330 protein-coding genes, 3 tRNA genes and 1 pseudogene (1 of these 334 cut by a window edge) are annotated in these 415,287 nt (G+C 62.2%); 164 read left to right on the top strand and 170 right to left on the bottom strand.

Translation table 11 applies throughout. The features are described 5' to 3' along the window. The first annotated feature begins 201 nt into the window (after nucleotides 1-201). The 14 genes from HPY64_01910 to HPY64_01845 all read left to right on the top strand — a co-directional run bounded on the left by HPY64_01910 (nucleotide 202) and on the right by HPY64_01845 (nucleotide 22,829). Complete coding sequence (locus tag HPY64_01910) at nucleotides 202-1,203, top strand: D-cysteine desulfhydrase family protein (protein ID NPV65882.1); 1,002 nt, start codon at nucleotides 202-204, stop codon at nucleotides 1,201-1,203. Nucleotides 1,204-1,285: 82 nt separating this feature from the next. After that, the gene (gene glpK / locus HPY64_01905; GenBank protein ID NPV65881.1) at nucleotides 1,286-2,791 is read left to right on the top strand and encodes a glycerol kinase GlpK; all 1,506 of its coding nucleotides are present in this window, start codon (nucleotides 1,286-1,288) and stop codon (nucleotides 2,789-2,791) included. A gap of 73 nt (nucleotides 2,792-2,864) precedes the next feature. Then, a complete protein-coding gene (locus HPY64_01900; GenBank protein NPV65880.1) occupies nucleotides 2,865-4,640 on the top strand; it encodes a HAMP domain-containing protein in 1,776 nt (591 codons plus the stop codon). Nucleotides 4,641-4,694: 54 nt separating this feature from the next. Then, nucleotides 4,695-5,390, top strand: a complete 696-nt coding sequence (locus HPY64_01895) for a response regulator transcription factor (GenBank protein NPV65879.1) — start codon at nucleotides 4,695-4,697, stop codon at nucleotides 5,388-5,390. A gap of 299 nt (nucleotides 5,391-5,689) precedes the next feature. Further along, nucleotides 5,690-7,045, top strand: coding sequence for a hypothetical protein (locus HPY64_01890; GenBank protein ID NPV65878.1), 1,356 nt, complete (start codon nucleotides 5,690-5,692; stop codon nucleotides 7,043-7,045). A gap of 4 nt (nucleotides 7,046-7,049) precedes the next feature. After that, on the top strand, nucleotides 7,050-8,030 hold the full coding sequence (locus tag HPY64_01885) for a hypothetical protein (GenBank protein NPV65877.1): 981 nt from the start codon (nucleotides 7,050-7,052) through the stop codon (nucleotides 8,028-8,030). Nucleotides 8,031-8,100: 70 nt separating this feature from the next. Then, nucleotides 8,101-9,393, top strand: a complete 1,293-nt coding sequence (locus tag HPY64_01880; protein NPV65876.1) for a hypothetical protein — start codon at nucleotides 8,101-8,103, stop codon at nucleotides 9,391-9,393. Nucleotides 9,394-9,474: 81 nt separating this feature from the next. After that, nucleotides 9,475-9,624, top strand: a complete 150-nt coding sequence (locus HPY64_01875; protein NPV65875.1) for a hypothetical protein — start codon at nucleotides 9,475-9,477, stop codon at nucleotides 9,622-9,624. A gap of 63 nt (nucleotides 9,625-9,687) precedes the next feature. Beyond that, nucleotides 9,688-10,497 carry an IS982 family transposase gene (locus HPY64_01870; GenBank protein NPV65874.1) on the top strand — a complete coding sequence of 270 codons (810 nt, stop codon included), beginning with the start codon at nucleotides 9,688-9,690 and terminating at the stop codon, nucleotides 10,495-10,497. 224 nt (nucleotides 10,498-10,721) lie between these two features. Continuing rightward, on the top strand, nucleotides 10,722-10,862 hold the full coding sequence (locus HPY64_01865; GenBank protein NPV65873.1) for a hypothetical protein: 141 nt from the start codon (nucleotides 10,722-10,724) through the stop codon (nucleotides 10,860-10,862). A 44-nt stretch (nucleotides 10,863-10,906) separates the two neighbouring features. After that, a complete protein-coding gene (locus HPY64_01860) occupies nucleotides 10,907-16,189 on the top strand; it encodes a tandem-95 repeat protein (GenBank protein ID NPV65872.1) in 5,283 nt (1,760 codons plus the stop codon). A 213-nt stretch (nucleotides 16,190-16,402) separates the two neighbouring features. Then, the gene (locus HPY64_01855; protein NPV65871.1) at nucleotides 16,403-17,674 is read left to right on the top strand and encodes an SH3 domain-containing protein; all 1,272 of its coding nucleotides are present in this window, start codon (nucleotides 16,403-16,405) and stop codon (nucleotides 17,672-17,674) included. A gap of 56 nt (nucleotides 17,675-17,730) precedes the next feature. After that, nucleotides 17,731-18,243 (top strand): FHA domain-containing protein, encoded by a 513-nt coding sequence (locus tag HPY64_01850; GenBank protein NPV65870.1) that lies wholly within the window; start codon nucleotides 17,731-17,733, stop codon nucleotides 18,241-18,243. Nucleotides 18,244-18,341: 98 nt separating this feature from the next. Further along, entirely contained in the window at nucleotides 18,342-22,829 is a 4,488-nt protein-coding gene (locus tag HPY64_01845; protein ID NPV65869.1) for a protein kinase, read from the top strand. A gap of 1 nt (nucleotide 22,830) precedes the next feature. Here HPY64_01845 and pyrF read toward each other — a convergent pair whose 3' ends face one another. The 5 genes from pyrF to pyrB all read right to left on the bottom strand — a co-directional run bounded on the left by pyrF (nucleotide 22,831) and on the right by pyrB (nucleotide 27,791). Further along, nucleotides 22,831-23,643: an orotidine-5'-phosphate decarboxylase gene (gene pyrF, locus HPY64_01840; protein ID NPV65868.1), complete on the bottom strand. Its 813-nt coding sequence runs from the start codon at nucleotides 23,641-23,643 to the stop codon at nucleotides 22,831-22,833. Next, nucleotides 23,640-24,311 carry an orotate phosphoribosyltransferase gene (pyrE, locus tag HPY64_01835; protein NPV65867.1) on the bottom strand — a complete coding sequence of 224 codons (672 nt, stop codon included), beginning with the start codon at nucleotides 24,309-24,311 and terminating at the stop codon, nucleotides 23,640-23,642. The genes pyrF and pyrE overlap by 4 nt, the downstream gene beginning before the upstream one ends. Before the next feature lie 101 nt (nucleotides 24,312-24,412). Further along, entirely contained in the window at nucleotides 24,413-25,564 is a 1,152-nt protein-coding gene (locus HPY64_01830; GenBank protein ID NPV65866.1) for a hypothetical protein, read from the bottom strand. Further along, nucleotides 25,561-26,646, bottom strand: coding sequence for an amidohydrolase family protein (locus HPY64_01825; protein NPV65865.1), 1,086 nt, complete (start codon nucleotides 26,644-26,646; stop codon nucleotides 25,561-25,563). The genes HPY64_01830 and HPY64_01825 overlap by 4 nt, the downstream gene beginning before the upstream one ends. Nucleotides 26,647-26,714: 68 nt before the next feature. Continuing rightward, nucleotides 26,715-27,791 (bottom strand): aspartate carbamoyltransferase, encoded by a 1,077-nt coding sequence (gene pyrB, locus HPY64_01820; protein NPV65864.1) that lies wholly within the window; start codon nucleotides 27,789-27,791, stop codon nucleotides 26,715-26,717. 443 nt (nucleotides 27,792-28,234) lie between these two features. Here pyrB and HPY64_01815 point away from each other — a divergent pair, with 443 nt between their 5' ends. Beyond that, a complete protein-coding gene (locus HPY64_01815) occupies nucleotides 28,235-31,408 on the top strand; it encodes a DUF4981 domain-containing protein (GenBank protein NPV65863.1) in 3,174 nt (1,057 codons plus the stop codon). A 79-nt stretch (nucleotides 31,409-31,487) separates the two neighbouring features. Here HPY64_01815 and HPY64_01810 read toward each other — a convergent pair whose 3' ends face one another. From HPY64_01810 to HPY64_01785, 6 genes are all read right to left on the bottom strand, one after another. Next, the gene (locus tag HPY64_01810) at nucleotides 31,488-32,462 is read right to left on the bottom strand and encodes an ABC transporter permease (protein ID NPV65862.1); all 975 of its coding nucleotides are present in this window, start codon (nucleotides 32,460-32,462) and stop codon (nucleotides 31,488-31,490) included. Then, entirely contained in the window at nucleotides 32,459-34,003 is a 1,545-nt protein-coding gene (locus HPY64_01805) for a sugar ABC transporter ATP-binding protein (GenBank protein ID NPV65861.1), read from the bottom strand. Before HPY64_01805 ends, HPY64_01810 begins: the two co-directional genes overlap by 4 nt. A gap of 92 nt (nucleotides 34,004-34,095) precedes the next feature. Further along, nucleotides 34,096-35,814 carry a ribose ABC transporter substrate-binding protein RbsB gene (rbsB, locus tag HPY64_01800; protein ID NPV65860.1) on the bottom strand — a complete coding sequence of 573 codons (1,719 nt, stop codon included), beginning with the start codon at nucleotides 35,812-35,814 and terminating at the stop codon, nucleotides 34,096-34,098. A 108-nt stretch (nucleotides 35,815-35,922) separates the two neighbouring features. Further along, a complete protein-coding gene (gene rbsC, locus HPY64_01795; GenBank protein ID NPV65859.1) occupies nucleotides 35,923-36,867 on the bottom strand; it encodes a ribose ABC transporter permease in 945 nt (314 codons plus the stop codon). Nucleotides 36,868-36,881: 14 nt separating this feature from the next. Next, on the bottom strand, nucleotides 36,882-37,277 hold the full coding sequence (gene rbsD / locus HPY64_01790) for a D-ribose pyranase (GenBank protein NPV65858.1): 396 nt from the start codon (nucleotides 37,275-37,277) through the stop codon (nucleotides 36,882-36,884). A gap of 2 nt (nucleotides 37,278-37,279) precedes the next feature. Then, nucleotides 37,280-38,302 carry a LacI family DNA-binding transcriptional regulator gene (locus tag HPY64_01785; protein NPV65857.1) on the bottom strand — a complete coding sequence of 341 codons (1,023 nt, stop codon included), beginning with the start codon at nucleotides 38,300-38,302 and terminating at the stop codon, nucleotides 37,280-37,282. Nucleotides 38,303-38,572: 270 nt separating this feature from the next. Between HPY64_01785 and HPY64_01780 the strand changes: the two genes are divergently transcribed. After that, the gene (locus tag HPY64_01780; GenBank protein ID NPV65856.1) at nucleotides 38,573-39,952 is read left to right on the top strand and encodes a LysM peptidoglycan-binding domain-containing protein; all 1,380 of its coding nucleotides are present in this window, start codon (nucleotides 38,573-38,575) and stop codon (nucleotides 39,950-39,952) included. 84 nt (nucleotides 39,953-40,036) lie between these two features. Here HPY64_01780 and HPY64_01775 read toward each other — a convergent pair whose 3' ends face one another. Both HPY64_01775 and HPY64_01770 read right to left on the bottom strand, forming a co-directional pair. Next, entirely contained in the window at nucleotides 40,037-42,565 is a 2,529-nt protein-coding gene (locus tag HPY64_01775) for an AAA domain-containing protein (GenBank protein ID NPV65855.1), read from the bottom strand. 162 nt (nucleotides 42,566-42,727) lie between these two features. Next, nucleotides 42,728-43,678: a cation transporter gene (locus tag HPY64_01770; GenBank protein NPV65854.1), complete on the bottom strand. Its 951-nt coding sequence runs from the start codon at nucleotides 43,676-43,678 to the stop codon at nucleotides 42,728-42,730. Nucleotides 43,679-44,001: 323 nt separating this feature from the next. Here HPY64_01770 and HPY64_01765 point away from each other — a divergent pair, with 323 nt between their 5' ends. Further along, on the top strand, nucleotides 44,002-44,649 hold the full coding sequence (locus HPY64_01765) for a DUF4013 domain-containing protein (GenBank protein NPV65853.1): 648 nt from the start codon (nucleotides 44,002-44,004) through the stop codon (nucleotides 44,647-44,649). An 863-nt stretch (nucleotides 44,650-45,512) separates the two neighbouring features. After that, entirely contained in the window at nucleotides 45,513-46,139 is a 627-nt protein-coding gene (locus HPY64_01760) for a YbhB/YbcL family Raf kinase inhibitor-like protein (GenBank protein ID NPV65852.1), read from the top strand. On the opposite strand, the gene HPY64_01755 is transcribed toward HPY64_01760, so the two are convergent. Beyond that, a complete protein-coding gene (locus tag HPY64_01755) occupies nucleotides 46,140-46,559 on the bottom strand; it encodes an NUDIX domain-containing protein (protein ID NPV65851.1) in 420 nt (139 codons plus the stop codon). 160 nt (nucleotides 46,560-46,719) lie between these two features. Here HPY64_01755 and HPY64_01750 point away from each other — a divergent pair, with 160 nt between their 5' ends. Further along, nucleotides 46,720-48,552 carry a phosphotransferase gene (locus tag HPY64_01750; GenBank protein ID NPV65850.1) on the top strand — a complete coding sequence of 611 codons (1,833 nt, stop codon included), beginning with the start codon at nucleotides 46,720-46,722 and terminating at the stop codon, nucleotides 48,550-48,552. Between the two features lie 559 nt (nucleotides 48,553-49,111). Continuing rightward, the gene (locus tag HPY64_01745) at nucleotides 49,112-50,398 is read left to right on the top strand and encodes a tetratricopeptide repeat protein (protein ID NPV65849.1); all 1,287 of its coding nucleotides are present in this window, start codon (nucleotides 49,112-49,114) and stop codon (nucleotides 50,396-50,398) included. 104 nt (nucleotides 50,399-50,502) lie between these two features. On the opposite strand, the gene HPY64_01740 is transcribed toward HPY64_01745, so the two are convergent. Genes HPY64_01740 through HPY64_01720 form a run of 5 tightly spaced genes read right to left on the bottom strand, consistent with a single transcriptional unit; the run spans nucleotide 50,503 to nucleotide 57,483 of the window. Next, nucleotides 50,503-50,919, bottom strand: coding sequence for an isoprenylcysteine carboxylmethyltransferase family protein (locus tag HPY64_01740; GenBank protein NPV65848.1), 417 nt, complete (start codon nucleotides 50,917-50,919; stop codon nucleotides 50,503-50,505). 20 nt (nucleotides 50,920-50,939) lie between these two features. After that, nucleotides 50,940-52,436 (bottom strand): hypothetical protein, encoded by a 1,497-nt coding sequence (locus tag HPY64_01735; GenBank protein ID NPV65847.1) that lies wholly within the window; start codon nucleotides 52,434-52,436, stop codon nucleotides 50,940-50,942. 13 nt (nucleotides 52,437-52,449) lie between these two features. Further along, the gene (locus tag HPY64_01730; GenBank protein ID NPV65846.1) at nucleotides 52,450-54,411 is read right to left on the bottom strand and encodes a molybdopterin biosynthesis protein; all 1,962 of its coding nucleotides are present in this window, start codon (nucleotides 54,409-54,411) and stop codon (nucleotides 52,450-52,452) included. A 20-nt stretch (nucleotides 54,412-54,431) separates the two neighbouring features. Next, nucleotides 54,432-56,180, bottom strand: coding sequence for a PAS domain S-box protein (locus HPY64_01725; protein ID NPV65845.1), 1,749 nt, complete (start codon nucleotides 56,178-56,180; stop codon nucleotides 54,432-54,434). Between the two features lie 34 nt (nucleotides 56,181-56,214). Next, complete coding sequence (locus HPY64_01720) at nucleotides 56,215-57,483, bottom strand: molybdopterin molybdotransferase MoeA (protein ID NPV65844.1); 1,269 nt, start codon at nucleotides 57,481-57,483, stop codon at nucleotides 56,215-56,217. Nucleotides 57,484-57,610: 127 nt separating this feature from the next. On the opposite strand from HPY64_01720, the gene HPY64_01715 reads away from it, so the two are divergent. Further along, nucleotides 57,611-58,219 (top strand): molybdenum cofactor guanylyltransferase, encoded by a 609-nt coding sequence (locus HPY64_01715; GenBank protein NPV65843.1) that lies wholly within the window; start codon nucleotides 57,611-57,613, stop codon nucleotides 58,217-58,219. 48 nt (nucleotides 58,220-58,267) lie between these two features. Here HPY64_01715 and HPY64_01710 read toward each other — a convergent pair whose 3' ends face one another. Then, complete coding sequence (locus HPY64_01710) at nucleotides 58,268-59,032, bottom strand: hypothetical protein (protein NPV65842.1); 765 nt, start codon at nucleotides 59,030-59,032, stop codon at nucleotides 58,268-58,270. Continuing rightward, nucleotides 59,032-60,321 carry a SpoIIE family protein phosphatase gene (locus HPY64_01705; protein NPV65841.1) on the bottom strand — a complete coding sequence of 430 codons (1,290 nt, stop codon included), beginning with the start codon at nucleotides 60,319-60,321 and terminating at the stop codon, nucleotides 59,032-59,034. Before HPY64_01705 ends, HPY64_01710 begins: the two co-directional genes overlap by 1 nt. A 148-nt stretch (nucleotides 60,322-60,469) precedes the next feature. Here HPY64_01705 and HPY64_01700 point away from each other — a divergent pair, with 148 nt between their 5' ends. From HPY64_01700 to HPY64_01665, 8 genes are all read left to right on the top strand, one after another. Beyond that, nucleotides 60,470-61,249 carry an HAD family hydrolase gene (locus HPY64_01700; GenBank protein NPV65840.1) on the top strand — a complete coding sequence of 260 codons (780 nt, stop codon included), beginning with the start codon at nucleotides 60,470-60,472 and terminating at the stop codon, nucleotides 61,247-61,249. A 149-nt stretch (nucleotides 61,250-61,398) separates the two neighbouring features. Beyond that, nucleotides 61,399-63,222, top strand: a complete 1,824-nt coding sequence (locus HPY64_01695; GenBank protein ID NPV65839.1) for a phospholipid carrier-dependent glycosyltransferase — start codon at nucleotides 61,399-61,401, stop codon at nucleotides 63,220-63,222. A 12-nt stretch (nucleotides 63,223-63,234) separates the two neighbouring features. Beyond that, nucleotides 63,235-63,978 (top strand): hypothetical protein, encoded by a 744-nt coding sequence (locus tag HPY64_01690; GenBank protein ID NPV65838.1) that lies wholly within the window; start codon nucleotides 63,235-63,237, stop codon nucleotides 63,976-63,978. 118 nt (nucleotides 63,979-64,096) lie between these two features. Beyond that, complete coding sequence (locus HPY64_01685; protein NPV65837.1) at nucleotides 64,097-65,041, top strand: ABC transporter ATP-binding protein; 945 nt, start codon at nucleotides 64,097-64,099, stop codon at nucleotides 65,039-65,041. Then, nucleotides 65,038-65,832, top strand: a complete 795-nt coding sequence (locus HPY64_01680) for an ABC transporter permease subunit (GenBank protein ID NPV65836.1) — start codon at nucleotides 65,038-65,040, stop codon at nucleotides 65,830-65,832. Before HPY64_01685 ends, HPY64_01680 begins: the two co-directional genes overlap by 4 nt. Nucleotides 65,833-66,046: 214 nt before the next feature. After that, nucleotides 66,047-66,775 (top strand): MBL fold metallo-hydrolase, encoded by a 729-nt coding sequence (locus tag HPY64_01675; protein ID NPV65835.1) that lies wholly within the window; start codon nucleotides 66,047-66,049, stop codon nucleotides 66,773-66,775. Between the two features lie 199 nt (nucleotides 66,776-66,974). After that, the gene (locus HPY64_01670) at nucleotides 66,975-67,607 is read left to right on the top strand and encodes a hypothetical protein (GenBank protein NPV65834.1); all 633 of its coding nucleotides are present in this window, start codon (nucleotides 66,975-66,977) and stop codon (nucleotides 67,605-67,607) included. 42 nt (nucleotides 67,608-67,649) lie between these two features. Further along, a complete protein-coding gene (locus tag HPY64_01665; GenBank protein ID NPV65833.1) occupies nucleotides 67,650-68,303 on the top strand; it encodes an HAD-IA family hydrolase in 654 nt (217 codons plus the stop codon). Nucleotides 68,304-68,329: 26 nt separating this feature from the next. On the opposite strand, the gene HPY64_01660 is transcribed toward HPY64_01665, so the two are convergent. The 6 genes from HPY64_01660 to HPY64_01635 form a co-directional block, all read right to left on the bottom strand. Beyond that, complete coding sequence (locus HPY64_01660; protein NPV65832.1) at nucleotides 68,330-68,647, bottom strand: hypothetical protein; 318 nt, start codon at nucleotides 68,645-68,647, stop codon at nucleotides 68,330-68,332. Between the two features lie 184 nt (nucleotides 68,648-68,831). Next, nucleotides 68,832-69,371, bottom strand: a complete 540-nt coding sequence (locus HPY64_01655; protein ID NPV65831.1) for a hypothetical protein — start codon at nucleotides 69,369-69,371, stop codon at nucleotides 68,832-68,834. A gap of 28 nt (nucleotides 69,372-69,399) precedes the next feature. Then, nucleotides 69,400-69,990, bottom strand: a complete 591-nt coding sequence (locus HPY64_01650; GenBank protein ID NPV65830.1) for a nitroreductase family deazaflavin-dependent oxidoreductase — start codon at nucleotides 69,988-69,990, stop codon at nucleotides 69,400-69,402. Between the two features lie 4 nt (nucleotides 69,991-69,994). Beyond that, nucleotides 69,995-70,318 carry a redoxin domain-containing protein gene (locus HPY64_01645; GenBank protein NPV65829.1) on the bottom strand — a complete coding sequence of 108 codons (324 nt, stop codon included), beginning with the start codon at nucleotides 70,316-70,318 and terminating at the stop codon, nucleotides 69,995-69,997. 18 nt (nucleotides 70,319-70,336) lie between these two features. Then, on the bottom strand, nucleotides 70,337-70,468 hold the full coding sequence (locus tag HPY64_01640; protein ID NPV65828.1) for a redoxin domain-containing protein: 132 nt from the start codon (nucleotides 70,466-70,468) through the stop codon (nucleotides 70,337-70,339). A gap of 37 nt (nucleotides 70,469-70,505) precedes the next feature. Further along, nucleotides 70,506-71,210: a helix-turn-helix transcriptional regulator gene (locus tag HPY64_01635; protein ID NPV65827.1), complete on the bottom strand. Its 705-nt coding sequence runs from the start codon at nucleotides 71,208-71,210 to the stop codon at nucleotides 70,506-70,508. Nucleotides 71,211-71,380: 170 nt separating this feature from the next. Between HPY64_01635 and HPY64_01630 the strand changes: the two genes are divergently transcribed. The 6 genes from HPY64_01630 to HPY64_01605 all read left to right on the top strand — a co-directional run bounded on the left by HPY64_01630 (nucleotide 71,381) and on the right by HPY64_01605 (nucleotide 78,737). Further along, nucleotides 71,381-72,235: an STAS domain-containing protein gene (locus HPY64_01630; GenBank protein ID NPV65826.1), complete on the top strand. Its 855-nt coding sequence runs from the start codon at nucleotides 71,381-71,383 to the stop codon at nucleotides 72,233-72,235. Nucleotides 72,236-72,351: 116 nt separating this feature from the next. After that, entirely contained in the window at nucleotides 72,352-72,747 is a 396-nt protein-coding gene (locus HPY64_01625) for an STAS domain-containing protein (GenBank protein ID NPV65825.1), read from the top strand. Beyond that, complete coding sequence (locus HPY64_01620) at nucleotides 72,728-73,132, top strand: anti-sigma regulatory factor (protein NPV65824.1); 405 nt, start codon at nucleotides 72,728-72,730, stop codon at nucleotides 73,130-73,132. Before HPY64_01625 ends, HPY64_01620 begins: the two co-directional genes overlap by 20 nt. Nucleotides 73,133-73,158: 26 nt before the next feature. Next, nucleotides 73,159-74,190, top strand: a complete 1,032-nt coding sequence (locus tag HPY64_01615; GenBank protein ID NPV65823.1) for a SpoIIE family protein phosphatase — start codon at nucleotides 73,159-73,161, stop codon at nucleotides 74,188-74,190. Between the two features lie 16 nt (nucleotides 74,191-74,206). Continuing rightward, on the top strand, nucleotides 74,207-76,324 hold the full coding sequence (locus HPY64_01610) for a response regulator (protein NPV65822.1): 2,118 nt from the start codon (nucleotides 74,207-74,209) through the stop codon (nucleotides 76,322-76,324). A gap of 13 nt (nucleotides 76,325-76,337) precedes the next feature. Beyond that, nucleotides 76,338-78,737, top strand: a complete 2,400-nt coding sequence (locus HPY64_01605) for a PAS domain S-box protein (GenBank protein ID NPV65821.1) — start codon at nucleotides 76,338-76,340, stop codon at nucleotides 78,735-78,737. Between the two features lie 407 nt (nucleotides 78,738-79,144). On the opposite strand, the gene HPY64_01600 is transcribed toward HPY64_01605, so the two are convergent. The 6 genes from HPY64_01600 to HPY64_01575 all read right to left on the bottom strand — a co-directional run bounded on the left by HPY64_01600 (nucleotide 79,145) and on the right by HPY64_01575 (nucleotide 87,775). Further along, a complete protein-coding gene (locus HPY64_01600) occupies nucleotides 79,145-80,392 on the bottom strand; it encodes an MFS transporter (protein NPV65820.1) in 1,248 nt (415 codons plus the stop codon). 110 nt (nucleotides 80,393-80,502) lie between these two features. Further along, nucleotides 80,503-82,614 carry a protein kinase gene (locus HPY64_01595; GenBank protein ID NPV65819.1) on the bottom strand — a complete coding sequence of 704 codons (2,112 nt, stop codon included), beginning with the start codon at nucleotides 82,612-82,614 and terminating at the stop codon, nucleotides 80,503-80,505. A 209-nt stretch (nucleotides 82,615-82,823) separates the two neighbouring features. After that, nucleotides 82,824-83,441, bottom strand: coding sequence for an NUDIX hydrolase (locus HPY64_01590; GenBank protein ID NPV65818.1), 618 nt, complete (start codon nucleotides 83,439-83,441; stop codon nucleotides 82,824-82,826). Between the two features lie 84 nt (nucleotides 83,442-83,525). Beyond that, the gene (locus HPY64_01585) at nucleotides 83,526-84,287 is read right to left on the bottom strand and encodes an IS982 family transposase (GenBank protein NPV65817.1); all 762 of its coding nucleotides are present in this window, start codon (nucleotides 84,285-84,287) and stop codon (nucleotides 83,526-83,528) included. A 220-nt stretch (nucleotides 84,288-84,507) separates the two neighbouring features. After that, the gene (locus HPY64_01580; protein ID NPV65816.1) at nucleotides 84,508-87,024 is read right to left on the bottom strand and encodes a leucine--tRNA ligase; all 2,517 of its coding nucleotides are present in this window, start codon (nucleotides 87,022-87,024) and stop codon (nucleotides 84,508-84,510) included. A 678-nt stretch (nucleotides 87,025-87,702) separates the two neighbouring features. After that, a tRNA-Ala gene (locus HPY64_01575) sits at nucleotides 87,703-87,775 on the bottom strand. 507 nt (nucleotides 87,776-88,282) lie between these two features. On the opposite strand from HPY64_01575, the gene HPY64_01570 reads away from it, so the two are divergent. The 6 genes from HPY64_01570 to HPY64_01545 all read left to right on the top strand — a co-directional run bounded on the left by HPY64_01570 (nucleotide 88,283) and on the right by HPY64_01545 (nucleotide 94,614). Next, nucleotides 88,283-89,374 carry a hypothetical protein gene (locus tag HPY64_01570; GenBank protein ID NPV65815.1) on the top strand — a complete coding sequence of 364 codons (1,092 nt, stop codon included), beginning with the start codon at nucleotides 88,283-88,285 and terminating at the stop codon, nucleotides 89,372-89,374. A 183-nt stretch (nucleotides 89,375-89,557) separates the two neighbouring features. Beyond that, the gene (locus HPY64_01565; protein ID NPV65814.1) at nucleotides 89,558-90,493 is read left to right on the top strand and encodes a J domain-containing protein; all 936 of its coding nucleotides are present in this window, start codon (nucleotides 89,558-89,560) and stop codon (nucleotides 90,491-90,493) included. 50 nt (nucleotides 90,494-90,543) lie between these two features. Further along, nucleotides 90,544-91,776, top strand: a complete 1,233-nt coding sequence (locus tag HPY64_01560; protein NPV65813.1) for a PDZ domain-containing protein — start codon at nucleotides 90,544-90,546, stop codon at nucleotides 91,774-91,776. Between the two features lie 47 nt (nucleotides 91,777-91,823). Then, on the top strand, nucleotides 91,824-92,153 hold the full coding sequence (locus HPY64_01555; GenBank protein ID NPV65812.1) for a helix-turn-helix transcriptional regulator: 330 nt from the start codon (nucleotides 91,824-91,826) through the stop codon (nucleotides 92,151-92,153). 53 nt (nucleotides 92,154-92,206) lie between these two features. Continuing rightward, nucleotides 92,207-92,797, top strand: a complete 591-nt coding sequence (locus HPY64_01550; protein ID NPV65811.1) for a hypothetical protein — start codon at nucleotides 92,207-92,209, stop codon at nucleotides 92,795-92,797. A gap of 170 nt (nucleotides 92,798-92,967) precedes the next feature. After that, nucleotides 92,968-94,614 (top strand): hypothetical protein, encoded by a 1,647-nt coding sequence (locus tag HPY64_01545; GenBank protein NPV65810.1) that lies wholly within the window; start codon nucleotides 92,968-92,970, stop codon nucleotides 94,612-94,614. Nucleotides 94,615-94,697: 83 nt separating this feature from the next. Here HPY64_01545 and HPY64_01540 read toward each other — a convergent pair whose 3' ends face one another. From HPY64_01540 to acnA, 6 genes are all read right to left on the bottom strand, one after another. Further along, nucleotides 94,698-95,948 (bottom strand): class I SAM-dependent methyltransferase, encoded by a 1,251-nt coding sequence (locus HPY64_01540; GenBank protein ID NPV65809.1) that lies wholly within the window; start codon nucleotides 95,946-95,948, stop codon nucleotides 94,698-94,700. Nucleotides 95,949-96,173: 225 nt separating this feature from the next. Further along, entirely contained in the window at nucleotides 96,174-97,007 is an 834-nt protein-coding gene (locus tag HPY64_01535; protein ID NPV65808.1) for a hypothetical protein, read from the bottom strand. A gap of 126 nt (nucleotides 97,008-97,133) precedes the next feature. Continuing rightward, entirely contained in the window at nucleotides 97,134-97,820 is a 687-nt protein-coding gene (locus HPY64_01530) for a response regulator transcription factor (protein ID NPV65807.1), read from the bottom strand. Between the two features lie 163 nt (nucleotides 97,821-97,983). After that, entirely contained in the window at nucleotides 97,984-99,204 is a 1,221-nt protein-coding gene (locus HPY64_01525) for a glycosyltransferase family 4 protein (GenBank protein ID NPV65806.1), read from the bottom strand. Nucleotides 99,205-99,252: 48 nt separating this feature from the next. Then, a complete protein-coding gene (locus HPY64_01520; protein ID NPV65805.1) occupies nucleotides 99,253-100,374 on the bottom strand; it encodes a glycosyltransferase family 4 protein in 1,122 nt (373 codons plus the stop codon). 168 nt (nucleotides 100,375-100,542) lie between these two features. Further along, nucleotides 100,543-103,239 carry an aconitate hydratase AcnA gene (gene acnA / locus HPY64_01515; GenBank protein NPV65804.1) on the bottom strand — a complete coding sequence of 899 codons (2,697 nt, stop codon included), beginning with the start codon at nucleotides 103,237-103,239 and terminating at the stop codon, nucleotides 100,543-100,545. 602 nt (nucleotides 103,240-103,841) lie between these two features. Between acnA and HPY64_01510 the strand changes: the two genes are divergently transcribed. The 3 genes from HPY64_01510 to HPY64_01500 all read left to right on the top strand — a co-directional run bounded on the left by HPY64_01510 (nucleotide 103,842) and on the right by HPY64_01500 (nucleotide 108,298). Next, nucleotides 103,842-105,011 (top strand): sigma-70 family RNA polymerase sigma factor, encoded by a 1,170-nt coding sequence (locus HPY64_01510; GenBank protein NPV65803.1) that lies wholly within the window; start codon nucleotides 103,842-103,844, stop codon nucleotides 105,009-105,011. Between the two features lie 249 nt (nucleotides 105,012-105,260). After that, the gene (locus tag HPY64_01505) at nucleotides 105,261-107,120 is read left to right on the top strand and encodes a hypothetical protein (protein NPV65802.1); all 1,860 of its coding nucleotides are present in this window, start codon (nucleotides 105,261-105,263) and stop codon (nucleotides 107,118-107,120) included. A 230-nt stretch (nucleotides 107,121-107,350) separates the two neighbouring features. Beyond that, nucleotides 107,351-108,298 (top strand): branched-chain amino acid transaminase, encoded by a 948-nt coding sequence (locus tag HPY64_01500; protein NPV65801.1) that lies wholly within the window; start codon nucleotides 107,351-107,353, stop codon nucleotides 108,296-108,298. Between the two features lie 81 nt (nucleotides 108,299-108,379). Here the strand turns inward: HPY64_01500 and HPY64_01495 are convergent, their stop codons facing one another. Together HPY64_01495 and HPY64_01490 are read right to left on the bottom strand one after the other, a co-directional pair. Further along, nucleotides 108,380-108,874, bottom strand: coding sequence for a hypothetical protein (locus tag HPY64_01495; protein NPV65800.1), 495 nt, complete (start codon nucleotides 108,872-108,874; stop codon nucleotides 108,380-108,382). Nucleotides 108,875-108,992: 118 nt separating this feature from the next. Then, nucleotides 108,993-110,237, bottom strand: coding sequence for an MFS transporter (locus tag HPY64_01490; protein NPV65799.1), 1,245 nt, complete (start codon nucleotides 110,235-110,237; stop codon nucleotides 108,993-108,995). Between HPY64_01490 and HPY64_01485 the strand changes: the two genes are divergently transcribed. Next, a complete protein-coding gene (locus HPY64_01485) occupies nucleotides 110,237-110,422 on the top strand; it encodes a hypothetical protein (protein ID NPV65798.1) in 186 nt (61 codons plus the stop codon). The genes HPY64_01490 and HPY64_01485 overlap by 1 nt on opposite strands. A 63-nt stretch (nucleotides 110,423-110,485) precedes the next feature. After that, nucleotides 110,486-112,027 carry a 4-alpha-glucanotransferase gene (gene malQ, locus HPY64_01480; protein NPV65797.1) on the top strand — a complete coding sequence of 514 codons (1,542 nt, stop codon included), beginning with the start codon at nucleotides 110,486-110,488 and terminating at the stop codon, nucleotides 112,025-112,027. A gap of 63 nt (nucleotides 112,028-112,090) precedes the next feature. Here malQ and HPY64_01475 read toward each other — a convergent pair whose 3' ends face one another. From HPY64_01475 to HPY64_01455, 5 genes are all read right to left on the bottom strand, one after another. Further along, on the bottom strand, nucleotides 112,091-113,278 hold the full coding sequence (locus tag HPY64_01475; protein NPV65796.1) for a GNAT family N-acetyltransferase: 1,188 nt from the start codon (nucleotides 113,276-113,278) through the stop codon (nucleotides 112,091-112,093). Between the two features lie 73 nt (nucleotides 113,279-113,351). After that, nucleotides 113,352-114,122 carry a methyltransferase domain-containing protein gene (locus tag HPY64_01470; protein ID NPV65795.1) on the bottom strand — a complete coding sequence of 257 codons (771 nt, stop codon included), beginning with the start codon at nucleotides 114,120-114,122 and terminating at the stop codon, nucleotides 113,352-113,354. Nucleotides 114,123-114,341: 219 nt separating this feature from the next. Continuing rightward, nucleotides 114,342-115,373, bottom strand: a complete 1,032-nt coding sequence (locus tag HPY64_01465) for a hypothetical protein (GenBank protein NPV65794.1) — start codon at nucleotides 115,371-115,373, stop codon at nucleotides 114,342-114,344. Between the two features lie 542 nt (nucleotides 115,374-115,915). Further along, the gene (locus tag HPY64_01460) at nucleotides 115,916-116,926 is read right to left on the bottom strand and encodes a GNAT family N-acetyltransferase (protein NPV65793.1); all 1,011 of its coding nucleotides are present in this window, start codon (nucleotides 116,924-116,926) and stop codon (nucleotides 115,916-115,918) included. A gap of 75 nt (nucleotides 116,927-117,001) precedes the next feature. After that, on the bottom strand, nucleotides 117,002-117,613 hold the full coding sequence (locus HPY64_01455) for a GNAT family N-acetyltransferase (protein ID NPV65792.1): 612 nt from the start codon (nucleotides 117,611-117,613) through the stop codon (nucleotides 117,002-117,004). 221 nt (nucleotides 117,614-117,834) lie between these two features. On the opposite strand from HPY64_01455, the gene HPY64_01450 reads away from it, so the two are divergent. Beyond that, nucleotides 117,835-118,782 carry a YihY/virulence factor BrkB family protein gene (locus tag HPY64_01450; GenBank protein ID NPV65791.1) on the top strand — a complete coding sequence of 316 codons (948 nt, stop codon included), beginning with the start codon at nucleotides 117,835-117,837 and terminating at the stop codon, nucleotides 118,780-118,782. Nucleotides 118,783-118,847: 65 nt separating this feature from the next. On the opposite strand, the gene HPY64_01445 is transcribed toward HPY64_01450, so the two are convergent. The 3 genes from HPY64_01445 to HPY64_01435 all read right to left on the bottom strand — a co-directional run bounded on the left by HPY64_01445 (nucleotide 118,848) and on the right by HPY64_01435 (nucleotide 121,011). After that, complete coding sequence (locus tag HPY64_01445; GenBank protein NPV65790.1) at nucleotides 118,848-119,693, bottom strand: ABC transporter permease; 846 nt, start codon at nucleotides 119,691-119,693, stop codon at nucleotides 118,848-118,850. Nucleotides 119,694-119,765: 72 nt separating this feature from the next. Continuing rightward, nucleotides 119,766-120,671, bottom strand: a complete 906-nt coding sequence (locus HPY64_01440) for an ABC transporter ATP-binding protein (GenBank protein NPV65789.1) — start codon at nucleotides 120,669-120,671, stop codon at nucleotides 119,766-119,768. Between the two features lie 79 nt (nucleotides 120,672-120,750). Beyond that, nucleotides 120,751-121,011 (bottom strand): hypothetical protein, encoded by a 261-nt coding sequence (locus HPY64_01435; GenBank protein ID NPV65788.1) that lies wholly within the window; start codon nucleotides 121,009-121,011, stop codon nucleotides 120,751-120,753. 808 nt (nucleotides 121,012-121,819) lie between these two features. Here HPY64_01435 and HPY64_01430 point away from each other — a divergent pair. Then, nucleotides 121,820-122,551: a M50 family metallopeptidase gene (locus HPY64_01430; GenBank protein NPV65787.1), complete on the top strand. Its 732-nt coding sequence runs from the start codon at nucleotides 121,820-121,822 to the stop codon at nucleotides 122,549-122,551. A 131-nt stretch (nucleotides 122,552-122,682) separates the two neighbouring features. On the opposite strand, the gene HPY64_01425 is transcribed toward HPY64_01430, so the two are convergent. From HPY64_01425 to HPY64_01415, 3 genes are all read right to left on the bottom strand, one after another. Next, entirely contained in the window at nucleotides 122,683-123,825 is a 1,143-nt protein-coding gene (locus HPY64_01425; GenBank protein ID NPV65786.1) for a hypothetical protein, read from the bottom strand. 92 nt (nucleotides 123,826-123,917) lie between these two features. After that, a complete protein-coding gene (locus HPY64_01420) occupies nucleotides 123,918-124,505 on the bottom strand; it encodes a hypothetical protein (GenBank protein NPV65785.1) in 588 nt (195 codons plus the stop codon). Nucleotides 124,506-124,584: 79 nt separating this feature from the next. After that, the gene (locus HPY64_01415) at nucleotides 124,585-126,309 is read right to left on the bottom strand and encodes a serine/threonine protein kinase (GenBank protein NPV65784.1); all 1,725 of its coding nucleotides are present in this window, start codon (nucleotides 126,307-126,309) and stop codon (nucleotides 124,585-124,587) included. Between the two features lie 307 nt (nucleotides 126,310-126,616). Here HPY64_01415 and HPY64_01410 point away from each other — a divergent pair, with 307 nt between their 5' ends. The 5 genes from HPY64_01410 to HPY64_01390 all read left to right on the top strand — a co-directional run bounded on the left by HPY64_01410 (nucleotide 126,617) and on the right by HPY64_01390 (nucleotide 133,911). After that, on the top strand, nucleotides 126,617-128,002 hold the full coding sequence (locus HPY64_01410; GenBank protein NPV65783.1) for a serine hydrolase: 1,386 nt from the start codon (nucleotides 126,617-126,619) through the stop codon (nucleotides 128,000-128,002). A 21-nt stretch (nucleotides 128,003-128,023) separates the two neighbouring features. Next, nucleotides 128,024-129,259 carry an exonuclease SbcCD subunit D gene (locus HPY64_01405; GenBank protein NPV65782.1) on the top strand — a complete coding sequence of 412 codons (1,236 nt, stop codon included), beginning with the start codon at nucleotides 128,024-128,026 and terminating at the stop codon, nucleotides 129,257-129,259. 90 nt (nucleotides 129,260-129,349) lie between these two features. Next, nucleotides 129,350-131,911: an SMC family ATPase gene (locus HPY64_01400; GenBank protein ID NPV65781.1), complete on the top strand. Its 2,562-nt coding sequence runs from the start codon at nucleotides 129,350-129,352 to the stop codon at nucleotides 131,909-131,911. Between the two features lie 125 nt (nucleotides 131,912-132,036). Further along, entirely contained in the window at nucleotides 132,037-132,495 is a 459-nt protein-coding gene (locus HPY64_01395) for an Hsp20/alpha crystallin family protein (protein NPV65780.1), read from the top strand. A 234-nt stretch (nucleotides 132,496-132,729) separates the two neighbouring features. Then, complete coding sequence (locus HPY64_01390; protein ID NPV65779.1) at nucleotides 132,730-133,911, top strand: protein-glutamate O-methyltransferase family protein; 1,182 nt, start codon at nucleotides 132,730-132,732, stop codon at nucleotides 133,909-133,911. 89 nt (nucleotides 133,912-134,000) lie between these two features. On the opposite strand, the gene HPY64_01385 is transcribed toward HPY64_01390, so the two are convergent. The 6 genes and pseudogenes from HPY64_01385 to HPY64_01360 all read right to left on the bottom strand — a co-directional run bounded on the left by HPY64_01385 (nucleotide 134,001) and on the right by HPY64_01360 (nucleotide 140,150). Beyond that, a complete protein-coding gene (locus HPY64_01385) occupies nucleotides 134,001-135,128 on the bottom strand; it encodes a hypothetical protein (GenBank protein ID NPV65778.1) in 1,128 nt (375 codons plus the stop codon). Nucleotides 135,129-135,406: 278 nt separating this feature from the next. After that, the gene (locus tag HPY64_01380) at nucleotides 135,407-136,222 is read right to left on the bottom strand and encodes an ABC transporter permease subunit (GenBank protein NPV65777.1); all 816 of its coding nucleotides are present in this window, start codon (nucleotides 136,220-136,222) and stop codon (nucleotides 135,407-135,409) included. A gap of 51 nt (nucleotides 136,223-136,273) precedes the next feature. After that, a pseudogene (locus HPY64_01375) lies at nucleotides 136,274-137,406 on the bottom strand (ISAs1 family transposase). Between the two features lie 163 nt (nucleotides 137,407-137,569). After that, nucleotides 137,570-138,382, bottom strand: coding sequence for an ABC transporter permease subunit (locus HPY64_01370; GenBank protein NPV65776.1), 813 nt, complete (start codon nucleotides 138,380-138,382; stop codon nucleotides 137,570-137,572). Further along, on the bottom strand, nucleotides 138,379-139,296 hold the full coding sequence (locus tag HPY64_01365; GenBank protein ID NPV65775.1) for an ABC transporter ATP-binding protein: 918 nt from the start codon (nucleotides 139,294-139,296) through the stop codon (nucleotides 138,379-138,381). Before HPY64_01365 ends, HPY64_01370 begins: the two co-directional genes overlap by 4 nt. 131 nt (nucleotides 139,297-139,427) lie before the next feature. Then, nucleotides 139,428-140,150, bottom strand: coding sequence for a methyltransferase domain-containing protein (locus HPY64_01360; GenBank protein NPV65774.1), 723 nt, complete (start codon nucleotides 140,148-140,150; stop codon nucleotides 139,428-139,430). A gap of 198 nt (nucleotides 140,151-140,348) precedes the next feature. Between HPY64_01360 and HPY64_01355 the strand changes: the two genes are divergently transcribed. Next, on the top strand, nucleotides 140,349-142,106 hold the full coding sequence (locus tag HPY64_01355; protein ID NPV65773.1) for an alpha/beta fold hydrolase: 1,758 nt from the start codon (nucleotides 140,349-140,351) through the stop codon (nucleotides 142,104-142,106). A gap of 241 nt (nucleotides 142,107-142,347) precedes the next feature. On the opposite strand, the gene HPY64_01350 is transcribed toward HPY64_01355, so the two are convergent. Then, nucleotides 142,348-146,046: an ExeM/NucH family extracellular endonuclease gene (locus HPY64_01350; GenBank protein NPV65772.1), complete on the bottom strand. Its 3,699-nt coding sequence runs from the start codon at nucleotides 146,044-146,046 to the stop codon at nucleotides 142,348-142,350. A gap of 547 nt (nucleotides 146,047-146,593) precedes the next feature. Here HPY64_01350 and HPY64_01345 point away from each other — a divergent pair. From HPY64_01345 to HPY64_01295, 11 genes are all read left to right on the top strand, one after another. Further along, on the top strand, nucleotides 146,594-147,655 hold the full coding sequence (locus HPY64_01345; protein NPV65771.1) for a Ni/Fe hydrogenase subunit beta: 1,062 nt from the start codon (nucleotides 146,594-146,596) through the stop codon (nucleotides 147,653-147,655). Then, entirely contained in the window at nucleotides 147,652-148,503 is an 852-nt protein-coding gene (locus HPY64_01340) for an FAD/NAD(P)-binding protein (protein ID NPV65770.1), read from the top strand. Before HPY64_01345 ends, HPY64_01340 begins: the two co-directional genes overlap by 4 nt. Beyond that, entirely contained in the window at nucleotides 148,503-149,258 is a 756-nt protein-coding gene (locus HPY64_01335) for an NADH:ubiquinone oxidoreductase (GenBank protein ID NPV65769.1), read from the top strand. Before HPY64_01340 ends, HPY64_01335 begins: the two co-directional genes overlap by 1 nt. Nucleotides 149,259-149,261: 3 nt before the next feature. After that, entirely contained in the window at nucleotides 149,262-150,554 is a 1,293-nt protein-coding gene (locus HPY64_01330) for a Ni/Fe hydrogenase subunit alpha (protein ID NPV65768.1), read from the top strand. Further along, nucleotides 150,547-151,044 (top strand): hydrogenase maturation protease, encoded by a 498-nt coding sequence (locus HPY64_01325; protein NPV65767.1) that lies wholly within the window; start codon nucleotides 150,547-150,549, stop codon nucleotides 151,042-151,044. The genes HPY64_01330 and HPY64_01325 overlap by 8 nt, the downstream gene beginning before the upstream one ends. 14 nt (nucleotides 151,045-151,058) lie before the next feature. Next, a complete protein-coding gene (locus HPY64_01320; protein NPV65766.1) occupies nucleotides 151,059-151,460 on the top strand; it encodes a response regulator in 402 nt (133 codons plus the stop codon). Between the two features lie 37 nt (nucleotides 151,461-151,497). Then, nucleotides 151,498-153,342, top strand: a complete 1,845-nt coding sequence (locus HPY64_01315) for a GAF domain-containing sensor histidine kinase (protein ID NPV65765.1) — start codon at nucleotides 151,498-151,500, stop codon at nucleotides 153,340-153,342. 188 nt (nucleotides 153,343-153,530) lie between these two features. Continuing rightward, entirely contained in the window at nucleotides 153,531-155,246 is a 1,716-nt protein-coding gene (locus HPY64_01310; GenBank protein NPV65764.1) for a peptide ABC transporter substrate-binding protein, read from the top strand. Between the two features lie 279 nt (nucleotides 155,247-155,525). Next, nucleotides 155,526-156,536 carry an ABC transporter permease gene (locus tag HPY64_01305; protein NPV65763.1) on the top strand — a complete coding sequence of 337 codons (1,011 nt, stop codon included), beginning with the start codon at nucleotides 155,526-155,528 and terminating at the stop codon, nucleotides 156,534-156,536. 18 nt (nucleotides 156,537-156,554) lie between these two features. Further along, nucleotides 156,555-157,601, top strand: coding sequence for an ABC transporter permease (locus HPY64_01300; GenBank protein NPV65762.1), 1,047 nt, complete (start codon nucleotides 156,555-156,557; stop codon nucleotides 157,599-157,601). A 217-nt stretch (nucleotides 157,602-157,818) separates the two neighbouring features. Then, nucleotides 157,819-158,676: a dihydropteroate synthase gene (locus HPY64_01295; protein ID NPV65761.1), complete on the top strand. Its 858-nt coding sequence runs from the start codon at nucleotides 157,819-157,821 to the stop codon at nucleotides 158,674-158,676. Between the two features lie 24 nt (nucleotides 158,677-158,700). Here HPY64_01295 and HPY64_01290 read toward each other — a convergent pair whose 3' ends face one another. Further along, nucleotides 158,701-159,270, bottom strand: a complete 570-nt coding sequence (locus tag HPY64_01290; GenBank protein ID NPV65760.1) for a nitroreductase family protein — start codon at nucleotides 159,268-159,270, stop codon at nucleotides 158,701-158,703. Between the two features lie 118 nt (nucleotides 159,271-159,388). On the opposite strand from HPY64_01290, the gene HPY64_01285 reads away from it, so the two are divergent. Then, nucleotides 159,389-160,522: an alanine--glyoxylate aminotransferase family protein gene (locus HPY64_01285; GenBank protein NPV65759.1), complete on the top strand. Its 1,134-nt coding sequence runs from the start codon at nucleotides 159,389-159,391 to the stop codon at nucleotides 160,520-160,522. Between the two features lie 33 nt (nucleotides 160,523-160,555). Here HPY64_01285 and HPY64_01280 read toward each other — a convergent pair whose 3' ends face one another. Further along, nucleotides 160,556-160,906 carry a C_GCAxxG_C_C family protein gene (locus HPY64_01280; GenBank protein ID NPV65758.1) on the bottom strand — a complete coding sequence of 117 codons (351 nt, stop codon included), beginning with the start codon at nucleotides 160,904-160,906 and terminating at the stop codon, nucleotides 160,556-160,558. Between the two features lie 205 nt (nucleotides 160,907-161,111). Between HPY64_01280 and HPY64_01275 the strand changes: the two genes are divergently transcribed. Continuing rightward, the gene (locus HPY64_01275; GenBank protein NPV65757.1) at nucleotides 161,112-161,714 is read left to right on the top strand and encodes a helix-turn-helix transcriptional regulator; all 603 of its coding nucleotides are present in this window, start codon (nucleotides 161,112-161,114) and stop codon (nucleotides 161,712-161,714) included. Between the two features lie 55 nt (nucleotides 161,715-161,769). Here the strand turns inward: HPY64_01275 and HPY64_01270 are convergent, their stop codons facing one another. From HPY64_01270 to larE, 4 genes are all read right to left on the bottom strand, one after another. Next, nucleotides 161,770-163,137: an FHA domain-containing protein gene (locus HPY64_01270; GenBank protein ID NPV65756.1), complete on the bottom strand. Its 1,368-nt coding sequence runs from the start codon at nucleotides 163,135-163,137 to the stop codon at nucleotides 161,770-161,772. A gap of 324 nt (nucleotides 163,138-163,461) precedes the next feature. Then, the gene (gene larC, locus HPY64_01265; GenBank protein ID NPV65755.1) at nucleotides 163,462-164,646 is read right to left on the bottom strand and encodes a nickel pincer cofactor biosynthesis protein LarC; all 1,185 of its coding nucleotides are present in this window, start codon (nucleotides 164,644-164,646) and stop codon (nucleotides 163,462-163,464) included. Between the two features lie 13 nt (nucleotides 164,647-164,659). Next, entirely contained in the window at nucleotides 164,660-165,364 is a 705-nt protein-coding gene (gene larB / locus HPY64_01260) for a nickel pincer cofactor biosynthesis protein LarB (protein NPV65754.1), read from the bottom strand. Next, entirely contained in the window at nucleotides 165,357-166,220 is an 864-nt protein-coding gene (larE, locus tag HPY64_01255; protein ID NPV65753.1) for an ATP-dependent sacrificial sulfur transferase LarE, read from the bottom strand. Before larE ends, larB begins: the two co-directional genes overlap by 8 nt. Nucleotides 166,221-166,498: 278 nt before the next feature. Between larE and HPY64_01250 the strand changes: the two genes are divergently transcribed. The 13 genes from HPY64_01250 to HPY64_01190 all read left to right on the top strand — a co-directional run bounded on the left by HPY64_01250 (nucleotide 166,499) and on the right by HPY64_01190 (nucleotide 181,722). Further along, complete coding sequence (locus HPY64_01250; GenBank protein ID NPV65752.1) at nucleotides 166,499-166,774, top strand: ferrous iron transport protein A; 276 nt, start codon at nucleotides 166,499-166,501, stop codon at nucleotides 166,772-166,774. After that, nucleotides 166,749-169,031, top strand: coding sequence for a ferrous iron transport protein B (gene feoB / locus HPY64_01245; protein NPV65751.1), 2,283 nt, complete (start codon nucleotides 166,749-166,751; stop codon nucleotides 169,029-169,031). Before HPY64_01250 ends, feoB begins: the two co-directional genes overlap by 26 nt. 16 nt (nucleotides 169,032-169,047) lie before the next feature. Further along, nucleotides 169,048-169,341, top strand: a complete 294-nt coding sequence (locus HPY64_01240; protein NPV65750.1) for a hypothetical protein — start codon at nucleotides 169,048-169,050, stop codon at nucleotides 169,339-169,341. Between the two features lie 423 nt (nucleotides 169,342-169,764). Next, nucleotides 169,765-171,267, top strand: a complete 1,503-nt coding sequence (locus HPY64_01235) for an anion permease (GenBank protein NPV65749.1) — start codon at nucleotides 169,765-169,767, stop codon at nucleotides 171,265-171,267. A gap of 424 nt (nucleotides 171,268-171,691) precedes the next feature. Next, entirely contained in the window at nucleotides 171,692-173,491 is a 1,800-nt protein-coding gene (sdhA, locus tag HPY64_01230) for a succinate dehydrogenase flavoprotein subunit (protein ID NPV65748.1), read from the top strand. Nucleotides 173,492-173,570: 79 nt separating this feature from the next. Then, nucleotides 173,571-174,356 carry a succinate dehydrogenase iron-sulfur subunit gene (locus HPY64_01225; protein ID NPV65747.1) on the top strand — a complete coding sequence of 262 codons (786 nt, stop codon included), beginning with the start codon at nucleotides 173,571-173,573 and terminating at the stop codon, nucleotides 174,354-174,356. Nucleotides 174,357-174,383: 27 nt separating this feature from the next. Beyond that, a complete protein-coding gene (gene sdhC, locus HPY64_01220) occupies nucleotides 174,384-174,734 on the top strand; it encodes a succinate dehydrogenase, cytochrome b556 subunit (protein ID NPV65746.1) in 351 nt (116 codons plus the stop codon). Nucleotides 174,735-174,747: 13 nt separating this feature from the next. Next, nucleotides 174,748-175,101 (top strand): hypothetical protein, encoded by a 354-nt coding sequence (locus HPY64_01215; protein NPV65745.1) that lies wholly within the window; start codon nucleotides 174,748-174,750, stop codon nucleotides 175,099-175,101. A gap of 198 nt (nucleotides 175,102-175,299) precedes the next feature. Further along, complete coding sequence (locus tag HPY64_01210) at nucleotides 175,300-176,562, top strand: carbohydrate ABC transporter substrate-binding protein (GenBank protein ID NPV65744.1); 1,263 nt, start codon at nucleotides 175,300-175,302, stop codon at nucleotides 176,560-176,562. Nucleotides 176,563-176,868: 306 nt separating this feature from the next. Next, on the top strand, nucleotides 176,869-178,020 hold the full coding sequence (locus tag HPY64_01205; GenBank protein ID NPV65743.1) for an ABC transporter permease subunit: 1,152 nt from the start codon (nucleotides 176,869-176,871) through the stop codon (nucleotides 178,018-178,020). A gap of 23 nt (nucleotides 178,021-178,043) precedes the next feature. Beyond that, nucleotides 178,044-178,865, top strand: coding sequence for a carbohydrate ABC transporter permease (locus HPY64_01200; GenBank protein NPV65742.1), 822 nt, complete (start codon nucleotides 178,044-178,046; stop codon nucleotides 178,863-178,865). A gap of 123 nt (nucleotides 178,866-178,988) precedes the next feature. Next, nucleotides 178,989-179,540, top strand: coding sequence for a LysM peptidoglycan-binding domain-containing protein (locus tag HPY64_01195; GenBank protein ID NPV65741.1), 552 nt, complete (start codon nucleotides 178,989-178,991; stop codon nucleotides 179,538-179,540). Between the two features lie 130 nt (nucleotides 179,541-179,670). After that, complete coding sequence (locus HPY64_01190; GenBank protein ID NPV65740.1) at nucleotides 179,671-181,722, top strand: thioredoxin domain-containing protein; 2,052 nt, start codon at nucleotides 179,671-179,673, stop codon at nucleotides 181,720-181,722. 7 nt (nucleotides 181,723-181,729) lie between these two features. Here the strand turns inward: HPY64_01190 and HPY64_01185 are convergent, their stop codons facing one another. Genes HPY64_01185 through HPY64_01175 form a run of 3 tightly spaced genes read right to left on the bottom strand, consistent with a single transcriptional unit; the run spans nucleotide 181,730 to nucleotide 183,363 of the window. Next, the gene (locus HPY64_01185) at nucleotides 181,730-181,948 is read right to left on the bottom strand and encodes a hypothetical protein (protein ID NPV65739.1); all 219 of its coding nucleotides are present in this window, start codon (nucleotides 181,946-181,948) and stop codon (nucleotides 181,730-181,732) included. Nucleotides 181,949-181,972: 24 nt separating this feature from the next. Then, entirely contained in the window at nucleotides 181,973-182,296 is a 324-nt protein-coding gene (locus tag HPY64_01180; GenBank protein ID NPV65738.1) for a hypothetical protein, read from the bottom strand. Nucleotides 182,297-182,328: 32 nt separating this feature from the next. After that, on the bottom strand, nucleotides 182,329-183,363 hold the full coding sequence (locus tag HPY64_01175; protein ID NPV65737.1) for a homoserine dehydrogenase: 1,035 nt from the start codon (nucleotides 183,361-183,363) through the stop codon (nucleotides 182,329-182,331). A gap of 176 nt (nucleotides 183,364-183,539) precedes the next feature. On the opposite strand from HPY64_01175, the gene HPY64_01170 reads away from it, so the two are divergent. Further along, entirely contained in the window at nucleotides 183,540-184,163 is a 624-nt protein-coding gene (locus HPY64_01170) for an NUDIX domain-containing protein (protein ID NPV65736.1), read from the top strand. 55 nt (nucleotides 184,164-184,218) lie between these two features. Further along, nucleotides 184,219-186,630: an endonuclease MutS2 gene (locus HPY64_01165; protein ID NPV65735.1), complete on the top strand. Its 2,412-nt coding sequence runs from the start codon at nucleotides 184,219-184,221 to the stop codon at nucleotides 186,628-186,630. A gap of 81 nt (nucleotides 186,631-186,711) precedes the next feature. Here HPY64_01165 and HPY64_01160 read toward each other — a convergent pair whose 3' ends face one another. Continuing rightward, complete coding sequence (locus tag HPY64_01160; protein NPV65734.1) at nucleotides 186,712-188,370, bottom strand: M1 family metallopeptidase; 1,659 nt, start codon at nucleotides 188,368-188,370, stop codon at nucleotides 186,712-186,714. 137 nt (nucleotides 188,371-188,507) lie between these two features. Here HPY64_01160 and HPY64_01155 point away from each other — a divergent pair, with 137 nt between their 5' ends. Genes HPY64_01155 through HPY64_01145 form a run of 3 tightly spaced genes read left to right on the top strand, consistent with a single transcriptional unit; the run spans nucleotide 188,508 to nucleotide 191,066 of the window. After that, nucleotides 188,508-189,140, top strand: a complete 633-nt coding sequence (locus HPY64_01155; GenBank protein NPV65733.1) for a hypothetical protein — start codon at nucleotides 188,508-188,510, stop codon at nucleotides 189,138-189,140. Continuing rightward, entirely contained in the window at nucleotides 189,137-190,378 is a 1,242-nt protein-coding gene (locus HPY64_01150; protein NPV65732.1) for a hypothetical protein, read from the top strand. The genes HPY64_01155 and HPY64_01150 overlap by 4 nt, the downstream gene beginning before the upstream one ends. A 49-nt stretch (nucleotides 190,379-190,427) precedes the next feature. Then, a complete protein-coding gene (locus HPY64_01145; GenBank protein NPV65731.1) occupies nucleotides 190,428-191,066 on the top strand; it encodes a hemolysin III family protein in 639 nt (212 codons plus the stop codon). Nucleotides 191,067-191,170: 104 nt separating this feature from the next. Here HPY64_01145 and HPY64_01140 read toward each other — a convergent pair whose 3' ends face one another. Continuing rightward, nucleotides 191,171-191,671 carry a fasciclin domain-containing protein gene (locus HPY64_01140; protein NPV65730.1) on the bottom strand — a complete coding sequence of 167 codons (501 nt, stop codon included), beginning with the start codon at nucleotides 191,669-191,671 and terminating at the stop codon, nucleotides 191,171-191,173. Nucleotides 191,672-191,910: 239 nt separating this feature from the next. After that, a complete protein-coding gene (locus tag HPY64_01135) occupies nucleotides 191,911-192,798 on the bottom strand; it encodes a GNAT family N-acetyltransferase (protein NPV65729.1) in 888 nt (295 codons plus the stop codon). Nucleotides 192,799-192,954: 156 nt separating this feature from the next. On the opposite strand from HPY64_01135, the gene rmuC reads away from it, so the two are divergent. Continuing rightward, nucleotides 192,955-193,962 carry a DNA recombination protein RmuC gene (gene rmuC, locus HPY64_01130; GenBank protein NPV65728.1) on the top strand — a complete coding sequence of 336 codons (1,008 nt, stop codon included), beginning with the start codon at nucleotides 192,955-192,957 and terminating at the stop codon, nucleotides 193,960-193,962. Between the two features lie 12 nt (nucleotides 193,963-193,974). Here the strand turns inward: rmuC and HPY64_01125 are convergent, their stop codons facing one another. From HPY64_01125 to HPY64_01105, 5 genes are all read right to left on the bottom strand, one after another. After that, nucleotides 193,975-194,712: a DUF554 domain-containing protein gene (locus HPY64_01125; protein NPV65727.1), complete on the bottom strand. Its 738-nt coding sequence runs from the start codon at nucleotides 194,710-194,712 to the stop codon at nucleotides 193,975-193,977. A 122-nt stretch (nucleotides 194,713-194,834) separates the two neighbouring features. Next, complete coding sequence (locus tag HPY64_01120) at nucleotides 194,835-199,181, bottom strand: hypothetical protein (protein NPV65726.1); 4,347 nt, start codon at nucleotides 199,179-199,181, stop codon at nucleotides 194,835-194,837. A gap of 106 nt (nucleotides 199,182-199,287) precedes the next feature. Next, nucleotides 199,288-200,823 carry a serine/threonine protein kinase gene (locus HPY64_01115; GenBank protein ID NPV65725.1) on the bottom strand — a complete coding sequence of 512 codons (1,536 nt, stop codon included), beginning with the start codon at nucleotides 200,821-200,823 and terminating at the stop codon, nucleotides 199,288-199,290. A gap of 54 nt (nucleotides 200,824-200,877) precedes the next feature. After that, nucleotides 200,878-202,065: a response regulator transcription factor gene (locus HPY64_01110; GenBank protein NPV65724.1), complete on the bottom strand. Its 1,188-nt coding sequence runs from the start codon at nucleotides 202,063-202,065 to the stop codon at nucleotides 200,878-200,880. Nucleotides 202,066-202,079: 14 nt separating this feature from the next. After that, complete coding sequence (locus tag HPY64_01105) at nucleotides 202,080-202,682, bottom strand: NUDIX hydrolase (GenBank protein NPV65723.1); 603 nt, start codon at nucleotides 202,680-202,682, stop codon at nucleotides 202,080-202,082. Between the two features lie 167 nt (nucleotides 202,683-202,849). On the opposite strand from HPY64_01105, the gene HPY64_01100 reads away from it, so the two are divergent. Then, entirely contained in the window at nucleotides 202,850-203,227 is a 378-nt protein-coding gene (locus HPY64_01100) for a response regulator (protein NPV65722.1), read from the top strand. A 23-nt stretch (nucleotides 203,228-203,250) separates the two neighbouring features. On the opposite strand, the gene HPY64_01095 is transcribed toward HPY64_01100, so the two are convergent. Then, nucleotides 203,251-203,553, bottom strand: a complete 303-nt coding sequence (locus HPY64_01095) for a hypothetical protein (protein ID NPV65721.1) — start codon at nucleotides 203,551-203,553, stop codon at nucleotides 203,251-203,253. Between the two features lie 69 nt (nucleotides 203,554-203,622). On the opposite strand from HPY64_01095, the gene HPY64_01090 reads away from it, so the two are divergent. From HPY64_01090 to HPY64_01075, 4 genes are all read left to right on the top strand, one after another. Beyond that, nucleotides 203,623-204,765, top strand: a complete 1,143-nt coding sequence (locus HPY64_01090; protein NPV65720.1) for a hypothetical protein — start codon at nucleotides 203,623-203,625, stop codon at nucleotides 204,763-204,765. 146 nt (nucleotides 204,766-204,911) lie between these two features. Beyond that, nucleotides 204,912-205,454 carry a tetratricopeptide repeat protein gene (locus HPY64_01085; protein NPV65719.1) on the top strand — a complete coding sequence of 181 codons (543 nt, stop codon included), beginning with the start codon at nucleotides 204,912-204,914 and terminating at the stop codon, nucleotides 205,452-205,454. A gap of 59 nt (nucleotides 205,455-205,513) precedes the next feature. Beyond that, nucleotides 205,514-206,128: a pseudouridine synthase gene (locus tag HPY64_01080; GenBank protein ID NPV65718.1), complete on the top strand. Its 615-nt coding sequence runs from the start codon at nucleotides 205,514-205,516 to the stop codon at nucleotides 206,126-206,128. A 46-nt stretch (nucleotides 206,129-206,174) separates the two neighbouring features. Further along, entirely contained in the window at nucleotides 206,175-206,852 is a 678-nt protein-coding gene (locus tag HPY64_01075; protein ID NPV65717.1) for a hypothetical protein, read from the top strand. Between the two features lie 28 nt (nucleotides 206,853-206,880). Here the strand turns inward: HPY64_01075 and HPY64_01070 are convergent, their stop codons facing one another. The 16 genes from HPY64_01070 to HPY64_00995 form a co-directional block, all read right to left on the bottom strand. Further along, nucleotides 206,881-207,150 (bottom strand): hypothetical protein, encoded by a 270-nt coding sequence (locus HPY64_01070; protein ID NPV65716.1) that lies wholly within the window; start codon nucleotides 207,148-207,150, stop codon nucleotides 206,881-206,883. Nucleotides 207,151-207,250: 100 nt separating this feature from the next. Next, nucleotides 207,251-208,180, bottom strand: a complete 930-nt coding sequence (locus HPY64_01065) for a heme A synthase (protein ID NPV65715.1) — start codon at nucleotides 208,178-208,180, stop codon at nucleotides 207,251-207,253. A gap of 91 nt (nucleotides 208,181-208,271) precedes the next feature. Next, nucleotides 208,272-209,459 (bottom strand): anhydro-N-acetylmuramic acid kinase, encoded by a 1,188-nt coding sequence (locus HPY64_01060; protein ID NPV65714.1) that lies wholly within the window; start codon nucleotides 209,457-209,459, stop codon nucleotides 208,272-208,274. Between the two features lie 24 nt (nucleotides 209,460-209,483). Beyond that, complete coding sequence (locus tag HPY64_01055) at nucleotides 209,484-210,410, bottom strand: aldo/keto reductase (GenBank protein NPV65713.1); 927 nt, start codon at nucleotides 210,408-210,410, stop codon at nucleotides 209,484-209,486. Between the two features lie 52 nt (nucleotides 210,411-210,462). Continuing rightward, nucleotides 210,463-210,825, bottom strand: coding sequence for a nuclear transport factor 2 family protein (locus HPY64_01050; protein ID NPV65712.1), 363 nt, complete (start codon nucleotides 210,823-210,825; stop codon nucleotides 210,463-210,465). Between the two features lie 223 nt (nucleotides 210,826-211,048). After that, nucleotides 211,049-211,128 (bottom strand) — tRNA-Leu (locus tag HPY64_01045). 36 nt (nucleotides 211,129-211,164) lie between these two features. Beyond that, the gene (locus HPY64_01040) at nucleotides 211,165-211,743 is read right to left on the bottom strand and encodes a glycerol acyltransferase (GenBank protein ID NPV65711.1); all 579 of its coding nucleotides are present in this window, start codon (nucleotides 211,741-211,743) and stop codon (nucleotides 211,165-211,167) included. A gap of 205 nt (nucleotides 211,744-211,948) precedes the next feature. Beyond that, complete coding sequence (locus HPY64_01035) at nucleotides 211,949-212,584, bottom strand: corrinoid protein (protein NPV65710.1); 636 nt, start codon at nucleotides 212,582-212,584, stop codon at nucleotides 211,949-211,951. A gap of 226 nt (nucleotides 212,585-212,810) precedes the next feature. Continuing rightward, on the bottom strand, nucleotides 212,811-214,646 hold the full coding sequence (gene glmS, locus HPY64_01030) for a glutamine--fructose-6-phosphate transaminase (isomerizing) (protein NPV65709.1): 1,836 nt from the start codon (nucleotides 214,644-214,646) through the stop codon (nucleotides 212,811-212,813). Nucleotides 214,647-215,233: 587 nt separating this feature from the next. Beyond that, nucleotides 215,234-215,959, bottom strand: a complete 726-nt coding sequence (locus tag HPY64_01025; GenBank protein NPV65708.1) for a 1-acyl-sn-glycerol-3-phosphate acyltransferase — start codon at nucleotides 215,957-215,959, stop codon at nucleotides 215,234-215,236. Between the two features lie 167 nt (nucleotides 215,960-216,126). After that, complete coding sequence (locus HPY64_01020; protein NPV65707.1) at nucleotides 216,127-219,042, bottom strand: peptidase M16; 2,916 nt, start codon at nucleotides 219,040-219,042, stop codon at nucleotides 216,127-216,129. Between the two features lie 98 nt (nucleotides 219,043-219,140). Then, a complete protein-coding gene (locus HPY64_01015; GenBank protein NPV65706.1) occupies nucleotides 219,141-219,866 on the bottom strand; it encodes a 1-acyl-sn-glycerol-3-phosphate acyltransferase in 726 nt (241 codons plus the stop codon). Nucleotides 219,867-219,869: 3 nt separating this feature from the next. Continuing rightward, a complete protein-coding gene (locus HPY64_01010) occupies nucleotides 219,870-221,057 on the bottom strand; it encodes an rRNA pseudouridine synthase (GenBank protein NPV65705.1) in 1,188 nt (395 codons plus the stop codon). A 105-nt stretch (nucleotides 221,058-221,162) separates the two neighbouring features. Then, nucleotides 221,163-222,059, bottom strand: a complete 897-nt coding sequence (locus tag HPY64_01005) for an EamA family transporter (GenBank protein ID NPV65704.1) — start codon at nucleotides 222,057-222,059, stop codon at nucleotides 221,163-221,165. 71 nt (nucleotides 222,060-222,130) lie between these two features. After that, nucleotides 222,131-222,652, bottom strand: coding sequence for an FHA domain-containing protein (locus HPY64_01000; GenBank protein NPV65703.1), 522 nt, complete (start codon nucleotides 222,650-222,652; stop codon nucleotides 222,131-222,133). A gap of 142 nt (nucleotides 222,653-222,794) precedes the next feature. Further along, nucleotides 222,795-223,955, bottom strand: a complete 1,161-nt coding sequence (locus tag HPY64_00995) for a hypothetical protein (GenBank protein NPV65702.1) — start codon at nucleotides 223,953-223,955, stop codon at nucleotides 222,795-222,797. A gap of 270 nt (nucleotides 223,956-224,225) precedes the next feature. Here HPY64_00995 and HPY64_00990 point away from each other — a divergent pair, with 270 nt between their 5' ends. Beyond that, nucleotides 224,226-224,642, top strand: coding sequence for a response regulator (locus HPY64_00990; protein ID NPV65701.1), 417 nt, complete (start codon nucleotides 224,226-224,228; stop codon nucleotides 224,640-224,642). Nucleotides 224,643-224,777: 135 nt separating this feature from the next. On the opposite strand, the gene sixA is transcribed toward HPY64_00990, so the two are convergent. Continuing rightward, complete coding sequence (gene sixA, locus HPY64_00985; protein NPV65700.1) at nucleotides 224,778-225,254, bottom strand: phosphohistidine phosphatase SixA; 477 nt, start codon at nucleotides 225,252-225,254, stop codon at nucleotides 224,778-224,780. 260 nt (nucleotides 225,255-225,514) lie between these two features. Between sixA and HPY64_00980 the strand changes: the two genes are divergently transcribed. Next, nucleotides 225,515-226,207 (top strand): Crp/Fnr family transcriptional regulator, encoded by a 693-nt coding sequence (locus HPY64_00980; GenBank protein ID NPV65699.1) that lies wholly within the window; start codon nucleotides 225,515-225,517, stop codon nucleotides 226,205-226,207. Between the two features lie 25 nt (nucleotides 226,208-226,232). Here HPY64_00980 and HPY64_00975 read toward each other — a convergent pair whose 3' ends face one another. Further along, nucleotides 226,233-226,961, bottom strand: a complete 729-nt coding sequence (locus tag HPY64_00975) for an isoprenylcysteine carboxylmethyltransferase family protein (protein ID NPV65698.1) — start codon at nucleotides 226,959-226,961, stop codon at nucleotides 226,233-226,235. Nucleotides 226,962-227,221: 260 nt separating this feature from the next. On the opposite strand from HPY64_00975, the gene HPY64_00970 reads away from it, so the two are divergent. Then, complete coding sequence (locus tag HPY64_00970) at nucleotides 227,222-228,526, top strand: hypothetical protein (protein ID NPV65697.1); 1,305 nt, start codon at nucleotides 227,222-227,224, stop codon at nucleotides 228,524-228,526. Between the two features lie 75 nt (nucleotides 228,527-228,601). Beyond that, complete coding sequence (locus HPY64_00965) at nucleotides 228,602-229,561, top strand: hypothetical protein (protein NPV65696.1); 960 nt, start codon at nucleotides 228,602-228,604, stop codon at nucleotides 229,559-229,561. Between the two features lie 224 nt (nucleotides 229,562-229,785). Here the strand turns inward: HPY64_00965 and HPY64_00960 are convergent, their stop codons facing one another. After that, nucleotides 229,786-229,983: a hypothetical protein gene (locus HPY64_00960; GenBank protein NPV65695.1), complete on the bottom strand. Its 198-nt coding sequence runs from the start codon at nucleotides 229,981-229,983 to the stop codon at nucleotides 229,786-229,788. 402 nt (nucleotides 229,984-230,385) lie between these two features. On the opposite strand from HPY64_00960, the gene HPY64_00955 reads away from it, so the two are divergent. Next, nucleotides 230,386-230,949, top strand: a complete 564-nt coding sequence (locus HPY64_00955) for a GNAT family N-acetyltransferase (GenBank protein ID NPV65694.1) — start codon at nucleotides 230,386-230,388, stop codon at nucleotides 230,947-230,949. Between the two features lie 103 nt (nucleotides 230,950-231,052). Beyond that, entirely contained in the window at nucleotides 231,053-231,568 is a 516-nt protein-coding gene (locus HPY64_00950; GenBank protein NPV65693.1) for a ferritin, read from the top strand. Between the two features lie 90 nt (nucleotides 231,569-231,658). Here HPY64_00950 and HPY64_00945 read toward each other — a convergent pair whose 3' ends face one another. From HPY64_00945 to HPY64_00935, 3 genes are read right to left on the bottom strand one after another with little or no spacing between them, the layout of a single operon-like run. Continuing rightward, nucleotides 231,659-232,276 carry a hypothetical protein gene (locus HPY64_00945; protein ID NPV65692.1) on the bottom strand — a complete coding sequence of 206 codons (618 nt, stop codon included), beginning with the start codon at nucleotides 232,274-232,276 and terminating at the stop codon, nucleotides 231,659-231,661. 10 nt (nucleotides 232,277-232,286) lie between these two features. Further along, a complete protein-coding gene (locus tag HPY64_00940) occupies nucleotides 232,287-232,439 on the bottom strand; it encodes a hypothetical protein (protein ID NPV65691.1) in 153 nt (50 codons plus the stop codon). Next, nucleotides 232,436-232,834, bottom strand: coding sequence for a hypothetical protein (locus tag HPY64_00935; protein NPV65690.1), 399 nt, complete (start codon nucleotides 232,832-232,834; stop codon nucleotides 232,436-232,438). Before HPY64_00935 ends, HPY64_00940 begins: the two co-directional genes overlap by 4 nt. A gap of 314 nt (nucleotides 232,835-233,148) precedes the next feature. Between HPY64_00935 and ftcD the strand changes: the two genes are divergently transcribed. Beyond that, entirely contained in the window at nucleotides 233,149-234,681 is a 1,533-nt protein-coding gene (gene ftcD / locus HPY64_00930) for a glutamate formimidoyltransferase (GenBank protein ID NPV65689.1), read from the top strand. Nucleotides 234,682-234,805: 124 nt separating this feature from the next. Continuing rightward, the gene (locus HPY64_00925; protein ID NPV65688.1) at nucleotides 234,806-235,954 is read left to right on the top strand and encodes a peptidoglycan DD-metalloendopeptidase family protein; all 1,149 of its coding nucleotides are present in this window, start codon (nucleotides 234,806-234,808) and stop codon (nucleotides 235,952-235,954) included. Nucleotides 235,955-235,970: 16 nt separating this feature from the next. Here HPY64_00925 and HPY64_00920 read toward each other — a convergent pair whose 3' ends face one another. Continuing rightward, nucleotides 235,971-236,438 (bottom strand): hypothetical protein, encoded by a 468-nt coding sequence (locus HPY64_00920; protein NPV65687.1) that lies wholly within the window; start codon nucleotides 236,436-236,438, stop codon nucleotides 235,971-235,973. 225 nt (nucleotides 236,439-236,663) lie between these two features. Here HPY64_00920 and HPY64_00915 point away from each other — a divergent pair, with 225 nt between their 5' ends. From HPY64_00915 to HPY64_00905, 3 genes are read left to right on the top strand one after another with little or no spacing between them, the layout of a single operon-like run. Next, nucleotides 236,664-237,053 (top strand): hypothetical protein, encoded by a 390-nt coding sequence (locus tag HPY64_00915; GenBank protein NPV65686.1) that lies wholly within the window; start codon nucleotides 236,664-236,666, stop codon nucleotides 237,051-237,053. 21 nt (nucleotides 237,054-237,074) lie between these two features. Then, entirely contained in the window at nucleotides 237,075-237,914 is an 840-nt protein-coding gene (locus HPY64_00910; protein ID NPV65685.1) for a metallophosphoesterase, read from the top strand. Nucleotides 237,915-237,955: 41 nt separating this feature from the next. Continuing rightward, nucleotides 237,956-238,678 (top strand): histidine phosphatase family protein, encoded by a 723-nt coding sequence (locus HPY64_00905; GenBank protein ID NPV65684.1) that lies wholly within the window; start codon nucleotides 237,956-237,958, stop codon nucleotides 238,676-238,678. A 22-nt stretch (nucleotides 238,679-238,700) separates the two neighbouring features. Here HPY64_00905 and HPY64_00900 read toward each other — a convergent pair whose 3' ends face one another. The 4 genes from HPY64_00900 to glmU all read right to left on the bottom strand — a co-directional run bounded on the left by HPY64_00900 (nucleotide 238,701) and on the right by glmU (nucleotide 244,315). Continuing rightward, nucleotides 238,701-239,954: a Zn-dependent hydrolase gene (locus HPY64_00900; GenBank protein ID NPV65683.1), complete on the bottom strand. Its 1,254-nt coding sequence runs from the start codon at nucleotides 239,952-239,954 to the stop codon at nucleotides 238,701-238,703. 101 nt (nucleotides 239,955-240,055) lie between these two features. Beyond that, nucleotides 240,056-241,456, bottom strand: coding sequence for an HlyC/CorC family transporter (locus tag HPY64_00895; GenBank protein ID NPV65682.1), 1,401 nt, complete (start codon nucleotides 241,454-241,456; stop codon nucleotides 240,056-240,058). 29 nt (nucleotides 241,457-241,485) lie between these two features. Continuing rightward, nucleotides 241,486-242,835, bottom strand: coding sequence for an HlyC/CorC family transporter (locus HPY64_00890; GenBank protein ID NPV65681.1), 1,350 nt, complete (start codon nucleotides 242,833-242,835; stop codon nucleotides 241,486-241,488). Between the two features lie 70 nt (nucleotides 242,836-242,905). Further along, the gene (glmU, locus tag HPY64_00885; protein ID NPV65680.1) at nucleotides 242,906-244,315 is read right to left on the bottom strand and encodes a bifunctional UDP-N-acetylglucosamine diphosphorylase/glucosamine-1-phosphate N-acetyltransferase GlmU; all 1,410 of its coding nucleotides are present in this window, start codon (nucleotides 244,313-244,315) and stop codon (nucleotides 242,906-242,908) included. Nucleotides 244,316-244,628: 313 nt separating this feature from the next. Here glmU and HPY64_00880 point away from each other — a divergent pair, with 313 nt between their 5' ends. From HPY64_00880 to HPY64_00870, 3 genes are all read left to right on the top strand, one after another. Continuing rightward, entirely contained in the window at nucleotides 244,629-245,627 is a 999-nt protein-coding gene (locus HPY64_00880; protein ID NPV65679.1) for a hypothetical protein, read from the top strand. After that, nucleotides 245,624-245,899 carry a hypothetical protein gene (locus tag HPY64_00875; GenBank protein ID NPV65678.1) on the top strand — a complete coding sequence of 92 codons (276 nt, stop codon included), beginning with the start codon at nucleotides 245,624-245,626 and terminating at the stop codon, nucleotides 245,897-245,899. Before HPY64_00880 ends, HPY64_00875 begins: the two co-directional genes overlap by 4 nt. Nucleotides 245,900-246,042: 143 nt before the next feature. Next, nucleotides 246,043-247,494 carry a hypothetical protein gene (locus tag HPY64_00870; protein NPV65677.1) on the top strand — a complete coding sequence of 484 codons (1,452 nt, stop codon included), beginning with the start codon at nucleotides 246,043-246,045 and terminating at the stop codon, nucleotides 247,492-247,494. Nucleotides 247,495-247,496: 2 nt separating this feature from the next. Here HPY64_00870 and HPY64_00865 read toward each other — a convergent pair whose 3' ends face one another. From HPY64_00865 to HPY64_00840, 6 genes are all read right to left on the bottom strand, one after another. Further along, nucleotides 247,497-248,624 carry a hypothetical protein gene (locus HPY64_00865; GenBank protein ID NPV65676.1) on the bottom strand — a complete coding sequence of 376 codons (1,128 nt, stop codon included), beginning with the start codon at nucleotides 248,622-248,624 and terminating at the stop codon, nucleotides 247,497-247,499. Between the two features lie 24 nt (nucleotides 248,625-248,648). Further along, nucleotides 248,649-249,476 carry an SH3 domain-containing protein gene (locus HPY64_00860; GenBank protein ID NPV65675.1) on the bottom strand — a complete coding sequence of 276 codons (828 nt, stop codon included), beginning with the start codon at nucleotides 249,474-249,476 and terminating at the stop codon, nucleotides 248,649-248,651. 114 nt (nucleotides 249,477-249,590) lie between these two features. Further along, nucleotides 249,591-250,625, bottom strand: coding sequence for a tryptophan--tRNA ligase (gene trpS / locus HPY64_00855; GenBank protein ID NPV65674.1), 1,035 nt, complete (start codon nucleotides 250,623-250,625; stop codon nucleotides 249,591-249,593). A gap of 89 nt (nucleotides 250,626-250,714) precedes the next feature. Beyond that, nucleotides 250,715-250,787, bottom strand: a tRNA-Arg gene (locus tag HPY64_00850). Nucleotides 250,788-250,860: 73 nt separating this feature from the next. Then, nucleotides 250,861-251,136, bottom strand: a complete 276-nt coding sequence (locus HPY64_00845) for a hypothetical protein (protein ID NPV65673.1) — start codon at nucleotides 251,134-251,136, stop codon at nucleotides 250,861-250,863. Beyond that, nucleotides 251,133-252,131, bottom strand: coding sequence for a hypothetical protein (locus HPY64_00840; GenBank protein ID NPV65672.1), 999 nt, complete (start codon nucleotides 252,129-252,131; stop codon nucleotides 251,133-251,135). The genes HPY64_00845 and HPY64_00840 overlap by 4 nt, the downstream gene beginning before the upstream one ends. Nucleotides 252,132-252,332: 201 nt before the next feature. On the opposite strand from HPY64_00840, the gene HPY64_00835 reads away from it, so the two are divergent. The 6 genes from HPY64_00835 (at nucleotide 252,333) to HPY64_00810 (ending at nucleotide 261,924) form a co-directional block, all read left to right on the top strand. Beyond that, nucleotides 252,333-253,556, top strand: coding sequence for a LysM peptidoglycan-binding domain-containing protein (locus tag HPY64_00835; GenBank protein NPV65671.1), 1,224 nt, complete (start codon nucleotides 252,333-252,335; stop codon nucleotides 253,554-253,556). A 157-nt stretch (nucleotides 253,557-253,713) separates the two neighbouring features. Then, the gene (locus tag HPY64_00830; protein ID NPV65670.1) at nucleotides 253,714-255,792 is read left to right on the top strand and encodes a hypothetical protein; all 2,079 of its coding nucleotides are present in this window, start codon (nucleotides 253,714-253,716) and stop codon (nucleotides 255,790-255,792) included. Then, on the top strand, nucleotides 255,792-258,077 hold the full coding sequence (locus HPY64_00825; GenBank protein ID NPV65669.1) for an ATP-dependent helicase: 2,286 nt from the start codon (nucleotides 255,792-255,794) through the stop codon (nucleotides 258,075-258,077). The genes HPY64_00830 and HPY64_00825 overlap by 1 nt, the downstream gene beginning before the upstream one ends. Beyond that, nucleotides 258,077-258,943 carry a PD-(D/E)XK nuclease family protein gene (locus HPY64_00820; GenBank protein ID NPV65668.1) on the top strand — a complete coding sequence of 289 codons (867 nt, stop codon included), beginning with the start codon at nucleotides 258,077-258,079 and terminating at the stop codon, nucleotides 258,941-258,943. Before HPY64_00825 ends, HPY64_00820 begins: the two co-directional genes overlap by 1 nt. 8 nt (nucleotides 258,944-258,951) lie before the next feature. Next, nucleotides 258,952-261,282, top strand: a complete 2,331-nt coding sequence (gene recJ / locus HPY64_00815; GenBank protein NPV65667.1) for a single-stranded-DNA-specific exonuclease RecJ — start codon at nucleotides 258,952-258,954, stop codon at nucleotides 261,280-261,282. Nucleotides 261,283-261,297: 15 nt separating this feature from the next. Beyond that, nucleotides 261,298-261,924, top strand: coding sequence for a YigZ family protein (locus HPY64_00810; protein NPV65666.1), 627 nt, complete (start codon nucleotides 261,298-261,300; stop codon nucleotides 261,922-261,924). 5 nt (nucleotides 261,925-261,929) lie between these two features. On the opposite strand, the gene HPY64_00805 is transcribed toward HPY64_00810, so the two are convergent. Further along, nucleotides 261,930-263,336, bottom strand: coding sequence for an LCP family protein (locus HPY64_00805; GenBank protein NPV65665.1), 1,407 nt, complete (start codon nucleotides 263,334-263,336; stop codon nucleotides 261,930-261,932). A gap of 186 nt (nucleotides 263,337-263,522) precedes the next feature. Continuing rightward, nucleotides 263,523-264,530, bottom strand: a complete 1,008-nt coding sequence (locus HPY64_00800) for an SH3 domain-containing protein (protein NPV65664.1) — start codon at nucleotides 264,528-264,530, stop codon at nucleotides 263,523-263,525. Nucleotides 264,531-264,768: 238 nt separating this feature from the next. Between HPY64_00800 and HPY64_00795 the strand changes: the two genes are divergently transcribed. Continuing rightward, nucleotides 264,769-266,433, top strand: coding sequence for an SH3 domain-containing protein (locus HPY64_00795; GenBank protein ID NPV65663.1), 1,665 nt, complete (start codon nucleotides 264,769-264,771; stop codon nucleotides 266,431-266,433). A gap of 39 nt (nucleotides 266,434-266,472) precedes the next feature. Here HPY64_00795 and HPY64_00790 read toward each other — a convergent pair whose 3' ends face one another. Further along, a complete protein-coding gene (locus tag HPY64_00790) occupies nucleotides 266,473-267,426 on the bottom strand; it encodes a dephospho-CoA kinase (GenBank protein NPV65662.1) in 954 nt (317 codons plus the stop codon). Between the two features lie 105 nt (nucleotides 267,427-267,531). Here HPY64_00790 and HPY64_00785 point away from each other — a divergent pair, with 105 nt between their 5' ends. Next, entirely contained in the window at nucleotides 267,532-268,206 is a 675-nt protein-coding gene (locus tag HPY64_00785) for a metal-dependent transcriptional regulator (protein NPV65661.1), read from the top strand. A gap of 33 nt (nucleotides 268,207-268,239) precedes the next feature. Here the strand turns inward: HPY64_00785 and HPY64_00780 are convergent, their stop codons facing one another. Continuing rightward, nucleotides 268,240-269,226 carry an NAD(P)/FAD-dependent oxidoreductase gene (locus HPY64_00780; GenBank protein NPV65660.1) on the bottom strand — a complete coding sequence of 329 codons (987 nt, stop codon included), beginning with the start codon at nucleotides 269,224-269,226 and terminating at the stop codon, nucleotides 268,240-268,242. Nucleotides 269,227-269,509: 283 nt separating this feature from the next. On the opposite strand from HPY64_00780, the gene HPY64_00775 reads away from it, so the two are divergent. The 3 genes from HPY64_00775 (at nucleotide 269,510) to hisG (ending at nucleotide 273,111) form a co-directional block, all read left to right on the top strand. Continuing rightward, the gene (locus tag HPY64_00775; GenBank protein NPV65659.1) at nucleotides 269,510-270,574 is read left to right on the top strand and encodes a L,D-transpeptidase; all 1,065 of its coding nucleotides are present in this window, start codon (nucleotides 269,510-269,512) and stop codon (nucleotides 270,572-270,574) included. A gap of 81 nt (nucleotides 270,575-270,655) precedes the next feature. Continuing rightward, on the top strand, nucleotides 270,656-272,098 hold the full coding sequence (locus tag HPY64_00770; GenBank protein NPV65658.1) for a hypothetical protein: 1,443 nt from the start codon (nucleotides 270,656-270,658) through the stop codon (nucleotides 272,096-272,098). After that, nucleotides 272,095-273,111 carry an ATP phosphoribosyltransferase gene (hisG, locus tag HPY64_00765; GenBank protein ID NPV65657.1) on the top strand — a complete coding sequence of 339 codons (1,017 nt, stop codon included), beginning with the start codon at nucleotides 272,095-272,097 and terminating at the stop codon, nucleotides 273,109-273,111. Before HPY64_00770 ends, hisG begins: the two co-directional genes overlap by 4 nt. A 27-nt stretch (nucleotides 273,112-273,138) precedes the next feature. On the opposite strand, the gene HPY64_00760 is transcribed toward hisG, so the two are convergent. The 5 genes from HPY64_00760 to pheA all read right to left on the bottom strand — a co-directional run bounded on the left by HPY64_00760 (nucleotide 273,139) and on the right by pheA (nucleotide 278,903). Beyond that, nucleotides 273,139-274,194: an HAD family hydrolase gene (locus tag HPY64_00760; GenBank protein ID NPV65656.1), complete on the bottom strand. Its 1,056-nt coding sequence runs from the start codon at nucleotides 274,192-274,194 to the stop codon at nucleotides 273,139-273,141. Then, nucleotides 274,191-275,426 carry a hypothetical protein gene (locus HPY64_00755; GenBank protein ID NPV65655.1) on the bottom strand — a complete coding sequence of 412 codons (1,236 nt, stop codon included), beginning with the start codon at nucleotides 275,424-275,426 and terminating at the stop codon, nucleotides 274,191-274,193. The genes HPY64_00760 and HPY64_00755 overlap by 4 nt, the downstream gene beginning before the upstream one ends. Further along, nucleotides 275,417-276,727 carry a histidinol dehydrogenase gene (gene hisD / locus HPY64_00750; GenBank protein ID NPV65654.1) on the bottom strand — a complete coding sequence of 437 codons (1,311 nt, stop codon included), beginning with the start codon at nucleotides 276,725-276,727 and terminating at the stop codon, nucleotides 275,417-275,419. Before hisD ends, HPY64_00755 begins: the two co-directional genes overlap by 10 nt. A gap of 263 nt (nucleotides 276,728-276,990) precedes the next feature. Then, on the bottom strand, nucleotides 276,991-278,052 hold the full coding sequence (gene asd, locus HPY64_00745) for an aspartate-semialdehyde dehydrogenase (protein ID NPV65653.1): 1,062 nt from the start codon (nucleotides 278,050-278,052) through the stop codon (nucleotides 276,991-276,993). An 11-nt stretch (nucleotides 278,053-278,063) separates the two neighbouring features. Continuing rightward, the gene (pheA, locus tag HPY64_00740; protein ID NPV65652.1) at nucleotides 278,064-278,903 is read right to left on the bottom strand and encodes a prephenate dehydratase; all 840 of its coding nucleotides are present in this window, start codon (nucleotides 278,901-278,903) and stop codon (nucleotides 278,064-278,066) included. 392 nt (nucleotides 278,904-279,295) lie between these two features. On the opposite strand from pheA, the gene HPY64_00735 reads away from it, so the two are divergent. The 12 genes from HPY64_00735 (at nucleotide 279,296) to leuB (ending at nucleotide 294,253) form a co-directional block, all read left to right on the top strand. Continuing rightward, nucleotides 279,296-280,561 (top strand): argininosuccinate synthase, encoded by a 1,266-nt coding sequence (locus HPY64_00735; GenBank protein NPV65651.1) that lies wholly within the window; start codon nucleotides 279,296-279,298, stop codon nucleotides 280,559-280,561. Nucleotides 280,562-280,590: 29 nt separating this feature from the next. Continuing rightward, a complete protein-coding gene (gene argH / locus HPY64_00730; protein ID NPV65650.1) occupies nucleotides 280,591-281,967 on the top strand; it encodes an argininosuccinate lyase in 1,377 nt (458 codons plus the stop codon). 348 nt (nucleotides 281,968-282,315) lie between these two features. Then, nucleotides 282,316-283,989: a dihydroxy-acid dehydratase gene (ilvD, locus tag HPY64_00725; GenBank protein NPV65649.1), complete on the top strand. Its 1,674-nt coding sequence runs from the start codon at nucleotides 282,316-282,318 to the stop codon at nucleotides 283,987-283,989. 35 nt (nucleotides 283,990-284,024) lie between these two features. Then, complete coding sequence (gene ilvB / locus HPY64_00720) at nucleotides 284,025-285,731, top strand: biosynthetic-type acetolactate synthase large subunit (protein ID NPV65648.1); 1,707 nt, start codon at nucleotides 284,025-284,027, stop codon at nucleotides 285,729-285,731. A 26-nt stretch (nucleotides 285,732-285,757) separates the two neighbouring features. Further along, nucleotides 285,758-286,303, top strand: a complete 546-nt coding sequence (gene ilvN, locus HPY64_00715) for an acetolactate synthase small subunit (protein ID NPV65647.1) — start codon at nucleotides 285,758-285,760, stop codon at nucleotides 286,301-286,303. Nucleotides 286,304-286,354: 51 nt separating this feature from the next. Beyond that, nucleotides 286,355-287,359 (top strand): ketol-acid reductoisomerase, encoded by a 1,005-nt coding sequence (gene ilvC / locus HPY64_00710; protein ID NPV65646.1) that lies wholly within the window; start codon nucleotides 286,355-286,357, stop codon nucleotides 287,357-287,359. Between the two features lie 51 nt (nucleotides 287,360-287,410). Continuing rightward, on the top strand, nucleotides 287,411-287,587 hold the full coding sequence (locus HPY64_00705) for a hypothetical protein (protein ID NPV65645.1): 177 nt from the start codon (nucleotides 287,411-287,413) through the stop codon (nucleotides 287,585-287,587). Further along, nucleotides 287,533-289,179, top strand: coding sequence for a 2-isopropylmalate synthase (locus HPY64_00700; GenBank protein ID NPV65644.1), 1,647 nt, complete (start codon nucleotides 287,533-287,535; stop codon nucleotides 289,177-289,179). Before HPY64_00705 ends, HPY64_00700 begins: the two co-directional genes overlap by 55 nt. A 337-nt stretch (nucleotides 289,180-289,516) precedes the next feature. Continuing rightward, nucleotides 289,517-290,941, top strand: a complete 1,425-nt coding sequence (gene leuC, locus HPY64_00695) for a 3-isopropylmalate dehydratase large subunit (protein ID NPV65643.1) — start codon at nucleotides 289,517-289,519, stop codon at nucleotides 290,939-290,941. Next, complete coding sequence (leuD, locus tag HPY64_00690) at nucleotides 290,941-291,570, top strand: 3-isopropylmalate dehydratase small subunit (protein NPV65642.1); 630 nt, start codon at nucleotides 290,941-290,943, stop codon at nucleotides 291,568-291,570. The genes leuC and leuD overlap by 1 nt, the downstream gene beginning before the upstream one ends. A gap of 17 nt (nucleotides 291,571-291,587) precedes the next feature. Further along, nucleotides 291,588-293,186 carry a citramalate synthase gene (locus HPY64_00685; GenBank protein ID NPV65641.1) on the top strand — a complete coding sequence of 533 codons (1,599 nt, stop codon included), beginning with the start codon at nucleotides 291,588-291,590 and terminating at the stop codon, nucleotides 293,184-293,186. After that, nucleotides 293,183-294,253 (top strand): 3-isopropylmalate dehydrogenase, encoded by a 1,071-nt coding sequence (gene leuB / locus HPY64_00680; protein ID NPV65640.1) that lies wholly within the window; start codon nucleotides 293,183-293,185, stop codon nucleotides 294,251-294,253. The genes HPY64_00685 and leuB overlap by 4 nt, the downstream gene beginning before the upstream one ends. Nucleotides 294,254-294,342: 89 nt before the next feature. On the opposite strand, the gene HPY64_00675 is transcribed toward leuB, so the two are convergent. Beyond that, on the bottom strand, nucleotides 294,343-296,349 hold the full coding sequence (locus HPY64_00675; GenBank protein NPV65639.1) for a phosphotransferase: 2,007 nt from the start codon (nucleotides 296,347-296,349) through the stop codon (nucleotides 294,343-294,345). A gap of 6 nt (nucleotides 296,350-296,355) precedes the next feature. After that, nucleotides 296,356-296,706, bottom strand: coding sequence for an FHA domain-containing protein (locus tag HPY64_00670; protein ID NPV65638.1), 351 nt, complete (start codon nucleotides 296,704-296,706; stop codon nucleotides 296,356-296,358). A 139-nt stretch (nucleotides 296,707-296,845) separates the two neighbouring features. Here HPY64_00670 and galE point away from each other — a divergent pair, with 139 nt between their 5' ends. Genes galE through HPY64_00655 form a run of 3 tightly spaced genes read left to right on the top strand, consistent with a single transcriptional unit; the run spans nucleotide 296,846 to nucleotide 300,246 of the window. After that, nucleotides 296,846-297,847 carry a UDP-glucose 4-epimerase GalE gene (galE, locus tag HPY64_00665; protein NPV65637.1) on the top strand — a complete coding sequence of 334 codons (1,002 nt, stop codon included), beginning with the start codon at nucleotides 296,846-296,848 and terminating at the stop codon, nucleotides 297,845-297,847. Nucleotides 297,848-297,895: 48 nt separating this feature from the next. Continuing rightward, nucleotides 297,896-299,065, top strand: coding sequence for a glycosyltransferase family 4 protein (locus tag HPY64_00660; protein ID NPV65636.1), 1,170 nt, complete (start codon nucleotides 297,896-297,898; stop codon nucleotides 299,063-299,065). After that, nucleotides 299,062-300,246 (top strand): hypothetical protein, encoded by a 1,185-nt coding sequence (locus tag HPY64_00655; protein ID NPV65635.1) that lies wholly within the window; start codon nucleotides 299,062-299,064, stop codon nucleotides 300,244-300,246. The genes HPY64_00660 and HPY64_00655 overlap by 4 nt, the downstream gene beginning before the upstream one ends. A gap of 47 nt (nucleotides 300,247-300,293) precedes the next feature. Here the strand turns inward: HPY64_00655 and HPY64_00650 are convergent, their stop codons facing one another. The 3 genes from HPY64_00650 to nifJ all read right to left on the bottom strand — a co-directional run bounded on the left by HPY64_00650 (nucleotide 300,294) and on the right by nifJ (nucleotide 305,782). Continuing rightward, nucleotides 300,294-301,265 carry a GDP-L-fucose synthase gene (locus HPY64_00650; GenBank protein NPV65634.1) on the bottom strand — a complete coding sequence of 324 codons (972 nt, stop codon included), beginning with the start codon at nucleotides 301,263-301,265 and terminating at the stop codon, nucleotides 300,294-300,296. 36 nt (nucleotides 301,266-301,301) lie between these two features. Further along, on the bottom strand, nucleotides 301,302-302,033 hold the full coding sequence (locus tag HPY64_00645) for a metallophosphoesterase family protein (GenBank protein NPV65633.1): 732 nt from the start codon (nucleotides 302,031-302,033) through the stop codon (nucleotides 301,302-301,304). A gap of 182 nt (nucleotides 302,034-302,215) precedes the next feature. Next, nucleotides 302,216-305,782, bottom strand: coding sequence for a pyruvate:ferredoxin (flavodoxin) oxidoreductase (nifJ, locus tag HPY64_00640; GenBank protein ID NPV65632.1), 3,567 nt, complete (start codon nucleotides 305,780-305,782; stop codon nucleotides 302,216-302,218). A 225-nt stretch (nucleotides 305,783-306,007) separates the two neighbouring features. Here nifJ and HPY64_00635 point away from each other — a divergent pair, with 225 nt between their 5' ends. From HPY64_00635 to treS, 6 genes are all read left to right on the top strand, one after another. Further along, nucleotides 306,008-306,994 (top strand): dihydroorotate dehydrogenase-like protein, encoded by a 987-nt coding sequence (locus tag HPY64_00635; protein ID NPV65631.1) that lies wholly within the window; start codon nucleotides 306,008-306,010, stop codon nucleotides 306,992-306,994. 238 nt (nucleotides 306,995-307,232) lie between these two features. Continuing rightward, nucleotides 307,233-308,273: a LacI family DNA-binding transcriptional regulator gene (locus HPY64_00630; GenBank protein NPV65630.1), complete on the top strand. Its 1,041-nt coding sequence runs from the start codon at nucleotides 307,233-307,235 to the stop codon at nucleotides 308,271-308,273. Between the two features lie 116 nt (nucleotides 308,274-308,389). Next, the gene (locus HPY64_00625) at nucleotides 308,390-309,697 is read left to right on the top strand and encodes an ABC transporter substrate-binding protein (GenBank protein NPV65629.1); all 1,308 of its coding nucleotides are present in this window, start codon (nucleotides 308,390-308,392) and stop codon (nucleotides 309,695-309,697) included. 835 nt (nucleotides 309,698-310,532) lie between these two features. Then, nucleotides 310,533-311,552, top strand: coding sequence for a sugar ABC transporter permease (locus HPY64_00620; protein NPV65628.1), 1,020 nt, complete (start codon nucleotides 310,533-310,535; stop codon nucleotides 311,550-311,552). After that, on the top strand, nucleotides 311,549-312,397 hold the full coding sequence (locus HPY64_00615; GenBank protein NPV65627.1) for a carbohydrate ABC transporter permease: 849 nt from the start codon (nucleotides 311,549-311,551) through the stop codon (nucleotides 312,395-312,397). The genes HPY64_00620 and HPY64_00615 overlap by 4 nt, the downstream gene beginning before the upstream one ends. A 95-nt stretch (nucleotides 312,398-312,492) precedes the next feature. Beyond that, entirely contained in the window at nucleotides 312,493-314,100 is a 1,608-nt protein-coding gene (gene treS, locus HPY64_00610) for a maltose alpha-D-glucosyltransferase (protein NPV65626.1), read from the top strand. Nucleotides 314,101-314,163: 63 nt separating this feature from the next. Here the strand turns inward: treS and HPY64_00605 are convergent, their stop codons facing one another. From HPY64_00605 to HPY64_00595, 3 genes are all read right to left on the bottom strand, one after another. Beyond that, the gene (locus HPY64_00605; GenBank protein NPV65625.1) at nucleotides 314,164-315,606 is read right to left on the bottom strand and encodes an aspartate ammonia-lyase; all 1,443 of its coding nucleotides are present in this window, start codon (nucleotides 315,604-315,606) and stop codon (nucleotides 314,164-314,166) included. A 188-nt stretch (nucleotides 315,607-315,794) separates the two neighbouring features. Beyond that, nucleotides 315,795-316,412 carry a fumarate hydrolyase gene (locus HPY64_00600; protein NPV65624.1) on the bottom strand — a complete coding sequence of 206 codons (618 nt, stop codon included), beginning with the start codon at nucleotides 316,410-316,412 and terminating at the stop codon, nucleotides 315,795-315,797. Between the two features lie 19 nt (nucleotides 316,413-316,431). Next, nucleotides 316,432-317,304, bottom strand: a complete 873-nt coding sequence (locus HPY64_00595; protein ID NPV65623.1) for a fumarate hydratase — start codon at nucleotides 317,302-317,304, stop codon at nucleotides 316,432-316,434. A 153-nt stretch (nucleotides 317,305-317,457) separates the two neighbouring features. On the opposite strand from HPY64_00595, the gene HPY64_00590 reads away from it, so the two are divergent. The 4 genes from HPY64_00590 (at nucleotide 317,458) to HPY64_00575 (ending at nucleotide 321,359) form a co-directional block, all read left to right on the top strand. Then, nucleotides 317,458-318,480, top strand: coding sequence for a dipeptide epimerase (locus HPY64_00590; protein NPV65622.1), 1,023 nt, complete (start codon nucleotides 317,458-317,460; stop codon nucleotides 318,478-318,480). Between the two features lie 91 nt (nucleotides 318,481-318,571). Beyond that, the gene (locus HPY64_00585) at nucleotides 318,572-319,501 is read left to right on the top strand and encodes a nicotinamidase (GenBank protein ID NPV65621.1); all 930 of its coding nucleotides are present in this window, start codon (nucleotides 318,572-318,574) and stop codon (nucleotides 319,499-319,501) included. 85 nt (nucleotides 319,502-319,586) lie between these two features. Further along, nucleotides 319,587-320,411, top strand: a complete 825-nt coding sequence (locus HPY64_00580) for a transporter substrate-binding domain-containing protein (GenBank protein ID NPV65620.1) — start codon at nucleotides 319,587-319,589, stop codon at nucleotides 320,409-320,411. 81 nt (nucleotides 320,412-320,492) lie between these two features. Continuing rightward, a complete protein-coding gene (locus HPY64_00575; protein ID NPV65619.1) occupies nucleotides 320,493-321,359 on the top strand; it encodes an amino acid ABC transporter permease in 867 nt (288 codons plus the stop codon). Nucleotides 321,360-321,417: 58 nt separating this feature from the next. Here HPY64_00575 and HPY64_00570 read toward each other — a convergent pair whose 3' ends face one another. From HPY64_00570 to HPY64_00525, 10 genes are all read right to left on the bottom strand, one after another. Then, nucleotides 321,418-327,285, bottom strand: a complete 5,868-nt coding sequence (locus tag HPY64_00570; protein NPV65618.1) for a hypothetical protein — start codon at nucleotides 327,283-327,285, stop codon at nucleotides 321,418-321,420. Between the two features lie 158 nt (nucleotides 327,286-327,443). Continuing rightward, nucleotides 327,444-327,956 carry a thiol peroxidase gene (tpx, locus tag HPY64_00565; GenBank protein ID NPV65617.1) on the bottom strand — a complete coding sequence of 171 codons (513 nt, stop codon included), beginning with the start codon at nucleotides 327,954-327,956 and terminating at the stop codon, nucleotides 327,444-327,446. Nucleotides 327,957-328,061: 105 nt separating this feature from the next. Next, nucleotides 328,062-328,937 (bottom strand): prolyl oligopeptidase family serine peptidase, encoded by an 876-nt coding sequence (locus HPY64_00560; protein ID NPV65616.1) that lies wholly within the window; start codon nucleotides 328,935-328,937, stop codon nucleotides 328,062-328,064. Between the two features lie 52 nt (nucleotides 328,938-328,989). Continuing rightward, the gene (locus tag HPY64_00555) at nucleotides 328,990-330,315 is read right to left on the bottom strand and encodes a GTPase (GenBank protein ID NPV65615.1); all 1,326 of its coding nucleotides are present in this window, start codon (nucleotides 330,313-330,315) and stop codon (nucleotides 328,990-328,992) included. Between the two features lie 126 nt (nucleotides 330,316-330,441). Further along, on the bottom strand, nucleotides 330,442-331,254 hold the full coding sequence (gene tatC / locus HPY64_00550) for a twin-arginine translocase subunit TatC (GenBank protein ID NPV65614.1): 813 nt from the start codon (nucleotides 331,252-331,254) through the stop codon (nucleotides 330,442-330,444). Beyond that, the gene (locus tag HPY64_00545) at nucleotides 331,239-331,712 is read right to left on the bottom strand and encodes a hypothetical protein (GenBank protein ID NPV65613.1); all 474 of its coding nucleotides are present in this window, start codon (nucleotides 331,710-331,712) and stop codon (nucleotides 331,239-331,241) included. The genes tatC and HPY64_00545 overlap by 16 nt, the downstream gene beginning before the upstream one ends. After that, the gene (gene nusB / locus HPY64_00540; GenBank protein ID NPV65612.1) at nucleotides 331,709-332,161 is read right to left on the bottom strand and encodes a transcription antitermination factor NusB; all 453 of its coding nucleotides are present in this window, start codon (nucleotides 332,159-332,161) and stop codon (nucleotides 331,709-331,711) included. Before nusB ends, HPY64_00545 begins: the two co-directional genes overlap by 4 nt. A 5-nt stretch (nucleotides 332,162-332,166) precedes the next feature. Further along, the gene (locus tag HPY64_00535; protein ID NPV65611.1) at nucleotides 332,167-332,529 is read right to left on the bottom strand and encodes an Asp23/Gls24 family envelope stress response protein; all 363 of its coding nucleotides are present in this window, start codon (nucleotides 332,527-332,529) and stop codon (nucleotides 332,167-332,169) included. A gap of 39 nt (nucleotides 332,530-332,568) precedes the next feature. Beyond that, nucleotides 332,569-333,318: a 3-oxoacyl-[acyl-carrier-protein] reductase gene (fabG, locus tag HPY64_00530; GenBank protein ID NPV65610.1), complete on the bottom strand. Its 750-nt coding sequence runs from the start codon at nucleotides 333,316-333,318 to the stop codon at nucleotides 332,569-332,571. A 161-nt stretch (nucleotides 333,319-333,479) separates the two neighbouring features. Then, nucleotides 333,480-335,123, bottom strand: coding sequence for an SH3 domain-containing protein (locus HPY64_00525; protein NPV65609.1), 1,644 nt, complete (start codon nucleotides 335,121-335,123; stop codon nucleotides 333,480-333,482). Nucleotides 335,124-335,322: 199 nt separating this feature from the next. On the opposite strand from HPY64_00525, the gene HPY64_00520 reads away from it, so the two are divergent. Next, nucleotides 335,323-336,732: a cellulase family glycosylhydrolase gene (locus tag HPY64_00520; protein ID NPV65608.1), complete on the top strand. Its 1,410-nt coding sequence runs from the start codon at nucleotides 335,323-335,325 to the stop codon at nucleotides 336,730-336,732. 19 nt (nucleotides 336,733-336,751) lie between these two features. Continuing rightward, entirely contained in the window at nucleotides 336,752-339,658 is a 2,907-nt protein-coding gene (locus tag HPY64_00515) for a DUF2723 domain-containing protein (GenBank protein NPV65607.1), read from the top strand. Nucleotides 339,659-339,737: 79 nt separating this feature from the next. Here the strand turns inward: HPY64_00515 and HPY64_00510 are convergent, their stop codons facing one another. Next, nucleotides 339,738-341,327, bottom strand: a complete 1,590-nt coding sequence (locus HPY64_00510; protein ID NPV65606.1) for a LysM peptidoglycan-binding domain-containing protein — start codon at nucleotides 341,325-341,327, stop codon at nucleotides 339,738-339,740. 547 nt (nucleotides 341,328-341,874) lie between these two features. On the opposite strand from HPY64_00510, the gene deoC reads away from it, so the two are divergent. Beyond that, the gene (gene deoC, locus HPY64_00505; GenBank protein NPV65605.1) at nucleotides 341,875-342,552 is read left to right on the top strand and encodes a deoxyribose-phosphate aldolase; all 678 of its coding nucleotides are present in this window, start codon (nucleotides 341,875-341,877) and stop codon (nucleotides 342,550-342,552) included. Nucleotides 342,553-342,629: 77 nt separating this feature from the next. On the opposite strand, the gene recF is transcribed toward deoC, so the two are convergent. Continuing rightward, entirely contained in the window at nucleotides 342,630-343,832 is a 1,203-nt protein-coding gene (gene recF / locus HPY64_00500) for a DNA replication/repair protein RecF (protein NPV65604.1), read from the bottom strand. Nucleotides 343,833-344,134: 302 nt separating this feature from the next. On the opposite strand from recF, the gene HPY64_00495 reads away from it, so the two are divergent. After that, the gene (locus tag HPY64_00495) at nucleotides 344,135-345,628 is read left to right on the top strand and encodes a hypothetical protein (GenBank protein ID NPV65603.1); all 1,494 of its coding nucleotides are present in this window, start codon (nucleotides 344,135-344,137) and stop codon (nucleotides 345,626-345,628) included. A gap of 20 nt (nucleotides 345,629-345,648) precedes the next feature. Here HPY64_00495 and rlmN read toward each other — a convergent pair whose 3' ends face one another. From rlmN to HPY64_00470, 5 genes are all read right to left on the bottom strand, one after another. Next, nucleotides 345,649-346,719: a 23S rRNA (adenine(2503)-C(2))-methyltransferase RlmN gene (gene rlmN / locus HPY64_00490; protein NPV65602.1), complete on the bottom strand. Its 1,071-nt coding sequence runs from the start codon at nucleotides 346,717-346,719 to the stop codon at nucleotides 345,649-345,651. Then, nucleotides 346,698-348,197 carry a hypothetical protein gene (locus tag HPY64_00485; GenBank protein ID NPV65601.1) on the bottom strand — a complete coding sequence of 500 codons (1,500 nt, stop codon included), beginning with the start codon at nucleotides 348,195-348,197 and terminating at the stop codon, nucleotides 346,698-346,700. Before HPY64_00485 ends, rlmN begins: the two co-directional genes overlap by 22 nt. Nucleotides 348,198-348,306: 109 nt before the next feature. Continuing rightward, entirely contained in the window at nucleotides 348,307-349,524 is a 1,218-nt protein-coding gene (locus HPY64_00480; GenBank protein ID NPV65600.1) for a hypothetical protein, read from the bottom strand. Between the two features lie 102 nt (nucleotides 349,525-349,626). Continuing rightward, complete coding sequence (locus tag HPY64_00475) at nucleotides 349,627-350,820, bottom strand: hypothetical protein (GenBank protein NPV65599.1); 1,194 nt, start codon at nucleotides 350,818-350,820, stop codon at nucleotides 349,627-349,629. A gap of 31 nt (nucleotides 350,821-350,851) precedes the next feature. Beyond that, the gene (locus tag HPY64_00470) at nucleotides 350,852-351,676 is read right to left on the bottom strand and encodes an HAD-IIA family hydrolase (GenBank protein NPV65598.1); all 825 of its coding nucleotides are present in this window, start codon (nucleotides 351,674-351,676) and stop codon (nucleotides 350,852-350,854) included. A 134-nt stretch (nucleotides 351,677-351,810) separates the two neighbouring features. On the opposite strand from HPY64_00470, the gene trmD reads away from it, so the two are divergent. After that, nucleotides 351,811-352,566, top strand: coding sequence for a tRNA (guanosine(37)-N1)-methyltransferase TrmD (gene trmD, locus HPY64_00465; GenBank protein NPV65597.1), 756 nt, complete (start codon nucleotides 351,811-351,813; stop codon nucleotides 352,564-352,566). A gap of 83 nt (nucleotides 352,567-352,649) precedes the next feature. On the opposite strand, the gene HPY64_00460 is transcribed toward trmD, so the two are convergent. The 8 genes from HPY64_00460 to HPY64_00425 all read right to left on the bottom strand — a co-directional run bounded on the left by HPY64_00460 (nucleotide 352,650) and on the right by HPY64_00425 (nucleotide 363,823). After that, a complete protein-coding gene (locus HPY64_00460) occupies nucleotides 352,650-354,398 on the bottom strand; it encodes a L,D-transpeptidase family protein (GenBank protein ID NPV65596.1) in 1,749 nt (582 codons plus the stop codon). 174 nt (nucleotides 354,399-354,572) lie between these two features. After that, nucleotides 354,573-356,099, bottom strand: a complete 1,527-nt coding sequence (gene lysS, locus HPY64_00455) for a lysine--tRNA ligase (GenBank protein ID NPV65595.1) — start codon at nucleotides 356,097-356,099, stop codon at nucleotides 354,573-354,575. A 207-nt stretch (nucleotides 356,100-356,306) separates the two neighbouring features. Then, complete coding sequence (greA, locus tag HPY64_00450) at nucleotides 356,307-356,780, bottom strand: transcription elongation factor GreA (protein NPV65594.1); 474 nt, start codon at nucleotides 356,778-356,780, stop codon at nucleotides 356,307-356,309. A gap of 243 nt (nucleotides 356,781-357,023) precedes the next feature. Further along, nucleotides 357,024-359,462 carry a copper-translocating P-type ATPase gene (locus HPY64_00445; protein ID NPV65593.1) on the bottom strand — a complete coding sequence of 813 codons (2,439 nt, stop codon included), beginning with the start codon at nucleotides 359,460-359,462 and terminating at the stop codon, nucleotides 357,024-357,026. A gap of 95 nt (nucleotides 359,463-359,557) precedes the next feature. After that, complete coding sequence (locus tag HPY64_00440) at nucleotides 359,558-359,770, bottom strand: heavy-metal-associated domain-containing protein (protein NPV65592.1); 213 nt, start codon at nucleotides 359,768-359,770, stop codon at nucleotides 359,558-359,560. Between the two features lie 19 nt (nucleotides 359,771-359,789). Further along, nucleotides 359,790-360,074, bottom strand: coding sequence for a metal-sensitive transcriptional regulator (locus HPY64_00435; GenBank protein NPV65591.1), 285 nt, complete (start codon nucleotides 360,072-360,074; stop codon nucleotides 359,790-359,792). 141 nt (nucleotides 360,075-360,215) lie between these two features. After that, nucleotides 360,216-361,073: a hypothetical protein gene (locus HPY64_00430; GenBank protein NPV65590.1), complete on the bottom strand. Its 858-nt coding sequence runs from the start codon at nucleotides 361,071-361,073 to the stop codon at nucleotides 360,216-360,218. Between the two features lie 122 nt (nucleotides 361,074-361,195). Beyond that, nucleotides 361,196-363,823 (bottom strand): sodium-translocating pyrophosphatase, encoded by a 2,628-nt coding sequence (locus HPY64_00425; protein ID NPV65589.1) that lies wholly within the window; start codon nucleotides 363,821-363,823, stop codon nucleotides 361,196-361,198. A gap of 393 nt (nucleotides 363,824-364,216) precedes the next feature. Between HPY64_00425 and HPY64_00420 the strand changes: the two genes are divergently transcribed. After that, nucleotides 364,217-364,972 carry a glycosyltransferase family 2 protein gene (locus HPY64_00420; GenBank protein NPV65588.1) on the top strand — a complete coding sequence of 252 codons (756 nt, stop codon included), beginning with the start codon at nucleotides 364,217-364,219 and terminating at the stop codon, nucleotides 364,970-364,972. Continuing rightward, the gene (locus HPY64_00415) at nucleotides 364,972-366,489 is read left to right on the top strand and encodes a hypothetical protein (GenBank protein ID NPV65587.1); all 1,518 of its coding nucleotides are present in this window, start codon (nucleotides 364,972-364,974) and stop codon (nucleotides 366,487-366,489) included. The genes HPY64_00420 and HPY64_00415 overlap by 1 nt, the downstream gene beginning before the upstream one ends. On the opposite strand, the gene HPY64_00410 is transcribed toward HPY64_00415, so the two are convergent. Next, nucleotides 366,455-367,828: a dipeptidase gene (locus HPY64_00410; protein ID NPV65586.1), complete on the bottom strand. Its 1,374-nt coding sequence runs from the start codon at nucleotides 367,826-367,828 to the stop codon at nucleotides 366,455-366,457. The two genes, HPY64_00415 and HPY64_00410, sit on opposite strands and share 35 nt — an antisense overlap. A gap of 164 nt (nucleotides 367,829-367,992) precedes the next feature. Here HPY64_00410 and HPY64_00405 point away from each other — a divergent pair, with 164 nt between their 5' ends. The 8 genes from HPY64_00405 (at nucleotide 367,993) to HPY64_00370 (ending at nucleotide 377,140) form a co-directional block, all read left to right on the top strand. Beyond that, a complete protein-coding gene (locus HPY64_00405; GenBank protein NPV65585.1) occupies nucleotides 367,993-368,484 on the top strand; it encodes a CBS domain-containing protein in 492 nt (163 codons plus the stop codon). Between the two features lie 237 nt (nucleotides 368,485-368,721). Further along, the gene (locus HPY64_00400) at nucleotides 368,722-369,729 is read left to right on the top strand and encodes an iron ABC transporter substrate-binding protein (GenBank protein ID NPV65584.1); all 1,008 of its coding nucleotides are present in this window, start codon (nucleotides 368,722-368,724) and stop codon (nucleotides 369,727-369,729) included. A 76-nt stretch (nucleotides 369,730-369,805) separates the two neighbouring features. Continuing rightward, nucleotides 369,806-371,461 carry an iron ABC transporter permease gene (locus HPY64_00395; GenBank protein NPV65583.1) on the top strand — a complete coding sequence of 552 codons (1,656 nt, stop codon included), beginning with the start codon at nucleotides 369,806-369,808 and terminating at the stop codon, nucleotides 371,459-371,461. Nucleotides 371,462-371,518: 57 nt separating this feature from the next. After that, nucleotides 371,519-372,331 carry a YwiC-like family protein gene (locus HPY64_00390; GenBank protein NPV65582.1) on the top strand — a complete coding sequence of 271 codons (813 nt, stop codon included), beginning with the start codon at nucleotides 371,519-371,521 and terminating at the stop codon, nucleotides 372,329-372,331. A 22-nt stretch (nucleotides 372,332-372,353) separates the two neighbouring features. Then, nucleotides 372,354-373,394, top strand: a complete 1,041-nt coding sequence (locus HPY64_00385; protein ID NPV65581.1) for an ABC transporter ATP-binding protein — start codon at nucleotides 372,354-372,356, stop codon at nucleotides 373,392-373,394. A 92-nt stretch (nucleotides 373,395-373,486) separates the two neighbouring features. After that, nucleotides 373,487-374,416: a MoxR family ATPase gene (locus tag HPY64_00380; GenBank protein ID NPV65580.1), complete on the top strand. Its 930-nt coding sequence runs from the start codon at nucleotides 373,487-373,489 to the stop codon at nucleotides 374,414-374,416. Then, the gene (locus HPY64_00375; protein ID NPV65579.1) at nucleotides 374,397-375,782 is read left to right on the top strand and encodes a VWA domain-containing protein; all 1,386 of its coding nucleotides are present in this window, start codon (nucleotides 374,397-374,399) and stop codon (nucleotides 375,780-375,782) included. The genes HPY64_00380 and HPY64_00375 overlap by 20 nt, the downstream gene beginning before the upstream one ends. 137 nt (nucleotides 375,783-375,919) lie before the next feature. Next, entirely contained in the window at nucleotides 375,920-377,140 is a 1,221-nt protein-coding gene (locus HPY64_00370) for a PLP-dependent transferase (protein ID NPV65578.1), read from the top strand. A 25-nt stretch (nucleotides 377,141-377,165) separates the two neighbouring features. Here HPY64_00370 and HPY64_00365 read toward each other — a convergent pair whose 3' ends face one another. The 7 genes from HPY64_00365 to HPY64_00335 form a co-directional block, all read right to left on the bottom strand. Beyond that, complete coding sequence (locus HPY64_00365; protein ID NPV65577.1) at nucleotides 377,166-377,606, bottom strand: hypothetical protein; 441 nt, start codon at nucleotides 377,604-377,606, stop codon at nucleotides 377,166-377,168. Beyond that, nucleotides 377,600-378,199, bottom strand: coding sequence for a GNAT family N-acetyltransferase (locus HPY64_00360; protein ID NPV65576.1), 600 nt, complete (start codon nucleotides 378,197-378,199; stop codon nucleotides 377,600-377,602). Before HPY64_00360 ends, HPY64_00365 begins: the two co-directional genes overlap by 7 nt. Then, the gene (locus tag HPY64_00355) at nucleotides 378,183-380,822 is read right to left on the bottom strand and encodes a CBS domain-containing protein (GenBank protein NPV65575.1); all 2,640 of its coding nucleotides are present in this window, start codon (nucleotides 380,820-380,822) and stop codon (nucleotides 378,183-378,185) included. Before HPY64_00355 ends, HPY64_00360 begins: the two co-directional genes overlap by 17 nt. 29 nt (nucleotides 380,823-380,851) lie before the next feature. Then, nucleotides 380,852-382,249, bottom strand: a complete 1,398-nt coding sequence (locus HPY64_00350; protein ID NPV65574.1) for a hypothetical protein — start codon at nucleotides 382,247-382,249, stop codon at nucleotides 380,852-380,854. 19 nt (nucleotides 382,250-382,268) lie between these two features. Beyond that, the gene (locus HPY64_00345) at nucleotides 382,269-382,646 is read right to left on the bottom strand and encodes a hypothetical protein (protein NPV65573.1); all 378 of its coding nucleotides are present in this window, start codon (nucleotides 382,644-382,646) and stop codon (nucleotides 382,269-382,271) included. A 30-nt stretch (nucleotides 382,647-382,676) separates the two neighbouring features. Beyond that, nucleotides 382,677-386,213 (bottom strand): GAF domain-containing protein, encoded by a 3,537-nt coding sequence (locus HPY64_00340; GenBank protein ID NPV65572.1) that lies wholly within the window; start codon nucleotides 386,211-386,213, stop codon nucleotides 382,677-382,679. A gap of 159 nt (nucleotides 386,214-386,372) precedes the next feature. Continuing rightward, the gene (locus HPY64_00335) at nucleotides 386,373-387,260 is read right to left on the bottom strand and encodes a prenyltransferase (GenBank protein NPV65571.1); all 888 of its coding nucleotides are present in this window, start codon (nucleotides 387,258-387,260) and stop codon (nucleotides 386,373-386,375) included. A gap of 359 nt (nucleotides 387,261-387,619) precedes the next feature. Here HPY64_00335 and HPY64_00330 point away from each other — a divergent pair, with 359 nt between their 5' ends. Continuing rightward, complete coding sequence (locus tag HPY64_00330) at nucleotides 387,620-389,155, top strand: M1 family metallopeptidase (GenBank protein ID NPV65570.1); 1,536 nt, start codon at nucleotides 387,620-387,622, stop codon at nucleotides 389,153-389,155. Between the two features lie 40 nt (nucleotides 389,156-389,195). On the opposite strand, the gene HPY64_00325 is transcribed toward HPY64_00330, so the two are convergent. Both HPY64_00325 and HPY64_00320 read right to left on the bottom strand, forming a co-directional pair. Beyond that, nucleotides 389,196-390,521 (bottom strand): hypothetical protein, encoded by a 1,326-nt coding sequence (locus tag HPY64_00325; protein ID NPV65569.1) that lies wholly within the window; start codon nucleotides 390,519-390,521, stop codon nucleotides 389,196-389,198. Nucleotides 390,522-390,548: 27 nt separating this feature from the next. Further along, nucleotides 390,549-391,499: a hypothetical protein gene (locus HPY64_00320; protein ID NPV65568.1), complete on the bottom strand. Its 951-nt coding sequence runs from the start codon at nucleotides 391,497-391,499 to the stop codon at nucleotides 390,549-390,551. Nucleotides 391,500-391,627: 128 nt separating this feature from the next. Between HPY64_00320 and HPY64_00315 the strand changes: the two genes are divergently transcribed. The 3 genes from HPY64_00315 (at nucleotide 391,628) to typA (ending at nucleotide 396,535) form a co-directional block, all read left to right on the top strand. Next, complete coding sequence (locus HPY64_00315) at nucleotides 391,628-393,421, top strand: ABC transporter ATP-binding protein (GenBank protein NPV65567.1); 1,794 nt, start codon at nucleotides 391,628-391,630, stop codon at nucleotides 393,419-393,421. An 84-nt stretch (nucleotides 393,422-393,505) separates the two neighbouring features. Further along, nucleotides 393,506-394,480 (top strand): Gfo/Idh/MocA family oxidoreductase, encoded by a 975-nt coding sequence (locus tag HPY64_00310; GenBank protein NPV65566.1) that lies wholly within the window; start codon nucleotides 393,506-393,508, stop codon nucleotides 394,478-394,480. Nucleotides 394,481-394,669: 189 nt separating this feature from the next. After that, on the top strand, nucleotides 394,670-396,535 hold the full coding sequence (gene typA / locus HPY64_00305) for a translational GTPase TypA (protein ID NPV65565.1): 1,866 nt from the start codon (nucleotides 394,670-394,672) through the stop codon (nucleotides 396,533-396,535). Nucleotides 396,536-396,580: 45 nt separating this feature from the next. On the opposite strand, the gene HPY64_00300 is transcribed toward typA, so the two are convergent. From HPY64_00300 to HPY64_00275, 6 genes are all read right to left on the bottom strand, one after another. Continuing rightward, nucleotides 396,581-397,540, bottom strand: a complete 960-nt coding sequence (locus HPY64_00300; protein ID NPV65564.1) for a polysaccharide deacetylase family protein — start codon at nucleotides 397,538-397,540, stop codon at nucleotides 396,581-396,583. A gap of 80 nt (nucleotides 397,541-397,620) precedes the next feature. Continuing rightward, the gene (locus tag HPY64_00295) at nucleotides 397,621-398,739 is read right to left on the bottom strand and encodes a glycosyltransferase (GenBank protein NPV65563.1); all 1,119 of its coding nucleotides are present in this window, start codon (nucleotides 398,737-398,739) and stop codon (nucleotides 397,621-397,623) included. Beyond that, nucleotides 398,736-400,931 carry a DUF4091 domain-containing protein gene (locus HPY64_00290; GenBank protein NPV65562.1) on the bottom strand — a complete coding sequence of 732 codons (2,196 nt, stop codon included), beginning with the start codon at nucleotides 400,929-400,931 and terminating at the stop codon, nucleotides 398,736-398,738. The genes HPY64_00295 and HPY64_00290 overlap by 4 nt, the downstream gene beginning before the upstream one ends. Further along, a complete protein-coding gene (locus HPY64_00285) occupies nucleotides 400,931-404,371 on the bottom strand; it encodes a LysM peptidoglycan-binding domain-containing protein (protein ID NPV65561.1) in 3,441 nt (1,146 codons plus the stop codon). Before HPY64_00285 ends, HPY64_00290 begins: the two co-directional genes overlap by 1 nt. Before the next feature lie 74 nt (nucleotides 404,372-404,445). After that, the gene (locus tag HPY64_00280; protein NPV65560.1) at nucleotides 404,446-406,005 is read right to left on the bottom strand and encodes a hypothetical protein; all 1,560 of its coding nucleotides are present in this window, start codon (nucleotides 406,003-406,005) and stop codon (nucleotides 404,446-404,448) included. After that, on the bottom strand, nucleotides 406,005-407,276 hold the full coding sequence (locus HPY64_00275; protein ID NPV65559.1) for a diguanylate cyclase: 1,272 nt from the start codon (nucleotides 407,274-407,276) through the stop codon (nucleotides 406,005-406,007). The genes HPY64_00280 and HPY64_00275 overlap by 1 nt, the downstream gene beginning before the upstream one ends. Before the next feature lie 107 nt (nucleotides 407,277-407,383). Between HPY64_00275 and HPY64_00270 the strand changes: the two genes are divergently transcribed. The 4 genes from HPY64_00270 to HPY64_00255 all read left to right on the top strand — a co-directional run bounded on the left by HPY64_00270 (nucleotide 407,384) and on the right by HPY64_00255 (nucleotide 414,440). Then, nucleotides 407,384-408,496 carry a phosphotransferase gene (locus HPY64_00270; protein NPV65558.1) on the top strand — a complete coding sequence of 371 codons (1,113 nt, stop codon included), beginning with the start codon at nucleotides 407,384-407,386 and terminating at the stop codon, nucleotides 408,494-408,496. 1,319 nt (nucleotides 408,497-409,815) lie between these two features. Further along, the gene (locus tag HPY64_00265; GenBank protein ID NPV65557.1) at nucleotides 409,816-410,427 is read left to right on the top strand and encodes a sugar transferase; all 612 of its coding nucleotides are present in this window, start codon (nucleotides 409,816-409,818) and stop codon (nucleotides 410,425-410,427) included. A 23-nt stretch (nucleotides 410,428-410,450) separates the two neighbouring features. Beyond that, the gene (locus HPY64_00260; protein ID NPV65556.1) at nucleotides 410,451-411,656 is read left to right on the top strand and encodes a glycosyltransferase family 2 protein; all 1,206 of its coding nucleotides are present in this window, start codon (nucleotides 410,451-410,453) and stop codon (nucleotides 411,654-411,656) included. Between the two features lie 117 nt (nucleotides 411,657-411,773). Beyond that, entirely contained in the window at nucleotides 411,774-414,440 is a 2,667-nt protein-coding gene (locus HPY64_00255) for a DUF5110 domain-containing protein (protein ID NPV65555.1), read from the top strand. 86 nt (nucleotides 414,441-414,526) lie between these two features. Here the strand turns inward: HPY64_00255 and HPY64_00250 are convergent, their stop codons facing one another. Both HPY64_00250 and HPY64_00245 read right to left on the bottom strand, forming a co-directional pair. Further along, nucleotides 414,527-415,189: a class II aldolase/adducin family protein gene (locus tag HPY64_00250; protein ID NPV65554.1), complete on the bottom strand. Its 663-nt coding sequence runs from the start codon at nucleotides 415,187-415,189 to the stop codon at nucleotides 414,527-414,529. A 26-nt stretch (nucleotides 415,190-415,215) separates the two neighbouring features. Beyond that, nucleotides 415,216-415,287: the 3' portion of an HAD family phosphatase gene (locus HPY64_00245; protein ID NPV65553.1), read on the bottom strand. Its footprint extends 795 nt past the window's final position; the window shows 72 of its 867 coding nt (coding positions 796-867); the start codon falls outside the window, past its right edge; the stop codon is at nucleotides 415,216-415,218.

Raw genomic sequence — 415,287 nt, 5'->3', positions numbered from 1 at the left:
ATCGTTCGCAGGTACTTGCGTCGTTCATCAATGGTCATCTGTTCGTCGCTGGACATGGTTCCCTCGGTAACATTATCTTTTGAGTGAACCATACCCCCTCGGTAACATTTTGCGTGAAAGAATACGCCCGCCTACCCCTCCCGGCGCATTCGCCATACAATGGAGCCGTGACGCCATCCACCCGACGGGAGATGCCCCGCCATGGCCGACCAGTCGCTGACCGCCCACCTGCCGCGCGTGCCGCTGGCCTTCCTGCCCACACCGATCCATGATCTGCCCCGCCTGCGCCGCGCTCTGCCCGGTTGCCCGCGCCTGCTGATCAAGCGCGATGACCAGACCGGCCTGGCTTCCGGCGGCAATAAGACCCGCAAGCTGGAATTCCTGCTCGGCGACGCGCTGGCCCACGGCGCGGATACGCTGATCACGCCCGGCGGCGTGCAATCCAACCACTGCCGCCAGACAGCCGCCGCTGCTGCCCGCTACGGCCTGCGCTGTGTGCTCGTGCTCTCCGGGGAACCGCTGCCCCGCGAATACTGGGACGGCAACCTGCTGCTGAATGACCTGCTCGGCGCGCAAGTGCGCTGGACGAACGGTCGCCCGCGCGAAGAAGTTATGGCCGAAGTCGCGGCGGAGGTTGCCGCCGGGGGCGGCAGGGCGTATGTCATCCCCACCGGCGGCTCGGTGCCGGTCGGCGCGACGGGCTATGTCGCCGCCGTCGAGGAACTGGCCGGGCAGCTGGCCGCGCAGGGCGAACATGTTGACCGCATCGTCCTGGTAGCCGGTTCCGGCGGGACACATGCCGGCGTCCTGGTCGGCGTTAAGGCGCTTGATCTGGGCGCGACGGTGATCGGCATGAACAACTTCGCCATCCCGGACATCGCCGGGACGGTCCGCGCCCTGGCAGCAGCGACGGCGGAGCACCTGGGCCTCAGGCTGACCTTCACGAACGCCGATTTCGTCTTCTATGACGCCTGCGGCCCGCACGCCTATGGCGTCACCACCGCCGCCGAGCGCGAGGGCATCCGCCTGCTGGCGCGGACAGAAGGCATCCTGCTTGATCCGGTGTATACCGGTCGGGCCTTTGCCCAGCTGGTTAATATGATTCGCGCCGGGGTCTTCCGCCCGGAGGAGACGATCCTGTTCTGGCATACGGGCGGGTTGCCCGGCCTGCTGGCCCGCAGCGCCGACCTGCTGCGTGAGTGAGGATGGCGCGCTGTCTGTTGCCGGCTACATAATGCGCCTGAGCGGCCCCGCAGGCGGGGCCATGTGAACCGAGGAGAGAACCATGCCCAAGTATGTCGCTGCCATCGACCAGGGGACGACCAGTACCCGTTGTATGATCTTCAACCACAGCGGCGAATCGGTGGCCGCCCACCAGCTTGAGCACAGACAGATCTACCCTACCCCCGGCTGGGTGGAGCATGACCCGCTGCAAATCTGGGCCAACACGCAGGAAGTCATCAAGGAGGCCATGCGCAAGGCCGGGGCCGGCCCGGACGATATCGCCGCCGTCGGCATCACCAACCAGCGGGAGACAACCGTGATCTGGGATCGGCATACCGGCCGGCCCTACGCCAACGCCATCGTCTGGCAGGACACGCGCACCGATAAACTGTGTGAGGCGCTGGCCAGCGAGGGCGGGCAAGACCGCTTCCGGGAACGGGTTGGGCTGCCGCTGGCAACCTATTTCTCTGGCCCCAAGATCCGCTGGATGCTGGATAACGTGCCCGGCCTGCGGGAAGCCGCTGAACGCGGCGATGCGCTCTTCGGCAACATCGACACCTGGCTGATCTGGAACCTGACCGGCGGCCCGGAAGGCGGCGCACATGTCACCGACGTGACCAACGCCAGCCGCACCATGCTGATGAACCTGCAGACACTGGATTGGGACCCGGAAATCTGCGCGATCATGGGCGTGCCGATGAACATGTTGCCGCAGATCCGCTCCTCCTCAGAGGTCTACGGCCATACCCGGCCATCCGGCCCCTTCCGGGGCAGCATCCGCGTCTCCGGCGATCTGGGTGATCAACAGGCAGCCACCGTCGGCCAGACCTGCTTTGACATAGGCGAGGCCAAGAACACCTATGGTACCGGCTGTTTCATGCTCCTGAACACCGGGACGGAGATCGTCCACTCGCGCAACGGCTTGCTGACCACCGTCTGCTACAAGTTCGGCAGGCAGCCGGCTGTTTACGCGCTGGAAGGCTCCATCGCCATCACCGGAGCGCTGGTGCAATGGCTGCGCGACAACCTGAAGATGATCGACAGCGCACCGGAGATCGAGGCGCTGGCCCGCACCGTCGATGACAACGGCGGCATCTACTTCGTACCGGCCTTCTCCGGCCTGTTCGCGCCTTACTGGCGTTCTGATGCCCGCGGCGTGATCGTCGGCCTGACCCGCTATGTCAACCGCGGCCACTTTGCCCGCGCCGTGCTGGAAGCCACCGCCTACCAGACCCGTGAAGTGCTGGACGCCATGAAAGCCGACTCCGGCGTAAGCCTCAAGGCCCTCAAGGTTGACGGCGGCATGGTCTTCAACGACCTGCTGATGCAGTTCCAGGCGGATGTGCTGGGTGTGCCGGTGGTGCGCCCCCGCGTGGCGGAGACCACCGCCCTCGGCGCGGCCTATGCCGCCGGGCTGGCTGTCGGCTTCTGGCAGAGCACGGACGAGATGCGCCAGAACTGGGGCGTGGATAAAGTCTGGGAGCCAACGCCAGGCAGCCAGGCCAGCACAGTGCTTTACGCGCAGTGGAAAAAAGCGGTCACCCGCACTTTCGGCTGGGTAGAGTGAAGGCGGGTCGGGCGTCAGGCCCGCTGCAGGCCCGGATGAGGCTTACTGCCGGTCACAGGGAAAGGGTGTGCGCATGACCCTCCGGCGCAAGGTGGTGCTGATCATCGGCCTGTTGTTCTTCAGCCTGATGCTGGCGCTGTATGCCACCGCGCAGACCCTCCTGCTGAACAACTTCATGGCGCTGGAGGAGGAAACCGCCAGGCAGAACATGCAACGCGCCCTCAACGCACTGGCCGATAGCTTTGCCACCCTGCGCCCTTTCGCCACCGACCGGGCCTGGCAGGAAACCCTCTACCGCTTCCTGACAGCCGATGACGACGAGGCGTCCGCTGCAACGTTCGGCGCCAGCGTCTTTGCCGCGCGCGACCTCAGCGTGATCATCGTCGTGGATGCTGCCGGGCGTGTGCGCTATGCCGGCGGCTACGACCGCTACAACCGCCAGTTGACAGAGGCCCCCCGCGCCCTGCTGGAATACCTGCGCATCGACGCTACACTGCTGACCCACGCGGATAGCGACACAATCCAGAATGGCTACCTTATGCTGCCAGAAGGGCCGCTGATGGTTCTGGCGGCCCCGGTCGTAGCCGGGGACGGCAGCCCCTCCCTGGTTGGCACCCTGATCTGGGGCCGCTACCTGGACAGCCTGGAAATCCAGCATCTGGCCGCCATCACCCGCCTGCCGCTTCGCCTCCAGCCGTACCATGATCCGCGCCTGCCGCCGGATTTCGTCACCGCCCGCGATCAGCTTTCCAGCGCCAGCCCTCTCATCGTCCGCACCCTGGATGATCGCCGCATCGCCAGCTATGCCCTGCTGGCAGACCTTCACGGCACGCCGATCCTTATCCTGCAGGTGGAACAAACTCGCGAGATCTACCGCCAGGGGCAAGCCGTCATTTTCGTCCAGCTGGCTGTCATCCTGATCCTCAGCCTGCCAGCCACACTGGGCAGCCTGTTCCTCCTTGATCGGGTGGTATTGGGCCGTCTGTTACGACTGACCAACCGCATCCGTGACATCGGCCAGCGCGGCGACATCTCCACCCGCGTGGTCGTGGAAGGCCAGGATGAACTGGCGGACCTGGCCAACTCGATCAACGCGATGCTCAACTCACTGGAACGCTCCCAGGCGGCGCTGGCGCAGGCACACGAGCAGCTGGCCCGTAGCGCCCGGCTGGCCGCCGCAGGTGAAACTGCTGCGGGTGTCGCCCACCAGATCAATAACCCGCTGACCAGCATCGTCGCTGAGGTGCATCTGCTACTCAGCCGCCCTGATCTGGATGACGACCTGCGCGAGTCCGTGCAGGCGATCAAAGAAGCGGCCTACCGCGCCGGCACCATCGTTGAGCAAATGCTCAACCTGACCCGCTCCCTGCCGCTGGACATGGGCGAGACCGATGTCAACGCCTCTGTACAAAACGCCATCGCCCTGGTCAGGACGCAGGTAGAACCATACATCAGCCGGCTGGTGATCGAGCTGGCACCGGACTTGCCGCCGATCACCGCCAGCGGGCGACACCTGGAGGATGTCGTCTGGATCAACCTGCTGCTGAATGCCCGCGATGCCGTCCGCGATATTCCCAACAGCCAGATCCGGGTCAGCACCGCCTACAACCGGGCCGAGCAGATGGTCGAAGTCACCATCGAAGACAACGGGGTGGGCATCCGGGCGGAAGACCTGCCGCACATTTTCACGCCGTTCTTCACCACCAAGCCGCAGGGCACAGGCCTGGGCCTGGCCATCTGCCACGATGTCGTCCAGCGGCACGGGGGTATAATGACAGTCGAAAGTCAGGCCGGAGCGGGTGCGCGCTTCACCGTCAAGTTGCCGATCAGTGCCCCGCCCGCTGACTGACAGCCCGCCGATCCTGCCGGGCGACGTCAGAACGTGGGGGGAGGGTAACCGGATATGCCGACCGTGCTGGCTGTTGATGATGATCCTCAGGTGCTGCGGGCGGTGCGCCGGGTCCTGGAAGGGGCCGGTTTCACCGTCACCACTGCACAAAGCGGACGTGACGCGCTGGAGATCGTCAGGCAGGAGCGCCCAGATATCATCGTCTTGGACATTATCATGCCAGAAATGGACGGGGTGGAAGTGTGCCGCCGTCTGCGGGCCGACCCCTTCCTGGCGCGCATCCCGATCCTGTTCCTGACGGCCAAGAATCGCCCCACCGACATCGCCGAGGCCCTGGACGCAGGCGGCGACGACTTCCTGAGCAAACCGTTCGAGGTGATCGAGCTACCGGCTCGCCTGCGCGCTCTGCTGCGCCGCGCACCGGGCGGTGCCCTGGATGTCCACGCGGATTACGTCGTCGTCGGCGAAATGGCCCTGCACATCACCCGCCCCGAACTCCTGATCGGGCAAACCCGCATTCAACTCAGCGCCGTCGAGCACCGCCTGATGCACTACCTGATGTTGCACGCCGGACAGCCGGTTTCTACCGCCGAGCTGCTGGAAAACGTATGGGAATACCCGCCGGGCACCGGCAACCCCAAACTGGTGCATGTTCACATGCGCAACCTGCGGGCCAAGATCGAGAGCAATCCAGACGAGCCGCGCTACCTGCGCAACGTACACGGGCGCGGATACATCGTCGGCGAGTAGGGAGCTTTCCCCATCCGCAGGCTGCCGCCAGCCTTCCACCGGGGAATCGTTGACCAAAAGCGGAATTTTTTACCAAGTTTTACCCCGCGCCTTTGTGATTCCGCTATGATGAGACTGAGGCTGAACAAAGGTACCATTGCTCCTGCCCTACCGTCCTGCGTATTCTGTTAACGAATACCATTGCATAGCAGGGAGTATGGCGCCTTTGGCCAGGCAAGCGTGACGTGGTGGTGCAGGCAGCCACCTGCGCGTGGTCGTCGTCGGTGATACCGGGCTGACAGCCAGAACGAGAGGCAGTGGTGTTCAGTCGGCAGCGACTCACAGGCTCAAAATGGCGGATCGCAGGGCTGGTGATCCTGGCGCTGGTCGGCCTGCTGGTCATCCTGCTTGCGATCGTCGACGGTCGGAGCGCTGCCTGGAACCGGTATCTGGCTCAGAACGCGGCGGAGGCGTCCGCGTTGGCCGGGGCGGGAAGCCTGCAGGAGCTTTTGCTCACTCCCGGCTTTGTGTGTGACCAGACCTCCGACCGGTTGATCTGGGAGCGGATTTCGCTCTACGCCGACCTGAACCAGGTGCTGGATACGACACGGGAATTGAACGTGCAGGCGTACTACCTGAGCCGGGATGCTACCGGCGCTCTGATCGACCTGATCAACCCGGAGACCGGCCTGCCCTGGCAGGTCGGCGCCAGCGGCGCGGTGCCCTGCGCGGCCCTGTATGGCCTGCACGTCGAGGTGTATTACCCGCAGGATACGCTGATGATCCGGCTGATGGGCCTCAAGAACACCACCATCCGGGCGGAAGCTGCCGCCACCTGGGATGAAACCGCCTGGTGTGGCACCTATGTCCTCTATGGCCTGGATACCGATACCACCACCAGTCCGGTTTCAATCGTCGGTTCCGGCCTCACAATCAGCGGCGGTATCCACAGCAGTGGCGGGCTGACCCTCCGTGGCGGAGAAACGCCCATCCGCCTGGACTCGGTCTTCCCCGTGACTATCGGCGCGGGAGCTGAAGCCAGCCTGGTATGGGAAGGGGTGGAGCCTGCACAGGGCCTCAGCCCAATGAGCGGGGATGACATCCTATCGCCATACCTTTATCGGCTGCAGGACTTCCAGCCCGGTGGGTTCCTGTGGCGGTCGGCGGAAGCGCGTGGTGGAGCACACAACCTGCCCGGCGGTATTGACGGCGATACCATCGCCCTTCACGGCAATGGCTTGTATGTGACCGATGGCCCGATTCAGCTGGACAGTCTGCCGCCCCGGAGCGATGGTTCCCCCTGGCGGCTGACCCTGGTGAGCTCCGATCGCATCATCCTTGCGCCGGAACTGGCTGCCGACCTTACCCCGCATACCGCCGGCGTGCTGTTCTACAGCAGTAGCGCAGATAGGGAAGGAGCCATCACAGTGGCTGAGGACGCCGATCGGCTGGCCGGGCTGATCCTGGCCCCTGCTGGCGGCGTCAGGATCGACATCAGCGGAGAGGCGGTGCTGGAGGGTGCGGTGCTGGGCCAGCGGGTGATGGTCAACAGCGCTGGAGGCGTCATCCGCCACCAGCCTGCCTATTGCCCGCCCGCGCCGGAGCCGGTGGCGCTGGTTGATGCGCCGCAGCATATCGTGCGGGTCGCCCGGGTATCCGCAGGAGATGGTGAGTGAGCCTATGTTCACCAACCTGAGAAGCTATCTCCCCTTTGCCATCGTGGTCGCCGCGGCGCTGGTGCTGGCGCTATTCGGCTTTGTAACCGGCCTGAGCGATTTTAACGCCCGCCAGAGCGCCGCCGCACAGGCCACTGCGACGCCCGAAGGACTTATCCCCGGCGTGACGCCCTCCCCCACGCGGCCCAGCAGCCCGCCCCTGCGCCTGCCGCAGGATGGGCAGACCATCGCCCTCAGCGGCGAGATGGCCAACGGTGGCTACTGGCGCTGGGATGACATCGTGAACCTGCTGGGCGTCTACGGGACGGCAGGCCAGCTGATCAGCCGGGACGTGGAAGGCACCACCTACCGTGGCGTCCCGCTGGCCTACCTGCTGCGCTATGTCCGGCTGAATGCGGAAGCCGAGCGGCTGCTGCTGGTCACCCGTTCCGGGCGGCAGGTGGTCTACATCCTGCGGGGCGCTGACGACTTCATGGATTACCTGATCGCCGCCACGCCGCAGAATACGCTGGTCGTTGTGCCGCCTTACGGGCGGGCCTTCAATGTGATCCAGGAACTGGCCAGCATCCAGGCGGTGCGGGCTGCCGATATCCGCAATGTCCTGACGGTGGCCGTCCCCGCCCGGCCCGATCAGGTGAATCTGGCGGGCTATTTCCAGCGCGGGGGCCTGTGGAGCTGGTCCGATCTGACCGGCCTGCTGGGCGTCTACGGCAGCGCAGGCGCTTACCAGACTGTGACCGTCGCCAGCGGGACGTATAGCGGCGTGCCTACCTCGTACCTGTTTGACTACGCCCGCGTCACCCGGGACCGGGCCAACCTGATCTACCTGTACAACCGGGACGGTACGCGCAGCACGGCCACCCCGGCCCTGCTGACCTGCACGGACTGCGTGATCGCCCGCGCCAGCAATGGCACGTTGACCCTGATTCAACCCGGCAGAGAGCCGGAAACGCTCTTTGAACTGGCCGTCATCGAAATCCCATAGCGGGATAGTTGTCCGACAACCCACTGAGGCATCAACCCTGATCAGTTGCAGCAAAAGCGAGGTAAGACAGATGAACCGCAAAGAAGGCTTTATCCACTCCCTTATCCGGCGCCTGTCGCTCTCCGGGCGGCGTGCCCAGTCCGGCCAGGTGATTATCCTGATGGCCTTCGGTATGATTGCCCTGCTGGCCGTGCTGGGGCTGGCCATTGACGGCGGACGGCTATTCTTCCTGGAGCGCGACGCCCAGAATGCCTCCGACGCCGCAGTGATGGCGGCTACCTACGCGCTGTGCACAAACGGCGATCCGGTCTCTGCCGGTCTGACGGCAGCCGCCGACAATGGCTTCGTCAATGACGGCACAACGATGACCGTCACCGTCAACAATCCGCCAAGCCGGACACTGCAAACGTCAGCGCCGCCGGCCAGCTTCGCTGAGGTCATCATCACCGCCGAAATCCCCTCCTATTTCATCCACCTGGTGTACGGCGGGGACCTGGCCGTGACCACCTACGCGCTGGGCCACTGCATCCGCGGCTGGGACGCGGCCAACGACGGTGGCGCCATCATGGGCATCAACTCGCGCGGGTGCAGTTGCCAGAATGCCTGTTCCGTCACGGTCTCCGATAATGACATCTACGGTAATCTGCGTTGCAATGGCGAAGTGCAGTCCCAGGGGTCAGATCATGATATCTACGGCTACGTAGATTACATGTGCAACTACAACGCTAACAACATGACCCTCGACCCGGCCACCAACAACCCCTCTGTGCTCCCTGAGCGGTTTGAAGTGCCGGAATTCTACCACATCGAGGACTACCGGCCCGGCGGCCTGTACTTCCAGAAGGCGCAGGCCGATGGCATGCTATGGTACTTCGCGGGCAGTGGCAACCACCAGATCAACCTGAACCGTGAAGCCGAGCGCACGCGCTTTGCCCAGGGCGGCCTGATCTATTCGGAAGGCAACCTGCAGATCCTGGGCAGCGGCACCCACACCGCTACCATCACGATCGTCTCTGAAGGTAGCATCAACATCAGCGCCAACACCAACCTGACCGCCCACCCCGCCTACTCAACGCCTGGCTCCCAGCCGACGCCGGTAGGTGGCCTGCTCCTGTTCACCAATGTTGACGGTGGTGGCTGCAACAAGAACAGCAACGTCAGCATCACCTATAGCAGCACCAGCACCGTCTGGCAGGGTATCATCTATGCCCCCAGGGCGAATGTTGACTTCTCGAACTCACGCTCGTTTGGACGCGGGGCGATCATCGCTGACACCGTTGCCATTTCCGGCAGTGATAACGAGATCCATTACGATCCGTCGCTTTTGCCGCCCATGCCACCGTCGATTCAGCTCGAGGAATAAGTCGGGCGATCCAAACGACATAGCCGTAGCGGGGGGAGTGGTACACCCTCCCCCCACCCGGGCCTTTACGGGAGGAATTCCATGCTCAAACGCAGACTGAGAAATGCTCTGCACGCCGGACAACGGGGCCAGAGTCTCGTTGAGTTCTCGCTCACGGCAATTATCATCCTGCTCATCCTGTCGGGCTTGCTCGACCTGGGGCGGCTTTACTTCACCTTGATTGCTAGTTGAAGACGTTCATGCTGCACTCGTTAGAATGGTAGTTGCGAAACGACCACTGGACGAGGAGGCAGCATGAACGACACCTACATTGTAACGGTATATGTCGTGCTGGATGATCTGTTGTGCGCTCTGCGGTATAGCGACGACGGGCGCGCGGAACTGAGCGCAGCGGAAATCCTGACAGTGGCAGTGGTAGCGGCCAAGTACTTTCAAAATCATCACGAACGTGCGTTGTATCTGCTGGTCCAATTGGGCTACCTGCGTGCGTTCAGTGTGTCGCGCTTCAACCGGCGGCTGCACGCGTTGAGGGAGTGGCTGTGGCACGTCGCCGGGATCATGGGTGAAGTGTTGGCCAAGGGCAAGGTCTTCATCGTGGATACGCTGCCCATCCCCATCTGCAAACGCGTGCGAGCCAAACGCTGCCGCAAGGTGCAGGGGGCGGCGTATGCCGGGTACTGTGCGGCTAAACAGGAGCACTATTTCGGTTGGCAATTGCACTTGGTCTGCGATGCTGCGGGTGTACCCGTCGTTTTTGAGCTGTTGCCAGCGGCGTGTGATGAGTTGGTCCCGATTCAGGAGTTGTTGGCGGCCTTGCCGGAGGGCAGCCAAGTGGTCGCCGACAAAGGCTATGTCAGCCAGAAAGACGAACTGATCGCCTACTGCTATGGTGGTGTGCGTCTGATCCCCACCTATCGCCGCAACATGCGCGGCAACAGCCAGGAAGATGCCCGCCTGATCCGTCAACACCGCTCGATGATCGAGACGGTCAATAGCCAGTTGGAGAAGATGGGTCTGCAACGCCTTCATGCTCGTACCAATGCTGGTGTTGCCCTGAAGGTCTTGGCCTCGCTCATCGCCTTGGCCTTGACCAACGCTAACTAGCAATCAAGGTTTACTTCATCTATGTAGCGCTGGAAGACAGCGCCGGCGAAGCAGCGCTGTTCCTTTCCATCAATCCGCTATGCCGCACCGCGGCAGATAGCGACCTCAGCGCAGGCAGGGATTGTAGCGATCCGAACAATGCTGAGTGGCGCGCGCGCAACGCAGTCGGTGGCGTCCTGAACTGGGACACGGCGACAGTCAATATCTTCGCGCCGCCAGCATTGATGGGTGCCGGCGCGACCGTCCGGGTACAGATCATCTATCCCTACCGCATCCTGACGCCTTTGATCGCTCAGATTGCCAGCCAGATCAATCTGACCGTGGAAGCTACCCAGACCGTTTTCAACGATCCAGTCTCGCCCTGAAGTCGTCCCGCCATATCGTAAACAGAGCCGGGAGAAGCGGCCTTATGCACACCAAGTCCTTATCTAACCGCAAACAGGGCCAGGCGCTGGTGGAATTTGCCCTGATTTTGCCTGTCGTGCTCTTTCTGATTTTTGGCATCCTCGATTTCGGGCGTTTGCTGATCGCCTACACTTCGGCCTCGGGTAACCTGCGGGCAGCCGCGCGTTACGCCACCGTCGTCGGCCTGGTCGGCACCCGGCGCTACCTGGACTGCGCCGGGATGGAAGCCACGGCGCGCAATGTGTTCTTTGTCAACTCACAGACGGTGACGATCAACTACATCAAGGCCAACACCGGGACGACCATCCCCTGCGCTTCGATCAGCGACGCTATGCTGGAGAATGGCGACATCCTGCAGATCAACAGCACCAACACCGTCAACCTGATCACGCCATTCCTCAACAACATCTGGCCAAACATCACCCTCAACTTCACAGCCCGGCGCACTATCGTCAAGGACATCACGCTGCTGGCGACCATCAGCGACACTGAACCGGATGGTCTGGAAGACGCCTGGGAGATGCTCTGGTTTGGCACTCTGAATTACTCCTCCACCGATGATCCCGATGGCGATGGGCTGAACAACGGCCTGGAGGAAATCCTGGGTACCAATCCGACAAATCCCGATACCGACGGGGACTCGGCCAACAGCTGCGGACGCCGATTGTGGGATGGCGAAGAGGTGTTCGTCTACGGCACCAATCCCACTAACCCAGACACCGACGGTGACGGCATCTCGGATGGCGAGGAGCTATGCAACGGCACCGATCCCCTGTCATGGCAACCGATAGCGGTCGACGATATCGACATCGTCAGCAACGCTGGATGGACCAGAATCGTTGATGTCCTGGCCAACGATCGCGCCCAACAACCAGAGAATCTCTACATCGTCCGCTTTGATGCCGTCACGACCCAGGGCGGTCGGGTCAGGTTGATCACCAACGGCTCGACCGGCGTTGGCGCTGGCCGCGACGACTACTTCGAATACCAGGCGCCACTCTTTTTCGTTGGCACAGATACCTTCACCTACACCATCACTGATGCCAGCGGCGTCCAATCCACGGCTACCGTGACCCTCAACGTCAATGCGGGGAGCGCCACACCGGTGCCCACCGCTGTCCCGGCTGACTTCGCCTTCGAAGCCCCCTTCTGGGACCCCGTCCTGGAAGCCAACCGCGACTGGTGGCGGCTGAATAACGGCGCGGTCTTCATGGGCTACGAAGACTGGCAGGTGGAGTGGTGGGCCTGGAGCGGCGCGACCATTGACAATGTCAATGCCGAGATGTCCACGCCGCCGGACTGCACCGTTACTCAGGGTTACAATGCGCCGCTAGCCTTCAACTGGGGCACCGGTGGCCCCGCCCCAGGCGGCGACTGTGGCACGGCCAACCCCTGGCGCACCGATAACTTCATCGCCCGCTGGACACGCTCCTTCGGCGTGGCCAATGACTTCACGGCCACCTTCAAGATCATGGCCGATGACGCTATCCGCATATTCATCGACGGCAGCCCGGTGGTTAACCAGTGGGTACTGGGCGCGGGCCGCTACGAGACGTCCATCAATTACACCTTTTCCGGTGGCGTTGAGCACACCATCGTGGTCGAATATGCCGAGTACACCGGCAACGCGCTGGTGATCTTCGCCCCGCATGACGGGACCAACGAGGATCGCGGCCTCTGCGGCTGGGCCATGACCAACGACAGCGCCTACCAGGACAGCATCCCCTCCTGGACGGACTTCCCGAACATCAACTACTATCCCGATACCCGCTGCCACCTGGAATTGCGCGGCACGGTTAACCTGGCTACGCTGACCACCCCACCACAGATGAGCTTCTGGAACCGCTGGGTGCTGGCCGATGCCAGCGATGTAGCCTGGCTCCAGTTCCGCGAGGCCGGAACCAACACCTGGTATGGCCAGCGGTTACACCAGGGGCCGGAGACGCAACTGGACTGGACGCGCGAGGTTATCGATCTGTCTGCCTTTTCCGGTGAATCGATGACCAATGGTACCCCGGCTACGCTGGACTTCACCGGCAAGACCATCGAGTTCCGCTTTATGCTGCAGGGTGGCGATGATCCCGGCACCGAGCAGGGCTGGTGGATCGACGAAATCCTGATCGACCAGAGCGTGCCGGAGGTCTACACCATCGGCTTCTTCGACGACATGGAAAGCGGCAACCGCTACTGGCTACCGGGCAGTCAGTGGGCAATCACCACCGAAAGAGCCTACAGCGGCATCAGCGCCTGGTCGGATAGCCCCTACAGCAACTACAGCGGTAACGCCAGCTACCTCCTGCAACTCAACGGCGTGGTGGACATCACCGACACCACCGTCGCCACCAGCCCGGAACTGGTCTTCTACCATGCCTGGCGGCTGGGCGTCGGCGATAGCATCTTCGTCGATATCTCCTATGACGAGATCACCTGGACGCCGTTGACCGGCGGCCCGCTCGCCACCGGCGATACCAACACAGCCTTCACCCGTCAGGAGATTCCGCTGAGCGGCTACCAGACTCAGCCGTTCTACCTGCGCTTCCGGCTGACCTCTGACGCCGTTAACGAATCGAGCGGCTGGTGGATCGACGATGTCGCGATCCAGAATCACGACAATAGCTTCTTCACCTACCCGTTCTTTGATGACATGGAACTGGGCGGAGATAACTGGCTCCCCGGCGGCAGGTGGACAATCTCCCCGGAAAGCGCCTACAGCGGTTTCTCCGCCTGGTCGGACTCGCCCGGCGGGACATACGTTCACGGCAGCAACAGCAGCCTGCAAACGGCCAAACGCTTCAACCTGGCCGCAGGCGGAGCCACCCAGCCGGAACTGAGCTTCTGGTACCGGCGCGACATTGCGGCGACCGACGCTTTCTACGTCGAAATCTCAACCGATATGGGAGCGACCTGGCAGACGATCTGGTCCTACCAGTATCGCTCCAACGACGGCTCGACCAACCCTGAGGCGCCCGATTCGACTGGCACTTCCGGCGTACCCTGGGTGGAGTTCAACCGCCAGCTCGCCTGGGAGCGGGTCTCGGTGGACATGACGCCGTACATCAGCACACCATTCTACCTGCGCTTCCGTATGGATGCGCGCGCCGACACGGCGGTCGGTGATGGCGTCTGGCTCGATGACATCCGCCTGGCGGAATATACCGGCCTGACCAGTCCCCATACTCTGCCCTTCAGCGACGACATGGAAGGCACGACTAACTGGCGCCTGGGCGGTAGCTGGAACCTGAGCAACGAGAGCCGTCACGGCGGCACATATGCCCTCACCGATAGCCCGAACATCTCCTACACGACTGACACATGGTCGGTGCTGGAGCTGATCAAGCCGATCGATCTGCGCGGACTGGGCGCTAACGACTTCCCCATCCTGTACTGGTGGGATCGTTTCGCTCTGAGCCAGTATGACTACGCCCGCGTGCAGGTCTCCGTATGGAACGGGCCGGGCTGGAGCAACTGGTCAGCCTGGACGGAGATCTCCCAGCACTACTACAACACTGTTCTTTCCTGGGATCGTCGTCAGGCCGATCTACGGCCCTTCAAGGGCAAGCTGGTACGCATCCGCTTTGTCCTGGATGCATTGCAACAGGATAGTGTCGCCGATGGCTGGTGGATCGATGATGTGTCGGTTCAGCTTTATAACCCAACCATCACCCCGTACACCAGCTTCTATGAAGACGCCGACAGCCTGGCCGGCTGGGTACCAGATGGCACCTGGGGCATCAGCGGGATCACCCGCAGCGCGGGCAGCGGCAGCGGCGCGTTTGGCCCTGGCTCCTGGAGCGCCTACTTCTACGATCTGGAGCAGTATGGGACATGCGGCGGCGCAACCGATGCCCAGCGCGCCGAGAAGGCCATGCTGGGCCAGACCTTCCCGACGGGTACTGGCTGTAGCCAGAACCTGGGCGCCACCTACACCCCTTATGGCGGCGGGCCGGTGCCCCTCAGCGCTGTCAATTTCAACTGCAGTGCGGGGGCCATCCCTCACCCGGACGGCACCTGTAGCACCACGTCCTGGAAGACCGGCTACGACCACTTCGCTATCAAGTTCGTACGGGCCTTCACCGTCCCGGCGACACGGCAGTACGACTTCAGCGTGACCCACAACGACGGTGCACGACTCTACATCTACCCGGCAGGCCCGTACACCAACCCGGTGATCAACCGCTGGATGGATACTGAGCCGCTCACGCCAACGGATGCGGTCAGCGTGACCCTCGGCCCTGGCGCCTACACAATTGAGCTGTGGTACTACGACAACACCGGCCCGGCGGCTATCCAGCTTAACACCGCTGTGCCCAGCTTCTCCTTCCACGACAGCCCCCTGGGGAGCTACGCCTACCGCGATGACATGTCCCTCACCCTGGATGGTCTGATCGACCTGACCGGGGCCACCCAGCCGGTGCTGTCCTGGTACGAGAGTTACGACCTGGCCGATGAGACCACCTGCGTCGTGCCGGAAATCTCGCTGCCGTACGTGAGCTTCAACCGCTGGGTCGCTGTCGCCACTGAAGTATGCGGTCCGGCCACCAGCACGACCTGGCAATTGCGGGAAGCTCCGCTGCGAGCGCTGATCCAGAGCAGGTTTGGCCTGACGCCGCCCTACACCGGCAACAATGCCCTGCTGGCCCTGCGCTTCCGCCTCTCGGCGCTCGGCACGGCGACGGCTGATGGCTGGTGGGTGGACGACATCAGTATGCGGACAAACAGCGCCCCCATTGCCGTCAATGACACCTATACCACCGCCGAGGACACACCGCTGATTAGAATGGTACCCGGCGTGCTGGGCAACGATAGCGATCCAGACGGCGACACGCTGACGGCCACCGTCGCCAGCAATCCGTCACGCGGTGCCCTGACGCTCAGCGCCAATGGCGCCTTCACCTACACGCCGCTGCTCAACTACAACGGCTCAGACAGCTTCACCTACACGGTCAGCGACGGCAAGGGCGGTACAGCTACAGCGACTGTCTCTATCACTATCACCCCGGTCAACGACCCGCCGGTAGCCAACAACGACTCGTACTCCGTCAAGAAGAACAGTACACTTAACGTTGCTGCGCCCGGCGTGTTGAGCAACGATACCGATGTGGAAGGTAGCCCGCTAACCGCGATCTTGGTTGCTGGCCCGGCTAACGGTACGCTGACACTCAACGCCAACGGCTCGTTCACCTATTCGCCAAAACCCGGCTACACCGGCACAGACTCGTTCACCTACCGCGCCAGCGATGGCTCAGCCACGTCGAATGTGGCGACCGTGACGATCAGGGTCAACTAGGGCAACCAGGGATGTAAGATGGAAATAGCTTCTGGCTGAGGGCGAAACTGCCCTCAGCCAGGGCCAATCAGGATGCAAAGGCTACCGGCGGGCAGGCCCAGGGTATGGGAAATCCCACACCCTGGGAGCTGGCCGTAACATTGTGGCAGTGAAAGCGGTTTAGAGGTTAGAGGCGATCGGTAGCCAATGAGTGCGATTGACAGGATAGATACCATGAAACAGCCAGCCATGATGGTGGGAATAATCATCGCCGTCCTGCTGATTCTCTGCTCCCCCGTAACCCTGCAGGCCCAATCGGGAGGAACCACTACCAGCGCATGCCCTCAGATCGTGGAAATTGCCCTGGCCACCACCCACCAGCTCTGCGAGCGTATCGGCGAGAACCAGGCCTGTTACGGCCATGTGCTGGTGGATGCGTTGCCACAGGATCATGTTGAGGAGTTCGCGTTCAGCCAGGAAGGCGATATCGCCGAACTGGTCGACCTGAAGACCATCCGCCTCAGTCCGATGGATCTGGAAAGTGGGCTGTGGGGGGTGGCCCTGATGAACCTGCGCGCCTATATGCAGTATGCCAGCCCGCAGCCGGTCACCTTCCTGCTGTTCGGCGATGTGGAGATCAATAACAGGGTCGCACCGGCTCCTACCATCGAGGTCACGGTAGCCTCCCGCACAGCGGTAAACGTGCGGCTGGCGCCGACGCCCAATGCTGGCGTGATCGGGGTGCTCCAGCCTGGCCAGACAGTGACCGCCAAAGCCCGCCTGGCCGATAACTCCTGGCTGCGCGTGGCCCTGCCGGATAATGACCGGGTCGGCTGGACCTTTGCCGCCAACCTGACCAGCGAGGAAGACATCAACACCCTGAATGTGGTCGAGTCGTGGGCGCCATTCTACGGGCCGATGCAGGCCTTTTACTTCCGCAGCGGCATCGATGACGCTGCCTGTGTGGAAAGCCCGCCCAGCGGCCTGCTGATCCAGACCCCGGAGGGGGTGGCGGAGGTCACCCTGCTGGTCAATGAGGTCAGTATCCAGATGAGCGCCACAGCCTACCTGCAGGCGGCGCCAGGCGAGCAGATGACCTTCAGCGTGCTCAGCGGCTGGGCCATCGTCGAGGCCGCCGGGCGGCAACAGCCGGTTTTCGCCGGGACACAGGTCAGCATCCCGCTCAGCGCGGACCTGACCCCCGTTGCGCCACCCAGTGCGCCTGCGCCATATGACCTGGCCGCGCTTCAGGCCTTGCCGCTGAACCTGCTGGGTAGCCCCGTGACGATCGCCAGCCCGCTGCAAGCCACCCAGATCATGCAGTTGCTGGAAGCAGTGGCGGAGGCGGGGGGCGTGATCAGCAGCGCCAGCGTCGCAGCCGCCGCGGAAACCTCTTCCGGTTCCTCCGACACCCTGCCACCGGGATTGGAGGGGGCGGCTCCGCCCGGTCAGGGCGGCACGGCCCCCGGCCAGGGCGGTACCCCACCCGGCCAGACCAAGAAGTAAACTTTGCGCGGTGCGCCCCGCCGGCTATGGGCCGGTAGAGAAGCGTGGGCTGATTGATGATCACCGTCAAAATCTGCCCGACCTGTAAACACGAGAATGCCGAGGAAGCGGCTTATTGTGTTCATTGCGGGGCGCTGCTGGTCAGCGGGCGCAGCGATACTACCACCCGGCCAGTCAGCGAGACGGAAATCCTCAAGCTGGCCGCTGAAGCCTCCCCCCCGCCTGGGGCTAAGGCTCCACCCGCCGCCGCGTCGCTGGCGTTGTTTGTCGTTGGACAGGAACAACCCATCCTGCTCGGCCACGAACAGACGATCATCCTGGGGCGCGGCGGCAGTGGGGAAAGCGGCCCGGCGCTGCTCGACCCGCAACTGGCCGTCCGGGCGGGGGTATCCCGCAATCATGCCAGTATCAGTTATGCTGATGGCGTCTATACCATCAAAGACCTGGGCAGCACCAACGGCACCTGGGTCAACAACAAACGCCTGCTGGCCCAGATGCCGTATGTCCTGCAGAGCGGCGACCAGATCCGGCTGGGGGCGCTGGTGATCTACATCTACTTCCAGGGGTAGCCGCGCCGGGCGGCAAACCGTCCGCCGATCGCCGCCTGTTGGCTTACCTGGCTGGTTCCGAACCCTGAGATACTACCCACACGCGAGGCGGGCAGCCCATGCAATTACAGGATGTCAAAGTCATCAAGGGCTATCTGTTGACCGACCTGATCGGCGTCGGTGGCTTTGGCGCGGTCTACCGCGCCCAGCAGCCCATCGTCGACCGGGAAGTCGCCATCAAGGCCATCCTGCCCGAATATGCCAACCACCCGGAATTCATCCGCCGCTTTGAAGCCGAAGCGCAGTTAATCGCCCGCCTGGAACACCCCCACATTGTCCCTCTGTACGACTACTGGCGGGAACCGGACGGGGCCTATCTGGTCATGCGCCTGCTGCGCGGCGGCAATCTGCACGAGCGGCTGGCCCTGGAAGGAGCCTGGTCACTGGAGGCGGCGGCGCGCCTGCTGGATCAGGTGGCCGCCGCACTGGACGCCGCCCACCGTCGCGGCATTGTCCACCAGGACATCAAACCCGGCAACATCCTCCTGGACGAAGACAGCAACTGCTACCTGGCTGATTTTGGCATCGCTAAGAATCTGCTAGATGTTCAGGAAATGTTGCACAAGGGGCCGCGCATCGGCACACCGTTGTTCATGGCGCCGGAACAATTCAGCCCCGAAGGGGTGGTCACCCCGCAAACAGATATTTATAGCCTGGGCATTGTGCTCTATGCCACCCTGACCGGACGTGTGCCATTCGCCCACGCCGAAACGACCATGATCATCCGCAGCCATCTCAACGATCCCCTGCCGCCGGTGCAGTTTGCGCGCCCGGAGCTACCGCATGAGATCAATAACGTGTTGCGCTGCGCCACTGCCAAAGAGCCGCAAGCCCGCTATGAAAGCGCATTGGCCATGGCCGCCGATTTCCGGCAGATCGTCCCCGGCCTGGCGACCCTGCCTATACCGCCCACCAGCATACCAGCGCCAGCCGCCGACATGCCCACCGACGCCTCAACGATTGTGCTGCAGGGGCATGCTCTGGAATTGCAGAATCCCTACAAGGGCCTGCGCGCCTTTCAGGAAGCCGACGCCAGCGACTTCTTTGGCCGCGAGGCGCTGACGGCGCGGCTGCTCCGGCGGTTGCAGGACCCCGATCGCGCCGGGCGTTTTCTGGCGGTGGTTGGCCCCAGCGGCAGCGGCAAATCCAGCGTGGTGCAGGCGGGCGTCATCCCCTTGCTACGCCAGGGCTATGTCAGCGGTTCGGCACGCTGGTTCATCGTCCGTATGCAACCAGGCGCTGACCCCTTCGCTGAACTGGAAACCGCTCTGCTGCGCATCGCGCTGGCCCCGCCGCCGGATATGTCTGCCCGGCTGCGCGGCAGTATAGAGGGTCTGGCCGGCATCGTGGGCCAGATTTTGCCGGATGACGATTCGGATTTACTGCTGGTCATCGACCAGTTCGAAGAGATCTTCACCCAGACCGCCGATGAAACTATCCGCGCTCGCTTTCTCAAGAGTCTGCACCACGCCGTAACCGCCCCGGATTGCCGCCTGCATGCTATCATCACCCTGCGCGCTGACTTCTACGACCGCCCGCTGCTCTACCCCGACTTTGGCAACCTGATCCGCGAGCAGACCGAAGTTGTCCTGCCGATGAACGCCAGCGAACTGGAGCAGGCCATCCTCCGCCCGGCGGAACGCGCCGGGCTGAGCATCGAGCCGGTGCTGGCCCGCGCCCTGGTGGACGATGTGATCGAGCAACCCGGCGCCCTGCCCCTGCTCCAGTACACCCTGACCGATCTGTTCGAGCGCCGGCAGAACACAACCCTGACTTACGCGGCCTACCAGGAAGCCGGCGGCATTTCCGGCACGCTGGCCCGCCGCGCTGATGAGCTGTATGAGCAACTACCACCGCCGCGCCAGAAGCTTGCCCGTCAACTCCTGCTGCGTCTGGTGGCCGTCAGCGAGGGCACCGAGGCCACGCGCCAGCGCGTCAAATGGGGCGCACTGCTCTCCCTGGTGTCAGAACCAGAGCGCCCGGTCATCCGCGAAATCCTTGACCTGTTTGGCCGCAACCGCCTGCTGACCTTTGATCACGACCCGCAGACCCGCGAGCCAACCGTCGAAGTAGCACACGAAGCCCTGATCCGGGAGTGGGATCGGCTGCAGGGCTGGCTGGAGGAGAACCGCGCCGACTTGCTGACCCAGCGCCGCCTGGCTACCGCCATCCTGGAGTGGAACAATGCCGGGCGCGATCCCAGTTATCTGGCTACCGGCAACCGCCTGGCCCAGTTCGAGGCCTGGCGCGCCAGCACCAGCCTGACGCTCAACGCGGATGAGATCGCCTATCTGGACGCCAGCGTCGCCCTGCGACGGCGCGCCGCCAACCGCCTGCGGCTGTTCATTGCCGCTCTGATCCTTTTTGCCCTTGTCTCCCTGGGACTGGCCAAATTCGCTTTCGACCAGCAGGCGGCCACCGCCCAGCAAGCGCGTATCTCCCGCTCGCGGGAACTGGCCGCCACCGCCATCACCAGCCGCGCCGCGCTCGACCTCTCCCTGCTGCTCAGCCTGGAGGCTCTGCGCAGCGCGGATACGTTCGAGGCGCGCAGCAGCCTGCTGACCGGCCTGCAGGCCCAGCCGCAATTGATCACCTTCCTCCACGGCCACACCGACTGGGTGCGGGATGTCGCTTTTTCGCCGGATGGGCGGATGCTGGTCAGCGCCGGGCGCGACGGCACGATCCGCCGCTGGGATGTGGCCGCCCGCCAGCCCATCGACCCGCCGCTGACCGGCCACACAGACTGGATCAACGGCCTGGCCTTCAGCCCGGATGGATCGCTGCTGGCCTCGGCAGGCCGCGACCGTACCATCCGCCTGTGGGATGCAGCCTCCGGAGAGCCGATTGGCGACCCGCTGGTCGGGCACGCCGCAGAGGTATGGGCTATTGCCTTCAGCCCGGACGGCGCGGCGCTGGTCTCCGGCGACGCGGAAGGCGGGCTGCTCCTGTGGAACCTGACGGGCACCCCCACCATCACCCGGCGGTTGGAAGGCCACACCGGCGCCATCTATGCCGTCGCCTTCAGCCCGGATGGCCGTCTGATCGCTTCCGCCGGTGAGGAGCAGACCATTCGTCTGTGGGATGCGGCCAGCGGGGAAGCGCTCGGCGATCCGCTGGCCGCCCATGCCAACTGGGTGCTGGCTCTGGCCTTCAGTCCGGATGGGACGCGCCTGGCTTCGGTCGGCGTGGACGCCAGCGTGATCCTGTGGGATGCACAGACCCGCCAGGCGCTGGGCCGCCTGCAAAATGCCCATAGCGGCTGGATCCGGGATGTCACCTTCAGCCCGGATGGGGCACGCCTGGCCACCGCCAGCATGGATGGCACGCTCCGCCTGTGGGAGGCCAACAGCGGCCTGCTCACCACCACCCTGAATGGCCACCGCGACGCCGTGTGGAGCGTCGCCTTCAGCCCGGATGGATCGTTGCTGGCTTCCGGGGGACAGGATAACGCTGTCGTGCTATGGGCCAGCGAGCCAGGCCAGCGGTTAGCCCATCCGGTCGCCATCGCCCTGCCTTCAGCGGCGAGCATCGCCTTCAGCCCGGATGGTGCGCTCGCGGCGACAGCCACCGGCCAGTACCTCGGCTCGAACGAAAGCAGCGCCATCACCCTCTGGCAACTTGCTAACGCCAGCCCCGGCAGCACACCGCCCTCAGTCACGCTGCCGGGCCACGCGGAAGTGGTTACTGTGATCGCTTTCAGCCCGGATGGCACGCAGCTGGCTTCCGGCAGCGTCGACCAGACCGTACGTCTGTGGGCTGTGACGCCGGACGGCGCGGCAGCACCGGTCGGCGAACCGATGCCGGGACACGCCAGCGCGGTGATCAGCCTGGCCTTCAGTCCGGATGGCTCGCGGCTGGCTTCTGGCGACGACGACGGTATGATCCTGCTGTGGGACGCGGCGACCGGGGCCGCCAGCGGCGATCCGCTGCAGGGCCACAGCGATAGTGTGACGGCGCTGGCCTTCAGCCCGGATGGTCGGCGGTTGGCCTCCGGCAGCCGGGACGGGCAGATTGTGCTCTGGGACACGACCGACAGCCGCCAGATCGCCGCCTTCCCGGCCCACGATACCGCGGTAATGACCCTGACCTTCAGCCCGGACGGGCAACTGCTGGCTTCTGGTGGGCGGGATAATCTGGTTAGGTTGTGGGATGCCGCCAGCGGGCAGGCGATCCGTCCACCGCTGGTCGGGCACGCCCACTGGGTGCTCAGCGCCGTCTTCAGCCCGGATGGCTCCACCCTGGCGACCGGCAGCCGTGACGGCGGCATTCTGCTGTGGGATGTTGGGACGGGGCGGCCGCTCGGCGCGGCGCTGGTGGGGGAAGGCGGCTGGATCACCGCCCTGGCCTTTGCCGCTGACGGCCAGACCCTGCTGGCCGGGAGCACGACAACAGCCATCACGCGCTGGGATGTCGGCACGGCTGTCTGGGCGGAGCACGCCTGCCAGATCGCCGGACGCAACCTGAACGCGGAGGAGTGGGCGCAATACTTGCCCGGCGCAGATTACCGGGCAACCTGCGGGGAAGCGGAACCAGAACAGCCAGGATAGCCTAGCGGCATGCGCTAGCCGCCTCACGAATCGCGTCGCGCAGGGCGCGGGCCGCCGCCGCCGGATCGGAATCGAAGATCACAGCGCGGGAAGCATTGATGATCAGCCCTCGCCCATCCGGAGCCAGCCCGGCGCGGACGGTCGCCGCCACCTCTCCGCCCTGCGCCCCGATCCCCGGCACCAGCAGCGGCATCGCCCCCACCAGAGTGCGGATGCGGGCCAGTTCATCGGGGTAGGTCGCCCCGGCCACCAGCATACAGTTGCCATGCACGTTCCAGCTATCGCGCACCTGCTCGGCCACCACCTGCCACAGCGGGCGGCCATCGACGAGCCGATCCTGCAACTCGCCCGCGCCGGGGTTGGAGGTCCGGCACAGGATGATGCACCCCCGGTCCGCCCGCTCCAGGAAGGGCATCAGCGCTTCCCGGCCCAGATACGGGTTGAGCGTAACCGCGTCAAAGCCAAGCCGATCGAAGATCGCCGCAACATAGCCCTCATTGGTTGAGCCGATATCGGCCCGCTTGGCGTCGCAGATGGTCAAGATGTCGGGGTGGTTATCGCGCAGGTACGCCATCGTCAGGGCCAGATCGGTCAGGCCTGCCGCGCCGCGCGCCTCATAAAAGGCCATGTTGGGCTTGTAGGCGCTAACGTAAGGATAGGTCTGGTCGATGATCCAGCGGTTGAAGGCAAACTGCGGGTGCGGGTCGGCCTGGAAGCGCGGCGGCAGCCGGTCGAACTGGCTGTCCAGTCCGACGCACAGCAGTGAATCAACCGCCTCCACCCGCCGATGGTATTTGGCAATCGCGCCGCTCATCCTTCCGCCTCCTCCTGGCTCGCGCCTGGCCAGCCATGCGGGTCGCGCAGCCACGCCTCCACCAGCGCCAGTTCCGCCGGGCCAAAATAGCCCAACGCCGCCGCCTCCGCCGCGATCGTCGCGAAGGGCGTCAGCGGGTGCAACCGCACATCCGCCGCCTGGAATGCTGCCCATGCCTCCGGGAAGCCATAAGTCGTGATGCACAGGCAGTCGGTCACGGTCGCCCCTGCCGCCCGCAGCGCCTCAACCCCGGCCAGGCTGCTGCCGCCGGTTGTGACCAGATCTTCCACCAGCAGCACACGCCGCCCGGCAACATCGCCGCCTTCGATCTGGCTGCGCAGGCCGTGATCTTTGGCTTCCTTGCGGACAAACACCGAGGGCGTCATCAGGCGATAGGCCAGGGCCGCGCTGTGCGGGATGCCCGCTGCAGCGATCCCGGCGATCACATCGAAGGCCAGGCCCTGCGCGGCGATCACCTGGCAAAAACCTTCGATCACCAACCGCCACTGCTGCGGCCAGAAAGGCAACCGCCGGTTATCCACGTAGACCGGCGACAGGATGCCAGACTTGAACTTGACCGGCGCCCGCGGTGAAAACACCACCGCCCGGATTTCCAGCAGGGCGCGGGCGATCGCCTGCGGCGAAACTTCAACAGAAGCAGTCATCATCCTCACTCTCCGAACCGTGGCCCACAGCGACCTGCAAGCCCTCTGACTGCCACCGACAGGCGCCGGGCCCGCAGCCAGCACACGCCCCGTGCCAACGCTCCCTACTCCCTATTCCCCTCTGCCATCTCCGCCTGAATCAGCGCCGCGGCATAAGGCCCCCGGTAGACCAGGGCCGACCAGTACTGCGCCGCCCGGACGCCCAGCGCGGCAAAGTTGCGGTAGGTCGTGCCATCCAGCACGCCCCCGCAGCCGATCACGTCCACCGGCCAGCTGCCCGCCGCCTGTTCTTCCATCAAGGCGCGCACCGCTGCCAGCGCCGGAGCATGCAGCCGTCCGCCGCCCACGCCTGCCGTCAGCGTCTCATCGCCCGGCGCAGGCAGGCCGAGCGTGTTGGTGGCGATCACGGCCCGCACGCCCACTGCTGCGAATACGCGCAGCAGGGCGCGGTACTGGGTAGTGCTCAGGTCTGGCCCCACTTTGACCCACAGCGGGATCGCCTGTCCGGCAGCCGCTTCAGCCTCGCGCAGGCACGTTACCGCCGCGCCGCACAGCTGCTCAGCCAGGTCAGCGGTCTGGTTGCCGCCCGGATCGTCTTCGGTATTGGGGCAGCTCAGGTTGAGCGTGAACCAGGTCGGGTACACCCCGCGATCCAGAAAAGCCCGCAGCGAAGCCAGCACTTCCTCTGTCTGGCGGTCCGGATCGTCCACGCTGGGGCTGACGGCGATGTTGATCCCGAACTGCGCGGGCAACTCGTGCTTCCGCGCCCCCAGGAAAGCCGCCGCCGCCAGCACGCCGGGGTTGCGCAGGCCGACACGATTCTGCGTTGAACCGGTGGCCGGATCGCGCCACAGGACGGTGCCGGGGTTGCCAAGGCGCGGCCAGCGGGTATAAGAACCAAACTCAACCGGTCCGGCCAGCGCGGGGATCGTCCGCCAGCCAGGGATGATGTCCCGCCCGGCCTGCACAGCAGCCAGCGCCGCCGCTTCATCGGCGAAGCCCTCGCCTTTGACCAGCCCCGCCGCCAGAATCAGGGGATGATCCAGGCAGACACCGCCGACCTCGACCGGCGCAGGCGGCATCATCGCCTGCCGCAGCGCGGCCAGCAGCCCGGCCAGCCAGGGTTGGCCATCAGCAAAGCACAGCAGGCGTAGCATGTGCGCGTGGGCCTGCTGCGCCGATGACGTACGGAAGATCAGCGGGCGTAGCAAACCGGCATACCCTGCGCGGTTGAGCCACAGCAGGAAACGCTTCACCCCGCTGCCCCTTCCCCGCTGAACAGGTTCCGCCCGGAACCCAGTTCCGCCAGAACCTGCGTCCCGTCGAAGACCAACCGCCCGCGAATCCAGACCTCGCGCACCCGCCCGTAGACACGCATCCCGGCAAAGGGCGACCAGCCAGGCGCCGTGCGCAGGTTGGCGGGGACGATCACGAACGAATCGGCCAGGTCAACGCGCGTGTAAGTCCCCTCAGGCGGGCGCAGACCGAAGATACGCTGCGGGTTGAGCGCCACCAGCTCCACCAGACGCTCCTCGCTCAGGCGCCTCTCGTGTACCGCCAGCCCCAGCAGCGGCAGGGTCGTTTCCAGGCCCGGCACGCCAAAGGCTGGTTGCGGCGCGGTTTTCTCCGCCACTGTATGCGGCGCGTGATCAGACTCGATCACATCAACGAGGCCATCATCCACCGCCGCCCACAGCGCCTCCACATCCGCCCGCGTCTTCAATTCTGGTTTCATCCGCCCGAAGCCGCCCAGCCGGGGGACATCATCCTCAGTCAGGTAAAGATGATGCGGGGTGACGCCAATGCTGATCGGCAGGCCCTCGGCCCGCGCTGCCCTCAGGTAGCCGATCTCCTCTGCGGTGCTGACATGACAGAAGTGGGTATGCTTGCCGGTGCGGCGAACCAGTTCCAGGATGCGGGGGATGGTCTCGCCTTCGGCATGGACGGCGATCACCCGCCCGGCGGGCCAGGCGGCATAGATTCGCTCCCGCAAGGCCTGATCCTCCACCAGCAGCGTCCCGGTCGTGGCGTTGTTGTAGATCTTCAATCCACAGACCGCCGCGCTCACCGCCGCGAACTCGGCCCTGTTATCCTTCTGGCTGGCGCCAAAGTAGACGCCCCAGTCGCAGACCGCTTCCTCACCCAGGGCGGCCAGCTTAAGCGCCAGGGCAGGGCGATCGATGGTCGGCGGGGGCGTGTTGGGCATATCCAGCACGGCCCAGTAGCCGCCGGCCAGTGCGGCGGCCGTCTCGCTGGCGAACGTCGCCTTGTGCGACCAGTCCAACCCGCGCAGATGCACATGCGGATCGACCATACCGGGGATGGTGAGCAGAGTCATGGCGCGTTTCCCTTCCCTCACAACCGGTCTGGCGGACCGGGCAGGCTGCCCGGCCCGCCCTCAGCCAGCTAGACCCACAGCCCGCCCAGCACTTTGGCCAGCAGGGCCATCCGCACAAACATGCCGTTTTCCATCTGGCGGAAGTACACCGCCCGCGGATCGGCGTCCAGCGCGTCGTGATCCTCCGGTGTGCCCATTTCGTTCTTGCGGGGCAAGGGGTGCATCAGGATGGCGTCCGCTTTAGCCTGGGCCAGTACCGGCGGCGTCATGATGAAACGATCCTTGATCGCCTCGTAGTCTTCCGGCGCGGCAAACCGCTCTTCCTGGACACGCGTCCAGTAGATCACATCAGTGTGGCCGAGCACATCGTACAGGTTGTCCGTCTCGTAAACCGTGATCCCCATGCTCTTGACCAGGCTGACAACCGATTCGGGCATACGCAGCACATCTGGCGCGACAAAGTTGAGCGTGACGCCCTGCGCGCCATAGAAGGCCAGCAGCTTGGCCAGCGAGTGGACGGTACGCCCATGCTTGAGATCGCCCACCAGGGTGATGTTCAGGCCGTCGATCGTCTTCTTGAAGTCGTAGATGGTGAACAGGTCCAACAGGGCCTGAGTGGGATGCTCGCCCACGCCATCACCACCGCTGATCACCACCGGCTGGCGGACGATGCCCTGGTCGCGGAGCGTATCCAGGTAATGAGCGGCCTCGTAGGAAGAGCCGACTTCCGGATGGCGCAGGACGATCACATCCGCGTAGCAGCCAACCGCACGTACCGTATCGGCCAGATTCTCGCCCTTGTAGATCGACGAGAAATGTACGCCGTTGCTGGCCGTGATCACCTGCCCGCCCAGATGACTCATCGCCGCCTGGAAGGACATATCGGTACGGGTACTGGCCTCGTAGAACAGCGTCGCCATCACCCGCCCCGCGCCAAGCTGGAGCAGGCCGCGGTCGTTCTGCTTCATACGCCTGCGGATGGACAGCGTGGCATCGAACAGGATTTGCAGGTCCTGGCGGTCAAACTGATCGACGGAGATGATGTGCTTGCCGGTGAAGTCGCCCTCGATCCGTGGCGGCTTGTACACGTCGATGAAACGGACAGACTGGCGCAGATCAGCACCTTTGAGCGTTACCTGGGACATGGAAACTGGTGACCTCCCATAAAAAAGCCACCCCGCGGGTGGCTTGATCACGAACAAGAGCCTGAAAGTCTGGCGGTGGACGCCGGTCCGGCGATCAACGGCAAAGCGCGGCGCTGGCGCCCCTCCACGCTGTTCCGGAGCGCCGGCGGTTGCACCCGCGTGCGCAACACCGTTGACCCTGGCCGAATCTTCATCCTGCTGGCATCCCGGCGATAACGATACGTCGCTGTGGGGCATTGGCCTGGCATCCTGCCAGGTGGCAGGCGCAAAAAACCAGAGCCGCTGGCCCTGGACTTTCAGGGTACACAGGACGGGCGGCTTTGTCAAGAGAGATTTCTTTGCTCTGCGCCCCCGCCCGCACTCATGCGGATAAGCGGGCCGGGGCGTGATACAATCATCCCCGTTGTCAGATCTCCACCTACTGCACACCGAGGGAAGAAATCATGCCCTGCTCAGCCCGTCACGCGCAGCATGTCCCTGACTGGGAGAATCCGCAGATCACCGCGATCAACCGCCTGCCTGCCCGCGCGCCGCTGATCCCGTTCCCGGATGAAGCAACCGCCCTCAACCACCGGCAGCGCGAGGATTCCCCTTACTTTCATTCCCTCAACGGACGCTGGCGTTTTCATCTGACCCCTAACCCGCAGTCCGCGCCAGCGGGTTTTTGCCAGCCTGAGTATGATGCCGCTAACTGGGGAACGATTGACGTCCCCGCTAACTGGATGATGCAGGGCTACGACAAGCCGATCTACACCAACGTCAAGATGCCCATCCCCAACGATCCACCGCGCGTCCCGCACGACGACAACCCGACCGGCCTCTACCGCACAGCGTTCACACTCCCGGAGGGTTGGGCCGGGCGGCGGGTGATCCTGGCCTTTGAAGGTGTGGAAAGCGCTTTCTACGTCTGGATCAACGGCCACCAGGTCGGCTACAGCCAGGACTCGCGCCTGACCGCTGAATTCGACATCACGCCCTTCCTCCTGCGGGGCGAGAACACCCTGGCCGCTATGGTTATCCGCTGGTCGGATGGCAGCTACCTGGAAGACCAGGATCACTGGTGGATGGCCGGTATCTACCGCGACGTGTACCTGTATAGTGTGCCAAACGTCCACCTGGCCGACATCTTCGCCCGGCCAGAGCTGGATGATAACCTGCGCGATGGGCAGCTGCACGTCCGTGCCCGGATCGGCGTAGCCACGGGGGCCAGCGCGGCGGGCTGCCGTGTCAGCATGGCGCTCTATGACCCGGATGGCGCGCCGCTGTTTGCCGCGCCAGTCAGTGCGCCAGTCGTGCTGGATGACAACACCATCCTCAAAGCCGAGCTAACAGCAGCCATCCCTGCCCCGCGTCAGTGGTCAGCGGAAACACCGCACCTGTACACGCTGGTCGTCGCCCTGCAGGATGCCGAAGGCCAGACGGTAGACGCCCGTCGGCTGCGCATCGGCTTCCGGCGCATCGAAGTGCGCGGACGCACCCTGCTGATCAATGGCCAGCCGGTGCTGATCAGGGGCGTCAACCGCCATGAACATGACGACCGGCGCGGCAAGGCTGTCACCCTGGAAAGTATGATCGCCGACATCCGGCTGATGAAGCAGTTCAACTTCAATGCCGTGCGCACCAGCCACTACCCCAACGATACCCGCTGGTACGACCTGTGCGACGAGTACGGCCTTTACATCATCGACGAGGCCAACATCGAGTGCCACGCCCTCTATAACCGCCTGGCCCATGAGCCAGAGTGGTTGAACGCCATCGTCGAGCGCGGCGTACGCATGGTCGAGCGCGACAAAAATCACCCCTGCATCATCCTGTGGTCGCTGGGCAACGAGAGCGGCTACGGCCCGGCCCACGACGCCCTGGCCGGCTGGATTCGCGGCTACGATCCCTCCCGCCCGCTGCACTACGAGGGCGCGATCAACCGGGACTGGTACGGCGGCCACCTGGCGACAGATATCGTCTGCCCGATGTACCCGACCATCGAGCGTATCGTGGCCTACGCTGACGACCCGCGCGGCGACCGCCCGCTGATCATGTGCGAGTACGCCCATTCGATGGGCAACAGCACCGGCAACCTTAAAGAATACTGGGAAGCCATCGAGAGCCACCCCGGCCTGCAGGGTGGTTTTATCTGGGATTGGGTGGATCAGGGCCTGCTCAAAACCGACGAGCAGGGACGTAACTACTGGGCCTACGGCGGCGACTTCGGCGATACCATCAACGACCGCAACTTCTGCATCAACGGCCTGATCTGGCCCGACCGTACCCCGCACCCGGCCATGTGGGAATGCAAAAAACTGTTCCAGCCGATCCGGGTGGAGGCGGTTGACCTGGCCGCCGGGATCATCCGTGTGACCAACCGCGCGTATTTCACCGGGCTGGAGGGGGTGCGTGGCGCGTGGGAAATCGCCGCTGACGGTGAGACGCTGGCCGCCGGCGCGTTGCCGGCGCTGGATATCCCGCCGCAGGAGAGCCGCGAAATCCACCTGACCTACACGCCGCCCGTCCTCAAGCCCGGCGCGGAAGCCTTCCTGACTGTGCGCTTCACCCTGGCGGAAGATACGCCCTGGGCCTCCGCCGGGCATGAGATCGCCTGGGAGCAGTTCGCGCTGCCGCTAGCCGCGCCCGGTCCAACCCGCCTGGCGCTGGAGCGGCTCCCTGCCTTGGGCCTGACCCAGGAGGCCGGGCAGGCCGTGATCGAGGGCGGCGACTTCCGCCTGGCCTTTGACACCGTCGCCGGGACAATCGCCGCGCTGAGCTTCCGGGATACTGCGCTGATCGCCGCCGGGCCAATGCTCAATGTGTGGCGCGCGGCGACCGACAACGATGGCTTCAAGGCCGAGCCGGCGCTGGCTGTCTCGTCAGCCCAGCCGCCCAAGCTGCTCAAGCTCTGGCTGGATGCCGGGCTGGATCGCCTGGAACGGCGGGTCGAGGCGGTGGATGTGACTCAACCCGCGCCGGGCCTGGTCACGATCACCGTCCGGGCGGTGGCGCAGGCTACCGGAACGACCACCCGCCTGCACCACACGCTGACCTACAGCATCTTTGGCAGCGGCGATGTGGTCATCAACGCCGCGATCCACGTACCGCTCGACCTCCCACCCCTGCCACGGCTGGGCCTGACGCTGCAGCTCCCCGGCGGGTTCGAACAGGTGGCCTGGTTCGGGCGCGGCCCCCACGAAAGCTACATCGACCGCAAGGCAGGCGCACCGGTTGGCCTCTACCGGGGCACGGTAGACGAGCAGTATGTGCCTTACATCCTGCCGCAGGAGAACGGCAACAAGACTGACGTGCGCTGGCTGGCGCTGACCAACGAAGCCGGAACAGGTCTGCTGGCGGTGGCCCAGCCGACCATGGAAGCCAGCGTCAGTCACTACACCGCCACCGACCTGTACGCCGCTTTCCACACCAACGAGCTGACCCGCCGCGACGAGGTGATCCTCAACCTGGACCTGATGCAGTGCGGGCTGGGTGGGGCCAGTTGCGGCCCCGGCACACTGCCGCAATACCTGCTGCTGCCGGGCAGCTACACCTTCCGCGTGCGGTTGCGTCCGATCAGCGCGGGCGACGACGTGCAGAGCCTCAGCCGGCTGCTGATGCCGCTGGCTGCCGGGTGATCTGGCGGGCCAACCACCGACTCAAAAGGGCGCACGTCACAGGGGTGCGCCCTTTTTCTGACCTCCAGCGGAAAGCAGGTCAACGATTCTCCAGCCGCTTGGTGTACATATCGACGGCCACCGCCAGGACGAGCACGATACCCTGGATCACCTGCTGCGGGTAGGAGGCCACACGCAGCAGGTTCATGCCGTTGCCCAATACGCCAACGATGAGCGCGCCAACCACTGCGCCCAGCACGCTGCCCACGCCGCCGAACAGGCTAACCCCGCCCAGCACTGCCGCCGCAATTGCGTTCAGTTCGAAGCCGACTGCCACCTGTGGCTGGGCCGACCACAGCCGTGCTGTCAGCAGTAACCCGGCCAACCCGGCTAGCAACCCGCTGATCCCGTAGGTCAGCAGCTTGACGCGGTTGACCGCCACACCGGCCAGCCGCGCCGTCTCCTCGCCGCCACCAATGGCGTAAACGTGCAGGCCAAAGCGCGTCTGGGTCAGCAGCAAATAGGCCAGCGCCACGATCACCAGCCAGACGATCACCGGAACCGGCACTTCCGCCACTACCCCCGACCCCCAGAAGGTGTAGGCATCCCCCATGCCGGAGATCGGGCGGCCTTCGGTATAAACCAGCGTCAGGCCGCGGGCAATGCCCATGGTAGCCAGCGTGGCCACGAACGGCGGCAACTTGCCGTAGACCACCAGCACGCCATTGAGCAATCCGATGGCCAGGCCCACCACCAGCCCGACCAGCATACCGGCGTAAACCGACAGGCCGTCGCGCACGATCAGCCCGGCGGAGATAGCCCCGGCCAGCGCCGCCACCGACCCTACCGACAGGTCGATCCCGCCGACCAGCATGGCCATCGTCATGCCGACCGCCATGACGATCACCGGCGCGTTTTGCACCAGGATGTTGACCAGATTGCGCGACTGCAGAAATCGATCCGACGCCAGCGAAAAGAACACCACCAGCGTTAACAGGATGATGAACACCGTCCCGCGCCGCAGCCAGCTGGCAAAGATGGCCCGCCGGGCCTGGACGCCTGTCACTGTGGTCATAGGCCCTTCCCCCCACCGTTGGCGTTATACCCGGCGGCGCTGCCGGTAGCCGCGCTCATGATGTCATCCTGGGTGGCCGTACGAGGATCGAATTCCCCGGTCAGCCGCCCTTCATGCATGACCAGCACCCGGTCGCTGACGCCCAGCACTTCCGGCAATTCGGACGAGATCATCAGAATGCCTACCCCCTGCGCAGCCAGATCGTTCATCAGGTGGTAAATCTCCGCCTTGGCGCCCACGTCAATGCCGCGCGTCGGCTCGTCCAGGATCAGCACCCGCGGCTTGAGCGTCAGCCATTTGGCGATGACCACCTTCTGCTGGTTGCCGCCGCTCAGGTTGCGCACCCGCTGCTGGATGGATGGCGTGCGGATGTCCAGCCGGGCCACAAAATCGCGGGCGATGCTCTCCGCCCGCCCGCCCTGGATCAGGCCCAGGCGTGTCAGCTGCCGCAGCACGGCCATCACAATATTTTCGCCAACCCCCATGCGCAGGAACAGCCCCTGTGCCTTGCGATCTTCCGGCACAAAGCCAATACCCTGGGCGATGGCCTGCGCCGGACGCCGGATCGTCACTGGCTGGCCGTCCAGGCGGATGACGCCAGCGTGCGCGGGGCGCAGGCCGAAGATCGTCTCAGCCAGTTCCGTCCGCCCCGCCCCGACCAGCCCGGCCACCCCCAGGATCTCGCCCCGGTACAACTTGAAGCTGATGTCTTCAATTGCGCCGTGGGAGGACAGCCCTTCCACCTCCAGTACCGGGTCCCTGCTGTCCGTGCGCCCGCTGCGCTCGTAAATATCGGTCAACTCGCGCCCGACCATCATGCGGATGACCTTTTCCTCGGTCAGGCCAGCCACCGGCTCCGTCCCCACCAGTTCGCCATCCCGCAGGACAGTCACCCGATCGGCAATGGCGAAGATCTCTTCCAGCCGGTGGGAGATGAAGATGACCGAAACCCCCTGCGCCTTCAGCGCACGCATCTGGTCAAAGAGCGTTTCCACCTCGCGGTCGGTCAGCGACGAGGTCGGCTCGTCCATGACAATCAGGCGTGCATCCAGGGAAAGCGCCTTGGCCACCTCGACCATCTGGCGCTGCGCCAGTGGCAGGAAACGCACCTCCGTACGCGGGTCAATCTCCAGGTTCAGGCGGTCAAGCTGGACTCGCGCCTGGGCATACAGGCGCTGCCAGTCGACTGTCCCCGGCACTGCGCCAGCCGGTTCCCGCCCCAGGTAGATGTTCTTGCCCACATCCAGGTATGGGATCAGGGCCAGTTCCTGGTGGATCATGCTAATGCCCAGCGCCTGGGCGTCGTGCGGCGAATGAATGGTCACCGCCCGGCCATTCCAGAGAATCGGCCCGGAATCGGCGTCAGGCAGGAAGACGCCGTTCAGGATGCGCACCAGGGTGCTCTTGCCCGCCCCGTTTTCCCCCACCAGGGCCAGGATTTCCCCGGGGTCAACCGTCAGGTCAACCTGCTTGAGGGCCTGCACGCCGGGGAATGTCTTGGAAATCCGCTGCATCTGCAGCAGCGGTTGCGCCTCGCTCATGGCTGCCCGTCCGTTACCTTACCATCCGGATAGTCGATTCGGCGGGGGCGGCCCGCAGACCGCCCCCGCGCGCCAACGTTCGGGACGACTGGCTACTCCGCCGTCACCAGGCTGAGCGCCACCGGGATCGACGCCGGGACTTCCTCGCCACCCAGGTAAGCCGCTGCGGTCATGACGCCCAGTTCGCCCATCAGCGCGGGCTGCTGAGCGATAGTCGCCGCCAGCGTACCGGCCTGGACCGCCGCTACCGCGTCATCGATCGCGTCGAAGCCGACGAAGACGATACCTTCACGCCCGGCAGCCGTGGCCGCCTCAATCGCGCCCAGGATCATCTCGTCGTTGTGGGCGAAGACGCCATCGATTTCGGCCTCAGCCTGCAGGATGTTCTCGAACACGCTCAGGCCCTCAGCGCGGTTGAAGTTGGCCGTCTGCCGCGCCACCACTTCCAGACCGGGGCACGATTCGCTCAGGTAAGCGTTGAAGCCCGCGCCACGATCCCGCGCCGCCGACGTCCCGGCGATGCCTTCCAGCTCCACCACCTTGCCCTGGCCGCCGAGGGCGTTGCACAGGAACTCGCCCGCCAGCCGGCCACCGGCCACGTTATCGGAAGCGATATGGCTGACCACCTCGCCGCCCGCCGCGCCGCGGTCAATCGTGAAGACCGGGATGCCCGCCGCGTTGGCCGCCAGGATCGACGGCACGATCGCGTCAGCATCGGTCGGGTTGACCAGGATCGCGTCCACGCCCTGGGCGATCAGGTCCTCCATATTGGCCGCTTCGGTCGCCGGGTCGTCCTGCGAGTCAACCACAACCAGCTCAACCGTACCCAGCGCGTCAGCCGCCGCCTGCGCACCATCGCGCAGCGTCACAAAGAACGGATTGTTTAACGTCGAGAGCGACAGACCGAGCGTCAGCTTCTGCACCAGCCGCAGCGCCACCGGGATGTACGCCTCAACCGTCTCGCCGTTCAGGTAGGCCACCGCAGTCCGTACGCCCAGGTCGCCCATCAGCGCGGGCTGCTGAGCGACCGTCGCCGCCAGCGTACCGGCCTGGACCGCCGCTACCGCGTCATCGATCGCGTCAAAGCCAACAAACTTGATGTCCGCAGCGCGGCCCGCCGCCGTCGCGGCCTCAATCGCGCCCAGGATCATCTCGTCGTTGTGGGCGAAGACGCCATCAATCTCCGGCTCGGCCTGCAGGATATTCTCGAACACGCTCAGGCCTTCAGCACGGTTGAAGTTGGCCGTCTGCCGCGCCACCACTTCCAGACCGGGGCACGATTCGCTCAGGTAAGCGTTGAAGCCCGCGCCACGATCCCGCGCCGCCGACGTCCCGGCGATGCCTTCCAGCTCCACCACCTTGCCCTGGCCGCCCAGCAGCTTGCACAGGAAGCGCCCGGCCATGGTGCCGCCAGCGACGTTATCAGAAGCGATATGGCTGACCACCTCGCCGCCCGCCGCGCCGCGGTCAATCGTGAAGACCGGGATGCCCGCCGCGTTGGCCGCCAGGATCGACGGTACAATCGCGTCTGCATCGGTCGGGTTGACCAGGATCGCGTCCACGCCCTGGGCGATCAGGTCTTCCATATTGGCCGCTTCGGTCGCCGGGTCGTCCTGCGAGTCAACCACGACCAGCTCGACCCCCAGCGCGTCAGCCGCCGCCTGCGCACCATCGCGTAGCGTCACAAAGAACGGATTGTTTAACGTCGAGAGCGACAGACCCAGGGTATACCCCTCCTGGCCGGAAACCACGGCCAGCGGGGCGACCAGCAACGCGAGAACCAGCATTACTGCAGCAATTCGGCGTGTCATCATGCTACTCCTTTTGAACCTATTTTGAGGTGAAGAACAGGCCCGAAAATCGTCAACAACATTCAGGCGCCAGGCACCTCCTTTTCCCGGCAAACGGGCAACACGAGATTACCGGATGAGGCGGTGCAGCAGCAGCGCCAGCGCAATGACCGCGCCCTGCACCACCCCCTGATAGAAAGACGGGACGTTCAGCAGGTTGAGGCCGTTGTTCAGGACACCGATGATCAGGACGCCCAGCAGCGTGCCGGGCACCGTGCCCTCGCCGCCATCAAAGCTGGTACCGCCTACCACCACGGCGGCGATAGCATCAAACTCAAAACCCATGCCGGCCGTCGGCTGTGCCGAGTTCAGCCGGGCGACCAGGATCGCGCCCGCTAGCGCGGAAAGCACACCGGATAGCACGTAGACAAAGGCCGTGATGCGCCGGGTAGGCAGGCCGGAAACATAGGCGGCGCGTTCGTTGTCGCCCAGGGCGAAGATATGGCGGCCCAGGGTGGTGTGGTTGAGCAACAGGTATCCCCCAACAAAGACCACCGCCGCCACCACAACCGGCATCGGGATCGGGCCGAGGAAACCAGTCCCGATCTGGCGGAAGCCATCGCCCAGCCCGGTGATCGGCTGGCCGCCGGAATAGACCAGGGCCAGCCCACGGGCGAAGGTCATCATGCCCAGCGTGGCGATGAACGGCGGGATGCGCACCACGCTGACCAGCAGGCCAGTGATCAGCCCCAGTGCGCCGCCCACAACCAGACAGACCAGCAGCCCCAGCACCGGTTCTGCGCCGCCCTGCACCATGCTGGCGGTGATCAGCGTCGCCAGGGCCAGAATCGACCCTACCGATAGATCGATGCCGCGCGTCAGGATGACCATCATCATCCCTACCGAAATAATGCCGTTGATGGCCGACTGGCGCAGGATGTTCAGCAGGTTATCAACCGTGAGAAAGCGGTCTGAAGCCAGCGTCAGCGCCGCGCAGAGCAGCAGGAACACCATAAACAGCCCGTAACGCTGAAAGAACAGCCGCCAGTCCGTCCGCCGCCGGGTGCCCGGCATGGTTATCGCCGTCATCAGAAGACCACTCCCGCGATCAGGATCACATTGGCGTAGGGCGTGAATTCGCCCGTGCGGACGATGGCGCGCGCCTCCCGCGTCCGGGCTTTGAAGACTTCGTGCGGCACAACTTCTACAGGAATATCCCCCAGGATGTCGCGGAGCGCAGCGTGCATGGCCGGGCTGACGCTGGCCATCTCGGTAGCGACGATCGCGCCCTGGACGGCCATCTCCCCCAGCACGGCGCGCACGACTTCCAGGAAAGGCGGGACACCCGCGCTGACAGCCAGATCGATGCGCTGCGGCCCGGCGGGGATGGGCAGGCCGGCGTCACCGATGACCAGCATGTCGGTGTGCCCCAGACCGGCGATGACCGCCGAAAGCGGCTGGTTAAGCAGACCAGTCTTCTTCACGATCACTCTCTCCCTTTGTAGCGCTGGCAGGAATCGCGCTCCACCAGGTGGACCGGCAGGCGTTCATGGCGGGCAGGCAACTGGCGATCCTTCAGGCGGGAGACCAGCAGCGCCACTGCCCGCGCCCCAAGTTGCCGGGCGGGCTGGGCGACCGTGGTCAGGCGCGGCACACTGAACGACGCCAGCGGAATATCGTCAAAGCCCACGATCGAGATGTCTTCCGGGACGCGCAGACCGGCCTCATGTGCAGCGCACAGCGCCCCAACCGCCATCAGATCGTTACAGACAAATAGGGCGGTGGGCGGCGACGGGCGGGCCAGTAATTCGCGGCAGGCCCGGTAGCCGCTTTCGTGCTGAAAGTCACCGGCGACAATCAGCGTTTCGTCCACGCCCACCCCGGCTTCGATCAGCGCCTGCCGGTAGCCGATCACCCGCTCCGCACTGGAGGTCAGCAACGACGGCCCACTGATGCAGCCGATAGCCCGATGCCCCAGCCGCAACAGGTATTCCGTCGCCAGCACCCCCCCGCGCGTATTCTCCACAAATACCGTATCGATCTGGAAGGAGTCGTAGGCCTCACCCGGCGAACGATCGACCATCACCACCGGCGCATCATGCGCCATCAGGAAGTCCAGCGCCGCGCCGTAGGCTCCCGTGGAGACCAGGACCACCCCGTCCACCTGCTTGGAAAGCAGGATATCCAGGTAGGCTAACTCGCGACGGGGGTCGTCGTTGGCGTTGCCAAGGATGACGTTATAGCCGTGATCGTACCCCGCCGCTTCAATCCCCAGCAGCACTTGGGCAAAGAACGGGTTGGCACTGTTGGGCAGCAGCACGCCCAGTGTCTGGGTGCGGCGGCTGCGCAGGCTGCGGGCCAGGCGATTGGGCTGGTAATGCAGGGCGGTCATTGCCGCCTGCACGCGTTCCTGCGTCTCCCGGCTCACCCGGCGGGTCCCATTGATCACGTGCGACACCGTTGAGACCGATACCCCGGCCCGCTCGGCCACGTCCCGGATGGTCGCCACGGACACCGCTCCTGCTGATCCGATCGTCACAGAATGCACAAAATAAGCGGGTAGACCTGTACAGAAAAACGTTTGCGCAATCGTTTTTCAGCGTAGCATGAATCAGCCTCTGAGTCAAGCATCGTGACATGCTGGCGCATGTGCAGGTCGTGTAATTGAGATGCTACGCGCAGGCGTTCGTGCTAGGGGGATAGCAACCAGTTGGTAACAGCCATCCCTGTGTATGTATGCCTCTTTTTTCTCGCCGCCGGGCGCGGTATAGTTCCCACTATGAACCGTCGTCTGCTCACTATCCTGCTGTTTGCCGCGACGCTGGTACTCCATACCTTGCCGCCCTCCGCTGGCGCCCAGTCCCCCGCAGGCGAGATCATCCGCCTGGTCAACGAACTACGGGCCGCACGCGGACTGCCGCCCTTCAGCCCTGATGGGGCGTTGATGGCCGCCGCTCAGAGCCACGCCGAGTGGATGGCTGCCAATATGAGCTACACCCACACCGGCGCAGGCGGCAGTACCCCCCAGCAGCGGGCCAACGCCGCCGGTTACCGGGGTTATGTAGCTGAGAACATCGTCGGTGGGACGAATCTCTCCCCCGGCCAGGGCGTCGTCTGGTGGGAAAACAGCGCCATCCACTACGCTACAATGACCTCCACGCGGCACATTCATGTGGGGGCGGGCTTCGCCAGCGCCGGCGGCCAGAATATGTACGTGCTGCTCGTGGGCGTACCCTCGGATTACGCCCCGGCCCCCGGCAGCCCGCCCGTCCGGCAGGCCCCCGCACCGCCGGTGGTCGTGCCGGTCACCCGCGCTGCCCCCCGCGAAGATGGCTCGATCGTCCACGTGGTGCAGATCGGCCAGACAGCCTGGGACATCGCCGCCGTCTACGGCGTAGACCTGGCTACATTACTGCGCCTCAACAACCTGCCGGACGATCCGATTCTGCTGCCGGGCGACGAAATCCTCGTCCAGCCGGCGGAAGGGGCGACTCCGCTCCCGCCGGGGCCGTTGACCCATAAAGTCCAGCCGGGCCAGAGCGCCTGGGCAATCGCCGCACGCTACCGCATAACGCTGGACGAACTGCTTTACCTCAACGGCCTGGGGCCGAACCCCGTGCTGCATCCGGGCGACACGCTGATCATCCGTCTGGCCCCCGGCCAGACACCGCCGCCCACCTGGACACCCACCACACCGCCCACCACCTACACCGTCCGCAGCGGCGACACGCTATGGAGTATCGCCGCCCGCCACGGCCTGACGCTGGACGATCTGCTGACCCTTAACGACCTGAGTATGGACAGCGTGATCCTGCCCGGCGAGGAACTGCGCATCCGCCCGGAAGCGCCGCCAGCGCCATCCCCCACACCCGCGCTGACGGATACCCTCACCCCTGCCGGCGGGATCGCTGTCGCCGCCGGGCCGACGGCCACGCCATCCCCGACGGCGACCCTGCTGCCCTCCCCGCCTTCGGCGACGATCACGCCCCGCCCAACCCTGGCCCTGCCCACGCCAACGCCGGTCGCCGTTGCGCCGGGCGGACGCCCCGGTAACACCCTGATCGGCGTGGCAGTGATCGGCCTGGGGCTGCTGTTGCTGGGGGGCATGGCCGCCATCGAGCTGTACGAGCGCCGCAGCAAGCGCGGAAGAAACCGCTAACGCACGGCGGCGGGCTGCCGCGCCCGCCGCCGAAGGAATTCATTCACCTGCCACCTGGCTCCTGCCGCTTTTTCCGCCAACCGTCTACTGGCTGCTCCAGACGACCACCGGCTTGTCTGTGTCCGGCTGCTGGTTGTCATTGGCGGCAGGGCGCCCATTATCAGCGGGGATCAGGTGCGGGGCGGCCCCTTCCCGCCGGTGAAAGACAATGCCTTCCCCGTCAACATCGACGATCACCAGGTCTCCGGCCTTGAACTCGCCCTTAAGCAACCGGACGCTGAGCGGGCTTTCCACATAGCGTTGCAGCGCCCGGCGCAGCGGACGCGCCCCGAATTGCGGATCGTAGCCCTGCCGGGCCAGCCACTCGCGGGCCGGTTCGGTCAGTTCCACCGCCAGACCCTGTTCCTCCAGCCGCGCGGCGATGTCCTTCATCTGCAGGGTGACGATCTGCTTGACATCGTCCAGCGACAGCGAATCGAAGATGATGATCTCGTCGATACGGTTCAGGAACTCCGGGCGGAAGTGCTTGCGTAGCGCTTCCTGAATCTTGCGGTGATCGGCCACCTGTTCCGGATTGCTATCCGGGACAAAGCCCAGCGCACCGCCCTGACGGGCGAATTCCGTGCCCAGGTTGCTGGTCATAATGATCACGGTGTTTCGGAAGTCCACCACACGCCCCTGGCCATCGGTCAGGCGGCCGTCTTCCAGAATCTGCAGCAGCGCATTCCAGACGTCCGGATGAGCCTTTTCGATCTCGTCAAAGAGCACCACCCGGTACGGGCGACGGCGGACAGCCTCCGTGAGCTGACCGCCTTCCTCATAGCCCACATAGCCGGGCGGCGCGCCAAACAGGCGGCTGACCGTATGCGGCTCGCGGTACTCGCTCATGTCAATGCGCACCAGCGCATCCTCATCATCGAACAGGAAGGCCGCCAGCGCCTTGGCCAGTTCGGTCTTGCCCACCCCGGAGGAACCGAGGAAGATGAACGAGCCAATCGGACGGCGCGGGTCTTTGAGGCCGGAGCGAGCGCGGCGGATAGCATCGGAGATAGCGCTGATGGCCGCCTGCTGGCCGATGATCCGCTGCTGGAGTACTTCTTCCATACGCAGCAACTTCTGCGCTTCGGTTTCCAACATCTGGTTGACCGGAATGCCGGTCCACTGGGCGACCACGTCGGCGATATCGTCGGCATCAACCATCTCGTCCAGGGAGTTTTTCTCCTGCCATTCCTCGCGCTGGGCGGCATACTGGGCCTCCAGGCGTAGCCGCTGCGACTTGAGCATGGCCGCCCGCTCATAATCGCGGGCCAGGCTGGCCGCGTCTTCCTCCGCGCGCAGGCGGTCGATCTCCGCCTTCATCTCCTTCAATTCCGGCGGCATCGAATAGAGGGCCACGCGCAGTTTGGCGGCGGCTTCATCCATCAGGTCGATGGCCTTGTCCGGCAGGCGGCGATCCGTCACATAGCGGTGGGAGAGCCGCGCCGCCGCTTCCAGGGCGTCATCGGAGAAGCGCACCTTGTGGTGAGCTTCGTAGCGGTCACGCAGACCGCGCAGCATGGCGATCGTATCCTCGACGCTCGGCTCCTCGACATAGACGGGGGCAAAGCGGCGGTCCAGCGCGGCATCCTTCTCGATGTACTGGCGGTACTCGTCCAGCGTGGTCGCGCCGATAGCGTGCAGTTCGCCACGAGCCAGGGCCGGCTTGAGCATGTTGCTGGCGTCCAGCGCACCCTGAGCCGCACCAGCGCCGACCACCTGATGCAGCTCGTCAATGAAGAGGATGATCTCCCCTTCCGAGCGCTGAATCTCCTCAATGACCGTCTTAAGCCGCTCCTCGAATTCACCGCGGAAGCGGCTACCGGCGATCATCGCGCCCAGGTCCAGGGCAACCACCCGCTTGCCGAGCAGGATTTCCGGCACGTCATTCGCGGCGATTTTCTGGGCCAGGCCCTCGACGATGGCCGTCTTGCCCACACCAGCCTCGCCGATCAGCACCGGGTTATTCTTGGTGCGGCGGCTGAGGATCTGGATCACGCGCAGGATTTCATCATCGCGTCCGATAACCGGGTCCAGCTTGCCTTCAACGGCCATCCGCGTCAGGTCGCGCGAATATTTCTCCAGCATCCGGTAGCGGCTCTCTGCCTGCGGGTCGGTCACCCGCTGCCCGCCGCGGATGTCGTTGATCGCGTCAAGCACCCGATCTTTGGTCACACCAGCGTCGGCCAGGATGCGCGCCACCGCCGTCCCATGCTTATCCAGGATGGCCAGGAAGACATGCTCGGTGCTGATGTATTCATCGCGCAGGCGGTTGGCCTCGTTGTTGGCCTGGTCGATGATCCGCTTGACGCGGGGAGTGATGAACACCTGACCCGCCCCGCCGCCATAGATCGCAGCCTTGGGTGACGCCCGCAGCACCTCATCCAGCCGGGAGCGAATCATCTCTACATCGACGTTCATCCGCTCCAGCACCTGTGGAATCACCCCATCCGGCTGCTCGATCAGCGCCAGCAGGAAGTGCTCAACATCGATCTGGTTGTGGCCGTAGCGCATCAGGATTTCGTTAGCGCGTGCAGCCGCATCCTGCAGTCGTTCGGTGAAACGGTCAAAACGCATCATCGCTGGTTAATCCGTCTCTCTGAGGACAGGCTACGATTGCCTGCCTCTCGCGATTCCATTAATGCACCCAACTCTGTCTTAAGTATAGCATGCAAGACAGCGGGTGCGGCGCTTCTGACACAGCTCTGATGCATTTCTGAGGGATTTCTTATGAGGGGCTTATCCTGACGGATGGCCGACCTCGTCGGGTTCAACGTGGCGTTCCAGCGTGCAATCGCTGTAGGAAACCGGGTCTTCCAGCGGTTCCAGGTGGGTGGTGACCATAACGCCGGGCAGCGCGGTGCGGATCTCCGCCTCGATGCATTCCAGCACGTCATGGCCCTGCTTGACCGTCCAGTAGCCGGGGACAAGAACGTGCATGCTGGCAAATCGCCGGGAAGCCGCCTGGCGTGTCCGCACGGCATGAAACTCCAGCCCATCCTGGCGGTAACCCTCCAGGATGGTTTCCAGGCGGGTATATTCCTCCGGCGGCAGGGCGGTATCCAGCAGTCCCAGCACCGAGCGTTGGATCAGACGCCCGCCCTCGCGGATGATATTGGCTGCCACCAGCAGGGCAACCACCGGATCCAGCCAGCTGAGGCCGGTCACAGAGACCACCAGCACGCCCAGCACAACCCCGGCGGATGTCCACACGTCCGTCATCAGATGCTTGGCGTCGGCCTCCAGTGTGATTGAGTCATAGCGCCGCCCGGCGGAGAGCAACACCCGCGACGCACCCAGGTTGATCAGCGAGGCCACCACAGAGACAATCAGACCGGCGCCGACCTGTTCCAGCGGCTGGGGATTCAGCAGGCGCGTAATAGCAGCGTAGGCAATGCTGCCCGCCGCCACCAGGATCAATGCACCTTCCGCCCCGCTGGAGAAGTACTCGATCTTACCATGGCCATAAGCGTGTTCATCATCCGGCGGGCGGGCAGCCAGCGTCAGCGCCACCAGCGCCATGATCGCCGCCGCCAGGTTGACCAGTGACTCCAGAGCATCGGAGAGCAGACCCACCGAGCCGGTCAGCCAGTAGGCCAGACTCTTCAGGCTGATGGTCAGCACCGCAGCCCCGATAGAGAGCCAGGCAAAGCGTCTGAGCGAAGCCCGATCGACAACCACGTCCAACATCCTTTTCCCCCGGCCAATACCCCCTGAAGCAAAGGAGAACAGTCCGGGCAAAGAAATAGTATAGCACCATCGCCGCGCTCTGGAAGGGACACTTGCGGCGGGCAAACCGCCCGGCGCAGCCAGCGGGAAAGAGACAGGGGGAAAGAGGCCAGGAAACCAGGAGACCTCACTGAAGCGGAAGCTCACTTGCGCTGGCACGGCTTACGACCATAATCAAAAACAGATTTCGCCCGTCCGAATCGGCATCGCTGCTGCCAGCGTGCGTCCGGCCAGTCCCATGCGCTGGAGGGCGCGGCCCTGAGGATTGCCCCAAGGAGGCTCCTGTGGATATTGCGCGTGCTTTTACTTACGTGACCGAAGATGAAAACTGGCAGAACAAGACCGTCATCACGCTGGTGATCGGCGTGATCCCGCTGATCAACCTGGCCGCCATCGGCTGGATGCTCGACCTGATCAACAACATGCTGGACGGGCAACAGAAGCCGATGCCCGACTGGGATGATCTGAGCAATCAGTTCGTTGACCGCTGGTCGCGGGGCCTGATGGTGGCCATCGCCGCCGTCATTTACGTCATCCCGCTGATTGTGATAGCGATCTGCCTTGGCATCCTGGTCGCCGCGCTGGACGGCGGGCTGCTGCGCGTGTTGATCTCGCTAGTCGCCACAGCGTATGTCGCCCTGATGTGGCTGCCGCTTTCGATCGGCATGATGCGCTATGCCCGCACCCGCGACTTCAACCACTTCCTGCAGTTCGGGCGCAATATCTCTCTGGCGCAGGAGCATCTATCGACGCTGATCGTGCTGGCCGTCTTTGTCTTCATCGTCGGGATCGTGATCAACATCCTGGGCAATCTGCCGTGCATTGGCTGGTTGATCTCACTGGCTGCCACCGGCGTCAGCGTGATCGTGGTCGGCCACCTGACCGGCCAGGCCGCCGTCGAAATCGCCGATCGGAAGCGCGGCCAGGCCTGAGCGCCGGGTCGTCGCCAGCGCTGCCCACACCCGCGCACCGTCCGGTCGCGGGTGCTTTGCGTTCTGAGCGGCCCGGCTATTCCCGGCGTGGGTGTATACTAGGGCACACGCACAGTGGCGCGGTAGCAGCGCGATAGCGGCAAACAGGACAGCATTTCATGCGCAAACGGCAGGTTCCTCCCCGCCTGAGGCTTGATTTCTCGTTCACCCGTCCCTGGCTGATCGGCGGTGGGCTGATCATCTTCGGCATCTTCACCCTGTTCCTGGTGCTGGGCTGGTTCGCCTACTTCGAGTTGCTGGCCATATCCGCCGGGGTAGCGGCGCTGGGCGGGCTGGTGCTGCTTTACGGCCTGGCTCATCCGGGTTTGCCCTGGCCGGGCTGGGCGGCTTATGTCCTGTTCAGCGTGGCGGTCTTCTTCTCCGCCGCCTTCTTCCTGGATTTCCAACCGCTGTACACGCTGGCAGTGGGCACGGCCCTGCTTGGCCTGCCCTTCCTGACGCTTTATATCCGCCGGGTGTGGCTGGAGCGCCGGCCCGGTTACTGGTGGGCCGGGCTGCCGGCGGGCATGCTGTTCACCGGCGCGGCGGCGCTGGTGCAGCTGCGGCTGGGCTGGCCGCCGCATATGGTGCGCGGCCTGACCATCTTCACGTTCATGGGCGGGATGGCTATCACCCTGTTCCTGATCTGGGCGCCGAACTACCTCCGGCCCGCCTTTGGCTGGATGATCGGGCCGATCCTGCTGACCAGCCTGATCGCCATTTATGGCCTGCTGGATGCTACCGAACTGGAATCCCTGACCATCCCGCTGATTCTGTTGATTCTGGGAGCGTACTTCCTGTTACGCGGCTTTCTGCGGGAGGCAATGACCCGGCTTGCCCGGCGAGCCACGCCGGATTCCGCTTCCCGCTCTGCGCTGAGCCAGCCCCGCTCCTGGGTCCCGCTCGTGCCTCCAGCCCGGACGCCGTTGCCTCCGCCTACACTCGATCCCGGTGCTGCTGCTGTCGCGCCGGACACGATCCGCCTGTTCAGCCCGGACTTCCCGCCAGATGGCCCACTGCCGGTGGCCTGTACCTGTGACGGCGCGGGAGAATCGCCCCCGCTGGCGTGGGGAGGGCTGCCTGCCGGGACAGCGGCGCTGGCTTTGATCTGCGAGACTGCCGACGCTCCGCACGGCTCCCTGGCCCACTGGGTGCTCTACAACCTGCCCGCCGCCGCCCGCGAATTGCCCCGCGCCCTGCCGCCCGGCAGCACACCGGGAGGTTCCCGGCAGGGGATGAACGACTTCGGTGCGCCGGGCTACACAGGCGCCTGTCCGCCGCCCGGCGAAAACTACCGCTACATCTTCACCCTCTACGCCCTGGATTCGCCCCTGCCATTGCCGCCGGGCGCCTCCCGCACTGCCGTCAGCGAGGCCATGCGCGGGCATGTGCTGGCCACCGGCCGTCTGATGGCGACTTACCGCCGCAGGCCCGCCCCGCCGCCCCGGTGATCAATACCAGACCAGGCAGCGCCGGGGCGTACCATGTCGCAGGCGATCGAGTCCTAGCGGGATCAGCCAGGCCAGGTTGCTGATGATCGCGCCCGGCAGCGCGTTCACCGGATACCACGCCACCGCCTCGCCGGTGCGGCTTTGGGCGGTGGCAGGATCACCCGCATACACGGTAGCGAAGACATGCACCGTCCAGTCGTCAGCCTGCATGGTCGCTACGGGCAGCCACTCCCCCTCGGCGATGTCCAGCCCGCCTTCCTCCCACACCTCGCGCCGGACTCCGGCGGGGGGCGTCTCCCCCGGCTCCAGCGCGCCGCCCAGACCGTTGATCTTGCCCGCCTGCCAGGCCGGCTTGCACTTGTGGATGAGCAGGACGCGCTCCTGCGCCCGGTCAAAAACAAAGCCCAGCGTGTACTCCATGATGACTGCCCTCCCGGCAACCGGCTTGACCGGGAGCGATTGTAATCCTCTACGTGCGGCGCTCCGAATCCCAGCGCAGAAAACCGGATTTGCTTATAATCTCTGAGTGGCCCCCGCGCCTTGCCGACGGCTGAGGCCGTCCGGGAGATTGGGAATGGTTATGAGCAACAACCGGCTCCGCGTGCTGGTGGTCGAAGATGAACCGCGCCAGCGCATCGCTACGGTAGAAAACCTGCGCCAGTTTGACTACGAGGTGCATGTCGCTGAAGGTGAGGGGGCGGCGTTGCTGGCAGATGCGCGACGGCAACTGATGGAGCATTTTTGCCATGTCGCGGTCATCAACGCCCGGCTGATCGGGCCGGTCAACTTGCTCGACCCGACTCAGTTTGACCTGGGACACCAGTTCATGCCAGCCGGTGTGGTGCTCTACAGCACCGATCGGGACGACACCATCGCCTACATTGCCGGCTGGCATCGGATGGGCTATGTCCGCGCCAGCGATCCCCCGCGAACGCTGGCCGAAGCCGTCCGCTTACAGGCTGACCAGCGCCAGGTGCGCATTAACTGGCCGCACGACAACTTCAACCGCGACATCGCCCAGGCGCTGAGAATGAAGCCAGAGCAACTCCTGGCCCAGGACCTGACCGACCTGCTGGGTCGCCTGTTCCCCAAGGCTGTCGCCGTCGAACTGAAGCTGCTGCCCGGCGTGGACGGTACACCGGAGAACCCGGCGGCGACTCCCGTCCGCCGCGCGGTGGTGCTCTGGACCCAGGAGCGGCGTCGGTACACCAATTACCTGACTCCCAAGGTCACCAAGATCAGCACCCGTGACCGCATCCAGCGGGAAGTCGACAATTACACCAACCATGTCGAGAGCCAGCTCAAGCATAACCGCCAGGCCCGGCTGGAAGGGCACACCCTGCTATGGCATATCGGCGCGTGCGCCTATGAGTTTCTGGGGGTGGCTCCGGATGACCTCCAGCCCTTCCAGAGCTTCTACGCCGGGAATGACGCCGAAACCATCCTGGAAGCCCTGCGCACGCTGTTCCTGCAGCTGTGCGAAGTCTGGTACATCACCGAACGACAGGTGGTCAGTGGAGGCAGCCTCTATGCGCTGTACGATAGCGCCCTGGACCTGGAAGAACACCTGGGGCGGGTGCAGCAGAACGAGTACCGCCTGCGCTTCCCCGGCGTGAACGGCGACCTGCCCAACCCGGCCCTGTGGGTGCTGCGCGAGGGCAAGCATCAGGTCTTCGATAGCCTGACCACCTGCATCGCCCATGGCGACCTGCACGGCGATAACTTCTTCGTCGACAACACCCGCATGACCTGGCTGATCGACTTCGAGCATACCGGTCGAACCCATGCCCTGCGCGATTTTGTTGAACTGGAAGCCGATATCAAGCTGCGCCTGACCGCCTACCCGGACGGAGACCTGAGCGGGCTGGCCGCGCTGGAGCGATCGCTGCTGACGGCCAGGTCAGTGGGCGATCTGCTGCTCCCCACGCCAGACGTCGCTGCTGATATGGCGCTGTTCAAGACCTTTCAGACGTTGGCCGGGCTGCGCCACCTGGCCTGCCAGGCCACCGGGATCACTGACATCACCGAGTACCTGCACGCGCTGCTCTACGAAACGCTGTTCATGGCCACCCTCAGGCACCTGCGCGAACATGTCCGGCAGCGCGCCCTGCTTGCCGCCGCGCTGATCGTCGATCGACTGACAACGCGTAGCAGCCTGCGGGATCGCTTCCAGACGGCGGTTCCCCGCCTGGACGCCGCTACCCTGGATGGACGCCCTCCTGCGGAGGCGCTGGCGGTCGTGCGCCAGCACCTGCAGCATCTCACCCTGTGCTACCGCTGCGCCGAACTGCAGAAGAAACTGTACCACGGCCCGGCTCTGCCGGAGGCGCTGCGCGATGGCGTGGAGCTATTACACGAGGAAGGCCGCCGCACCCGCGCCCTGCAGGAGACTCTGCAGCGCGGCGGTGCGTAGGGGGCCGCCCGGCAGATAACAGTATCCCAACTTACATAAACGATATATTAATATTTTCCGGCAGCAAAATGTTGTCATATACTTAAAACTGTGGTAAACGAAGATAAGCATTGTTATCACATAAAGTCTTCCGGTTATGAATCGTCCCGGAAACCATCGGCACTACAAAGTGGGGATCTACCAGTGATGTGCTTGCCACAGACCCGACCTGCAGACTGCTCCTCCATCCTGGCCTGAAAAATCAGCTGCCGGGACTGTAGTTCGGCACCCTTAGACAGTGCCAGCTTGGCAGCCAGTCCCCGCGCTTCGTGGCACAAGAGAGGTCTTGACAACCCAGGGCGAGGTCGCTAGCATGGCGCCGTTGTTATTGATACAATAACCCACCATACTAAAGTAGCTGGTAGCAGGGTCTTTATTGTAGGTCTCTAAAGATTTCAGTTTTCTGCGGGGTCATACCCTGTGCCGGGTACCCAGGGCCTGCATCCGACCATCATATCGCCCTGCCGGCAAGATTGAACAAGACTCGTTGTCTCTTGAGCGCCAAAAGGTCAGGTGAGCTATGACGACAAGCAAAGCAGAACGTCTGATTAATGAAGGGCCTCTTGCCTTAAAGCGGGAGACGGGCGGCAGCCCTCTGGTTGTCCTTTATCCCCGCAACCGCTACCGCAATGCCTATCTGTCCCGTTACCTGCGCGAACCGGACTGCGGCCTGTACTACTACGCCCTGCAGACCACCGATCGCAACCTGCGCAAGTTCCTCAACAACCTCATCGAAGACCTAAACGCTTCCACCGACGGTTTTGGGGAAAATCTCCGCGCCGCTATTGCCGCCAAAGCCAAGGTCCAGGACCTGGCTGCCGCCCTTGCCGAAGACCTGCGGGCGCTCAGCAGCGAACCGTTCACCCTGCTTCTGGATCAATACGACCGTCTGCCAGAAAAAGATGAAACCAAGCGCTTCATGGAAGCCCTGATCGAGCATATGCCGGAGCACGGTCAGATCATCATCAACGCCCGCGAGCAGGCTTACCTGCCCTGGTTTGACCTGGTCTCGGAGCAAAAGGCAACCGTGCTGGGGGCGGAATACGTGCCGGAGGAAAGCGCCCCGCCGGAACCCGCGCCAGAAGTCCCGCGCATTGAAGTTTTTTCCCTGGGCCGCGGCCATACGCTGGTCAACGGCGTACCCGTCACCCACTGGGATGGCGAGTTGCCCAAGAATCTCTTTTACTTCTTCATGGATCACGAACTGGTCACCCGCGACGAGATTTTTGACGTCTTCTGGCCCACGCTTTCCGTCAAAGAGGCGACCAATGTGTTTCATGTCACCAAGCGCAAGATCAACGAGCGGCTGGGCTATGACCTGACCCAGTATGCCAGCGGCTTCTACAGCCATAGCGACAAACTGGACATTTTCTACGATGTATTCAAGTTTACCAAAGCCGTGGAAGAAGCCATGGCCGCTGATGACCAACAGGCCGAACCGCACTGGGAAGAAGCCGTTCGCCTGTACCGTGCGCCTTTCCTGCACCGCCTGGACATGGACTGGGCCAGGGAGCGCCGCGCCGAACTGCGTCACCTGAACGCCACCGCCCAGATCGGGCTGGGGCGCATCCGCGAGGTGCAGGGCCGGATCGATGAGGCCCTCAAGCACTACAGCCGTGCCCTGCGCGAGACGCCGGAACGCGAAGACATCCACCGCCAGGTGATGAGCCTGTACTACCGCAAGGGCGATATCGAGAAGGCGGTTGAGCAATATCACCAGCTGGAACGATCCCTGCGGGAGACGCTTAACATCACCCCCTCGCCAGAGACCATCGCCCTCTACCGGCAGATCACCGGACAGAGCTGATATTTACCTGCTGTCAAAACACCACCGGAGGCTGCGCGGACAGCCTCCGGTTTGTCTTTTCACCGCTGCTCAGGCAAGTCCGCAGGGGATGACCGCTGCTGGCGCTACCACACGCCGGGGATCAGCTGCCAGCGGGTGCGCCCCGCGTACTCGCGGTAGCCGGGCAATTCCGCCTGCAACATCCGATCCTCCAGGATAGTACGCACGATCATCGTTGCCACCATGACCCCCGCTGGTAGCAGCGCCCACCCTGAACCGAGCAGGATTGGCGTCCCCAGCATATGAAGGATCAGCCCGGCGTAACCGGGATGGCGGATATAGCGGTAAGGCCCGTCGGTTACAACCGTCTGACCACGGTCGGCCTGGATACGCACCACACGCGAGAAGAAGCGGTTGACTGCCATCGCCCAGCCGGAAAGCCCCGGGCCGGCCATCTCCACGACAAGCGCAACACCCTGAGCTGCTGCAGAGATGGCCGACCAGCTAAAGCGCGCATCCAGCCCGGCCACCAACAGAGTCACCAGGGCTACCGCACCGCCGATCAGGGGGCTACCGCATCCGGCGGCGCCTGCCACACCAGCGGGTAGCCCCAGCTGCCCGCCGCCCGCCCTTCCAGCAGCGTCGTCAGGCTGCCATCAAAGCCGGCCAGCACCAGATCGGTCGCCGTGCGCGGATAGGCGGTATCCGCAGGCACGTGGTTCAACAGGATCACACCAGCGTCGGTCATCAGGCTGGTGGACTGCAGGAAGCGCCCGCGCATCACACGTTGCGGCGCAGCTTCGCCGGCGGGCAGGAGGAACAGCGTGTTGTCCTGGCCGCCTGCTCCCCCGGCGACAAAAGCCAGGCGGCCGTCCATGCCAAAGCTGAAGGTGGCGATCACATCCCCGCGTGACCCGGCGCTGATCGTGACCGGCATGACGCTACCATCCAGAGCCAGGCGATGCAGGAAATGCTCGTCATTGGCCGTTGAACTGACATAAACGAGGAAGCGTCCATCCGGCGCACGCTGGAGAAGCCGGGCCAGGCCACCGGGAAAGGTATCTACCGTTATGCCCTCGGTGACCAGCGTGACGGTTCTGGCGGTCAGATCAGCCAGCACCAGGTTGGCGACGCTGGCCGCCCGGCCGTTCGGAAACGTCGCCAGGACACGTTGCCCATCCGCCAGCGGTATCACCCGGTTGACCGTGCTGGCCGGCAGGTAAGCGCCGCCGCTGGGCATGTAGACGTGCTCGGTCGCTGCGCCATCGTCGCTGACGGTGAACAGCCGCCATTGCGACCCACCGGGGCAGTGCTGGCCCAGCGAGAGGATCACCCCACCGCCAGCATAAGGGGCCAGGGCCGCGCTCGTCCAGTCACAGCCGCGGGCGGGGACGAGCGTCGTGATCTCACGCCCGGCAGCGCCATCCCAGCCAATCAGCGCCGCTTCGTCAGCCAGGCCATTGACATCGGTGAAAAAACGCACGGCATATGCCCCGGCATCCCCCAGCGTAAAAGCCACAATCTCCGGGAACGCGACAGCTTCGACAAACGGGGCCAGGCCTGCTGCGGCAGGCATAGTCAGGATGCGCAGCGTCCCGCTGGCGAAGGGAGCGCGGCGGGTAGCATCCGCCGGATAATCAATGTAAGCCCAACGCTGGCCGTCAGGGCTGAAGGCGGCCCGCCCCGGCCCATTGCAGGCCAGGGCATGGGCATTCCCCAGACGGATCAACGCGCCTTCAACCCTCAGAGGAACGTAGTACAGGCCACCGGTTTCCGCACCAACGAAGATCACCAGGCCGTCCCCGGCAGGAGCCAGCGCGTCCGGCCCGCAGGCAAAGACACGCGTCTGCGGTCCTTCCGATGGCACTTCGGCCAGTAATTGCGACGCTGCGCCGGGGACTATCCAGGCCAGCATCCCCGGTCCGGCGGGCGCACCCGGCTGGCCGGGCGCCAGCCAGACCAGCACCCGTCCCGGCGCGTCGCCTTCCTGAGCCAGTGCCGCCCCTCCTGCCAGCAGCGCCACCATCACCGCCACCGCCGCGATCCTGCCCACAACCATCCTATCCCCCTGCCTATAGCACATCCGCCACGATCATCCCCATCCGGGCGACATCATAGCCGGGCAGGGCGGCCACCGCAGCACGAAATGCGTCGTCATGCAACAACTCCAGCGTGGCCCGCACCGGCGGCACGTCAGCGTACTCCAGCGCCAGCGCCAGATCGTAACGTTCCGTCGCCAGGGGGATGAAGTCAAGATCCAGGGCGCGCGCCGCCGCCAGCACGCCCATGCCCGCGTCCGCCTGCCCGCTCTGCACCGCCGCCGCCACCGCCAGATGGGTGATCTGCTCGTGCTCATAGCCGGTGATCTGCTCCGGGTGCAGACCCGCCCGCGCCAGCAAATGGTCAAAGAGCAGGCGCGTGCCCGCCCCGCGCTGGCGGTTGACGTAGCGCACATCCTCGCGGACCAGATCAGCGATGCCCGTGATCTGTTTAGGATTGCCCCGGGGCAGGATCAGGCCCTGCACACGCCCAACCAGGGTGATCAGGCGGACGGCCCTGCCCGGCACATAGCGACGCACATAAGCTACATTGTATTCGCCGGTTTCCACATCCAGCAGGTGGCACCCCGCCAGATGCGCCTGACCGCGTTCCAGGGCGATCAGCCCGCCCAGGCTGCCTACATGGGCGCTAACCAGCCGGTAGGCCGGGTGGCGTTCCGCCAGGAACTGCGCCAGCAGGTCAAGCGTGAGGTCATGGGAACCGCTGATCAACGCCGTATGCTCGATTGTGCGTGGCGAGCGGTAGAGGTGAACGGTCACCCGATCCCCGGCGTTATGCCCCTCGCTGAAGCGCGGGATGCGCACGATGCCATCCGCCCGCACCAGCGAGGTGATCACACCGGCGCCGCGTCCCAGCGGCGTGACCAGCACACGCTCCCCCACCCGGCCCACCGTAACCCGCAGGTATTCCTCGTCGCCAATCGGGCTGAGTACCTTGCGCGTTAATTCGCCCTCGATCGTTGGCGGTGGTTCCGCCGGACGGCCCAGCCAGCGATCCAGCAGCGGACGCACGAAAATCTCGCCGGTCAGGGCGGCGGAGACCGGATAACCCGGCACGCCAATGACCGGCACGCGGCGACCGTCTATCTCCAGCATCCCCAGCACCACCGGGTGGCCAGGCCTCACCGCGACGCCATGCACCAGCAACTGGCCCAGCGCCCGCACCACCGCAGCGGTGTGATCTTCGCTGCCAGCGGAAGAGCCAGCGTTGATCAGGAGCAGATCGGCAACCGACGCGGCAGCCCGGACGGCCTCCTGGATACGCTCCGGGTCATCGGGGACAGGCGGCAGGCGCTGAGGGATGCCACCCCATTCCTGCACCTGCCCGGCCAGCACCAGGCTGTTGAACTCGATCACATCGCCAGGTCGCAGCGGATCGCCGGGCTGCACCAGCTCGGAGCCAGTAGCCAGGATAGCCACCACCGGGCGACGGCGGACGCTGACCGTTGCGTGGCCGCAGGCCGCCGCCGCGCCCACGTCCACCGGGCGCAGCGTGTGGTTGGCCGGCAACACCAGCTCGGTAGCCACCATGTCCTCCCCCATCGGGCGGACATGCTGCCAGGGCGCCACCGGGCTGCGGATGAGCAGCCGGCCCCCACCCAGCGGCTGGACATGCTCGATCATGATCACGGCGTCGGCCCAATCTGGCAGGGGATAGCCGGTATTGACCGCCAGCGCCGGGCGGCTGACCGTCTCCGGCGTGCCTTCCTCCAGTGTCACCGGGGCGGTTTCGGTTGCGCCCAGCGTATCGCGCGCCCGGACGGCATAGCCATCCATGGCGCTGGCATGGTAACGCGGGGAACTGATCCTGGCCCAGATCGGCGCGGCGGTCACCCGCCCCAGAGCCTCGTTGACGGGTACTTTCTCCGCCGGGAATGGCCCCCACTGCCCGGCGCGCTGCAAGGCGCCGGAAAAGATCGCCCATGCATCTTCCAGCGGGATGTCATGCAGATAGATATTGCGCTCCTGGCCCATACAGCGTTCTTCCAAGACAGTCAGCTATGCTCGCTGCTGCCGTCCGGATCGCCCGCTGCAACCTCGGCGCCTCCGGCGTCAAGCGGCAGAAAGACCCGGAAGACGCTGCCCCGCCCCGGTGCGCTATCAACCTCGATGAGGCCGTGGTGGGCTTCGACGATCTTCTGGACAATAGGCAGGCCCAGCCCCATACCGCCGGTGTTAGTGCTGCGGGCGCGGTCGGCGCGGTAGAAACGCTTGAAGATGTGGGGTAGCTCCGCCTCGCTGATGCCGATCCCATTGTCCTGGACTTCCAGCACAACACTGGCATCCTGCCGGGCGACACGAACCAGGATCTGCCCGCCGGCGGATGTGTAGTTGCAGGCGTTGGTCAGCAGGTTGGTGATCAGACGGTGCAATTCCATTTCATCGCCGATCAGAGTCAGCGGATCGCCTTCCGCCTGAAAGGTGACATGATGGTTTTTCTGCTCGATCAACATCGCTTGTTCGGCGATGACGCTCTGCGCCAGTGCGGCCAGATTCACCGGGCTGCGGACCAACTCCTCCTCCTGGTCCAGACGGACAATATTCAGCAGGTCTTCGACCGTCCTTTCCAGATGTGTCACCTGCATCCCCAGGATGGTCAGGTGACGGGAATGGACGTCTTCATCCAGCGTCTTGCGCATCACGCTCAGGCTGAGCCTCATGGTCGTTAGCGGCGTCTTGAGGTCGTGGGAAGCGTCGCTGATGAAGCGTTCCAGCATTTCCCGGCGGGCTTGCTCGACACCCAGGGCGATGGCGCGCTCCTTGGCCTTCTGGCGCTCGGTCACATCCACGCCAATAGCCCAGGTGGCCCAGCCAGGGATGGGGAAACGAGCGGAGATATTCGACCAGGCGATGGTCCTGTGGCTGCCATCCTTGCAGACCCATTCCCATTCCCAGTCGCGGTAGTCATCGCCACGGGCCAGCATCTCCCGCCACAGGCGCGACAGGTAAGCAGAATCGGGGTACAGCAGACGGTTGATCTCCCGCGCCGACCGGCCAACGATCTCGGCGGCGCTATACCCGGTGACGCGCTCGCATTCGCGGTTCCAGACGCGGATGGTATCGGCCTGCTCGTCATAGGCGATCAGCATCACCGGCATGTGCTCCAGCACCTGGCGCAGACGCTCCTCGCTCTGGCGCAGGGCTTCCTCGGCCTGCCGGCGCTCCTGAATCTCCGCCAGCAGCCGGGCATTGGCCTCGGCCAGTTCGGCGGTGCGCTCCCTGACGCGCTGCTCCAGCTGGTCATGGGCGGCTTGCAGAGCGGATTCAGCCTGCCGGCGGGCAGTGACATCCACACCAATGGCCCAGGTTCCCCAGCCGGGGACGGGAATTAGCTCGGAGATGTTCGACCAGGAGACAATGCGGGTGCTGCCGTCTTTGCAGACGACCTTCCATTCAAAATCGCGGTAGTTGTCCCCCCGGCGTTGCCATTCATCCCGCAGGTAGGCGCGATAGGCAGGATCAGGATAGATCAGCCAGAGGGCCTGCGGCTTGCCCACGATTTCCTCGGCGCTGAAACCGGTGACGCGCTCGCATTCATGATTCCAGACAGTGATATGGTTAAGCTCTTCGTCAAAGGCCAGCATCATTACTGGCATGCTCTGGATGACCTGACGCAAGCGCTCCTCGCCTACTTCAGCGGCAGCCCGCACTGCCCGGGCAGCCTCCAGTTCGGCAATGCGCTGGCGCAACCCGGCGATTTCCGCGAGCAGTTCGTCTCTGGTCTTGTGACTCTGGTCGCTCATCCTGGCCTTACTCCGCGAACCTTCAGCGGTCTTTTTAGAACAGATAGACGTCAACGGCATCACCGGCCCGCAGACCGGTGGCGTCCAGCGGAATCCTGGCCAGACCGTCGGCGCGCACCAGGGTGAAGATCAGGTTGCTCTTGCCGAAGATCGGGTCTGCCTTGATGGTATCATCGTTCTCATGCAACACAACAGGGATATAGTCCTCTCGCCCGGCAGCACTCGGAACGTTGGCTGTGAGCGTGGCCCGCAGGCGTGGCCGGGAGGGTGGACGCGCGCCCAGTATGTGGCCGATGGCCGGGAGACCAAACAGCCAGAAGGCGACGACCGCGCTGACCGGGTTGCCCGGCAGGCCGAGCACCGGCCGCCCATCAACAACAGCCAGAATGGTGGGCTTGCCAGGTTTGATGGCTACCCCGTGCACCAGCACGCCCGGCCCGCCCAGTTCAGCCGCCAGGCGGTTGATCACCGCGGCGGTCATGTCGCGGGCGCTAACGCTGCTGCCCGCCGTGATCACGGCCAGATCGGCGGCGGCGGGCGGGGCCAGCGCAGCACGCAGGGCCATCTCCAGCGCCGTGGGATCGTCCGGGATGATCCCCCAAGGCTCAACATCGGCCCCTGCCTCCGCCGCCAGCGCGCTAATGGTGAAGCTGTTGATGTCGCGGACCTGTCCCGGTGCAGGCGCGGCCCCCGGCGGGACGATCTCGTCGCCGGTGGAGAAGATGGCCACGCGCGGGCGGGCGCGCAGATGGATCGGGCGGGCCGGTGTGCCCAGGCCCAACGCCAGCAGTGCCCCGATCTCTGGCGGGCGCAGGCGCGCCCCGGCGGGTAACACCGGTTCCCCCCGGTGCACATCTTCCCCGACCTGCAGGACATTCTCGCCGGGGGCCACGCGGCGGAGTACCTCGATCTCGTCCGTCGCGATCGGGCTGGTGTGTTCCACCATCACTACCGCGTCCGCGCCTGCGGGGATCATCGCCCCGGTATGGATCAACGCAGCCTGTCCCGGCCCGACCGCGAACGCCGGTTGCTCCCCCATGTGTGACTCGCCGACAACGCGCAGGTAAGCCGGCAGCGCCTCGCCCGCACCGTAAGTATCGGCAGCGCGGACGGCGTAGCCATCCACCGTCGCCCGGCGGAAGGCAGGCAAATCCTCCGGGCTGCAGATGTCTTCCGCCAGCACGCCGCCAGACGCCATCCCTGCCCAGAGCTCGGCTTCAACCATGGCGGTGCGGTGGGTGACTTCGGCCAGCCAGCGAGCCAGGGCTTCGGCAGGGGAAAGGACGTTGAAGAACTCAGCCATCGACAACTCCTGGAGATTGCGCCGGGGCGGTCGTCCACAGCAGGTACCTCACACGGGCACGTGCCCGGAGCGCACCCCCGCGTTACAATCGATTGCGCCCCGGCGAAGAGGTCGCAGGAGTTGCCCCATGGAAGACGCTGTGACAGTCGCCATCCTGGCCGGAGGCAAATCCAGCCGGATGGGGACAGACAAAAGCTTTGTGCCGCTGCTGGGCAAAACCCTGATCCAGCATGTGCTGGAGCGCGTGGGCAGCCTGGGCCTCCCCACCATCCTGATCACCAACCGTCCGGCAGCCTACGCGCCGCTGGGGCTGCCGATGTACGGCGATCTGCTGGCGGGGAAAGGCTCGCTGGGCGGACTCTACACGGCGATCTCCTGCAGCCAGACCCTCTACACGCTGTGCGTGGCCTGCGACATGCCGTTCCTCAACCCGGCGCTGCTGGCCCACCTGATCAGCCTGCGGGCCGGTTATGACGCGATTGTACCGCGCCTGGACGGCTTCCCGGAAGCGCTGCACGCCGTCTACAGCAAGGGCTGCCTGGGAGCCATCCGCGAGAAGCTGGAACAGGACCAGCTGAAGGCGATCAGCTTTTACGGCCAGGTGCGGTTGCGTTTTGTGGAAGAAGACGAAGTGCGCCGCTTCGATCCGGCGTTGCGTTCCTTCGTCAACGTCAACACGCCGGAAGAACTGGCCCGCCTGCAGGCTGCAACGGCTGACGATTCCCCTGCCACCTGAGCCACCTGAAAAGCAGAGACCCGGCGTCAATGGCCAGGCCTCTACGGGTCAGGCTCTGTCGGTATCTTCCAGCAGGAAGGCCCGCCAGGGTTCGTCCTCTTCCGGGGCAGGCGGCGCTTCCTCCGGCGTTTCAACAGGCACGGGCGGTGCTGGCGGGGGTTCAGCCGGCGCTGGATGCTCGACATGCTCAGCGGCCACCTCGGTGTACGAAGCAGTGGCCGGCAGAGAGGCGTAAGCGGCTTCCGCCGGCGCGGCAATCGGCTGGACGACGGTGGTCACCCGGTCAGCCGTGTCGAATTCGTCCGTCGCCAGAGCAATGTGGATGATCGGATCACCGGCCAGCCGCAGGCCCATCTGCTTTTCAATGAGCTGGCGCAACACGCGGCCCAGTTCTTTTTGCTTCTCCGGGATGACAATATCCGGGCGGGTGCGGACGTTCATCTCCACCCTGGCCGCGCCTTCCTGCGTTACTTCCACACCGGTCTGCACAGCCAGCACGTCAGACACCTGGGCGATGCGCGTGTTGATCTGGCGCTGAACGGAGTCAACGCTGACTTCGGCCCTGGCCCCGCGCGCCCGGACGACTAACCCATCCTTGCGCGGCGGGCGCAACAGGCGAACCAGAATGGCCACCAGCAGCAAATCGATCAGGACGGCGGCCACAATCAGGGCGGTGCGCGTCCCCGCCGGGGCGGTCTCCACACGACCGGCCAGATCGATCACCAGCCGGGGAGCGGCCAGCAGCGCCGTAACCCCGATCAGCAGGACAATCACCGCCAGCATAGCCGCCAGACGCTTGATAAAGTTCCTCATCACGCTTCTCCACAATACTTCACCACAATCATCGTCAGGTCGTCAAAGGGCGGCGCCTGCCCGACAAACGCCTGCACCACGGCGCTGATGCGATCGAGGATTTCCAGCGCGGAGCGCCCCCGGCGGGCTTCCTCGCGCACGATCTCGGCCAGGTGGCGTTCCCCGAAGAACAGACCCTGCTCGTTCTCCGCGTCGGTCAGGCCATCTGTGTAATAGACTAGCACGTCGCCCGGCTCCAGTTCAATAGGATGGGGGCTCAGAGGAAGCTGGTCGAACCAGCCCATCGCCCGCCCACCCCGGGGCAGCCAGGTGATCTCTGCCGTGCGATGGCGGTAAAGCAGCGGCCGGTTATGCCCGGCGTTGACGCCTACCGCCCGGCCGTCGCGCTCAAACACCGTGTAGTAGGCCGTCACGAACATACCGCTGTTGTTGCCTTCCAGCATCATCAGCCGGTTGGCCTGGTGGATGGTATCCAGCGGGAAGCGGGCAACAGCAGCGATGCCCCGGATCAGGCTGCGGGCTACAGCCATGAACAACGCTGCGCCAACGCCCTTATCGGCCACGTCAGCGATCACCACTCCCAGCTGATCGCCATCCAGCAGAAAAGCGTCGTAGAAGTCGCCGGCGACTTCCCGCGCACTGTGCCAGGTCGCGGCGATCTCATAGCCAGGAAAGTCCGGCAGGCGGCGCGGCAGCATACTGCGCTGAATGTCATAGGCGATGCTCAACTCGCGTTCCAGCCGGGTGCTCTCTACCTCCAGCCGGTGCAGCCGGGCGTTTTCCAGGGCGATGGCGGCCATCCCGGCGAAGGCCGTCAACAGATCGAGATCGCTCTGCTGAAAGACCCCGGTGCGCAGGGTGTTATCCACATACACCAGTCCGATCAGGCGGTTCTTGACCAGCAACGGCGCACACATGATCGAGCGCAGGCCCAGGGCGATGATGCTCTCACCCCGCTCAAAGCGCGGATCATGCTCAGCGTTGCTGGTCAGCAGGGGAGCGTTCGTGCGCACAACCTGATTGACAATGGTCGTGCTGTACTGGAAATCCGCCGAGAGCAGATCTTCCCTGTTCAGGCCACGCGCCACCCGGACATGCAGTTGCCCGGAATCGTCGCGCAGCATCAGAAAGCCGCGCTGTGCCTTGACAACCTCAATCACCTTATCCAGCACGGCATCCATCATGACATCAAGGTCCAGGCTGGCGTTGATCGCCTGGTTGATCTCTGCCAGCGTAGCCAGGCGCTCCGCCATCGAAGCGGCGGATGAAGCAGAATTGTGTTCAGCCATGTGAAAGGCGCTCTCTTTTCTGCCCGCGGCAAAAGCCGCCGGTCTGCGCCGGGATTATACCTTCCCGGCATGGATAGCCACAGCTACAATCTCTACCATCGTGGTATGATATGTTCTCTGACCGTCATCACCAGAAAGAGGGGCAACGATGGCACTGCGTGGCGTGATCTTCGATATGGGAGGGACGCTGCTGGATTATCATCCCCCCGCCCCCAGCGCCGGTGAGGGCTGGCGGGCAATGGAAGACCTGGGCGCTGATGCGCTGCGGGCCTTCCTGCTGGAGCGTGGGTATCCCGCCCCACCCGCTGAGGAAGCCCGCCAGAGCGCCTTCACCGCGATGGAGCGCCAGTGGCGGATGATCGCGGAGGGGAAACCGGTCAACCCGCAGCTTGGCCCGATCCTGCGCGAGGTGTTGCTGAGCTGGGGTCTGCCGGAAAACGCCGCCAACGACGGCCTGATCGACAGTGCGGTGGCCGCATATGTGGCCCCGGCGCAGGCGCTCGTCCGGCCCCTGCCCGGCGCGGCGGAGACTCTGGCCGCGCTACGGGCGCAGGGGTTGCGGCTGGGTTTGTTCAGCAACACCGTCTGGCCGGGCGCCTTCCACCTGGAGGACCTGGCCCGCTGGGGGCTGGCCGAGTACCTGGATTGTGCCTTCTTCTCCGCTGATGTTGGCGCGTGGAAGCCTGCCCGGCAGGTCTTCCAGATGACGCTGGAAGCGCTGGGGCTACAGCCGCAAGAAGCCGCCTTTGTGGGTGATCATCCGTACTTTGACGTGTACGGGGCGCAGCAGGCCGGTCTGCGTGGCGTGCTGCTGAAAAGCGCCGAGTGGGAGGCTCCACCTTCCGGCGGCCTGCCCATCACGCCGGACGCCACGGTGACCCGCCTGGCCGATTTGCTGCCGCTGGTGGAAGCGTGGCGAACCTCCTGACAACCTGATCGCCAGAACCAGCGTGACGCTGAGGCAGCGCAGCATAAGTCCGCTCGCCGGCCACCCTTGCGTCGACTATATCACCCCCTGCTGGCGCTCCAGGCCAGAAAGCGTTAGGCTTGCCTTGCGGACACCTCAGGGGATAACCGATGACCCTCCAGATCGATCGCTTAAACAGACGTCTGGCACTGCTGGTTGCCGTCCTGCTGCTGGCGGCCTTCGCCCGCCTCTATCACCTGATGCAACAGGGTATATGGCTGGACGAGGGTTACACCCACTACGTGATGACCCGCCTTGGTCCGTTGGGTGCGGCGCTGGACGATATGCACCCACCGCTGTATTACTACACTCTGGGCGGGTGGATGGCCGTCACTGGCGACTCGCTGCTGGCCATGCGCTACTTTTCCGCGCTGTGCAGCGTGCTGACCGTGCCGCTGGTCTACCTGCTGGCCCGGCGGATGGCCCCGGCGGGTGCGGTGTTGCCCCGCCGTCAGATCGCGCTGCTGGCTGCGCTGCTCTTCGCCCTTTCCGACCCCGACATTGCGATGGCCCAGGAAGTGCGCAACTATGCCTTCCACAAGCTGATCCTGGTGATCAGCGTCCTGGCCTATGCCCGCTGGGTGACGAGGCCGACGCGGGGACGCCGGATAGCCTGGATCGCAGCCAATAGCGCCAACCTGTACACATTCTATCTGGGCGGGCTGCTGCTGGTAGCGGAAGGGCTGCACGCCCTGCTTTACCTGCGCGGACGGGAGCGCCAGCAGGCTCTCGGCTCACTGGCAGCGGCAGGCGTGACCTTCCTGCCCTGGTTCTTCACCGGCTTCCTGGATCAGGTGTTGACGCCCAACCTGCTGTTCCTGCCAGAGCCGCTGAGCGCCACCGCATGGACAGAGATGTTGCACCTGTATTTCACCCAACAATGGCCGCTCATCATCGGCCTGATGCTGCTGGGACTGGCCGCCGTGACCTATGGCGCCGATGGTGCGCCACGTCTGCACTGGCGACCGGATGGGAACGGCTTCCTGCTACTGGGCTGGGCGGCGCTGCCCTTCGCCATCATCGGCCTGATCGGGCTGTTCCGCCCATTCTTCTCGCCGCGCTGGGCGATCCTGGCGACCCCGGCCATCGTCCTGCTGACGGCGCGCGGCCTGGGCAACCTGCACCAGCCGGGACGGGGCCTGCTGCTGGCCGTCCTGCTGGTTTACAGTGTGACCACGGTCGATTTCTACTGGCCCAAGCCGCCCTGGGATCGCGTGGCCGCCAACGTACTGGCCTACGCGCGGCCCGGCGAGCCAGTCCTCCTGGAGGTCCACAACGACGATTACAGCGTCGGCTACTACCTGGAGCGCGCCCTGCCGCCGGAGAGCGTGCGCTCCCTGCGGATGTGGCGGGAGGCGACCGACCCGGCTATGTACCACAACGAACTGACTGCTTTCCTGGCTGCCCCGGTCCGGCAGACGATCTGGGTGGTGGCCTGGGGTGAGAATCACGACATCTTCAACCAGCTGGAGCAGCATGGCTTCCAGCGGAGCTTCGCCCTGACTACCGACCACGTGGGCAACGCCCTCAACGTTCACCGCTACGACCGCCGGCTGGAGGGGGAACCGCTGGCCGTCTATGAATCGGGCCTCATCCTGCGCCGGGCGGAGGTCTACCCGGAGGCCGGACGGGTTGACCTGTGGTGGTCGGTTGGCGCGCCGGTCGACCGCGACTACACCACATCGGCCTTTGCGCTGGATAGCAGCGGGCGGCTGATTGCCCAGGATGACACCTTCCCGGCGCGGGGGACACGGCCCACCACCACCTGGTTGCCGGGCGACCTGATCTACGATCCGCACCCACTCCAGCCGGCTGACCTGCCGCCGGGCGTATACAGCATCGGCGTACAGACGTACTACTGGGCGGATGGAGTCAAAATCCCGACCACCCAGGGCGAGCCCTGGTATACGGTTGGGACGTTCGAGTGGCCGTAGTGGAGCAGGTGAATGTTACCGATGATCGTCGCCACGCTGGCGCAAGTCCTGGCCGGGCTATTGGCGCCCCTGCTGCTGGCCATCCTGATCCGGCGGCGGTGGGGCATCTCCTGGGCGCTGATCCTGCCGGGCGCGATCGCCGGGCTGATCATGGAACTGCTGGCGGCGCCGCTGCAGAGCAGTGTGATCTTCGCTCTGGCCGCTGTGCCGGATGCCTTCACCCTCCCGGTTTTCGCCGGAGTCAGCGGCTTCGCTTCTGGCCTGGCGGCGGCCCTGCTGCTGACGGCGGCCTTTGCCTGGCTGGCGCGCAACGCGCGGACGACCCCGCAGGTGCTGATGATCGGTGTCGGCTATGGGGGGGCGGGGATCGCCATGCGGGCCGCCCTGGCCGCGCTGGTGCTTGCCGCCAACCTGCAACTGGCCGGGACGCCGCCGGAAGATTGGCGGCTTTCCCCGGCGGAAACTGCCGCTCGTCAGGCGGCGCTGGACATCTACTTCGCCACACCGCCCGACCAGCCGCTGCTGGAAGCGGTCGGAGCACTGGGGCGGATTCTGCACGGACTGGCTGCCGCCGCGCTGGTCGGCGGGATGTTCCTGAGTGGGCAGGTCGGGTGGTTTTTCGGCGGGTTGCTGTGGGTGGCGGTAGCCGTCAGCGGCGCAGCCCTGTTCGGGCCGCTCGGCGCGGCAGCGGGGGCGGTATGGTGGGCGTTGCTGGGCGCGGGAGGCGCCGTGATCGTCTGGCGCTGTCGCCGTTGATCCTCCCCCGCATAATTGGGGGTTCCAAACGTTCTCAAATTTGATAGCATTACCCCGGTCAAAGGCGCGGCCTGCTGCCGCTGTCCGGCCACGAATCGCATTTCGAGGGGGAACGACCATGATCACCACCGATCGACTCACCCGGCGCTTCGGCGAGAACCTCGCCGTGGACGCCCTCACGCTGGAGATTCCCAGCGGAGAGGTCTTTGGCTTCCTGGGGCCGAACGGCGCGGGCAAAACGACCACCGTCCGCATGCTCAGCGCCCTGATCGCCCCGACTTCCGGGACGGCTACCGTCAACGGTTATGACGTACGCCTCCAGCCCATGGACGTGCGCCGTACCGTCGGCGTGCTGACCGAAACGCCCGGCATGTACGACCGCCTGAGCGCGGAAACCAACCTGCGCATCTATGCCGACCTGTACGAGGTAGAACGGCCAGAAGCCGCCGTGCAGAAGTACCTGACCATCCTGGGCCTGTGGGAACGGCGACGCGAACCGGTTGGCAGCTTCTCCAAAGGTATGAAGCAGAAGCTGGCCATCGCCCGCGCCCTGATCCACGAGCCGCGCACCGTCTTCCTGGATGAACCGACGGCCGGCCTGGACCCGGCGGCGGCCCGCACTGTGCGCGAGTTCATCGAGGAACTCAAGAGCGAGGGCCGCACGATCTTCCTGACCACCCACAACCTGGACGAAGCCGAACGGCTATGCGACCGCATCGGTGTGATGCGCGGCCACCTGCTCGCCCTGGATACGCCTGCCGCGTTGCGGGCGCGGCTCTTCGGCCAGCATGTGCGGCTGCAGATCGCCAACCTGACAGACGCGCTGCGCCAGGCGGTAGCAGGGCTGCCTTTTGTCCGGGGGGCGCGGCTGGCCGACGGCGCTCTGCTCGTCGACGTGGCCGATCCGGAGCGCGATAACCCGGCGCTGGTAGCGGCCCTGGTTGGTGCAGGGGCGCAGATTCAGTACGTCCAGCCGGCGCTGGCCAGCCTGGAGGACGTTTACCTGCAACTGGTGCACAACGGCGCAGCCCTGAACGAGGGCGTAGGGGGGGCGCAGCGATGAACAAGGTTATCACCCTGATCAAAAAGGAATGGGCGGATGTCTTCCGCAACCGCTACGTGCTGTACATCGTCATCTTCATGCCATTGATCATGGTGCTTCTGCCGGCGATTGTCCTGGGGTTGGGGGCCAACCCCAGCCTGATCAGCGGCATGCAGGACGAAGTCCCACCGCAACTCATGGAGGTCGAACCTTACGCCAGCCTGGAGCCACAGGAAGCCATACAGGCGTTTGTCGGGCAGCAGTTCAACCTGTTCTTCCTGATCCTGCCGCTGGCGATCCCGATGACGATCGCCACCTACAGCATCGTCGGGGAAAAGCGCGAGCATAGCCTGGAACCGCTGCTGGCGACGCCGATCAGCACGGCCCAGCTCTTGGCGGGCAAGGCGCTGGCCGCTGCCGCGCCCGGCGTGGCGACGGCCTGGCTGAGCGGTCTGTTATACGCCCTGCTGTTATACTTCGTTGTGCCCAGTGCAGCGGTGCGCAGCATCCTGCTCAGCGAGACCTTCCTGCTGAACCTGGGCCTGATCGCGCCGCTGCTGACGATTCTGGCGACGACGGTCGGCCTGATGGTCAGCAGCCGGGTCAACGACCCGCGCGCGGCGGAACAACTGGGTATGGTCGTGATCATCCCGGTGATAGCCCTGATTCTGGGCCAGGTGGCGGGCGTGATCACAGTCAGCAGCGCCCTGGCGCTGGGCATGGCGGCTATCCTGCTGGTGGTCGATCTGGCGCTGCTGGCGCTGGCCGTGCGCCTGTTTGACCGGGAGACCATCCTGACGCGCTGGAAGTAGCCAGCCGGGGCGGTACAGGGCCGCTGTTCGGGAGAGCAGCGGCCCTTTTTGTTGCCATCGGGCCTCACAGTTGACTTCCTGTAGCAGACAATATATGATTTTACTTGTCTTTTTTATCTTAAAATGACTGTGCCTCAGGCTTGTCGATGCGAGACCGGGTACAGACTCAGAGGGGCTGTGCCAGTCAAGACGCTCCCCCGGAAAGGAACTCCTCATGCGCGTCACTTCTCACGGCAATTACCTGCTTCAGCTCACCCGCTACACGGCCTTCAATTGCTTCCTGGTGCGGGAAGCCGATGGCTTTACCCTGGTCGATACAGGCCTCGGCGGCTCCGCAGGGGCCATCATCCGGGCGGCGGATCAACATGGCCTGCCCATCCGGCGCATTCTGCTGACCCATGCCCACGTTGATCATGTGGGTTCGCTGGATGCCCTGCACGCTCTGCTGCCGGAGGCTGAAGTGGCGATCTCGGCACGCGATGCTCGCTTCCTGACTGGCGATCGCAGCCTGGACCCGGATGAGCCGCAGGTGCCCCTGCGCGGCGGCTATCCACTCTGCACCACCCGCCCGACCCACCTCTTCAGCGCCGGGGATGTTATCGGCTCCCTGGAAGTCATCGCCAGCCCCGGTCACACTCCCGGCCACGTGGCCTTCTTCGACCGTCGCGACGGGACGCTGATCGCCGGCGACGCCTTCAGCACCAAAGCGGGCATCTCCACTGGCGGCACATTGCGCCTGCTCTTCCCCTTCCCGGCCCTGGCGACCTGGCACAAGCCGCTGGCCATCCGCAGCGCCGAAGCCCTGTGCGCTCTACAACCCGCGCGGCTGGTAGTGGGGCACGGCCCTGCGCTGGAAAACCCTGTTCCCGCGATGGAGCGAGCCATTGCCGAGGCCAGGCGTCGCGTTGGGAGCACTGACTACGCCAGCCAACGCGCTTATTGACCGGGAAACCAGACTAGACGCGCTGCAAACAAAGAGCGCGGAGAACCACCGGGCCACTGTCCGCACAGACAGTGGTCTTTTTTGGCGGAGCGCCCCCCAATATTTAGGGCTGGCAGCAGCGGCAAACTCTGCGCACGATTGAAATAACAAGCCGGCTGGCCGGCCGGGCCAACCCCGACCATCAATAGCGAGGTGAGCGATGCGCTACCCGTACCTGCTGTGGCAGCTGGACGGCGCCCTGTTCAACACGACCGGCGCGATCCGGCGGGCGCTGGGTGCAGCGCTGGCTGATTGCGGCGCGACCATCACCGGGGGTGAGCTGGACGACCTGCTGGCAACGGTGGACAGCGCCCTGATCAGCGCGGCGGCGGCTCGCTTTGGCGTCCCGCGGCAGGCGCTACAGGGTGGCTGGGAAGCCCGCTACCGCGCGATCCTGTTGCGCGATCAGCCGCCGTTCCCCGGCGCGGTGGACCTCTGCCGCCGCGCGGTCGAAGCAGGCGGGCGCAACTATGCCTTCAGCTTCCGCCATACCCGCGACATGGAACGTTCCCTGGCGGCCTATGGCCTGACTGATCTGTTCACCGGCTGGCTGGCCGACGACAGTGGCGGGGCGGACCAGCCCGCCCTGGCTCTATTGGTGGCGGCCTGCAGCCTACCACCGGGCACGGCGCTGGTCATCAGCGGGCGGCGGCGCGACGCCGAGCTGGCCCGTGCGCTGGGACTGGCGGCTTGCCTGGTCAGGACGCCGGAAGCGGCGGGCGATTTCTCTGTGTTTCCCACCCATACCGCGCTGGAAACCTTCCTCTTCGGGCCGGGTGACGTGGTATCATAGGCGGGCGCGACGCCCGTTTGCACGCCTGAGGAGCGCCCGAACATGCGCTTTTCCGCCCTGATCTGGGATATGGACGGCACCCTGTTTGATACCTACCCCGCCATCCGGGCCGGGGTTGTGGCCGCCTTTGCCGAGCATGGTGTGACCGTTGATGCACAGCGCGTAGCCCGTCTGCTGGCTGTTACCTTCAATGATTGCCTGGAGACCCTGGCGGCAGAGCATAGCCTGGACCCGGCAGTCATCCAGGCGACATATGCCCGCCTGCGTCCGGAGGGCGTCCCGCCGGAGCTATGCCCGCCTTTCCCCGGCGTGATCGACCTGTGCCACCGGATGATCGCAGCGGGCGGATGCAATCTGATCTTCACCCACCGCGAACGCGCGTCGCTGGATCGCTTCCTGACATATCACGGGATGACCGCTCTGTTCGCCGACACGCTGACGGTCGACGAGGGCGGCGCGCGCAAACCCGATCCCGGCGGCTTTTTGACCCTGCTGACCCGCAACGGCATCTCGCCGGAGCAGGCGCTGGCCATCGGCGACCGCGACCTGGACATAGAGGCCGGGCAACGCGCCGGGATAAAGACGTGCTACTTCGCTTCGCCGGAATTCCCCGGCGGCCCGTTGCCGCCGGCGGTCGTGCCCGACTACACGATCAGCAGCTACGCTGAACTGGCAGCGATCCTGTTCACCGCCTGAGCGCCCTGCACCAACAGGGGGGCGGCTCACCGCCTGATCGGCGGTGGAGTCTGGCCGGTTTCGTCAGCCGCCAGGCGCTTGAGTCTCAACTCGCGGGGACGACGGCGCTTGAAGATGGCCAGCTTGCCGCCCAGCACCGGGTTGGTGAGGAAGTGCTCCTCAAAGGTGACCAGTTCCCAGCCCTGGTCGCCAAGCTGCTGGAAGTATTCCTGCCACTCCATGCCGCGCTCCCAGTTAGGCAGCGGCTCATCGTTGACGGCAAACGCCCGCCAGCTGGTGGTAGTGAAGGTACGCGCCGGGCAAACCTGCACAAAAAGGTAATCCCACTGGTCGTAATCAGGCATAACCACACCTCTGCTCGCTGCTCATGGCGGGGTCTCCCTGCCTGGCTGCGGCCAACCCATCAGGAGCCTTCCGCCGACACCCGGTCACAGGCCTGGGGAAGCGTACTCTGTAGGTTTTTCCTAGCATACGGCAAAAATCACCGCCTGAAAACCCTATTCCGAAGGCAGCCAGCGGGCGGCTGGCTCAGCCAAAGACGCCAGTGGGATGGCAACCGCGGCGGGCAGCGCGGGCCTGATCTTCCAGGGCAAAGAAATGACGGGCGTAAGCCGTATCCGGCGGAAAGGAGACCGCCCTGGCCCAGCCATCGCGGACCAGTGCCTCGTTGACAAAAACCCCATCCGCGTAGACATAGCGTAACAGGCGACCGTAGCGGTCAGTTTCGCTGACATCGCGCACCAGCCGCACCGTCCGCCCCTCCACCCAGGCAGCGTTAGCCGCGGTAGCCTCCGCGTAACAGACCTCATCGCGTTCCGGTGTATCGACGCCGATGTAACGCACCCGGTAGCGCTCGCCATCGATCAGCACGTCGATGGTGTCGCCGTCGATGACGGTTATCACGCGGGCGATCTCCCCCGCGCTGACATCTTCCGGCGTGGGAGAAGGGTTAGCTACGCGCGGTGTGGCGGTAGCAGGCGGCGGCGCGGTCGGCGCCAGCAGCCCGCAGCCCATTGCCGCCAGGAGGAACAGGCCAAGCAAGAGGAAGGTCTTTCCGGCAGGTCGCATCACAGACTTCACCCGGCAGAAAGGCGCATCAGGCAGGCCGGCGGCGACGCAGCCAGCGTAGCCCGGCAATGACGGCCGCCATCCCCCATACCCAGATCAGGTCAGCAGCCAGCGGCGGCGGGGCCGGAGCATCGGTCGGCTCGAAGGCCACAATGTCGATGCGGTCGCGGTGTTGCAGCACACCTTCCGGTGTATTGGGAACGCCCCGCGCGCGCAGATACCGCTCCAGCAGGAACGGGATGCGCTGCTGCAGCAGGGCGTACACCGCCAGCAGTTCCTCGTCATCGGTGACACGGCGGGCCAGCGCCGCCTCCGCGCCATCGGCAGTCTGGATGGTCACACAGGGATCAGCCTGGATGCTGCGGAGCCAGTCGGCGCGCTGGCCAAAGGCGCAGATCACGTACTTGCGCTCGCCCAGCTCGCGGTACTCGATCACCGCCCGGCGCGGCAGACCGCTGCGTCGCCCGGTGTAGGTGAGCACCAGCAGGGCATGCCCCAGCCACGGACCAAAGCCCAGCCGCCACAACAGCAGCGGGGCCTTGAACAGCGCCCGGTGCCAGGCCGCTGCCGGATACGCCAGCAAGCCGGTTGCACGCGTCGGTGATCCCCGCCTCTGCACCGCCTTACACCTTTTCCGCCAGTTCGGCAAGCAGGGCCAGCAACTCGGCATTGGAAGGGATGTCCTGCATGCCGTGCCCGTAGTGGACATAGCGGGCGATACCCTGGCGGTCTACCAGCACCTGGGCGGGCATGCGGCCCAGCTTGAACAGGTTGACCTCCTGGCCGTACAGCTTGAGTACCCGGTGATCGGGATCGGGCAGGCCGATAAACGGCAACTGGTTATCGGCAAAGTAGCGGGCGAAGGCGTCGCGGTCTTCTGGCCCGATCACGAAGATCTCAGCGTCGCGGGCCACAAACTGGTCATAGTCTTGGCGCAACTGCGCCATGTGCGCGCGGCAGAATGGTCATGTAAAGCCACGGTTGAAGACCAGGAAGACATGCTTGCGCCCGCGGAATGTGGACAGCGTGACAGTCTGGCCCCGGTAGTCTGTCAGCGTGAAATCCGGGGCGGGGGTGTCGATCGCCACTCGAGGCATGATCGGCTCCTTTGTTGAGCACTGTAAAAGATGTTGACTACCGTCCGGTCTGCGGCTCCGTCGGGCCGGAGTCTGGTTCCGCCGCGCCGTTGTTTCCGTTTCCTTCTGAGGAGCGGGGCAACTCTTCCGTTGGCGAGGAAGGAGGGGTAGGTGTACCACGGAAGATCGGTGTGCGAAAGCGCGGCGGTTTTGGCGGCGCGGGCGGAGTCTGCGCCTCCCAGGCCTGACGGAATTCGGTCAGCCATTCCAGTTCGGCCAGGGCCATGTGCAGGCCGTAGTCGAACAGCGCCAGGACATAAAGCGGGCGTTCCACCGGGTCGGCGGCCTGCTCCGCCCGCAGACGGTTGAGGTCAGCAATACGCGTCCGCAGGCGGGACTCGTAGGTGTCCAGCGCGTGACGCACCTGCTCCGGTCGCAGGAGGTGCAGGTTAGCCAGCCCCAGCAGGAAACCATCGCCGTGATCGTGGGGTGTGCTCAGGCGATCCGCGATAGCGGTTTGCAGCACACCGCGCCCGGCATCGGTCAGCGTGTAGCTGCGACGGGCCGGACCGCGCCCAACTGGCTCCAGACGGCTGGTTAACAGGCCCTCTTCCTCCAGCTTGTTGAGCAGGTAAAACACGGAAGAAAAGCCGATCGCTGCCCAGTCGCGCACACGGCGAGTTTCGATCAATTGCTGGATGTCGTAGTCGAGCCGGGGGCCTTCCGCTACCAGGCTCAGGAGGACCAGTTCAGCGTCGGTCATGCTGGCCATCCGTTCCACACCGCCATTCTGCTTTTAGTATACCCCGACCGGGCCGGGCATGGCTAATGGAACGCGACAGTAGGGGACACGACTGTTGCGACATGTAAAAAACAAGCGATAATTGAAGCCTGAGTTACAGCCATATAATGCACGCTCTAGAGGAGGTTGTAATGAGTGCAGCTAAAGGAACTCGACTTGCTGGAATACTTAGAAATCATGAAGCCGATCTTTTGGAAGATTGGCTAAAGGAACAACGTGCCGCCGGGATACTTCGCCCGGAGCTGCTCAGTGACGCCGAATTGCGCGCCCAGTCACGCGAATTTCTGGATGCCATACAACAGGCGGTCCAGGGAGGGAATATCACTGACATTACCGCACCTGCATGGAAAAACGTCCGCGACCTGTTGGGTAGGATTTCGAGCAGCAGGGCCTCGTTGGGCTTTTCGCCTTCTGAAACCGCCACCTTTATCCTGTCGTTGAAACAACCGTTGTTCTCACTCATGAGCCTGGAAATGGCCGGAGAGAATTTGCAGAACTTGCTGGACGAAATCCGGACAGTTACTGCCCTGCTAGACAAACTGGGGTTGTACACAACTGAAATTTTCATCGAGAGTCGGGAACAGATTATCGCTCACCAGCACGAGGATCTGATCGAACTCTCTACCCCGGTTATTCAAGTCTGGAAGGGTATTCTGGCTGTTCCGCTGGTGGGGACGCTTGACAGCGCACGTACCCAGATAGTTATGGAAAGCCTTCTTCAGGAGATCGTCAATACCAGTTCTGATATCGCCATCATTGATATCACTGGGGTTCCGACGGTTGACACGCTGGTAGCCCAGCATTTGCTCAAAACGGTGGCAGCCGCGCGCCTGATGGGAGCCGATTGTATCATCAGTGGGGTTCGGCCTCAGATTGCCCAAACCATTGTCCAACTTGGAGCTGAGTTTACAGGGATACGCACCAAGGCCACCCTGGCTGGAGCCTTGGCTCTGGCCCTCAAGGAACTAGGTCTCACCATCCAATGATCCAAGTTTGGATGCTTAGGAGCAAATTTTATTCGCAACCTGAGTTTCTGCTGTTCAACCGGTGGTTCAAATCGCGTTGAATGGCCAGAGGGCCATTCGCGCACGGAGAGTATTGGATGGATCGCATCCCAATTCTGAAGATGGGAGACTTACTTCTTGTCACGATTCAGTTTGAATTGCATGATCGTCTGGTAATGACCCTTCAGGATGATCTCATGCGTCTTATCGCGGAGACTGGCGCTCACGGGGTGTTGATCGACATTTCGGCGCTAGACTTGGTGGATTCCTTCACGGCTCGTGTGATCGCCAATAGTGCGGAAATGGCACGGATAATGGATGCGGAGACGGTGCTGGTTGGAATGCAACCCGCCGTGGCCATCACGTTGGTGGAGCTGGGGCTGTCGTTCCATGGAGTCCATACTGCGCTAAATGCTGAAAAAGGGGAACAACTTCTCAGAAAGATAAGAGGATCTCTAGCAGGAGAATCTTCTGATGACTCCGCTAGAGAATAAAAGGGTCCCAATTGCATCGGAAGAGGATATCGTGCATGCCCGGCGTATAGTGCGTACCTACGCACAGGAGCTTGGTATTGGTCTGACTAACCAGACAAAACTCGTGACGGCGGTCAGCGAACTGGCGCGTAATACTTACGTTCATGGGGGCGGCGGGACGATGCAAATTGAGCTCGTCTCTAATCCCAATAACCGGGGTATTCGGTTGGTATTTGAAGATCAAGGTCCAGGAATCCCAAACATCGATCTGGCTATGCAGGATGGTTACTCTACTGGAAACGGGTTGGGTCTGGGCCTGGGTGGCGCCAAGAGGCTGGTCCACGAGTTTGAGATCGTGTCTGTGGTAGGCCAGGGTACACGTGTGACGATTACTATGTGGGTGTGACAGGGCAACCATTCGGTAGATTAAAAGTGCTATATACAACCAGCAGTTTATCACAGGATATTGTTATACCAATTACCGACCATGCGCAGATCGGCGATGCGCGTCGTCGGTCGGTAAAACTTGCAGCCTCGCTTGGGTTTGATGAAGTCTTGGCGGGCAAGACGGCTATCGCTGTTACGGAACTTGCTTCCAATCTAGCCAAATACAGCCCAGGCGGCGTGTTGTTGTTGAAAGCCTTGAAACAAGGCGGGAGAAACGGCCTCGAAATTCGTTCGTTAGATAAAGGTCCGGGCATGAGTAACGTCTCCATGTGCCTGGAGGATGGCTATTCTACGTCCGGCAGCGCAGGGACCGGCTTGGGTGCAGTATCCCGGCTTGCTACCCAGTTTGATATTTACTCGATGCCGCAACTTGGCACCGCTATACTCGCCCGGCTATGGGGGGAACCACCAAGCAAGTATTCGGTGTTAACCCCATTGGAATTTGGGGCGGTGTGTCTGCCACTGTCGACCGAAACACACAATGGTGATGGTTGGGCAACCTGGCACACACTCGACTTAAGTCGGGTGCTGGTCGTCGACGGCCTGGGGCACGGCCCCCTGGCAGAAACAGCGGCTACTGAGACCATCCGAATCTTTCTTGCAAATCCAGACCTGACTCTCGCAAGGTTGGTTGAGACGCTTCATACAGGCCTGACTCATACCCGCGGGGTCTCCCTGGCGGTGGCAGAAATTGATTATGCCAGGCAAGTCATCCATTATGTGGGGGTGGGCAATATTTCAGGGGCTATTGTTTTTGCAGAGGGCCAGCGCGGGCTGGTTTCGCTATCCGGCACTGTTGGTCACACGATTCGAAAAGCGATAGAATTCACTTACCCTTATTCGCCAGGCGAGCTGTTGGTGTTGCATTCTGATGGAATAACCAGGCACTGGAACATAGGGCGTTACCCGGGGTTGTTCCATAGACATCCATCGTTGATTGCTGGACGGATCTATTACGATTACGCACGCGGTACTGACGACTTAACCATATGGGTTGGCCGCCTGCCCGCCAGGTAATTGGTGAGAGTCAACGATGAAAACCCAGATACCGATTTTTGTCATGAGTTTGCGTTTTGAGGAAGATATTGTCAAAGCGCGTTCGCTAGCCAGAACTATTGCGGGCCGGTTAGGTTTTGACACGCAAGATCAGGTGCGTATTGCGACTGCGGTATCGGAAATCGTGCGTGTCATATTTGGGGTCCTAAAGAGAGGCGAAGTAGCGTTTCTGTTAAAAAACCAGGGTTCTTCGCAAACGTTTCTCATTACTATCAACGACAAGAGCAATGGTCATTCCAACCTGCAGACCGTTTTTGCGGAACCTTTAGCCCCCGAAGTGAGCGCCGGCGTTACCAGTGCGCGGCGCCTAGTGGATCGGCTGACTGTTGAGTTCCCCCCCCGCGAAGGCACAGTTCTATCTCTGGAAAAAACTTTGACGGGGCCTTTTGTTACCCCGCCTCAAATAGCGAGTCTTGTCGCCGATCTGGCTCAGCGTACGCCGCAGACCGCGCTAGAAGAGATCAGGCAACAAAATGAGGAACTCACTAATATACTTGAGGACCTGCACCAGCGCCAGATCCAGCTGAGCCAGCTTAATCAAGAGTTAAGCGAAACCAATCAAGGCGTGATGGCATTGTATGCCGAGCTTGAGGAACAGGCCCAACAGTTACGCGCTGCAAACGCGCAAAAATCCCGCTATCTTTCAATCATGAGCCACGAAATCCGCACCCCCCTGAGCTCAATCGTGGCGTTAGCGCGTATCCTTCTCGATAGACTCGATGGTGACCTGACCAGTGAGCAGGAGCAGCAAGTCAGACTGATCCAGAGTTCTGCGCAAGAATTGCTGGACATGGTCGCGAACATCCTGGACCTGGCCAAGCTTGAGAAGGGAAAGCTTGAGATCAATCCCACAGTGTTTGAATTAAGCCAGCTTATTGGTGGTTTGCGTGGCATATTCAAGCCTTTGTTCACCAACCCGGACGTAGCGCTACTGTTTGACGAGCCAGTGGATTTCCCCATATTCTTCACTGATCAAAAAAAGGTTGCTCAGATTCTCAGGAACCTCATTTCCAATGCCCACAAATTTACTGAATCTGGGGAGGTACGAGTCTCAGTCAAACTGGATCAAACCGGCACACAGGCTATCTTTTCGGTCACCGATACGGGAATCGGTATTTCCGCTGAAGATCAGGAATTGCTGTTTCAAGAGTACACCCAACTACATACACACCTCCACAAACAGACTACAGGTACAGGGCTTGGCCTTTCCATATCAAAACAGCTGGCCGAATTATTGGGCGGTAGCCTGTCCGTGCAGTCTGTGGTCAAGAAGGGATCGACCTTCACCTTAACTATTCCGCTGGTCTATCCGAATGTTCTCCCACCAGCCTTGAATGATGCTGACTTGTCCCAGCCTAAGAACATGCGTCTTCCTTTGCTGGTGATTGAGGATGAAGCCGAAGATATTGAATATTATAAACGCATTTTCGATAACACAGAGTTCGAGGTTGTTGCCGTACAGTCGTTCAAACAGGCATGGCAGATATTGGCCTCAATACAACCAGTCGCAATTATCCTGGACCTCCTGATGCCGGAAGAGAGTGGGTTGGAATTTCTGGCTGAACTAAAGAGTAACGAAACCACCTGGGATATCCCTGTTGTTGTGGCAACTGTGTTTGAAGGAGGCAAAAAAGCCGCGGCTTTGTTGGGAGCGCAAGAATATGCTATTAAGCCCTTATCGAAGGAGTGGCTGCTAAAGAAGCTCCGCCAGATCGGAGTCAAGCAGACGATCCTGCTTATCGATAATGACGAAGTGGCGCGATACACCTTCAAGAAATCGGTGGGCAAATACTACACCATCGTCGAAGCAGCCGATGGCGCTGAGGGTTTGCAGCAGGCACGTGAACTCGTCCCGGAAGTCATCTTCCTTGACCTGGTGATGCCGGGCATGAGTGGCTTTGAAGTCCTGGATGCTTTGAAGTCTGATCAGAAGACACAGAACATCCCGGTAATTATTTATTCCTCAAAAGAATTAAATCCGGAAGAACATTATCAGTTGAGGGCTTCCGCAGAAGCGATCCTGTCGAAATCGGTTGTAAGTAGTGACACTCTGCTCGGCTTGATCCGCGGCTTACTTGCTAAGGGACAGACCTAACATGTGCCCACAAATGGCGAAGAAAGTTCTCATTGTAGATGATAACCCTCCAAGCCGGTATGCAGTGGGGCGAGTCCTGCGCCAGGGTGGATTTGAGACGATAGAAGCCGCCACAGGGGCGGAAGCACTGGCGGCTGCACGGACCAAGCCGGATTTAATTGTGCTTGATATCAATCTGCCAGACATCAATGGGTTTAACATATGCCAACAAATTCGAAGTGATCCGGAGATAATGCATACACCAATCTTGATGATCTCGGCCACTTACCTTGACAGCAACTCCCAGGTCACCGGCCTATCGAGTGGTGCGGACGGGTACCTGACTCATCCGGTTGAGCCGCCTGTCTTGCTTGCCTATGTAAATGCGCTACTCCGCACATCCCAGGCGGAAAAAAGCATGCGCGTGGCAGCGCAACAGTGGGAAAGCACGTTTGATGCGCTCTCAAATGGCATTTGCATAACTGACTCAACAGGCCGAGTACAACACTTTAACCGGGCATTACCGACCATCCTGGGTATGTTGCCAGAGGAGATTACTGGGAGGAACTGTCAAGAACTCTTGGGAGTGTCCATATTCGCCTCCCTGGATAATCCTGTGTCACAGGAAGAGTTGCTACGAGGGCGCTGGTTGCATATCACGACCAACCCCATTATGAACGAGACAGGGCAATTAGATGGCTTTGTTCATATACTTACTGATATCACTGAGCGCAAGCAGGCCGAGGAAAGCTTGCGCCGCTATAGTGAGCAGATCACCCATTTGTACGAGGTAGGCAAAAAGCTTGGTGAGACCCTCGACTTGCAGATGATCTGTGACACGGCATATGCCGCAATTGTGCAAATAATGCCATGCGATAGCCTGGCGATCTCCTCTTACACGCCCGCAGATAACCTGATCCGTTACGTGTACGCACAGCACAACGGCACACCGCTTGACGTGAGTTGTTTCCCACCCATTCCCCTTGAGCCAGACGGCCAGGAGATACAGAGCCTGGTCATCCAGTCAAAGGAGCCGCTATACCTGGCGGATTATCAGAGATATCGGCAAACCACGCAGAATTACTACGAGCAAGGTCTACTGAATACTCTTGAAAACCCCAAAGACAAAAGTTTACTACGCTCGGCGCTGATCGTGCCGCTAATGTATGAGGGTGAGGCAATCGGCGTAATACAAATTCTAAGCCACCAGTTGGATGCTTATTCGGAAGATTCTCTGCGCTACCTGAATGCATTGGCTCCTCAGGTGGCTGCGGCAATGTTTAACGCGCGACTGGTTGCAGAACTCGAGCAGCGGGTGATGGAGCGCACCGCCCAGCTTGCCCTTGCCAAAGAACGCACCGAAGCGATTCTGAACAGCAGCAAAGATATGATAATCCTGTGCCGCCCGGATGGCATGATTGAGCAGGTAAACCCGGCTTTTGAGGAGACTATTCAATATGCGGCAAGGGATGCTTTCGGGCAACCACTAATCGGGTTGATCCAGGGAAAGTATGTTGAGGAAGTGGAGCAAGCGTTCGCTGGAGTGATAGAAACCCGCCAGTCTCGGCGGCTGGAAACTGGCATCCAATATAAAAACCGGGTTCTCTTTGATGCCGATGTAGTGTTCTCGCCCATCATCGGGGGTGATGGTGTTGTGGGCGTTGTTTGCAGCATGCGGGACATCACTGAACGCAAGCAAATGGAGGCTAAACTGCGCCAGCTGCTTGAACACGAAATGGAGGTTAGCGAACTCAAGTCGCGTTATGTGTCGATGGCCGCTCACGATCTGCGTAATCCGTTGGCTGTGATCAAGGTAGGGTTAAGCCTGCTCGACCGTTATGCCGACCGGCTAACACCTGAGCAGAAGCGGGCCAAGTTCGACGAGATCAATAACCAGATCGATGTCATGGTAAAGTTGCTGGATAATATCCTGATCTTTGGGCGACTTGAATCGGGCCGGCTGGTTTTCAACCCTGCTTCGTTGGATGTAGTTGCCTTCTGCCAGGAGGTGATAGACAAGGTTCGGCTGGTGACTGCAGCAACTCACGCGATCGAATTTTCCAGCCAGGGGGATTGCCAGTCTGTCAATCTGGATGCCAATCTCCTGCGCAACATCCTGAGTAACCTGCTTTCAAACGCGATCAAATACTCCCCTGGGAAGCGCTCGGTCAAGCTTACGGTGGATTGCGGCCCGTCGCAGGTTGTCTTTCGGGTTCAGGATCAAGGCGTTGGCATTTCAGAAACCGACCAGGCTCGCCTGTTCGAACCTTTTTACCGTGGCCAGGACATCGGCGACATATCCGGAACCGGACTGGGACTGGCGATTGTCAAGCAGTCGGTTGATTTACATGGTGGCACGATTGTGTTTGAGAGCCAGAAAGGGCAAGGAACGGTCTTTACGGTTACTTTGCCAAATACTCCCCTTGACCACTGATCTACTTTCTTAAGCCCGTATGTAAGTTTAATCGGCAATCAACTCAGCAAACATGCGGCGGGGAACTAAACCAAGTCGCTGAACCACAAAAAAAACAGCAAAGTTATGCGCCAGGATTTTGCGCCACCAACGACTGGAGAGATGCCAAGCATCGCGCGCCCAGACGGTAGGGGAGGGGACATTCCAGATTGGGGGCAAAAAAGCGAAAAGCTGGCGGAACACTGAGGAGGGATGGGCAATTGGAAACAATACTCGCCCGGCTGGTCTGAGAATGCCCTGATCCCCCCCGTGTTGAGCAAATACTCGTGCTGCGTGTGGCTTGGCTTGAGCCACGACTTTGATAACTTCTGGGCTGCCGTGGCTTGATCCTGCCCCCAACCCGGAAAGCCCCGCGGCAGGCACGGCTCTCAGTCGGTTGCCGCCGAAGAGGCTGGCGCTTCCGCCGGGAGCGATACACGCCGGTAACGCGGGAGCTGTACATAGGCCGCCCCCGCCGCCAGCACAAACAGAACCGCCGTCACCATGAACGTAGAACGCATCCCCAGCGCTACTGAGAACAGCGACCCCACCAGTGGAGACACCGTCCGCGCCCCGGAAAGCACGGAATTGTCCAGCCCGTAGACTGCCCCTTCCTCGCCGGGCGGGGTGTACTGAGCCAGCAGGGCGCTCGGCGCGGAAACAATCCCCCCGGCGGCAAAGCCGGTCAGCGCCTGCAGAACAAGCAATTGCCAGGTGGCGGTGGCAAACGTTTGCGGTACATGGAGCACCGCCAGAACGGCCGCCGAGCCGATCAGGACGCTACGGTGCCCGTAACGATCGCCAACGCGCCCCAGCACGATTGCCCCCAGCGTGCCCGTCGCCGAGGCGACGCCGGTGATCAGGCCGGTCATGGCGCTGACCCCGCTCTCCCCCGGCATCAGCGAGGCGATGAACAGCGGCATGATCGGGGTGATCAGGTTGCGGGCGATGCCGGTCAGAAAGCGGGCGATGTACGTCGGGATAACGCCTCGCATCGACATCACATGCCGCCACTCCGTTACAAAGCCCATCCGATCCGGCCCAAAGCGGGCCTGTGGCTCGAACTGTTCCCGCACGCCAAAGAGCACCAGCAACCCGGCCAGCAGAAGCAACACAGCCGTCACCAGGAATGACACGCGGTAGCCAAAGGCGTCGGCCAGCAGCCCGCCGATCAGCGGGCCGAGGGAGATGCCGCTCCACAGCCCCACCTGCACCACCCCCATGGCGAAGCCGGTCTGCTCGCGGGGGGCCTCCGCGGCCACCAGCGCGTTGGCGGCGGCCACCGTACCGGTGACCAGGCCCTGCACGGCCCTCAGGATAATCAACTCCTCCGAGGAGCGGACAAAAGCCATCAGGCCCAGCACCACCGCCCCGCCCAGCGTGGCCCGGACGACCATCAGTTTGCGCCCGTGCCGGTCGGCCAGCGCTCCCCAGATCGGCGCGGCCAGCATCATTGTGAACGCCTGCGAGGAGATCACCAGCCCGGAAAGCACCTCAACGCTGGTGCCGGTGCTGCTCCCCAGTTCTTCAATATAGAGGGGCAAAAATGGGAAGATGGTGGAAAAGCCAACAGCGGAAAACAATTGCGCCAGGAAGACGATCAACAGCGTCTTTTGCCAGCGCTCAAGCCTGCGCAACCGCCTGATCACGTGCCAGTCTGCTCCTGTTGCCAGCCGAACATCTCCGCGCGCCGGGGGAACCTGGCCGCGGATTATACCGGATTCTGGCGGAGAGGGGCGCTGCCGAATCAGGGCACCCAGGCCGGATAGGCGCCGCCACCGGAGGAGATTTTGCGCGGCGCGCCGCCACTCGCGGCGATCAGGTAGATTTCCCCCGCGCCGCTTTCATCGCTGGTAAAGGCCAGCAGCCGCCCATCCGGACTCCAGGCGCCACCCCAGTCCTCGCCGGGGCCGTCATACACAGGGCGCTGGTTGCCACCGGCAGCATCCATCACCCACAGCGCAGCGCGATTCGGACCGTCCCGATGGAAAACAATCCAGCGACCATCGGGGCTGTAGGCCGGAGCGCGGTCATTGCCCTCGTTGTCGGCCAGGGTGATCGTCTCCCCGCTGCGCAGCTCCAGACGCTTGATCGCACCGGTCGCCAGGTTGCCATCCTGCCAGGCGCTATAGACCATATAACGCCCATCCGGCGAGGCGGAGGGATGATCCTCGTCCTCCTCGCTTTCGGTCAGGCGGGTCAGATCGCGGCCATCCAGGCTGATGCGGTAGAGGTTAAAGCGCCCGGCAAAGCTGGCATCAGAGGCAAAAAGGATGGCCCGCCCATCCGGCGTCCAGGCTGGAGAGCGATCCTCCACCGCATTATCGGTGATCTGCCGGGCGGCGGCTTCACAGGACTCGCTGGCATTATCGGCTTCCAGACAGGCGAGATCCACCACGAAAATCTCGCTATCGCCATCGCGGTCACTGACAAAGGCCACCTGCCGCCCATCCGGGGAGACAGCGGGGGTGGTATCCTGAGCATCGTTGCGGGTAAGCGGCTCTTCCAGGCCAGTAGTGAGATCGAGCAGAAAGAGGTCAGCAGCTTTGCCATCACGCGCCGCCGAGAATACGATCCGGCCTCCGCTGGCCGCCAGCGCTTCCAGCGGGTCGCCGGTCGGGGCGGCTTCCGCCGTCTGGGTCAGGGCAATGGCGGCAGGATGCAGCGGCCCCAGCGGCACCACGGTGACCTGCGCGCCGCCGCCAGTCGGCGTGATCAGCAGGGTTGGCGTGGCGGGGGTGCTCTCCGGTTCACCGAGCACAGAAGCGAGCACAAACAACGCGCCCAGGATGGCAAAGATGATCACACCGATCAGAATGCCCAGCAGGGCATTCAGCCAGGGCCGCGAGCGGTTTGCTCGCTCCCGCGCACGCGCCACGCGCAGGCTCCGCGGCGGGGTAGGCTGGTCGGTACGGACGGCGACTCCCTGGCGGATCGGCGCGGAAACATAGACTTCGTCGGCCTCCTGTAACCGTTTATGCGCTTCGGCCAGGTCAACCGGTTTGGTCTGAGCAGTGCTATCGGCGATCTCGGAGGCAGAGGCATGAATGGCCCGGCTGAGGGCGACGGCGAATTCGTGCGCCGTCTGATAGCGTTCAGCGCGATTCTTGGCCATGCCGCGCTGCAGGACATGGTCGATCGTCGGGGCCAGCAGCGGGTTGACCTCCCGCGCGGAGGGCACAGGCGCGGTGACGTGCATCACGGCGATGCCATAGGGCGTTTCTGATTCGTAAGGCCGCCGCCCGGCCAGCATCTCAAACGTGACCACGGCCAGTCCATAGACATCACTGCGGCCATCCAGACGCAGGCCCTGCGCCTGTTCCGGACTCATATAGGCTGGCGTGCCCACCACGCCTTCGGTTGTGATCTGGCTGCTGCCGGTCAGGTGAGCGATACCGAAGTCGGTCAGGTAGGCGTCGCCGGCTTCATCCAGCAGGATGTTGCTGGGCTTCAGGTCGCGGTGCAGGACGCCTTTACTATGAGCGTAATCCAGCCCGTCAGCGATCTGCAGCACAATACGCTCCACCAGCGCCGGGTCCAGCGGCCCCTGCACAAGCAGATCGTCCACGCTGCCGGAATCCATATAGCGCATGACGATAAATGGCAGTTCATCGATCTCGCCATAGTCATGCACCGGGACAATCGCCCGGTGCTCCAGCTTGGCGACGATGGACACTTCCCGTTCAAAGCGGGCGCGGAAAGTCTTGTCGTGAACGAACTGGCGCGGGAGTACCTTGAGGGCCACGATGCGGTTCATGGAAATCTGGCGGGCCTTGTAGACCACGGCCATCCCGCCCCGCCCGATCTCCTCCAGGATTTCGTAACCGCCGAAGTTGCGGCCCAGGAGCTGGTCAGCCATACACGCGGTTCGCTTTCGGTGCGCTGTGGACCTTCTGCTGGATTATAGCGACGAAAAGCTACCGGGAAAACAGCACCGGCAGGCTTTGCCAGCCTGCCGGTGATTCAGATGACTGGCAAAAAAAGAGGCAGGTCACAAAAGACGGGGGCCAAAGCCCCCTCTGTGCGTCTCCTGCCCTGCCAAAACCTGTGCTGTCGTCCCCTGCCCGCTCAGGCTCCTCGACCTCGCGGAGACTCCGCTGGCAGGCGTTTCCAGGTCCATAAATGCTCGCGGACCAGGCCCTCGGCGGCTTCTGCGGCTTCCATCGTGCGGAAGCTGCGGCGGGGCAGGCCCGGCACGCGCACCTCGACCCGGTGGATCGGATACAGGCTGATCAGACCGGGGTACGACCACGAGTCATGCTGTTCCAGATGCACCTCGTGGGTGTGGGTCAGAATCTCGGCTGTGTCCGGGTTGACGCGCAACTCCTCGCGCAGGCAACGCCGCACGGCGTCAACATACGTCTCCCCCGCCAGCATCTTCTCCGCCGGCGGGATGTTGCGGGCGCGGCGGCGGCCATCCTCCAGCACCTGCTCCTGTTCGATCAGGATGCGCCCGTCGTCGCGGCGGATGATCAACTGCACCACGCCAGCCAGCACGCGGCGCAGCGGTTCCATCTGCAGCTGGGTTTCGCCGGTAGCGATCTCTTCCCACAGGTTTTCCAGGGATTTCGCCTGGCCGGTGCCCCACCGCTCCAGGGTCACCCCCCCGGCTATCAGCGCCTGCCGCAGCGCCTCCAAAGACGCCATTGGACCGGCGTTGGGCCGGCCCGGATCAGCTTTGACCATCACAATACACCCCGTTTTTCCGTTATCACCTTGATTGCTAGTTAGCGTTGGTCAAGGCCAAGGCGATGAGCGAGGCCAAGACCTTCAGGGCAACACCAGCATTGGTACGAGCATGAAGGCGTTGCAGACCCATCTTCTCCAACTGGCTATTGACGTCTCGATCATCGAGCGGTGTTGACGGATCAGGCGGGCATCTTCCTGGCTGTTGCCGCGCATGTTGCGGCGATAGGTGGGGATCAGACGCACACCACCATAGCAGTAGGCGATCAGTTCGTCTTTCTGGCTGACATAGCCTTTGTCGGCGACCACTTGGCTGCCCTCCGGCAAGGCCGCCAACAACTCCTGAATCGGGACCAACTCATCACACGCCGCTGGCAACAGCTCAAAAACGACGGGTACACCCGCAGCATCGCAGACCAAGTGCAATTGCCAACCGAAATAGTGCTCCTGTTTAGCCGCACAGTACCCGGCATACGCCGCCCCCTGCACCTTGCGGCAGCGTTTGGCTCGCACGCGTTTGCAGATGGGGATGGGCAGCGTATCCACGATGAAGACCTTGCCCTTGGCCAACACTTCACCCATGATCCCGGCGACGTGCCACAGCCACTCCCTCAACGCGTGCAGCCGCCGGTTGAAGCGCGACACACTGAACGCACGCAGGTAGCCCAATTGGACCAGCAGATACAACGCACGTTCGTGATGATTTTGAAAGTACTTGGCCGCTACCACTGCCACTGTCAGGATTTCCGCTGCGCTCAGTTCCGCGCGCCCGTCGTCGCTATACCGCAGAGCGCACAACAGATCATCCAGCACGACATATACCGTTACAATGTAGGTGTCGTTCATGCTGCCTCCTCGTCCAGTGGTCGTTTCGCAACTACCATTCTAACGAGTGCAGCATGAACGTCTTCAACTAGCAATCAAGGTGTTATCCGAAATGTAATCCGAATGCTTACAATCTGTCAACCGGCCCGTGTGACGCCTGCAGGCTGCCTTGCCCGACAATCCTGTATACGCAGCCGGGGGCGCACAGGTCGCACACCCCCGGCTGTGCTGTCTGCACCGCTCAGACCACAATGCTGACCATGCCACGAGCGGGGACGTAAATCACCTTGTGGGGCGTCTTGCCCGCCAGATGACGCTGGGCGCCGGGGCTGGCCAGCGCGGCGGCCCTGGCTTCTTCCTCGCTGATGCTGGCCGGAACCTCGATCCGGTCGCGCACCTTGCCGTTGATCTGGACGATCAGGGTGATCGTCTGCTCAGCGGCAACGGCGGCGTCGTAAACCGGCCACGGCTGGTTATGCACGCTGAAGGGATACCCCGCCCGTGCCCACAGCTCTTCAGCAATATGCGGCGTGAAGGGAGCCATCAGCCGCAGGTAGATGTTGCGGGCCTCATCCCAGGCCGGGCTGTTGACCACCGGCGTGCGCCGCGCATCCTGCAGGGTATTCTTCAGGGCCATCAGGGCGGCGATAGCGGTGTTAAAACTGAACTCCTCCAGCCCGTCACTGACCTGCTTGATCGTCTGGTGTACCCTGCGGCGCAGGTCGGCAACCTGGGCCTCGTCCGGCGTGCCATCCACCTGCGGGGTATCGGCGAAGAGCGCCCACACGTCATTCAGCCAGCGCACCGGCCCCTGGATGCTCTGGCTATCCCACGGCCCGCCCTGATCCCAGCGGAAGGCGAACATCAGGTAAGCGCGGACGGTATCCGCCCCGAACTCAGCCACCAGGTCGTCAGGGTCGATCACATTGCCGCGGGACTTGCTCATCTTCTCGCGGTCTTCACCCAGGATCATGCCCTGGTTGAACAGGGCCAGCATCGGCTCGTCGAACAGCCCCGCCGGCTCCCGCCCGATCCGGCGCATCTCCGCCTCAGTCGGGGCGAAGATGCCGCAGTCGCGCATCGCCTTGGTGAAAAAGCGCGTGTACATCAGGTGCATGGTGGCGTGCTCGATGCCGCCGGTGTACTGGTCGACGGGCAACCAGTAGGCCGCTTCCGCCGGGTCGAACGGCCCCTCGCTATAGCGCGGACTCAGGTAGCGGTACTGGTACCACGAGGAGCACATGAAGGTGTCCATCGTGTCCGTCTCGCGTTCCGCCGGACCGCCGCACTGCGGACAGGTCGTGTTACGGAAGCCAGTGTGGAACTTCAGCGGCGATTCGCCGGTTGGCATGAACGCCACGTCTTCCGGCAGCAGGACGGGCAGGTCCTCCTCCGGCACGGGGACGGTGCCACATGCCGGGCAGTAGATGATCGGGATCGGCGCGCCCCAGTAGCGCTGGCGGCTGATCAGCCAGTCGCGCAGGCGGTAGTTGACCGCCTCGTGACCGATGCCTTTTTCCTCCAGCCAGTCGATCACGGCGCTGATGCCAGGGTTCTGGCGTCCCTTGTCCTCGGTCACCCTGGTGCCATTGAACGGCCCGCTGTTGACCATTACGCCTGCGCCGGGCGCGGCCTCGGTCATAGTCGCGCCGTCCAGCGTCGCGCCTTCCGGCTGGATCACCACCCGCACTTCGATGCCGTACTTGCGGGCAAACTCAAAGTCACGCTGGTCATGGGCCGGGACGGCCATGATCGCGCCGCTGCCGTAGGTGATCAGCACGTAATCGGCCACCCAGATCGGGATACGCTCACCGTTGACCGGGTTGATAGCATACCCGCCGGTGAAGACACCGGTCTTTTCCTTGCCTTCGGCGGTGCGATCAATCTCGGACTTACGAGCGGCTTCCTGCCGGTAAGCTTCCACGGCGGCACGCTGGGCAGCGGAAGTCACCTTGTCCACCAGTGGATGCTCCGGCGCCAGGACCATGAAGGTTGCACCCCACAGCGTATCCGGACGGGTGGTGAAGACCTCGATCGGGTCGCCTGCCTCCGTATGGAAGGTCACCTGCGCGCCTTCGCTGCGACCGATCCAGTTCTCCTGCATGACTCTGACTCGCTCCGGCCAGCGGATCTTGCTGTGATCCAGCAGTTCTTCCGCATACTGCGTCGTGCGGAAGAACCACTGGGTCAGGTTCTTTTTGATCACAGGCGTGCCGCAACGTTCGCAGTGGCGGTCTTCCCCCCAGACCTGCTCACGGGCCAGGGTGGTGTTACATTTCGGGCAGAAGTCCACCGCAGCTTCGGCGCGGTAGGCCAGGCCGTGCTTGTAGAACTGCAGGAAGAACCACTGCGTCCAGCGATAGTATTCCGGGTCGCTGGAGATGGCTTCCCGCTCCCAGTCGAACATGGCGCCCATGCTACGCAGCTGGCGGCGCATGTTCTCGATATTGGCGTACGTCCAGGTCTTGGGATGGATGCCGCGCTTGATCGCCGCGTTTTCCGCGGGTAGGCCGAACGCATCGAATCCCATCGGGAACAGGACGTTGTAGCCCTTCATCTTCATGTAGCGCGCCCGCGCGTCGGAAGGCGCCATGGCATACCAGTGGCCGATATGCAGGTCGCCGGACGGATAGGGCAGCATGGTCAGGGCGTAATGCTTGGGCCGGGTCAGGTCGACCGTCTGGCGGTACAGGCCGCTTTCGGCCCAGCGCTGCTGCCAGCGCTTTTCAATTTCCCCTGGGTTGTATTTGTCAGTCATCGCTTTCTGGCACTCCTTCGGTCAATGCCTCAAGCAGGAAGATAGGATGATCCAGTTCAGGCCCGGCGCCGGGCGTCAGGCTGGTGGAGGGCGAGAAGGCAGGACGGCAACGGACACAGTCCTGACAAAGGATGATCACACATTCGTCTACCCTCCCTGTTAGCCCGCGTGATGGTACATCAGGCGGGGCCACGTACACAAAAAAGTCGGTAAGCGCCTGGCGGGCTTACCGACCGGAAATCCCTGCGGATTGCTGCGCTAGCGGCGACGATCCTGCCGCACACGCACCGGCACCGGCACAGGCACGGGGCGAGGCTGGGGGAGAAAAAGGCGGTCAAGCTCGGCCAACAGCTCACGAATCCGCTCAATAATTGACTTCCTGGTTTGACCTGCCATAGCACCCACTCCCTTTCTCACCCTGGGCAGCTGGTACACGCGCAGCACCTTCACCTACCATACCAAAAATCAGATGATTTCTATCACCATATCACGATCCGGTCAGGTGCGCCAGCCGCCACTATCCACCTGTTTTTTGTCCGTTAAGCCTACCTCCCTGGCATTGGAATCCCATTAGTTTTCCTTTAGAGCTGCATAAAAACCGGAAACGCCTTCCTCCCCTTGTAGGGACGAAGGCGTTTCTCTCCGCGGTACCACCCTGCTTGATGGCGCGCGTGGGTGTGGACCTGAAGGGGCTCGAACCCTTGGCCTCCACAATGCCATTGTGGCGCTCTCCCAGCTGAGCTACAGGCCCGTGAATGTGTGCCATCCACTCTGTGCTATAACGGGCGTTCCCGGCGACGCTTACCGGATTTTCAGCGCCGCGGCTCCCGGGCGAGTTCGGCCTTGTGGCATTCGCTGCGGATGCCCGGCCAGGCTTGCACTCTCCCTGGCTCGCTACAGCGATGGCTTACTACTCCCGTTCGCAGCCTGTACATATTGGATTGGCTGATTGTGTTCGCATTGTAATCATCCCTGCGGCGATTGTCAAGATTTTTCCCGCCGGGCAGACCGGGGCGCTGGCTGTGGAGCAGCCCGTTGTCAGCCCACTATCAGCTTGCTGACGGGAAGTCCGTCCACCCCGTGCTATAATGACCCTGGTCAGCGGGGATGCGCAGCCCGGAACCAAAAGCCCCCTGCTGCGTATTGCTGATCAGTGCAGGATATCCTCAGCAACCGGGCAAGCCCCTCTGCAGGGGCGAACCGATGAGGAGATGCCGGGCAGAATCCGCCGGAGGAAATTAAGGAGAAAGGTTCAGGGATGGGTATCAGCAACATTCTTGGTTTTGTTGCCCTGGCAGGCTGGGTAGCGATGATCGCTGGCATCGGCCTGGCCGTCGCTTCGGCGTCGCAGCGGCGCTCCACGCGCACCGGCGTCTGGCTGGCGATCATCGGCGTGGTGGTTGGGGTCGTCTTCAGCGTCTTCAGCCAGGGCGTGATCATCGTCCAGCCGCAAGAAGTCGCCGTCGTCTTTGACACGCTGCGCGGCGAACTGCTGGAACCGCGCGGCCCCGGCGTCCACATCATCATCCCGGTGGTGCAGGAGGCAACCTATTACTCGGTTGCCCAGCGGGAGTACACCATGTCACGGGTGGCTGGCCAGGGCGATGATGCGGTGGTAGCCCGCACGTCCGACGGCCAGGAAGTCCGCATCGACGCCACCATCATCTACTCGATCGACCCGGCCAACGCCAATCTGGTCCATCAGCGCTGGCAGAACCGCTTCCAGAACGAGCTGGTGCGCCCGACTGTGCGCGGGGTCATCCGGGATGAAATCTCCCGCTATGGCGTTGAGCAGGTCTACAGCACCGAGCGCGAGGCGCTCCGTGCCGGCATCCGCGAAGTTTTGGAAAGTCGCTTTGCTGAAGAAGGTTTGCTGGTCACCGACTTTCTGATCCGCGATATCCAGTTCAGTGAGGAATACGCCCGCTCGGTAGAACAGAAACAGATCGCCGAGCAGGATCGCCTGCGCGCCCTGCAGGAAGCCGATCGGTTGCGCGTCCAGGCGCAGGGCCAGCGTGATGCCGCCGTCTACCAGGCGGAAGGGCAACGCCTGTCCGCCATCGAACGGGCCAACGGCGAGGCGGAAGCCATCCGCATCCGCGCTCAGGCTGAAGCTGAAGCGCTGCGCCTGATCAACGAGCAGATCAGCCAGAACCCGGCCCTGATCCAGTGGCGCTACATCGAGACCCTCAGCGACAATGTGGGCCTGATCATCGTGCCCAGCAACACCCCCTTCCTCTTTGATCTGGCCAGCCTGCTGGAACAAACTGGCCTGAGCCTGCCGGGCACGTCCGCTGAAACTGAACCAGCCCCGACGGTGGAAGCGCCGGCTGCCGAAACCGGCGACTGAGACCGCGCCGGATCACCGCCTGTAGCGCCGGGCCTTGGCTTGAGGCCCGGCGTTTCTTTTGTACTGGCAGCCACATATTAGAGTATGATAAAACCCATCATAACAAAATTGACAAGGATCGGCTTAAGGTTTAGAATGTGACCGGATGCGCTTACCACGATAGCGCAGGGATAAGTGACAGTCATGACCACGTACAAGGATTATTACAGCGTGCTCGGCGTCAGCCGGGACGCCACCCAGAAAGATATCAAGCGAGCCTACCGCAAGCTGGCGCGCCAGTACCACCCGGATGTCAACCCCGGGGATAAGAAGGCTGAGGAACGTTTCAAGGAGATCAACGAGGCCTACGAAGTCCTCAGCGACGAAGAGAAGCGCCGCCAGTACGACCAGCTGGGCGCCCAGTACCAGCAGTGGCAGCGCATGGGCGGCCAGGGCAATGTGCCCTGGGAAGACCTCATACGCCAGGCCGGTGGCGGCAGCATTCATTATGAATTTGACGGCGCGGAAAGCTTCTTCGACATCCTCAACAGCTTCTTTGGCGGCGGGCTGGGGGGCCGCACGGGGCAGCAGAGCCGCGCTCGCGGGACGGCCCAGGGGGCCATGATGAAAGGTCGGGACATCGAACAGGAAATCACCATCAGCCTGGAAGAGGCGTATCATGGCACCCGCCGCGACTTCAACCGCGCCGGACGGCGGCTGAGCGTGAACATCCCGCCGGGGGCACGGACGGGCACGCGGGTGCGCGTCAGCGGCAAGGGCGAATCCGGCTACAATGGCGGCCCGCCTGGTGACCTGTACCTGGTGGTCAACGTCCAGGAACATCCGACCTTCAAGCGCGACGGCGATGACCTGCTGGTGGAACTGCCGGTCGACCTGTATACAGCTGTCCTGGGCGGCGAAGTGGAAGTGCCCACCCTGGGCGGCAAAGTGCGCCTGAAGGTGCCGCCCGGTACGCAGTCCGGCCAGAAGTTCCGCCTGGCCGGGCGGGGGATGCCCCGGCTTGGGGCCAGCCGCGAGCATGGCGACCTGTACGTGCGCATCCTCGTTCAGGTGCCGCGCAGCCTGACCCGTGAGGAGCAGGAGCTGTTTGAGCGACTGGCCGCCATGCGCGGCTCCTAGCCGGATAGACTGCCGTTGACGATGGGCCAGGTGAGACAGGAGCGAGACGGATGAGCAAACGGATGCAGGCGCTGGCCATCGGCGCGGTGGTGCTGCTGTGGGCTACCGCCGGCCTGGCGCTGGTCAACCGCGCCAGGACTGAGACAGGCGCAGCCGCCCCAAAGGCGATCGCCCACCATGACGGGCTGCCCGCTGTTGCCGGGGCTGCCGGTCTGGGACCCACGCCCAGCCCCCTGCCCCCGGATTTCGTGCAGGCCGTTGATGCCGAGTATCTGCTGATCAGCAATATCTACGACCGCGTATCGCCGTCGGTGGTCAATATCAACGTGGCGGTCGCCGTAGAGAACGCCAGTGCAGTGCCATCCGGTAGCGGGTCGGGGTTTATCTATGACCGCCAGGGGCATATCGTCACCAATTCGCATGTCGTGAACGGCGCTTCGGAGATCGAGGTGATCTTCCGTGATGGCTATGTCGCCAACGCCGAACTGGTCGGCATCGACGATTTCAGCGATCTGGCCGTGATCCGCGTGCAGGTGGACGAAAGCCGCCTGCTGCCGGTGATGATGGGCGATTCCGACACCCTCTATGTCGGCCAGCGGGTGATCGCCATCGGCAACCCGTTCGGGCTGGAAAGCTCGCTGACCTACGGCGTGATCAGCGCGCTGGGCCGCACGCTGCCTTCCGCCCAGCTGCTTGACCCCACCCGCCAGCCGTTCAACAACCCGTCGATCATCCAGATCGACGCGGAGATCAACCCCGGCAATTCCGGCGGGCCGCTGCTGGATTCCTACGGTACCGTGATCGGCGTCAACACGGCGATCCGCACGGAAACCGGCCAGTTCCAGGGAGTCGGCTTTGCGGTGCCCGCCAGCACTGTGCAGCGCGTAGTCCCGGAGTTGATTGAGCGCGGGCGGGTGGCTTATTCCTGGCTGGGGATTTCCAGCCTGGCGGTGGAGGGCGGCTTTGGCCTGGCCGGGCTGGCGGAGCCGCTGGGCCTGCCGGTGACCTCCGGCGTGCTATTGCAGACGGTCACGCCCGATTCGCCCGCCGACCGCGCCGGTCTGCGCGGCGGAACCAACAACGGTACGATGGTGCGCGGGCGGGAGATCTACGTCGGCGGCGACATCATCGTGGCCATCAACGGCCAGTACGTGGACGACATGGACGATCTCGTCAGCTATCTGGTGGTTAATACCCGGCCCGGCGACGAGGTGACCCTGACCGTGATCCGCAATGGCAACACCCTGGAAGTCCCGGTGGTGCTGGGGGAGCGCCCGGAATAGCGCCGTGGCGCTTCGGTGTGTTGGCTGTAGCTGTAGGAAGAGTAGCGATGCCTGAACAATCCGATCTGGATGAGCCTCGCTATACGATCAGTGTAGTGGCGCGGCTGGTGGCGCTGCACCCGCAGACCTTGCGCAATTATGAGGAATGCGGGCTGGTCGTGCCCCACCGCTCGCCCGGCAACTTCCGCCTCTATACCGAGCGCGATGTCCAGCGTCTGCACAAGATCGTCCGCCTGACCAACGATCTGGGCGTCAACCTGGCCGGTGTGGAGATCATCCTCAACCTGACTGAACGGCTGGAACAACTCCAGGCGGAGATGGACGACCTGCAGGCGCGTCTGGCCGCGCTGGACAACCGCGACGATTCATTGGCCTGAGGCTGACCGGGCTGCTGCCTGTGGGCCGGTCAGCCGGCGGGGGAGGGAAAGCCATGCAGCAGCGCACATACCCGGACGTTCTGGGCACGATCACCGGCGGGGCACGCCGGGAGCTGCCGACGCTCCAGTGCGCGCTGGGAGTCTTCCCCGCCGGAGCGACCATCGGCCAACCTTTTGAGGTGGTGGTGATTCTGCAGAGCGTAATCGCCCGTCCTCAGGATGTCGTCCTGGTCCTGCGCCTGCCGCGCCGTGATGCGCAGGGCAGTACACTCAGCTTCGCCGTGCCACACCCGGAACTGAAGGTGCAGCTGAGCGGCGGCGAAGTTGGTATTGTCCACCTGCCGGTGATTCCCCGGCCACCAACACCCCCGGCGCGGGGTTACCCGCTGATCCTCAGGGTGTTTGCCGCGGAAGGCGGCCCAACCTGGCGGGTGCGCCTGCCGGGCGCCGGTTCGCCGCCGGACGCGCTGGCGATCTCGCCCTTCCGCCTGGAGGTACTGCGTGAGATCGCCTTCAGCGGCGATGGCGAGCGTAACCAGCTTCATGGCCGCTTCGATGTCATCCCCGGCCATGTCCGGTCAGCCCCCGCTTACCCCGCCCCCAAGTATCAGGTGCTGTGGAAGGTCAACGACATTGCGGTGTAGAGAGGGAGATTGCCTGTCAGGCATCGTCCCGCCCTCTGGCCGCCTCACAACCCTTAAGTTTTCCGCGCTCTTCTATTGAAATCTAGATTACAATGAATGCGTGATTTCATTCGTTATTTGCGGTACAATAAATACTGGTATATTCTGCCCAAATGGGATTTTGCTGGTCAATGTCCGACAAAACAGACACTACATCCCGTATCACCGTCGAGGAAGTTCGCAAGCTGGCCCTGCCCATCGGCACGACCATCCTGAGCGGCCAGGAGGCCCTCGACCGTGTCGTGACCTGGACCGCGCTGATCTACCCTCAGGAGATCGGCCCTAAACCCCTCAACCGGGGCGAGCTGGTCATCCTCGCACCGCTGGAACGCAACCTGTCCATCCCGAACCGGGATGCGCTGGTGGTGCGCCAGGCCGTCGAAGCGGGGGCCGCTGCCGTCGTCCTGGCGGAACACCCCTCTACGCTAGCCCTGGAGGAAGCCAGAGGGGGTAACCTGCCGCTGTTGCTGCTGCCTGTCGGCGCCAGCGTCCGTGAGGTTGAGCGCACCGTGATCACGCTGCTGCTCGACCGCCAGGCCCAGATCGAGCGTCGTGGCCAGCAGGTTTACCGCCAGCTGACCCAGATTTCGTCACAGAATCGCGGGATGGCGGAACTGGTCAGCGCCATGGCCGATCTGACCAACAAATCCGTCATTGTCCACGACAAGCGCCTGCGAATCGTTCAGCAGGTTGGCCAACCGGTCATCAGCAGCGATGACTGGGAGTACGTCAAGGCCTTTACCGGGCAGATCGCCACTCTGCCGGATAAGCTGCGCAACCGCCACCAGCTCGTCAACCTTGATCAGATGGTGCTGGAACAGGACTTGCAGCGCAGCGGCCTCAAGCGTCTGGTCTCGCCGATCATCAACCAGGCTATCGGCCGCGGCTACCTGTCGATCATCACCACCGGCGACTTCGACGAGGTTGATTACCTGATCGCTCAGTATGGTGCGGAGGCCTGCGCGTTAGAAATGGCCAAGGCCAAAGCCATCAGCGAGACGGAAAAACGCCTGCGCGGTACCTTCCTGGACCGTTTGCTGATCGGCGACATCAGCCAGCAGGAAGCGATCCGCCAGGGCGAGCGCTTCAACCACAACATGGCCCTGCCTCATATGGCCCTGGTGCTGGCCTGGCAGGGGACAGAGACGCCCTCCCTGCGGCGGCTGGAGACGCTGATCAACGGCGTGGTCTCCAGCCAACGGGAAGATGCCCTGGTCTGGCAACGCGACGATCATGTGGTGATCTTCTACGCCACCGACGCCGAAAACCCGATCGACTCCTCGCTGGCTCTGGCGGAAGCCATCCGCCAGGAAGCGCGGCGACAGCAGCCACAGCACCGCGTGGCCATCGGCATTGGCCAGAAGGCCATACACGTCAACCAGTGGCGGGAAAGCTACCAGGATGCTCAGCAGGCCGTCGACCTGGCCCGCCGCCTGGAAACTGACGAGCCGCTGTACATCGGCGACCTGGGCGTCTACCAGTTCATCCTGCGCCTGGAAGACCGGGAGACGCTGCTGGCCTTCGCCAACCACATGCTCGGCCCGCTGCTGGACTACGACGAGCGCAACCGTGCCGACCTGATCAAGACGCTGGAGGCGTTCTTCGCCTGCCACGGCAACCTGAGCCGCACCGCCGAGATGCTGATCGTCCACCGCAACACGCTGCTCTACCGGATGAACCGCATCAGCGAGATCGCGGACATGGATCTCAACCGCCCGGAGACCCGCCTGGGCGTCCACCTGGCGCTGGTCATCCGCCAGTTGCTGCTCAAGAGTTGATACCAGGTTCAAGCTACCGATAAAAAACGGGATGCTCCCGGCAGAGCATCCCGTTTTTGTATCCTGAAGCCATGCATACGCCGTCACCCGGCGTAAAGATCGGCCCGTGTCAGCGGCAGGCGGGCCGGGCCACGCCGGCTGCGGGAGAGCAACAACTGGTAAACGTTGGTGCTGCCAGCTTCAAAGCCGACCGCCGCCGCGGCCATATAAAACCGCCACACCCGGAACGTGCGCTCGTCTGTCAGGGCGACCGCCTCCGCCCGGCGCGCCTCCAGGTTACGTACCCAGCGCCGCAACGTCAGCGCGTAGTGTTCCCGCAGGCTTTCCAGGTCGCGCGGCTCAAAGCCGGCCCTCTCAGCAACCTGGATGGCCTCGCCGATGGGGACCAGTTCGCCATCGGGGAATACGTAGCGCTGGGTGAACTGCCCTGCCTGGAAGAGCCGACGGGCCAGCCAGCCCGGCTCGTCATACTGGGCGGCAATGCCGTGATTGAGGAACAGCCCACCCGGTCGCAGGGCGTTATATGCCGCGCGGAAGTAGTCATCCAGTCGGGCACGCCCGACATGCTCGAACATTCCCACGCTGACGATCTTGTCGTAGGGTTGGGCCGGGTCCAGGTCGCGGTAGTCACAGATCTCAACGCGCGCCCGGTCAGCCACGCCCGCCCGCGTGATCCACTCCCGCGCGTAGGCTACCTGTGGCTCGCTCAGGTTAATCCCGGTGGCATCGACGCCATAGTGCTGCGCGGCGTAGACCACCAACCCGCCCCAGCCACAGCCGATGTCCAGCAGGCGCTCACCGGGCTGCAGGCGCAACTTGCGGCAGATATGCTCAAATTTGGCTGTCTGCGCCGCATCCAGATCGTCGGTCTCGCTCCTGAAGTAGGCGCAGGAATAAGCCATCGTCTGCCCCAGAAAGAGAGCATAGAACTCATTGCCGACATCGTAATGGTAGGTCACGGCGGCTCGGTCACGGCTGCGGGAATGGCGTATGCCGCGCAGACGAGCCGCCTGCCGTCCCTCAGTGTATTCCTGCGGCGGCATCGTAGCTGGCAGGCTAAGGGCCAGGCGGGCCAGCGCTAGCCAGTCACGGGCGGCGAAGCCCTGCACCCGCACGGCCAGCCCCAGCGCGGCGATGACATCGCCCTCCAGCTCGTAGTCTCCGCGCAGATAGGCTTCCGCCAGCGTCAACTCCCCCGGTGGCATGAACATCCGCCGCAGCGCGCCGGGATGGGTCAGCACGATCGTGAAGCGCGCCGGCTGCCCCGGCCCCGGCGGTAAGACGCTACCATCCCACAGCCGTACGGCAAAGTCGCGCTCTTCCTCGGTCATCACAATATCGAAGGCGCGGCGCACCGCAGCTTCCGCACCCCCAACGCGGATCTCCTCCCGGGCCTGTGAGCTATCCGAACGGGTAGCCATAGCCCTTCTCCTCCTTCTCCTCTCCTCGCCTGAGGTTGTGATCGGGCGATCACAGACAGGCGGCTGGCGGGCGCAAGCCTGCCTGAGCCGCCTGATTCCATTATATGAGGATAGAGAAAGGTTGTTGCGCCCGCGCTGTTACTGCTCGATGCAGGTCAGCTGGTGCACCCAGACCTTGGTCATGGCCAGCGCCCACTTGTTACGGAATTCCAGGGCCACCGTCACACGGGCATCCTGGGGAGCAGTCCAGCGCCAGGTATAGCGGTGTGGCCGGTTCGGGGGCAGGTCGAAGGTGGTGGTGCCCAGCGTCTCGCCGTCCCGCCAGTCATCGGCAGCCAGTACGTCACCCGCCTGCGACCGCACCACCCAGCGCCATTCCAGGTTAGCCATCCAATCCCCGGCCTGCGCCGCACTCATGAAGACCTCGGAGCCATCAGCCAGGCGTGTTTTGACCAGGGGGTGGAAAACAGCCGCCAGTTCATAGGTGTACCCGGCCCGGAGATCGACATCGCTCTGCTGGAAAGCCCACTCGAACGTGCGCCAGGAACCGCCCATCTCCACAGCCGTGTTGCCGTAGGCGGGGTTGAGATAGCGGTCATAGCCCTCAAAGCTGTTCTCCGGGCGCTTGGGTTCACAGCGCACCGCCTGGGTCTCCCCACCGGGGCGGGAGACACCCACACGGTCAACCAGTTTCCATTCCGCCGGGCCAACCTGCCATTCGCCGTAGACCACTGACTCGCCGGTCAGATCGGGGTTACGGAGGATCTGGCCGCGGCTCGGCGGGCGCGGCGGGATCACCGCTACTGGCGGCGGAGAGAGCGGGATGTCTGGCAGTGGCGCCGGCTCCTCTACGGCGGTGGGAGGCGCGCCTTCCACCATGACCGTCACCCGGTCGCCAAATAGTTCGTGCAACCTGGCGATCAGCGCTGTTACTTCAGCGTCGCTGGCCTCGATCGTGATCGTGATCCGCATGTGTCGCCCCTCCTGGCGCACGCTGACAGGTGCGCCTCAGCCGGTGACCGGCCGTCTGGAAACAAAAAGGCTGCGCCCCTTAGAGACAACGGGACACAGCCGGAAGATACTACGCCAAGAGGCTCCTTAACGGTTGGCAAAACGATACCCGATCCCGCGGGAGGTCAGGATGTACTGGGGATGTTCGGGGTCCTGTTCGATCTTCTGGCGCAGATAGTGGATGTACAGTTTCAGGCTATCGGTAGCGTCGGCGTATTCGGCTCCCCACGCCTGGGTTACCAGTTCCTGCCGGGTGATCACCCGCCCGGCTTCGCGCACCAACACGCCGAGCAGATTGAACTCCTTGGGCGTCAGATGAACCGGGCGGCCCCGCACGCGCACCTCGCGATTGAGAAAATTGATGCGGAAGTTGCCGCCATCAAAAACCAGTTCCTCAGCAATGGCAGGGGTGGGGGTGCGCCGCAGGTGGGCGCGGATGCGGGCGACCAGCTCCTCATTGTCGTAGGGCTTGATGATATAGTCGTCCGCTCCCATCTCCAGCCCTTTGACCACATCGCGGATCTCGCCCCGCGCCGTGAGGAAGATGATCGGCACATCGGAGAGTTCCCGCAGGCGGCGGCAGACCTCCCAGCCATCCATTTCCGGCATCATGATATCCAGCAACACCAGGTCGGGATGGGTACGGTAGGCCTTGCGGAGACCGTCCTCGGCGCGGTAGGCCCTGATGACTTCGTAACCCCGCCGCTCCAGCAGGATCGCGATCAGCTGCACCGTGGTCTCTTCATCATCAATCACCAGAATTTTTTCGGCCATGGAGCAGCGCCTCTTTCCGGGGAAGGGTCGCCTTAAGATTCAACCCATTGCCAAGACAAATCCAACGGGTTTCTAACCAAATGTAGCATGAGGCACTGAGCGATGCAAGACAACAAGGGGAAGAACAAACGATCGGGAGACAAGGGACTGAGCAGCAGTCCACTTATCTCTTGTCTCCCACTGTTAGCTCCTGTTCGAAAACCGCCCGTAGTTCTTCGGCCAGCTTCAGCCAGGAGTACTTCTGCTCGGCCAGCGTCCGGGCGTAAGCGCCCATAGCCTCGATCTTCTCCGGGGACGACAGCACCTCAACAATCGCTTGCGCCAACGACTGCGGATTGCCAGCCTCAACCAGTAGACCGCTCCTGCCCTCTTCTACGATGTCGGGCAGACCGCCAACACGTGTCGCCACTACCGGCTTGCTGCAGGCATAAGCGATCTGTAACACCCCACTCTGGGTGATCGCCCGATAGGGCAAAACCACCACATCGCTGATATTCATCAACGTGGCGACCCACTCGTTAGGCACGTAGTCCAGATACCAGGCGGTATGCGGGGCAATGCCCAGTTCATCAGCCAGCGCGCACAGGGCTTCCGGATCGACATCTTTGGCCGGGAAACCGGCAACGATCAATTTCGCGCCGGTTTGCTGCTGCACTGCCGGGAACGCGCGGAGTAAATCCTCCAGGCCCTTGTACTTGGTGATCGTCCCAAAGAACAGGACAACCGGCCGACCTCGTTCCACACCAAACTGCTGCCGCATTTCATCGGGTGTCAGCGCCTGTTCCACTTCCAGCATCAACTCGCTAGTGGGGAGGAAGATGCGGTGTACGCGGGTCGGGTCGATACGGTACAACTCCAGAAACTGCACATAGTTGCTCTGATCGTGGACAAAAAGGGCGTCAAACTGCTCATAGATCCGTTGGAATGCAGCGAGCTGCTCACGGGTGGCCACGATCCGGTCGGCGGCGCGGCTGGTATCATAGGGCTGTACATCGTGAACAATATCAGCCAGCAAGAAGCCAGATCGCCTAAGCATTCTGAGAAAATATTTCTCGAAGCCGAAACGCATCTCGCCAAACAACACAACGTCCGGTTTTTCGCGCTGCAGGAAGTGCACCAGTCGCAGCCATTCCAGCACGTAGCGGACGCCACGCCAGCCCCGGCGCAGTTTGCGCACGAGCGGATTGCCTGCCTTCTTGCCCCGCGGATCCCACAGTTTCAACAGTTCAACGACACGAAACTCGTGCTTGAGATCGCGCAGTTCATAATTGGTTGAAGTAACCAGCGTCGTATCCACCCCTAGACGCTGCATGGCACGGCATAGATGGAAGGCATAGTGGATCAGACCACCTTTGGCGGAAGCCTCAACCATGTAGAAGCGCATTGCATCTAGGCTCCTCTCCCAAACTTGTGAAGTACTCGCCGATCGCTCTTAACCTCGCCGCCCCGCCAGCACCCGCTCATACAGCCCAGCTGTCTGACGGGCCTGCTCTTCCAGGGAAAACAGGCCCAACACCCGTTGACGGGCCTGTGCCCCCAGCCGCGCCGCCAGATCGCGATCGTGCAGCAGCTGGGCCAGGCGGGCTGCGATCTGCGCCGCGTCACCAGCCGGGACGAGATAGCCGGTCTCGCCATCAACCACGATCTCCGCTGAGCCACCCACGTCTGTTGCCACCACGGGACACGCGCTGGCGCCCGCCTCGATCAGGACGGTCGGCAGGGCCTCACTCCACGACGACTGGACAACCGCATCGCAGGCGGCCAGCAAATCCGGTACGTCGGTACGTTCACCCATAAACTCGACCACATCGCGGTAAGGCTCGGCCTCAGCTCTGATCTGCGCGGCCATCTTGCCATCGCCCACCAGTTTGATCTGCACATCAGGGACAGCCGCCCGTAATGCCGGGATGGCCTGAAAGAGCACATCGTGCCCCTTACGCTCCCGCAGGGCGGCGATCAGCAGGACAACCGGCGCATCACCCCAGCCCAGGGCGACCCGCAGCGCAGCCCGGTCGCGTTCCGCCAGGAAAGGTTCCATGTCCAGGCCGTTGTAGATCGTCTCAATACGCGCCAGTGGCACGTTTGCCCGCCGGGCAAAGTCCTGGCGCACGGCTTCCGACACAGCCACGATCCGGTCGAAACCATGGCGCGCCGCTACCAGCACCGCCCGTGCCCGGATCCACTTCTTGAGGTTGGGTGCCAACTCCACCAGGACATGGCGAGTCATCACCGTTGGGATGCCCAGCCGCCAGTGCGCCGCCGCCGCAAACAGGATCGTGTCCTGATCCTGGGCGTGAATCAGATCGAACTGCTGCACCCGGATTAACTCGACAAAGCGGCTCCATGCGGCCCGATCCAGCAGGCGGCGCGCGCCAAGGTCGTGACGCGGCAGGCCAGTGCGGGCGAACTCCTCCGCCAGCGGCCCATCGCGGCGGGTATTGAGCGTCCCCAGGTGGATATCCACACCCTGCGCTTTGATGTATGGCAGCACATCGACTACGTTCCGCTCAGCGCCCCGCAGTGGCAGGCCGCTGGTCATCAGCAACACGCGCATAGATCACCCCGCTGCAAAGGAAGCCGCCCACCCATGACGGCCCGAACCCCGTTATATAGCGTCTGCCACGACTCAGCAACCGCCGCCGGGTTGCCTCCGCCGCCAGTACCCGAAACGGGCGCACCCGTGAACGGATGCGCCCGTCCTGATACCCGGCGCAGTTCCCGTTCACGCGCTCCGCAGCATACCCCGCAGCACCATCTGCAGGATGCCGCCATGGCGGTAGTAGTCGATCTCGATCGGTGTATCGATGCGGGCGATGGTCTGGAAGCTGAAGCAGCTGCCATCCTCCCGCGTGGCCGTGACAGTCACCTCCTGCAGCGGCTGGAGCGCGTCATCCAGGTCGATCGTTAGCACCTCGCGCCCGGTCAGGCGAAGCGTCTGAGCGTTTTGCCCTTCCTTAAATTGCAGCGGCAGCACGCCCATGCCTACCAGATTGCTACGGTGGATGCGCTCGAAGCTTTCCGCGATTACGGCGCGAACTCCCAGCAGCAGCGTGCCCTTGGCCGCCCAGTCACGGGAGGAGCCGGTGCCGTATTCCTTGCCAGCCAGCACAATCAGCGGCGTCCCAGCGGCGCGGTAACGCATGGCTGCTTCATAGATCGTCGTCACCTCGCCAGTAGGCAGATAGGTGGTATAGCCGCCCTCGGTGCCGGGCGCAAGCTGGTTACGCAGGCGTATGTTGGCAAAGGTGCCACGGGTCATCACCCGGTCGTTGCCACGCCGCGAACCATAGGAGTTGAACCACTGCGGCGGCACATCGTGATCGATCAGGTATTGCCCGGCGGGACTATCTTTGGGGATCGACCCGGCGGGCGAGATATGGTCGGTCGTGACCGAATCACCCAGCAGGGCCAGCACCCGCGCCCCGCTGATCGCCCGGATTGGCTCCGGCTGGAGCGGCAGATCCAGGAAGAACGGCGGCTCCTGAATGTAAGTTGACTCCGGATTCCAGGTGTACACCTGCGCATCACCACTGTCGATAGCATGCCACAGCGGGCCACCGTCGAACACGTTGGCGTACTGCTGGGCGAACATCTCCGGGCGGATCGCGGTGGCGATGGCCTCGTTGATCTGCTCCTGTGTCGGCCAGATGTCCTGCAGGTAGACAGCTTCCCCGGCATCGTTGTAGCCAATCGGCTCGTGATAGAGATCGATATCCACTCTCCCGGCGAGCGCGTAGGCCACCACCAGCGGCGGCGAAGCAAGATAGTTGGCCCGCGCCAGGGGATTGATCCGCCCCTCGAAGTTGCGGTTGCCACTGGAGACGCTGACCGCCACCAGCTTTTCCGCCTCAATGGCCGCGGCAACGCGGGCGGGCAGCGGGCCGCTGTTGCCAATGCAGGTCGTGCAGCCGTAACCAACCACATGGAAGCCCAGTTGTTCCAGGTAGGGGAGCAACCCGGCCTCGCGCAGGTACTCGGTCACCACGCGGGAACCAGGAGCCAGGCTGGTCTTGACATATGGCGGGACGCGCAGTCCTTTTTCCACGGCGTTGCGGGCCAGCAGGCCTGCGCCCACCATCACCGAGGGGTTGCTGGTGTTGGTGCAGCTGGTGATCGCGGCGATGACTACCGCGCCGTGGGTCAGTTCGTAGCTGCTGCCGTTCTGGCTCACCACCGCTTTGCGGGCCAGCGCGGAGTCGTCCAGGCCAAAGCCGCGCCCGGCAACCGGGGCGCGCAATGCCGCCTCAAATTCCTGTTTCATGGCCGTCAGCGGAACGCGATCCTGGGGGCGCTTGGGGCCGGCCATACTCGGTACCACCGCGCCCAGGTCCAGTTCCAGCGTGTCGGTGAAGACCGGGTCGGGCGTATCGTCGGTGCGGAAGAGACCCTGCGCCCTGGCGTAACGCTCCACCAGGTCGATCAGTTCCGCCGGGCGGGCGGTACGCTCCAGATAGCGCAGCGTCTCGGCGTCAATGGGGAAGTAGCCCATTGTCGCGCCATATTCAGGAGCCATGTTGGCAATGGTCGCCCGGTCGGGCAGGCTCATCGCACTGAGACCCTCGCCGTAGAACTCCACGAATTTGCCCACAACGCCTTTCTGCCGCAGCATCTGGACAACGGTCAGGGTCAGGTCAGTGGCCGTCACACCCTCGCGCAGGCGGCCATACAGCCTGAAGCCGATCACTTCCGGCGTGAGCATATACAGCGGCTGGCCGAGCATGGCCGCCTCCGCTTCGATGCCGCCTACGCCCCAGCCCAAGACACCCAGGCCATTGATCATCGTCGTGTGCGAATCCGTGCCAACCAGCGTATCGGGCATCGCCAGGCCGTCCTGCACACGGACGACGCTGGCCAGGTATTCCAGGTTAACCTGGTGGACAATGCCGGTAGCGGGTGGGACAACGCGGAAGTTGGCGAAGGCCTTCTGGCCCCAGCGCAGGAACTCGTAGCGCTCGCGGTTGCGCTCGAATTCCATCTCGGCGTTGAGGCGCAGCGCGTCCGGCGTGCCGAAAACATCCACCTGAACGGAGTGATCGATCACCAGGTCGACGGGCACGACCGGGTTGATCCGCGCTGGGTCACCCCCCAGACGGGCCACCGCCGAGCGTAATGCAGCCAGATCGACCAGCGCGGGCACGCCGGTGAAATCCTGCAAGATCACGCGGGTGGGGTGGAAGGGCAGCTCGCGTCCAGCCCCTGAGCCGCCCGGCCAGTTAGCCAGGGTGAGGATGTCCTCGTGGGTGATCACCCGCCCATCCTCATTGCGCAGCAGCGACTCGAGCAGGATTTTGATCGAAAACGGCAGGCGGTCGATGTTCGCCAGCCCGTCATCCTGAAGCTGGTACAGCCGGTAGTAGCTCAGCGCAGCGCCACTGCCGGTCGGCAGGGTGGCGCGCGCCCCAAACGTATTGTTGGCCATGCTCATCCTTCGTCTCCGCAGCCTGATACCAGGGTTTCCGGCGCTGATGATACCACAAAACCGGCCCAAAAACGCCGGGTTCAGTCAGCAGGCAGGTGAGGGGCAAAAGGCAGGAGGCCAGTGGCCAGGAAGCCCGGAGACCGGGAGGCCGGGAGCACCACCCCGCCACCCGGCGAGCGAATCGCTGGCAATATCTGCGCAGGGCCGGTTCTCTACCTCCGGTCGAATCGGCCCCGCTGGGCGTGGCAGGACATATTAGAATTGTTTTAGAAAACAACTAATTATGACCGCTGAAGTCTTTTTCGTTGTACAATGGATATGCCGGATTGGAGGCAGCTGTGCAGCGCCTACCCCCTACATCTGGGGGCTTGACACAGTCCTTATAATGGTATAAGAGCGCGGAAGGCAGGTAGGACCCATTGACGCCCGCAAGGCCCCTGGCCCGACTCTCATCAACCCCTCACCCAAGCGCCCTGAAAAGTTGAGTATGCTTGTGGTAAAATACACAATGTTTGCCGCCACAAAAGTAAGGGTGTCTTCAGCGGCTATGCCACGCCCTGAAGACGGCCAATCCTTAACCGCAGGGAGGCAATAAGACGTCCGTGATCCAAGAACTGATGAATCGTGCCGATCAGCAGGGCTATGTCACCTTTGAGGATGTACTGGAAGTACTGGGCGAGGATGGCGACGACGTAACCGCGATTGAGGCGCTACTGGATGAGCTGGATGAGCTGGGGATTGAGCTGAGGCAGCACGACGAACAGCAGTTCACCGCCACGGGGTTTGACCCCGATAGCGAAGAAGAATTCGTCGCTGAAGAGCATCTGACCGACCCCAGTGTAGGCGACATCAATGCGGTATCCGCCGATGACCCGGTCGGTCTCTACTTCCGCCAGATGGCTCAGGAGCCGCTCCTGACGGCGGAAGAGGAAATTGAACTGGCCAAACGCATCGAGCGCGGCAAAGACGCCCAGTCTAAACTGGAGCAACTGAGCCGCAACTGCAACCCGACTCTGCGCCGCGAACTGAGCCTGCTCGTCGAAGACGGCCAGGCCGCCCGCGAACACCTGGGCCGGGCTAACACGCGTCTGGTCGTTTCCATCGCCAAGCGTTATATGGGGCAGGGCCTGCCCTTCCCGGACCTGATCCAGGAAGGCAACGTCGGGCTGATGCGCGCCGTAGATAAGTACGACTACAAGCGCGGCAACCGCTTCAGCACCTATGCCACCTGGTGGATCCGCCAGGCGATCACCCGCGCCCTGGCCCAGAAAACGCGCACCATCCGTATCCCGTTGCATATGACCGAGCGCATCCGCCAGATGTACCGCACCGCCCAGGTGCTGGAACAGAACCTCGGTCGCCGGCCCACGCCAGAAGAGATCGCCGCTGAGATGGATCTGCCGCCGGAAGCTGTCCGTAGCATGATGGATGCCAGCCAGCACGCCATCGCCCTGGAGCGCCCGGTGGGCGACGACGGCGATAGCGAGTTCGGCGACTTCATCGAAGATCAGGACAGCCCCAGCCCGCTTGAATCGGCCACGCAGCACCTGCTGCAGGAAACGATCGAGGAGGTGCTGGCCGAGCTGACCCCGCGCCAGAGCCATATCCTGCGCCTGCGCTTCGGCCTGGGCGGCGGCGAGCCGCACACGCTGGAGGAGATCGCCAACAAGTTCGGCCTCAGCCGGGAGCGTATCCGCCAGCTGGAAAAGGAAGCGTTGCGTCGCCTGCGTCATCCCAAACTGGCCCATAACCTGCGTGACTACCTGAGCTAAAACCGGGCCAGCGGCCCGCTAATCGAGAAACTTCCTGTAGCGGCGGAATGTATTCCGCCGCTACACCTTTACCCGTCTTTTCCCGCCCGATGTTCCAGCGCGGCACCGTTTCCTGTTCCCGACTGGGGGATGGGTCGCAGCAAGGGCCGCTTGCCCTGAGTACAGCAGGCGCCGAGCTTGCTGCTGTTCTCCCCCACCACCCCACTTGTGATTACCCTCCCAGCCGGGTATATATAACGGAAGCACGCTGTGCCGCTGTTCCGCCAGGAATTCCTGCTGCGCCGGCACGCCTCCTTCGACTCTCACTATTCCCCCAGCACCGCCGGCGGCTCACCTTCTATCTGGAGGCTGATCGCCATGAAGAAATGCACGCTTGTGGGCCTGCTAACGGTTATCCTGCTCCTGTCCGCCTGCCAGCCCAACTACCAGATCGCCACCGTCACCCCCACGCCGGAGCCGAGCACCACCCCCCTCCCATCCACGCCGACGCCCATCCCAACCGAAATCCCGACGGAAGTCCCGGCCACACCCGTCGCAGAAGCTGCACCCGCCGGGGCTGCGCTGCCGCTGCCCATCGTCGCTAACGAATTCTTCGCCACCTCCGGCCAGTGCGCCGTCTGCCACATCAACATGAAGGACGAAGCGGCTAACGACGTCTCGCTGGATCGCCAGTGGCGCAGCAGTATGATGGCCAACTCTGGCCGCGATCCGTACTGGCAGGCTGGAGTCCGCAACGAGGTGCTGGTCAACCCCGCCTACGCTGACTTCATCCAGGACAAATGCACGACCTGCCACATGCCGATGGCCCGCTTCACCGAATCGGTTTACGGGCGCCAGGGCCGGTTGCTGGATGGCGGCTTCGCCGACCCGCAGAACGCCCTGCATACCCTGGCCATGGATGGCATCTCCTGCACGCTATGCCACCAGATCGAAGGCGCCAGCTTCGGCCAGCCGGAGAGCTTCAGCGGACACTATGAGGTGGATACAGCCCTGCCCGCCGGTCAACGCCACGCCTACGGCCCCTTTGAGGTCAACCAGGCCAACAGCCTGGTGATGCAGGGATCGTCTGGTTTTATCCCCACGCAGAGCCTGCACGTCCAGGAGTCGGAACTGTGCGGCACGTGCCACACGCTCTACACGCCGACGCTTAATGCGGCGGGCGAGATCGTCGGCGAATTCGCCGAGCAGATGGTCTACCCGGAGTGGAAGCACAGCCGCTACAGCCAGACTGATTCCTGCGTGGCCTGTCATCTGCCCGCGGCGGAAGGCGGCGTGGTGCTGTCGATCACCGGTGGGGAGCCGCGCCAGCCTTTCATGCAGCACATTTTTGTCGGAGCCAACTTCTACATGCCCGACCTGTTGCGCCGCCACCGTGATGAGCTGCTTGTCAACGCCGGAGATGAGCACATTGAGGCCACGATCGCCCTGGTCATGGATCAGTTGCAGAACAGCACGGCAACGCTGGCGCTGGAAAACCTCGGCCTGACCGATGGCACGCTGACGGCGGAGGTCGTCATCAGCAGCCAGGTCGGCCACAAGTTCCCCACCAGCTACCCCTCCCGCCGGGCCTGGCTGCATGTCACCATCCGCGACGCCGCCGGGAACGTGATCTTCGAATCGGGCGCTTTCAACCCGGATGGCTCGATCGCCGGCAATGACAATGACACCGACGCCGCCCGCTACGAGCCGCACTACACCGCCATCACCGCCCCCGACCAGGTGCAGATCTACGAGGCGATCATGGGCGATGTGGACGGGCTGCCCACGACCACGCTGTTACGCGGCGCGGGCTACCTGAAGGATAACCGTCTGCTGCCGGAAGGCTTCGACAAGACTACCGCGCCGCCCGACTTCCAGGTGTGGGGAGACGCGGCGGAGGACGACGATTTCATCGGCGGCGCTGACCGTGTCCTGTACGCCGTGCCGGTGGGCGAGGCGCAGGGGCCGTTCACCATCGAGGTTGAACTGCTCTACCAGTCAATCGCTTTTCGCTGGGCGCATAACCTGGCTCGCCACGACAGTTTTGAGACGAACCGCTTCCTGGGCTACTACATGGAAACGCCCAGCCCCGCCGGGCTGGTCGCCGCCATCAGCGCAACCATCCCCTAGGCAGGATGCTGGCCGCCGGGTCGGCGCTGGCCGCAACCCGGCCCGGCGGCGCTCTTCTCGTTTCCCTCAAACAAGGGCGCCCGTGCTGAACGGGCAAACGCCTGACCTGACTTCGCCGGGCATCCTGCCCAAGAGGAACAGACCGAAAGTCGTTAATAGTGCGGCTACCCCCGGCTGACAGTCAGGGTATAATCAGGCCAGACACCGGGTTCTGGAAGGAGGTTTGGCCTGTGGCCGGCTTACCGAAGTACGCTTTCTTTGAAGGCAAGATCGTCCCCTTCAGCGAAGCCAACGTCAGCATTGCCACGCACGCCCTGCATTATGGTACGGGTGCATTCGGCGGCCTGCGGGGGTACTGGAATGCCGACAAAGAAGAACTCTACATCTTCCGCCCCATCGACCACTTTACCCGGTTACTGGGGTCGTCCAAGATGCTGCGCATGGATCTGCCCTACACCCCGGCGCAACTCGTCGACATCCTGACGGAACTGCTGCGCACCGAGAACATGCGCGAAGACTGCTACATTCGCCCGCTGATCTACAAGGCGACCCCGACCATTGGCGTCCGCCTGCACAACCTGGATGACCAGCTCGCCATATTTGCCCTGCCCTTCGGCCAGTACCTGGAGAAGGAAGAAGGGCTGCATGTCACGATCTCCTCATGGCGGCGGATTGACGACAACGCCATCCCCGCCCGCGGCAAGATCACCGGCGCGTATATCAATTCGGCCCTGATCGTCAGTGATGCCAAGGCCGCCGGGTTTGACGACGCCCTTGTCCTCAACGAGGATGGGCACATCGCGGAAGCTGCCGCGGCCAACTTCTTCATCGTCCGGGACGGTGTAGCGATCACCCCGCCGATCACCGCCAACATCCTGGAAGGGATCACCCGCCGGACGGTGATCCAGCTCCTGCGGGAGGAACTGGGCGTTGAGGTGGTCGAGCGCAACATCGACCGCACCGAGCTGTACATCTGCGACGAAGCGTTCTCCTGCGGCACGGGTTACCAGGTCGCCGCCGTGACCCGCGTCGACTACCGTAATATCGGCACCGGCGTGATGGGGCCGCTGACCAGCCGCCTGCGCGACCTGTACTTCGATGTCGTGCGCGGGCGCAAAGCCAAGTACACTTCCTGGCTGGTGCCGGTGTACCACCCGCTAAAGGAACCAGTCCACTAACCCACCTGGCAACGAATCACAACGCCCCCGGCCAGAGCAGGTCGGGGGCGTTGCCTTTGCTGCAATTCCAGAAGTCAACCCTCAGCGGGGCAAGCTTTCCGCCACACCCAGCCGGGCGATATCCACCCGCAGGCGTCGCCCACCCAGCCACAAGGCCCGCGCTGCCACCGGCAGCAGGATAATCGTGTCGCGGCTCTCCCGCGGACAGGCCGGCCCCTGCAGGACAAAGAACCACGTCCCGAAGGTATAGGCCAGGCCCAGCACGGACGCAATAACCGCCGGGACCCGCGATTTGGGATTCTTGGTCAGGCCGGCCACTATGAGTGGCACCACGAAGTACAGCACGCGGATCAGCATCACTTCCAGACCGCAGTTGCCCAGTACCTTGACCTTGTCAACAAAAACGCCTACCGCCACGATCACCAGCAGGATAGTGATCGTTTGCTGACCGGCCCGCTGCATGAACAGGGTCATCAGCGCAAAGAAAAGGAAGATGTAGAGCAGGTAATCCCACGGGCTGCGTGGAGTCAACAGGGCCAGGATATCCTGCACACTCAGGTTGGTCAGTCCTTGCATAAGGTCGCTGCCTTTCCCAGGAATGCCAGGCGGCACACACCGATAAGAACAGGGGAAGCAACCCTCCCCGCGCCTGTAACGCGTGCATTATAACATGCTCCGCCCGGCGCTACTCGCCTCAGTCAGCCGCGGGCGCCTCCGCCAGCGGCTCCAGCGCCACCCGCAATTGCCCGCGCAGCAACCCCAACGCCGGGAGCAGCAGCAGACCGCTGATAGCCAGCGCGGCGCGCAGGGAGACTACCGTCCCGATCGCGCCGATGGCCGGACCGCCGGCGATCTGGCCGATTTCATCAGCCTGCGCCGACATGGAAAGCACCGTCGCCCGTACCCGCGAGTCGATGTGCTGGTTCAGCCAGGCCACCATGACCGGTCCCGCCGTTGACCGCGCGGTAACCACAACCCAGTAGGCCGCCAGCGCCGCTGCAACGCTGCCCGACAGCGCGTAAGCTACCGTCCCGGCGGAGACCAGGCCGTAGAACAGCAGCAGCGCCCGGCTGACGCTCCGCCGATGGTCCAAGGTCAGCCGCCGTTTGACCAGCTCCGTCGCACCGATGGACAGCACCGCAGAGACGGCGCGGATGAGGCCAAACCAGACGACCGGCTGCAGATCCCCAATCCCCGGCAGGGTATGCTCGCGCAGCAGAAAAGCCGTCCACAGGCGGTCAAAGCCTTCGCTGTACGCACCATAGAACAGCCCGACCAGCAGCAGGGCCAGCAGCACGGGGCGCAGCCGCACCAGCCGGATGCCCTGCCCCAGCGTCTCCCGCATGTGAGTCCAGTTCAGGCGGCTTCCCCGCGCAGCAGGCCGGAAGCCTTCCTCCGGCATAAAGAAGAACAGAAAGACGGCCAGACCGATGAACAGCGCCCCGCCGAGCACAATCGGCCCCGTGATCGCCACGCTGGCCAGCAGCACACTGGGCAGGATTGCAGCCAGGCCCATGATTTGCCCGACCTGTGCGCCGCGCAGGTAGGCCCGCCCGGCGCGTTCCGTGCCGACCTCGTCGGCGATCCAGGCATCCAGCGCCCCGCTGATGAACGTCCAGCCGAAGCCCCATACCGCCTGACCCAGCATGACCATCCCCCACACCGGGAAGGAGCCTTCGATGATGAAACCTACGCCGGTCAGCGCTGTGCCGATGATCACCGACAGCCGCCGCCCATGCAGGTCGGCAATCACGCCGGTGGGCACCTCAAAGATCGCGGCGGAAAGCTCCAGGGCCGTCCCCACCAGCACCAGTTGCAGCGGGTTCAGCCCGACGGTAACAGCCTGGTAGACCATGTTCACGGTCACCACCAGGCCAAAGAAGAACGACCATCCGCCCTGAAAAACCAGATACACGGTGACAGCGTTGAGTTTCTTCAATGTCTTACCTCATCGTGATGCGCGGCAATGAGCCGATCATCGCCCGTCGCGCTGAACTGCGGATACATGCGCAGCTGTTCAGCCATCGGGCTGCTACAAGCATCTGGGCGCAACCGTACGACATCCCTGGCTGCCGTGCCGCATTGCGCCGCCTTGCCGAATATTCCCCCCAGCCGCTACAATAAGCGACCATCATCCTTGCGCCACTCTGTATTTGCTGGCTACTGCCTACCCGAAGGGTTGAACCCATGACTCTGTTCCCCCGTTCCAGTGGCGTCCTGCTCCATCCCACCTCGCTGCCAGGCCGTTATGGCATCGGCGATCTGGGGGAGTGGGCGTACCGGTTTGTGGACTGGCTGGCCGAAAACGGCCAGTCGATCTGGCAGGTGCTGCCGCTTGGCCCGACCAGCTACGGCGATTCGCCGTACCAGACTCTTTCCGCCTTCGCCGGCAACGCCAACCTGATCAGCCTGGATCAGCTGGTCGAGGATGGCTGGCTGACAGCTGACGATCTGGCCGATGTGCCACCCTTCCCCGCCGATCGTGTCGACTACGGCTGGATCATCGGCTACCACGACCAGAAGCTCAGCCTGGCCTACGATCGCTTCGCCTCCAACCGTACCTCGCCCCACCAGGCTGAATTCGAAACCTGGTGCGCTGAAAACGCCTACTGGCTGGACGACTTCGCCCTGTTCGCCGCCCTCAAAGACGCCCAGGGCGGGCGGCCCTGGGTCGAGTGGCCGGAAGGGGAGGCCCTGCGCCAGCCGCTGGCGCTGGAAGCCGCCCGCCATACCCACGCCTACCGCATTGCTGAGCATCGCTTCCGCCAGTGGGTCTTCCACCGGCAATGGTTCGCGCTCAAGGCCTACGCTAACGGCAAAGGCGTCCGCCTGTTTGGCGACCTGCCCATCTTCGTGGCCCATGACAGCGCGGATGTCTGGGCCAACCGCGACCAGTTCTACCTGGACGCCAAAGGTCGCCCGACCGTGATCGCCGGCGTACCGCCGGATTACTTCAGCCCGACGGGACAGCGCTGGGGTAACCCCCTTTACCGCTGGGATGTCATGCGGGCTGACGGCTACGCCTGGTGGATCCGCCGCTTCCGCGCCATCCTCAGCGTGGTCGATTACGTCCGCATTGACCACTTCCGCGGCTTTGAAGCCTACTGGGAGATTCCGGCGAAAGAAAAGACGGCCATCAATGGCCACTGGCGGCCCGGCCCGCGCCACGATTTCTTCAACGTGGTCAAAGCGGAACTGGGCGAACTGCCGATCATCGCGGAAGACCTGGGCGTGATCACCGAGGGTGTCGAAAAGCTGCGGGAGGATTTCGGCCTGCCGGGCATGAAGGTGCTGCAGTTTGCCTGGGGAGAGGACCCCAAGAACCCCTTCCTGCCGCACAACCATGTCCCCAACTGCGTCGTTTACAGCGGTACGCATGATAACAACACTACCCTCGGCTGGTGGAAAGAAGAATGCACCGATGCCATGCGCCGCTTCATGACCGACTACCTGGGCGCTGAAGTTCACGACCCGGCCTGGACCTTTATGGTGCTGGGCATGCGTTCCTGCGCCCATACCTTCATCGTCACCATGCAGGACGTGCTGGGCCTCGGCTCTGAGGCGCGGATGAACACGCCCGGCAACCCGGCGGGCAACTGGACCTGGCGCTTTACGCCGGAGCAGATGGCGCGGGCTAACCAGGGGTTGGCCCACATCACCTGGCTGTACCAGCGCCGCGCCGACCAGCAGGAAAAGGTCTACGGCGATGTAGCTGTCGCCAAGAAGTAATTCGGGCATCTTCACAACGAGGCGGGTTGGTCGCACTTCACAGGTCGGCCAACCCGCCCGGATTCAGAACTCCTCGTGCAGGTACGGCAACTGCGCCGGGAAGATGGCCCGCATGACGGCCTGCACTTCCGGCGCGGGATCACCCCAGCCCAGCATGGCGAATAGAGCCGGGTCGTGCGCCCCGTAAACCAGCGCCGACAGCCCCTGAATAGTCAGGGTGCACTCCGGAGTGCCAGCGGCCGGCGTCACCGTCAGGCTCCCGCCCTCCCCCGCAAACGTCCAGATGCCCTCGTTCCAGGGGCAGAGCGGATCGCTAAGCCGGGCGGTGAAGCGGCCCGTCCCGGCAGCCATCCCCCCGAGCCGGGCCACATCCAGCACGCGGCCCATCGGCGGCCACAGGCGCTCTGTCTTGAGTGTGGCCAGGTCAGGCCACCACGTTTCCGGTAGTTCCGCTGGTGGCAGGCGCACCTCAACGTGCTCCACCTGGTCGATGTGGCGGGCGAACCACTCCAGCAGGAGGTACAAACCGGCGGCGGTGTGCGTATAGAAGCGGTGGACGCGCATCACGCGCCGATCTTCTTCCCCGCTGATCGTGTAGATCATCGCGCCGGCCGGTTCCCCAGCAACACGGGCCACCGCCAGCCAGTGATCGCGGCTAGCTTCGTTAAGCGCCGCGGGTTCGCTACAAACAGCCATGCCGTGAATCCGCTGCTGCTGGGCCAGGATATACGCCCGGTAGATCGCGTGGCCGTCCTTGATCGGCAACAGTTCCACCGTCCCGCCCAGTGACATCCGCAGCAACGGCGCCAGCGGACGCGGATCGATCTTCGCCATACGCGGCTGCGGGAAGGATACATAGCCCATACGCTCATAAAAGGATGGCCGGAAAGGATACAGGCAGGTCACCGGCATGCCTTCCTCATATCCCCGGCGCAGCAGATCGGCCATCAGCCGTCGGATATGGCCGTTGCGCCGCGCGCCGGGCAGCGTCGCCACACCCCAGATGCCGCTCATCGGCCAGATCTGGCCGCGCACGTTCTGGGTAAAAGGCGAACTGCACGAGATGGCCACCGCCTGCCCCCCTTCAAAGGCGGCCAGGATGGTCGCATCGGGCACGTTGCGCAGCCAGCGCTCCCAGTTTTCGCGGGGCACCAGCGGCGGCGACGGCTCAAAAGCGTAAGCCCCCACACGGTGCACAACCCCGGCGCGCTCCTCGAACTCGGTCAGCGCCCGAATGACAATGGTGCTCATAGTTGCATCTTCTTCTTTCTTGTTGCTGCTGGGACGGCAGGCTCAGCGGCCGTCCCGGCCCCTCAAGCGACACTCAGTCCAGCTTCGGCTGGAGCAGGAATAACCCCCAGCCACAGTAATCACGCTCGTACCGCAGATAGCCGCGCTGGTTGCGGTCAATCCAGGCGCGCAGGGCGGCATAATCCGGATCATCAGGGTGCTCGCGCAGCCAGGTGAAGACACTGCGCCACTGCGGCGCGTAATAGGCATCCCAGCTATCGGGATTCGCCAGGGACATCTGCACCAGGTCAAAACCGGTCTGGTTGAACATCTCCAGCATCGCCGGCAGGCCGTGCGCCCACGCCCGCGATTCCTCGCCCATCACGGCATAGGCTGCTTCTTCGACCGGCAGCCTGGCCCAGTACACATCCCCCACCAACAGCAGGCCGTCCCGCTGATCTTTGAGGGCACGGCGCATGATCGCCAGCGTGCCGGGCGTCCCGCCGCCGATCCAGGTCGCCCCAACGCAACTCACCACATCGTACGTACCGGCCTCCCCCGGGGTATCATCCAGGTACTTCCCGGCGTCGGCCTGCACGAAGGTGACCCGGTCGATAACCCGACGTTCGCGAGCGCGGCGACGGGCTTCCGTCAGGAAGGCGGCGCTGATGTCTACTCCTGTCCCGCCGATCCCATACTGTGCCGCCCAGCGGGTCAGCATTTCGCCGCGCCCGCAGGCCAGATCGAGCAGGTGCATCCCCGGCTGAAAGCCGCAGGCCGCGCCAATGGCATCCAGCTTCTCCAGCGTGATCGGATTCTGGATCACGTGGTCACGTTCGGCGATCTCGTGAAAACGCAGACTCATGGTCGCGCATTCCCCCTTTTTATGAACGAACAGAACCTTAGGCCTCTCCCATTTGCAGCATCGTAATGGATTGCGATGCTACGGCTTGGCCTTGCTCCAGGTACAACAGTGCCGCACCCCTACCGGCTCTCACCCCCTAACCCCGCACGACGGTATAACGCGTCCCCCTTTTGCCTCTCTCTTTTCAAATGAAGAAGGGCCAGGGATGAGGCCGCTCAACTATTCCTCTTCCGGTGACCAGGACAGGCGGGCATCGTCGGCGTCGCGCTCGGCAGGGGTTGCACCGATGTAGCGCCGCCACAACCGCTCCAGCATATCCGCCGGATCGCGACTCAGGCCGTACCCGGCGAAGTACTCGCACACGCGGGCGATATCCCGCCCCAGAATGGCATACGCCTCATGGTTGCGGCGCGGGTCAACCACCTGAGGAAAGTCGATCAGCGTGATCTCTCCGGCCCAGTACAGGATGTTATAGGCGGACAGATCGCCGTGGATGATGCCATGCCCCAGCATCAATTCGATGTGGTGCAACACCTCATCAAACAACGGTTCAACCTCGTCCGGTTCCAGTGTGACCTCGTGCAGCGTCGGCGCGGGGGCATCTTCGTCGCCCACATAGCTCATCAGGATGGCGTTAGCCGCCGCGCCATACGCCGCCGGGACAGCTGCCCCGGCGGCGTGTAGCGTTTGCAATGTCGTGTACTCGTGCATCAACCAGGATGTATGCGCTGCCTTCTGGCCAAAGGCCGTCTTCTTCTGGATGGCGTGAGCGATCCGATCGCCTTTGAGGCCAACGGGACGGCCCTCCGGCGTCAGGATGTCACGCCCCTGGCGGTAGACATGATCCCGACGCAGGTTGCGGAACATGCGCGGGCGGTAGACCTTGGCTGCCACCAGTCCCAGCCCGCTGTCGGGATGCCCCTGGCAGCGGTAGACAGTGGCCTCCTTGCCGCCCTTGATCACGGCCAGCACATCAGCCAGCAGGCCCATCTCATAGAACGGCTGGAGCGATTCCAACAACCAACCTTCTTCGTAACGGGACGGGGTATAAGTGGTGGCAAAGTCGCCTTCCGATGCGGCCAGTCCAGCCACCTTCACGGCAGCGCGTTGCCGCTTCGTCCGGCGCGACTTCGAAACGCCACGTGGCCGACGTCCCCGGCGCGCCTGGCGGTCGCGGCGTTGCGGGTTGTAGAGGTCATCGAGATCATCGATGGCGTCAGGATCTTTCAGGTAAGCGTTCAGGTCAGGCAAGGCAGTATCCTCAGCAAACAGCACCTGTGACAGATAAGGCGATGTAAAAGCGGCAACGGTTGCTCTCTGCGCCGGGGGCAAGGGTCTGGCCCGCTATGCGCTACGCGCAGGATGGCCTGCCCGGATAAAGCGGGAGTCTGGTTCAGGAAGTCGGTCAACCCGGTCAGTCGGGGGAAACTCAGACAGCCTGAAACAGGCGCGGCAGCGCCTACCCCGGTGCGGTCAGGGGGAGCGCGTCGGCCAGCTGCTGAGGAACTTGAGGCAGCGTCCGCGCCAGGAAAGGGCGCGACGCCGGTTTCTGCGCCGCCGTCGGGCGGATCGCAGGGGCAAGTGATGAAGCTGACAGTGCCTACCTAAACGAGCGTGATGGCTCAGCCACCCTCAGCAGGGCGCAGGCGCGCTCCGCCACACAATGGGTTGGTATCCGAATACTTGCATCTACTCCCTCACTTTCTGCAACCTTCCCGGTGCACCGCCGGGAGGCAAAACCTTCGCCACTGTAGCATAGTTTTCGCGGCGCTGTCAACGAGCCGGAGAGGCGTTCAGTCCAGCGACTCGATCGCGATCTCCTGCCCTTCGCGCAGCACTTTCTCGTACTGATCCCACTGGCGGACGACACGCATCCCGACTTCCTCGTACAGGCGGGTCGCGCCGGTCAGGCTGGCCGCGTCCACGCCCAGCCCAACCCGCGCCTGTCCCCGGCGGTAAAACTCGCCGATGGCGTACTGCAGCAGGGCGCGGGCGATTCCCCGCCGCCGCCATTCCCGCAACACCCCCAGCGAGCCAACCCAGCCCATATCCGGGTCTTCAATTGCTGCCGGGGAGCACAGCGCCACGCCGACGATCTCATCCCCGCCGGAAGCCGTCGTCACCGCCAGAAGCCACAGCGATGGATCGAAGTCGGGGCGCCCCCTGACCCGGCGACGCCACGCCTCAAACGGCTCCTCGATAAAGCCCCAGTGGTCGCGGAAAGAGTCCATAACCACGCGGTGGATCAGGCGATCATCCAGACCGGGGAAGTACGGGCGCAGCGTGATCCCCTCCGGCCAGTCCGGGGGTTCCGGCGTCACTGCCGGTTCCAACTCGCGGACCATACGCCAGAAGTGCCGTACCGGGCGGTAGCCGCGGCGGGTCAGCAACCGCGCGGCGCGTTCGTTGGTACTGACCGTGCTGGCCCGGACGCTGACGCGCGCGCCCGCCGGCGCATCGTTCACCACCCGGGCGGCACGCGCCTCCGCCCAGTCCATCAGTCCGGTCCCGATTCCCCGGCCCTGGTAGTCCGGATGGACGCAGCCCCAGATGAAGGGATGGACATGCGGCGGGCGATCCCACACTTCGATGTAGCCGATCGGGCGGCCCTCCACGTCCAGAGCAAAGCGTGCATCGGTCGCCAGATCAAAGTGATCGGTGGCCCATTCATGGGCCAGATGCGCTTCATCTTCCTGGCGGACGCCCTGCTCCGCCATCGAAACAGCATTCATCAGGGCGACAGCGGCGGGGATATCCGCCAGCGTCGGCGCGCGCAACAGTAGCTGGCTATCAGCAGTGGTCATAGCTACCTCTTGTCCGGTACTGCCGGGGAAGCCGTTGCCGACCTCCCCGGCGCTTCTCCCGCGCTCAAGCCTCGCTTAAGCGCACAGTTCCTTCTCGTAGATGTCATAACGGTACGCTGCCAGCCCCTGCTCGCCTGGCACAAAAGTCCGCAGCGCGATGCGATCGACGGGACCGCCGGAGCGCCCTGCGCCCTGTGTACCTTCGCCGGAGCGCCAGAAACGTTCGGTCAGGCGGAAGCCCTGCTCGCTGAGCATACGGCGAGCGGTCTGGTTCAGGCAGATCGTGGCCACCCGCAGCACCACCCGCCTGCCCGCCATGTCGCAGCGGGCCGCCTGGCGAACATGCCCTTCCGCCAGGCTAAGCAGATGGATACCAATGCCGCGCCCGACGTAGTCTGGATGCACATGCACCCACACATAAGGCGCCTCATAGGGCGGCTGCTCCCATAGCTCGGCGTAACCCACCAGCTGACCCACCGGGTCAAAGACCATCCAGGCATCAGTCTGCAGGTCAAAGCCTGGCGAGGCCCAGATCTGCAGCAACTGATCGACTGTCATCGCCAGCGATCCGGTCTCGATAACCGCGCAGACGTTGATCAGGCCGGTCACAGCGGCGGCGTCTTCCAGCGTTGGACGCCGAACCACAAAGTGTTTGAGTTGTCCTGCTGCAATGCGAACTGTATTCATGGCCTGCCATCCTGATTCCGGCGCGCGCCGGAGCGCACGCCCGTTGTTTCCCCTCAAAACCCGCCAGCCGCCGGGGGCCAGACCTGCCCCCGCCAATTACCGGCAGTATGCGTTCTATGGTAAGATTGCGCATCATGCGCCCGCCTGGAGCAGGAGCTATCAGCCGGGGCCTGTGATTGCTCGTAAGCCATCCGGCCCCTGCCGCGATCGGATGACTCGTGTTGCCCCAGCTCACCCCTCCGCCACCTGAAGACCAGCCGCCGCCCCTGGCTCGCCTGATCCTGTGGGTGGAACACCGGATCAGCCGGCTGGCCTGGTGGCTGGCGCGGACCTACGCCGCGCTGGACCGGGCCACAGACGGCCTGCTGCCGCTGCTGGCGCGGGGCTGGGTTGCCTTTGCCCAGCGCGACACCCGTTACGCTGCTTCGCTGGCGTACTATGCCCTGTTTTCGATCTTCCCCCTGGTGCTCCTGGCCATCACCATCATCAGCGGTCTGCTGGGGCCAGGTCTGGCCCGCGAACAGGTTATCCAGTTTATCGGCACATTCTTCCCCGCCGACACCGTCGAAGTCATCGCGGACAACGTCCAGCTTGCCCTGCGCCAGCGCCAGCCTTTCGGCCTGGTAGCCGTGATCAGCCTGGTCTGGTCGGGGCTATCGCTGTTTTCCAACCTGACCGTCGCCATCGACAACATCTTTCATCCAACCCGCTGGCGCCCCCTCTGGCGCAAGCGCCTGATGGCCATGGTCATGGTGGTGGTGCTGGCCGCCCTGCTGACCGGCTCACTGATCACGTCGCTGGGCCTGCGCCTGGTCAGCGCCCTGCTGCTGGATCGCGGCGGGGCCACCCTGCGCATCCTCAACCTCTCACTGCCGCTGGGGCTGAACCTGACGATCTTCGCCCTGCTGTTCCGCTACGTGCCCCGTGTGCGGGTACGCTGGGATGCCATCTGGCCGGCAGCGATCCTGGGCAGCCTGGGCTGGAACCTGGCGCAAACCCTGTTCGTGTGGTACCTGGACAACTTCAGCCTCTACAGCCTGATTTACGGCTCCCTGGCGGCGGTGATCATCCTGCTGCTCTGGGTATACGTCAGCTCGGCAATCTTGCTCCTGGCGGCGGAACTCTGCAACGCACTCAACACGTGGCTTGAACGGCGGGAGCAAGTATAGCCAGCCCCGCCGCCAGTGACTCTTCAGTTGTCAAAGTACAGTGCCGTGCCCTCACCAACCAGCAACTAGCCCACCCGCTTGAGCTTGCCCGTCCGCTTGGCGTATAGCTCCGCCTGGCGGAAGGCCCATACCCCTACCGGCAGTCCGATCGCGCCGATGATCAGCAGCGGGATCATGTACGGCCACAGTTCCAGAGTCGGCACGCCATCCAGGATTGCCGCCCGGATGCCGCCCAGTACATAGTAGACCGGCGAGATTTGTGCGATCGACTGCAGCCATGCTGGCAACACTTCGATCGGGTAGTACACGCCGGAGATCAACAGCAGGAACGCCTCGACGATATGCGTCATCTGCGTGCCGCGCTCGGTGTAGAGCAGCGGCAGGATACTCGCCATCACCCCCAGCGAAACCAGCGAGATACTCCCCGCCAGCAACACCAGCAACGCCCCGAACAGGTTCGCGCCGCTGAAGTCTAGTTCAAAGAAGGCCACCATCGCCGCGCCGATCACCAGGGTGAACAGCAGGCTGTACAGCACAGCGAAGCCCGCCTGCCCGGCGATCTGGGTGAAGCGGTGGACGGGGGCCATCAGGGTGTACTCGATCGTCCCCTCCCAGCGTTCCCACTGGATCATCTCGCTGATATTGTTGAACAGGCCCGACAGAAAGCGCCAGACCAGCGTCCCGATCAGCAGATAGACGACGAAAAACGACGTGTTAATGTCCTCCTGCCCGGTGATGAGCGTCGACCCCTGGCCGATGAACACCACCGAGAGCGAGGTCGCGGTCGAATACGCCAGCCACACCAGCTCCCAGCCCCAGTACCGCTTGACCAGGTTGAAGTTGCGGGCGACAAAGGCGTAACTCTGCAACGCCTCTTTCCGAAAGTTCAGCTTCCCCAGCATGGTCATCATCCTTCAGCCGGGGGCGGGAACCGGACGGCAGCGTCCGGTTCCGCGTCCCCCCCCTGGCTGTGAGTGCTCCGATCAGGCCACGGCCTTCAATTCCGCGGCCTTGTCTGCGTCAAAGTCATCTTCTTCCACAAGCTGCTTGCCGGTCAACTGCATAAACACGTCTTCCAGCGTCGGCTCGTGGCCGTTACGGCGGATCAGGCGCTTCAGCCCTTCGGGCGTATCTTCCGCCACGATCCGGCCATCATCCAGAATGGCAATCCGGTCACACAGGCGGTCGGCCTCCCCCATGTCGTGGGTGGTGATCAGGATCGTCGCGTCGTGCTTATCACGCAGTTCGTAGACGAATTCCTGCACCTCGTACTTGGAGCGCGGGTCGAGGCCGGTGGTCGGCTCGTCCAGCAGCAGCAGGATCGGCTGGGTGAGGAAGGCGCGGGCGATAGCCACTTTCTGCTGCATCCCCCGGCTCATCTCCTCCATCGGCTGCGTGTAGGTGCGTGCATCCAGGCCGAGCCGCTTGAGGATGGCGATTGCCTTCTCGCGGGCCTCGCCGCCGCTCATCCCGTACAGCCGTGCGCCATAGAGCAGGTTCTCCAGCGGGCTGAGCTTCTTGAAGAACGCCGCGTCCACCGATACCCGGTTGATCATGCGCTTGACATCCATCTCGTGCCGGATGATGTCCAGCCCGAAGACGCGCACTTCCCCCTCATCCGGGATCAGCAGGGTGGAGAGCAGGCGCACCAGCGTGCTCTTGCCGGAGCCATTAGGGCCAAGGATGCCGTAGATTTCGCCGCGATGGACATCGAGCGAGACATTGCGAACGGCTACCACCTCGTGGCGAGCCTTCTCCGCTTGCTGGCCGCTCTCCGCCGCGTCATGGCCAAACCAGCGCTCCCAGAAGGGCGGTTTTTGCACCTTAAAGCGCTTAGTCACATGGCTGACGTTCAAAGCGTCCTGATTGTGATCGATCACTATCGTCATACCGGTTTCCCTTTTGCCGAATGTTTCCCCATGGTTGTCCCGGCGTTCCCCTCAAGATAGCCGGGCGCGAAGTTTCCCCTCACTCGTAACGATCCGCCCAGGCTGGCTGCTGGTGGGATTCCCGCGCTGCTGCCAGGCCTTCAGCTTCCCCGGTCTGGCTGAGCAGCCAGCCGCCCAGACCGGCCAGCGCGCGACCCAGCAGGTGAAGCGCAGGCCGCAATAGCCAGCCGCCGGGCACCATCCCGCACCCCCGGTAATCCGGCACGCCGAGGATTTCGCGGGCCTTTTCCGGCTGGTGGGTCAGGTAGGCCAGAGTCTGGTACGTGCGCAAATCAGTCATCATCCCCTCTTGCGTATCTATAACCAACGACGCTCAGAACTTCCCCATGGCGACCAATCCAGTCACCCCGCTATGAGTACGTTGCCTGCCTGCGCCGGTTGCTCAGCCCGCAGCGGCAGCCGCCCTCTTTCCCCTCCGGGAAGGCGGGCCGCGAGCGGTCTGTGACCGCCGGAGCCGGGAACAAAACGGGCCGTGGCGAGATTACTCCCCCCACGGCCCGGACCCTGGCTTGGCGTCCTGGTGTCGCAGTCGTATGCCGGCTGCGCAACAAAAAAGGCCGTGGGGCGCGCCCACGGCCTTCTGTTACCCGATTCTTAGCGGCAACTTCCGGCGAGCAGGCGCATTACTCCCTGGGCAATAACTTCACCACCGAAGTATCTCGGCACCCAGAGACGGCAGATGAGTGTGCTGTTGAACATGCGCCTCGCTCCTTTCGCGCGTAGTCTTTCGCCAGTCTAAACGGGAATCCAAAAGCTGTCAACCCCCGAAAAGCCTTAAATCTTCCCTAACCCGGCAAAAGGCCTTAACAATAGCGAATTTCGTGACCTGGATATTAGGCTATAATTAACGAAAAGAAACTGGTCCGCCGCCTGCCCACCGAGCAACAGGTCGCCAACTGGATCGCCTGGCCAAGACTCTGGAGCGCGTGATCACTTACTAAACTGAGTCTTGCGGCTGCGCCCCCTGCCGGGTCTGACAGAGGGCGTGTTTGCTCCCGGCCAGATCATCTGCAACCACCATCACCCTGATCCCGTATTCATCCTCCAGAAACACCCGACTTCAAGCATCCGTTGGAGAGGAGCGCCGCATGTCTGATCGTGATCGCCGCCTTTCGCCCTTGCTGGCTGCTCTGGCCTTTCTGCTGGTACTGCTGATCTGGCAGGTGCCGGAATTGAACGGGCTGCTCTACCCATTCCGTTACTTCGTAACAACCATCCACGAAATGAGCCACGGCCTGGCGGCGGTGATCAGCGGCGGCACCTTTGTGGAATACCAGGTCTACGCCAGCGGTGCGGGGGTGGCCACTACCGCCCACCGTGCCCCGTGGCTGGTCATCCCGGCGGGGTATGTGGGCACAGCACTCTTCGGCGCCGTCCTGCTCTACCTGACCAACCGCAACTTATGGACCCACGTTATCGCGATGGCCCTGGGCTTCACGCTGGGGGCGATCACCCTGGTTTTTGCCCGCAACAGTACAGCCATCCTGGTCGGGCTGCTCTCTGCTGCTGCGCTCATCGCCCTCGGCTGGAAGGCCCCACGATTGCTGGTCACATTCGTGTTGAACATCCTGGCCATGCTGACCGGCCTCAACGCCGTGCTGGACGTGTGGGGCCTGCTCCATAACCTCAACGCCAGCGCGGTGACGGGGCTGGGCAATATTCCCAACGATGCCTACCACATGGCTCAGGCCGTTGGCATCCTACCCGCCGCTGGCTGGGCCGTAATCTGGATGATCCAGGCGCTGGCGCTGCTGGGATTCTCCGCCTACCTGACCTTCTGGCGACCGCTGCACCGCCGCGCTGATGATCCCACCTTCTGAAAGCATCAGCCCGGCTCGCAGGAACCGGGCTGCAATGGAGGCTGTTCGCTCTGGCTGGTGGCGGGAGAACAGCCACGCCGCGGCAGCATCGATGCTGCCGCATCGGGTCGATGCTGCCGCATCGGGTCGAGCTACCGCATGGGGGCGATGCCGGGCAACCCGGCGCAGGCCTCACTGAGTGATAGATACTGGCTGCTAATCCAGCCCAGCGAGCCAAGGTAATTCGCCCGAACCCAGCCACCGTCAGTCGTGCGCAGGTCGGCAGGCATCGACGACTGATACGGCACGCTGACCAGCACCGGGGCGCTTTCCGTCGGCATGGCCCGCATACGCACGGTGTACGTGGTGCGCACCAGGCAGGTCTGGACGCTGCCCGGTTCGACAATGGTCAGGTCAAGCTGGCCACCCCAGGTCGGGTCAAAAGGCGTTGCCGCCGGGGATTCAGCCGGGGCTGCGGGGGTGGATTCCACTGGCGCGACCGGCGGCGCGGCAACCGCCGCGGCAGCCAGCGGCGCGACCACCGTGATATTGGCGCAGGCGTCGCTCAGGTCCAGATAGCTGGCAAAGACCCAGCCTAACCGCCCGACGCCACCTTCCCCGACGAAGAAGGCCCGTACCCACTGCCCATCTGACGTCTGCATATCCGCCGGCATGGATGTCCCATAGGGGACGCGATCCAGGATGGCCGCGCCAGTCGAAGGCGCCTGACGCATACGCACAGTATAGGCACTGCGCACCAGGCAGCTGCTCACCGAGCCGGGGCGGATGATACTCGGCTCAAAGGCGCCCACCACCACGGGAACGTCCACTGGCGCAGGTGGAGCCGCCGCGCCAGCACTTCGCCGCCCGCCAACCGGAGTCGGGGCGGGCAGGCTGATCCCCGGATCGGCGGCGGTGCGCTTGGTGAACTCAGCGCGGGAAAGCGGCCCCGCCGGGCCATAAAAGACCAGCGTCCAGGTGGTATCGTAGCCGTTGGCCGGAGCGGGGGTCTTGCCGGTGAAGTACAGCTCCGCGGCGTAGCCATCCGCGCTGATGGTGTAGATCAGTTGGGCGCTATCGTAGTAGGCAGCGGCATAGGGATACACCTCACCGGGGATGATCCCCACCTCGATGCCCTGGCCATTCTCAATGCGCAGCACCTGCAGGCGGTGACCTTCCAGGAAGCATGCCCGGAAGTAGACCACATCGCCGAAACAATGCCCGCCCTGCGCGTTCGCCGGGCCGGTAAAAGCGGCCAGTACCAGCACAACCGCGATCAGGGTCAATATCCTCATGCTAGACCTGTTCACCTGAGTCGCTCCTCTCCTCCTGGCTTGCGGGGACAATGCTGTATGACACATGCTTCAACAGGCCGATCCCGGAATCATCAGTGACCAGTGCAAGCGGGCAACGAACGGCAGAAAGCCTGGCAGATCTCCAGATCAGTGCCGGCATAGAGGAAATCAAAGGTCTCCCCGTTAATCACCGTGCTATAGCTGTAGGCGCAGGGCTGCAAACCGCCGCCGCCCTGTCCTTCCATCAGACCCTGAGGTTGCTGAGCGCGGGTGATGCAGGCCAGGAAGGTCTGCGGGTTGAGCAACAGGTTGCGATTGGCGACAGCTACCACGCCCGCCACGATCGGCAGGGCGTCCTTGCTGTAGCCACTGGCCGCCACCGCACCCATCTCCTGGTAGCAGTCAGCCACGCTATCGACCATAGCGATCACCGCCGTGGCCTGAAATTGGCCCAGCAGAGCCGAACCGGCTTCCCCCAGCCCGGCGATGAACTCCTGAATGCTGCGGGCATCCAGCCGTGTATAGCCTGGCAGGTTGGGCAGGTAACTGTATGCAGGCGGTGCATTGCTGACCGGCGTAGCCAGCGGGTCAATGCCCGGCACCAGCCCACAGGCCGCGCTCAGGAGCGCCAGGGCCAGGATCAGCCCGGCCAGACTCCAGATCGGTTTGGACCGCATCATCACATCCTTCCTTCACCCATGTCAGAGACCCGATTCATACCGCCCCCACACACCTGTCTCCACCAACCCCCCGACGCCCTCACCCGGAAAGATTGATCACGACCGAATCCAGCACCTTCTGCAGCACCGGCAGCAGGAGGTCCACATCTGCACTATCGCTGGTGAAGAACGCCAGCGTGACCAGCTGCGAGCCAGCCCGGCTATAGAACAGATCAAGCTGGCCGGGGCCAAAGCGGTTATATAGCGTCCCCGGCTGCGGGATGCGATAGCTGACCCGCAGCCGCCCATCCGGCTGTTCGGCCCGGTCAATCGGCACAAAGAGGCGTGCATCGCCGTAAGCGGTGCGGCTGTGGCGCTCGACCAGCGCTGCCAGCGCCTCCGCGGCGTCCAGGGGGGTTAGCCGCAGCGCCACAAACGCGCTGTCATCTTCCGGCGCCCACAGGACCGCCAGGCCGTCCTCAACAGGCAATTGCCGCTCCTGCCAGCCTTCCGGCACGGCCAACCAGTAAAGCCGATCCGGGCCGGTGCGCAGCGTTGCACCGGGGAACGCAGTCGGTTCTGCTTCCCTCAGCAAGCCGCCGGGCCAGTTATTCCGCAGCAGCCGCACCGCGCCGAAGGCCAGAAACAGAACGATCAATACCCCGGCCAGCACCCCCACCCATCGGCGGCGACCGGCCTGGGGCGCAACGGCGGCTTCGCCTGCCTGCGCCGTTGGCAGCTTTTCCGCCGCCGGGAAGCTTTTCCCCGCCGGGATACTTCTCCGCGATGGTCTCTCCGCCGGCATGGTTGGTACGGCCAGGTCTTCAGCGCCGAGCACCGTTGGCAGGTCCTCCACCTCGCTCGCCATCTCGGCCTCGGTCGGCGCTTCCCGGCGCGGCAACATGGTGATCTCGGTGGAAGGCGGGCGCGGCAGGCGGACGCTGCTCTGTTCCGGCGAAATCGTGCGCAGCGCCTGGCTAAAGGCCGCTGCCAGCACCCCTGCTGAGGGATAGCGCAGCGCCGGGTCCTTGAGCGTCGCCCGCAGGATAACCTGTTCCACCGCCGCCGGCAGGTCAGGCCGGTAGGCGCGCGGGGAGGGCATCGGCTCGGCGATCTGCTTGAGCAGCATAGCCATTGGCGTGTCCGCCTGGAACGGCTCGCGCCCGGTCACCATCTCAAACAGCACTACCCCCAGCGCGTACACATCCGAGCGGGCATCCAGCGGGCGGCCTTCCGCCTGTTCCGGCGACATATACGCCGGCGTACCGATCAGGGCGGAACCGGTCAATCGTCCGGCGTCCTGCATAATCTGGGCAATGCCGAAGTCCGAAAGGTAGGCGTTGCCGTGCTCATCCAGCATGATGTTCGAGGGCTTGAGATCGCGGTGGATGATGCCCTCGCTGTGAGCAAAGTCCAGCGCGGCGCACACCTGCTGGATCGGTTTTTCCAGGTTAGCCAGTGGCGGCAGGCCGTCGATCAGCAGGTCGAGCATGCTACCGCCGCTCAGATAGCGCATGACGATGTAAGGGATGCCGTCCACCTCGCCAAAGTCGTAGACGGGCAGGATATGCGGATGTTCCAGTTCGGCGATGAGCTGGACTTCCCGCTTGAAACGCTCCAGGAAGGTTGGATCGTGCAGGAAAATACGCGGCAACACCTTGATTGCCACCTGGCGATTCATGTTGGTCTGGCGGGCCAGGTAAACGGTCGCCATCCCGCCACGCCCCAGTTCCCGCAGGATCTGGTAATGCCCGATCGTGCGGCCCAGCAGGTCATCGCCTGTGCCCGGCGTGGATCTATCGCCCATCATGGTGGAACCGATCATCCTCCCCATCAATGCGGTGCGGGATTGCCTACTCCCAATGGTAGGCAAGAACCGGGCCGGACGCAACCGGCAGGGATGAGAGCAGGGAGCAGGCATTGGGGCGATTATCTGGCCCCCTGGCCTCTCCACCTCCCGGTCACCCGGTCTCCCGACCCCTGATTTGCTATCCCCCTTCCCGCCCGTGTTCCGGCCTGCGCCCGGTGCGGGGCGCGACGCAGCCCCTGTGTTGACAGGGGGCGCAGCGCGGTCTACAGTTGGCAGCAATGTGCGGAATGTTGGCCCGAACCATCCCCTGCGAGGATCTGTTATGCCGCTGGAAAAACTGGAAGCCTTCATCTTTGAGCAGCTTGCCGCCACCCACCTGCCCGGCCTGAGCGCCGCCGTGGTACGCGGCGGCGACGTGATTTGGGCGCGGGGCTTCGGCTTCCGCGACCTGGCCGCCGGTCTGCCCGCCACGCCTGACACGCTGTACGGCATTGGCTCCGTCACCAAGTCGTTCACCACCCTGGCGATCATGCAACTGGCAGAAGCGGGCCTGCTCAGCGTTGATGACCCGGTCGAGAAGTTCATCCCGGAGTTTCAGGTCCGCCCCGGTGGGGAGTTGGTGCGCCTCTGGCACCTGATGACCCACACCTCCGGCCTGCCAGCGCTGGCCTACATGGAGCAGATCATCTACGCGCATACCGACGGCAGCGACATCCCCCTGCCGATCAGCACCACCGCCGATCTGCTGACCTTTATGAAGGACGCCCGCGACTGGACACTGAACAAGCCCGGCGAGCGCTGGTACTACCTCAACGAAGGTTTCGCCCTGCTGGGCGAGATCATCACCCGCGTCAGCGGTCAGCCCTATGCCGAATATGTCGCTGAGCACATCCTCAAGCCGCTGGGCATAGCCCGCACCACGTTCGACCAGGCCGCCCTGGCGGCGGACAAAAACGCCGCCGTGCCCTATGTCGTCACCCCGGAAGGCAAACGGGAACCCTCCAGCTACGTTTTCAACACACTGCAGGCCGATGGTGCGCTGGTCAGCAGCGTGGCGGAGATGGCCCGCTACATCCAGATGTATCTCAATGGCGGCGAGTACAACGGCGCGCGGCTGATCAGCGCCGCCAGTCTGGCCGAGATGCAAACGCCGCGCATCACCCAGCCAGAGCGCGGGACGCACTTCGGCCCGCCTGGCTATGCTTACGGCCTGCAGGTCACCCCGGACTTTCTGGGCCGGCAGGTGATCGGGCACGGCGGATCGGTCGGTGTGGCCACCGCGCACATGGCTTTCATCCCGGCAGAAAACATCGGGATCATGCTACTGGCCAATGGCACGGGCTATCCGATGAGCTACTTCGCCTTCTACGGCCTGGCCGAACTGCTTGGCAAAGACCCGGAGGCGTTGCCTTTCATCCGCCACATGCGCCGCCTGGAAGCCCTGACCGGAACCTACGAGACCTACAGGGCCACCATGCGCGCCCAGATTCGCCGGGCGGGCGATTTTCTCATCTACGAGAAAGCCGGCAAGCTCTCCCAGGCAAAAGCCGTGCTGATCCCGGACGACGTCAGCGACGAGGTGTCAACCTTCTACGTGCAGGATGGCGGCGGCGTGCAGATGCCGGTGGAATTCCGCCGCAAGCCGGATGGCCCCACCGAGATGATCTTTGGCCGCTACCTGTTCCGCCGCACCGGTAAACTGCCCTGATCGCCGCCGGGAGCGCAGGCCATGAGCGACCCGATCCGCATTCTCCACTTCGCCGACGCCCACATCGGGCTGGAAGCCTACGGGCGGACCGACCCGGAGACCGGTCTCAGTTCCCGCGCGGAGGATTTCTTCGCCCGGCTGGCGGAGGTGCGCGATCACGCTGCCGCGCATGGCGCCGACCTGGCGATCTTCGGCGGCGATGCCTTCCAGACGCGCAACCCTAGCCCGACCTACCAGCGCGAGTTTGCCCGCTTCGTGCGGGACCTGGCCGCGCTGTGCCCGGTGCTGTTGCTGGTCGGCAACCACGATCTACCGGCCAGCGCCGGCAAGGCCGCCAGTATCGAGATTTACGCGACGCTGGGCGTGCCTAACGTGATTGTCGGCGTGGACTACGCCCTGCACCGCATCGAGACGGTGCGCGGGCCGGTACAGGTGGCCGCTGCGCCTTACCCCGTCCGCGCCCGGCTGCTGGCGGAAGGCCAGGCGCGCGGCCTGACCCTGGCCGAACTGGACGCCGCCCTGGAGCACGCCCTGGTGGATCGGCTGCGCGCCCTGGCGGAGGAAGCCGACTCTGATCCGGCCCCGCGCGTGCTGGCCGGGCACTTCAGCGTGCGCGGGGCACGGCCCGGCAGCGAACAGGCCAACATGCTGGGCCGCGACGTGACCGTGCCCCTGGAAGCGCTGACCGACCGCCGCTGGGATTATGTAGCCCTGGGCCACCGCCACCGCCATCAGGTTCTAACGCTGCCGGGCAGCATCCCCCCGGTTGTCTACAGCGGAAGCCTGGAGCGGTTGGACTTCAGCGAAGAAGGGGAACCAAAGGGCTTTTGCTGGGCGGAGGTGGCGCGCGGCGCAGCAAGCTGGCGCTTTGTGCCGCTGGCGGCGCGGCCCTTTGTGACCGTACGGGCCGACGCCCGCGACAGCCGCGACCCGACCGCCGCCGTTCTGGCGGCCGCTGAAGAGCTGGAGATGAACGACGCCATTGTGCGCGTGATCGTCGCCCTCAGCGAGACCAACGCCCACCTGCTGCAGGAAGGCGCCATCCGCCGCGCTCTGTTCGCCGCCGGAGCCGATCACGTGGCCGCTATCCAGGTGGAGGTAGCCCACCCGGTACATGCCCGGCTGGGGGCCAGCCCGGAGCGCCTGCCACCAGAGGAACTGGTGCGGCGCTACTTTGAGGGCAAAAGCACACCGCCGGATCGCCTGCGCGATCTACTCGACGCCGCGCGGGAGATATTGAGCGACGAGGAGGCCTGACGCACGGCAGGCATAGCCTTATGCTGCTCGCCGTATGATAGACCGGCAATTTGTGACGCAACACTCAGGATTTGACGCCAGAAACGACCCATGCTCCCGATACGCCTGACCCTGCGCAACTTCCTGCCCTATCACGCCCCCGACCCGATCGTCTTTGAGGGGCTGCACCTGGCCGTGCTCAGCGGGCCGAATGGCGCGGGCAAATCTGCCCTGCTGGACGCGATCACCTGGGCGCTGTGGGGCCGCGCCCGTGGCCGCACCGACCAGGACCTGATCACCCTCGGCGCGGACGAAATGCGCGTCGAACTGGAATTCGAGCAGGAAGGCGAGCGCTACCTGGTCACGCGCGGGCGTGACCGCCGCCGGCAGACCAGCCTGAGCCTGTACCTCCGCGATAATGCCGCTGCTGGCGGCCTGCGCGACATCAGCGCCCCCACCCTGCGCGAAACGCAGGCCCGGATCACCGGCCTGCTCCGCCTGGATTACGACACGTTCGTCCATAGCGCCTTCCTGCAACAGGGCCGCGCCGACGCTTTCACCACCCGCCCACCCGCTCAGCGCCGCCAGATCCTGGCTGACATCCTGGGCCTGGGCATCTGGGAAACCTGGGCAGAGCAGGCCCGCGACCGCCTGCGCGAGATCGAAGGCGCGTTGCAGAACATCGACGGGCGGCTCTCCGAGATCGCCGACGACCTGGCCCGCCAACCCGTGCTGGAGCGCGATCTGGCCGCCGCCGAGGCCGATCACGCGGCTGCCTCCGCCGCCCTGCATGAGGCCGAAGCGGCCTACGATGCCATCCGCGATGCCCCGGCGCAACTCCGCGCCGCCCTCGACCGCCAGGCTGACCTCGACCGCCGTCTGCGGGCCTATGCCCACGACGAAGGGGCGTTGCTGGCTGAGGTTGAACGCCTGGCCGCGCGGGTCGCCGATTACCGGGCGATCATCGCCCGCCGTGAGGTCATCGAGACCGGCTTCGCCACGCTGGAAGCGGCCCGCCAGGCCGACCGATCGCTGGGTGACAAGTTGCTGTCGCTGCAGGAAGCGGAGGAACGCCGCCACGCCCTGGAGCGCCAGATCGCCGCTGCCCGCGCTGAACTGGAGGCCCAAGCCAGCGACTACCGCGGAGCCATTGAGGAACTGACCCGCCTGGCCGTTGACACGGAGTCCATCACCGCTGAGCTGGACGGCGTCGAGGCCGAGATCGCGGCGTTGCAGGCCCGCGAGGCCGAACGCGACGCGCTGCGCCAGACGATCGCCAGTCTCAAGGAGGAAGCCGCCGCCCTGCGCGGGGCCAATGACGCCCTGCGCAGGGAGATGGGCCAGATCAAGGCGCGGCTGGACACGCTCAGCGCCGCCGACCCGGATGCCGCCGAATGCCCGACCTGCCAGCAGCCATTGCCACCGCCGCGCCGCGCCGAACTGATCGCCGCCTTCCGCGCTGACGGCACCGCCCGCGGTGACCGCTACCGCGCCAACGCTACCCGCCTGCAGGCCATCCAGGTGGAACTGGCCCGCCACGACGCGGCGATGCAGACCCTGCTGGCCGACCTGAGCCGCCTGAACACCCTGCGCCAGCGGGCGGGAGAACTGCACGCCCGCCTGGAAGCCGCCCGCGACGCCGGTCAACGCCTGCAGGCCGCCCGCACCGCGCTGGCCGGCGTGGAGGCCATCCTGGCGGCGGGGAATTATGCTGGCGAAGCTCGCGCCCAGCTGGCCCTGCTCCAGGAGGAGATCGCCGCGCTAGGCTACGACCGTTCCGCCCATGCCGCCGCCCGCGAGGACCTGACCGCCTACCGTGCTTACGAGCGCCAGCAGCACGAATTGCAGATCGCTCTGGACGCCCTGCCCGCCGCCGAGGAGGCGCTGGCCGCTACTCAGGAACGGCTGGCCCGGCTGCGCGATCGGCGGGCCGAGGACGAAGCCGCCCGCGCCGCCAGCGAGGCCGAAATCGAACGCCTGCAGGCCCTGACAACCGAAGCCAACCGTCGCTTTGACCAGGCCCGCGCCGTGCGCACAGCCTTCCAGGCGACGGCGGAAAAACGCGCCCGCGCCCAGCAGGCGCTCCACGCCCTGGCCGCCGCTCGCCAGCGGCAGGAGACCCTGCAGGCGCGGCGGGAAGCGCTGGCCGCGCAGGGCAGCCTCTACACCGAGTTGCGGGAGGCTTTCGGCGGCAGCGGCATCCCGGCCATGATCATCGAGGCGGCCATCCCGGAACTGGAAAACACGGCCAATGACCTGCTGACGCGCATGACTGACGGGCGGATGCGCCTGCAAATCACCACACAGCGGGAGAAGGTCAGCGGCGGCCAGATCGACACGCTGGACATCATCATCGCCGATGAGCAGGGGACGCGCGACTACGCCCTCTATAGCGGCGGGGAAGCCTTCCGCATCGACTTCGCCCTGCGCGTGGCCCTCAGCAAGTTGCTGGCGCGCCGCGCCGGGGCACACCTGCGCACCCTGTTCATCGATGAAGGCTTTGGGACACAGGACGCCGCTGGCCGCGAGCGGCTGGTGGCGGCCATCAATGCGGTAGCTGATGACTTTGACCTGATCCTGGTCATCACCCACCTCGACGACCTGCGCGACGCCTTCCCCGCCCGCCTGGAAGTGGAGCGCACCGCCGCCGGTTCCCGTGTCCGGATCGGCTGAGCTTCCCCGCCGGGAATTTCTTACACGGTTCTGATACCGCGTTGATGTGATTCCGATATGGTTTTGCTTGACTACAGTTGCAACAATACCACAGCCTGTATGGCGTGGAATGTCAGGAGGTGCCTATGTTGATGCGTTATGACCGTTTCAACCCATTCCGTGAGATGCGCCGGATGATGGACCTGGTAGAACGCGAACTGTGGCCCTTCGAGGATGAAGCGGCGGTGAACCCGCTGGCGCTGGATGTCTCCAGCGATGACAAGCATGTGATCGTTCGTACGGCCATCCCCGGCGTCAAGCAGGAAGACATCAACATCGAAGTGCGCGATGACATCCTGACCATCTCCGCTGAATCGCGCGCAGAGTATGATGAGCAGAAGGAAAACTGGCATCGCCGCGAGCTGCGCTACGGCAAGTTCAGCCGCGCCGTGCGCCTGCCGGAAGATGTCAACTTTGAGAAGGCGGAAGCCGAGCTGGAGAACGGCATCCTGACCATCAAGCTGCCCAAGACCGAACCCAGCCCGGTCAAGAAGATCGCCGTCAAAGCCAAGAAACTGCTCGAAGCCAAGACGGAAAAGAAGTAAAACAGCACCCATCCTCACACACACAGCGCCCCGTTCGCGGGGCGTTGCGTTTTTGATTCCCGCAATCTGCTCTCCACATCCAGCTTACCTTCAGGTATGATTAACATCTGATCCATCGCTTGCCGCCAGCCAGCGTGGAGAACCCAAGTGTGACCTGCCGCTGATCACGCCGTTCCAGACCGCCGTGAATCCATGCGCTGATCTGCCTTCCGGATGGCCCAACCAGGAGAAGTCATGCCCCACCTAGCCTACGCCCCCCCGCCTGTCCGTACCGATCACACCAACGCCTTCGCCAACCACACCATGCGCGTCCGCGTACCGGATACACTCCAGCGCATCCTGGACGTCAACCCGGACTACCCGCCCGCTATCCGGGAGGCGCTCCTGCGCCTGCGGGAAGCCATCAGCGGGGACGCCCCGCTGCCCGCCCTGACCCTGCCCGCCCCGGACTACGAGGACTGGATGGCCGTCCTGGCCCCACACCTGGGCGAAACCTGGCAGGCGACCACCTGGTTTGTGGCGGAAACATACGCCTACCGCCTGATTCTGGAGGCCGTACGCTGGTGGGAAACCGGGCGCGATCCCTTCCTGCCGATCAAGACCGAAGAGGAGCAGAGCGCAGACCTGTGGGCGATGACCGCCGAAGCGCTGACGGCAAACGGCCCCGATCTGCCGCCGGATGAACGGCTGGGCCGCCTGTTAATTGGTGCGCTATGGGGCAACCGCATGGACCTCAGCTTCCCCTGGTCGATGGCCCACGGCACTGCCGCCGCCCATGACGATCTGCTGGTGGATGACAGCGATGCGATCGTGGCTCACCTGCTGGCCGCCCGCGGGCCGGTGCACCTGGTGCTGGACAATTACGGGCGCGAACTGGCCATGGACCTCGTGCTGGCCGATGCCCTGCTTGATTCGCCGGGCACGGAGAGCGTCTACCTGCACGTGAAGTTTCACCCCGGCTTCGTCAGCGATGCCACCGCCGCCGATGTCTGGCGTTTCCTGCGCCTGGCCGCTAACCGGCCTGATCCGGTGCGGCGGCTGGCCGCCCGCCTGATCGCCGCCTTTGAGGCCGGACGGCTGCGCCTGGTGGTGGATCCTTTCTGGAGCGGCGGACGCTTCTGCTGGGAGTTGCCGGAGCGCCTGCGGGCGCTGCTGGCCCCGGCGCAGCTGGTCATCTTCAAAGGCGATCTCAACTACCGCCGCCTGGTCGGGGATGCCATCTGGCCGGCGGGCGCCACATTCGCCGACGCCACAGCCACCTTCCCCGCGCCGCTGGCCGCCCTGCGCTCGATCAAGAGTGATGCCAGCGTTGGCCTGCCGACGGCCCTGGATAGCCTCAACACCGCCGACGAATCGCTGGACTGGAGCCGCTACGGCCTGGTACAGAGCCACCTGGACGTCGGTCGCTTTCGCTGACCGACAGCAAAACAGGGCAGGCAGGAAGCGCGTTTCCCCTGCCCACCCTGCGCGGATCCGCCCCGGGGCACGTCACGGGGCGAGTGATCCTACATCCCTGAGTACAGGTCGTCTGCCTGGCTCATGGTGCTCGTCTCGCCGCCCACAGCGGCGACGAACCACACATCACCGACCAGGTGGCCTGTGGTATCGCCGGGGATGACATCCCGGATCCAGGTATAAAGCGGCAAATCGTTGTAGGTGACCTGGAAAGTGCCGTCAGCGCGCTCGATCACGCCCAGCGTGCCGGGCAGTTCGGCGCTGGCCGTGGGCTGCTCACCGGCGGCCACCAGCAACGGCGGCCAGTTCACCGCGCAGCGATCGACACAGTTGGAGACGCCCGGTTGATCGTTGGCGAAGGTGTAGAGCGTCATGCCATCCGGCCCGACCAGGAAGTCGCCCAGTTCGGCGTTGCTGCTGATGGAAACCGTCGGCGGTTTGATCACGAACCACACGCCGTTGACGTTCTGGCCGGTGGCATCTCCAGCAGCCTTATCATTCACCCAGTAGTAAAGCGGCATAGCGTTGTAGGTGACCTGGCGCAGACCATCCGTCCGCTCGATCACACCCAGCGTCCCGCCCAGGCCGGGCAGGATGGCCGGTTCCTCGTCCTCGCCCACCACCAGCGGCGGCCAGTTCGCCGCGCACTGGTCATAGCAATTCGATACGCCCGGCTCATCCCGCGTGAACATGTAAAGGGTCATCCCGGTTTCGCCAACCAGGAAGGTCCCCAGTTCCGCGTTGCCGCCCAGGGCAACAGTTGGCGGCGTAGCCACAAACCAGACATCACCAACCAGGTGGCCGGTCGCGTCGCCGGGCACCCGGTCCCGAATCCAGTAGTAAAGCGGCATGCCGTTGTAAGCAACCTGACGGGTGCCATCGGTGCGGGTCACTACCCCCAGCCGGCCAGGGATGCCCGCCGCCAGCGTGGGCGTTTCATCTTCGCCGACCAGCAACGGTGGCCAGTTGACCGCGCAATCACCATAGCAATTGGTCACGCCCGGTTCGTCCATGGCGAAGATGTACAGCGTCATGCCGCTGGCATCCACCAGAAACGCGCCAAGATCGGCGTTGCCGCCGAACATCACCGTAGCCGATGCACTCTCCTGCGCGGCAACGCCGAGCACACCGGCCACCAAAAGCACCACCAGCACAAGAATACGCTTAACCATAGTCATCTCCCTGCTCCCCAGAAAACGATCTCCATGTGGGCGTCAATCGCTCACATGCTGTATTACGCTCCGGAAGGGGCGGCTGGATGCATCAAAGCCTACCAGTTTTATCTTTTTATCGGTGATGATGGAAAATCGGGAAGGGAATGCGTAAAAAACAGGGCGCGGATTCCATGGTTGCAGCGCGGATCGTCACGGAACAGGACAGTCGTTTCTGGTCTGTCCAGGACGATCGGCGTCTGAACTCGTAGAATCCGTGCCTGCCTGCTGGAAGCCGGTGAAGCTCAGTTGCCCAGCACATCCCGCCGCTGGAAGAACACCACGGACAGGGCAAACAGCACACCCGCGGCGACCAGCAGCCCGATGAAGCCCGGCCAGTAGATGCCGTCGATCAGCACCTCAGCACCGTTGTAGTACTCGTAAAACGACAGGTAGCCCAGCGCTTTGAGGGAGTCACCAGCCATATCGGTCAGCGTGGTCAGGAAGTACGCGCCGACGATGATCGCTGTCGCCAGGCCGCCCGCCGTGCCCCGGTGGCGCAGGACTGTCGAGAGCAGCAGGGCTAGCGCGGCCATCAGCAACGTGACCGGCAGGGCGTTAATCACCGCCGCCGCCAGTTGCCCCACCGAAAGCGAGAAGTTCGGGATGGTCAGGCCACCGGCCAGCATCCCGGCCAGCATCATCGCCAGGATGATCAGCAGGGCAACGATCAGCGCCATTACCTTTTCCACCACGATCTGCCAGCGCGGGGCGGGCGTGCTCAGCAGGATGTCCAGCGTCCCCCGCGCTTCTTCCCCGGACACAATGCCCAGCGCAAACAGCACGGCGTACACCGCCAGGATCAGCGGCAACATGCTGAACAGCTTGACCCCCAGGAAGCCCTCCATAGTGGCAAACTGCTTCACATCCCCAACCAGCACCTTGACGACAGGGTTTTCCAGCAATTCGCCGAACTGACTCAGCATCCCGTCAATGCTGGGGAACAGGGCGATGACCATAAAGCCCATCGCCGCCAGTGCCAGCCCCCAGCCCACGATCCCTATCCGCGAATCCCGCAAAGTCCGCCTGAAAATGATCCCCCAGGATATACCCGGTGTCATGGTTTGTATCCCTTCATCACAGTGGTTACTAGGGCAATCGCATGTGCTTCTCTAATCTGGGCATAGCACGCGGAATAGATAGTCATTGTCCCAGCCGGCCATCTTGCGTTTGGCCGCGATACCCACTTTGACGGATTTATCCTGTTTGAGCAGGTGGTTGCCATGTGGCGGAGCACGGCCATGTTCTGGGGGGCATGGTCTTTGCGAAGGCGGGCTTCATCTTCACGGAAAGCGATGTCCAGCACCCAGTGGAGGCCGTTTTCAATCTGCCAATGGGCCTGGATGCGCTGCAAGAACTGCCGGGCGGAAGCCCGCCAACTACTGATGAAGTAGCGGGTTGTGATTTCCGTCCTGGTACCGATGGTGCGCACGGTTATCAGTTTGACCAGGCTGGTTAGGCGTGGCCAGGTGGACGCACGGCGCAGGTAGGCCCAGTAATCGGGGTGGGCCACGACCCAACAGTGCCGGATTTCACGGCGGCCATGCCCTTCGGTGACCTGTTTGTAGTCATCGTAGAGCGCATCGGCATATTCGGTGTCTTCAAAACCCTCAAATAACATCTCCAGGTCTTCGTAGAGTGTGCCCTGGTTCTCTTTGACCGCCAGGATGTAGTCGGCATCTGCCGCCACGATAGCCTCGGCAATCGCACTTTGTGTGCCCATGGCGTCAATCGTCACCACACACCCGGTTATGTCCAGGGCCTCTAACAACGGCGGTATGGCGGTGATTTCATTGCTTTTGTCCTCCACCTGCCGCTGTCCCAGCACCAGTCGGTTCGCTGTTGCCCAGGCATTCACCATCCAAATGCCCTCTCGGCCATGGGGCCGGTCATGCGACCGCCGTAGCTTCTTGCCATCCACACTGACTAACTGACCTTGCGTGTGTTGGCACAGGCTTTGTGTCCAGGTGATGAACCGGGCTTGAAACGCTTCCGGGTCTAGCCAGCGAAACACTCGGCCAAAGGTGTCATGCGACGGTATCCCATGGCTCAAGTCCAGGAAGCTTGCCAGCCACCCCTGCTTCGCCTTGCCGTACCGTTCGATGTCTACCCAGTTGTCGGCTCCACAAATCACCCCCAGGATGGCGATGACAATGATATTCATCAGCGGATGTGTGCATTGATGGTCATTGCGCGGGTCTTCCAGGTCTGCAAAGTATGCGAGCAAGCTCGTTTCGGGTAGCATGGCAGCCTCCTTGTCGTTTGGCTGCCATTGTCCTACATTAGAGTTTCACATGCGATTGCCCTACAGTGGTTACCCCCCCACTGATCATGATAGCAGAAAACACAGGGCGCGGGCCTCCCCCGCCGGGGGGAAGCCCGCGTCCAGAGGTGTATGATGGGCGTCGCTATACGGCCAGGTCGCGGCGCTGGAAGAAGTAGAGCGCCAGCCCCAGCAACGCCAGGCTCACTACCAGCAGCAGCAGGAAGTTCCCCCACTGCACGCCATCCAGCAGCACGCGGAACGGGGCGTAGTACTTGTAGAAGGAGAAGTTCTGCAGCGTCTTGAGCAGCCCCGATTCAGCCATATCCGCGAATGAATTGATGAAGTACGAAGCCACAATGATCCCGGCAGCTACGCCGCCTGCCTGCCCGCGCGAACGCATCACCGTCGAGAGGCACAGCGCCAGAGTCATCATCAGCAGCACAGTCGGGATCACATTGATCATCGCCACGACGATCATGCTCAGATTCATCTCGGCCAGCTCAGGCGTCATGGCCACCGCTGCGATCATGGCCAGTGCTGAGAGCGCCAGGATGATGACCAGAGCGACCAGGAACGCCACCGTCTTCTCAATGATGATCCGCCAGCGCGGGATGGGGGTGCTGAGCAGCAGGTCCAGCGTGCCCCGATCTTCCTCCCCGCCGACGATGCCCAGCCCGAACATCACCGCGAAAACGGCCAACACCAGCGGCGCCCAGGTGAAGAACTCTATGCCCAGGAAGCCTTCCGGCGAGGTGTAATCCAGTTCGCCCAGATCGCCGAACAGAGCGCCGAACAGCGGGCTTTCCAGCAGTTCGTTGAACTGCTCAAACTGAGCGATCATCGGGAAAACGATCGTCACATAGAAAGCCAGCACGCCAATCCCGATGCTCCACCACAGGATACTGCGCCGGTGATCGTACAGCGTGCGCCGAAAGATCGCGCCTGCGTTGTTCATGCCTGCCCCCCCTTCTTCTTACCTTCGCCGTAGTACTCCAGGAAGATCTCTTCCAGGCTAGGCTCTTCATACGTCAGATCAATGACATGGTACTGCGCCGCCAGCTTGATCACCGGGTCCAGTTCGCCAGTCACCCGGAAGCGGATCGAGTCGTTTTCGCGGCTAACATCGGAAACGCCCTCCAGCCGCTCAAAGGCTGACGGATCGGCCCCGTTGGCGACCTTGAGCGTCATCCAGCGGAAGCGAACCTGCTTGAGCGCGCTGATGCGCTCGACAGCCTGCAGGCGGCCTTTGTTGAGGATGCCCACCCGGTCGCAGATTGTCTCCACCTCGCGCAGGTTATGCGAGGAGAGGAAGACAGTGCGCCCCTCGGCGGTGACCTCGCGCATCAGCTGGTAGAACGTCTGTTGCACCAGCGGGTCAAGGCCGTTAGTTGGCTCGTCCAGGATCAGTACCTGCGGCTTGTGCATCAGCGCCTGGATCAGGCCGATCTTGCGCTTCATGCCGGATGAGCAGTCGCGCACACGGCGGTTCATGTCCATGTCCAGCCGCTCGGCCAGTTCGCCGACGTACTTCTCATCGATCCCGCCGCGCAACTCGCCCAGGTAGCGGACCACTTCCCAGCCGGTCATCTGCTCCCACAGACCCAGTTCGCCGGGCAGATTGCCGATATGGCGGTGCAAGGCCACGCTATCCCGCTGCACATCCATGCCCAGGATCGTTGCGTGACCTGCAGTCGGGCGGATCAGGTCCAGCAGCATGCGGATGGTGGTTGTCTTGCCAGCGCCGTTCGGCCCCAGATAGCCGAAGATTTCGCCCTGGTAGACATCCAGATTAAGGTCATTGAGGGCTTGCACGCTGCCGTAATGTTTGGTCAGCCCTTCAATGTGGATGATCACCCTATCAGTGTTCATAACTCCCCCTATCGAGTCGAAGCAGCGCCACGCGCGCTGTGGTTTGTTGAGCGAACAAATCATAGCACGAATTATGACGCTGTCTGCCCCTACACTTTGGGGGGTGTTCCTATGAGTAGTTGGGGGTGGCTTCAGGCATTTTTGGCACACACAGCCACAAAATGGACAGCCGCCGCTTCCGGCAGCAGCCGGGCCGCCTGCCGGCTGAGCCAGAACAGCACATCATTGAAGGCCAGATAGGTCGGATCGTCGATGGCATGGAAAGCGACTGGCCGCAGGCCTGCCCCTTCCGCCAGCGCGATCACCCGGCGGCGCGTGTTGGCGCGGTAGACGACCGGGAAAGCATCCGCTTCCGCCCGCCCATAGAGCCGTGGCACCAGCCACCGTTGCAGAGGGAACAGCGCCTGGTTGAGCAGGGCGATGGGGCTATAGCGGTTCGGGGCCAGGCAGATAAACACCCCGCCGGGGCGCAGGACACGGGCTACCTCAGCGAAGGTCCGCTCCGGCGCGGGCAAATGCTCCAGCACCCAGGCGGCGATGGCCACGTCAACCACCGCCGCGGGCAGCGGGATCGCCTCCGAGAGGGCAACGGCGCGGCGGAGCGCCGGCAAGCGATGTTCCACCAGTGAGGCCAGGTCCGGGTCGATGCCCAGCGGGCGCAGACCGTCCACATCAGCCAGTTGCTCCAGGACGCCACCCCGACCGCAGCCGATATCCAGCACCACCGGGCGTTCCCGCCCGGCCAGCGCCGCCCGGATCGCGCCCTCGTAGACGGCCGTCGCCGGTTGCCAGCCGGGACGCAGGCGGGCGTAACGGGCGCGGTAGGCATTCTGGCGGTCAAGCGTCAGGGGCATACCGACCAAACCCTGTCCGTAAAAACAAGTGCACGGGTCATTGTGCAGCGAAATTAAGCAAGATTCAACACATTGGCGCAGACTCTCGTATAATAAGTCAGGGGGCCGATGATGCACTGGCTGCCTGGAGCCAGCGCCGACCACCTCTTTGTTCGTCTTCGCGGTTGTTTGTCGAGTATGTGAAGGAGATCAAGGGGGATGAGAAGAACATATGTACTTTTAGGGATCGCCCTGATCCTGGTGCTTGCCGGGAGTCTGATCGCCTGGGCGGCGCAGACGGCAGGCGGGACGATCACTGTGCAGGATGTGCGTTTCGAAGGCACAGACGGCAAACAGATGAGCGCTCTGCTCTACATTCCGCCGGGCGTCAGCGCCGAGTCGCCCGCGCCGGGTGTGCTGGCTGTCCACGGCTACATCAACTCACGGGAGACCCAGGACGGCTTTGCCATCGAGTTTGCGCGCCGGGGGTATGTGGTTCTGGCTCTTGACCAGACCGGTCACGGCTACTCCGCTCCACCGGCCTTCGCCAACGGCTTTGGCGGCCCAGATGGGCTGGCTTACCTCCGCAGCCTGGACATCGTCGACAAAGACAACGTCGCGGTGACCGGCCATTCGATGGGCGGCTGGGCGGCAGCCATCGCCGCCGGTACCTACCCGGATGACTACAAAGCCATCATCCTGGAAGGCTCGTCCACCGGCACCTTTGGCGCACCGGATGGCAACGCCGAGTTCCCGCGCAACCTGGGCCTGATCTTCAGCCAGTTTGATGAGTTCGCCCAGTTGATGTGGGGCGCCACCACCGCGCCAGAGATCGTTAACACCGAAAAGCTGCAGACACTGTTCGGCACCGACGAACCGGTCGTGATCGGGCAGCTTTACGGCTCGGTTGAAGAGGGCACGGCCCGCAAGCTGTACATGCCGGGCGTCACCCACCCCGGCGATCACATCTCGCAGGAAGCCATCGCCAATGCCGTCGAATGGCTGCAACTGACACTGGAGGGCGGCAACGACCTGCCCCCGACTGACCAGATCTGGTACTGGCGCGAGATCGGCGGCTTCATCGCCCTGCTGGGCATGATCCTGTTCATGTTCCCGCTGGGCGAAGTGCTGCTCCAGACCAGCTTCTTCAAGGAACTGGCGGATCCGATGCCGGAGTTCAAGGGCCTCAAGGGGTGGGGCTGGTGGGTCGGCGTCCTGCTGGCAGCCGGCATTCCCATCGTCACCTACTACTGGCTGCAGCATCAGGGCAATAGCTGGTTCCCGGCCGGTTCCTTCTGGCCACAGAACATCACCACCGGGCTGGTCACCTGGGCGCTGGGCAACGCCGTGATCTCGCTGGTGCTCTTCCTGCTGTGGCACTTCCTGCTGAACAAGGGCGCCACCGCCGACAACTATGGCCTGACCTGGCAGGGCGGTCTGAACTGGGCCAAGATCGGCAAGTCGCTGCTGCTGGCCATTGCTATCTTCATCCCGACCTACCTGCTGTTGATCCTGGCCAATCTGATCTTCATGATCGACTTCCGTCTGTGGGTGCTGGCCTTCAAGCCGATGAGCACACTGCACTTCCAGATCATGCTGGCCTACCTGCCGTTCTTCGGGCTGTTCTTCCTGGTACTGAGCACCACGCTAACCAGCCAGCTGCGCCGGGTGGACGCCCAGGGCCAGCCGCAAGCGCTGGACAAGGCCCTGCCACTGAGCGCGGTCATCCTGGCCATCGGCTTCGTGGTGTTGCTGCTGATCCAGTACCTGCCGCTGTTCGCTGGCGGGACGATGCCGCTGGCCGAACCGCTGCTGACGATCGTCGCCATCCAGATCGTGCCGCTGATGGTCATCATCGGTCTGGTGCTGACCTTCTTCTTCTACAAGACCGGGCGTGTCTATACCGGCGCGTTCCTGGTGGCGATCCTGATCACGTGGTATATCGTTGCCGGGCAGGCCATTCACTTCGCCTTCTAAGCGCCTGCTCAACACCAACAAGACTCAGGACAAGGGGTTCAAGCCCTTGATCCTGAGCACGCCAAAGAGGCTTTACGGGACGATTCCAGGCTGGCCTACCCCCTGCTGGAAGAAGAGGCCCTCGCCGCATGGCGGGGGCCTCCCAGTTTGCGGCGCAGCGAGGCTTCCCAACCGATCAGACAGCATCAAAAAGGGGCGGGGGTGTTCAGCCCCCGCCCCGAAACGCTATTAACCCACGTGGTTACGGTACACAGAGACCGGCGCTATAGCTGTTAAGGATGGCGGTCAACTGGGCATACAGCACGCGGTTGGCCCGGCCCATGCCCCGATCGGGATCAGTCGCACTGAGCAGGTTGTAGGCCAGTGTCATCGACGAGTCCACATCACCGGGCACCGGCGCGCCGTTGAGGATATGCGCCTGCGCGCCGATATACGCCCGCGCCAGATCGAACCACAGCTGGCCGCGACCCGGCGCCGCCAGCACCTCAGCATACGTCTTGCCCCACAGGAAGACCTCATGACCGCCCCGCAGCCCCAAGACCGCCAGGGTCGTCTCGTCCATCGCACACGCTGCTGCCTGCGCTGCCGGAACCAGCCGGATGGCGTCTGCACCATAGACACGCCGGTTGCCGTACATGGCCTCGACCGGCATCTCCGTCGCGCCATCCGGCAGACTGATGAGCGACATCTCGATGTGCATGAACAGGTCATCCAGCCCGTCATGGTTCACGTCGCGGATCTGGATCATGTAGCCATTGCCGCGCATCGCCACCGGCGCGCCCGCCACCCGGACAGTTGCCGGGTCGACCCGTGTTGCATCGAAGTACGGTGTACTCAGCAGCGCCACAGGTAGCGTACCCTTCGCTTTCGGGTTGACCGGGCTGACATCCGCGCCCGGCTTGACATCGAACGGCACCTCAAAATCCAGCACCAGACCCAGCAAGACCGGGTCATGGTCAGAGGAGCGGTACGGATCCGGCCTGTAGAGCACCGCCTGGTTGTAGTTGTTGTAGTCCAGCGCAACCGGCTCATCAGCGTTGATGTGCCAGTGACCGGCGCCGGTCACCTGCCGCGCCAGATTGGCGATCGCCAGGGCATGGTCGAGGTAGCCAGACTGCGCCTGGAAGTTGTAGGAGTAGGCATACGGGCCGGCGAACGCCTCGATCAGGTCCACATAGCCCGCACCCTTAAGCAGCCGGACCGGGTCTTCCATCGCGTAGGCGTTCAGGTCGCCGATAATCAGAAAGTCGGGGTCCTGACTGCCCGTCGGATCACTCGCCAGCCAGTCAACCAGAGCGTCGGCAGCGTTGGTGCGGACAATGTTGCAGTTGCCCTGCCCGTCGCCGGTATCCGGATCGCCCAGATCGTCGCAGGCCGAACCTTTCGACTTGAGATGGTTGACCACTACGGTGAAGCGCGCCCCGGTCGCTATTTCCTCAAACGTCTGGGCCAGCGCCGGGCGGTTGCGCGTGTCGATGAAGCGCGGGTCAACCGACGAGTCAAGGATGGCGGCGCTGCCATAGGGCGTCACGACAGCTGGCTTATAGATCAGAGCCACCGCGATGGCGTCCGTGCCGAGGTAAGGCCGCCCCGGATCGATATAGGCGTATGTGCCGGGGACAGTCGCAGCATTGAGGCCATTGACCAGGTCGGCCACTGCACTCTCCGGCCCGTAACCGTCATTCTCGATCTCCATCAGGCCGATCACATCTGCGTCAAGGGTCGTGAGCGCACTGATGATCTTATCCCGCTGTCGCGTAAATTCGAACGCGCTGTCCGCGCCACGGCACTCCATGTTGCCCGCTGGACCACAGATCCAGGCCCCGGTGTCGATCGTGTTGAAGTAGTTGAGCACGTTAAAGGCGGCCACCTGTACATCACCGCCAACGGGGATCGGCGTGATGGGACGCTCATTGACGCGGGTGAAGACCACCGGCTGCGTCGGGTGAATCTCCCAGGCATCGAAGCTGTAGCTCAGGACGCCGGTCACACCAGAAGTGGTATCGCCCACGCGCAGCGTATTGTCAGCCATGAAATAGGGCGGCAGTGGCAGTGGATTCTGGGCTGTGCGACCGTCATCGATCTGGATGCGGCTGCGGTTGTTAAGATCCTGCAGCGCAACCGCCGCCGCGCCAGGCATGACCACGTTGGTCGGCGTGTACAGCCGGCCACCGACCGAGAGATCGACCTCGCCATAGCGGCCTAGCGTGTAGTTGCCGCTGACCGTCAGTGGCCCCGGCACGGTGATCAACATGCCTTCATACTGCTCCCACAGGGCCAGGCTGGCGATCGGCAGGGTAACGGTGGTGGGAGCCACCGTGTCAGTCCCGCAAACGAGCAGCTTGGTGATGCTGCCGAGCTGGGTCAGGCCGTAATACTCCGTGACCTTGCCCTCGACGCGCACCACATCCCCGACAGCCACGTTCACACCGAACGTACTGTCAAAAACGAAGATACCTTCTGAGGTGGCAGGATTGGCGTCAGCGTCGGCGGGTTCTTCCTGCAGGTAAAAGCCACGCAGCGCAGCTGTGCCCTGGAAGTCGCCGACGACCACCCCCTCGATCACCACCGGGTCAGGCGACCCGGCCAGCGGACTGGCCGCCCCGCTGCCCTGCACGTCATGAATCGGCGTAGCCGGGTCGCCGCAGACAAACTTGGGTGGCTCCGGCACGGCTGCATTGACCTGCGCCGGCGTATTGAGCGCCTCGCCGAAGAGGGGCGTCCCGGTGAAGCCAGAGATGCCCGCCAGGTCAAAGTCGTTGCGCAGCCAGTCGGCGGGGCTGTTCGTATCCGCTGCGTTGGGAATCCGCGACGCGCCGCCCGGTGTAAAGCTCACGCCGTCAAAGCCGGGGGCCAGGACAGTCTCCGCATAGGTGCGGTCGGCTGGACCGCCGTCAGAGACAGCAACGCTGTCAACGACACGCGCCCAAGGCATGAAGTTCAAGAAGCCGTCGTTGTCAGGGTCCAGGTCCTGGCCAACGGTGCCAACGAAACCTTCTACCAGTAACAGGCTCATCGTGCCGTTTTCCAGCGTCTCCGTCAGGAAGCCGGTAAACCACAGGCCAAGCGGATCGGTTGTGCCCAGCGGGTGGGCACTGTCGATGACGCCCGGCGTGCCGCCGACCTCCGTCTCGCCCTCAATTTGGACCACAGCGTAGGCGCTGTAATCGGTGTTCGGGTCGCCGGCGATCTCGATGTACTCGTGGTTGTCGGCGCCGGTGTGATTGGCGACGAACTCATTGATCAGCGGCGGGCGGGCAGTGCCAAACAACCGGTTGACGCCTCCGGGCGTGTTGTACGCTTCGCCGACAGCCGGTGTGCCGGTGAAACCGGGTAGCCCCGCGCCATCAAAGTCGTTGGGCATCCAGTCGGCGACGGTGTCGGTGTCTGCGCCATTGGGGATACGCGATGCGCCGCCAGGCGTGAATGCCGATCCGCCAAAGCCGGGCGCCAGCACCGTCCCGGTGTACGTCGCGTCGCCCACCCCGCCATCGCTAACAGCCACGCCGTCAACGATGCGCGTCCAGGGTGTAACGTCCAGCCCACCGTTGTTGTCGGTGTCCAGGTCCTGGCCAACAATGCCACTGAAGCCTTCCACCAGCAGCAGGGTGAGCGTGCCATTCTCAATGAGGTTGTTCAGGAAGCCGGTCGTCCAGAAGCCAGTCGGGCCGGTCAGGCCCAGCGGAAAGGCGCTATCAACAGTGCCAGCGCCAGTGCCGTCACCCTCGATCTGAAGCAGTGTCAGGGTGCTATAGTAGGTGTTCGGGGCGCCGAAGATTTCCACATATTCGCTGGTATCAGTGCCAGTGTGGTTGGCGACAAACTCGTTGATGACCGGATCGCCACCAATGGCGCGGGCAGGTATTGCAGCCACCACGGGTAAGGCAAGAAGCACCAGCATCAGTACAGCAGCAATGAAAAGCGTTTTTCGATCAGTCACAAATGGTCGGAGCATCTTTCTCCTCACGGATAAAATAAGCGGCGCAGCAGGATAAGCGAAGATAGGCCCGCGCCTCAACAAACTTTCCGCGCTCGGGGTACATCCACTACAGTAAACACTCTCCGAGCGGCTGATGGCAGGTCAGGTATAGCCGGCTCCCCCTTTGTCTCCTGGGTCGTTAACACAGCCCGGAAAAATAGCCTAATAGTCCTATTGATTGTTTTACCAGCAATTTGCCTGCTGGGTGGTAAAAAAGGGTAAAAAAGTGGTGGATGTTATGAAACTCAAACCATTCCGCCACGCCTGCCCCCGGGCCGGGGATGACGATGCTCCCTTCCTGGCGGACAAAACGCCTGATCAGGACTAACGCCTGCTTTTTTTGTGATAAGCATTAGTTACCGGCCATCAGCAGATCGATTACCCTTGAGCCGATGTGAAGCCTTTCACAATCATACAGTGTCGATTCCAGCCCTACCATCCGCGCAGCCGGAACATCGCCGCTTCAACGCCCCGCCGGACACTGCCCCAAAAACGGAGTAAGACGATCATGAGCTTCAAAATCATGCCCAAAGCCGCCCTCCCGGACTGGGTCACCTGGCTGAAGAACCGTTACCGGGTTGTCGGCCCCACCGCCCGCCAGGGCCAGTATGTATTCGCCGAGATCGCCAGCCCGGACGAGCTGGTCCTCGATTACCCGACCAGCGTCCTGCCGCCCAAGAAGTACCTGCTGCCCCAGCGCGAGACGCTCTTCACCTTCGATGCGCAGAGCATGCAGATGAAGGCGAATATCGAATGGGAGCCAACAGTGATCCTGGGCGTACATACCTGCGACATGCACGCCATCCGGCTGCTGGACAAGGTGCACGCCACTGGCTACACCGATCAGCACTACCAGGCTCACCGGCAGCATACCACCCTGGTCAGCATCGAATGCCTCAGCCCGTGCATGGAACAGTCCTTCTGCAAGAGCATGGGGACGCTCACCGTGCCGGAAGACTACGACCTGCACCTGACCGACCTGGGCGACAGCTACGGCGTCGATGTCGGCTCGGAAAAGGGCGAGGCGCTGCTGCAGGGCTTCACCGCCATCTGGGACCCCACCAGCGAAGACTACCAGCGCATCAACAAGGTCATGGCCGAAAAATGGCCGCGCTTCTCCTACCGGCTCAATTTCGACGTGACCGAGCTGCCTGACCTGCTGGCCCTGAGCAACAACAGTTCACTCTGGAACGAACTGGGGGACATCTGCCTGGGCTGCGGGCAGTGCACCAAGGTCTGCCCGACCTGCTACTGCTTCGACGTGCGTGATGAGGTTGACCTGAGCCTGACCAAAGGGCAACGCACCCGCACCTGGGACTCCTGCCAGATCGATCGTTTCGCCACGGTGGCCGGCGGCCATAACTTCCGCTCCACGCGCGCCCTGCGCAACCGTCACCGCTTTATGCGCAAGGGCAAGTACCACCTGGAAGCCTACGGCCTGATCGGCTGCGTGGGCTGCGGGCGCTGTGCAGCGGCCTGCCTGGTGCACATTACCCCTGTTGATACCTTTAATGAACTGTACCGCCGCCACAAGAAGGGTGAAATTCTGGAGGAGGCCAAGCAAGCATGACCACCCTGCTCAAAGAAACCCTCAAACACTCATCGATCTACATGCCCACGCCAGCGCGGATCACCGCTGTAAAAGACCTGACGGCGCTGGAGAAGCTTTTCACCATCGAACTGCCCAGCGGGTTTTCCCTCAATCACCGCCCCGGCCAGTTCGTGCAGATCTCCGTGCTGGGCGTTGGCGAAGCGCCGATCAGCATCTCATCCTCGCCCAGCCGCAGCAACGGCAGCTTTGAGGTGTGTGTGCGTCGTGTGGGTAGCGTGACCAACGCCATGCATGCCCTCAAGCCGGGGGCCATGCTGGGGCTGCGCGGCCCCTTCGGGCGCGGCTTCCCGGTGGAGCGCTTCCGCGGCAAGGATATCCTCTTTGTGCCGGGCGGCCTGGGGCTGGCCCCGCTGCGCTCCCTGATCAACGAGGTGCTTGACGAGCGCGGCAAGTACGGCCGGGTGATCATCCTCTACGGCACCCGCTCCCCATCCGAAATCCTGTTCCGCGATGAGATTGCGCAGTGGCAACAACGGACTGATATCGAGTTCCACATGACGGTTGACCGGGCCGACGAGAGCTGGACGGGCAATGTCGGCGTAGTGACCACCCTCTTCCCCAAGGTCCAGATCCATCCGCGCAACATGGTGGCCGTTGTCGTTGGCCCGCCGGTCATGTATCGCTTTGTCCTGATGGAACTGCTGGGCAAGGGCATCGCCGAAGGCAACATCTGGTTCAGCTTTGAGCGCCACATGAAGTGCGGTGTGGGCAAGTGCGGCCACTGCCAGATGCATCACATCTACACCTGCCAGGACGGCCCTTCCTTCTCGTATGCCGAAATCAAGCACCTGGAGGAGGCGCTCTGATGTCTGCCAAACCCAAAGTTGCCTTTTTTGAATTCACCAGTTGCGAGGGTTGCCAGCTCACCGTGGTTGACTCGCTGCAGGATCATCCGGAATTGCTGGACACGGTGGAGATCGTCCAGTTCCGGGAAGCCATGAGCGAGAAGGGCGAGGACTACGCCATCGCCTTCATCGAAGGCTCCTGCTCACGGCCCAGCGATGAGCCGAAGCTGCAGGCCATCCGGCAGCAGGCGGCCATCGTCGTAGCCCTGGGCGCGTGCGCACATCTGGGTGGCGTCAACGCCATCCGCAACCGCATGCCCCTGCAGGAAGTCCGCGAATACGTCTATGGCGATCGGGCCGAATGGTTCGAGACTTATGAACCGCGCCCGATCAAGGACGTGATCAAGGTTGACGCCGTCATCCCCGGCTGCCCCATCGATCGGCGGGAATTCATCAAGGCGGTGACGCACCTGCTGCAGGGTCGGATGCCCTTCATCCCCGATCAGCCGCTGTGCATGGAGTGCAAGCTCAAGGAAAACATCTGCGTCTATACGCGGGGCAAGGTCTGCCTGGGGCCGATCACGCTGGCCGGTTGCGACGCCATCTGCCCGACCTACGGTGACGGTTGCGAGGGTTGCCGCGGCCTGATCGCCAACCCCAACATCGAGGCCATGCGCCAGGTCATGCACGAGCATGGCCTGACCGACGAGGCTATCGACGCGAAGCTCTCCATGTTCCTGACCAACCAGATCATGGCATTGGAAGAGGCAGGCTAACCCATGACCACCAAATCCCTGAAGGTAGATGTCCATCACCTCACCCGTGTGGAGGGCCACGGGAACATCGTTGTCGATGTTCAGAATGGCGAATTGAAGCAGTGCGAGCTGCAGATCGTCGAAACGCCACGCTTCTTTGAGGCTATGCTGCGCGGGCGGCCCTACAGCGATTCCTCACACATTACCTCGCGCATCTGCGGCATCTGCGCCGTCGGCCATGCCACAGCCTCCCTGCGCGCTACGGAAAAGGCGCTCGGCGTCCAGCCCAGCGAGCAGACTGTCCTGCTGCGTAAGCTGAATTTTCACGGTGAAATCCTGGATAGCCACATCCTGCACGCCTATATGCTTGTCGCGCCGGACTTTCTGGGCGTCGGCAGCGTCATCCCGCTGGCCAAGAGCGCCCCGGAAGTCGTCCTGCGCGCCCTGCGGATGAAGAAGCTGGCCGGCGACCTGTGCAAGGCGATTAGCGGACGCCACACGCATCCCATCGCCATGACGGTTGGCGGCTTCACCCACTTCCCAACCAGCGAGGAATTGGCCGCTCTGCGCGAACGGCTGGTTGCCATGCGCGCCGATGTGGACACCACCGTTGAACTCTTCAGCACGCTGCCAATACCGGACTTCTCCCGCGATACGGAATACATCGCCCTGCACAAGCCGGACGAATACTGCTTCATCGACGGCGTGATCGCCAGCACGGATGGCGGCACCTGGCCGACCGAGGATTACCGCCGGGTGACCAACGAAACCATCGTGCCTCATTCCAGCGCCAAGCACACAGCCAACCAGCGCGAGTCGTATATGGTCGGGGCGCTGGCTCGCTTCAACGTGAACTACGACCAGCTCCATCCCCGCGCCAAAGCCGCCGCTGCTACGCTGGGCCTCAAGCCCAAGAACACCAACCCGTACATGAACACCGTTGCCCAGGTAGTGGAGATCGTCCACTGTGTGGAAGACGCCATCCGCCTGATCGACCAGCTACTGGCCCGCGGCGTTGTCTGGGAAGAACCAGCCCCGCCCACCCGCCTGTCCGGCGAGGGCGTCGGCGCATGCGACGTGCCGCGCGGAACGCTCTTCCACAACTACGTAATCGAAGATGGCAAGGTGATCGGCGCCAACTGTATCATCCCGACCGGCCAGAACCTGGCCAACATCGAGGCCGACATGCGCAAACTGGTGCCGGAAATCCTGGACCGTACCCAGGAACAGATCACCCGGGCCCTGGAGATGCTGGTGCGCGCTTACGACCCGTGCATTTCCTGCTCGACTCACCTGCTGAATGTGCAGTTTGTCTGATCATCACGACCCTTCCCCGGCGCCGGGACGCACGCTCGTCCTGGCGCTGGGCAACCCGCTGCGTGGCGATGATGGCGTGGGGCAGGCGGTTGTTGAGCGCCTGGCGGCGGAGAGTCTGCCACCCGACGTGACCGTGCAGGATGGCGGCACGCCCGGCCTGGAGACCGTCCTGCTGCTGCAGGGCTATGGACGGGCGATCATCGTCGATGCGGCGGAAATGGGCCGTGCGCCGGGGGAGTGGGTTCGCTTTACTTTAAAAGATGCTACACTGACAGCAAATGACCTGCATGCGCGTGTAGCGGTCCATTACGCCGGGCTGGCCGAAGCCCTGGCCCTGGGAGAAGCGCTGGATGTCCTGCCCGCCGCGATCACCATCTACGGCGTCCAGCCCCTGAACCTTGATTGGACAGTCGGGCTGAGCGAGCCGGTCAGGGCTGCCATCCCGGCGCTGTGCGCGGCTATCCTGGACGAGCTTAAGTCCACCAGTTAAGAATTGAGGGGACGATGCCTAAAGCAAAAATCCTGGTCATTGACGACGATCCGGACATCGCGCTGGCTACCCGCCTGGTGCTGGAAAAGGCCGGCTACGAGGTGCTGGAAGCCCGCAGCAGTGCCGAGGGCCTGGCCAAGATCAAAGCTGAAAAACCGGATCTGATCGTGCTTGATGTGATGATGGAATCGACTACCGCCGGTTTCCAGACGGCGCTGACATTACGCAGCCGCGACCCCAAGTCGGAATACAAAGAATACAGCACCATCCCGATTATCATGCTGACTTCCATTCACTCCACCACACCGCTGCGCTTTGGACCAGAGGAAGATTATCTACCGGTGGAGGAGTTCATCGATAAGCCGATCGATCCGGAAGTACTGGTGGCCAAGGTGAACGCGCTGCTCCGTCGTTGAACGGGCGACCGGCAACCCTGAGACAGGCCAGGTGACGATGAGCACGTCCTCCAGCGCCCTCAGCCTGCTTGCCGCCTCCACCACGCGGGGATTGGCGGGCAATAACCGCCGCCTGATCCTGACGCGCTGGCTGGCCGGGGTGGTGGTTTTGCTGGCGACGGCCTTTACCGTGCATGGTTTGCGCCTGCCCCTGCCGGAGGCGCCACTATACCTGGTTGGCGGCTTCATCCTGGCCTATAACGCCGTGTTAGCGTGGCTCACCCGCCGGGCCTATACCCCCGATGATGTCGCCTACGGGCAGCGCATCCAGCGCCTTGTCCTGTGGCAGATCGGCCTGGACTGGCTGAGCATGTGGGTCTTCATGCACCTGACAGGCGGGATCGCCAGCCCCGGCATCACGTTTTTCTTCATCCATGTGGTGATGGTGACTGTCCTGCTGCCGGGGCAGTCACCATACATTTATGCTGGAATTGCCGTGCTGGGCGTAGTCCTGATCGCCATGCTGGAAGGGGCCGGTATCCTGCCGCGTTACAGCCCCCTGCCCGGTGTCGCCTGCGAACTATGCGCCAACCCCATGTATGCCGTGGCGCAGATTCTCTTCCTGGCGGTCGGACTCTTCGCCACAGCCTATATCACCGCTTCGATCATCCAGCGTCTCCGCCTGCGCGAGCGCCAGATCAGCGCCCTGCTCCAGACGGCGGAAGATGTCAACGCGACGCTGGAACTGGGCGACACGCTGGAACGGCTGGCCATCAACGCGGCGCTGGCGCTCTCCGTCTCCGGGGCGTCGATCCGCCTGCTGGATTCCAGCGGCGAGACCCTGCAAATGGCCGCCTCTTATGGCCTGAGCCGCGTTTACCTGGAAAAAGGTCCGGTGGCGCTTTCCGCCAGCCAGGTGGATCGCGAGGCGCTCACCGGCCAGGCGGTGATCGTCCACGATCCCCAGCGCGACCCGCGCGTGCAGTACCCGGCGGAGATGGCCGCCGAAGGCATTCAGAGCGTGCTGGCGGTGCCGATCCTGGGGCGGCGGCGACCCCTGGGCGTCCTGCGCGTCTATAGCCGGGAGGCGAACCGCTTCGACCGCGAAGATGCCGACTTCATCACGGCCATCGCCCAGCAGGGCGCGATCGCCATTGAGAACGCCCTGGCCCATGACGCCCTGCAACGCGCCGACCACGAACGCGCCCAGTTCGTGCGCACCGTTACCCATGAGTTGCGTGCCCCGGTCACCGGCGCCCAGAGCCTGGTGAGCCTGCTCTCCCGCAACATTGTCGGGGAACTGACCCCTGAGCAGCGGGATATCGTCAGCCGTCTGGAGAAGCGGTTTGACCTGCTGCTGGCCCTGATCGGTGACCTGTTAGCCTTCGCCGCCAGCAAGGCCGTCGACCTCAAGCAGCCCCTCGTCCCCGTCCCGCTGACCACCACGTTGCAGCAGGTTGTCGAGCGCCTGGCGCCCCAGGCGCAACACAAGGGTCTTGACTTCAGCCTGACCCTGCCACCGGAACCGTTGACCGTCCAGGCCACCGAGGAAGGGTTGGCCCGTATCTTCGAAAACCTGATCGGTAATGCGGTCAAGTACACACCGGAGGGCGGCAAAGTGCTGGTCAGCGCCTGGCGGGAAGGGCCAAGCGTCCACGTCAGCGTAGCCGACACCGGCATCGGCATCCCCGCTGAAGATATCGAGAAGCTCGGCCAGGAATTCTTCCGTGCCGCCAACGCCAGAGAGGCCAACATCACCGGCACCGGCCTGGGCATGACGATCGTCAAGCAACTGCTGGGCACGTTCGGCGGCCTGCTGAGTGTGCAGAGCGTGGTCGGGCAGGGCAGCACCTTCACTGTCACCCTGCCGCTGGCCGCCGCGAGCGATCAGCCATCCTTATAGCAGACATTGTGGCAACAATAGACAGTATTAAGAAATTTCTTGTGGCAGTTTTTAAAACATGCTACAATTTCCATGCCCACGTGATTCTGGATGACGCCTGCCCGCACCAGCGCAGGTCGTGCGGCGGCGCTCGCCAGGGCTGTTTGTCCCGTATACGCAAACTACATTTCTCGGGAGGAGACCTCACTATGTCAGGAAAGTTCGCTCGTTTTGTCAGCCTCGCCCTCGTCGTGGTGCTGGTGCTGTCGTTCGCGGCCAGCACGATCACGGCCCAGGAAGGCAAGAAGGTCTTGATCGATGCCAACGCGCTGGGTGCTTCCGACGTCCCCACGCTGGACCCCTCGCTGGCAACCGACACCAGCTCGATCCAGGTTCTGATCGAGACTAACCCTGGCCTGACCCGCACCAACGAGATCACGCTGGTGACTGAACCCGGCATGGCTACCTGGGAAGTCTCCGAGGATGGGCTGGTCTACACCTTCAGCATCCTGCCGGAAGTGCCGTGGGTGAAGTACAACCCGGAGACGGACGCGGTGGAGCAGGTTCTTGACGCCGACGGCAACCCCCGCTACGTGACCGCTGAAGACTTCGCCTTTGGCATCCGCCGTTCGATTGGCGGTCAGCTCGGTAGCTACTATGGTGGCATCATGGCTGGCTGGGTGCTCAACGGCAAGGAAGTCTACGATGGCACCAAGCCCGTGGAAGAGCTGGGTGTGAAAGCGCTGGACACCTACACCCTGGAAATCACCGCGACCCAGCCCGCCGCCTTCCTGTCCTCCATCTTCGGCATGTGGCAGGCCTATGCCCAGCCAGCGTGGGTGATCGAGGAAGCTGGCGATCTCTGGACTGAGCCGGAATACTTCCAGGGTTACGGCCCGTACACCCTCAAGGACTGGGTCCATGGGGAAAGCGTCACCCTGATCAAGAACCCCTTCTGGCCTGGCACCGACACCATCCCCGTTGCCACGATTGACGAAGTCCGGATGCTGATCCTGGATCAGAGTGCTTCGCTGGCCAACTTTGAGGCTGGCACGGCTGATATCGCCCAGGTCCCGCTGGCCGATCTCGACCGCATCCGCGCTGATGCAACGCTCTCCGAAGCGCTGTACATCGGCCCCTCCGGCTGCACCTACATCTATGGCATCAACACCGCCAAACCGCCGGTTGATGATGTCCGCGTTCGCCGTGCCCTGTCCATGACCGTCAACCGCCAGGCCCTGATCGACAATGTGCTGAAGGGTGGCCAGACGCCGGCCTACTTCTTCTCGCGTGAAGACATCCTGGCCGCTGCACCCAAGGCTGCTGACTATCCGCAATACGCGATCAGCGAGGATGTTGACGCCGCCAAGGCCCTGCTGCAGGAGTACCTGGATGAACGCGGGATCACCCTGGAGCAGATGGAGCCGATCACCCTCATGCACAATGAGAGCGAAGGCCACGCTCGTATCGCTCAGGCCATCCAGCAGATGTGGACTGAAAACCTGGGTATCAACGTGACCATCCAGACCCAGGAGTGGGGCACCTACCTGGAGACCATCAAGAACGAAACCAGCGCTCCGCAGGTCTTCCGCTATGGCTGGTGCCTGGACTACACCGATACCCACAACTTCCTGTACGACGTTTTCCACAGCTCAGTCCGCGAACTGGGCATCAGCTGGCATGACGAGAATGCCCAGCGCTTTGACCAGCTGGTTGAGCAGGCGATGTCTGAGACTGACCTGCAGAAGCGTACTGACCTCTACGCCGAGGCTGAGTACCTGCTGACCAATGCCAGTGCGGCGGTCATCCCGATCTACTTCTACACCAACCTGAATATGACCCAGCCGTGGGTGACACGCACTTACTCGCATTTCGGCCAGCAGTATTACGAGAAGTGGGATATCGACCTGGCTGCCAAGCCGTAAGGCTGGCCCCGATTGCCCGGCAGTAAACGCCGGGATACCTTGACAACAGCAATCAGGGAGAGGGGCGTCGCCCCTCTCCCTGCCCGATGACAGGTGCACTGTTGTAGCTTCGGAATGATGCAGCTTGATAATCGGGCCAGCAGGCCCGATGGCAACAAAGATAGTTCTCAAGAGGCATCATTCCGGTGCTAACGCGCTTTTGACAGTATTCACTTGTCCGATTGACACGACCACAGTCGCTCCAGCGTGAGCAGGGTCGTCATAGTCACAGGGTGAATCATGGGAAGATACATTGTCCGACGATTGCTCCAGATGTTCCTGGTCCTGTTCGTGGTGTCGTTGCTAACCTTCGCCACCATGCGTGCTGTACCCGGCGGGCCATTCTCCACGGAAAAGAATCTACCGCCGCGCGCCCTGGCGCAACTGGAAGCCAAATATAACCTGGATGAGCCGCTCTACATGCAGTACCTGCATTACATGGGCGACATCGCCATCCCGCGCCTGACCGAAAACCGGCTGCCGCCTTCGGTGCTCAACGACTACCTGATCAACATCTACATCCCCGGCATCGATAGAACCCTGCGCTGGATGAACTTCGGGCCATCTTACAAATCGGTCAGCCAGACAGTCAATAGCATCATCAAGAGCACCTTGCCTGTTTCAGCCACCCTGGGCACTGGTGCGCTGATCGTCGCTGTCTTCATCGGCATCCCGGCGGGGGTCATCGCCGCGCTCAAGCGCAACACCCGCTGGGACTACGCCGCCATGAGCGTGGCCATCATCGGCGTCTCGGTACCGGTCATCATCTCTGGCCCGATCCTGCGCTACGTCTTCGGCGTGCAGCTCAAGTGGCTACCGCCCACCGGCTGGGGCAGCTTTGAGCACATGATCATGCCCGCCTTTGCCCTGGGCTTTGCTGAATCAGCCCGCCTGGCCCGGCTGACACGAGCCAGCCTGCTCCAGGTGCTCAACGAGGATTACATCCGCACAGCGCGGGCCAAGGGCTTGCATGAGCGGATTGTCATCGGCATTCACGCCCTCAAGAATGCGATGATCCCGGTCGTCACAACCCTGGGGCCGCTCTTCGCCTTCCTGGCCACCGGCAGCTTTGTTGCCGAACTGATCTTCGGCATTCCGGGTATGGGCAAGTTCTTCGTCGTCAGCATCACCAACCGCGACTATCCGGTGATCATGGGCACTACCCTGCTGCTGGCGACGTTTGTCATCCTGGCTAACCTGTTCGTGGACCTGGTCTATGTCTGGCTGGATCCGCGCATTCAGTATTCGTAAGTTCACAGAGGAACACGCATGACCGCTACCCAGAGTCGGCAGGAACCCGGCAAGATCATTACACTGGCTGAAGAGCACAGGCAGGCCGATAACCTGTGGCTGGATGCCATCAAACGCCTGGTCCGCAACCGTATGGCGGTGCTGGGCCTGGTGATCATTCTTCTGCTCATCCTGACGGCGATCTTCGCCGAGCAACTCGCTCCTAAGAGCTACGAAGTCCAGGTACTGACGGACAACAACGCCGCCCCACAGTGGGTCATCGACCTCTTCCCGGTCATGAAGTCGATCGAAGATGGCGGCTATGTCAAGGTCAGCAACGATTATCCCCTTGGTGCGGACGACCTTGGACGGGACATCCTCAGCCGGATCATCTACGGCTCGCGGATTTCCCTGGCCATCGCCTTTGTGGGGCCGCTGGTCTCGATGCTGCTGGGGGTGCCGCTGGGCCTGGCCGCCGGCTTCTTCGGCGGGCGGGTTGACAACATCATCATGCGCATCGTCGACATCTTCTACGCCTTCCCCACCCTGTTGATCATCATCCTGATGATGGCCTACTTCCGGGGCGCCTTCAATGAATCCAGCCAGGCCGGAACGCTGGGCTACAGCCTGTACCTGGCCGACCGGGCGATGGGCGGCATGTTGTTCATCTTCATCGGCGTCGGGTTGACCTCCTGGGTTGGGCTGGCCCGCCTGACGCGTGGCGAAGTGCTCTCCGCCCGCGAGCGCGATTATGTGCTCGCCGCCCGCTCGCTGGGGGCCACCCACTTGTCAATCATGTTCCGCCACGTCATGCCCAATGTCGTTGGGCCGCTGATCGTCGCCGAGACGCTCACCATCCCGGTCTACATCCGCTACGAGGCCTTCCTGAGCTTCATCGGTCTGGGCGTCAACCGGCCTACGCCAAGCTGGGGATCGATGATCTCCGACGGCGCGCAAACGATCAGCAGTTATCCGAACCAGGCCATCTTCCCGGCTGTCGCCCTGTTCCTGGTCATGTTCGCCTTCAACTTCCTGGGCGATGGCCTGCGCGATGCGCTTGATCCGCGCATGCGCGGCATCGACTGAGCCGCAGCTATCATCGCAAAGCGTCAAGGCCCACCCCCTGCGGTGGGCCTTTGCGTTCGGGCTGGCGCTTTCCGGCGGAAATCCCTCCCGGAGTCGGGCGCGTTTCTTCCAGACCTGTGCTCCCATCCACTAGCCGCCCGCCGCTCCGGTATAATCAACGGGTATGCATCGTGGGCGTCAGTGCTGATGCCCGCCAACCCGACAAAGAGGATAGCCCATGCAAACCATCCTGAAAGGAACCGGGCGGGAAGTCATCATCAGCCCGGATCATCCGACCGTGATCATCGGCGAGCGCATCAACCCGACCGGGCGCAAGGTCTTCAGCGCAGAACTGCAGGCTGGCGACCTGAGCCGCATCCCGCAGGATGCGATAGCTCAGGTGCGGGCCGGGGCCGCTGTGCTGGACGTGAATGTCGGCGCGGCAGGGGTGGACGAAGTCCGGCTGCTGCCGCTGGCCGTACAGATGGTGCAGGAGGTGGTCGATGTGCCGGTGTGCATCGATTCGCCCAACCCGGAAGCCCTGGCCGCCGCTCTGAAGGTGGTTCAAGGGCGGGCGCTGGTCAACTCTGTCAACGGCGAGGAAGAACGCCTGCGGGCCGTGCTGCCGATCGTGGCTGAATATGGCGCAGCCGTGATCGGCCTGTGCATGGACGACAACGGCATCCCGACCGATCCTGAGGCCCGCGTCGCCATCGCGGAGAAAATTCTCCAGCGAGCGGAGACAGTCGGGATCAAGCCGCAGGATGTGATCATCGATCCGCTGGTGCTGACTATTGGCGCTGATCACCGTGCCGTCCTGACCACGCTGACCACCGCCAGTATGATCCGCGCCGCGCTGGGCAGCAACCTGACCGCCGGAGCCAGCAATGCCTCCCACGGCATGCCCGAACGCGAACTGCTCAACACCGTCTTTCTGACCGGCTTGATCCAGGCCGGGGTCAACGCCCCGATCTGCAACCCGCTCAAAAACGCCCTGGCCGTCCGCGCCGCTGACCTGATGCTGGGCCGCGACGAAATGGGCATGAACTACATCATGACTTTCCGCCAGCACCAGCAACAACAGACCGGCGGCTGAGCGCTCAGCCGCCGGTCGCAGATGTTAGCTGACGATGATGTCGTCCAGCCGGCGCTTGGGGACGTGATGTACCCCTTGCTCATCGCGCCAGTAGCGGATGTCGCCATCCGGCCCGACTTCCTCGATGACGACTTCCTCGCGCGGCTTGCCCAGCGCCAGGGCCAGCAGGACACGGTAGTGTTCCGGCAGACCCAGGGCGCGGCTGACTTCGGCGCCCTTGACCGAGCCGATGATACAGCCACCCAGCCCGCGCTCCGTCGCACCGAGCATGATGGTCTGGGCAGCGATGCCATGATCAACGCCGGGATCGTCGCTGATCGTTGTGTCATGCAGAATCAGGATGTACGCCGCCGGACGTTCGCCTTCCGCCGGGCCGCCCCAGCCAGTCAGGTACCCCGCCCAGCGCAGATGTGGGAAGATCAGGGCGTTTTTCTCCGGCGTCCAGGAGAGGTAATACTTGAGCGGCTGGCGATTGGAGCCGGAAGCCGACAGCCGGGCCAGATCAACCAGCTCACGCAGCGTCGCCTCTGCCACCGGCACATCCTGGTAAAAGCGGCGGCGCGTGCGATTCCTGCGAACCAGGTCAGACAACATAGTGAAATCCCCCTTGCGAGACCCAAAACCCTCACAATGCGGCCCTAGTATACCCCGTTGCGCGTCTGGCCCTGCCGGGCCACAATAAAGTCTGCGCCCGCCTGCCAAGGAGAAAGCCATGATCCCGCTGAACCTGCCCCCTGCCAGCTCCCCGGAGATCGATCTACCGCCGCGCATCCTGCTCGGCCCGGGTCCGAGCATGGTTCCTCCACGCGTCCTGCGGGTCATGAGCACACCCCCCGTCGGCCACATGGATGCCTCCTACCTGGCAATCATGGATCGCACGCAGGAACTGCTACGCTACGTCTTCCAGACGGAAAATGCGCTGACGTTGGTCGTGCCTGGCACGGGTACGGCGGCCATGGAAACCGCCGTCGCCAACATGGTCGAGCCGGGCGATGCCGTGCTGGTCTGTGTCAACGGGTACTTTGGCCTGCGCATCGCGGAAATGGCCCGCCGCTGCGGCGGCGACGTGCGGATAATCACCCGCCCCTGGGGCGAAGTCTTCAACGCCGATGACATCCGCGCCGCCCTGGTGGAACGTCCGGCCCGTGTCGTCGCCCTCGTTCACGGCGAGACCTCCACCGGCGCGGCCCAGCCTATGGAAGGCATCGCGGCGGCAGTGCACGACTATGACAGCATCCTGATCGTCGATACGGTCGCTTCGCTGGGCGGCGTGCCTTTTGCCGTTGACGCGCTCGACATCGATGTCTGTTACACCGGCTCGCAGAAATGCCTGAGCGCCCCGCCCGGACTCGGCCCGATCACGCTCGGCCCGCGCGCCGTGCAGAAACTGGAGGCCCGCCGGGCGCCCGTCGCCAGCTGGTACCTTGACCTGACATTGCTGCGCCAGTACTGGGACAGCCGCCGTGTCTACCACCATACCGCGCCGATCAACCTGAGCCTGGCGCTCTACGAGGCGCTGCGCCTGGTGGCGGAAGAAGGGCTGGAAGCACGCTGGGCGCGGCATCGCCGCTGCGCCGAGATGCTGTGGAACGGCCTGGAGGCGCTTGGTCTGGCGCTGCATGTCGCACCGGAGCACCGGTTGCCTTCCCTGACCACCGTCCGCGTGCCGGAAAGCGTCGATGAAGCTGCCGTCCGCAGTCGCCTTCTGGCGGAGATGAACATTGAGATCAGCGGTGGCCTGGGCGAGTTGAAAGGTAGAATCTGGCGCATTGGCCTGATGGGCTATTCGGCGCGGGAAGAAAACGTGCTGGCGCTGCTGGGCGCGCTGGACCGGCTGCTGGGCTAAACCGTTGGCCCGGCAGCCCCGCGGCGGGATCGGTCAGTAGCCGGCTTCGGCCAGGACGTCGAGCAGCACCTCAACCGCCTGCTCCACCAGCACCGCGCAAGGGATGCCGCCCCCGCCGTAGCCATGGCTGCGCAGGTCGCTGCAGATCGTCATCCCAAAGCGCGCCAGGAATGCCTCCCGGTAACGGGCGGCCAGCGCCTTGCAGGCGGCGTTGCTCTCTATCAGGTTGGCCCGCCCATTGAGAGCGCCGATGATCATCGCGCCGCCGCTCAACGCCCCACACAACTCGGCATGTGTGCCACCCAGCCCGCCGCTGAAGGCGGATGTCATGCGCCGGGTGCGTTCGTCCACGCTGCCCCATAGATGCTCGCCCACGGCGAGCACGATCGCCTCCGATCAACTGAAGCCCTGCCGCATATAGTCTCCGGCCTGGCGTCCCACCGCTGCGGGATTGCTCATCTTTTTTCTCCAATCAAGCGGCAAAGAAACGCAGACTGCGTTATAGTGGTGACCCTGTAACAAGCTGCGTTACCCATTGTACAGCGACACCGCGGCGCCGGGTACGCCGCACAGCGGTGAGGAGTAAGGCATGACTGCCAAGAGAGAGCCGAACGTCGGGCAACGCATCCGCGCCCTGCGGGAGAAACAGCGGCTGTCCCTGCGCGCTCTGGCCGAACGTTGCGGCCTGTCCATTAACGCCATCAGCCGGATCGAACGCGGTGAAAATTCACCGACGGTTTCTTCCCTGCACCAGCTGGCGATGGCCCTTGGCGTAGCCATCACGGATTTCTTTGAGGACGAAAGCAATCAGCCTGTCATTCTGGTCAGGGCCGATAACCGCCTGATCACCCGCCACAAGGGTATGGTGATCGAAAGTCTGGGTATCGGCCTGCGCCAGCAGCAGGTACAACCCTTCCTGATCGTGCTTGAGCCCGGCGCAGGCACGACGAACGAATTGATCAGCCACCCCGGAGAGGAATTTATCTTCTGCCTGGAAGGCACGCTGGACTTCCGCGTGGGCGACTATCGCTTCACCCTTTCCTCCGGCGACAGCCTGGTTTTTGAGGCCAGCCAGCCGCACGGCTTTCAGAACAGCGGAAACAGCCCGGCCAGCATGCTGGTGACCTTCAACGCCGACCGCAGCATTCAACCCACCCACCAGGGTCAGAAGTCGTCCGCCGAAAGCGCCTGAAATAGCAGCGCCAGCCGGTGACGGCTGGCGCGTGGCAATCTGCGTAAGTTGATGCTCAGTACGAGCTTTTGACCACTTCCAGCGTGTTTAACACCAGCGCCTCAACAGGAGGGCGCAGTTGCTGCAGGTAGCTGGCGTCATCACTTTCCACGCCCAGCAACCCGCTCTTGATGGCGCTCAACATCTCCGCCAGCAGACTCTGCAACGCCTCTTCCCACACCCTCTGGCGCTGATCCTCCTGTGCCGTCTGCGTTTCCGGCGTCGCTGGCGAGGGCACCTCCGCCGCTGGCGCCTCCTGTGCTGGAGGTACAGGGGTCTGCCCGCTATCCGCAATGCTTTCCGCCGCCGGTGACTCCTCCGCTGCCGTGCCCTGCGCCGCTGCTGCATCCTGCGGCGCAAGCTCTACCGTCTGTTGAGCCGGGGGAACAGCCGGTTCCGGCTCAGGCTCCGGCGGCGTGGATGGCGCAGCTGCCATCCCGCTGCCAAGCCGGGCAGTATCCAGCGACACGCTCACCACCGGCGGCGCGGCTTCCGGCGAAACCTCAGCCGGGCGGGCCGGCGGTGGCGCAGACGACAGCACCGGCGGCCCTGGCAACCGTCCCCCGGTCCATGACGTGGCTAGCAGGGAAGCGTGCAGCTTTTGCCAGGGGACAATCACTTCCTCAACCAGCCTGACGGCGTCAATCAGCCCTTCCGCTGCCACTTCGACACCCGCTGGATCCCCATGAACAGCGATCGAACTGATGCCTGCCCTTGTCTGCGAACGAGCCTGTACGCGATCGATCACTTCCTGGATGCTGATCAGCGCTTCCAGGTAAGCAACGGCCTGCCGGGCCAGGTAGAGGGCCATGCTCAGCGGCGGCTCGATCACCGCCAGGGCGGCCAGGCTGGGCTTAAGCGTGATCTTCTGGCGGGTGGAACCGCTGGCGAAATAGACAAACAGGATGAGCTGGCCCAGCCGGATCTGGTCGCCGCTGGTCACCACAAACGAAGCATCGGGCGTCAGGCGCTTCTCATTCAGCCAGGTACCGTTGGTGCTGCCCAGGTCTTCGATCAACGCCCCTTCGGAAGAGATGGTCAGCCGGGCATGGCGGCGGGAAACGCCCAGCAGATGGCCGTGGTAGGGCGTCATGTCCACGACCTCAGACGGCTGGCCTTCCACCTTGCGGCCCAGGATGATCTCGCTGCGCCCGCGCACAATCAGCGGCTGGACTTCCCCGGCAATATAGAACACAACCCCCTCGCCGATCACCTCGCGCGAGACCGGGCGTACCCCCACCGCCTTCTCAATAGCTTCATCGGAAACGTGAATGGTGGTGGTATTGGGCACCAGCGAGACGCCACACTGCGCACAGCGCAGGGCATGAGCGTCATTCTTATGCTGGCAAACCGGGCAAATCAGGATGCTGTTGCCGTGTTCCATGGAAGATCAGGCTCCTGCCGTCAAACACGCGGAATCGCTGTGCCGCCGCCAAACGCCGACTACTCCCCGACGGTGAGGCCGTGTCAGCACTCCCCGGCTACCCTCCGGATAATCACCTGCAGCCGGGCACGACTTAAGACAAAAAGGTCTGGGATAACAGTTTCCGGCAGGCAGCCCCTGTCCAGCATCGTGCCGCCTCACATCCACCCGGAGCGAGAACAGCTCGACCTGGAATGTTTCCCGTGCCCGCTAGCATCATAGCTATGGTTATTTTACCCCGCTTTCATTATAGAGTATTGCCAGATCGGCGGGCAAATGGCCTGCTCACATTGCCTGCCGGGCCGCCTGCACCGCCGCCAGCCAGACCTCCCGCACGCTGACACCATGCTCGGACGCTCGCGCCACGCAATCGTCATGCTCCGGGGCGAACTTGGGCGAGCCATTCTGTGGATACCCGATCTTGATGCGCACCTCGCCATAAGGCGTGTGTACGGTTCGCATCTCCCGCGGCAGCGCCCGGCGGATCACGCTATATTCCCGCACGCCCAGCGTCGTCGTCTGGCGGAAGAGCAGATCGCGCAGCCGCGCCGCATCCATCGGGCGGCACAGCACCTCAACGATCACCGCCGGACGATTCTTTTTCATGTGCGCCGGGGTCAGCCAGACGTCCAGCGCCCCGGCCCGCAGGGCTGCTTCCACCAGCGGCCCGTACCACTGCGGCAGCATGTCGTCCAGGTTACAGGCCAGGACGGTCAGCGTCTCGGTCACCACCGCATCCGCCGCGCCATCAACGGCGTCGCCCAGCACCAGCCGCAGCAGGTTGGGCCGGTCGGGCCAGTCGCGCGTCCCAGCGCCATAGGCAACACGCCGCACGATCATGTCTGGAGGTAGGCCGAACGACTCCGCCAGGCCGGTGATCAGCGCCGCCCCCGTCGGCGTGACCATCTCGCCCTGCACGTCAACCCCCGTCACAGGGAAGCCTTCCAGCAGCACAGCCACCGCCGGAGGGGGGACCGGAAAAACGCCATGGGCGATCCGCACGGTTCCCCCTGACCAGGGCAGCGGCGCGGAGACGATCTGTTCCACACCCAGCGCCGCCAGCCCGGCCACGCCGCCCAGCACATCCACCAGCGTGTCCACCGCGCCGATCTCGTGAAAGTGCACATCTTCCACCGCCAGGCCATGCACGCGGGCCTCGGCTTCCGCCAGGCGGGTGATCACAGCGGCGGCCCGCGCCCGGACGGATGGCAGCGCATCCGCCCGATCGATGATCGTCAGCAAATCGGCGGGGTGACGCAGCGGCTGGGATTCCGGCGCGTTAACACGGACGTGCGTCCCCACCAGGCCGCGCTTTTCCACCCGCGCCGCGAAAACGGTTACGCCGGGGATGCCGAGCGAATCGACCAGCGTTTGCAGCGCCTCCAGCGGCCAACCGGCGTCAAGCAACGCGCCAAGCAACATATCACCGCTGGTCCCGGCGAACGGATCGAGATAGGCGATTCGCGTCATCAGTGCTCCGTCATCACGAAGCGGCGCTGCCGGAGGACCGCCGCAGGCTGTTGAGGATGCGGTGAGCCGCCGCCGCCGCGCCCAGGCCATTGTCGATGTTGACCACGCAGACGCCCGGCGCGCAGCTATTGAGCATCCCCAGCAGGGCCGCCAGCCCCTGCAGACTGGCCCCGTAGCCCACGCTGGTCGGCACAGCGATGATCGGCGGCGCTACCAGCCCGCCCACCACCGTCGGCAGCGCGCCTTCCATCCCGGCCACGACGATCAGCACATCGGCCCCGGCCAGCTCATCAACATGGGCCAGCAGGCGATGCACCCCGGCCACGCCCACATCGTACAGGCGCTCCACCCGGTCGCCCAGAAACTCCAGGACGCCAACCGCTTCCTCCGCCACCGGCAGATCAGACGTGCCCGCCGCCACAACACGGGCCAGCCCAGCCGCCTGGCGGGGCATCTGCCCGACGGTGATCAGGCCCGCTGTAGCGTTAAAGTGCGCCTCCGGCAGCGCAGTGCGAACGGCATCGGCGTGGGCCTGGGCAACGCGGCTGGCCAGGGCGCACCCCTGCCGCGCGACCATGCTGGCCATGATCGCCGCTACCTGCTCCGGCGTCTTATGCCCGGCGTAAACGAACTCCGGCAATCCCTGGCGGGCAGCCCGATCGTGATCCAGCCGGGCAAAGCCCTGCACCTCCTCAAAAGTGAAGTGATGATCACTCATGGCGGGTCAACACCTCGTTGCCGCTGCCGCTGCGAAAGCCCTGCAGATCAAGCGTGACATACACATAGCCCGCCGCCTTCAGCCCGGCCACGATCTGCTCGCGGTGCGCCAACACCGTCGCGATGTCCTCCGACGAGACCTCGATCCGGGCCAGGCTGTCATGATGGCGGACGCGTAACTGCCCTAGCCCCAGGCTGCGAAGAACGCCCTCCGCCTGATCGATCCGGGCCAGAACAGCCGGCGTGATCGGGCTGCCGTAGGCAACCCGGCTGGACAGACAGGCCATCGCCGGTTTGTTCCAGTTGCGCAGGCCCAGGGTGCGGGCCAGATGGCGGATGTCAGCCTTGGTCAGACCGGCCTCGTAGAGCGGGCTGCGCACCCCGCGCTCCCGCCCGGCCTGGCGACCGGGCCGGTGATCGCCCACATCATCGGCGTTGAAACCGTCGACAATGGCGTTGAAGCCTTCTGCCCTGGCGATGGCAAACAACTCGGCGAACAGATGCTGCTTGCAGAAGTAACAGCGATCCGCCGGGTTGGCGGCATAGCGCGGATCGTGCACCTCCTGCGTGCGCACGGTGCGGTAAGGAATGCCTTGCTCCTCCAGCAGTGCGAGCGCCTCCGGCAACTCGGCGGCGCTATAGCTCTCGCTGATGGCCATGACGGCCAGCATATCCCCGCCCAGCACATCAGCGGCGACCCTGGCCAGCAGGGTGCTGTCCACCCCGCCGGAATAGGCCACGATCACCCGCCCCATTTCCCGCAGCAAAGCCTGCAGGCGGGCGTAACGGGCGGCCAGGTCAGGGGGCAGAAACCCGGCATGGTTGATCACGTCAAGGCGCTCGCTGGATATGGTCATGATCAGGCTCCCGGTCTGTACGGCAATGATGGCGACAGTGTAGCCGGGATTATAGCTGCTTTCAGGCGCCTGCTCCACCGCTATAGCAGGTCGGGGAGCAAACATGACAAAATACATCACCTCCGGAGAAGGGCATCACTGACCGTCCCGGCGCAGGTGATAGATAATTGAGAATAGTTCGCATTTAGCAGACAGGAAGCATTAAATCAGGTATAATGAGCCAACCTGACAGAGCATCTGTGACAATCATTGCTGCAATAACAGATCGGGACCGATTCATGAAACACGCTGCCCCCTCCCTCCAGACTTACCCGTTAAACATGTCCCAGCCGGGCGAGACCGTCCGGGTGGTGGCCATTCATGGCGGTTACCGCCTGCGCAAGCGGCTGGCTGACCTGGGGCTGACAGTTGGCCTGCCTGTACGGGTGATTCAGGGCAGCAGTTTTGGTCCGATGTTGATCGCGCTCAAGGAAGATGCTCGTCTGGCTGTTGGGCATGGCGTCGCTCACAAAATCATTGTCACTCCCTATGACCCTGACCCTAACACAAACTGATCCCTCACCCCGCACAAAAACCAGGACACTCACCGTCGCCCTGGCCGGCAACCCCAACAGCGGCAAGAGCACGATCTTCAATGTCCTCACCGGCGCGCATCAGCACGTCGGCAACTGGCCGGGCAAGACCGTTGAAAAGCACGAGGGCTACTTTCGCCTTGCCGGGCATGAGGTGACCCTGGTCGATCTACCGGGCACCTACAGCCTCAGCGCTTTTTCCGCTGAGGAGCTTGTCGCCCGCGACTTCATCCTGAGCGGCGAAGCGGATGTTGTGGTCTGTGTAGCCGACTCGGCCAACCTGGCCCGCAACCTGTATCTGTTCACCCAGCTCATGGAAATGGGCGTGCCGCTGATCCTGGGCCTGAGCATGGCCGACGTGGCCGAAAGCCGCCACATCCAGATCGATCACGCCCGGCTTTCCCACCGACTGGGCGACGTGCCGGTGATCCCCCTCGTCGGCCACAAAGCGGTAGGGCTGGACGCGCTAAAAGCGGCCATGCTGCAGGCGATCGAGCAGCCGCCGGGCGCACCGCTGGCGCAGGTTCGTCTGGCCCCGGCGGTTGAAGAAGCGATCGAGGAACTCCTGCCCCTGATCGGACGGGAGACAGCGCTCACCAGCCGTTACCCGGCCCGCTGGCTGGCGATCAAGTTGCTGGAAGAAGACGAACCTCTGCTGGCAGAAGCAGCGGCATACCCCGATCTGCTGGCAGCGGTGCGCGCTGCTCAGCAACGCATCCAGTCGATCACGGGGGAAGAGCCGCATGTCCTGATCGCCGACAGCCGCTACAGCTTCATTGCCGAGTTACTGCGCGGCGTGGTCAGCCGACCGCCCGGAGCGCACATCACCCGTTCCGACCGGCTTGACCGCATCGTGACCCACCATGTCTGGGGAGTGCCGGTCTTCCTGGCGGTGATGTGGCTGATCTTCCAGATCACGGCCAACGTCAGTGTGCCGTACATCAACTGGGTGGACGGGGTAGTCAGCGGTCCGGTTACCCACTGGGCAACAGCGCTGCTGGGCGTGCTTGGCCTGGGTGGAAGCTGGATCGAGAGCCTGCTGGTGGAGGGCGTGATCACTGGGGTGGGTGGCGTGCTGGTCTTTGTGCCGGTGCTGGCCTTTCTCTACCTGGCCATCGCCGCACTGGAGGACAGCGGCTATATGGCCCGCGCCGCCTTCGTGATGGATCGCTTCATGCAAAAGCTGGGGTTGCACGGCAAGAGCTTCCTGCCAATGCTGGTTGGCTTTGGTTGTAACGTCCCGGCCATCTATGCCACACGCACGCTGGAGAACCCTATCGATCGCCAGATCACCGGCTTTCTGACCACTTTCATGAGCTGCGGGGCGCGCCTGCCGATCTATGTCATCTTCGGGTCAGCCTTTTTCGGCGCGTCATCTGGCAACCTGGTCTTCGCCATGTACGCGATTGGCATCCTGGTGGCCGTCCTGACCAGCCTGCTGCTAACCCGTGTCGTCTTCAAGAACCGGCCAGTGCCGCTGTTCGTCATGGAGTTGCCGCCCTACCGTCTGCCTAACCTGCGCAATGTGCTGCTGCCGATGTGGGAACGGATTCGCGCCTTTCTGCGCCAGGCGGGGACGGTGATCCTGGCGGCTTCGATCTTCATCTGGCTGCTGCTGGCCGTGCCCGCGCCTGGCGCGCCGGGGCGCTTCAACGCCGTGACGCTGGAAAATAGCCTGTTCGGGGCGCTGAGCAAGCTCATGGCGCCCATCTTTGCGCCGGCGGGGTTTGACAACTGGGGAGCCAGCGGTGCGCTGGTGACCGGCTTCGTGGCCAAGGAAGCCGTGATCTCCACCCTGAGCCAGCTTTACCTGGACGAAACGTCGCGTCCGACCGCCGAGGTCACTATGCCATCGCTGGGCGAAGACCTGCGCTTTATCGTCAGCAGTTTCGCGGAGGCAACTGTCCTTACCGCTCAAGAAGCGATCAACATCCTGCCGCGCACGGTCAACCTGCTCCCCGGCGTAGAGATTCCGCCGGTGCAATTCATCCCGGCTGCGCCGGAGGGAGAAGACTCCTCAGCGCTACAGGCCGCGTTGCGCAATGCCTTCACGCCGCTGGCGGCTGTCGCCTTCAACATCTTCGTGCTGCTGTACGTCCCCTGCATGGCCACTACGGCGGCCATGCGCCAGGAATTTGGGACGCGCTGGACGCTGTACCAGATGGGCTACTCGCTGGGTGTTGCCTGGCTGGCAGCCACGCTGGTCTACCAGGGCGGATTGCTGCTGGGGCTGGGATAGAGAAGAGGCTACCGCGATGACCACCACGCTCACCCGGGTCCTGCAGCTTTTTGAACAGCATAACGGGCCGCTTTCCCTGGCGGAAATGGCCCACGCTCTGGACACCGATCCGGACGTTGTGGCGGAAATGCTGACCTACTGGGTGCAGCGGGGCCGGCTGCGCGAGGTGAACGACGATAGCGGCCAGTGCATCCGGTGCAGCGGTCGCCCATCCTGCCCGTTTGTGGTCAGGCTGCCGCGCCGCTACGAACTGGCGACCGGCCCCACCGCCACCCTGGAGGAACAACCGCCCTGCTCCTGCTGCGGTTGAACGGGACATAACATCTGTCACCTTCGATTCTGTGACGTTGATCAGGTCTGCGTCGCGGTGAAACATGACTTTTGTACTACCTGTCCGGCTCCAGGAGCTTCTACAATACTGACAGGGTGATCTGCATTCAGGTCGCCCCTCTTGTTCCCCTGCGAGGAGGCTTCCACAGCCAGCCTTTTGTAGTTTTCTGCAATTTCAGGCCGGGATCGCCGCCTTCCGCGCCACCGGGCCGCCCATCAAACGCCGGCGTCAGCCCCTGCAGCCTTCCCCCGCTTTGCCTCAGTCTCAGCGGCATTCATGCAAAAAGATGACTTGTGACACTTCTCACAAGGTTGATCTCGTCCTATCGTAATGACGGGAATACAGGGGGTATTGTGCCCGCTGCGCACCTTCACCATTGCCCGTTCAGGAGAGTATCGCACCATGTCTAACGCTTCTACGCGCGGCAAGCCCGCGCCCGCTTCCGGGCCGGAAGAGGGGCTTTTCGCCATCAAGCTCGTTCCGGCGCTGATCTCCGTCGCCGTCGGCCTGATCATCTGGTTCCTGCCGCCGCCACAGACGCTGGTGGATTTTGTGGCCGCCAACCCGGATGCCGGCTATAACGCAGTGTCGGCCTGGCACCTGTTCGCCATCTTCGTCGGCACCATCGTGGCCCTGATCACCAAGCCGCTGCCAATGGGCGCGATTGCGATGATCGCCATCGCGCTCACCGCCCTGACCGGCACGCTGAAGATCGCCGAGTCACTGGATGGTTTCCGCAACACCACCATCTGGCTCATTGTGGCCGCCTTCTTCGTCTCGCGCGGGTTCATCAAGACCGGCCTGGGTGCGCGCATTGCCTACCAGTTCATGCGTGTGCTGGGCAAGAAGACGCTGGGCCTGAGCTACGGCCTGATCGCTACCGATCTGGTGCTGGCCCCGGCCATCCCCAGTAACACCGCCCGCGCCGGCGGCGTGATCTTCCCCATCCTGCGCTCGGTGGCTAGCGCCTACGGGAGCGAACCGAATGACGGCACTGCCCGCAAGATCGGTGCCTTCCTGACCAAAGCCGCCTACCAGGGTACGATCATCACCAGTGCCATGTTCCTGACGGCCATGGCCGCCAACCCGCTGGCGCAGAAGCTGGCCGGCGACCAGGGTATCGAGATCACCTGGACCAACTGGGCCACTGCCGCGGTCGTCCCCGGCATCATCAGCCTGCTGGTGGTGCCATATGTGCTGTATCGGCTCTACAAACCGGAAATCACTGAGACGCCCAAGGCCCCGGAAATCGCCCGCGAAAAGCTGGCGGAAATGGGCGCGGTCAAGACCAGCGAGTGGATCATGCTGGGTGTTTTTGTCCTCTTGCTGGCCATGTGGATTCTGGGTAGCACCATTAACGTCGACGCGACCGTCACCGCGCTGACCGGCCTGGGCATCCTGTTGATCACCGGCGTGCTCACGTGGACGGATGTCCTGAATGAGAAGGGCGCCTGGGACACGCTGACCTGGTTCGCCGCGCTGGTCATGATGGCCTCCTTCCTCAGCAAGCTGGGCTTCATCCCCTGGTTCAGCGCGGAGATGGGCAACCTGGTTGGTGGCATGAACTGGGTGGTGGCCTTCCTCATTCTGAGCCTGGCTTACTTCTACAGCCACTATCTGTTCGCCAGCAACACCGCACATGTGAGCGCCATGTACGCCGCCTTCCTGGCCGTCTCGATCGCCGTCGGTACGCCGCCCCTGCTGGCCGCGCTGGTACTGGCCTTCTTCAGCAACCTGTTCAGCAGCATGACCCACTACGGCACCGGCCCGGCGCCTGTCCTGTTCGGCGCAGGGTACGTGGATCTGCAGGACTGGTGGAGGCTTGGCTTCATCATCAGCGTGATCAACATCGTGATCTGGCTGGGCATCGGCGGGCTGTGGTGGAAGATCCTCGGCCTGTGGTAAAGGCCGACCACATCATCACTGGCTGACGCCTGCGGACGCTGCTCCAGAATGCCGGGGCAGCGTCCTTTCTTCCCCATCGCCCTGCCCGATAGACGCATATCCCGTCGATTGGTGATGAGTGACACTAACCCGCCAGGCTATAGGCCACTATGGTAGTAACAGGGTCCGTCAAGCACGGCCCGCATACCGTCTCCGCATCCGGCTATCAAACAGGGGGACCAGGGGATTCTCGCTTCCAGGCAGAGAGAAGCGGAACTTCCCCACACTCAAGACTGGCCGCCGCTTTTCTGTAGTGCGGCGATTTAGTTCAGGCTGAAACCCTACAACGGTGGCCGGAATCGTCTGCAACCGCTTCTGGCGGTCGGGGGCAACGCAGCCCTGGGGGCTTCCCCTTCACGATCGCCATCTGACCACGAGGGAGCGTATGTCCAACCCAAGTGTCATCACCCATGACGTCATCGTTGTGGGCGCCGGTCTGGCCGGAACCTGGGCCGCGATGATCGCCGGCGAGCAGGGCGTTGACGTCGGCGTGATCTCCAAGGTCCACCCGCTGCGTTCACACAGTGGCGCTGCGCAGGGCGGCATCGCTGCCGCGCTGGGCAATGTCCGCCCCGTCCCCAACACCGGCCCTGATGGCCCCCTGGAGCAGGTCCCCCCTGACGCTGAGCCGTACGATAGCTGGGAACTGCACATGTTCGACACGATCAAAGGCTCTGACTGGCTCGGCGACCAGGATGCCATCGAGATCATGGTCAAGGACGCCATCGAGATCGTGTACGAGTACGAGCACATGGGCTGTGTCTTCAGCCGCACGCCGGACGGTCGCGTCGCCCAGCGCCGCTTTGGCGGACACAGCACCCCCCGCGCCTGCTACTCCGCCGACTGGACCGGCCATGTCCTGCTGCACACCATCCATGAGCAAGCCCTCAAACACGGCGTCCGCTTCTATTCAGAGTGGTACGCCCTGGATGTGATCGTGGAAGACAACGTCTGCAAGGGCATCGTCGCCCTGGATATCCTGACCGGGCAGGTAGTGCTTATGCGGGCCAAAGCGGTGATGTTCGCCACCGGCGGCTATGGCCGGGCCTGGAAGATCACCTCCAACGCCCTGGCCAATACCGGGGACGGCGTAGCCATCGCCTACAACGCCGGCGTGCCCCTGATGGACATGGAATTCGTGCAGTTCCACCCGACCGGCGTCTACGGCCACGGCATCCTGCTGAGCGAAGCCTGCCGCGGCGAAGGCGGCTACCTGCTCAACAGCAAGGGCGAGCGCTTCATGGAGCGTTACGCGCCGGGCAAGATGGAGCTGGCCCCGCGCGATCTGGTCAGCCGCTCCGAGCAGACCGAGATCGACGAAGGTCGCGGCGTCGGCCCGGACAAACAGGGCATCTGGCTGGACCTGCGCCACCTGGGTCGGGAGAAAATCCTGGAGCGCCTGCCCCAGGTGCGCGAGATCGCGCTCAATTTCTCCGGCGTGGATGTCATCGACGAACTGGCCCCCATCCAGCCTACCGCCCACTACAGCATGGGCGGCATCCCGGCCACGGTGGACGGGCAGGTGATCGCCGATGCGCAGAGCACGCCGGTCGTTGGGCTGTACGCCGCCGGGGAATGCGCCTGCATCAGCGTGCATGGTGCCAACCGGCTAGGTACCAACAGCCTGCTGGACGCCTCTGTGTTTGGCCGCCGTGCCGGCTACGCTATGGCCGCTTTCGTCAAGGGCGGAGCCAGGCTCCAGCCGGTCGAAAGTGACGTTGTCGCCAGGAACGAGGCGCGCCTCGCCCGGCTGATGAGCGACGCACCGGCTGGCCAGGGCGAATCCTGGTCGCGCATCGCCGCGGAACTGAAGAGCACCATGACCGACAACGCCGGTATCTTCCGCGACGACGCCCGGCTCCGCCAGGCGCTCAGCGACATCAGACGGCTGCAGGAGCGCTTCCAGGGTGTGCGGATCATGGATCACAGCCGCCGCTTCAACACCGACCTGCTGGGCGCGCTGGAAACTGAACACCTGCTGACCTTCTCGGAAGTGGTGGTCGTCTCCGCGCTGGCCCGGACAGAAAGCCGCGGCGCCCACTACCGCACCGACTACGCCAAACGCGACGACGAGCACTGGCTCAAACACACCATGGCGCACAAAAGCCCGGATGGCCCGGTGCTGAGCTTCAAAGACGTGAACATCAACTGGGAGAAGTACCCGCCCCAGGAGCGCAAGTATTAGGCGCCAGCTCAGGATGCCCAGCCGCGCCAGCGCCGCCCTGCGCTGAACCGCTGGGGACATTGCGAGGAGACCCAAACCTATGTCCGACAACGGCTCACCCCTGACCATTACCGTGCGCATCCAGCGCTTTAACCCTGATGTCGATCGCAAGCCCTACCTGCAGGACTTCAAGGTCACCTGGCAGCAGGGCATGACCATCCTAGACGCGCTGCACACCATCAAGGCGGAACAGGACGGCAGCCTGACCTTTCGCCGTTCGTGCCGCCACGCCATCTGCGGCAGCTGCGCCATGAACATCAATGGCCGCAATATGCTGGTCTGCGAACAACCGATCAAAGCCCACCTCAACCGCAAGAACGAGATCACCATCCGCCCGCTGCCCTACCTGCCGATCATCAAAGACCTGGTCGTGGACCGCACCACCTTCTGGGCGCAGTACATGCGCGTCAAGCCGTGGCTGATCCCGCCGGAGAACGTGCCAGAAAAGGAATTCCGGATGAGTCCGGAGGAGGTCGCCGCCCTGCAGGACGCCGAACACTGCATCATGTGCGGGGCGTGCTACTCCGCCTGCACGGTCGTCGGCACGACCAAGGAATACATCGGCCCGCACGCGCTGCTGAAAGCCTTCCTGCGGGTGATGGACGTGCGCGACAGCGCCCCCGGCGAGCGGCTGGCTGAGATAGCCGGCAGCGATGGCGTCTACCGCTGCCATACCATCTTCAACTGCATCGACGCCTGCCCCAAGCACCTGAACCCGACCAAGGCCATCGAAACGCTGCGCAAGCTGGCCCAGAAACGCCTGGCGTTCGAAGCCGCCCGCGCCGAGCGCCAGAAGCACCTGGACAAGCCGGTGACCTCCGGCTAGGCGGCCCACACGGATAAGGAGCCAACTATGTACAAGACCACGGGATTTGTCAGCTTTCTATTCCGCCGCATTTCCGGCATGGCGCTGGTACTGTACCTGGCCCTGCACATCATCGCCATCGGCACGGTCAACGCGGGGGCGGCCAGCTTTGACCAGGCTATGAACTTTCTGCAGCAGCCGGTCTTCAAGCTGGCTGAGATCGCCCTGCTGGCCGCCGTCGTCTACCACGCCTTTGACGGCATCCGCCTGCTGATCGTCCATTACTTTGATGTGACCAGCTACCGCCAGAGCATGTTCTACGCGGTGATGGTCGTCTCGGCCATCCTGGTCATCGCTGGCGGCGTGCCGATCTTCCTGTTTATGCTGGAAACGATGTAGGGGGGACAAGGTCATGCGTATCTTCCAAATGCAACGCTGGAGCGCCATCGCCCTGCTGGTTTTCCTGACCATTCACATGATTGTGGTGCATTACCCACCCTTCCACATTGACTTCAGCCGCATCGCCGCCCGCATGGGCGATCCGCTGTGGAAGGCAATCGACATCGTCTTTCTGCTGGCGGTGCTCGTCCACGCCCTGGCTGGCACACATCAGGTCTTCACCGACTTTCAGCGCTTCTCCCGCCTCCACCGGGTGCACGCCGTCGTCATGGTGGTGCTGGGCGTAGTCGCCTTCGTCTATGGCACGGCGACCATCCTGGCCTTCAACCCGCAGGCCGTCGGGGAAGCCGCCCTGCGCCTGCCGTAGCGACAAACAGATCGTGGGGGCTGCTAAGACCAGCCCCCACGCTGTTCGACTGCCTGCAACGAAACAAACAATGTGCACACTTACCAATAAGTAGTGTATAATATGTACTTGGACGCAGCGTATGCCGGGAAGTCAGTTACCCCGTCCGGCAACGCCGTTCGTTCTAAAGTTCGCCTGGTTTTCTTGAGGAGAGGAACAATGAAGAAGCTCTTTAGCCTTGCGCTCGCCCTCAGCCTGGTACTCAGCATCGCCGGTCTTGTGCTGGCCCAGGCCCCCAGCGGCGAGCTGGAAATCTTCTCGTGGTGGGCTGGTGACGAAGGCCCCGCCCTGGAAGCGCTGATCGCCAAGTACAATGAGCTGTATCCGGACGTTGAGGTCATCAATGCGACGGTAACCGGCGGCTCCGGCGTCAATGCCCGCGCCGTCCTCAAGACCCGCATGCTCGGCGGCGATCCGCCCGATTCGTTCCAGGTGCACGCCGGCCAGGAACTGATCGGCACCTGGGTCGTGGCCGACCGTATGGAAGACCTGACCTTCCTCTTTGAGCAGGAAGGCTGGATGGAGCAGTTCCCTGAGGGCCTGCTCAAGCTGATCAGCACGGATGAAGGCATCTGGTCAGTGCCGGTCAATATCCATCGCTCCAACGTGCTATGGTATGTCCCGGCCAAGCTGGAAGAGTGGGGTGTTGAGGTCCCGGCGACCTGGGCCGACTTCCTGGCGATCTGCCCGACCCTCAAGGAAAAGGGCGTGACCCCGCTGGCGCTGGGTGAGAACTGGACCGTCAACCACCTGTGGGAAAGCGTCGCCCTGGCTGAACTGGGCGTCGATGGCTGGAACGGCCTGTGGGATGGCAGCAAGGCCTGGACTGATCCCGATGTAGTGGCCATGTGGGACACCTTCGGCCAGATTCTGGACTGCACCAACCCTGACGCCGCTTCGCTCTCCTGGCAGCAGGCAACCGACCTGGTGGTCAACGGCCAGGCTGCCTTCAACGTGATGGGCGACTGGGCGGCGGGTTACATGGTGACCACGCTCGGCCTCGTCCCCGGTGAGGGCTTTGGCTGGGCAGCGGCCCCCGGCACCGATGGCGTGTTCATGATGCTGTCGGATAGCTTCGGCCTGCCCGTTGGCGCGCCCAACCGCGATGCCACGATCGCCTGGCTCAAGCTGCTCGGCTCCGCCGAAGGCCAGGATATCTTCAACCCGCTCAAGGGGTCGATCCCGGCCAACCTGAACGGCGACGTCACCAACGCCGACCTGTACAACGCCTACCTGCGGTCCGCTGCTGAGGACTGGAAGAGCAACACCATCGTCGGCAGCCTGGTACATGGCGCGGTCGCCCCGGAGAGCTTCTCCAGCAACTTCGCCACCGTGATGGAGATCTTCCTGGCTGGCCGCAATGGCGAGCAGGCCTCTAACGCGGCGCAGGCGGTTGCCCTGCAGGCCGGTATCGGCAAGTAGTGAATAGTATGCTTTAGGCAGTTTCAGGGGCGGGCAGGCAGTACGGCCCGCCCCTGTGTTTGGGCCTGCCCGCAAACTGTCAGACAAGGCAAGCAGAGGCTCAGTCTGAGCGCCTGTCCGGTTAGCCAGATGATATATACTTAGGTCAGGCCAGTGGCGCTGAGGCGAGATGGGCAACCGCGCAGAGCGGGCTGGCGACGAGCGCCGGAAAGCGCCAGCAGCATCCCCTGGCCTGCACTGCGGCAACGCAACTCAGCGCCTCAATGATTTATCTCGTCCCTCAAACCTGTGGGAGAGGCCTGATTTATGAGTGTACAGACCACCACTACCCTGAATACTCTTGTGGAACGCATCAGGCTCAGGCGGGATCGGTTGACGGCCATCCTGATGCTGTCACCGTCAGTCATCCTGCTGGCAATCTTCGTCTACGGGTTCATCGGCCAGACGGCCTGGGCCTCCCTGACCGACTGGCAGGGCCTGTCCGCCAACCCGGTTATCAACTTCATCGGGCTGGAGAACTACAACCAGCTCTTCACCGGCCTGCTGGACGTGCGCTTCCGCCAGGACCTGGTCAACACGTTCTTCTTCACCGTGTTCTTCCTGGTGGGCTGCCTGGGTATGGGCATCTTGCTGGCCATCCTGCTCGACCAGAACATCAAAGGGGAGACGATCTTCCGCACCATTTTCCTCTTTCCGATGGCATTGTCGTTCATTGTCACCGGCACGATCTGGCGCTGGCTCTATAACCCCGGCGGCGGGATCAACCGCCTGCCGACCCTGATCGGGCTGCCGGCGCTGGAATGGGGCTGGCTGACCGATCGAACACAGATCTGGCGCTTCAACTGGCAGGATTTGCCGGCCATCTTCGCCCTGGTGATTGCTGCCGTCCTGGCCTGGCTGGCCTACCGTTACTGGCGCGACAAGCGGCGGCAAGCGGCGGTCATCAGTGGCGGCATTGCAGCGCTGATCCTGATCTGGGTTCTGATGGGTGGGGCGGCCAGTGTACAGACCGTCCCCTTCCCGGAGCAGCACGGCTTCAATGTCGCCTTCATCGGGATCATCCTGGCCGCCGTGTGGCAGATGTCCGGCTACACCATGGCGATGTACCTGGCCGGGCTGCGTGGCATCCCGGAGGAACTGCGGGAAGCGGCGCGGGTGGACGGCGCCAGCGAACTGCAGACATACCTGTATGTCGTTTTCCCCCTGCTGAAGCCGATCACCCTCAGCGCCATGATTGTGCTGGGCCATATTTCCCTGAAGATCTTCGACCTGATCTTCGCTATGGCCGGTGCGGATAACGCCACCACCGACGTGCCCGGCATCCTGATGTACCTGACCTCCTTCCGCGCCAACCAGTTCGCCAAAGGTGCGGCGATCGCGATTGTCATGCTGGTGATGGTAGCCGTGGTGATCGTCCCGTACCTGTGGACTACCCTGCGTTCGGAGCATGAGCTATGAGCACTCAGAGCCGCAGCCTCTCCATGCCGACGATCCGGCCCCGTCGTGTCCTGTTGTATGCGGTGTTGATTCTGCTGGCCATAGCGTACCTGATCCCGGTTTACATGGTGCTGATCACCGCCTTCAAGAATCCGGCGACAATCAACCTGAACACCGTCTGGCAGCCGCCCGACCCGGTTGACTGGCAGGGCTTTACCACTGCCGCCCAGGAATTCCTGCCCAACCTGCGCAACAGTTTCAGCCTGGTCATCCCGGCAACGATCATCTCCGCCCTGATGGGATCAATGAACGGCTACGTGCTTTCCAAATGGAAGTTCCGCGGGGCCAACGTGCTTTTCCCGCTGATGTTGTTCGGGATGTTCATCCCCTACCAGTCGATCCTGATCCCGCTGTTCCAGTTCCTCAACAGCATCAACCTGTATGGGGGGATTCCAGGGCTGATTGTCGCCCATGTGGTTTACGGCCTGCCGATCACGACTCTGATCTTCCGCAACTATTACGCCGAGGTCCCAACGGAAATGGTAGAAGCTTCGGCCATCGACGGCGCGGGCTTCTTTGGCATCTACCGCCACATCATGTTTCCGATCTCGCTGCCCGGTTTTGTGGTCGTGATCATCTGGCAGTTCACCCAGATCTGGAACGAATTTCTCTTCGCTGTGACGCTGACCAGCACAGCTAACCAGCCGATCACGGTCAAGCTAAGCGAACTGGCCGGTGGGGAAGCGGTCAAATGGAATATGCCGATGGCCGGAGCGCTGCTGGCCGCCATCCCAACCCTGATCGTCTACATCGCGCTGGGGCAGTACTTCATCCGCGGCCTGCTGGCGGGTAGTGTGAAGGGCTAGAACGCGCCGGGGCGTATGGCCACCTGTGCGCCCCGGCCAGGAATCCTTGCAATTGAGACTTAATTTGTGTGTATAATAGAGGTGCACCTACATAAAGTTGTAGCATTTGAGAGGATAATCCCGGTGAAGCTACTTATTCGACTGTTGGTAGTGGCTGCTTTGCTCATCCCGGCGCTGGCCGTTAGCTTCGGGACCGCCCAAGCGCAGGGTAACGTCATCGTCTACCGCGTTCAGTTCGGGGATACCGTCAGCGGCATCGCCGTCCGCTACAACACCACAACCCAGGCCATCGTCGCCCTCAACGGCCTGACCAACCCCAGCCGGATTTTCGTCGGTCAGCACCTGTTCGTCCCCGTAGGCAGCGGCACGTATTACCCGCCCGCCGGTCGGAGCGTACATATCGTCCAGCCCGGCGAGAACCTGTTCCGCATCGGCCTGCGCTACGGCTGGGACTGGTACACACTGGCTGCCCTGAACGGCATCAGCGATCCCAACCGCGTCTATGTTGGCCAGCGGCTGGTGATCCCGGCAGCCCGCTACCATACCGTCAGGCCGGGAGAGACGGTCGCCAGCATCGCCCGCGCCTACGGTTCGACGGTTGCTGCGATCACCGCCGCCAATGGCCTGTGGGACCCCAACCTGATCTACCCCGGTCAGCGGTTGCTCGTGCCCTGAGCCGCACTGCCATCACCCACCATCTACCCGGAGCAGGCCCGCCCTGCTCCGTTTTTTGTTGGGAGGAATCCCCGGAACTGTGGTATAAACAAGAGCGATTTTAAAGATCATCATCTACTTTATTGAGGGAATGCCCATGAACCGCCTCCTGCACGAGACCAGTCCCTACCTGCGCCAGCATGCTGCCAACCCAGTTGACTGGTATCCCTGGGGAGAGGAGGCCTTCCGCGCCGCGCAGGAGACCGACCGGCCGATTCTGCTCAGCATTGGCTACAGCGCCTGCCACTGGTGTCACGTTATGGCCCACGAAAGCTTCGAAGACCCGGCAACCGCCGCCCTGATGAACGAACTGTTCGTCAACATCAAGGTTGACCGGGAGGAGCGCCCCGACGTGGACAGCATCTACATGCAGGCCGTGCAGACCATGAACAACGGCCATGGCGGCTGGCCGCTGACCGTCTTCCTGACGCCAGATGGCAAGCCCTTTTACGGCGGCACGTACTTTCCCCCGGAGCCGCGCCACGGTCTACCAGCCTTCCGCCAGATCCTGCGCGGCGTGGCCGACGCCTACCACACCCGCCGGGACGAAGTTGAGCGTGTCGGCGGCGATCTGCAGCGCGCCCTCAACCGCGATCTGCTGCCCTTCCGCCGTGAGGACGAGGTACTCAACGCCGCTCTGTTGGACGCTGCTTTCACCGCCCTGCAGCACAGCTTTGACTGGCACAACGGTGGCTTTGGCGGCGCGCCCAAGTTCCCCCAGCCGATGAACCTGGAATTCCTGCTGCGCGTCCATGCCCGCACCGGGGCTGAATCCGCGCTGGAGATGGTTCGCCTGACGCTGACCCGCATGGCCCGCGGCGGCATCTACGATCAGATCGGCGGCGGCTTCGCCCGCTACAGCGTCGACGCTGGCTGGCTTGTCCCCCACTTTGAGAAGATGCTCTACGACAACGCCCAGCTCAGCCGCCTCTACCTGCACGCCTGGCAGGTCACTGGCGACCCGTTCTTCCGGCGCATCGTGGAGGAAATCTACGACTACATCCTGCGGGAGATGACCTCGCCGGAGGGACTGTTCTACAGCGCTACTGACGCCGATAGCGAGGGCCAGGAAGGGCGGTTCTTCCTGTGGGATCGAGCCGAGATCGAGGCGCTGCTGGGCGATGACGCGCGGATCGCCATCGCTTACTGGGGCGTGACCGAGCACGGCAACTTTGAGGGGCGCAACATCCTCCACGTGCCGGAGGATGATGCGGCAATCGCCGCGAAGCTAGGCCTCTCCATCGAGACGCTGCGGAAGAAGATCGCCGCCATTCGCTCCGTCCTGTACGCGGCCCGCGCCCGGCGCGTCCCGCCGGCGCTGGATGACAAGATTCTGACGGAGTGGAACGGGCTGATGATCGCCAGCCTGGCGGAAGGGGCGCGCGTGCTGAGCCGGGACGACTACCGGGCCGCCGCTGTACGAGCCACCGAGGCCCTGTTGAGCACAGCCGTCACCCCCGACTGGCGCGTCCGGCGCGTGGTCAGAGATGGCACGAGCAAACTCAACGGTTACCTGGTCGACTATGCCATGCTGGCCGATGCGCTGCTGGAGCTATACCAGACGACCTTCGAACCGCGCTACTTTGCGGCAGCACAGGCGCTGGCGGATGTAGCGCTGGTGCGCTTCCCGGCGGCGGATGGCGGCTATTTCGACACCAGTGACGATCACGAGACCCTGCTGGTCCGCCCGCGCACCTTCGAGGACAATGCCACCCCATCCGGCGCGGCCATGCTGGCCCACGTGCTGATCCGCTTGGCGGCCTACACCGGGCGGCCTCATTACGAGGAAGCCGCGCGCGGCGCGCTGGCTTTGCTCAGCGGGGCGATGGCCCAGGTGCCGCTGGCCTTTGGCGCGGCGCTGAGTGCCGTCGACATGCTGGTGAATGGGTTGACAGAAGTGGCGGTCGCTGGTGATCCAGCAGAGGGGGCAACCGGCGCTCTGCTGGAGGTCATCCAGCGGCCATACCGCCCCAACATCATCACCGCCCTGACGCCGGGCGACGCCGGCGACGAGGCCCCGATCCCGCTCCTGCGTGGCCGCACCCGGCGTGAAGGTCAGCCGACCGTCTACGTCTGCCGGGACTTCGCCTGCGCCAGGCCGGTTACCACACCGGAGGAGACTGCCGCCTTGCTGGAAGCGTGAACGGCCTTCAGCCCGCCAGCGCTCGCTCCAGCGCAGCACGCAGATCGCGCTCCGCAACAAAGCCGAACAGCCGCGTGATCTCGTCTCCATCAGCGTCCAGCACGACAAACACCGGCTGGCTGCGGATGCTGAAGCGGGCGGTCACAGCGGCATTAGCGGCTGCCTCGCGGTCGAGGTAGACGAAATCCACCCGCCCCCAGTACTCCCCTTCAAGCCCATGAACCATGGGCCGCAACGCGCGGCAGGTCGGTCACCACGTGGTGAGGAATTCCACCAGTTGCGGGCGACCGGTGGCGCCCACCACACTGGCAGAGTCGAAGCGGTAATCGTCCGGAGGAGCGGGCGCAGCAGCATAGGTTGGCGCGGCGGCCAGCGCGCCTAGCGGCAGGGCGGTCGCCGTAGCGGCATCCAGTGCTTCCGGTGTGGGGGTTGGCAACGGCTTGGCGGTCGGGGCGATTGTGGTTGGCCGCTCGGCAGCGGGCAGCGCTTCGCCGCCAGGAGCCAGCAGGTCACAGCCCGCCAGCAGGAGGATCAGCAGCAGCGCCGCCGGGAGAACGCACCCTCTTCGGGCCATCAGCCTTGCTCCTCTCCCGCCCGCCTATTGGCTCAGGCCAGGTGCCGCCCGCGGGCGATATTGACAATATCGGCCAGCACGCCGAAAGCGGTTGTATCCGGGGAACTGTCACCCTCGATGATCGTCAATTCAGTCAGGGTATCGGCCTCAAAGGTGACCGCGCTGCTGGTGCGCATGACATGCGCCAGCGGGCTATCCAGCGGCAGCGCCACCGGCGCCACCCGCGCCCGCACGGCCTCGCCATCACGCCAGGCCTCGCAGAGCAGCTTGATCCGCCGCCCTTCCTTCAGCGCAGCCTGGACCTGCTCGATGGTCACGCCACCGATACCGGTGCGATCCACATCCGCCGGGCGCAGGTCAGCGCCCATGTGGACATTGGCCAGCACGGTGATCTTGAGCGCGCTGTCCCAGCCATCGATGTCATTGGAGGGATCGGCCTCGGCCAGGCCAGCGGCCTGCATCTCCTGCAACGCCTCGGCGAAAGGCACCCCCTGCTCCAGGCGGGTCAGGATGCTGTTGGTGGTGCTGTTGAGCACACCGCGGATGCGCCGGATCACCGAGACGGGCAGCCCCTCCCGCCCGAAAGCATGCACCGGTGCGCCATCCATCACCGTGCTTTCGAAGAAAAAGCCCAGCCCCTTCGCCCTGGCCAGCGCGGAAAGCTCGCGGTACGCGTAGGCCAGCGGCCCCTTGTTGGCCGTAACGACGTGCAGCCCGCGCTGCAGCGCGGCGCGGACGAGATCGGTGGCTGGCTGACCGGTGCGCGGGTTCATCCACGTGGCCTCCACCGCCAGGTCGGCGGGGACAGCCTGCAAGAACGCGGCGGTGTCCGCCAGCGGCGCACCCTGATGGAGCCGATCGAGCGCCCGGTCAGCGTAGGCGTCCAGCGCGGCCTTCAGGTCGATCCCGGCGGGGTCGATGCAGCGGCCATGGCTGTCGGTGCTGATGCCGGTGACGGTCAGCGTCAGGTCATGCGCCGCCCGCAGCGCATCCGCTTTACGCAGCAACAGGCGGGCCAGAGCGCGGTTGACATTGCCAAAGCCCAGCAGGGCCAGTCTCAATTCCATAGCGGCATACTCCACAGAACAAGCGGCAGCGCGGCAGCCCGCACCGGAAGATCGCGTCAGGTCATCATCATGGAGGCGTATTTTACCCGCAATCGGGCAAATGGCTATAATGGGCGCGGCTGTGCACCAGCACAGCTCTGATGCCTGAGAGTACTTGACAGACTAGGAACAACCCGATGCCCGATCCCCAATGGCTCAACTGGGCCAACCGCCTGCGCGCCATCGCTGCCGCCGGGCGCACCTACTCCAGGGACCCCTACGACCGCCAGCGCTTTGACCAGATCGCTGAACTGGCCGCCGAGATTCTGGCGGCCCACACCGCTACGGATATGGCAACAATCGCCGGGCTGATCGACGCCGACCTGGGCTATCCCACCCCCAAGGTCGACGTGCGCGGCGTCGTCTTTCAGGAGGGCAAGATTCTGCTGGTGCAGGAAGTGCAGGATGGCGGGCGCTGGACGCTGCCCGGCGGCTGGGCCGATATCTACGAATCGCCCTCCGAATCAGTTGTGCGGGAAATCTTTGAGGAGTCCGGCTACCGGACGCGGGCGGTCAAGTTGCTGGCCGTCTACGACCGCCAGAAGTGGCCTCACCCGCCGCACCCTAACTACACCTATAAGCTGTTCTTCCGGTGCGAGATCACCGGCGGGGAGCCGGCCACCAGCCTGGAAACCAGCGGCGTGGGCTGGTTCGGCCCGGACGAATTGCCGGAGCTTTCCACCAGCCGTGTACTGCCGGAGCAGATCGCTCGTTTCTTTGAGCACGCCCGCCATCCCGAATGGCCGACCGACTTTGACTGACCGCCCGCCATGGCTGGCCCTTCAGTTTGGCCCGAACTCAGGTACAATACCGCGCATGAACGACAAGACCTTCGAAGTCCTTGAATTGCCCAAAATTCTGGAAAAGCTGGCCGCCTACACCGACTTCAGCGGTGGGCGGGAGCTGGCGCGTACCCTGCGCCCGACGCTTTACCTGGATGAGGCGCTGGAGCGCCAGCAGGAGACCACCGAGGCGCGGTTGTTGCTTGAGCAGGGGACCAATGTCTCGCTGGGCGGCGTCTTTGACGTGCGGGAGACAGCCCGCGCGGCCATCCGTGGCGTGATTGTCGAGCCGCCAACGCTGCTGGATATCCTCAGCACACTGCGGCGGGCGACCACCCTGCGTCGCCTGCTGACCCGCCTGCGCGGGCAGGCCCCGCGCCTGGCTCAGATCGCCGAGCTGATCGAGGAGTGCCCGCGCGTCCAGGAAGAGATCGCCCGCGTGATCAACGACCGGGGCGAGATCAACGATAGCGCCAGCCCGCGCCTGGCGATCATCCGCCGCGACCTGCGGGTCGCCTTTGATCGGCTGCAGAGCAAACTGCAGAACATCATCAACAACCCCAACAATGCCAAATACCTGCAGGAACCGCTGATCACCCAGCGCGGTGGCCGCTATGTCATTCCCCTGCGGGCAGAGTTCAAGGGCAAGATCAAGGGCATCGTCCACGATCAGTCGGCCAGCGGGGCCACCCTGTGGATCGAGCCGCTGACCACCGTTGACTACAACAACACCTGGCGCGAATTGCAGATCCAGGAGCAGGACGAGATCCGGCGCATCCTGCAGGAACTGACCGACCTGATTGGCCGCGAATCGGCCTACATTTGCCGCACGGTGGAGACGCTTGCTCAGCTCGACCTGATCTTTGCCCGCGCCCGCTACGCGGAGGCCATCGCTGCCACCCCGCCGACGCTGGTTGGCTTCCGCGAGATGCCCACCCAAGAGGGCTTTCAGCATCCCGGCAGCACATTGAACCTGCCGGAGGCGCGCCATCCGCTGCTTGACCCGGCCACCGTCGTCCCGATCGATGTCTACCTGGATGATGACACTTATGTGCTGGTCATCACCGGCCCCAACACCGGTGGCAAAACGGTTGCCCTCAAGACAGTTGGCCTGCTGGCGCTGATGGCCCAGTGCGGCCTGCACCTGCCCACCCAGCAGGGCGCTGTCCTGAGCGTCTTCAGCGGCATCTACGCCGACATCGGGGACGAGCAGAGCATCGAGCAATCGCTGAGCACATTCAGCGCCCACATGACCAACACCATCCGTATCCTCAGGGAATGTGATGAGCGATCGCTGGTTGTCCTGGACGAAGTCGGCGCCGGCACCGACCCGGCGGAAGGTTCCGCGCTGGCCCGCGCCATCCTCTCCGCCCTGCTGCGCAAGCGCACAACCACGCTCGTCACCACCCATCACCCGGAACTGAAGGTGTGGAGCCACGAACAACGCGGTGTGCGGAATGCTTCGGTGGTCTTTGATCTGGAGACGCTGGCCCCCACGTATCAACTGGTCATCGGCCTGCCCGGTCGCTCCAACGCGCTGGCCATCGCCGCCCGGCTGGGCATGGACCCGGCCATCATCGCCGAGGCGCGGAGCATGATCACGACCGAGGCCATGATCGCCGATGACCTGCTGGACGAGATTCACCGCACCCGCGACGACATCCGGCGGGAAAAAGCCGCCGCTGCTGCCATCCGCAAGGAGGCAGAGGAGTTGCGCCGCCAGCTGCAGGCCCGCCTGGATGCCATCGAGGCCGAACGGCGGAACCTGTTGCAGGAAGCGCGGGAAGAGATCAGGGCCGAGCTGGAGGACCTACAGGCTGAACTGCGCCGCTTGCGCCGCCGCCTGCAGGCCGCCGGTCAACCGCTGGAGGCCCTGAAGGAAATCGAGGAATCGGCTGAGGAACTGGAAGCCGAACTGGAAACCCCGGTGCACAATGTGATCGCCCCACCGGTGGAAGGGCTGGAGGAACGCCCATTGCGGCTGGGCGACCCGGTCTGGGTGTATTCACTCAACGCGGAAGGGGTGATCACGGAGTTGAGCAAGACCGAAGCCGAGGTGCAAATTGGCCGCCTGCGCCTGCGCGCCCGGCTGGACGACCTGACCTACCGTACCCGCAGCGAACGCAAGGCCGGCGAGAAGCCCACACCGCGCCCGGCTCCGGAGCAGGCCACCCCTGCGCCGCGGATCGCCTCGCCGGGGCTGGAGCTTGACCTGCGCGGGACACGCGTCGAAGACGCCCTGCCCCGCGTGGAGGACTATCTGGATGCGGCCTACATGGCCGGGCTGCCCTTCGTGCGGATTATCCATGGCAAAGGCACCGGCGCGCTGCGCAAAGCCGTCCAGGACCTGGTTCACAAACACCCGCTGGCCCGTAGCTGGGAGCGTGGCCGGCCTGACGAAGGCGGCGACGGGGTGACCGTCGTCTTCCTTGTCGCCCAAAACTAGACCAACGGCATCCCTGCAGGGGCGTAGCATGCTGCGCCCCTGCATATTGCCGCCTGTTTGCAGCTTTCCAGACGCCTGTCCCTAGCTGCCGCGCCGCCGGACGTCAACCGTTGCCACCACTGCCGGGTCCAAACCCTCAAAATGACCGACCCATTCGTAGAACAGCTGATCCCACTGCTGGCCGGTCACATCCTCCAGCGTCCCCAACATGCCGCCGATACTGGCGACCTCGTAGCGGTAGCGGCGGAAGTATTCCCGCAGGAAAGCGTACATCTGCTCCCGCCCGATCTGGCTGGCGATCTCGTTGAAGAACAGTGGCCCTTTGGTGTAGATGATCAGGCTGTACTGCGCCTCCACATAATCATCCGTCGAGAGGCCCAGCGGCAGATCAGGGTTGCCCGCGCCGGTATAGGCGTTGTAGCTCTGCCGTTCGCGGCGGATGTAATCGGCGGCTTCCTGGCTATCGCGCTCAGTTGCGGCGGTTTCCCAGAAGTACACGTACTCGGTGAAGCTGGTCAGCGATTCATCCAGGAACGGGTAGCGCACCTGGTTGTTGCCCACCAGGCTGTAAAACCACTGGTGACCGGCTTCGTGGGCCAGGACGACTTCGAAGAAGGGGTCCCCGGCGTTCCAGTAAGCATCCGCCACCACGATCACGCCGGGATATTCGATCCCGCCAGCGCGGGTGTTGGTCTGGACGACATCGAACTCGCGGAAGGGATACTCGCCGAAGGCGCGGTTGAAGGCGCGCAGCGTGCGACCGATGATCGCCAGCCCGGCGCGGGCGGCGTCGGCGTTGCGCCTCAGGTTCTCCTCATCATCCCAGTAGTACAGGTTGACCGCGATCCCATCCACCTCATCAGACAGGCTGAGCAGGCGACGGCTGGCGATCAGGATGCTGTCGCGCATCGGGCCACTAACGATATGGTGGGTGATCGTCCCGTCGCCGTTGACCCGCTGCTCGATCTCCGAACCGCTCATGACCAGAGTCACATCAGCGTCGGCGGTCAGGCGGATGTCGTACAGACCCGTCTCGGTGTAGGTCTGCTCGCCCTGCTGACTGCGGGCGCGGGCCGTCCACCAGCCGTGCCCTTCCTCGTACACGCTCAGTACCGGGTACCATTCCGGAGCGGTGAACACGCCCTGCTGGTAGCTGTATTCACCGTAGTTGGCGGAAAACCCGCGCTCGATGGCGCTGGTGAAGGTCAGGTGCACCTCGGCGGACTGACCGGGAGGCAGCGGCAATGGCAGCGGCACGCGCAGCACCGAATCGCGCTCCTCAAGCGCTGGCATGACCGGCACGCCGCCCACCTCGACCGCCAGAATGGCCATCCGGGCGGAAAAGGCGTCCAGGTTGGGGTACAGGCGGAAGACGATCTCGGTTAGCGTGTCGGCGGAGTGATTGGTGTAGCGGACGCGCTGCGCACCGCGCACGGTCGCCGCGTCGCCCAGCTCGACTGTAGCCTCGATGGCGTAGCGGTTGCGGTTGGCGAAGGCGTCGATATCCCCTTCAAAGCCAGAGCGCATGGCCTGGCGGAAGATGGCAATATCCTCCCAGTCCACCGGGGGCAGGGGAACGGGCGTTGGCAGGGGGACGAAGGTGGCCGTGGCATAAGGCCGGGCGGTCATCGTCGGAGCCAGCGTGGGCAGCGGCCGATCCGGGAACGGGCCAGCGCAGCTTACAAGCGCCAGCAACGCCAGCCCGGCCAGCGCCACAAACGTAGCGAGACGGTTCCTCATTGCGCGGCTTTCCTCACGTTTTCACGATGCAGCGCCCAAGTGTACCGCAAAACCCGTACCTTCCGGGCAAAAGGGCTTGCCTACCACCTGACCACAGCGCATACTGGAGCCGCATTCATCCAAGGAGGAATAGCTTGATGTTCACACTGACCACTCCCAGCTATACCCTGCCCGCCTGGGCTGTCAACCAGCTGAGCCTGATCGTCTGGAACCGCGACGCCGGGCCACAGACGCCCCTCCTGCGTGCCACGCCGCAAGGCCCTACCGGTCGCTGCGACCTGAACGTACCCGCTAATTCCGGCGACTCTGCCCGGCTGGTGGCTACAGTCGGCTGGGGCGCATCCCTGGAACCCGTCCTGGTCCATCTGCCCTGGAAATGGGGCGGACGGCTTGACTGGGATGGGACAACTACCCTGATCGGTTATGTGGAACAGCTCCACCTGCAGGAATGGGCTGGCCTGCCACTGCTGGTGCTGGAACTGGTCGGCCATGTCGCGCCGGTCACTTACCGCCGCCTCCCTCCGCTGCCCGTGCCCGCCCTGGGCGACCGCCACGGCCTGCACACTGACCGTCCGCTGGAAGATAGCCCCGAACAGATCTATTACCTGCTGGCCGAAGCAGAGTCCCCGCTGGCAACGCTGGCGCAGGATGCGCTGGTCAGCAGCCTGCGCGTGGTCGCCGTCACCAGCCTGGGCGCCCAAAAAGCCGGCTGGCACAATCTGGTCAACCTGCCGCTCGTTCTCGACGGTCTGACGCTCATCGGGCCATGAACGTCGATTTGCCCGCGCCCGCTGGCCGGGATATGCTCCTGCGCATGGACATCATCGCCACCTGCAATCGCCTCCGCCATTTCCTTCCGCCTCTGATGGCCCTGCTGCTATGCGCCGGGCTGCTCGCCGCCGGGATGGTTGGCGCTCAGGGCGAACCGGAAGATAGCCCGCCGCTCTTCTTCACACCCACGCCGCTGCCGCCCCTGACCGGCCCGCTGCTGGTCGCCAACGCGCCGGAAGGTGCGGGTATCTCTATCTACGATCTGGGCAGCGGCCAGCAGCGCGACCTTTCCTTTAGCTCCGGCCTGCACTGGATGGGCAGCTTCGCCCCGGATGGCTGCCGCTTTGCCTTCGTGATGAGTGCTCCCAGCGGCCACAACCTGCGCCTGTACACCGTCCGGCTGGACGGGACCGATCTCCGCCCGCTGCTGGACTTCACTGCCGAGAGCGGAGTGCTGGGCTGGGGAGCCTGGTCGCCGTTGTGGTCGCCCGCTGGCGATCGCATCGCCTTCATCCTGTGGCGGGACTACGAGCGCGATGGAGCGCGGTTGCGGACGACCCATGTGGCCTGGGTCGCAGCGGAAGGCGGCCAGCCAGTACTCTACAGCACCAGCGGGACGGAAGGCTCCCCCGCCTGGAATGCGGACGGCGGCTGGCTGGTCTACACTTCCTACCAGGAAGGGGCAGGCGGCCAGCGGGAAAACGACCTGTGGGTGGTCAGCGCTGACGGAGCGAACAAATACCCGCTCACTGACTTCACCAGTGGCAGCACACTAATGCCGCGCTGGTCGCCGGACGGGCATGTGATCAGCTTTATCTACGCCCCTTCCGGCAATAACCACCAGTTCTGGACGACACCCGCTTCCGGCGGAGCCGTCCAGCAATGGAGCGAAACCTGGACGCTGGTGCTGGACTACGACTGGCTGCCCGACGGCAGCGGGCTGGTAGCAGCAGTCAAAGACTGGCAGGGCCACGATGACAACCTGCTGTGGCGGGTGCCGCTGCCCGGCTTCGCCGATCGGGACGCCAGCCTGTATCTTGAGCATCCGGAGGCCACCGCCGTCGACTATCCGCGCTTCAGCGCAGACGGGCGCTACCTGGCCTTCCGCACCGCCTATAGCGCCGCGATCTACGACACCGTAACCGGCGCCCTGCGCCTGCTGGAAAGTATCGGCCTGAGCAATAGCCCGCTGGTGTGGAGTCCGGCGGGCTTCAGCGGGGAGTATAATTGCCGGTAGAGGCAGAGGCATTGGCCGCCAGGCCGTGCCGGAGCTTACAGGAATACCCATGATCAAACGCCTGCGCGAGCCGATCAACGGCTTCACCCACCTGATCGGGGCGATCCTGAGCGCGATCGGCCTGATCGTGCTGGTTATGCTCAGTCAACATCAACCGGCCCGGTTGGCGGCAGCGATCGTCTACGGCATCAGCCTGATCCTGCTCTATACCGCCAGCACGGTGTATCATCTGGTCAACGCCGGGCAGCGCGCCCTACGCTGGCTGCGCTCACTGGATCACGCCGCGATTTACATCCTGATCGCCGGGACGTACACGCCGTTTTGCGTCAGCCTGCTGCCAGACCCCTGGCGAGCAGTCATGCTGGTCGTGATCTGGGGGCTGGCGGCGGCGGGAGTGATCTACAAGCTGGCCTTCCGCCACCACAATCATCGCCACATCTCCACGGTTCTCTACCTGGGCATGGGCTGGCTGGCTGTGCTCATCCTGCCAGCGATGCTCCACCGCCTGCCGCCCGGGGCACTGATCCTGATCGTGAGCGGCGGGCTGGTCTACACGCTAGGGGCGTTGATCTACGCCCTCAAACGCCCCAATCTGGGTCGGCGCTTCGGCCACCACGAGCTATGGCACCTGCTGGTGATGGGCGGCAGCGCCCTGCATTACGCGGCGGTTGCGCTGTACGCCGTTTAATCTGGCAGGCAGGAGCTACAGTGTGAACCCGGCGCTGCCGGGTAAACAAAACGGGCGAGGAAAAACTTCCCTCGCCCGTACATTCTTCGCCTGCGTTGCGGTGCTTATTCAGCCGGGGGCAGCAGGACGCCGTCAATCACATGGATCACGCCGTTGCTGGCCTCGATGTCGGTGATGATCACCTGGATGGTGTCATTCAGGTAGACCTTGCCATCGCTGACGGTGATCTTGATGTCGCTCCCCTGCAGCGTGGTCACGCTCTCCAGCCCGACCACGTCAGCGGCCATCGCCTTGCCCGCCACCACATGGTAGAGCAGGATGCTGGTCAGGGTCTCGGTATCTTCCAGCAGGGCGGCCGGTTCGATGCCCAGGGCGGCGAAGGCCGCGGCAAAGGCATCATCGGTCGGGGCGAAGACGGTGAAGGGGCCTTCGCCGGATAGCGCGTCAACCAGGCCAGCCGCCTGTACCGCCGCCACCAGCGTCGTGAAACGGCCATCAGCCACGGCGATCTCGACGATCGTCTGCTCGCCAGTCTGAGCCAGAGCGGGGAACACTGTAACGATCAGCATTCCAACAGCAAGAAGGGTAACGAAGACTTTGCGCATCTGAACTACTCTCCTCATTGAACTGTGAAACCGTACCTGTTTTGTATAGATACTGAACGACCTAAACTATACAGATGAAAGTTTAGAGGCGCATGGGGAAAAGATAAGTAGTTCATTAGTATATATTTTGTCTAGATAGACTTGACAGATGTGACCAAGCCACCCGGCTATGGGTGGCTTGGCGTATTTTTCCGAGTCTGTTCCGCAACAGTTGCAGGCCATAAACTCGCCCGGGGCGTTCAGCCGGTCGCCAGCGCCGCCACGCCGTAATGCTGCGTGATCAGCTCAGGCGGCGGATCACCGGGGCCAAGGTGCATCCGCGTGCAGACACGCCGGTGGCGCAGGTTGTGGGCATAGGCCAGCGCCGTGGCATGGGGATTGCGATCGGGGATATCCACGCGCACCTCACGGCCAATCAGCACACTCAGGGCGGTGCGTAGCAGCTTTTCCGCCCCCCAAGGGGAACGATGCATCCACGGCCCCAGATGCGCCGGCGTGCCATCCTGGCGGTCATCCTGAGCCAGCAGAAAACCGGCGATCCGGCCATCTTCCTCGTCTACCCAGGCCAGGTGGGGGTAATCCTGCACCAGCCGGCGCAGGATGCGCCCGCGCGCCACGCCGAAAGTCTCCGCGTCCAGGGCTACCACGGCATCCAGATCGCCGCGCCGGAGCGGGCGCGCCCGCGGGCCAAGATAGCTGCTGGCCCGCCCCGCCCATATTTCGATGCTGTAAATCGGGCGAAAGCCCAGCGCCTCATACAGCGGGCGACCCTGCTCGGAGGCGTCCAGCAATACATGGGGAACAGACCGCGCCTGCAGGTAATCCAGCGCGACCGTCATCAGCCGCGTCGCCAGCCCCTGCCGGCGGTGGTCCGGATGGGTGATCACGCCACCGATCCAGGCGCGTTCCCGCCCGTAAACGGTTGCGATCGCCGTCGCCACCAGGGCATCGCCCCGATAAAGGGCGAAACAGCCGCGCCCACCCCAGAGGATCATCCGCTCCCAGCTGGCCAGAGTCAGGCTCCACCCTACTAGGCGGGAAAGGGCATGCGCCCGCGGTGCATCAGCCAGCCATAGGCGGCGCAATGCCACCTCTGGCAGCGGTTTATCTTCCCAGGTTATGGCCATGATCGCCTTCCCCTGCCTGGTGTTCAGCAGCAGCCCGTACCCTGTATTGTAAGCCACATCACCGGCCTGTGCCGGGTGGATTTGGTATTTAGCCGTTCGGCTGTATAATGCGTCCCGTACCGCACACGTGTTCGGACAGGGGGGAGGCGCAGGCGCATGACCGGGCTGGAAATCGCCCTGGCAGGAGGGATCGCCGGACTATTGCTGATCGTTACCATCCTGCTCGTCCGGCGTGGCGCGGATAACCGCGCCCTGGAAGCGCGTTTAAGCCAGTTACAGCTCGGCCTGGCCGAACTGCAACTCCAGGCCCACAACCGCCAGACAGAAGCGCATACGCTGGCGACTGGCCTCAACCAGCTTCAGAACGGCCTGACCGAACTGCGGGCTACGCTGTACGCCCGCCAGGACCTGGAGCGCCAGACCATGGAGTCCGTCCGACGACTGGAGGCCGTGATCGCCGGGACACAGACCAAAGGCCGGGCCGGGGAGAACATTGTCGAGGCGGTCTTTGCTCAGTTGCCCCCCGCCTGGCAGGTGCGCAACTTTACCCTGGACAACCGGACGGTTGAATTCGGGATGCGCCTGCCCAACAACCTGATCCTGCCTATTGACAGCAAATGGGCTGCCACCCACCTGCTGGAACAGTTCCTGGCGGCGGATAGCCCCGCCAGGCAGCAACAGATCAAGCGCGAGATCGAACGCACTGTCCTGCTCAAGGCCCGCGAGGTGCGCCAGTACCTGCACCCCGGCCTGACGACGCCTTTCGGTGTGGCCGTCCTGCCCGACGCGATCTACGATCTGTGCGCCGGCATCCAGGCGCGATCCTTCAGCCTGAATGTCGTGCTGATTAGCTACAGCCTGTTTGTGCCCTACCTGCTGCTGGTCTTCCAGACCATGCTGCGCACCAGCCAGCACATCGACCTGCACCGCCTGGAAGCCTACCTGAACAGCGTGGAGCAAAACCTGGACGCCCTGCAGAACGAACTGGAAGGCCGCTACGCCCGCGCCCTGCGGATGCTGGACAACGCCGGGCAGGAGATGCGGGCCCAGCTTGGTCAGGTGCGCGGCGGTCTGAGCGGAATCCAGGCCAGCGCCCACACCCTCAAAGCCCCCGCGCCCCGCAGCGGCGACGCCCCCGCACCAGCTGATCCTCGCCCGCAGTAAGCCGCGACGCCGCTACAGCGGATAGATCGGGATGCCCAGCCAGCCCGCCAGCGCCACCAGCAGCGGCGCAATCACCAGCGCCGGCAGGAAGTTGGCCATCCGTGGCCGCTTGATATCGAGCAGGATCAGCGCCAGGCCCATCAACAGCAGCCCGCCGGTCGCCGTCATCTCCGTGATCATCGGTTCGCTCATCACGCTGCCACCCAGCGCCCCCAGCAGGGCCAGCCCGCCCTGCACCACCAGCACTGTCACGATGCTGAAAGCCACCCCTACCCCCATCGCTGAGGCGAAGGCCAGCGACGCGAAGCCATCCAGCACGCTCTTGATCGCCAGTAACTGATAATCGCCGGTCATGCCATCCTGGATCGAGCCGATGAACGTCAGCGGCCCGACGCAAAAGACCAGGCTGGCCGTCACGAAGCCATTGATGAAACGCGCCCGGCCGTCCTCGCCCGCCGGGTCATCCCCATCCGCGCCGGGCACAAAGCGCCGCTGCAGCCAGCCGCCAAAGGCCTGCAGCCGGGCGTCCAGGTTGAGCCACTCGCCGATGATCACGCCGCTGCCCACGCTCAGCAGAGGCAGGATGATGTTGCCCGTTTTGAGGGCGTTGGAGATGCCCACCGCCAGGGTAACCAGCCCCAGGCCAGTCACCACCGACCCCTGCATCCGTTCCGGCAATCGATCACCGATGAACAGGCCGAGGCCGCTGCCCAACGCCACCGTGATCATGTTGAGGATCGTGCCGATCATTGCCCACTCCACCGTTGCCGCGCGCCGGGGACGCGCCAGGAACCAGGAAAAGGGCGTACTGCCCAGGGCTCCAGGCCCGACAATACGCCCCTCACCGCCGCTTGAGGCCGGGCGGCCAGCCCTCAGTTGAGCTTGAGCAGCCGCATGCGATACTCGCCGCTGGTATAACCGGCCCCCACATCGAAGCGGGTCACAACGATGGTAAACCGCCCGGTGTAGGGCAGCGTGTAAACCAGCTCCGAATCGGTGCCCACGCTGCCATCGTCATTCTCCGCCAGGATGCCACCACCGCTGTCCATCAGGTAAACCAGCGTGTCCAGGTCGCCGGCCGTCGTCTGCGCCGTGATCTGGACGATGTCGCCCACGGTGCCGTCAAACCAGTAGTAGTTAGCCACCTGCACGCTGTTGACCACACCCGTCGCTTCCGCGCCATAAACCACCGGGATATCAAAGGTGGGATCGCGTGGCGGCAGGGTAGTCGAACCGGGCACCGGCAACGGTGTATTGGTCACAATGACCGCTGTCGGGAACATCGGCGTGAAGGTCGGCGGCGCCCACGTCTCAATGAACGGCGTCGGCGTGATGATGATCGGCGTTGGTGTCTGGGTGATCACCATCACCGTTGGCGACGGGCTGGGCGTCGGCGTGACAATCGGGTTGTTGACCAGCACTACCCGATCCAGGTTGGCGAATCCGCCATCGTTGGTGAAGACCTTCAGCCGCAGCGTATACGGCCCGTTAGGCAACTGGCTGACATCCCAGCGGCCCAGAAACTCTGTATTGGCGTGCTGGATGGTGTACGGACCATCCACTATCTGGAAGGCCTGCGGCGCATTGCCAATGCCGTATTCAAGCTGGTAGCGGTTGAAATTGTAGACCAACACACGGCCCTGCACCTCCACCACGCCCTGGACCTGCCCGTTGGGAACCGGCCACTCCATGGAGATGATCGGCTGCTGGATATTGGGATTGCAGGCTTCGGTCGGCACCGGGCGGGCCGGGAGCGGGATATTACGCTGAGCCGCCCACTGCTGACCGGCAGCTGTGTTGTTGATCCAGTCAAACGCCGTCGGATCACTGATATTCAGGAACTGGCGCTCCTCGGTGAAGTTGGGGCAGAAGTCGTTGGCCAGCAGGCCGGTCAGCGTGTCCACCCGCACCTTCTTGTAGATGTCCTGTTCCGGCCCCGGCGGAAGCTGGGAGGTTACCACCAATTCCTGTCGTCGGTTGAGGCACTGCGCCGAAGGCTGCGTGCCGCTATCTGCGCAGACCTCGATCGTGCCCACATTCGGCGGAATCGGGAAGTTCTGCGTCCCTAGGCGGGCGATGGCGGCCGTCATCACCGCGTTCCAGATCGGCGCTGCGCCGGTCAGGCCGCTTGTCCCCAGCATGGGGGAGTTGTCCGTGTTGCCGTGCCAGACTCCCACCACCACGTTCGGCGTGTAACCAAGCGTCCAGTTGTCGCGGTTATCATTGGTCGTGCCGGTCTTGACCGCTACCGTGTACCCGGGGATGTTGAGCACCGAGTTGCGGCCAAAGGCGGCGCTGCGGGCCACATCATCGGAGAGGATGTGCGTGATCAGGTAGGCATGCTCCGGCTGGATGACCTGCTGCGGCTGGGCATGCGGCGGGATCTGCACCTCGCGGCCTTCGTTGTCCAGGATGCGGGTGATGGCGTAAGGCTCGACCCGCTTGCCGCCATTGGCCAGCGTGGCGTAGGCCACCACCATGTCGTACAGCCGCACGTCAAAGCCGCCCAGCGCGCCGGCCAGCCCGGCGGCTTGCGGTGAACTGCCGGGGAAGGTCAGGCCCATCACCTGCGCCGTCTGGGCAAAGCGATCCACGCCGACGAAATCCAGCGTCTTGACCGCCGGGATGTTGTAGCTGTTGGCCAGTGCCGAGCGTACCGACTGCGGGCCGTGATACGCGCCGTCATAGTTACGCGGGCAGTAACCGCCCCAGCAGGTTGGCACGTCCCAGATCACCGTCGCCGGAGTCCAGTACTGGCCCTGCGCGTTGCCCTGTAAAGCGGCCACGTACAGGATCGGCTTGAGCGCGGAACCAGGCTGCTGCGGTGTGAAGGCCACGTTCACCTTGCCGTCAATCTCAGCGTTGTTGTAGTCGGCGCTGCCCACCATGGCCAGGATGCGCCCGTCGCGCGGATCCATCACCACCACACTGGCGTTATTGCCGCCGCGCCCCGCCGCCCGCAGCGCGGCCAGCTGGCTGGTCACCGCCTGCTGAGCCTGATCCTGCAGGACAGGGTCGAGGGTGGTATAGACGTTGAACCCGGCGCGGTAGATATCGGCCAGGCCGTAGTTCTCCTCAAGCTGCTGGGCGACATAGTTGACAAAGTGCGGGTAACGCATTGTGCGGGTCGGCGGCGCGTATTCGCGGATTTCGACCTCGGCTTTCTGTACCACGGCAGCGTCCAGATCGGCCCGCGTGACGCAGAATGGCCCCTGGCTGGCGTACGGCTCGTGCTGGAATTGCAGGCAGCCGATCTGTACCATCTTGGCCAGCACCGCGTCCATGCGGTCAAAGGCCGCCTCGCGGTTGATCACCGGGTCATAGGTCGCTGGCGCCTGGAGCAACCCGGCCAGCAGTGCCGCCTGCGGCAGGTTCAACTCGCGGGCGGTCACGTTGAAGTAGGTTTCCGCGGCGGCTTCCGCGCCGTAAGCCAGATTGCCGAAGTAAATCTCGTTCAGGTACAGCTCCAGAATCTCGTTCTTGGTATAACGCCGCCCGATCTCCGCCGCGATGATCGCTTCATCCAGCTTGCGGCCGTAGCTGATGTCCGTGCGGCGCTCCGGCTCCAGCACCAGCGCCCTGGCCAGCTGCTGGGTGATCGTGCTCGCGCCGGAAACAACCGCCCCCGATTGCAGGTTCTGGATGGCAGCGCGCATGATCGCGATCGGGTCCCAGCCCGGATTCTGGTAGAAGCGCTCGTCTTCCGTGCTGATCACGGCATGGATCAGGAACGGGCTGATCTGGTCAAGTGTGGTGCTGATCCGCGTGCCGCCCGTAGGATCGTTGATCTGGGTCAGCAGGTTGCCATCTTTGTCGTAGATGCGCGTCGTCTGGAACTCCCCGGCGATCTCTGCCAGGGAGGCGATACGCTCGCTGTAGCGGTTGACGCGACTGATATAGAACAGCGCCGAGCCGACAAACAGGACGAACAGCAGGCCCAGCAACCCGAACACTGCCGCCAGCGAGAGGCGGATAAGCAGGCTGCGCTGGCGTCGGGCCTTTTCCGCCTGTACCCGGCGGTAGAGATCGGATTGCTCCGCGCTGGTATAAGCCTGGGCATAATCTGGCTGGCCGGGGCGCGGAATCCCCTCCTGCGCGGCGGGGGAAAGCACCGTCGCCTGCTCGGAGCGCAGGCGATCAAACTGCACGGCAGCCGGGCCGACCACTGTCGCGCTGGGATCGGTATACGGAGCAGGTTTAACCACCGGCATGTTGTACTCATCCAGGGTGATCGCCGCCTGGGTCTCCTGCATATGGGGTTCCAGCGTCGGGGCGGCGATCTCGCCCAGAGAGGCAATCGCCCGCGGGCGCTCCGCAGCCACCCACTTGCCGTCGGCAAAGCGATACCACTGGTTGGACTCGACGCCGATCATCCACCAGGTGCCCTGATCATCCAGGATCATCAGCTTGCGCAGCTCGGCCTGGAGCGTGTCGCGGCTGATCTGCCCCTGATGGTACAGATCGCGCAGATGCCCGACCTGGCTCTCGACATTGTCAAACTGCGCGACAAGCCGATCCAGGCCAGCCGTCACCCCCGGCGCGGGCACGCCGGGAACGCCGGTTAGCGCGCCCGGCTCACCCTGCCGGAAGAAGCTGTCCTCCACACGGGCCTCTTCAGGCGCCGCCTCACCGGGCGCCTCTTCTTCCCCCTCACCGGCCAGACGGGCAGCCATGGCCGCGGCGATGGCTGCGGCGTCGCCCCGCGCGAATAGTTCACGCTCTTCCTCGGTGCCCAGGATGCCAGCGCCCAGTTCTCCTTCGCCAGCCAGTTCCCAGTCATCGACCAGGCGAGGCTCTTCTTCCGGGGCCGGAGCAGCGGCCTTCTCCGGCGCGGCGGCTTCTTGAGGGGCCGCCTCAGCCAGTGGAAGGGGGTGAATGGTACGATCTACACCGGCCAGCAGGTCGGCGCTGCGGGCGCTCGCCGGGACAAACCAGCCACCCTCCGCCACGTCTTTATAACCTGCACCCGGGGCCGGAACCGGCGCGGTTGGCGTGAACCAGCTGCCAGGTAGCACATCCACATCCTCCAGCTCGCTGGCCGGCACAGGCTCCGCCGGGGCTGCCGCGGCGCTTTCCGGCGCATGCCAGTCTTCGGCGCCTGCCGCCAGCGGGGTGTGCCACCCATCGCCGCTTTCCGTGGAACTCTCCGGAGCCGCTGGTGTCGCGCTTTCCTCGTCTAGCGGCTTCTTCTCTTGGTCATCAATGGGGCGGTCGGCCATCAGGTTTGCTCCAACTAACCAAAAAGCTGTCTCAGTTTACGGTAACCACATCATCCCGCTGTGAAAATTATACACCAACCGGCGCGCACTGGCCCCGGCGTGGCGCTCAGCCCTGGCGGGGTACCACAAAGCGGCAGCGCCCGGCTTCCGCCGGGCAAGCGGCGACGGTCACGCCATTTATGCGCACCTCAAAGCCGCCCCGCCCCACCCAGAAGCGATCCTCAGGGGCGGCCAGCAGGCGCAGGTGATAGGCCAGCACCGGGCAGCCCTCCGGCGGCTTGAGCCTGCCCTCCTGCAACAGGCGCATCCACGAACACTGGCCCGGCGGCAACGGCCCGTTGAAGATCTCCCCCCGCAGTGTGTAAGGTGCATCATCTGCCCATTCGAGCGTCAACCCGTCCAGCGGGACGGGGTACGCCGTCAGGTTATGCAGGGCGAACCGATCAGCGTCATAGATCAGTTCCAGGGCGATCTCCACATCGGGCGGGATGTCCTGCCAGGGCGAGGACGCATCGCCCAGCAGGCGCGTCAGCGCCGCCTGCAACGCCCCGCCAGCGCCGGTCATCCCCCCGCTGAGCCACCAGAACCCGATCAGGCCAGCCAGCACCGCCACCAGCAGCGTCAGCAGGGGTGGACGGCGGACGCGGATACGGCGCAGGGGGGCGACAACCGGCGTGACTCCCAGCGCTGCGGTGGGCAGGGCCTCGGTGCCCGGACTGCGCCGGGGATCAGCGCCCGGTGGTTCCGGCGGCACGTTCAGCGTGGGCAAATCGATCCCGGCGCTGAAGTACGCTTCCTCCAGGGCGCGGTAAAAATCGCCTGCGGTGGGATAGCGGGCTTCCGGCTCTTTGGCCAGCGCCTGCAAAACCACCGCTTCCACCTGCGGGGGGATATCCGCCCGCAGGCTGCGCAGCGGCGGCGGTGGTTTGGTGATATGGGCCAGCGCCACGCTCATCGGAGAATCGTCCTGGAACGGGGCCTGGCCGGTGAGCAGCTCGTAGACCACCACCCCCAGCGAGTAGATATCGCTCTGGGGCACGGCCTGTTGGGAGAACATGGCCTGTTCCGGCGAAATATAGCGCGGCGTGCCGAAGGCGGTGCCCAGAGTTGTCGCCCCGCCGATTTCCATCGCCAGCCCAAAATCGGTCAGGATGGCCCGGTTGTTGGCCTCGGCGTCAAAGAGGATATTGGAGGGCTTGACATCGCGGTGAATGATGCCGCGGGCATGGGCGTAGTCCAGCGCATCGCCCACATCGCGCACAATCTCCAGGATGCGCTGCGGGGGAATGTCCTGGCCGCTACGCCGGGCCTCCCGGATGAGCTGCGCCAGCGACTGGCCCTTGACCAGCTTCATGGCGATGAAGAACAGGTTACCCGCTTCGCCGTACTGATACACGCTGACGATATTGGGGTGCTCAAAGTGGGCGATGGCCCGCGCCTCCAGCCGGAAGCGTTCGATGGTGCGATCCTCTCCGGAATCTTCCGGCGGGACCTCCACCACCTTGACCGCCGCCAGGCGACCCAGATTCGGGTCGAGGCCACGATAGACGCGGGCCACCCCGCCACGGCCCAGCAAGTCCTGGAGGATGTAATCGCCCAGCCGGGTGCCAATCAGGGGATCGGGGGAGGACAATCCGGTCATGCCGACCTAGACGTTCGGTCAGGGGCCTGGCAGTTATCCGCCAGGCCACGCAGGTTAGTCCTGTTTGAGCACGCCCAGTTGCCGGGCGTCATCATAGGACAGCCGCTCGCCAGCCAGTTTCTCCGCCGCGATGCGGGCCAGCTGCTCAGGATCAAAGAGAGCATCCGCCTGGGAAAGATCGACCTTGTCCAGGCTGCTCAACACGGCTTCCAGATCAACATCTTCCGGCAGCGGCTCCAGGGGTTCCGGCGGCGGCGGCTGGTAGGGGGCAGCTTTCTCCGCCTGAGCCTGTTGGATATCGGCCAGCCGAATCTCCTGCGTCTTGCGCTTGGCAGATTTGCGGCGCGTCCCCGGCGCTGGCGGAGCAACTTCCTCCTGTACCACGGTGATGGTGAACGCCGCCTCGCCAATTACCGCCAGCATCTCGTTGACGGCGCGGCGGCCAAACATGGTGACCGCACCGAAGGCCCGCGAGCCAGCCGTGCCTTCAAAGATCAGGCAGATGAAATGGTGCAACCCGACCGCCAGCGCGAAGATGTCAAAATCCTCGCCGTCATAGAAGTGCATCGCCTGGGGCCGGGCGCCGCCCACCAGAGGGCCGATACGTACCATGCCAGCGAAGGTGGGCGCCAGCGTGGCGCTCAGTCGGTCGCGATCCAGGTAGCCGACTGCACCCATCTCCTGCAGAATTTTCCCCGTGCGATCCACAAGCACGACAGCCATCGCGCCGACATCGTTGAGCAGCGTGGCCAGGATATCCGCCAACGCGCCCACATCCACCGGCGGCACCGGCCCCAGATCGGGCACAGGGACGCTCGCCACTGGCAGCGGCACAGGCAGGGCTTCGACCGGCGGCGGAAACGGCGGCTCGCCATCCAGCAACGCACGCACTACCCGCACAAACTTCTCGCCATCCGCCGGGCGCTCCAGATGGACAAACAGGCTCCCTTCCAGGGCGCTCTGATCTTCCGCCGGGTCATCGGAGCCAGCCAGGATGATGATCGGCAGCTCGGTGTTGAGGCGATGAGCCTGCAGCGCCAGTTCAGCGCCCCGGATATCCGCCAGCGTCGGCGCGCAGATCAGCAGGTCGACTTCGCCGCGCTTCAGTTCGGCCAGGGCCGCCTGCCCGGAGGATACACTGATAACCGTGCCGCTGCGCTCCAGCAGGTCCAGTGCCGCGCGGGTCAGAGTGGGGATCAGTGACGTACGATCCGCCGTCACAATACGATAGGGAGAAGCCATCGGCAGGTCTCCATCTACCCCTGATCAGAGTCCAGCAGGTCAAGCTCCATTATACCGCAGCGGATGAAATCATAGGCAGCGGCGCGGAAACGCCCCCAGTAAGTCCACGCCGGCGGCAGGTGGCGCAAGTGGGCAGCCAGGTCTCCCAGCGCCGCGACCGGCAGCCAGCGGTAGGCTTCGACCTCGCCGGCATTGGCCGAATATGGCTCCTGACCGGCGGGAACCGCGGCCACGAAAATGTAAGACAAAAACGGGGCGCAGCCGGTGCCGGGCCAGCACATGACATACTCCACCATCCCCAGCAAGCGCGGGGCGCTGATGAGGTAGCCTGTCTCCTCATAAGCCTCGCGGCAGGCTGCTGCAGCCGGGGTTTCGCCTGGCTCAATCCCGCCCGTCGGCAGCCGGAAGACGCCCGGCGGATACTGGGCGCGGCGCACCAGCAGAATCTCCCCGGCCCGGCCCAGTGCCAGCAATACCTCGGCCTCGCGTCCGCGGCCACGCCCCACCCGCCCCAGCTGAACCGGTTCCGCCTCCAGCGCCACCTGCAGGATGCGCACTTCTGGCTGAAACAGCGACAGCGGGCGCAAGGCTTCCAGATCGTACTGTGATGGTTCCATGTGCTCTCCGTTACGCCACGATGGGGGCAGCAATCCCACCGCCGCCCTGCAAATCACTCAATTCAAAACGAAACTCAAACGAAAATCTAACCGGTTATTCGTTTGAATAATGTTAGTATTGAACCGTATGAGACCCTGTAACCTGCTCAACAAAGGTGGTGGGCAGTATGGCAGGCCGAACCATTCTCGTCGTTGACGATGATCCGGGCATCGTGACGTTGATCGTGACCATGCTCAAGAAGGACGGCTACACCACCGTCAGCGCCCTGACCGGACCACAGGCGCTGGAACAGTACGAGCGGGCGCGGCCCGACCTCATTTTGCTCGATCTGGCGATGCCAGGCATGGATGGCTTTGACATATTGAAGGAGATCCGGCGGCGCGACCGGCTGGCCGGGCGGTATACGCTGGTGCTGCTCCTGACCGCCCACGTGCAGAGCTATTTCCCCGCCAATGGCCGGGAGGTTGACGCAGACGGTTACATCGCCAAGCCCGTCACCGCCAGCAAACTGCGCCGGGACCTGCAGGCGATCTTCAACCGCTGACCTGCCGACCCTCCCCGCTGGCTTCATAGCCAGCCCAGCGCCGAGGCCAGCGCCAGGGCCAGCAGGAACGCCAGCACCAGCAGCAGCCAGGCCACCAGCCGCCCGCTGTCCTGGGCCGGATTGATCTGACCCTCTTCGCTACTGACCTCTCCCAGCAGGTCAACGTAAAAGTCCACCCTGCGCCGCCCGCATGTCAGGCGGGCCATATAGTCGTGTTCGGCGCGCACGACCCAGCCCGCCGCCAGATAGGGCGCAATGGCGGCTTCCAGGCGCTGACGCGCTTCCTGCGGGGCGATCGGTTCAGGTGGTTCTTCCGGGATTATCATCGCATCCTCTTTTCCTGTGCGGTATCATCCGGTGGATTCGCGCTTTGCCGTATTTCCTGGAGTCCGGGCATGAAAAGCTCACTGGGAAGAATCAGCGCCCTTGTCGGCCTGTTCATGATCATCGCCAGCATGCTGCTGACCTCAATCCTGCCGGTCGGGCTGGATCGCCAGCCGACCTCTCTGCCAGACCAGCCTACCCTCGACCTGACCGCGCCTGCCGTTGTTTTCCCCACGCCCGACCCGGACGGCCCGGCGCTGGAGATCGCCCAGGTCTACATCCACCCGGCGGGTACTTTCCTGCTGATCCAGCCGCAGGGGTTCACCCCCAGCGCCACCAGCGGGAGCACGGTCAACAGCCTGAGTCTGGTTGACGGGGGGCGCTACAGCGTGATCCACGCCTATATTCAGGAGTATAGCACTCCCCAGGACACGACGACGCTGGACGCCGCCAATGATGCCGCTGCACTGGCTGCTTCCTGGTCGGAATACGATGGCTGGCGGGAGACAGGGCGCCGAATCGACGCCGATAGCGTGACCATCGACTTCACACTGGACCTGGCCGGCAATACTTACCTGGCCCGTCACATCACCTGGGTCGTCCCAGAAGACCCCCGGCTGGTCTGCGTCGTGCGGCTGGTAGCGCCGGGCAACAATGCCCCGTTGCTGGACGCTCTGGAAGCGCTTGTCCGGCCCTCCTTCCACGTATTGCCTGATGGCCTGCGCGCCCCGCTGGACTGGACGGCGGTCGTCGATCCAGCGGCGGGCTACGCCATCCGTTACCCGGCTGGCTGGACGCTGGCTGATGGGGGGCCGGGCCGCGTCGTCACCACGCTGACCAGCGCCGAGGGCGATACCCTGACCCTTTCCGCTGTGCCTGGCGTCCTGGGAGCGCCCGCCGACGCCGAAACCTGGCTGGTGGAGCGCCGCCCCGGCGTGGAGACGCTGGATGTGCAGCCGGTGACACGCACCTACGGGGATGGTTACGCCATCGCCTACCGCTTCAGCGACGCGGACGGAGCGACGCATGGCGGCCTGGCCCTGCTGCTCAACACCCCCGGCGGGCAGATCATCAGCGCCAACCTGCGGCTGGCCGGGGAGGCTATTAACCTGCTCGATGAAGACGAAGCCTCCGCATACGGGGATATCTGGCGCATGCTGGACACCTTCGCCCCGCTGCCGGAAGATGCGGTCAGGGCGGTCACCGCGGGCTGATCAGGGCGACTGGTCAGCACCAGCGCCATGCCAGACGTCGCTGTCTTAAGGGCGGTCTCCCGACCTCCCGGCATCGTTCTTCTCCTGTACCCGCCCGCAGGGGTATAATCGCCGCTACACCCTGAAAACTCTGGAGCGCAACCGCTATGCCTTTTCACATCGGCGTCTTTGGCAACGGCGCGATCTACCTGACCCCGCCCGCTGACGTACCTGACGGCACGCGCGCATACGTCTACATCCTCGCCCCCGGCGAGGATCCGGTTTCGTTTTACCGGCGGCTGGTCCTTCTGGAGCCAGAGGACGCCCGCCTGTATAACCAGCTCGGCCTGGCCCAGCTGGAAGCGGGCAAGCTGGCCGACGCCCGCGCCTCGTTCAACCGGGCCATCCAGCTTGACTTCGGCTTTGCCGAGGCGCACGCCAACCTGGGCCGTTGCTGGGAACGGGAAGGCCAGCTGGAAGCCGCCCGCAATGCCTACCGCGCCGCAGCGGACCTGGCCCCCGACGAAGTGGCGATCCAGCGCCGCTACATCGCCCTGCTGATCCGACTGAGCCAGATCGACGAGGCGCTGGCGGCGCTGACAGCGGCGCTGACTGCTGCTCCCCGGCTCCGCAACTGGGCGGAAGCGGATGAAACGCTGGCTCCCCTGCGGAATGATCCGCGCTGGGCGGCATTGCTGGCCGGCGCGTAGACCGGTCATGATCCCAGCGATGCCGGGCTGAGAGAGCTCAGGAAGCCGCGGAGAGTTTCATGCGCGTGATTCGCCTGTGGAAGCCGTACCTGGTCCTGAGCAAGTTCACCGACGCCGTCGGTCGCCCGACGCTGGCTGACTACGTGGACGTGCCGGGCGTCTACCCCGCCGGACGCCTGGATTACGACAGTGAGGGATTGCTGATCCTGACGGATTCCGGAGCGCTCAGCGCCCGCCTGACCGATCCGCGTTATACCCATCCGCGCACCTATCTGGTGCAAGTGGAGCGCATCCCGGATGAGGCGGCGCTGCGGGCGCTGCGCGAAGGGGTGCTGCTCAAGGATGGTCTGACCCGCCCGGCGGAGGTGGTGCTGCTGGCGGAGCCACCCGATCTGCCGCCACGCCCTGTGCCGATTCGCTACCGGGCCAGTGTTCCCGACTGCTGGCTGCGGCTGACGATCACCGAGGGCCGCAACCGGCAGGTACGGCGCATGACGGCAGCGGTCGGCCATCCCACGTTACGGCTGGTGCGCTGGGCAGTAGGGCCGATCACGCTGGAAGGGCTACAACCGGGCCAGTGGCGCGACCTGACAGCGGCAGAACAGGCGGCACTCTGGGCCAGCGCCTTTTCCCGCCGCGATAGACCAACCCATCGAAGCCGCAGGCCGGGCTGACCCCGGTTTGCTTTGCCCTGGCAGGCAGGGATAACAGGACAACCCGATGACCAACTATATCCTCAGCCCTTCTGATTTTTCGTTCCTGTGGGAAGAATGCAAGCGCTGCTTTTACCTCAAGCTGGTGCGCAAGTTCAACCGGCCTTCCAGCCCCTTCCCCAACATTTTCGGGATCATCGACCGGGAGATGCGCGCTTACTTCATGTGGAAGGAAACGGCGGCCATGACGCCCGATTTGCCGCCTGGCCTGATGATCTTCGGCGAAAAGTGGGTACAGTCCGCCCCTATCCATCTGGATGGCCATACGGCGACCTGTGCCATCCGCGGCAAGCTGGACGCCGTCCTGCAGTTTGACGATGGCTCCTACGGTGTGATCGATTTCAAGACTTCGGACATCAAGGCGGTTTCGCTGCAGCTTTACGCCCGCCAGCTGCGTGCCTACGCCTACGCCCTGGAACACCCCGCGCCGGGCAAGTTCACCCTCAGCCCGATCAGCCACATGGGGCTGCTGGCATTCACGCCGGAGAGCTACGCCGTCGAGGGCACATCGCGTTCGATCCTCTCCGGGCCGCTTAAGTGGCACGCCATCCAGCCCGATGACGAGTCCTTCCTGGCCTTTCTGGACGAGGTGCTGACCGTGCTGGAACTCCCGGAACCGCCCGCCGCCGATCCCAAGTGTGAGTGGTGCCAGTACCGCGAGGCAAGCCGCCAGAACGGCCTGTGAGGCTGCAGCGGCTCCGGGGCTGCGCCCGTCAGCGCACCTCGATCTCGGTCGTCTGTTCCAGTAACAGGCCGCAATTGACGCACGTCAGCGTCCAGCCAGCGCGGCCCCGGCTGGCCCAGGCGCCCACCCGCAGGTAGTTGCTCTGGCACTGCGGGCAAAACCGGGTGCGTCCCAGCAGCGTTTTCTCAGCATCAGCGCGGCGCGCTTCCAGGAAGTCGAGCAACTCGCCGGGCGTGGCTCCCGGGCCGGGGCCGCGCGCTTCCTTTTGCCGCCCCAGCAAACGGCGCAGCAATCCCATCAGGCATCCTTTCCCGCCACACGGCGGCAACCGGGCGGCCTGTTATATTTCTATTGTACGCTTTTCAGCGTTCTTCTCGATGGCCCGCCGCGCCCGGCCCTCAGGCCGGGTGGGCTGCTGGAGAGGCGCCTTCCGCTGCCAGAGCCTCCGCCGCCACCAGCACCAGCGCCAGCCACAGGCTATCCGCCAGTAACAGGTGCAGTACCTGCATCCAGACCGGCGCGAGCAGGATCACGTTCACGAATCCAGCGGCGATCTGCAGGATCACCAGCGCATACATGGCGATGACCGGACGACGCGCCGTTGCCGAGGCCGCCAGGAATTCCTGCCCGGCGACCAGCAGGAAGGCGCTGACCAGCAGGGCAATGGCCGGATGAATCACCCGCAGCCGGATCAGGAAGTGGGCGGTAGCGTCCAGGTCCTGTTGCAGGCCAGCGATCAGTGATTCCGGTGGGAAGAGCGTATCCCCCAGCGCCGTGACCGCCCCCGCCGCGGAGAGCAGCACCATCCCCGCCAGCGCCAGACCCAGTAATCCCGCCAGGCGGCGCGGCTTCCCCTGCAGGCTGATCCGCTGTCCGGAGGCGCTCCAGGCGGTCAGGGCCAGGCTAGCCAGCAGGGCCAGCGTGTTGACCAGATGCAGGGCAATAACCACCGCTCGCGTCGTGGAGGCGTTATCCGCGACCAGTTCCAGCCGCACCAGCAGCATGCCCACGAGGGCCTCCACCATCATAAAAAGCAGGGCCAGCGCCGCCGCCCGCCGTGTGAAGCGGGTAGCCCAGCCAGCGCGGAAGGCCCACACCGCCAACGCCAGCACCAGCAAGCCGGACAGGCCGCTGGTCAGACGATGGATGAATTCGATCAACGTCTCGATCTGCTCCGGCTGGGGGATGATCTGGCCGTTGCAGGTAGGCCAGTGGTTGCCGCATCCCGCGCCGGAGCCGGTGGCCCTTACCACCGCCCCCCACAGGATGACCAGTACAGTGAAGCCGGTCACCAGCCATGCATAACGCGCAAAAGGTCTGCCTGCCATAAGGGTTTGCCGCCTGGGTAATCCATACACCGGGCACGATTATAGCGCAGGGCTGCTCCCGGTCTCCCGGTCGCCGGTGCCGCCCGCCGCTTCAACCCGGCGCGCCCCAGGTCTGGCGGGCCAGGGCGATGTAGTTCGCGCCGGGTGTAATCTGGCCCAACACCACCGGATGGCGCGCGCCGGTCAGGGCGGGATGGTTGCCGGGGCGGGCGTGCCAGGTCTCATGGGCCAGCAGGGCAAAGACCAGCGCTTCCTTGTTATCGCTGTCCAGGCCGACATCCTCGTGGGTGCGAACAGGGATGCCGCCCAGCCGATCCCGGATCATACGCATCAGGGTCGGGTTGTGCCGCCCGCCGCCGCCGATGATCACCTCGGCGATCGGCGCCGGGGCAAAGCGGCGGTAAGCGTCAGCGATGCTGGCTGCCGTGAGCGCGGTCACCGTGGCGACCACGTCAACATCGCGCAGACCGCGCGCCCGTCCGGTCGCCAGCAAGTCGGCGGCCATCGCTGCCGTGTACAACTCGCGCCCGGTCGTCTTGGGTGGCTGGCGGCGGTAGTACGGGTGATCCAGCAGGGCGGCCAGCCAGGTTTCATCGACCGTCCCCGCCGCGCCCAGTGCACCATCTACATCATAGCTCTGCCTGCCCTCGCTCAGCAGCACAGCGATCTCATCGATCAGGCAGTTGGCCGGGCCGGTATCGAAGCTGAGCGGATCGCTAACGGAATCGTTCAGCGGCGGCAGGAAGGTCACGTTGGCGATACCACCCAGGTTCTGGATGGCCCGCCAGTGATCGGGGTGGCGCAGTAGCAGCCAGTCGGCATAACTGGTCAGCGGGGCGCCCTGCCCGCCGGCGGCGATATCGCGCGGGCGGAAGTTACTGATCGTGGTGATGCCCGTCCGCTCAGCGATCACGCTGGCCTCGGTGATCTGCAGGGTGGCGGTAGCCCGTCCGTCCGGCTGGACGGTGTGCCATACCGTCTGCCCGTGCGAACCGATCAGGTCCACATCAGCGGGAGTCAGACCATTTTCCACCAGCAGGGCCAGCACTGCTTCCGCGAACAACTCCCCCAGCGCAGCGTTCAGCTCACACAGCTCATCCACCCGGCTGCTCTCCGGGCGAATCTGGCGCAGGATGCGAGCCTGGAAGCCAGGCGGGTACGGATGCGTCCGGGCGGCGACAATGCGGGCGCGAAGATTCGGCGGCGCGCCGCTGATCTCGCATAGCGCCGCGTCGATGGCATCCGCCGAAGTGCCGGAAATCAAGCCAATGATCTTCATAAGAGCGCCTTTCGTACCGATGGCTCAGGCTGCCTGCGGGTGATCGTCGGCGACCAGGTCAAGCCCGGCAGCGTCGGCGTTGGCGTCGACCTGCTCCGGCGACTTACAGCCGGGGATGACACAGCTTACCGCCGGGTGCTTGAGGCACCAGGCCAGCGCCCAGGCAGCCATGTCTACGCCGGGCGGCACTTCCCGCGCCCGGATTTCTTCCACCTCGCGGAGCTGGGCCTGGAGGCGCTCCTGTTCCCGCAGGGAACGCACATCGGCGGGGTTGGTGAAGGTGGCACCGGGTTTATACTTGCCGCTGAGCAGGCCGCTGGCCAGCGGCACACGGGCCAGCACACCCAGGTTGTGCGCCAGGCACAGCGGCAGCAACTCCGCCTCCGGCTCGCGCTCCAGGCGGTTATAGACCAGCTGGATCGCCCCCGCACCGACGGCAACGGCCCCGGCAACCTGGTGGCGGCGGTTGCCCTGGCTGCTGATGGAGACGCCCAGGTGGCGGATTTTGCCTGCCTGTACCTGTTTGGCCAGCATCGTCCACAGCTCGTCGTTGTCAAAGGCGTCATCCCCGCCGGAATGAAACTGGTAGAGATCAATATAGTCAGTCTGCAGGGCGCGCAGGGAATCCTCAAGTTGCTGGCGCACGGCGGCGGCGCTCCACAGATCATCGCGGGTGAAGTTACTGCGGAAGCGGTGACCGAACTTGGTGGCGACAATCCAGTCCTCGCGCCGGTCGCGGCGCAAAAAGTTCCCGATCAGCGCCTCGGAAACGTGATCACCATAGCATTCAGCGGTGTCGATCAGGTTGATGCCGCGCACCTTGGCCCGGCTGAGGATGGCGTCCGCTTCGGCCTGGCTAAAGGCGCGCCCCCATTCCCCGCCGAACTGCCAGGTGCCCACCCCCACCACTGAAACGCGCAGGCCCGTCCGGCCCAGAATGCGATACTTCATTGTATCTCCCTCCTCAGGGTACGGCAGATGCCAGCAGATGGCCTGTCGCCGGTCAACCTTTGACGTAGGACAGCTTCTCCGCGATCTTGCCGTCACGAAAACGGAATATATCCACGCCGCGCACATACCCTGCCCGTCCGGCAGCGTCCGTCCAGCGGTATACCCAGCGCTGAAAGCCCCGTTCGCCACAGATAACCAGTTCCTCGATGGCGATCCGGGCGGCAGGCGAAGCGCGGAAGAACGCCTGCCAGAAGGCCCGCCCCTCCGCCTGCCCCACGTAACGGGCGCCATCGGGGGGCGGCACTGTGTTCTCAAAGACGCAGTCGTCAGTCATCAGGGCCAGCATGGCCTCGGCGTCATGACGGTTGAACGCCTCATTGAATGCCTGCACAAGCAGGACTTCAGGGGAAGCCATCGCGCCACCTCCGGGACTTGCAGCGACCAGTGCGGAGCGCCGCGTCACCGAATTAGAACAGCGCTCGGCCAGCGTGTCAACGCGCCCATCGTGTACATACCCGGCGATAGCAGAAACATCGGAAAGCGACCGGCCATGCCGGAAAGCCAGGCCGATTGTCTCCCATCCCTGGCCGGGAAAATGCGACAGCGGGAAGCCGGCGCGGCCTCCCGCTGTCGCTCTGTAGGGCAGGTGGGACTCGAACCCACATGGTTTCCCGGCAGATTTTAAGTCTGCTGCGTATGCCAGTTCCGCCACTGCCCCCTGCGTCAGAGAGTCTAGCAAATGCGGGCAGGGGCGTCAACGTTTGGCGGACGGGCGCAGTTCCTCCCGCAAGCGGATGGGGCCAACTCTGTCCGGGTGACGAGCGGTTTTGCCTGCATAGAAGGCACGAATGCGATCCATGTCGGCAGCAACATCGCCGGTAGGCCACAGCACCGGCCCGAAGCCGACCTCCCGCCGGGCGTAGTCGATGTAGCCCAGCACGATTGGCACGCCAGCCTGGATGGCGATGTGGTAAAAACCGCTGCGCCAGCACTCTGCCGGGCGGCGCGTGCCTTCCGGCGCGATGGCCAGCGCCATTGTCTCCCGCTGGCGGAAAGCAGCGGCGATCTGCTCAACCGTGTTGGCGCTGCGGCGGCGATCGACTGCGATCCCGCCCAGCCGCCGCGCAACCGGCCCCAGCGGCCCCCGGAACAGGCTATCCTTCATCAGGAAGTTCAGCGGGTATTGCAGGGCGGTGGTCGCCAGCAGCATCAGGACGCCATCCCAGTTGGAAGTGTGCGGCGCAGCGATCACCACATAGCGGGGAATTGGCGGCGGTGCGCCGATGATCTGCCACCCGGCCAGGCGCAGGATCGCTCGCGCCGGCCCTCGCAGGTACCGCCGGATACCCATCCGTGGGCGATTGGTGATGCTCAACGGTGCGGCAGCCATTACCCCTGCCCTTTCCCATCCCGGCCAGTACCTGACACATCCACAATGCCGCAAAGCCTCCGGCGGCAGGCCGGAGGCCCATCAAATGCGCCTGAATTCCGTCAGGAAAACCCGCTCGTGAGGCTTCGCCAGCCAGGCGACCCTGCGGCTAGGCGACCCCAATCAGCCGCTTGGCCAGGCGGACGGCGCTGCTGGCGTCGCCGCTGTAACCATCCGCGCCGATCTGGTCGGCATAGGCCTGGGTTACCGGCGCGCCGCCGATCATGACCTTGACCCGGTCGCGCACGCCCGCGGCCTGCAGGGCCTCGATGGTGGTCTTCATAGCAGGCATGGTCGTGGTCAACAGGGCGGACATGGCGATGATATCGGCGCCGTCCTGCGCGGCCTTGACGAAGGTGGCCGGTGCTGTGTTGGTGCCCAGGTCGCGGATCTCAAAACCCGCACCCTCCAGCATCATCGCCACCAGGTTCTTGCCGATGTCGTGCAGGTCGCCCTGGACCGTGCCGATGGCCACCCGGCCCAGCGGTTCCGCGCCGCTTTCCACCAGCAGCGGCTTAAGCGGTTGCAGCGCATTTTGCATGGCCCGCGCCGCAATCAGCATCTCCGGGATGTAGAACTCCCCGGCTTCGAACTTCTCCCCGACCTCGGTCATGGCGCTGATCAGCGCCTCATTGAGGATCGTCAGGGCAGGGATATTCTGCTCCAGGGCTTTGTGGACGCCCGCCGTTGCGCCAGCAGCGTCCCCTTTGATCACACTGGCGCGGATTTCTTGCAGAATGCTCACGTGTTCTCCTCCGGACGGATGACTGCGGCCAGAGCGGGCTTGGCAGGGCAGCCTCTCCCTGTACCTGGCCCGCCAGCCGACTTCGCGATCAGCCAATATACTGCCATTATACGAGCTTTTGCGGCCCGGAGTATTGGATCTCCATCCTCTTTTGGCCGGGACGGATGACGGAAAACTGCGATCTTCACGCTCTTTCACCCTGCCTGTAGGGTCCAGCCGACGCTGCCTACTCCACCGTGACGCTCTTGGCCAGGTTGCGCGGCTTGTCCACATCCGCGCCACGTCGCACCGCGATATGGTAGGCCAGTAGTTGCAGCGGGATCACACTGACGATCGGGCTGAGCAGCTCCGGCACTTCCGGGATGTACAGGACGTGATCGGCCTTTTCCGCGATCAGCGTATCGCCTTCGGTCGCCACGGCGATCACGATCCCGCCGCGCGCCTTGGCCTGCTCCACCTGGCTGAGCATCTTCTCGTAGACATGATCCCGGAGCACGATGGCAACGGTGGGCATGGTCTCGTTGATCAGGGCGATCGGGCCGTGCTTCATCTCGCCCGCCGGGTAGCCTTCCGCATGGATGTAGCTGATCTCCTTAAGCTTGAGCGCGCCTTCCAGCGCAACCGGATAGTTGATCCCCCGCCCCAGGTAGAGGAAATTGTTGAACACTGCCAGTTCGGCGGCCAGTTGTTCGTAGCGCTGGTCATGCTCCAGTACACGCCCCACGATATCCGGCAGGCGGGCGATCTGCCCGGCATAGCGGCGCAGCTCATCCTGGCTCAGGCGACCCCTTAACTGGCCCAGGTAGAGCGCCAGCAGGTATTGATCCATCACGCTGGTGGTGAACGCTTTGGTAGAAGCGACACCGATCTCCGGCCCGGCCTGCATGGCGATGAAACCATCGGCCAGGCGCATGGCCTGGCTGCCAACCGCGTTGACGATGCTCCACACGCGGGCGCCTTTCTCGCGGGCTTCCTCAATGGCGGCCAGTGTGTCGACCGTCTCCCCACTCTGGGTGATGGCCAGCACGACTGAATTCTCATCAATGACCGGATCGCGGTAGCGAAACTCGCTGGCGTAATCTACCTCGACCGGGATACGGGCCAGTTCCTCGATCAGGAACTTGCCGATCAGGGCGCTGTAGGCGCTGGTGCCGCAGGCGGTCGCCACGATCTTATTGATCCGGCGGGCATCTTCAGCACTAAGCCTGAGTTCGGGCAGGGTCACCGTGCCGGTTTCGAAGTCAACGCGCCCGCGCACGGTATCGGTCAGGGCGCGGGCCTGCTCGAAGATCTCCTTCTGCATGAAGTGCTTGTACTCACCCAGCTCGGCGCTCATCGGGTTCCAGTTGATGCTCGTCGTCCGGGCCAGAACCGGCTCCCCGGCCAGCGTCTGGACCATGAAACCATCAGCCGTCACTGTCGCCATCTGGCGGCTCTCCAGGAAGACAAAGCGGCGCGTGTAGGGCAGGATGGCCGGGATATCGGAGGCGAGGAAATTCTCGCCGTCGCCCAGTCCAACGGCCACACCGCCAGCATTGCCAATGCGGGTGGCCACCAGGCGATCCGGCTCGCGGGTGCTCATGGCGACGATAGCATGGGCACCGTGCAGGTGAGCGACCGCCTTGCGGACGGCCTCGGTCAGGTTGCCATTGAGGTAGCGCTCGATCAGGTGGACGATCACCTCGGTATCCGTATCCGAACGGAATACCGCGCCCTCCGCGATCAGTTCTGCTTTCAGTTCCAGGTAGTTCTCAACAATCCCGTTGTGGACGACAACCACATCGCCATTCATGCCCATATGGGGGTGGGCGTTGCGCGGGCTGGGTTCACCGTGGGTAGCCCAGCGGGTATGGCCGATGCCGATCGTGCCGCTGACCGGCTGCTGTTCGAACAGGCTGATCAGGTTATCCAGGCGGCCCACATCGCGCAGCAGGGCGATCTGCCCCTCCTGGATCACGGCCAGCCCGGCTGAATCGTAACCGCGGTATTCCAATCGCTTCAGCCCGGCCAGGATCAGGGGGGCGGCGTCTTGGGGGCCGATATAGCCAACAATCCCACACATGAAAAGTTCCCTTCCTCCGAGGTGAGCTCGGATCGCACACAGACACTCAGGACCCACCGACGGCAGGAGATCACCCTGCGGCGAGGGGTATCACAGGCGGTGTAATAGCCGGAATCGGCTTTGTCACACGCCTTGCCTCAGGAAGGGACAATAGGGTGGTGAAAATGCTCTGGCTCACCGATCCGAGATCGGAGCCTCGACCGGCTTGCACCCTGGCGGCATCCGCTGAAACCTCGATTTTCGAGCTTTGCGGGTACTGGCAGCAAAGCCCTTAGCACTGCCCCACGGCAGGAACCGCCACCTCGTCATCCTACCCCCATAGGAGGTAGGCTCATGCGCTTTTGTCCCCATACCCATCAGACTGCTGATCCGGCGTATCATCTCCTTTCCGGGCCTGGCTACCGCCTTTACCAGGCAGCGGCAGCGCGCCTGCCTTACTGCCAGTGTAGCCGAAGTGCCACCCAGTAAGGATAAATTCCGTCTAAAAACGACCGGGGCAGCGCCAGCAAGCAGGTTGCAGCACTGCCCCATGGGTGCAGTCAAACGGCAGCGGTAGCGCTAACGCGCGTGAATATCCGGAGCGATCCTCAGGCGAAGATCAGGTGCTCGGTTGTCGCCTGGGAGAGATCGGCGTAGTGCCCGCGCTTGTGTTCCGGGTAGAGCCGGGCCAGCTGATACATCATCTCGCGGGTCATCTGCGCCAGCACGTCGCGGGGGACGCGCTTCTCCGCCTGTTGCCTGAGGCGGAAGGGCGGCCCAAAGCGGATATGGGCGTCGGGGCGCTTCAGGCGCAGGGCGTCCTGCACATAATGCTCCAGCCCCCAGACCGCCGCCGGGACGATCAGCGCGTCGGCTTTGAGCGCCAGGTAAGCCAGGCCATCCTTGGCTTCGCGCAGGGCCGGGGTGCGCGTGCCTTCCGGCATGATCAACACCAGCTCGCCAGCCCGCAATAGTTCAAGGGTAGTCTCCAGCGCCCGCCGGTCAACCTCCCCGCGCCGGACCGGGATCGCCCCCCAGCTCCTGACCACCAGGCCCAGCAGCGGCGATTTGAAGTTCTCCTGTTTGGACATCGCCACAACGAAACGATTCTTAATCACACCCAGCGGCAGGGTGATGTCAACCATAGTCGAATGGCTCATCATGATCATCGCCGGGCCGCTGGCAGGGACGTATTCCAGCCCTTCAACCGTAACCTGCCACAGGAAACGAGCCAGGAACCGCTGGAAGAACACATCCCGTAGAAAGCGTCGCCGTCCGGTGAAGGCGGTCTTCTGCCATTCGACCCATTCGGCGACAGACATTTCCCCTGCCATGCGCACATCCCTCTGAGCAACAATATAGCTTGCCAGAGAATCAAACACACACGCTCGCCGCCGGGTGCGGGCCGGGCGCAGTGCCAGGCCCGCCTGGCTGTAGCAGACCGGCAGAGCGCCCGGACGAAACGGGGGCGCTCCTCTGAACACCCCCGTTTTATCCCCGGCTAAAGCACCTTCGTGACCTGCAAGAACTGACCACGCTCGGCATTGGCCTTGCTGATGGCCTCCGCTGATCCCATGACTACTACCGCCCCACGTTCCCTGATTCCGGCCAGCGCCTCGCCAAAGGCCCGGAAGTCAGCGGCGGTGGTGCTCAGGACTTCATCGCGGATCTGCTGGCGCATCTCGTCCGTGTAGCCGGTCAGGAAGTACTGCAGCGAGCGGAAACCCTTAGCGTCCGGCAGTAGATATTCGTCGATCTGGCCGATCGCGCCGATGATCGCCCGCGTCAGTTCTTCCTGACTCAGCTCAAGCTGGCGCAGATAATCTGCCGCGCCGTCGTAATTCGCCAACGTGCCCAACAGGTTAGGATCGCGGTAGGACGTAAAGGCAAACACGCCAGAGACCTGGTCAAAGCCACAGAAGCCACCATACGCCCCACCCTGAGCGCGGACGCGCTCCCACAACCAGGTCATGTTCAGGTAGTTGACAATCGGGATATACGAGCCATGCAAGCGGTAACCCAGTTCGTACAGGTTGGCGCCTTTGGCTACGTAGTTGACCTGAGCAGGGATGGTCAGCCCTTCATCGCTGAAGGCCGCCGGGCGCGACCAGCTGACAGGCGCGGTAGAGGCAGCGGGAAGCGTGTTGATGAAACCTTCCAGTTGTGGCTGGAAGCGCGCCCAGTTAGCAGCATCCAGGGTGACATTGGCGATCAGCCGTTCGCGATTGATCAGGATACGCCGGATGGCCTCCAGTTTGGCCAGCACCCCCGGCCAGTCAGTATCGATCTCCTGGATCAATTGCCGCAGGAAGAACAACTGGCTGACTCCGCCCGTCTGCTCACTGGCCCAGTGCGCTTCGCCAAAGCGGGCACGCAGGCGGCTGAGAACGACCATATGCCCGCCCGGCACCAGCCCCGATTCCGCGCCCGTCTTTTCCTCCAGCACCATCTGGCGGAAGCGGGTCGGGTTGTCCAGTTTGACAGTCAGCAGCACATCGCGCAGGATATCCAGCAGGTCGGGGGCCTGAGCAGCCATGGCCTTGCCGCGCAGGAACAGCCAGGCAGTGGCCGTATCGCCGCCGCCCCTGACTGGCGCGATCAGCGTAGTTGGCCCGATGCCGCCCGTCTTGCGCCCGATGCGTTGCGACAGCTTGACGAAGTCCTCGGTCTCCGTGCCCATTTCCAGCAAGGCCCGGCCAAAGAGCGGCACATAGGGCAGCAAGTCCTGCGGCAGGGTATGCAGGTCAAAGCCCAGGTCCAGGTAGACAATCCCATTAGTGAAAAGATCGTGGTAGAGCAACCGGCTATTGCCCACTGCCAGATGCTCCACCGGGATGCGCCGGATCTCGCGATCCAGATCAGCCAGGGTCAAGGTAGGGATGGTCGCCAGCGCCTCTGGCGGGTCGGGCGTCTCCTGGATGCGGCGCAGTTCTTCCGCGTCAGCGATCACAGCCTGGAGGTCGGTTTCGCTCATGGCGGCGCGGGCCGCGGCCAGGCGGGCCTGTTCCGCCGCTTCGCGCTCGGCGCGGATGTTTGGATCAGGCACCAGGGCAACAGTCGAGCGGTGCGGGTTATCCAACAGATAGCGGGCGATCAGATTCTCAAAATAGCGCCCGGCGGCAACACCCGCCTTGATCCGCTCCAGCGGCCCCTCAAAAGCAAGCGCCGCCAGCGGATCGCCGCCGTGCAGCCAGACGGGCAGGGCGGCCAGCATCAGCGCCAACCCGCGCGGGTAGCGACCGGTGTTCTTCTCCCGCAACTCGAATTCGATCGTATTCATGGCGGCCTCGACCATCTCCGGGTCGATGCCGTCGCGGGCCAGCGCGGCCAGCGTGTCCATGATCAGGGTCTCGACCTTCTCCACGTCAGCCGGGTTGATCCCCTTGAGGCCGGTGGAGAAGTACATCTCACGCTGGAAGGGGCTGACGCCGCTATCGGCCAGGTCCTCGCCCAGCCCAGAATCGATCAGGGCTTTGCGCAGCGGAGAGGCCGGTGTGCCCACCAGGATATGCGACAGGATATCTAGGGCCAGCCCCTGCTCGACATCGGTGGTTTCCGTCAGCAACCAGCTCACCGTAACCATGCCGCGCCGTTCCCCGGCTTCTTCCCCGGCGTCGTAGCCGACCGTGGCGCGACGCGGGGCGGGAAAGCGCGGCTGGAGCGGAACCTGCGCGTCAACCTCGATGCGTTCGAAACCGGCAAGATAGGCGTCAATCAGACGCAGGCGCTCCTCCGGGTTGTCATCCCCGTAGAACCAGAAGCGGGCATTGGAGGGGTGGTAGTACGTCTGGTGAAAGGCCCGGAACTGTTCATAGGTCAGGTCAGGGATGACCGCCGGATCGCCGCCTGAATCGAAACCATACGGTCCATCCGGCAGGATGTGCCGTTCGGTGTAGCGACCCAGCAGGTTATCTGGCGAGGAGTACACGCCCTTCATCTCGTTAAAGACAATGCCTTTGTAGGTCAGTGAGCCATTCGGCGCTGCCAGCTCATAATGCCAGCCCTCCTGCTGGAGCGTCTTCTGGCTGATGCGGGGGTAGAAGACCGCGTCCAAGTAGACATCGATCAGGTTGTAGAAGTCCTTAAGGTTGGTGCTGGCGACCGGATAGCAGGTCATATCCGGGTAGGTCATGGCATTGAGGAAGGTGTTGAGCGAGCTTTTGAGCAGCTCCACAAACGGTTCCTTGACCGGGTACTTGCGGGAGCCGCCCAGCACGGAATGCTCCATGATATGCGGCAGGCCGGTCGAATCGGCAGGTGGCGTTTTGAAGGTCACGCCAAAGACCTTGTTCTCGTCGTCATTCTCCAGGGAAAGCAGCTCCGCCCCGGTGCGGAGGTGGCGGAAGCGCCGTGCGCGAGTGTTGATCTCAGGGATGTGGCGTTCTTCAACCAGTTCGAAACCGTGTATCACTGTCACGAGGCAGTCTCCTTGCAGCAAACAATCCACCAGTCTGGGCCATCCAACCAGGTACAAAGCCCACCCTTGCAGCTGGCCGGGTCAAGCCGCCCTCAATTCTACCTGACAAAGTCCAAATATTCCGTCGTCATCTTCGTCAGGTCGGCGTAATCACCCCGGTTACGCTCCGGCAACAGGCGGGCCAGCTGGTACATCATCTCGTCGGTCATACGGCTCATCTCGTCGCGGGGGATACGCGTACGCCCGCCCGTGCGCAGGCGGAAGGCCGGGCCGTAGCAGACTTTGATCGGTGTCCGCCGCCAGGGGATGAACAGGTCGCGCGTCCAGCCTTCGGTATCGAAGATGGCTGTCGGGACAATCATGGCGTCGGTCCGGGTGGCGATGTAGGCCAGGCCATCTTTAGGCCGCTGCAGGGCCTTGTGGCGCGTGCCTTCCGGGGCGATCAGGGTCATCTCCCCGGCGGCCATGAGCTGCATGGCGATATTGAGCGCTTCCCGGTCAACCTTGCCGCGGTCGACCGGATAGGCGCCCCAGGTCCGCACCAGAATGCCCACGATCGGGTTCTGAAAGTTTTCGATTTTACTCATCGGCACAACAAAGCGCGGGCGAGCCGTGCCGATGACGACGACCGGATCGATAGCGGCCATGTGGTTGATCATCAGGATCGTCGGGCCTTCCGGCGGAATATTCTCCAGGCCGGTGACGGTCAGCTTCCAGAACAGCGGGGCCAGGCGAACAAACAGCACGTCACGGCAAAAGCGCCGCCGAGAGGCAAAGATCGTGCGCTGCCGGATGGCCCAGCTATCGGCAGCGAGTGTAGTCATCGCTCATCCTTTCTTCTTTTTGCCGCCCGGCTTGCTGCCGCTACGCCCACCGCGGCGCTCCCGGCGGTCGCTGGCCGGGCGCGGTTGCCGGGCAGGACGCCCCCTGCCCTGACCGGCGGGCGCGGGTCGACCCGGCCGGCGGGCCGGGCGAGGACGGTCGCTGACCGCCCCTTCGTCCGGCGCTGGCCGGGCTGGCGCGGCGGGGCGGCGCTTTTCAGCCGGGCGGGTATCCCAGTCTGAGGCGCTATCACGGGTGGGCCGGGCCGGGCGTCGCTTCCGCTGTGGTGGCGTCGGGCGCTGCGGATGCTCCTCGCGCCCGATCGCTTTGCTGCGGGGAGACCGGCTGCTCGCCAGCGGGCGCTCGTCGCCATCCTTCCTGCCCCGTTCCGGGTGGCGGAAGCGTCGGGGATGCGCCGGGGCTGATTCCCCAGCAGCAGACCGGGCCGGACGACGTGCCGGGCGAACCGGCGCAGCAGGGCGGCGCAGGGCGGCCACTTCTTCGTCGGTCAGGTAGCGCCACTCCCCCGGTTTGACCCCGCTCAGGCGCAGAGTGCCGATCCGGGTGCGGATCAGGCGCAGCACACGCAGGCCCACCGCCGAGGCCGTGCGGCGGATCTGGCGTTTGCGGCCCTCGCCCATGGTCACTTCCAACCAGGTATTGTTCTCCAGTCGCCTGGCGACGCTGACCTGGCAGGGAGCGGTCGGACCATCATCGAGGATCACACCCGCCGCCCAGATTTCCAGTTGCTCAGGCGTGGGGACGCCCTCCACCAGCACCCGATAGACCTTCTGGTGGCCGTAGCGGGCGTGGGTCAGGCGCTGCGTCAGCGCGCCGTCATTGGTCAGCAGCACCAGCCCTTCGCTGTCTGCGTCCAGCCGCCCAACCGGGTATACGCGCTCCGCCACGTCAACCAGATCGAGGACGGTTGGGCGCTTCTCCTGAGGCTGGGCCTGCGCCGCGCTGATCACACCGGCGGGCTTGTTGAGCATGATGTACACCGGGCGCGACTGAGCCAGGGCGATCACTTCACCATCGACGCGAATCACGTCTGTGGCGGGGTCAACGCCCATCCCCAGTTTCGCCGGCTGGCCGTTGACGGTCACACGACCATCCCGAATCAGGTTTTCACAGGCGCGGCGGGAGGCAACGCCGGCCTGTGCCAGCAGTTTATGGAGACGTTCCTGGGGCATGGTATCCTGGCCGTTTCCGTGATGATAGCATTCCGTTATCACCCCAGTCTACCGGGGATACGGGCGTCCGACCAGAGGGAAATTGCCGCCGCAGGGGGAACGTCCTCAACGCGAAATCAGGACAATCGCGCTGAGAACGCCCAGCGCCCCCAGCATCCCGATCGGCGTCAGCACTTCCGCGAAGAAAAGAAAGCCGATCAGCGTCCCAAAGACCGGCTCCATCAGCGCCGCCACACTGCCTACCTGGGCCTTGACCCGCGCCAGCCCCAGAAACATCAACAGGTACGGCACGCCCAGCGACAGCACACCCAGCGGGATCAGCAGGTGAAGCTGGTTCAGGATGGTCGCGGGATCACCGCGCAGGCCGAACGGGCTAAGCAGCAGCGCGGTCAGGCCAGCCCCCCACCAGATCTGCGTGAGGCTGCTCACCCGCCCGCGCAGGGCGCGACCGATCAGCATCGGCCCGGCGTAGGTGACGCCGGAGAGCGCGGCAGCGGCAATCCCGCCAAAGGCCGCCGGGTCCAGCCGCAGCCGGGCCGGGTCAGTGATCAGGATCACCCCCAGCGCGGCCAGCGCAATCCCTGGCCATAGATAGCGCGGGCGGGCTTCCTTCAACAGTGGCGGCGCCAGCAGGGCCACATACAGCGGTGCAGAATTGTTGAGCAGAGCAGCGTTAGCCGCGGTCGTGTGCTGAACGGCATAGGTGTACAGGCTGGCGGTCAGGGCCATGGCCAGCCCCAGCCCGACCAGCAGGGGGATGTACCGCCGGTAACGGGCAATCGCCAGCGGCTCCCGAAAGCGCGGCAATAGCCCGCAAAAGAACAGGAAGGCAAACAGGCTGCGGTAGAAGGTAATGGTCATTGCGTCCAGCCCGTGGATCAGGCGGACGAAGAGGATCGCTGTGCTAAAGCACAGAGTCGCCAGCACCACCAGCCCGACGCCCTGCCAGGCCGCAGTCACAGGCGGGGCAGTGACGCGCCCGGAATGATCGATTTCAGCCATGCAAAAACACTCGCAGGGGCTAGAACAACGGCAAAGGCACGGCGACCCAGTTTACCACACGGATGGCAGCCTTACTTGTTGACCATATCGACGAAGGTCACCAGCAGCTTGAGATGGCCCAGGCGGATCTCATCACCGTCGCGCAGGATGCGCGGCTGCTGGGAGGTCAGGCGCAACCCGTTGAGATAGGTGCCGTTAGCCGCGTCCAGATCAGTGATGTACAGCGAATTATCCAGGACGGTCAGCCGCGCATGGCGGCGGGAGACGCCCAGCCTCTCCGCGTCAAAGCCGGTCAGGTCGATGTCCGGGCCACTCTGCGTAAGCGGGTCGTAGCGGCCCAGCGTGACTCCCTCCGGCTGGCGCACCTCTACGTACAGAGTCTGCCCGGAATCCATCAGGCGCAACAGCAGGCGCGTCTGATCGTCAAAGCGGGCCGATCCCCAGCGCGGCTGGTTCTGGCCGGGTTCGCTTTCGCCAAAACGCTGCGTTTCGGTATAGCGGGCAATGGCCGCTGAATCCACCACAAAGCCGCAATAGTCGCAGATGATCATGCCTTCGACATAGTCATGCTGGCAATTCGGACACTTGGGCACGACCCTCGCCTTTCCAACAACCGATCAGGCGCACTCCCTGAAATCACTGCCTGTTCCGCTGACCTAATCTTACCAGAATCAGCAGGAAGCCTACAACCGCCACCAACAAAAAGGGCGGTCCCTGATGGACCGCCCGCCGTACTCAGCGGCTGCGTCCTGGCGTCAGCGCCTCAAAATCGGTGAACAGGAAATGATCATGATAGTAGTGAATCCACAGAAAGGACAGAATCGCCGTGTAATAAGCGACATCGAAGCGCCAGTTGGCGATATCCGCCGTGCCGATGCTGCCCGGCTGGAAGATGCCGGTCAGCAGGTAGACGACGCCAAAGACCACCAGCGAGCCGACCAGCATCAGCGCGCTCAGGGCATAGAGGCCCCGCGAGTCGCTGGCCTGTTCAGCGGCACGGGCCACCAGCGGTGCGGACTGGCGCAGTTCCCCATAGCGGGCGCGGATTTTGATGATGTAGAAGGTCAGGGCCAGGTACTGGAACGAGTGCCAGGTATTGAGACCCTGAAAGGCAGTATCCAGGTTGGGCAGGGCCGGCATGGTAAAGGCCACCGCAACCGTCAGGCTGATGAAGATCGTCTTGGGCCAGTGGACATAGCCGCCGCGAATCTCGCGGATGGTCTTGATCACATATGCAGCCAGCGCCAGGGCAAAAACGCCGCTCATCACCACGAAGAACCACGTCTGCTGGAAGAAGGTTGGAATCACGCGGGTCAGGTCATTCACGCCGATATCAAACGATCCCTGGCTGATCTTGTAGGCCGCCATCGGGAACAGGCAGGTGAGGATCACGGCATAGTCCACCAGCCGGGCAGAGAGCGACACAGCGCTGCGACGCGCTGGCACGCCGGTGTCCTGCTCCCGCCGGTTGTACAGCTCGACGATATACGTCACCTGGTGCAGCACATGTAGCGCCGCCCAGAAGAAGAACACCGTCAGCAGCAGGGTCAGGTTGAGGAAGGCCAGGGCAACCACGATGATCGGGATGATGACCGATGAACGGATCAGCATCGGGTAGCGGGCGCGGAAACTGCTATCCAGCCCTGTGCGCAAAAAGGTAGACATCATATGCGGACCGCCAACAGCAATGGCAACAAAGGCGTTGACGCCGTTGCGGGCGACATCATCGTGCACGCCGAACCGATCGCGCAACAGCAGGTAAACCAGGTAGGGCAACGGCACACAGATCACGCTGAAGGTGATGAACACCAGGTCCCAGTTGCGGTCCCGCAGCCAGAGGCTCCCCTGTGACCGGGCAGCGGCCCGCGGGGCGGCAGAGGCGGTGGTGACACCCATCGTCGGCTCCTTTGTCTGCTCAATTGTCGATAGGTTTTGTCATATTTTAGCAGGGGCGGCAACGACTGGCAACGCTGACCAGGAGCAAACAGGGGGCCAGGAGATTGTCCGGAACGTAGCGCGGCTGTCACGACAGGAATGTTCGCATCCCGCTTTCTGCTCCCTAATTCACTATTCCCTGTACGCCGCGCCCGGCGATTTTGCATTTTGGGCAATCTGTGCTAAACAGGATGCAACGACTTGCACGATTGTCATCGTGGTGGACACCGTATGTTTCTCGCAACCCGCTTCAGCATCCTGTGCATCGACGACGCGGATGACCTGCTGCAGGGCATGCAGCGCATCCTGTTGCGGGCCGGACACCTGGTGCACACGGCGCAGGGCGGCGCTGATGGCATTACGCTTTTGCGGCAGCTGCCCTCGGTCGATGTAATCCTGGTGAATTACCGTCTGGCGAGCGTGTCGGGCATGGATGTCGTCACCTTCGTGGCGGAAGAGCCGCGCCTGGATAACGCGGGCCTGGTGATCTGTAGCGCGGATAACGTGCTGGAGCTGCCCATTCAGCACGCCGCCTGGCCGCGCGTGGATGTTTGCCTGCCGCTGCCCTTCCAGCCTATGGAGCTGTACGACGCCGTGTTCGAGGCCTACACGCGCCGGCGGGGTTACCTGTACTGCCTGGCCGTCTAGACTACTTCAGGCAGAGCCGGCCTGCTTCCGTCCACCCCGTTGCTCCGGTCGCCATCCCCGGCGAACCGGCAGGAATTCAGTTTCGCCAGACCCGGTGCAAACCTGTATAAACCCGAACCCCTGCCGCAGCGCCGCCTAGCGCAACAAGAGCGCCTTGGGTGGGATGAGCCAGGTCAGGTAGCCACGCGGCGGATGAGTCGCGTAGAGATCGACGCGGATCAGGCTACCTTTCTTGACCACCACCTGCCCGCCGCCAATCAGCATCTCCACCACCGTGCTGAAATCCGGCTCGTGCCCGACCAGCAGCAGGCTATCCGCCGTCGGGTAGTGGTCGAGCAACTCGCTCAGGGCGTCGATGCTGAAGCTCGCCAGCGCCTCAACCTCGGTGACCACGCAATCCAGCGCCTGCCCCAGGATGTCCGCCGTCTGGCGGGCGCGGGTCATCGGGCTGGTCAGGATGGCTGCCGGGCGCACGCCCAGCGCCTTGATCGTCACAGCGGACTTGCGCATGCGGGTGATGCCCTCGGCGGTCAGCGGGCGCAGATGATCGGGCTGCGGCGCCCACTGCTCGCGCTCCTCAGCAATGCCGTGCCGGACAAAGTAGAGTTCCACCGCTTCCTCCCGTAGCTAAGCGCGTGCGAAAAGGGATTTCCCGGCAGTGTACCCTTTTCGGTTGAAACCGGGCGCGGGGCCATCTGCCCTGGCTTCACCCCCTGGCCGGGAATCTGCGCGTAGCGCACCCAGCGCACAGCCAGTTCATATTTCAACCGAATTCGATACACGACCGATTTTCCCATTGCAACAGCCTTTGCACCCGGATTCGCTATAATCGCTTCCGGCGCTTGGCTGTCTTGACTCTAAACCAGGTCACCATGATTGTCATCACGCGTTCCCTGCCGGATACCGCCCTGGCGCAGAAGCTGAGCCAGCATCGCTACTTCCGTGGTGTCACCGGCGATCAACTGCAGGAACTGGCTGCGGCGGCTCGCTGTTACGCCCTGGCCGCTGGCGAAGTGCTCTTTTGGGAAGGGGAACCCAGCGCCGGACTGTGGCTTATTCAGGCCGGGCGGGTCAAAATCTTCAAAGTCAGTCCCGAAGGCAACGAGCACATCCTGCACCTAGTGGGGCCGGGCGATTCCTGCAACGACATTGCCGCCCTGGATGGCGGCCCCAACCCGGCCAACGCCGCCGCACTCAGCGAGGTCATCGCCTGCTGCCTGCCTCACACCGCCCTGCGCGCCGCAATCATGGCCGATCCCCAGCTGGCCATGACCGTGATTCAGGTGCTGACCGGGCGCACCCGCGAACTGGTTCAGCAGGTAGAAGACCTGGCGTTACATTCGGTCACCACCCGCCTGGCCCGCTTCCTGCTCAAGCAACTGGAGAACCCTGCCCTCAGCGGCCCCAGCATCACCCGGACGGCCATCGCCGCTCACCTGGCCACCACGCCGGAAACGCTCAGCCGTGCCCTGAGCGCCCTGGAACGGGCGGGCATTATCGCCACCGAGCGCAGCGCGATCCGCGTCCTGCGGGAAGATTTGCTGCGCATGATGGCGATGCAATAGCGCCGCCTCCGGCAACGCCCGGCGCTTACCAGATGCCAGGGATAAGCCGGTAACGGGTTTGCCGGGCATACTCCGGATATCCAGGCAGTTCCTCAAGCAGCGTGCGATCCTCCAGCGCCGTCCGAATGATGAAGAGCGCAATGCCGATGGCGCCGGGAATCAGGGCTGTCCATGTCCCCAGGGCGACCGGCAAACCAAGGAACTGGAGGATGACGCCAGCATAGCCCGGATGGCGCACATAGCGGAACGGTCCAGCTGTGATGACCTGATGCCCGCGTGACTCCTGAATGCGCACACTTGGCTCAAAGAAACGGTTCACCACCATCGACCAGGTAAGCAGGGCAAAGCCCAGCACCACCAGCCCGTTGCCCAGCACATAGACCAGCGGAGAAACCGGCCCTGAGAGGTTATAGCGCCAGTCCAGACCGGCCACGAGCGGCTGAACCAGGATCAGCACGGAGTAGATGCTGAGGATGATCAGGTCCCACTTCTTGGTACCGGCTGTTGCCTGTTTGATGCGCTGGCCGCGCTGGTTGAGCAGCTCCGGATTGCCCACCGCCAGCACAATACTGAGGGCGATCCAGCAAACCAGCGTCACGACGGCAAAGACCCAGCCCCAGGGCCAGGCCGTCGACCCGGCGCCCAGAAAGAGCATGAGCGCCGTCAGGATGGCCTGCCCGATATGCTTCCCGATGGTGTTAACCCCATAGATGTTTAGCCGTGATGTCTGATCAGGTACCCGATTGTCTGGCATAGTCCCCTCTCCGCTATCCGCACTGCTCTGTATTCTACGGCGTCTTGCGGCGACCACGCCATTGTGCGAGACTGGCTGTATCACCGGCTGAAGCCCTCCGCAGCGCTGCTGCACGGCAGCGCCGGGGCTTGCCTGGCAGGAGCGGGCTTTTGATCTAGATCAACGACAGTCACTGGCAGGCCGGCTATGCTGCGCATACACCATGGTATGGGTGCGGTCCGGGCGTCCTTGCCAGCGGACCGCCTAACGGGGGAGTCGCCATGTCAAGACAGCGCGTGTTGATCACAGCCGTTGTCGTCACCATCGTATTTATCGGACTGGCCGCAGTGCTGGCGGTGATCTTCCGCCCGGTGTCTACTGAGCGCATCGAGGGCGGGACCATCGTCCGCCAGAATGTGCTGGTGGGCAGCACCAATCCCTGCGTCCAGTGCCACGCCAACAGCACGCCGGGCATTGTCCAGCAGTACGGCCACAGCACAATGGCTGCCGCCAACGTCAAATGCGAGGACTGCCACGTGGTCGCCGCCGATTATCCCAACGCCATCGCGCATGAAGGCACTTACGTGGTCAATTCGCCTACCCCGGCGCTCTGCCAGAAGTGCCACGCGCAGGAGGTGGCCCAGTTCAACGCCAGCCGCCATGGCCTGCCCGCTTATGTGGCCGTGGCCGGGTCGCAGGATTTGAGCGAAACCCACCTGGCCCAGTACCTGAGCATCGCCGAAGGCCAGCCCAGCCCGGACAAATCGCGCAATGCGATCGCGGCGCTGGAAGGCGACGCCATCACCCGCTTCACCTGCTACGGCTGCCACAACATTGGTCGCCCGCATGAGGATGGCTCCGCCGGTGAGTGCCAGATGTGCCATCTGCGCCACGAGTTCAGCCTGGAACAGGCCCGCAAGCCAGAAACCTGCAACTTCTGCCACATCGGCCCCGATCATCCGCAGTACGAGATTTACACCGAATCGCCGCACGGCATCGCCTACCACACGATGGGCCACACCTGGAACTGGGAAGCCGAACCGGGCCTGATCACGGTCGAGGACATCCCGGCGGCCACCTGTGCGATCTGCCACATCAGCGGCATCGGCGCGGCCAGCACCACCCACGATGTCGGCGACCGCCTGACCTGGTTCCTCTTTGACCCGGTCTCCACCCGCCGCCCGGCCTGGACGGATAACAAGGTGCGCATGCAGACGGTGTGCATGGAATGCCACAACCCCAACTTTGTGGACGATTTCTACACTGCCGCCGACGCCGCCACCGAACGCGTCAACGAGTGGACACAGGAGGGCGAGGACCTGCGTGTGGCGCTGCTGCAGGCTGGTGCGCTGACCGCCGAGCCGTTCGACGAGCCGATCGACTTTGCCATCTATGAGCTGTGGCATCACTGGGGCCGCACGGCCAAGTTCGGCGTGTGGATGCAGGGGCCGGATTATGCGCAGTGGCATGGCGCGTACGAAGTTCTGCAGGCCCTGGCCGAAGTGCGCGAGTATGCGGTGCAACACCTGCCAGGATACGTCCACCCGCGCCACGCCGAGACTGAATCCGGAGGCGGGTCAGACTAGACCTGCCGGGAGCGCCGGGGACAGGGTCGCCGCCGTATAGCGGCCCTGCCCCCGGCGGCATGCTGGGACAGAACCATGATCCTGAATAGCAACTGGCAGATCACAGAGACGGGGATAGTGCTGGCCGGGCGCCGCCTGGGGATCACGCGGGGGCAGATCATGATGCTTATGGTGGCCCTCAACCTGGCCTTCCTGGGGCTGGACATTTACCTGGCCCACAGCATGAACGGCACCATTCGCCCGTATGAGATGATCCCGATCGTGTTTGGTCCGGCGGCAGGGTTGGTCCTGCTGATCGCCGGGGCAATCTCCCTGCGCCGCCGCACGACGGCGATTCTGCTGGCGTTTGCCGTGCTGGCCGCCAGCATCGTCGTCGGGCTGCTGGGCGCGTACTTCCATGTGGCACGGGCGATTCCCCCAAGCGGGCCGGGCACGCCGGATGTCGCCCTGGCCCTGCTGGTGTTTGCCCCGCCGATCATCGGCCCGCTGACCTTTTCGCTGGTGGGCGTGCTGGGCGTGATCGCTGCTACGGTGGAAGACCCGCCGGACAGCGGACGGATGGTCGTACCGGGGCTGTTCAGCTGGCGCGTGCCCTTCAGCAAGACCCGCCAGTATTGTATCTGGGTCGGGCTGGGCATTCTGGCCACGCTGCTGAGCAGCGTGCTGGATCACGGGCGCTTCAACTTTGAGAACCTGTGGGTATGGCTGCCAACGCTGGTGGGGGTCTTCGCCACGGTGGCCATGATCGCCTACGGTATGCTGGAAAAGCCGGGCCGGGGCGATACCATCACCGTGATCGCTGCCATGATCGCCCTGATCATCGTCGGGTTGATCGGCTTCCTGTTGCATGTACGGGCCGGCCTGGCAACCCGCAGCATCATCGTGCCGGAGCGCTTTCTACGCGGTGCACCATTCCTGGCGCCGATGCTGTTCGCGGATATGGGGGCGCTGGGCCTGATCGCCCTCCTGCCCATGCGAGAAGCGCGGATGCGCGCCGCAGTGGAGAAAGAGGCCGCCCGCCAGCAGGCCCCTTGACACCCGCCCGGAAAGACAGACCGAGCAGACCCGGGCGCAAGACAGATAGACAGGGCGCTTAAGCCCCTTGTCCTCAGCTTTCCCATACTTGCCGGGCACGTCGCGCCCCCTGCCGGGTGCAGGGATTGGATGATCCAGCCCCAAAAGGACAACGGGTGACCCGATCAGGCAGTCAGACCGGCGGGTCACCCGTTCCAGGTCGGATGCGATTATTGAGCGAGGTGTTAGAACTCCTCGTCTTCGTAGTCTTCTTCTTCGTCCCAGTATTCGTCGTCTTCTTCTTCCATCATGGCGACGAAGTCTTCGGCGTCCATTTCAGCGAAGAAGTCCTCCAGGAAAGCGATCGGGTCTTTGACGCCGAACTCTTTCAGGTTGTCCAGCAGATCGGCCGGGACATTCAGGGTGATTTTTCTCTTTGCCATGGCTGCTCACCTCTCGCATGCTCATAGAGGGCTGCGGACTGGCATCAAGACCCCGCAGCCAGCGGTCAAAACCTGAAGCGGCACCCCCATATAAAACCCGGCTGCGGGGCGGCAGGCTCGCGGGCCGGGGCTTCCGGGCATTCCCTGGGATGTCCTCCGGCATTCCGTCGCGTCACACACCGGGATGTTTCCGTTCAGGCACTAAAGTGCTTTAGCTCACTATACACCAATTTGCACTGGCTATGCACGGCGCCAGCGGCGCGGATTGTAACACCAACTTTTCAGGAAGCAAGAGCGATTTTTCCGCATTTTTCACGGGCAGCGGCAGGCATACGGGGCAGCCAGCCGGGTATAATCGGGCGGCCAACGAAACATGCCACGGAACCCTCCGAGGAGACACCTATGGATACCGACGTCCTGCTGCGGGGGCAGCGTGTACGTCTGACGGCGCTGGACAAAGCTGATGCCGCGCCCGCCCGCGCCTGGACGGAAGATGCAGGTTACCTGCGCCTGCTGGATTCGGCCCCGGCCCTGCCCCGCAACCTGGAGCAGGTTACCCGCGACCTGGAAAGAGCCGCCAGCGGACGCAGCGACATCACCTTTGCCATCCGCCCTCTGGATGGGGATGAACTGCTCGGTATTGCCGCCCTGAGCGAGATCGAATGGAACAACCAGCTGGCCTGGCTATCGATCGGGATCGGCGACCAGGCCAACCGGGGCAAAGGCTATGGCCGGGAAGCCATGACGCTGCTGATCGACTTCGCCTTCCGGGAGCTTAACCTGCGCCGCCTGCAGCTGACCGTCTTCAGTTACAACACGCCGGCCATCGCCCTGTACGAAAAGCTCGGCTTCCACCGTGAAGGGGTGATGCGGGAAGTCATCCTGCGCGATGGGCAAACCTACGATATGTACTGCTACGGGCTGCTACGCCGCGAGTGGCAGAATGGCTTTCTTAGAAATCCGTAATAAAGCCTGCCAGACACCCACAAGTCGCTCCAAAATGTGCTAAGATCGGGTTATTCACCCTGACGGGTGAGGTTGCGGATAGAACAAGAGAGGATAGTGTGCGATGTTAAGCGAGCGAATGGTTAAAGCCCTGAACGATCAGGTCAACGCAGAGTTGCATTCCGCCTACATCTACCTGGCCATGTCAGCCTACTTTGCTGACGCCAATTTCCCCGGTTTTGCCCACTGGATGCGCCTGCAGGCTCAAGAAGAAATGGGCCACGCGATGAGGTTTTATGACTACATTATCGAGCGTCGGGGACGCGTACAACTCACCGCGCTGGAGGCCCCGCAGACCTCCTGGGAAACCCCGTTGGCCGCCTTTGAAGACGCCTTCAAGCACGAGCAGTACATCAGTGGCTGGATCAACAAGCTGGCCACCCTGGCCATAGAAGAACACGATCACGCTACAGGCAGCTTCCTCAAGTGGTTTGTGGACGAACAGGTAGAAGAAGAGGCGTCGGTCGACGCGGTCGTGCAGGACCTCAGGCGAGTGCAGGACTTCCCCGCTGGCCTGTTCATGCTGGATCGCGAACTGGGCCAGCGCGCGCCGGGGGCTGAGGAAGCAGAGGCCGAATAACGCCCGGCAAAACGCACGCCACAGAAGGCAAGCCCGGTCGCAGCAGCGGAAACCCCCGTGGCTACGACCGGGTAGTTTTTAGCGGAAACATCACCGGTCAGGATCGAGCGTGTCGTCGGGCGGCACGACCCACAGCCACCAGTACGGATCACGGGGATAGATCGCCGCCAGGTCTGCGCCCCACAGAAAGCGCCCTGCTTCCCCCTGCGCCAGGTAACGGCGCAGCCCGTCATCCAGACGATCAAGCTCGGCCCGCTGCGGATTGGAAAGCCCCTCGCCCTCTTCCTGCAACACCTCCTGCAGATGGTGCAGGATGGTACGGTGCCGGGCGGTAGTCGGCCAGTTCTCAAAGCAGTTAGCTGCCTCCTGCGCCTCGCAGTCGTTCAGGAATTGCTGCAACAGGTTGACGCGCATCTCCCATTCGCGGGCGATCTTGTTGAAATAGTGGATGCGCCACTCCAGCCGGGCAGTGTGGAATGCCGCCAGCGCGGCATCCAGGCGGGCCTGCTGGCGATCGTCCAACCGGGCGCGTAATGCCGTCAGGCGGTGCTGGCGCAGCAGAAAGCCGCCGATGGTCAGGTGGGGCATCCCGCCCGGCAACCGCCCGGAAAGCGGCCAGAACAGCTCCCCTTCGATCAGGTAAGGCGTGATCTGGTCGGCCATCGCCGTCAGGACGATGAGATCGCGTTCGGGATCATAAGCGGCCATACGGGGTGCCCTAGCCTGCGTTGAGCCACTGCGCGGAAAGCGGCGCGTGTTGCGGTTGCCGCCACAGGCTGACCAGGCGGCGACGCCACCACAGCCACAGCAGCGCTACCCCCAGCACCGCCACAAAAATCAGCCGGGAAAAACCTGTCCTGACACTCGTCATGGATTCAGCCGCACCACACTCTGGTACATCGGGTTGCCCTGAATCTCGCGCCAGCGCTCATGGCCGCCATCACGGTGCCATTCCGTAACCACCATGCCATGGTTATCGGTATACATCAGGCTGGCCGGCAATTGCAGGATATTGGAAAAGGCGGTGATCACACCTGGCAGGCTCTGTGGCGCTGCCAGGCGGAACCACTTACCCGGTTCCCACTCGATCACCAGCGGCGTGCCGTGGTAAACAGCAGACATGCGGAAAGGCGGCTCGGCCCGCTCGGTCACAAAATACACATCCCACAGGCGGGCCATCCACAACGTGCCATTGACCCGTTCCTGCAACAGGTAGGGGTTCTTTTCCGGAGTCTGGTAGAACCAGGTACGTGCATTGGTAGCCATCTGGCAGCGCCTCTCCAGGTCAGAGTCCAAGCGCACAAACAGGCCCAGCGTCCTGTGGCCTACAGTGTACCACACGCCCCCGCTGCCTGCATCCTGGAAGAGGAAGGTGGGACCGCCGCCTGCAGTATGGCGATGACTGGCCGCGAGACGGCTGATCACGTTGCGAAGATCGGGGGGGGGGCGGCGCGGTATGCCCCCTGCCTGAAGCAGCGCCCGAATGCCCGGCGCAGCATAATCGCCGCAGCGCCCCGCCTCTGGTATAATCCCGCCCGGCTTTTTTGCCCGCTGCCATAACCCTGTGTGAGAGAGATCAGGTGTCCGAACTGCTTATTGAGTGTGTCCCCAACTTCAGCGAAGGCCGCCGCCCGGAAGTCATCGCGCAAATTGTGGCTGCCATCCGCGCCGTACCCGGCGCGACCGTGCTGGATACCAGCAGCGACGCTGACCACAACCGCACGGTGGTGACTTTCGTCGGCGCGCCGGAGGCGGTGGAACAGGCCGCTTACGCCGCCATCGCCACCGCCGCCCGCTTGATCAACCTGGATGAACATCGCGGGGAACATCCGCGCATCGGTGCGACAGATGTGGTGCCCTTTGTGCCGTTGCGCGGGGCGACGATGGCCGATTGCGTGGCTATCGCCCGCCGCCTGGGCGAACGGGTGGGCCGCGAACTGGGCATCCCCGTCTATCTCTACGAAGCGGCGGCCACCCGTCCGGAACGTCAGAACCTGGCGAATATCCGGGCGGGCGAGTACGAAGGGCTGAAACAGGTCATTGCCACTGATCCCGACCGCGCCCCGGACTTCGGCCCGGCGGCGCTCGGCCCGGCGGGGGCAACGGTGATCGGCGCCCGCCCCTTCCTGATCGCCTTCAATGTCTACCTGAACACCGCCGATGTTCAGATCGCCGACCGGATCGCCCGCGCCGTCCGCCATTCCAGCGGCGGGTTGCACTTTGTCAAGGCCATGGGCGTGTTGGTGGAAGGCCAGGCGCAGGTTTCCATGAACCTGACCAACTTTGAAAAGACGCCCATCCACCGCGTCGTCGAGATGATCCGGCGGGAAGCCGCCCGCTACGGCGTGTTGATCACCCATAGTGAGCTGGTCGGCCTGATTCCGGAAGATGCCCTGCTCGACGCGGCGCAGTGGTACCTGCAGCTTGACCGCTTCACCAAAGATCAGGTGCTGGAGCGGCGGCTGGCGGCTGTTCACCTGGCCGAAGAATCCGCCCCCCCGCCCGCTATGGACGCTTTCGCCGGGGCGGTCGCGGAGGGCACGGCTGCGCCCGGCGGGGGCGCGGTCGCCGCAGCAGCTGGGGCGCTGGCCGCGGCTCTGGCGGGCATGGTCGCCCGCCTGACGGCCGGCAAGAAGAAGTACGCTGAGGTCGAAGCGCAGATGACCGCCATCGCCCGCGATGCCGACGCTTTGCGGGTCCGGCTCCTGCAGGCAGTGCAGGCGGATGTCGATGCCTTCGGGCGGGTGATGGCGGCTTACCGCCTGCCCAAAGACGACGCTGGCCGGGAAGCCGCGATTCAGGCGGCCCTGATCGGCGCCGCCGGGGTCCCCCTGGGCGTGGCTGAAGCCGCCCTGGAGGCCATGAAACTGGCCGGCAACGCCGCCACGCTGGGCAACCTGAACGCCGTCACCGACGCGATGGCCGGCGTGCACATGGCCCTGGCGGCCATCGAGATCGCGGCGCTGAACGTGCGGATCAACGCCGCCAGCCTGACTGACCCGGAACGCGCCGCCGACTATGCCGGGCACGCCGCCGCCATCGTGGCCGAGGCTCGCGCTCTGAGCGCCAACTTGCTGGCCCGCGCAGCGGAGCGGGCCGGGCTGGATAGTTGAAGCAGCAGGCCAGAAACCAGACGACACCACGGCGATAGGGGTGCAGCATGCGGCGCCCCCGGTCGACATTATCGCGGCCCGGCAGGGGCCGGTTCGTGATCAGGAAGACGCGTTGAGAACCATCATGAAACACATTGCTGCCCAGGGAATACTGATCAGGCGTCCGGCGCTGGCGGCGGCTATAGCCGGGCTGATCCTGCTGGCGGGCTGCGCCGGCCAGGAGCAGATGGGCACGCCGATGAGCGCCGCCAACCTGACCGCTACGGCCATTGCCGCCGTGCCAACACGCACCAATACGCCGGTGCCAACCATCGGCCCGACGGACACGCCCACCCTCCCCCCGACGCCGACGCCCTCCAACACCCCGACGGCCACCCGCACGCCTTTCCACACCAATACGCCGCGCCCGTCCCCGACGCCGCCGATCGTCGTCTCGCCCACCGGGCAGCCCGGCAGCGCCAGCGCCGACGAACCAACCTGGACGCCCCCGCCGCTGGACCCGGCACTGACCATCCCCGACCACTACTGGATGGCCCGCCCGATCCCGGCGGACTTCACCACCTGGGTCTCGCGCAATTACCCCTATGGCAGCACCAACGGCGGGCGGCTGCAGACGCATCACGGCGTGGATATCCAGAACGGCACGGGTACGCCGGTGATCGCCGTCCAGGATGGCACCGTGATCTATGCCGGGGATGATCTCGGCGCGATCTTCGGCCCACAGCCCAACTTCTACGGCAACGTGATCGTTATCCAGCATGACTTTGTCGATCCGGGCAGCGGCGAGCCAGTCTATTCGCTGTACGGGCATTTACTGGCGGTGAAAGTGGAAAGCGGGCAGCGCGTGACACAGGGCGACGAGATCGGCCTGGTGGGAGGGACGGGCGTCGCCCTGGGGCCGCACCTGCACTTTGAAGTGCGGGTGGGCAATCCGAGCAGCTACACCAGCACACGCAACCCGGAGCTATGGCTGCGGCCTTACCGCGGCTACGGCACGCTGGCCGGGCGGATCACCGACGCAGCGGGCAACCTCCTGCGCGATGTGACACTGGACGTAACTTCTGCCCGCGATCCGGGCTTCCGCCGCGCGGCTTTCACCTATGCCGATGACACCGTCAACGGGGATACACAATTCGGGGAAAATTACGCGCTGGGCGACCTGCCTGCCGATTACTACAACCTGGTGGTGCGCTCCGGCGGGACGACCCTCTTCCGCGATCAGGTGTACGTCCACCCCAACCGCACAACCTGGGTGGAGATTCAGTTGCGGTAGGCGCCCCGCCCGCGCCCTACAGGGCGCGAAGGGGGAGCTGGCGCACGGACGCTTCCAGCGACGCGCCCTTGGCCTCGTTATACGGCCCCAGTGTGCGCCACAGAACACGCCCGGTGCGATCCACCAGGGCGACCATGATCGCGCTCTCGTCGGGGATATCCAGCGCCCGGCGGAAAGCCGACTTGTCCAGGTAGAGGGTGATGGTTTTCTCCCGCGTGGCCCGGCTGGGGATGCCCAGGCGCATGCCCATATCCAGCAATACCTGGCGGAGCCGGGGCATCTCCCAGACAACCGGCAGTTCGTAGTAGCGCAGGGCCGGGTACACCTGCCGCAAACGCCGGAGCAGCGGCAGCCACGTTTCCACGTCGTATTGCTGCGCCTGCTGGAAAGCGATCAGCACCACGTTATAATCGCCCTCAAAATCGGCGGGCAGCCGGAAGCGGCGTCCCTGCAGGTTGGAACCAGCTACCTCTGGAAATTGCATCCTGGAATCCTTACCACTAAATCTGTGACGTATGGCCATTATAATCGCCGCCAGCGTCGCCAGAGCAGATTTTCAGCAAGTGTTCATCTTCTTCCCATGCAGCGTTAAGCCGGGGCGCAGAGCGCCGGAATCGGGGTACACTGGTAGCCCGGCAGCGATGCCGGGAAGCATGATTGGGCGAGCGCATCGATCGCCTGGCGCAGGCCGGGCAAGGAGCATAAGCACATGGCCCGCATTTTCCGCCACATCCCCCGCGCCCCGGATCAGCACATCGGCAATGTTGATCCGGCCAGCGGGCGCGTCTATTCGGAGCAGTTCGGGCCGGACCGCTATCTGGGCCGGGTGGATTACACCAGCGGCCATGTGTACCATCACCGCTTTGGCCCGGACGAATACCTGGGTCGCGTGGACGGGCGTGGTGGCGTCTTCCGTCACCGGCGCGGTCCGGACGAATACGTAGGTCGCGTCGCCCCGGATGGCAGGCTATACCGCCACCGCCGTCTGGCCCCGGACGAATACCTGGGCCATGTCGACGGCATGAAGCATCTGGTGGAGGGGGCAGCGGCGATCCTGTTCTTTTTCCTGGAGGCAGATGAGCGTGAAGCAGCTGAATAAACCGGCAGACGGGAGGGTAGCATGAGCGTCCGGGCGCGCCTGGCGGCGCTCAGCGGATCGGCGCTGCTCTACGCGGCAGCCTACGCCGTGCGGGTCGAACCGTACGCATTCCAGGTACGGGCGATCACCCTGATCCTGCCGCGCCTGGAGCAGGCCTTCCACGGTTTCCGGCTGGCTCACATCAGCGACATTCACATCAACGGCTGGATGACCCCGGCGCGGCTGGCGGCGCTCATCCCGCTGGTCAACGCCCAGGGCGCGGATGCCATCGCCATCACCGGCGATATCCTCAGCAGCCATTCCCGCTACGATGCGGCGGCGCTGACCGCGGCGCTGGGGGCACTACGCGCGCCGGAGGGCGTCTTCGCCGTGCTGGGCAACCACGATCACCGCCACCCCACTGGTCCGGAGGGCATCCGCCGGGTGTTGCAGGCTGCCGGGATCATAGAACTGGCCAACCGCGTCCACACGCTGCGACGTGGCGAGGCCACCCTGCACCTGGCCGGGGTGGACGATATGGCCTTCCGCCGGGCGCGGCTGGATTATGTCCTGGCGGCGCTGCCGCCGGAGGGTGCGGCCCTGCTGCTGGCCCACGAGCCGGACTTCGCTGACGTCAGCGCGGCAACCAGCCGCTTTGACCTGCAGCTTTCCGGCCATACCCACGGCGGGCAGGTGCACCTGCCGCCGTTCGGCCCGCTGGCGCTGCCCAGATATGGGATGCGCTACCCGGCGGGCCTGTACCGGGCGCGGGATATGTACGTCTACACCAATCGCGGACTGGGCACCGGGCACCTGCGGGCGCGCTTCAACTGCCGCCCGGAGATCACGGTCTTCACCCTATGGGCCAGGCACCCGCGGTAACGACTCAATGCGCATGGCTTTTTCGCAAGGATAGCAGACGCATGCACATCTACGCCATCCGTCATGGCCAGTCGGCCAACAACGCGCTGGATGCGGCCTCCACCAGGGATTACATGCGCACCCGGCATCACGATCCTGAGCTCACGGCCACCGGTCGGGCGCAGGCCGAGGCCCTGGCGCGGCACCTCGGGGCGGGCAGGCCTGGCGCCGCGCCCACCGTGGCCCGTCTTTATACCAGCCCGATGGTGCGAGCGCTGGAAACGACCCGCCCCATCGCCGCCGCGCTCGGCCTGATGCCGCACGTCTGGCCCGACCTGCACGAAATAGGCGGCCTGTTCCAGGAAGGGGAAGACGGCGCCGACATCGGTTTCGGCGGCCCCTCACGGGCGGCACTGGCGGCCAGCTATCCCGGCTGGATGCTACCGGAGAGCATCGGCGCAGCCGGCTGGTGGGAAGCAGCGCGGGGCCGCGAGCGTTACCCGGAGGCCGTCGCCCGTGCCGAACGGGTCGCCGATGCGCTGCGGGCAATGGCCGCCGAAAGCGACGAGAATACCGCTATCGTCCTGGTCAGCCACGGCGGCTTCCTGGATCTGCTGGTGCGCGTTTTGCTGGAGCAACCCCTGCCGGAAGTGGAACGCTACCCGATGATCTATCTGCATAACAATACTGGCGTCAGCCTGATCGCGCTGGATGGCGCCGGTCCGGGCCGCCTGTACTTCCTCAACCGGCTGGATCATCTGCCCGCCGACCTGCACACCTTTTGAACAGCGGCTTAGCCCAGCCGCCTTAGCGCGCCCGTTCCTTTTCCCAGGCGCGCCCGGCCAGGATCAGCAGGGTGTTGAGGAGCGTGTTGGCCCCGTTGATGACATCGGAGTCGCGGGTGTATTCACCGGGTTGATGGCTCAGGCCATCCACTGATGGCACAAACAGCATCGCGGCGGGGGCGATGGCCCGCATGGCCTGGGCGTCGTGCCCGGCGAAGCTGACCAGTCGCGTGCAGCGCAAGCCCAGCGCCGCGGCGGCGGCCTCAATGGCTGCCACCATGTCCGGGTCAAAAGCCGCCGGTTCCACCCCGCCAACGGGGGCGAACGCCACTTCCAGGCCGTGCGCCGCCGCGCACTCCCGCGCCAGGGCCAGAAGCGCCGCTTCCATTTCATCCAGGGCCTCCGCCGCCGGATGGCGGAATTCCAGCGCCAGGCGGACACGGCCCGGCACGATATTGAACGCGCCCGGTGCGACCTCCACCTGCCCGCAGGTCGCCACCCCCGGCGGGAAGTCAGCGCTGACGATCTCCGCTGCCCGCGTGATGAACGACGCTGCCCCGCGCAGGGCATCCCGACGGGCGGGCAAGGGCGTTGTCCCGGCGTGGGCGGCCTGCCCGCTGAAGGTCAGCCAGAAGGAGCGGATGCCAACAATTGCTGTCACTGCACCGATCTCCAGGCCGGCATCCTGCAGGCGGGACCCCTGTTCAATGTGCAGTTCGAGGTAACCAAGCAGCGAGGCCGGATCGCGGCGGGCGGCCAGCAGCCCTTCGCGGCACAGACCAGCCCGCTCCAACGCCGCCGCGAAGGCTTCAGGGCTACTGTGGGGATGCTCCAGATCGGCGTCTGTAAGCAGACCGGCGACGGCCCGGCTGCCCAGCAGACTGATGTGCGTCCCTTCCTCGTCAGTGAAGCTGATTGCTTCCAGATGGAAAGGCAGCCGCAAGCCGGACTCCTGGATGGTGCGCAATGCTTCCAGGGCGGCCAGCACCCCCAGCGCGCCGTCAAACCGCCCACCATATGGCACGCTATCCAGGTGGGAGCCGCACAACAGGGTGCGGGCGGCGGGATCGGCGGCGGGTAGCACTGCTGAGAGGTTGCCCGCGCCATCCTGGCGGCAAATCAGGCCCGCCGCTTCCGCCCGTGCCCGGAACCAGGCGCGGGCCTCCAGATCAGCCGCGGAGAGCGCGGGGCGGTGCACACCGCCCTCCGGCGTCGCCCCGATACGGGAAAGCACCTGCAGATCGTCCAGCAGTCGCGAGGGGTTGACGGTTAACATCGGCCGGCTTCTCTCTCCGGGCAGATCCGCTTGCGGTGAGAGGATGGTACCAGCAAACCGGAAGGGCTTCAACCACAACAGACGGGCCGGGGAACGACACCTCACCGCGATGGCATGACGTCATCCAGCGGCGCTTCACCCGGCGCAGGGGCAGACTCATCCGCTGATTCGGCGGCGGGTGGCCGGCGCGTCAGCCGCACGCGGTCGATCCGCAGGCCGTCCATGGCCGCTACCGCCAGTTCCACGTTGTCAACCTCGACGGTGTCGCCAAGCTGGGCGATGCGATCGAGACGTCCCAGGATGTAACCAGCAATGGTCTCGTAGTTCGGATCGCTCAGGTTGAGGCCGAAGCGTTCATTGACCTCTTCAATCGGCGTCAGGCCGCTGAGCAGCGCACTGCCATCCGGCAGCACCTCTATCTCAGCTGCCTGCGGCTCAAAGGCATCCTGCACGTCGCCGACCAGCTCTTCCAGCAGGTCTTCCAGGGTGATCAGGCCGGCTGTCCCGCCATACTCATCCAGCAGCAAGGCCAGATGCTGGCGCTCCTGGCGGAAGCGATTAAGCAGGTCGCTGATCGTGATCGACTCAGGGACGAAGAGCGCAGGGCGCACCAGGTCGCGCAGCGTTGTTTCCATGCCATTCTGGCGCACGACACGCAGCAAGTCTTTGGTGTGCAGGATACCGATGGTCTGATCCAGGTCTTCTTCATAGACCGGGAACTTGGTCAGGTTGGACTCCGCCACGCGGTCAATCACCTCGGCCAGCGGCGTATCCGCCCGGAAGGCCACGATCTCGGTGCGGGGGACCATCAGTTGGCGAGCGCGGGTCTCGCCCATGTCAAAGACAGCTTCCATGATGTCATCTTCGCCGCCGGCCAGCACGCCGCTCTGGGCACTGGAGCGGATCAGGATTTTTAGCTCCTCAACCGAATGCACGAGCTGGTGACCCTGCGCCGGGCGCACCCCGATCAGTCGTAGCAGGGCGTTGCCCGTGCCATTCAGGGCGCGAATGGGCAGGTGAAAGACACGCGCCAGCAAGACGATCGGTCGCACTACCCACAGGGCAGTCACTTCTGGATTCTGCAGGGCGATGGACTTGGGCATCAATTCGCCCATCACCACATGCATGAAAGTGATGATCAGAAAGCCGATCGCGCCGCCAATGGCCGCGGCGGAAGTGGTCTGCACCGCCCCGGCGGGCAGCAGATGCCCAATCGGTTCCAGCACCCGCTCCATCAGGGGTTCGATCAGGTGGCCCAGTGCGGGTTCGCCAACCCAGCCCAGCCCCAGACTGGTCACCGTGATGCCCAGCTGGGTAGCCGCAATGTAGCGATCCAGATTACTGATTACACTGCGCACGACCCGCGCCGTGGCGTTGCCTTCTTCGATCAGGGCTTCAATACGGGAGCGGCGGACACTGACCAGGGCAAACTCCGTTGCGACGAAAAAGGCGTTCAACAACACCAGGCCAAGCGCAATCAGAAGCCCGGTAAAATTGTTCATGATCGTTCAGCCATTCCTCATGCCGGCACTTATGCCGTCGGCATGAATGCCGACGGCGTCTCATCCGGCTCGCCAGTCGGGAGTAATCGGGTGACGCGCACCTGACCGATACGTCGCTGATCGACGGTCAGCACGGTCAGCCGCACCTCGTCTGTCTCGATCACGGTCCCCGGTTCCGGCACCTCTCCCAGGCGGGAGAGAATGAACCCGCCGAGGGTATCGCTCTCGTCGGTGGGCAGGTTGACTGCCAGCAGGTGGTTGAGATCATCCAGGTCCAGGCGAGCATTGCAGATGTATTCATGCTCGTTCACCTGCTCGTAGGCGGCTTCTTCATCCTGATCGTATTCGTCCTGCACTTCGCCGATGATCTCCTCGATCAGGTCTTCCAGCGTGACCAGGCCAGCGGTGCCGCCGTACTCATCGACCACGATCGCCAGATGAACGCGCTTCTGTTGCATTTCCTGCAACAGGCGCATGGCGCTCTTGCCCTCCGGGACGAAGTAAGCCGGGCGCACCAGGTTAGCCAGTGCATCGCCATCGTCGCCCCGACCCCACAGCTTGAGCAGGTCCTTGGCGTACAGCAAACCGGTGATGTGATCGATGTTGTCCTCATAAACCGGGATGCGCGAATGCCCGGCAGCCAGCACCGTGCGGATAACTTCCTCCAGCGGCGTATTCAGCGGCAGGGCGACCATGTCCGGGCGGGGGATCATCACCTCACGCACGGAGGTTTCGTCAAGCTGAAAGATCGAGTAGATCATTTCCTTCTCTTCATCCTCGATGACGCCTTCTTCCTGTCCGGCATCGACGAGGGTCATGATCTCCTCTTCGGTCACATAACGCACCTGCGCCTGGATGCCCAGCAGACGCACGATGCCATCGCTGAGGGCGCGGGCCAGGTTGGAAAACGGCAACAACACCCGCACCAGCAGGGCCATCGACCGGGCAAAGTACGGGGCCAGCCGCTCAGCACGAACAGCGCCGATGGTAGCCGGGATTTGCCCGCCCACGATCAGCATCACCCCCGCCCCGAAGAGCAAGACGGCCAGCTCAGCCAGGATCAGCGCTGCAAGGCCGTCCAGCCCCAGCCCGGCCAGGGCCAGCGCCAGGCGCGGAGCCAGCCCGATCGCGGCCAGCCCCGCCGAAAGAAAACGCAGCACCATGACACTCAGTTGATAGGCATTCACCAGCGGGGAAGCATCCGTGCTGACGGCCAGGGCCAGCGCCGCACCGCGCCGTCCGGCGGCGGCCATCTCCGCCAGGTCGGATTTGCGGGCGTTGATCAGGGCGTGATAGCCCAGCGCCAGCAGGGCATTGCCCAGCAGCATGATCACCAGCGCCACTAAAGTGGATATACTGCCTTCGTCCACGATCTGCACAGTCTCCTCAGGTATCCCGCCCGGCCCCCAACAACGATGAAAACATCAGGCCGGGACGGTTGGGGCCTGCTCAGCCTTCCTCCGGGCGGGAACGGGCGCGCTCTTTTTCGGCGCGGCGTTGAGCAATACGGCTGTCGCCGATCACGCGGGCCGGGACGCCGACGGCCACCTTGCCATCCGGCACCGGGTGGCGCACCACCGCGCCCGCGCCCGTCTGGGCGCCAGCGCCAATGGTCACCGGCGCGATCAGCATGGTGTCGCTGCCGATGAACGCGCCTTCGCCGATCACCGTACGATGCTTGCTCACGCCGTCATAGTTGCAGGTGATCGTCCCTGCTCCGATGTTGGCATTGGCGCCAACTTCAGCGTCACCCAGGTAGCTGAAATGGCCCATCTTGACGCCCGGCCCCAGGCGCGACTTCTTGACCTCGCCGAAGTTGCCCATATGCACGCCGCGGCACAGGTATGCGCCGCCGCGTACGCGGCCAAACGGGCCGATCTCGACCTCTTCCTCCAGCGTCGAGTCCTGGATGACCGAAGCAAATACCCGGCAACGATCGCCGATTGTGGCATTGACCAGCATGCTGTTAGGGCCGATCTCGCACGCTTCACCGATGGTCGTCCGGCCTACCAGATGCGTGTTGGGCAGGATCACGGTGTCCGGGCCGATGGTCACGTCCGGGCCGATGTAGGTCGTCGCCGGATCGGTGATCGTGACGCCGTTGAGCATATGCTGGCGATTGATCCGGCGGCGGAAGGCCGCCTCCGCTTCTGCCAGGTGAACGCGGGTGTTGATGCCGATCAGTTCATCGGGATCGTCACCCTCCACCGCCAGGACAGCCCGGCCATCGGCATTGGCCAGGGCAACCGTATCGGTCAGGTAGTATTCGTGCTTGGGCGGTGTAGGGGCGATGCGCGGCAGCGCATCCCACAGCCAGGCCGCGTCAAACACGTACACGCCGACGTTCAACTCGCGCACCTGCAGTTCCGCCGGGGTGGCAACAGCTTCTTCAACGATGGCGGCCACGCTTCCATCCGGGCGGCGGATGATCCGCCCGAAGCCGCGCGGGTCAGCGGCGACATACGTCAGCAGGGTGACCGCCGGACGGGCAGGGCTGGCGGTATGCGCATCCACCAGGCGGCGGAATGTCTCCGGGCGCAGCAGGGGCATATCGCCATAGCACACCAGCACCAGATCGGCCTTTCCACGGAGGATCGGCGTCGTGACCTGCACGGCGTGAGCGGTGCCCAGTTGCTCCACCTGTTCCACGCACACGGCTCGATCGCCAATATGGGCGCGGACGGCCTCGCTCTGTCGCCCGACGACCAGCACCGGCGGCTGTCCGGCAAGCTGCCAGGCGGCTTCAACAGCATGATCGACCATCGGTTTACCAGCTACCGGATGCAATACTTTGGCCAGGCGGGATTTCATACGCGTACCCTGGCCCGCCGCCAGGATAACCGTCGCGAGGGTCGTCATAGGGAAGTCCTGTCCTTGTCTGCAGCGGATAACAGGCAGCCCAGCGGAGGCCGTGCCAGCAGCCGGGAAACGCGATACAGTTCAACGGGAGGGGGCAGGGCTATGCGTCTGGGGGGGTCAGCCGAATCGTCGGTCACGTCACAAAGCTTTATTCGTTAAGCAGCCTCAATTCGGACGTATTTTATCATACGAAAACGGTGGCTGACAACTACGAGTTTCAATGGGTAGTGTATCTTTCGCGGTTGAAATAGAAAAAGACGCGAAACGAGGTTAAGGTTTTGTTTGGACCCAAAACGAAACCAAGGATCGCGTCATGACAAGCATAGAAAAGACACTCACAAATTTCAACAGCTTCCTCACGGAGTTACAAGCGGCGTTAGCCGGGGAAGTGCAGCGACGCATCAATGCCCAACTGGAAGACGAGGTCGAGGCGTGGTTACATCGCGGGTATTATGAACGCCGAGCCAAAGTTGGGGCACGGCAAGGGGGAGCACAATGCCTGCGCTGTGGAACCCGCCAGGCGCGGCGGTTTTCGCGTAATGGGCATCGCTACCGGCAACTGGTGACGAGCTTCGGCGTGCTTGATATTGGGGTGCCGCGAGTGATCTGTGCATGTGGCGGCAGTGTGAGGATACCGTTTTCCATGCTGGAACCGGGTCAACGGCTCTGGGGCGATGTGGTGGAACAAATCGGGCGTTGGGCGGACCTGGGGGTGAGTTTGCGCCAAATGCAAGGGGCAATCGGCGCGCAACTGGGAACCCAGGTAGGGCTGCGTAAACTGAATGAGGTTGTTCAACACGTCCATCCCCCACTTGAAACCACCTTAAGCAGTGTGCCACCGGTCATCATGCTGGATGCGATTTGGATGACCCTGCTGGAGCCCACAGGGGCCACCCATACGGATCGTGCTGGACGCCAGCGCGCGACCAAAGCCAAAGAAAAAGTGTGTTTGTTAGTGGCCCTGGGTCTTTATCCCCAGACCGGGCGCTGGGGCATCCTCAGTTGGACGCTGGCCAAGAGTGAAAGTCAAGCCGAGTGGGAACGGTTACTTGTCCCCCTGGAAACACGCGGTCTGTATCGTGAACGAGGGGTAGAATTGTTCATCCATGATGGCGGGGCCGGGTTGATGGCGGCACTCGTCTTGATGTATCCCCATGTCCCTCACCAACGCTGTTTGTTTCACAAACTGCGCAATCTCCGTTCCGCTATTGAAGTCCCAGCCGACCTGACACGGGATGAGGCGCGCGCCTTCAAACAGAATTTGATGCAGCATATCCAGGTCAGTTTGCCGCCTCGTCCCCGCAAGCGATGACACGCCAACGTGATGCGTTTGTTGACCACCGGCACGCCCAACAACCCAACTTAGTCGCGACGTTGTGTCGCGATTGGGCCGCAACGGTCGCCTTCTTTCGCGTGCTGGCGCGTTTCCCTGACTGGCCCCGCCTGTTCTTGCGAACAACCAGCTTGCTTGAGCGCGTCAATCGCATGATCCGCCGCCTTTTTCGGGCCGCTGGCGCTTTTCATTCGCCGACAGGTTTGCTCGCGGCTGCTACACGCGTCCTTGAGCCGCATCGCCTGATTTGAATTTCAACCGCGAAAGATACACTACCCGAAAAATGGCAGCCTCCTGTTGAGGCCCAAAGCAGGCAGACTGCATCATCTATTGTGTCGATGGGGGAGGGGCTATAGAATGAGACAGGGAAAAGTGAGCAGTGAAGGAAATGAACATGTCCGATGAAGTCAGCCGATCGCTGTGGGGAGATGGTCCTGATCAGACGGGCGGCAATCCACCCGGATCGTCCCCTACCCGGCGCCAGGGCGAGGCTGGCGTGCTGGGGCAACTTGTCAGGCTTTTCCTGCTGCTACTTCCTGCGCTGATCGTCTATGCTCTTATGCCGGGAGCAGTTCCAGTCGAGTCTTCCGCGGCGGTCAAAGACAGTGCCCAGATTGCGGCCTTTACACGCCTGGCGATCGCGGCGCTAGTAGCGGCGGTCGGGCTGTTGTTCTTTGTGTTCGGCTTACCAGCGGCGACACGAGGAAACCGCATTATCCGGGTTACTGTTAGTTTTGTTGCTGGTGGGGTTATCCTGGCGAGCATCGTTTTTCTGGCGATGGGTGCACTGGACCCACAGAGTGCATTTTCGGAACGGCTCATTCTTCCTGCACTGGTGATTGTGGTCAGTGTGGTTCTCGCAGCTTTTTCGCCATTGATGCCTATCTGGCTGCTCAACGTTCCGGATAACCGGGTGTGGATGGTTCTAGACAGCGGGGATCACCTTATTGCCTATGTCGGCCCTGGTCAGCGCTGGGTGCGCCCGATCGACGGGTTCGCTGAATTCACGGAAGCCGGGTTCTTTACCATTGATATTGACAGCGAGGAGTTTGTTTCGCAGGATTATTTCCCTTTTCGGGCACGGGTGAGCGTAGTCTGTCTGTACAATCCGCTGCATGCGGCGCCGGAAAACAGGATCATCCTCCGCGACCTGCCCCGCGACACGTTACGCCAGGAGCTGCAGAAGGAGATTGAGTTTGTCATCCGCCACAAGCTTACCGATGAACAGCGCCAGCAGATGCGCGAGCCAGAGACGTTTCGGTCGGTGCTCAAGACACTGGCGATGGACATTCGTGAAGCGGTGGAGGCCCGACGGGGGATGGGGATCAGCCTGATTCCACATAATCCGATCAATGTGTTTCTGGAGCCAACCCGGCTGGTAACAGACTCCCGGCAACGGTTGATGTCTATTGAAGCGCTCGCAGTTGGCGATCGGACGTTGAGGGAGTTCCTGGAGCTTATTTCACAGGGCGGTGATGTCAACCTGATTATCGAGCCGGAGGGGCAGATCAGATTGACGCTGGGCGCTGGTGCGCATGTAGAGATCGGCGACAGACTGCGGGATGCGCTTACCAAGGCGGCCCACACACTGGCTGAATCTCACCGGCCGCAAATCTCACCCGGGCCGCTGGTAGACCAGCTTGGGCCAGGCATACCAACTCAGCCGTCTGGCGGTCAGACGGGTGGTAGTCAGGAGCAGGCTACTCGCCCCGTGGAGCCGCCGGAGACTCCCCCGGAGCAGTCTACCGGTGTGATTGAGTTGCACCTCGATGATGACGGAGTCTACAAACCTCGTCGTAACCCGATTATTCCGCTGGATCTGCCGGAAGACGGTGACTCTTCTTAAGCCTATTCCTGTGGCAGGCGGGACTGCTGACGCACGTATTCGCGAAACAGTATCGGGACAATCTGCGGGTTGTTTCCTTCGCTGGTCAGGAGATGCTTATCCTGGAGCAGCGCAATCACCACGCGATTCCTGTCGTTGGTAACTGGCTGCCGGATCAGATCTTTCAGCGCGATCTGTTCGTCTTTCGATAGGCTATCCCAGATTGTCTGGCATTCCATCTGAATCGGTTGGCTGTTGGCCAGGAAATGCAACGCTTCGCTCTCTGGCGTGCCAAAAGCGATCTGGCCGGCCAGGTCGAAACTCGCGCGCAACAGGCCTGCGTGGTTGCCGGACACACGTAGTAGAAAGTTGCGGAACGAAGGGGGATATGTGACACCCTTACGTTCGGAGAGGCGATCAAGCATGGCCTTGGCGTCAGCGTCCGAGTAGGGGCCGAGATACAGGGTATTGCCTGTAAACAACTCCACAAATGGCTCAAAGGCAAGATGATCAAAGCCAAGTTCGGCAATAAGCTGCGGAATCGGGCGCCGGGTGAATGTGATATAGGTCAAATTGTATTTGTAGTCATCGCGGATCCCGCGCAAAGCCTGAAAGAATTTGACCGGTAGCTGGGTCAGCGTACCTTCGAATTCGTCAAATACGAAGGCAATCCGCCGCCGGAGGCCACCGGCTGCAGGCTGACCCAGTAATATTTCCAGTATCGCTTCTAGATAGCGCAGGCCGATGTGAGGAATGAGCGGATTCCGTCCATTGTGCAGCTGGTCATAAGCATACTGGAATGCTTTCTTGTCTTCATCGTTGAAGCCGGTGAACGGATAGAAAGCCTTGTAAAGACGGTGGGTCATGATTTCATAGCCTGCCCAGGGGCTGAGGGCTTGCTGGCCGGTCAGCAGAGGCAGGGAATCGAGCATGTTGTTCGGATCGACCAGCACAAGCTTCAACTCATTGGCGAGATCGCCCAGGTGGTGTTTCTGCGTCTCCGGGCGTAGGAGGTGGCGCAACAGATTGGATTTCCCTACAGCGCCGATCCCGACCACTGAGCAGGAATCACCTGCCTTCACCTTGGCGAGGATTTCCTTGATTTCCTCATAGCGAAACGTGATATCACGCTGCTTGTCTGAAGGAGACATGTCTCAAATCTCCGGGAGGCTCGGCTATTCAAGAATCGGGATGTTCTGGCACGAACTTTCCACAGTGATGTATTCACCGCTTACCCATCCCCACAGGCCATTATAATCGACAAACCACCAGGCGCTATCGCTGTTTCGCCCGGCTACAGTGATGCGGCTTCCAAATGGGATGACGGTCAGAATGTCTGCACCGGTGCTGGGCGCGGAACGGAGATTGAGATTGAAATTGACCAGCGCCTCGCAAGTTACACTAGCTGTTAGGGTTGGCACTGGCGTGCGCGTGTGGTAGCGGGTACGCGTTGGCGTTGCTGTAGGTGATGGGGTAGGGGAGGGCGCAGGTAAAGTCCGTGTAGGCAGGCGGGTGGCTGTCACCGTTGCAGCAGGTGTAAGGGATGGTACCACAGTGGCGAGCATCTTAGTAGTTGCGGTTGCCGACGCGAGCACCAGCGATGATTCCTGGCTGCGGGGCGACAGCTGGGATGGCAGGATCGGGATGAATAGCGCTGCAGTGATCAGCAAGGTTCCAATCCCGGCGGCCAGCAACCCATAGGAATAGTCGGGTGCAAAAGCGGAACGTCTGCGCTCCACCCACTGGAATAAGCCCACGCCAAATACCAGCAACGCTATACCAGAGGCCAGGACGGCCAGCGGTAGAAACGGGGCAAGTCGCTGCAGGAACGTGTCCACGATCAGGGAACACAGAGCGATGGCCACATTCGCCAGGGCCACCAGCACACTGAGCGCTCCTGCTCGCGCGTCCGGCCGGCGGGCCAGGCTCAGGCCAGCATAGAGCATGTACAACGCGGGCACAGCCGCTATCAGGCCGATGAACAGCACCGCTGTATCTTCCATGTTGCCAGCAAGGCTCCTCATGCCGACCTGCTCAGCGCGGCACATCGTGCTCAGATGCGTAGTTGCAGCGGGTAGTCGGCTCGTGAGCGCAGAGAAGTTGAGGCCTCGTTTTCACTATGAGCGCCGATAAGGCGGCAAGAACCCCACACGCTCTTTGACCAGCTTGAGCGTTCTTTCCGCCACCGTCGAGGCTCTCTCCGCCCCCTGAGCCAGCACACCATCTAGATAGGCGGGATCGCTGGTGATCTCGCGGTAGCGCGCCTGGAGGGGGCGCAGCATCTCTACAACCACTTCTGCAACTTCACGCTTGAGAACACCATAGCCCTTGCCAGCGAAGTGCGCTTCAATGGCATCGTGGGATTGGCCGGTGATTGTCGCGTAGATTTCAAGCAGGTTGTTGACACCGGCGCGTTCCGGGTCGTTAGTGAAGCGGATGTCGGTGTAGGAATCCGTCTTGGCGCGCATGATCTTCTTACTGGCCCAGTCAAGGTCGTCCAGCAGGTAGACAGCGTGATACTGTGAGTCGACCTCGCTCTTGCTCATCTTTTTGGTGGGATCGTCAAGGCCCATCACGCGTGCACCGGTCTCACGAATCATCGGTTCTGGCACGACGAAGGTTTCGCCGTACAGGTAATTGAAACGCTGGGCTACATCCCGTGTGAGTTCCAGATGCTGACGCTGATCGTCGCCCACCGGCACCTGATGCGCCTGGTACAGCAGGATGTCAGCCGCCATCAGGACAGGATAGTTGAACAAGCCGGCGCTGACGGTATCTGCTTGTTGCTTGGCTGCCTTATCCTTGAACTGGGTCATCCGGTTAAGCCAGCCAATGGGAGTAAAACAATTCAGAATCCAGGCCAGTTCAGCATGGGCAGGGACATGCGACTGCACGAAGATGGTTGCCACCTGCGGGTCAATGCCGGAGGCAATGTACAGGGCAGCCACTTCGCGGGTTTTCTCGCGCAGTGTAGCGGGGTCTTGGGGAACGGTGATGGCGTGCATATCCACCACGCAGAAGTAGCTTTCGTAGCGGTGTTGCTCCTTGACCCATTGGCTGAGCGCTCCAAGGTAGTTGCCAATGGTCAGGTTGCCGGATGGCTGAATGCCGGATAGCACACGCTGCTTGCTGGAACCTGTCTCAATGATCATGGGTATCCTTCGCTTCCGGAACAGACGAACTGGTGCTGAAACGCCCTGGGCTGTTGTAGACCAGGGCGCTTGCCGAACAGCTCACAGAATGCCCCCGGTAGGATTCGAACCCACAACGCACGGCTCCGAAGGCCGTCGCTCTATCCCTTGAGCTACGGGGGCCTGCGTGATTATTGTAACGAGTGGCCTTTGGCGTAGCAACCCGCAAAGGTAGTGTATCTTTCGCGGTTGAAATTCAAATCAGGCGATGCGGCTCAAGGACGCGTGTAGCAGCCGCGAGCAAACCTGTCGGCGAATGAAAAGCGCCAGCGGCCCGAAAAAGGCGGCGGATCATGCGATTGACGCGCTCAAGCAAGCTGGTTGTTCGCAAGAACAGGCGGGGCCAGTCAGGGAAACGCGCCAGCACGCGAAAGAAGGCGACCGTTGCGGCCCAATCGCGACACAACGTCGCGACTAAGTTGGGTTGTTGGGCGTGCCGGTGGTCAACAAACGCATCACGTTGGCGTGTCATCGCTTGCGGGGACGAGGCGGCAAACTGACCTGGATATGCTGCATCAAATTCTGTTTGAAGGCGCGCGCCTCATCCCGTGTCAGGTCGGCTGGGACTTCAATAGCGGAACGGAGATTGCGCAGTTTGTGAAACAAACAGCGTTGGTGAGGGACATGGGGATACATCAAGACGAGTGCCGCCATCAACCCGGCCCCGCCATCATGGATGAACAATTCTACCCCTCGTTCACGATACAGACCGCGTGTTTCCAGGGGGACAAGTAACCGTTCCCACTCGGCTTGACTTTCACTCTTGGCCAGCGTCCAACTGAGGATGCCCCAGCGCCCGGTCTGGGGATAAAGACCCAGGGCCACTAACAAACACACTTTTTCTTTGGCTTTGGTCGCGCGCTGGCGTCCAGCACGATCCGTATGGGTGGCCCCTGTGGGCTCCAGCAGGGTCATCCAAATCGCATCCAGCATGATGACCGGTGGCACACTGCTTAAGGTGGTTTCAAGTGGGGGATGGACGTGTTGAACAACCTCATTCAGTTTACGCAGCCCTACCTGGGTTCCCAGTTGCGCGCCGATTGCCCCTTGCATTTGGCGCAAACTCACCCCCAGGTCCGCCCAACGCCCGATTTGTTCCACCACATCGCCCCAGAGCCGTTGACCCGGTTCCAGCATGGAAAACGGTATCCTCACACTGCCGCCACATGCACAGATCACTCGCGGCACCCCAATATCAAGCACGCCGAAGCTCGTCACCAGTTGCCGGTAGCGATGCCCATTACGCGAAAACCGCCGCGCCTGGCGGGTTCCACAGCGCAGGCATTGTGCTCCCCCTTGCCGTGCCCCAACTTTGGCTCGGCGTTCATAATACCCGCGATGTAACCACGCCTCGACCTCGTCTTCCAGTTGGGCATTGATGCGTCGCTGCACTTCCCCGGCTAACGCCGCTTGTAACTCCGTGAGGAAGCTGTTGAAATTTGTGAGTGTCTTTTCTATGCTTGTCATGACGCGATCCTTGGTTTCGTTTTGGGTCCAAACAAAACCTTAACCTCGTTTCGCGTCTTTTTCTATTTCAACCGCGAAAGATACACTACCATTTTTCGGAGGTGCGTTGCATCTTTAGAAGTGTGATGCTATGCTTGCCGTACTGCTCCTATACGGATGCTTCCGTTTGCTGATCTCGCTCCAACAGGGGGTAACCAACCCATGGCCCAGGGTTCATCCTCACAACAGGACAGGCAGTCCAACCGTGGACTGCTGATCCTGGCTCTTATCATCGTGCTTGCTGCCGTCTGCCTCGTCGTGTACGCTCTCACTAACAATCCTCCTGTCCTGCCACAGGCTACGCCAACTGTTGTCTCCGATCTACTTGGCGAGACCGAAGTGCCGACCATCCCGCCTGAGGTCCCTACAGAAACGCCCGCTGAGGTATCGACAGAGATGCCTACCCAACCACCTGCTGAGACTGCTACCCCAGAACCAACGGTGGTTGAAGAGACATCGACGCCGGTTGCCTCGCCCACGGAGACGCCTGTGCCACCGACGCAGACGGTCACTCCTGCAGTGGTAGCCATGGTGCCAACTGCCACGGAGCAGCCGCCAACCCCGGTGGAGCCAAGCGCGACGCCACTCATCCCATCAGATACCCCTGTGCCAACGGCTACATCTGTGCCTGCAACCAATACCCCTGTTCCACCCAGCAATACACCGCTCCCACCGACAGCGACAGCGGTTGAGGCAACCCGAACACCACGACCCACTGCAACACCTCTTCCACCAAGCAATACGCCGCTTCCGCCGAGCAGTACACCGGTCAAGCCCAGTGACACACCTGAATTGCCAACGCGCACACCTGTGCCGCCAACGCGCACGCCCGCGTCGCCCAGCGCTACGCCTGTGCCTCCTACTGAGATGGTTATCGCGTCCACCAATACAGTAACGCCATCTGCAGAGCCTACACTCTCGACAACGTCTACTCCAATTCCGATTACCAGCACGCCCGTGCCGCTGCCTACCAGTACACCAACACTGCGGCCATCGGATACTCCCGTTCCGACGGCGACTCCAACATCAACGCCTACTGACACTCCTACGCCCACGAACACGGCCACAGCGACAGCAACAGCTACGCCGACCAATACACCCACCTTCACACCAACGGCCACGGCTACGCCCACAAGCACGCCGACCAATACGCCTACCAACACGCTCACGCCCAGCAATACCCCTACCCCAACCGGGCCGTCGGCCATCCCGAACCCCGGCCGGCCGTATGTGGTAGTGCCAGGAGACACCCTGTGGGATCTTGCGTACAAGGCATATGGCCGGGGTACCAGGTGGATTGAGATCTGGTACGCCAACCAGGACATCATCGCCAATCCGCGCTACATCTTCATCAACCAGGTGTTCTACATCCCCATCGTGGACTGATATACCCGGGGACAAACGTGACTTCGACAGCGGGCTGGCCAGCACAGCCCGCTGTTTGTTGTTGTGCAAATCCGGTCAATCTTCTACAATAGTAGAACGTCTGAGCGAAAGTAATACTGGCGATCGCCGGCGGCGACAAAGGAGATAAGTGAGTCGCGTGCAGCAACAACCATCCCGTGTCTTTCTGGAAGGGCCAGCTGGGACGGGCAAGACTACGCTCGCCATTCAGCATCTTCAGAGCCTTCTCCAGAGCGGTGTTTCCCCTGACAGTGTGCTGATCCTGGTACCTCAGCGTTTGCTGGGTCGCCCGTATCAACTGGCGGCCTACCGCCATGCCCGTGTTCCGGGTGATGTCACGGTTGTGACGCTCAGCGGCATTGCCCGCCGTAACCTGGAGCGCTTCTGGCCACTGGTAGCGGAGCCAGCTGGCTTTGATCCGACCCGTGAGCCAGTATTCCTGACCCTGGAGACCGCCCAGTACTATATGATGCGGTTCGTCCGCCCAGTCATCGCGGAAGGAGTCTTCGACTCGATCAGTCTGACCGCGCCGCGGATCGCCGCTCAGTTGTTGGACAACATGGCCAAGGCGGCGGAAGCTGGCTTTCCGTTCGAGCAGGTTACCGACCGGCTATGCGCCGCCTGGGGAGATCGTCACTCGTCCCGCTTGCTGGTCTACCGCAAAAGCGAAGAAATCAGCCAGGCCTATCGAGCCTATTGCCGGCAACACAATCTCCTTGATTACGCAGCGCAACTGGAAGTTTTCACGCAGTATCTGCTACCGCATCGTGTGTTTCGCCGCTACTTCGCAGCCTCCTACCAGCACCTGATCGCGGACAACATCGAGGAACAAAGCCCCGTTGTTCACGACTTCATCCGCCTCTGGTGGGACCACTGGCAATCGGCCTGGTTGATCTATGACTCCGACGGCGGGTTTCGATCGTTTCTTGGCGCGGACCCTGCCAGCGCCGCCGGGCTGCGCGAATTGTGCGAGGAACACCGTCGCTTGGAGGAGCCAGTCACAATGTCGCCGGAGGTTGATTCGCTGGAGCGTGCCGTTCGCATTGCCCTGGGCGGCGATAGCGCCCCTGTAGAGATCAGCCCCCGTACGGCGCTGGAGTTTACCTACCATACTTACTACCCTCAGATGCTTGACTGGATAGTGGACCGCATCGCTGATCTCGTCCGCGATGGCGTCTCACCGCGTGAAATAGCAATCCTGGCGCCATTTCTGCCGGATACCCTGCGCTTCTCGCTGCAGTACCGCCTGGAGAGCCATGGCATTCCGGCCGTTTCGCATCGGCCTTCGCGCGCCCTGCGTGATGAGCCGGCTGCCCGCGCTCTGCTAACCCTTCTTCTGCTGGCACACCCAGACTGGGGATTCAGCGCCCCGCTGCCAGTTGATGTAGCTGACATGCTGACTCAGGTCATTGACGGTCTGGACCCGGTTCGGGCGCAATTGCTGACGAGCATTGTATACCGACACCAGCATGGTGGCGCTCTCAGTTCCTTTGAGGTCATTCAGCCCGCCGTTCGTGAACGCATCACCTATCAAGCAGGCCAGCGTTATGAGACGCTGCGTACCTGGCTACAGACAGTCAGCGAGGAACTGGCCGAGCAACCGCAACCGCTTGATTACTTCTTGCGTCGTCTGTTCGGGGAAGTGCTTTCCCAGCCGGGCTTTGGCTTTCATACCAATCTTGATGCCGGGCGCATTGCCGCACAGCTTATCGAGTCGGCGCGTAAGTTCCGACAGGTGCTTTATCCCTATGACCATGGCAAGCCGAACTGGGCCAGTGTCGGACAAGAATATGTCCAACTGGTGAATGAGGGAGTTCTGGCTGCGCTGTACATGCCGGATCAACGCGAGGAAAAGGCAGAAGCGGTATTTGTTGCCCCCGCCTATACATTCCTGATGCGCAATCGGGTGGTTGATTATCAGTTCTGGGTTGATGTGGGTAGCGAATCGTGGTGGAAACGCCTGGAACAACCCCTCACCCATCCCTACGTGCTGATGCGCGGCTATCCTCCCGGGCGCTTCTGGTCTGAAGAAGACGAGATTGACGCCCAGCGCCGTATGCTCTACCGCCTGATGGTCGGTTTGCTCCGGCGTTGCCGCCGTCGTATCTACCTGGGCACTGCTGACCTGAACGAACAGGGCTATGAGCAACGAGGTCCCATGCTCTATGTATTCCAGCAGATTCTTCAGCGCTATGGTGAGCAGGAGGGACGGAGCTGATGGCAGCCAGTGTACGGCTTCGCCCGGAGCAACATGCCATTGTTCACGGCTACCGCGGCGGGAAGATGGGCATAAAAGCCGTTCCCGGCAGCGGCAAGACGTTCACCTTGTCCCATCTCGCCGCACGCCTGGTAGAGGATCTGACATCCCGCGGACTGACTGAAGGAGTCAACCGTCGCGAAGTACTGATCGTGACCTTCACCAACACAGCGGTCAACCACTTTCGCAACCGCATTGCCGATATCCTGCAACGCGAACGCGGGTTATTGCCCTATATCGGCTACCGTGTGCGCACACTTCACGGCTTGGCCCACGACATTGTGCGGGAACGCCCGGCGCTGGTGGGGCTTTCTGAGGATTTTCAGATCATCGACGAACGTGTAACCGCCCGCATCCTTGAGGATATTGCCAGGGGACTCCTCAGCGAATACCTGCCGGTACTCAGGCCTTATCTCAGTGCGGAGATCGTAGCGAACGAACAGCGGCTTCGCCAGATGGGGCGCAATGAACTATCGCAACTGGCCATTGATCTGGGTCAGCGTTTTGTCAAGCAGGCCAAAAACTACCGGCTGGATCCGGCGCAGATTCGCCAGTTGCTAGAGCCGCGCGCTGCAGAATTGCCGCTGGTGCGCTTTGGTCTGGCTGTTTACGAAGACTACCAGCGCAGCCTCACCTATCGGGGTGGAGTTGACTTTGACGATCTGGTTCGCCTGGCTATTGACGCGCTAGAGCGCGACAAAGATTATCTGATCCGCCTGCGCGCCCGCTGGCCGTACATCCTGGAAGACGAAGCTCAGGATAGCAGTAAGCTGCAGGAAGACATGCTGCGGTTGCTCAGCGACGAGCGCAACTGGGTGCGCGTCGGCGATCCCAACCAGGCCATCAATACCACGTTCACCACGGCTGATCCGCGTTTTCTGCGGGAATTTCTCAGCCAGCGTGAGGTTCAGGATATGCCCTTGCAGACCTCGGGACGTTCGACACAGGCGATCATTGACCTGGCCAATGCGCTGGTGGCGTGGACAACCCGCTCCCATCCCGTGCCGGTACTCCGCCAGATGGCCTTCCTCGAACAGTACATCCAGCCGGCGCCGGCGGATGATCCGGCGCCGAATCCACCCGATGACAACCGCAGCATCTACATCCACTACCAGCCCGATGAGAACATCAGCCCGGAATACGAGCTTAAGCTGGTTGCCGCCAATGTGGAGCGATTTCTCCGGCAGGGCAGCGGCAAAGACTACACCGTGGCCGTTCTGGCGCCGGAAAACAGCCATGCCTATAAACTGGCCGAACTGCTGAAAGCGCAAGAGATCGACTATGAAGAGCTGCTACGCAGTACTTCAGCGACCCGCCAGGCAGCGACAATCCTTTACCATGTCCTGAACTACCTGGGTGCTCCCCTCAATGCCCGCATGCTCGCCGCTCTATATCAGGAAGTCTGGCGGCAGGGGCCGCACAGGCTTCCTCTTGACGACCGTCAGACAGACATTGCCGTCCGGGCGCTGACCGGGTGCCGCGAGCCAGAGCGTTTCCTGTGGCCGCTCGCCGGGCTAGACTGGCTTGATGATGTAGGAGCCATCGCCCAGGAACCGGATATTCGCGTCGATCTGGAAGCGTTTCGCAGCCAGGTACGCCTGTGGCTGGAGGCGACCACACTACCGATTGATCAGTTAGTCCTGACAATCACCCAAGACTGTTTCACCGAACCCTCGGACATTGCACTCGGATACAAGATCGCCGTAGTGCTACGGGAGATGACCTTGAGCAACCCGGCCTTCCGCCTGCCGGAGTTTGCCACTGAGCTGCAACAGATCAGCGCGAACGAGCGCAAATTCATCGGCTTCGATGATGTAGAAAAGGGGTACGAGCCTCAGAAGGGCAAAGTGACCGTTGCTACGATGCACGCGGCCAAGGGGCTGGAATGGGATCGGGTGTACCTGATGGGCGTCAGCAACTACGGTTTCCCGGCTGCACAGCCCTATGACAATTACCTGGCTGAGCGCTGGTATCTGCGCGACCAACTTAACCTTGAGGCGGAAATCCTGGCCCAGCTTGACGCGCTACGCCTGAACAAACCCTATCATGAGGGCGAAGCCACCGCCCAGGCACGTCTGGATTACGCTGCCGAACGTCTCCGCCTGCTGTACGTGGGCATCACACGCGCCCGCCGCCACCTGATGATCACCTGGAATGTGGGCCGCTACTGGAACCAGGGCGGCGACAAGGTCAATCGCCCGGCTCTGGCCCTTGTGGCGCTCAAGGAATATCTGGAGGATGCCTGATGGCGACTATGCACAAGGATCACAGCGCAGCCACGCTGCCCGAAGGCTTCGAGTTCAGCCAGGGTGTGCTGCAGGATCTGGTCGATTGTCCTCGCCGGTTTGAGCTGCAATACGTGAATGCTCAACCCTGGCCCGCTGTCGAAGTTGAGCCAGCCCTGGAGCGCGAAGTCTACAACCAGCGCGGCAGGCAGTTTCACCGGCTACTGGAACGCTACTATACCGGTGTGCCGGTAGAAGCCATTGAGACAGGTCTTTCTGTGGATCAGTTGCGCACATGGTGGAATGCTTTTCTTCGGGAACCGCCGCTCAACCTGCCTCAGGAAGTTGTCCTTCCAGAAGTACGGCTGGCGACAGCGCTGGGAGGTCAGCGTCTGGTCTGTGTTATCGACCTGCTGGCGGTTGACCCCGGACGCCGGCTGGTCATTGTCGACTGGAAGACCGGCCGGTTCCGCCCTTCCCGCGAGGCGATGGCTCAACGCTTGCAGACGCGGGTCTATCCGTTTGTTACGGTTGAGGCTGCCGGGCGCTTCTTTGGCAGCCCGGTGGAACCAGCGCGGGTGAGCATGGTCTACTGGTTCGCCAACTTCCCGGATCAGCCACATGTATTCCATTATGATCAGGCCCAGCATGACCAGACGCGAGTTTACCTGGAAAGCTTGCTGAGAGAGGCGGAAGATCGCCTTACCTCAGGCGCCTGGGAAATGACCACCGATGAACGATTGTGCAGTTTCTGCGTCTACCGATCGCTATGCGGACGTGGCGTCGCAGCCGGACGCGAGACCGATGAGCGCGTGATCGATCTGGGCGATGTTGAGCCAGACTGGGAATCGCTCCGTCTTGAAGACGTAGATGAGATCGCCTACTGAGGCAACGCATGTTCAACCAGATGGCTGATCTTCAGTGGAAACTGCAGGAGCCGGTCACCGCCGCCGAAACACTTCACAGCGTCATCGGTGGCCATCCGCTGGTTGCCCAGATTCTCGCCCGGCGCGGCATAACCACGCCCGCTGAGGCCGTAGCGTTTCTTGATGCGACCCGCTACCACCCTGCCCCACCGGATGACCTGCCTGACATGGCCCAGGCTGTGGAAGTCCTAGCCACGACCGTTATGGCTCGCCAACCCATCCTGATCTGGGGCGACTTTGACGTCGATGGGCAAACTGCTACCGCCCTGTTACTGGATGCGCTCACAGTGCTGGGAGCGCCGGTCAGTTTCTACATTCCCCATCGCCTTACCGAGTCGCATGGCATCCAGACGGAACGGCTCACAGCGCTATTGGCTGAGCGCCGCCCGGCGCTACTGCTCACCTGTGACACCGGGATCACCGCACACGATGCTATCGTCTGCGCGCTTGAGCAGGGTGTGAAAGTCGTCATCACCGATCACCATGATCTGCCCCCCGACGGCATTCTGCCGCCAGCCCCCGCGCTAAACCCGAAACGCCTGCCCGCCGGCCATCCGCTAACCACGCTGCCGGGTGTTGGTGTCGCCTACAAGCTGGTCGAAGGGCTATTCACGCACCTGGGTCGTGATGTTAGTGAACTGGAATGCCTTCTCGATCTTGTGGCGCTGGGCATTGTGGCTGATGTGGCCGAACAATGGCGCGACACACGCTACCTGCTGCAGATGGGATTGGAACGCCTGAGGAGCACAGAGCGCAAAGGTCTGCGCGCTCTGGCAGATGTTGCCCGGATCGATCTGGCGAATGTGACGGCAGAAGGAATCGGCTTTCAGCTTGCCCCTCGACTCAATGCTGCCGGGCGGCTGTACGATGCTGCACAGGCCGTTGAACTGCTGACCACCCGCGACAACACGCAGGCCAGGGTAATCGCAGCAAACCTGGAAGGGTTGAACAGAAAACGGCAGCACGACCAGCGGGCAATCACAGCTGCCGCTCAAGACCTGATTAGCAATGACCCTGGCTTGCTGGATTTTCCGGCCCTGGTGTTATATCAGCCCGGCTGGCATGCGGGACTGCTGGGGATTGTCGCCGGTGAACTGGCCGGGCGCTACGGTCGCCCCTGCATTCTTCTGACTTCAGAACCGGGCGGGGGCATTGCCCGCGGTTCGGCGCGCTCTGCTCCCGGCTACGATATTGGCGCAGCGATTGCGGCTCAGGCTGAGTTGCTTTCCGCCTACGGCGGTCATCCCGGCGCCGCGGGCCTGAGTCTACCAGTTGACCGGATTGATCAGTTCCGGCGGCGGCTGTCGCGCACATTGGAAGAGCAGGCGCCAATCCGCCCCACCCCTACCCTGACCATCGATGCCACCGTAACCCTGTCAGAGATCACCGAAAATCTGGCGGAGGAGTTGGAGCGGCTGGCGCCTTTTGGCCAGGGCAATCCGCCGGTCACGTTGATGGCAACTGACCTCACTATCAGCAGGTATCAGACCATTGGCCTGGAGCAACTGCACCGCAAGCTGACCGTCACCGATAGCGCTGGCGCCTCCTGCCAGATCATCTGGTGGCGCGGCGCGGAGCACCACGCTCCAAGCGGGCAGGTCGATATTGCATTCAATATTGGATGGGATATCTACCAGGGCCGCCGCCAGGTTGCTCTGACCCTTGTCCACCTGCGCGAACGTGTGCCAGTCGCGGTTGCCGCACCGCCCGTCTCAGCCTGGACAGTCGAAGACTGGAGACAGATGCCTGCTGAAGATCTGCTACGTGCATTTGCTGAAAAGGAACCGGACGGCCTGATCTGGGCAGAAGGGGAACACACTGCAAAGACTCGTGGTCGACGCCGCCATGAACTGCGCCCGGCAGAAGCTCTCCTCATCTACACAGCGCCACCGGCACAGAGCGTCTTGAACGCTGCGCTGGAGACGACACAGGCCCGGCGCCTGTATATCGGCTGGGTTCCTTTGCCGCCCGCTGATCTGAACCGCCGTCTGCGCGAATTGCTTGGCCTTTGCCGCTATACCCTTTCGCATCTGGCAGGCCATGCCGATCTGGATAGAATGGCCGGGGCAATCGGCCTGACGCGTGAAGCCATCCTCTGGGGGCTGCGCCTGCTGGCCGCTGAAAACGTCATCGGCCTCTCGGAAAGTGATGAAGGCGTGACCATCGACCAACCTCATCCCACATCTAAAACACAATACGATGCGCTTGAGGCCAGAGAAGCCTTCCAGTTTCTGTCGGCTGAATCCGATAGTTATCGCCGTTTCCACCGTCGCGCCGATCTCACCAGCCTGTTAGTGTAACAGGGTTCTTCTAATATGAGCCAGAGTGGTTACGAGGTACCAGCTGAGACGATCCGGATCGAGAATCGAGTGGTTAATTCACGCTTCATTGCCACAGTTGGCCCTGCCCGTTCGGTAGAGGAAGCTAAAGCCTTCATCGCTGCCGTACGTGCAGAAATGCCGGACGCCACTCACCATGTCTATGCGTTCAAGATCGGCTACGGAAGTAGCGTCATCGAAGGCATGACCGACGACGGTGAGCCAAGCGGCACCGCCGGGCCGCCCGTCCTGGCCGTTTTGCGTGGTGCCGACCTCGGCGATGTGGTGATTGTGGTGACCCGCTACTTTGGCGGCACTAAGCTGGGTACGGGCGGGCTAGTACGCGCCTACGGCAATGCCGCCCGCGAGGCGCTGGCTGCCCTGCCCCGTGAACGTCGCATCCCTAAAGCCACCATCGGGCTGGAATTCCCCTATACATTCTTCGAACAGATACAGCGTCTGCTGACCCGCTATAACGCCGAAGTCCAGGAGCAGAGTTTTGGCGCTGCGGTGACCCTGTTTGCCCGCCTTCCTGTAGACGACCTCCCTGCGCTGGCTGCCGAGGTATCTGAACTAACCGCTGGCAGAGTGTCGCCGGTACGCCTGGACACGGATGAAGCATAGGCGCGTTACGGTGCGCTTGCGCTATCAGGGGCCGAAGTCGGCGTAGGCACCGGCGGCATGACATTGTGGTGGCAGGTCCGGTAATCCCCGCCCAGGATGATCCGGTAGTCCGTCGTTCGGCCCGGATCGGGAGACACCACGACCGGCGCAGATGGCAAATGCAGCGCAACCAGCAATTCATCAAGGATGCCGCCCTTGATCCGCCCCGTGAAATCATAGACTGTGGTTTGTGCCGCGTAACGGTTTTCTGCGCCAGCAGCTATGGCATGGAACCCCTCCCAGGCCAGCAAGTCGGCAGCAACACGATCCATTCCCGCATAACCGGTAGCATTGACGATCTCAACACGAGGGCCGCTTCGCACCAGCCGGTTCGCCGTTGGCGGCTGCAGAAATTGGCGCATCAGCGCCTCCACCGCCTCGCCAATCGGTAATTGCACAGCCGCGCCGGAAGGTGTCAGCCACGACTCAACATGGACATGCGGTACAAACACGTACTGCGCGATGCGATCAGAATCCAGCGTCAGAGCTACCGGGATAAGTTCCAACACATCCTGCACCTGTAGATCGGTCTCCACAATGTCTGTCACCTGCCCCCACAGCACGCTGACCTGTTCCAAAAGGCCCAACTGGCGCAATCGCAACCCAATCGCCCTGACGAGGTCCTGCTGCCGCCGACCGCGGTCGAAGTCACTGCTGGTTCTTCGGCTGCGGGCGTACCATAGCGCCGTGCGACCATCCAGCACATGCACGCCAACGGGCAGAGTCAGTAACTCCCAGTTCTCCTCGTTCTGCGGGTCGAGATCAGGAGCTTTGAGTATCCAGTCCTGCAGCGCACAATCTACCGTGATCTCCACTCCACCCAGCGCATCGATGATGGTTTGAAAATCGTTGAAGTCCACCCGCGCGTAATGATCGATCCTCAAACCCAGGTTGTAGCGCAGCGTCTCTTTGAGGAGCGTGTAGCCATAGCTGGATGCGATCTGCTCTCCGTAGCCAAAGGCGGTGTTGATGCGCTGCATCGTCCAACCGGGAATGTAGACAAACAGATCACGCGGGATGGAAAGCAAGCTCACCGTCCCATGCGTCCGGTTGATCGAAGCGACCATGATGGCATCAGTGCGGCCAGCATTGACAGGATTCGTGGTATCGCTGCCAAGGAGTAAGATATTCAATGCGTCATCGTCTCTGGCAGCATTGACCAGCGGCATTGCTGGCGGAATAGCCGTCACGGGCACTTCGCTCGACGGCGTGAAAGTCTCCGCCGGCGTTTGCGTGGGCGACTGGGCAGCCACTATCGACATTGGCGACCACCAGCCGTAACAGACAGTAACCAGCGTCATAGCGGGCAGGAGCGTGCACACCAGCGCTAGCCCTGTCCATCCGCGCCATACTCGCCTGGGATCACGCCGCATACCTGTCTCCTGCCTCCGCACAAGAACAGACTGACCCCAGTATAGGCCAGTTGAGCAGGCTACTGGTCAGAGTGTAAGACAATCGGTGGCTGATCGTCGGGCAAGATGAATCTGAAACCCTTCCGATGCCTTCCCAACAAAACAGGCCGGGTTATTCGCCCGGCCCGCAGACTGAATCTACAGCGCCTACTCCACAACCGGCAAAGCGTTGATATCCAGCTCGGTCTGAACATACTGGGCCGCCACCCAGCCTTGGGAGGCGTCCTCTCGCCGCACCAGCAGCCATTCACCATCAGCAGTGCGCCCCCTGAGGCTGAACATCGTGCCCGGGTCCAGCACGGTGATCACCCGCCCATCCCGTGGCGCTGCGCGAAAGTTCACCCGGAAGTTGGCGATCGCGCCATTGAGTGGCGGTTCTGTTTCTACCGTAACGACAGCCGGCATTACCGCTGCCAGTTCGTCAGTGACTGTTTCCCCTTCCTCGATGCGCACGGCAACAAGGTTGAGTGCCGGTGGGTTATCCAGCAGAGTCAGAGGCATCCGCAGTTCGAGAGCAATATCACGGGCAGTGACTACACCGGCAGCGGCGCGCGCCTGAGCCGCATCCGGACTGATCACAAACACGGTGCCTGCGCGCAGCCTGGGCAGGGCGTATTGATACGTGCTATACACCCCCTGGTTGTTGGTCACAATATCCAGCAGCAGCAGGTCCACATCGGCCGGGTCTCCCTGAACTTCAACCAGCACGTAGAGATACTGATCGTTCAGGAAGGAGCGCACTGCAGTGATGTCAACAGCGCCTGCACTGTCCCCAGTTTCATCAGTATACGGCCTCAGGAAACGATCCCAGTCATCGGGCCTGCCATCAATAGCCGTGCCGGTGAAGCCATCCGCTGGCGGAATATATGGCCCGTTCAGGCGCAGATGATCAACATGTACCCATCCTGTGAGTCCATCGGTCGTTTCCCCCTCAACCCACTTCAGACTCTCGTCCATACCCTTGACAAAGAGCAGGGTACCACGTGGGAGCATCGCAATGGTCTCCGATGGCGCAGACGGGCCAGCGTGCAGGGGGGCGCGGGAAATCACACTGGCAGTCTCATCCCCCCCCTGCCCCAGAACCAACGACACTGGCAACAACAGGCCAAGGACCAGCAGCATGACGCCGATAAGGTGGTGCGGACGGCTTTTCATAGCGGACTCCTCGGTTGAGCGCTCAAGTACGAGTTCACTTGCCAGTATTGTACAATTGTCCTGCCTTTTGTGTCCAAAGAACCTCCGCTGTTTTTCCCGCCATAGTACCTGGCAAACAGGCGCTTTCGCGTTATGATTTTGCCCCATGATGACAGGTGATATCTCCAGGCAGCATGCGCTGCACCTCTTGTTGCGGTTTTCTGGCCTACTCGTTTTATGCGCCGGGTTGCTGGGTCTGTTGTCGCTCCCCGTTGTCTCCGGCGCACCGCCTACTCAACTGACCCCCACCGGGATTTTCGCTGAGGCGCTCGGAGAAGCCAACCTGCGTGCCGGGCCGGGAATTGAGTACCCTGTACTCGGTCAGATCGTCGCCGGAACGCGTTATCAGGTCATCGCACGCCATGAGTTAGTCCCATGGCTGCTGATTGCCTATCCCCCTGCTCCGGGCGGCCAGGCCTGGGTTTTCATTGACCTGGTTACAGTGAGCGGTTCGCTGACCCAGCTCCCATATATCACTAGCACAGTTGTGTTCAGCGGCTCCTTTACACCTGTCCCGCCTGCCACAGTCACCGACCCGCGCCAGGCACCCACGGCCACCTTGCCTGCCGTAGCCAGAGTGTACGTAGAGGCTGACGCTGAGATCAACGTGCGGTTTGGGCCAGGAGTTGACTACCCGCGCATTGGCCAGATTCAACCCGGCGAACGCTTTCCAGTCATCAGCCGCCATGCGCTGTACCCCTGGCTACTGATCGAATTTCCCGCCGCCCCGGAGGGAGCCGGCTGGGTGTTTGCCGATGTCGTGCGGATCACCGGAGACCTCTACAACCTGCCAGTCATCACGATCGAGCAGGTCGAATGGCCAACGCTCACTCCGACCCCGCCTTTCGTCGTGACCGCCATACCACCTTGGCCTGCTGCCAGTCAGGATGCCACCAGCACAGCGCTGGACAGGGCAGTCAATCTGCCAGCGCTGGGAGATAGCATTCTTCATTATTTGCTTGACCTCGGCTTTGTCCCGGAAGAAAACCGGCTTGCCTCGCTTTTTCTGCTGGATCTGGCTAGCGGCCAGAGCATCTCGCTCGGTCGCGGAATTGCTTACAGTGGCATGAGTCTGATCAAAATCCCGATTCTGCTGGAGTTCTACCGCCAGGCCAATCGTCCTGCTGATGCCCTCCAGGCCGAGACTATCACCAATACCATGATCTGTAGCGGCAACCACACGGCGAACGAATTACTGTCCATTCTGGGAAACGGAGATGCCTTTGCTGGCGCTGCGCAGGTAACCGATACACTGCACAAACTGGGGTTGACCGACACCTTCCTGGTGGCGCCTTTCAAGCTGGGCGATGAACCGGTAGAAAACCGTTCTGTTGTCACGCCCAGAACATCAGCAGACCAGAGCAGGGCAGAGCCCGATCCCTTCAACCAGATGACTCCGGAGAATCTGGGCTGGTTGCTGGGAGCGATCTATCAGTGTGCCGCCGATGGAAGCGGCCCACTGCAGGAAGTATTTCCGGGCGACTTCACACCGACAGAATGCCGCCAGATCATCCTGGCAATGAGCCGCAATCAGATCAACGTGCTAACCGAAGCAGGTGTTCCTGCCGGTACCCGCGTCGCCCATAAGCACGGTTGGATCGACGACACACATGGCGATGCCGCGATCATCTTCACACCGGGCGGAGACTTCGTCCTGGTAATGGCTCTCCACCAACCACAGTGGCTCCCCTACGAAGTCTCCTGGCCGGCTATGGCGGAGATCACCCGCATGATCTACAACGCTTACAATCCAGACGCCCCACTGAATGCCATCCATCCAGAAACCGTTGATGAAACCTGCCGGCTTGAGGATAACCCCCTTCTTGATGAACTGCAGCGCTGGGACCTCCCGCCGATTAACTGAGCAAACGACAGGGCAGGACTTTGCCGGGAAGCCCGCTACTTATGCTGTATAACTATCCAGCAGTGCAACAGCCTGATCTCGTGTTAGCGGGGCAGTTTCCATGGGTTTGGCAAGGCGCTTCAAAGCCAAGTAGAACTCCGCGAGCGAGATCAAAGAGCTTTCCCCGGCGACATGCGCCCCAATGAATCGCTCGACCAGATCGTCCTTGAGCCATCCCCGATGCCACAGCGCTTGAAGCACATCTGCCCAGGCCGTAATGACCTGTTGCCATACCGCTGAGCGATCGCTATCGTTGCGAATGACGACGTCCGCCTGAGCCAGCTTTTCTTCCTGAGGACTCTGGGCATCGATGCGTCGTTCAGCCTCCTGTCGGCTGAGGCCACGCGCAGCCATCAGGCGTTCGATCTGTTGCGCGCGCGATGCATCTACTACCCATACCTGATCCACCTGGGTCCGCAGTTCGCCCTCCAGTAATTTGATCGCCTCAATCACCACCACTTCGCTCCTGCAGGCCCAACCCTGACGGGCAACTTCTGCTACTACCAGCGGACGGAAGATTCCTTCCAACTGGCTCAAGGTCTGGGCATCGTCGAAAGCCCTTCTGGCCAGCTGGGCCGTATCGACACGACCATCCGGCAGCAGGATGTCCGTGCCCAAAAGCTCAATCAGGGCGTTGTAGCCCGGCGCGCCGGGTTGGCGTAACCGATGAACGATCTTGTCGGCATCAATAACGTGTGCGCCAAGGCTGCCCAGCATCGCCAGAACAGTGCTCTTGCCCACGGCAATATTGCCGGTCACACCGATCACGGCCTTGTGTCCCCACTGGCCACCAAGTTGAAAAGGCGGGGCGCCAGATGGTATGCGCCCGGCCAGAAAACCGGCCAGCCACCCATGCCGGAATGCAAGGTTTTCCTGATGGTTCACGAAGAGCAGACCGGTGTCAACAAGCTCTTGAATCAACGCATTGTGATCGGATAACGCCGGTTGGGTCACAGCCTAGCTCCAGTATGTGTCTGTCGCTGCCACTGACAAGCGGTTACAATCAGAATTACAGGTATTCAATGCGGGGAGGCCGGTCACGTGGACCGCAAAGATGAATTGCGCCATACATTACGGACCGAGGCGGTTGAGGACTTCCTCAAAGCCGTCTACCTGCTTGAACGCCAGCAATCCCCGGTTGCTACGACAACAATCGCTGCTGAACTGGGTATCAAACCGCCTTCCGTGACAGAAATGGCCAGGAAGCTTGCGGCCCACGGGCTATTGAAGCACCAGAAATACAAAGGCATACGCCTCACCGAAGCCGGGCGCCGCATTGCGCTGGAAGTCATTCGCCACCACCGTCTGATCGAGATGTACCTCACGGAGGCCCTCGGCTACACCTGGGACGAAGTCCACGAGGAAGCCGATCGGTTGGAGCACGTCATCTCCGAACAGTTTGAAGCCCGCATAGCTGCAGCAATGGGGCATCCCGACCATGATCCTCACGGCGATCCCATCCCCGCTCTAGATGGTTCGCTGCCCATGCAGGAACTCACCACCCTGCCAGAGGCGGTGCCGGGCCAACCCTGCCTGATCCATCGCATCACCGATCAGTCCCCTGAGATGCTGCGCCATCTGTCCGGCCTGGGCCTGGTGCCCGGTGCACAGATCGTGGTCACTGGTCACATCTCCCCGTCCGGTACCATCGACCTGCTCATTGAAGATATCGCCTCAACCGTTGCAGCTGATATTGCCAGGCACATCCTCGTGAAGCCTATCAACAGGGGCTAGCCGGAACAATCCCAGTTCGCCCTGCATCACATCTTACAGCCGCATCTCCGAAGAATGGCCAGGGAATACGCTCTTGCCGGTGAGGGCGCTGTATGCATGGTTCACTGCCACAGCGGCCTGGCCAAAACCCGTGGCAATCAGATTCAGCGGCTCAACCCCCTCCTGTTTGCAGATATCGCCTGCTGCATAGACTCCCGGCAGATTGGTTTCCTGCCTCCCATTAACTTTGATGTAGCGACCATCAAACTCCAGCCCCCAATCTTTGATCGCGCCCAGGTTAGCCTTAAAGCCCAGGTTCAACAGAACGGCATCAACATGGAGGGTGGTTTCTTCGTTGGTGCGGTTGTCAAAGATGACTGCCCGTTCAACATGCCCCTCGCCCTCCAGGCGACGGATTTCGTAGAAGGTCAGCACTTTTACCGACGACTTCATAAGCTGGGCCAGGCTGCTTTCATGGGCACGGAATCCTTCCCGCCGATGAATCAGTGTCACCGAACGGGCATAGTCCTTGAGGTTAAGTGCCCAGTCCACTGCCGAATCTCCACCCCCCACAACCAGTAGATCTTTCTTGTAAAACGGGCTTTTGTCTTGGATGAAATAGTATACCCCGCCGCCATTCTCGAACTGCTCAACAGTCTCATTGGCCAGCTTATTGGGCCGGAAAGCCCCGATCCCGGCGCAGATGATCACCGCCCTGGCATGATGGGCCGCCCGATCGGTGGCCAGTTCCCACACACCACTCTCCAGGCGGCGCAGCGCTTCCCCCCGTTCCTCAAAGCAGAACGTTGGATGCCACTGTTCACACTGCTCCACCAGGTTGCGAACCAGGTCCTTGGCGAGGATTCGCGGGCACCCGGCAACATCGTAAATGTACTTTTCCGGATAGAGTACCGCCAGCTGCCCTCCTGGCTCCGGCAGCGCTTCCACGATCTTGGTCCGCATTTCACGCATGCCGGCATAAAACGCGCCGAAGAGACCGGCTGGCCCGGCGCCAAGGATGAGAACATCGTAGATATCCATGTGCTTTTCTTTCTGGTGCGTGGAAATTCATTTGCTAATGCACGATCTTAGTCTGATTTCTACCGGCTCACAACCGATCGGCAGCGTCATTTTTCGTGAAATGCCCGCCTCCAATGCAATCTTCCGTAGCTGGCTCGCGCCGGAATCCCGATAGCCTCTGTTATAATAGACCCGCAATTGACGAATTGGCGATGGCCGGGTATTGTTGCTGAAGTCCGCCGGACACAAGTCAGGCTTAGTAAGGGTTGCACTTTATCGCTAATTGGTTGTCGGGAGAAGTCCGATGCTCAGACGCCACTGCTGGAACTTCGCACTTTCGCTCTTGTTCCTTCTGCCGCTGCTGGTGGCAGGCTACGCAAGCGCTGATGGCCCAGAGACAACCTGCCCGATTGATTCCAGCGGGCAGTGCCTGACCGGCGAACTGACTGCCATTGAACTGCGTGCCTTAATGGCAGAGATTGCCGCTTACCCGGCGCCGGACGTTACCCCCATCCCGGTAGATGAGTCGCTGTTGAACAGCCGCAGCTACCGCCGCGTGCTGGACGCCGTCACCATTTATGACGCTCCGAACGGTAACCCGATTGGAACCCTGGATCCCGGCTTCAATTTTGTCACCATCATCAACCGTGTTGACAACTGGGTGGAAGTCAACCCCGGCCAATGGATTCAGGATGAATTTCTGGGTGGTGCGCGGATTTCGCGCTTTGCCGGGGTGACCCTTAATTCCAGCCCTCTTTATCCTTTCGCCTGGTTCCTGCTGGACACCAAACCCAGCCAACGCCCTGGCGCCAAGCCAGCGCCCGGCACCGAATATATCCCGCGCTATACGCTGGTGAATATCTATGCCAGCACTACCGTCGATGGCTGGCGCTGGTACCTTGTTGGCCCGGATCAATGGGTGCATCAGACTCGCCTGGGCAAGATCACACCTGTCAAGCGCCCGGAAGGCGTCGAAGGTCGCTGGATCGCCATTGACCTGTATGAGCAGACACTCATCGCCTACGAGAATGACACCCCGGTGTATGCTACCCTGATCTCCTCCGGCTTGCCTGACTGGCCAACAAATGAAGGGCTGTTTCAAATCTGGGATCGCTACGAACACACCCCCATGAGCGGCGCTGAAGGCGCGCCCGACTTCTACTACCTGGAAGAAGTCCCCTGGACGATGTTCTTTGACCATGACATCGCCCTGCACGGCACATACTGGCATGATGGCTTCGGGTATCGTCACAGCCATGGCTGTGTCAACCTGACGATCACCGATGCGCACTGGCTGTACCGCTGGACAGAAGGACCTTACGCCAATACCTACGTCTATGTCTACAGCAGCGGCCAGTACACCAGGTGACATCTGCGTCTCAAGTCCACGAGCTACGGGCAGCCGGCAGTAGCTCTATCCTCTTATCTGTACCGGTCTCCGGGAGGCAGAATGCTGACTCTCCCCCCACATCTGGCTGACCAACTACCTGATGCGCTGCACCAGACGCAGCAGGTCGTGGCGCGGCTCACCCGGCAACTGGAACTGTTTGGCTATTTGCCGGTCAATACACCATTGGTCGAGCAGGCTGATGTGTTCCTGATCAAAGCTGGCGACGCCGCCATCAACCGCCTGGTTAGCTTCGAGCTGAACGGCCAGACACTGTGTTTGCGTCCGGAGTTCACGGCTCCGGCTGCAAGAGTGTACATCGAACGCTTCCAGGATCACCCTGGCCCAGTGCGGTTGCAGTTTGCCGGCCCGATCCTGCAGTATGACAGCCTGAGTCACGGCGCGATCACCGAGCAGAACGCCATCGGCGCTGAACTCATCAACGAATACAGTCCGGCTGCAGATGCGGAGGTTATTGCGCTTACTATCAGGCTCGTGGAGGAAGCCGGCGTCAAAGACTGGCAGGTCACAGTCGGGCACAGCGGCATGATCGAGCGTTTCCTGGATCGCTACCAGCTCAACCGGCAGATGCGCCGCTTCGTGATCAACCACCTGTCCACCCTTCGGCAGGGAGCCGAGGGGCTGGCGCAGGCACTGGAAGCGTTGGCCAACCTGGAGACTCCAGCTGCAGTCCTGACAGAGACGCAACCCATCAACAACCATCTGGAAGCGGAAGCTGCCCTATACGCGCTGTTACAGGCTACCCCACAACATGGCCCGTCTGGCGGGCGCAACCGCGAGGAAATCGCGCGGCGTCTACTGGAGAAGCAGCAACAGGGCAATCAGCGCGATAGGGTACGCCACGCTTTGCGCGATCTTCAGCAACTCCTTGAGCATGTTGTAGCCCCCGCCGCGCTCTTGGCGCATCTTGAGGACGACACGCTACAGGTCATGGCGCAGCACATCCTGGCAACTTTCAGCCTGCTGGCTGCTTACGGCATTCCTCAGGATCGGATCGCCTTTGATCTGAGCTTCACCCGCAACCTGGATTACTATACCGGGCTGATCTTTGAGTGCCATGCCGGGCAGGTGCCAGGCCGTCTATTCGGCGGTGGTGGGCGCTATGACGAGTTGATCGGGTTACTGGGAGCCAGACACAGCGTCCCGGCGGTCGGATTCATGTTGTACCTGAATCCGCTACTGAATGCTCAGCAGCCAGCCCTGCTGGAGGAACCCCGCGATCGTATCCATGTACTGGTGCGCCCCTCCGAGGATCAGCTGACCGGCGAAGCGATCGCCCTGGCTTCCGCCCTCCGCGCTGCTGACATCCAGGTGACCACGCAATCCAGTTTCAGTGCTGCCCGGAGAGAACCACACAGCGAGACTCATTTGCTCACAGTCGAGCAGTCAGGGCTGCGCCTGTCTCAACTGGCTGATCACACTGAAATAACCCTGGATCACGGCGATATCGCCGGTGTCCTTCGCGCCCTGGAGTTGCGCTCATGACAGAACGGGTCTCCCTGGCGCTCCCCAGCAAAGGATTGCTCGCGGAGCCAACCCTCAATTTTCTGAAATCGTGCGACCTGAAGGTTCACCAGGTCAATCCGCGCCAGTACACGGCCAGCATCCCGGCATTGCCCCAGGTCGATGTCCTCTTCCAACGGGTAAGCGACATTGTCTACAAGGTGGCTGACGGCACCATTCACATGGGCATCACCGGCCTGGATGTCGTCATGGAGCATCCCAGCAGCCAGCTGCTGGTCATCCACGATAACCTGGGTTACGGCTTCTGTGAGCTAATTGTGGCCGTCCCGGAAAGCTGGCTGGATGTGGAGTCGATGAGCGATCTGGTCGACATTTCGCTGGACTTCCGTGAACACAAGCGTCGCAATCTACGCATCGCCACTAAGTTCACCAATCTTACCCGCCGCTTTTTGCATGAGCACGGGTTGCAGCATTTCACGCTCGTCGAATCGGAGGGCGCTCTGGAGGCTGCTCCGACTCTCGGCTACGCCGATGTAATCTGCGATCTGACCGCAACAGGCACGACACTGCGGGAGAATCATCTCAAGACCCTGGTTGATGGCGTTGTTCTCAGGTCGCAAACATGCCTGGTTGCCAACCGGACAGCGCTTGAAACACAACCGGTTGTTCGCCGGACTGCTCACATTCTGCTGGAGTTGATTGACGCCGCCCTGCAGGGGCGTGATTTCTATACCGTCACAGCAAATGTGCGGGGAACAAGCGCCGAGGCAGTAGCTGCACTGGTGGCTGGCAACCCACTGACTCGTGGCTTGCAGGGGCCAACGATTGCCCCCATCTATACCCCTAGTTCACTTCCAGATGAGAATCATCAGTGGTACACAGTAACCATCATGATCCGCAACAGCGACCTGCTGGCCACTGTCGAACACCTGCGCTCCATCGGCGGCGTCCAGACAATCGTGACGCCAGCACGCTACGTTTTCCTGGGACACTCGCCGAGTATTGAGCGGTTGGAACGGCTGCTGGGACAGTAGCGCCTTGTGCCCGACCACGTCCAGCCATCAGCGCCAATCATCCAGCCAGGCCGGCAGGTAACTCACATCCAAGAGCACATCAACACAGCCTGCCAGTTGCAGAGCTGCCCGGCGACGCTCACGGCGCTGAAGCTCGGTAATCCCACTGAGCACACCCACGCAAGGAATCCCCGCAGCTTGCGCTGCCTGGGCATCGCTGGGGGAATCGCCGACCATCAGCGCCCGCAAACCGCCGGGAAGCGGCGTGCCCAGTAAACGGCTTGCCGGCAGCTCAGGGTAGATTGCCCGCCAGACCGAAAAAGGATGGGGCTTTCCCAGCCCAGTCTGGCCTGTTTCTTTAGCGGCTGCCTTCACCTCAGAATACGTGACGATCCGGCGTGGGTCCAGCAGATCGAGCAAGCCGTTATCACGCAGCGGAGGCATCGCCTCAGCATGCGGGCGACCGGTAGCGATTCCCAGCAGGTAACCTTTCTCTCGCAGAATGCATAGCGTCCGCTGCAGAGTCTCAGCAGGCAATATCAGCGTGTCTGCCAGCGGCCTCATGCCGAAGGCAACCAACGCCTCACCCGAAAGCCACATCTGGAATCGCTCGTACAGGTAAGACCACCAGGCTCCCTGCGGTCGCAACAGATCAGGCGGTGCGCCCAGATGATCCGCTGCCGCTTGCCCGGCAAAGGACAATAGAGCGCTGCTCTGGCGATCCCCGGCCATATCTAGTAGCTTCTCGATCGGCGCTGGCCAGGCCATCAGGTTTGCAAACCCCGGTCGCAATTGTCCCAGCAATGCAGGGATCGTGTTGGGGGGTAGCCCCTCCCCAGGATCGCAGGCGATCAACAATGCGCAGGCCGCCAGGTAAGTCAGATCCCAGTTGGAGTTCACCATCCGATCTTTAGCAGCGTCGATCAACACCGGCGGCAGGATACTCTCACGCACAGCGCCCTCAGGCATCGCCCTGACCGCCGGAGTGCCTTGCCTTGGCTGCATAAGCTCCCACAGAGTCAGCCGGGCGCATTCCCAGTAGATCTGTTCAGTTGTGATCACCCCGTCCAGATCGAAGATGATCAGGTCGACAGGCCTGGTCACAGTACCGCCTCCACGCCGTCCAGCCACCGCTCCACCCTGCTATTGCCGGCATGTGAGCGCCCGCCCATCTCGACCACCTGAGCCAGTCCCAGCAGCGCCACTACCGGAGGAAACCGCTGGCCATCCGCCAGATTCATCGTCAGCAGCGGGCAGCACGCCAGCGCCGCCTGCAGGTAGGCGCGCCAGTCAGGACGCAACCAGCCGCGCCTGCGCAATTCCTGCAGCAGGGGAATCAACACACGCTGTGTCTTGCTCTGCCAGAACATCTCCCGGATAGCTGGCAGGCGGTCGGGATAGGTCACTACAAACTCGCTGTCCCTCGTCGTGAGTAAGATGCCATTCTCCTGCGCCCAGCGCTGGGGGAAATACATCCACATCGCGTGAACGTTGTGATACAGCGGCTTCACCAGATCAAGCAACGGATCATGCCGCCCGGCAAAAGCCGGATCGAAGTAGACCAGGTCTCTGCCGCGCACGAACAGGTTACCATTGTGGGCATCGCCGTGCCCGACAACTGCCGGACCATCGCGCTCCGGTGCCAGAAGAGTCCTGGCGTGCGCAATGATGTCATCAAGCGTGTCCCTGAAGGCGACGCCATTGATCGTCCACTGCACTTGCCGCACGGTGGCAAGGGCCGCCTCCGGCAGACCGGGCAGCGCAACCTCTGTTCCCGGCCCATAGAAGCTATCCAGCCGCCCCCCGGCCAGACGGTGGTAGAAGAGCTGATGCACTGGCTGGCGCGCATGAGTCGCCGCATCCTGCCAGGCTAGTGTTCGGAAATACACATCCAGAAGCCGGTCGTCGCAGGTCTGCTGAGCCTGACGTAACCGCTCAAAGCTCCCTGGCGCGGCCTGGCTGCACTCAACCGCCCATGCCGCATCAAACAGGGACTCGTCTTCGATGACCTCATACAGCAGCATCTGGCGACTCGGTACAGTCGAAGCCAGCACCGGCATAACAACCGGATATCCGGCCTGCCGGAGCAGATCGCTGTTGTAATACTCCGCGATTACGCTACCCGGCTCAACATGCGACTTAAAGAACAACCGGCGGCCATCGCGCAATGAGACGAAGCCGTTAAAGGAATTCAAGGATACGGCGAGAGGCCGCAATTCCACAGTCGCCACATCCAGTTCAAAGACCTCCTGGATGAAGCGCCGGAGCATAGTCTGCGCGGCCTCTCGATCCGTGAATTGCAGGCGCTGTACTGTCTGCAGGATGTCTACTTCCACCAGACCTCCCGCTGACGCACAGCCTGGGCATGCGCCGGGAATCCCTCGTAGTCAGCCAGGATAGCCGTTGTCGCCTTGAGGGCATCGTAACCCTCCCGCGACAGATACCCTACCCCGCTACGCTTGAGAAAATCGTACACACCAACCGCCGAGAATGACCGCGCAAAGCTTCCGGTCGGCAGAATAGCATTCAATCCCAGGCAGTAGTTGCTGATCGGGATAGGCGTGTATGGTCCCAGCAGGATTTCGCCAGCATTCCTGATCTTCTGCAGGGTCACAAATGGCTCCCAGGTCAGAATCTCCAGATGCTCCGGGGCATAGTCATTGGTGAAGCGAATGGAGTCCTCGAGGCTCTCCGTGATCATGATCCCACCGTAACCACCCAGCACGGTTTCCACGAACTTGCGTCGCCATTCCGGCAGAGTGTTGATCAGCTCTGGCAGGAGACGCTCCACCTGCTCGGCGACTGCACGGCTGTGGGTCACGAGCAACGCCGCCGAATCCGGTCCATGCTCTGCTTCCACCAGCAGATCAACCGCGACGATCCGGGGGTCTGCTGTTTCATCGGCGAGGATGATTGACTCGCTTGGGCCAGCTGGTGTGCCCACGTCCATCACGCCGTACAGCAGACGTTTGGCCGCGGACACATAGCTGCTGCCAGGGCCGATGACTTTGGCGACCTTCGGGATTGTTGCCGTGCCATAGGCGAGCGCTGCAATCGCCTGCATCCCGCCTACAGCGTAGACCTCCCTGACACCACAGACTTCCGCCGCGAACAGTGAGGCATCATCCACCTTGCCATCCGGCCCTGGCGGTGTGACCACAACCACGCGTTCAACGCCCGCCACTACAGCCGGGACAGCCAGCATCAACATCACTGACGGGAACGCGCCTTTACCGCGCGGCACATAAAGCCCGACACTGGCTACCGGCGTGATCTTCTCCCCGGCCATAACACCCGGCATAACCTCGGTGAACCACATCGGTTCGGGCATCTGCGCCTCATGGAAGCGCCGGATGTTGGTATATGCCTGCATGATCGCTGTCTTGACGTCTTCCGCAAGAGTCTTGCGCGCTGCCGCAAAATCAGCATCGGAAGCTTTGAGCTGCCCGACAGTGAATTCCGGCGCATCGAACTTCCGCGTATAGGCAACGACCGCGGCATCGCCTTCCTGCCGGACGCGCCGGATAACCTCATCGGCCACAGGCAAAAGATCGGTGATATCCTGCTCCGCCCGCCGCATGATCCGGGCCAGCTCTTCAGGCGGGGTACTGGCCAGTTCTCGAACCTTGATCGCCATCTGTCTCGTACCTTTCAATACAAAAAGCGCGGTGGATGACCCCACCGCGCTCCCATACACCTGAACAATCCGTTACCTGACAGCGGGGTCTGGCCGGTTAGGAATACGGTGATGATAGTGATTCACACCAGCAAGGCAGACAGCCAGACTGTTACCCGCGCGGCACATTGTTCTTCCCTGGACGACAAGCAAATAGGCCATTGTCACGGAACACCACGCAGTCTAACGGCTACCGCCCGGCATGTCAACATGGAACTGTCATACTAGACCGCGACACCTGTCAGGTAACCCTGCGCAATCAGCAGTTCGGCATTTAGAATGGCGCCGCCCGCCGCTCCGCGCACGGTGTTGTGTGCCATGGTCACAAACTTGTACCCCAGCACCGGACACGGACGCAAGCGTCCGATGACGGCGCTCATCCCATTTCCAGCGTCGCGATCCCGCCGGGGCTGGGGACGGTCCGGCGCATCGCAGATCACCAGGGGTTTCTGGGGGGCGCTAGGTAAGCCCCGAACCACTTCCGGCCCTGTGAAGCTTTCCCACGCCTCTCGAATTGCCGCCAGTTCAGGCTGCCGATCGAGAGTCACGGATACAGCAACCGTGTGACCATCCAGCACAGGCACGCGATGGCACTGGGCGCTGACCGTCGCCGCCAGCCACTCGACCCGTTCGCCATTCAGGTCGCCAAGCATCTTGCAAGACTCGGTCTCCAGTTTCTCTTCCTCGCCGGGAATGTAGGGGATGACGTTGTCGAAGATATCCAGGGAAGCCACGCCGGGGTAACCCGCCCCACTGATCGCCTGCATGCTTACTGCGCTGACCCGGCTGATTCCGAACGGCTTGAGCGGAGCCAGAGCCATAACCACTGGTGTGGTGGTGCAATTGGGGCTGGTCACCAGCGCCCCTGTGCTCCAACCTCTGCGCCGACGCTGCACATCGATCAGCCCCAGATGATCGGCATTAACTTCGGGGATCAGCAGCGGCACGTCGTCAGCCATACGATGCGACTTCACATTGGAGCATACGACATAACCAGCTGCGGCCAGTTCAAGTTCGCGTTCTGTGGCAATCTCGGCGGGTAGAGCTGAGAAAACTAACGGCGTATCCGGATCGGCGTCAAGCGGCAGGACGGGCAACGCAGCTACGTCTGCAGGCGGCGTCCCGGTGAGTACCCACCTGGTCGCTTCCGCATACGATTTCCCCGCGCTTCGGTCCGAGGCAATTACCGCCGTCACGCGCATCCAGGGATGATTCTCCAGTAACTGAATGAATCGTTGTCCTACCGCGCCGGTTGCACCCAGAATGGCAACATTGACCCTGGCCATGTCGGTTTCTCCTATGCTGTCTCAACAATCGGCGAGTCTGCAGCAGGATAAGAACCCAGCATCTTCACAAATGAGGCACGCCGCAGGAGGGCAACCAGCGCCGCTTCGCAGACCGGATCTTTCCAGTGCCCTTCAAAATCCAGGTAGAAGACATACTCCCAGGGTCTGTTACGCCGGGGCCGGGACTCGATTTTGGTCAGGTTGATTCCACGCAGGGCGAATTCACCCAGACACTCGTAAAGCGCCGCTGGGCGGTGGCGTGTGGCGAACACCAGCGAAGTCTTGTTTTTCTCCGCCCGTTCTGCATCCTCAATCCCCAGGATGAAGAAGCGCGTAAAATTGTGCGCCACATCCTCAATGTTCGGCTCGATCACTTCCAGTCCATAAAGCTCGGCAGCCAGCGGGCTGGCAATCGCCCCGACTCCGGGAATCGGCGCGGCAGCGAGATCGCGCGCGCTGCCAGCAGTGTCATACCAGGGCTCGGCCTCCAGCCCAAATCGGCGCAAATACTGCTCGCACTGAGCCAGCGCCTGGGGATGGGAGCGCACTCGCTGTAGATCAGTCAGCCGTGTACCCAGGGGCGCAAGCAAGGCATGGCGAACATGCAGGATAACCTCACCCTGAACGCGCAGGTCGTGTTCCATCAATAACTCATAGGACTGCGAAACTGTGCCTGCCTGGGCGTTCTCAATTGGCAGGATAGCATGATCAGCCTGCTGCGACTCGATGCACTGGAACAACTCGATAAACGTCCGGCAGGGTACTGTCTCCACATCGTCGCCAAAATGCTGGCGAATGGCCTGCTCGGAATAAGCACCATGAATGCCCTGAAAAGCAACTCGCCTGGTCACAGCAGCCCCCTTCCTCTGGCTGTGTTGATGCTAGCATACCCTGTTCATCTTCAACAACGTTAAGCCGTATCACAGCGTTTAGGCAGATCATCCAAGAAAAGCCGTGAACAAACATGTCAAACTGTCCGTTGACGTTGGCGTTGATGTATCGCTATGATACAATCATGAATATCGCCTGGGTCAATTCGTCTGTTTCACGTTTGCGCCGTCGTATCCGCCGACTGCATATTGGTCTGGCGGAGAATTTTGGCGTGTGCTGAAATTCTTGGGTTGCTGCAGGCGCCGAATTTCCCGAAGGTGCTCTGAACGTCCCCAGACCAAAGCAAGAGGTCTGGGGACGTTTTCGTGTGTTTGGGCCGTACCAGGGTGTTCCCCGAAGGAGTGTGAAGAACATGGCTGGCCAGCAAAAGGTAAACAAGGTCGTACTCGCCTATAGCGGTGGTCTGGATACCTCGATCATCGTTCCCTGGCTGATCGAAAACTATGGCTGCGAGGTGATCTGCTATACCAGCAACATCGGCCAGGGAGAAGAACTTGAAGGGCTGGAGGAAAAAGCCCGCAAGACCGGCGCCAGCAAACTCATCCTTGACGATCTGCGGGAGGAGTTCCTGCTCAAGTTTGTCTTTCCGACCATGCAGGCCGGTGCGGTCTATGAGCGTGATTATCTCCTCGGCACCTCAATGGCCCGTCCGTTGATCGCCAGGCGCCTAGTGGAAGTGGCGGAAGTGGAAGGCGCGGATGCCATCGCTCACGGTTGCACTGGCAAAGGAAACGATCAGGTACGCTTTGAGCTGACAGCAATGGCCTTGAATCCCAAACTCAAGGTCATTGCCCCGTGGCGGGAATGGCATATCCGGAGCCGCGAGGACGCCATCGCCTATGCCCAGGCGCATAACGTACCGATTGCCCAAACTCTCAAGAGCATCTACAGCCGTGATCGCAACCTCTTTCACATGAGTCACGAAGGCGGCCCGCTGGAAGACCCCTGGAATGAACCTGAGGAAGATATGTATGTACTGACCGCCAGTCCTCAGGAAGCGCCCGACGAACCTGAGTACATTGAGATCGGCTTCCAGAAGGGGGTCCCCGTCAGCCTGAATGGACAGAAGCTACCCCCTGTCGAATTGTTCGAGCAACTCAATGCTCTGGGCGGCAAGCACGGTATCGGGCGTGTCGATATGGTCGAAAACCGGCTGGTTGGTATGAAGAGCCGCGGCGTCTATGAAACCCCTGGCGGCACGCTCTGCTACAAGGCCCATCAGGCTCTGGAAAGCATCTGCATTGACAAATACACCATGCACTTCAAGGACTTCATCGCCGTGAAGTACGCCGAACTGGTGTATAACGGCCAGTGGTACACCCAGCTTCGGGAAGCGCTGGATGCCTTTGTCCGGGTGACCCAGAGGAATGTCACCGGCACGGTACGGCTCAAGCTGTACAAAGGCAATGCGATCATCGCCGGACGCAAGAGTCCCTTTAGCCTGTACCGGGAAGACTATGCGTCGTTCGGGCAAATGGACATCTACGATCAGACTGATGCGGAAGGGTTCATCAATCTATTCGGGTTGCCGCTGAAAGTGGAAGCGCTCCTGGCCCTCGAAGGTCGGAAGACAAGCGAATATGCCCAACCCGACTATGCCTTGTTCAAGCGTGATTAGCAGCCATTGATCTGCCGGCGAGGGATGCCATGACACTGTGGGGTGGCGTATTCCAGCAACCGACCGATGACGCGGTAAGGCGGCTAAACGATAGCCTGTCGTTTGACTGGCGACTTTATGACGTCGACATCACCGCCAGCCAGGCATGGGCCGGGGCGCTTCACCAGGCAGGGATTCTGACGTCCGAAGAACATCAGGCCATCGTGCAGGGACTGGAGCAGGTGCGCCGGCTTTTTACCGCCGGCCAGTTTGCGCCCGCCCCCGGTGATGAGGACATCCACACCGCCATTGAACGCTGCCTTACAGAGGCTATTGGCCCCGTCGCCGGCAAGCTGCACACAGGTCGTAGCCGCAACGATCAGGTGGCGACAGACCTGCGGCTCTGGGTCATGCAGGCCACGCCCGCCCTACTGGATCACGTCCGTGATTTGCAGCGCGCCCTCCTGACCCAGGCTGCGGGGCACGTCCACAGCGTGATGCCCGGCCTGACCCACTTTCAACCTGCCCAGCCGATCACGGCAGCACACTGGCTACTGAGTACTGTGGCCATGCTTGAGCGCGATCGGGATCGGCTGGGTCAGGCTACAGCTGCTGCTGCCAGCCAGTGTCCGCTGGGATCGGGGGCGCTGGCCGGAACCCCCTACCCTGTCGACCGTACCGCCCTGGCGGTGGCGCTGGGCTTTCAAAAAGCCAGCAGCAACAGTCTTGACGCCGTCTCCGATCGCGACTTCGTGGCTGACTTTCTGCATGCCGCTGCGCTGCTGATGACGCATCTTTCCCGGCTGGCTGAGGATCTGATCATCTACAGCAACCCGTGCTTCGGCTTTGTTACCCTTGACGATCGCTATAGCACAGGCAGCAGCCTGATGCCTCAGAAGCGCAATCCCGATCCGCTGGAACTGGCCCGCGGCAAAACTGGACGGATCATTGGCCACCTAGCCGGCCTGCTGACCACGCTCAAGGGATTGCCTTCCGGATATAATAAGGACCTCCAGGAGGACAAAGAACCACTCTTTGATGCTTACGATACACTGGCGTTGCTCCTGCCTGTCCTGACCGCCCTGATTGCCTCCATGACGTTGCATCCAGACCGGATGCGTGCAGCACTCGACGAAACCATGCTCGCCACAGACCTGGCCGATTACCTCGTAGCCAGGGGCGTACCCTTCCGCCAGGCGCATCATCTGACCGGTCAGGTCGTCCGCCGCGCTGAAGCGCTTGGAGTGAAGCTGTCCGCCCTGCCCCTGGCTGACTACCAGGCCATCGCGCCGCAATTTGGCCCGGATGTTTGTGATGTATTCGACTTTGGTCAGGCCGTGGCGCGTCGCCAGCCTGTAGGGGGAACAGCCCCGGAGACCGTGTCGACACAGATCAAGCAATGGCAAGCTCTGCTGGGTCGGTCATGAACTATCTGTCATCCTGCACAAATATACTCAGCAACAAACAACGAACTTTTGCCTGTTTTGGCCCATTTCGTTGACACAGCTCCGAAAAGACAGTACCTTGGGCTACAAATAAGCGATTACATCACCCGGAAGAGGGTGCGCCACTGATGTCTCAACCTGATAGACTGTCCCTTCTGAGCCTCATTATCATCGTACTTGTGAACCTCGTCATCCTTATTGGCGACGAGGCAATGCTGGTTGGGGCGCAGAAGGCGGCTGTCAGGAGCTAAGCAAGCCACAAGCGACAGAAAACAGGCAACCAAAGCCCCCCAACCAGCGGGGGGCTTTTTCGTTCTGGCTTACAGAAGGATGCGCAATATGCGTTCCGATCGGATCAAGAAGGGTTTCGAACGTGCGCCACACCGCTCACTGCTGAAGGCGACAGGCGTCCGTGATGAGGACATGTTCAAACCCTTCATCGCCATCTGCAATAGCTATGTGGATATCATCCCTGGTCATGTCCATCTCCAAAAGTTCGGCGCTTTCATCAAGCAGGCCGTCCGGGAGGCGGGCGGTGTCCCCTTTGAGTTCAACACCATTGGCGTTGACGATGGCATCGCCATGGGCCACCAGGGCATGAATTACTCCCTGCCCAGCCGGGAATTGATCGCTGACTCGGTGGAGACCATGGTGGCCGCTCATGCCTTCGACGGCATGATCTGCATCCCCAACTGCGACAAGATCGTGCCCGGCATGCTGATGGCTGCCATGCGTCTGGACATCCCGACCATCTTTATCAGTGGCGGCCCTATGGCTGCTGGCAAGACTCCAGATGGCCGCACAATAGACCTGATCAGCGTGTTTGAGGGTGTTGGCGCGTACAAGGCGGGCCGGATCGACGAAGCCGAATTGAAGACGCTGGAAGATTACGGTTGCCCTTCCTGCGGTTCGTGCTCCGGGATGTTTACTGCCAACAGCATGAATTGCCTGATGGAGGCTCTGGGGCTTGCCCTGCCCTACAACGGCAGCGCTCTGGCCGAGACAGAAGAGCGCTATACCCTGGCTCGCCAGGCGGCTACCCAGATCATGGCTCTGATCGCCATGGACCTGACCCCTCGCAAGATTGTGACGGCGGAAGCCATTGATGATGCCTTCGCCCTAGATATGGCCATGGGCGGCAGCACCAACACAGTTCTGCATACCCTGGCTATTGCTCATGAAGCCGGCATCCACTATCCCCTCCAGCGAATCAACGAAGTTGCTGCCCGCGTGCCGCATATCTGCAAGGTCAGCCCCGCCAGCCACTGGCACATGGAAGATGTCCATCGGGCGGGCGGCGTGCCAGCCATCCTGCGTGAGATCAGTCGCGATGGCAACACCCTTCATCTTGACCGCCTGACCGTCACTGGCCGGACTCTGCGGGAGAACATCGCGGCTGCCGAAATCAAGGACGAAGAAGTCATCCGTCGTCGCGATCGGGCCTATTCCGCCACTGGTGGGCTGACAATCCTCTTTGGCAATCTGGCTCCCGAAGGCGCTGTCATTAAGACAGGGGGGGTGGCGGGCAAGCGTTACCATCGCGGCCCTGCCAGGGTCTTCGAAGCTGAAGAAGACGCCTCGCGTGGCATCCTCAACGGCGAAGTGCAGGCTGGCGATGTGATCGTTATCCGCTATGAAGGCCCGCGTGGAGGTCCTGGTATGCAGGAGATGCTCGGCCCCACCGCCCAGATCCAGGGCGTCGGCCTGGGCGAGTCGGTGGCACTTGTGACCGATGGCCGGTTTTCTGGTGGCAGTCGCGGTCTGGCCGTCGGGCATGTCAGCCCGGAAGCTGCGGCAGGTGGGCCAATTGCAGCAGTTCGCGACGGCGACATAATCACCATCGACCTGGACGGCCCCTCGATCACGCTGGAACTACCCGACGATGAGCTTGCTGCCCGTTTGCAGGCTCTGCCTCCCTTTGAACCGCAAATCGAAAGCCGCTGGCTGCGCCGCTACGCCAGGCTCGTCAGTAGCGCCAGCACAGGCGCGGTGTTTTTCGACTAACCATACGCCTGATCATTCTGGAACAGGAGACGACAATGAAACTCAAAGGCGCGGAAATTATCTGGGAATGTCTGCTGCGGGAGGGAGTCAACCTTGTATTTGGCTATCCAGGCGGCGCCATCCTGCCAACCTATGATGCCATGACCAAGTACCCGCAGATTCACCACGTACTCACCCGCCATGAGCAGGGTGCCACGCATATGGCTGATGGGTACGCCAGGGCTACCGGCAAGGTCGGCGTGGCCATTGCCACCAGCGGTCCCGGCGCGACTAACATGGTCACCGGCATCGCTACCGCGATGATGGATTCCTCGCCCATTGTCTGCATCACCGGGCAGGTTGCCTCCAGCTATATCGGCACAGATGCCTTTCAGGAAACCGATATCTCCGGTGTGACCCTACCCATCACCAAGCACAATTACCTGGTCACCGATGTCGAAGACCTGGCTTACACCATCCGCGAAGCTTTCCACATCGCCCGCACTGGTCGCCCCGGCCCGGTGCTCATCGATATCCCGAAAGATATCCAGAACGCAGAAACTGAGTTTGTCTATCCGGACGAGCCGATTGTCCTGCCCGGTTATCGCCCGGCATCCGCTGCAACCGAAGCCGACATCGAACATGCGCTCGATCTCATCCATGCCGCCCGGAAACCGCTGATCCTGGCCGGGCACGGCGTCGTGATGTCCGGAGCCGCCAACGAGTTGATGGCCTTCGTGGAAAAGACGCAGATTCCGGTTGCCCTCACCCTGCTCGGCAAGGGTGGCATGCCGGAAGGACACCCGATGGTACTGGGGATGATGGGTATGCACGGCGAAGCCTATGTCAACCAGGCCATCCAGGAGGCCGACCTGCTGCTGGCTTTTGGGATGCGCTTCGATGACCGGGTGACCGGCAACCTGGCGACTTACGCGCCCCACTCCCGCAAGATTCATGTCGATATTGACCCTTCCGAGATCAACAAAAATGTTCGGGTTGATCTGGGCATTGTGGGCGACCTGCGTACGGTTCTGAGCCAGCTCACCCCGCGTGTGCACTCTAAGCAGCATCCAGAGTGGATGGCGCAGATCCGCGATTGGCAGGATGACTCGTTCAAGCGTGACATTGTGAACCGCGACGCAGGTGGCAAGCTCTTCGCTGCCCATGTGATCCGCGACCTCTGGGAATACACCGGCGGCAACGCTACCGTGGTCACCGATGTTGGCCAGCACCAGATGTGGGAAGCGCAGTACTACCCCCACAAACGCCCCTACACGCTGATCACCAGCGGCGGACTGGGCACGATGGGCTTCGGCCTGCCGGCTTCGATTGGCGCCAAACTGGCCCGTCCCGACGAGGAAGTCTGGGCAATCGTGGGCGACGGCGGCTTCCAGATGACCATCGCCGAGCTGGCCACCGCTGTACAGGAGAAAGCGGCGGTCAATATCGCTATCATCAACAACGGTTACCTGGGCATGGTGCGCCAGTGGCAGGAGTTCTTCTACGAAGAGCGCTACAACGCCACGCCCATGTTCAGCCCTGACTTCTGCAAGCTCGCCGAGGCTTATGGCATCCCGTCCCGCCGTGTGACCAGCCGCGATCAGATCAAAGACGCTGTGGAAGCTGCCCGTGCGTACAACAGCGGCCCCTTCCTGATCGAGTTTGTGGTGGAAAAACACGACATCGTCTACCCGATGGTGCCCGCTGGCGCCGATCTACACAACATGATTCGCCGGCCTGTTGCTGCACCGGACATGGTTTAGCCGGTCGCCAAAGAAAGGGACCCTCTATGAAACACACACTGAGCGTCTTGGTGGAAAACAAGCCCGGAGTGTTGAACCGGGTGGTCAGTCTGTTTCGCCGGCGCAGCTTCAACATCGACAGCCTGACGGTTGGCCGTACACACACGCCGGAAATCTCGCGGATGACGATTGTCGTAGACGGCACCGAACAGGATGCCGACCGCATTGAGAAGAACCTGTACAAGCTGGTCAATGTCATCCAGGTGGATCATCTGACGGACAAGCCAAATGTCATCCGCGACCTGGCTCTGATCAAAGTGGCCGTAGATAACACCAACCGCTCCGAGGTGATGCAGCTTTGCGACATCTTCCGGGCGCACATCGTAGATGTTGGCCCGCAATCAGTTGTCGTTGAGATCACCGGGGATGAGGACAAAATCGAAAGCTTTGCTGATCTGCTGCGCCCGATCGGCATCCTGGAGATGGTCCGCACTGGCATTGTGGCGATGGGACGTGGCGATCACCTGCTGACTTCCAACGGGTATCGCCCCCAGCCTGGTGCCAACGGTAATGGCCATAAGTCGGTGATCTAATTGTGCGTTGCGGGCTTTTGGATGAGGCCCACCACCTGATGAGGAGCTATCATGGCTAAGCTGTATTACGACCAAGACGCTGATCTGAGCCTTCTCAATGGCAAAACTGTTGCCATTATCGGCTACGGCAGCCAGGGTCATGCCCACGCGCTGAACCTCAGAGACAGCGGTGTCAACGTCATCGTTGGCCTGCACGAAGGCAGCAAGAGCCGTGCCAAGGCTGAGGCGGAAGGACTGTCCGTTTACCCGGTGGCCGAGGCTGCTGCTCGCGCTGACATCATCATGATGCTTACGCCGGATACCGTGCAGCCTGCCATCTACAACGAGAGCATCGCGCCTAACCTCAAGCCCGGCGATACGCTGATGTTCGCCCATGGCTTCAACATCCGCTTCGGGCAGATCAAGCCGCCGGAGTCAGTAGACGTCAGTATGGTTGCCCCAAAAGCTCCCGGCCACCGCGTCCGCGAGGTCTATGTGGAGGGCGGCGGCACCCCTGCCCTGATCGCGGTAGAGCAGGATGCCAGCGGGCATGCCAAGGCCCAGGCTCTGGCCTACGCCAGAGCGCTCGGCTGCACCCGCGCCGGCGTCATTGAGACCACTTTCGCCGAGGAAACAGAAACCGATCTGTTTGGCGAGCAGGTTGTTCTGTGCGGTGGGGTGACGGCGCTAGTTCGCGCTGGTTTTGAGACGTTGGTCAAGGCCGGTTACCAGCCGGAAATCGCCTACTTTGAGTGCTTGCACGAGCTGAAGTTGATCGTTGACCTGATGTACCAGGGCGGCCTGTCCTACATGTGGTATAGCGTTTCTGATACTGCTGAACACGGTGGCTACATGGCTGGCAACCGCATCGTCACCGCCGAAACCCGCGAGGAAATGGCCCATATCCTGGCTGAAATCCAGGACGGCACTTACGCCCGTAACTGGATCAAAGAGAACCAGGACGGTCGTCCATGGTTCAACGAGCAGCGGGCCAAGGAGCGCAACCACATGATCGAGCAGATCGGCAAAGAACTGCGCGCCATGATGCCTTTCCTGCAGGCAAAGACCGTCGAATGAGGACCCGTTGCGTCACGGTTAGCGCCGATCGGAAACGAAAGGAGGTGTTCTATGCCCGAAGATGGCCTTAGCGACCTTAGTCGCGTCGCTGGCAGGCTTTCCGGCCATGCCGACGGCATGACCATTTCCAGTACCGCTGAAATGGAAACGAGCACAGAAAAGGACACCTCTCTATGGCTGACAACACTGCAGAAACCAGCACAAGCGAACCGGCTGTATCGGGTGTAGACCCGAACCGGGTGTTTATCTTCGATACCACCCTGCGTGACGGAGAGCAATCGCCCGGCGCCAGCCTGACGAGCGCCGAGAAGCTGGAGATCGCCCGGCAACTGGCCCGCCTGGGCGTGGATATCATCGAGGCCGGTTTCCCCGCCGCCAGCCCGGATGACCTGCTGGCAGTTCAGCGCATTGCCCAAGAAGTGGGCACACCGGATGGGCCAGTCATTGCAGGCTTGGCGCGCGCTACACCCGGCGACATTGACAAGGCCTGGGAGGCGGTGAAACCTGCCGCCAGGCCTCGCATCCACACCTTCCTGGCTACGTCTGACATCCACATGCAACACAAGCTACGCATGACCCGCGAACAGGTGATCGAGCGCACGCGGGAGATGGTTGCCTACGCCAAGGCATACTGCCAGGATGTGGAGTTCAGCCCGGAAGATGCAGGACGCTCCGATCCGAACTTTCTGATCGCAGTGCTGGCGGTAGCCATTGAAGCCGGGGCAACCACGCTGAACATTCCCGATACAGTAGGCTATACCACCCCGGACGAATACTACGCCCTGATGCATCGGCTGATCACCGAAACGCCGGGCGGTAACCGCGTGATCTGGTCAGTGCATTGTCATGATGACCTGGGCCTGGCAACCGCCAACACCCTGGCGGGCATCCGCGCTGGCGCTCGCCAGGCAGAAGTGACCGTCAATGGGATTGGCGAACGGGCTGGCAATACCAGCCTCGAAGAAGTGGTGATGGCTCTCCATACCCGCCGTGCTTACTACAACCTGTACACCGGCATCGACACAACCCAGATCGTCCGCGCTAGCCGCATGGTCAGCAATTACACCGGCATGATTGTCCAGCCCAATAAGGCCATTGTCGGCAGCAATGCCTTCGCCCACGAAGCAGGCATTCACCAGGATGGCATGCTCAAGAACCAGCAAACATACGAGATCATGACTCCCGAAACGGTCGGTCTGAGCCAGAGTCGGCTGGTGCTGGGCAAGCACAGCGGGCGGCACGCCTTCCGCGTCCGCCTGCAGGAACTGGGCTTTGAGCTGAACGACGAGGAAATCACCACAGCATTTGTCCGCTTTAAAGATCTGGCGGACAAGAAGAAGACCGTTACCGACGCCGACCTCGAGGCGCTGGTGGCAGACGAGTTCTACGGCCCTCACGAATTGTACAGGCTACTGGATCTGCAGGTCACCTGTGGCCGGCCGGGAATGCCTACTGCCACCGTACGCCTGCAGGGGCCGGATGGCCGTGAATATGTCGCGCCAGCGGTTGGCACAGGCCCGGTAGACGCCTCATTCGCCGCTATTGACAGCATCATCAAGGCCCCCAATACGCTCATCGAATACAGTGTGCACAGCATCACGGAAGGTATTGATGCGATGGGGGAAGTCACTGTCCGCATTGCCGCGCAGAACGGCCCATCGCGCACATTCGGCGGTTACGGCGCTGACACCGATATCATCATGGCCAGCGCCAAGGCCTACCTGGCCGCCCTCAACCGGATGCTGGTGGTTAAAGGCAGCCAGTTCGGCCAGCCCGAAGGTGAGTCTTCCGCGATACAGGTAACGCCAGCCGCTGGCTGATTATGAATGGGAGAAGCGAGAAAAACCATGACCACACCACGCTCTACCGGTGCAGCCGACCACAAGTGCCAAGATAACTCCTCAATGTTTCCTGCCTTTCCCGCGCCACGTGGCTGGCAGTTTGGCGGTGATATGTGGGCGGGGCCTGCTCATCAGAAAGAGACGATCGATTATCTCTATACGCCTGAGGCATCGCCCCGGCCACGCTCCGCCAGCATCATGATTCGCATTACCAGCGCCCGCTAACGCGCTTGCCCGTAGGAAGACCTGGACGACGGGGGAGCGCGTTGCTCCCCCGGATTTGTTCGCATCGCCGTACTACCGAGGAAGAAGACTGATGACCGGAAACCCTCGCACGTTGTTTGACAAAATCTGGGCCGCCCATCTTGTGGCCCCTGAGAAAGATGGCGTGCCGGCCACGCTTTACATCGACTTGCATCTGGTTCATGAGGTCACCTCTCCGCAGGCGTTTGCTGCACTGCGTGAGCGCGGCCTCAGGGTGCGTCGCCCGGATCACACGCTGGCCACGATGGATCACAGCACGCCTACCACCCCGCGGGCAGCAGACGGCCAGATTCCGGTGACGGATGCCCTTGCGGCGGCGCAGCTTGAGCAACTCGCTCGCAACTGTGAGGAATTTGGCATCCCCCTTTACAGGCTGGGCAGTGAAAAGCAGGGGATCGTGCATGTCATTGGCCCGGAACAGGGTCTGACCCAGCCTGGCATGACCATTGTCTGTGGCGACAGCCATACCAGCACGCACGGCGCCTTTGGGGCGCTGGCTTTTGGCATTGGCACAAGTGAGGTGGCCCATGTCCTGGCCACGCAATGCCTGCTCCAGTATCGCCCCAAAACCTATGAGATTCGTGTTGACGGCAGCCTTCGGCCGGGAGTCTCTGCCAAGGACATCATCCTGGCGATCATTGCCCGTATTGGGGTGGAAGGCGGAACCGGCCACGTGTTTGAGTATACCGGTTCAGCGATCCGGAGCCTCGATATGGAGGGCCGGATGACCATCTGCAACATGTCGATCGAGGGCGGCGCGCGCGCCGGTATGGTCGCGCCGGATGACACAACGTTTGAATACCTCTATGGACGCCCGTACGCGCCGCAAGGAGCGGGCTGGGACGCCGCAGTGGCCGAATGGCGTCAACTGGCCACCGACGATGGCGCCACATATGACTCACAACTGGTTATCGATGCCAGCGCTCTGGAGCCAATGATCACCTATGGCACCAATCCCGGCATGGGTGTGCCGGTGACCGGTCGTGTGCCTGACCCGATGGCGGTTGGCGATCTGAGCCAGCGACAGGCCCTTGAGAAGGCGCTGGCATACATGGACCTACAGCCCGGCCAGCCGTTGCTGGGCAAGAAGATTGATGTCGTCTTTATCGGCAGTTGTACCAACTCCAGAATCTCCGACCTGCGGGCGGCAGCCCGGCTGGTCAAAGGCCGCCATGTTGCCTCTGGCGTCCGAATGTTGGTTGTACCCGGCTCGCAGCAGGTTAAGAAGCAGGCGGAAGCGGAAGGCCTGGATCGGATCTTCCGCGACGCTGGCGCGGAATGGCGTGAGGCTGGCTGCTCCATGTGCATTGCTATGAACGGCGACCAGCTTGCGCCCGGTCAGTACGCTGTCAGCACCAGCAACCGCAATTTTGAAGGTCGCCAGGGCAAAGGCGGCCGCACCTTCCTGGCCAGCCCGCTGACAGCAGCTGCTGCGGCGCTGACCGGCCAGATCACGGATGTAAGGGAGATGCTCTAATGCCAGCGTTCACGACTCTAACCAGCACCATGCTGCCACTGCCAATTGAGAATATTGACACTGACCAGATCATCCCGGCTCGCTTTCTGAAGACCACGAACAAGGCTGGCCTGGGCGAAAGTCTCTTTGCCGACTGGCGCTATACACCTGAAGGACAGCCGCGCCCCGATTTCCCGCTGAACAGACCGGAGTACCGCGGGGCGCAAATTCTTATCGCCGGCGATAACTTCGGCTGCGGCAGTTCCCGCGAGCATGCTCCTTGGGCCTTGCTGGGCTATGGTATTCGTGCGGTTGTCAGCACACGTTTCGCCGACATCTTTCGTAACAACGCGCTCAAGAATGGCCTGCTGCCGGTGATTGTTGACAGGCCCACCCTGCAGCAGTTGTTCAGCCTGGCGGCTGAAGAACCAACAACCACGATCACTATCGATCTGGCCGCGCAGACACTTACCCTGCCTGATGGCCGAAGCGTGACCTTTCCGGTTGATGGCTTTGCCAGGATGTGCTTGCTCAACGGCGTTGACCAGTTTGGCTACCTGTTGAACCAGTTACCGCAGATCGAAGCCTTTGAAGCGTCTATCCCCAGTCGTGTGAACACCAGACAGCCGGCTCCACAGGAGCTGCTATAGAACCAGGAGAATGCACCATGCCCACGCCAGCTCAGGTTGTCATCTATGACACTACCCTTCGTGACGGATCGCAGAGTGAGGGCATCTCGTTTTCGGTCGAGGATAAGCTCAAGATCGCCGGCTTGCTGGACGAACTGGGAGTCGCTTATATCGAGGGCGGCTGGCCCGGCTCTAACCCCAAGGATGCCGCCTTCTTCCGTCGCGCCCAGGATCTCAATCTGCGCCATGCGCGCCTGGCCGCTTTTGGCATGACCTGTCGCGTGGGTGGCCAGCCGGAAGATGATCCGAATATTCGGGCGTTGCTGGATGCCCAGACACCGGTCGTGACCGTTGTCGGCAAGACGTCCATGCTGCATGTCACAGAGGTGCTACGCACCACTCCTGAGGAAAACCTCCGCATCATTCGCCAGAGTCTGGCCTTTCTCAAAGCCCGGGGCAAAGAAGTGATCTATGATGCCGAGCACTTCTTTGATGGTTTCAAGCTTGACCGCGATTATGCGCTGGCCACCCTCCGCGCCGCTGTCGATGGTCAGGCGGAGGTACTCGTCCTGTGCGACACCAACGGCGGAACCCTGCCCTGGGAAGTTGAGGATATCACCGCTGCGGTCGCTATGGCATTCCCCGGCGTTAGCCTGGGCATCCATACCCACAACGACGGTGAACTGGGCGTGGCCAACACGCTTGCGGCGGTGCGTCAGGGGGCTGTCCATATTCAGGGCACGATCAACGGTTATGGGGAACGTTGCGGCAACGCCAACCTGTGCTCAATCATCCCCGATCTGGAACTGAAAATGGGCATCCGCTGCCTGCCCGAAGGGGCGCTGAGACGGCTGAGCCACATCTCGCGCTCGGTGGCCGAGACGGCCAACATGGCCCCGGATACCCACCAGCCATACGTGGGCAAGAGCGCCTTTGCCCACAAGGGCGGCATCCACGTCGCCGCAATGCGACGTACAGTTGAGAGTTACCAGCACATTGATCCTGCGCTGGTCGGTAATGAAATGCGCTTTCTAATCTCTGATCTCTCAGGACGCGGTAACGTGCTCCATGAGGCGGAGAAGATGGGCATGGACCTTTCCTCCGATAAGGCCCACGCCGTCCTGGAAGAGATCAAGCGCCTGGAACATGAAGGCTATGTGTTTGAGGGTGCTGAGGCCTCTGTGGCGCTCATGTTGCGCCGGTCTGTGGAAGGGTATGTCCCGCCATTTGAGTTACTGAACTTCACTACGCTGGTCATCCAGAATGGCGAATACGGTTCCGAGGTAGAGGCCACGGTCAAGCTGCGCGTCAAAGGCGAAGTTTTCCACACCGCCGCCGAAGGCAACGGGCCAGTCAACGCACTCGATAAGGCCCTGCGCAAGGCGCTCACGCCGGTCTATCCGGAGATCGCCAACTTCCATCTGGCGGACTACAAGGTTCGTATTCTGGATGGCAACCGGGGAACCGCCGCCACCACCCGCGTACTGATCGACACTCAGAATAGCCACCGCCGCTGGAGCACCGTCGGCGCTGGTACGAACATCATCAATGCTTCGTGGCGCGCTCTGGTAGATAGCGTCGAGTACGGTCTCCTGCTGGAGCAGGAACAACAACAGAGGGAGGAAGTCCGGGTATGAGCGTCAGGATCGCTGTTCTGCCGGGAGATGGCATCGGCCCTGAGGTGGTTGCCGCTGCCCGGCAGGTACTCCAGCGGATCGCCGATATTGGTGGTTACACATTCGTTTTCGAGGAAGCCTTGCTGGGCGGGTGTGCAATTGATGAAACCGGTTCTCCCCTGCCCGACCGGACGCTTGGCGTCTGTGAGAACGCCGACGCCATCCTGCTGGGGGCGGTAGGTGGGCCACGCTGGTCGGATCCTTCTTCGCCTGTCCGCCCCGAACAGGGATTGCTCGGCCTGCGCCAGCACTTCACACTCTTCGCCAACCTGCGCCCGGTCAAAGTCTTCCCGGCCCTGATTCCTCATGCCCCGCTGCGCCCGGAACTGCTGGCCGATGGCGTCGATATCCTGTTTGTGCGGGAGCTAACCGGAGGCATCTACTTCGGCGAGCGACGCGAGCAGGGATCGGGCGATTCCGCCTACGACACTCTGTACTACACCGTCGCTGAGGTCGAGCGCGTGGCCCATGTCGCCTTCAAGGCCGCGCAGCAGCGCCGTCGCAAGGTAACCTCTGTGGACAAGGCGAACGTCCTGGCGGCGATGCGTCTGTGGCGGCGAACCGTCCACAATGTCGCCAGGGATTACCCCGACGTAGCGCTGGAAGACGTGCTTGTCGATGCCTGCACCATGCATCTTATGCGTCGTCCAGCCTCATTTGACGTCATTCTGGCCGACAACATGTTTGGCGATATCCTCAGCGACGAATCGGCAACCCTGGCTGGCTCCCTGGGGATGCTGCCTTCAGCTTCCTTGGGTGAAAGCAGGTTTGGCCTCTACGAGCCAATCCACGGCTCAGCGCCAGATATCGCCGGGAAAGGGATCGCTAACCCTATCGGTACAATCCTGAGCGCGGCCATGCTGCTCCGCTATAGCCTCGGCCTGGTGGAAGAAGCTTTGCTCATTGAACGAGCTGTAGAAGCCGTGCTTGAATCCGGCTTGCGCACGGCGGATATCAACCTGGAAGGGCAAAAAGCAGCCACCACAGCCGAAATGACAGATGCCATCCTGGCGCAACTGGCCGCCTGAACCGGCGCTACGATGCCCGGCCTGTACCCTGGAGGCCGGGCATCGTCTGGCTGATGCTGTAATCTCCTGAGAGGTTACTTGCCACGGCGTCACACCGCGTCGTCTTCATCCGGGTTGAGATCGTCGCTGGCGCCCAGGGCATCCTGCATCCGCTGGCTGGAGAAGATATCCGTGACGCCGATGTTGAAATCGGTGGTGTCAACATCCGGGCTAGAGGCGGAAACGCCCTCACGCCCCATGGCCAGCGCCATGGCCAGTGCCGACACTAGAAATAGCAGTCGCCTGCCGGCCAAAGAGACGGTCTTCGCCCAGCGCATACCCCGCAGTGCGCAGAGTGCAAGCGCCACATAATACTCCCGCCAATCATCCGCCGTGGCCAGGCAATCCGCCACAATGTCACGGATCGCCACGATCGCCGTCAGGGCGTGAGACAGCGAATCAGTGGTCTGCCTCAGGCGGCGCGTCTGGCTGATCTCGAGCAGCAACGTGATAGCCGCCCAGACATCCACCCATTGCTCTGATCGGAGATGTGGCGCGATGTATTCACTCAACAGGCTGACTTCCAGAACAGCCCAATCGAAGAGGGTGTGACCCTCACGCGTCTGGGCAAAGTCGATCAGCCAGGCGTTGCCGCCAGGGCCAACCAGGATATTATGCACATGCAAATCCCCGTGAATCGTTGACAGCGAGCCGGTGATCTGCCGCTGCAATAGATTCGGGTAACGCCGCAACGGATTAGGCAACGAATAGTCAAAGCCTGTGGGCGCGGGCAATCGTTCCTGAGCGGGGTCAAAGTCCGGATCGAGATCAGCCACTTGCTGGAACAGCAGGTCGTCCCTCGTATACAACACACGGCCGACGATCTGCTCCACCACCGAGCCGCGGTGGTACATTCGCATCGCGTTCGCAATACCCCGTACCTCGACCTTGCCAGCCCGGAATTGAGCATCCGCCCCGGAACCGGCAATCAACTGAATGCCCTGCCGGTCGGGATAGAAATCCTCAACCGTAAATCCCTCAAGCGCCACCATCTCACCATGCTCATAGTGGCCGCGCCGGCTCCATTGCCCAAGCGGGGTCAGCCGTCGACGCGGTGTCCCCGCTTCAGGTACCGCTTCGATGACTAGCGCCGGCGGCAGCAGAAGCTCGTACTCCTGCCACACGCCAAACTGGTACCGTTGATGCTGTAACCACCAGGTCTCGCCAAATACTCGGAAGAGGCTGTTTCGCAGCAGCTCAGCCATCGCTTCTGGCCCCTGGTCGCGCCCATAGTCAGCCAGATCAATCGGTCCGGGTGCACCAGGTTCGCGGATAAACGTGTATTTCAGCCCGCCAAGCGTCGACTTCTCAACCAGCGTCGGATTGCCTACCACTCGCGCAGTCGTAGGAGGCAATGTATCACGGACAAAGGAGTCAAAACGCATCTTCTCGTAGAGAATAGCCTGCCGATCCGCCAGCTTGACAACGACTGCGGCCATAACCCGCCCATCGGGCTGGTAAGGAGTCGCTACCAGCACCCTGGCGCTGGAATAGCCGCCGTGGAGCTGGCGGTCAATCACGACCCGCCCATGCCCCGGAAACATCTGGCGGATAACTTCCAGCTCTTCGGCGTTAAGTATCACGCCGGTGTCCTGGATGTACACCGGCACCGACACCGATGGCGGCCGCTGATCCGCTGACCAGTTTGCCGCCACCACCTCCAGACGATCCAGATCAGCTTCCACCGCCATAAGCACGCGCACAGGCAGGCTATCCCCTTCACGCAGGATCGCCAGCAGCAGGTCACGCTCTGACGGCCCCTCCTCCCCTCTCTCCTTGGCAAGCTTGTGGGCCAGTTTCAGAACAGCCTGCAGACGGGGGGTTTCCCGGTATCCCGGCCAGAAGCGGCGATCATCTCCTTGACCCAGTTCCTGCCGCAACATGTAGCGCACAAAACGCGGCGCAAGCCCCTGTTCTTCCAGGGCACCGGCGGTGACACCGCCCTCAAGCCGCGTCAGCGCCATAAACAAATGTTCTACACCGATATAATAGTGTCTGGCGTTGGCCGACTCTTTGCGTGCCAGCGCCATGATCTCGTCGAATATCCTGGCAGACACGGCCCCTTACTCTTCCAGACGCAACCAGGTGCGTCCAACCCGAAAAAGCGTACCCGACTCAAGCGGGGTAGCGCCCTCTATTCGCTTCTTGCCCACATAGGTGCCGTTGCGACTGCCGGTATCCTCCAGCAGCCACCCGCCATCGGGCAGGCCAATCAACCGCGCGTGCAGACGAGAAACCTGGGTATCGAACTGCAGACACAGGTCACAGTCATCGCGGCGCCCCAGCGTGAGAATCCAGGTACCATTCGGCCCCGGACTGCCAGCCCCATCAGCACGCCGAAACTCGTATCGGCGTCCGTCATCCGGCCCGCTCATGATCGCTACCATTACGCACTGAACCGCTTGATCTGTCATTGCGAGTATCGTTGCCTGCCGCCACACTTATCCAACGCCACGCTGTCTTATTATAGCAGCAGTAGAATGGAGGCTTGGTATAGAAGGTTATCGCGGTAGAATACAGGCACGTTACTCTTCACCAGGAGTCTGGGAGCTTATGCACATTCTCGTCACCGGCGGTGCAGGCTACATTGGCTCAGTCACAGCCGCCTATTTCCTGCAGGCGGGGCACCGGGTCACTGTCTACGATAACCTGAGCTATGGCTACCGGGCTGCGGTCCCTGCTGACGCGAGCTTTATCCGGGGAGACGTTGGCGATCGCTCGGCGCTTGATGTGCTGTTTCAAAGCAGCGCTTTCGACGCCGTGGTGCACTTCGCCGCGTTCATCGAAGCCGGCGAGAGCATGGTTAATCCGGGCAAGTACTTCCGGAACAACGTCGTCAACACGCAAGCCCTTCTGGACACTATGCTTGCCCACAACGTCCGGCGGATCGTGTTCTCCTCTACAGCCGCTGTTTACGCCAGCAAAAACTCCCTGCTGGAAGAATCTGACCCGCTGTGTCCGGCCAATGTTTACGGCGAAACCAAGCTGATGATCGAGACTATGTTGCGCTGGTATGCCAGCCAGCTCGGTCTCCGCTACGCGGCGTTGCGCTATTTCAACGCCTGTGGAGCTATGCTGGGTGAAAATGGTCAGGCCATCAGGGGAGAGGCTCACCGCCCGGAAACACACCTGATTCCGTTGACGCTGCAGGTGCCGCTTGGGCAGCGCGCCAGCGTCAAGATTTTTGGCACGGACTACCCCACCCCCGATGGCACCTGCATCCGCGATTATGTGCACGTAGAAGACCTGGCGCAGGCGCATGTCCTGGCCCTTGAAGCGCTTGATGAGCGTCCAACCATGATTTACAACATTGGCAATGGTCGCGGTTACAGCGTCCGGGAAGTCATCAATGTCGCCCGCCAGGTCACCGGCATCGATTTTCCAGAAGAAGAAGCGCCGCGACGCGCCGGGGATGCGCCAATCCTGGTCGCTTCTTCCGAACGAATCATGCGGGAACTGGGATGGCAGCCCCGATATACTGCCCTGGAAGAGATCATCAGCAGCGCCTGGGCATGGCACAGCACACACCCTAACGGCTACACTGACCCTCTGTAATGTCGGCTGCCCTGTCCGGGCAAGATAGGGAAACGCGCCGGAACGATCATGCATATCGCACTCAGTGGCTGGTTCTGGGATCGTCCTGATACTGGTAGCGGACAGTACATCCGTTGCCTGCTCCATGCGCTGCGTGACCTGGCAACTGATGCGCATTTCACGTTGCTCCTCCCACCGCATATCAGGCAGGTAGAGGAACTTCCACCGGATGTGAGTCTGCTCCGGGTAGCCACGCCGATCGGCGGTCAGCTTGGCAAGGTCTGGTTTGAGCAGGTCAGCGTCCCCCGGGCTGCCCGCAGAGTCGCCGCCGACCTGCTCCACGTGCCCTACTGGGCACCGCCGCTCAGTGCCCCCGTACCAGTCGTGTCCACTATCCATGATGTGATCGCGCTGGCCATCCCTGCCTATCGCGGTGGGCCTCTGGCCCGCCTGTACACCGGTCTCGTGGTTGCCGGGGCGCAGGCAGCCGCGCACATCCTGACCGATTCGCAGGCCTCCAGAGAAGAGATCATCAACTGTCTCCGAATAGCCCCTGAAAAGGTATCAGTTGCCTGGCTCGCTACAGACAGGCGTTTTCATCCCCGGATCGACAACGAACACGACGCGGCAGTAGCTGAGAAGTACAGCCTTCCTGAACGCTTTGTCCTGTACCTGGGCGGCTATGACATCCGCAAGAACGTACACACCCTCCTGCTGGCATACACGTATGTTGTCGAGGCAATGGCGGATGAAGTGCCATTAGTTCTGGCTGGCCGGCCACCGAGCGCGTGGGGCACTACGCGCTTTCCGGATTTGCCTTCGTACATCGAGCAACTGGGGATAGGCGACTATGTGCGCTGGCTGGGAGAAATCGATGAACGAGACAAGCCTTCGCTGTACCGGCTGGCCGCGGTCGTTGCTTTTCCCAGTCGCTATGAGGGTTTTGGCCTGCCTCCGCTGGAGGCGATGGCCTGCGGCACTCCGCTGGTTGCCTGTGAGGCGTCGTCCATCCCGGAGATCGTGGGAGATGCCGGCTTTCTTGTCCCTCCAGATGACGCCCGTGGTATGGCCGGGGCTATCCTGAGCATTCTTGTCCAACCCGAACTGGCCGGTCAGCTACGCAATCTGGGCCTTAGCCGGGCCATGCAGTTTAGCTGGCGCAACACTGCGGAAGCTACCCTGGCGGTCTACCGCCAGGTCCTGGAGAGAACCGGCCACCAGCGCGGGGCGCAGCCATGACTCGCTGGTTTACCGTGGCACTGCTTGCCGGGATGGTCGCTGCCTGTCGCCCTATCGCGCCAACACCGGTCACCCAGACCAATCTGCTGCAATTCAACCAGACGGTAGAGCAATCTCTGATCGGCCCAGATGCCGAACAGAACTGGCTTTTCAGCGGGCAAAGCGGGCAACTGATCACCATCGCTCTCGAGGTCGTCGGACCGCCCCTGAGTCTGAGCCTGTATGGCCCATCAGGCGCTACCATCCCGATGCAGGTCAGTGATAGCGCCACCCCGGCCAGCCTGACCAGAGCCGCCAGGCTCCCTGAGACTGGCAGCTACCGGCTGGCGGTAGCCCTGAGGATTAGTGCTACTACCACCTACCGTCTGACCATTACCGAAGTCCAGCCGTTCTCAGCGACACCTACGCCAGTCTCGCTGGCAACCTCGGCGCCAGTGCCGGCGGAATCTCCCCTGGCGATGACGCCCCTGGTCACGGCCACCGGCGCGCCCCTGCGCGTCGGCTCCGGAGCGCGCCTGCAGCCCTACCGCCCGATTCGCGGCCAGATCGTCGACTTTGGAGCAACCGAACACTATACGATCCTCGCCCCGGCAGGCACGGTAGTGACCATTGGCGCATCGCACGTGCCCGGCAGCCCGGTTCGTCCTGCTCTTATGCTTTTCGCTCCCAGCGGCGATATCCTGGCCCGGAGTATCGAGATAGATACCCAGGCCATCATTGCCGGCATTCAGTTGCCTGTGACAGGAGCGTATGTCGTTTATGTCAGCGCTGTTGGTGACCAGGCCAGCGGACCGTATGATCTCGCTTTTGGCTACGGTGTTACATTCCGCGAAGTCGTACTGCCAGAGCCAGAGCCAGACCTTGTATACGCTGGAGTGCTGGAACTACCCTTCACCCGCGACATCTGGCCGATTCGGTTGACCATCGGCGACATCATCAGCGCAGCGGTAGTGGCGGATAACGCACGCTTCTCCCCGATCCTTACCCTGCTGTCTCCTGATGGTCAGCCGCTATACACCGGTCTAGAGGAGGAAGGCCGGGCGGCGCTGCGCCAGGTGATCGCCCCCCAGACCGGGCAATTCTACCTGGCTGTGGCACCCGCTGAGGGTTACCAGGGTGGCCCGTATACGCTGCTCTGGCAGTACAACGCCCGCGCGCCAACCCCACCGCCGGAGAACTAAGTCATACGCCCGGCTGGTATCCCCGCCGGGCGCCAAAGCAGAACAACTTACCGCACAACACCCTGGGCGCGTTCCTCCCGATACCAGGCGATGGTGCGCTGCAGCCCTTCCCGAAAACCAACCTTTGCCTGGAAGCCAAATCGTTCCCTCGCACGGGAGGTATCCAGCATCCGCCGCGGTTGCCCGCCAGGCTTGGAGGTATCCCAGTTGATCCGGCCTGTAAAGCCCGTCAACTCAGCAATCAGTTCAGCCAGATCGTGGATGCTGATCTCAAAGCCGGCGCCCAGATTGACCGGCTCGGGATCATTGTAATACGCCGTGGCCAGGGCGATTCCCCTGGCCGCGTCTTCGACATACAAGAACTCCCGTGTCGGCGTCCCATCTCCCCACAGGATGATCTCCTGCTCGCCGGCTTCCTGAGCATCCACAATCTTCTTGATAATCGCCGGAATCACGTGCGAGGACTCCGGATCGAAATTGTCTCCTGGACCGTATAGATTCACCGGCAGCAAATGGATGGCATTGTAGCCGTACTGCTGGCGGTAAGCCTGCCCCTGCACAAGCAGCATCTTCTTGGCCAGGCCATATGGCGCATTGGTTTCCTCGGGGTAGCCATCCCAGAGTGCTTCCTCACGGAATGGTACAGGTGTGTGCTTGGGGTATGAACAGATCGTCCCAACACTCACGAATTTCGGCACACCTGCCCGCCGGGCATATTCCATGAGCAACACGCCCATCATCAGGTTATCGTAGAAGAACGTGCCTGGATACTTGCGGTTCGCCCCGATTCCGCCTACCCTGGCCGCCAGATGCACAACTGCTGTTGCATCGGCAAAATCAGAGAAAAGGCGTTCAACAGTCGCCTGTTCGCGCAGGTCATACTCCGCACTTCGCACACGGTAGATCGCCCCGCATCCCAGCGCTTCCAGATGGGCGCACAGATGGCGACCCAGAAAACCATTTGCCCCGGTCACAATGATCCGTTGCGATGACCAGTCAAAGCTTGACCGATCAGGCATATCCCCCTCCACAATTGCTGCATACCACGAAAGCATCTACCAGCCATGCTCCAGCCGGACAACCAGCCGTTCAGGCATGTCAATGGCTGCCATGCGACGCTGCACTGAGGCCACATCGTAGGGAACACGCCGATGCTCAAAAAGTGCGCGCGCCACATCGAGGAAGGCGTAAGCTGCGTGGGGATTTGAATCGCGGGGTTGCCCGACTGACCCTGGATTGATGATCTGCCGCCGCCCATTCAACGACCGAGGCCTGTCATATACCGGCAACTGGGCCTCGGTATCACCACGCTCAGTGATCATCTCAAAAACAACCGGCGTGTGTGTGTGGCCAACAAGGCAATAAGGCGTTTCAAAGTGGGTGAAGTTCAATGTGGCAATCAGCGGATCCAGAATATATTCCCAGATTGGCTCCCGCGGACTGCCGTGAACCAGCGTATAAGGGCCAATGACAAACGTCGTTGGCAGAGCAGCTAGGTATTCCCGGTTGTCGGGACGGAGAGTTTCTGCCGTCCAGACCACAGCCTTGCGTGCATCAGTATTGAAGGTCCGCACATCCAGCCGACCCAGTGCTGCCCAGTCATGATTCCCGGCCAGACACAGATGCGGCAACGTTCGCAGCAGATCGATGCATTCATTGGGGTCCGGGCCATATCCGACGATGTCCCCCAGGCACCAGACAAAATCCCATTGCCCCCTGGCATCTTCCAGGACAGCCTGAAACGCCGTCAGATTGGCATGAATATCCGAGATCACCAGTACGCGCATGGCCGCCCCTTCTCGTCGCAGTGCCTCTCCGCTGCTGCGCCGCTGTTATACCATGCTTTCGCAGGCCTAGCTACCATCTTCCGCGCCATGCTTTCCCCCAGCCAATGAAATGGCACAGGTGCAAAAAGAAACTGCCTGTCGGTGGCACCGACAGGCAGTGGTTGTTGCGACGCCTGTAAGCTCTAGGCTTCAGCCAGCCGCTGGTATTGCTGCCAGCGCTCCAGGACATCCTGGTGAACCAGCTCGGCCAGCTTACTGGCGCGCTCTGGATCCGCTTTGCGCAGGATGTTGAAGCGGCCCTGCTTGTACATGAACTCCTCCAGCTGCTCGATATCCATCTTGGAATCCAGGCTGAAGGGATTCTTGCCCTGCTCCACCGCGGGGTTGTAGCGGTACAGCGGCCAGAAGCCCGATTCCACGGCTTCCTTCTGCACATCGAGGCCTTTCGCCATATCAATGCCATGAGCGATGCAGTGCGCGTAGGCGATGATCAGGGACGGCCCCGGATAGGCTTCGGCTTCGCGGAAGGCCCGGACGGTGTGGGTCATGTTGGCGCCCATAGCCACCTGGGCAACATAGACGTTACCGTAGCTCATCGCCATCATACCCAGGTCCTTCTTGCGAGCCGGCTTGCCCGCCGCAGCGAACTTGGCCACTGCAGCGCGCGGCGTAGCCTTGGAAGCCTGCCCGCCGGTGTTGGAGTAGACGGCCGTATCAAGCACCAGGATATTCACATTCGCCCCGGATGCCAGCACGTGATCCAGACCGCCGTAGCCGATATCGTAGGCCCAGCCATCGCCACCGATGATCCAAACACTCTTGGTCACCAGGTAGTCGGCCACCGACAGAAGCTGCTGGGCCAGTTTGCTGCCATCCTTGGCCAGCAACGCTTTAAGCTGCTCAACACGGGCACGCTGCGCTTCAATGCCTTCCTGTTCGCTCTGGTCAGCGTCACGGATAGCCGTCAGCAGCTCCTGTTGGCCCGGCAGTGCCTGGATCGCTCTGTCCAGAAGTTCGAAGGCATACTGAGTCAGCTTGTCGACCGTCAACCGCATGCCCATGCCAAACTCGGCGTTGTCCTCAAATAGCGAGTTCGACCAGGCCGGGCCACGGCCATCTGCCCTCGTGGTGTAAGGTGTAGTCGGCAGGTTGCCGCCGTAGATCGATGAGCAGCCGGTTGCGTTGGCGATCAGAACGCGGTCGCCAAACAACTGCGTCATCAGCTTGATGTAGGGCGTTTCCCCACAACCCGCGCAGGCGCCGGAGAACTCAAACAGCGGGCGCAGCAGCTGCGAACCTTTGACGCTGAAACGGCTAAACAGCGACGGGTCAGTATCCGGAATAGAGAGGAAGTAGGCGAAGTTCTCGGCCTCAGCCTCCCGCAGTGGCGCCTGCGGAGCCATGTTAATGGCCTTCTTGTCGGTCTTAACGCCGTTGACCTTCTCGAAGGCGGGACAGGCCTCCACGCACAGCGAGCAACCCGTGCAGTCCTCTGGCGCCACCTGAACCGTGAACTTCATCCCCGCAAACTGACGCCCGGTCGCATCCACAGACTTGAACGTCTTGGGCGCATTGCCGTTGGCATAGGAAGCATCGTACACCTTGGTGCGGATTGCCGCATGCGGGCACACAAACGAACACTGGTTACACTGGATGCAGATGTCCGGCTCCCAGACGGGGATTTCCGAAGCGATATTGCGCTTCTCATACTTGGTCGTCCCCACCGGGAAAGTGCCATCCACCGGCATAGCCGAGACTGGCAACCAGTCCCCCCTTCCGGCGATGATCTCTGCCGTCACCTTGCGCACGAATTCCGGTGCATCATCCGGCACAGGCGGAGCGATCCTAATCGTGCTGGTAGCCTTGGCCGGCACCTTGACTTCCTGGATACGCTCTTTGGCAATCGCGGCAGCGCGGACATTCATCTCCACGACCGCCTTGCCCTTCTTGCCATAGGTGTCTTCGATAGCCAGCTCGATCATGCGCTGCGCTTCGTCCTCCGGAAGCACACCGGAGATCGCGAAATAAGCCGCCTGCATCGTGGTATTGATGCGCCCACCGAGGCCGAGCGATTTGGCAATCCCCAGCGCATCGATGACGTAAAACTTGGCCTTCTTCTCGATCAGGGCTTCCTGCACTTCACGCGGCAGATGATCCCAGACTTCGTCAGCGCCGTAGGGGCTGTTCAGCAGGAACGTGCCGCCTTCCTTGAGCGCGCTGAGCATCTCATACCGCTCCAGGAAGCTGAAGTTGTGGCAGGCCAGGAAGTTGGTCTTCTGTACCAGGTAAGGGCTGCGGATGGGATGTTTGCTGAAGCGCAGGTGCGAAACAGTGCGCGTGCCAGCCTTCTTCGAATCGTAGACGAAGTAGCCCTGCGTGTAGTAGTCGGTCGCTTCGCCGATGATCTTGATCGTGTTCTTGTTCGCGCCAACCGTACCATCAGAGCCGAGGCCCCAGAACACAGCCGTATGCACGCCAGCCGGTTCGCTGGACCAGCTATCGTCCCATTCCAGGCTGGTGCCAGCCACATCATCGATGATGCCGATGGTGAAGTGATTCTTGGGCCTGTCGGCAGCCAGGTTGTCAAACACCGCCTTGGCCATGCCAGGATTAAATTCCTTGGAACCCAGGCCATAGCGCCCGCCCACAATCAGCGGTGACTTACTGAGCACGCCTTCCTCAACCGCTTCGTCAACCGCCGCACGGACATCCAGGTACAACGGCTCGCCGGTCGCGCCGGGTTCCTTGGTGCGGTCAAGCACGGCGATCTTCTTGACGGTCTTGGGGAGAGCGGCCACAAATGCCCGGTTGTCAAACGGCCGGTACAGCCGCACTTTGACCAGGCCTACCTTCTCGCCATCGGCTTGCAGCTTCTCGACAACCTCGTGGACCGTCTCCGCGCCAGACCCCATCACCACGATCACGCGTTCAGCGTCAGGTGCGCCGACATAATCGAACAGGTGATACTGGCGGCCCGTGAGTCTGGCCAGATCATTCATGCACTGCTGCACAACCTCAGCGGCCAGCAAATAGTAGCGATTGACCGTCTCGCGCCCCTGGAAGTACACATCGGGGTTCTGAGCCGTGCCACGAATCACCGGGCGATCTGGGCTAAGCGCGCGTGCGCGATGGGCTGCCAGAGCCTCTTCGTCGATCATCGCCCGCATCGTGTCCTGGCTCAGTTCTTCAACCTTCTGAATCTCATGCGACGTGCGGAAGCCATCGAAGAAGTGGACAAACGGCACACGCGCCTTAAGCGTCGCCGCATGCGCAATCAGCGCAAAGTCCATGGCTTCCTGGACATTATTGGACGCCAGCATGGCGAAGCCGGTAGAACGGGCTGCCATCACATCCGAATGATCGCCAAAAATGGACAATCCCTGCGCCGCCAGCGAGCGCGCTGCCACATGGAAGACCGTAGGTGTCAGCTCCCCGGCGATCTTGTACATGTTGGGGATCATCAGGAGCAGACCCTGCGAAGCCGTGAAAGTGGTCGTGAGTGCCCCGGTTGTCATCGCACCGTGCACCGCACCAGCCGCGCCGCCTTCCGACTGCATTTCAACCACAGTCGGCACAGTCCCCCAGATATTCGTCTCGTTGTTGGCCGATTTCTCATCGGCCAGTTCGCCCATTGGAGAGGAAGGCGTGATCGGATAGATCGCGATGACTTCGCTCAGTGCATGGGCAACATGAGCCGCCGCCGTATTGGCATCAATGGTGACGATCCGGCGCGCTTCTTGATCAGCCATGATTACCCTTCCTAGCTGCTAGACACAGTAGTCCATATTCGGCCCTAGGGTAACATGGCGATCCAGATCTCATAAGTGAATAACAGCATGAGTTTGGTGTCAGTTATCACTTATCTTCTCCCCTGCACAGTTATAGGGTAGAATTGGCCTGGAATAACTTCGATCACCTACAGAACCGGCAGTTATTGGCAGCAACATCTGTTTCCGCAAAGAGGAGAAAGATTGATGGCTGACCTCAAGACTACTTACATGGGCATCCCCCTCAGAAGCCCGGTGATGGTAGCCGCCAGCTCCGTTTCCAGCTACGTCGACCGTGTGCAGATGGCGGAAAGCGCCGGTGCTGGTGGGCTGGTTATCCGCTCCCTGTTTGAAGAGCAGATCTCCCTGGATCAGTGGCGGATGGAAGAAGCGCTCGCCATCGGAGCTGAGAGCTTCGCCGAAGCGGTGTCCTACTTCCCAAAGGTGGAACACGGCGGGATTAAGGAACACCTGATGTGGGTGGAAAAGACACGCAAGGCTGTCACCATGCCTATCTTCGCCAGCCTGAATGCCGTCTCACCAGGAGCCTGGACTACCTATGCACGGCAACTGGCTGATACCGGCGTCAACGGCCTGGAAATCAACGTCTATGCCGTACCTGCCGACCCGAATCAACCCGGCAGCGTCATCGAGCAGCAGCTTTACGATGTCATTGAAGCCATCAGGAAAGAGGTCTCACTGCCTATCGCGGTGAAACTCAGCCCGTTCTATACTGCCCCGGCCAATGTCGTCAAAGAACTGGAAAAGCGCGGGGTGAACGCGATAGTGATCTTCAACCGCTTCCTCCAGCCGGATATCGATCCAGACACCGAATCCCTCATCAACGAAATGGTCCTCAGCACCCCTGCCGAGTTGAAAGTACCCCTGCGTTGGGCGGCGCTGCTCTATGGCCGCACCAGCCTTGATATTGCTGTCAACACCGGTGTACACACCGGACGCGACGTCATCAAAGCGCTCCTGGCCGGTGCAACGGTTGTACAGGTCGCCGCAACACTGTTGAAAAACGGGATTCCCTACATCTCTACGATGCTGCTGGACATCCAGAACTGGATGGAGGAAAAAGGCTACACCACCCTGCCTGACTTCCGGGGCAAGCTCAGCCAGAGGAATTGCGATGATCCCTTCGCCTTTGAGCGGGCCCAGTACGTCAAACTGCTCAGCGGCGCGCACTGATCCACCACCACGACCAGTTTCCGATCAGAGCATACAGAACGTGTCCGGTCGTATGACCGGACACGTTCGTTCTTTGCATCATCATGCTAATATAGTCATCTTGCCCAGACATCCTGCCAGTAGATGCACAACAATTTACTTGACACCACACCCACTCAGGCGTATAGTGAAAAGTAACGCGGTTTAGTAACGCGCTTCACCTGATCGCTCTGTAGTGACGACTTCACATAGGGTCAGGATGTCCGGTAAACGGGTAACCATGCAGCAGGTGGCCGATGAAGCGGGCGTGTCACGGACGACGGTTTCTTTCGTCCTCAACAACACGCCCAATGTGAACATTTCCGCCGCAACACGCGCCCGCGTCTGGCAGGCCGTCGCTAACCTCAATTATGCCCGTACCTTTGCTGCTCGTTCACTGGCTACCGGACGATCGCAGACGATAGCGTTTATCTTGCGTCAGATGCCCGACGAACTGCTGGTGAACGCGTTCCTGGGCGGTTTGCTGAGCGGCGTGACTCAGGCCATCAGCGCTGATAACTACCGCCTGTTGTTTGAGACCGCCGGGCATGATGCTTCTGCTGGCACGTATACGGAACTGGTGCGCACCCAGCGCGTCGATGGCCTCATCATCTCCGGGCCGGTGGTGGATGATACCGAACTGCGGGGCCTGCACCGCGAGAACGTGCCGATCGTCGTCAACGGCAAGCCAGATTTTGAGGAACTCTATAGCGTTGATGTTGACAACGTCGCCAGCGCCCGAACTGCCGTACAGCACCTGATTGATCTCGGCCACCGCCGCATTGCCCACATCACCAACGGCCCGCTCAATTACACCGCCAGCAGCGATCGCTTGGAAGGATACCGGCAGGGGCTGCTCAACGCAGGGCTACCCTGCGAAGATCGCTATGTTCAGGTCAATCCGACCTTCACCGACCAGGGCGGTTACGAGGCGATGCGCCGCCTCCTTGACCTGCCGGAGCGGCCAACCGCCGTATTCGCTGCCAGCGATGTTGTCGCTTTCGGGGCCATCAGAGCTATTCAGGAAGCAGGCTTGCGCATCCCAACCGATATCTCCATCGTGGGTTTCGATGACATCCCGCTGGCCAGTTACCTGGCGCCTGGTCTGACGACGATTCACATCCCGGTTATCCAGCTCGGTGTGCGCGCCGGCGAGATGCTGATGCAGCTGATCCAGGGTGACACCCCTGTGCCGCGTCGTGTTCTGCTGGAAACCCGTCTCGTTATCCGCCACTCGACGGCGCCTTTACAGGAATCGTGACATCCGATTTTTAGTTTTTCGATTACGATAAAGGAAAGGGGGTTACGAGCATCTGGTGAGACTTGCACTCTCAACTATTGACGTCCTGACATCTGCATCTTTTTGAGGAGCTAAACATGCGCAAACTAACCGCCCTTCTCCTGGTAGTGATGCTGGTCATGGCTGCCTTTCCCGTCGCTGTGACCGCCCAGGAACCTGAGATCAAGTGCTTTACCGACGAAGAAGCAACTGTCGTGGTAGCTGCTGGCGCCGTGGGCCAGGAACTTGAACTGACCCGCGCCGGCGCCGAGCGCTTCATGGAAGCCTGCCCCAACATCACCGTGACTGTTCTGGAAACGCCCGACATGGTACAGGATCGTCTGGGCTTCTACCTGCAGCTCTTTGAGGCCCAGAGTGGCGATGTCGACGTTTTCCAGATCGACGTGATCTGGCCCGGTGACCTGGCTGAGCACCTGATCGACCTCACCCCCTATCTGACCGAGGAGGAGATCGCCGCTCACTTCCCGGCCATCATCCAGAACAACACGGTGAATGGCGCGCTGGTCGGCATTCCGTGGTTCACTGATGCCGGTCTGCTCTACTATCGCACCGACCTTCTGGAGAAGTATGGCTTTGACGCCCCACCCGCGACCTGGGACGAACTGACCGAAATGGCTCAGGTCATCCAGGACGGCGAACGTGCCGCGGGCAATGCTGAATTCTGGGGCTTTGTATGGCAGGGCAATGCCTACGAAGGCCTGACCTGCGACGCACTGGAGTGGCAGTACAGCGAGAGCGACACCCAGATCGTCAACCCCGAAACTGGCGAGATCGAGGTCAACAATGAGGCGACCATCGCCGCCTTCGAGCGCGCCGCCAGCTGGGTGGGCACCATCAGTCCTGATGGTGTGACAAGCTACGCTGAAGAAGATGCTCGCGCGGTCTGGCAGGCTGGTAATGCTGCCTTCATGCGCAACTGGCCGTATGCCTACAGCCTCGGTAACGCCGACGACAGCCCGATCAAGGGCCTGTTCGATGTCGCTCCGCTGCCCTTCGGCGCCAGCGGGCACGGCGCGGCCACCCTGGGCGGCTGGCAGCTGGCTGTCTCCAAGTACTCCAAGAATCCAGATGCTGCCGCGGCTGTGGCTGTCTACCTGGCCAGCGCTGCGGAACAGAAGATCCGTGCAGTACAGGGGTCGTTCAACCCGACGATCATGTCACTCTACGAGGATGAGGAAGTCCTGGCCGCCGCACCGTTCTTCGGCAGCCTGTATGACGTCTTCATCAACGCCGTAGCCCGTCCGTCGACCCTGTCCGCTCCGAATTACAACGCCGTCTCGACCGCCTACTTCACCGCCGTGCACAGCATCCTGACCGGCGAACAGGACGCCGCGGTCGCCCTGGAACTGCTCGAACTGGATCTGGCGGATCTCCTTGGCAAATAACCGCCGGGGGATCGTCAAGTCCTGACTCGCTGCTGAACATGCGTCTGGGGGTAGGTCACCCTACCCCCAGATCAGTTACGGACCCTGCCAACAAGCGGGCCACAGGCATACAGTCTGGCCCGGAAGACTACGTGCAAGCTGGCAGGATAAGGTGTGTTGCTTCGCCTGAGCCAATATTAACCATTTGTACGCTAAAGAACACTGCCGGGGCTATGTGCCGCGAAAGTCCTCCCGCAGGAGGGAGCGAATGGTAACCAGAACCCCCAAACATCCCCTGGAAGATATCGACGAACCCGTCACCCCGTCACTGGAGCGTATGCGCTCCCCCACAGATATCGAAGCGGTTGCCATCGAGTTGATCAGTGGTCTGTTTATCCTGATTGGTCTGGGGGCGTTTGCCCTGCTTTTCGTCAGCATCAACAGCGACACGACCATCCAGGCTATCACACAGGGCCGGTCAGAGCAATCGCTCATTCTGGCGTTTCTGGACAGTTTCGGCATTGTCGTGCCGATCCTGATTCTGGTGCTCGGCAGTTTACTGATCTGGCTGGGCGTCAGGCTGCGCCAGCGTGGGATCACCGCCGCACGCTGGGCACAACTCGCCCTGGTCTGGCTGTCGGTAGGCGTAGCGGTGCTGGGTCTGAGCGCCTTCTATAATGCAGGCCGGCCAACGCTGGCCCTGACAGACACGGGCTTCAAATGGACTGAAGCGCTGGGGGCGGTGATCCCCCATGCGGTTGTCCTGATCATCCTGCTGGTTGCTCTGCGCTGGCTCAGCCGGCTTCTCAACGTGATCTTCGAGGGCGACGAGACCCTTACTGCCCGCGATACCCGCATGGCCTGGAACCTGCTGATCCCCACGCTGGTCGTCCTGATCGTGGTTGCCGCTCGCCCTCTGGAAGAAACGTTTATCACCAGCCTGACCGACAAACGCTTCGCCGGCACTCAAACGGTCAACTTCGTCGGCCTGAACAATTACGCCAGGCTGCTCAGCTTCCGGCTGGATATCGTACCCTGCCGCCTGAATGAAGAGACCAATACCTGTGCCATAGACACAACTGGCGCAGTGCGCTGGGAGATGATCGATCGGGAATTGTTGCGGCAGGGCTTCCGTCCCGTGTCAACCATTGACCTTGGCGGCGGGCGCGGTCTGACCGTAAGCGCTATAGACGCCAGCTTTATTTCCAGCGCGGGCAACACGCTGTTCTTCACCGTTGTGTCCGTCTTGCTGGAGCTGATACTGGGTCTGTTTGTGGCAATGGTGGTCAATTCCAAGTTCCGTGGCCGCGGTCTGATGCGCGCCGCCATGCTGGTGCCCTGGGCCATCCCCACCGTGATCTCGGCCCGCCTCTGGGAGATCATGTTGCGTGATAACCAGTCCGGCATCCTGAACAAGATGCTGGTTGACCTCGGTATCTTCTCCCAATCGCAGGCCTGGCTGGCTAACCCCGATATTCAGCTCTGGTCGCTCATCCTGGTGGATGTCTGGAAGACCACCCCCTTCATGGCCCTGTTGCTGCTGGCCGGTCTGCAGACCATTCCGGAAGACCTGTACGAAGCCGCCTCCGTGGACGGAGCTAACCGCGTCCGGCAGTTCTTCGCGGTCACCATCCCCTTGCTGCGACCGACCATCGCCGTAGCGCTGGTCTTCCGCACACTGGACGCCCTGCGTGTCTTCGATGTCTTCAACGTCCTGCTGGGGCGGCGCAAGCTCTCCATGGCCACTTACAACTTTGAAACCCTTGTCCAGAATCAGGATGGCGGCTACGCCTCTGCGATCGGGGTAATCATCTTCATCCTGATCTTCATCTTCGCCGTCATCTATGTACGCACACTGGGGGTGGAGACAGAATGACAGCCAAAGCGTTACGCCACCTGTTGGGGCGTGCAGGATTCTGGTTGCTGGTGATCGTCATTGCCGCCTACACGCTGTTCCCTTTCTACTGGGCGCTCAACTCGTCGTTCAAGAGCGAACAGGAGATTATGGAGCCAGCTTCGTACCTGCCGCGTAACCCGACACTGGTCAATTATCAGGGCGTTTTCCAGAATGATGAGTTCATCCGCGCTCTGGGTAACTCCGCCGTCGTCTCAGCGACGACGGTTCTCCTGGCCTTGGTAGTCGGCTCGTTTGCGGCCTACGCACTGGGTCGCCTGCGGTTTCGCGGGCGCACCGCCATGCTGTACGCGGTGCTCTCCATGACTATGTTCCCGCAGATTTCTGTCCTTTCGGGACTGTTTAGCATCGTCAGAGACCTGGGTGTCTTCGGATCGCAACTGTCCCTGATCATCTCGTACCCGATCTTCACCCTGCCCTTCACCGTCTGGGTGCTCACCAGCTTCTTCCGGGGCCTGCCAAAGGAGATCGAACAGGCGGCGCTGGTTGACGGGGCAACCACCTTTCAGACTTTCCGCATGATCCTCCTCCCGCTGACCGCTCCTGCCCTGGTGACAACCGGCCTGCTGGCCTTCATTGCCGCCTGGAATGAATACCTGTTCGCGCTGACCTTCACCATGACTAACCCGAGCGCGCGCACTGTCCCGGTTGCCATAGCGCTGTTCTCTGGCCGGATCGCCCGCGAAGAGCCGATCGCCGAGGTCATGGCGGCGGCCATGGTGGTCACACTGCCGCTGCTAGCCCTGGTGTTGATCTTCCAGAACCGCATTGTCGCCGGCCTGACCGCTGGCGCGGTCAAAGGGTAGCTGGAACGGTTCGAAGGCTGCTGTATAATCGGTCACCGGCACCTCCTCCGCTGGAATGTGCCGGTGTTTTTCTGCAATAAGGAAGTCAAAGCCCTATGGCCTGGTACACCAACGCAGTCTTTTATGAGCTTTATCCCCGCGCTTTCGCCGATGGCAACGGCGACGGTTGGGGCGATTTCGCCGGGATTCTGGAACGGCTGGACTATCTGGAATGGCTGGGCGTGGATTGCATCTGGATCACGCCGATCTATCCCTCACCGCTCAAGGATGACGGCTATGACATTTCCAGTTACTACGGTATCCACCCTAACTATGGGACAATCGAGGAGTTCCGCCTGGTTGTCGATGAAGTGCACCGACGCGGGATGCACCTCATCCCCGATCTGGTGATGAATCATACGTCGGATCAACATCCCTGGTTCCGGATCGCCCGCCAGTCGCGCCAGTCACGCTTGCGCGATTACTACGTCTGGAGCGATACACCTGCTCGCTACGCCGACGCCCGCATCATTTTCCTGGATACTGAAACCTCCAACTGGGCGCTCGATCCTGTTAGCCAGCAATACTACTGGCACCGCTTCTATAGCAGCCAGCCTGACCTGAACTATGACAGCCCGGCAGTGCAGCAGGCGATGCTGGATGTCATCAAGTACTGGCTTGATCTGGGGGTCGATGGCTTCCGCGTGGATGCCGTACCGTATCTGTTTGAGCGGGAGGGCACCAACTGCGAGAACTTACCCGAAACGCATGAGTACTGCAAGCGCATCCGGCGCTTCATGGACGATCACTATCCAGGTACAATTCTACTCGCTGAAGCCAACCAGTGGCCGCGTGACACCCTACCCTATTTTGGCAATGGCGACGAATTCCACATGAATTTCCACTTCCCTCTCATGCCCCGCCTGTATATGGCGCTGGCCCGCCAGGACCGCACAGCAATCGTGAACATCCTCGCCGAAACCCCGGAAATCCCCCCTGGCTGCCAGTGGGGAACCTTCCTGCGCAACCACGATGAGCTAACCTTGGAGATGGTCACCCCGGAAGAGCGTGAATTCTTGTGGAACACCTACGCTCCGGAACCGCGTATGCGCCTCAACCTGGGCATCCGCCGCCGGTTGGCGCCGTTGATGAACAATGATCGCCGCAAAATCCTGCTCATGTATTCGATGCTGTTCACACTACCCGGCACGCCAGTGCTGTACTACGGTGACCAGATCGGGATGGGTGATAACATCCATCTGCCCGATCGCAACGGAGTCCGCACTCCCATGCAATGGGACTCTGGACCCAATGCCGGGTTCTCCAGTGCACCCTCGCACCAGCTCTATGCGCCGGTAATCGATGATGACGTCTATGGCTACCGCCGCGTCAACGTTGCCGCCCAGAAGGCAGACCCAGACTCGCTCCTCAACCGTATCCGCCACATGATTCACGTTCGCAAACAACAGCCTGCCCTGGCCGAAGGGAAGCTCCAGTGGGTTGAGAACGCCCCTCTGTCGACTCTGGTCTTCTGGCGCACCAGCCCTGATCAGAATCTGCTGATCCTGCACAATTTAGCAGATACAACCGCTAGGCTATCCCTCCCCTCCACAATGCCTGCCCTGGCCACGGACATCCTGACCGGGGAACAGATCGCGACAGACGAACCACTGAGCCTTTCCCCATACGCGTTTCGCTGGCTGGCGCCCGCCCCTGGCGCATAGAGCCGGTAAGAAGTGGGACGGCTCCCTGTCAGCCGTCCCACCTTATACTGCCGAAGAACTGTCTCAGGCGCCAGCGCCTCGAATGCCGCCCTCCGTCATCGCGCGGGCATTCAACAGCGCCTCCGCCTCCTCAGCGGTCATATAGCCCAGTTCCACCACGACCTGCTTCACGGTCTTGTTTTCGGCCATGGCTTTCTTGGCTACTTCGGCCCCTTTGAGATACCCGATAATGGGATTAAGCGCCGTAACCAGAATCGGGTTTTTTGCCAGCCAGCCTTCCGCCTTTTCCCGGTTAGCCGTGACGCCAACCACGCACTTCTCGGTAAAGGCGCGCACCGCCCCGATCGTCACGTGCATCATCTCAAACAGGTTATGAGCCAGGATCGGCATCATCACATTCAGTTCAAGCTGCCCCGCTTGCCCGGCCAGCATCACCGTTAAGTCGTTGCCCATCACATGATACATGGCCATGTTCAGCATCTCCGCCAACACCGGGTTAACTTTGCCGGGCATAATGCTTGATCCGGGCTGTACCATCGGCAGACGGATCTCATCCAGGCCAGTAGCGGGACCGCTACTCAGCAGGCGGAAATCATTGGCGATGCGCGTCAAATCCTGGGCCAGCACCCGCATCGCCCCGGAGAAGAACACAGCATCCTGCATGGACTGCATCGACTCAAAGAGATTATCGCTCTCGTACAGCTTGAAACCAGTCAGGCGAGATAACACCCTAATCATGCGACTATGGTATTCCGGGTGGGCATTAAGGCCGGTACCGGTTGCTGTGCCGCCGATGCCTAGCCGCCGCAAGCCCTCCGTAGCCATCTCGATCTTCTCGATATTGCGCTCCACGGCCCTGGCATAGGCGCCAAACTCCTGTCCCAGCCGGACCGGGACGGCATCCTGAAGGTGCGTCCGGCCGCTCTTCACTACATCATCAAACGCTGCAGCCTTTCCCTCCAGCGCATACTGAAGGTCACGCAACGCCTTCATCAACTCATCCAGCCGCCACAGCACACCCAGCCGGATAGCTGTCGGGATAGTGTCATTGGTTGACTGAGCCATATTGACATGGTCATTGGGGCTAACTGGCTTGGCCGGATCGTCCACCGCGAAGCCCAGCAACTGGTTCGCCCGGTTGGCGATGACCTCATTGGTGTTCATGTTCTGACTGGTGCCAGCGCCAGCCTGGAAAGGGTCCACTACAAACTGGTCATGCCACTGACCGGCAATCACCTCATCCGCCGCGGCCATCACCGCCCCCGCCAGTTCTTCCCCACGAATGATTCGCCCGCCGACCTGCACATCCCGGAACAGCCCCAGGTCCCTGTTGACCTCTGCTGCTGCGCGTTTGATCACCGCCATTGCCCAGATGAAGGCGGGGTAGCAGCGCATGCCACTGACAGGGAAGTTCTGAACCGCCCGCTGTGTCTGCGCACCGTAGAGCGCTCCTGCAGGGACCAGCACCTCGCCAAGCGAATCCTTCTCCACACGAACAGCGCCCATCTTCTTCACTATACTCCTGATAATTTCAGTCCGATTTTTTGTAAGTCTAGCGTGTCGGGGCAACGCCAACAACCACTTGGTGCCCACCAGAAACAAAAACGCCCGACAGGGCAATCCCAGGCGATAAATCGCGGGACGCCTCTGCCGGGCGCGACGGGAAGTCACACCCGCCTGTTCAGATAGCCGGCTCAGGCCAACCCAACCAGCTCCTTAAAACGCTGCTCGGAGGTCGCCTGAATCTGATCATGCAGGCTGTTACCGTGGGAATCCATTGTCACCACCAGTTCCCAGTTCTTGACGCGGATCACCCAGAAGGCTTCCGGCACGCCCAGTTCATCCTTTAACAGCACATCCTCAACCTTCTCGACTGTCGCCGCAATCAGAGTCGCCGCGCCGCCGACTGCATGCAGATACACAGCGCCATGTTCCTTGCAACCGGCCAGGGTTCGGGCGCCCATACCGCCTTTGCCGATGATCGCACGCACTTTGAAATGGCCGATCACATCCGCTTCGTACGGCTCCTCACGGATGCTGGTGGTCGGCCCGGCAGCCACGAAACGGTAGCTGCCATCTGGATTCTGCGCCACCACCGGGCCACAATGATAGATTACCCCACCCTCCAGCAAGGGTTTGAGGCGGGCGTATAGCTCCGGGCGCTTGATTTCCGGCGTCTTGATGAAGTTTTCGATCATCAGTTTGTGAGCAGCATCACGTGCTGTGACCACGATGCCGTTCAACTGGACAACATCGCCCGTGTGCAGGGCGCGAATCTGCTCTTCCGAAATGGGGGTTTGCAGCCTGATCATGCTCGTCGCTCGCTTTCTCCTACTGGTACGACACCTGACCGTCACGCACGATCATCCGGTTCCTGCGGCAGGCCCAGCACATGTAGGATACCGTCACGAAGTAGCTGGCCGGCAACCGGTGCGCCGCCCCGATCTGAACATCCAGCACCGTTGTCTTGCCGCCGAAACCCATCGGGCCAATACCCAGTGAATTGGCTTCCTCTTTGAGCCGCTCCTCCAGCGCTGCCACCTCTGGAACGTCGCTGCGCTCCCCGATCTTACGGATAAACTGCTCTTTGGAGACCTCATAACCGGTGCCCCGGTCGCCCCCGATGGCAATCCCCAGAATGCCCGGCGCACAACCCTGTCCCTGCGCCTTGACCACAGCATCCAGCGCAACTTTGCGCACGCCTTCCAGGTCTCGCCCAGCCTTCAGGCGACTGTCTGGAAGCGAATATTGAATCCCGACATTCTCACATCCACCGCCCTTAAGAGTCAGATCAACCTGGAGATAGCCCTCTTCCCACTCCTCAAAGTGGATGACGGGGAAGTTCTGCCCGGTGTTGTCCCCGCTATTGCGGTCCGTCAGGCTGTCGACCGCATTGGGCCGCAGGTAGGAACGCCTGGTGGCTTCCTGAACTGCTGCCCGGATCTGCTCCCGCAGCTTCAGCGTTGACCAGCCAAAGGGGTAGTGCACATAGAAGATCGGTGTACCCGTGTCCTGACACACCGGCGTCGAATGCTGGCGGGCCAGGGTGACATTTTCCAGAATGCTACTGAAGACACTCTGCGCCGCCGAGCCTTCTTCTTCCCGGTTATAGGCTTCGCGCAGGGCCTCCTCAACATCAGGTGGCAGGTCAGTGGAAGCCCGGCGGATCAGCTCCACAAACGCTTCAGTGAGATCCGGCTGCATGGAATACCTCCAGACCAAAAACTGACGGATACACCAACAATAGCATCTCCTCCTGGCCTGTGGCAGCCTCTAAAGGCACCCCCTCACCTGACATTACTCACATGTTATAATAGCCCCGCTAGCGGGAGTCCTGCGCGCAAGAAGGAGAGCACAATGCGCATCCAGGCCGAACCGATTGCCCTGCGCCTGAGCACCCCTTTCCGCATTGCTCACGGCACCAGTACCGAACGTCACAACGTGCTGGTTCACGTCGATAACGGCGTTGGGGTGGCTGCCATCACGCCTTATTACCCCGCCCAGGTCCCCGATGTGCTGACCTATTTGAGCGATCAACGGACGCAGCAGGCGCTTGAGCCAGACATTCGCTTTATCGAGGACATCCTGGATGCCCTGCCAGAGGGACCGGCCCCAGCGCGAGCCGCTCTCGACATCGCCCTGCATGATCTCTGGGCGCAATCGCTCGGCCAGCCACTCTATCGTCTCTGGGGTCTCAACCCGGCCCGTGCCCCGTACAGCACCTTCACGATCAGCATGGCCGAGGAAGGCGAATTCCGCCAGCGTGTGCGGGAAGCAGTGCGCTATCCGCTGCTCAAGATCAAGCTGGGAACCGGCACACTGGAAGGGGATGAAGCCCTGGTGCGCATGGCCAGGGAGGAAAGCAGCGCCCGGCTCTGCGTTGACGCTAACGCTGCCTGGACGATCAACCAGGCAGCGGAGATCATTCCCCGCCTGGCGACATACGACCTCATGTTCATTGAGCAGCCGCTTGCCCGGGACGATATCGCCGGTTGGCACACGCTAGCCAAACGACTCCCCGCAGGCACGCCGCCGCTGATCGCTGATGAATCGATCCATGACTCGCGAGACATCCTTCCGCTACACGGTGCGGCAGATGGCATCAATATCAAGCTGGCCAAGTGTGGCGGCCTACGCGAAGCGCGCCGCATGATCACCCTTGCCCGGACACTTGGCATGAAGGTCATGCTCGGCTGCATGATTGAGAGCACTGTCGGTGTGACGGCGGCGGCGCACCTGGCCCCGCTGGTCGATTTCGCCGATCTGGATGGCTTCCTGACGGTCACGAACGATCCGTACGAAGGTGGCGTGCGCTGGGATAATGGCCGGCTTCACCTGCCGGATACGCCCGGCCTGGGCGTCCACCGTCGCTCCCAGTAACACGTTCGAAGACACATCCGAAGAGATATACGCTGAATCGCCCTGGTACGTTGACCGGATGACATTTACCGGATGAGAGGAGAGAGTCGCCATGAGTTTTCCAGCCTTCTACAGCCCTGATCGCGTGGGCACGCTCTACACACCGGATACCGCCGCGGCCATTGCTGCCGGGCTGGCCGCCCGAACGACCCCGGCGGTAGATGACCGCTACCGTACCCTCCTGATCCTGGTCGATACTCAGGTCGACTTTATCCACCCGGATGGCGCCCTTGCTGTGCCGGGCGCAGTGGAGGATACCCGCCGCACCATTGAATGGTTGTTCCGTAACCTGGTGCACATTACGACCATTGCTGCTTCGCTGGATAGCCACACGCCGCTGCAGATCTTTTATCCCACCTGGTGGACAGACCCGGATGGCCGCGCCCCCGCCCCATTTACGCCCATCACCGCCGCAGATGTGCAGACAGGACGCTGGCGGCCGGTGATCGAGCCAGAGTGGTCAGTTCAGTATGTGGAGCGCCTGGAACGCGAGGCCAAGAAAACACTGATGATCTGGCCCTACCACACCATGATCGGCACACCCGGCCAGGCCATCACTCCCGCCCTCTACGAAGCCATCGCTTATCACGCTGCGGCGCGCGGCGCGCAGCCCTACTTTCTTTCCAAAGGCTTTCTGGCCAGGACGGAACACTACTCGATTGTCGAACCGGAAGTCAAAATCCCGGAAGAACGTGAGCATGGCGGGGAGCTAAATACACCCTTCCTGGAAATGATCGCCGCCTACGACCGCATTTACATCGCCGGGCAGGCCAAAAGCCATTGTGTGCTGGAGACGGTCGGCTCGCTAATGCGGTATTTCGCTGAACGCCCGGAGGTGATCAATCGGCTGCACGTGCTTATCGACTGTACGTCTTCGGTCGTCCATCCCCAGATCGACTTCGAGCAACTTGCCACAGCAGCCCTGACGAGCTATCAGACTGCGGGGCTTCACCTGGTACGATCAACCGATCCCATCGCATAGAGCCGTTTGGAAAGCCCGCATCCGGTGGTAACATATTACGAAGAGCCATTCAGTGGGGGCCTGAGATACCCGAGGAGGGAAGAGGATGCCGCGTAACACCCGTCTTGCTGTGCTACTGATTGCGTTTGCCTTGCTGTTTAGCCTCGCGCCGCAGCCAGCCGCTCAGGCCCAGTGGGGCAGCCTGCCCGATCTGGGTGGGCGAACGGTAGTGGCGGTGACTGAGAACGGCTACATGCCGCTCAACTTCGAAGACCCGACCACCGGCGAAGCCATGGGCTGGGAATACGAGGCCATGGAGGAGATCTGCCGTCGCCTCAACTGCGTCGTCGAGTGGAATCTGATCGGCTGGGACGCCATGATCCCCGCTGTCGCTGAAGGTCAGTTCGAGATCGGCATGGATGGCATCACCATCACCGCCGAGCGTGATGAGGTCATCGACTTCTCCGACCCTTACATGATGCTGGAGCAGTTCCTGCTCGTCCGCGCCGATGAAGACCGCTTCACCAACGCCGCCGAATTCGCCGCCAACGACAGCCTGCTCATCGGCACCGTCCCCGGTACCACCCCCTTCTACACCGCCGTCTACACCGTCCTCGATGGCGACGAGAACAACCCCCGTATCGTCCTGCTCGATAGCTTCGGCGCCGCTGTCGAAGCCCTCCGCAGCGGCGATGTCGACGCCGTCATCATGGACGCCGCCTCCAGCCGGGGCTACATCGGCGCTAACCCCGAAGCCTTCAAGCTCGTCGGCGAAGCCCTCTCCTCTGAGGAGTTCGGCTTCATCTTCACCCCTGGCTCCGACCTCATCGCCCCTGTCAACGCCGCCCTCGCTACCATGAAGGCCGATGGCTACCTTGACTACCTCAATAACAAGTGGTTCTTCCTCTATGACCCCACCGGCGGGAGCTAGAACCAGCGGTTGAGTTGAACACAGAGGTGCGTTGCCCCACGCGCAACGCACCTCGTTTTTTGACCAGAAGAGGACTCCTGTATGACCCACCCAAGTTCATCCCCGGTAGTTGGACGCTCACGCGCCTTACCCGTAATTGATCGCCTGGCACAACTGCCCTGGTGGCTGCTGATCGTCGCTCTGATCGGCGTGGTGCTGCTTTGGTCGATCACCACCAACGAGTCCTACCAGGTGATTTTCGAGCGAGTCCGTGAGGGCTTTGGCACAACCATCTATGTGACCCTGGTTGCTTATGCCCTGGCGCTCATCCTGGGACTGATCATCGGTCTGGCACGTGTTTCTGCAAACAAGGTAATCTACCACCTCTCAACGTTCTACGTGGAGATCATGCGCGGTGTGCCCATGCTCGTCCTGCTGTACTATATCGCTTTTGTCGTTGGTCCCGCCCTGGTCAGTGCGATCAACACTATCGGCCAGGCCATGCTAGCCAGCAGCATCCTGCCGGATATTGCTGCTTCGCTGGCGAATATGGCCGTCCGCGACCTGGACTTCACCGCGCGGGCTGTGCTGGCGCTCACGCTGGGCTATGCCGCTTTCCTCTCCGAAATTTTCCGCGCTGGCATCGAATCCATCGAGCGCGGCCAGATGGAAGCCGCCCGCTCGCTGGGCATGACCTACTGGCAGGCCATGCGCTATGTCATCCTGCCGCAGGCCATCCAGCGGGTATTGCCCCCACTTGGCAATGACTTTGTAGCCATGCTCAAGGATTCATCGCTCGTATCGGTGCTGGGCGTGCGCGACATCACCATGCTGGGCAAAGTCTATTCCACCAGCACGTTTCGCTTCTTTGAAACGTACAACGTGGTTGCCTTCCTCTACCTGTCAATGACTATCGTCCTGTCGCTGGGCGTGCGGTACATCGAGAAGCGCATGGCGGTAGAACGTTAGGCGGCCTGCCCGTGCTCGCGGGCAGGCCGCCCTGTGTCAGCCACGCTGAGATGCGGTCCTACTGTGCCCTGTCTGCCTCCTGCACGGTGAACAACATCCCGGCTGTGCGGCCAAAGACCTCAGGGAAGTAGAAGGCGTAAGCATGGGCGGGCATTGTCTGGAATTCGCCGACCAGGCTGGCCCGGATTTGATATGTGTACACGTAGGTCCCACGCGGCAGAAAATCAGCATACAGGTTGACCTGTTCGTCCCGCATCTCGGTATGGTCAAACCACCACCAGCCCCAGTACCAGTACGGATCGTAGTTGTCCTGTCGTTGCCGCTCCAGTTGTGGCCCCTCGACCAACCGGCTTGTGGTGAGCAGGGAAGCATCAACGCCTTCTGTACCCGCCGGGATTGGATCCTCCAACACAAAGTAGTAGATGTCTTCCGGTAGCGTGATCGTCAACCGGACTGTGATCACATCACCAACCTTTGCCGCTGTGACAGGCTCATTTGGCGCTCCGGTCAGGAAGTACTCGCGGCTAACCGTGATCCCCCGGCTGATGGCTTCCGCTTCAGCGGCAGGCAGGCGCAGGTTCAGATGCGCCGTGTAGTACAGCGCGCCCTCGCCCTCGCCACGGGCCACCGTCACCCGGTTCAATTCCCCGCGTAGCAGGTCCCTGACTGCCACCCGAATCACCTGACCATCGCGGACTGTTTCCGGCGTGACGGTCGTCCGGGCCAGCGTATCACGGTTAACCACCAGCGAGTACTCATAGTTGCCGCGCAATTCCCCGGTCAGCACCATCCAATCGGTCAGCGCGATGACCGCCCATACATTCTCCTGCGTGGTTTCCCAGTGATCGCCCTGCCGGGCTACCATCAGCCAGCGGACGGCGTTTGGCAGCAGGTCACTATCCGGCACAGTGCGCGCCAGTGCGCTCAACACCAGCGCCGTGGTGCGCGTGTCGCTGCCCCAGTTCCACCAGTCAACGGTCTCCTCTTCCCAGTGTGCGCCGGTTGCCGAGAGAATAGCCCCTGTGACCAAATCGCTCACCAGGTCGCTCACCGCCTCGTGCTCCGGATACAGCTCATGGAAAGCCATCAACAGGTAGGCCCGCCCCTGATGCGACATCTCCAGGCGGGCGTTATGCAATGCCAACAGTTGATTCAGGTCACCCTGACCGCCGCGCGCCAAAACGTAGAGGTAGAAGGCTTGCCGGTTGAGCTGCCAGGCAGGGGTGTCGACGGCTGGCCGGATCAGATCGCTGCGCACGAAATTCAGCGCCCGGTCAATCATCCACGCGTCGACTGCCAGCCCGGTATGGCGAGCTTCGATCAGCCCAAGGGCAGCGTAAGCTGTTACCAGCGGATTGCTCTCCATATGCCCGAACCAGCCCCAACCACCGTCTGGATTCTGCTCTGCAGTCAGTTTCTCCAGCGCTTGCTGCAGCGCCGTGTAGAGATTGGCTTCCAGCGCCGGGTCCTGGATCCCCAGATTCCTCAGGGCGCGGTAGGTGACCACATTCGGCAGGAAGCGACTAACAGTTTGTTCGATGCACTGGTGCGGATAGTTCTTCAGGTAGTCGAAGGTATCCGTCGCCGTCACCGCCAGCGAAGGATCAAGCCGGATCGTCAGTTCGCCCTGTCTAGTGTCCAGACGTGGCGGCAGGCTGATCGCCTCCGTTCGCGATCCGACCCCCCGTAGCACGCCCGCCGTGCCCACCACATCCGGGGCCGTATACCGGTAGACAGGGATGGTATTGTCCGGCCCGGTCGCCAATGTCGGCTTGCTGGCGTCCTGGTAGCCCTGCTCACTACGGGCGATAAAGGTCAGATCGACATAGTCGACATCCTCGGCCACAGCAGTCCAGTTGACCCGCCCGCGCGCCCCGGCTTCGATGGTGATCGTCTGCGCAGCGTCCGATTGCAGGGTCACCCCTGCCGCCTCCAGCATCACCGTGACCCGTTGCGCCTGGCCGGTGTTATTGTTGACCACCGCTGCCAGTTGCACGACATCATCAACCACGAAGAAGCGCGGCGCCACCGGACGGATCAGCAGCGGCAGCGTGGCGACGATCTCTGCCGTAGTCTGGCCGACCCGTGTATCGACGGTCAGCGCGCGTGCGTCAAATGTCCACGTTGTCAGGTTATCGGGCAGGTCAACGGAAACCGTCGCCCGGCCATCAGGACCGGTCACCACATGCGCGGCCCATAGTGGCGTCTGCTCGAACTGCTCCCGGATCAGCAATGGTGCAGCTTGTCCACCCTGTGCGCCGCCTGTGTCCGCCATCGGTGCGGCAGTCATGGTCGGTATGGCCCCCATCATCACCATGCCCTCGGGAACAGTGCTCCGGGCTGCCGTCTCGCCCAGATACTCATCCGACAGGCGGTCAAGCAGTGCCGACAGCGAGTGATCGGTCAAGACATAATTCCCCTGCCGGCCATAGAAGGCATCCAGCAGCGTACCGCTGTTTGGAGGCAGCAGCGCGAGGATGGCTTTGTCAGTTAACGCCACCCCGAACTCGGCCTGTACCGGCTCACCGCTGGCATCTACGGCCTGCAGGTCAAACGTCACGGCTTCGCGGGGCTGAGCCAACGTTGTCGACGGTGTGACCGTAATTGTCAGCGCCTGGCGGACCGGCTCTACATCCAGCGAGATCTCGCCCGTCCGGTAGTCCGGGTTCAGGCTTTCTTCATCAATGCCTTTAACCACCGTCACATCGAAGTAGATGGTAGGAACGTGCGCCTCCGTGATCGGCAGCTCATACAGCAACGTGGAACCTTCCACGCGCCGCACCTCATAATTGATGACTCCGGCCCGCTCGACACTGACCAGCACCGTGCTCGCCCCTGCAAACGGGATCGGCACCAGCACCTGCGCCACATCGCCTGGCCGGTAACTCTCCTTGTCCGCGATCAGGTCGATCGTGCGCGATGGCTCGCCCCACCACACCGGACGGCCACCCATCACCCAGAAGCGGAGCGTACTGCTGTTGCGACGCTCGTACTCGTCCAGGGCCGAAGCACGTATGCGGAAGATACCGGCATCCGGCGGGGTGAACAGGTATGCAGCCTTGCCATCACTCCCGGTAACCACCTGGGCCGTTGCCACCTCGATCTCTTCGCGCGTCCACGTGTACCGCCCGTACTCGCCTTCAACAGGCGCCCGCGACCAGCGGATTTCCACAACAGTGAGGTCGATGCGTTTCCCGGCCAGCGGCTCGCTGGCGGCGGTCACAGCGATCAACTCGATTGGCATTGGCTCTCCGGCCTTGCCGAAATAACGATCGGAGCGCAGGCCAACATACACGTTGGCGGGATGGGCTAACACTGATGTTCGCCCACTGATCGCCTGCTGGCTTTCATCGACAACGGTGGCTTCCACTGTCAGGCGCATCGGTCGCACCGTCGCCGGACGTGTGTTCGCAGTAGTTACCAAGAACTTGCCGTTTGCGTCGGTGAGGGCCGTGCCATCCCCGACGTAATGGTGGAAATTGTCCTGTGTCTCATCGTCGAAGTGATACCGCCCCGGGCCAGAGTACGGGAAGCTGATCGGTTCGCCGTAGGCACTCCAGTTCACTGTTGCATTGCTGACCGCTCCGCCCGCGTAATAGGTGGTCTCCACCAGGGCGTTGAGTGCATCCCCCTGGAAGATCGCCTCCTGCTGCGGCGTGACCGTCACCTCGTATTCTGGCACGCGGAACTCCGCAATTGTGAACATGACGGATGCCTGGTCAGCACGGATGATAGCCTCGCCGATCGGCGCGGTATCGGGCAGTCTGAATTCGCCGCTGAACGTGCCGAAGTCTGTCAAAGGCACGTCATCTTCATACAGCTTCTGGCTGGAATACGTGGACTGGATCGTGACGTGCACAGAGCGCATGTTGGGCAATCGGTAGTCCATATCGTGCCGATCACGCAACACCCCCCGAAAGTACACTATCTGCCCGGGGCGGTAGATTGGCCGGTCGGTATACAGATACCCCTGCCGGGTTGGCAAATCAGACTCCGAATAGCTGAACCACGCGCCGTACTCACCGCGCCCCTGGGCGACAATTGTCACAAAGTCATCACTGCTGAAGGCCCTAACTGACGCACGCCATACCCCATCGGGACCGGTCTGCCCGCGAGCAATTGCCGTTCCCGCACGCAGGACAGTGACAGTGGCGCCGGGCATGGCCTCCGCCGTGACCATATCGGTAACCCAGACCAGCACCTCTCCGGGCGCTCGCTTGACCGTCAGGTTAAGCGAAGCCACAACCAGTGGGAACTGGTAGACCTGCTGATCAGGACCGCGCATCACCACCCAGTAATTACCTTCAGACAGCTGCCCACCCTGCTCCGACGCCAGCAGTACTTCAGCAGAGACGCCTTCGCGCCCCTGCGAATCAAACGTCTGAGTCCAGGCGCGAACCAGGTTCTCCGGGCGTGCCCAGCGGACCATCCCGCGCTCAGCGTAATCACTTAGAGCGTAGGCGAGATCCTCTACTGCCACGCGATAAAGCTCAAACGATACAGTCGGCCTGCCGCTGATCACCAGCGGGAAGCGGGTATCTTCCCGGTGGGCGCCGACAATCGCGAGAGCAGTGTTGCCGGTGACCGGATAGGCCCAGGTCGCAATGTCGCCAGTGGTGAACCTGAATGTGTAATCCGTGCTGATCACATTCCCGTAAATGTCTTCCGCTCCAGCCAGAAAGGTGATCATGTAAGTGGTGTTCGGCAGCGCGGAAAACTGGATACCCAACGACTGATTACCCCAGATCTCCGGTTGCCAATCAGTCTCCGGCGAAATCACAACCCTGTTCCGGAAGGTCTCCGTATTCATCGGCGAGCGAAACTCAATCGAGGCGCCACTACCTGGTCGAACGTCGGACGTGCCGTTACGGGGATAGGTGTTAGCAATCCCTGGATAGGGAACCGTGCTGAAGGTCGTGGACTGCCCCCGGTCGAGCGTGGCTTCTCCGCCGGCGCTGCGCGCCTCCGGACTGACGTGGATAGTGTAGATGGTTTCCATTGCCAGCAGACTGGCTGGCGTAAACGTCATCTGCGTGGCGTCGTCGCTCCAGTAGAAGCTCCCCGGAACCTGTTGGCCAAGCCCCAGGAGCAGGAATGCTGCCTCCGTACTGGCTTTGTCCATCGGCTGACTGAAGGTGATCCGTACCTGGCGATCCAGCAATACCCCCTGCTCCATCGGCCCGGGCGAAATATCCAGAATTTGCGGCGGCAACGTCCGGAATGACCAGCGGAACGCCTCTTCAAGCCTTGCGCCGGTTACGGCTTCCAGCCCGGCTGGCACCGTGACGGTGTAGGTCGTGCCGCCGCGCAGGGCTTCAGATGGGGTAAAAGCGTAGATGGACGTATTCAGCCACTCACCCTTGCCTGCCAGCGGTGGAGCGATCACCAGGGGGGATGGTAGATCCGTCTGTTGCGCCGTTGAGACCAGCGGCACAACCGGGCGATTGAAGGTGACCACAATGCGCGCGTCAGCGGCCACACCTTCGGCCCCAACTTCCGGTGTCACAACGGTCACGGCCAGCGCGCCGATCGTCCGCGCTTCAAACCGGTAAGCCTCCTCCAGCGGAAGGCCGTTGGTCGCAACCGCCCCCGTGCCGATCGTGACCCGGTACTGGGCTGCCCGCGGCCATTCCTCAGTTGGCGAAAACATCAGCGTGCGATCATCCTGCCAGCTAAATGCTCCTTCCAGCGCCGGGTCAAAACTCATCGCCGTTTCAACACTGGCTCTATCCATCGCCTGGTCAAACGTGATGGTCAGCGGCTCCGCGCCGCTCAGTTCGACGCCGGGCAACGGCCAGACGTCGATCACGTGTGGAGGGAGCGCTTCTTCGTTCTGAGCAGCAAGCCAGTGCTGCTCACCTTCGATCGTCACAAGCCCTCCCAGGATGAACACACACATCAGAGTCGCCAGCACTCTGCGGTTCATAGCTACCTCTTTCGCTCGCATGCCGTCCTGCATGCTAGACGCACGATACCGTCCCGCGGTTCCCTGCCTGGCACTTCGATCATAGTACAAAAAACAAAAAGCTGGCGGCGGCGCCAGACCGCTACCAGCTTCACATCCCTACAGACGATTACCTGCGCTCAAAGCAGCTCCCGCACGATGGCCAGGGCTGCCTCAAAGTTCACTTCATTCCCCATCACCGGCACATATTCAGCGTAACGGATGGTATTGTCGCGATCGAGGACGAATACCGCTCGCTGGTTGATCCGCCACTCTGTATCATGGACGCCGTAATCGTCTGAGAACTTCATGTCCCGGTGGGAAGAGAGTGTCTCCACGCGGTCGATACCCTCCGCACCGCACCACCGCTTCTGGGTAAAAGGCAGATCGGCGCTGATGGTCAGGATGACCACTTCCTCACCCAGCGAAGCCGCTTCCTCATTGAAGCGGCGTGTTTGAGCTGCGCATACACTGGTTTCCAGCGACGGCACCACGCTCAGAATCTTGATCTTATCACCGTAATCAGCCAGCGTCTTGATCGACCAGTCGTTGGCCACCAGCGCGAAATCCGGAGCCTTGCTTCCAACTTTGAGCATCTCGCCGCGTACAGGATGTTCCACTCCGCGCACGATCATACCGGGCCTGCCAGCCATAGAACTTCATCCCTCCAGAAGAGATATTGTAGATATAGTTGAGCTTAATTAGAAGATTATCGCACAAGAAAAGACTTTGCCAGATTTCTCACAATCCTGTAAGGATTATGACCCGACAGGCTGGAGCGCCGCATCAAAGAAGCCGACAACACGCTCGGTGAAAGCCCGCTGGCCGGCGCTGGTCAGGTAGGAGCCATGTGTCGCCCCCGACACGATCCATAAATCGATGTGTGCACCCAGCGTGGCGGCATACTGCGCGCCGGCCAGCGTAACTTCGTGTTCGCCGTAGATCAGCAGCACACGGCGTGGTGCAATAGCTGCGATGACATCCAGCGGCTTGAGTTGGCTCAGGCTCATCCCCGTTGCGGAGCGATACCCCAGTCGTGCCCCAAGGCTGAACAGCGCTGTAACAGGGTCCTGTGGCCCGCCGATTCCCAGTGTCTGCGCCCCGTAGTCAACATACCCGCCTTCAGCAACGACCGCGCGGATCTCCGGCGCCTGCGCCGCCGCGAACAACGCGCTGGCGCCCGCCTGGGAAAAACCATGCGCCCCGATGCGGGACATATCCACATCAGGGCGCTGGCGCAGATAAGCAAGAGCATCTAGAATGTCACCGCTTTCCCACACACCGAGGCTGTGCGGAGACATCCCCGTGCACGGGCGGCTGTCATAGGTCAGGACGTTGTAGCCCCCTGCCACCAGCACGGCCACCTCATGCAGCCAGCCGCCGCGATCCTGGCCATAGGCTGGCGGCACGATGATCGTCGCGCCATTGCTGCCCGGCAGAAAGTAACCGCGGAACGCGACGCCATGCCGTGACGGGACGCTCACCTCTTCGGCCTCCAGCCCTACTTGCGCTGGCTCCGGCCCTATACTGCACGGCGGATGGGTGGTACCCCACAGCGTCATCCATCCCAGCCCCACCGGAACCAGTATCAGCACAAAGCCGATCAGGAACACACTAAAGCCCGCCAATCGCATGATCCGCTCAGGCAGGTTTCTAGCGCTGGCCGACATCGCCCCTGTGCAGACCTCACGACTTCTTGCCAAACTTGGCGGTTAGAATATCAGCGAGGGTTGGTGCGCCGATCTCCTGAAGCTCATAACGAATGCGCTGATACGGTTTATCGATGGTGATCACCCGCGTCAGATCAATTGGCGTCCCAATGATCACCATATCCGCCGGCACAGCGCGGATGGTCGCTTCCAGATCTGCCGCCTGCTTCTCGCCGTATCCCATGGCTGGCAGCAGCGCCCCCGTTCCCGGATACTTGGCAAAGGTCTCGGCAATACTGCCTACCGCATACGGGCGAGGATCGATAATCTCGGCTGCGCCAAAGCGCCGCGCCGCCACCACGCCTGCGCCATAAGTCATCTCACCATGGGTGAGCGTCGGTCCATCCTCAACTACCAGCACCCGTTTGCCCCGGATGGCTGCCGGATCATCCACTGTGATCGGCGACGCCCCCTCGACGATTATCGCGCCCGGCGCCAGGGTACGGACATTTCGGCGCACCGTCTCGATATCGTCGAGGTTGGCGGTGTCAACTTTGTTGATCACCACCACATCGGCCATGCGCAGATTTGCTTCACCGGGATGGTAACGTAACTCGTGACCGGGACGGTGTGGATCGGCAACCACAATATGCAGGTCAGAACGGTAGAACGGCAGGTCATTGTTGCCGCCATCCCACAGGATGATGTCGGCCTCCTGTTCCGCCTGGCGCAGGATCCGCTCATAGTCAACGCCTGCGTACACGATCACGCCCCGATCGATGTGCGGCTCATACTCCTCGCGCTCCTCAATCGTCACACGGTGATGGTCGAGATCGGCGTAATCTGCAAATCGTTGGACAGCCTGGCTGGCCAGGTCGCCATAGGGCATTGGATGCCGGATGACCGCCACCCGGTATCCCAGACCGCGCAGTACATCGCTCACCCGGCGCGTGGTCTGGCTCTTGCCGCTACCAGTCCTGACGGCCCCGATACTCACAACCGGCCTGATGCTGACAAGCTGGGTATGCCGCGGTCCCATCAACCGATAGTCGGCCCCGGCCGCCAGCACCATGCTCGCCTTGTGCATCACGTATTCGTGTGGCACATCAGAATAGGCAAAGATCACCTCGTCTACCGCATATCTGGTGATCAGATCAACCAGTTCCTCCTCCGCAACAATCGGGATGCCGGCGGGATACAATCGCCCGGCCAGTTCCGGGGGATAGATACGCCCCTCGATGTCCGGAATTTGCGTGGCGGTGAAGGCCACCACTTCATACTGCTCGTTGTCGCGGAAGTACACGTTGAAGTTGTGAAAGTCGCGGCCAGCCGCGCCCATGATGATCACGCGCTCACGTTCCATGAAGCTCCGTTCTCCTGATCCGAATGGCCGTGCTTACCCCCGGAAACGCAGGGAGGGCGCAACCATTGTGCACCCACCCCAAAGAAACTGCAAGTCTATTGTGTAACTTATACAGATTGCGGTCTATCAGTCAGCCATGCCACTCTGCCGGTAGGCGATCGTGCTCAACAGGACACTCAGCGCGTACAGCGCCAGCAACGGTCCCATCACCAACATCATGTTGAACGGGTCAATAGTCGGCGTGATCATCGCCGCCGCCATCGACGCCCCAACAACCGCCAGCCGCCAGTTCTGCCGCAGCGCACGCGGGCTGACCAGCCCCAGCCGCGCCAGGATGAAGAAGATAAGCGGCATCTCAAAACTCACACCGATCCAGAATAGCAGCGAGGTCACAAATGCTACGTACTGGTCAGCAGTCCAATCAGCCTTGAAAATGTCGCTCTGAAAGTTCTGCAGAAAGTTCAGCGCCGCCGGCATCAACAGAAACCACGCGAACAACACCCCGACCAGGAACAGCAGCGTAGTCGCCGGCAGCGATAGCAGGACGTATCGTCGCTCCTTGCGCGTCAGGCCAGGAGCGATGAACATCCACAGTTGCCAGGTAATCCATGGGATGCTCAGGATTCCTCCCGCCAGCAGCGCCACCCGGAAGTAGATAACCACGCCCTCGGTAGGCCCAAGCGTTTGGAGCAGGAAGTCCTCACGCCCCACGGGAGAAATCAGGTATTCGAGAATACGACCGGCAAAGAGCAGTGACACCCCTGTGGTGACCGCCAGCCCCAGGAAGGCTTTGATGAGCCGGTTGCGCAGCTCCGCCAGATGATCAAAGAAGCCCATAACATAGGCTTCCGGGGTATCATCCTGCTCTGGTGGACTGGCCGGCGCGGTTTTGGGCTGGCCTGATCTGGCGCGTTCAGCCGGTTTCAACTGCGTGTCCATGCGTCGTACCGTCCTGAGTTGTCCTGAGTGGACCGGGGCTGCTCATCTTCATCCGCACTGGAACCATCGCCAGCCGATCCAGCGGTTCCGGACTCTGCCTGGCGTGGTTCCAATGGAATGGGGCCAATTTCCTTGGTCACTTCCTGTACGGGTTTCAGGGATTCCTCAATCGGTTTCTTCATATCACCGACCAGCCGATCCAGTTGTCCACTGATCATCTGCTGCCGGACTCGGGGGTTGGCGGCCTTGCCAACCATGTCGACCACCTCCGGCTCGATTCCGGCTTCGGCCAGTTCCTTCCTGATCATCGTCGAAGCTTCCTGCCACATGTCACGGAACTTACCCATGTAGACGCCCATCACATAGGCCCAGCGGGCCATACGCTTGGGGCCAGCAACCATCAACATGAGCAGGAAAACAATGACCAGTTCCGTTGGCCCAACACCGAGGATATTCATTGCTCTGTGTCCACCCTGTAACCAGGAAACAGGGCCTCCAGCGCTGCTTGATCAGCTACCAGACTGCCCAGTACGCCGTTTACGAAACGCGCCGAAGTATCGGAACCATAATCTTTGGCCAGTTCGACTGCCTCGTTAATCACGACACGCAGCGGCGCGGTATGGGAAACGGCAATCTCGAAGATAGAAAGTCTCAGAATGTTACGGTCAATGATCGCCAGTTGCTCCACCGGCCATTCTGGAGCATGCCGCTGGATCAAATGATCGAGCTTCTCCTTGTGGGCCAGAACGCCATTGACCAGCTGGTACACAAACGGGCGCAACTCATCCGCAAGTTCTTCCTGCTCCAGACGCTGGGCCAACACCTCTGGAACCGAATGAGTCGTGCAATCCAGTTCGTAAAGTGCCTGCAGGGCAAGCTGCCGCGCTTGATGACGCGCACCGGGCATAACGTTTATTGCTCCTCAGTCCGCGGCTCGAATACCACATCATCAATATGGACGTTAACCGCGCGGACTTCCATACCAACGATCTGGCGGATTGCACGCGCCACCTCGCGCTGAACGGCGTGGCTTACCTCATACATATTAGTGTCAGCGCGAGTCACGATAAACAGATCAACCGTTACGCTGTGCCCATCTACCAGAATCTGCACACCCTCAGCGGTTGGCGTGCGCTTCCACAGCCTATCCACACCACCCGGAATCATACTCATCCGGGCCACACCCTCAACCCGCAGGGTAGAAAGCCGGGCGATCGTCAACAGGACTTCCGGCGCGACAGTGACGCGATCGTTTGGGTTACGGGGAGCAATCATGGCCCTTACCTGTGGTCTACTCACAAAAGGGGTGAGGCGCTAACCCATCACCAGTCCACCATCAACCGAAAGAACGTGCCCGGTCACGTAGCTAGCCTCGTCTGACGCCAGAAAGGCCACCGCGTACGCCACATCCTCGACGGTACCCCACCGGCCCAGCGGAATGTGCTCATTCAGGCGCTCAGCGATATTGGCCGGCAGGTTCGCGGTCAGGTCTGTTGCCACAAAACCGGGCGCTACAGCATTCACTGTAATTGTACGTGAGGCCAATTCCCGCGCCAACGATTTCGTCAGGCCAATCAGGCCGGCCTTGCTGGCGCTGTAATTGCTCTGCCCTTCGTTGCCAGCAATTCCACTCACGCTGGTGATGTTGATGATGCGCCCATACCGCTGCTTCATCATCGGTCGCACTACGGCCTTGCAACAATTCCAGGCGCTTTTGAGATTGGTGTTGATGACCGTGTCCCAGTCCTCTTCCTTCATCCGCATGATCAGGGCATCGCGGGTAGTACCAGCGTTGTTAACCAGAATATCCACGCGTCCATAGGTATCTACCGCCGTCTGGATCAGCTGGCTGGCCTGCTCAAAACTGCTGACATCGGCCTGAACAGCCATTGCCTTACCACCTGCCTGCCGGATCTCCTCCACCACCGCCTCAGCAGCGGCAGCTGAACTCACGTAATTGACAACTACAGTTGCCCCACGACGGGCCAGTTCCAGGGCGATGCCCCGCCCGATTCCGCGACTGGCGCCTGTGACAACAGCCACACGATCAGCAAGTTGAGACATGCCCGTTCTCCCGCAGGGTATCCAAGCCTGGCGTGCTTTATGATAACGGGTTGCGCACCGAGTGTAAAGCACAAATACAGTCCCGGACAGAACAACCGCCCGCGTAACCAGCGGGCGGTTGCCTTCACATCAGTCCTGTTACGGCCAATGGCCTTCACGCCTCAGGACACTATCGGCACCTGCCCGATATTGCCCCGCACCGTGACGGTTGAAGCCAGCACCCAGCCCGGCCCCAGCGCCGTCTGAACCTGAAGCCAGCTACCATCAAGTGTGCGCCCGATTACCGGCAGTGTCAGCCCAAGGGGCGCTATCCCCAGCACCCCTGAGTCAACCCCTCGGCCCATATACACGTTCACAGGGGAGGACACAATTACTTCCGCCCCGGTCGTTTCCCCGGCCACTTCCGCATACCGCAGAATAGGCACATTGGCAAAGACGCCGCGGAAGATCACGAACTCAGAATTTACCCAGCCGGTGCCAAAAGCGCCCCGCACCTGGAACCAGATCCTATCAGGCGTTGACGCGGTGATATCCAGCTCTGTGCCGCCGGGAACCGTGGCCACCACCGTGTAGTTCGCTCCCGGACCGCTACGGATATTCAGATAACTGGTATTGACGATCACATACGAACGCACTGGCTCAGGTTGCGGCGCAGGCAGGAGCGTCGCTGCTGAGGGCTGAGCGATATTACCGCTGAGTTGCGCGCCAGTCGTTGCGCCAGCAGGGGCCGTCCGCGGGCCATTGCGGATGATCTCAATCGTCCAGGAGGGTACCCAGCCAACGCTGTTACCGTAGGCAACCTGCAACCAGCCGCCGTCTGCATCATTGACCACGACCAGCCGCTGGTTCTCCGGAACCATGGCCAGCGTTCGAGAGGCCAGCGTTGGCTGTTCCTTCAGGTCCAGCACGCCCGGCCCATCAAACCACACCTGCGTGCGCCAGTCGGTCGGATCAGAGATGGCAACCGAGTCAGCCCGTATCCACCCCAGGCGATCGCCCATATACAGGATCAGTACCCATTCGCCATCATCGCTGTAGTCCAGAACCTCCACGCGATCGCCGGAGCGTAGCACACCGACGCCCTCAGCATCCGGATCCGGAGAGCGTTTGATCTGCATATCGCCTTCGCCATAATGCAGGGCAATCGGCCGCCCATACGCACCAGCAGTCTGGCCACCGGTTGGTGCGGTGATACCCGGCAGCGGCTGGGCCGAAACAACCGGCACAACGCTAGCGTCGCCACGCAGCGCCACATCTTCCTGCATGACCCACCCCAAGCCAACATTCGTTTCAACCTGCCACCAGACACCGTCGGCGGATTTCCCTGAGATCGGTAGTTCCGAACCTAGCAGGGCCAGTCCCAGCAACGCGGCGCTGCTATCAGGGGTCACATAGACCTTTACCGGGTTGCCCACCACCGCCGCCCGTGGCTGGGTCAGCGTCCCTGTGGCCTGCACCACAGGGACAGCGCGGAAGTCACCGCGAGGAATCACAAATTCAGCGGCGACCCACCCAATCCCGAACACTGACTGCACCTGCCACCAGGAAGAGTCCCGGTTGCGCCCGATGACCCCCAGTTCCACGCCGCCCGGCAACGTGCCGATAATGGAATAGATCGCGCCGGGGCCACTGCGAACATTGAGGAAGGCGGTATTCACGATGACAATTGGCTGGGCCAGTTGCTGGTCGCTTCCCACAGGCAGCGGACCATAGCCATCCATCGCCAGAACGGCAGGCAGGGGAAGCCCACCCACGAGCACCATCATGATCAGAACGGCCACCAGACCAGGTCTACGAATGCCCATGATTTCTCTCCCCGGATCACGACCACGCCACACCAGGCTCTTCGCCAAAACAAACCCATGGAACAAAGCCTGGCAACTACAAGGAGGGTCAGCTTATCCTCTTGCCGATTCATTCTACAGCACTATAGAGATTCGGCACAAGTCGCCCCCTGCAGGCAAAATCTGGCCGTACCCGCCGTCCTGATGTATCATTGGCCGCATGTCCAAACGAACCGTTACCTCACTACTGCTGTTTGTTGCGATGGTGTTCCTGGCCTCCTGTGCCAGGCCGACACCCATCCCGATCTACGTCACGCCAACGCCTGCCGGCCCTACGGCAGTGCCTACGGTCACTACCGAGGCAACTCAGACCTCTACAGCGACGCCCACGGCGGCCTCACCGACGCCGTCGCCCCTGCCCCCCACGCCGGCTGACGGCACCGTCTACGGCCCGGTCATTCCGCCGGGCTACACCCTGCCGCCAACAACCACACCGCGGCCTACAGATACGCCTGCTCCCGGCACAACAACCGTAACGCCAACACCATCGATCACGCCAACGCCACCACCCGGCCTTGACCCGATGCGGATAGGCGTTCAGATTCACCCGCGCATCACCAGGGAAGACTGGGAACAGATGATGCACTGGGCCGCGGAACTCAAGGTCGGCTGGATCAAAGTGCAGTTCGCCTGGGACGAAATGGAACCGGACGGCGCTGGCATTCAGTCTGAGTACTGGCGTCAACTTGAGCTTTACATGCAAGATGCGCTGAACCGCAAGTTCCAGGTCATGGTCAGCATCACCAAAGCGCCGGACTGGGCTAGGCCCACAACGGAGGAAAATGGCCCGCCCAGCAACCCGCAGGCCCTTGTGGATTTCATCAACCACATCCTGAGCAGATTCGGCCCCGCCATCCACGCCATTGAGGTCTGGAACGAGCCCAATCTCAAGCGCGAATGGACCGGCGCACCCATGAATGGCCGGGAATACATGCGTTACTTCGACGCCGCTTACCGCGCCATCACCACCTGGAGCCAGCAGAATAGCCACCCGATCACCGTGGTGACGGCGGGCCTTGCCCCAACCGGCAATTCCGAATGGTCGGTTGACGACCGGGTATTCCTCCAGCAGATGTACCAGGCCGGTCTGGCTAACTACCAGGGCGTGGCCATTGGCATCCACCCTTACGCCTGGGGCAACGCCCCCAGCGAACGATGCTGTAATAACGTGGAAGGCCGCAGCTGGGATGATGACCCGCACTTCTTCTTCCTGGACACCATCGAAGCCTACCGGCAGATCATGCTCCAGTATGGCGATGCGGACGCCCAGCTGTGGACAACCGAGTTTGGCTGGGCAACCTATGACGGCTTCGGTGTGGAACCGCCCCAGCCCTTCTTCGCTTACGTCAACGAGCAACTCCAGGCACAATACACCATCGAAGCGCTGGATATCATCCAGAACTCCGGCAACTACGATTATATGGGGCCGATGATGCTCTGGAATCTGAACTTTGCCACCCTACCCGACACCGTCGCCCGGCGGGAGGAGCAGGCGGGCTACAGCCTGCTGCGGCCTGATTTCAGCCGCCGGCCTGTTTATGCGGCCCTGTACGCAGCCCTGAACAGGTAGTCTACACGCTGCGGCAACTATGAAAACCCTGCGCGGGACCTTCCAGTCAGCCTCTCAGCGACCCGCTGTCCGGCGTGGCTGGAAGGTCCTGATCGATCTGCTTCCGGCGCTCTTTTTCTGCCGGATCAGTGCCGAATTTCTCTTTCCCAGCCTGCCCGTGGCCGTGCTGATCGGCCTGGTAATCGGCGCGGTGATCACTGCCGCAGCTCGCCGTCTACGGCTGGTTAACGCGGCGGTTCTGCTCCTGTTGCCCGCGGTTCTGTGGCCGTACCAGGACCCGGCTCTGGTGCTCACCTGTGGAATTCTTGCCAGCGTGTCCGCGATCTACCTGCGCTGGCCCGCCGGTCACGCTCTACTGGACATCCTTCCCCTGCTCCTGGGTTTGCTGCTCTATGGGGCCACGATGGCGCCAGGCGTCCAGCCAGCCGATGGCGGCGAATTTCAGCTGGTGCTGGCCAAGTGGGGGGTGGCTCATCCGCCCGGCTACCCGCTCTACACCATCCTAGGAGGCGGTTTCGTGCGGTTGCTGCCCTTTGGGGATGTTGCCTGGCGGGTCAATCTCTTCTCCGCGGTGACAGCAGCCCTGACCCTCCTGGTGGTAGCGCAGGCCATCCGGCGGGAAACGGGCAATCGCTGGGCCGGTCTGGCGGCAGCAGCCACGCTGGGAACCGCTGTCACTTTCTGGACGACCGCCACGCAGGCCAGCATCCGGCCCATGACGGCCCTGTTTGCCACACTGATGATCGCCACAACGCTGGACTACCGCCGCGCCGTGTATAACGATGAAGAGTCAGCGGCCCGGCAGGCGCTTTTACGCTTTGGGTTGGCGGCCGGTTTTGGCGTGACCCATCACATATCCCTGCTGTTTGCGGGGAGTATGTTGGCTCTGGCCATCATCGCCGTACAACCGACGCTGATCCGCGATGTGCGCCACTGGGCACCTGCGCTGCTGGCGGCCCTGGCCGGAGCAACACCCTGGCTATACCTGCTCATTCGCGGCGCCGCCGGAGCGCTGTTCGCGCCAGACAATCTGACCACATGGCAGGGGTTCTGGCAGCATGTGCTGGCTACAGGATTTGGCGGTGACATGCTTTACTACCGGTCATGGCCCGAAGTGCTGGAACGGCTGCGCCTGATCGGGCAGGTAATTGATTTCCAGTGGGGTGAGTTGAGTCTCATTCTGGCCGCGTTTGGCTTTGTAATGATGCTCTGGCGCGACCGCTGGCTGGCGTTGACCCTGGGCAGTGCGTTCGCTTTACACAGTCTGATCAGCGCCACCTACCGCGCCCCCCAGACCGTTGAATACATGATTCCCGCTTATGTCTGCTTGGCCGCAGCCGTCGGCTGGGTCACCGGCGTGGCAAGTTCGGGCTTCCGCTCCGCCAATCGCACCGCTGCCCTGCTGACCGCGCTGGCAATAACCGGGGCGTTTCAGTCTGGCTGGCCAACCTGGATCAGTCTGCGAATAGCTCAGGAACGTGACCACACTGCTGGCGACGCTCGCGCCATCCTGGCAACCGCCCCTCCAGGTAGTGTCATCCTGGCTAACTGGCATCACGCCACCCCGTTGTGGTACGTGCAGTCCCTGGAATCGATGCGACCCGATGTTGAGGTCAGATATGTGGCTCCTGCCGGCGCTGAGCCGATTCTGGATACCTGGCTGAGGTTGATTAGAGAGGAAAGCGCCAAGCGATCCGTCGTCACGTGTTCCTACTATCCAGAGACGTTTCGGCATGTCAGCCTGCCATTCAGCGCCCTGGGCACCTGCTGGCAGGTAGGATCGTTTGTCTCCCCGCCGGCAGCAACGGCTCTAGCCCGCTTTGCGGACTATACTCTGCTGGATGCCCATTTCCCGGCTTCAGCCTCCGCTGGCGATCGTATGGTTGTGGCTCTGGACTGGCGGCTTCCGCGATCGGTTCCATATGGAGAACTGACTTCGTTCGTTCATCTGGTGGATAGCACCGGTGTGTTGTTGGCAGGAGATGATCAGCCATTCCTGGCCGGAGACGGGGACAATGCAATATTCATCACTCAGAACTACACGCTTCATTTGCCGAGGACGCTCCCGCCGGGAACCTATCGGTTGATGGCGGGCCTTTACCGCCCGGCATCTGATGGCCTGCAAATCTTTCGGAACGAGGAAGGTCAACCTCAGGTGACTTTAGGCTGGATCACCGTCGGGCTGGCTGGTGTGCCGCCGGTTACCACCAGGGAGTCGTATATTCCCTTTGACGCTCGGCTGCAACTGAAAGGCTACGACTACGATCTTTCAGTGCCCGGACGTGCACGGCTATACCTGCACTGGGCAGTGACAGAAGCGTCTTCCAATGACACCTGGAACATCACGGTTCTGGGCGCGGCGCATGAACTGGCCAGCCAGTCAATCACACTGACAGGCAGTGGCTATCTGACGACTGCCCACGATATTCCGGATACCGAAGCTGTGCGCGGATTATGGCTCAGCGTTGCCCGCAATGGTCAACCGCTTGCTGTGCATGGTGTGCTAAACCTGCCTCTGGGACAAACTGTGGCGCTGGCTGGCCCTCGACAGGGAGAGCGCTTTGTCTCGATTGGTGAGATGGTGCTGAGTAGTCTTGATACAGTGGCTTTGTCTGGGACCGGGCAGGCTGTAGCTGTTAGCATGACTATGCGAAGTTCTATCACGCTCGACCGGGATATGACCTTCAAACTGGCCTGCGGCACGCTCGCTGCAGTCAATACACCGCCAGCAGGCGGCACCATCCCCACCCTCAAGTGGGGGTGGGGATCGACGGTTACCAGCTGGCTGAACGTGCCCTGCCCTGCTGAACAAACGGCTTCAGAGCCGCTCACCCTGACAGTCTACGATGCCTTCACTAGCGAAGTCTGGCCGATCCTGGATCCGGCGCTCGGCCAGCAGGGAGCATCACTCATCCTCAGCCGCTGATCACTTAGTGCACAGGAATCAAACGGGCGGCTGTATCATACCTGCCGCCCGTCACGCAGCAATGAACCAATCGTTGCGTTCAGCGCTTGCGCAGCAGCGCCAGCAACCCACCGCCGCCGACCAACACAACACCTGCCAGTCCCAGCACGATCACGCCGCTATAGTCACGCAGCATGTCGAGCCAGCCGGTGCGGCTATCTTTCACCTGGGTAGTCATCTCGCCAAGCACGTTGCTGACCAACGCCGGCTGCGCCGCCGGTGGCACAAACCCGGCAGCAGCTCCAAAGGCTACCTGCACGGTTCTGCCTGGCTGAACAGTTACAGTATAGGTGTCCGGCGTTGTTGCCCCGTAGCCGTTTGGAGGCGTCAGCACTAGCAGGTAAGTGCCCGGCGTCAGGTCAGAGAAGCAGTACGGCTCACTGGTGCCGTCAGTGGTATAGGCGCTCACTGTCGCGCCGCCCTGCGTCAGCACGATCTGACCATCAGCAAGGAGGTTCTCTCCGCCCTCGCGCAGACGGTTCGCATTCCCATCATCGAACAGCAGGCTGCACACCTGGCCGGTTATGACCGGCGCCGCCATCTGCATCACCGGCAGATCAGCCGCCGCCACTGGCGCGCTCTCATATTCCTCTATAGGCTTCTGATCGCCAGCGGGGGCCTCCGCAGGGGGTTCCCCCTCCGTTGCAGACTCTCCCGCGTCGGTTTCGGAGGCCGTGGTTGGTTGCGTGGTGCCACGTTTAATGATCAGTTCCTGACCGGGCTGAATGAACCGGGCCTGTTCCATGGTCATGCCGTTCAGTTCCAGCAGGTCCGGGATAGGCACATTGTAGGCAACAGCAATCGCCGCCAGCGTGTCACCGCTGCGAACGACATGGACAATCGAGCCATCCTCGCGCTGCCCCTGCGGAACCACCTCCGGTGCCACTGCTGAGACCGCTGCGCCGCCGGTCGTGCCCGTCCCGGTCGAGGCTGAGCCGCTCACCAGGGTCAGAGAAGCCGCATCCCAGAACACGTGTTGATGTCGCTTTGGCACCTGCATGGAAGCGTTAAGCACGACAGTCACCCGGTCAGCCGCCGCGGCAGCCTCAACTACCATCTGCTGGAATGCTGTATATGGCGCGGTGGTACCCGACCACACGATACCTGCCGCATTCGGATCATTGTTGCCCGCCGGATCGATGCCAACCCGAAAGACCGCCCCTGAATCCGTCTGCGGAACCACGTTGCCATCGCCTGTAATGCAGGGATCGGTGGCGGCGTTCGGATCGCTGTCGCAGCTCCAGATGCGCCCAAACGCGCTCAGGCGCACCCGGCTACCCGGCTGTATGCCGCTCACCGTCTGGTAGAGCGAAATCGTGTACGTTGCCCAGCCCTTATAGGCGTCAAACGACCCGCTGCCCTGGTAGATTCCGGCGCTGGACACTACCTCCTGCCCGACCCGTAGCTGCCGCCCGACCAGGCCGCTCGTCTGATTGGACCACACTCCCCAGCCGGGTGGCGCTGTCAACGAGATGCCATCACCGTGTGCCTGTTCGAAATCGCCGTTCGTAAGCAGTTCCTGCGCCTCGACAGGCCTCACAACACCGGGCAAACCACCAGCCAGCAGGCTGGTCACCAGCAGGATGGCTGCTGTGAAAACGCGAATACCAGAAAACCGACGATCGCTCATAGTGCGGTTGTTCCTCAGATTACGCCAACATCGATAGCGCCCCGGATGTCTCCATTCACCGTACCGCTGGTCAGACACCGGCAGTCGAGCGCCAGCGCAGCAAGACTAACACGGATACCTAGCGGAGTCAACCGCTGGCAAACGCCTCTATCCTGCGCTTCCCTGACAACTCCCTCATCACCTGTCGGGCGCCTGCAACCTGTGGCACACTCCTGCCCGTGCTGCAACACCCGGCTCGCAATCAGTCGCATCCCGCCTTCCGCACTACACTTCACCGGGCTACCGCCCGCTTCGTTTGCCTGCCATCCAGATCCACTCACGGACTTCGCCTGCGCTCACAAAGACATCCTTCCCCACCTCCAGCGTGCTACAATTGGCGCAGCGTCCTGCATGTACGATAGAAACAGCGAGCACTCCTATGACCCTTGATACACCCCAGGTCGTTAACCTGGCCCAGAATCTGTTCCACCACCTGAACAGTGCGCTGACCGGTCCGCAGGCCCGGAAACCAGCCGGTAGCCGCGGTGGTCATTCCGATCTGGCGCGGATGATCGACCACACCCTGCTCAAGCCTGATGCCACCACCGATCAGATCGCCCACCTGTGCGCTGAAGCCCGTGAATACCATTTCGCCTCTGTATGTGTTAACCCGTCCTATGTCCGCTACTGCGCCGAATTACTCACCGATGTCCCCGATGTCGCTGTATGCACAGTGATCGGGTTTCCGCTGGGTGCGCACACGCCGACAGCCAAAGTGTTTGAAGCATTGCAGGCAATCGCTGACGGCGCATCCGAACTGGACATGGTCATCAATATTGGTGCGATCAAGAGCCAGGACTGGCTCCTGGTACGTGAGGATGTAGATAGTGTTGTCAGTGTAGCCAGGGCCGGTGGTGCGCTCTGCAAAGTTATCCTGGAGACCGCCCTGCTGACTGATGATGAAAAGATCAGGGCCTGCGAAGTCTGCCGCGATGCCGGCGCGGATTTCGTCAAGACCAGCACCGGTTTCGGACCGGGCGGGGCTACCGTGGAAGATGTCGCGCTGATGCGCCGGATAGTTGGCCCGGAGATGGGGGTCAAAGCTTCAGGCGGGATCCGTACCTACGCCGATGCCCGCCAGATGATCGCTGCCGGAGCCACGCGGATCGGCGCCAGCGCTGGCGTCCAGATCATCCGCGAAGCCAGAGGAGCCAGTGCCGACAGCCCGGCACCACAGGAATATTGATCCTTGCGTCAATCCAGACAGCTGGAACAACCCGGCGGCAAAGCACCGCCTGTAACAAGGGGTTTCGCGGCAAGGGGTCACTCCGCATGAATTTGTCCCTCAACAACACGCCAGCGCGTCGCCCGCGCCAGGAATTCCGGCGTGAAGATGCCGGGATCCGTGGTTGTCAGCACCGCCTGGCTGGCGCCATTGACCTGTTCAAGCAGGTACGCCCGCCGGGTTGCATCCAGCTCCGCAATGACTTCGTCAAGCAACAGGATCGGCCATTCGCCGATGGCGTCGCGCATCCAGTGTAGTTCCGCCAGCTTCAGCGAGAGTACTGCCGTGCGCGCCTGCCCCCGCGACCCGTACAGGCCAACATCGCGCTGGTTGATCTGAAAACGCAACTCATCGCGGTGCGGCCCGATCAAGGTCACGCCGCGCTCGATCTGCTCAGCGCGGTGAGCCTGCAACGCCTCCATGAACTGCGGGACAATCTCCTCAGCCGTCAGTTCGCGGTGCAGGTCAAGCCCCAGCATATTGAACGAAAGCTGCCCGTCACCTTCCGCCGTCGGCACAAAGCTTGGCTGGTAACTGACTTCCAGCGTTTCCTGGTTGCCGGTCAAATCCAGATGCACGCGCTGCGCCAGCCGCTCCAGTTCGCGCAACAGCCGCTGTCGTCCTGCGATCAGGCGCGCACCATGTTCCGCCAGTTGCTGATCCCAGAATTCCAGCTCACCGGCGTTGGCATTGCCTTCAGCAATAGCACGGAGCAGCGCGTTGCGCTGTGGTAGAAGCTTCTCGTAGATTGCCAGTGATTCGCAGTACGCCCGATCCGTCTGGCACAGCGTCGCGTTCATGTACCGGCGGCGTTCAGCAGGGGAACCTTCGATCAGGCTCAGATCGCGTGGCAGAAACATGACCACATTGATCTGGCCCACCAGGTCCATCACCCGCTTGGGCACGCCATTCAGCCGGACATCCTTCTTGGTGCGTGGTTCCCCGCCATTGAGTTCCCGTACCAGCGTGATCTCCACACGGTCCAGCGGGCTGCGTTGCGAAACCACATCCGCGCTCAACCGCGTGAACGGCAGTACGTCGTGCTCCACCTGCCAGTTAATCAACTGCCAGTCGGCTGTGGTATAGGGCGAAGTGCTCGTCGCCAGGTAATAGATAGCCTCCAGCAGGCTTGTCTTGCCCTGCGCATTAGCGCCATACAACAGTACCGGCCCTTGCGGAAGACTCAACTCCAGCCGGGCGAAATTGCGAAAATTCGTTAACGACAGATGCTCAATATGCATGCCGGTCAGTACCCAGATGTTCTATCAGCCCAAGACGGGATTCTAACACCTGCGATCGCCGCCGCAACACGCCGGCCAGGTGCATGCAACGGAACGCCGCCCACCTGTGCACCAAACAGTCTCCCGGCATCCCGGACTCCTGGCCTCCTCCTCGACTCGCCCAGAACCGCCTGAATCCCTGGCAGGTCTCACCTGCCCTTTGTCACCACCCTGACACCCTCCTGGAACATGCGCCTGTGCTATAATGCCAGCATACCGGCCTCGCGATCCGGGTGCAGACAGCAGGAGGGTGCCACAGAGCTATGGTTGAAGAGCCACCCACCCCGAACGATGTGATCGGGCCATTGCGCCAGTATATCGCCCGGCGAATGCTGGACTATCCCACCGATCCGCTCAACCTGGGATTGTGTCTGGCTGGCACCCTGCTAGGAATCGTCTCCCTCGTCGTTGGCGCACCATGGACGGTGCTGGCTGCCGCGGCAGCTACCGCCGCCCTGGGAGCCGCTGGGCTGGTCGTCGCGCGGGGGCGCTATGTCCTGTGGGCGCTGCGGCTGTCGGTAATCAGCGCAACCCTGGCCTACAGCCTTCATATCCTTGCTCTGGTCCCTTATACGCTATGGTGGCTGGCGATCGTTCCGCTGGGCGCGGCCATTTCCGCCGGTGTGATGTACTACTGGGGCGCCCGCCTGACTTTGCTCTGGTACGTCATCGAAGCCAGCATAGTCTTCATAGCCTCCGGGCTGGTTCCAACAACCATCCCGATCGGGCAGGTTACAGCAGCGAATGCCCTGCCGGTGGCCCAGCTTTCGCTGTTGGCTGCCCATCTGGGTGTGTTGCTGTTCATGCCCCGGAGAGTCGAAGCGGAGTCGCGCAGCTATGCGATCCACCAGCAGCGTGCCCAGCTTGAAAACCTGGCCCAGCAGATCAGCGCCACAGCGGATGGCCTCGGTCGCGCTGCCTCGGCTATCCGCATGGTCACCAGCCAACAAAGCAGCGGCGCCGAACAACAGGCTGCCGTGATTGCCCAGGCCGTGACCATGTTGAACGAGTTCATCGCTCTGGCCGATCAGATTCGCAGCCAGGCGCGCAGCATCTCAACACTCTCCGAACAAACTGCGCAAATCTCCGCGCACGGTCAGAATGCCATCCGCCTGACCACCGACGGCATGGCCCAGATTCGCTCGCAGGTTACGGCCATCGCCCGTAACCTGGTGCAACTGGCGGAACAAACGCAGCGCATCGACGAGATCATCGCCACCGTCAGCGAGATCGCCACCCAAAGCAACCTGGTGGCCCTCAACGCCAGCATCGAAGCCGCCCGCGCTGGCGCCCATGGGCGGGGCTTCGCGGTGGTAGCTGAGGAAGTACGCGCTCTGGCCCAGCAGTCACAGAACGCTGCTGCCCAGGTGCAAACCATCCTCAGCCAGATTCAGGAGGCAACCAGGCAAACCGTGCGTGCTACTCAGGCGGGCGATCAGCAGGTAGATGAGGGGCTGAAGCTTTCACAGCAGACCAGCGAAGTGATCATGCAGCTGGCTGACAACGTCAACGAATCGATGAGCGCCATGCGCAACATCATGATTGCCATCGACCAGCAGGCCGCTGGCCTTGAGGAAATCACGCGCTCCATGCGCAATATCCACGATGTTACCCAGAAGAACCTGGAATCTACCCGAACAGCGGAAATCGTCGCTGAGAATCTCCGCCGCCTCTCAGATGATCTGCTCAGCGCTATCGCCCAGCACACTGGCGAAGCACTCCCCGCTGATGCTGATCTGGCAAACCAGCCAGAGTGATCAGGTGGTCGCCAGCCTCCTCAGCGAACATCCCTGGAACGGATGACCTCCGCTTTCAACTGCCCGCATCCAGCATTGATGTCGATTCCCCGCCGCACACGCACGGTGTTCCTGACGCCATACGTGGCCAGAATCGCCTGGAAGGCGGCCACACGATCGGGATCAGAAGGTTGCCCGCTATAGCCGCCAGTCGGGTTGAGGGGGATCAGATTGACGTGACATAACAGCCCCTGCAGCAGCGAACCAAGTGCATGGGCCTGTTCCGGCACGTCATTTTGCCCTGCGATCAGTGCCCACTCGAAGGTAACCCGCCGGCCCGTCTTTTCAATATAGTACCGGCAGGCGTCAAGCAGTTCACGCAGCGGCCAGCGACTGTTGACCGGCAACAATGCCGATCGTTCTTCGTCTGTCGCTGCATGCAGACTGATGGCCAGTTTCACCTGAAGATTCTCGTCCGCAAAACGACGGATCTGTGGCACCAGTCCAACAGTGCTGAGCGTAATATGACGCTGACCGATACCAAGCCCTTCCGGCGCGTTCAGCCGCCGGATCGCCGCCAGGACCTGCTCGTAGTTATGCAGGGGTTCTCCCATGCCCATCAACACCACATTGCTCAGCCGTTCGCCGCGCCCCTCCAGCCACCTTGCCAGGAAGACCGCTTGCTCCACAATCTCCCCTGAGGAGAGATGGCGGGCAAAACCCATCTGTCCGGTCGCACAGAAGACACAACCCATCGCGCAGCCAGCCTGAGTGCTGATGCACGCTGTCCGTCTCCCATCCGCATAACCCATCAGGACGCTTTCGATCAACTGGCCGTCCGGCAGGCGAAAGAGCCACTTGACTGTTTGGCCGTCTGTCGAGTACAGCTCCCGCGCTACCTCAAGGGCGTTAAGCCGTGTTTCCTCCGCCAGTTGCGCCCTCAGATCGGCGGGCAGGTTGCGCATGTCCTGAATGTCAGTGACCTTCTGCACATACAGCCACTGCCAGATCTGGCGTGCCCGGTAGGCTGGCTGTCCCCATCCGGTGACCAGCGCAGTGAGTTCATCTAGCGTGAGATCGTAAAGCTGGATCATGGCAATTTCTTCCGGCATTGAACGGCTGCCAGTCCTGCGGCAGGCATGAGTAACGCTGGTAGGGCAGCCGGGCAGATCCCCCCACCCGGCTCAGAGTCAACTGGTGACGGCTGCGTGAGACTTCCCGGAGGTCGCGGCGTGTTGGTGGCGGTCGACACAGCCGGCGCTGTTGTCAGGACCGGCATAACGTCATGGGTCATCACGCCGGTCGGCGTGAGAGTCGTGGCTAAGGTGGGCAGCATTGTAACGCTCGCTGGAGGTATGGCTGTCAGCGGAACAGGGGTGACCGTCCGGGTCGGGGTCGGCGTAGCCGTAGCGGGCATGTACAATGTCCAGCCTCCGGCCCGCGCTGCAGCGTCGGTGTACAGCCAGCGCTCCCAGCCGGCCATGAGTGCCTCCAGGTCGCCGCCGACCAGCTCACTGAATCCCTGCGCCCAACCGCCTTCGATCACGCCACGCGCCAGTGTCAGCGGCGCCTCCGCCCCGTAGCGATCGGCGAGATACAGCACCAGGCTGTACGCCTGCGCCTCCCACAACTGGCGATCCGCCTCAACTGGCTCAGATTGCATCTGCGCCGCATTGAACAACCGGTCAGCCCGCCCTTCAACCTGCAAATAGCGGATTGCCAGCGGGTCTGGGTTCACATGCAGGTACTGGCGCAATCCTGCGCGGAACCAGGATGGCACATCCCGCTCCGCCCAGTATTGTCCGTAGAACGCCTCAAACATGGCGTCAACCAGTTCGTTCTCAAAGGGCAATAGACCGACTGTCCGACGCCGCAGAATCTGATACCCGCTCTCGGCAAACAATCGCTCAGCATCCTCCTCACGACACGGATAAGCCGCTGGTTCCTCTTTCGGCGCTGGAGCCAGCACAACCGAGGCAGGATTGCCGTTTGCATCAATGATAGAGACGCAGAAAGCGAAGCCCGAAGGCAACACGGCCCACCGAAACGCCGGTTCAAGGGCCGTTTGCGTGCTCATCAGCGCATACGCCGGTAGCACAGCCTGCCTGGCCATCCGGAGGTTCAGGCTGCTGTCCACAACACTGAATGACAAAGGAGGCTCGCCGCCATGCCGGAAGTCAGCCGACCCCGGCGCAAACAGGAACTCACCTTCGGCTTCCTGCTGAACGCCTGCAGCATCAGCCAGAGTCCAGCGGTAAGACACCGGTACAAATAGCTTTGGCGCGCCCTCCGGCGGTATAGGCCAGTCATAGCGCCATGTCGTGGCAGTCTCTTCGGAGTGAACAACAAGATCAACCTGATCGACAAACAGGGTGCGACCTTCCTGCATCAACGTCAGCAACGCAGTCTGTGGCGCTGCAGCACCCTGCTCAAGACTCACGAAGAAACGTACCACTGCCGGAAAAAGGACTTCCACCCGCAGGCTCATAATGCCAGGGCCGGTATCCTCCTGCGCCCTCACGCCCGCAAAAGACACCGCCGGAAGCGCGATCATCGCCAGCAGACCAACCAGCAAGATTCGTCGAATCACCGTTATGGCCCCCCTGATTACCGGGTGCTTTCTTGATTGTAAACCAAGCTTTGCCAGATCGGCCAATCCTGAAACCGCTGTACTGTCGCCAGACCGGACTTCCACACCGCTAGGAACCAGGTGCCACAAAGGTAGGCGTTGGCAGGGTATAGATGTCAAATGGCGGGGTTGGGGACGGCGCCAGTGTTGGCGGCGGGGTATCCACACCCATCCAGGAACGCCAGTCTCGCTCGAATTGCGCGATGGTCACGCCAGTCACCTGTTCAATGGCCTGCAGGGCTGGCACATTCCTGCCAATAAGCTCCCATACTCGGCGGTGTGCATCCAGTCCATAGGTAGCTACCAGATACTCAAAGACCGTAGCGCCAAGCTGGTAGCCATCCCGGAAGGTGCGGCCGCGAATGGAAAACCCGTGAGCAAAGGACAGCGGATCGCCGCTCAACAGGCGCTGCCGCCCCCATTCCCGGTAGTCAATGTCCCGCGCTACGCTGAAGAACTCCGCGTTACCCTCCACAAACCAGTCTACCGGCAGGTGAGCATACTCGCCCTGGTACAGATGGGCGATCTCGTGCAGCACTGTGCCATAGCCCATGCCATACGCCGAATCAGCCAGGCGAGCATACTGGATGGTTCCACCCCAGTCTTCGCTGGTTGTACCGGTTGTGATCCCAGCGCCGATCCGGGCCGGGCGGCCAAGAGCCTGTTCATATTCAGGCAATGCCGTCGGCCCATACAGGATTACGCGGGGCCGGTAGGGCAGCGGCCCTCCCCAAGCCTGGTGGAAGAACTCACGCCTTTCGGCCATAGCCTGGATCGTCTGTTGGCCGAATTCAGCCGGCAGATCGATCCAGTACACCACCACGTCTTCACTCTCAGCCGAATGCCATCGTGCTGCGTTGTCAGCATCAGCATAGATCTCATCGCGTTCGGCGCTGATATACCGGTTGCCCAGTTCGTCAGTCAGCTCCCAGTGGTAACGCACCAGCACCCAGGGGGGAACATCGCCCCGATCATGAGGCCAGACAGCCACCCAACGTCCGCTCGTTTCCTCATAGGAAGCTCCCCGGCTCCGCCGTGTGTTGTTTCCCGGCGCATGAGACCATACCACACGGGCGCTGGTGATGCGTCCCGCGCTGCTGCTGGCCGCGATGCTGAAACGCATGCCCTCCGGGAACTCCCCTTCAAACGCTGGCTCGCCGATCGTCCACGCCGCGCTACCCTGCACCATGGCTGGCAGCGGCGCCACCGGTTCGGCCAGAGTGTGCCCCCCGCCCTGCGCTCCCACAAATTGACCGCCCAACAGCAGTACTGCGGCCAGCACTAGCACACCAGCAGCAACTACCCTCTGCCTGTTATCGCGGCAGACACCCCAGACACCACACTTCCAGGTACACATATGACACCCCAACAAAGATGACAGCCAACCACATCAATTGCCACCCGGCGGCAGGTAGGTTGGCGTAGGAAGAAGGAGAGGGATAAGTGTAGGCGTAGGCACGGCCTGAGGCACCTGCTCGACCGGATAGCCCAGCCAGGCCCGCCACGCCATCTCAAAATCAGCCATTCCCAGCCCAAAGACATCACGCATGGCCGTATCGACGTGCGTGGTGCGTCGGAATGCACCCAGGAAGTCAACAACCGATTCCTGCCCCCACATTTCGTGAATGAAGGCGAAGACCGTCGCGCCTTCAGCGTAAGCCAGATTGGCCGTGTGGATGTTGTTCGCCCGAATAGCAACCGGCAACTCAATGAATGGCACCAGCCTTTGCTGTGCAGCTGCCCGTTGTACCAGCGCCAGTTCATCACTCAGGTCGGCAGATTCGTGGTACGTCGAGAGTCCTTCCTCCAGCCACAGTGGCAACCGTGTGTACCCCACGTAGTAGTTATCACTGTAGAGATGGGAAAGCTCATGCGCCAGCGTATCCATCAGGAGTTCGCGCGGCAAATCAGGCGTAACCAGACAGGCAATGATGTTATGGCCGGGAAAGTAGCGCCCGACCACGAACTCCACGTTGCTCATCAGATCCTGGAATTCCTCGAACGCCTGCCGATCAGGGTAGAGCAGGACAAGCGGGTGGCGCTCTAGTGTCACACCAAAGTCAGCGGCTAGCTGCTGGTATGATTGGTCAGCCACCGCAAATAACTCCGCTACGAGGGCGTCGTCAAGACCATACCACAGCATGCGAAGCCGTTCATTGGCAGTCTCCTGCCAGTTCTTTCGGTTATCGGCGTATTCAAAGGTCTCATTCTCGGTCACCACCGTATTCCCCTGGCCATCACGAATCTGCCAGCGGTAGGTGATCCGGGCGAAAGGCGGCAGGCTGAGCAACTGCGTGCTCAGAGGCACCTCCAGACTGACCGAGTACGCCGGGCTGAAGGCAACAAACCGGACATTGAAAACATCCTGCGGGCCGGCCTGCCAGTAGAGCCGTGCCTCGGTGATTGGTGCAGCTGATGAAGCGGCGGACAAACGGAAGGTCACCGAATGAGGATACCTGATCGCTGTATCTTTGCGCACTATCTGGATGGCACCCTGACCGCTGACCGGTATCCATGCCCCGGCTACGCCAACTAACCACATCAGGAATGCTGCCCCGCACCAGTGACACCACCGTCTTACCATACCCAGACCTCATTCACATTCCCACCCACACTTAGACCGGCGCCGACTTCCCCCGAACAGACTGCCAGGCCTGCCGTAATGCTGCAATATCATCAAACAATAGATCAGGCTGGGCCGGGCTGCTGGCTAGCATATCAGCCGACGTGACGCCGCTCAGTACCAGTGCGGTCAGCAAACCTGCTTGCCTGGCGCCCACAACATCGGTATCCACCCGATCGCCAACCATCAATGTCTGGTCCGGTCGCGTTCCCAGTCGGGTCAGGGCCATAGCGAACATAGTCGCCTCCGGCTTACCGATCACCAGGGGTTGCTGGTCAGTGCAGGCCTGCAGAAACGCCAGCAGGCTACCCGCGCCAGGCACCAGCCCATCCGGCATCGGGAATGTGCGATCGGCGTTGGTCCCGATGAACCGCGCCCCGTTCCGAATCATCGTTGAAGCTCGCCGCAACTTCTCGTAAGTGACTTCCCGATCAAGCCCGACGACGACTACATTGGCATCAGCCGCCACGCTCGAATACCCGGCCTCAGCCAGTGTCTGGATCAGGCCGGCCTCCCCCACAACATGTACTCGCACCCCGTCGCCGTAGTGCAGGCGCAGGTAATCGGCCGTCGCCACCGCGGAAGTCACGATGCTCTCCGGCCGCACAGTTACACCAAATCGCCGCAGCTTTTCCACGTAAGCATTGACGGTGGTGGTGCTATTGTTGGTCGCCAGAATATACGATATTCCCGCCTGATCAAAGAACTCAAACAGCTCAACGAGGCCAGGCAAGGCGGCGTTCCCGCGCCACAGGACGCCATCCATATCCAGCACTGCCGCCCGAATGCCGCCCAGTAATTCCCAGTCTGCTGGCATATTCCGACCTTTCATATCTGCGATTATAACCACCTGAGTACTTCAATCGGTGAGAAAACGCTGAGTATTCTACACCAAGCAAAGACCGCTATAATGGTGTGGCACTTTAAGGATCAACAGAAAGCGGGCAGACCGTGCACATCGATGTCTTCACATTATTCCCTGCTATGTTCCACGGGCCGCTCTCCGAGAGCATCCTCAAACGCGCTCAGGATAACGGATTGCTGACCGTTGCCCTGCACAACATCCGTGATTACACCACCGATAAGCACCATATCACTGATGATACTCCATACGGCGGCGGAGGCGGTATGGTGATGAAGGCCGAGCCGGTTGTGATTGCTGTGGAAAGCGTGCTGGGGAGCAATCTGAGGCAGGTGCCGGTGATTCTGCTTTCCCCGCAGGGGCGTGTCCTGACTCAGGCGATCGCCCGTGAACTGGCTACCCATCCGCGCCTGGCGCTCATCTGCGGGCATTACGAAGGGGTAGATGAGCGTGTGCGCGAACTGGTCGTCAGCGATGAATTGAGCATTGGGGATTACGTACTCACCGGTGGCGAACTGCCAGCCATGGTGCTGATTGACGTCCTCACCCGGCTGATCCCGGGTGCGCTGGGCGCGCCGCAGGCCGCTGAGCAGGACAGCCACGCAACCGGCATTCTGGAAGGCCCACACTACACCCGTCCGCCGGAATTCCGGGGGCTAAAGGTGCCGGACGTGCTCATCAACGGCCACCACGCCCGCATTACCCGCTGGCGACGCGAACATGGCTTGCGTCGTACCTGGCAGCGCCGTCCTGATCTACTGCTGACCGCCAGCCTGGACGATGCTGATCGGCACTTCCTGGCTACCCTCGCGGAAGAAGATGCTCCGCCCCCGGCTGACGAATAGCCAGGGGCGGAAAACCGTACCTTATCGGCTCATGCAATGAGCCAACTGCCGCCGTTCAGCCAGCGTTTATTGCCGCCAGTGACTCACTGCCGGATTTCGACGATCACCCCTTCCTCAGCCCAGGTATAGAGCTTATAGGCGTTATCGTCCTGGGACATGATGCAGCCAAATGTGAAGGGACGCCCAACCTGCCCGTCACCCAGGTAACGCCCGTTAGGCAGCTCAACAGCGCCATGGAAGCCGTTCATCAAACCGGGCACCGCTTCGTAGATACCCATGAACCAGCTCATCACCCACTGCCCGCACGTATTGGCATCGCACAGCGTGTAGCTACTGCCACGGGCAGCCTCCGCATGACTCAGAATCTGGAACACGCCTGTGGCAGTCGGTGCGGAGGCGATACCACTGGAGATCGGCCACTCATACACCACCTGGCCGTTTTCAAACGCCCACAGGTACTGGTCGCTCAAATCGACCACAATTCGCTTATTCCGCACAGGCCGCAGCGGTAACAGGCTATCACGCGAGGGGATGACGATTGTATCGCCAACATACAGCTCGGAAAGATCGCGATCCGGGTTGGCCTGCTCGATCAGGTAGAAAGGAATACCGGTTGTACGTGAGATACCGTATGCCGTCTCCCCTCGGCCAACAGTATAGATGTAAGGTTCATAGCGCACCGTCACCCAGGTATTGAGCGAACCATCGGCCACTGCCTGTTGAATCGCACGGACGCCATCGCCAAGATCAAGGGTCAGCGGATCGGGCAAAGCCTGAGCCTGCTGTTCCAGAAAGGCGCGTACCGGCGCCGCTGCCACAGACAGGTACAAGCGTGGCCCGGTCTCATGATAGATCAGCTGTGTATCCAGCCACTTGCCCCATTCCTCCGGCGGTATCGAATAGCGGCGCGACTCATCCGCAACGGGATCGTACGCCTCAAGCACCAGATCACGCTCAAGCAGGGCCTGGGCGTATTCGACCAGCGGCGTAGCATCAACAATCAGAGGGGGAACTGGATTCATCGGTAGATCGATCGTGCCCCTCGCCACAATCCCCGCCGGATCGGACGCCAGCATGGGCAGCAACTCGCCTATATTCAGCCGGCTACCCGGCTGGGCCGGGATATGAGTCACCACCACGCCCTGCAGCCGAACCGTTGCATTCCTGGCCGGTACATTCGCCTGACCGGCAATCCGGATCAGCGCATCGCGGGCTACAGCGAGATCCAGATCAATAATCGGGCCAAGATTGACGCCCGTAATCGCCGCGCTGATCATCGCCCCCAGACCACCCTGCTCCCGTCCATAGGTCACAGCACGATGTGCTGAGGCAGCAGTATCCAGCCTGAAGCCCAGTTCGCTGGCCCGCACTGACCAGCTGCGCTCACCTTCCCGGAGGGTCAATTGCACATCCCGCCAGGCCCGCTTAAGCGCCTCGGCGGCCTCCTGCTCCGTCATGCCGGCCAGCGAAATCCCACCGACGGATACGCCAGCCACGACCTTTCCAGAAGAATACGCCGACAGGGTGGTAAACAGCAGGACCAGCCCGATCAGAACCGGCACAATCACCAGCCCCTGGCCGCGCAGAGAGCGCCAGGAGAGCCGCCGCACCCGGTCCTGTACAGCGTCTGCAACCAGCGCCGCACCGTCGGCAAGACGAGAGAAGATGCTCCCTCCTCCTGCCTCAACCCTCAGCGGGCGCTGGGGAAGCACCCGCGCTTGTCCGCGGCGGGACTGGCGGGCCATGTAACGCTGGCGCGCCCGTCCTCGACGAGTGTGGCGATCTGAATTCAGTCCTTCTGCGTGTTCGCTTTCCGGGCGGAATACTTCCATGATCGACCTCGCTCCGAAACTCGCTTGCGGACGCTTAGCTTATTCTACAAAGGAACGCGATCGAATCGCTACTTTTCCGCGGCTACGCTCACTGCCGGGATGATCCCTGTCCTCTTGGAGCGCCTGTCCAAAATAAAAAGGCCGGGGAGGAACTCCCGGCCTTGCCAGCACCGCCTACCCTTCTTCATCCCGCATGTGCGGAAACAACAACACATCCCGGATGCTGCGCTGGTCGGTAAGCAGCATAGCCAGCCGGTCTACGCCCATGCCCCAGCCACCACATGGCGGCATGCCGTAGCGCATAGCACGCAGATAATCTTCGTCCAGCGGCGTCGCTTCATCCTGATCGTCGGCATACAACCGGCCCATCTCCAGAAAGCGCGCTTCCTGATCCTGCGGATCGTTGAGTTCGGTAAAGGCGTTCCCCATCTCCATCCCACCGATAAAGAACTCAAACCGTTCCACATGGGACGGATCGCCGGGCAACATCTTGGCGAAAGGGGAGATATCGCGGGGATAGTCCAGGATGAACGTCGGCTGGATCAACGTCGGCTCAACCTCGCCCAGCAGGCTGTCGACGAGCTTGCCCCAGGTCGCGTCATCGCGTGCCTGGTATCCGCGCTGGCGCATAGCGGCGCGCAGAGAAGCCGCATCGGGGTGCTGTTTGTAGTCGATCCCCGTGGTAGCCAGGATCGCCTCATGCAACGTCAGGCGCTTCCAGGGCGGCCTGAAATCGATCCGGTGGTCCTGGTAGGTGATCACGGTGTCACCGGTGACCTGTTGCACGACAAAGGCCAGCAACCGCTCCGTGAGATCCATCACCCCGTAGTAATCGATATAGGCCTTGTAAAACTCGATCTGGGTGAACTCCGGGTTGTGCTTGAAGCTCACCCCTTCGTTGCGGAAGTCACGGCCTATCTCGTACACAGCGTCGTACATGCCGACCAACAGCCGTTTGAGATATAACTCGAAGCTGATGCGCAGGTAGAGGTCCTGATCAAGCTGGTTATGGTGCGTAACGAATGGCCGGGCCGCCGCCCCGCCATAGATCGGCTGCAGAATCGGCGTCTCCACCTCCAAAAAGCCCTCGTCATCCAGGAACCTCCGCAACGCGCTGATCATTCGCGCGCGCTTGCGGAAGACCTCACGCACTTCTGGATTGACCGCCAGATCGGCGTAACGTTGGCGATAGCGGGTCTCTTTGTCGCTGAATTCCCCGAACCGGCTGATCGTGCCATCTTCCTTGACCTTCTCTTTGATGACCGGCAGGGGGCTGACCGCCTTGGCCAATAGCCGCAGTTCGTACACCTGCACGCTAACCTCGCCGCTGCGCGTGCGCATCATAACCCCGCGAGCCTGAACAAAATCGTCTAGTTCGATGAGCTTATCCTGAACCAGCGCATAGGTGGCTTCCCCGACATTATCCAGCCGGATCATCAGCTGCACACGCCCGCTGCCATCCTCAATATGCCAGAATGCCACCTTGCCCTTGATATTGATTCGTCGCACGCGCCCGCAGACAGTGACCTCAATGCTTTCCGCCGCCTCCGGGTCATCCTCAACAGCTTCAAAAGCAGCGATAGCTTGCGCGGCGGTATGGGTGCGTTCTACCCGCGGCGGATAAGCCTCAACCCCCAGTTCTGTCAGACGAGCCAGCTTTTCCAGCCGGTCACGCTCTACATTGTTCGGTTCCCAGGACATCACTCGTGAGACCTCTCCTTCAACATGGTCGGTCGTGCATACACGCATGGCAACAAAAGCGTCGGGATTCCATTTCGGCAAGCCCATCGGCCACTACGAGTACTGCCCGGTGGCAGTCCAGGCGCCCATTCCACCGTGCCCGGCACAAAAAGCGGCCTGTCCACACCAGCGCAGACAGACCGCCTTGCCTCACAAAGAGAGCAGGCGCTATTCGATGGCCTTGATCTCAAACACGATCTCCCCATCAGGAGCTTTGACAGTCACCTTCTCGCCAACCTTTTTGCCCATCAGCGCCTGGCCGAGCGGACTCTTGTAGGAAATGCGCCCTTCCAACGGGTTAGCCTCCGCTGCGCCAACCATGTAATAGACTTCTGGCTTGGCGGCACCAATCTCCTGGACGGTAACCCGATCCCCCAGGCCGACAATGTCTTTGCGGCCATCGGACTCGATGACTTCGACATTGCTGAGGATGCGCTCCAGACGCATGATCTCGCCTTCTACAAAGGCCTGCTCGTTTTTGGCATCCTCGTACTCGGCGTTTTCAACCAGTTCGCCACCCTCTTCCATCGCCAGGCGCAACCGTTCCGCCACTTCCGCCCGACGCACCGTCCGCAGATATTCCAGTCTTTCTTCCAGTTCCTTAAGACCAGCCGCTGTCAGATAGGTTGGTTGTTCTGTCATCGTTAATCCTCACCGAACACGCAAATAAGCACACAAAACACAGCCTGGGCTGTGCACCATTGTTCATCACCAAAACGAAGGGATCGCCACGGGGACGATCCACGGATTTTATCGTATGTTTTTCGCCGGCACTGATACTATAGCATAAGCCTAATACGATGTAAAGCACAAGCAACAACAAAACCATGGTCCGGCTGGCAATCACCCGTATTGATTGCCAGCCGGGCCTACACGCTCTGTTGCTCAGACCAGTCGCTTACCGCGCAGCCGCAGGCTGTTCGTGACCACCGACACGCTGCTGAAAGCCATCGCCAGCGCTGCCAGAATCGGATGGAGCTGCTGCAGCAAAGGCGGTGCCCAGCTAAACGGCGCCAGGATTCCCGCCGCTACCGGGATCAACACCGTGTTGTAGCCAAATGCCCAGAACAGATTCTGCTTGATCGTGCGCATGGTGGCTTTGCTCAGGTCAATGGCCCGGGCCACACCGAGCAAATCGCCGCTCATCAACGTCACATCGGCGGCTTCCATGGCCACGTCGGTGCCGGTGCCAATGGCGATACCGACATCGGCCTGAGCCAGCGCCGGAGCATCGTTGATGCCATCGCCCACCATACCCACGAAGTAGCCCTCTTCCTGGAGCTTGCGTACATAGGCCGCCTTGTCGCCAGGCTTGACCTCGGCAAAAACACGGTCAATGCCCAGTGTTCGGGCAATAGCCTCAGCCGTTGCCCGGTTGTCCCCGGTCATCATCACCACTGTCAGGCCCAGCGCATGCATACGCTGCACCGCGGCGGCAGAGGTCTCTTTGATGGTATCTGCTACGGCAATCAGCCCGCGCGCCTGCCCATCAACCGCCAGCCACATCGCCGTCTTGGCCTCACCCTGCAACCGTTCAGCGGTGACCTCCAACCCATCCAGGCGTACGCTGTTGGCCTGCATCAGCGCCAGATTGCCCACCAGTACCTGTCGCCCGTCTACCCGAGCGCGGACGCCCTGGCCGGTCACCGCCTCGAAATCCTGCGGATCAGCCAAAGTCAACTCTCTGGCGCGGGCGGCACCAACGATGGCCTGCCCCAGCGGATGTTCGCTGCCGCGCTCGGCGCTGGCCGCCAGGGCGAGCAATTCCGCCTCACTCAGGGCGGCTTGCTCAGGGAGGACGATGTCTGTGACGCCCGGCTCACCGCGTGTTAGGGTGCCCGTCTTGTCCAGGACAACGGCCGTCAGCCTGTGCGCGCGTTCCAGCGCCTCGCTGTTCTTGAACAGAATGCCAGCCTCGGCCCCTTTGCCCATACCCACCATGATCGCCGTCGGCGTAGCCAGCCCCATGGCGCAGGGACAGGCGATTACCAGCACCGCAATCAACCGCACCAGCGCTACAGTGAAGTCCCCCGTCGCGGCCAGCCAGATGAAGAACACAGCAACCGCAATGACCACCACCACCGGCACAAACACCGCTGCCACCTGATCGGCGATTTTCTGGATGGGCGCCTTGCTACCCTGCGCCTGTTCCACCAGACGGATGATCTGAGCCAGGGCCGTCTCGCGCCCCACGCGGGAAGCCCTAAACCGCAGGAGACCCTGCTTGTTGATCGTCGCGCCGATGACCTCCATCCCCGGCCGCTTATCTACCGGCAGGCTTTCGCCGGTGATCATGCTTTCGTCGACAGCACTGTGCCCCTCCAGCACAATACCATCAACCGGGATTTTCTCGCCGGGGCGCACAATCACCTCATCCCCGACACGCACCTGCGCGACCGGGATATCGACCTCTACCCCTTCGCGGATAACCCGTGCCGTCTTGGCGCGCAGACCCATCAATTTCTTGATCGCGGCACTGGTACGTCCCTTAGCTCGCACTTCCAGCAGCTTCCCGGCGACAATCAGCGTGATGATCGCCGCAGCTGTCTCAAAGTAGACATGACCATCCAGGAGACCGAGCGTGATCGGGATTCCGTACAGGTAAGCCACGCTGGAACCCAGTGCCACCAGCACATCCATGTTGGCCGCGCCGTTGCGCAGCGCTTTGTAAGCGCCTACATAGTAGTCCCGGCCAACATAGAACTGCACCGGTGTAGCCAGTGCCCAGAACAGGTAGTTCACCCAGTCAGCATGCGCCCAGTGGCCGAAAATGCCCAGGTCACGCCCCATGCTCAGTACAAAGAGCGGCAGGGTGAAGATCGCCCCGACAAGCAAACGACGTTCCTGATGGCGTATTTCCGCTTCCCGCGCAGCCTGCTCCGCATCTTCCAGCGTATCTTCCTCAGCAGCCAGCACCACGCCATAGCCCGCCTTTTCAACCGCCGCCACCAGCGCTTCCCGCGACACACCGGCAGCAACCTTCACCAGTGCCCGTTCACTGGCAAAATTCACATCCGCCTCAAGGACACCTTCCACTTTCCTCAGGGCGCGGCCAACCGTCAGAGCACAATTCGCGCAGGTCATGCCGGTAATCGGCAGCTCGATCGTCTCCTGAGGGACATCGTAACCAGCCTTGCGGATGCGTTCGATCACAGCCTCCGGTTTGACCAGGCTGTCGTCATAGACCAGCGTCACCCGATCAGTGGCAAAATTGGCGGTGACTTCCTTGACCCCCTCCAGCTTCCCTACACTGCGCTCAACAGTAGTCACACAATTGGCGCAGGTCATCCCGGTAACCGGCAAGGTCAACGTTTTATCGCCCATGTTCCAGCACCTCGATCGTTTCAGAAAACAAAATGGGAGCAGACTGACCCGCCCCCATTTGATTTCAGCCTGCAGAACTCAACTCGCCACGCCGATTAGTTGGCTTCGGCGGGCGGGTAATTGATCTCAATCAGCCGCGCCTTGATCTGCTCCCAGGTCGCCGGTGCGTCCCATTCAATGCTGACCATCTTCGTCCGCTGGTCAGCTTCCACCCGGCTAACACCGGCCAGTTCGCTGACTTCGTTCTTGATGGTCATCACGCAATGCCCGCATGAAATGTTCGGGACGGAGAAGGTTTTGCTCTGCATGAGACAACCCTTTCTGCAATCAGGAGGACGATTTGTTGGTGTGGCGGAATACTTCAGTGATCTCACTGAGGACACGCTCACGCTCGGCAGGATCATCGCCCTGAATTGCCGTCGTCACACAGGTGCGCAGATGGCTATCCAGAAGCGATTCGTTGACCCGATTCAGGGCTGCCTGTACCGCCTGGATCTGTTTGATCACATCCACGCAGTAGCGATCCTCTTCCAGCATGCGGATGATGCCGTTGACGTGGCCAGCAGTGCTCTTGAGCCGCTGAATGGCATCAGCGCGTACCCTGTCATCCATCGAAGTATCCCTCACCCCCCTCCCCATGGGGGAGGGTATCATCCGCTATCATAACGTATAAATTGGATGTTGTCAACCCATTTTCAAAGGATGATCTGGGCTGCCGCTCCTTCTGTGGCCTGGTGCCCGAACTCACCAAGATCACACCTCGATCTTCTCGGCGCGATCTACCGCCAGCCTCAGCATCAGTCGGATCGCCCCCAGCCGTACCAACGTGTAGACCACCACGATCGCGATACTGAGCCAGCGCTCAATTCCCCAGAGAAAGGCATAACTGGGGCCGAATGTACTCATCACAGCGATGGCCCGTAACCGGATGACATCCAGCCGGCCAAGGCTGTCAAACAGGCCATAGGAAAGAGGCACAATCAGCATCATGGGAATCAGAAAGCCAACGAGTCGGATCAGCACGGCGACGATCAGCGCAGTGGAGCGACGCGCATTGAAGGTTGACACCAGCAGTCCCAGCGCGCCGTCAAACGCCACGTCCAGCACTGGCGACACCACCAAGTATCCCCCCGCTGCCAGAAAAGCCAGCGACGTAGACACCCAGTACTCGAATCCGCGCGCCGGCAACACCGTCAGCGTACTGACCACCCACGACACGCCAAAGATGATGACCGGCATCGACCGCACATAGATAACCAGCATGAAATGAGGTTCCATATAGCGGATGATAGCCGCGAATTTCGCCATGATAATTTCGCGGACGGTGAGCGTGGTGGCGCGCAGGGTGTTCCAGGTTTGATCTTCCAGCTCGCGGCTGACGCTGCCGGCACTGACCAGAATCGTTGGTATCCGCCACAACCAGTGTACAAACGGCACCCAAAAGCCCGGCAGCGTGAAGATGAACTCGATTCCCCCCAGCAGGTCAAAGACGATCGCCAGCCAGCCCAGCCGGTTTGGGGGCAACCGCTTGACCTCATGCAGCGTCACAGCGTTGTCAAGCCTGACATCGCCCAGAAATCGATACACACGGTCAAGATGAATCAGCTGCATGAGCAGTCTCGTCGCATCGAACGCAACGGCATAGCCTCGATTGTATAACAGAAGGGCGACTTCTCAGGAATTGAAGTCGCCCTTCACGCTTGACTACTGTGCGCTAAAGCAGCCGGCTTGGTTTACTTCGCGGCAATCGTTTCCGGGGATAGCGCCTCAGAACTCACACCACCTTCTTCCCGGTCACTGCGGCGGACCGCCCACAGGATCAGGGTAACGCCCACCACCACAGCAACGCCAACGGTCAGGCCGCTGCCGCCGCCACTGGACTGCACCACCAGCGGAGCCATGATCAGCGCGACCAGGTTCATCACCTTGATCATCGGGTTGAGCGCCGGGCCAGCTGTATCCTTGAGTGGATCACCGACGGTATCGCCAACAACACTGGCCTTGTGGTTATCAGTGCCCTTACCGCCGAAGTTACCGTCTTCGATGTACTTCTTGGCGTTATCCCAGGCTCCACCGGAGTTCGCCATGAACACAGCCTGCAACTGCCCGGAGAGGATCACGCCTGCCAGGAAGCCACCCAGCCCTTGCTCCTTGAGGAGCAAGCCAACGACAATTGGAGCCGCAATTGCAATCACACCCAGCGGAATCAGTTCTTTCTGCGCTGCCCGCGTCGAGATCGTCACCGCCTGGGAGTAGTCCGGCGTGCGCTTGCCGCTCATGATCTCCGGGATGCGCAACTGACGGCGCACTTCGTCCATGATGTAGCCAGCAGCGCGATTCACAGCCTTGATCAGCAGGCTGCCAAACAGCAACGGCATCGCCCCGCCGATCAACAGCCCTACAAACACGGTTGGATCGGCCAGATTGATGACGCGCTCGAACACACGGTCCGGCGGTAGCACGCGCTCGATATCCGTGAAGAATGACCCGAACAGGGAGACCGCCGCGATCACTGCCGAGCCAATGGCCACACCCTTGGTAATGGCCTTGGTGGTATTCCCGGCAGCGTCAAGGTCGGCCATGATCTGCCGTGATTCCGGCGTGAAGTCCTCACCGGAAAGCTCGCCGATACCGTTGGCGTTATCCGAGATTGGCCCGAATGTATCCATACTCACATTGTTGCCGGTATGCGACAGCATCCCCACACCGATCAACGACACCCCGAACAGGATGTACGTGAACAACTGGCCTGAAGACACCGGCATACCAGTGCCCGGATCCACTGGCACGCGCATGCTGATCAGGAAGAGCGCCGCCACCATGATCCACAGCGCGTGGAAGATACCGGAAACCACATCATTGCGCCGGAAGCCACGCACAATCTCTACGACGGAGAGCGCCACACCGATCAGGAACACCGGCAGGTACAGGTTGCTGGGGAAGTTGACGCTATAAACCAGGATGGATGCGCTCAGCGCGGCGACGATCACAATGACCGACCAGACACTGGACATGTACCCCAGGGACATGCCCTCCAGGATCACCAGCGCAGGGCCAAAGGCCGTAGCTTTGGCGATCTTCTGCACGCGCTTGCTCTTGGCGCTGGTTGCCAGCGAGGTCAGCGGGTTAAAGATCACAGCCAGCGCTACCCCTACCGCCACCAGCGAACCGAGCGACAGGTGAGCGAGGGTGTCTCCACTAGGTGCACGCGAGCCAGCATAGAGCACAGACAGCGTGAACGTAGAGAAGATCGTGATCGCGCTGGAGATCTCGTAGCTCTTATACATCGCCTCTTCGGCGTCGTCTACGCGCCACAGCGCTACCGCGTACGTCCCCACGATCGAGCTGATCACGCCAATGCCGCGAACCAGCAGTGGCAGCACGATCCAGAACAACTCGCCGGTCATGGCGGTCAGGGCCAGACCCAGGATCAGGCTGGACACAATGGTCACTTCGTAGGACTCGAAGATGTCCGCGGCCATACCGGCGCAGTCACCGACGTTATCACCGACCAGGTCAGCCACCACGGCAGCATTGCGAGGATCGTCTTCCTCCATGCCCGCTTCGACCTTGCCCACCAGGTCCGCGCCAACATCAGCCGCCTTGGTATAAATACCGCCGCCAACGCGCATGAACAACGCCAGCAGCGTGCCACCAAAGCCAAAGCCAAGCAGAACGTCAGGCGCTGCCTTGCCAAAGATGATGAAGATCAGCGTGCCGCCAAACAGCCCCAGGCCATCGGTCAGCATGCCCGTGATTGTCCCTGAACGATAGGCGATCTTCAACGCTTCTTTGAAGCTGCGGTTAGCAGCCGCGGCCACGCGCACATTGCCCTGAACAGCCATGTTCATGCCGATGAAGCCCACCGCCGCAGAGAAGCTGGCGCCCATCGCAAAGGCCAGGGCACGGCCAATGGCCACTCCCCACACAGCGCTCTGGCAATCCACCGCACCGGCCACCCGCTCCGGATTGAACGTGCTATACCCCGCCTCTGTAGCCACCTGCTTGGCTGTCGCGTGTGGCTCGGCCAGCAACGCCACAACCTCTTCCGCGCTGAGACTGGTGTTTGCGGAGATATCCTGGGCGAAGGCCTCTTCCACAAGGGCCGGGCAGAACAGTTCATTAGCTTCACCGGTTGGCTTGACCAACGCCACGCTAAAGAACATTGCCACTGCAAGGATGACAATCAGCGGGACAATGGTGCGAATCTGGGTCCGCAGATAGGCGTTAGCGCCATCGCGGATGTACCCCCAGATGCGCTGCATCGCCTGGCTGCCTTTGTCGGCAGCGAAAGTTTGCCGCGCCAGCCAGTAGGCGTAGGCCAGGGCGATGAATGCTGTCGCAAGCACGATCAAGATCATGACTTGCTCGAAAGGTTCGATGCCTTTCATCGCGGACATGGTGAGACTACTCTCCTTTGTCTGGGCCAGAACCAGCTCAGACACAATACACGCCTTCGCCTCCCGACACCACGTCGAGGATATCCCCGAAGGCACTGCGCACTAAGGTATGGAAGTAAAGTCTGGGCCTGTTGATGGCAGATAGGGCATCAAGGCAGAGACGGGTATAATTATACAGGAGACTGATAAACGCCCCCAAACTGTCTGATTTTGCTTTTGGAGGCATCATACAGTCTCTTCCCTCACCTTCCTTTCCAGGCTTGTTCACGATGTGCTGCCTGCATGCCTCTGACTGTTTGTGCCAGGTACATACAGCCCCAGCGGCGCTAGACAGCCGGGGCGCCGTTGGCTATAATGCCCCCATCGGCAGCATCGACGGCCCTGAACCGTCCGCGTCACAGGGAGACAGGTGTGGAAACCCAGCCGTTGACCTTAAGTGTGATCATCCCCTGCTATAACGAAAAGCCGACCATTGCCGAGATCATCCGGCGCGTCAAGGCTGTCAACCGGGCGACTGAAATCATCGTGGTCGACGACGGCTCCCGGGATGGCACACGTGACATCCTCAAGACGTTTGAAAACGACCCTATTGTACGGGTGATCCTGCACTCTCACAACCAGGGCAAAGGCGCAGCCGTGCGGACAGGCTTTGCCGCGGCAACGGGCGACATTGTACTCATCCAGGATGCCGACCTGGAATATGATCCCCGCGACTACCCATCGCTGCTCAGACCCATCGAAGAAGGTATCGCCAAAGTTGTCTACGGTTCGCGTTTCCGCGGCGGGCCGACCAAAGCCATGTTCTTCTGGAATATGGTCGCCAACCGTATGCTCACGCTGCTGACCAACATCCTTTACAATACCATCCTGACGGATATGGAGACCTGTTACAAGGTCTTCCGGCGGGAGATCGTCCAGCAGATCCCGCTGCATGCGCGCGGCTTCGAATTTGAGCCAGAAATCACGGCCAAGGTCCTCAAACGCGGCCACCGCATCTACGAAGTGCCCATTAGCTACAATGGCCGCGAATGGGAAGAGGGCAAGAAGATCAGGTGGCACGATGCGCCGCGGGCGGCGTGGACGTTGCTGCGCTATCGCTTTGTAGACTGATGAGCCGGCCCGCACGGCCCTGCCATAACCCCTTGTTCCACTTTGCCCTTCCCGTCGCCCTGCTCCTCCTGGGCGCGGTGCTCCGGGCGCCCCTGCCCTGGACTACAGCGCCATTCGATGTCGACGAGGCGCTGTATGCCACCTTCGCCCGCCAGATCAGCCACGAGAACAACCCCTACCTGCTGGGCTTGCCTGTGGACAAACCGCCGCTGGCCTTCTTTGTCACGGCGTTGAGCTTCAAGCTCTTCACCGATCCAAGCGAATGGGCAGCCCGTTTGCCCACTTTCTACGCCAGCGTGCTCAGTCTGGCCGCCCTCTGGGCGTTGGCGTGGGGACTCTACCGGAGCCGCTGGATTGCGGCGCTGGCTGTAACAGTAATGGCGCTCGCTCCACTCGACGTGGCGCTTGCCGGGAGCGTGTTCGTCGATCCACTGCTGGCGCTTTTTGTTCTGCTGGCCTGCGCGGCGTCAGGCCGCAGGCAGTGGGGACCCACAATGCTTTTTACGGCGCTGGCCTTCACGGTCAAGCAGTCGGCTCTGCAGGCCCTCCCCCTGATCGTTACCCTGGGGCTGGTTGCCCGACGGCATCGTCAACCGGCATCCACACGCCTGCTGGCAATCATTGCAGCGGCTATCGCCATCCTGCCCTTCGCCTGGGACGCCGCGCGCCAAGCCACAACTGGTTGGTGGGCGCTTGGCCTGGCCAACAACGCTCCACAAGGTCTGGTCAACATGGAGGAAGTCATCCCTCGCCTGTTGACCTGGCTGGACCACCTGAGCCAGGCGCTCGGCGGGCCGATCATCCTGACCGTCACAATCACGGGAACGGCCATGCTGCTGCGCCGGAAGCCACGCGATCACCATGCCGCTGTCGATCTTGTCCTGATTCTGTACAGTCTCGGCTGGTTGCTGGTCTACTGGCTGCTGGCGTTCAACATGTATGACCGCTACGTGCATCCTGTGCTTCCTCTGGCGGCCATCCTGTTTGCCCGCAGCGCTGATGTCTACGGCAGTCGCCTGCAGCATTCCCGCCTGCGTCCTGCTACCGCGATCGTGCTGCTGATCATCCTCGCCAGTTTGATTGCCACGCCGCGTACCAGCCCCGTCCTTGAAGCCACCCGCAGCCAGCACATCGGCATTGTCCGGACGGCGACCTTCCTGAACACGCTCCCGCCCGGCACAATCGTCTATGACCGCTGGATTGGCTGGTTGCTCTGGTGGTACACCGGCCAGCGCCGCCCACCTGACATGTGGCTGCGCCTGACGTATTACCCTACCCCTGTGGCGCTGGTAACAGATGCGCTTCGTCAGCCTGATCCTCAGCCGCGATACTTCGTCGCGCCTTCCTGGGCGCCTGTCACACCATGGCTACGCGCGCTGAGTAACGCCGGCTTTTCCCCTCAAGTGGCCATACAGCAGGATAACTTCACCGTCTACCGCCTGATCCCGCCGCCAGCATGGGGCACAGCCGTTCCCTCCGATATCAGTCGCGGACCGGCAATGCTGCTGCGCGAGTGATAAAGCTGATCGATGTGGCGATACCGCGCCAGAAGCATTCCAGCGTCAGTTTCTCATTCGGCGCGTGCAAAGCGTCATCAGGCAGGCCAAATCCCATCAGCACCACCGGCGCTCTGAGGCTGGACTGGAATTCAGCCACGATCGGGATGGAACCGCCTTCCCGTGTAAAGATGGGCCGCGCGCCCCAGCCCTCCTCGTATGCAGCTACCGCCGCCTGTACGGCTGGTGAATGCCGATCAGTGATGGCAGGCAATCCATAGTGCAATAGCCGCACCTCTGTGCTGACCGTCGGCGGTGTGATCCGGGCGATGTAATCCCGTACCAGGTGGTAGATCTCTTGCGGATCCTGATCAGCAACCAGCCGGCAACTGATCTTGGCTAGTGCTTTCGCTGGCAGGACGGTCTTGGCTCCCTCGCCGGTCCAGCCGCTCACCAGACCATTGACCTCCAGCGTTGGCCGCGCTCCGATACGCTCGTGGAGGCGGTATTCGGCTTCACCCCAGGCGGCCTGTACACCGGTCTCGGCCTTCAACGCCGCTTCGGTATACGGCGCCTGGTTGAGCGCTGCCCGTTCCTCCTCATCGAGCGGACGCACGCGATCATAGAAGCCGGGCACCGTCACTGTGCCGTTGTCGTTGTGCAGCCGGGCAATCAACTCACACAATGCCTGAGCCGGATTGTGCACTGCGCCGCCATAGGTCCCGGAATGGAGGTCACGCTTTGGCCCCCTCACCTCCAGCTCCATATAGGCCATGCCGCGCAGAGCATACACAATCGACGGCTGCTCCAGCGAACGAGAGTGTGTATCAGAGACCAACACCACATCAGCCACCAGCAAGTCCTGATGCGCACGGATAAACGGCGCTAAGTTAGGTGAGCCGGTTTCCTCTTCGCCTTCAATAATGAATTTGACATTGACGGGCAGGCGTCCCTCAGTCCGCAACAGGGCTTCCACCGCTTTGATGTGAGCGAAGAGCTGGCCCTTGTCATCCGAGGCGCCGCGAGCATACAGGCGGCCATCCCGCAGCGTTGGCTCAAAGGGCGGGGTGTGCCACTCCTGAATGGGATCGGGCGGCTGAACGTCATAATGGCCGTAGATCAGCACTGTTGGCGAAGCCCCGGCACCCAGCCACTGGGCATAGACAATCGGGTGCCCGGCAGTCTCATAAAGCCGGGACTCAAGACCAATGCCCCTCAAATGAGCAACAAGCCAGTCTGCCGCGGTACGGACATCGGCCTGGTGGGCTGGCAGGGTGCTGATGCTGGGGATGCGCAGCAGCGCAATCAGTTCTTCCAGGGAGCGCTGCTGATACGTTCTGGCATAAAGATGGGCGTCCATGAAACCTCCTTCAGGCAGTCGCAGCGGCAATGGGGCTGATTATAACACCCGACAGCTTGCAGCCATCCGATTCCGATCCATAATGACAATAGAGATTAAGAAACCATTGTCGCTGCGCCGACCGGTGGCGCGTGTTGCCGTAGCCTATCCTGGTGCGAGAGCTGATGCCTGACCACGACAGAAGGGCAAGGGACACGATGAAAAACCTGCTCGTCAAGGACTGGATGACTACTGACGTGATCTGTGTTCCGCCGGACATGGTCCTGCCCGACGCCGCCGCCCTGATGCGCAAGAAGCGCATTCGCCGCCTGCCCGTCGTGGACGAACACGGCGTGTTGATCGGCATCATTTCCCAGTCCGACATTCTGGCCGCCAAACCTTCCCAGGCAACTTCGCTGGATATCTGGGAAATCAACTATTTGCTTTCCCGGCTCAAAATCCGGAAGGTGATGACAAGAGACCCCCTGACCGTGTTTCCCGAAAGCACCATCAAGGAGGCCGCACAGATCATGCATGACCACAAGATCGGCGGCCTGCCTGTAGTCGACGAGCAACGCCACGTAGTCGGGATCATCACCGAAAGCGATATCTTCCGAATCCTGATCGCCTGGTTCAACGAGAAAATCGGCGAAACAGAACAACAGGCTTCTACCTGACTATCCATCACAGACCTGCACCGTCAGTCGACTTCCTGCCGCCCTGCTGCTGTCCATCTCTCCCTAACCCGATAATCACCGCGGCCCATGACAAATGTCATTTGTGCCCTGGCTCACTATTGCTATTGAGAACCATTCTCAATAGAATGGAGACGATGGTTATTGCGATCCATTCTCACTTGCCGGAACTGGTAACACACTGCACACCTCAAGGAGATCGCCATGTTCTTGCGCCTGATGTCCCGTAAGTCCGCGCTGATCCTCTCCCTGGCGCTGCTGGCAACCGCCACCCTGCCCTCGCTGGCCCAGGATAGTAGTGAACACCTGGTCGTCTACTCCGGTCGTAGCGAGGGACTCATTGCCCCGCTTCTGGAGCAGTTTGTCACAGAAACCGGCATTACCGTCGATGTCCGTTATGGTTCAACAGCAGAGATGGCAGCGACCATCCTCGAGGAGGGTGAAAACAGCCCGGCTGATCTCTTCATCGCCCAGGACGCCGGTGCGCTGGGAGCCCTGGCGGCTGCCGGACGCTTGTTGCCGCTGCCATCCGATATTCTGGAACGAGTTCCGGCGGCCTATCGCTCACCGCAGAACCTGTGGATCGGGCTGTCAGGTCGAGCGCGTGTGCTGGCCTATAACACCACGCTGGTCAACGAGGCAACCCTGCCAGCCTCGATCCTTGACCTTGCCAGCGAGGCATGGGCCGGGCGGGTCGGCTGGGCGCCAACCAATGGTTCCTTCCAGGCTCACATCACTGCCCTGCGCGTCCTGCTGGGCGATGACGCCACGCGCAACTGGCTGGCCGCCATGCAGGCTAACAGAACTGTTGCCTACGACAATAACCGCGCCGTCCTTCAGGCAGTGATTGACGGGGAAATTGCCGCCGGTCTGATCAACCATTACTACCTGTACCCCTTCCTGGATGTCAATCCAGCTCTGCCAGTCAGGCTGTACTATTTCCCCGAGGGAGATGCTGGTTCGCTGATTAACGTGGCCGGCGTCGGTATTGTCAACACCACTCATCAGCCCGGTCTCAGCCAGCGTCTGATCCTGTACCTGCTTGGCCGTAGCGCACAACAATACTTCGCCACTGCCACGTATGAATACCCGCTGGTCGATGGCGTCGATCCGGATCCGCGCCTGACACCGCTGAACCTGATTGCAGCGCCAGTAATCGACCTGAGCGATCTGGCCGATCTGCAAACAACGCTGGACATGCTGGCGGAGACCGGCGTTCTTCCGTAACCGGATGGCTGCCCGGAGTGTGATTAACCTGTTCGCTTTCCCCGGCAACTGAGCACAGTACATCAGGACCCCTGATATGCATTACACTGATGCCATCCGCCAGCAGACTCGCCGCCTGCGCGAGCACAGCCCCGCTCAACGCCGCCTGCGGGCGGCTGACCTGCGCTCTCCCCTGCATATCTTTGCAGCGGTCATAGTCAGTCTATCGCTGCTCCCGCTAGGCTACCTGTTCCTGCGGGCTACCCAGGCAGGGACCGACAGTATTGCCTTTCTGTTGTCCGGGCGTATGTTGGGCGTGCTTGCCAACAGTCTCAAACTGGCCGCAGCCGTCGCGCTGAGCGCCACTGTGCTTGGCCTACTGGTCGCCTGGTTGACCACTCGCACCGATATCCCGCTGCGAAGACTGTGGCTGGTCAGCGGTCCGCTGCCCCTGGCGATTCCATCCTTCATTGGCGCCATCGCGTATATCGCTCTCCTTGGTCCGCGTGGAGTCATCCAGCAAGCGCTCAGCCCGCTGGGCATCCAGGAACTACCGTCTATTTACGGCTTCCCCGGAGTCTGGCTGGTGATTACCCTCTTCACCTACCCCTATGTCCTCCTGCCGGTACGCGCCGCCCTGCTGCGCCTGGACCCTGCGCAGGAGGAAACAGCGCGCAGTCTTGGTCACAGCCGCTGGTCGGTCTTCTGGCGTGTCACCCTGCCTCAGCTCCGTCCGGCTATTGGCACTGGGATGCTCTTCACTGCCCTGTATACCCTGAGCGATTTCGGGGCTGTGGCCCTGCTCCGCTACAACACTTTCACCAGGGCGATTTTCCAGCAGTATACCAGTTCATTTGACCGCACCCGCGCTGCAGTGCTGGCGCTGGTTTTGGTTGCGCTGGCGCTAACGCTGATCACCCTTGAGCGCCGCCTGGCATCCTCCCTGCGCAACTACCGCGCCGGAGGCTCCAGCACACTGCGCCAGCCGCCCCTGGTTCGCCTTGGTTGGTGGCGGTTTCCCGCTCTGGTATTCCTGGCTGCCCTGATCGGATTGGGCCTAATCGCCCCGCTGGCCGTCCTGGCCAGCTGGGCGGCTCAGGCTATTCACAGCGGCGCCAACCCGCTTTATAGCGCACTGGCGCGGCCAGCCGCGAATACAGCGGTCATCAGCGCCGTAACTGCCGTGCTGGTGAGCCTGACTGGCCTTCCGCTGGCGCTGCTGGCCCGGCAACAATGGTCACCGCTGGGAAGCTGGCTGGTGCGGTTGGCTTACCTGGGTAACAGCCTGCCGGGGCTGGTGATCGCTCTGGCGCTGGTGTTCTTCGCCGCCAGCTATCTGCCCGGCCTGTATCAGACCTTCCCGATCCTCATCCTGGGCTACGCGATTCGCTTCCTCCCGCTCAGCATCGGTGCAACCCAGAGCGCCCTGGCCCAGGTCAACCCTTGCTATGAAGAAGCCGGACGCAGCCTAGGTTTGCCCGGCTGGCAGGTCAACGTGCGCGTCACCCTGCCGCTGGTGCGACCGGGCATACTGGGCGGAGCGGCGCTGGTGTTTTTGAACGTGGCGAAAGAACTGCCTGCCACGCTGTTGCTGGCTCCTACCGGCTTCAAGACTCTGACCACCCAGATCTGGTCGGCACAAAATGAGGCCCAGATGAGTCAGGTCGGAGTACCGGCCCTGCTGCTGATCGCCACATCGGCGCTCGCGCTCAGCCTGATTCTGGCCCGTGACAGAGGCTCTGAAGCTGGATAGACTGATGAGGCATTGGCAGCACAGCAACTGACACGGATATCAGCAAGGTGTGCAAGCATGTCATCGACCCAGACCCTACCAGCCAATCCTGTACGCCTGAAATCCGTAGCCATCCCCAGTGAGCACGGCGGCTGGGGCTTCCTGCTGGAACCACTGATCCTTGGGCTGCTGCTCGCACCTACCGCCGCGGGCCTGGGCATCACGTTGGGCACAGCCGGGGCGTTCCTGGCCCGCCATCCGCTCAAGCTAGCAGTCGCAGACTGGCGACGCGGGCGGCGTTTCGCGCGGACGCGCTTGGCCGAACAGGTTGCCGCTGCCTACGTCCTGATCGCCCTGCTTGGCCTGGTGCTGGCGATCGCCCTCGCCGGGCCAGGCATCCTGGCTCCCCTGCTGATCGCCATACCGCTGGGGCTGCTACAGCTTGCCTTTGACTTCCGCGGGCAGAGCCGCCACCTGCTGCCAGAACTGGCCGGGCCGGTCGCGCTGGCTACCAGTGCGACCATGATCGCGCTGGCCGGCGGCTGGCAGCTGCAACCGGCGCTGCTGCTGACCCTCCTGCTTACAGCCCGCGCCATCCCTTCGATTCTGTATGTACGTGCCCGCCTGCGCCTGTCCAAAGGCCAACCGGCGTGGCCAGCCGCAGCAATCCTCTGCCATCTGGCCGGTGTTGCGCTGGTCGCTGCGCTGGCCGCCGCCGGCCTGACGCCATGGCTGGCCTTCATCGCCCTCAGTATCCTGACACTGCGGGCTGCTTGGGTGTTGCAGCAACGCCACCGGGACGTTCCTGCCAGAGTTATCGGATTCCTGGAAATAGGCTTTGGTCTGTTGACTGCATTGTTGATCGCTGCCGGATACGCCTTTCACCTTTAGGAGCTTTGTGCTTCAGCCCTTCATGCCCGTCACCGTCGAATGCCTTCACCTGACCAAACGATTCGGTCCAACGCCTGCGCTCGATGATGTCAGCCTTGCAGTCGAACAGGGACGACTGACCGCCCTCCTGGGGCCAAGCGGCTGCGGCAAAACAACGCTGCTCCGCCTGATCGCTGGATTCGATCAGCCTGACGGTGGCCAGATTCTGCTCAACAGCCGCCCGGTGGCTGGAGCAGGCGTTGTCGTCCCTCCGGAACAGCGCCGGGTTGGCATGGTCTTCCAGGAATATGCCCTGTTCCAACACCTGAATGTGGGGGAAAATATTGCCTTCGGCCTGCAGGGAAACCGGCGGCAGAAGCATATCCGCGTACAGGAAATGCTCGACCTGGTCGGCCTGCAGGGATATGCAGCGCGGATGCCTCACGAGCTATCCGGCGGGCAACAGCAGCGTGTCGCGCTCGCCCGCGCCCTGGCCCCCCAACCCGATGTTCTGCTGCTGGACGAACCTTTCTCCAACCTGGATACCGCCCTGCGTGCTCAGGTTCGGTCAGAAGTACGGGCCATCCTCAAACGTACGCGGGCGACCTGCCTTTTTGTCACCCACGATCAGGAGGAAGCCCTCAGTCTGGCTGACGAAGTCGCCGTCATGCTGGAGGGGCGCATCCTTCAGGTCGCACCTCCACAGACTCTGTATCATGAGCCAGTCAACCGGGCTGTCGCCGCCTTTGTGGGCGAATCGAACTTCCTGGGCGGGGAGGCGCGCGGGGATGTCGTCGATTGCGTGCTGGGCATCCTCCCCCTGCAGAAGCGGTTGACCGGCCCGGTGGATATCCTGATCCGTCCGGAAGCGCTGCACCTTGGCCCCGCCTCCAACGGGGGCATACACGCCCGCGTCACCTGGCGTGAGTTCTACGGCCATGACCAGCGCCTGGGCGTCGAGCTGGAAAATGGCCAGCCCCTGATCGTGCGCCTGGGGCCGGGCGAGACCTTCGACGTGGGAGAGCGCGTCGCCGTGAATGTCACCCGGCCGGTGATCGCCTACCCCGCTGACTTGCAAGATTAGCATCCCCTGAGAAAACCGGATATTTCGTACCCAATTCTCGAAATGTCGCCATAATACAGGTGAAGTCTGTCCTCTAAGCAGGAGACAATGGCATGTTCGACACCGTGCAGGAAGTCAGGCGGGCGCTGGCAGCACAGCAGTACATCGCCACAGATGAGATCGCTACGGTGATCTTCCTGGCCACCAGGCTGGGCAAGCCTATCCTGGCGGAAGGCCCAGCGGGAGTCGGCAAGACCGAGCTGAGTAAAGCCTGGGCGGCAGTCACCGGCCATCAGTTAGTGCGTCTGCAATGCTACGAAGGCCTGGACGAGAGCAAGGCCCTGTACGAATGGGAATACGCCAAGCAGATGCTCTACACGCAACTCCTGCGCGACAAGCTCTCCGCGCTCCTGGCGGATGCGCAGTCGTTGACCGAGGCCGCGGATCGTCTGGCGGCGGAGGAAGACGTCTTTTTCTCGGAACGCTTCCTGTTGCCCCGCCCTCTATTACAGGCCATCAATAGCGATACACCAACTGTCCTGCTGATTGACGAGATCGACCGCGCCGATGCCGAGTTTGAGGCGTTCCTGCTGGAGGTGCTGAGCGACTTTCAGGTGAGCATTCCCGAACTGGGTACTATTGTCGCCCGCCACCGCCCCACTGTTTTCCTGACCAGCAACAACACCCGCGAGCTGAGCGAAGCCCTCAAGCGACGCTGCCTGTACCTCTACATTGGCTACCCCGATATTCAGGAGGAGCTGGAAATCGTCCGCCTCAAGGTTCCCGACCTGGCACCACAACTGGCTCGGCAGGCGGTTGAAGCGGTGCAGGCCCTGCGCCAGCTTGATCTCAAGAAAAACCCCAGTGTTAGCGAGACGCTGGATTGGGCGCGTGCGCTGGTGGCGCTCAACGCCACCAGCCTTGACCAGAAAACGCTGGAAACCACCCTGACTATCCTCCTCAAGTACGAAACCGATATGGCTCGCGCGCGGCGTGCCTTCAAGCTGGGTGGAGGAAGCGACAATGGAAGAACGCATCGCTAGGTTCATCGCGGCCCTGCGCGGGGCCGGCGTGCGCATTTCCATCGCGGAAAGCCAGGATGCCTGGCAGGCCATCGTTTGCACCGGTGTCATGCAGCAGCGGGTGTTCTATGATGTGCTGCGCGCCACACTGATCAAAGATAGTGCGGCCTTCGCCACATTCGACAGGCTTTTCTCGCTCTACTTTGGCCCGGACGAGCCATTGATTGATCCGCAGGCTGACCTCACAGCTGATGAGCGTCAGTTGTTGCAGCAAGCCCTCAACGAACTGCTGCAACAACTGGCTCAAGACCTGCAACGCCTGCTGGACTGGCTGCTGAATGGCCGCCCGTTGACCCCGCAAGACCTGCAGCGCCTGTCAGAGCAGGCCGGCATTGAGGCGAATGAAAGCAGTTCGCCGTACCAGGTGCGCCGCGCCGCCCGGCGGTTGCAGCAGTTGCTGGGATGGGACCAGCTTCAGGCTTTGCTGGAACGCCTCTGGGAACAACTGGCTGAACAGGGGATGAGTCCGCAGACCATCCAACACCTGCAGGAACAGGTGGCCCGTAACCAGGCCGCGCTCCAGCAACAACTGGAACAATTCGCAGGACAGCAAACCCTTGAGCAACGCGCTAGAATGACCCGGCATCCGCAAGCCGCCGACCTGCTTCAGCGCCCGTTCAGTTCGCTGGACAGCGCCGCCATGCGCCTACTGCGCGACGAGGTGCGACGGCTGGCTAACCGCCTGCGCAGTCGCGCCGCCCTGCGCCAGAAACGCGGGAAACAGGGCCGGCTAGACGCCAAATCAACGTTGCGGGCCAACCTCAGCTATGGCGGTGTGCCTTTTGAGATCAGGCTAAAACAGCGCCGCCGCAAACCCAAGCTGGTAGTCATTCTGGATGTGAGTACGTCGATGCGACCGGTTGCCGAGTTCTTCCTGCGGCTGCTCTACGAGCTTCAGGATCAGGTGCAGAAGATGCGCAGCTTCGCCTTCATCGATCACCTTGAAGACGTTACCCCGCACCTGACGACTCTGCGCGTGGATGAGGCCGTGCAGGCAGTGCTGACTACCTTGCCGCCCGGCTACTACAGCACCGATCTGGGCTACTGCCTGCGCCAGTTCGAGGCCAAACATCTGGCGCTAATCGATAGCCGCACCACCTTCATCATCCTGGGCGACGCCCGCAACAATTTCAACGATCCCGCTCTGGAAACATTCCGCAACATTGGCCGCCGCGCCCGCAAAACCATCTGGATGAATCCGGAATATCCGGCCCAGTGGGGGACCGATGACAGCGACATGCTGTTGTACCTGCCCTACTGCAACGAAGTGCACCAGGTACGCAATCTGGAACAACTCACCATCGCGATCGATCGCATCCTGCTGTAGAGCATTGATCTCATAGCCCTGGCTACCTTCTCAATGCCCCCGGCAATTCGCCCGGTTTTCCTCGTTTTCCTGCCCATTCCTTGTTGTCAGCGGTATGCTTGTACGCAGTGATTCAGCAGGAAAGGCAGCCACAACGTATGACCGACCCCAGAAGTATCAGTGACAGGCCACATTTTGGCACAGTTGCGATTCGCACGGAACGCCAGACCAACCGAACCCACGCCCACATCATGCCCATCTACCAGTCGTCGACCTATCTGTTCGACAGCGTAGCTCATGGCCAGGCCCTGTGGCGCGGGGAAGAAGAAGGCCACATCTATGGGCGTCTGGGCAACCCCAACGCAGAAGCGACCGCCCGAACCATTGCGGCGCTGGAGGGCATTCGACTGCCCCAACCGCCGTATGCCTTGCTCACCGGATCAGGCATGGGAGCCGTCAGCACCGTACTACTCGCGCTCACCAGCGCCGGTGATACAGTGATCAGTCAGGTAGCCCTCTATGGCGCAACGCACACCCTCTTCACCAGGGAAATGGCCCGCCGGGGTGTCCAGCATGTGACATTCAATGGCCCCTGCCTGGACGAATTAGAGGCTGCACTGGAACAGCACCCTCATGCCCGTTTCGTCTACATCGAAACGCCCGTCAATCCCACTATGGCCCTGACAGACATCCGGGGAGTAGTTGCTCGCGCTCACGCAGCAGGAGCGCTGGTGGTGGTTGACAACACCTTTGCTTCACCTTATGTTCAGCGCCCACTGGAAATGGGTGCGGACATCGTTCTGCACAGCACAACCAAGTACCTGACCGGCCATGGCACAGTCATTGGCGGCGCCATCGTCACGCCTCATGAGGCGCTCTACCGCGAAAAACTGCTGCCCATTCTAACAAACTACGGCGCGGTCGCTGGCCCGATGGACGCCTGGCTAACCGGCCTGGGCCTCAAAACGTTTCACCTGCGCATGCCGCGCCACTGCGAGAATGGCCTGGCGGTGGCCCGCTTTCTGGAACAACACCCGGCTGTAGCGCAGGTCAACTATCCTGGCCTGACCTCGTTTCCCCAGTATGACCTGGCCAGAGCGCAGATGGACGCCTATGGCGCCATGCTCTCTTTTGAGTTGCACGGAGGCTACGACGCTGCCGTGCATGTGATGAACAGCGTCAGGCTATGTACCCTGGCCGTCAGTCTGGGCACCGTCGATACGCTGATCGCCCACCCGGCCAGCATGATGAACTTCAAAACCCCGCCGGAGGAACGGCGGCGGATGGGCATCACCGAGGGCCTGATCCGGCTATCCGTCGGCCTGGAAGAGGTTGAAGACATCATCGCCGATCTTGATCAGGCGCTATGCTCAATCTAGATGTACCACCGACCTGGAGACTGGCTCACAGTCTGATCATGGTCAGGCCGCGCATAATCACGCCCACGGCCAGCGCCACCAGCGATGCGCCACCGATCACCTCAATGGTGATCGGCGTGCCTTGGCGGGCCAGCATGCCTGTGGCGCCTAGTGCGATCAACTGTGGCCCGATCAATACACCGGGCGCCCAGGCAGCCACCATACCGACTACCAGCCCCAGCGCCCCCAGCCCCATCACAAGTACCGGCCAGTGTTCCGGCCATGCCGCAGGCAACCAGCCGGATAAGTCCGTGCCCAGCGCGGCCACAGCCGCCGCCAGTGCTAGGATACCCACCAGCCACCGCCAGCGCACGCGGACACGGCGCGCTAATCGGGACCCTTCGTCGCGCCGATCTTCGCCCGGTTGCACCGCTTGACTCGCGCTGGCTTCCTCAGGCCTCACGCCCTGCAACAGCCGTCTCAGCATCCGTCTGCTCCTTCTGAATTGCCCGCCTTCACCCCCGCTGCCCGCACGCGCAACCGCTTCTGTAATAGCCAGGCTGGCTCATGGACATGCTGCACGCGCCCCTCATTGTCCGTATAGTCCCAGTGGCCGGCGTCCTCACCGTAGACCACATAACCCAGGCGCTCGTACAACCGCCGTGCACCGGGGTTATCTTTAGCCGCGGCGATCACCGCCCAGCGCAGACCGCTGGCCAGGATTTGCTCTTCCGCACACTGGATCAGGCGCGTGCCAATCCCCTGACCGCGAAAAGGCTCCAGCACCCGTAGAGCATACAGGTAGCCACGCCCGTAACTGCTTTGTTGCGGCCTGCACAGTGCGTCACCCAGGTGGATGAACACCTGACCGATCGGAAAATCATTCACCACCGCCAGCAACATCAACCGCCGTCGTTGTTGCTGATCTTCATACGTTGTCTGAAAAAGCCGGCGGTAGTGCGTATATTGTCCGAACCATTCCAGCTTCGGCAGGTCAGAAGAAAGCGCCAGTCGCAATACAACGATCTGCTTAAGCTCAAAGGTCGCTAGAATCGCCTCCGGATCACTCCTGAGCGTCATGATCCCCTTCTTTGAATTCAGCCAGAAGCTGCAAAGCTAGCGCCCGTTCATCTTCCGGGGTCTGAACTTCCCCGTCCAGTCGGGCATCACGCAGCCGCCTGAGCAAGCGCCCATACGCCGGGCCGGGCGGAACGCCTAGCGCGCGCAGATCGTGGCCGGTCAGCGCCTGGCGGACAGCCTTCCACTCAGTGACGTAGCGCACAATCTGCGTCCGGGCCGGATAGGTGGGCGCAATAGCCCAGGCAACTACCAGCCCAACATCACTCAAGCCACCAAGCAACCGCACAACGGTGCTGGGTTTCTGCCATTCAGCCAGCGCAGGCAGGCGCAAGCGGTAAGTCCTGATACCATCAGCGACTTCATCCAGAGTCCGGCGTTTGACCTGCAATCTCCGCCCTATCCGCTCAGCATCCTCCACCTTAAGACGACAGCACAGCACCACAAATTGCGCCAGTTCCCAGCCATCGCGGGTATTGGTCATCTCCCTGAACGTCCAGGGTGGCGTCTGGCGGGCCTGGCGCAGGGCCTCAAACGCGGCAAACAGCCAGTCATCAGCTGCCAGATCGGGCTGCAGACGTGCCAGCACCCCCAGGTCCTGCAACCGCCGCAACACCAGTTCAGGCCGCGCCTCAGCAAGGATCAACTCCAGTTCATGGCGTAGCCGCGGACCGCTTACCCGATCCAGCAGCGGCAGCGCCTTTTCGATCAGGCCAAGCGTGCGCTCCTCAATGCGGAAGCCAAAACGCTGTTCAAAACGCGCGGCCCGTAGAATGCGTGTCGGGTCATCAACAAAACTCAGGCTATGCAGTACCCGGATTTGCCCGGCCCGCAGATCGCGCTCGCCGCCCCAGAAGTCCAGCAACTGGCCAAACGGCTCTGGCGCCAGGCGAATCGCCAGCGTATTGATGGTAAAGTCCCGGCGGTGCAGGTCAAGCTTGATCGAACTCTGCTCTACTGTCGGGAGCGCCGTCGGGTTTTCATAGAATTCCGTCCTGGCTGTCACGAAATCAAGTGTATCCGGCCAGTCGCGCCCCCCACCAAAAGAAGCCGCAACCCTCGCATCCAGGAGCCAGGTGGCCGTGCCAAACTGCGCGTGCTTGCGCATCGCCCCGCCGTACCGTTCCACCAGCTGGCGAACCAGCGCGATAGCATCGCCCTCAACAACCAGATCGATGTCCGTATTGGAGCGGGATAGCAGCAGGTCACGTACGAAACCGCCCACGCAGTACAGCCCCAGATTCATCTCCTGGGCCTGCTGGCTGACCACCCGCACCAAACGCAACAAGCCGGGCGATAGCGCGCCTTCCAGGCGTCGCACGATCTCCTTGCGGCGGGAGACGCCGTTGTCCGGTTGCCCCCAGCGTTTGATCAGGTCAGTTCGCGTCACAATGCCGATCAGGTTGCCGTCCGCGTCAACGACCGGTATCTGCCCCCAGCCAGAACGCATCATCTGTTCCTGCAGGTAGCCAATCGAATCGGACGGCTGTACGAAGACTCTCCCGCTTTCCATGATCTGGGAGACAGGCAGGTGCCCCAGCCGGTGAGCCATGGCCTTGTCCACTGCCTGGCGCGTCAGCAAACCTACCAGCGCCCCGTCCTGCACGACCGGATAACCCTCGTGCCCGCTGCGCTGCATCTCCTGGGAGACCTCCCGCACCGACATGTCCGCCGGTACGGTGCGGACTACCCCGGTCGACATCAGGTCGGCGACTTTGACTGCCGGCTCAACCAATTCTTCAAGGAGCATCTCCAGCTTGTGCCGCGTCGCGTCCAGATCGCCGTCCTCGATCAAGGCGGCGGCTGCCCGGCTATGCCCGCCCCCACCGAGTTGTTCCGCGATCCGCCCGACATCAATCTCGTCAACCGTGCTGCGGGCCACCAGCTGCACCCGCGACCCCATCTGCACCAGCATGAACAACGCCGCAGGCTCCAGTAATTCCCGCAGCTTGTGGGCCACTGTGGAAATCTGGTCGATATTGCCCTGCAGCCTGACAGCCGCGATCGCCACCGCATGACCGTGAACATTCACAACGCTTGTATTCTGAAGCAGGCGATCGTACAACTCGCGCTGCTCCTCATTCAGCGGGTGCTGCAGGAAGCGGCGTACCACATCGAGGTCTGCTCCTTTGGCTACCAGCCAGGCCGCCGCAGCGATATCGCGTGCCGTAGTCGTGCCATAGAGCAACGAGCCGGTGTCCTCGTAGATCCCTAGCGTCAGCAATGTCGCCTCAATCGGCGTCAGCGTGATGCCAGCCTCCCGAATCAGCTCTACCAGCAGCGTGGTAGTTGCCCCAACTGGCTCACCGGAATAGGTCTGGTGTGGGCGAAGCGGCTCGCTCAGAGGATGGTGATCGATGATATGCGCCGGGGTGTTGGGCCGCATCCCGCGTACCGTCACTACGTTCTGGGTATCCACAACCGTGACCGAATCAACCGGGCCACGAGGCAGATCGCGTACCGTCGTGTGAGGAAGGGCACTGCCATAGAGATGCAGGAAGTCCCGGACATTGTAGTTCAGGCGGCGCGGCAACACCGGAATCGCTGTCGGCTCCAGCTTGTAAGCCGCTAGCTGGGCAGCTACAGCATCAAAATCGGCGTTCTCATGTGTCAGGATCAGCTTCACTCTGGTGCTCCAGTATCCGTTGTCACGCTCTACCTGTCCGTCTGTGCGGTAACACGCGCCCAACCGCCAGAAGTCACCCCCAGTCCTGTCAAACCAGTACGCACGTACGTGACCACCGGTCGGACATCCAGCTGTACACCCGCCTTTGCCAGATCACCGTCAGCATAACCCGCGACTCGTAGCCACCAGTCACGTTCCCAGTCGCGTCTCCAGACAACAATCAACGCATCCGCTGGTACATTCTGGCCTGCGTTCACGGCCTGAAGATGAACCGGTGCAAAACGGGGTAACACCGCCGCCAGCGCACTATCCTGCCCGGCAACAACGCGAACCGCCAGGTCAAAGCCATCCGGTAAACCGATCTCCGCCAGAGCAACCCGGTATACGTCCGCCGATCCCTCCCCAGCTAAAGCGAGAACAGAGTTCACTCCGGCGGGCAGCAGCGCAGTGTGTCCCGCATCGAGGATCAACCACTGCTCCTGTTCGACCACATGCCAAGGCTCAAGGTAATCCAATCCATTCACAGAAGCCAGTGATTCCCCGGCGATCAGATCGAGCAGGCTATCCCCGGTTGACTCCATTATAACCGCTCCGCTGTCCGGCTCCTGCCGGCCCAGGTGAATTTCCACCATCTCCAGCGCAGCCGCGCCGCCATGATAATCCTCAAAGCGCGTCAGCCTGAGCAGATTGTCTTCCAGTGCACTACCGGCGAGCCGAAAGGGGCCGCTCCCGATTCCGATGCCATGAGTCAGCGCCAGCGCCTGTTCCGCCAGCAAAGCCGGAAAAGCGCGGAACGGCTCGCGCAGCCGGAACGTCAGCGTCATGCCCTCGCCGCTAACCGACTCCACCAGCTGGCGATAAACACGCACAGTAAAGGGTAACATCTCCTCCTGGGCGGCAATCTCCAGGGGGCGCTGGAGCGTCTCTGCTGCCGTCAGGGCATCGAGCGGCGTGCCGTCGTGAAAGGAGACGCCAGCCCGCAGCCCCACCTGCCAGAACAGACCATCGTCGCCAGCAACTGGCAGATCTGCCGCCAGCAGGGGTATCAGGTTGCCCACCGGTTCATAGGCCAGAAGAGTCTCGTAGACCAGCGCCTGCACCTGCTCCGTCCCGGCGTCGCCAGCGTCAAACGGGTCAAAGCCGCGCCAGGACAAGACACCCAGGCGCAGCGTGCGCGCTGATCCGGTTGCCATTCCCGGTGCGGAAGCAGTGACAGGGGGAGCCATGGCCGTCTGGGTGGCATCCACATCGCTGATGATCACTGGCGCGGGCAGTGGCACACAGGCGGCAACCACAGCGGCAACAATCACCCAGATTGCCACCGGCATCCCGAAGAGCCGGTTCATCACATCCTGCACCCGCCCCACCGGATCACCTGACGCCTGCACAAAGACACCCAGCGCGGATGGGATGCTCCCGGCAGACATACACGCGTGAAGGCGTCGCTCAGGGTGCCGCACTCCAGGGTTCCACCAGTAAGGGCACGCGTGTGGCCGCTGCGCCGGAGAAAATGGTCACGATCCCGAAGATGATCACTGCCATGCGGTCGTCGCGCCCACGCAATAAGAAGAACGTACCAGGCAGCACAATAGCAAAGTAGACTCCGTACAGAAAGTAGACCGCCCGGTGAGGGCGGATGCCTGCCAGGTACATCACCGCTGCCAGCAGCAGGATCACCACGGCCAGCAGGGTGTTGAGCGCGACCGCCCCCCAGAACTGACCATCAAGCCCCTGGTCGCGCACCAGCTTGATGATGCACCAGAACCCAAGGGCGAATGAAAAGAGAATATAGGCATTGTTCAGTGCCAGGTGAATGGTAGTCATCAGCCATCCGTTCCAGTGAGACGCAGGCGTCTAGCTCTGCCACGTCTCATCCCAGGCGCTTGCTGTCGGCTCAAAATCCGTTGTGGAGACTGTTGAAGCCTTGGGCACGGTGAAGAAGAAAGTACTGCCCTTCCCCGCTTCGCTTTCCACCCAGACACGCCCACCGTGCTGGGTGATGACTTCCTGTACGATGGCCAGCCCCAGCCCGGCGCCCCCATGCCGGCGCGACACGCCGCCATCAACCTGATAGAAGCGCCGGAAGATCCGTTCGTGATGCTCAGGCGCGATCCCCGGCCCATGATCGCGAACACTAACCTCAACAACCCCTTCGCGTTCGCGGGCCGCCACTTCGATCGGCGCGCCCGTCGGGCTGAATTTCACCGCGTTGCTCAGCAGGTGACCGACCACCTCCGCCAGACGGTTGGGATCGACCATCACCTTGGGGAGCCTATCTGGCAGCTGCATTTTCAGGGGGATCGAACGCTTGGCGGCTTCCGGCTCCCACTGACTGATCACGCGGGGGAGAATCTCATCCAGGCTGGAGGGTTGCATATGCAGTGTCCGGGCTTGCAGCGCCTGCACGGTGATGATGTTCCTGGCCAGTTCGGAAAGATGCCGTGCCCGCTCCACAACGAACGAGAGCTTCTCACGCTGTTCGGCATTCAGCGGCCCAAAGGCCTCGTTATACATCAGTTCCATGTACCCCATCACATGCATCAGCGGAGTTTGAATCTCATGGGAGAGATTCTGCAGCAATTCCTCCTTGAGCTGGTCAGCCTGCTTCAGTTCGGCATAGGCTGCTTCCAGCGCTGCAGCACGGCGCTCCAGACTCTGGTAAAGATAGGCATTCTCCAGGGCATTGCCAACCACATTGGCGATACCCTGGCATAGCGAGACCTGCTCAACATCAAACGTGCGCCGGCTGTCAGAGTCAATTAACTTGACCAACCCCTCCGGCTGCCCCCGGATAATGAACGGGGCCATCAGGCAGACTTCGCCGCCAACCTGCGCCAGCAGGTCCTGCTCGCGCGGATCGGCCTCCAGGTCCTGCCGCACCACCACCCTGGGCTGGGCGATAGAAAGCACTCGTTTCATGGTGGGATGCTGATCCAGATCAAGTTGGGCACCGTCGCGATCGCCCCAGAGTGCGAAGCCGGTCTCCCGCAACCGGCACAGCCGCCGCTCTTGAGGAAACCACTCTTCTATCCGCACCCACATGACACCGGGAACTGCCTGCAGCAAATTGCACAGGTCATCAAGGAACGACTTCTCAGCCCACCGCTGCTGGCTACGCTCAACACGGGCTGTCCAGCCGCTGATGATCCGGCCAACATGTTCGATATCCGCAGGCGCTATGCTGCCCGCGCCCTTGCATACCGATGCCAGGCCAATGACCTTGCGCCCAAACCACAGGGGGATCACCAGCATTGCCTGTTGGCCCAATGCAATAAGCTCGGCCTGATCTTGCGGCGTCGTTGAAGGATCGCCCATCTGCACATACTGCGCCCGACCCTCTGCCAGCGCCCGGTTGCGCAGCGGCGAATCGACGATCTCAACCAGCGGCCCGCTCCCTGATCGCCAGTAGGCATCAACCACTTCAGCCAGCGTGATCAAGGTGTTGGTTCCACGTTCCCAGGAAATGACCTGGCAGCGCTCCACATGCAGGGCATCCAGCAAACGCCGGGCGATCAATTCCAGAACGCTGCCGAAATCAAGCGTTGAGGACACCGCCGCACTGGCGTCCAGCAAGGTTCCTAGATCGTTGAGTCGCCGGCGTGTCTGTTCAAACAGCCGCGAATTCTCGATCGCTACCGCCGCTGTGCCAGCGATGCTCTCCAGCAATTCCATATCCGCACGGTCAAAAGTGCCAGTGCGTTTGTTCACCACTTCCAGCACGCCGATCACCTGGTCGGCTACAATCAATGGCACAGCGATCAGCGAACGTGTCGTCAGGCCAGAATGGGCGTCGACTCCCCGATAGAAGCGATCATCCTCCGCTGTGTCAACCACAAGCTGGCCGGTAGCTTCCCGGACCACCCAGCCGGCAATCCCCTCATTGATCGGCACACACATGCCATGAAGGCGGTCGGCTTCCGGCCCTACCGCCGCCATGAAGACCAACTCAGCAGGGTTATCCTCGTTGCGCAAGAGCACGGAGGCTCCCTCGGCATCAGCTACCGCCATCGCCGCAGTCAGGATTTCGTGAATCACTTCCTGGGGTGTCAGCGATGAGGTGATCGCTTCAGCCGCCCGGTTCAGCGCCTGGAGTTGCTGACTATACCGTTCCAGCGCTTCCTCGCGGCTCTTTTGCACAGTCAGATCGCTGAGAACCAGCACCTGCTGCGGCGCGGCGGGGTCAATCCGCGCGAAAGAAGAACGCGACAACAGCACCGGTATCACATGCTGGCTGCGCGTGTAGAGGCGTTGGTCGAACTTGATCGTGGAACCGCGCTCGTGCAGCAATCCGTAGACCAGGGCCTGGCGATCATCGGGGTGGAAGAGCATATCGACGCGCTGGCCGATCAGCTCCTCACGCCCGTATTCGGTCATCCGCAACAGACGGTTGTTGACATACTCAATATCACCATGCTCGCCGATGACGATCAGGCCATCGCCCATCGTATCCAGCACAGTGGTCAAAAAGGCATGTTCAGCCTTCCGGGTCTCCTCCTGCTCAGCCAGAACACCGGCCAGGCGCGTATAGTCAAGAGCCATGGCTGCCTGCCTGCTGAGCAGGGTGATCGCCGGCCATAGCGACTTGCCATCGCGACCGCGTGGACGAACATAGCCCAGCACCAGAACGCCCAGCACCTGCCGCGTCAGGGCCAGGGGTATCAGACTGATTGACGTCACGTCCAGAGCCGACAGGCCCTGAAAGAGCAACTGTGTATCAGGATGCTGGCGAAACCGTTCCACTGGCAGATTAAGCACGGTCTGCTGTGTGCTGATCGCCGCTGCCAGCGGGCTGCCATCGTCAAGCCCTCCCACCTGCAACGCCGTAGCATCCACGCCCAAGCGCGCGGACAATCGCTGCCCCGCTTCATGCCCCAGTGTCGCTGCGATGGCATGGCTCTCCAGCGTCCTCTGCACAGAATCGTACCGGAACAGCCAGGCCAGGTCGCACGACAGCAATTCCAGCGCCTCATAGACAACTTCATCAACCATGCGCCGGGCGTCTGCAGGCCGCAGACTGTGTTCCTGCGGCGCAAGGCAGGCTGCGATCTGGTCGCTAAGCTGGCGCAGGTTGATCGGTTTGGTGACGTAGTCCACAGCGCCGGCCATCAGACTATCGGCGCGGGCTTCAGCGGGGTTCTTACTGCTCATCAACAGAACGGGGATGTGCCGTGTGAGCGGATTGGCATGCAGTTCCTGGCACGTTTCGATGCCATCGCGGCCCGGCATGGCAGTGTCCATGAGTACCAGATCAGGCTTTTCCTGCCGAATCGCCGATACAGCATCCAGCGAGTTGCTGATCGCTACGGTCTGGTACCCACCCCCCTGCAACCAGACGGACAGCATCTGCACGGTATCTGGCGTATCATCGACAATGAGAATCTTGAAGCCCATACCCTGGTATCCGTCGGTGCAGCAGTGCTGTCACTCTATTGTAGTGGCAAGGCAGGCTCTACGCCAATGGCGCGTCAGCCCCGCTAATTTGCCGACCGAAACAAAAGGCGCCCCCATGGAGCGCCCATCAAACCCGATTTGCCAGCAGCACCAATAGCCCTACCCTACCAGAGCCAGGGCTAGCCACAGAGCGACTGTCGCGTTCGCTGTAATCAGAAATTGAATCTGGATGTTTCCACTGGTGTCGGCAACCTGTCCGCCGCGCATATCCATGCCAGGGCGGTACACATACATCACCACAGCGAAGACACCAACACCCACAAATGGCAACCAGATCGGCAGAACGCCCAGCGCAAACGCGCTGAGGAAGAACACGATCGCCAGGGCAACACACAGATACATCAACAGGCGAGTCATGCGCTCGCCAACAATGATCGCCGTATTGTGCAACCCGGCTGCTTTATCGATTTCGTAGTCGCGAAGCTGGTTATAGAGCTGGCCGTATATCGACACGAGTGTGACAGCCAACATTACCAGCCAGACCCACCCCGGATTCACATCGTAGGTAAAGTAGCCAGCCAGAAATAGCAACCCGCTCAGCATCAACGAATGGGAGGTCACATCGGCCACCGGCCAGGCCTTGAGACGTATCGGCTTCCAGGAGTAGAAATGCGACAGCAGCACCGTCAACACCCCGATGCCCAGCACCCACCAGCCGCCACAAGCATAGAGAACCAGTGACAGAAACGCCACTAGCATGGATGCTGTCCACCCGGAACGAATGGAGAGTTCCCCCATCGCAATGGGATTACGAGCGGCGCGGGCCGGATCGCGAGAGTCGTCTGGCGCATCCTCGATGTCATTGATCATGAAGGCGTAGGCGACCGCCAGGATGTTAGCCGCCGTAACCGCCACCAACCGCCAGTCCAGCGGTTGCCCGGAAAGCAGAGCGGCAAATACCGTTACCGGGACTGTAAAAGGAACGAATTCTTTCCATCGGGTGAGCCGGATCAAGCTGACCGTTTTCGTGGCTATATGCTGCTGCATGATTCCCCCTCCCATGATCAGGATGATCGCGGAATGAGCGCGGACTTAACGTTACCTATAACCCACAGATGATACGCAGGATACGCACCCAGGGTAGCAGGAAGAACATGCGCCATTCTAGCCGCACAATGGCGACAGCACAAGAGCAGGAATCCTGCGCTGGTGCCGGTAACGATCTTCGCAGGAACTGCCGACATTCGGCATCGCTATCGACAGACAAGGGCAATTCCCGGCGCGATCACCAGCGGGCAACTTACCACAGGGTAGCCCGACGCCGGATATAATGTATCTCTGCGCAGGCCGTAATCTTGTTCTGCAGCCAGCACGCCATGCGGTTATCTCATGCCATGAAACGATTGATGAACGCCTCCCTTTGCAGTCTCCTGTTATTGGCTCTCGTGATCGGTTGCCTTCCCTCGGCTCCCCCGGCGACCATCGCCCCGCCTGCTCCAACAGCCACGGCGGTATTCATACAGACAACGTCAGCCACACCGGCAACCACGCTACCGCATTCCCCAACAACCGCGCCCGAACCGACAGGGGGAATAGAACGCTGCCCTCTCGTCGAGAATGGGCCGACCATCACCTATGTGATCCGGGCAGAACTCGATTATGCACTCAAACATCTTGTAGCTCACCAGCGCGTTACCTTCCGTAATCCTGAGGATGCGCCCCTGGATCAACTGGTCTTCTATGTCATGCCTAACCGGGAACCCGGTCTGTTTCACCTGGAAAGCATTGCCATTCCCGGGCAAACCGGTGCCTCCGCGGTCACTCTGGAAGGGGTACGCCTGACGATCTCGCTTCCAACCCTGCTCCAACCGGGTTGCCGGGTAGTCCTGAACCTCGATTATACGTTAGACATCCCGCGTATGGGCGTCGGCCCCTTTGCCCGGCAGGGGTACCTGGGCTTTTCGGACCAACAACTAAACCTGGCCCTCTGGTTTCCGGCAGTGGCAGCACGTGCCGGGAGGCAATGGATAACACCAGTTCCTGTCACGGTTGGTGAGCAGACTGTCCTGCCTGCCGCAGATTTTGACCTTTGCCTGGCTGTAGAGAATCTGCCCCCGACGTTGACAGTCGTTGGCCCCGGCACAGCGCGCCATGAATCATGCGGCTGGCGATATCAACTGACCGGCGCCCGCGAAATTGCCCTCAGCCTTGGCGACAACTATCGTCAGATTACTGCCCCGGCTCTTGACGGAGCAGTTCTGGTCGAGCTTTACACCTTTGCGTCCACATCCGCTGAAGCGGCAGAACAGGCGCTGCACACCGCGGTGGCTGCCCTTAATCTTTTCGCTGACCTGTACGGCCCTTACCCTCACGACCGTCTGATCATCCTGGAAAGCGATTTCCCAGACGGTATGGAATTCAGTGGGCTGGTCTATGTGGGCAGCGAGTGGTTTCGCTCCTATCGTGGTGATCCGGCTTCTTACCTGACCCTGATCACGGCGCATGAGGTCGCACACCAGTGGTGGTACCACCGGGTAGGCAATGATCAGAGCAGCCATCCCTGGCTGGATGAAGCCCTGGCGACCTACAGTGAATATGTTTTTCTGCAGGAAAGCTACCCGGACCTGGTCGACTGGTGGTGGGATTTTCGCGTCAACAGCTTCCATCCAACGGGATTTGTTGACTCAACTGTCTACGAGTTCCAAACCGCCCGGGACTATATCAACGCCGTCTATCTGCGCGGTGCACAGCTTCTTCATGCCCTGCGCCAGGAGATCGGCACAGAAGCATTTTTCGCCTGGCTGCAGACCTACGCAGCCAGCATGAGCGGCCAGATTGCTGCTCCGGCCAATTTCTGGGCAACGCTGGAACCCGATCTATTCGATCGAACCGTGGAGACTCGCCGGGCCTTCCTGCGCCATAGTCAACCGGATGTCCCGTAACCAAGCGCAGCTTGCCCCCGGCGGCATAGCTGACACGACCTCAGGCGCCAATACAATCCATCACGGCGGCTTCGAGCACCTTGGCATAGGCAGCGCGATTCCGGTGGAGCGCCGCCAGGATCGGTGCGCGGAAGCGCCTCAGCAGTTCCCCGAACATCACCAGCAGGATTTGCCGGGTATCCGCCTGGTCGAGCATTTCCGGCAAACGATCGTCTGGTAGGTCAACAGGCACCTGATTGATCCGGACTGCTCCGTCACGGGCATACCGCTGTAGCGCATGGGCCAGCATCGCCCGCAGTAGCGCTGGCTCGTGAGCCGCGATCACACGCAATGCGACAAGCCAGTCAACACCTGTGATCTTGAGGTAAGTGCATGACCCGGCGTAGCGCGCCAGGATCGGATACACGCGGCAACCCTCCGGCCCAGCACGAACCGTCAGTTTGTAAGGCCCCAGTTCACGGGCAATCCCGACGTGCGCAGCGCAGAGCATCTCCAGATCAGACACGGCATCCTGTGCTTGAACTGACGGCTTTGCCCCGTGCAATACCAGACTAGTGAAGCGTACGCCCCGCCGCAACAGCTCAGCAGCAATGAACCGGTGTGCCAGTGGGCTGAGCAAACTGCTGCCTCCGCCAGGGTTAATCTCCAGGTCGTAGAGTCGCCCTTCCAGGCGCCGACCAAGATGACCAGCCAGGCGAGTCAGCTCCACGATAGCCGGGCCATAGGCGCAGGCAATGCGCTTCACGGCTTCTTCGCCAGCCAGCCCTGCCGGTGCAACGTCCCGGTAGGTAGCCAGCAACCTCTCAGGGCTGAAAGCCAGTTGTTCCCACGGCAACGCTGCAAATTTCTCGTCCAGAGTCGCCTCCGGATCTGTAAGCGCAGCCAGGTTCAGAAAGCAACTTTGCGGTTCAAGCGTAAAACTTGTGAATCCAGCCTCAACGCACAGGTCGATCATGGCCGTCGTCTGTAGACCATCGACGTCCGCGCCATATCCATCACGGTCACCGGCGGCCAGCACCTCCCACGTGGCGGCGTCGATGACCTCCTGAGGTGTGCGCCCGGTTTCCCCCATCTCCTGGATGGACTGCTGAGCCAGTACCGGAAAGAGTCCGCACTGCCGTGCTACACGGAGCAGACCCGGCACAGCCAATCCCAGCCGATCGCTCAGGCCGATCGACTGGCGTAGACCTGCCGGAACTGGTGCTGTCCAGGGCAGCAGCCGCCGAACAGCTACAGCGTTATCGGCATCCAGAGGACATACCCAGACATCCGGCTCCACTTCCTCACCGTGGAATCCGCGCCCGGCCTCTCCTATCACGCGCAGGCGCACTCCCTGCAGCGTCTGGATGACACTCACCTCATCCATGGTATGCTCCGGCCTGTTCATATTTCGTCACGCTGACCCACCCGCAGGAAAGTCCCCGCTGCGCTGACCTTGCCCCTCCAGCGCCAATCTCGCCAGCAGCGCCGCCCCAATCACCGGCGGGTAGCGCGGCTGTGGCGCCTCCGACAATCCCAGGCGCTGGCACAACCGATCGCGAACTGGCGTCGGGTTAACAAGCAATCCACCGGCAAAGGCAATCGGCAGATCGCTGGCTCCAAGCTGTCCGATCACCGCCCGGCAAAGCAGCGCCAGCTCCGCCGCAGCCCGATCCACAATCTCGCCAGCCACACGGTCGCCATCCACAGCCGCCTGACACACCAGCGGCGCCAGGCGGGCGACCTCGCGCGTGCGGCTGATCTCGGCCCGGTACAACCATAGAGTCACAGCCTGGACATCCGGCAGTTCGAGAGCAGCCAGAAGATGCTGTTCAAGGGTGGATCTTTCCCCGCGCCCATCCGCAGCCCGCATCACGGCGCGCAACCCTTCCAGGCCGATCCAGTACCCGCTGCCCTCGTCGCCCAGCAGATACCCCCACCCTCCTGCCCGCGCCGTGCATCCAGAAGCGTCAATGCCCAGCGCGACACTCCCTGTGCCCGCCAGCACCAGTACACCATACCTTGCACCGTGCGCACCGACCAACGCGATTTCCACATCCGAGCTGAGGGCAATAAATGCCTCCGGAACCACCGGACGGATCACTTCCCGCAACCAGTCGCCAGCGTAGGTCGCCGATGCCCCAGCAATCCCGACCCCTGCAGCGCCAATCTGGTCAGCTGTCAACCCGGCCTGTTCGAGTGCGCTGCGCAACACCTTCTGGATCAGCGCCGCTGCTGCTTCGCGGCCTACGACGCTTGGGTTAACCGTGCCACCCTCTGCCTGAGCCAGCACTTCCAGCGCCAGGCTTGTAATCGCCACCCGTACATAGCTACCGCCACCATCAATACCAACCAGATAAGTCATTGCCATCTATCTCCGCCATGCTGCCAGCGCAAGACCGGCCTGAGTCTAGTCCAGGCCGCGCGGATGCGCTAGAATAGCCCCTGATCCCGCCCACCCTAATACCTGCAACGCCCCAGGACAGAATCCTCATGCCAGATCACCACAACCGCCATCCTCTCCTGCGCCTGTTTGGCTACGCTCGCACTTACCGCACCCGCATGGTGCTGGCCAGCCTGTTTTCCATCCTCAACAAAACGGTTGACCTCGCGCCGCCGGCCCTGATCGGGGCAGCGGTGGACATTGTCGTCCAGCAGGAACAGTCGTTCATCGCCCGTTTCGGGATCATTGACGTAGATCATCAGCTGTTCGCCCTAACCGGGCTGACGGTAGTCATCTGGGTGCTGGAATCCGTGTTTGAGTACTTTCACAAGATCATCTGGCGCAATCTGGCTCAGGCGGTTGAACACGATCTGCGCATCGACGCCTATGCCCACGTCCAGAATCTGGACATGGCGTATTTTGAAGACCAGAACACCGGCGGGCTGATGTCGATCCTCAACGACGACATCAACCAGCTGGAGCGCTTCCTGGACAACGGCGCAAACAACATCATTCAGGTGCTCACCACCGTCCTGGTCATTGGCGGCATGTTCTTCCTGGTCGCGCCATCGGTCGCCTGGCTGGCCTTGCTGCCCATGCCGCTGATCATCTGGGGATCGATCCGCTTCCAGAAGATTCTGGCGCCGCGCTATGCAGCCGTCCGTGAACAGGTCGGTATTCTCAACAGCCAGCTGGCCAACAACCTGAGTGGCATCGCTACGATCAAGAGCTTCACCTCTGAAGCTCACGAAGTGCAGCGCATCCGCATCAGCAGCGAAACCTACCGGGAACACAACCGCCGCGCGATCTCGCTCAGTTCGGCGTTTGTCCCGCTCATCCGGATGCTGATCATGAGTGGCTTCATTGCGATCCTGATCTTCGGTGGGCGGCTGGCCCTAAGCGGAGCGCTGGAAGTCAGTCTCTACAGTGTCATGGTGTTCATGACTCAGCGCCTGCTGTGGCCGCTGACCAGCCTGGGCGAGGTACTCGACCAGTACCAGCGGGCCATGGCCTCGACAACCCGCATCCTGGACCTGCTGGACACACCTGCGCTGATCGACGACGGCCCGCAGCCCCTGCCGCTGGAAAGCGTTCGCGGGGAGATCAGCTTTGAGCGTGTCTCTTTCCGCTACAAGAACGGCCAGGAAGTGCTGCGCGATCTCTCCCTGCATATTCCTCCCGGCGAAACCGTCGCTATTGTCGGGGCCACCGGAGCCGGTAAGAGCACCATCATTAAGCTGCTACTCCGCTTCTACGATGTCACTGACGGGTGTATCCTGCTAGACAGGCATGACCTGCGTGAGCTACAGGTTACCAACCTGCGCAACGCCATTGGCCTGGTTAGCCAGGATGTCTACCTGTTTGATGGCACCGTCCGGGAGAATATCGCCTATGGCACCTTTGACGCCAGCCTGGAGGATATTGTAGCCGCAGCCCGTATCGCCGAGGCCCACGACTTCATCATGGCCCTGCCGCAGGGTTATGATACCCTCGTTGGCGAACGCGGTCAGAAGCTCTCCGGCGGTCAACGACAGCGAATCTCCATCGCGCGGGCCGTGCTCAAGAATCCGCCTGTACTGGTCCTGGACGAAGCCACCTCCAGCGTAGACAATGAGACCGAGGCCGCTATTCAGCGTTCGCTGGAGCGCATCATCATCAATCGCACGACGATCGTGATTGCCCACCGCCTTTCGACCATCCGCAACGCCGATCGCATCTTCGTGCTGGACAATGGCGCTTTGAAGGAACAGGGCCGTCATGAAGACCTGATCCGCCGGGATGGCATCTACGCCGCCCTGTGGCGGGTGCAAACCGGCGAGCGTTTGCTCGCAGCAGCGGATTGACCGTTGCCGCCTCCCGGTTCATGGGTGCAGGCGGAGACCATCAGCGCCAGATCAGAGGCTGGCCAGCAGAAAGGAAAATCAACCATGGCAGACAAGATCCGCTGGGGCATCCTCAGCACCGCGCATATCGGACGGGTACGGGTCATCCCCGCCATCCAGAAGGCCCGCAACAGCGTTGTCGCGGCGGTAGCCAGCCGCGACCTGGAGCGCGCCAGAACCTTTGCCCGTGAACTGAACATCCCCACCGCCTACGGCTCCTACGAGGAACTGCTCGCCGATCCCAACATCGACGCGATCTACAATCCCCTGCCCAACAGCGAGCATGCCCTGTGGAGCATCAAGTGCGCCGAGGTCAGCAAAGCGACGCTATGCGAGAAACCCCTGGCCAGCAACGCCGCGGAAGCACAGGTGATGGTCGATGCCTTCGCCAGGCGTCATGTCCTGCTGGCAGAAGCCTTTATGTACCGCTTCCATCCCCAGACTCAACGCGTGAAGGCCATGATCGCCGATGGTGCAGTAGGCGAGATCAACCTGATTCAGGCATCCTTCACCTTTGACATCACTGGTCGCGAAGATGACATCCGCCTCAAACGGAATCTGGCTGGTGGCGCGCTGATGGATGTGGGCTGCTATTGCGTGAACGTGATGCGCCTGATGACCGGCGAGGAGCCAGACGACGTGCGCGCCTTCGCCAGAACAGGCCGCGAAGTGGATGAAACGCTCACCGGCATGCTGAGCTTTCCTTCCGGGGCGCTCGGACATCTGGACTGCGGATTCCGCGCCATAACCACCAATACCTACGAAATCCGGGGACGCCGGGGACGTATCGTCGTTGACCCGGCTTTCATACCGGCTTCGAACAGGGAGACCGTGATCCGGTACTACCACGATAATGTTTGCGATGAGATCGTGATTCCGCCAACCGATCAATACCAGCTCATGGTGGAAGACTTTGCCGACGCCCTGCTGAACAGCCGCCCGCCCCGGTTCGAACCGCTGGATGCCGTCCGCAATATGGTCGTCATCGACCGCCTGTATGCCTCCCTCCCCAGCCACTAGACCGATCAGCAGGGCCGTCCGCCCAGCCGTCACCGGCGGCCCTGCGCTATCTTTACCCCTTGTGGGCACAATCCCGCAAATCCGTCATTGACATGCCGCCGGGCGACCGGCATAATCCATCGCCGCTCGAACGACGTGCCCTCTGGCACGGGCGCAGCAATCCTCTGGATTGAGACTGAACAAACCCCTATGACTCAGGTACGCACCGACCTCCGCAACATTGCCATCATCGCCCATGTTGACCACGGCAAGACCACCCTGGTCGACGGCATGCTCAAGCAGGCCAAAGTCTTCCGGGAAGGTGCCCTTACCGGGGAACGCATCCTGGACTCTAATGCTCTGGAGCGTGAACGCGGGATCACGATCCTGGCCAAAAACACGGCTATCACCTGGCAGGGGGTCAAGATCAACATTGTCGATACACCCGGTCATGCCGATTTCGGCGGGGAAGTGGAGCGCGTCCTTAATATGGTCGATGGTGCTCTACTGCTCGTCGATGCCGTGGAAGGGCCGATGCCCCAGACTCGTTTTGTCCTGCGCAAGGCGCTGGCGCTCGGCTTGCGGGTCATTGTCGTGATCAATAAGATCGATCGTCCTTTTGCCCGCTCCAACGAAGCCCTCAACAGAACCTTTGACTTGTTCTTAGAACTGGGCGCCAGCGATGAACAGGCTGACTTTCCGGTTGTCTACGCCATCGGCCTGGAAGGCCGCGCCGGCTACAGCCCGGACGCGATCGCGAACGATCTGACCCCCCTCTTCGAAACCATCCTCCGCGAGATTCCCGGCCCTGTCTGCGAACCGGAAGCGCCCGCCTTGTTACAGGTGACCACCCTGGAATACGACAACTATAAGGGTCAGATCGGCGTTGGTCGGCTGCGGGCGGGAATGCTGAAACGAGGAATGCCCATCGTACGCATTGCGCCAGATGGCCAGCGTACCATGGGGCGGTTGGAGTACCTGTTCACGTACCACAACCTGGAGCGCCTTGAGGTCGAAACGGCTCAGGCCGGGGATATCGTGGCCGTTGCCGGACTGGAAGCCATCAATATCAGCGACACCATTGCCGATCCATCAATCACCACGCCACTGCCGCTGATCAGCGTTGAGCAGCCAACTGTACGGATGACCTTTGGCGTCAATACGTCGCCCTTTGCCGGGCGAGAAGGCAAGCCGGGCTGGGGCACTTCCCGCCGCCTGCGGGAGCGCCTGTATAACGAGATGCGCAGCAATGTGGCACTGCGGGTAGAAGACGGCCAGACGCCTGACCGCTTCATCGTTAGTGGCCGGGGGGAACTACACCTGGCAATCCTGATCGAAACCATGCGCCGCGAGGGGTACGAGTTTGAAGTCAGCAAGCCAGAAGTGATCTTCCACACCGATCCGGACACTGGCGAGTTACTGGAGCCAATCGAGGAAGTCCATATTGAGATCGCCGATGATCTGACCGGTACGATCTTCGAATTGATCGGGGCGCGGCGCGGGCAACTCCTTGACATGCAGAGCGAGAACGGCACGACCTACCTGCGCTACCTGGTACCTACCCGCTTCCTGCTGGGTTTCCAGTCACAGTTCGTGCGGGCTACCGGCGGCCTGGGCCAGTTCAACACGCTGTTCCACGGTTACGCGCCCGTCTTGTCCGGCGATCCACCCCGCCGCCAGTTCGGGAGCCTGGTCGCCGTGGAAACCGGCACTGCGGTCAACTATGCAATGACCCACCTGCAGCAGCGGGGTACCTTCTTCATCACACCCGGCACCGAGGTCTATCGCGGCCAGGTCGTTGGCGAACACATCCGCGCCGAAGATTTGGACATCAACGTGAACAAGACCAAGAATCTGACCGCCGTGCATACCCGCAGCTATGCAGAGGAATTGCGACTCAAGCCGGTGCGCGAAATGAGCCTCGACGACTTCATCGAATTCATGGCTGAAGATGAACTGCTGGAAGTGACACCACAGAGCCTGCGGCTGCGCAAGCGCATCCTCGATCCGGAGCAACGCATGAAGCAGCTCAAGCGACGGGAGAAACTGTTGGCGGAAGATAAAGCCGATCGCTGAGTCACATGGGTTAGCTGCAGGTGAATACGCCCGAATCCGCCTGCCCTATACTGCGGCCTGGCCGATGAAAGGCGGGTGCTCCATCAGCGCGGGCAGACCCATCACTTTGAACACAAACCGCTCCATGGTGTCGCGTCCGCCAAGGTACACCCGCGGGATTTCCAGCGGATGCTGCCGCGCCACCTGTGAGCGCAGCGGGCCCGTTAGCAGCGTGAACGCCGTCCTGATGCCAGCTTGCCGCAGCAACTGCATGGTAGTCGCTGTGTAATCGCCCACGCCGCCGTTTGGGTAAGCAAATGCGCTGATCGTCTGGCCGGTCTCCTCTCGAATCCGTTCGCACGAGCCAACAATCTCGCGTCGCTGCACTTCCTCATCAACCCGCGCCAGGATGGGATGCGTGACTGTGTGTGGCTGGCAGGCAATTCCTGCGTTCACCAGTTCGCGGACGTGATCCCAGGCCATGAATAGATCGGGATCAGGCCCCGGTGGATCAACCTGCAACGCTTCGCCCGCCTGCCGGAGCGCAACCAGTTTCTCCGCTTCAGGGATGCGCTTTAACTGCCCTACCAGCGCCTCACACGCTGCCCGGCGTAACGCCGGCGACGACAGGTCGCGCTCACCGATCAAAGGCAGGGTGGCGGCCTGCCGCTGCGTGTGATGGAAGTAATAGGCGCACTCGTCCCACCATGCCGGCAGCGGGTTATCCATGCGGCTGGTTAGGAGGAAGATCACCGCCGGGAAACCGTAGTGTTTCAATACTGGATAGGCGTGGGAGTAGTTATCCAGATAGCCGTCATCGAACGTGATGAGCAGCGGGCGTGGTGGTAGGCTCCGGCCATGATGCAGGAAGGCGTTCACCGCTTCCAGGTCGACCACATTGAAGTGCTCCCGGATATACGCCATCTGCTGGGCGAACTTCTCCGGCGTCGCGCTCACATTCGGCGGATAGTACTGAAACCCCGGCGCAGCCGGATCCGCGATCCGGTGGTAAGCCAGAACGGTCAACCGGTCGGCTCCCCAGTAGGCATTCAGCAAAACAGGAGCCCTGAGCGCTATAAGTACCTTAAAGGCAATCTGTGCTTTGCTCATGCCAGCGCTCGATCGTAGACTTGCAGCGTCTTCGCCACCATCGTCTCCACACTGAACGCACCCTTGACCAGCGCGTAAGCAGCCAAACCCATCGCCTGCCGCTCGACGGGATGCGTGGCTACCCAGCGCAGGGCTTCCGCCAGAGCTGGCGCATCCTGTGGCGGCACCACACGGGCAGTCTCGCCATCCCGTAGGAGCGTTGCCATCCCACCCACCTGCGTGACCACCAATGGCCGCGCAAAAGCGGCTGCTTCCAGTACTACATACGGTAGCGCCTCTGACAGCGACGGCAGGCAGACGGCATCGACCGCCCGCAAAACCGCCGGGACATCTTCCACAAATCCGCAGAAGTGCACGCGCTCAGCAATCCCCAGCATATTCGCCTGCGCTTCCAGCGCCGGACGCAGCGGGCCATCGCCCACCACCAGCAGCTTCACCTGCGGCAGGTCAGCCAGGAGCGCCAGGGCCTTCAGCAGATACCAGTGGCCCTTGACTGGTTTCAGGCGGGCAATGATCGCCACCACAAAATCATCCGCGCCAACTCCCCATGCCGGGCGCACAGCCGGATCCACTGACAACAACGGCGCTTCCGGCACTGGCACTGCATTGTAAATCAGGGTACTACGGGAACCATCGCCACGGGCCGTAAGACTGGCCTGCAGCACATCGGTCACGGTGATATACTGCCGGGCCAGGAGCCGGTCGAACCAGAGCACGCTGCGATAGAGTATCCCCTTCACGCCGGGATATTCCCGGCCATAGTCGCTGTGAATCGTGGCCACCCGTCCCCGCGCCCCAGCCAGCAACGCCGCCAGATGCCCCCACAGGATGGACTGCACATTGTGGGCGTCAACAACCTCGTAGCGACCAGCGCGGATGGTTCGGCGCAGCACACCGGCCATGATCGGATTGCCACGCTGGATGGCAATCGCTTCAGCCGGCAAGCCTTCTGCTATCAGCCGTTGGTGTAGCGGGCTACCTGCCAGCGTTGCCACAGCGCACCGTGCCACGCCATCCTGCAAGGCCCTGGCCTGGGTGAGCACGCGGACTTCTGCGCCCCCATAGGCCCGCGCCAGATCTACCAGCAGCACCCTGTAGTCTCGCCTGCCTGTCATTTCACCAGCCTGAAATTATCAAGAATCAGGGTACGGCTCCCCAGCGGATAGACACCCCACTGACCGAATCCATCCCGCGCTTCATATGAAGTTGCCACCTGCAGGCTGAAATACCTGATCTGTGACCAGTCAAAAGGCTCCGTCTCGTCCATTGGAATCAGCAACGGCAGGGTGACCGTCATGTCTGCGTTCGGCCCTAGCAGCAGCCCTTTGTCCGGCAACAACAGGTAATGTCCGTCTGCATCTGTGAGACCAACATCAAGTGTGGTGAAGTAAGGGCTGAGACTCCTGACCTCAAATTGCAGCGCCCGCCACCCCTCCCAGTCTGACGTTTCAAACCACAACCCGGCCTCGTTGGCTTCGGAATCAAATGTAAGACGAAGAGCTTGGCCGCTTTCCGCCCATGGCGACTCAACGACTTCAGCCGTCACACCGGTGAACCCCCATTCCTCTGGCTGGCCAAGCCGATCAAAATCGATCAGCAAGTAGTCTTGCGTGATTGCCGCTGGCAGCGGGCGGAAGTTACTGAAGTCTGCCCGTTCACCCTCAGTCAACGCCACCAGCAAGGCCTCATGTGCCTGATCCCAGAGATCAGCGGGCGGGTTCTGGTGGGCCAGCGGGCCGGGAGTGAGCTGCCTGGCCAGGTCGCGGGCTTCCTCAGGCGAAGTGGCCTGCGCATACAGGTCCAGCAGGCGAGTGTCTTCCAGGCCCTCCCGCAACAGTTTCAGGCGGATTGAGGGCTGCGGCCCAGGCCAGACCAGCGCACCACCGCCGTAACCGGATACCGGGTACAGCGCCGTCACGTCCTGCCACGGGTCCACCAGATCGTAGTCTTCGCTGCCTACCCATTCCAGCGCCGAGTATCCGGCAATCATCCGCACATCCCTGGCGTAGACATGCCAGATCAGGCCACGCTGGATCGCTGCTGTCAGGTCAATCAGATCGCCATATTCATTCAGGTATACGCTGCTGCTCTTGCCCGGCCTGGACATCCAGGCCGCAAAAACCTCCGGTGCCGCATCCAGCACATCCACATGCACGTGGGTATCATCAGTCACCAGATCGGGGTCCAGCCAGCCAAGCTCAGCCGGGCCAGGCGGCACCGGATCTACGCCGGAAGCCGTCACGCGCAACCCTGCCACCCGCACTATTGCCGTCCACCGGGACAGCCGGGCATATCCACGCGGCCCGGCATGCCATGGTTCATCGCCAACCCAGCGCGTCTCATCATCCGGGTATACCAGCGCCCCTTCCAGGCGGTCTTTGCTACGCAGATAGTCCGCCAGCGCGCGGAAGAAAGCTTCCGCCTGGCGAACAAACTGTGGGTCGTCGAACATGGCCTGTTGATAAGGCCGGCCATGTTCATCCCGCAACAGATACTGCCCGGAGCGATCGTCGTACGGCAGGGGCGCATAGAAGAAGGCCCCTGTCGGAAGCGCATCCAGTTCCGCATCCAGCGGCGAGAAATCCCAGCCATCCGCTATCATTACGGGCTGGGCCACAAAAGTCCCCGGTACCACACCATGCGCCAGCAGCAAGGTATTCATCGCCCGGTGGAAAGCTGTCGGATCATCGCCACCAAAGAAGGGGATCGTCCAGTCAGCGTCTTCAGGGATGATCACGGTCACCGCCGGTTGCGGTTCCAGATCAACCGGGTATACACGAACCGTAACGCGGCGTTCGCCCATGCCTTTGATGGTCAGCGTTAACGTGTAGTCCCCCGGCGGTGTCTCCGGTTGCACATAGAGATCAGCCCAGATGACGGTGGGTTGCTCAGTCCGCACCTCAAAGGGGCTATCAAATGGGCGCAATCCATCAGGGATAGCGCCCGCGTCCGTCAGGCGGGCCAGCGAGACTATCTCCGGATCCGGAACATGCAACATGGGCACATACTGCTCACGATAGAGCTGTAGGCCGAAGTACTCCTCAGGATAGGACACGGAAAGCGCATCAAACTTGAGCGCGATCTGGTTGGCACGCAGCACAATCTGGAAGGGGACGTACTCCCGCCGCGCCGCATACAGGAGGATAGGTGTTTCTGGCTGTGCAGGAGGAACGGCGGTGGGCAGCACCTTAACTGTACTGCCCACCACCCACCATGTCAGCGGTGCGTTCTGCGCACTGGTTGCTTCACAGCCAATTACCACCCCCAGCAGAATGATCAGGATTGCTCTGAAGATCCTGCAGGGCATCAAGGGCGCCTCCGGGAACGTGCGGCAACCAGGATACCGAAAAGTATCGTGGTGACCAGTACAACCGCTGTGATAACCAGCAGGATATTGACCCACTCCGGCTGGCCGATCCGGGCGGGCTGCAGTTGCTCCGGATCAAGCGGCGGGAAGGTCGGGATCGGTGTCGGCGCCGTCGGCGATGGCAAGGGAACAATCGGTGTTGCGGTAACGACCGGTGTCGGTGTATTGGTCGCAGTTGCTGTAGGCGTTGGGCCGGGTGTTACTGTATAGACCGGGATGGGGGTGCTCGTCGCCTGAGCCGCGATAGCCGACTGGGTGGCCAGTTCCGGCAACGCCGTCACCAGATCTTCCTGCGCATACACCGTACGCGTGTCAATCACAGCGATCGAGTTCGGCGAGACAAATACTACATCGCCTTCTAAATCGCCACGCCAGTAGATGTTATCCGCCAGGGCGCGTACGGCATCCGCCTGACCGCGATCACCCAACCCGGCAATGACCAGAATGGCTCGCTCCGGTGACCAGGGCGACTTGACTATCTCCAGCAACCCAACGTCGTAGCCGGGTGGCAACTGGTAGACTACGTCATCCAGCTTTTGCTCGAGTGTATCCGTGCCCGGGACGAAAGGCTGCGGTAGATCAGCGTTGAGAGCTGCCAGCAGCGGATTGGTTGACGGCCGCCCGATGACGATCAGATGGTACTGGGCCAGGTCGATCCCCTCCGGCAGGTCTCCGACGCTGAACCGCGGGCGGAACGCCTCCCCACCAACGGTCTCCGCACCAAGACGCGCAACCATCCGCAGACCCTGTTCGATCTCAGTAGCGCCTGCCGCCCGTGGCAAAGATATCAACACATCACTGAGATCAGGCAGCGAGGTAAACGGTACCGGGAACCAGCTTAACAGCGGCGTCACGGCTGCCGGGTCAGCTGTCTGGGTAGGCAGGAAGATCGAACTCTCCGGGCTGACATTGAACCAGGCAACCAGTGGGTCGGGGAATACGCAATCATCAGGGTTACTGTCAATGCCATTAACCAGGATGGTCAACGTATTCTCAGCGCCAGGCTGGATACTTTCCGGCGGGATGCGCCCCCGCAGGTGATTGCGGCCCAACTCATCGGTCTCGTGCACTACGCCGCCGGTAACCGATTCCAGGGCCAGCAGCGTACTGGCGATGGGCGTGTTATTCACCAACACGGTCACCGTCGAACCCCGGCCAAGTGCCCCGGAATAGGTGAAGATGAGATCAACCGAGGCATCCGGGGCGATTGTTGCCGTGGCAGGCGCTGTAAACCTGACACTGGCTGTCTGTGTGCCGATCCCGGCCAGCAGCATCTGCGTCACGCCAAGTTCCGCAAAAGTTAGCGTGGTTTCGGTGCGCATGCCAACCGGGACTGCCGCCTTGGGTCGCACATCGCTGACCAGCGCCAGTGGTCCGCCCAGGCTCAACACCGATGGCGGGCCAGAAAGTGCCTGGGCTGCTTTGCGCAGCGCCGCTTCGTTCAGACCGGTGACTACCCCGATGGCGCGCATGGGGTTATCCGGGTTGGCAATGAGTTGAACAAGCCCGATCGATTCTGCTACCTCCTGGCCGCTCAGCCTGACCACATTGCCGCTGAGCTGTGTTGGCAGAGCGTTGTCAGCATACAACTGATCGATCAGGGCATGCTTGCCGATCTCACCGACAAGCAGCAGGTTGTTCTCACGGCGAATCTGATCGGTCAACCCGCCAGCCAGTGCAGCACGGATACGCAATTCGCCAAAAGTGAGCTGGCCCAGCGCCGCCGCAATACCCGCTGCGGATTCCAGGTCGGCCAGCGAAGGCTCATCTGGCAGAACCAGCCATACCGTCTCCGGCTCGGTGCCGATAACCGTCCCGTGATAGAACGGCTCCGGGTACCGTGCCAGATCCAGGCTGGGAGATAGCCGGTGGTATTCGAAGTGGAAGTATGACAGGTCCGAACGAATGAACGCCCTGGCAAGCGAGTTACTGTCGCAGAAATCATCCGCCATAAAGGTGACATCGATCCGGTGGCTGTTAGTCCGTTCAGGCGTGACTAACAGCGACGAGGGCAACGGGATCACCAGCGTCTGTAACCCCACGTTGGCAGCCGTCAGTGTCGTGGAGGAAATCAGCGTGTCATCCAGCCTGACATTGAGGATGCTCACCAGCGGGCGCATGGGATCAGCAAGCGGCGAGAGATTCTGCGTGTACTCCAGGTTGAGGTACAGAACGTTGTTACCATCCAGCTGCCAATCGGTAGGCAAGTCCAGCCGGAACTGTGCAGCACTCCGTGGCGAAACCAGATCAACATTGCTCACCTGGAAGCTGGCCAGAGCGACGTCCTGCGCAATCAGGGGGCCACTGGCCACCACCTGCTGAGGCGCCGCCAGAATGGGAGTGGGCGTTGCGGTCACGCAGGCCGGCGCACCAGCGCTGGCTGACACAGGCTCCACGATCTGTCCGGGGACATCTGCTGTCTGCACCGGAATGATAAGCCGCTGCCCTACCAGGATAACCGCGGCTGGTTGCAGGGCATTGGCCTGACGAATCACGTCTACGGTTGTAGAGAATCGACCGGCTACCCCCTGAAGCGTGTCTCCAGCACGTACAACGTAGGTGAACTGGAATGGATACTCCGCTGCATAGGCGGGGAGCTCGCCCGCTCCACCTACTGTCACCACTCCTGGCGGACAAACCGGAAGTGTGGCCGTTGGCGTGAGGGTCGGCGGCGCAAGTTCCACAGCAGTGGTCGGGGAGGGTGTTACCTGCAGAGCGACCGGCTGAGTCTGTGCACCGCTGAGGATCGACGCCGGGATGACCAGCGGCCGATTGGGCGTAGGAATAGCGACCGGAGTCCCGGCAGGGATGCGCTGGGCAACATCAACGAAAACCCAGCCATTCATCGGGCTATAGCTGGAATAATCGACATACAGCCAGTCTTCGTACTGGCCACCGTACTCCTTCACACACATCTGGGTGCCCTGTGGCAACCCACCCACCACAGCGCAGGTTTCCGCCGCGCAGCGCCGGACAACAGCTTCCGGCACAGTGATCTCCCAGGCTTCGCAGTCAACATCCCCGGTATAGCCAGGCAGACCAGGAGCTACAATGTCAGCGCTGATATAGCGAATCGGGGAATCAGCATTCTGTGGTTCTGGATCGATCAGAAGCCAGCCCGGCGTCTCTGAAACGCCCAGAACGCACACAACCTCCTGGTTGCGCACACCACCCACTCTGCTGCAACCCGTTCCTGCGCAGGAGCGCACCACACCTTCGTCCACAGTCACGTAGTAGAGCTGGCAGGCCGGCAAAGGAACCGGGGTAGGTGTCAAAGTAGGGGTCGGATTCTGGGCAGTAACGCCGGGGATGACCGCCAGTATGAGCACTACAAGACCGCTTAACAATGCAAGGGAAGCTAAACGCACCTGGAGTCTCATCGAATTCTTCTCTATCTATAGTTGGGGGCAGCAGCTTACTGACTGACCGCCCTGGCCGACACAACAACGAACGCTTACGAAATCCGTACTGTTTCCCGCAAGACAAACAGATTCTGGTTCCCCGCCGCCTCGCGTTCCCTCCGTGCCCGGTGTTGTTGCAGCAACGACCGCGCTATCCCTTCGCTGGAAAGAGCAAAAGCCAGCAGAAGCCAGAAGTATCGAATGTAGTCACCATGCAGAAATATGCTGGTGATGAGATACGACGTAAAACCGTACTGCAGACCAGTCACCCAGGGTATCAGGTCTGATCGATGGCTGGCCTTCAACATACGCTTTGCGCTGCGCAGGCTGGCAAACGTACTGAGGATTATGCCGAACAACACAGCGAGACCGACCGCCCCTAGCTCCGCCGCGGTCTCAAGGTACAGACTATGCGCCTGCCGTTCCTGCAGTCGGCTGTCAATGCCCAGCAGAAATGAGTAGTCAAGGTAGTTCTTGTCGTAGTTCCCCGGCCCGACCCCCAGCAGCGGGTGATCCAGGAACATCTGCCAGGCGATGATCATCTCACTCGTGCGTCCGCGCAGGGAGCGTTCTGTCTGCAACTCTGTGTCCGACACAAAAAGGTCGCGCAACTGCACAAAACGTTCCCAGTAGCCCACTGGAAAGATAGCCACCAGTACGACCGCCACAGCAACCGCAATCACCGCAGCCTTATAAGGACTCCACTGTCGCTCACGGGTGACCAGTATCCCAATCACCGCCAGCGAAATCAGCGCACCGCGCGAATAGGTAAAGATCGCCGCAGCCGCGATCAATGCCGCCGCCACGCCACCCATTACGCGAAGGACAAGGAAACGTTCCTCAAGAAATCGGTACACTGCTAGCGGAAAGACCATCAGCAAAATCTGGGCGTAGAAATTGGGATCATCCAGCGGACCTGTCACACGGGTGCTATCAAACCCGCTAGTAATCTGATGCACTGGCGCTTTGGCCAGTCCCCAGAACGTATTGCCCACATCGTTGGTCACGATCTGGTAGACGCTCAGCGCCGCCACTAACCCCGCAGAAAGGATCAACAACCATTGCATGCGCATCCAGACTCGAGCGTTGATGGTCACCTGCACGACGATAAACAGGATGACGAAATCCTTCACCCAATCAGTGAACTGGGAAACTGCCACAGACTGTTCCTCAGCCTGCAACGCCCCTATCAACAGCAGGACCCCGTACATGATGATAAGCCATTGCGTTCTGCCCAGGGCCAGCGGACGCCGATACAGCACGATATGGTTGGCAACCACACCAACGAAGATCAGGGCAACCAGCCACTTGTTGGCGCTGGGAATACCCAGGTTGATCTCCAGAAGATCAGACAGGTTGAGATACACGGTGATGGTCAGGATGTACACACCCAGCACTGGCCGTACGGCAACGAGCATCGCCACAACTACCCCGATGACCCCGAAGAGAACCGCGTAGTCATAGTCAGTTGTGCCAATCAAATAGCCGCCGATGAGTGCCACGATGATCATCAGCAGCGCAAATCCGGTCACCAGCAACCGGTAGCGCACCCGGCGGTCATCCAGATACTGCCAGATATCTTTTCCAGGACTGACTAACACGCGATCAGCCATTACTGATCTTCCCGTAGCTCAGGTTCCGAATCAAAGACAGGGGGCTGATTCCCCGTGCTCCAGGTCGTTCCCAGTGTGTCATCCAGCGGAGAAGCGTCAAACGCCAGCGTAGGTGTCGCAGCACCGGTAGTATCGCCCTGGATAAACGGCGCCGGCGACGTACGGATGAGTTGGATGGCATTCTCCCCGGCCAGTTCCGCATCTCTCAGCGCCTCAGCCGCCTTGTCCATCATCGCCTGCGTACCCAGCAGCCCACCGCTGCTCTCCACCACACCGGACTTAGCCTCAAAGCTGGCGCTGAAATCCTCAAACCGGAAGGTGCGTGACCGGATATCATAGTGCATGTTCACCAGCATCGATCTGGCCTCATCCCCCGGCGTCTCGGCGAACAGCAAGCCAAAGACATGCTGGCCAAAATAGGCCACAATGTCACCCTCTCGCAGCGAATCCTGCATAAACAGAGCCGCCTGACGTAGCAGCGCGTCCTGCACACGCTCTTCCAGAAGGTTGAAGTCCTCATCCGGCACCAGCTGGGTGAAGGCCAGACTGATCGGACGGTTGCGTACCCGCGCCCGCTTGATCTCTTCCTCAAACCGCCTGAGGAAGTAGCGCTCGTTGTACACGCCGAGCTTCGGGTCCCGGATGGTCAGTCCCTCGATACGTTCGAGTGGGCTGCGCAGATACTCCACCACAAATGCCAGCGTGATCCCCAGCACCAGACCCAGTACCGCGCCCAGCACCGCATTTTGTGTGTAGTTCGGTGACACCGGCTCTGGCTCCAAGACAACCGGATCGAGCCGTTCTAGCGGGAACGGTCGGTATAGCCGGTTGGTCTGGGCCATCCCGGCCAACCCAACAGCTTCATTTAGCCTTGTAACCAGCGTGGGCGCCGGGCCTTCCACAATAAGCAACAGGATGTTGGAATCGGGCAGAACATTGCACTGGACAACATAGTCGTCCAGGCCCAGCCCTGCCGGATCGCTCACCCCCATGAGGCGATAGGCGTCCTGCCGCACATTGTGGCTGTTAAGCACGCCGCAATAGGTCGAGAAGATGCGTTCTCGACCGGCCAGGGTATCCAGGCCGTAGATAATCGCATCAGAGGAAGCCCCAACATCCGGGGCCAGGCCCGCCACGTACGACGATGCGGCGCGGTAGATCGGGGTGGTTGCATAGCTGAATACCAGGGACGCCGTCAGGGCGATCAGCGTCACTGGGATGATGAACCACCAGCTTCTCAGTATAATACGCAGATATTGACGCAGTTCCATGGGAACTCTCTTCTGTTTGCTTGGCCAGTCAAAAATCGAAAGAACTCATTCATCCGGAAAAACGGGCGATATTATACATTAAATATCGCATTTAAACGGTTATAAAGATGAAATTCAAACCTGAAACATTTCTTCCCCCCGAAGCTACCATCAGTGCTGTCCTTGCTTACTTCAATGGGAAACACCCGCTTCCATCCCCCTGGCAGTTACAGCGTCCTCCGACCGTCATCACAAAACCCTGGAGCACGTTGTACTTCCTGACCATCGGAACGAAACAGCAACAACGCCAGCTGGTCGTCAAGATCATGCGCTTCCCTGACCAGGCCACTGCAGCGGTGTCGTATCAGTCCGAAGAGTTGCTGCTTCGCGGCCAACACGAGTACGAAAGCCTGCTGCGGGTTTACCGGCATTTCCTCCGACAGGATGATCCACACCTGCGCGCAGTCCACCCGGAAGCCTATCTCCCGGACATCAACGCTCTGATCATGGACTTTGTCCCTGGCCAGCCATTATATGACAACAACCTGTCACCACGCCATTTGCTCAGCCGCCAGGGGATGAAGCAAGCGATGCACATGCTACAGCGCTGCGGAAAGTGGCTGCATTGGTTACATGAGCTGCCCGTTGACAACGCGCCAGCCGATCGGTGTTTTGGTCCGGCGGATAGCCTGGCTATCCTGCTGGAACATGTCCAGCAACTCCGCGCCTGCGGCGTGGACTTAGAAAGCTGGCCGCTCTGGCAGCCGACCCTCACCGCCCTGCAGCAGGTAAGCGATGACCGCCAGGTCTGGGTGCATGGAGACTTACATGCGCGTAATTTCTTCCTGCTCCCTGACCAGAGCGTTGTAAGCATGGATACAGCGCTTGATCGACTGGACAGTCCCTACTACGATCTGGGCAAGCTGGTAGCCGATCTTAAGAGCCGCCGGGCGCGTCTTCTTTCGCTGGCCACCTTCCCCACGCCAGCGATGATCGACGCACTCAGTCAAGCCTTCCTGGCAGGCTACTTCGCCGGCAGTCAGCCCGAACCGTTGCTCCTGGCGCTTTACGAAGGCCGTTTCCTGCTGCAGAAATGGCTGGAAAGCCTGGAAGCCCTGCGAAGAACATTCAACGGTCGGCATGCAGTGTGGCGGATACCGGTCCAACGCTGGATTGTCAACCCGACGTTCTACCGCATCATGGCATCCTGGATGGTAAAGATCAATCAGACTCTACATTAAGAATGTCCTGCCGCATTATAGCATCCTGGTACCAGCATGACTCGATATAACCGGTGATTTTAGGAAAAATTCACAGCGCCGTAAGCGGAAAATTGTTAAGATAAATTAAAGGCATCTCCTGCCACCGTCATTCCTGCCAGCATACACGCCTACTCCAACCTTCAGGCAAACACGTCCTGCACTCGCGCAGGATCAACACCGGATTAGATGTAACGTTAGAAGGATTCAAACACATGGCTAGGTTCCGACTCCTGCTCATCGGTCTGACAATCTGGCTGGTAATTCTGTTCAATCTGGAACGGCCAGACATTCAGGATTTCGGCAACATCGACCTGGACTCCTTTGTCTATGTCATCGCCGCCATGGTCGCTGTCACCATCCTGGCCCTGCCAGACCTGGGCAAGCGTTCAGAGTACGTATTGATACCTACGCTGATCCTGTACGGCCTTGCCAAAGTGACGATCGGTCACCCGGACACCCCCCTGCCGTTGATCATTACCGAGGTAGTCGTCCTGATCCTGACCGTTTCCGTAGCCCGTGTTATCTCACTGGCCACAGCCAACATTGAGAAGGCCATTGAGAACGTGCTGCTTACCCCAGAGAAGTCAAGCGTGCTCTCCGAGGCCGAAGGTGAGGAGAAGATCAACAATGAGCTGTTCCGCGCCCGACGCTTCGACCGCCCGGTGGGGTTTGTCGCCCTGCGGGTGGAATGGCTTGAAGAGATGCAGGAACACATCACCGATCGTTTCAACCTGGAGGCGGCTTTCCAGAAGCGCTACCTCAAGGTGCGCATCGCTCAGATCGCCATGTCGGCCATCTACCGCAGCGATACCATCGCCTGGAGCGGCGACAACCTGGTGATTTGCCTGCCAGAGACCGACCGCGAGCAGGCGATCCGCCTGGCACGACAGATTCATACCCTGATCAAGATGCGCCTGGGCCTGGAAGTAGCCGTGGGCGTCGCCGCCTTCCCGGAGGACGGTCTCATCTACCGCGATCTACTGGATGCTGCCCTGCTGCATCCCATCCCCTTGCAGCCTGAGGATCAGCAGCGTCCACCGCAGGGTGGCGCGCGTAGCGATCAACTGGTCTCCGCGGTTGTCCCACCCTCATCCAGGCAGGCAACCGCAGAGACTGCCACAAAACGTTCCGCCAGCGCCATACAGCCCGTCTCCTGGATCAGGCAACTCTTTCAGCCTCTGCCCACAGACTACGCTGACCAGCCGCGTCCCTCCTCTTCAGGCAGCCAACACCCTAATGACCCCGATTTCTGGGTTAACGAGCTGCCATACCAGAGTGCCAGCGCCCGTCTGGTATACATGGTGCTCAAGCGCCTGATCGACATCACCCTGGTGGTAATCAGCATGCCGGTTACCGTGCCGCTGATGCTCGTCCTGATGCTGCTGGTCTACCTCGACGGAGGCCGCCCGATCTTCTTTGTGCAGCAGCGCACCGGGCTGGGTGGCCGGCGTTTTAAAATGTACAAGTTCCGTACCATGGTTCCTGATGCCGAGGCCAAACTCAAGGAGTTGGCCGCTCAGGGGCTGGCCAAACTTGGCCCGGATGGCAAATTAGCCGAGCCGCTTAAACTCGCCCGTGATCCGCGTGTGACGCGGGTAGGCCGCATCCTCCGCAAGACGAGCCTGGATGAACTGCCGCAGATTTTCAACGTGCTGCGCGGCGATATGAGTATCGTTGGACCCAGACCCACCAGCTGGGGGCTGGATAGTTATACCCTGTTGCATACCGAACGCCTGACGGTCCGCCCTGGGATCACCGGCCTGTGGCAGATCGGGGCGCGGGGCAGCACTGACTTTGACGACTGGCTACGCTGGGACATGCTCTATATCGACAAAATCAGCTTCGCATTGGACATTCAGATTATGCTGCGTACAATTGGGCAAGTGCTCAAGCGGCAAGGTGCGCGCTGACAACTCAATTCCGGTGAGAGACTGTGATCCTGCCCATTCTCGTATTTATCTTCTGGATCTGTGTAGCTGCCTTCCTGTGGACCTACTTCGGCTACCCACTATTTATGTATCTCCTGGCGCGGGGTAAACGCACTCCGCCAGTCACCGCCCCGGACAGCCTGCCAACCCTCACCCTGCTGATCCCGGCTCACAACGAGGCTGATGTCATCCGCCGCAAGTTGAACAACAGCCTCACGCTGAATTATCCGCGAGACAGGCTGCAAATTCTGGTGGTCGACGATGGCAGCTCCGATGGCACGCCGGACATCGTGCGGGAATTCGCCGTGCGCGGCGTCACACTGATTGAGCAACCCTTTCGCGGGGGAAAGATGGCTGCCGTCAATACTGGCTTTGCCCACGCGACTGGTGAGATCGTGGTCTTGAGTGACGCCTCACCGAGCTACGAATCCGAGAGCCTGCGCATCCTGGCCCGACGCTTCGCTGATCCCACCGTTGGCGTTGTGGTGGGAACACTAGCTGTCTGGGATGCCGCCACCGCTGTCGCCAAGCCTGCCGGCCTGTACTGGCGCTATGAGGCCGCCCTGCGCCGTTGGGAAAGCAAGACTGGCAGCACTGTTGCTGTTCACGGCAACATGTTCGCCATCCGGCGGGCTTTGTTCCGGCCATTGCGCACCGGAATCATCAACGACGAATTCAGCATCGCGATGGAAGTCCTGCGACAGGGCTATCGCGTCGTCTATGAGCCGGACGCCATCAGCTACGACGACGCCAGCGCAACGATGAGCGACGAGTTCAATCGTCGGGTGCGTATCAATGCCGGGCGCTATCAGGCGCTGTTCTCTGCCGGATACCTCAAAGCCCCCACTCCAGGACTTGCCTTCCGATTGTTCTCCCATAAGCTATTGCGCCCGCTCACGCCGGTATTGATGCTGCTCATCCTCCTGGCCAATCTGCTTGCTGTCCTGCTGAGCCAGCCAATGACAGGCCACTTTCTGGAAGATGCGTTGTTGTTGCGCGGCTGGTGGGGAGGGCTGATCCTGCTGGGCCAGCTGGCCTTTTATGGCCTGGCGCTGGCTGGCTGGCTGGCGGAACGGCGCGGCAGGCATTATCGCCTGCTCAATGTCATCTACTTCTTCGTCAGCTCCAATCTGGCCGCCCTGGTCGGGCTGTGGCGCTGGGCGCGCGGCACCCAGCACGTTACCTGGCAAAAGCGCACTGCGGACAGTTGAACCAGCTACTGTGCCAGCGGCAGGGGCCGTGTCCACAAATGGACTCGTCCGCCCTGCCGCTGCTCTTGTGTAACCCGCATTGTTTTTCTCTTCACCCACTCAAGGAATAAACACCCGATGACTGAAAGCGTAATTCCTGAACACTTTCGGATTGACGCCCGCTCAGCGGCGGATCCTGCGGCCATCGTGCTGGGTCCAGGCGTCCGTTTTACAGTACTGACTGAACGAGTCCTCCGCCTGGAATATGACCCGGCTGAGCGCTTCGAGGATCGGCCCAGCCAGGTCTTCTGGTACCGCCAACAGCCGGTTCCTGCTTTTACAGCCACTGTTGCGGCTGATCACATCACCCTAGAGACCGCTCATCTGCAGCTGCAGTACGCTATCACACCACAGGGGTTTGCTCCGGATACCTTGCGCATCACGCTCAAATCGACAGGAGCAATCTGGCACTACGAGGACACCGACCGGCAGAATCTGGGCGGCACCATCCGCACGCTTGATGACATCAACGGCCCAACGCGCCTCGATCCCGGCCTGATCTCACGCTCCGGCTGGGCGGTTATCGATGATTCGAAATCGCTGGTTTTCAACGAAGCAGGCTGGCTGGAAGTCCGTCAAGCCGCTCCTGAAGCGCGAGACCTCTATTTCTTCGGTTATGGGCACGATTACATGGCCTGCCTGCGGGACTACAGCCTGCTTACCGGCCCGACACCGCTGATCCCGCGCTGGGCGCTGGGCAACTGGTGGAGCCGCTACTGGGCTTACACGGAAGATGAACTCACTGCTCTGATCGAGGACTTCCAGCGCCATCAGGTCCCCCTGTCCGTCTGTATCGTTGACATGGACTGGCACATTACCGACACCGGCAACCAGTGCAGCGGCTGGACCGGTTACACCTGGAACCGGGCGCTCTTCCCCGACCCGGATCGGTTCCTGCGCTTCCTGCACAGCAAAGGCCTCTGTACGGCCCTGAATCTGCACCCGGCCGAAGGCATCCACCCTCATGAGGAACGTTACGCCGAAATGGCCCGGCGTATGGGCGTCGACCCCGCCAGCGAGCAACCCATTCCCTTTGACATCGCTGACCCACGCTTCGCCCGCGCCTACTTTGAGGTACTGCACCACCCAGAAGAAGCTCGCGGCGTCGATTTCTGGTGGCTGGACTGGCAGCAGGGTACCCTCACCAGCTTGCCCAACCTCGATCCGCTGTGGTGGCTGAACCACCTGCACTTTCTGGACCTGGGACGAGCCAACAAACGCTCCTTTGTCTTTTCGCGCTGGGGCGGCCTGGGTAACCACCGCTATCCCATCGGCTTCTCCGGCGATGCACTGATCAGCTGGGAGACGCTGGCCTTCCAGCCATATTTCACGTCAACAGCTGCCAATGTTGCCTACGGCTGGTGGAGCCATGACATCGGTGGGCATCATCTGGGTGTGGAGACTCCGGAGCTATATCTGCGCTGGGTGCAATATGGCGTTTTCAGCCCCATCCTGCGCATCCACTGCACCAACAACCCGTTCCATGATCGCCGCCCCTGGGCCTATGACGCTGAGACGTTCCGCCACCTGCAAACGGCCCTGCAACTGCGCCACGCGCTGATCCCGTACATCTACACGATGGCCTGGCTTAGCCACACCAGCCACCGCCCCCTCATCCAGCCCATGTACCATCACCACCCCGACCAGGAGGAGGCATATCACTGTCCGCAACAGTACACCTTCGGCACAGAACTGATCGCAGCGCCCTATGTTGCGCCTGCTGACCCGGACACGCAGTTGAGCCGCCAGGTCGTCTGGCTACCTGCCGGTGACTGGTACGACTTCTTCAGCGGAGAGTATTACCGTGGCGATGCCTGGTATGCTGTGTACGGTGCGATGGGAGATATCCCTGTCTTTGCTCGTGCTGGTGCGATCGTCCCACTGGGGCCGCTGACCGGCTGGGGCGGAACAGACAATCCCTCTGTGCTGGACGTGCACCTGTTCGCTGGCGCAGACGGCTACTTCACCCTCTACGAGGACGACGGGAACAGCCCGGCATACCTGGATGGCCAGGCTTGCCTGACCGACATCGCTCAGGCATGGCATTCTGACGGCCTGACCATCACCGTGCAGGCTCCCCGCGGCGATGCCACCCTGATCCCGCAGGAACGGGAGTACCGGCTACACATCCACGGCATCGTCGAACCTGCTCGCTGCCGGGCACTGGTCAACGGGCAGGAGATTCCACTGACGACGCAATACAATGCCCAGGCGGAGCGCCTGACCATAACCGGCCTGAGCCTTTCCCGCACCGCAACCCTGCGCCTGGAGGTCTCCGCGGAGCACGGTAGCCTGCTCTCCCACCGCGACAGAACGCTGGAAAAGGGTCAGGCGATGTTGCGGGCATTCCGGCTGCATTCGGCGGTCAAGCAGTCTCTGGCCCGCCGTCTGGCCGATTTACCTGCGACGCCGCACCTGCTGGCCGATTACGCCGCTCGTATGAGCGACTCACAGGTCCGCGCCCTGCTGGAAGTGACCCTGGGGACGGGCGTGCACCATATCAGCGGCGCTGACTGCGCCGATCGATTCATCCTGTGGAACAACCATGGCGTAGAAGGCATGTGCTATGGGTTTTCGCTCGCCTATGCGAATCGCTTCCATGGCGATAGCGGCGAGATACCCCGCTTCAAGGCCATCATTCCCGAACGCGAAATGGCGCGCCTACGGGGTGGCCAGCGTCATCCGCGCTGGAAGTTCACCGCCCGATACCTGGATCTGGTATCCTTAACCCACGCCGGCCCCTGAGAACCGCGCGAAAAAGGCCTGCGTTCCCGGTGTGCTTCTGGGAACGCAGGCCTTACTTATTCAGCATCACGGCCTGTCATCCGTCGCTAGCCGTAGCGCTGGCGTAGCGCCGCGACCTGCTCCGGCGTGAAAGTCTTGACCTGTCCGGCCTGTCTGGCGGCAAGGTAGACCCGCGCCAGGAATTCCACTGTCTCCAGGTACACGGCAGCATCCTGCAGCGTCCGGGCATAAGCTACCACGCCGTGATTACCCAGCAGCAGTGTGTTATGGTCCGCCAGATAGGGTATCAACGCCTCCGGCAACTCATCCCCGCCGGGAATGACATAAGGCACCAGCGGAGTCGGGCCGGTGCGCACCACTGCCTCCGCCAGAAACGGCTGATCCAGCCCTACGCCTGCAACAGCCAGACCGGTCGCCGTCGGCGGATGGGCATGGACCACAGCCCGCACATCCGGACGGTGGCGGTAAATCGCCAGGTGCATCCGGTTCTCCGAGGAAGGTTTGCAGCCTTCCAGCGCCTGCAGGACTTCGCCTGTCGGCGAGACAATCATCAGAGCTTCCGGAGCCATCAGCCCCTTACTCACACCAGAGGGGGTGATCAGGATACGGTCGTCTGACAACCGCACGCTGATATTGCCATCGTTGCCCACGGCAAAAAACAGATCGTACATGCGCCGGCCAACAGCGCAGATTTCGTGCCGGTACTGCCATTCGTCCCAGGGGATGTACTGCAACGCCTTGCCTCCCATAATCGCAACTGACCCTGATCCTCTGCTCACAGGATAAAGTAGAGCGCCTCAGCCAGCGAATCGCAATAGTGGCTGCACAGCGCCCGTGTTCCGCTCTT

It is taken from the genome of Anaerolineae bacterium (assembly GCA_013178165.1).
Taxonomy (GTDB): Bacteria; Chloroflexota; Anaerolineae; order Aggregatilineales; family Ch27; genus Ch27.
Note: the sequence above shows the minus strand (reverse complement) of the source record. Positions and strands in the feature narration are given on the sequence as shown.

Excerpts from the sequence above, each read along its gene's own strand:
- HPY64_00705 (NPV65645.1), top strand. The coding sequence starts at position 287,411 with ATGCCCGAAGATGGCCTTAGCGACCTTAGTCGCGTCGCTGGCAGGCTT.
- HPY64_01420 (NPV65785.1), bottom strand. The coding sequence starts at position 124,505 with ATGATGCGGTCCAAACCGATCTGGAGTCTGGCCGGGCTGATCCTGGCC.
- pyrB (NPV65864.1), bottom strand. The coding sequence starts at position 27,791 with ATGTCCCAGGTAACGCTCAAAGGTGCTGATCTGCGCCAGTCTGTCCGT.
- HPY64_01445 (NPV65790.1), bottom strand. The coding sequence starts at position 119,693 with ATGATGACCATGCTGGGGAAGCTGAACTTTCGGAAAGAGGCGTTGCAG.
- HPY64_01485 (NPV65798.1), top strand. The coding sequence starts at position 110,237 with ATGTCTTACCTCATCGTGATGCGCGGCAATGAGCCGATCATCGCCCGT.
- HPY64_00595 (NPV65623.1), bottom strand. The coding sequence starts at position 317,304 with ATGCAGCCGGATCTCACTGAAGCGTTTGTGGAGCTGATCCGCCGGGCT.
- pyrE (NPV65867.1), bottom strand. The coding sequence starts at position 24,311 with ATGATGACTGCTTCTGTTGAAGTTTCGCCGCAGGCGATCGCCCGCGCC.
- leuD (NPV65642.1), top strand. The coding sequence starts at position 290,941 with ATGCCAGCGTTCACGACTCTAACCAGCACCATGCTGCCACTGCCAATT.
- HPY64_01780 (NPV65856.1), top strand. The coding sequence starts at position 38,573 with ATGAACCGTCGTCTGCTCACTATCCTGCTGTTTGCCGCGACGCTGGTA.
- HPY64_00385 (NPV65581.1), top strand. The coding sequence starts at position 372,354 with ATGCCCGTCACCGTCGAATGCCTTCACCTGACCAAACGATTCGGTCCA.
- HPY64_01175 (NPV65737.1), bottom strand. The coding sequence starts at position 183,363 with ATGGAATTGAGACTGGCCCTGCTGGGCTTTGGCAATGTCAACCGCGCT.
- HPY64_00975 (NPV65698.1), bottom strand. The coding sequence starts at position 226,961 with ATGCCAGACAATCGGGTACCTGATCAGACATCACGGCTAAACATCTAT.
- HPY64_01720 (NPV65844.1), bottom strand. The coding sequence starts at position 57,483 with ATGGCTGAGTTCTTCAACGTCCTTTCCCCTGCCGAAGCCCTGGCTCGC.
- HPY64_00365 (NPV65577.1), bottom strand. The coding sequence starts at position 377,606 with ATGCTGAGACGGCTGTTGCAGGGCGTGAGGCCTGAGGAAGCCAGCGCG.
- HPY64_00420 (NPV65588.1), top strand. The coding sequence starts at position 364,217 with ATGCCCCCATCGGCAGCATCGACGGCCCTGAACCGTCCGCGTCACAGG.
- larB (NPV65754.1), bottom strand. The coding sequence starts at position 165,364 with ATGAGTGATCATCACTTCACTTTTGAGGAGGTGCAGGGCTTTGCCCGG.
- HPY64_01755 (NPV65851.1), bottom strand. The coding sequence starts at position 46,559 with ATGGAGTACACGCTGGGCTTTGTTTTTGACCGGGCGCAGGAGCGCGTC.
- HPY64_00270 (NPV65558.1), top strand. The coding sequence starts at position 407,384 with ATGAAATTCAAACCTGAAACATTTCTTCCCCCCGAAGCTACCATCAGT.
- HPY64_01320 (NPV65766.1), top strand. The coding sequence starts at position 151,059 with ATGCCTAAAGCAAAAATCCTGGTCATTGACGACGATCCGGACATCGCG.
- acnA (NPV65804.1), bottom strand. The coding sequence starts at position 103,239 with ATGGCCAACAATACGTTTGGGGCGCGCGCCACCCTGCCGACCGGCAGT.
- HPY64_00325 (NPV65569.1), bottom strand. The coding sequence starts at position 390,521 with ATGGATGAGGTGAGTGTCATCCAGACGCTGCAGGGAGTGCGCCTGCGC.
- HPY64_00475 (NPV65599.1), bottom strand. The coding sequence starts at position 350,820 with ATGGTAAGACGGTGGTGTCACTGGTGCGGGGCAGCATTCCTGATGTGG.
- HPY64_01745 (NPV65849.1), top strand. The coding sequence starts at position 49,112 with ATGACGACAAGCAAAGCAGAACGTCTGATTAATGAAGGGCCTCTTGCC.
- HPY64_01105 (NPV65723.1), bottom strand. The coding sequence starts at position 202,682 with ATGGAACCATCACAGTACGATCTGGAAGCCTTGCGCCCGCTGTCGCTG.
- HPY64_00525 (NPV65609.1), bottom strand. The coding sequence starts at position 335,123 with ATGGGCATTCGTAGACCTGGTCTGGTGGCCGTTCTGATCATGATGGTG.
- HPY64_00990 (NPV65701.1), top strand. The coding sequence starts at position 224,226 with ATGTTTCTCGCAACCCGCTTCAGCATCCTGTGCATCGACGACGCGGAT.
- HPY64_00580 (NPV65620.1), top strand. The coding sequence starts at position 319,587 with ATGCCGCGTAACACCCGTCTTGCTGTGCTACTGATTGCGTTTGCCTTG.
- HPY64_01555 (NPV65812.1), top strand. The coding sequence starts at position 91,824 with ATGCCTGAACAATCCGATCTGGATGAGCCTCGCTATACGATCAGTGTA.
- HPY64_00510 (NPV65606.1), bottom strand. The coding sequence starts at position 341,327 with ATGAGCGATCGTCGGTTTTCTGGTATTCGCGTTTTCACAGCAGCCATC.
- glmU (NPV65680.1), bottom strand. The coding sequence starts at position 244,315 with ATGACGACCCTCGCGACGGTTATCCTGGCGGCGGGCCAGGGTACGCGT.
- HPY64_01005 (NPV65704.1), bottom strand. The coding sequence starts at position 222,059 with ATGGCTGAAATCGATCATTCCGGGCGCGTCACTGCCCCGCCTGTGACT.
- asd (NPV65653.1), bottom strand. The coding sequence starts at position 278,052 with ATGGCCAGGGTCAATGTTGCCATTCTGGGTGCAACCGGCGCGGTAGGA.
- HPY64_01240 (NPV65750.1), top strand. The coding sequence starts at position 169,048 with ATGACCACCACGCTCACCCGGGTCCTGCAGCTTTTTGAACAGCATAAC.
- HPY64_00650 (NPV65634.1), bottom strand. The coding sequence starts at position 301,265 with ATGCCTGATCGGTCAAGCTTTGACTGGTCATCGCAACGGATCATTGTG.
- HPY64_01630 (NPV65826.1), top strand. The coding sequence starts at position 71,381 with ATGAGTGCAGCTAAAGGAACTCGACTTGCTGGAATACTTAGAAATCAT.
- HPY64_00345 (NPV65573.1), bottom strand. The coding sequence starts at position 382,646 with ATGACTACCATTCACCTGGCACTGAACAATGCCTATATTCTCTTTTCA.
- HPY64_01910 (NPV65882.1), top strand. The coding sequence starts at position 202 with ATGGCCGACCAGTCGCTGACCGCCCACCTGCCGCGCGTGCCGCTGGCC.
- feoB (NPV65751.1), top strand. The coding sequence starts at position 166,749 with ATGACCCTGACCCTAACACAAACTGATCCCTCACCCCGCACAAAAACC.
- HPY64_01145 (NPV65731.1), top strand. The coding sequence starts at position 190,428 with ATGATCAAACGCCTGCGCGAGCCGATCAACGGCTTCACCCACCTGATC.
- HPY64_01210 (NPV65744.1), top strand. The coding sequence starts at position 175,300 with ATGAAGAAGCTCTTTAGCCTTGCGCTCGCCCTCAGCCTGGTACTCAGC.
- HPY64_00435 (NPV65591.1), bottom strand. The coding sequence starts at position 360,074 with ATGGATGACAGGGTACGCGCTGATGCCATTCAGCGGCTCAAGAGCACT.
- glmS (NPV65709.1), bottom strand. The coding sequence starts at position 214,646 with ATGTGTGGGATTGTTGGCTATATCGGCCCCCAAGACGCCGCCCCCCTG.
- HPY64_01805 (NPV65861.1), bottom strand. The coding sequence starts at position 34,003 with ATGAGCGAGGCGCAACCGCTGCTGCAGATGCAGCGGATTTCCAAGACA.
- HPY64_01750 (NPV65850.1), top strand. The coding sequence starts at position 46,720 with ATGAGCAACAACCGGCTCCGCGTGCTGGTGGTCGAAGATGAACCGCGC.
- HPY64_01400 (NPV65781.1), top strand. The coding sequence starts at position 129,350 with ATGCTCCCGATACGCCTGACCCTGCGCAACTTCCTGCCCTATCACGCC.
- HPY64_00915 (NPV65686.1), top strand. The coding sequence starts at position 236,664 with ATGGCCCGCATTTTCCGCCACATCCCCCGCGCCCCGGATCAGCACATC.
- rbsC (NPV65859.1), bottom strand. The coding sequence starts at position 36,867 with ATGCCGGGCACCCGGCGGCGGACGGACTGGCGGCTGTTCTTTCAGCGT.
- glpK (NPV65881.1), top strand. The coding sequence starts at position 1,286 with ATGCCCAAGTATGTCGCTGCCATCGACCAGGGGACGACCAGTACCCGT.
- HPY64_01090 (NPV65720.1), top strand. The coding sequence starts at position 203,623 with ATGAAAAGCTCACTGGGAAGAATCAGCGCCCTTGTCGGCCTGTTCATG.
- HPY64_00735 (NPV65651.1), top strand. The coding sequence starts at position 279,296 with ATGGCTGGCCAGCAAAAGGTAAACAAGGTCGTACTCGCCTATAGCGGT.
- HPY64_01225 (NPV65747.1), top strand. The coding sequence starts at position 173,571 with ATGTCCGACAACGGCTCACCCCTGACCATTACCGTGCGCATCCAGCGC.
- HPY64_01825 (NPV65865.1), bottom strand. The coding sequence starts at position 26,646 with ATGACTCTGCTCACCATCCCCGGTATGGTCGATCCGCATGTGCATCTG.
- HPY64_01695 (NPV65839.1), top strand. The coding sequence starts at position 61,399 with ATGACCCTCCAGATCGATCGCTTAAACAGACGTCTGGCACTGCTGGTT.
- HPY64_01880 (NPV65876.1), top strand. The coding sequence starts at position 8,101 with ATGAACCGCAAAGAAGGCTTTATCCACTCCCTTATCCGGCGCCTGTCG.
- treS (NPV65626.1), top strand. The coding sequence starts at position 312,493 with ATGGCCTGGTACACCAACGCAGTCTTTTATGAGCTTTATCCCCGCGCT.
- HPY64_00335 (NPV65571.1), bottom strand. The coding sequence starts at position 387,260 with ATGCAGCAGCATATAGCCACGAAAACGGTCAGCTTGATCCGGCTCACC.
- rbsB (NPV65860.1), bottom strand. The coding sequence starts at position 35,814 with ATGACACGCCGAATTGCTGCAGTAATGCTGGTTCTCGCGTTGCTGGTC.
- HPY64_01125 (NPV65727.1), bottom strand. The coding sequence starts at position 194,712 with ATGATCGGCACGATCCTCAACATGATCACGGTGGCGTTGGGCAGCGGC.
- HPY64_01645 (NPV65829.1), bottom strand. The coding sequence starts at position 70,318 with ATGGCGCAGTTGCGCCAAGACTATGACCAGTTTGTGGCCCGCGACGCT.
- HPY64_01730 (NPV65846.1), bottom strand. The coding sequence starts at position 54,411 with ATGGGCCAGGAGCGCAATATCTATCTGCATGACATCCCGCTGGAAGAT.
- HPY64_01185 (NPV65739.1), bottom strand. The coding sequence starts at position 181,948 with ATGGTTCATGGGCTTGAAGGGGAGTACTGGGGGCGGGTGGATTTCGTC.
- HPY64_01470 (NPV65795.1), bottom strand. The coding sequence starts at position 114,122 with ATGAGTCTGCGTTTTCACGAGATCGCCGAACGTGACCACGTGATCCAG.
- sdhC (NPV65746.1), top strand. The coding sequence starts at position 174,384 with ATGTACAAGACCACGGGATTTGTCAGCTTTCTATTCCGCCGCATTTCC.
- HPY64_01290 (NPV65760.1), bottom strand. The coding sequence starts at position 159,270 with ATGTTGTCTGACCTGGTTCGCAGGAATCGCACGCGCCGCCGCTTTTAC.
- HPY64_01340 (NPV65770.1), top strand. The coding sequence starts at position 147,652 with ATGACCACCCTGCTCAAAGAAACCCTCAAACACTCATCGATCTACATG.
- HPY64_01355 (NPV65773.1), top strand. The coding sequence starts at position 140,349 with ATGAGAAGAACATATGTACTTTTAGGGATCGCCCTGATCCTGGTGCTT.
- HPY64_00585 (NPV65621.1), top strand. The coding sequence starts at position 318,572 with ATGAGTTTTCCAGCCTTCTACAGCCCTGATCGCGTGGGCACGCTCTAC.
- lysS (NPV65595.1), bottom strand. The coding sequence starts at position 356,099 with ATGTCCTGGGAACCGAACAATGTAGAGCGTGACCGGCTGGAAAAGCTG.
- HPY64_01025 (NPV65708.1), bottom strand. The coding sequence starts at position 215,959 with ATGGCAGGGGAAATGTCTGTCGCCGAATGGGTCGAATGGCAGAAGACC.
- HPY64_01855 (NPV65871.1), top strand. The coding sequence starts at position 16,403 with ATGAAACAGCCAGCCATGATGGTGGGAATAATCATCGCCGTCCTGCTG.
- HPY64_00935 (NPV65690.1), bottom strand. The coding sequence starts at position 232,834 with ATGGCTACCAATGCACGTACCTGGTTCTACCAGACTCCGGAAAAGAAC.
- larC (NPV65755.1), bottom strand. The coding sequence starts at position 164,646 with ATGACGCGAATCGCCTATCTCGATCCGTTCGCCGGGACCAGCGGTGAT.
- HPY64_01520 (NPV65805.1), bottom strand. The coding sequence starts at position 100,374 with ATGCGCGTGTTGCTGATGACCAGCGGCCTGCCACTGCGGGGCGCTGAG.
- HPY64_00905 (NPV65684.1), top strand. The coding sequence starts at position 237,956 with ATGCACATCTACGCCATCCGTCATGGCCAGTCGGCCAACAACGCGCTG.
- HPY64_01110 (NPV65724.1), bottom strand. The coding sequence starts at position 202,065 with ATGGCTTCTCCCTATCGTATTGTGACGGCGGATCGTACGTCACTGATC.
- HPY64_01285 (NPV65759.1), top strand. The coding sequence starts at position 159,389 with ATGATCCCGCTGAACCTGCCCCCTGCCAGCTCCCCGGAGATCGATCTA.
- leuC (NPV65643.1), top strand. The coding sequence starts at position 289,517 with ATGACCGGAAACCCTCGCACGTTGTTTGACAAAATCTGGGCCGCCCAT.
- HPY64_00315 (NPV65567.1), top strand. The coding sequence starts at position 391,628 with ATGCCAGATCACCACAACCGCCATCCTCTCCTGCGCCTGTTTGGCTAC.
- HPY64_00685 (NPV65641.1), top strand. The coding sequence starts at position 291,588 with ATGCCCACGCCAGCTCAGGTTGTCATCTATGACACTACCCTTCGTGAC.
- fabG (NPV65610.1), bottom strand. The coding sequence starts at position 333,318 with ATGTCTCAACTTGCTGATCGTGTGGCTGTTGTCACAGGCGCCAGTCGC.
- HPY64_01705 (NPV65841.1), bottom strand. The coding sequence starts at position 60,321 with ATGGCTGAACACAATTCTGCTTCATCCGCCGCTTCGATGGCGGAGCGC.
- HPY64_01710 (NPV65842.1), bottom strand. The coding sequence starts at position 59,032 with ATGAGGAACTTTATCAAGCGTCTGGCGGCTATGCTGGCGGTGATTGTC.
- HPY64_01570 (NPV65815.1), top strand. The coding sequence starts at position 88,283 with ATGGGTATCAGCAACATTCTTGGTTTTGTTGCCCTGGCAGGCTGGGTA.
- HPY64_01700 (NPV65840.1), top strand. The coding sequence starts at position 60,470 with ATGGCACTGCGTGGCGTGATCTTCGATATGGGAGGGACGCTGCTGGAT.
- HPY64_00845 (NPV65673.1), bottom strand. The coding sequence starts at position 251,136 with ATGACACGCCAACGTGATGCGTTTGTTGACCACCGGCACGCCCAACAA.
- HPY64_01590 (NPV65818.1), bottom strand. The coding sequence starts at position 83,441 with ATGGTCAAAGCTGATCCGGGCCGGCCCAACGCCGGTCCAATGGCGTCT.
- HPY64_01115 (NPV65725.1), bottom strand. The coding sequence starts at position 200,823 with ATGACCGGATTGTCCTCCCCCGATCCCCTGATTGGCACCCGGCTGGGC.
- tpx (NPV65617.1), bottom strand. The coding sequence starts at position 327,956 with ATGGCTGGCAGGCCCGGTATGATCGTGCGCGGAGTGGAACATCCTGTA.
- HPY64_00255 (NPV65555.1), top strand. The coding sequence starts at position 411,774 with ATGACTGAAAGCGTAATTCCTGAACACTTTCGGATTGACGCCCGCTCA.
- HPY64_00920 (NPV65687.1), bottom strand. The coding sequence starts at position 236,438 with ATGCAATTTCCAGAGGTAGCTGGTTCCAACCTGCAGGGACGCCGCTTC.
- HPY64_01215 (NPV65745.1), top strand. The coding sequence starts at position 174,748 with ATGCGTATCTTCCAAATGCAACGCTGGAGCGCCATCGCCCTGCTGGTT.
- HPY64_01345 (NPV65771.1), top strand. The coding sequence starts at position 146,594 with ATGAGCTTCAAAATCATGCCCAAAGCCGCCCTCCCGGACTGGGTCACC.
- HPY64_01100 (NPV65722.1), top strand. The coding sequence starts at position 202,850 with ATGGCAGGCCGAACCATTCTCGTCGTTGACGATGATCCGGGCATCGTG.
- HPY64_01725 (NPV65845.1), bottom strand. The coding sequence starts at position 56,180 with ATGAGCGACCAGAGTCACAAGACCAGAGACGAACTGCTCGCGGAAATC.
- HPY64_00810 (NPV65666.1), top strand. The coding sequence starts at position 261,298 with ATGAGCCAGAGTGGTTACGAGGTACCAGCTGAGACGATCCGGATCGAG.
- HPY64_00375 (NPV65579.1), top strand. The coding sequence starts at position 374,397 with ATGGAAGAACGCATCGCTAGGTTCATCGCGGCCCTGCGCGGGGCCGGC.
- rlmN (NPV65602.1), bottom strand. The coding sequence starts at position 346,719 with ATGCCGGAAGAAATTGCCATGATCCAGCTTTACGATCTCACGCTAGAT.
- HPY64_00835 (NPV65671.1), top strand. The coding sequence starts at position 252,333 with ATGGCCCAGGGTTCATCCTCACAACAGGACAGGCAGTCCAACCGTGGA.
- HPY64_00880 (NPV65679.1), top strand. The coding sequence starts at position 244,629 with ATGACAAGCATAGAAAAGACACTCACAAATTTCAACAGCTTCCTCACG.
- recJ (NPV65667.1), top strand. The coding sequence starts at position 258,952 with ATGTTCAACCAGATGGCTGATCTTCAGTGGAAACTGCAGGAGCCGGTC.
- HPY64_01895 (NPV65879.1), top strand. The coding sequence starts at position 4,695 with ATGCCGACCGTGCTGGCTGTTGATGATGATCCTCAGGTGCTGCGGGCG.
- ilvC (NPV65646.1), top strand. The coding sequence starts at position 286,355 with ATGGCTAAGCTGTATTACGACCAAGACGCTGATCTGAGCCTTCTCAAT.
- HPY64_01055 (NPV65713.1), bottom strand. The coding sequence starts at position 210,410 with ATGAAGTATCGCATTCTGGGCCGGACGGGCCTGCGCGTTTCAGTGGTG.
- HPY64_01460 (NPV65793.1), bottom strand. The coding sequence starts at position 116,926 with ATGACCACTGCTGATAGCCAGCTACTGTTGCGCGCGCCGACGCTGGCG.
- HPY64_00250 (NPV65554.1), bottom strand. The coding sequence starts at position 415,189 with ATGGGAGGCAAGGCGTTGCAGTACATCCCCTGGGACGAATGGCAGTAC.
- HPY64_00620 (NPV65628.1), top strand. The coding sequence starts at position 310,533 with ATGGCCTGGAACCTGCTGATCCCCACGCTGGTCGTCCTGATCGTGGTT.
- HPY64_00800 (NPV65664.1), bottom strand. The coding sequence starts at position 264,530 with ATGAAAAGCCGTCCGCACCACCTTATCGGCGTCATGCTGCTGGTCCTT.
- HPY64_00775 (NPV65659.1), top strand. The coding sequence starts at position 269,510 with ATGCTCAGACGCCACTGCTGGAACTTCGCACTTTCGCTCTTGTTCCTT.
- larE (NPV65753.1), bottom strand. The coding sequence starts at position 166,220 with ATGACCATATCCAGCGAGCGCCTTGACGTGATCAACCATGCCGGGTTT.
- HPY64_00415 (NPV65587.1), top strand. The coding sequence starts at position 364,972 with ATGAGCCGGCCCGCACGGCCCTGCCATAACCCCTTGTTCCACTTTGCC.
- HPY64_00625 (NPV65629.1), top strand. The coding sequence starts at position 308,390 with ATGCGCAAACTAACCGCCCTTCTCCTGGTAGTGATGCTGGTCATGGCT.
- HPY64_00290 (NPV65562.1), bottom strand. The coding sequence starts at position 400,931 with ATGCCCTGCAGGATCTTCAGAGCAATCCTGATCATTCTGCTGGGGGTG.
- HPY64_00320 (NPV65568.1), bottom strand. The coding sequence starts at position 391,499 with ATGACTTATCTGGTTGGTATTGATGGTGGCGGTAGCTATGTACGGGTG.
- HPY64_00265 (NPV65557.1), top strand. The coding sequence starts at position 409,816 with ATGGTGCTCAAGCGCCTGATCGACATCACCCTGGTGGTAATCAGCATG.
- HPY64_00275 (NPV65559.1), bottom strand. The coding sequence starts at position 407,276 with ATGGAACTGCGTCAATATCTGCGTATTATACTGAGAAGCTGGTGGTTC.
- HPY64_00380 (NPV65580.1), top strand. The coding sequence starts at position 373,487 with ATGTTCGACACCGTGCAGGAAGTCAGGCGGGCGCTGGCAGCACAGCAG.
- HPY64_01635 (NPV65827.1), bottom strand. The coding sequence starts at position 71,210 with ATGACCGACGCTGAACTGGTCCTCCTGAGCCTGGTAGCGGAAGGCCCC.
- HPY64_01440 (NPV65789.1), bottom strand. The coding sequence starts at position 120,671 with ATGACGATAGTGATCGATCACAATCAGGACGCTTTGAACGTCAGCCAT.
- HPY64_01640 (NPV65828.1), bottom strand. The coding sequence starts at position 70,468 with ATGCCTCGAGTGGCGATCGACACCCCCGCCCCGGATTTCACGCTGACA.
- HPY64_01080 (NPV65718.1), top strand. The coding sequence starts at position 205,514 with ATGCGCGTGATTCGCCTGTGGAAGCCGTACCTGGTCCTGAGCAAGTTC.
- pyrF (NPV65868.1), bottom strand. The coding sequence starts at position 23,643 with ATGAGCGGCGCGATTGCCAAATACCATCGGCGGGTGGAGGCGGTTGAT.
- HPY64_01625 (NPV65825.1), top strand. The coding sequence starts at position 72,352 with ATGGATCGCATCCCAATTCTGAAGATGGGAGACTTACTTCTTGTCACG.
- HPY64_01170 (NPV65736.1), top strand. The coding sequence starts at position 183,540 with ATGCCCGATCCCCAATGGCTCAACTGGGCCAACCGCCTGCGCGCCATC.
- HPY64_01010 (NPV65705.1), bottom strand. The coding sequence starts at position 221,057 with ATGCCCCAGGAACGTCTCCATAAACTGCTGGCACAGGCCGGCGTTGCC.
- HPY64_01190 (NPV65740.1), top strand. The coding sequence starts at position 179,671 with ATGCCCATGAACCGCCTCCTGCACGAGACCAGTCCCTACCTGCGCCAG.
- leuB (NPV65640.1), top strand. The coding sequence starts at position 293,183 with ATGAGCGTCAGGATCGCTGTTCTGCCGGGAGATGGCATCGGCCCTGAG.
- nifJ (NPV65632.1), bottom strand. The coding sequence starts at position 305,782 with ATGGCTGATCAAGAAGCGCGCCGGATCGTCACCATTGATGCCAATACG.
- HPY64_00825 (NPV65669.1), top strand. The coding sequence starts at position 255,792 with ATGGCAGCCAGTGTACGGCTTCGCCCGGAGCAACATGCCATTGTTCAC.
- HPY64_00545 (NPV65613.1), bottom strand. The coding sequence starts at position 331,712 with ATGAATATCCTCGGTGTTGGGCCAACGGAACTGGTCATTGTTTTCCTG.
- HPY64_00605 (NPV65625.1), bottom strand. The coding sequence starts at position 315,606 with ATGGGCGCTGTTCGTGTGGAGAAGGATTCGCTTGGCGAGGTGCTGGTC.
- HPY64_00295 (NPV65563.1), bottom strand. The coding sequence starts at position 398,739 with ATGACAGGCAGGCGAGACTACAGGGTGCTGCTGGTAGATCTGGCGCGG.
- tatC (NPV65614.1), bottom strand. The coding sequence starts at position 331,254 with ATGGACACGCAGTTGAAACCGGCTGAACGCGCCAGATCAGGCCAGCCC.
- deoC (NPV65605.1), top strand. The coding sequence starts at position 341,875 with ATGATCGACCACACCCTGCTCAAGCCTGATGCCACCACCGATCAGATC.
- HPY64_00700 (NPV65644.1), top strand. The coding sequence starts at position 287,533 with ATGGCTGACAACACTGCAGAAACCAGCACAAGCGAACCGGCTGTATCG.
- HPY64_00925 (NPV65688.1), top strand. The coding sequence starts at position 234,806 with ATGAAACACATTGCTGCCCAGGGAATACTGATCAGGCGTCCGGCGCTG.
- HPY64_01495 (NPV65800.1), bottom strand. The coding sequence starts at position 108,874 with ATGCAAGGACTGACCAACCTGAGTGTGCAGGATATCCTGGCCCTGTTG.
- HPY64_01435 (NPV65788.1), bottom strand. The coding sequence starts at position 121,011 with ATGACTGATTTGCGCACGTACCAGACTCTGGCCTACCTGACCCACCAG.
- HPY64_01660 (NPV65832.1), bottom strand. The coding sequence starts at position 68,647 with ATGCCTGATTACGACCAGTGGGATTACCTTTTTGTGCAGGTTTGCCCG.
- HPY64_00460 (NPV65596.1), bottom strand. The coding sequence starts at position 354,398 with ATGGAAGTATTCCGCCCGGAAAGCGAACACGCAGAAGGACTGAATTCA.
- hisD (NPV65654.1), bottom strand. The coding sequence starts at position 276,727 with ATGGCGATCAAGGTTCGAGAACTGGCCAGTACCCCGCCTGAAGAGCTG.
- HPY64_00405 (NPV65585.1), top strand. The coding sequence starts at position 367,993 with ATGCCTGACCACGACAGAAGGGCAAGGGACACGATGAAAAACCTGCTC.
- HPY64_01665 (NPV65833.1), top strand. The coding sequence starts at position 67,650 with ATGCGCTTTTCCGCCCTGATCTGGGATATGGACGGCACCCTGTTTGAT.
- HPY64_01300 (NPV65762.1), top strand. The coding sequence starts at position 156,555 with ATGACCGCTACCCAGAGTCGGCAGGAACCCGGCAAGATCATTACACTG.
- rmuC (NPV65728.1), top strand. The coding sequence starts at position 192,955 with ATGACCGGGCTGGAAATCGCCCTGGCAGGAGGGATCGCCGGACTATTG.
- HPY64_01655 (NPV65831.1), bottom strand. The coding sequence starts at position 69,371 with ATGCGACCTGCCGGAAAGACCTTCCTCTTGCTTGGCCTGTTCCTCCTG.
- HPY64_00635 (NPV65631.1), top strand. The coding sequence starts at position 306,008 with ATGGCTGACCTCAAGACTACTTACATGGGCATCCCCCTCAGAAGCCCG.
- HPY64_00280 (NPV65560.1), bottom strand. The coding sequence starts at position 406,005 with ATGGCTGATCGCGTGTTAGTCAGTCCTGGAAAAGATATCTGGCAGTAT.
- malQ (NPV65797.1), top strand. The coding sequence starts at position 110,486 with ATGACTCTGTTCCCCCGTTCCAGTGGCGTCCTGCTCCATCCCACCTCG.
- HPY64_00840 (NPV65672.1), bottom strand. The coding sequence starts at position 252,131 with ATGACAAGCATAGAAAAGACACTCACAAATTTCAACAGCTTCCTCACG.
- HPY64_01605 (NPV65821.1), top strand. The coding sequence starts at position 76,338 with ATGGCGAAGAAAGTTCTCATTGTAGATGATAACCCTCCAAGCCGGTAT.
- HPY64_01690 (NPV65838.1), top strand. The coding sequence starts at position 63,235 with ATGTTACCGATGATCGTCGCCACGCTGGCGCAAGTCCTGGCCGGGCTA.
- ilvB (NPV65648.1), top strand. The coding sequence starts at position 284,025 with ATGAAACTCAAAGGCGCGGAAATTATCTGGGAATGTCTGCTGCGGGAG.
- HPY64_01715 (NPV65843.1), top strand. The coding sequence starts at position 57,611 with ATGGAAGACGCTGTGACAGTCGCCATCCTGGCCGGAGGCAAATCCAGC.
- HPY64_00670 (NPV65638.1), bottom strand. The coding sequence starts at position 296,706 with ATGACAGATCAAGCGGTTCAGTGCGTAATGGTAGCGATCATGAGCGGG.
- HPY64_01155 (NPV65733.1), top strand. The coding sequence starts at position 188,508 with ATGTTCACACTGACCACTCCCAGCTATACCCTGCCCGCCTGGGCTGTC.
- HPY64_01270 (NPV65756.1), bottom strand. The coding sequence starts at position 163,137 with ATGGAACACGGCAACAGCATCCTGATTTGCCCGGTTTGCCAGCATAAG.
- HPY64_01535 (NPV65808.1), bottom strand. The coding sequence starts at position 97,007 with ATGCGGATCACGATCACGATCGAGGCCAGCGACGCTGAAGTAACAGCG.
- HPY64_01530 (NPV65807.1), bottom strand. The coding sequence starts at position 97,820 with ATGGCCGAAAAAATTCTGGTGATTGATGATGAAGAGACCACGGTGCAG.
- HPY64_00995 (NPV65702.1), bottom strand. The coding sequence starts at position 223,955 with ATGGGTGTCACCACCGCCTCTGCCGCCCCGCGGGCCGCTGCCCGGTCA.
- HPY64_01815 (NPV65863.1), top strand. The coding sequence starts at position 28,235 with ATGCCCTGCTCAGCCCGTCACGCGCAGCATGTCCCTGACTGGGAGAAT.
- HPY64_00615 (NPV65627.1), top strand. The coding sequence starts at position 311,549 with ATGACAGCCAAAGCGTTACGCCACCTGTTGGGGCGTGCAGGATTCTGG.
- HPY64_00430 (NPV65590.1), bottom strand. The coding sequence starts at position 361,073 with ATGCAGCTGATTCATCTTGACCGTGTGTATCGATTTCTGGGCGATGTC.
- HPY64_00655 (NPV65635.1), top strand. The coding sequence starts at position 299,062 with ATGACTCGCTGGTTTACCGTGGCACTGCTTGCCGGGATGGTCGCTGCC.
- HPY64_00440 (NPV65592.1), bottom strand. The coding sequence starts at position 359,770 with ATGCAGAGCAAAACCTTCTCCGTCCCGAACATTTCATGCGGGCATTGC.
- greA (NPV65594.1), bottom strand. The coding sequence starts at position 356,780 with ATGACAGAACAACCAACCTATCTGACAGCGGCTGGTCTTAAGGAACTG.
- HPY64_01085 (NPV65719.1), top strand. The coding sequence starts at position 204,912 with ATGCCTTTTCACATCGGCGTCTTTGGCAACGGCGCGATCTACCTGACC.
- HPY64_00425 (NPV65589.1), bottom strand. The coding sequence starts at position 363,823 with ATGATCTTGATCGTGCTTGCGACAGCATTCATCGCCCTGGCCTACGCC.
- HPY64_00445 (NPV65593.1), bottom strand. The coding sequence starts at position 359,462 with ATGGGCGATAAAACGTTGACCTTGCCGGTTACCGGGATGACCTGCGCC.
- HPY64_01870 (NPV65874.1), top strand. The coding sequence starts at position 9,688 with ATGAACGACACCTACATTGTAACGGTATATGTCGTGCTGGATGATCTG.
- HPY64_01670 (NPV65834.1), top strand. The coding sequence starts at position 66,975 with ATGCGCTACCCGTACCTGCTGTGGCAGCTGGACGGCGCCCTGTTCAAC.
- HPY64_00495 (NPV65603.1), top strand. The coding sequence starts at position 344,135 with ATGGTTGAAGAGCCACCCACCCCGAACGATGTGATCGGGCCATTGCGC.
- HPY64_01065 (NPV65715.1), bottom strand. The coding sequence starts at position 208,180 with ATGGCAGGCAGACCTTTTGCGCGTTATGCATGGCTGGTGACCGGCTTC.
- HPY64_01455 (NPV65792.1), bottom strand. The coding sequence starts at position 117,613 with ATGAATACAGTTCGCATTGCAGCAGGACAACTCAAACACTTTGTGGTT.
- HPY64_00660 (NPV65636.1), top strand. The coding sequence starts at position 297,896 with ATGCATATCGCACTCAGTGGCTGGTTCTGGGATCGTCCTGATACTGGT.
- HPY64_01610 (NPV65822.1), top strand. The coding sequence starts at position 74,207 with ATGAAAACCCAGATACCGATTTTTGTCATGAGTTTGCGTTTTGAGGAA.
- HPY64_01160 (NPV65734.1), bottom strand. The coding sequence starts at position 188,370 with ATGAGGAACCGTCTCGCTACGTTTGTGGCGCTGGCCGGGCTGGCGTTG.
- typA (NPV65565.1), top strand. The coding sequence starts at position 394,670 with ATGACTCAGGTACGCACCGACCTCCGCAACATTGCCATCATCGCCCAT.
- HPY64_00600 (NPV65624.1), bottom strand. The coding sequence starts at position 316,412 with ATGATCAGGCTGCAAACCCCCATTTCGGAAGAGCAGATTCGCGCCCTG.
- HPY64_00980 (NPV65699.1), top strand. The coding sequence starts at position 225,515 with ATGATTGTCATCACGCGTTCCCTGCCGGATACCGCCCTGGCGCAGAAG.
- HPY64_01675 (NPV65835.1), top strand. The coding sequence starts at position 66,047 with ATGCGCGTCACTTCTCACGGCAATTACCTGCTTCAGCTCACCCGCTAC.
- HPY64_00360 (NPV65576.1), bottom strand. The coding sequence starts at position 378,199 with ATGACGCTCAGGAGTGATCCGGAGGCGATTCTAGCGACCTTTGAGCTT.
- HPY64_01395 (NPV65780.1), top strand. The coding sequence starts at position 132,037 with ATGTTGATGCGTTATGACCGTTTCAACCCATTCCGTGAGATGCGCCGG.
- HPY64_01335 (NPV65769.1), top strand. The coding sequence starts at position 148,503 with ATGTCTGCCAAACCCAAAGTTGCCTTTTTTGAATTCACCAGTTGCGAG.
- trpS (NPV65674.1), bottom strand. The coding sequence starts at position 250,625 with ATGATCATTGAGACAGGTTCCAGCAAGCAGCGTGTGCTATCCGGCATT.
- HPY64_01900 (NPV65880.1), top strand. The coding sequence starts at position 2,865 with ATGACCCTCCGGCGCAAGGTGGTGCTGATCATCGGCCTGTTGTTCTTC.
- hisG (NPV65657.1), top strand. The coding sequence starts at position 272,095 with ATGACAGAACGGGTCTCCCTGGCGCTCCCCAGCAAAGGATTGCTCGCG.
- HPY64_01525 (NPV65806.1), bottom strand. The coding sequence starts at position 99,204 with ATGCGCTTCTACATGGTTGAGGCTTCCGCCAAAGGTGGTCTGATCCAC.
- HPY64_01865 (NPV65873.1), top strand. The coding sequence starts at position 10,722 with ATGGGTGCCGGCGCGACCGTCCGGGTACAGATCATCTATCCCTACCGC.
- HPY64_00965 (NPV65696.1), top strand. The coding sequence starts at position 228,602 with ATGATCCTGAATAGCAACTGGCAGATCACAGAGACGGGGATAGTGCTG.
- HPY64_01310 (NPV65764.1), top strand. The coding sequence starts at position 153,531 with ATGTCAGGAAAGTTCGCTCGTTTTGTCAGCCTCGCCCTCGTCGTGGTG.
- HPY64_00770 (NPV65658.1), top strand. The coding sequence starts at position 270,656 with ATGCTGACTCTCCCCCCACATCTGGCTGACCAACTACCTGATGCGCTG.
- HPY64_01205 (NPV65743.1), top strand. The coding sequence starts at position 176,869 with ATGAGTGTACAGACCACCACTACCCTGAATACTCTTGTGGAACGCATC.
- ilvD (NPV65649.1), top strand. The coding sequence starts at position 282,316 with ATGCGCAATATGCGTTCCGATCGGATCAAGAAGGGTTTCGAACGTGCG.
- HPY64_01595 (NPV65819.1), bottom strand. The coding sequence starts at position 82,614 with ATGGCTGACCAGCTCCTGGGCCGCAACTTCGGCGGTTACGAAATCCTG.
- HPY64_01370 (NPV65776.1), bottom strand. The coding sequence starts at position 138,382 with ATGAACAACGCAGGCGCGATCTTTCGGCGCACGCTGTACGATCACCGG.
- HPY64_01860 (NPV65872.1), top strand. The coding sequence starts at position 10,907 with ATGCACACCAAGTCCTTATCTAACCGCAAACAGGGCCAGGCGCTGGTG.
- argH (NPV65650.1), top strand. The coding sequence starts at position 280,591 with ATGACACTGTGGGGTGGCGTATTCCAGCAACCGACCGATGACGCGGTA.
- HPY64_00400 (NPV65584.1), top strand. The coding sequence starts at position 368,722 with ATGTCCCGTAAGTCCGCGCTGATCCTCTCCCTGGCGCTGCTGGCAACC.
- HPY64_00535 (NPV65611.1), bottom strand. The coding sequence starts at position 332,529 with ATGATTGCTCCCCGTAACCCAAACGATCGCGTCACTGTCGCGCCGGAA.
- HPY64_00575 (NPV65619.1), top strand. The coding sequence starts at position 320,493 with ATGACCCACCCAAGTTCATCCCCGGTAGTTGGACGCTCACGCGCCTTA.
- HPY64_01585 (NPV65817.1), bottom strand. The coding sequence starts at position 84,287 with ATGAACGACACCTACATTGTAACGGTATATGTCGTGCTGGATGATCTG.
- HPY64_01015 (NPV65706.1), bottom strand. The coding sequence starts at position 219,866 with ATGACTACACTCGCTGCCGATAGCTGGGCCATCCGGCAGCGCACGATC.
- HPY64_01410 (NPV65783.1), top strand. The coding sequence starts at position 126,617 with ATGCCGCTGGAAAAACTGGAAGCCTTCATCTTTGAGCAGCTTGCCGCC.
- HPY64_01775 (NPV65855.1), bottom strand. The coding sequence starts at position 42,565 with ATGCGTTTTGACCGTTTCACCGAACGACTGCAGGATGCGGCTGCACGC.
- ilvN (NPV65647.1), top strand. The coding sequence starts at position 285,758 with ATGAAACACACACTGAGCGTCTTGGTGGAAAACAAGCCCGGAGTGTTG.
- HPY64_00860 (NPV65675.1), bottom strand. The coding sequence starts at position 249,476 with ATGGAAGATACAGCGGTGCTGTTCATCGGCCTGATAGCGGCTGTGCCC.
- HPY64_01760 (NPV65852.1), top strand. The coding sequence starts at position 45,513 with ATGACCCGGCTTGCCCGGCGAGCCACGCCGGATTCCGCTTCCCGCTCT.
- HPY64_01735 (NPV65847.1), bottom strand. The coding sequence starts at position 52,436 with ATGGTTGTGGGCAGGATCGCGGCGGTGGCGGTGATGGTGGCGCTGCTG.
- HPY64_00865 (NPV65676.1), bottom strand. The coding sequence starts at position 248,624 with ATGTCTCCTTCAGACAAGCAGCGTGATATCACGTTTCGCTATGAGGAA.
- HPY64_01305 (NPV65763.1), top strand. The coding sequence starts at position 155,526 with ATGGGAAGATACATTGTCCGACGATTGCTCCAGATGTTCCTGGTCCTG.
- HPY64_01845 (NPV65869.1), top strand. The coding sequence starts at position 18,342 with ATGCAATTACAGGATGTCAAAGTCATCAAGGGCTATCTGTTGACCGAC.
- HPY64_01165 (NPV65735.1), top strand. The coding sequence starts at position 184,219 with ATGAACGACAAGACCTTCGAAGTCCTTGAATTGCCCAAAATTCTGGAA.
- HPY64_01365 (NPV65775.1), bottom strand. The coding sequence starts at position 139,296 with ATGAACACTGATAGGGTGATCATCCACATTGAAGGGCTGACCAAACAT.
- HPY64_01140 (NPV65730.1), bottom strand. The coding sequence starts at position 191,671 with ATGCGCAAAGTCTTCGTTACCCTTCTTGCTGTTGGAATGCTGATCGTT.
- HPY64_01120 (NPV65726.1), bottom strand. The coding sequence starts at position 199,181 with ATGGCCGACCGCCCCATTGATGACCAAGAGAAGAAGCCGCTAGACGAG.
- HPY64_01095 (NPV65721.1), bottom strand. The coding sequence starts at position 203,553 with ATGATAATCCCGGAAGAACCACCTGAACCGATCGCCCCGCAGGAAGCG.
- HPY64_01885 (NPV65877.1), top strand. The coding sequence starts at position 7,050 with ATGTTCACCAACCTGAGAAGCTATCTCCCCTTTGCCATCGTGGTCGCC.
- HPY64_00630 (NPV65630.1), top strand. The coding sequence starts at position 307,233 with ATGTCCGGTAAACGGGTAACCATGCAGCAGGTGGCCGATGAAGCGGGC.
- HPY64_00950 (NPV65693.1), top strand. The coding sequence starts at position 231,053 with ATGTTAAGCGAGCGAATGGTTAAAGCCCTGAACGATCAGGTCAACGCA.
- HPY64_01200 (NPV65742.1), top strand. The coding sequence starts at position 178,044 with ATGCCGACGATCCGGCCCCGTCGTGTCCTGTTGTATGCGGTGTTGATT.
- HPY64_00955 (NPV65694.1), top strand. The coding sequence starts at position 230,386 with ATGGATACCGACGTCCTGCTGCGGGGGCAGCGTGTACGTCTGACGGCG.
- HPY64_00895 (NPV65682.1), bottom strand. The coding sequence starts at position 241,456 with ATGAACAATTTTACCGGGCTTCTGATTGCGCTTGGCCTGGTGTTGTTG.
- HPY64_01295 (NPV65761.1), top strand. The coding sequence starts at position 157,819 with ATGCAAACCATCCTGAAAGGAACCGGGCGGGAAGTCATCATCAGCCCG.
- HPY64_01250 (NPV65752.1), top strand. The coding sequence starts at position 166,499 with ATGAAACACGCTGCCCCCTCCCTCCAGACTTACCCGTTAAACATGTCC.
- HPY64_01380 (NPV65777.1), bottom strand. The coding sequence starts at position 136,222 with ATGACACCGGGTATATCCTGGGGGATCATTTTCAGGCGGACTTTGCGG.
- HPY64_00780 (NPV65660.1), bottom strand. The coding sequence starts at position 269,226 with ATGGATATCTACGATGTTCTCATCCTTGGCGCCGGGCCAGCCGGTCTC.
- HPY64_00870 (NPV65677.1), top strand. The coding sequence starts at position 246,043 with ATGTCCGATGAAGTCAGCCGATCGCTGTGGGGAGATGGTCCTGATCAG.
- HPY64_01390 (NPV65779.1), top strand. The coding sequence starts at position 132,730 with ATGCCCCACCTAGCCTACGCCCCCCCGCCTGTCCGTACCGATCACACC.
- HPY64_00395 (NPV65583.1), top strand. The coding sequence starts at position 369,806 with ATGCATTACACTGATGCCATCCGCCAGCAGACTCGCCGCCTGCGCGAG.
- HPY64_01060 (NPV65714.1), bottom strand. The coding sequence starts at position 209,459 with ATGAAGATCATTGGCTTGATTTCCGGCACTTCGGCGGATGCCATCGAC.
- HPY64_00330 (NPV65570.1), top strand. The coding sequence starts at position 387,620 with ATGAACGCCTCCCTTTGCAGTCTCCTGTTATTGGCTCTCGTGATCGGT.
- HPY64_00945 (NPV65692.1), bottom strand. The coding sequence starts at position 232,276 with ATGGCCGCTTATGATCCCGAACGCGATCTCATCGTCCTGACGGCGATG.
- HPY64_01620 (NPV65824.1), top strand. The coding sequence starts at position 72,728 with ATGACTCCGCTAGAGAATAAAAGGGTCCCAATTGCATCGGAAGAGGAT.
- HPY64_00370 (NPV65578.1), top strand. The coding sequence starts at position 375,920 with ATGACCGACCCCAGAAGTATCAGTGACAGGCCACATTTTGGCACAGTT.
- HPY64_00900 (NPV65683.1), bottom strand. The coding sequence starts at position 239,954 with ATGTTAACCGTCAACCCCTCGCGACTGCTGGACGATCTGCAGGTGCTT.
- HPY64_01075 (NPV65717.1), top strand. The coding sequence starts at position 206,175 with ATGACCAACTATATCCTCAGCCCTTCTGATTTTTCGTTCCTGTGGGAA.
- HPY64_01545 (NPV65810.1), top strand. The coding sequence starts at position 92,968 with ATGTCCGACAAAACAGACACTACATCCCGTATCACCGTCGAGGAAGTT.
- nusB (NPV65612.1), bottom strand. The coding sequence starts at position 332,161 with ATGCCCGGTGCGCGTCATCAAGCGCGGCAGCTTGCCCTGCAGGCACTT.
- HPY64_01580 (NPV65816.1), bottom strand. The coding sequence starts at position 87,024 with ATGACTGACAAATACAACCCAGGGGAAATTGAAAAGCGCTGGCAGCAG.
- HPY64_00940 (NPV65691.1), bottom strand. The coding sequence starts at position 232,439 with ATGACGAGTGTCAGGACAGGTTTTTCCCGGCTGATTTTTGTGGCGGTG.
- HPY64_01430 (NPV65787.1), top strand. The coding sequence starts at position 121,820 with ATGTCTGATCGTGATCGCCGCCTTTCGCCCTTGCTGGCTGCTCTGGCC.
- HPY64_01385 (NPV65778.1), bottom strand. The coding sequence starts at position 135,128 with ATGACTATGGTTAAGCGTATTCTTGTGCTGGTGGTGCTTTTGGTGGCC.
- galE (NPV65637.1), top strand. The coding sequence starts at position 296,846 with ATGCACATTCTCGTCACCGGCGGTGCAGGCTACATTGGCTCAGTCACA.
- HPY64_01680 (NPV65836.1), top strand. The coding sequence starts at position 65,038 with ATGAACAAGGTTATCACCCTGATCAAAAAGGAATGGGCGGATGTCTTC.
- HPY64_00350 (NPV65574.1), bottom strand. The coding sequence starts at position 382,249 with ATGTCTGCCGGGAGCATCCCATCCGCGCTGGGTGTCTTTGTGCAGGCG.
- HPY64_01235 (NPV65749.1), top strand. The coding sequence starts at position 169,765 with ATGTCTAACGCTTCTACGCGCGGCAAGCCCGCGCCCGCTTCCGGGCCG.
- HPY64_01810 (NPV65862.1), bottom strand. The coding sequence starts at position 32,462 with ATGACCACAGTGACAGGCGTCCAGGCCCGGCGGGCCATCTTTGCCAGC.
- HPY64_00310 (NPV65566.1), top strand. The coding sequence starts at position 393,506 with ATGGCAGACAAGATCCGCTGGGGCATCCTCAGCACCGCGCATATCGGA.
- HPY64_01150 (NPV65732.1), top strand. The coding sequence starts at position 189,137 with ATGAACGTCGATTTGCCCGCGCCCGCTGGCCGGGATATGCTCCTGCGC.
- HPY64_01415 (NPV65784.1), bottom strand. The coding sequence starts at position 126,309 with ATGATCGGTTCCACCATGATGGGCGATAGATCCACGCCGGGCACAGGC.
- HPY64_01070 (NPV65716.1), bottom strand. The coding sequence starts at position 207,150 with ATGGGATTGCTGCGCCGTTTGCTGGGGCGGCAAAAGGAAGCGCGCGGC.
- HPY64_00645 (NPV65633.1), bottom strand. The coding sequence starts at position 302,033 with ATGCGCGTACTGGTGATCTCGGATATTCATGCCAATCTGACGGCGTTT.
- HPY64_01875 (NPV65875.1), top strand. The coding sequence starts at position 9,475 with ATGCTCAAACGCAGACTGAGAAATGCTCTGCACGCCGGACAACGGGGC.
- HPY64_00910 (NPV65685.1), top strand. The coding sequence starts at position 237,075 with ATGAGCGTCCGGGCGCGCCTGGCGGCGCTCAGCGGATCGGCGCTGCTC.
- HPY64_00875 (NPV65678.1), top strand. The coding sequence starts at position 245,624 with ATGACACGCCAACGTGATGCGTTTGTTGACCACCGGCACGCCCAACAA.
- HPY64_00410 (NPV65586.1), bottom strand. The coding sequence starts at position 367,828 with ATGGACGCCCATCTTTATGCCAGAACGTATCAGCAGCGCTCCCTGGAA.
- HPY64_01850 (NPV65870.1), top strand. The coding sequence starts at position 17,731 with ATGATCACCGTCAAAATCTGCCCGACCTGTAAACACGAGAATGCCGAG.
- HPY64_00960 (NPV65695.1), bottom strand. The coding sequence starts at position 229,983 with ATGGCAAAGAGAAAAATCACCCTGAATGTCCCGGCCGATCTGCTGGAC.
- HPY64_01560 (NPV65813.1), top strand. The coding sequence starts at position 90,544 with ATGAGCAAACGGATGCAGGCGCTGGCCATCGGCGCGGTGGTGCTGCTG.
- HPY64_01330 (NPV65768.1), top strand. The coding sequence starts at position 149,262 with ATGACCACCAAATCCCTGAAGGTAGATGTCCATCACCTCACCCGTGTG.
- HPY64_00820 (NPV65668.1), top strand. The coding sequence starts at position 258,077 with ATGGCGACTATGCACAAGGATCACAGCGCAGCCACGCTGCCCGAAGGC.
- HPY64_01405 (NPV65782.1), top strand. The coding sequence starts at position 128,024 with ATGAGCGACCCGATCCGCATTCTCCACTTCGCCGACGCCCACATCGGG.
- HPY64_00555 (NPV65615.1), bottom strand. The coding sequence starts at position 330,315 with ATGGAACGTGAGCGCGTGATCATCATGGGCGCGGCTGGCCGCGACTTT.
- HPY64_00285 (NPV65561.1), bottom strand. The coding sequence starts at position 404,371 with ATGAGACTCCAGGTGCGTTTAGCTTCCCTTGCATTGTTAAGCGGTCTT.
- sdhA (NPV65748.1), top strand. The coding sequence starts at position 171,692 with ATGTCCAACCCAAGTGTCATCACCCATGACGTCATCGTTGTGGGCGCC.
- HPY64_01475 (NPV65796.1), bottom strand. The coding sequence starts at position 113,278 with ATGAGCACCATTGTCATTCGGGCGCTGACCGAGTTCGAGGAGCGCGCC.
- HPY64_01315 (NPV65765.1), top strand. The coding sequence starts at position 151,498 with ATGAGCACGTCCTCCAGCGCCCTCAGCCTGCTTGCCGCCTCCACCACG.
- HPY64_01180 (NPV65738.1), bottom strand. The coding sequence starts at position 182,296 with ATGGCCCGAAGAGGGTGCGTTCTCCCGGCGGCGCTGCTGCTGATCCTC.
- HPY64_00970 (NPV65697.1), top strand. The coding sequence starts at position 227,222 with ATGTCAAGACAGCGCGTGTTGATCACAGCCGTTGTCGTCACCATCGTA.
- HPY64_00470 (NPV65598.1), bottom strand. The coding sequence starts at position 351,676 with ATGCCAGCAGACTGGGAATTACTGGGCGGCATTCGGGCGGCAGTGCTG.
- HPY64_01135 (NPV65729.1), bottom strand. The coding sequence starts at position 192,798 with ATGGCCATAACCTGGGAAGATAAACCGCTGCCAGAGGTGGCATTGCGC.
- HPY64_01425 (NPV65786.1), bottom strand. The coding sequence starts at position 123,825 with ATGAGGATATTGACCCTGATCGCGGTTGTGCTGGTACTGGCCGCTTTT.
- HPY64_01770 (NPV65854.1), bottom strand. The coding sequence starts at position 43,678 with ATGTTGGACGTGGTTGTCGATCGGGCTTCGCTCAGACGCTTTGCCTGG.
- HPY64_01275 (NPV65757.1), top strand. The coding sequence starts at position 161,112 with ATGACTGCCAAGAGAGAGCCGAACGTCGGGCAACGCATCCGCGCCCTG.
- HPY64_00390 (NPV65582.1), top strand. The coding sequence starts at position 371,519 with ATGTCATCGACCCAGACCCTACCAGCCAATCCTGTACGCCTGAAATCC.
- HPY64_00515 (NPV65607.1), top strand. The coding sequence starts at position 336,752 with ATGAAAACCCTGCGCGGGACCTTCCAGTCAGCCTCTCAGCGACCCGCT.
- HPY64_00520 (NPV65608.1), top strand. The coding sequence starts at position 335,323 with ATGTCCAAACGAACCGTTACCTCACTACTGCTGTTTGTTGCGATGGTG.
- HPY64_01550 (NPV65811.1), top strand. The coding sequence starts at position 92,207 with ATGCAGCAGCGCACATACCCGGACGTTCTGGGCACGATCACCGGCGGG.
- HPY64_00805 (NPV65665.1), bottom strand. The coding sequence starts at position 263,336 with ATGCGGCGTGATCCCAGGCGAGTATGGCGCGGATGGACAGGGCTAGCG.
- HPY64_01360 (NPV65774.1), bottom strand. The coding sequence starts at position 140,150 with ATGCCCCTGACGCTTGACCGCCAGAATGCCTACCGCGCCCGTTACGCC.
- HPY64_00340 (NPV65572.1), bottom strand. The coding sequence starts at position 386,213 with ATGGGCTTCAAGATTCTCATTGTCGATGATACGCCAGATACCGTGCAG.
- HPY64_00590 (NPV65622.1), top strand. The coding sequence starts at position 317,458 with ATGCGCATCCAGGCCGAACCGATTGCCCTGCGCCTGAGCACCCCTTTC.
- HPY64_01565 (NPV65814.1), top strand. The coding sequence starts at position 89,558 with ATGACCACGTACAAGGATTATTACAGCGTGCTCGGCGTCAGCCGGGAC.
- HPY64_01685 (NPV65837.1), top strand. The coding sequence starts at position 64,097 with ATGATCACCACCGATCGACTCACCCGGCGCTTCGGCGAGAACCTCGCC.
- recF (NPV65604.1), bottom strand. The coding sequence starts at position 343,832 with ATGCATATTGAGCATCTGTCGTTAACGAATTTTCGCAATTTCGCCCGG.
- HPY64_01050 (NPV65712.1), bottom strand. The coding sequence starts at position 210,825 with ATGGCTTCCCCTGAAGTCCTGCTTGTGCAGGCATTCAATGAGGCGTTC.
- HPY64_00560 (NPV65616.1), bottom strand. The coding sequence starts at position 328,937 with ATGCGATTGGCGGGCTTTAGTGTGTTCCTGATCGGCTTTGTGCTGATA.
- HPY64_00570 (NPV65618.1), bottom strand. The coding sequence starts at position 327,285 with ATGAACCGCAGAGTGCTGGCGACTCTGATGTGTGTGTTCATCCTGGGA.